This window comes from Stenotrophomonas maltophilia (genome assembly GCF_002799245.1).
Classification (GTDB): Bacteria; Pseudomonadota; Gammaproteobacteria; order Xanthomonadales; family Xanthomonadaceae; genus Stenotrophomonas; species Stenotrophomonas maltophilia_S.
On record NZ_NEQV01000001.1, the window covers coordinates 108,083 to 488,991 of the forward strand.

Below are 380,909 nucleotides of genomic sequence, written 5' to 3' on the forward strand. Positions count from 1 at the left end.
AGATCGAGAAGTTCGACCGCCTGCCCGAGCCGCGCGCCGACGGTGCCTCGGCGTTCGTGTCGATCATGGAAGGCTGCTCGAAGTACTGCTCGTTCTGCGTGGTGCCCTACACCCGCGGCACCGAAGTCAGCCGCCCCTTCGAGGACGTGGTGGTGGAAGTGGCGCAACTGGCCGCGCAGGGCGTGCGCGAAATCAACCTGCTCGGCCAGAACGTCAATGCCTACCGCGGCCCGTATGGTGATGGCGAATTCGCCGACCTCGGCCTGCTGATCCGCACCATCGCCGAGATCGACGGCGTGGGCCGCATCCGCTTCACCACTTCGCATCCGCTGGAGTTCAGCGATTCGCTGATCGATGCGTTCCGCGATGTGCCGCAGCTGGCCAACTTCCTGCACCTGCCGGTACAGGCCGGCAGCGACCGCGTGCTGTCGGCGATGAAGCGCGGCTACACCGCGCTGGAATTCAAGTCGAAGATCCGCAAGCTGCGCGCGGTGCGCCCGGACATCTCGATCAGCTCGGATTTCATCGTCGGTTTCCCCGGCGAGACCTATGCCGACTTCGAGAAGACCATGAAGCTGATCGAGGACATCGGCTTCGACCACAGCTTCTCCTTCATCTATTCGCGTCGCCCGGGCACCCCGGCCGCGGACCTGGAGGACACGATCAGCGATGCCGAGAAGCACGCACGCCTGTCGCGCCTGCAGGAACGCATCAACGCCCATGCCGCCGGCATCTCCGAAAGGATGGTCGGCACCGTGCAGACCGTGCTGGTGGAAGGGCCCTCGCGCAAGAACCCGAACGAACTGACCGGCAAGACCGAGAACATGCGGTCGGTGAACTTCCCGGCGCCGGCACGTCTGATCGGCCAGTTCGTGGACGTGGTGATCACCGAAGCACTGACCAATTCGCTGCGCGCGCGGGTGGTGGCGGAGTAAGGATGGGGTGTGCCGACCAACGGTCGGCACCCACCGGGGTAGATGCCGGCCAACGGTCGGCACCCACCGGGATAGATGCCGGCCAACGGTCGGCACCCACCGGGATAGATGCCGACCAACGGTCGGCACCCACCGGGATAGATGCCGACCAACGGTCGGCACCCACCGGGATAGATGCCGGCCAACGGTCGGCGCCCACCGGGGTAGATGCCGACCGTTGGTCGGCATTCATTGGTAGATGCCGACCGTTGGTCGGCATTCACTAATCCAGCCGCTTGCGGAAGCGCAGGATCGCCAGGGTCATCATCACCACGATGAAGGCCAGCAGCGCCAGCGCATCCGACCACAACTCCCACAGCGAGGCGCCGCGCAGCATGATGCCGCGCACCAGGCGCAGGAAGTGGGTCAGTGGCAGCACCTCGGCCAGCCACTGCACCGGCCTCGGCATGCCGGCGAACGGGAACATGAAGCCCGACAGCAGGATCGACGGCAGGAACAGGAACAGGGTCATCTGCATCGCCTGGAACTGCGAGCGCGCGCGCGTGGAAATCAGCAGGCCCAGCGCCAGGTTGGCCAGCACCAGCAGTACCGCGGCCAGGTAGATGTCCAGCAGGCTGCCGCGGATCGGCACCTGGAACAGCCAGGTACCCAGCACCAGCACCAGCGTGGTCTGCAGCAGGCCGATGGCTGCATAGGGCAGCACCTTGCCGACCATCAGTTCACTGCGCGACACCGGCGTGGCGATGAGCAGCTCCATGTTGCCGCGCTCGCGTTCCCGCACCACCGCCACCGCCGTGAACATCACCAGGGTCATGGTCAGGATCACCCCGATCAGGCCCGGCACGATGTTCACTGCCGAGCGCCGCTGCGGGTTGTAGAAGCTGATCACACTGACCGGACCACTGGCGATGCTGCCCTCGCGCAGCGGCCGCGTGTTGCTGGTCGGGCGCGTATCCAACGGCACCTGCGCCAGCTGGATCGCCGCGCTCTGCACCACGGTGTCGCTGCCATCGACCAGCACCTGCACCGCCTCGCGACCATCGAAGCGGCGACGCTCGAAGTCGGCCGGTACCACGATGCCGACACTGATCTCACCACGGCGCAGCGCCTGCATCAGCTGGTCCGGCGTGTAGGCCTCGCTGCGCGGCGTGATCACGCCGGTGGCCACCATGTCCTGCACCAGCGCGCGCGAGGCGGCGCTGTTGGCCTGGTCGGCGATACCCGCATCGAGATGGCGCAGGTTGAGGTTGATCGCATACCCGAACAGCAACAGCTGCATCACCGGGATGCCGACGATCATCGCCAGCGTGATGCGGTCGCGGCGCAGCTGCCGCAGCTCCTTGAGCATGATCGCCCACAGCCGGCGCAGGTTCATGCCGCCGGCTCCCGGCCGCGGCCACGGGTGGCGGCCACGAACACGTCTTCCAGGTTCGGCGCCACCGTCTCGATGCGGGCCTGCGGATCAGCGCCGGCCAGCGCACGGCCCAGCACGGCGACATCTGCCGCTCCCTCATTGCACAGCACGCGCAGATGGGTGCCGATCTGCGCCACGCTGAGCACGCCGGGCAGATCGGCCAGTGCGCGGCTGGCCAGGCGCGGCTGCGACGCGGTGACCTGCAGCGTACGCCCTTCCAATCGTGCGCAGAGCTCAGCTGGCGTGCCATCGGCCACCAGCGCGCCACGATCGAGTATCGCCAACCGATGGCAGCGCTCGGCTTCGTCCATGTAGTGGGTCGACACCAGCACCGTGGTTCCTGCGTCGGCCAGCTCGAACAGGGCCTCCCAGAAATCGCGGCGCGATTCCGGATCGACCGCGCTGGTCGGCTCGTCCAGGAACAGGAGCTCGGGCGCGTGCACGACAGCGCCCGCCAGGGCGAGGCGCTGCTTCTGCCCTCCACTGAGCGTGCCGGCCAGCTGCGGCTGCCGGTCCTGCAGACGGTACTGCTGCAGCAAGGCGTCCACCCGCTGCCCGGCCTGCGCACGCGGCAGGTCCTGGATGGCGGCGAGGAACTCCAGGTTTTCGCGTACCGACAGGTCTTCATACAACGAGAAGCGCTGGGTCATGTAGCCGATGCGCCGGCGCAATGCCTCGGCCTGCTCCGGTACCGCCAGGCCCAGTACCTCGATCTGCCCCGCGCTGGGTTCCAGCAGGCCGCACAGCATGCGGATGGTGGTCGACTTTCCGGATCCATTGGGGCCCAGGAAGCCATACACCTGCCCGCGCGGCACGGTCAGGTCGACATTGTCCACGGCGACCAGGCCGCCGAAGCGACGGGTCAGGCCCTGGGCATGCACCGCGATGTCGTCGCCGGCGTTCAGAAGCGCACCCGCACCGGCAGCCCGGCCGGAAGCTTCTGCATGTCGGTGGCCGTGTCCACTTCGATCTCGGCGAGGTAGCTCAGGCGCTCGACGTCGTCGCCCGTCAGTGCGTAGTACGGGGTGAATGAAGGTTCGCTGCGGATCGCGCGCACATGTCCCTTCAGCACGGCACTGCCCCCTTCCAGCTGTATCTGCGCAGCCTGCCCGACCTTGACCTGCAGGCGCAGCGGCTGCGGCAGGTAGACGCGCGCATAGGGGCGTTCGCCGACCAGCATCACCGCCAGTGGCGCCCCGATCGGCGCCTGGTCACCCTGCCGGTAGGGCAAGGCATCGACCACGCCATCGCGCGGCGCGCGCAATTGCAGCTTCTGCAGGTTGACCCCCTGCACCACCTGCTGCGCCTGTGCGGCGTCGGCCGCCGCCTGGCCCTGGGCGATGTCCTGCGCGCGGCTGCCATGCACCAGCTCCAGCCAGGCCTGCTCGGCGGCCCGCACGCTGGCCTCGGCATTGCCGGCGGCAGCCCGTGCGCGGTCCAGCTCGGCGGCGGCGATCAGGCGCTGGCGCGCCAGCGGCTGCACCCGCCGGTAGTAGGCACTGGCTTCGGACGACTGCGCGCGCAACGCGGCCAGCTGTGCCTGGGCCTGCGCGATCTGTTCCTGTCGCGGGCCGATCTTCAGCTCTTCCAGCTGAGCCTGCGCGCGCACCGTGTCGGCCTGCGCTGCGGCGAACTGCGCGTCACCGCGGGCCGGGTCGAGCTGCATCAACACCGCTCCGGCCTTGACCTGCTGGCCCTCACGCACCTCTACCGTGGCGATCACTTCGGCCGCCGGTGCCGGCACCGTGATCCGGTCCCACTCCAGCGTGCCCAGCGCAGTCGGCGTTGACTGCCCGCACCCCGCCAACAGGCCGATGCCCGCCAATCCGATTCCACGCATCCCGTTGCCGATGCCCATGCCATCCCCTCCTGCGACGGCGTCACGGTGCCATGCGCCCTGTGCACCCGCAATGATCCCGATCAGCCCTGACGATTTTTTCACCACGCAGCAGCGAGGCCCATGCCACAAGGCTCCGCACCACCTATCCACAGGTTCGCTGCAACACCGTCCACATCGCATGTGGAGAACCCTTTCACGCCTGGCCATATTTTCACCACGGCATCATCTTCCTTGTGGCACAAGCGCTGCGAAGGACTATCCACAGCTTTCCGCAACGGCGGTCCACACCCGGTGTGGAAAACCGCCTGGCGCCACACTGTTCCGATGCGCGCGCTGGCCGCATGCCCGGCACGCGCGTAACCTTGTCATCCCGAGTCCATCGCGGTGGACGGCGAACCCGCCCCACCCAGAGCAATGAAAAGCATCGAGCATCGAGACTTCACCCTGTCGCCGGAAGACAACGAGCGACTGGCCAACCTGTGCGGCCCCTTCGATGGCCACCTGCGCCAGATCGAGCTGAAGCTCGGTGTGGAGATCGCCAATCGCGGCTTCGTGTTCCGCATCAGCGGGCCCGGCGAGGCGATTGTGGAAGCGCAGAAGCTGGTTGAAGCACTGTACGCCGAAGCCGGCGAGACCGTTTTCGACAACCATGCCATCCACCTGCGCCTGGCGCAGGCCAACGTCGAGCAGATCGCCGAACGCTCCTACGAAGCGCAGGAGGTGGCGATCAAGGTCAGGCGCGGAACCGTGCGCGGCCGCGGTGCCAACCAGGGCCGCTACCTGCACCAGATCGCCACGCATGACATCAACTTCGGCATCGGCCCGGCCGGTACCGGCAAGACCTTCCTGGCTGTGGCCAGCGCAGTCGAAGCACTGAACGAATCGCGGGTGCAGCGCCTGATCCTGGTGCGCCCGGCGGTGGAAGCCGGCGAGAAGCTGGGCTTCCTGCCCGGCGACCTGAGCCAGAAGGTCGATCCCTACCTGCGACCGCTGTACGACGCCCTGTACGAGATGATGGGCGTGGAGAAGGTGGTCAAGCTGCTGGAGAAGAATGTCATCGAGATCGCACCGCTGGCCTACATGCGCGGCCGCACGCTCAACGATGCCTTCGTGATCCTGGACGAAGCACAGAACACCACCATCGAGCAGATGAAGATGTTCCTGACCCGCCTGGGCTACGGCTCCACCGCAGTGGTCACCGGCGACCTGACCCAGACCGACCTGCCCAAGCATGTGAAGTCCGGCCTGCGCGATGCCATCGACGTGCTGCGCGAGGTCGAGGGTGTCAGCTTCACCTTCTTCGAATCCCGCGACGTGGTCCGTCATCCGCTGGTGGCGCGCATCGTCAGCGCCTACGACCGTCGCGACCTGCATCAGATCCAACCTGGAGCAACTCCATGACCCGTGGTCCCGTGCGACTGGACGTCGCCGTCAGTTATGCGCTGCCGCGTACCGGCCTGCCGGCGGCGGTGAGTTTCCGCAAGTGGGTGGCCGCTGCGCTGAAAGGCCGCATCCGCGAGGCCGACCTGGCCATCCGCGTGGTCGATGCCAAGGAAGGACAGTCGCTGAACCGCCATTACCGTGGCAAGGACTACGCCACCAACGTGCTCAGCTTCCCGGCCGAAGTGCCCGAAGGCCTGCCCAAGGGCGTCAAGTTCCCGCTGCTGGGCGACCTGGTGATCTGCGCACCGGTGGTGGCCCGGGAGGCCGATGAACAGGGCAAGGCGCTCAACGCCCACTACGCGCACCTGACCGTGCACGGCGTGCTGCACCTGCTCGGCTGGGACCACGAGGACGACAAGGAAGCCGACGCGATGGAACAGCTGGAGCGCGAGATCCTGGCCGAGCTCGGCATCGCCGATCCCTACGCCGGCGAGCGCTGAGGGCTGCAGAGCCGAGCCCACGCCCGGCTGCAATGCATCGCCCCCGCAAACCTGCCCGAAATGCAGCCGAGCACGGGCTCGGCGCTACAACGGAAACCTCTTCGTGCTGCTGCGTATTGCCCTGCCCCTGCTGCTCGCCGCGTCTGCCCCGGCCGCTGCCCTGGACCTGCCGGCCCTGATCGAATGCCGCCAGGGCGTGGCCGAGCAGGCCGCGCTGGCACCCCTGCTGGCTGATCCACTGAAGGCCGTTGCCCAGGGCCTGCAGCCGCTGCCGCAGGGCAACCAGTTCATGAGCGAGTACCGGCTGGCGCAGCCGATCAGCGTGTTCGGTGCCCGCACCGAGCGGGTTGCCGTGGCCGGCTCCAGCGTCATGGCGATCCTCGACCAGGCCGACCCACGGCCGCTGGCCAGGCAGCTGGGGCTGGAGACCGGCTACGACCAGGATGGCAAGTTCATGGCCGGCCGCGAGCTGGTCAGCCGCGACGTGACCGACCCGAAGACCGGCGAGGCCCAGATCGAGTCGATCATCCTCAGCGTCTCCACCGTGGCCTCCCATCCCGGCAAAACCCTGGCCGGCTGCACCTACAGCCTGGACCTGCCCGAAGAAGAAGCGCCCGCCCGGCCTGAACTGGCCCCGCCGCCGATCACCGGACCGGGCAGCGACGGTCACTGACAGGCCGCCACATCCTGCTAGACTTGGGCCAACGCCCGGCTTGCCGGGTGCCCTTTTTCCAGAGATGTCAGAAGACGACAGTAGTAGCTCCGCACAGGAGCCCAGTGAAAAGAAGCGCGGCTGGCTTGAACGCCTGACTTCCGCCTTCTCCGGCGAACCCCATACCCGCGACGAGCTGGTCGCTGTCCTGCACACCGCGCAGGAAGAGGGCCTGATCGCCGCCGATACCCTGAAGATGATGGAAGGCGCCATTTCGGTGGCCGAGCTGACCGTGGGCGACGTGATGATCTCGCGCTCGCAGATGGTCTCGCTGCCGGTCGAAGCGCCCTTCCTGGAACTGATGAAGCAGGTGGTCGAATCCGGCCATTCGCGCTTCCCGGTGCACGGCGAGAACAAGGACGACATCCTTGGCATTCTGCTGGCCAAGGACCTGCTGCGCGGCGTGGTCGCCGACAACGGCCCGGCCAACGTGCGCGAACTGCTGCGCCCGGCGGTGCTGATCCCCGAGGCGAAGAAGCTCAACGTGCTGCTGAAGGAGTTCCGCCTGTCACGCAACCACATGGCCATCGTGGTCGATGAGTACGGCGGTGTCGCCGGCCTGGTCACCATCGAGGACGTGCTGGAACAGATCGTCGGCGAGATCGATGACGAGCATGACGAAGCCGAGGATCCGTCGGCGCAGATCGCCATCCAGTCCGACGGCCAGTACGTGGTCGACGCGCTGACCCCGATCGGCGACTTCAACGAGCGTTTCGGCGCGACATTCTCCGACGAGGACTACGACACCATCGGTGGCCTGGTCACCGAGGCCGTGGGCCATCTGCCGGAAGTCGGCGATGAGCTGGCGCTGGACCGCTTCATGTTCCGCGTGGCCCGCGCCGATGCGCGCCGGGTGCAGGCCTTCCACGTGACCGTGCTGCCGCCGGACGCGCAGGACGACGCTTGAAGCGCGGCGGCCCCCTCCTGGCACTGCGCCTGACGGTGTGGCTGGCACTGTACGTGCTGGCCATGGCCCTGCCGCTGGCCGCCTTCGCGCAGCCGGCGGCGGCCATGCCCGCTGCCGCCAACGCCGAGACCGAGGCCCCGGCCCCGCGCATCGGTGTGGTGACCATGCAACCGGGCACCGTGTTCTTCGAGCGCTTCGGCCATGACGCCATCGTCGTGATCGATCCGGCCAGCGGCGAAGCGACCTCGTACAACTTCGGCTACTTCGATCCATCCGAGGACGACTTCATCAGCCGCTTCGTACGTGGCGACATGATGTATTACCTGGTGGCGCTGCCGCTCCAGCAGGACCTGTCGTACTACGACGAGACCGGCCGTGGCGCCAGCGTGCAGTGGCTGGACCTGCGCCCCGACCAGGCGCGTGCACTGGCCGCCGACCTGGCCGAGCGGGCCAAGCCCGAAAACGCGCGCTACCACTACGACTACTACACCGCCAACTGCGCCACGATGGTGCGCGACACGGTGGACAAGGCGCTGGGTGGCGGCCTGCAGTCGCAGCTGTCGGGGCGCTCGCGTGGCAATACCTACCGCAGCGAGTCGGTACGCCTGGCCTCGCCCGCACCCTGGATGTGGCTGGGCTTCGATGTCGGCCTCGGTCCGTTCGCCGACCAGCCGCTGTCCCGCTGGCAGGAAGCCTTCGTACCGATGCGCCTGGCCGACGCGCTGCGCCAGGCGCGCAACAGCGACGGCCGGCCACTGGTGCAGTCCGAACAGGAACTGCTGCCGCACCGCATCGACCCGGAGCCGAAGGAATTCGCGCGCCGCTGGTGGCCGTGGCTGCTGCTGGGGCTGATCGTTGCCGGCGGCATACTGGCGCTGCGCCACCGCCCGCGCCTGCTGGCCGGGCTGGCCCTGCCGTTCTGGCTGCTGTGCGCCATCGCCGGCAGCCTGCTGGTGTTCCTGTGGGGCTTCAGCACCCACTACGCCGCCTGGGCCAACCGCAACCTGCTGCTGCTTTCGCCGCTGGCCGTGCTGCTTCTGCCGGGTGCGATCTCGCTGCTGCGCCGGCGCGTGCCGGGCCGCATGTCCAGGGTCGTGCTGTGGCTGCTGGCGGTGCAGGCCGTGGCGGCGCTGGTGCTGCACTGGCTGAGCCTGCAGGCACAGTACAACGTGCAGTGGATCGTGCTGCTGCTGCCCGTGCACGCAGCACTGGCATGGGTACTGGGCCGCCGTCCTCACTTGTCGGAAACACGGCACTGACGCACGATGGCGGGCATGTCATTGCCCGCCTCCGCTTCCGCCCCTGCTTCGGCCAACCCCGCCTGCGTCATCAACTGCGTCCACTACGATGACGAGGGCAAGCGCCACGACATCAGCCTGGATGCCATCAGCGATGTCATTGCCAGTGGCAATGGCTTCGTCTGGGTCGGCCTGTACGATCCCAACGACGACGTACTGCTGAAACTGCAGGAGGAGTTCTGCCTGCACGACCTGGCCATCGAGGACGCGCGCAACGCGCACCAGCGGCCCAAGGTCGAGACCTACGGCAATTCGATGTTCGTGGTGGTGACCACCGCGCAGATGGTCGACGAGCGCATCCAATATGGCGAAACCCATGCCTTCCTCGGCCCGCGCTTCCTGGTGACGGTGCGCCACGGCGCCTCGCTGTCCTACGCGCCGGTGCGTGCACGGGTCGAGCGTGAGCCTCAACTGCTGAAGATGGGCCCGTCGTACTGCCTCTACGCGGTGGCCGACTTCGTGGTCGACAACTACCTGCCGATCGTGCACCGCTTCCGCGACACCCTGGACCTGCTGGAAAAGGACATCTTCGCCGAGAACTACAAGCGCAGCACCGTGGTGCGGCTGTACGAGCTCAAGCGCGAACTGAACAAGATGCGCATGGCGGTGGCACCGCTGCAGGACGTGCTGGCGCAGCTGCGCCGTTACCAGGGCGAGCTGATTCCGGACGAAGTGAAGCTGTACATCCGCGACGTGCACGACCACGCGGTACGCATCAGCGATGTGATCGACACCCTGCGCGAGATGCTGGGCACCGCCCTCAGTGTGAACCTGTCGCTGGTGACGCTGGCGCAGGGCGAGACGGTCAAGCGCCTCGGCGCATGGGCCGCGCTGCTGGCGGCACCGACGCTGATCACCAGCTGGTACGGCATGAACTTCAGCCACATGCCCGAGCTGAGCGAACCGTGGTCGTACCCGATGATGATCATCGGCGTAGGCGGCGTGTGCGTGGGCCTGTACCGGCTGTTCAAGCGCGCGAAATGGTTGTAGGGCGTATCGACCAACGGTCGATACCCACCGCATTGAACGGGCGTATCGACCAACGGTCGATACCCACCGCATTGAAGGGGCGTATCGACCAACGGTCGATACCGACCTCGAGCAACGTTCGATACCCACCCGACCGGTAGGCCACGACCGTTGGTCGTGGCGCATTGGATCATCCATCAAGCCACGTAAACGGTCTTGATGTTCATGAACTCATGGATGCCGTGGTCAGCCAGTTCCCGACCGAAGCCGGACTGCTTGCTGCCACCGAACGGAAGCCGCGCATCGCTCTTGACGATGGCGTTGACGAACGCGGCGCCGCATTCCATGCGCTGCGCGAAGGCTTCGCCACGTACCGGGTCACGCGTCCACACGCTGCCACCCAGGCCGAAGCGGGTGTCGTTGGCCACGCGCAGTGCCTCGGCCTCGTCGCTGACCCGGATCACTGCGGCTACAGGGCCGAACAATTCCTCGTCATACGCCGGCATGCCCGGGCCAACCTGATCGAGCACGGTGGCCGGATAACCGGCATGGGTGCCGGCAATGGGCTCGCCGCCGACCAGGACACGCGCGCCCCTGGCCACGCTGGCCTGCACCTGCTTGTGCAGTTCGTCGCGCAGGTCGGCACGGGCCATCGGCGCCAGCGTGGTACCGCGCTCGTTGGGATCGCCGTACTGGCGCTGGCCCGCCGCTTCAACGAAGCGTCGGGTGAACTCATCGGCCACCGCATCGACCACGATGAAGCGCTTGGCTGCAATGCAGGTCTGCCCACTGTTGTCGAAGCGCGACTTCACCGCTGCGGCCACGGTCTTGTCGAGGTCGGCATCGTCTAGAACCACGAAGGCATCACTGCCCCCCAGCTCCATCACCGACTTCTTCAGCTGGCTGCCGGCATTGGAAGCGATCGAGCGCCCTGCCCGCTCACTGCCGGTCAGGGTCACCGCCTTCACCCGTGCGTCGCGCAGCACCTCGGCGGCCTGGTCGTTATCGATGTGCAGCACATCGAACACGCCGTCCGGCAGCCCTCCGTCACGGCACACCGACAGGATCAGGTCGGCGCACTGCGGCACATTGCTGGCGTGCTTGAGCAGGGCCACGTTGCCGGCCATGAACGCCGGCGCGAGGAAGCGGAACACCTGCCAGATCGGGAAATTCCACGGCATCACCGCGAACACGCAGCCGATCGGCTCGTAGCGCACATAGCTGCGCTGGGCTTCGGTGTCGATCAGCTGCGGCTTGAGATAGTCGGCCGCGTGGTCGGCGTAGTACTCGCAGGCGGCAGCGCACTTGTCGACCTCGGCCAGCGCTTCGGCCTTGAGCTTGCCCATTTCGTGGGTCATCGCCTGCTGCAGATCGTCGCGGCGCGCGCGCAGCTGGGCCGCGATCTGGCGCAGGATGGCACCGCGTTCCTGCAGCGAGCGCTCGGCCCAGCCGGGGAACGCATCGGCGGCGGCCTGCAGGCGCTGCTCGATGCCGGCAGCGTCCATCAGTTCATGGCGGTAGGTCACCCGGCCGGTGGCCGGGTCGATGATCTCGACGGTCATGGGGGATCTCCATCTGGAAGACCCCCATTGTGCGCCGCTGGCCGTGAGCCGGATGTTGCCGGCTCCGTCGACAAACCGTGTGCTCAGCCGTTGTCCTGCCGCGCCAGCTGCAGGTCGCGCTGGCGCCGCTTCTCGGCGCGGGCATTGATGTACCAGCCGATCACCGCAGCGATCGACACCGCCGACACCAGCAACGTGGCCAGCGCGTTGATCTTCGGGCTGATGCCCATGCGCACCGAGGCGAACACCTTCATCGGCAGCGTGGTCGAGCCCGGCGTGGCGACGAAGCTGGCCACCACCACGTCATCCAGCGACAGGGTGAAGGCCAGCAGCCAGCCGGCCACCAGCGCCGGTGCGATGATCGGCAGGGTGATGCGGCCGAACACGGTCAGCCGGCTGGCACCCAGGTCCATCGCGGCTTCCTCCAGCGACAGATCCATTTCCTGCAGGCGCGAGGACACCACCACGGTGACGAAGCACAGGGTGAAGGTGACATGGGCGATCCAGATCGTGGTCAGGCCACGCGCCGGGAATCCGGGAATCGCCCCCATCGAGGCCAGCAGCGCCATCAGCGAGAAGCCCAGGATCACATCCGGCATCACCAGCGGCGCGGTGACCAGCGCACCGAACATCGGCTTGCCACGGAAACGCTTGAAGCGGGTCATCACCATTGCCGCAAGCGTGCCCAGCACGGTGGCGGTACAGGCGGTCCAGAACGCCACGACCAGGCTGGTCCACATCGCATCCATCAGTGCACGGTCGGCGAACAGGTCGCTGTAGGCCCGGGTGGAGAACCCGGCCCAGACCATCGCCAGCCGCGAGCTGTTGAACGAATAGAACATCAACAGCAGGATCGGCAGGTACAGGAAGGCGAAGCCGAGCAGCAGCACGCCCAGCCCCAGGCCCTTGGCGGTGCGCGGGCTCATGCCTGCTTCCCTTCCAGCAGGCGCTGCTGGGAACGGTTGAACAGCAGGATCGGCACCAGCAGCAACAGGATCATCGCCACCGCCATCGCCGAGGCGCCCGGCCAGTTGCGGTTGTTGAAGAACTCGTTCCACAGCTGGCGGCCAACCATCAGCGTCTCCGAGCCACCCAGCATTTCCGGGATCACGAACTCGCCCACCGCCGGGATCATCACCAGCATGCAGCCGGCGATGATGCCGGCCCTGGACAGCGGCAGGGTGATGCGCAGGAACGCCTGCCACGGCTTGGCACCGAGGTCGTAGGCCGCTTCCAGCAGGCGGTGGTCATGCTTGACCAGGTTGGCGTACAACGGCAGCACCATGAACGGCAGGTAGCAGTAGACGATGCCGATGTAGGCAGCCGTCGGGGTGTCGATCAGCTGCAGCCTGGGCAGGCCCATGCTGGTCATCAGCGCCTGCAGGCCGGTGAACTGCAGGAACTGGTCGAGCAGGCCGTTGCGGTCCAGGATCGCCTTCCACGCGTACACGCGGATCAGGAACGAGGTCCACGACGGCAGCACCACCAGCATCATCGCCACGTTGCGGGCGGCCGGCGACAAGCGCGCGATGGCATAGGCCATCGGGTAGCCGATCAGCAGGGTCAGGAAGGTGGAGATGGCCGCGATCCGGATCGAGCTCAGGAACGCCTGTGCATAGATCGAATCACGGAACAGCGCCAGGTAGTTTTCCAGGTTCAGCTTCAGCGAGAAACCGCCGTCGGCGTACTGCAGCAGCCAGGTGTACGGCGGCGAGCCGACCCGGCTGAGCGAGAAGCTGATCATCAGCACGATCAGGAACGGCACTGCGAAGAACAGCAGCAGCCACAGGTACGGAATGCCGATCACCGTGGCACGCAGCCCCGGCAGCCAGCGCTTCAGGCCGGCGACGCTCATGAGGTCAGCACCACGCCGTCGTTATCGCGCCAGTGCACCCACACGCTGTCACCCCAGGTCAGGCCATCGCTGGCCCAGCGCTGCGAGTTGGCGAAATTGGCCAGCACCTTGGCACCGCTGGGCAGGCGCACGTGGTAGACCGAGTGGCTGCCGAAATAGGCGATGTCCTCGATCACGCCCTGCGCCTTGTTGGTGTGCCCTTCCGGCTCGTCCTTGCCGATCATCACCTTCTCCGGGCGCAGCGCGAACGCGACCGGCTGCCCTTCATACCCGGTGATGCCATGGGCGATGTAGATCGGTGCCGGGAACAGCGGCGAACGCACGGTCACGTACTCGGGCAGGTCCTCGTCGATCACGCCGTCGAACAGGTTGACCGAACCGATGAACTCGGCAACGAAGCGGTTGGCCGGCTGCTCGTAGACCTCGTCCGGCTTGCCCACCTGCTGGATCCAGCCGGCATCCATCACCGCGATGCGGGTGGCCATGGTCATCGCTTCTTCCTGGTCGTGGGTGACCATCACGCAGGTCACGCCCGACGACTCGATGATGCTGACCAGTTCCAGCTGCATCTGCGAGCGCAGCTTCTTGTCCAGTGCGCCCATCGGCTCATCCAGCAGCAGCAGCTTCGGCCCCTTGGCCAGCGACCGTGCCAGCGCCACGCGCTGCTGCTGGCCACCGGACAGCTGGTGCGGCTTGCGCTTGCCCAGATGGCCCATCTGCACCAGGTCCAGCATCTCGCCGACGCGCTTGCTGATCGCGTCCTTGCCGAGGCCATCCTGCTTCAGCCCGAAGGCGATGTTCTGCTCGACCGTCATGTGCGGGAACAGGGCATACGACTGGAACATCATGTTGACCGGCCGCTGGTACGGCGGCAGCGCGTCCAGGCGCTGGCCATCGAGGGTAATGCTGCCCTTGGTGGGCGTCTCGAAGCCACCCAGGCAGCGCAGCAGGGTCGACTTGCCACTGCCGGAGCCACCGAGCAGGGCAAAGATCTCGCCCTTGCGCACGTCCAGATTGACGTCGTCGACGGCGACGAAACCGTCGAATTCCTTGCGCAGGTCACGAATGGAGAGATAGCCGGGCGCGCCCGTCGTGTCGACGACGGCGGCTACCGGCTGGGCTTCAACGGGCATGGGGGCTCCGGGAGCGGGCGGTGGACAGCGGCCGCCATTCTACCGGCCGGGGGCGGCAAATGCGTGCCGACCAACGGTCGGCACCCACCAGGCAGGAGGGATCGGCACCTACCGGGCAGGAGGGATCGGCACCCACCGGGCCGGGGGGATCGGCACCTACCGGGCAGGAGGGATCGGCATCCATTGGGCCAGGGGATCTGCACCCACCGGGCCGGGGGGATCTACAGCTCTGGTGGGGGCCGACCGTTGGTCGGCCCTACCGGGAAGGCGTGCCGACCAACGGTCGGCACCTACCGGGCCGGGTCGGCACCTACCGGGCCGGGTCGGCACCTACCGGGCCGAGCCGGCACCCGCCTGCCAGCAGGCCGGCCCTTACCGGCCGGTCTTCACCTCGGTCCACAGCCGGGTGTAGAGCTTGTCGGTCTCCGGCGTGTTGATCGAATAGGTGAACATCTTCTCGGCCACATCGGCCGGCGGATAGATGGTCGGGTCGGTACGGATCGCCTCATCCACCAGCGGGGTCGCGGTCGGCACCGGGTTGGCGTAGTGGATGAAGTTGGTGTTGGCCGCGGCGACCTTCGGCTGCAGCAGGTAGTTGATGAACGCGTAGGCCGCTTCCGGGTGCTTGGCATCCTTCGGGATCGCCAGCATGTCGAACCACTGCGGGGCGCCTTCCTTCGGGATCGAATAGGCCACATGCACGCCATTGCTGGCTTCCTCGGCGCGGTCGCGGGCCTGGATGATGTCACCCGACCAGCCGACCACCAGGCAGGTGCCGCCATTGGCCAGCGAGCCCACGTACTGCGAGGAGTGGAAGTTCTGCACGTACGGGCGGATCGACTTCAGCAGGTCGGCGGCCTTCTGCAGCTCGGCCGGGTCGCCGCTGTGCGGGTCCAGGCCCAGGTAATGCAGCGCGATCGGGATCATGTCGGCCGGCGTGTCCAGGATGGTCACGCCACAGTCCTTCATCTTGCTGATGTTCTCCGGCTTGAACACCAGGTCCCAGCTGCTGGCGATGTCGGCGCTGCCGCCGAAGCGCTGCTTCAGCATGTCCACGTTGTAGCCGATGCCGGTGGTGCCGATCATGTACGGCACGCCGTACTGGTTGCCCGGGTCCTGGGTGGCGATGCGCTTCATCACCGCCGGATCGAGATTGGCCAGGTTCGGGATCTTGCTCTTGTCCAGCGGCAGGAACACGCCGGCCTGGATCTGGCGACCGAAGAAGTTCAGGGTCGGCACCACCACGTCGTAGCCGCTGTTGCCGGCCAGCAGCTTGGTCTCGACCATCTCATCGCTGTCGAAAACATCGTAGGTCACCTTGATCCCGCTCTCCTTCTCGAAGGTCGGAATGGTGTCCTCGGCGATGTAATCGCTGTAGTTGTAGACGTTCAGGACCTGGCTGTCCTGCGCGCCGCCGTTGCCACCGCTGCAGGCGGCAAGCATGGCGGAGGCCAGGCCGAGCGTGAGGATACGCAGCTTCATCGGGTGCTCCAGAATGCGGGAAGGGGGGCCGGCGGGGCCGGCGACGGGTGCCAGCCTACCCCCCGGCGGCGGATTTTTCTATTCCGCAGGCTCAGACGTTCAGCAGCAGGAACTCGCGCTCCCACGAGCTGATGACACGGAAAAAGGTCTCGTATTCCTTGCGCTTGACCGAGATGTAGGCCCGGCAGAAGCGCTCGCCCAGCAGCGCCTGCAGCTCGCTGCACTGCTCCAGCCCGTCCAGCGCCTCGCCCAGCGAGCGCGGCAGGTTGTAGCCCAGTTCCTTGGCACTGCCGGTCACCGGCGCATCCGGCGCCAGCCGCTCGCGGATGCCGAGCAGGCCGCAGGCCAGGGTCGCGGCCATCGCCAGGTAGGGATTTGCATCGGACCCGGCGAAACGGCTTTCCACGCGCATGTTCTCCGGCGTGTCCAGCGGCACGCGCAGCCCACAGGTGCGGTTGTCATAGCCCCAGTGCACGTTGCTCGGCGAAACCTCGCCGAACACCAGCCGCCGATAGGAATTCACGTTCGGCGCGAAGAACGCCATCGCCTGCGGCACGTACTTCTGCAGGCCGCCCAGGTAGTGGCCGAACACCGGGCTGAACGCGCCCTCGGCATCGGTCTCGCCGGCAAACACGTTGCTGCCATCGCTCACCCTCACCAGGCTCTGGTGGATGTGCATGGCACTGCCCGGCTCGTTTTCCATCGGCTTGGCCAGGAACGTGGCATACACCCCGTGGCGCATCGCCGCTTCGCGCATGGTGCGCTTGAACAGGAACACCTGGTCGGCCAGGTCCATCGCATCGGCATGGGTGAAGTTGACCTCCAGCTGCGCCGCACCGGATTCATGGATCAGCGTGTCCACGTCCAGCTTCATCGCATCGGCGTAGTCGTACATCAGGTCGAGGATCGGGTCGAATTCGTTGACCGCATCGATCGAATACGACTGCCGCGCGGTTTCCGGGCGTCCGGAGCGGCCGGCCGGTGGCAGCAGCGGGAAGTCCGGGTCGGTGTTCTTCTGCACCAGGAAGAACTCCAGCTCCGGCGCCACCACCGGGCGCAGGCCCAGTTCGGCGTAAGCCGCCAGCACGCGGCGCAACACGTTGCGCGGCGCCAGCTCGTGCGGCTCGCCGTTCTTGGTGTAGCAATCGTGGATGACCTGCGCGGTGGCGTCGGCCGCCCACGGCACCATCCGGACCGTGTCCGGATCGGGGCGCAGCATCATGTCCGAGTCCGACGGCGAGGTCAGCTCGTAGTAGTCGTCAGGGAACTCGCCGGTGACGGTGGTCGCGAAGATGCCTTCGGGCAGGCGCGTACCGTAGTCATGCGAGAACTTGTCGGCGGGAATGATCTTGCCGCGTGCATTGCCGGTGATGTCCGGCACCAGGCATTCCACCTCGGTGATACGCCGCTCCTTCAGCCAGCGCAGCAGGGTGCTTTCCTGCGGCGCGGGGGGCGTGGCCGTCTTGCGCGGGCGCGTTCGGGAGCTCATCGGGAATCCAGTCGGTTCTGTTGGTGCTGCCGGCAAGCTTGGCCGAACGCACGGAAAATAGCGTGATAGAACGGCGTCTCCATGACACGCCACTCCGGGTGCCACTGTACGCCGAGCACGAAACCATGGTGCAGGCTGCGTGCGGCCTCGACCAGCCCGTCATCGGCCCGGGCCTCGACCTGCAGGCCTTCGGCAAGGCGGGCGATGCCCTGCCCGTGCACCGAATTGACCTGCACGCGGTCGCCACCCTGCCACTGCGACAGCCAGCCATCGGCGGCCAGCGTGACCGCATGTGCCGGCCCATACTGCACGTCCACTGGCGCCTGCGGATCTTCACGATGGTCCGCCAGGCCGGGCACCGCATGCACCTGCGGATGCAGGCTGCCGCCCAGTGCGACGTTCAACTCCTGGAAGCCACGACAGATCGCCAGCACCGGCAGGTCCAATGCCAGCGCCTCCCGCAGCAGCGCGAAGGCATTGGCGTCGCGCGCCGGGTCATGCGGATTGCCTGGCCAGCTGCGTCCGCCTTCGTAGTGCTGCGGTTCGATGTTGCTGACCGCGCCGGTCAACAGCAGGCCGTCGAGCCCCTGCAGCCAATCGCCGGCCGGCAGCGGTGGCTGCAGGCTCGGCAACACCACCGGGGTCACCGTGGTCGCCTCGGCCAGCGCGCGCACGTACTTCTCGCCGGCCACCGCGAAACGGTGATGGCCGAGCACGGTGCTGTCGGTGGGCAGGCCCACCCAGGGCAGGCGGCGCATGGGAAAACTCCTTGGCGTGCCGACACGTTACCCGTCGCCCGGCGAATGCGGCAAGTCGCTGCCGTCACACCACAGCCGTCACCCATCGGCGAAACTACCGGTGTGAACGCTGATCGACCTGCCCCGCTCCGTCCTCCCGCCCTGCAGCCGCGAGGCCTGCAGTGAGCGCCGCCTTCCCGCCCAGCTGGTATGCCGCCAGCCTGCCCGAGCCGCCCGCCCTGCCCTCGTTGCAGGGGGATGTACAGGCCGATGTCGCGGTGCTGGGCGCCGGCTATACCGGCCTGACCGCAGCCCTGGAACTGGCCGCGCGTGGCCAGCGCGTGGTGGTGCTGGAAGCGCAGCGGATCGGTTGGGGCGCGTCCGGCCGCAATGGTGGCCAGGCGCTGGTCGGCTATGGCTGCGAGGTGGACGAGCTGGAACGGCAGCTCGGCCGTGATGATGCACGCCACCTGTTCGACTGGTCACGCGATGCGGTGCAGGCGATGCGTGCGCGCATCGACCGCCACGGCATCGACTGCCACTGGGTGGAAGGCCACGCCAGCGTCGCCATCCGCGAACGCCATGAGCGCGAGCTGCGGGCCAACTGCGAGCACCTGCAACGCCATTACGACTACCCCATGCAGTGGTGGGACCGGGATGCCCTGCGCGCGCAGCTGGACAGCCCGCGCTACCGCGCCGCAATGTTCGATCCGCTCAGTGCGCACCTGCACCCGCTGGCCTATGCGCGCGGCCTGGCCGATGCGGCGCGCGCGGCCGGCGTGGTGATCCACGAGCATTCCACGGTGACCCGCGTGCAGCGCGGGCCGCAGCCCACCCTGCACACCGCGCAGGGCAGCGTACGCGCCACGCATCTGGTGGTGGCCGGCAATGCCTGGCTGCAGGGCCTGCTGCCCGAGCTGGAACGGCGGATCATGCCGGTCGGCACCTATATCGGCGCCAGCGAGCCATTGGGTGCCGAGTGCGCCCGCGCCCTGATCGGCAACGACATGGCCGTGGCCGACACCGCCTGGGCACTGGACTATTTCCGCCTCAGCCATGACCACCGGCTGTTGTTTGGCGGCCGCGCCAGCTACTCGGCGCTGCCCCCACCCGGCCTGCGTGGGGTAATGCAGCGGCGCATGCACCAGGTGTTCCCGCAGCTGTCCGATGTGGCACTGGACCAGGTCTGGGGCGGCTATGTGGACATCACCCGCAACCGCGCCCCGCATTGGGGCCGGCTGGACGGCAACCTGTACTTCGCGCAGGGGTTCTCCGGCCATGGGGTGGCCGCCGCCGGGCTGGCCGGCGAGGTCATCGCCGCCGCGATTGCCGGCCAGAGCGAGCGCCTGGATGTGTTCCAGCGCCTGCGGCATGCGCCCTTCCCGGGTGGGCGGCTGCTGCGCACGCCGCTGCTGGTGGCGGCGATGTCGTGGTACAAGCTGCGGGATGCATTGTGGTAGCGGGACCCTTTCCAGCCACATAATCGGTGCAGGCGCTGGGGAGCATGTGGATGCAGTGGTGGAAGGACGGTCTGCTGGTGAGGATACGGGTCAGCCCCGAAGGGCTGGCGCTGGCGCTGCTCTATGCCCTCGCCTGCTGGGGCGCGCGCAAGCTGTCATTGGACCAGTTCTTCCTTCCTGCCGGCGTACGGGTGGCCGCGCTGCTGCTGTGCCCACCTCGTCTCTGGCCTTATCTGCTGATTGGTGAATACGCCTACTTCGCGCACCTGCGCATTCCCTTGCTGGGCAAGTACGGCCTGACCTGGGTGATCTGCGCATCGGTTTTCCTGATGCCTACCGTGATGCTGATCGTGCAGCTGCACCGGAAGCTGCTGGCACGCACCACCGTCGTGGGCGTCATTTCCATTGCGGTATGCACGGCGATAGCCATCAGCCTGCTCAATCTGAGTATCTCCCACCTGCTTTGGCCACCATTGCGTGAAACGCCATTTCTCACCAACGTGTTGCGTTATGCATTGGGCGACTTCATCGGCATCGTGATCCTGGCGCCACTGGCGCTGCTATGGATCCGGCGGACAGAGGAAAAATGGTCAGCCCGATCCGTTGCAGCCATAGCTGCGGCAGTGGGGGCGATGCTGGTCATCGGCCTGCAGGCGACTCCAGTACCTACGTCGATCACGGCCCCGGGCTCGCTGCAGCTGCTGCTCATCCTGCCGATTCCGGCAATCGCCCTGACCTGCCTGCTGGGGTGGCGTGGAGCCGCCATTGGCGTTGCCGCCGTGAACATGATCCTGGGCCTGAGCACCCCGGCCGATCGTCCAGACGCGTTCGATGCCGCAACCTTCGCCACCCAACAGGCCATGGCCATCGCCAGCGTAGCCTTGCTGCTGCTGGGCGCACGCATCACCCACTTCCAGAATCAGCACCGGCTGCGTGAGGAAGACGGGAAAGCGGCCCTGCGGCTTGCACGAAGCTCACAGCTGGCCAGCGAAATGGATCTGCGCGAACGCGCTGCGCACCTGCGCCAGCTGGGCGATGGCATGGACCTGTCGCTGAACGAAATGGTGAACTGGCTGCATGCGCAGGGCCATCACGCCGTGGCTGACAGCCTGCGGCATACCTCGGAGGTGCATTCACGCCTGTTCCGGGCCCAGGCCAGCATGATCTATCCCGCCGCCCTGGAACGACTGGGCTTGTATGTGGCGCTACAGGCAGGTGGTGTACGCGAGGCCTGGGGCAACAGTCATCGCGTGACCTCGCCCTGGTTGATGGGTGACCCCTGCCAGCTCAGCGCTGGCCTGCAGCTGGCAGCCTACCGTTCGATCGTCGAAGCCGTTTCCATTCTGCTCGGAAGCGAAACGGGGCAGCTCGTCGTTCGGGCCCGTTGCGGCCGTCTTGGAAAGGAGCAAGGCATCATGCTCATCGCCGGAATGCTCAACCCACGCCAATCCCTTGCGCAGACGACAATGGACTCGGTCAATGGCCAGTTGGCAGGCCGCGTGCTGGCCTATCGCGGCACGCTGCAGTGTCGGCGCAATCGCATCCGGATGCTGCTTGTCGAGGCGGTAGACACCCCGCACGCAGAGCCCTTTCCGGAACGTGAACAGGACCCGCGCCGCAGGCCCGGCGCCATTGGACCACCCGCGCCAAACGGGCAGTAGGCCCATGAACTGGGATGGACTTCACAACTTCCTGGTGACGTCCATTGGAGGCGCCTTGCCGTTGGCGACAGGTCGCCAGGCACCGCTGCAGTTCATGAGATTGCGCCCATCGGTATCAACCGATACTGTCGAGCCTGAAGGATGCATTCGGTGTCGCCGGGACTGCGATAGCGCGGGACGAGCAAGGGAGGCTTGAGTTTGAGTTGGTTGAAGAGTGGATTTGAACTGAGCTTCCGTATCCGACCGGTCGGCCTCGCTCTTGCTCTGCTGTATGCCGTCGCCTGCTGGGGGGCGCGTCACTTCTCCGTCGATCAGTTCTTTCTGCCGGCCGGCATCCGTGTCGCCGCCCTGCTGCTGTGCCCGCCACGGCTGTGGCCATACCTTGTTTTGGGGGAGTACGCGTACTTCGCACAGCTGCGCTATCCCATGATCGATGAGTACGGGATGAGCTGGGTGATCCTTGGGTCAGCGTGCCTGATGCCGGCTGTCGCACTGATCGTCCATCTCCACCGCAAGGCGATGGGATCCATCAGCGAGAGCTGGCTGCTTTCCGTCGCGGCATCAGCGGCGCTGATCGCCAGCGCCCTCAAGCTCGGCCTCTCCCACGCGCTGTGGCCGGTCCCGCCGTCCATGCCGTTCTACACCAATGCAGCGCTCTTCGTGCTGGGTGACTACATCGCCATCTTGACCGTGGCGCCGCTTGCCCTGCTGTGGATCCGCCGCCATAGCGGCTACGACTGGTCAGCCTGGCGGCTGCGCCCGACGATAGTAGCGCTCTGCGCACTGTGTGCGCTCAGCGTCCTTATCGCCACGGCCGGCGCGCGCGATGACTCTGCGCGCGCGATCCTGCAATTGCTGATGACGTTGCCGGTGATTGCACTGACATGCCTTCATGGCTGGCGCGGTGCCGCTGTAGGCGTGCCGCTGATGAACATGATTCTCAGCGTGACCATGCCCAGCACCGGCCTGCCTGGGTCATTCGACCAGACGACCTTCTTCACGCAACAGATCATCGCGATCACCGGGACGACCCTGCTGGCTCTCGGCTCCCGCATCACCCATCAGTACCATCAGCACGCGCCCGCTCCAGCGCGGGTACAGGAGCCACAGACCACCCTGCTCTCGCGCTCGGCTCATCTTGCCAGTGAAATGGACCTGCGCGAACGGGCCCTCGGCCTGCGCAGGGTTGCCGACGAGATTGAAGCAGCCCTCGACGAAACACTGAAGCTGCTCAGGACACACGGCCAGGAAGGGCCGGCAATCGACCTTCTGCGAACGTTCTCTTCACGCTCACGCAAATTTCGTGAGCTGACCAGCATGGTCTATCCCACCGAACTCGAACACGCCGGGCTCTATGTTGCCCTTCAGGCAGGGGGATTGAGCGAAGCCTGGGAAGACAGCCATCGCGTGGTCCGCCCGGTACTCCAGGGTGATCCCTGCCAGCTGAGCATGGGGCTGCAGCTGGCGGCCTACCGCGCCCTGGCCGAGTCCGTGTCTCTCCTGCTCAAGGAAGAACGGGGCCAGATCCAGCTGCGTGCACGCTGCGGGCGTTCGGGACGGCACAAGGGAATCCTGATCACAGTGGCGCTGCTGGACCGCAGGAGCACGTTGGCATCCACAACCGTGAATCTGGCAACTGACCGTCTCTCGGCACGTACACAGGCCTACTCCGGCTCAGTGGACTGCCTGGGCAACCGGATCCGGATAGTCATGCGAGATGCCCCGCTCGCGATGCAGGGCGAGAGCATACAGCCGCAGGTCGTTGCGCCGGCAAATATGCCGGCCAAGTACTGATTCGCAGCACCACCAGCACGCACCAGCAGCGTCGGCAGGACACAGTAGCCTGCGGCGGTTCAACGCCGCCGCAGGCATCCTGCCCGCCAACCCGCGTGCTTCACTTTCCGCCGGCGGCAGGCTCGACGGACCAGATTGCCGCCTGACCTTCCCCATGGAGGATCAACGAGAAGTCAGATGCCTGGAACACCAGGCGCTTACGCGCCGTCGCCGGCACCACCAACCGCTGCGACGGCAGCGAGACACGTACCGATGCACTGCCGGCCGGCAGGGTCCAGAACGTGGAATCGATATTGGCGATGATCAGCACCACCTGGCCCGCAGAATCATTGACCTGGTAGTACGTCACACCATCGCGCTGGAAGGCATAGACAAACCAGGCCGGATCCAAACTCGAATTGACGGCAACAGGCTGGCTTTCGCCCAGGCCGGCGTTGGCCGTCTGAATACCATTGCCACCGGTCGTGCAGCAGGAAGCCAAAGCCAGCATCGGCATGGACAGCAGGACTGCAGTCGTCGCCGCAACGGAAAATCGGGAAAATCTCACAGGCATCTCCATGGTTGAATTGAGGTACTGCATCCAGGCGCTCCGCGTTGACCTCGGCCGAAGCGAGCAACGCCACTTCTTGACCGGATGGAATCGTCCACAGAAACAGCCAAAGCCCAGATATTCCCAGCATACCGACGCGCCAATGGGGGTGCCATCGTATGCATCCTGACCAGAGTTCCCCCGGGGCGCTGCCACCAGGCCGTTGCACGGGTTGCCGTCTGTCGATACCTTCGCGCAGGTCACGTCATGTAGCGGCGAGACAAAGCGTCTCAACTGAGCCGGGGAGATCAACAGTGAGCTGGTGGAAGGATGGAATCCAGGTAGACGTTCGCATCCGTCCCGCAGGCCTGTTCATCGCCGCCGCTTATGCCGTCGCCTGCCTGGTCACCCGTCAGATGTCGCTTGACCAGTTCTACCTCCCCGCGGGCGTGCGGATTGCCGCACTTCTGCTGACACCTTCGCGTCTGTGGCCCTATCTGCTGCTGGGTGAATACGCCTATTTCGCGCAGATTCGAATGCCGATGGCGACAACCCATGGGCTGGCCTGGGTCATTCTCGGCTCGATTGGCCTGATGCCTGCGGCAATGCTGATCGTGCATTTCCATCGCAGACACATCCCCACCGCAGGCGGATTATGGCTGCTCTCCCTGTCGTTCTCCGCAGGCATTGCCGTCAGCCTGCTGAACATGGGGCTTGCGCGCCTGCTGTGGCCAGGCCCGGACCCGGAAATGATGCTCGAACAGGTGGGACGCACTCTGCTCGGCCAGACCACCGGCGTCCTTACGCTTGCCCCACTGGCATTGCTCTGGCTGCGACGTCACTCCGAACCAGGATGGAGCACCCGCTTCGTTGCCGTCACCGCCACAGCCATTGCGCTGATCATGGCGCTTGGATTGGCAATGAAGCTGACACCGGCTTCGGCCAACACCCTCCGTGAGCAACTCGTCCTGATGGCTTCACTCCCGGCAATCTCACTTGCCTTCCTGCATGGTTGGCGCGGTGCTGCGATCGCAGTGCCGCTACTGAACCTGATCGTGCTCGCATCCACGCCAAGCACTGGGCTACCCGCTTCGTTCGACCTCGGAGCCTTTTCCACGCAGCAGAGTCTCTGCGTAATAAGCGTCGCGCTGCTCGCACTGGGCTCCGGCATCAGCCACTACCAACGCAAGTACCAGGAGCATGAAGATAGTGGCCGGAACATGGCAAAGCTGGCGCGCGCCTCGCACCTGGCTGGTGAACAGGCTCTGCGCTCACGGGCACTGGAGCTGAAATCAATCGGCGACGGCATGGAGATATCGGTGCAAGGTGTCGTTGCCTGGCTCAAGACCCATGGCCACCGCGATATCGCAGCAGATCTGGTTCAGACATCTGCAGCGCATTCATGGCAATTCCGCCAACAGGCCAGCATGGTCTATCCGACCGCAATTGAGCAGATCGGACTCTACCTCAGCCTGCAAGCCAGCGGCGTACGCGACGGTTGGGACTCCACCGGCCGCATGAGTCGACCACAATTCTCCGGCGACCCCTGCCAGTTGAGCGTGGGCCTGCAACTATCAGCCTATCGCCTATTGATCGATGCAGTGCCGGTGATGCTGAGTCATGAGCCGGGGCAGATGCAACTCCAGGCGCGTAGCGGCAGGCTCGGCCGGCGTCGCGGCATCATGTTGAACATCGCACTGCTGGATCGCGACCGCCCACTGGCGTCGGCCACTGAAGCTGCACTGATTGATCGGCTCGGTGGACGCCTGATCGCCTACGACGGCGTGCTGCAATGCCGCCGCCATCGAGTCACGATCTTACTCAGCGAAGCCCTGCCGTCCCTGCTCCAGGGTGGCAACGCGCTGCGCACCAGGTTCGCCTAGCTCCGACCTCCCCTGCGTGGCGTGCACCGTTTGGTGCATCAGCCTAAAGTTGCGCCCGAAACCGCCGCTATCCGTGCCGAGCCCCTCCCTCGTGAGCCACCGCATCATGCCCGTCCTGCCGCAGGCCGCCGTCGATGGCGACCTGGCCGATCCGCTGCCACAGCGGATCCTGCTGGTCGAAAACTCCCGTGCGTTCACCGGCATGCTGCGCGAAGCCATCGAGCAGCGCCTGGAACTGCCGGTGGTGATCGCGTCCACCCTGGCCGAGGCCGACCGCCTGCTCAGCGAAGGTGGGGGCTGGTTCCTGGTGCTGACCGGGCTGGTCCTGGCCGACGGCGACCGCGATGCGGTGGTCGAGTTCTTCCTCAAGCGCGGCCTGCCGACGGTGGTGGTCAGCGGCGTCTACGACGAGGACCTGCGCAAGCGCGTGCTGCAGCAGCAGATCATCGACTACGTGCTGAAGAATACGCCGGGCAGCATCGACTACCTGGTGTGGCTGGTGCAGCGCCTGGAACGCAACCGTCGCATCGCGGCACTGGTGGTGGACGATTCGCCTTCCGCGCGCGGCTATGCCGCCGCCCTGCTGCGCATGTATGGGCACGAGGTGCACGAAGCGGCCGACGGCAACGAGGGCCTGGCTGCGATCGAAGCGCATCCTGCGATCCGCCTCGCCGTGGTCGACCAGGAGATGCCGGGCATGCAGGGCGTGGAGTTCACCCGCCGCCTGCGCACCCTGCGCTCGCGCGACAAGGTGGCAGTGATCGGCATCTCCGGCAATACCGACGCCTCATTGATCCCGCGCTTCCTGAAGAACGGTGCCAACGATTTCCTGCGCAAGCCATTCTCGCGCGAGGAATTCTTCTGCCGTGTCTCGCAGAACGTGGATCAGCTGGAACTGATCGGCACCCTGCAGGACCTGGCCACCCGCGATTTCCTCACCGGCCTGCCCAACCGGCGCTTCTTCCTGGAGCAGAGCCAGCGCCAGCTGCCGCAGCTCCAGCTGCACGGCCAGTGCGTGGCGGTGGCGATGATCGACATCGACCACTTCAAGCACATCAACGACACCCACGGCCACGAAGCCGGCGACGATGCGCTGCGCGCGGTGGCCGGCGCGGTGGCCGCGCATGCACGCAGCCATGACCTGATCGCGCGGTTCGGCGGCGAGGAATTCTGCCTGCTGGTGCCGGACATGGAACAGGACGAGGCGCTGCTGTACTTCGAGGAACTGCGCCAGCGCATCGCCGCGCTGGAAGTGGACATCGGCACCGCCACCCTGCGCATGACGGTCAGTATCGGCCTGTGCTGCCTGCGCCCGCAGCGCGATGCGCTGCACCGGCTGATCTCCGAGGCCGACCGCCAGCTGTACCTGGCCAAGGCCGGTGGCCGCAACCGGGTCAGCTGCACCACGGTGGCCAGCCCGCTGCGTCCACGCGAGCCCGCCCTGCCCTGAGCGGCACGCTTTGATCCAGATCAACGCCGCCCACGCGCGGCGGATCTACAGTCGGCCCCGACATACGCATGAAGGGGAGCCGGGGATGGCACTACTGGTCTGGCAGGACGATCTGAACATCGGCATCGATGTGATCGACCAACAACACCGCCGCATCATCGAGATGCTCAACCACCTGCATGTGGCCCAGGCCAGCATGCAGCGTGCCGCGGTGGGTGAAGTGATCGATGAGGTGGTGGACTACACCATGTCGCACTTCGCGTTCGAGGAAGAGCTGATGGAAGAAGCGGGCTACCCGTTCTGTGCCGCGCACAAGCGCGTGCATGAGGTCTTCATCAAGCGGGTATCGGAGTACCGCATGCGCTTCCAGGCCGGCGAGGACATCAGCGACGAGCTGCGCACCATGCTCTCACGCTGGCTGTTCAACCACATCCGCGGTGACGACCAGGCCTATGCCGAACAGGTCAAGGCGCACCTGAACCAGTTCGCCCGCGAACACCAGGGTGGTGGCTGGCTGGGTCGTACGCTCAAGCGCTTCTTTGGTTGAGCCGCAGCGCACGCCGGTGCAGTGCCACCAGCGCGCACAGGGTGGCAACCGCGGTCAGGCAAAGGTAGTAGCCCACCGCGACCAGGCCGAAGCGCTCGGCCAGCCAGGTGGCCAGGTAGGGCGCAGGTGCGGCCCCGAGGATACCGGCCAGGTTGAATGACAGCGATGCACCGGTGTAGCGCACCTCCACCGGGTAGATCTCGGCCAGGGAGGTGCCGCAGGGGCCATACGTCAGGCCCATCAGGAACAGGCCCAGGCACAGGAAGGCGGTGACCAGCCATGGGCTGTGCGGCTGGAACAACGGCGCGAACAGTACGCCGAAGCCGATGATCAGCACGCTGGCGACGATCATGGTGCGACGCGTGCCCCAGCGGTCGCCATAGCGTGCCGACAGCGGGATGCCCAGCGCGAAGAACAGCATGCCGGCCATCTGCATCAGCAGGAACTGCTCGCGGCTGTAGCCCAGCACCGCCGTGCCGTGGCCGAGACTGAACACGGTCATCAGGTAGAACAGCACGAAGGTGGCGAAGGCGCCCAGCGTTCCCAGCAGCATCGGCACCGGATGGTCACGCAGCACCGCCAGCATCGGCAGCCGCACCGGCGCCTTGCGCTCCAGCGCCCTCTTGAAGTCGGGGGTCTCGTGGATGTTCAGCCGCACCCACAGGCCGAGGCCGACCAGCAGCGCGCTGGCCACGAACGGAATGCGCCAGCCCCACTGCAGGAAGTCGTCCTGGCTGAGGCAACGGCCCAGCACCAGGAAGATGCCGGCCGACAACAGGAAGCCCAGCGGCGCGCCCAGCTGCGGGAACATGCCGTACCAGGCGCGCTTGCCAGGCGGTGCGTTCTCGGTGGCCAGCAGCACCGCCCCACCCCACTCCCCGCCCAACCCCAGGCCCTGGCCGAAGCGGCACAGCGCCAGCAGCGCCGGCGCCCACAGCCCGATCTGCGCATGGGTCGGCAGCAGGCCGATCAGCACCGTGGACACGCCCATGGTCAGCAACGCTGCTACCAGGGTGGCCTTGCGGCCGATGCGGTCTCCGAAGTGGCCGAACACTGCCGAGCCGACCGGGCGCGCGATGAAGGCCACCGCGAACGTTGCCAGGGACTGCAGCAGGGCCGCCTGTTCGCTGCTGTCCGGGAAGAACAGGTGCGGAAACACCAGCACCGCAGCGGTGGCGTAGATGTAGAAATCGAAGAACTCGATGGTGGTGCCGATCAGGCTGGCCAGCAGCACACGACGGGGGGAATTCACGGGCGGCGCGGCAGCGGTGATCGTCGACATCGGCAACACGGGTAACGGCGGATCGCCCGATTCTGCCACGGGGCGGTGGTCGCACGGGGCGATGGTTTCAGCCGACACCGATCGCGACGTGCAGCCGCTCTTCTGCAGAGCCGAGCATGGGCTCGGCTCTACCGATGGGCGCGAACATGCCCGGCTGCTGCTCGCCAAATGCAGCCGAGCATGGCTCGGCTCTACCGATGGGCGCGCAGCCGGGTGTTGCTAGAGCTGGATCCAGGTGGCCTTGATCTCGCTGTACTTGTCGAACGCATGCAGCGATTTGTCGCGGCCGTTGCCGGACTGCTTGTAACCACCGAAGGGGGCGGTCATGTCGCCGCCATCCCAGCCGTTGACCCATACGCTGCCGGCGCGCAGCTGGCGCGCGACGCGATGGGCGCGGCCGAGATCGCGCGTCCACAGGCCGGCGGCCAGGCCGTAGCGGCTGTCGTTGGCCACGCGCACCGCTTCGGCCTCGTCCTCGAAACCGAGCACGGCCAGCACCGGCCCGAACACTTCCTCGCGTGCCAATGCCTGTTCTGGCCGCACCTGGTCGAACACGGTGGGCTGCACATAGCTGCCGCCAGCTTCCACCTCGGCACGCCGCCCGCCCATCAGCAACCGGGCGCCCTCGCTTTCGGCGCGTGCGATATCGCCCATCACCTTGTCCAGATGCGCGGCATCAACCAGCGCGCCCATCGGCGCATCGGCCTGCAGCGGATGCTGCGGCTGCATGCGCTGGCCGTAGGCGACCACCTGGTGCACGAAATCCTCGCGGATCGAGCGCTGTACCAGCAGCCGCGAGCCGGCTGTACAGACTTCGCCCTGGTTGAAGAAGATGCCCTGTGCCACGGCCCTGGCGGCGGCGTCCAGGTCGGGGGCGTCGGCGAACACCACATGCGGGCTCTTGCCACCACACTCCAGCCAGACCCGCTTGAGGTTGGATCGCCCCGAGTACTGCAGCAGCTTCGCACCGGTGGCGGTTGAACCGGTGAAGGCCAGCACGTCCACATCCATGTGCAGGGCCAGCGGTTCACCGACGCGCGCACCGTGGCCCGGCAGCACGTTCAGGACACCGTCCGGCAGGCCCGCCTCGGCGGCCAGCGCGGCCAGCCGCAACGCGCTCAAGGGCGAGCGCTCGGACGGCTTGAGCACCACCGAATTGCCCATGACCAATGCAGGCGCGATCTTCCAGCAGGCCATCAGCAGCGGGAAATTCCACGGCACGATGGCCGCCACCACGCCAGCGGCCTCGCGCGTGACCAGCCCCAGCTCGTGCGGGCCGGTGGGCGCGACCTCGCCGTACAGCTTGTCCACCGCTTCGGCAGTCCAGCGCAGGCAGCGCACCACGCCGGGCAGGTCGATGCGGCACGCATCCCGCACCGGCTTGCCCATGTCCAGGGTTTCCAGCAGGGCCAGCTCGTCGGCGTGCGTTTCCACCAGTGCCCCCAGCGCCAGCAATACGCGCTTGCGATGGGCCGGGCTGGCCTGCGACCAGTGGCCGGCCTCGAAAGACCGGCGCGCCGCCTGCACTGCGCGCTCCACGTCCTGCGCGTCGCAGTCGGCGACCGCCGCCAGCACGCGGCCGTCGATCGGGCTGATGCATTCGAATCGGGCGCCGCTGGCGGCGTCGGTGTAGCGGCCATCGATGAAGGCCTGGCCGGGCATCGACAGCTGAAGGGAGAGTGCCTGCCAGTGACTGCGGTCGGGAAAGTCGGCCATGTCGGGCTCCTCGGAACAGTTTCCCCGGTTATACCGGCGTGGCCGCGACTCCGCCGTGACGCGGCTGCGCTACATTCGTCGCATCGGACCCGACGGAGCTGGCATGAAGCATCCCGCGAGCGACCTGCACGACCTGGCCACCCAGCGCCCCGAGTCACTGGACGCGTACTGGATGCCGTTCACCGCCAACCGCCAGTACAAGGCGGCACCGCGCCTGCTGGTACGCGCCGAAGGCATGCACTACGAGGATGCCGACGGCCGCCAGATCCTCGACGGCACCGCCGGCCTGTGGTGCTGCAACGCCGGCCATGCGCGCCCACGCATCGTCGAGGCCATCGTCGAGCAGGCACGCACGCTCGACTACTCGCCGGCCTTCCAGATGGGCTCGCCGCCGGCCTTCGCGCTGGCGCAGCGGCTGGCCGCGCTGGCCCCGGCCCCACTCAACCATGTGTTTTTCACCAGTTCCGGCTCCGAGGCGGTGGATACCGCGATGAAGATCGTGCTGGCCTACCACCGCCAGCGTGGCGAGGGCCAGCGCACCCGTTTCATCAGCCGCGAGAAGGCCTACCACGGGGTCGGTTTCGGCGGCATGGCGCTGGGGGGGCTGCCCAACAACCGCAAGCCGTTCGGCCTGCAGCTGGGCGGCGTCGACTACCTGCGGCACACCCTGGATCTGCAGCGCAATGCATTCAGCAAGGGCCTGCCACGCCAGGGTGCGGAGCTGGCCGATGACCTGGAACGACTGATCGCGCTGCACGATGCCTCGACCATCGCGGCGGTATTCGTCGAGCCCATTGCCGGTTCCGCCGGGGTCATCCTGCCCGCGCCCGGCTACCTGCAGCGCCTGCGCGAGCTGTGCGACCAGCACGGCATCCTGCTGGTGTTCGACGAGGTCATCACCGGCTTCGGCCGGGTTGGCATGCCGTTCGCATCGCAGCGCTTCGGGGTCACCCCGGACCTGCTGACCTTCGCCAAGGCGGTCAGCAACGGCGCGGTGCCCCTGGGCGGCGTGCTGGTGGCCGATGCCGTGCATGCCGGGCTGATGCAGGCGCCGCCCCAGGCCATCGAGCTGTTCCATGGCTATACCTATTCCGGCCACCCGCTGGCCTGCGCCGCAGCGCTGGCGACGCTGGATGTCTATGCCGGGGAGCGCCTGTTCGAGCGCGCCATCGAGCTGGGCGAATACTGGCAGGAACGGCTGCATGCACTGCAGGGCCTGCCCAACGTGATCGACATCCGCAACTTCGGGCTGGTCGGCGCGGTCGAGCTGGCGCCGCGCCGCGATGCCCCCGGCAGCCGCGGCTACGAGGTGTTCCGGCGTTGCTTCCACGACGGCCGGCTGCTGGTGCGCTGCACGGGGGACATCATCGCGCTGTCGCCGCCGCTGATCGTGGACAAGGCGCAGATCGACCAGATCACCGGCACCCTGGGCGAGATGATCCGGGCCACCGCCTGAGCCCGGGCCGGCGGTGGCGAGCGGGTACAATGGGCGGTTCCGCTCCTGCTCGCTGCCGTGCCCATGGATATCGTCGTCAAAGAAGAACTCAAGGCCTACATCGACCCGCTGACTGCGGACGAACATGATGCGCTGGAGCGCAGCATCCTGGCCGAAGGCTGCCGCGATGCGCTGGTGCTGTGGGGCGAGGTGCTGGTCGATGGCCACAACCGCTTCGGCATCTGCCAGAAGCATGGCCTGCCGTTCAATACCGTGCAGAACACCCGCTTCCAGAGCATGGAAGACGTGCATCTGTGGATGATCGAGCAGCACCTGGGCCGCCGCAGCGTGTCCGATTTCCAGCGTGGCGTGCTGGCACTGCGCAAGCGCGACATTCTGGCCGCCCGCAAGCAGGTCGAGCAGGCACAGCTGCAGCGCGAGAGCGATGGAACCGCCGAAGTTGCCGATGAGGGCGGGGAAGACAGCCCGCCATGGGAGCCGGCACCGAAGATCAGCCGTGCCGAGCTGGCCCGCGAAGCCAAGCTGAGCACCAGCCAGGTGGGCATGATCGAACGCATCCATGCCCAGGCCGCGGCCGAGGTGGTGGAAGCGGTGAAGGCGGGCGTCATCTCGATCAGTGCGGCTGCGGCGGTGGCCGACCTGCCCGAAGAAGAACAGCGCGCTGCCGCCGCCGGTGGCAAGGACGAGCTGAAGCAGGCCGCCAAGCGCGTGCGCGAGTCCAAGCGCAAGCCGCGCGCGCCGAAGCCGGAAGCGGCCGGGATGGATTTCGAGGAACCCAACGACGACGAGGTGGCCAGCCGCGATGCCGAGGTGCTGTCGGCGCTGGAGCAGCTGGGTGAGGATGCACCGGCACTGCGCCGCCGCGTGGTCGCGCTGACTCGCGAGAACGACACCCTGCGCGCGCAGCTGGCTGCGCTGCGCAAGCAGCTGGAAGCGCTGTAACGAGGGGGTAGCGCCGGGCATGGCCCGGCGCCACCGATGCGTCTTGCGAAACGCCGCTGTAGAGCCGAGCCCATGCTCGGCTGCTGTTTGACGCGCGCAAGGCAGCCGAGCATGGGCTCGGCTCTATAGGCAGGCGTCACCGGCGTACGGTTAGACTTCCGGCATGACGCCTGCCAATGACCCGCGCCGCGCACAACTGCGGCGCCTGAAAGCCCTCGCGCTGGGCCTGCTGCTGTTGATGCTGGCCGGATTCGCGGTCAGCCACTGGCAGGGCGAGCGCGGGATATGGGCCTGGGTCTCGGCCTTCTGCGAGGCGGCGGCCGTCGGTGCACTGGCCGACTGGTTCGCGGTCGTTGCCCTGTTCCGGCGGCCGATGGGCCTGCCGATTCCGCACACTGCGATCATCCCGCGCAGCAAGGAACGCATCGGCGACAGCCTGGCGCTGTTCGTGCGCGACCAGTTCCTGGAACCGGGCGTGCTGCTGGCCAAGCTGCAGGTGTTCGATCCCGCCAGCCGCCTCGGCAGTTGGCTGGCCGACCCGGCACGCTCGCGCATGCTGGCCGACATGGCCCGCGGCTGGGCCCTGCAGGCACTGGACTTCTTCGACGAAACCGCGGTGCGCCGGCAGCTGCATGCCTTCGTGGTGCAGCAGCTGCGGCAGTGGAATGCCGCCGCCACTGCCGGTGAACTGCTGGCCCTGCTGACCGCCGATGGACGCCACCAGCGCGTGCTGGACGAGGGCCTGCAGCGGCTCGGGCGCTGGCTGGAACAACCGGAGGTGAAGGAACGCGCCTCGCAGTTGATCGTGCGCTATATCCAGCGCGAATGGCCGACATTGTCGAGCACGGTGAACTGGGTCAAGCCGATCGACGAGATCGGCGACAGCCTGGCCGAGCGCCTGGCGCGGGCGGTGCTGGAAGAACTGCAGCAGGTACTGGCCGAGCCGCAACATCCGCTGCGCCAGGACTACGAGACCTGGCTGCAGAATTACGTGCAGCGCCTGCGCGAGGACCCGGCGCTGGCCGAGCGCATCGAACAGCTCAAGCAGGAAATGATCGACCACCCCGCCCTGCAGGACTACGTGCAAGGGCTGTGGGCACGCATCCACGCCAGCCTGCGCGCCGACCTGCAACGCGAAGACTCGGCGCTGGTCGGCCACCTGCAGCGCAGCCTCGCATCACTGGGCAGCAGCCTGCAGGCCGACCCGGCCCTGCGCGAGGCCCTCAACCAGCACCTGCTGGAAGGTGCGCAGCGCCTGACCGGCCGCCTGCGCGAGGGCGTGACCACCCATATCGCACAGACCGTGAAGGGCTGGGACGAGCGGCACCTGGTCGAGCAGCTGGAACTGAGCGTAGGTCGCGACCTGCAGTTCATCCGTTTCAACGGCACGCTGGTCGGCGGGCTGATCGGCCTGCTGCTGCATGCGGCAACCGTAGTGTTCAGGTTCTAGACGCGCCCCCGGCCGTCCGATTCGCGCCGCCCGGAACGTGGTCAGCCGTCACGCTTGATTAACGAAATGCGAATGCCTATCATTTGCTAATCGGTTGTACGCTTAGCCAAGCGGGGCACACAGGTACGCACCTGGCCGCCCCTTCGCCCGTGTACATCCCCCGACTACCGGGTCGCCCGCCAGCGCGGGTGGCGCACCGTCGATGGGACTCGCTGGGCGACGGGCGCGGAGCGCCCTGCTGCTGCATCCGCGCATTCCATTGCCTGTTTCGTCCTGCATGGAATCGCACCGATGGCAACGCCGCTGAACCCACCTCGCCCTACTCTGCTGGCCCTGGCCGTGACCGCACTGATGATCGCTCCGCTGGCCCACGCCGACGGCACTGCCGAATCCTCCGCGCGCACGCTGGACACCGCGAAGGTGACCGCCGACGGCGAGATTCCCGACAGCTCTACGGTGAAGGGCGCGCGCAGTGCGACCAGGCTCGACCTGTCGCTGCGCGAGACGCCGCAGTCGGTGACGGTCGTCGCCCGCCAGAACAACGTCGGTTTCCACAACGGCGTGTATTGGGGCGAACCACGCCGCGTGACGATGACGCTGCACTGGAAGCCCTGACCCTGGATGGATGGCAACGGTTCTGCGACCGCTGCCTGGCCAGGGATGGCCACCCCGGTGCGCTGCGGTGCACCGGTTCCCTTTCACTGAAACCTGCAGGAACGCCGTGGACCGCTCGCCCGCAACCGCCAGCCGCCGCACCTTCTTCTCCAACCCGCGCTGGGGCGTGCTGTCGCGCTCTCTGGCTGCGATCTTCGGCGGCTATGCACTGGCCTCGGCCACCAGTGTGTTCTGCGCGGTGGCGCTGCCCGGCGCACGCGGCCAGACCGTGCTGACCGGCATGCTGCTGGCCATCCTGATGGCTGCCTGCGCGGCGCTGTGGGCGTTCGCCACCCGCAGCGCGCTGCGCGCCTGGGCCGGCATCCTCGCCCCGACCCTGCTGATGGTGGCCATTGCACGCCTGATGGGAGCCTGGGCATGAAGAACGGATTCCGCCAGTCGATGGCCTGGCTGCACACCTGGACCGGCCTGCTGGTCGGCTGGCTGCTGCTGCTGATCTTCATGGCTGGCACCGCCAGCTATTACCGCGAGGAAATCAGCCGCTGGATGCGTCCCGAGCTGCCATCCAGCAATGTCAGCATCGACGTGGCCGCACAGCGTGCGGTGGACTACCTGCAGGCCAATGCGGCGCAGGCCGAGAACTGGTTCGTCACCCTGCCGCAGCCGCGCAACCCGGCGATGCAGATGTTCTGGCGGCTGCCACCGGAGCTGGCCGACCCCAGCCGCGGCCGCCGCGGTGGCTTCGGCGATGCCACGCTGGACCCGAACACCGGCCAGGCACTGAAGGCGCGCGAAACGCGTGGCGGTGATTTCTTCTACCGCCTGCATTTCGACCTGCACTACATCCCGGTGCTGTGGGCGCGCTACCTGGTGGGGTTCTGCGCGATGTTCATGCTGGTGGCGATCATCACCGGCGTCATCACCCACAAGAAAATCTTCAAGGACTTCTTCACCTTCCGCAAGGACAAGGGCCTGCGTTCCTGGCTCGATTTCCACAACGTCAGCGCGGTGATGGCGCTGCCGTACCACGCGATGATCACCTACACCGGCATCGTCACCCTGATGATCATGTACCTGCCGTGGGGGGTAAAAGTCGCCTACCCGCAGGATGAGGACAGATTCTTCAGCGAAGCCTTCGGCGGCATGCCGGAGGTGACCGCGCCCGCCGAGGGCCGTGCCACGCCACTGCCGATCGCGCAGTTGCTGGACAGTGCGCGTGCGCACTGGCACGGCGTGGAAGTGGCCGGTTTCACCGTGTCCAACCCCGGCGCAGCCAATGCGGTGATCGACATCCGCCAGCGCGACGGCAAGCGCCTGTCCACCGACACGCCAGCGTTGCGCTACGACATGGTCAACGGCACCCTGCTGGAAGAAACGCCCCCTTCCGGCGGCGCCACCGCCACCCGTGGCGTGCTGTACGGCCTGCACCTGGCGCGTTTTGCCGACTGGGGACTGCGTGCCCTGTTCTTCCTGTCCGGCCTGGTCGGCTGCCTGATGGTCGCCAGCGGCGTGGTGCTGTGGGCGGTGAAGGAGCGGCCCAAGCATGCCAAGAGCGGCCGTACCGGCTTCGGCCTGCGCCTGGTGGATGCGCTGAACATCGGTACCGTGGCCGGCCTGCCGATCGCCTTCGCCGCCTACTTCTGGGGCAACCGCCTGCTGCCGCTGGACATCGCCGAGCGCTCAAGTGCGGAGGCCAACGTGTTCTTCTATGCCTGGGGCGGCGCGCTGCTGGCCGCCTTCATCTGGCCGAAGCGGGTGATGTGGGCCTGGCAGCTGTACCTGGGTGCGGCTGCGTTCGCACTGGTGCCGGTGGTCAATGCGCTGACCACGCATGCGCATCTTGGCGTCACCCTGCGCAACGGTGACTGGGTACTGGCCGGCGTCGATCTGTCGATGATCGCCTTCGGTGCGATGCTGGCGCTGTGCGGCTGGCGCATGCAGCGCTGGACGCCACCGCTGAGCGCGGCCGAAAAGAAGAAGCGTGCCGCCGCTGCGGCTGCACCCAAGGCGCCGGTGGACGCCGCCGAAGCCGCCGAAGCGGAGGCCAGCGCATGATGCTGCTGGCACTGGCACTGTCGTTCTCCGCGTTCACCGCGCTGTCGCTGGCGATGGAAAAGCACCAGCACGACCTGCACGGCAAGGCGGCGGCGACGCCGGCACGCCGCACCCAGTGGCGGGTGCTGGGCTGGGCCCTGCTGACGGCTGCGTTCGCATTGTGCGTGACCGACCACGGCTGGGCGATGGGCCCGGTGCTGTGGCTGGGCACGATGACCCTGGGCGGCGTGCTGCTGTCGTTCGGGCTGTACCCGTACCGGCCAATGTGGATTGCGCCGCTGGCGATCGCGTTGCCGGTGCTCGGGCTGGTGGTGGCGGTGCTGTAGGAGCCACCGGGGTCGGATCCCTTTCGCGCAGCGCAAGGGCTCTGACCCCTGGTACGTAGATCCGGATGGGGTCAGAGCCCCTGCGCTTCGCGCAGGGGATCCGACCCCGGGCGTCGCGTTACCCCAACCGCTTCAACTCCCACGCGCGGTGGATGCGCGCGTTGCGCTCGAAATCCGGACCAATGGTGCGCGCGGTGATTTCACGGCACTGGGCGAATTCGGCGATGGCGTTCTCCTCCAGCTTGAAGCGGCGGAAGTTGTTGGAGAAATACAGCACGCCCCCCGGTGCCAGCCGCGCCACGGCCGCACGCAGCAGCTTCAGCTGTTCGCGCTGCACGTCGAAGTCATCGGCGCGCGCAGAGTTGGAGAACGTCGGCGGATCACAGAAGATCACGTCGTACTGGCCACGGTCGCCTTCCAGCCAGGCCATCGCATCGGCCTGCACCAGCAGGTGCTGGTTGCCGCCCTGCCCGTTCAGCGCCAGGTTGTCGTAGCACCACTGCAGGTAAGTTGCCGACAGGTCGACGCTGGTGGTGCTGGCGGCACCGGCCACGGCCGCCTGCACGCTGGCCACGCCGGTGTAGCAGAACAGGTTCAGGAAACGCTTGCCACGCACCTGCTCGGCCATCATCCGGCGCAGCGGGCGGTGGTCGAGGAACAGGCCGGTATCCAGGTAGTCGAACAGGTTCACCTGCAGCAGCGCGTGGTTCTCGCGCACCACGATGAACTCGTCGCGCTGCTCGAAGCGGCCGTACTTGCTGCCGCCCTTGCCGCGCTCGCGCGACTTCATCGAGACCTGCTCCGGCGGCACGCCGAACACTTCACGCGCAGCGGCCAGCAGTTCGTTGCGGCGGCGGCGCACATCGTTCTCCGGAATCGCGGCCGGTGCGGCATATTCCTGCACGTGCAGGAAGGTACGGCGCTTGCCACCGTCTTCCTCGTAGACATCGATGGCCGCCGCGTACTCCGGCAGGTCGGCGTCATAGGCGCGGAAACAGGTGATGTCCTCGCGGGCACGCCAGCTCTTGAACTTCTTCAGGTTCTTGCGCAGGCGGTTGGCCACCATCTGCGCGCCTTCACTCAGTTCGCGCGGCTGTGCCGGATCACGGCCCGGCACAGCAATCGGGTCGCAGACGATCAGCGCGCATTCCAGCGCACCGTTGAACATCTGGTACTTCTTGCCCGCGCGCAGGCCGGTGGCAAAGGCCAGCTCATCGTTGCCGCACAGCAGGCTGGCACGCCACTGCGGCACGGCCTTCTGCAGGGCGTTGCCCAGTGCGCGGTACAGCGCCGGATCGGCGGCCAGGCGCTCGTCGTACGGCGGGTTGCAGACCACGGCACCGATCTCCTGTTCCGGCGCGGCCAGGTCGGCAACGTCGGCACGGGTGAAGCGGATCGCGTGGGCGACGCCCGCTACCTCGGCATTCTCGCGTGCCGCCTGGATCGCGGCCGGGTCGATGTCGCTGCCGTGGATGACCGGCTTCAGCGCGGCCAGGCCAGCGGCTTCGCGGTCGCGCGCTTCGCTCTGGATGGCCTTCCAGGCCACCTTGTCGAAGCCCAGCCAACGGCTCGGCGGCAGGCTGCCATGGCGCATCAGGCCGGGGGCGACGTCGGCGGCCATCAGCGCGCCTTCGATCAGCAGCGTGCCGCTGCCACACATCGGGTCCAGCAGGCCACCTCCGGCGGCATGCAGGCGCGGCCACTGCGCGCGCAGCAGCAGCGCGGCGGCCAGGTTCTCCTTCAGCGGCGCCTCGTGGGCGGCACCGCGCCAGCCACGGCGATGCAGCGGGCCACCGCCGAGGTCGATCGACAACGAGGCGCGGCCCTTGCGCAGCGACAGATTGACGCGCACATCGGGCAGATCGGTGTTGACCGAGGGACGCTCCAGGCCTTCATCACGCATGCGGTCGACGATGGCGTCCTTGATCCGCTGCGCGGCAAAGCGCGCATGGGTGATCTTGTCGCCGGACACGTGTGCGTCCACCGCCAGGGTCATCTCCGGCTTGATGTGCTCGTGCCACGGCAGCGCACGCACGCCGTCATACAGGGCCTGCTCGTCCGGGCAGTCGAATTCGTCGATCGGCCACAGCACGCGGCTGGCCAGGCGCGACCACATCACGATCCGCAGCGCCTGCTCCAGTTCGCCCTCGGCGTTGACGCCGGCAATGGTGGCAGTGGCCTTGCCAAGGCCCAGGGCCGACAGTTCATCGGCAAGCAGGTATTCCAGGCCCTTGGCGCAGGAGACGAAGAATTTCACGGGATCGGTTCGCAGGTGGTCGGGCGCGGCACAGGGGCCGGGCCGGTCGGAAAGGAGGGCCGTAGGCACGGCCGGCAGGCCCGCGCCGGGGGCGGCGGGGCTGCCATTGTAGTCAATGCGGGCGGGCGCGCCGTGCGCCCGGGCTTCACAGTTGCCGCAACAAGCGCTCGAAGGCCTGCGCGGAGGCCTCCACATGGTGCTCCAGGCGGTGCCCGTCGTCGACCAGCAGCAGCTGCGCCGAGCGCGCCTGCGCCCAGGCGATCACTCCGGCGGCCGGAACCACATCGTCATGCCAGGCCTGGACCACGGCAGTCGGCACGGCGGCGGCGTCCAGCGCCGGCATCGGGCCCATCGTGGTCGGCGGTACCATCAGGAACAGGCCGGCGACCGGCACCTGCAACGAGGCGATGGCGGAGATGTAGGCGCCCAGGCTGGAACCGGCCAGCACCACCGGGCCCTGCTGGGCGGCGATGGCGGTGCGCTCGATCAGCCGGCGCAGGCGGGTCGGCACGTCGCCCACCCGGCTGACCTCGCTCATCGCGTCCAGGTCGGTATAGTCCGGGCGCTCATGGGTCCAGCCCAGGCGTTGCGCCACGTCGGCCAGCGCGGTGACCTTGGTCGCCTCCGGGCCGCTCTCGAAGCCATGGGACAGGATGCAGTGGCCGCGACTCATGCGCACGCTCCACAGGAGCAGGCCGACGAGGAAAGAGAAGGCAGGTTCATGCCGCAATGCTAGCATCGCCGGATGCCCAACCCGCTCCTGCCCGGCCTGCAGCTGCAGCCCCTGCCCTACCACGACCGACTGCCGCTGCGCGACCCGGCCACGCTGGAGATGGTGGTGATCCACTGCACCGAGCTGCCCGATCTGGCGATGGCCCGCGAGTACGGTGAGCGCGTGCTGTACGACAGCGGCGCCGGCAACAGCGGGCACTTCTACATCGACCGCGATGGCAGCGTGGTGCAGTACGTGGCGCCGGAACGCGTGGCCCATCACGTGCGCGGCATGAACGCGCATACGCTGGGCATCGAGCTGGTCAACACCGGGCGCTATCCGGACTGGTTCGACAGCCGCCACCAGGCGATGGACGAAGCGTACACCGAGGCACAGCTGCAGGCGCTGGAACGGCTGCTGCTAGCGCTGGTGGCGCACTACCCGTCGCTGCAGCGGATTGCCGGGCATGACCAGCTGGACCTGGAGCAGGTGCCGGCCAGCGACGATGCGGCACTGACGGTGGCGCGCAAGCGTGATCCAGGGCCGTTGTTCCCATGGGCGCGGGTGCTGGCCAAGGTGCCGCTGCAGCCTGTGGAATGATGCTGCCAGGCAATGCGCGCGTCCCGTAGAGCCGAGCCCATGCTCGGCTGGGATGGTGCAGTTCCACGGCATTTCAGGCGGGAGCTTGGTCGACACGGTAGACGATGGGGTCGGATCCGTTTCCCGTCGGGAAACGGATCCGACCCTGCGCTACTCAGGCGCCGGTCGCCACCGGGCGGGTCCTGTCGCTCACCCAGCCACTCCAGGAATCGGCGTAGACGCGTGCACCGGACAGGCCGGCCGCTTCCATCGCCAGCAGCAGATGGCAGGCGGTGACGCCGGAGCCGCACATCAGCACCACCTGCTGCGGATCGCGATTGCCGATCACGCCCTGCAGTTCGGCGCGCAGTTCCTGTGCATCGCGCAGGCGGCCGTCGAGTACGTTCAATGCGAACGGGCGGTTGACCGCGCCCGGCACGTGGCCGGCGACCGGATCCAGCGGCTCGACTTCGCCGCGGAAGCGTTCGCCCGCGCGTGCATCGACCAGCCAGCCCGGCGCATGCTTCAGCCGTGCGGTGATTTCATCGGCATTGGCGATCTGCGTGGTATCGAAACGGCCCGGGTAGGCCGGCAGCGACGCGACCATGCCCTGCCCGGCCGCCAAGGGATGACCGGCGGCCTGCCAGGCGGCGATGCCACCGTCAAGCACCGCCACCCGGGTGTGCCCGATCAGGCGCAGCAGCCACCACAGGCGCGAGGCAGCCATGCTGCCGTCGCTGCCGTCGTAGACCACCACCTGGGTGTCGGGCCCGATGCCCCACTGGCCCAGCTTCCCGGCAAACGCATCGCTGTCCGGCAGCGGATGGCGGCCATGGCCGGCGCGGCCCAGGTCGGACAGATCACGGTTGAGATCGGCATACACCGCGGTCGGGATATGCCCTGCAAGATACTGGCCGCTACCCGCCTGCGGGTCGGCCAGCGAAGCACGCGCATCGACCACGCGCACGGCGGTGCTGGCGGTAGCGCGCGCATCAACGACGCGCACGCCTTCGCCCAGCGCAGCGGCAAGCGTGGCGACATCGACCAGAGTGGTCCACGGCGGATCGATCGGCTTCATTGCACTTGCTCCAGGCGGCGACGCAGGTTGTAGAGGATGGCGGCGGTCGCGCCCCAGATGCGCTGGCCCGGCCAGCCATACTCAAGGACGTGGCGGACCCGGCCGCGATGATTGATTTCGACCTGGCGCAGGTTGTCGGCGGCCATCAGGTACGCCAGCGGCACCTCGAACACTTCGGCCACCTCGCTGGGCTGTGGCACCGGCACGAAGTCCGGATCGACCACCGCGACCACCGGCGTGACCCGGTAGCCGGTGATCGTCACGAAGGGGTCGAGATACCCCAGCGCCTGCACCTGGCCGGGGGCCAATGCGATTTCTTCCTGGCTTTCGCGCAGTGCGGCCGCCAGTGCGTCGCGATCGTCGGGCTCGGTGCGGCCGCCGGGGAATCCGACCTGGCCACCGTGCGTGCGCAGTGTTTCGGTGCGGCGGGTGAGGATCACCTGTGCACCGTTGGCGCGCGGCACGATGCCGGCCAGCACCGCCGCTTCCACCGGGGGCCCGGGGGGCAACAGGTCGATCAGCTCGCTGCGGTTCCAGCCGTCGCCGGCCGGCGGTTCGGCCAGCGGGTGCAGCGCGCGCATCAGTCGTTCGTGGTCGGCCAGCGAACCGCGCAGTGATTGCTGCAGTTGTTGGCGCAGTGGCTGCACGCGATGCAGGATGCGGCTGCGTTCCTCGTTGCTCATCGACGACCACCGCGCGATCTCATCGATATGCCGCCCGCAGCCGGTGCATTGCCGGTCCGGATCCAGCATGCACACTCCGATGCAGGGGCTTGCAACAACACGCGCCGATTCTTCCATTGTTTGCACCCGGCAACAGTAGCGCGATCGGGCTGAATTTGCGCGGGATGATGCGGCGCGCATGGTGCGGCGCTGCAGATCGCGCTGCGCACAAACAAAAACGCGCCGGTGGGATCACCGGCGCGTTTCGTTTACTGCTTCGATTTACTTGACGCTGACCAGCTTGATCTCGAACTGCACAGCCACGTTCGGCGGGAACGGGGTGCGCGGGTCGGCACCGTAGGCCTGGTCCGGCGGCAGGGTGACTTCCCACTTCGAGCCTGCCGGCATCTGCAGCAGGGTCTCGCGCATGGCCTTCATTTCGACTTCGCTGACCTTGATCGACGGAATCTGCTGGGCCGGGCGGGCTTCGGTCGGGCGCTGGCCGTACGGGAACGGACCGGCCACTTCCAGCTGCACGGTGCTGGCCTGGGTCGGCTTGGCACCCTTGCCGGCTTCGATCACGCGGTACTGGACGCCGCTCGGCAGGGACTGCACGCCGGCCTTGGCCTTGTTCGCCGCAATGAACTGGTCGCTCTTGGTCTTGTTTTCGGCAGCAGCCTTTTCGTACTCGGCCTTGGCAGCCTGGGCACGGCCCTGCTCGCGCTTCTGGAAGGCTTCAACGGCCGGCTTCAGCTGCTCGGCGGTGATCGCCGGCTGCTTCTTGGCGTAGGCATCCTGCAGGCCCTTCACCACCGAGTTGATGTCCAGCTGCTCACCGCGACCGGTCAGCTCCGCCAGGTTGTTGCCGTAGTCGTAACCGAAGTAATAACTCAGCTTGCCCTTCTCGGACGCGATGTCCTGGGCGAAGGCATTGCCCGTCAGGGCCAGGGCCGCGACGGCGACCGCGATAGAACGCAACTTCATCAAACAGTTCTCCAGGGGTGGTAACTCAGGGACGTTCTGCGCCGCCCTGAGGCGACGGGTTAGGATAACGGGCGCAACGTGTAACCGCTACTCACGATGCAGGCTATGACCCGTCTGCGTTTGCAGAGTTCAATATCACTTTTTTTTAACGTTCCAGGAGTTTCCCCGTGGCCGATGCCCTGATCGCTGTCGCCGACGACGGCGCCATCCGCACCGTGACCGTCCAGCGCCCGGACAAGCTCAATGCCCTCAACGCCGCGACCCTGCAGGCCCTGGCCGATGCCTTCAAGGACGCCGCCGCCGATCCGGAGGTGCGCGTCGTGGTGCTGACCGGGGCAGGCCCGAAGGCCTTCGTGGCCGGTGCCGATATCGCCGAGATGAACACACTCAGCGCCGTTCAGGGACGTGATTTCTCGCTGCTGGGCCAGGCCCTGATGCGCCAGATCGAACGCATGCCCAAGCCGGTCATCGCGCGCGTGAACGGATTTGCGCTGGGCGGCGGCCTGGAACTGGCCATGGCCTGCCACCTGCGCATCGCCGCTGATACCGCCAAGGTCGGCCAACCGGAAATCAACCTCGGCCTGATCCCCGGCTTCGGCGGCAGCCAGCGCCTGCTGCGCCTGTGCGGCCGCGCCGCAACCCTGGAACTGTGCCTGCTGGGGGCGCCGATCGACGCTGCGCGTGCGCTGGAACTGGGCATCGTCAACGAAGTCGTGCCGGCCGATGCGCTGGACAACCGCGTGCAGGATATCGCGCGCCAGCTGGCACGCTCGGCCCCGCTGGCCCTGCGTGGGCTGCTCGATGCGGTACACGTGGGCGGCGAATGCAGCCTGGAAGCCGGGCTGGAATACGAAAGCGCGCAGTTCGGCCTGCTGTTTGCCACCGAGGACATGCGCGAAGGCACCAGTGCGTTCCTGCAGCGCCGTCCGCCGGCCTTCCAGAACCGCTGACGCTATGGCATCCCGACCCAACCCCGCGCAGCTGTTCGCCCGGGTCCAGGCAGACGATCTCGATGGCGCCCTGCAGGCGGGGCTGATGGACTACGTCGTCCGTGCCGGCGACGATCGGTTGCTGCCCGGCCACCCGGACCTCCCGCAACGCCTGTGCCAAGCCCAGCAGCAGCTGCATGCGGCCTGGGCCGCACGCGAACGTTATCGCGCCCGCGCGGTGCGCCTGGCCCGCCGCGAGGCCGAGCGCGATGCACGCCGCACCCCGGCCCCGGCACCGGACGTGAAGCCCGCCCTGCCCGCTGCGGCCGCCGCGATTCTCGCCCGGGCCAAGGCCCGCGCCACCGGCAAGGAGCAGTAATGGCCACCGCCAGGAAGCCCCCCCGCGCACCCGCGCGACGCGGCGGCCGCATGCCACGTGCCGACGTGGTGGAGATGTTCACCCGCCTGCGCGAACTCAATCCGCATCCGAAAACCGAACTGGAGTACAGCTCGCCGTTCGAGTTGCTGGTGGCCGTGGCGCTGTCCGCACAGGCCACCGACGTCGGCGTCAACAAGGCCACGCGCCGCCTGTTCCCGGTCGCCAACACTCCGGCGAAGATCCTTGCGCTCGGCGAGGATGGCCTGAAGCAGTACATCTCCACCATCGGGCTGTTCAACGCCAAGGCAAAGAACGTGATCGCCACCTGCGCGATCCTGCTGCAGAAGTACGGCGGCGACGTGCCGCGCGACCGCGAAGCGCTGGAAGCACTGCCCGGTGTCGGCCGCAAGACCGCCAACGTGGTGCTCAACACTGCCTTCGGCGAGCCGGTGATGGCGGTGGACACGCATATCTTCCGCGTCTCCAACCGTACCGGCCTGGCCCCGGGCAAGAACGTGCGCGAGGTGGAAGATACGCTGGTGAAGGTGATTCCGGCCGAGTTCCTGCTCGACGCGCACCATTGGCTGATCCTGCATGGCCGCTACGTGTGCAAGGCGCGCAAGCCGGATTGCCCGGGCTGCGTGATCGCCGACCTGTGCCGGTTCAAGGAAAAGACCACGGCCGAGGCGTGACGCGGATCGTGTTGTGACGAAACGAAGACGGCGGGCACAAGGCCCGCCGTCTCTGTTTCAGACCTGGTGTTTCAGGTGATCAGAACGACAGGTCGCCCCAGACGCCGAATTCCTTGGTCTTGTCGTTCTTCTTGTCGCCGGCGTTGGCCAGGTGCGTGTACTTGTACACGGTCGACAGCTTGAGGTTCTTCATGACCGGGAACTCGACACCGACGTTCCAGTACTTGTCGCTCAGGGTCGGGTCCAGGGTCTTGCTGACGTCGGTGTCATCGTAACGACCGAACACGTTGATGCCACCGTCGGTGACGCGCACGCTGCCCCACACCGACCAGCCGCTGGTCTTGTCGGTGGCAACGGTCAGCACGTTGTTGAGGTTCTTGGCCTGGAAGTACTCGCCACCGACGCGGAAGTTGCTGTCGGCGTAGGCCACCATCGCGTTGGCGCGGGTGTAGGTGTTCTCGGCGCTCTGGATGTCGGTTTCCTTGCCCAGCTTGCCGCTGTAGCCGCCGACGGCAACCACGAAGTTCTCGTTCGGGGTGTAGGCCACGCGGCCTTCCACGTCCATGCCCTTGCTGCGGGTCGGGTTCTTGTAGCCGGCGCCGGACACCACCGACACGGCGTAGTTGAAGTTGTTGCCCAGGTTGCCGAAGCCATGCAGGCCCCAGTCGGACGAGTTGCCGTACTTCAGGCGGTCGGTCAGGGTGTTCTCGACATAGCGCATGCCGTAGAACTTCTCGACGTACGGGATCCACGGCATGTCGGCGGCACCGACGCGCAGGTTGAAGGCCGGGTCGAAGCTGCCCTGCACGTAGGCCTTCTTGACGAACAGTTCGGTGTTGCCGATGGCCGAGCTGTACTGGAAGTCGGTGGTCAGGTTCGCCGACCAGATGTCGTTGAACTTGTGGTCGACGGTCAGGTAGAAGCGCTTGACGTCCAGGCCGGTGCCGCTGGCGGCGGTGTCCTTGCCGTTGCTGGTCTTGTCGATGTTGGTCAGGTCGAAGAACATGCGACCGCCGATCTTGTTGTCATTGACCAGCTTGGCCAGCTTGTCGACGCTGGTCTGGGTCTTCTGCGCACCTTCCAGGGCCTGTGCCTGGGTGATGTTCACTTCGGACTGCGCGTCGGACTGCGCCTGCAGCGCCTGCGAATCGTTCTGCAACTGCTGGACCTGGGCCTGCAGAGCAGCAATCTGTGCCTGCAGCTGCTGCAGCTGCGCCTGGGATACGCCCGAGCTGGCGGGGGCTGCGAAGGCGTCGGCGGAAACCAGACCGAGGCTTGCAACGACCGCGGCGGCGAGCAAATGGGAACGCATTTTGGATTTCTCCAGAGGGTTGGAATGGCTTGGGCAGAACGCCACGCCGGCAGGCCGGTCAAGCGTTTTGCGAACGTTCCGTTAAAACCATGACAGCCGAATGACAGATTGAGCACCAACCACAGATTTCTTCGTGCGGTCATGCGCACGACTCATTTGCCGCCACATGCTTGCCGATCCCTTGCGGCATATGGCGCGGGGTGCAGGCAGCGACGCGTCGTCAGGTCGCTGCGCCGCCCCGTCCGCTCCGTCAGGTTTCGTGCGGATGACGCGGCATCCCTGCGCGATGCCAGGCGCAGACCGCGCGAAGGGAGGCAGCAGCCACGCCACCGGCCACCTGTGCAAGGTGGCCGCAAGCGGCACCAGCGCACCTTGCTTGTGACCGCAGGACCGCCGCCGCCGGCAAGCGGAACCTTCACGGCCCGTGCTGCGCGGGCGCCGGGCGGCGTTGTAACGGTTGCGTCATACAACGGTCCCTGCGCTGTCATCGAACCGTTATGGAATGTGCGCCGGGCGGGTAACCCCGCATCCCAATCAACCCAGGAGCCACCCCGTGATCCACGCCTTCAAGTCGCGCGTTGCCGTTGCCGTCTTCGCAGCGTCGTCCGTGTTCGCCGCCAACGCCGCTGAAATCACCGGCGCGGGCGCCTCGTTCATCTACCCGGTGATGTCGAAGTGGTCGGCCGACTACAACGCTGCCACCAGCAACAAGGTCAACTACCAGTCGATCGGTTCCGGCGGCGGCATTGCGCAGATCAAGGCCAAGACCGTTGATTTCGGCTCCTCCGACGCCCCGCTGAAGCCGGAAGAACTGGCGGCTTCGGGCCTGGCGCAGTTCCCGTCGGTGATCGGCGGCGTGGTGCCGGTGGTCAACGTGGCCGGCATCGCCCCGGGCGCACTGAAGCTGGACGGCACCGTGCTGGCCAACATCTTCCTGGGCAAGATCAAGACCTGGAACGACCCGGCCATCGCCGCGCTGAACCCGGGCGTGACCCTGCCGAGCGCCAAGATCACCGTCGTGCACCGCTCGGATGGCTCGGGCACCACCTTCAACTTCGTCAACTACCTGTCCAAGGTCAGCCCGGAGTGGAAGACCTCGGTCGGTGAAGGCACCTCGGTCCAGTGGCCGGCCGGCATCGGCGGCAAGGGCAACGAAGGTGTTGCTGCCTACGTGAAGCAGATCAAGGGCGGCATCGGCTACGTCGAACTGTCCTACGCGCTGCAGAACAAGCTGTCCTACACCGCGATGAAGAACGCCGCCGGCAAGTTCGTGCAGCCGAGCGATGCGTCGTTCGCCGCCGCGGCTGCCAGCGCCGACTGGGCCAGCGCCAAGGACTTCTACCTGGTGATGACCAACGCCCCGGGCGCCGAGTCCTGGCCGATCACCGCCACCAACTTCATCCTGGTGCACAAGAAGCCGAAGAATGCTGCCAACGGCAAGGCCACCCAGGAGTTCTTCCGCTGGGTCTACAAGAGCGGCGATGCCCAGGCCCGCCAGCTGGACTACGTGCCGCTGCCGGACAGCCTGGTCCGCCAGATCGAGACCTACTGGTCGCAGAACCTGAAGTAAGCGCGTTCCCCCGCAGGAACGGGATCGGCGGGTCCTCTCTCCCCCGCCGATCCCACCCGGGCGCGAGATCCTCGAGATCTCGCGCTCTTCTTGTTTTTCGGGGTTGGTCGTGAAGAGCGCTGCGCTTCCGATCTACCGAGGGGAGGCGGCGCAGGGCCCAGCCCGGGACACGCCGTAAACCCGTCCATGGGGGCTCGATCGCGCCATCCATGGCGCGAACGGTCCCGTGCTGGGCCCTGCGCCGCCTCTGGACAGTTCATCGGCAGCGCGGTGAGGTCATGAAGGCAAGAGCGTTTGTAGAGCCGAGCCCATGCTCGGCTGCTTCTGCCCCGGCCTCGCGCGCAACCGAGCATCGACTCGGCTCTACTTGCACCTGCCGTCATATCCGTGCGCAGATCCGGGGTTTGGGGGCCCCTGCCGGATCGGCGCCAACCCTGTGAAACCCTTGTCAGAACGTGATCCAGGACACCTCTGTCATGGTCGTAATACGGCTGTAACAAAAACATCATTTCATAGCCGCATCCGCCGACAACGTCGGCTCTTCCCCGCTATGGAGTGACCATGAAACTGCACTCGGCCGGCCTTGCCGCCCTTTCCCTGGCCATCGCCCTGGGCCTGTCGGCCTGCGGTGGCGACAAGCAGGCCGCGCAGCAGCCGGCTGCCGATGGTGCCGCTGCCCCGGCCGCCGCCGGTGCCAAGGTGACCGCCGAAGTGTCCGGCGCGGGCGCGTCCTTCATCTTCCCGCTGGTCTCCAAGTGGTCGGCTGACTACAACGCCAGCACCGGCGCCAAGATCAACTACCAGTCGATCGGCTCCGGCGGCGGCATTGCCCAGATCAAGGCCGGCACCGTCGACTTCGGTTCCTCCGACAAGCCGCTGAGCAGCGAAGAGCTGGCCCAGGCCGGCCTGGCCCAGTTCCCGTCCGCCATCGGCGGCGTGGTGCCGGTGGTCAACATCGAAGGCCTGGAAGGCGGCAAGCTGCGCCTGAGCGGCGCCCTGCTGGCCGACATTTTCCTGGGCAAGGTCAAGACCTGGAACGACCCGGCGATCGTCGCGGCCAACCCGGGCGTGAAGCTGCCGGACGGCAAGATCACCCTGGTCCACCGCTCGGACGGTTCAGGCACCACCTTCAACTTCTCCAACTACCTGTCCAAGGTCAGCCCTGAGTGGAAGACCAAGGTCGGCGAAGGCACCTCGGTGCAGTGGCCGGACGGCGTCGGTGGCAAGGGCAATGAAGGCGTTGCTTCCTATGTGAAGCAGATCAAGGGCTCGATCGGCTACGTCGAACTGGCCTACGCGCTGCAGAACGGCATGCCGTACACCGCCATGCAGAACGCGGCCGGCAACTGGGTCGAGCCGAGCGCGAAAACCTTCGCCGCCGCGGCCGCCAGCGCCGACTGGGCCAGCGCCAAGGACTTCAACCTGGTCATCACCAACGCACCGGGCGAGCAGGCGTGGCCGATCACCGCCACCAACTTCATGCTGATGCAGAAGTCCCCGAAGGACGCCAAGCGCAACCAGGACACCCTGGCCTTCTTCAAGTGGGCCTTCGAGAACGGCCAGGCCCAGGCCAACGAGTTGCACTACGTGCCGCTGCCGGCCGAACTGGTCAAGCAGATCGAGGCCTACTGGGCGACTGACCTGAAGTGATGGACACGACGGTGCCCGCCCCGCGCGGGCACCGTCTCTTCCATGTCGTGCCGCCCCGCCCCTTCCTGGCCCCGCCGTCCCCATGAATGCCATCGCCCAGCCTGTAGCCGCCCCGTCCACGCGCGATGCGCGTGATGCCCGCAACGACAAACTGTTCCGATGGGTGCTGGTCGGCACCGTCATCTTCGTCCTGATCGCCCTGGCCTGCGCCGCGCTGTCGATGCTCTGGGGCGGCCGCCATGCCCTGCAGATGCAGGGCCTGAGCTTCTTCTTCTCCGCCGACTGGAATCCGGTCGAAAACAAGTTCGGCGCCCTCGCCCCGATCTACGGCACCCTGGTCACCGCGCTCATCGCGATGGTCATCGCCGTGCCGGTCAGCTTCGGCATCGCCTTCTTCCTCACCGAAGTCGCGCCGCGCTGGCTGCGTGGCCCGGTCGGCACCGCCATTGAACTGCTGGCCGGCATCCCCTCGATCATCTACGGCATGTGGGGCCTGTTCGTGCTGGTGCCGGTGATGACCGAGTACGTCACTCCATTCCTCAACGAAACCCTGGGCGAAATGCCGCTGATCGGCCCGCTGTTCCAGGGCCCGCCGCTGGGTATCGGCATGCTCACCGCCGGTTTCGTGCTGGCCATCATGGTCATCCCGTTCATCTCCTCGGTGATGCGCGAAGTGTTCCTGACCGTGCCGACCCGCCTGAAGGAATCGGCCTACGCGCTGGGCTCCACCAAATGGGAAGTGAGCTGGGACATCGTCCTGCCCTACACCCGCTCGGCGGTGATCGGCGGCATCTTCCTCGGCCTCGGCCGCGCCCTGGGCGAGACGATGGCGGTGGCCTTCGTGATCGGCAACAGCGTGCGCCTGTCGCCGTCGCTGCTGGAACCGGGCACCACCATCGCCGCGCTGATCGCCAACGATTTCGGTGAAGCCACTGAAACCTACCGCTCGGCCCTGCTGCTGCTCGGCTTCGTCCTCTTCATCGTCACCTTCGTGGTGCTGGCCATCGCCCGCCTGATGCTGATGCGCCTGTCCCGCAAGGAGGGCAACTGATGTCCACCACCGCTGAATCGCTGTACCTGCGCCGTCGCATCGGCAACGTCATCGCCATCACCGCGTCCTGCGCCACTGCCCTGTTCGGCCTGTTCTTCCTGGGCTGGATCCTGTTCACCCTGGCCTCCAAGGGCCTGGCCGGCATCAACCTGGATCTGTTCACCAAGATGACGCCGCCGCCGATGCAGGAAGGCGGCCTCGCCAACGCCTTCTTCGGCAGTGCCGTGATGTGTGCGCTGGCAATCGGCATCGGTACCCCGCTGGGCGTGCTGGCCGGTACCTGGCTGGCCGAATACGGCAACGCCCGCAAGGCCGGCACCGTGATCCGCTTCGTCAACGACATCCTGCTGTCGGCGCCGTCCATCGTGCTCGGCCTGTTCGTCTACACGCTGTACGTCATGCAGACCGGCGGCAACTTCTCGGCGTTCGCCGGTGCCCTGTCGCTGGCCTTCATCGTGCTGCCGGTGGTGGTGCGCACCACCGACGAGATGCTGCGCCTGGTGCCCTCGCAGATGCGCGAAGCGGCCCTGTCGCTGGGCATCCCGCAGTGGAAGGTGATCGTGCAGGTGCTGTACCGCAGTGCATCGGCCGGCATCATCACCGGCATCCTGCTGGCGCTGGCCCGCATCTCCGGCGAGACCGCCCCGCTGCTGTTCACCGCTTTCGGCAACCAGTACTGGAACAACAACATCTTCCAGCCGATGGCCTCGGTGCCGGTGGTGATGAACCAGTTCGCCGGCAGCCCGTATGAATCCTGGCAGGTGCTGGCCTGGGCTGGCGCCCTGGTGCTCACCGTCTTCGTGTTGCTGGTCAGCCTTGCCGCCCGCGGCATCCTGCTGCGCAACCGTATCTCCCATGACTGACCTTTCCGTGGAAACCGCCATGAACGACCTCTCCAACGCCGTGCCGATGCAGCGCATCGCCGTGCCGGCCTCGCACGAGAACCTGCATACGCCGGCTCCGGTCAAGCTTGCCGCGCGTGGACTGGACTTCTACTACGACAAGTTCCACGCCCTGAAGGGCATCAACCTGGAGATCCCGGAAAAGCGCGTGACCGCGCTGATCGGTCCCTCCGGTTGCGGCAAGTCGACCCTGCTGCGCATCTTCAACCGCATCTACGCGCTGTACCCGAAGCTGGAAGCGCGCGGTGAAGTGCTGCTGGACGGCGAGAACATCCTGTCGCCGAAGTACCCGATGAACCGCCTGCGCAGCAAGGTCGGCATGGTGTTCCAGAAGCCGGTGCCGTTCCCGATGACCATCTTCGAGAACGTGGCCTACGGGATCCGCCACCACGAGAAGCTGAGCAAGGCCGACATGGCCGACCGCGTCGAGCAGGCGCTGCGCCAGGGCGCGCTGTGGGACGAAGTGAAGGACAAGCTGGGGCAGAGCGCACTGGGCCTGTCCGGTGGCCAGCAGCAGCGCCTGTGCATCGCCCGTGCCGTGGCCCTGCGCCCGTCGGTGCTGCTGCTGGACGAGCCGACCTCGGCGCTGGATCCGATCTCGACCAGCCGCATCGAGCAGCTGGTGGAAGAGCTCAAGCACGAGTACACGATCGTGATCGTCACCCACAACATGCAGCAGGCCGCGCGCGTGTCCGACTACACCGCCTTCATGTACCTGGGCGACCTGATCGAGCACGACCGCACCGAAGTGATCTTCTCGCAGCCCAACAAGCAGCAGACCGAGGATTACATCACCGGCCGCTTCGGTTGATTCGTTGCCGCGACCTTCGTTCAGACATTTCCAGCCGGGCATGGCCCGGCTCTACATGATGGAACTACCATGAATCTTCCCAACGACCACATCGTCAAGAGCTACGACGAAGAGCAGCAGCGCCTGGTGGCCGAAATCGTACGCATGGGCGAGATGGCCGTCGCCCAGCTGGAAGCGGCGATGGACGTGATCGAGAAGCGCGACGAGAACGCCGCCCATCGCATCATCGCCAACGACGAAGCGATCGATGCGCTTGAGCAGCAGATCAGCCACGACGTGATGCGCCTGGCGCTGCGTGGCCCGATGGCGCGCGACCTGCGCGAGATCCTGGCCGGCCTGCGCATCCCGGCCGACATCGAACGCATCGGCGACTATGCCGCGAACGTGGCCAAGCGTTCGATCGCGCTGGGCAAGGTGCCACCGCTGCCGCAGATCCAGGGCCTGCGCGCCCTGGGCCGCCTGGCCGCACAGCAGGTCCGCCGTGCCATCGCCGCCTACCGCGACAACGACGCCGATGCCGCACTGGCACTGCGCGAGGACGACGCCCGCCTGGACGCGCAGTACACCGCGCTGTTCCGCGAGCTGTTGACCTACATGATGGAAGACCCGCGCAACATCACCCCGTGCACGCACCTGCTGTTCATGGCCAAGAACCTGGAGCGCGTGGGCGACCACGCCACCAACATCGCCGAGAACGTATGGTTCCTGGTGCATGGCGAGCAGCCGCTGCCGCCGCGTGAAAAGCGCGACGAGACCTCCAGCACCGGGCAGCCCTGACGCTGCACCGCAACACCGGAGTCGACTCCAAGGTGGCCGCTGTCCTGGTGACAGCGGCCCTTTTGTTTTGGGCGTTCCGGCCACCGATCTCCCCTTCTGTAACAAATCTCACGAAAATTTGAGTTCTTGGCGAGGATTCGTTGAGTAGGATCGCTGCACCATCGTTTCCACCGGCATCCCTGCCGGCCACCGGGCATCCGCCCACACCACCCAGGAGCACGACCGATGAGCAGTTCCAACAAGACCCTGTCCCTGCTGACTGCTACCGCCCTGGCCGCTGGCCTGGGCATGACCGCCAGTGCCTCGGCCCTGAGCATGAGCGACCTCGCCCAAGGCTATCTGGTCGCCGGCCAGGCGGCCAAGGCCAGCACCGATGCCAAAGCCGCCGATACCAAGATGGCCGCTGACGCAACCAAGCACGCCGAAGGCAAGTGTGGCGCCGATGGCAAGAGCGGCGAAGGCAAGTGCGGTGCCGACAAGGGCAAGGCTGCCGGCGCAGCGGGCGCCAAGGCCAAGAGCGGCGACAAGAAGTCGGCCGAAGGCAAGTGCGGCGAAGGCAAGTGCGGTGGCAAGCACTGACGCCCGCGCCAGCGTCGTCCACCCGCGGTCGCCGCTTCCCGCGGCGGCCGCCGGGCTGGGCCTGCGCCGGGCGCTGCTGCAGGACCTGCGCAACGCCCCGGCCGGCGATTTCGACTTCCTCGAATGCGCACCGGAGAACTGGATCCATGTCGGCGGCCCTGCGGGCGACGCCCTGGCCGAACTGGCGCAGCGCCATCCACTGAGCTGCCACGGCCTGTCGCTGTCGCTGGGCGGAAGTGCAGCACTGGATACGCAGCTGCTGGAACAGATCGGCCGGTTCCTGGAAATACACCGCGTGCCGCTGTACAGCGAGCACCTGAGCTACTGCAGCGACGATGGCCACCTGTACGACCTGCTGCCGATTCCCTTCACCGACGAAGCCGTGCGCCATACCGCAGAGCGCATCACCCGCGTGCAGGACCTGCTCGGCCGCCGTATCGCGGTGGAGAACGTGTCCTACTACCTGGCGCCGGAACCGGCGATGGACGAGCTGGCGTTCACCAATGCGGTGCTCGCCGAAGCCGACTGCGACCTGCTGCTGGACGTCAACAACGTCTACGTCAACGCCTGCAACCACGGCTACGATGCCGACGCCTTCATCGCCGGCCTGCCTGCGCAGCGCATCGTCTGCCTGCACGTGGCCGGGCACCTGGACGAGGCACCCGACCTGAAGATCGATACCCACGGCAGCGCGGTGATCGATCCGGTCTGGGAGCTGCTGGCGCGTACCTATGCGCGCATCGGCCCGCGCCCCACTCTGCTCGAACGCGATTTCAACTTCCCGCCATATGCGGAACTGCAGGGCGAACTGCAGACCATCCGCCGCCTGCAGGCCACGCAACCCGGGACCGCACATGGCTGATTCCACCGGCACCCTGCGTGCGCAGCAGCACGCGTTCACCGCGCACCTGCGCGACCCGCAGGCGGTAGCCGCGCCTGCAGGCCTGGAGCCACGCCGGGTCGCGGTATACCGGCACCTGCTGTTCAACAACCTGCTCGGCCTGTTGAGCAACGGCTTCCCGGTCTGCGTGCGCCTGCTCGGCGAACCGGAGTGGAACGCGCTGGTGCGCCACTACTTCGCCACCCATCGCTGCCAGACACCGCTGTTCACCGAACTGGCCGCCGAATTCGTGCAGTGGCTGCAGGCGCAGCCGCAGCTGCCGCATCCGGCCTTGGCCGAGCTGGCCCACTACGAGTGGGTGGAAACCGCGCTGTACCAGCTGCAGGCCGAGCCACTTCCTGCGCCTGGCGATGTCGATCCGCTGCGGGTGCCGCTGCAGCGTTCGCCGCTGGCATGGCCGCTGCTGTACCAATGGCCGGTACACCGTCTCGGTGCCGAGGATGCACCGACCCAGCCACCGCCCGAACCCACCGGCCTCCTGGTCCGCCGCGAAGCCGACGGTGAAGTGCGATTCGCCGCGCTCAGCCCACTGGCGGTGTACCTGCTGGCCAGCATCGGCGAACAGCCTGGCCAGCAAGGACATAGCTACCTGCAGCAGCTGGCCAGTGCACACGGGCTGGCCGGGGATTCGCTGGCCGGACCCGGTGCCGCGCTGCTGCAGCAGTTCCTGCAGGCCGGTGTGATCGGCCCGCTTGCCTCCCCACCCTGACGCCCCTTCCACCGGAGATCCACCGATGAATCTTCCGCTCCTGGCCGCCGCGCGCGGCCAGCTGGACCGTCTCGCCCCCTGGCTGGCCCCGCTCGGCCTGCGCCTGCTGCTGGCCTGGGAATTCTTCGAATCCGGCCGCGAGAAGCTGCACGGCCAGAACTGGTTTGCCGACCTGCAGGACGCCTTCCCGTTCCCGTTCAACCAGCTGCCGGTCGCCCTGAACTGGCAGCTCGCCACCTGGTTCGAACTGATCGGTGCGGCCTGCCTGCTGGTCGGCTTCGGCACCCGTTTTGCCGCTGCCAGCCTGCTGGTGCTGACCGTCGTGGCAACCTATGCGGTGCATTGGCCGATGGAATGGCATTCGCTGGGCGACCTCGCCATGGGCTATGCAATCAGTGACCAGGGCTTCGGCAACTTCAAGCTGCCGGTGCTGTTCATGGCGATGCTGCTGCCGCTGCTGTTCACCGGCGCCGGCAAGCTGAGCGTGGATGCGTGGCTGGCGCGGTGGTCCGCATCGGGCATGGTGGCGCAGCCTTCGGTCCGGTAAATGCCGACCCTGGCCGGCCGGTCGTGTGCCAACCCAGGTTGGCACCCACCATGATCTGCGCTCATGCCACCCGGGCGGCTGGCACGGGCCGCGTGGCCGGGCGCTCAGGGGCGCTCTGCTAGAATTCACGCATGACTGACCCCACCCCCGCACCTGCCACCGCTCCCGATTCCGCAGTACCCCAGGTGCAGCGCGCGATGTCACAACGCTTCCGCGGCTTCCTGCCGGTGGTGGTGGATGTGGAAACCGGCGGCTTCGACAGCCAGCGCAACGCGCTGCTGGAAATCGCTGCGGTGCCGATCGAGATGGACGAGAACGGCCTGCTTTACCCCGGCCAGACCGCCAGTGCCCACGTGGTCCCGGCCGAGGGCCTGGAGATCGACCCGAAGTCGCTGGAAGTGACCGGCATCATCCTCGACCACCCGTTCCGGTTGGCCAAGGAAGAGAAGGCGGCGCTGGACCACATCTTCACCCCGGTGCGCGCGGCCATGAAGAAGTACGGCTGCCAGCGCGCGATCCTGGTCGGCCACAACGCCCATTTCGACCTCGGCTTCGTCAACGCCGCGGTGGCCCGCACCGGCCACAAGCGCAACCCGTTCCATCCGTTCAGCGTGTTCGACACGGTCACCCTGGCCGGTATCGCCTATGGGCAGACCGTACTGGCGCGGGCAGCGACGGCCGCCGGCCTGGGCTGGGATGCCAACGAGGCACACAGCGCGGTGTATGACACCGAGCAGACCGCGCGGCTGTTCTGCACCATCGCCAACGCCTGGCCGCGCTGAGGCGGCCAACGGCGGAGCCCCTCGTGGCGTGAAGCGAATCATCGGTTGGGCCGGGCAAGGTGGGTTCGCAGGGGACGCCGTGAACCCTTCCCTGGGGGCTTAGCCGCGCCATCCATGGCGCGGATACCCCTGCGAACCCACCCTGCCCGGCCTTCGACAGGTTGCGGGGCGCCACGGGAAGATCAGAAAAGCGGGAGCAACAGCGGATCGCTGCGCTCGATGGGTGCTGTCGCCGACCTCGGTGGTGGGTCAGTTCTCTGGTAGCTGCCGACCGTTGGTCGGCACCGCCGGTTGGCAGGGCAACACCCGTAGATCCACGCCATGCGTGGATGAACTCAACCGATGCTCGTGCGATCGCGGCCGTCGCTCTTGGCGCGATATAGCGCGCGGTCGGCACGCTGGTACAGCAGCGCAGGGGTGCGATCGTCGGCGTCCAGTTCCACCAGGCCTGCGCTGAAGGTCACGCGCAGGCCCGCCACGCCGGCCCAGTCGGGATGGTCATGGAACAGGCCACGCAGGCGCGCGCACAGCTGCGCGGCTTCCTCCAGGCGGGTGTCGTTGAGCAGCAGCGCGAACTCTTCGCCGCCGGTTCGCGCCGGCAGGTCGGAATCGCGGCAGGCAGCGGCGATCAGCGTCGCCACCTGCACCAGCACCGCATCACCGATGCTGTGGCTGTGGCGATCGTTGACATCCTTGAAGTGGTCGATGTCCAGCACCACCAGGCACAGCGGATGGCCACTGCGCTGCGAACGGGCGAAGTCACGCGCCAGCGTCTCGTCGAAGCCGCGGCGGTTGGCCAGGCCGGTCAGGGCATCCTCACGGGCCTGTCGCTCGAAGGCTTCGGCCTGGCGTGCCAGGCGCTCGGCCAGTTCGGTCTTTTCCTGGTTCAGCGCCTGCAGATGCACGGTCTTGGCCTGCAGGTCGAAGGTTGCTTCGTCCACCCGCCGTGCCAGGCGCAGGTTGCTGGCCTTCAGCTGCTGCAGCAGCAGACGGTACAACGCGACCAGCCCGGCCAGCAACAACAGCCCGGCCAGCGCCTGCACGCTGCGGCGCTGCCACCAGAACGGCTCCACGGTGAAGCTCCACACCGCCTCCTGCTGGCCCCAGCTGCCACCGGGGTGGGCGGCCGTCACATGCAGGGTGTAGTCGCCCGGCGGCAGGCCGACGAACTCCACGCTGCGCTGCGGGCCGCGCTCGACCCAGCCGGCGTCCAGCCCGTCCAGCCGTGTGCGGTAGCGGATCCGGTCGGACATCAGGTAGCTCAGGCCAACGTAGCTCACCGCCAACCTGCGGCCACCGGGAATGTAGTTGCGATCAGGTCCTTCCCAATGCACCGGCGCGCCATCCACCTGCACGCTCTCGATCGCGGCCGGCGGCGATGGCCGTTCGCGGAAGCGCTGCAGGCGCTGCGGGTCGACCGTGCTGAGGCCACCGGCGGTGACCACCCAGAACGTGCCGTCCTGGCGCAGGATCGCCGATGGGCCGGAGCTGCCGTTGGCCTGCGCATTGGCCATGCCGTCGATCTCGTTGTAGCGCTCCACCACCACCCGTGGCGCACGGCCATCAGCCACCGCGTTGAGGGTCGCCATGTCGGTGCGCAGCACGCCGCGGTTGCTGCTGATCCAGACATTGCCAAGACGGTCCGGCACCAGCTGGAACACCGCATCCACCGGCATGCCCTGCTCCAGGCCGACCCGCGCCAGCCTGCCGTTGCGCCAGCGGTACAGGCCGCGATCGCTGCTGATCCACATCGCATCGCCCAGCTGGTGGAAACCGAACACGCTGCGGCCCCCGCCCAGCGGCGCCAGGTCGATCGACTGCACGTGGTCGCCACGTAGCACGCGGACGCCTTCGATGGTGCCGATCCACAGGTTGCCCTGGTGGTCATGCTCGAGCGCGGTGATCAGGCCGCCGGGCATGCCCGGCACGTTCGAGACCTGCACCCGGTCGCCGTCGATGCGCACCACGCCTTTCTGCGTACCGGCCCAGACCACGCCCTGCGGATCAACGCTGATCGCGCGGATGTTGCCACCCGGCATGCCGTCGGCCGCCGCATAGTTGTGGCGCAGGCGGCCATCGTGGTCCAGCCGGTAAACGCCATCGCCGAACGTTCCCACCCACAGGTCACCGTCCGGCCCCTGCGCCAGGCTCAGTACCGAGGGTGCCTTGCCGCCGCGGTTGTGCAGCGGCATCGCGCGGAAACGGCCGTCGGCGGTCTGCAGGTCAAGGCCACTGGCACTGCCGACCCACAGCTGGCGGTCGCGATCCTCGAACACCGTGCGCACGTAGTCGCCACTGAGCCCATCACGCTCGGTGTAGCTGCTGAACAGTGTTTCGCGCAGGCGGTAAAGGCCACCGTTGGCACCTACCCAGATGCTGCCTTCGGCATCCTCGCGCAGGCTGACCACGCGTCCCCCCGGCAGGTTCAGGCCGGCCGGCAGCCGCTCCAGGCCATGCGCGGAGATGCGCAGCAGGCCCTGGTTCTCGGTGCCCAGCCACAGGTCGCCGTGCCGGTCCTGCAGCATCGAAGTCATGTGCAGCTGGCCCGGCAGGCGATGCACCAGCACCAGCTGGTCGTCCTCGACCCGGTACAGGCGCTCGCCGGCGACGATCCACAACGCGCCATCCGGCGCCCGGTACGGCCACGACAGGCCGCTGCCGGCGCCCAGCCCCCATGCGGCGGGCGCGCGCTTGAGCACGCCATCGTTGTCGCGCAGCACCAGCCCGTCCAGCGTGCCGACCCAGACCCGGTCCTGCGCGTCGACCACCAGCTTGGTGAAGCTCATCGCCATCGGCAGGTCCGCTGCCGGTGCCTGGTAGACGATGCCGCTCTCCCGCGTCAGATAGCCGATGCCCTTGCCTTCGTACAGCAGCCACAGCCGGCCCTGGCTGTCCATCTGCATGGACTGGATCAGCACCTGCGGCGTATCGGCCTGGTGCTCCCATACCCGCCATTGGCCATCACTTCCTCGGTGGCTGACGTTGCCGCGCGAATCGCTGATCCACAGCCCGCCCTGGCGGTCGACGAACAGCGCGCCGATGCCGTTGTCGCGCAGGCCCGGGCGCGTACTGCGGTCGAACACGGTGAAATCCAGGCCGTTGTAACGCACCAGCCCTTCCCAGGTGGCGAACCAGAGATGGCCTTCCGGCGTCTGCGCGATGTCGCGCAGCGAGTTGTGCGGCAGGCCGTTGCGTGAGGTCCATACATCGATGGCGTAGTCGCGCAGCGGAGGCGCGCCTTCCTGCGCAGCCAACGGCAGCGCAAGGGCCAGCAGCAGCCACAACAGGCCCTGCCGCAGTGCCCGCCTGAATGCTGATGCGCGGCGCTCCACCCAGCGCCTCTGGTCCCCCTGCCCGCCCATCACCGCAGCGGCGGCGGCCAGGTGCGGCTGCTGGACGCGGCAGCGTGCGGGAACAGCCGGGCAGCGTGCAATGGCATGCCGGCGGGTACGGGCTGGCTCATCGGGGGGAGACTGGGGAGATGCGCAGATGATAGGCCAAACCCCAGCCCCGGCGTCACCGTTCGCAGCCCTCCGGCTCAGCCGGCACGGCCGGGCGCCACCACCTGGGCACTGGCCGGCCACTGCACCACGGCCTCCAGGCCACCTCCGGCCCGGTTGCGCAGCCACAGCCGGGCCCCATCCTTCTCGGCCAGGGCGCGGGCGATGGTCAGGCCCAGGCCGGCCCCGCCGGTCTGGCGCGAACGCGAGGTTTCCACCCGCACGAACGGATCGAACACCGCCTCCAGCTGCTCCTCGGCCAGGCCCGGGCCGTCATCGGCCACCACCACGGTGATCGCACCGCCGCTGCGCTCAACCCGCACCCGTGCCCGCTGCGCGTACATCACCGCGTTGTCCACCAGGTTGGAGAACAGGCGGTGCATGGCCAGCGGCCGCAGCATCAGCACCGAACCGCTGCGACCTTCGAAGACCACATCGGCACCGTCCTCGGCGGTGTCCTCGACAATGCTCTCCAGCAGCGAATCCAGGTCGAGTGCGGCACGCTGCTCGGCACTCTCGGCACTGCGCGCCAGCTCCAGGCCCTCGCGTACCAGCGCCTGCATCGCCGCCAGGTCGCCGACCAGGCGCTCACGCAGGGCCTCGTCGCTGACATTTTCCAGGCGCAGGCGCAGCCGGGTCAGCGGCGTCTGCAGGTCGTGGGTGATCGCCGCCAGCATCTGCGTGCGTTCGGCCAGGTGCCGCTGCAGGCGGTGCTGCATGGCGTTGAAGGCTTCGGCGGCGCGCTGCACCTCGCGCGGTCCGCGCAGTGGCAACGGGTCGCGCTGCAGGTCATCGCCCAGGTCTTCGGCAGCCGCGGCGAGCTCCTGCAGCGGCGCGCTGGCCATGCGCGCGACGATATAGGCCAGCACGGCAATGGCCAGCACCAGCAGGGTCAGGAACCACGGGTCCACGGCGAGGATGCCGTTGTGCGCCACCGCCGGCGAGTCCAGCGCCAGCTTCAGCAGCGTGCCGTCGTTGAGGGTCACGTCCACCGCGCGGCATTTGGGCGGGATGAACGCCGGGTCGCGTTCGCGCGGCGGCCGCCGGTGGCCCGGCGGCGGCGGCGGCAGCAGGTCCTGCAGCTTGGGAATGCAGGAACGGAACGAAGCGAAGTGCACATGCGCGCGCGACACCGGCCCGGGGCGGTCTTCCAGCACTTCCATCAGTGCCGTGTCGGCACGCCCCAGGCGTGCGCCCGGCTGCAGCGCACGCACGCTCGGCCCGCCGATCGCCAGCAGGCGCTCGCGCAGCTCCGGATTGCCATCCAGCAGGTTGACGTAGCCCTGCAGGCGGTCGGCGATGCGGTTCAGGTTCTGCCGCTCGAACTCCTGCTGGCGCTTGGAGGTGGCCAGCATGGTCGCGCCGATCGCAGCCACCGCCATGCCCAGCAGCAGGATCACGAACAGCCGCCCAACCATCGAGGACAGGAAATGGCGCAGGCGCTTCATCGCGGCTTATTCCAGGTTGACCGACGAGGCCAGCACGTAGCCTTCATTGCGTACGGTCTTGATCAGTCCGTCCGGGCCACCATCGTCGCCCAGCTTGTTGCGCAGGCGGCTGACCTGCAGGTCGATCGCGCGGTCCTGTGCCTCGTAGTTGCGGCCACTGCTGAGCGCGACCAGCTGCTCGCGCGACAACACCTTGTTGGCGTGGGCGATGAACACCCGCAGCAGGCGGAACTCGGCGCCGGACAGCACCACCACGCGGTCATCCGGGTCGACCAGGTGGCGATGCTCGAGGTCGAATACCCAGCGCGAGAAGCGTGCGCGGCGTACCGCCAGCGGCTCCAGGTTGGCCGGCAGCGCCTCGGTCCGGCGCAGCACGTTGCGGATGCGCGCCAGCAGCTCGCGCGGCTCGAACGGCTTGGCCAGGTAGTCGTCGGCGCCCATTTCCAGGCCCAGCACACGGTCGATCGGCTCGGCACGTGCGGTCAGCATGATCACCGGCGTATTCGAACGCGCACGCAGGTCACGGCACAGGGTCAGGCCATCCTCGCGCGGCAGGTTGAGGTCCAGCACGATCAGGTCCACATGCTCGCGGTCCAGCAGCTGGCGCATGGCAGTGCCATCGGCCGCGGTGCTCACCTGGTAGCCGGCACGGCCGAGCTGCTCGGCCAGCAGCGTGCGGATGTCGTTGTCGTCGTCGACGATCAGCAGTCGATGCATCGGGTTTTCAGTCTCCATATCGCGATCATCCCGTGTCGGCAGCTGAACCGCATCCGGGGCAATGCGTACCACTGTATCCAGCCATGGGCCGGATACCTGTGGTTACGCGTATTCACCGACAGTGTTACATACAGACATACCCCGAGGATTGAGCCGTCCATCGCCCGGTCTTCACAATGCCCACCAACGCCGCCCGCGCGGCCCCGAGAGTGAAGCCACGACGTGACGTTCCGCCTGCTACCCGCGACCCGCCGGAGTCGCCTGATACTGATCGCCCTGCTTGCCCTGATCGTCGCCGCGACCGCCTGGTGGCTGCTGCGCAAGCCCGCCGCCCCGGCGGTGGCAACCTCGCCGGTCAGCCGTGGCGACATCGAGCAGACGGTGGACGCCACCGGCGTGATCGATGCCTACAAGCTGGTCAGCGTCGGTGCGCAGGCATCGGGCCAGATCAAGTCGCTGAAGGTGCAGCTGGGCGATACGGTGAAGGAAGGCGACCTGATCGCCGAGATCGACGCCACCACCCAGCAGAACCAGGTGCTCAATGCGCAGGCCTCGCTGGACCAGGTCACCGCCCAGCGCGCCGTGCAGCAGGCCACCCTGCGCCAGGCTGAACTGGAATTCGCGCGCCAGCAGCAGATGCTGGCCGCCGAGGCCACCTCGCGCCAGGAGTACGATGCTGCCGAAGCGCAGCTGAAGACCGCCCGTGCCCAGCTGCAGTCCTACGAGGCGCAGATCAAGGGCCGCGAAACCGAGCTGGGCACCGCGCGCGCCAACCTGGCCTATACCCGCATCACCGCGCCGATGGATGGCACCGTGGTGGCGGTGGTGGCCGAGGAAGGCCGCACCGTGAACGCCAACCAGACCGCACCGACCATCGTCATGCTGGCGCGGCTGGACGTGGTCACCGTCAATGCCGAGATCTCCGAAGCCGACGTGGTCAAGATCAAGGCCGGCATGCCGGTGTACTTCACCACCCTGGGCGACCCGGACCGCAAGTATCACGCCACGCTGCGCCAGATCAATCCGGCGCCGGCCTCGATCGCCAACGAGAGCTCCTCCAGTTCCAGCAGCTCTTCCAGCTCCAGTTCCAGCAGCGCGGTCTACTACAACGCGCTGTTCGACGTGGAGAATCCGGACGGCACGCTGCGCATCGACATGACCGCGCAGGTCTCGGTACTGCTCAAGCAGGCCAAGGGCGTGCTGATGGTGCCGGCAGTCGCGCTGGGGCCGAAGCGCCGTGGCGATGAGCGCATGGTGCGGGTGCTGGACGACAAGGGCCAGCCGCAGCCACGCAAGGTCACCGTGGGCATCAACAACGGTGCCTCGGCCGAGATCCTGTCCGGGTTGCAGGAAGGCGAGCGCGTGGTGGTCGGTGAAGCCGGTCCGGCCGGTGCCAGCGCCGGCGGCGGCAACCGCGGCGGCATGCAGATGCGGGTCGGCGGCCCGGGCATGGGGCGCCGATGAGCACGACGGCGCCGCTGCTGCGCCTGCGCGACCTGAGACGTGAATTCCCGGCCGGCGACGATGTGATCGCCGTGCTGCGCGACGTCAATCTCGACATCCACGCCGGCGAAATGGTGGCCATCGTCGGCCAGTCCGGCTCGGGCAAGTCGACGCTGATGAACATCCTCGGCTGCCTCGATCGCCCCACCCGTGGCAGTTACCAGGTGGCCGGCCGCGAAACCGGGAAGATGGAACCCGATGAGCTGGCCGAACTGCGCCGCGAGCATTTCGGCTTCATCTTCCAGCGCTACCACCTGCTGGGTGACCTGGATGCACGCGGCAACGTGGAAGTGCCGGCGGTATACGCCGGCAGCCCGGGCGCGGTGCGCAACGCGCGTGCCGAGCAGCTGCTGCAGCGGCTCGGCCTGGGCGACCGCATGCACCACAAGCCCGGCCAGCTGTCCGGCGGCCAGCAGCAGCGCGTGTCGATCGCACGCGCCCTGATGAACGGCGGCGAGGTGATCCTGGCCGACGAGCCCACCGGTGCGCTCGACACGAAATCCGGCGAGGAAGTGATGGCGATCCTCGGTGAACTGCATGCCGAAGGCCATACCATCATCATTGTCACCCACGACATGAGCGTGGCCGAGCACGCGCAGCGCATCATCGAAATCCGCGACGGCGAGATCATCGCCGACCGCGCCAACCCGAACGCGCCGACCTACCGCGCGCAGCGGGAGGCCAGCACCGGCGTTGCCCGCGGCAACAGCTGGCGGGCGGCCCGCGACCGCTTCACCGAAGCGTTCCGCATGGCCCTGCTGGCGATGAATGCACATCGGCTGCGCACCTTCCTGACCATGCTCGGCATCATCATCGGCATCGCCTCGGTGGTCTCGGTGGTGGCGTTGGGCAACGGCTCGCAGCAGCAGATCCTGCAGAACATCAGCGCGCTGGGCACCAACACCATCGACGTCTATCCCGGCCGCGGCTTCGGCGACATGCGCTCGGCGCGGGTGCAGACGCTCAAGGCCAGCGATGCCGATGCATTGGCAAAGCAGAGCTACGTGGACAGCGCCACCCCCAGCGTATCGACCTCGGTCACCGCGCGTTACCGCAACCAGTCGTCCACCGCCCAGGTCAGCGGCGTCGGCGAGCAGTTCTTCCGGGTCAAGGGCGTGACCCTGCTCAGTGGCAGCTTCTTCGATGCCGATGCGGTCAAGGGCCTGGGCCAGGTGGCGGTGATCGACGAGAACACCCAGGCCCAGTTCTTCCCCGATGTCGATCCGGTCGGCCAGGTGATCCTGCTCGGCAACGTGCCGGCACGCGTGGTCGGCGTGGCCAAGCGCCAGAGCTTCGGGTTCGGTGGCAGCACCAGCCTCAGCGTATGGGTGCCGTACACCACCGTGATGTCGCGCATGCTCGGCCAGAGCCATGTGTCCAGCATCACCGTGCGCGTGGACGACAGCACACCGATGGATGCCGCGCAGGAAGCGATCACCCGCCTGCTGACGATGCGCCATGGCACCGAGGACTTCTTCCTCAGCAACAGCGCCGAGATCCGCGAAACCATCGAGCAGACCACGCGCACGATGACCCTGCTGATCGGCGCCATCGCCGCCATCGCACTGCTGGTCGGTGGCATCGGCGTGATGAACATCATGCTGGTATCGGTGACCGAGCGCACCCGCGAGATCGGTGTGCGCATGGCCGTCGGTGCGCGGCAGAGTGATATCCGCCAGCAGTTCCTGATCGAAGCGGTGCTGGTGTGCCTGCTCGGCGGCGTGCTTGGCATCGGCCTGGCGCTGCTGCTGGGCTCGATGATCGGCCGCTTCGCCAGCGACTTCCAGGTACTGTTCTCCACCGCCTCGATCGTTGCCGCGTTCGCCTGCTCGACCCTGATCGGCGTGGCATTCGGCTTCCTGCCCGCGCGCAACGCCGCGCAGCTCGACCCGGTCGAGGCCCTGGCCCGCGAATGAAGATGATGACCCGACTGCCCTTCCCTGCCCCCTCGCGCCTGCTGCTGGCGGCTGCCGTTCTGCTCGCCCTGTCCGGCTGTGCGTCGGTCGGTCGCTATCCGGTGCACGACCCCGACGTGGCGGCCCACTACGGGCGTGGCGATGCCACCCTCAACGCTCCGGCCGACGACCCGCGCAGCAGCCTGGATACGCCGGGCCGCGACATCCGCCAGGACACCTGGTGGACCGGCTTCGGCGATGAACGCCTGGACCGCCTGGTGGCACAGGCACTGGCCGCCAACAGCGATCTGGCCGCCGCTGGCCTGGCCGTGCAGCGTTCGCGCCTGCAGGCCGGCCTGGCCAGCAATGCGCTGTGGCCGCAGCCTTCGTCATCCGGCGTCAGCGGCAGCGCCAGCCGCGCCACCGACCAGGCCGACGACTGGCGCCGCAGCTATTCCACCGGCGTCTCGCTGGGCTGGGAAGTGGACCTGTGGGGGCGCCTGCGCACCCAGCGCGACATTGCCCGCTGGGAAGCCGAAGCCAGCGAGGAAGACCGGCAGAACACCGCCCTGCTGGTGATCAGCGACACCATCACCCAGTACTGGAACCTGGCCTACCTCAACCAGTCGATCGCCACCGGCCAGGCCAACCTGGAGCGCCTGGAACGCACCCGCGAACTGGTGCAGGCCCGCTTCGACGCCGGTGCGGTATCGCGCCTGGAAGTGCGCCAGGCGCTGCAAAACCTGCAGTCGCAGCGATCCTCGCAGAGTGCGCTGGAACAGCAGCGGGTGGAGGTGCGCAATGCACTGGCCGTGCTGCTGGACGGCACCCCCTGGCCACAGCAGGACGAACCGCAGGACCTGCTGGGCGCACGCAGCCCGGGCATCAGCGAAGGACTGCCGACCGACCTGCTCGGCCGCCGTCCCGACCTGCGCGCGGCCGAACTTCGCCTGCGCAACAGCCTGAAGACCATCAAGGTCACCGCCACCCAGTACTACCCGGCACTGAGCCTGACCGGCAGCCTCGGCTCCAGCGCGACCTCGCTGGGCGATGTGCTGCGCAACCCGGTAGCCACGCTGGGCGCCGGCCTGTCGCTGCCCTTCCTCAACCTGCAGCGCGCGCAGCTGGATACCGATATCGCCGGCACCGCCTATCAGATCGCCGCCACCAACTTCCGCAAGACGCTGTATACCGCGCTCTCGGAAGTGGACAACGCGCTGTCGGCACGCGAGCAGCTGGCGCGCCAGGTGGCCGCCTCGCAGGCGTCGTACGACGAAGCGGTGGAAGTGGAGCGCGCGCAGGAAGTGCGTTACCGCGTGGGTGCCACCGATCTGCGCACCTGGCTGGAAGCGCAGCAGACCCGGCGTGATGCCGAGCTGTCGCTGGCGCGCGTGCGCCAGGGCCAGCTGAACAACGACGTGACCCTGTTCAAGGCGCTGGGCGGCAGCGCGGGGTAAGGCGGCAACAAGGGCGCCAACCAAGGTTGGCAACTACCCGCCAGGTGTCGACCTTGGTCGACACGGCACATGAAAAAGGGGTCAGATCCCTCGCCTGCGGCGAGGGATCTGACCCCGATCATGTGCCGCTTGCCGATCAACCGCGCTGGCGCACGGCCTCGAACAGGCTGACGCCGGCAGCGACCGAGACATTCAGGCTTTCGATCTCGCCCGGCATCGGGATCTTGACCAGGCCATCGCAGTTCTCACGGGTCAGGCGGCGCAGGCCATCGGCTTCGCCGCCCAGCACCAGCGCGATATTGCCCTTCAGGTCCAGCTGGTACAGCGACGCGGTGGCTTCGCCGGCCAGGCCGTAGATCCACACGCCCTGCTTCTGCAGGTCCTTCAGGCAGCGCGACAGGTTGGTCACCGCCACCACCGGGATGAGATCGGCGGCACCGGCCGAGGTCTTGCGCACGGTGGCGTTCACCGTGGCCGACTTGTCCTTCGGGATGATCACCGCGGTTGCACCGGCGGCAGCGGCCGAACGCAGGCAGGCACCGAGGTTGTGCGGGTCCTGCACCTCGTCCAGCACCAGCAGCAGGGCCTTGCCCTCGGCCGCGGTGACCAGGCCTTCCAGCTCGTTCTCGCTGTAGGTGCGGGCGGCGGCATAACGCGCAGCCACGCCCTGGTGGCGCACCGAACCGCCGACACCGTCCAGCGCCTGGCTGTTCACCTTGCGCACGTCGATGCCCTTGCGACGGGCGTTTTCCTCGATCTCGGTCAGGCGCGGGTTCTTCGCACCGGCCTCGACCAGCACTTCGCGGACGTTCTCGGCGTCGTTCTCGATGGAGGAGGCGACGGCGTTGACGCCGACAATCCACTGGCTGTTCTTGCTCATGCGGGCGGGGACCGGAAAGGGGGTGGCTATGGTAGAGCATCGGCGGGCCGGGCGCTGCGGCCGCCCTCTGGGGAGCCGGGCCCATGCTCGGCTGGCAGGGGCCGGCGGCTGGAGCAGGGGCAGCCGAGCGTGGGCTCGGCTCTACAGGTGCGCTACCGGCTGCGCGGCGGCCAGTGCGGAGTGTCGTGATCGGGGTGCTGGTGGGACACGATCGTGGCCAGGAAATCCACCGCCGCGATGTCTTCCTCGGTTCGGCTTCCCGGCAGCTGCCCGAGGCCATCCACGAAGGGCAGCTTGCGCTCCAGGCCGTACTGACGCGTCGGCGGCAGGCGCTCGGGTTCATCGAAGGCGCCGGCGGCAACCGCCACGCCATCGGGGGCCTCATAGGTCAACGGCGTTCCGCAATCGGCGCAGAAGCCCCGGCGCACCACGTCGGAGGACTGGAAATAGCGCGGCTGGCCCCGGGTCCAGCTGAACTGCACGCCACGCACCGACACCAATGGCGCGTAGTAGGCACCAAAGGCCTTCTGGCACATCCGGCAATGGCAGATCGAGCTGTCGGTCAGCGCGCCACGCACGTGGAAGCGGATCGCGCCGCACTGGCAACCGCCGCTGTATTCGGGTTGGCCCTGCATGGTGAGTTCCTCCGAAACGTCGTGCCAACCAACGGTTGGCACCTACCGGGTGAGGTGGGTGCCGACCGTTGGTTGACACCTGCCGGGTCAGGTGGGTGCCGACCGTTGGTTGACACCTGCCGGGTGTGGTGGGTGCCGACCGTTGGTTGGCACCTGCCGGGTGAGGTGGGTGCCGACCGTTGGTTGGCACCTGCCGGGTGAGGTGGGTGCCGACCGTTGGTCGGCACACCTTTCAATACTGCTTCTTGGTCCGCTTGGCCGGCTTGCCACGCTCGGGCAGCGGCGGCAGGCCCTCGGCCTCGTCCTCTCCCTTGTGCTCGACCAGGCGGAAGTCGATCTTGCGTTCTTCCATGCTGGCCTTCAGCACCAGGATGCGCACGCGGTCGCCCAGCCGGTAGCTGCTGCCGCGGCGCTCGCCGGTCAGCGTCTTGCGGGTGGCGTCGAACTTGTAATAGTCCTGCGGCAGCTGGGTCACGTGGACCAGGCCCTGCACCTTCGACTCGTCCAGTTCCACGAACAGGCCGAAGCTGGTCACGCCACTGATCACGCCGTCGAACTGGCCACCCACGTGCTTTTCCATCCACGCTGCGCGGTAACGCTCGTCGACCTCACGTTCGGCCTCGTCGGCACGACGCTCGCGCTCGGAACACTGCAGCGCCAGTGCCGCCATTTCGCGTGCGTTGTAGGTGAACTTGTCCAGCGGCTTGCCGGACAACGCGTGCTTGATCGCGCGGTGCACCAGCAGGTCGGGGTAACGGCGGATCGGCGAGGTGAAGTGCGCGTACGCCTCCAGCGCCAGGCCGAAGTGGCCGTGGTTTTCCGGGCTGTAGATGGCCAGGCTCTGGCTGCGCAGCAGCACCGATTCCAGCAGCGTGGCATCGGGCCGGTCGCGGATCTTCTTCAGCAGCTTGGTGTAATCCCCCGGGCGCACCTTCGCCCACGGCGGCAGGCTCAGCTTGAATTCCTTGAGGAATTCCAGCAGGTCGGCGTACTTGGTTTCCGGCGGCTTCTCGTGGATGCGGTACGGCGCCGGTACGTGGTGCGACAGCAGGTACCTGGCCGCCTCGACGTTGGCCGCGATCATGCATTCCTCGATCAGCTTGTGCGCGTCGTTGCGCACCAGCATGCCGGCCTGGGTGACTTCACCGCGGTTGTCCAGCACGAAGCGTACTTCGCTGCTTTCGAACTCGATGGCACCGCGCTTGGCGCGTGCCTTGGACAGCACCTTGTACAGCTGGTGCAGGCGCTGCACCTGCGGCAGCAGGTCTCCCATCCATGCCTGGGTCTCGGCATCGTCCTCGCCCACCGCCTTCCACACCTGGGTGTAGGTCAGGCGCGCGTGCGAGTTCATCACCGCCTCGTAGAAGCGCGAATGCGTGACCAGGCCGTCGCGGTCGATCTGCATGTCGCAGACGAAGCACATGCGGTCGACCTTCGGCATCAGCGAACAGATGCCGTTGGACAGCGTCTCGGGCAGCATCGGCACCACGAAGCCCGGGAAATACACCGAGGTGGCACGCTTCTGTGCCTCCTCGTCCAGCGGCGTGCCGGGGCGGACGTAGTTGGACACGTCGGCAATCGCCACCACCAGGCGGAAGCCATCGGCATTCGGCTCGCAGTACACCGCGTCGTCGAAGTCCTTGGCATCTTCACCGTCGATGGTGACCAGCGGCGTGCTGCGCAGGTCGACACGGCCGCCGATCATCGCCGGTTCGACCACCAGCGGCACCGACGCGGCTTCGTCCAGCACCTCCTGCGGGAACTCGAACGGCAGCTCGTGGCCGTGGATGGCGGTCTCCACCACCAGCGAGGCGGTCAGCTTGTCGCCGAGCACGGCGATGATGCGACCGATCGGCGGACGGCGGCTGTCCGGCGCCTGGGTCAGTTCACAGACCACCAGCTGGCCGTCGCGCGCGCCACCGGTCTGGTCCGGCGGCACCTGCACGTTGCGCTGCACGCGCTTGTCGTCGGGCACCACGTAGTTGATGCCCATCTCGATGCTGAAGCGGCCGATCAGGCGGGTCATGCCGCGTTCGAGCACGCGGGCGATGCTGCCTTCGCGGCGGCCACGATGGTCGATGCCGGTCACGCGGGCGAGCACCTTGTCGCCGTGCATCACCTTGCGCATCTCATAGGGCGGCAGGAACAGGTCGTCGCCGCCCTCGACCGGGCGCAGGAAGCCGAACCCTTCCGGGTTGGCGATCACCACGCCGGTGACCAGGTTCAACGTCTGGATCGGGGCGAAGCCACCGCGGCGGTTCTGCACCAGCTGGCCGTCACGGACCATCGCACCGAGCCGGCGCGACAGCGCCTCTGCGCGGTCCGGTGCGGTCAAGCCCAGGCGTGCGCCCAGCTCCTCGGCCGTCTGTGGCCCTTCGCAACGCTCCAGCAGGGCCAGGATGGCCTCACGGCTGGCGATGGGCTGTTCGTACTTCTCGGCTTCGCGGGCGGCATAGGGATCTTCGATCACCTTGCCGGTCGGCGGCAGCCTGCGGCCCGGGGCCGGGGCATCCGTACTACGGACCTTGCGGCCACGCGGCGCTGCGCCACCTTCATTCAATTCGGGGAACCAGCCCGGCAACGGCTTGCCCGGCTTGGTGGTGCGGGCTGTGCCCGTCTTGGCGCCCTTGTTGGGGGCCTGGCTGCGGGACTTGCTCCCGCCCTTGCTTGGTTTTTTGGTAGTCATCGCCCTACATGGTAGCCGCTGACAGCGTGCAGAGCGGGTCAGCGGCCGCCTCGAAGGCATTGCGTGAAAAATCTTCAGGAAGTCGTTGACAGCCTGCGGATTCATCTTCACAATTGCGCCTCTGGAACGCCCAGGTGGCGGAATTGGTAGACGCACTAGTTTCAGGTACTAGCGGGTAAAACCGTGGAGGTTCGAGTCCTCTCCTGGGCACCAACGAAAAAACTCCTCGCTTCGGCGGGGATTTTTTTTGCCTGTCATCCGGCATCGGGGTCGGATCCCTTTCCACAGGAAAGGGCTCTGACCCCAACGCGAGCCCCACGCGGTCAGAGCCCGTTTCGCAGGCGAAACAGGATCCAACCCCGGATCTGCAAAAAGTGTTGACACCCCCATAACAACACCCCATAATCTCGCTCCTCGACGCCCAGGTGGCGGAATTGGTAGACGCACTAGCTTCAGGTGCTAGCGGGGGCAACTTCGTGGAGGTTCGAGTCCTCTCCTGGGCACCATGTCGAGAAAGAGAACAACCCGCGCAAGCGGGTTTTTTCTTGCCCGCGATTTGCGTGGCGTCCGGTCGAGCGTGGCCCGATGCTGCACGCGCTCGGCGCTATGCATTCCAGGCTCAGAACAACGGCCGCAGCACCAGCTCCAGCCCGAGCAGCAGCAGGAACCCAAGGAAACAGGCGCGGAACACCTGCGCACTGATCCGCTGCCGGATCACCTGCCCCAACCACATGCCCAGCAGCGCCGGCACCACCGCCAGTGCACTCAGGCCCAGTTGCTGGATGCCGAACGCACCGTGCAGCACCAGGCCCGTGGTCAGTGCAATCGTCGACACGGTGAACGCCAGCCCGAGCGCCTGCACCAGTTCCTCGCGCTGCAGCCCCAGTGACTGCAGGTACGGCACGGCCGGCATCACGAACACGCCGGTGGCGCCGGTCACCACGCCGGACAACGCACCCACCAGCGGCCCCAGCCAGCGCTCACGCTGCTGCGGCACGCGGAACACCGGCGCGAGCAACGCATACGCGGCATAGACCACCAATGCCACGCCCAGCGCAACACGCGACCAGGTGCGATCGACCCGCACCAGCAGCGCTGCCGAACCCAGCGTCACCACCACCACGGCCAGCATCATCGGCCACAGCCGCCGCACGATGTGACCCAGTGCCGGCCCGGACAACAGCTGCCACGCGTTGGTGACAACGGTCGGAATGAACAGCATCGACGCCGCCGCCACCGGCGACAGCGTGCTCCCCAGCAGCCCCATCGCCACCGTCGGCAACCCCATGCCAGTCACCCCCTTGACCACGCCGGCCAGTACGAACACCAGCACCAGCAGCACATAGAAATGCGTCGATTCATTCATGCCTTCATTGGATCGGTCCGCCGCCCGGCGCACAATGCGGTCTTCCCGGCCCCGCCTTCGGCTGAGCCGAAGGCTCGGGCGTTGCGATGAGGGCATCACATGCGGATGGATATTGCCGATCTGCGCCTGTTCCTGGCGATCGCCGAGGCCGGCAGCATCACTGCCGGCGCAGCGCAGGCAAACCTGGCCCTGGGTTCGGCCAGCGAACGCCTGCGCACGATCGAAGCCGATGCCGGCACTCCGCTGTTGAACCGGCATCCACGGGGCGTCAGCTTGACCGAAGCCGGCGCTGCCCTCGCCCACCATGCACGCCTGATCCTGCAGCAGCAGGCGCAGCTGCGCGGCGAACTGCAGGCGTTCGCGCATGGCGCGCGCGGCACCCTACATCTGTATGCCAACACCGCAGCGCTGACCAACTACCTGCCGTCACGGCTCGCACCGTGGCTGGCCGAACGCCCGCGCCTGCATGTCGAGCTGCTCGAGCGCACCAGCCCCGAAGTCGTACGCGCAATCAGCGCTGGCCAGGCCGAGGCCGGCATCATCAGTGATGCGGTCGATGCTGCCGGCCTGCAGCAGCATGTGGTGGCCGAAGATCCGCTGGTGATGCTGCTGCCGGCCAACCACCGCTTCGCATCGAGGCGCAGCGTGGCCTTCGCCGATGTTGCCGGCGAGACCTTCGTCGCCCTCGCCGATGGCAATGCACTGCAGACCTATATCGAAGACCAGGCTCGCGACATCGGGCGCCGCCTGGATGTGCGCATCCGCATGAAGACCTTCGAAGGCGTGTGCATCATGGTCGGCCACGGCATCGGTGTCGGCATCGTGCCGCGGACCATCGCGCGCCAGCACCGGCGCAGCACGCACACGATCGGCATACCGCTCTGCGATGGGTGGGCACAACGCCGCCTGTGCGCGTGTTTCGCCGAGTGGACGCAGCTGTCACCAGCGATGCGCAGCCTGCTGCATCACCTGGGCGTGCAGCCGCAGAAAAAAGTGTGAAATGTTGTTGACACATCCTCTGTCGTTCCCCATAATTCATCTCCTGAGTCGCCCAGGTGGCGGAATTGGTAGACGCACTAGCTTCAGGTGCTAGCGGGGGCAACTTCGTGGAGGTTCGAGTCCTCTCCTGGGCACCACGACTCAGCAAATGATCAAACCCGCGCAAGCGGGTTTTTTCATGCCCGGAATCCGGAACGCGATCGTTGTCGCGACGATTCATCCACGCATGGCGTGGATCTACTGCAAACAGAAACCCCGCCTTGCGGCGGGGTTTCTGCGTTTCAACAACAGCGATCGATCAATGTCCACCGGCCGAGGCGGCACCCGCGCCCGCACCGAACGGCGGCTTGGCCAGCCACAGGAAGGTGATGATCGCCAGGAAGATCCAGCCCAGCAGGAAGAAGATGTCGTTGAAGCCCATCTGCGATGCCTGGTGGTTGATCATGTTGTTCAGTACCGCTGCACCGTGCTGCAGGTCGCCCTGCCCCATCGCGGTGACCTGGTCCTGCATGCCCGGCTGATAGGCCGAGATGTGCTCGGTCAGGTCAGCATGGTGCACCTGGGTACGCCGCGCCCACAGCCACGTCGTCAGCGAGGCCGCGAAGCTGCCGCCCAGCGTACGCAGGAAGGTGGCCAGGCCGGAGCCCGCCGCGATCTCGCGCCCGTCCAGGTCCGACAGCAGGATCTGCAGCACCGGCATGAAGAACAGCGCAACACCGATGCCCATGATCAGCTGTACGCCGGCCACGTGCATGTAGTCCACCTGCAGGTTGAAGTTCGATCGCAGGAAGCTGGTCATCGACAACACGATGAAGGCCACCGTGGCCAGCATGCGCATGTCGAAGCGCGACGCATACTTGCCCACGAACGGCGTCATGATCACCGGCAGGATGCCGATCGGCGCGGTCGCCAGGCCTGCCCAGATCGCGGTGTAGCCCATGTCACGCTGCAGCCACTGCGGGATCAGCAGCGCCACGCTGAAGAACGCCGCGTAGGCCACCACCATCGCCAGCGTGCCGGCGCGGAAGTTGCGATGCCGGAACAGCCTCAGGTCGACGATCGGATCCTTGTCGGTCAGCTCCCAGATCAGGAACACCGTCAGCGTCACCACCGCCACGCAGGCCAGCACCACGATCTTCATCGACGAGAACCAGTCCTCGTCGTTGCCCAGGTCGAGCACCAGCTGCAGGGCGCCGACACCGATCACCAGGGTGACCAGGCCGACGTAGTCCATCTTCGGCTTCTCGATCTGCTCCGGGCGCCCCTTCAGCTGGTTGCCCACCACCAGCGCGGCGAAGATGCCCAATGGCACGTTGATCAGGAAGATCCATTCCCAACTGTAGTTGTCGGTGATCCAGCCACCGAGGATCGGGCCGCAGATCGGCGCCACCACCGTGATCATCGCCAGCAGCGCCAGCGCCTGCCCGCGTTTCTCGCGGGGATAGATCGAGACCAGCAGCGACTGCGTGATCGGGTACATCGGGCCGGCGACGAAGCCCTGCAGCGCACGCGACAGCACCAGCATGCCCATGCTCTGCGCCAGGCCGCACAGCAGCGAGGTGATGACGAAGGCCAACGTCGCCCAGACGAACAGCTTGCGTTCGCCGAAGCGGCGGCTGAGCCAGCCGGTCAGCGGCAGCGCGATGGCCGTGCTGACCGCGAACGATGTGATGACCCAGGTCGCCTGCTGCGAACTGGCGCCGAGATTACCGGCGATGGTCGGCAGCGAGACGTTGGCGATGGTGGTGTCGAGCACCTGCATGAACGACGCCATCGCCAGGCCCACGGTGCACAGGGCGACGCTGGGTGGCAGGAACCCGGAGGCCGCACCCGGCGCCGCCGGTGCGCCGGGCGCGGCTGGAGCTTGTGCGGACATGGCGACCTCAGCCCACCTTCGCCTGCTGCGGCAGGTTGCCCTGGATGATCGTGTGGATCACCTCATCGGCATCATGCAGCTGCTTGGCATACACGTCGGTGTCGAACACCGTGCCCTTGGCCGGGGTGCTCGGCAGCACTTCACCCTTCTGGTCGCGCAGGCTCACTTCGGCCTTCATCGACAGGCCGATGCGCAGCGGATGTTCGGCCAGCTGCTTGGCATCGATGGCGATGCGCACCGGCACGCGCTGCACGATCTTGATCCAGTTGCCGCTGGCGTTCTGCGCCGGCAGCAGCGAGAACGCCGAGCCGGTGCCCAGGCCCAGGCTCTGGATGCGGCCCTTGTACTTCACGTCACCGGCGTACAGGTCCGACTTCAGCTCCACTTCCTGGCCCAGGCGCATGTGGCGCAGCTGGGTTTCCTTGAAGTTGGCCTCGACCCACATCTGCTCGGTCGGTACCACGGCCATCAGCGCATTGCCCGGCTGCACGCGCTGGCCCACCTGCACCGAACGACGGGCAACGTAGCCGGTGACCGGCGCGACGATGCCGGCACGGGCGTTGTTGAGGAAGGCCTGGCGCAGCTGTGCGGCGGCCGCCTGCACGTCCGGCTGGGTGGCGATCACGGTGTCGTCGACCAGCGCGCGGTTGCGCTCGACGGTCTCGCGCGAACCGGCCACGGCCGCTTCGGCAGCCGCCAGCTCGTCACGGGCGTGGGCGAGTTCTTCGTTGGAGATGGCGCCGGTGGCAGCCAGGCCCTTGCGGCGGGCGAAGTCATCGCGCACGCGCTTCAGGGTCACCTGGCGGGCATTCAAGTCCGCCTGCGCGCCTTCCACGCTGCGGTACAGGCCACGGGTCTGGCGCACGGTCTTGGCCAGGTTGGCTTCGGCCTGCTGCAGCGCCACCGAAGTGTCGGACGGGTCCAGCTGCACCAGCAGCTGGCCGCGCTCCACGCGCATGCCGTCATCGGCGTTGATGGCGACCACGGTACCGGCCACCAGCGGGGTGATCTGCACCTGGTTGCCCTGCACGTAGGCATCGTCGGTTTCTTCGAACCAACGGCCGAACATGAAGTACCACAGCGCCAGTGCGGCAAGCAGCAGCACGACGATCACGAACAGGCCGCGCAGCAGGTTGCCGCGGCGGTTGGAGGCGGCCGGGGCCGCGGTGTCTTGGGTCTGGCTCATGGCGGGCGTCTTCAGGAATGCGAGGAATCGGAATGGGAGGCGATCGGTGCGCGGTCGGCTTCAGCGGGCTGGAAACCACCGCCCAGCGCCTTGCTCAGGCGCACCGAGGTCTGCACCTGCTGTGACTGCAGGCCGGCCAGCAGCTGCTGCGACTGCAGCAGGGTGGACTGCGCGGTCAGCACGTCCAGGTAGCTGCCGATGCCGGCGCGGTAGCGCTGCTGGGCCAGGTCGAAGGCCGAACGTGCGGTGTCCACCGCCTGCTGCTGCGAGTGCGCCTGCTGCGCCAGCGAGCGCACCGCGTTGACCTGGTCGGCGACGTCGCGCAGTGCGTCGAGCACGGTCTGGTTGTAGTTGGCCACCGCCAGGTCGTACTGCGCATCGGTATTGGCCAGGTTGGCGCGCAGCTTGCCGCCTTCGAAGATCGGCAGGCTCAGCGCCGGGCCGATGTAGGCGAAGGTGGAGCTGCTCTTCAGCAGGTCACCCACGTTCGGGGCGACCACGCCGGCCAGCGCGGTCAGGTTGAAGCTCGGGTAGAACTTGGTCTTCGCAACCTTGATCTGCTTGTCGGCCGCTTCAACGCGCCAGCGTGCGGCAACGATGTCGGGGCGACGGCCAAGCAGCTCGCTGGGCAGCACGCCTGGCAGCTGCAGCGCCACCGGGTTCAGCGGCTGCGGGCGCTGGATCGACAGGCCGCGGTCCGGGCCCTTGCCGACCAGCGCGGCCAGTGCGGTGCGGGCCGCGTCGATACGCTGCTGTGCGGCCTGCACCTGCTGCTGCGCGGCCGGTACGCGGGCCTCGGCCTGGCGCACCTGCAGGTCGCTGTCGATGCCGGCGCTGCGGCGCTGGCGGGTCAGTTCCAGCGACTTCTGCGAGCGGGCCAGTTCTTCCTCGGCCACATCGTTCAGCTGCCACGCATAGGCGAGGTCGGCATAGGCCTGGGTGATGCCGGTGGACAGGTTCAGGCGTGCGGCCTGCGCTTCGACGGTGGCGGCATGCGCGCCGTCCACGGCGGCTTCCCAGGCGGCACGCTTGCCACCCCACAGGTCCACGCCGTAGCTGAAGTCGAAAGCGACCTGGCTGCTGCCGCCATAGCGGCCGCCCATCTCGCTGCCGACCATCGACTCGGGCAGGCGCAGGCCGGTGTAGCCACCGGACACCGACAGGCTGGGCAGCTCATCGGCGCGTGCGGTGCCGACCTGGGCCTGGGCCTGGCGCAGGCGCGCGTCGGCGGCGTCCAGGCTCGGGTGGCCAGCCAGGCCCTCGGCGACCAGCGCGTCCAGCTGCGCATCGCCCAGCGCCTTCCACCAGTCCTGCGCCGGGAAGCCGGTGGCGCTCAGGTCGGTGTCGGCCAGGGTGCGTTCGCTGTGCAGGCTGTCCACTTCAAGCACGTGGCCCTGCGGGTTGAGGCCGCGACTGCTGGCGCAGGCGGCCAGGGCCAGGGCCAGCGCTGACACCAGCAGCGCGCGCCCGGACCGGCGGAGAGTGGAATGCGGGATCGGGTTCATGGGGTCGTCAGTGAATCGCGGATTCGGGTAAGGAGGGACAGCAGCAGCGTGCGCTCATCGGCGGAAAGATCGCGCAGGGCGTAATCCATCACCGCGTCGCCGCGCAGCTTCAACCGCGCCCACAACGCGCGGCCTTCATCGGTCAGTACGATCTGCAGGGCCCGCCGGTCCTGCGCATGCGGCTCGCGGCGGACGCAGCCCAGCGCCTCCAGCTTGTCCAGCAGCCGGGTCACCGCACTGGGTACCTGGTCGATGGCCTGGGCCAGTTCGTTGGCGGTGCACGGCGCCATGCTGGAAAGCACCTTCAACCCGATGTAGTGGGTGAAGCCGATACCCAGATCTTCTTCAGCCATGGATGCGTCAAGTTGGCGGACCAGGCCGTCGCGCACCTGGCGCAGCAGCAGGCCAAAGCTGGGGGGAGTGGTTGCAGGACAGATCATGGGGGAGCATTCTCTTCCAAAAAAAATATTTCTCAATGGAAATATTCGATCTGGCATCGAATGCTGTGTTGCAGCAGTGGGCTGGATCGGTGAAGGCGCCTACCTTAATGATCTGGTCAGGTGGCCCGGTAGTACAATCCAGCCAATGGATGACACATTTCAGCCAGCGAACATGATGAACAAGGCAGAAATTCAGGTTCCCAAGCGCCTGCTCAGGGATGACGCACTGGACTGGTTCGAGCGCAATGACGGCCCGCCGGTCATCGCCTTCCGCTTCGACAGCCAGCAGGGACTGGCCCGTGAGGTCGACTGGCACCACCATCAGCGTGCCCAGCTGATCTGCGTCGAACGCGGCCTGCTGACCACCCGCACCTCGCATGGCACCTGGTCGCTGGCACCGGGTTCGGCCGGCTGGATGCCGCCGCTGGAACCGCATACGGTCACCCTCGACGGCCCGCTGCGTGGCTGGGGCATGGCGTTGGCCGCACCGGCCTGCGCCACCCTGCCCGCCGACCCCTGCGTGCTGGGCCTGTCCAAGCTGGCGCAGGCACTGGCCGACCGCATCTGCGAATGGCCGCTGGGCTATGACACCACGCCCGAGCGCCAGCACATCATCGACGTGCTGCTGGACGAGATCGGCACCGCGCCGCGCCAGCGCATGCATCTGCCGATGCCACACGACCGGCGCCTGCTGAAGATCGCCTCGCAGCTGCTGGCCGACCCCTCCGACGAACGCAGCCTGGCCGAATGGGCCCATTGGGCCGGCCTGTCGCCGCGCAGCCTGACCCGTCACTTCCGCGATGAGACCACGCTCAGCTTCGCCCAGTGGCGGCAGCAGGCCCGCCTGTCCGAGGCCCTGCGCCAGCTCACCGACGGCCGCAGCGTGGCCGACATCGCCCACGCGCTGGGCTTCAGCAGCGCCAGCGCGTTCGTTACCGTGTTCCGCCGCCACTTCGGGCTGCCGCCGGGGCGCTACCTGGCGCGGGCCGGGCATGGCCTGGAAACCGGGCTGGACCCTGCACGTGGCTTGGCATCCCCCGCCGCATCCGGATAATCACAGGATTGCGAGCGGCGACCGCCGTCGCCGCCTCCCGACAACAGGTAACAACGCCGCATGACCGAACTTGCCCGCCCCGTGTTCCACGGATTCGAACAACTGCCGCTGCGCGAGTACGCCGAACGCGCCTACCTCGACTACTCGATGTATGTGGTCCTGGACCGCGCCCTGCCGTTCATCGGTGACGGCCTGAAGCCGGTGCAGCGCCGCATCATCTACTCGATGAGCGAGCTGGGCCTGAATGCCGCGTCCAAGCCGAAGAAGTCCGCGCGCACCGTCGGTGACGTGATCGGCAAGTACCACCCGCACGGCGACAGCGCGTGCTACGAAGCGCTGGTGCTGATGGCGCAGCCGTTCTCGTACCGCTACCCGCTGATCGAGGGCCAGGGCAACTTCGGCTCCAGCGACGACCCTAAGTCGTTCGCGGCGATGCGTTACACCGAATCCAAGCTGACCCCGATCGCCGAAGTGCTGCTGGGCGAACTGGGCCAGGGCACCACCGACTGGGCACCGAACTTCGACGGCACCCTGCAGGAGCCGACCTGGATGCCGGCACGGCTGCCGCACCTGCTGCTCAACGGCACCACCGGCATCGCCGTGGGCATGGCCACCGACGTGCCGCCGCACAATCTCAACGAGATCGTCAACGCACTGCTGCACCTGCTGGACAACCCCGATGCCAGCGTGCGCGACCTGTGCGAGCACGTGCAGGGCCCGGACTACCCGTCCAGCGCCGAGATCATCACCGCGGCCAACGACCTGCGGAACATCTACGAGACCGGCAACGGCAGCGTGCGCGCGCGTGCGACCTTCACCAAGGAAGCGCACAACATCGTGGTCACCGCGCTGCCGTTCCAGGTGTCGCCGTCGAAGGTGATCGAGCAGATCGCCGCGCAGATGCGCGCCAAGAAGCTGCCGTGGCTGGAGGACATCCGCGATGAATCCGACCACGCCAACCCGGTGCGCGTGGTGCTGGTGCCGCGCTCCAACCGCGTCGACGCCGACCAGCTGATGGGCCACCTGTTCGCAACCACGGACATGGAACGCAGCTACCGCGTCAACCTCAACGTGATCGGGCTGGACGGCCGCCCGCAGGTGAAGAACCTGAAGATGCTGCTCAGCGAATGGCTGACCTTCCGCAGCAACACCGTCACCCGCCGCCTGCAGCACCGCCTGCAGAAGGTCGAGCGCCGCCTGCACCTGTTGGAAGGCCTGCTGGTTGCCTTCCTCAACCTGGACGAGGTGATCCACATCATCCGTACCGAGGACGAACCGAAGGCAGCGCTGATCGCGCGCTTCGGCCTGTCCGACGACCAGGCCGAGTACATCCTGGAAACCAAGCTGAAGCAGCTGGCCCGCCTGGAAGAGATGAAGATCCGTGGCGAGCAGGACGAGCTGGCCAAGGAGCGCGAGAAGATCCTCGGCATCCTCGACAGCAAGGCCAAGCTGAAGAAGCTGATCCGCGACGAACTGACCGCCGATGCCAAAAAGTTCGGCGACGCGCGCCGTTCGCCGCTGGTGCAGCGCCAGGCCGCACAGGCCATCGACGAGACCGAGCTGGTGCCGAGCGAGCCGATGACCGTGGTGCTGTCGGAGAAGGGCTGGATCCGTGCCGCCAAGGGCCACGATGTCGATGCGTCCGCCCTGTCCTACCGCGACGGCGATGCGCTGCAGGGCGCAGTGCGCGCGCGCAGCACCCAGCAGGTTGCGTTCCTCGACAGCGAGGGCCGCGCCTACTCGACGCCGGTGCACACCCTGCCCTCCGCGCGCGGCAACGGTGAACCGCTGACCGGCCGCTTCTCGCCGGCACCGGGCACCAGCTTCGTGACCCTGGCCAGCGCCGAGCCGGAGACCCGCTTCGTGCTGGCCTCCACCCACGGCTACGGCTTCGTCACCCGCTTCGAGAACCTGATCGGCCGCAACAAGGCCGGCAAGGCGATGCTGAACCTGTCGGCCGGCTCGTCGGTGCTGACCCCCTCGGTGGTCGCCAACGTCGCCACCGATCGCATCGTGGCGGTGACCAGCTCCGGCAACCTGCTGGCGATCGCCGCCAACGACCTGCCGGAACTGGACAAGGGCAAGGGCAACAAGATCATCGAGATCCCGAAGGCCAAGCTCGCTACCGAACGCGTGGTCGCCATCGTGGCGATCAGCCCGGGGCAGACCCTGCAGGTCCGCGCCGGCCAGCGCACCATGGGCCTGAAGTTCAACGAGCTCGACGCCTACCTCGGCGCCCGCGCCACCCGCGGCCACCTGCTGCCACGCGGCTGGCAGAAGGTGGAAGGGTTGTCGGTGGAATGACGCGCTGCTCCTGGTAGGTGTCAACCTGGGTTGGCACCCCTTGGCGCGGTAGACGCCAACCTTGGTTGGCGCTTTCCCTCCAATGGGGGTCAGAGCCGTTTTCGTTGAAAACGGATCTGACCCCGGACACGAAAAAGCCGGGGAATTCCCCGGCTTTTTCGTTGTCGGCTGGCGGGCGGTGGAGCGGCTGGCTGGCGAAGGCTGGCGGGCGCTGCTCCGGTGCTGGCGGGCGACAGAACGCGGTGTTTCTGGTTGAGCCGGCTGTCAGTCGGCTGCTTCCTGCTTCTGGTAGAGCCGACTGTCAGTCGGCTGCTCTGCCGAAATGCAGCCGACCAGCGGTCGGCTCTACCGGGCGGCCGCCGGGCATTGCCCGGCGCCAGGCGTCGGCTCAGTGCGCCGGGGCGCCGTTGCCGTCGATCTTGCTCAGCTGGTACAGCTCCAGGCCGATGCGCTTGATCAGGCCCAGCTGCTGTTCCAGCCACCAGGCGTGGTCTTCCTCGGTGTCCTTCAGCTGCGCCAGCAGGATGTCGCGGCTCACGTAGTCGCCCTTCTCCTCGCACAGCTTCATGCCGGCGGCGAGATTGTTCCGAACGGCGTATTCAGTATCGAGATCCTTCTGCAGCATCTCCTCCACGGTCTTTCCCGGCTCGGTGGCATGCGGGCGCATGTCCGGGTCGCCGCCCAGGAACAGGATCCGGCGCAGCAGCGCGTCGGCGTGCTGGGTCTCTTCTTCCATCTCGTGGTCCAGGCGTTCGTACAGCGCGAACAGGCCCTGGTCCTCGTAGCGGCGGGAATGGATGAAGTACTGGTCGCGGGCAGCAAGCTCGCCGCGCAGCAGTTCCTTCAGGCAGGCGATGACGTCCGGGTTGCCTTTCATGGGGGGGGCTCCTGTGAATCGATGCTGCATAGGGTGACGCATTTCCGGCGACGGTGATCTAATCGGAATCAGTCGCAGTTGCGCCTGCGGCTACAATCAGCCCACGAGTTCGGAAAGGACGTGCGATGCGACGTACATGGCGTTGGGTGCTGGGCGTATTGATCGCCATCGTGCTGGCCACCGCACTGATCCCGTGGCTGCTGCTGCGCGGCAGCCTGGCCGACCTGGATGGCGAACATGCACTGCCGGGCCTGGCCAGGCCGGTCACCATCGAGCGCGATGCGCTGGGCGTGGTCACCATCACTGCCGGCAGCCAGGCCGACGCGATGCGCGCACTGGGCCGCGTGCATGCGCAGGAACGCTATTTCGAGATGGACCTGATGCGCCGCAGCGCTGCCGGCGAACTGTCGGCACTGTTCGGTCCGAAGGCCATCGACGCCGACAAGCGCATGCGCGTGCACCGCCTGCGCGCACGTACCGAGGCACACCTGGACGCTGCATTGGGCGACAACGGCGATGCCGTGCGTGCCTATGTGGACGGCGTCAATGAAGGCCTGGCCGATCTCTCCGTGCGCCCGTGGGCCTACCTGCTGCTGCGGCAGTCGCCGCAACCGTGGCAGGCCAGCGACAGCGTGCTGACCGGGCTGGCCATGTACGCCGACCTGCAGGACCCGGGCAACCAGACCGAGCTTGCGCTCAGCCGCATCCGCGCGGTGGTGCCGCCGGCGCTGTACACCCTGCTCGCCCACGAAGGCAGCGAATGGGATGCACCGCTGTTCGGCGAACCCACCGGCAACGCCATCCTGCCCGATGCCAGCCAGCTGGACCTGCGCACGCTGAAGGGGAAGCCGGGCACCGAGCAGGAGGAAGCCGACGTCATCGGCAGCAACAACTTCGCGGTGGCCGGTGCACTCACCGCCGATGGTCGCGCGATCGTCGCCGACGACATGCACCTGGGCCTGCGCGCGCCGGGCCTGTGGTTCCGCGTGCGCCTGCGCTACCCCGACCCACAGGCCGCCGGCGGCCAGGTCGATGTCACCGGCTTCTCGCTGCCCGGCCTGCCGGCAGTGATCGTCGGCAGCAACGGGCATGTCGCCTGGGGCTTCACCAACAGCTACATCGACACGGCGGACTACCGCACGGAACCGGCCAACGCCGCGGTGACCGTGCATGAAGAGCGGATTGCGGTGGCCGGCCAGGCCGATGTGCTGCTCCCGGTTCGCGAAACCGCCTGGGGGCCGATCCTGCACACCCATGCCGATGGCAGCGGCGATGCGCTGCGCTGGGTCGCCCACCTGCCCGGCGCGGTACGCCTGGACTTCGGCGACCTGGCCCGCGCCGGTGATCTGGACGCCGCCCTGCGCTTTGCCGATCACGCTGGCATTCCCGCACAGAACCTGGTGGTCGGCGACCGCAGCGGACGCATCGCCTGGCGCCTGATCGGCGCCCGCCCGGACCGCGGTCCGGGCTGTGCACCGGCCGGCTTCACCGCCGCCAGCAACCAGGGCTGCGCCCCCTGGCCGATCCGCAGCGATGCCTCGCCGGCACTGATCGACCCGCCCAACCATCGCCTGTGGACTGCCAACGGCCGCGTCCTCGACGGCGAGGCACTGGCCAGCGTCGGCAACGGTGGCTATGACCTCGGTGCCCGCGCGCGGCAGATCCGCGACCTGCTGGCGATCCAGGAGCGCTTCAACGAACACGACCTGCTGGCGATCCAGCTCGATGACCGCGCCGTGTTCCTGCAGCGCTGGTGGGCCCTGCTGCACGACGTCATCGAACGCAGTGACGATCCGGCACTGACGCGTTTGAAGGAGGTCAGCCATCAATGGGGTGGCCGCGCCTCGGCCAGTTCGGTCAGCTACCGTGTGGTGCGTGAATTCCGCACGCAGGTGATGGAGACGTTGTCCGATGCATTGCTGGCACCGGCCAACGCGCAACTGGGCGATGACTATCTGGACCCGCGCCTGGCCCAACTGGAAGGCGTGGTCTGGCCGATGCTGCAACAGCGTCCGGCCAATCTGCTGCCACCCGCCTTCGACAGCTGGGATGCTCTGCTGGTCGACGCGGCACGCCGTACCGAGAGTGAACTGGCCAGGCAGGGGCCGCTGGCCAAGCGCACCTGGGGCGAACGCAATACTGCGGCGATCTGCCATCCCATCGCACGGGCGCTGCCGGACATCGCCAAGCGCTGGCTGTGCATGCCGGCCGACCGCCTGCCCGGCGACCGCGACATGCCGCGCGTGCAGACACCCAACTTCGGTGCTTCCGAACGCATGGTGGTCTCGCCCGGCCACGAGGCCGACGGCATCGTGCACATGCCCGGCGGCCAGAGCGGCCATCCACTGTCACCGTACTGGGGCGCCGGCCACGAGGACTGGGTGCATGGGCGCCCGACACCGTTCCTGCCCGGCAAGGCGCAGCACGTGATGACGCTGGTGCCGACGCGGTAGTGCCGGCCGCTGGCCGGCAACCCCGGAAGACCAGGGGTCAGATCCCTTTTCCAAGGGAAAAGGGATCTGACCCCATCACCGACGGTAGCGCCGTTCGATCAGGTTCAGCAGCGGCCCGGTCATCGCCGTGGTCACCAGCGCCATGATCACCAGCACCGCGAACAGGCGGTCGCCGAGCAGGCCCAGCTCGTAACCCAGGTTGAGCACGATCAGCTCCATCAGGCCACGGGTATTCATCAGTGCGCCCAGCCGCCACGCCTCGCGCGTGGGCATGCCGGCACTGCGCGCGGCACTGAAGGTGCCCAGCAGCTTGCCCGTCGTGGCCACCGCGATCACCACCACGCACAACACGATATCGCTGGCCTGCAGCGCATCGGCGCGCATGCGCAGCCCGGTCATGGCGAAGAACAACGGCAGCAGCAGGGTTACCGCGAACGGTTCGACGCGGGCCATCAGCAGGCCGCGCAGCTGCGCGTTGGACGATACCGCTACGCCCGCAGCGAACGCACCGAACAGCGCATGGATGCCCAGCATCTCGGTGACCAGCGCACTGCCCAGCGACAGCAGCAGGATGCCGAGCAGCCAGCGTCCCTCACGGCCCGGCGCGATCTGCTGACGGGCGAACCACGGCTTCACCAGCACCAGCATCAGCGCCACGAACGCGACCACGCACAACAGGTTGAGGCTGGCCGGCAGCCACCCGCTGGCCTGCGCGGCGGCCACGACCAGCGCCAGCAGGCACCACGCGGTGGCATCGCCCAAGGCAGCGCAGGCGATCGCGGTCTGCCCCAGTGGGGTCTGTGTGATGCCGCGGTCGGCAAGGATGCGCAGCAACACGGGGAAGGCCGTGATGCTCATCGAGATGCCAACGAAAAGCGCGAATGCAGTGAAGTCCACGCCTTGCGGGCCGTGCTGCGGATACAGCCAGATTGCCAGGGCGACGCCAAGCAAGAATGGCACCGCGATGCCGGCATGGCTGACCGTGAAGGCGAAACGCCGGCGGCCACGCAGCGCCGCCAGGTCCAGCTCGGCACCGGCAACCAGCAGGAACATCAGCACGCCCAGCTGGCTGAGCATGCCCAGCGGGCCAAGCGAACTGGCCGGGAACAAGGCGCCATGCAGTTGCGGCAACAGGCTGCCGAGCACCAGCGGCCCCATCATCAGGCCGGCAGCCATCTCGCCGATCACTGCCGGTTGTCCAAGGCGCTTGAGCAGCGCACCTGCGCCCTTGGCCACCAGCAGCAGCACCAGCAGCTGCAGCAGGAACAGGCCCAGCGGTGACGCCAGATGCTGCACCCAACTGCCTTCGGCCGCGGCCGCGGCACGGGCAACCGCCTCGGGCGCCGCCGGCCCGGCATACCGCGCCAGCAGCACGCCGGCCAGCAACGGCACCCCGGCCCAGGCCAGGTAGCGCCATCCCCACTTCATCGGTGGCGCCTGGCCCCCGGTCTGTACGTCCATGAACACTCCCCAATCTGCGGGGCGATGATACAAAAAAGGGGACGGAGGGGATTAAGTCGTTTGTGGCACATACGACTTAATCCCCTCCGTCCCCTTTTTTGGGCGCTTAGGCCAGGGCCTGCTCGTGCACGCCGGCGATCGCGCGACCTGACGGATCTGCAGCCATGGCGAAGCTGGCGTCCCAGGCAATGGCCGCCGGCGACGAACAGGCGATCGACTTGCCCCCTGGTACGGTTTCGGCGGCTGCACGGCTCGGGAAGAACTGCTCGAACAGGTGGCGGTAGTAGTACGCCTCCTTGGTCTGCGGCGGGTTGTGCGGGAAGCGCTTGTCGGCCGCCGCCAGTACGCGGTCGCTCACCTGTGCTTCGGCATGCGCCTTCAGCCCATCGATCCAGCCGTAGCCAACGCCATCACTGAACTGCTCCTTCTGTCGCCACAGGATGCTGTCCGGCAGGTAGCCTTCGAACGCCTCGCGCAAGACCGCCTTTTCGATGCGGCGGCCGCCAAAGCCGGCGCCGACCATCTTGTGCGCGGCATCGAAGCGCATCGCTACATCGAGGAACTCACGGTCCAGGAACGGCACGCGCGGCTCCACGCCCCAGGCCATCATCGACTTGTTGGCGCGCAGGCAGTCGTAGTTGTGCAGGGCATCGAGCTTGCGTACCAGCTCGTCATGGAATTCACGCGCGTCCGGCGCCTTGTGGAAATACAGGTAGCCACCAAAGATCTCGTCGCTGCCCTCGCCGGAAAGCACCATCTTCACCCCCATTGCCTTGATCCGCCGCGCCAGCAGGAACATCGGCGTCGATGCACGGATGGTGGTGACGTCGTAGGTCTCGATGTGGCGGATCACTTCCGGCAGCGCATCGAGGCCTTCCTCGAAGGTGTACTCGAAGCCGTGATGCACGGTGCCCAGCGCTTCGGCGGCGATGGCAGCAGCGGCCAGGTCGGGCGAGCCCTTCAAACCGATCGCGAACGAGTGCAGCCGCGGCCACCAGGCTTCGGTCTGCCCCCCGTCCTCGATGCGGCGACGTGCATAGCGTGCGGCTACTGCCGCCACCAGCGACGAGTCCAGGCCTCCGGACAGCAGCACCCCATACGGCACGTCGCTCATCAGCTGGCGCTCCACCGCATGCTCGAACGCCTGGCGCAGCTCGGCCAGATCGGCCTGGCGCCCCTGCACGTCGGCATAGTCGCGCCACGGCTGCTGGTAGTAGCGCACCAGCTCACCACTGGCACTGTCGAAGTAATGGCCCGGCGGGAACTGCGCGACGTCGGCACAGGTATCAGCCAGCGCCTTCATCTCCGAGGCCACGCGCAGGCGCCCCTGGGCATCGTGGCCCCAGTACAAGGGCACCACGCCGACCGGATCGCGCGCCACCAGCACGCGGCCGCTGTCGCGGTCCCACAGCGCGAACGCAAAGATGCCATTGAGCTGTTCCAGCCACTGCGCCGGCGAAGCGCCCTGGCGGTGCAGCGCGTTGATCACCTCGCAGTCCGAGCCGGTCTGGAAGTCGTAGGGGGTGGTCAGCGCCGCCTTCAATGCCTGATGGTTGTAGATCTCGCCGTTCACCGCCAGCGCCAGCTGGCCATCGGCCGACAGCAGCGGCTGCGAACCACCGGCCGGGTCGACGATGGCCAGCCGCTCGTGGACCAGCAGCGCACCTTCGTCGAGGTATACGCCGCTCCAGTCCGGACCACGATGGCGTTGGCGCTGCGACAGTTCCAGCGCATGGCGGCGCAGGGCCGGAAGATCGTCACCGGCCTGCAGGCCGAAGATTCCGAAGATCGAACACATGGGGAAGCTCCTGTTGGGGGATTTCACGGGTGGGAAGGTGTTCGACCGGCCATCCAGGCCCGGGTGGGGCTGCGCCCGGGCACAAAAAAACCCGCATCGACCGATGCGGGTTTTCTGGTGTCCGGGCGTGTGTTGCTGTCTATCTACCCAGGGCGCAGTCCCGCATCGGCCGCGCACGATTATTCGCGCGCAGATTATTGCGGTTGTTGTTATTGACGGCGGTGGCCAGGCGGATCGACATGGCATCGACCCTACCCCGGTTTCCGGCACCGCGCAACCGTTGCGTTGGCAACCACTCCCCGGAGCGCATAATGGCCCGCCCCGAAACGTGTAATGGAAATGCAACACCGCAATGGACGCAACGCGGCGCTGGCCGCCCTGCTCTGCCTGGGCCTGGCCGCCTGCCAGACCCTGCCCCCACCCTCGCCCCTGCCGCCGGCCCAGCAGCAAAGCCTGGAACAGCGCGGAAGCGACGGCAGCTTCGAGGGGGCCTTTGATACCGCGGAAACCTTCGAGCGCTTCAACGATCCACGCGCCATCACCTACTACGAGCGTGCCGCAGCGGTCACGCCCTGGACCTTCCACAACACCAGGGCGGAAGAAGCACTGGGCCGGATCTGGGTCTCCGGCACGCTGCGGTATGCCGACAGCCCCCACATCAACCCGGCACCGGTGCTGCGCGCGTCCTGGCGACGTGGCGAACGCGCCTACCTGGCGGCGGCCTACCACGGCAATCCCTATGCGTTCTACGAACTCGCCAAGGCCTATCGCCAGCGTGGCGACGCACAACAGGCGCTGCGCTGGGACCTGCGCGAAATGATCTACAAGCGCTACCCGAGTTCATCATCGCGACTGCCGGATGCGGTGGCCGCACAGGGTGGCACCGTGCATCCGCTGGTTGCGCAGATCCAGCGTCGCGCCGAGCGCGGCGATGCCGAAGCGCAGGTGGACCTGGGCGCGCTGCTGGAGAAGGGCGTGGGATTGCCGCGTGATCCGGCGCGTGCGCTGCAGCTGTACCAGCGCGCCGGGGAGAACGGAAATGTGTTCGGCCAGTACTTCGCCGGACTGCTGCTGGGCCGCAGTGCGCCGGGCGTGGAGAAGGACACCGACGCAGCCGCACGCTGGTTCGCGCGGGCCGACGCGCAGCACTTCTACATGGCGGCGCCGAGCTACTGGGAAAAAGCGATCAAGCCGCCGTTCTTCATTTTTTCGGAATAGTGCCGCCGGGCCATGCCTGGCGGGATGGGTGCCGGCCAACGGTCGGCACCCACCTCAGCAGGATCGAGGCTTCCCCACCGCCGGGTTCACACCAGCAGCCGTTCCACCAGCCGCTGGTACAGCCCCGGCAACGCCTCCAGATCGTCCACGCGCACGTTCTCGTCCACCTGGTGGATGCTCGCGTTGACCGGCCCCACTTCAATGCACTGCGCGCCCAATGGCGCGATGAAGCGGGCATCGGACGTGCCGCCACCGGTGCTTTCCTCCGGCGCACGGCCGATGTGCTCGGCCAGCACCGCACGCGCGGTGGCGCGCAGCGTGCCCTCCGGGGTGTAGAACGGTTCGCCGCTGCGATGCCACTTCAGCGTGTACTGCAGGCCATGCCGGTCCAGCAGCGCGGTGATGTCCGCTTCCAGCTTCGGCGCATCCCAGTGCGGGTTGTAGCGGATGTTGAAATCCACTTCGAGCTCGCCGGGAATCACGTTGTTGGCACCGGTACCGGCATGGATGTTGGAGATCTGCAGGCTGGTCGGCGGGAAACTCTCGTAGCCGTCATCCCAGCGCCGTGCACTCAGCTCGGCCAGGGCCGGCGCCGCCTGGTGGATCGGGTTGCGTGCCTTCTCCGGATACGCCACATGGCCCTGCACGCCCTGCACCCGCAGCTTGGCCGACAGGCTGCCACGACGGCCTACGCGCAGCAGGTCACCCAGCGTCGCGGTCGACGACGGCTCGCCGGTGATGCACCAGTCGATGCGTTGGCCGCGTTCGGCGAACAGGCGTGCGACGTGGCGCACGCCATCGATGGCATCGCCCTCCTCGTCGCTGGTGAGCAGCACCGCCAGCGTGCCGGGGTGATCGGGATGTGCGGCGACGAACTGCTCGGCAGCCACCACGAACGCCGCCACGCTGCCCTTCATGTCGGCGGTGCCACGGCCATACAGCACGCCGTCACGGATCTGCGGCATGAACGGGTCGCTGGCCCAGGCCTCGCGCGGACCGGTCGGCACCACGTCGGTATGGCCCAGCAGCACCAGTACCGGCGCGCCCTGGCCATGGGTCGCCCACAGGTTGTCGACCTCGCCCAGCCGCAGGTGGTCGCACTGGAACCCGGCCTGCTTCAGGCGTGCTGCCAGCAGTGCCTGGCAACCGGCATCCTCCGGCGTTACCGAGGGCCGTGCGATCAGCTCGCAGGTCAGGTCGAGGACCGCGCTCATGCGTCACCCACCCCGAAGCGGGCCTTGAAGCCGTTGTCACTGAACCCCTGGCTGGCCGTGCCATCGGCGGTGACCACCAGCGGGCGCTTGATCAGCTGCGGGTACTCGCGCAGCAGCAGCTTCCATTCGGCCTCGGAGTCCGCGGCCTTGCGGTTGTCCGGCAGCTGCCGCCAGGTGGTGGAGGACTTGTTCACCATCGCGGCCAGGCCGCCCAGCTGCGCTGCCCACGCCAGCAGCATCTCCGGGCTGGGTTTGTTGTCGCGGTAGTCGACGAAGGTGTACGGCACGCCGAAGCGGTCCAGCCACTTGGTCGCCTTCTTGCAGGTATCGCAGTTCTTCAAACCGTAGACAGTGGTGCTCATGGCCATCTGTGATGCTGGAAAACAGAGGCCCAGAATCTCACAACAGGCGCTCGGACACGACCCGGAACGGCACCCTTGGCAGGCGGAAGGCCAGCCCCTCGTGCAACGCCACGCCCATTGCCAGCAGGCGCGGGCAATGCAGTTCGCCGAGCAGGCGCAGGGGCTGCAGGCTGTCGACCGCGACCGGTAGTGCGATGCGCGTGCTGGCCCAGTGCCGGTCACAGGTGCGGGCAATGGCCTCGTCCTGGCAGGTCAGGAAGCGCAGCAGGGCCTGATGGCCGCCGAAGGCCGCCGACCACCCGGCATCGTCCCAGCCCGCAGCGGCCTGCCACTGCAGGTGCAGCGCAGGAGCACTCCCCTGCCCGCCTTCGATCAGGGTGTACCCGTCGCCGTCGGCACCCACCACGTGCTCGAAGCGCGCCGACAGGTGGGGTTGCATGGCATCGCTGAAAGCGCGCGCGCCGGCGACGAAGGCCAGCTGGTCCATCACGTTGCGATCGAACAGCACCACCGGCGTCCCGTCCGGATCATCGTCTCGGCGCAGGTACCAGCGCCAGTTGCTCTGCCTTGGGGATGGCATCAGGGAACGCAGCGGCCCCGCCAGCGCCGGCCCGAAGTGGCCGTGTCGGTAGCTGAGGATGGTGTATGGCGTGCGTCCGGCATGAACCACGTAGTGGTGGCCCGCTGGCGCCGGCGGCGCATGGCGCACGTCAACCCACCAGCTCACGTACACCACGTCGCGCACATCGCTGACCAGCGCCGGCATCGGCCAGCGTTGCGACAACGCCCGGCGCAGCCGGGTCCAGTGCGGGGCGTGCAGCAGGCGCGGCAGCATCCGCCCGAACAGGGTATCGGACGGATGCCGGTAGATCGCGGACCGCGCCAGATCCTCCGGCGCAGTCATCTTCAGTCAGCCAGGCCGCGCAACAGGTCGTTGACGCTGGTCTTGCTGCGGGTGCGGGCATCGACCTGCTTGACGATCACCGCGCAGTACAGCGAATGGGTACCGTCCTTGCTCGGCAGCGAGCCGGACACCACCACGCTGTAGGGCGGGATGTAGCCGTAGGTGATCTCGCCGGTGGCACGGTTGTAGATGCGGGTGCTCTGGCTGAGGAACACGCCCATGCCGATCACGCTGTGGTGGCCCACCACCACGCCCTCCACCACTTCCGAACGGGCACCGATGAAGCAGTGGTCCTCGATGATGGTTGGGCTGGCCTGCAGCGGCTCCAGCACGCCGCCGATGCCGGCACCACCGGACAGGTGGCAGTGCTGGCCGATCTGCGCGCAGGAACCAACGGTGGCCCAGGTGTCGACCATGGTGCCTTCGCCGACATAGGCGCCGATGTTGGTGAAGCTCGGCATCAGCACCACGTCCTTGCCGAAGTAGGTACCACGGCGGGCGATCGCGCCCGGCACCACGCGCACGCCGCCACGGCGGAACTTCGCTTCGTCATAGCCGGCGAAGCGCGATTCGACCTTGTCCCAGAACGGCGCCGGGCGTGCATCGACCACCGCCATGTCGTTGACGCGGAAATACAGCAGCACGGCCTTCTTCAGCCACTCGTTGACCTTCCAGCCACCCTGGCCATCCGGCTCGGCGACGCGGAACTCACCGCTCTCCAGGCCGTCGATCACGCGGTTGACCAGCGGCTTGGTCGAGCCTTCCAGTTCGTGCAGGGTCAAGGTGGCACGGCGCTCGAAGGCGCTCTCGATGCCGAACTTCAGTTCTTCCACGCCCGGTGCCGACGGCTTGCGCAGCGACTTGCGGGCGATGGTTTCGGCGCGGACGGCCTCGGCACTCTTGGCCGGCGCCTTCTTCACCGCAGCCGTTTTCTTCGCCGGGGTCTTCACCGCAGTGGCCTTCTTCGGCGCAGCGGCCTTCTTCGCGGCCGGTGCAGCGGCAGCCGGTTTCCGGGCCGCTGCGCCCTTCGGGGTCGCGGCGGTCGGACCAGCCTTCGGCTGTTGTTGAACTTTCTTGGCGGGCTTGGTGGCCATCAGGCGGAATCTCCGGCGTTTCGATCAGGGTCCAGGCAGGCCAGCATCGCGTCATGCAGCTGCTGCCGGGCAGGTTCAGTCAGGGGGAGGTCGTGTTCGTCACTGATCACGAAGGTGTCTTCGGCGCGTTCGCCGAACGTGGCAATGCGCGCATCATGCACGCGCAGGCCCTGGTTGCGCAGCACGAACGCCACATCGGCCAGCAGGCCGGGACGGTCGGGGGCGACCAGGGCGAATCGGGTTGCACCCGGCTCATCGCGGAACTCGATGCGCGGGGCGAAGCGGAAGTGCCGCAGCTGCCGCGGTACCACCCGGCGCGACGGCCGCAGGCGCGACAGGTCACCACCGAGTGCCTCGCGCAGCGCCGCTTCCAGGTTGGCACTGCTGCCATCGGCAAAGGTGTCGGCCGGGTTCACTTCGAAGGTATCGAAGATGGTGTCGGCCGGGCCGTCCAGCACGCGTGCGCGGTGGATGCCGTAGCCCTTGCGGTCCAGGGTCATCACGATCGCGGCGAACAGGCCGTCGCGGTCGGGCGAATGCACGAACACTTCCAGCGCCGGGTCGTCGACGCTGATCCGGCGCACCTTCACCAGCGCCTGGCCCTGCTTCACCGGCACCAGTGCGGCGGCCTGCCAGGCCAGCTGCTCCGGGCGCAGGCGGATGAAGCCCTCATCAGGCATCACCGCGAACTGGCGGTCGATGGTGGCATCGTCGTAGCCCTGCTCGCGCACCAGTGCGCGCACGCTGTCACGTGCCTCGGCCACGCGCTCGGCGGCCGGCACCGGATGCTCAAGCCCCTCGCGCAGCGCGCGCCGGGTGGCAAAGTACAGGTCGGCCAGCAGGCGATCCTTCCAGGCATTCCATAGCTTCGGGCTGGTGCCGGCGATGTCGGCACAGGTCAGCAGGTACAGGTAGTCCAGGCGGTCGCGGCTGCCGACCAGGGTAGCGAAGCGATGGATCACCACCGGATCGGCGATGTCCTGCTTCTGCGCGGTCACCGACATGCGCAGGTGCTGTTCGACCAGCCATGCCACCAGCTCGGTATCGGTGCCACTCAGCGCATGCGCCTGGCAGAACGCACGCGCGTCCACCGCACCCAGCTCCGAGTGGTCGCCGCCACGGCCCTTGGCGATGTCATGGAACAGGCCGGCCAGCAGCAGCAGCTCCGGCTTGCGCAGGCGTGGCCACACTTCGTGCGCGATCGAGAAGCGCTCGTCGGCACGGCTGCTGGCGAACTGGCCGATGTTGCGCAGGACCATCAGCGTGTGCTGGTCGACCGTATAGACATGGAACAGGTCGAACTGCATGCGCCCGCTGACCTGGGCAAACGCGGGAATCCACTGCCCAAGCACGCCCAGCCGTGCCATGCGCGAAAGCGTATCGACCGGGCGCTGGCCGCGCAGCAGGGCCAGGAACTGCTCGCGTGCATCGGTATCGGCCTGGTCGTAGGCCGGAAGCAACGGCAGCGACTCGGCCAGCGCACGCGCGGTAAGCGAGTGCAGGCCGCGCACCTGCGGATTGTTGGCCCAACTGGAAAACAGTGCGAACACCTGGCCGATGTCGCCGCGCGGCCAATCGGCCTCGTTGGCAGCCAGGTAGCCGCGGCGCAGGGAAAAGCCCACGGTCAACGGTTCCGGCTGGGCCTCGCCATCGAACTGTTCCTCGAAGCGCTGCAGCAGGCGGTCGCTGATCCGGCGCACCACCAACGCGGCGCGGTAGAAGCCCTGCATCATTTTCTCGACACCGAGGTTCTCGGCATCGTCTTCGAAGCCCAGGCGCGCGGCCAGGGTCTTCTGGTAATCGAAACGCAGGCGCTCTTCCGGACGACGCGCCACCAGGTGCAGGCCGAAGCGCAACCGCGCCAGCACCGCACGTTCGCGCTTCAAGGCCGCGGCTTCGTCAGCGCCCAGATGGCCAAGCCCGACCAGCGCCTCCAGGTCGCGCACGCCGAATGCACGCAGCGCCATCCAGCCCAGCGTGTTGAGATCGCGCAGGCCGCCGGGCCCATCCTTCAGGTCCGGCTCCAGGTTGTCGGCGGTATCGCCGAAGCGCTGGTGCCGGTTGCGCAGCTCTTCCAGCTTGGCCAGGAAGAAGGTGCGTGCCGGCCACAGTTCGCGGTCGTCGGTGGCCTCGCGCAGCGCGCGACGCGCGGCATCATCGGCCAGGATCGGACGCGCCTCGATCAGCGCGGTAAGCACGGTCTGGTCAGCCGCCGCCTCGCGGCACTGCCATGCAGAACGCACCGCATGGCTGACCGCCAACCCGCAGTCCCACAGCAGCGCGAACAGGCGCGCCAATGCCGCTTCATGCGCCAGTTGTGCCGGCGGATCGCCGAACACCAGCAGGTCGATGTCCGAACGCGGAAACAGTTCACCGCGGCCATAGCCGCCCACCGCGAACAGCGACAGGCCGCTGTCGGCCGGCAGGCAGCGCTGCCAGGCCAGGCGGATCAGATGGTCGGCAGCACGTGCGCGCAGCGCCAGCAGGCGCTCGATGTTGTCGCCCTGGTCGAAGCGGCGGTACAGGCGCGCGTCGGCCTGCTGCAGCGCCTGGCGCGCGGCAGCAGCCCAATCCGGGTCGTTGAGCGACGCGGCCGGCGTGTCCAGCAGCGAACTCGCCGGCAGCATCTTCAGGAGACCTGCGACTCGCCTGGCGACAGGGTCAGCACGTCCACGCCGGTCTCGGTGACCGCGATCATGTGCTCCCACTGCGCCGACAGCTTGCGGTCCTTGGTCACCACGGTCCAGCCATCCGGCAGCACCTTGTTGTAGCGGGTGCCCTCGTTGATCATCGGCTCGATGGTGAAGGTCATGCCCGGCTGCAGCACCAGGCCCTGGCCCGGGCGGCCGTAATGCACCACCTGCGGCTCGTCGTGGTAGACCTTGCCGATGCCGTGGCCGCAGTACTCGCGCACCACGCTGAAACGCTCGCCTTCGGCATAGCTCTGGATGGCATGGCCGATGTCACCCAGGGTGGCGCCCGGACGCACCGCACGGATGCCGCGCCACATGGCTTCGTAGGTGGTTTCCACCAGGCGGCGGGCCATCACCGACGGGGTGCCGACGAAGTACATGCGGCTGGTGTCGCCGTGCCAGCCGTCCTTGATGACGGTGACGTCGATATTGATGATGTCGCCATCCTTGAGCACCTTCCCTTCGCTGGGGATGCCATGGCAGATGACGTTGTTGACCGAGGTGCACACGGTCTTCGGGAAGCCGCGGTAGCCGACGTTGGCCGGAACGGCGCCCTGCACGTTCACGATGTGGTCGTGGCAGATGCGGTCCAGTTCCTCGGTGGTGACACCGGGCTTGACGTGGGGGGTGACGATGTCGAGCACTTCGCTGGCCAGGCGGCCGGCGATGCGCATCATCTCGATTTCCTGCGGGGTTTTCAGATTCACGCTCATGGCACCCATTATCGCCGATCCGGCCGCAATCTGAACGAACGCCACCCAACTGGCGTTCCGGGCCATGCACGGTTCCGGCAAGGAAAGTGAAAGCGTGATGGCCTCCACCCTTTCGCCCGCCTATTTATCACGGATTACAGACACTTGCGCTGCCTAAGCTGGCCGCGACCGTCGTCAAAGCGGCGCCGAACGTGCCGCCTTCGCCTTGTTCAACGGACCTTCGGGTCAGGGAGGTTGTCCATGCGATCCCCAGTTCGATCCCTGCGCGCCTGGGCCCTGCTGGCCCTGCTGCTGGCCGGTCCCGCCCTGGCCCAGGCCGCCGACACCACCACCTTCAACGTCACCCTGGTGGTCACCAAGGCCTGCACCATCACGGCGGCGGCGGCCACCAACGTCGACTTCGGCACCGCGGCCTCGACCACCGCCACCCCCACCCTGGGCCAGGGCACGGTGACCGCGCAGTGCTCGGCCCTGACCCCGTACACGATCTCGCTGAATGCGGGTGCCAATGCCGGCACCGCCAATGACGTCACCACCCGGCGGATGAAGAACACCAATGCGGCGGTGACCGCCAACAACTACGTCGGCTACCAGCTCTACCAGGACGCCGCGCATACCCTGGTCTGGGGCGCCACATCCGGCACCAATACCCAGGCCGGCATCGGCACCGGCCTGGCCGTGCCCTACATCGTCTACGGCCAGATCCTGAACCTGAGCACCAACAACCCGGCCACCGGTAGCTACCTGGATACGGTCACCGCCACGATCACCTATTGATGGAGCACGCCCGCATGGCCGGACCCCGCCCGTGGCGCGCCACCGGCGTGGCGCTGCTCGCCCTGTACCTGCTGGCCGTCGCCACCGCCGGCGCCACCAGCCTGCAGGTGGCCCCGACCAGCCTGCAGCTGGAAGCGCGCCAACGTGCCGGCGAGTTGTGGCTGACCAACAGCGGCACCTCGCCGGTGAAGCTGCAGGTGCGCGTGTTCCGCTGGGTGCAGCAGGACGGCCAGGAACAGCTGCTGCCCACCGATGAAGTGATGGCCACCCCGCCGATGCAGGAACTGGCCGCCGGCCAGCAGCAGCTGGTGCGGGTAATGCGCCCGGACAGGGAACCGCCGCCGGCACAGCGGTATTACCGCCTGATCGTCGATGAGGTGCCCGACCTGGCCACCCGTGCCGATGGCATGCAGTTCGTGCTGCGCTATTCGATTCCGGTGTTCGTGCAGCCCTCGGCCGGCACGCTGGCACCGCGGCTGCAGGCCCGCCTGGTGCAGTTGGCGGACGGCCGCAACGGCGTCGAGGTGGCCAATTCGGGCAACGGCTACGCACAGATCGCCGATCTCGCGCTGGGCAGCGCCACGCGCCCGCGCATCGTCCATCCCGGGCTGCTGGGCTATGTGCTGCCTGGCCAGGTGATGCGCTGGCCGATCGAACGCACGGCGATCGACCGCGACAACGACCAGATCACGGCCAAGCTCAATGGCGAGTCGGAACAGACGCCACTGTCGCCCCCACCGGCTCGCTGAGGCGTTGATGGGCGCGCTGCTGGCTGCCCTGGCTCCCGCGGCGACCGAGGCCGCCGATGTGTCCGGCGTGGCGGCCGATGTATCCGGCGTATCGGCAGATGCCGTCCTGCCGCCCCCGACCCCGCTGACCGCCAGCCAGGCGCTGTACCTGGATGTGTCGCTCAACAGCACGCCGCGCGGCCTGCTGCCATTCACCGAGACCCGCGGCCGGCTGCAGGCCAGCCCCGAAGTGCTGCGCCAGCTCGGCTTCAACGCCAGCGGCGATGCGCCGGTCTACCTGGACCAGATCAGCGGTGCGGTGGTGCGCTACGACGCACACATGCAGACGCTGGCACTGGACGTGCCGCTGGACCAGCTGACCCTGCCCACCACCGTGCTCAGCCGCCCGCAGACGCGCGTTCCCACCGGCAGCGCCTCGCCTGGTGTGCTGCTCAACTACGACGTCTACGGCAGCCGGGTGGACACGCTCGGCAATCTCAGCCTGAGCTCGGAGCTGCGCGTGTTCGGTATCGGCGACGGCACTTTCGAGAACACCGCCATCAGCCGCCGCTACCAGCAACCCGGCGACCGCCATTGGCGCGGCGAGAGCGTGCGCCTGGACACGCGCTGGAGCCTGGATTTCCCCGACAGCGCAACGACCCTGGAGGTCGGCGACTTCTACAGTGGCTTCGTCGACTGGACCCGCCCGGTGCGCCTGGGCGGCCTGCAGATCGGCCGCAACTACGGCCTGCAGCCCTATCGCGTGCTCACGCCCACGCCGAGCTTCCTCGGCCAGGCCGTGGTGCCCTCCACGGTCGAGCTGTATGTCGATGGCCTGCGCCAGTACAGCGGCCAGGTGCCGGTCGGTCCCTTCCAGCTGGCAGCCCAGCCCGGCATCAGCGGCACCGGCAACGCGCAGGTGGTGGTGACCGACGCATTCGGCCGCATGCAGACGCTGGACTTCAGCTTCTACGGCACCCAGCAGCTGCTCGCCAAGGGCCTGTCGGACTGGTCGGTCGGCGTCGGCCGCCTGCGCAGGGATTTCGGCGAACGCTCCTTCGCCTATGACGATCGCACGGTGGCCAGTGGCAGCTGGCGCGGCGGCGTCACCGACTCGTTCACCGGCGAAGCGCATGCCGAAGGCGGCGGTGGCCTGGCCCAGGCCGGCATCGGCGGCTGGTGGCTGCTCGGCGCTGCCGGCGTGTTCAATGCCGCCTATGCGCACAGTGATTACCAGGGCCTGCAGGGGGGGCAATGGGCGTTGGGCTACAGCTGGAACAACCGTCGTTTCAACCTCAATCTGCGCAGCGTACGCAGCCACGGCGACTACCGCGACCTGGGCGCGCTGCAGGGCAACCTGCCACCGAGCATCAGCGAGCAGGCCACGGTCGGCCTGGACCTGCTGCGGCTGGGCACGCTCAGCGCCAGCTATCTTCGCCTGCGCTACCCCGATGGAGACGACAACCGCTATGCCAGCCTGTTCTGGTCACGTACCTGGAGCCAGCGCTGGTCGGCCTACCTGTCGGTGAACCAGAACCTGGACCGCAGCGACGACCGCAGCATCTACCTGTCGGTGACTGCCAGCCTGGGCAACAACCGCCAGGCCAGCCTCTCCAGCCAACGCAACGGCGACAGCCAGAGCTGGGTAGCGGACGTGACCCAGCCAGTGCCCGGCGATGGCAGTGCCGGCGGCGTCGGCTGGCGCGCGCAGCTGCGCCACGGCGAGGACGGCAACGGCGGCCTGGCCGAGGTCGGCATCCTCAACGATGTCGGCCGCTATTCGTTCGGCGCCTCGCGCCAGGGCGGGCTCAACTATGCCTACGCCAGTGCCAGCGGCAGCCTGGTGTGGATGGGCGGGCACACCTTCGCCACGCGCGAGGTGTCCGATGCGTTTGCGGTGATCAGCACCAATGGCGTCGGCGGCGTCCCGGTACGGCTGGAGAACCGCCTGATCGGCGTCACCGATGATCGCGGCCTGCTGCTGGTCAGTCCGTTGCTGTCCTGGCAGCGCAACCGGGTCTCGATCGACACGCTGGACCTGCCCGAAGACATGCGCGCCGACCGCATCGAGGACTGGGTCACCCCGCGCCAGCGCGCCGGCACCCGCGTGACCTTCCAGCTGCGCTCGCGGCCGTCACTGAGCCTGACCCTGCTGGCGATGGACGGGCAGCCGCTGGAAGTGGGCAGCGAAGTGCAGCTGCCTGGCGGCCGCCAGGCCACGGTCGGCTACGACGGCCTGCTCTATCTGGAAGATGTCGCCGCCGGCAGCGTGCTGTACGTCACCACCAGCCGCGGCTCCTGCCGGGTGAAAGTGCCGGACCTGCCCAAGGTGGTGGCATCCGGCGCCCGGCCGACGCCGGCGCCGCAGCAGTGCATTCCGGAGGTGGCGCCATGAGGCTGCTGCTGCTCGTCCTGCTGCTGTGGGCCGGCCTGCTGGCAGCGGCGCCCGCCGGCGCCACCGCGGTCTGCACGGCAGTCGCCAATCCGACCCTGCCGTTCGGCAACATCAACAGCAATGCGCCCGGCCCGAGCACGGCCAACCTCAACATCACGGTGACCTGCACCACCGCCGCGCTGAGCCTGCTGGCCACCACCGGCGTGCGCGTCTGCGTGGGCATCGGCGCGGGCAGCGGCGGCGGCAGCAGTTCCACCTTCCGCACGATGGCCACCTCCACCAGCGACACCATGAACTTCCAGCTGTACAACAATGCCAGCTTCGGCCAGGTCACCGGCCTGGCTCCGCACGGCACGCCACCAGCGCAGGAACTGACCATGAGCTACAACGTGCCGCTGCTGACCGGCGGCAGCGGTGCGCAGACCGTGCAGCTGTTCGGGCAGATCCCGGCCAACCAGGTCCTGGCCTCGGGCGCGTACAGCAGCACCTTCAGCGGTGCCAGCGTGGTGCTGACCTGGGCCTGGAACGAAGTCCTGCTCGGCACCGCCACCGTCCCCGCCACCTGCAACGGCGGCGCCACCGGCACCAACAGTGCGAGTGCGGCCTTCAGCTTCACCGCCACCGCCAATGTGCTGCCGCAGTGCGGCAGCTACGTCACCACCAACATGAACTTCGGCAACGTCACCGGCGGCATCCCGGCCAATATCGACCAGACCGCCACCCTGACCCTGACCTGCCTGAAGAACACCGCCTTCCAGGTCGGCCTCAACAACGGCCAGAACAACCCCGCCGCCACCACCACCCGGCGCATGGCCACCACCATCGGCAGCAGCACCTACTACCTCACCTATGAGCTGTACCGCGATGCGGCACGGAGCCAGCGCTGGGGAAACACGTTGACGGTCGATACCGCCAGCAGCACCGGCACCGGCAGCGCACAGCAGCTGACCATCTACGGCCGGGTACCGCCAGTCACCGGCCAGCCCCCGGCCGGCACCTACAACGACCTGGTGCAGGTGACGATCACCTATTGATGCGCGTGCCGACCAACGGTCGGCACCCACCTACAGATCCAGCGCCGACCAACGGTCGGCACCCACCTACAGATCCAGCGCCGACCAACGGTCGGCACCCACCTACAGATCCAGCGCACCCACCTAGGGTCGGCACCCACCTACAGATCCAGCACATCCGGCCGATACCGCGCAGCGAGTCTTTCAGCACGGTGGATGGCAGGTGGTTCGCGCACTTCTGATCGGGGCGATGCTGGTCGCCAGCACGTCGGCATGGGCCGAACCCAGCAGCACGCTGCAGATCCGGCTGACCGTGGTCGAATCCTGCAGTGACGATGCCGGCAGCGCCCGTTGCCCGGCGCCACACCAGCGCAGTGACGCCCCCCAGCTGCCGCCCCAGGTCCGCGAGCTCGCACCACCGGCGACGGACGAGAGCGCAATACCGGCCGTGACCCTCATCTACTGATGCGCGCACTGCTGATCCTGCTTGCATTGCTGCTGGCGCAGCCCGCCGCGGCGCTGGAGCTGTTGCCGACCACCCTGCAGCTGCCGGCCGAAGGCGGCCGCGCCGAACTGTGGCTGCACAATCCCGGCCCCGGTCGCTGGCAGGGCCAGGTGCAGGTCCTGGCCTGGGATCAGCAGCTGGACGCCGAACGGCTGCACCCCAGCGACCAGATCCGGGTCAGTCCGGCGCGGCTGGACCTGGCCCCCGGCAGCACCCAGCGGGTCTGGCTGCTGCCAGGCGGTCCGGCAGCGGCGCTCGATGAACAGGCCTATCGGATCGTGCTGGCGCCGGCATTGCCGGGGTTGCCCCGCTACTCGCTGCCGCTGTTCCGCGGCCCAGCGGCGCCAGCGCTGCATGCCCGGTTGCACGGCCGCGTCGAGGCCCAGGGGTCGCAGGCCATACTGCGACTCAGCAATTCCGGTACCCTGCATGGCCGCCTGCACGATCTGCGCTTCATCACGGCCGACGGCCAGTCGTCGCTGCTGCTGGCCGGGCTCGCCGGCTACATCCTCGCTGGCCATGAACGCCGCTGGCCCCTGCCCGCCCGCACCGACGGCTATGCGGGCGGCCGCTTCCAGGCCCGCCTGCAGGACGGCCGCGAGGTCGATCTGGCCGCATCCGACCCTGCAATTGCAGCGAGCGCCCCCAGCGGGCTATAATCGATCGGATTCCTGCCGCCAGCGTGCGCGGGAACCCGTCCACACCGGACGTCACCGGTGAATCCACACCTGCTGCCCCCATCCGTGCCGGGGTGCTCCGCAAGGAGTTCGGCCACGGAGGCGACAGGGAAGCCCAACCCCGGAACCGATCGCGCTTCCACGCGTCCCGCATACCTATCCCGCGGGCGGAATCGCTGGTTCCATATCAGGAGTATTGCAATGCCCCAGGTCACCATGCGTCAGATGCTGGAAGCCGGCGTCCACTTCGGCCACCAGACCCGCTACTGGAACCCGAAGATGGCTCCGTACATCTTCGGCGCCCGCGGCAAGATCCACATCATCAACCTGGAAAAGACCGTCCCGCTGTTCAACGACGCGATGAACTTCATCTCGTCGGTTGCCCAGAAGCGCGGCACCGTCCTGTTCCTGGGCACCAAGCGCAGCGCCCGCGAAACCATCAAGGAAGAAGCCGAGCGTTGCGGCATGCCGTTCATGAACCAGCGCTGGCTGGGCGGCACCCTGACCAACTTCCGTACCGTCAAGCAGTCGGTTGCCCGCCTGAAGGAACTGGAAGCCGGTGAAACCGACGGCACCTTCGAGAAGCTGGTCAAGCACGAAGTGCTGGGCCTGCGTCGCGAGCGCGACAAGCTGGAAGCCTCGCTGGGCGGCATCAAGGACATGAACCGCCTGCCGGACGCCATCTTCGTGATCGACATCGGCCACGAAGACATCGCGATCAAGGAAGCCAAGAAGCTGGGCATCCCGGTCATCGCCGTGGTCGACACCAACTACAACCCGGAACTGGTTGATTACGCCATCCCGGGCAACGACGACGCCATCCGCGCTGTGCAGCTGTACGCCCGCGCCGCTGCCGACGCCGTGCTGGAAGGCAAGGCTGCTGCTCCGCACGCTGCCTCGGTGCGTGAGGAAGAGTTCGCTGAAGCCGCTGCTGAAGGCGAAGAGAAGCCGGCCCGCCGCGCTCCGGCCAAGAAGGCTGCCAAGAAGGGCGACGACGCCCAGGCCTGATCCAGGCCCCGGGGTGGACGCCCGGCGTCCACCCTCCCTGCACGCAGCCCTTGGCGCGTGACAGGACCGTGTCACACGGGCCGGCCACCATGCCGGCCCAACCCCTTTCTTTCGTGAGGTAATCCCGTGGAAATCACTGCTTCCCTGGTCAAGGAACTGCGCGAGCGCACCGGCGCCGGCATGATGGAATGCAAGAAGGCGCTCACCGAAGCCAACGGCGACATCAACGCCGCTGCTGAAGCCATGCGCAAGTCGGGCGCTGCCAAGGCCGACAAGAAGGCTGACCGCGTGGCCGCCGAAGGCCGTCTGGGCCTGGCCCAGGACGGCGGCAAGGCCGTGCTGGTCGAAGTCAACTCGGAAACCGACTTCGTCGCCAACGATGACAACTTCAAGTCCTTCGTCAACGCCGTCGCCGCTGCTGCCCTGGCATCGGGCGCCACCGACGTTGAAGCCGTGAAGGCCGCCAAGCTGGCCGACGGCCGCACCGTCGAGGAAGCCCGCGCCACCGCCGTGCAGACCCTGGGCGAGAACATCCAGATCCGTCGCATGGTGAAGGTTGATGGCAACAACACCATCGGCGCCTACGTCCACACCAACGGCAAGGTCGGCGTGCTGGTCGACCTGGTCGGCGGCGACGTCGAGCTGGCCCGTGGCCTGGCCATGCACGTGGCCGCGCTGAAGCCGCCGCACAACAAGGCTGCGGACGTCCCGGCCGAGTTCGTCGAGAAGGAAAAGGAAATCGAGCTGGCCAAGATGTCCGAGAAGGACAAGGCCAAGCCGGCCGACATCCTGGAAAAGATCATCAGCGGCAAGATCAACAAGATCGTCAGCGACGTGACCCTGTACGGCCAGACCTATGTGCTGGGCGACACCACCGTCGAGCAGGTGGTCAAGGCCGCTGGCGCCGACGTGGCAGGCTTCAAGCTGCTGATCGTCGGCGAAGGCATCGAGAAGGTGGTGGAAGACTACGCCGCCGAAGTTGCCAAGGCGATGCAGGTCTGATTCCAGCCTTCCGGCTGTGAGGCGACCAGAAGGAGCCGCGGGAAACCGCGGCTCTTTTTTTATGCCCGCTGCACCTGTGGCTCCCCTCCACCTGTGGGTGGCCATATCTGTGGGTGGCCATATCTGTGGGTGAGCCATATCTGTGGGTGGCAATCTCCTGTGGGTGGCAATCTCCTGTGGGTGCGCACCGTTGGTGCGCACACCTCCCCCCAGGGGCTTTGCGTTGCGCGCGAATCAAGCCGATACTCGGCGCAGGGAATCCACAGTCACTTAGCAGGAACGAAAATCGCGGACTGTGATGCATTCCTAGGTATTCTTGTCCCAATGGAATTGAACGACCCGACATGCCTCCCGAGCTGACAGCTGCCCTGGCGCTCTGCCGCAACCTGCCTTCGCCACCCGGTATTGCCCTGCGCATCATCGAACTGGCCCAGGACCCGGAAGCGGACATCGCCACCGCCGCCGACATCATCGCCATCGACATGGCGCTGAGCGCTCGCATGCTGCGCATCGCCAATTCGCCGCTGTATGCCAGCCGCCGCCGCATCGAGAATCTCGGCCAGGCACTGACCATGCTGGGCCTGAACGCCACGATCAGCCTCGCCCTCGGCTTCACCGTCACCCAGGGCCTGACCGGCGGCGGCGCCGACCATGACCTGCGCCAGCGTGCGTGGAAGCGCAGCATCCTCAGCGCGCTGGCCGCCAGCCAGCTGGGCCAGGCGCGCGGCCTGCGCCGGCTGGAGGAACTGATGCTGGCCGGCCTGCTGCAGGACCTGGGCGTGCTGTGCCTGGCCCAGGCCGAGTCGGAGCGCTACCTGCCGCTGCTGCGCGAGGCACACGACAACATCGACCTGGTCGCCCGCGAGCGCGACGAACTGGGCTGCAGCCACGCCGAGGTCGGCGCCTGGGTGGCCGAGCAATGGGGCCTGCCACGCTACCTGGTGGAGAGCATCAGCCACAGCGAGGACGAGGACGCCGCCGAATCACCGTTCCAGGCCTGCGTGCAGCTGTCCGGCGCAGTGGCCGACATCTGGCTGGATACCGACGCCGATGCCGCGCGCGAGCGCGCCCTGCATCAGGTGCATGACCGCCTGGAACTGGACAGCGCGCGCTTCGACCAGGTGCTGGCGCGCATCAGCGAGGCCCTGCCCGACATCGCCAGCCTGTTCGATGCCGGCCTCAATTCACCGTCGCGGGTGCGCGAGCTGATCGATCACGCGCAGGAGCTGGCCACGCTGCGCAACCTGCGCGAACTGCAGGATGCCGACCAGGCACGCCGCCGCGCCGACGAGTTCGAGGCGCGCGCCAAGCGCCTCGCCGACCAGGCCCATCGTGACGCGTTGACCGGCGTGCTCAACCGTCGCCAGCTGGAAGCGGTGCTGGAGCAGGAATTCCTGCGCGCCGGCCGCCAGGGCTGGCCCCTATCGGTGGCCTTCATCGACCTGGACGACTTCAAGAAGATCAACGACGCCCATGGCCACCTGACCGGCGACGAAGTGCTGCGCGCCTTCGCCGGCAAACTGCAGGGTCAGCTGCGCAACAGCGACACCGTGGCCCGCTTCGGCGGCGAGGAATTCGTCGCGCTGCTGCCCAATACCAGCGAAAGCGTGGCCCTGGACGTGATCCGCCGGGTGCTGGCCAACATCGTCGCCACGCCGATGGCCGAGCTGGAGGGCGGACCGCTGTTCGTCACCTTCTCCGCCGGCGTGGCCACCCAGGGCGGCTACGAACGCTTCGCCGACGTGCAGGACCTGCTGCGCGCCGCTGACGACGTGCTGTACCGCTCCAAGAACCTGGGCCGCAACCGGGTGATCGCCCGCTCGCCGGGCGCCCTCGGCCACGACGAGCTGTCGGCCACCGCCGGCGCCGAGCTGGGCTGAACGGGAAGCCCCGGGCAACCGGGGCGAACCACCGGATTCTGCGCCGCAGTGCACAAAACACTTTGGCACAACGCCGCATGCGCGTAGAATCGCCCGCGATTTCCACGCACCCGAGGTCCCCATGTCCAAGCTCGCCTATCGCCGCATCCTTCTGAAACTGTCCGGGGAGGCGCTGATGGGAGAAGAGGACTACGGCATCGACCCGAAGATCATCAATCGCCTGGCCCGTGAGGTCATCGAAGCCCAACAGGCCGGTGCCGAAGTCGCGCTGGTGATCGGTGGCGGCAACATCTTCCGCGGCGCCGGCCTGGCCGCTGGCGGCATGGACCGGGTCACCGGCGACCAGATGGGCATGCTGGCCACGGTCATCAACGCCCTGGCCATGCAGGACGCGCTGGAGAAGCTGGGCGCCAAGGCCCGCGTGATGAGCGCGATCAAGATCAACGACGTGTGCGAGGACTACATCCGTCGCCGCGCCATCCGCCACCTGGAAAAGGGCCGCCTGGTGATCTTCGCCGCCGGCGTCGGCAGCCCGTTCTTCACCACCGATTCGGGCGCCGCCCTGCGCGCCATCGAGATCGGCGCCGACCTGCTGCTGAAGGCCACCAAGGTCGATGGCGTGTACGACAAGGACCCGAACAAGCACAGCGATGCGGTCCGCTTCGACAGCCTGAGCTACGACGAAGTGATCCGCCGCGGCCTGGAAGTGATGGACACCGCGGCCTTCGCGCTGGCCCGCGACAGCGACCTGCCGATGCGCGTGTTCGACATGGGCCAGCCGGGCGAGCTGCTGAAGATCCTCAACGGTGCGAACATCGGCACCCTGGTCCAGGGCCGCGACCCGGCCTGAGCCTGAGCGCAAAGCGACGACCGGGCCGATTCAGGCCCGGCAGCGTCCCGTATTCGCCTATAATCGCCCGATTCCAGATACATCCAGGACCGGGCGATGCTCAACGACATCAAGAACAACGCGCAGACGCGCATGGCCAAGAGCATCGACGCTCTGAAGCACACCCTCACCTCGATCCGGACCGGGCGTGCCACGCCGGCGCTGCTGGACCGTGTCACGGTCAATGCCTACGGCAATGCCAGCACCCCGCTGAACCAGGTCGCATCGATCTCCAACGCCGATGCCCACTCGCTGCTGGTCACGCCGTTCGACAAGAGCATGATCAAGGAGATCGAGAAGGGTCTCTACAACGCCGAGTTCACCCCGAACACCCTGGGCACCGCGATCCGCATCAACATGCCGCCGCCGACCGAAGAGCGCCGCAAGGAGCTGGCCAAGCAGGTGCAGAAGGAAGGTGAAGGCGCCAAGATCGCGATCCGCAACATCCGCCAGGACGCGAACAAGGAAATCGCCAAGCTGGACAAGGACAAGGCGATCAGCGAAGACGAGAAGAAGCGCGGCGAAGACGATATCCAGAAGCTGACCGACGCCAACATCAAGGACGTCGACAAGGTCGTTGCCGACAAGGAAAAAGAGCTTCTGTCGGTCTGAAGTCGATGCCTTCAGCCCCGCCTCCATTGCCGGCCGCCCTGCCCCGCCACATTGCCATCATCATGGATGGCAATGGGCGCTGGGCACAGCAGCGCCGTCGCCCCCGCGTGATCGGCCACCGTGCCGGCGCGCGCGCGGTCAACCGCACCATCGAGCGCTGCCTTGAACTGGGCATTCCGGCGCTGACCCTGTTCGCCTTCTCCAGCGAGAACTGGGGCCGGCCGCAGGAGGAAGTGGACGCGCTGATGAAGCTGTTCCTCGGCGCGCTCGACCGCGAAGTGGACGAGCTGCACCGGCGTGGCGTGCGCGTGCGCTTCATCGGCGAACGCGAGCGCTTCGGTGCCGGGCTGGTCAGCCGCATGCAGCTGGCCGAGCAGCGCACCGCCGACAACACCACCCTGACCCTGTCGATCGCCGCCAGCTACGGTGGCCGCCAGGACATCGCCCGCGCCGCGCGCGCCCTGGCCGTCGAAGTGGCGGCCGGTCGCCTGCTGCCCGAGCAGATCGACGAATCGCTGCTGGGCAGCCAGGTAGCCCTGGCCGACCTGCCTCCGCCGGATCTGTTCATCCGCACCGGCGGCGACACCCGCATCAGCAACTTCCTGCTGTGGCAGCTGGCATATACCGAGCTGTGGTTCACCGAGGCCCTGTGGCCGGACTTCGATGCCGGGCAGCTGCAGCAGGCGCTGGACGCCTATGCCGGCCGCGAGCGTCGTTTCGGCCTGACCAGCGCCCAGATTGCCGCACTGGCCACCGAGACTTCCAGCCCATGACCAAGACCCGAGTCCTTGCCGCGCTGATCATGGCGCCGGTTGCCATTGCGGCGATCCTGCTGCTGCCCACGCAATGGCTGGCCGCCGCCGCAGCAGCGGTGCTGCTGATCGGCCTGTGGGAATGGCTGAAGCTGTCCGGCATCGAAGACACCCTGGCGCGCACCGTGCTGCTGGTGCTGAACCTGCTGCTGATGGTGCTGCTGGTCTGGGCCGACGGCAGCACGCTGGTCCTGTTCCAGATAACCACCCTGGCCGGCGTTGCCTGGTGGCTGGCCGCGCTGGTCTGGCTGCGCTTCTTCAACTTCGGTGCACAACCGTCGGCGCCTTCGCGGATCCTGAAGATGCTGGCCGGCACCCTGGCCATCGTGCCCGCCTGGGCCGCACTGGTGCTGATCCATGCCGGCGGCGATCCGCCGGGCAGGCAGGGCCACCTGTGGCTGCTGGCTGCGCTGGCGCTGGTGTGGGCGGCCGACTCGGGCGCCTATTTCGCCGGCCGCCATTTCGGCAAGCACAAGCTGGCCCCGCGGATCAGCCCCAACAAGACCTGGGAAGGCCTGTTCGGCGGCCTGCTGGCCGGTGTCGCCGTGGCCCTCGGCCTGGGCTGGCTGGCCGGCATCGATACCGCACACCTGCCGGGCCTGCTGATCACCTCGGTGGTGGCTGTGTTCGCCTCGGTGCTGGGCGACCTGTTCGAAAGCCTGATCAAGCGCCACGCGGGCGCCAAGGACTCGGGCCACCTGATCCCGGGCCACGGCGGCGTGCTCGACCGTGTCGACGGCGTCCTGGCCGCCGTGCCGGTGTTCGCGCTGGGCAAGGAAATCTTCGGGTTCTGACCATGAATGCTGCTGCAGACCTGCGCCGGGTCGCCGTATTCGGCGCCACCGGCTCGATTGGTGCCTCCACGCTGGACGTGATCGCCCGCCACCCGCAGCGCTACCAGGCCACGGTGCTCGCCGCCGGGCGCCAGGTGCAGGCGCTGCTGGCGCTGTGCCGCCAGCACAAACCGGCGCACGCGGTGATCGCCGACGAATCGCTGTTCGCCGAACTGCGTGACGGCCTGCGCGACGCCGGACTGGCCACCGAGGCCCATGCCGGCCATGCCGCGCTGGACCAGCTGGCCGCCAGCGATGCCTGCGATACCGTGGTCGCGGCCATCGTCGGTGCTGCCGGCCTGTCCTCAACCCTGGCCGCGGCCGCCGCCGGCAAGCGCATCCTGCTGGCCAACAAGGAATCGCTGGTGCTGGCCGGCGAACTGCTGACCCGCACCGCCGAACGTGCCGGTGCCGAAATCATCCCGATCGACAGCGAACACAGCGCGATCTTCCAGTGCCTGCGCTCGCGCGACGCCAGCGTCGACGGCGCCGGCGTGCGCCGGATCCTGCTGACCGCCTCCGGCGGCCCGTTCCGTGGCCGCAGCCGCGCCGAACTGGCCCAGGTCACTCCGGCCCAGGCCGTTGCCCATCCGAAGTGGTCGATGGGGCCGAAGATCTCGGTCGATTCGGCGACGTTGATGAACAAGGGCCTGGAAGTGATCGAGGCCCACCACCTGTTCGCCGTGCCCGGTGAACGCATCGAGGTGCTGGTGCACCCGCAGAGCCTGGTCCATTCGCTGGTCGAGTTCGTCGACGGCTCGACCCTGGCACAGATGGGCCTGCCGGACATGCGCACCACCCTGGCCGTTGGCCTGGGCTGGCCGCAGCGCATCGAATCGGGCGTGGCCGGGCTGGACCTGCTGGCCCAGGGCCGCCTCGATTTCGAGGCCCCGGACACCGACGCCTTCCCCTGCCTGGCCCTGGCCTGGCAGGCGATGCAGGCCGGCGGCACCGCGCCGGCGGTGCTGAACGCCGCCAACGAGGAGGCCGTTTCAGCGTTTCTTCAGGGCCGGATCGGTTTCCTGACGATCCCGGAACTGGTCGCTAACGCTCTTTCAACACTGCCGACCGAACCAGCCGATACACTGGAGGTCCTGTTGTCCGCCGACCAGCGGGCTCGCCAGCTCACCCTGAACACCATCGACGCCGCCTGAACGACCGCCCTGCCCAGCCCGCATGACGACGCCGCCCCTGCCTGACAACGTGAGCCTGCATGACTGACTTCATCGGATCGGTCTGGTGGATGATTGTCAGCCTCGGGCTGCTGGTCACGTTCCACGAGTTCGGGCATTACTGGGTCGGGCGCCTGTGCGGGGTCAAGATCCTGCGCTTCTCGGTGGGCTTCGGCCGGCCGCTGTGGTCGCGCCGCGACAGGCATGGCACCGAGTTCGCCATCGCCGCCATCCCGCTGGGTGGCTATGTGAAGTTCCTCGACGAGCGCGAGGTCGAAGTCCACCCGCACGAGCGCGGCCAGGCCTTCAACCACAAGACCGTCTGGCAGCGCATCGCCATCGTTGCCGCCGGCCCGATCGCCAACCTGCTGCTGTGCATCCTGCTGCTGTGGGCGATGTTCGTGATCGGCAAGCAGGACTACTCGCCCACGATCGGCCGTGTCAGCGGCATCGCCGCCAGCGCCGGCCTGGCCAGCGGCGACCGCGTGCTGCGCGTGGACGACCGCCAGGTGGTCACCCTCGGCGAGGCCAGCATGGCGCTGACCGCTGCCGCGATGGACCGCCGCGACGTGAAGCTGGAAGTACTGGATACAGCCGACCAGGTGCGCATGCGTACCCTGCCGCTGTCGCAGCTGCCGGCGGGCTTCGATGAACGGCGGGTACCGATCCTGGCCGGCCTGTACTGGCAGTCGTGGCTGCAGCCGGCACTGGTCGATTCGCTCACTGCGGACTCCGTGGTGGCCGGGCAGCTGCAGCCGGGCGACCTCATCGTGGCCATCGATGGCCAGCGCATCGACAGCGTCGACCAGGTGATCGGCGAGATCCAGGCCCTGGGCCGCGCCGGCGGGCCGGGCATGATCGAGGTCCTGCGCGGCGGCGAGCGGCTGGCGCTGGAAGTCACCCCGCGCCAGGGCAAGGACGGCAAGGGCAACCCGGTCTGGCAGATCGGCGTCGGCTTCCCGACCAGCTACAGCCCCGCCTATGACACCCTGCTGCGCTATGGCCCGCTGGATGCGGTGACCGTGGCGGTGCGCGAGACCGGCCGCCTGGCGGCCGACTCGCTGGGCATGATGGGCCGCATCGTGACCGGCAAAGCCTCGCTGCAGAACGTTTCCGGGCCGGTCACCATCGCCCGCGTGGCCAATGTCTCGGCCAAGCGCGGCCTCGACTGGTTCCTGCAGTTCCTTGCCCTGCTGTCCCTCAGCCTGTGCATCATCAACCTGCTGCCGATCCCGATCTTGGACGGCGGCCACCTGCTGTATTACCTTATCGAGTTGGTCAAGGGCAGCCCGCTGAGCGAGCGTGCCATCGCCGCCGGCCAATACATCGGCCTGGCGTTGCTGGCCGGGCTGATGGGGTTGGCGTTCTACAACGACATCCTCGGCCTGGTCCCGCGATGAACTTTTCCACGTTGTTGCCGTCTACAGCGTCGGCATCCCGTACCAATGAAATCGACCTTCCTACCGGACGTGACATGACGCGACTCCCCAATCGCCGCCTGCTGGCCCTCGCCCTCGCCGCCGTCACCGGCGCCCCCGCCCTGGCCCAGGCAGCCGAGCCCTTCACTGTCAGCGACATCCGCGTCGATGGCCTGCAGCGCATCAGCTCGGGCACGGTGTTCACCTACCTGCCGGTGGAACGTGGCGAGACGGTCACCGACAACAAGGTCGGCGAGACGATCCGCGCCCTGTACAAGACCGGCTTCTTCGAAGACGTCCAGTTGGACCGCCAGGGCACGATCCTGGTGGTGACCGTCAAGGAACGCCCGGCGATCAACAAGCTGACCGTGACCGGCAACAAGGACATCAAGTCCGACCAGCTGCTCAAGGGCCTGTCCGACATCGGCCTGACCGAGGGCGGCACCTTCGATCGCCTGAGCCTGGACCGCGTGACCCAGGAACTGCGCCGCCAGTACAACGACCGCGGCAAGTACAACGTCGACATCACCCCGACGGTGAGCCCGCTGGACCGCAACCGCGTGGACATCGCCATCGCCATCAAGGAAGGCAAGGCGGCCAAGATCCGTCACGTCAACCTGGTCGGCACCGAGAAGTACGAGAGCAAGGACATCCTGGAGACCTGGGAGTCCAAGGAGCACAACTGGGCCTCGTGGTACCGCCGTGACGACCAGTACTCCAAGGAAAAGCTGTCCGGCGACCTGGAAAAGCTCAACTCCTGGTACCTGGACCGCGGCTACGTCGATTTCAGCATCGATTCCACCCAGGTCTCGATCAGCCCCGACAAGCGCGACATGTTCCTGACCGCGGGCGTGACCGAGGGTGCGCAGTACAAGATCTCCGAGATCAAGGTCAGCGGCGACACCATCCTCCCGCAGGAGGACGTCGAGCGCATGGTGATCCAGAAGGCCGGCGACACGTTCTCGCGTGCCCTGCTGGAATTCAGCTCGGACAGCATCACCAATTCGCTGTCCAACATCGGCTACGCGTTCGCCAAGGTGAACCCGATCCCGACCACCAACCGCGCCGAGCAGACCGTCGCCATCAACATGCAGGTCGTGCCCGGCCCGCGCGTGTCGGTGCGCCGCATCCTGTTCCGCGGCAATACCCGTACCTCCGACGAAGTGATGCGTCGCGAGCTGCGCCAGTTCGAGAACAGCTGGTACTCGCAGGCCGCGATCGACCGCTCCAAGATCCGCCTGCAGCGCCTGGGCTACTTCGAATCGGTGGAAGTGGAGACCCCGGCCGTCAGCGGCAGCAACGACCAGGTCGACGTCGTCTACAACGTCAAGGAAACCACCTCGGGCAGCTTCGTGTTCGGCCTGGGCTACTCGCAGTCCTACGGCATGACCACGTCGGTGCAGCTGTCGCAGAACAACTTCCTCGGCGGCGGCAACCGCGTGTCGGTCGAAGCCTCGCGCAGCAGCTACCTGCAGCGCTACGGCTTCAGCTACACCAACCCGTACTTCACCGACGACGGCGTGTCGCTGGGCTACAACCTGTCCTGGCGCGAACTGGACTACTCCGACTTCAACACCGCGCAGTACAACAGCACCAACGGTTCGGCGCAGGTGGTGTTCGGCGTGCCGCTGACCGAGACCGATACCGTCTCGCTGATGTTCGGCATCGACAGCAACCAGATCACCACCTACCAGGGCTCGACCCCGCAGTCGATCATCGACTACATCAATGCGGTCGGTAAGCGCACCTTCCATGCCTGGCGCACCGAGCTGGGCTGGGCACGCGACTCGCGCAACGATTACTTCATGCCGACCCGCGGCACCTACCAGCGCGTGGGCCTGGAAACCACGCTGCCGGGCTCGACCATCGAGTACTACAAGCTGAACTACCAGATCAGCAAGTACTGGCCGATCATGCCGTCGCTGGTGATCAACACCCGCGCGGAAATCGGCTACGGCGATGCCTACGGCAAGGACTACACCCGCGTCATCGACAACGGCGACGGCACCACCCGCACGGTCACCGCTTCGGGCCTGCCGTTCTTCGAGAACTTCTACGCCGGTGGTACCAACTCGGTGCGCGGCTTCGAGGACAACACCCTCGGCCCGCGCGAAGTCACCACCGGTTATCCGGAAGGCCAGCCGCTGGGTGGTTCGCTGAAGACGGTCGGTTCGGTCGAAGCCTACTTCCCGCGCCTGTTCGACAGCCCGTCGGCACGCGTGTCGGCCTTCGTCGACTTCGGCAACGTCTACAACGGCACCAAGAACTTCAAGGCCAACGAGCTGCGCGTGTCCACCGGTGTGGCCCTGCTGTGGCGCGCCCCGGTCGGCCCGATCTCGATCAGCTACGCCTTCCCGCTGAAGAAGGAAGACGATGACAAGATCGAACGCCTGCAATTCACCTTCGGTGGCCAGTTCTGAGGAACGTCGTTCCTCAGGACTGATCCACCTCCGGTGAATTGCCCCCGCATTTCACCTATCCCCCGCGCCGTTGGCGCGCCCCCCTTAACAGAAGGGGGGCTCTCCACCAGACGGGTCTCGAATCGCCGGGCTTTGCCCGGCGTTTTCGTTTTGCAGATGACACTGCACGGCACGGGTTTTTGGCCGCGCTCGCGGGAAATTGTCCAGAGACGGCGGGTGGCCCTGGACAGGACCGTTGGCGCCATGGGCCCGAGGCATGCCTCGGGCGGGTTGGGCAGGACGCCCTACCCCGGTCTTGCCGTTTGCGCAGGACTGCGCACAAGAGCAAGGCGCCATCGAGCACCCTGGAGGGGCTTTTGCGTGTCCTGGCCAGGGCCATCCGCCGCCTCCCGCCCGTACCAGGCAGGCGCCAAGCCCTGCCCCCGCATGACCGAAATGGCGCCACACGTTAAACTCCCGCCGTGAATACTCCCACCTACACCGCCCAGCAACTTGCCGAGCAGTTCGGCCTGCAGGTCCATGGCGACCCGGCGACCGCCATCCATGGCGTGGCCACCCTCGCCCATGCCGGTCCTGGCCAGCTGACCTTCCTTGCCAACCCGCGCTACCGCGCCCAGCTGGCCGACAGCCACGCCTCGCTGGTGGTCCTGCGCGCCGACGACGTCGAGGCCGCCCCCGGCGCCGCGCTCGTGGCCAAGGACCCGTACACTGCATTCGCCAAGATCGCCGCCCTGTTCGACATCGCGCCGACCCGCCCGCCGGGCATCCACCCCAGCGCCGTGATCGATCCCGACGCCCAGGTGGCCGCCAGCGCCCACATCGGCCCGTTCGTCACCATCGGTGCACGCAGTGTCATCGGCGAGAACTGCATCGTCGGTGCCGGCAGCGTGATCGGCGAGGACTGCAGCCTGGATACCGGCTGTGAACTGATTGCCCGGGTCACTCTGGTCACCCGGGTCAAGCTGGGCAAGCGCGTGCGCATCCACCCCGGTGCAGTGCTCGGCGCCGATGGCTTCGGCCTGGCGATGGATGCCGGCAAGTGGATCAAGGTGCCCCAGCTGGGCGGCGTCCGCGTCGGCGACGATTGCGAGATCGGTGCCAACACCTGCGTTGATCGTGGCGCGCTGGAAGACACCGTCCTGGCCGAGGACGTGCGCCTGGACAACCTGGTGCAGATCGCCCACAACGTGCAGATCGGTGCCCACTCGGCCATCGCCGGCTGCACCGGCATCGCCGGCAGTGCCAAGATCGGCCGTTACTGCCTGCTGGGCGGCGCCGTGGGCGTGGTCGGCCACCTCGAGATCTGCGACAAGGTCGTGATCACCGGCAAGTCGGTGGTCCGCAATTCCATTACCGAGCCGGGCGAGTACTCCTCCGGCACCCCATTGACCGACAACCGCACGTGGCGCAAGAACGCCGCGCGCTTCAAGCAGCTGGACGCATTGGCTCGCCGCGTCCTGGCTGCTGGCAAGGAGAAAGAATGAACGATTCGCTGCAGCTTCCGATCGACGTCTGCCAGATCCAGGAACTGCTTCCGCACCGCTACCCGTTCCTGCTGGTGGACCGGGTGCTTGAACTCGACGTCGAGGCCAAGCGCATCCTGGCGCAGAAGAACGTCAGCATCAACGAGCCGTTCTTCCAGGGCCATTTCCCGGGCCGCCCGATCATGCCCGGCGTGCTGATCATCGAAGCGCTGGCGCAGGCCGGCGGTGTCATGACCCAGCTCACGCTTGGCCGCGATGCGCAGTCCAAGCTGTTCTACATGGTCAAGGTGGAAAACGCCCGCTTCAACAAGCAGGTCGTGCCCGGCGACGTGCTGATGCTGGATGTGCAGATGAAGCGCCTGATCCGCAACATGGGCTGGTACTACGGCGAAGCCAAGGTCAACGGCGAAGTCGTTGCGTCGGCCGAGGTCATGTGCGCCGGCGCCAAGGGCTGATCCACTGGAGGCAGCAATGACTGACAACGCACCGCGGATCCACCCCACCGCCGTCATCGATCCGGCCGCGCGCCTGGCCGACGATGTCCAGGTGGGCGCCTTCACCCTGATCGGCCCCGACGTTGAAATCGGCGCCGGCACGGTGGTGGGCCCCCATTGCAGCATCCACGGCCCGACGCGGATCGGCCGCGACAACCGCTTCGTCGGCCATGCCGCGATCGGTGGCGAGCCGCAGGACAAGAAGTTCGCCGGCGAGCGCACCGAACTGGTGATCGGCGACCGCAACGTGTTCCGCGAGTTCGTCACGCTGAACCGTGGCACCGGCGGCGGCGGCGGTATCACCACCATCGGCAACGACAACTGGATGCTGGCCTACACGCACGTGGCACACGACTGCCATGTCGGCAACTTCTGCGTGTTCTCCAACAACACCACCCTGGCCGGCCACGTCACCGTGGGCGACTACGTGATCATCAGCGGCTTCGCCGGTGCCCACCAGTTCTGCCGCATCGGTGCGCATGCCTTCCTCGGCATGGGCGCGCTGACCAATGGCGATGTACCGCCGTTCACCATGGTCGGTACCGATTCACTGGGACGTCCGCGCGGCATCAACAGCGAAGGCCTGAAGCGACGCGGCTTCGACGCCGATCGCATTTCGGCCATCAAGCGCGCCTACCGCACGCTGTACGTCGCGGGCCTGCCGCTGGCCGAGGCCAAACAGCAGCTGACCGAACAGGCGCGTGACAGCGATGATGTGAAGGCCATGCTGGACTTCATCGAGCACGCTGAGAGGCCGTTGCTGCGATGAGCAGCACCACCGGCCAGGCGCCGGCCGGCGCCGCGGTGATCCCGCTGGCCTCGATGGCCGGCAGCGTTCCCGCGCAGCGGGTGCTCAGCGAGCGCCCGTTGCGGATCGCGCTGGTCGCCGGCGAAGCGTCCGGCGACCTGCTCGGTGCGGGCCTGGTGCGTGAACTGAAAGCGCGCTTCCCGAATGCCGAGTTCGCCGGCATCGGCGGCGATGCCATGCGCAGCGCCGGCTGCCAGACCTGGCACGATGCCAGCGAGCTGGCGGTGATGGGCCTGACCGAAGTACTGCGCCACCTGCCACGCCTGCTCAAGCTGCGCTCGGCGTTCCGCCAGCGCGCCCTGGAATGGCAGCCGGACGTGTTCATCGGCATCGACGCGCCCGACTTCAATCTGGGCATCGAGCGCTGGCTGAAGCAGCGCGGCGTGCGCACCGTGCATTACGTCAGCCCCTCGGTCTGGGCCTGGCGCGAAAAGCGCGCCGAGAAGATCGGCAGCAGCGCCGACCTGGTGCTGTGCCTGTTCCCGATGGAGCCGCCGATCTATGCCAGGCATGGCATCGATGCGCGCTTCGTCGGCCACCCGATGGCCGATGACATTCCCTTGCAGGGCAGCCGCGAGGAAGCACGCGCCGCACTCGGACTGCCGACCTCGGCCAAGGTGCTGGCGGTGTTGCCGGGCAGCCGCCTGGGCGAGATTTCGCGCCTGGGGGAACCGTTCTTCGAAGCCGCCTGGCAGGTCTCCGAACGGATTCCGGGCCTGCATGTGGTGGTGCCTGCCGCCAACCCGGCATGCAGGCAGCTGATCGAAGAACAACTGTCACGCTCGGCGTTGCCGGTGGCCTACTCGCACGTGCTTGATGGCCAGGCGCGCAACGCGATGATCGCAGCCGACGTGGTGGTGCTGGCCTCCGGCACCGCGACCCTGGAAGCGATGCTGGTGAAGCGGCCGATGGTGGTCGGTTACCGCGTCAACGAGCTGACCTATCGCCTGGTCAAGGCGCTTGGCCTGATCAAGGTCGACCGCTTCGCCCTGCCCAACATCCTGGCCGGCCAGGACCTGGCGCCGGAGCTGATGCAGCACGACTGCACGCCGGACAAGCTGGCCGCCGCCATCCAGCAGTGGTTCGACCATCCCCAACGGGTGACCGACCTGCAGGGCACCTACGCACGCCTGCACGAGCGCCTGCGTCGCAATGCCTCGGCACGCGCCGCCGACGCCGTTGGCGAGCTGCTGATGCGCAACCAGGCAGCGGCATGAGCCGTCGCCATGCCGCTGCGGCCAGCCTGGCCCTGTTCGACGGCGCCGCAGTGGTCGAGCCGGAGCGCCTGGTCGCGGGGGTCGACGAGGCCGGCCGTGGCCCTCTGGCCGGGCCGGTGGCGGTGGCGGCGGTGGTGTTCGACCCGTCCCGGCCACGGATCAATGGCCTGGATGACTCCAAGCAGCTGACCGCGGCGCGCCGCGAGCAGCTGCATGACCGCATCATCGAGCGTGCCCTGGCCTGGCACGTGGTGCTGGTGGACGTGGACACCATCGACCGCCTGAACATCTACCAGGCCACCCTGCAGGGCATGCGTGAGGTCGTTGCGGCGGTCGCCCATGTGGCCGGCTTCGCCCGCATCGATGGCAACGTGGTGCCCAAGGGCCTGGTGCTGCCGGCGCAGGCGCTGGTCGGCGGCGACGGCATCGATCGCGCGATCATGGCCGCATCGATCCTGGCCAAGGTCTCGCGCGACCGTTACATGCTGGACGTGCACAGCCGCCACCCGCAGTACGGCTTCGAGCAGCACAAGGGCTATGGCACCCCGGCCCACCTGGCCGCCCTGCGCGCGCACGGCCCGTGCGCGGAGCACCGGCGCAGCTTCGCCCCGGTGCGTGAATGCCTGCAGGTCGCACAGGGCGCCACGATCGCCTGAACCTCAGGCAGTTGTAGAGCCGAGCCCACGCTCGGCTGCCCGCAGCAGCCGAGCGTGGGCTCGGCCCTACAGGAAACGGTCTCCCGCACGCCTGAACCCGGTCGTCTTCCGGGGCATGTCAAGAGCTTGTCGCCTCTCCCTGCCCTCGCTACCCTGACCGGGCACTCCAGCGCTTCCCGACCCCGGCGACGAACCTCCGTCAGCACCCGGGGCCCGCGCGCTCCAACCTGGTCCGGCATGTCCAACTCCCGCTTCGTACATCTCCACGTCCACACCGAGTTCTCGCTGGCGGACTCGACCATCCGCGTGCCGGCCAAGCCGGACCAGGCGGACCCGAAGAAGGCCAAGCAGGCCAACCTGCTGTCGCGCTCCGTCGAGCTCGGCCTGCCCGCGCTGGCGGTGACCGACCTCAACAACCTGTTCGCCCTGGTCAAGTTCTACAAGGCCGCCGAAGGCGTGGGCATCAAGCCGATCGCCGGTGCCGACGTGCTGATCGCCGAGGAAGGCCAGGATCCGTGGCGGATGACCCTGCTGTGCCGTGATCGCGAGGGCTACCTGAGCCTGTCGCGGCTGCTGACCCGCGCCTGGATGGAAGGCCATCGCCCGGAAGGCGGCGTAGCCGTGCATCCGGACTGGCTGAAGGCCGGCAACGCCAACCTGTTCGCGCTGGCCGGCCGGCAGAGCCTGGCCGGGCGCCTGGCGCTGGACGGCAAGCATGAGCTGGCCGAGCAGCAGCTGGCCGACTGGCAACGCGTGTTCGGCGATGGCCTGCACCTGGAGCTGACCCGTACCGGCCGCGAGGGCGAGGAAACCTTCAACCAGTTCGCGCTGATGGCCGCCGGCCAGCGTGGCCTGCCGGTGGTGGCCAGCAACGACGTGCGCTTCCTGTCGCCGTCGGACTTCAGCGCGCACGAAGCGCGCGTGTGCATTTCCACCGGCCGCGTGCTGGACGACCCCAAGCGCCCACGCGAGTACAGCGACCAGCAGTACCTGAAGTCGGCCGAGGAGATGTGCGCGCTGTTCGCCGACATCCCCGATGCGATCGACAACACGCTGGCGCTGGCCGAGCGCTGCAACATCGAGATGCGGCTGGGTACCTACTTCCTGCCCAACTACCCGGTACCCGACGACGAGACCCTGGACACCTGGATCCAGAAGATGTCGCGCGACGGCCTGGAAGAGCGCCTGGAGAAGAATCCGCTGGCGCCGGGCAAGACCCGCGAAGAGTACTTCGAGCGGCTGGAGTTCGAGCTCAACACCATCATCAAGATGGGCTTCCCGGGCTACTTCCTGATCGTGGCCGACTTCATCCAGTGGGGCAAGAACCAGGGCATCCCGATCGGCCCCGGCCGTGGTTCGGGTGCCGGCTCGCTGGTGGCGTGGGCGCTGAAGATCACCGATCTGGACCCGCTGCCGTACAACCTGCTGTTCGAGCGATTCCTCAATCCGGAACGCGTGTCGATGCCCGACTTCGACATCGACTTCTGCATGGATCGCCGCGACGAGGTGATCGACTACGTTGCGCGCAAGTACGGGCGCGAGCGCGTCAGCCAGATCATCACCTACGGCACCATGGCCGCCAAGGCGGTGGTGCGCGACTCCGGCCGCGTGCTCGGTTTCCCGTACGGCCTGGTCGACGGTGTATCCAAGCTGATCCCGAACATCCTGGGCATCCACCTGAAGGATGCGCTGGGCAAGGGCAAGGAAGGCCCCAGCTCGGAAATGGCCTCGGCCGAACTGATCCAGCGTTACGAGACCGAGGACGATGTCCGCGACCTGATCGACCTGGCGCTGCAGCTGGAAGACCTGACCCGCAACGCCGGCAAGCATGCCGGTGGCGTGGTGATCGGGCCCGAGCCGCTGAGCGAGTTCTGCCCGCTGTACGCCGAACATGACGAGAACGGCCTCGGCAAGAATCCCGTCACCCAGTTCGACAAGAACGACGTGGAAGAAGTCGGCCTGGTGAAGTTCGACTTCCTCGGCCTGCGCACGCTGACCATCATCGACTGGGCGGTGAAGGCGATCAACAAGCGCCACGCGCGCGCCGGCATCCCGCCGGTGGACATCGCCGCGATCCCGCTCGACGACACGCCCACCTACAAGGACATCTTCGCCAACGGCAACACCGGCGCGGTATTCCAGTTCGAATCCTCGGGCATGCGCCGCCTGCTGAAGGACGCCCGCCCCGACCGGTTCGAAGACCTGATCGCGCTGGTGTCGCTGTACCGCCCCGGCCCGATGGACCTGATTCCCTCCTTCAACGCGCGCAAGCACGGCCAGGAAGAGATCATCTATCCCGATCCGCGCACCGAAGCCATCCTGAAGGACACCTACGGCATCATGGTGTACCAGGAGCAGGTGATGCAGATGGCGCAGATCGTCGGCGGCTACTCGCTGGGCGGCGCCGACCTGCTGCGCCGTGCGATGGGCAAGAAGGTCCCGGCCGAAATGGCCAAGCACCGCGAGATCTTCCGCGAAGGCGCGGCCAAGGACGGCGTGGACGAGGCCAAGGCCGATGCGATCTTCGACCTGATGGAGAAGTTCGCCGGCTACGGCTTCAACAAGTCGCATGCCGCGGCCTACGCGCTGGTCAGTTACCAGACCGCGTGGCTGAAGCGCCATTACCCGGCCGAATTCATGGCGGCCACCCTGTCCTCGGACCTGGACAATACCGAGAAGGTGGTCGGCTTCCTGGACGAGGTGCGCAACCTCGGCCTGACCGTGCTGCCGCCGAAGGTGAACCACTCTGCCTTCATGTTCGAAGCGGTCACGCCGGACACCATCCAGTACGGCCTGGGCGCGATCAAGGGCGTCGGCCAGGGTGCCTGCGAGGCGGTGGTGGACGAGCGCCTGAAGGGCGGCGACTACAAGGACCTGCTGGACTTCTGCACCCGCGTCGGTTCGGCCAAGCTCAACCGGCGCACGCTGGAAGCGATGATCAACTGCGGCGCACTGGACGAGCTGGGCCACAACCGGGCGTCGCTGATGCTGCAGCTGCCGGAAGTGATCAAGGCCACCGACCAGATGGCACGCGAACGCGCGTCGGGCCAGAACTCGCTGTTTGGCGGCCCCGACCCGAGCGCAACCACGATCCAGCTGGACCTGCCCGAAGCCGATGAATGGCCGCTGCTGCAGCGCCTGAACGGCGAGCGCGACACGCTGGGCTTCTATCTCAGCGGCCACCCGTTCGATCCCTGGCGCGACGATGTGCGCGACCTGGTCGGCAACGACCTGGGTTCGGTGGAGAAGATCTGGAGCGCCAACAGTGGTGGCGGTGGCGGCGGCGAAAAGCGCTGGCGCCCGGAAGTGCAGACCGTGCTGGCCGGCCAGGTGGTCGGTGTGCGCCGCAAGGGCGAGAGCCAGATCTTCATCCAGCTGGAGGATGGCCGCGGCCGCGTCGAGTGCAGCGCGTTCTCCGACGCGATGGCCGAGTTCGGTCACCTGATGACCAAGGACCGCATCCTGGTGGTCAAGGGCGGCCTGCGCGAGGATGAATTCAACGGCGGTTTCGCGCTGCGCATCCGCCAGTGCTGGGACTTCGACGAAGTCTGCGCCAACTACGCCACGCGGCTGTCGCTGCGCCTGGACCTGCGCCAGCAGCGCCCGGTCTGGGAGCGCATCGACGCCCTGCTCGACCGCCATCGCCCGGGCCGGACGCCGCTGCGCCTGGACCTGCTGCTGAAGGGCCCGCAGGGCGGCGTCGCCGGCATGCTCGATGTTTCCGGGCAGAGCGCGGTACGCATCGATTCCAAGCTGATGGAGGCGCTGCGCGCCGACCCGGCCGTGCGCACGCTGAAGGTGCGCTACAGCCCGCCATGGGCCAGCTGAGGCTGGCTCCCTGGTTTTCCTGTCTCCCCCGTTTCCCCGTTCCAAGTATCAAGGACGATTGCCGATGAAGACCCTGCTGTTCCCGTTCGCTGCCGCACTGGCCCTGGCCGCCTGCTCCCCGTCGAAGATCGAGTTCCAGATCGACAACCCGACCGACACGCCGCTGGCCCTGAGCATCGACGGCCAGGACCTGCCGGTGGCCGCACAGGGCTCGCGCCCGGTCTCGCTGGCCATCGGCGAGCATCGCCTGCACACCGAAAAGCTGGGTGATGTGCGCTTCATCGTCTACGTCGACGGCCGTGGCGGCCTGATCAACCCGACCCTGAGCGAGTACGTGATCGCCCGCGAGATCTACGTCACCGACGAGAGCAAGGCGAAGAACTTCGGTGTCGGCAACAGCGGTATCCAGCTGGGTGGCGTCGACTTCGAAGGCCCGTTCGAGAAGAGCCACGCGCTGTTCATCGACAAGACGTGGACCTACGGCGTACGCGAACCCTTCCCGAAGGAAAAGGTGGTGGCCCACGTCGACGCCAGCGGCGGCCAGATCGTGGCCAAGGTGTTCACCGCCCCCGACTTCATCAGTTACGTGGAAGAAGGCATGGGCGAGCCCGGCGCGTTCAAGCGCGAGCAGCCGGCCGGCTACGTGGCCCCGGTGTTCAGCCTGGAACCGGCCCCGGCCAGCCTGCCGGCGCTGGTGCCGGCCTTCGAGGCGCATGCCGCGCCGCTGCGCGAGGTCTATGCGCGCTGGCTGAAGGCCACCACCGCCGATGAACAGAAGGCCCTGCGCAAGCAGGACTTCGCCGCGCAGATGGCGTTCACCTCGGCCACCGCCACCCTGGGCAGCACGCTGGGCCGGGACGCCAACGAGGCCTACAACGACTTCGTCTCCCAGCGCAGCCAGCTGATGGGCCGCAGCGCCCTGGTGGTGCCCTGAGCTGACTGGCGCGCCCTGCCCGGCTGCGCTACCGTCGCCTTCCAGACGAAGGCGTACGGGTGGTTTGCACGCATTCGGCTAGAATTCCCCCCTTCTTTACACGACGGCTTCCGATGAATCCGAACTACCTCGACTTCGAGCAACCCATCGCCGACCTGGAAGCCAAGATCCAGGAACTGCGCAACGCCAGTGCCGGGCCGGCGGTCAATGTCGAGGCGGAAGTGCATGCGCTGCAGGACAAGCTGCGCGTGCGCACCGCGCAGATCTTCCGCAACCTGACCTCGTGGCAGGTGCTGCAGCTGGCCCGCCATCCGTCGCGTCCGTACACCGCCGACTACATCCGCATCATCTGCGATGAGTTCCAGGAGCTGGCCGGTGACCGTGCCTTCGCCGACGACAAGGCCATCATGGGCGGCCTGGCCCGCATCAATGGCCGCGCGGTGATGGTGATCGGCCACCAGAAGGGCCGTGACACCAAGGAAAAGATCAAGCGCAACTTCGGCATGCCCAAGCCGGAGGGCTACCGCAAGGCGCTGCGCCTGATGAAGATGGCCGAACGCTTCGGCCTGCCGGTACTGACCCTGATCGACACCGCTGGCGCCTGGCCGGGCATCGACGCCGAATCGCGCGGCCAGTCCGAAGCGATCGCGCGCAACCTGATCGAGATGGCCGAGCTGAAGGTGCCGATCATCTGCACCGTGATCGGTGAAGGCGGCTCCGGCGGCGCGCTGGCACTGGGCGTGGGCGACCGTACCGTGATGCTGGAATACTCGGTGTACTCGACCATCACGCCGGAAGGCTGCGCCTCGATCCTGTGGAAGGATGCCGGCAAGGCCAAGGATGCCGCCGAACAGCTGGGCCTGACCGCGCCGCGCCTGAAGAGCCTGGGCCTGGTCGACAAGGTCGTGCGCGAGCCGACCGGTGGCGCCCACCGCAACCCGACGCAGATGGCCAAGCGCCTGAAGGCAGTGCTGCTGAACGAACTGGACGCGCTGGACAAGCTGTCCACCGAACAGCTGCTGGAGCAGCGCTACACGCGCCTGCGCAGCTACGGCACCTACGAAGCGGCCTGATTCGGCCACGATACCTGTAGAGCCGAGCCATGCTCGGCTGCTTTTGATTGAAGCAGTCGAGCATGGCTCGACGCTACAAGGGCGTTCGGCGCACCGCATCCACGCATGGCGTGGATCTACTGGAACGCCACACACAGCACGCGTAAGCCGAGCATGGCTCGGCTCTACGGGGAACGGCGCTTCAGAACGGCTTGGCCAGCACCAGCCACACGATCGGGATGAAGGCCAGCAGCGGGATCTCGTTGATCCAGCGCAGCGCGCGCGACGACGGCAGCGCCCTGCCCTTGGCCACGCCTTTGAGCAGGCGCCCGATCCAGATGAAATACACCAGCAGCAGTACGACCAGGCCAAGCTTGGCGTGCAGCCAGCCGGCGCCGCTCGGGGCGACCATGGTCGGGAAGTCCGGAATGACCTTGTAGCCCAGCCACAGCACCAGGCCGAGCAGAAACGCCAGGCCGAACATCGAATGGCCGAAGCGGTACAGGCGCAGGCCCATCAGCTGCAGGCGCTCGCTCACCGCCGGCTGGCCTGCGGTCTCGGCCAGGTTGACCAGGATGCGCGGCAGGTAGAACACGGTGGCCATCCACGCCACCACGAACACGATGTGGAAGGTCTTCACCCAGTAGTAGCTCTGCATGCGCTCGCTCCGGCGGCTGGCGTAGATTGGCGGCCATTCTCGCATGCCGTGGCGAAGCCGCCGCAGGCACGCATGCCGCGACACATCGACGCATGGCGCGCCGCAACACCGTACGATAGGCGCCGTTTTCCCCGACCGCGCACCGCCCCATGGACAAGACCTACGACGCCGCCTACTTCCAACGCTGGTACCGCGCTGCCGACATCGGTGGCAGCGCCCGCCTGGCGCGCAAGGTCGCGTTGGCCGTGTCCAGTGCCGAGTACTACCTCGAGCGCCCGATCCGCAGCGTGCTGGACATCGGCTGCGGTGAAGGCGCCTGGCGTGCGCCGCTGCTGAAGCTGCGTCCAAAGGTCGAATACCTCGGCTTCGACAGCAGCGAGTACGCTGTGCGCCGCTACGGCAGGACCCGCAACCTGCACCTGGCCCGCTTCGGCGATTTCGCCTGGCTGCGGCCCTGTGCTCCGGTCGACCTGCTGGTCTGCTCGGACGTGATGCACTACGTGCCCAACCGCGAGCTGAGCGCTGGCCTGGCCGGCGTGGCCGAGCTGACCGGCGGCGTGGCCTTCCTGGAGACCTTCGCCGCCGAGGACGCGTTCGAGGGCGACCACGACGGTTTCCAGGCCCGCCCGGCGCGCTGGTATCGCCGCACGCTGGCCCGGCACGGGCTGCAGCCGGTCGGGTCGCACTGCTGGCTCGGCCCCGCCCTGGCAGGCGATGCGACCGCGCTGGAACGGATGTGAATCCGGATTCATTATTTTCAGCCAACTTAACCTGCGGGACACCTGGATGGGATATGCTGCGCGGCAACATATGACCATACATATTCGGTCGTCATGCTCTATCAACTGCACGAACTGACCCGCAACCTGCTCGCCCCCTGGGTGCATCAGGCCCAGGCCAACGCCAAGTTCTTCGCCAACCCGGGCCACTGGTGGTCGCAGATGCCGGGTGCCGATCGCCTGGCCGCGGTCAATGAGCTCTTCCACCGCATCGGCAAGGATTACGAGAAGCCCGAGTGGGGCATCAACGAAATCGAGGTCGATGGCGAGCGCGTGCCGATCGTCGTGCACGAGGAAGTGAGCAAGCCGTTCTGCAAGTTGCTGCGCTTCAAGCGCCACAGCAATGAAGCCGACCAGCTGCACACCATGCTCAACCAGCCGTTCGTGCTGGTGGTGGCGCCGCTGTCCGGCCACCACGCCACCCTGCTGCGCGATACCGTGCGCACGCTGCTGCGCGACCACCGCGTGTACGTGACCGACTGGGTCGACGCGCGCATGGTGCCGTCCAGCGAAGGCGAATTCGGCCTGGACGATTACATCGCCTACATCCAGGAGTTCATCCGCCACCTCGGCGTGGAGCGCCTGCACGTGGTGAGCGTGTGCCAGCCGACCGTACCGGTGCTGGCTGCGGTTTCGCTGATGGCCAGCCGTGGCGAGCCGACGCCGCGCACGCTGGTGATGATGGGTGGCCCGATCGATGCGCGCTGCAGCCCGACCGCAGTGAACAACCTGGCCACGCAGAACCCGCTGTCGTGGTTCGAGAACAACGTCATCCACACCGTACCGGCCAGCTATCCCGGCGCCGGCCGTCGGGTGTACCCGGGCTTCCTGCAGCACGCCGGCTTCCTGTCGATGAACCCGAGCCGCCACTTCAGCTCGCACTGGGATTTCTACACCGACCTGGTCAAGGGCGATCTGGAAGACGCCGACGCGCACCGTCGCTTCTACGACGAGTACAACGCGGTGCTGGACATGCCGGCCAAGTACTACCTGGATACCATCCGCGTAGTGTTCCAGGACTTCCTGCTGCCGCGCGGCGAGTGGGTGGTCAACGGCGAGAAGGTCGATCCGTCGGCGATCCGTGACACCGCGCTGCTGAGCATCGAAGGCGAGCTGGACGACATTGCCGGCCTCGGCCAGACCGAAGCCGCGCAGGCGCTGTGCACCGGCATTGCGGCTGAGCGCCGCGAGCATTTCATCGTCGAAGGTGCCGGCCACTACGGCATCTTCAGCGGCCGTCGCTGGCGCGAGGTGGTGTACCCGAAGGTGCGCGACTTCTTCGCCGCGCATGCCGAGGCGCCGGCAGCCAAGGCCACCAGGAAGAAGAGCAACGTCACCCCGTTGCGGCGCAAGGCAGGGTAATGCCGGCCACTGGCCGGCGGTGCTTCTTCGGCCCTACGGGGTCGGATCCCTTTCCAACGGAAAGGGCTCTGACCCCAGCCTGATGGGATCCGGGATCAGAGCCCTGTTCTGCGAACAGGGATCCGACCCCAGCCCGGGCCAGCACCACCGGCCCTGCACTCCATTGAAGTCCCCAGTCGTGTGAAGTCCGGTACAGCGGATGTGTCGTCAACCCTCGTGCCGGTTGGCGAGAACGGGCCGCTCGCGCAGAATCGAAGCCTCGTTCATGTTCCGGGGTTCCCATGCCGCACCGTCGTCGCCTTGCCCTGACCGCCCTCGCTCTCGCCTGCCTGCTGCCCGCCCTGGCCAACGCAGCCTCGCCCTACCGCAGCCCGCAGCAGATCCTTGATGCCTCGGCGGCCAGCGACTGGCGCACGCCGGACCCGGCCAACCTGCTGTACATGGACCTGCCGGGCGGGCGGGTAATCATCGAGCTGGCGCCGCAGTTCGCCCCGCGCCATGTGGCCAACATCCAGACCTTCGCCCACGAACATTTCTGGGATGGCACCAGCATTTACCGTTCGCAGGACAACTTCGTGGTGCAGTTCGGCGATGCCGACGCCGATGATGCGGCCAAGGCCAAGCCGTTCGGCAGTGCCGCACGCAAGCTGCCGGCCGAGTTCGAACGCGCCAGCGCCGGCCTGAAGGTGAGCGTGCTGCCGGACCGCGATGGCTGGGCCGCGCAGACCGGTTTCGTCGATGGCTTCCCGGTCGGCCAGGATCCGCAGGCCGGCAAGGCCTGGCTGGCGCACTGCTACGGCATGCTGGGCGCGGGCCGCAGCAACGAGGAAGACAGCAGCATCGGTGCTGAACTGTACGTGGTGACCGGCCAATCGCCGCGCCAGCTGGACCGCAACATCACCCTGGTCGGCCGCGTGCTGAAGGGCATGGAGCTGCTCAGTGCAACCCCGCGCGGACCGGCGTCGATGGGCTTCTATGCCGACCCGAAGCTGCGCACGCCGATCGTGTCGATCCGCCGGGCCAGCGACGTGCCGGCGGCCGAGCGCACACCGCTCCAGGTCCTGCGAACCGACTCGAAGACCTTCGCCGATACGGTCGAGGCACGCCGCAATCGCGTGGATGATTTCTACAAGCGCCCGGCGGGGCATATCGATCTTTGCAATATTCCGGTGCCGGTGCGGTAGGAGCGGGGTTTCCTGCGCGTGGCGCGTGCTGAAGGGGCTTCACCTTTCATGGGCGTCACTTTTCTTTTCGCGCGAAAAGAAAAGTAACCAAAAGAAGCGCGCCGCCGAGTCGCGAGCCGCCGTGCTTCGCACGTCGGTGCCCTGCGCTTCTCGGTGAATCAGGGGACGGTGCCGAACTCGCTTCGCTCAGACATCGGCACCTCTTCGCCCCTGATACCCCTGCGATGCTCGGCGCGCTCAAGGCGGACCCAAGATCAAAGGCCGCAGCTGCACGTAGTAGATCCACGCCATGCGTGGATGCCTTTGCCGTTGATCTTGATCTTCCAGTCCGCCTTGAGCGCGCCGAGGAGCACAGGGTACCGGTGCGCAGCACCGGCTCGCGGCTGGCGGAACGTTTCTTTTGGTTACTTTTCTTTGCGTACAAAGAAAAGTAACGCCCATGAACAATGAAGCCCCTTCAGCACGTGCCACGTGCCACGTGCAAAGCGCCTCAGCCCTTCTGACTCACCGCCACGCTACCCAGAATCAACGCACCCGCCACCAGCATCTGCAGCGTCACCGGCTCCCCCAGGAACAACCACGCAAACGCCGCGCCGAACAGCGGAATCAGGTAGGTCACCGTCGATGCGCGTGACGGGCCGATACGACCGATCAGGCGGTAGAACATCAGGAACGCCAATCCGGTACAGGCCACGCCCAATGCGATCGCCGCGCCCCACGCCTTCAGCGGAATTGCCGCCTGCGGCCAGTGGGTCACCGCCATCGGCAGCATCCACAGCGAGGCGCACGACAGCGTCGCCGCTGCCGCCGCTGCCGATGGCAGGCCGGTCATGTGCCGCTTCACCAGGTTCACGCCCAGTCCGTACAGCAGCGAGGCCGCCGCACCGGCCAGCACTGCGGTGCCGATGCTCAGCCCCGAGACCTTGGCCGTGGCTAGTACCACCACGCCGGCGAAGCCGACCAGCAACGCGCCAGCGCGGCGCATGCCGATCTTTTCACCGAAGAACAGGAAGGCGATCAGCGCGGCGAACAGCACGGTCATCGCATTGCAGATCGCACCGATCGCGGCCGGTGCCTGTTCGGCGGCATAGGCGAACAGCACGAACGGCAGCGCCGAGTTGATCAGGCCGATCGGTGCCAGCCACAGCCAGCGCCGCGGCGGAAACTGTGCGCGGGCGCGCCACAGGAACGGCAGCAGCACCAGCGCACCCAGCACCAGCCGCACCTCGACCAGCGCGAACGGGCCGAACGACGGCACCGCCACCCGCATGAACAGGAACGAGCAGCCCCAGATGGCGCCCAGCAGGGTCAATTCCAGCGGCGTGCGCCAATCGCGCTCAGCCACCTGTGGGACCGCGTTCATACCCTGCCTCCGTCCATCGTCCATTCCTCGCCAAGGCAGACAGGATCGGGCGCAGACGCCCGCCGCACAAGCGCGTAGTATCGCTGCCAGCCACAAAAATGGTTTGAGGCTCGTCATGCAGCTGCGCCCTTCCCTGCTCCCCGCCCTGGCCGTGTTCGCGGTCGCGGCGCGCCACCAGAACTTCGCCCAGGCTGCGCAGGAGCTGCACCTGACCGCCAGCGCGGTCAGCCACCATGTGCGCCGTCTGGAAGAAGTGCTGGAAGTACGCCTGTTCCTGCGCCACGCCCGCGGCGTGCGCCTGACTGCCGAGGGCCGGCAGCTGGCCGACGCCGCCAGCGCCGCCTTCACCGATGTCGCGGCGGTCGCCCATCACCTGCAGCCGGATGCCGACAGCGTGCCGCTGCGGATCACCACGCTGCGCTCGCTGTCCTACTGCTGGCTGTTGCCGCGACTGCCACGCTTCACCCAGGCCTATCCGCACATCCGCATCGAACTGCATACCGGCAGCGGCCTGGACCGCTACGACGACAACGGGCCGGAAGTGGGCATCCGCTATGGCCTGGGCCAATGGCCGGGCCTGCGTGCGCAGCACCTGATGGATGACTACCTGTTCCCGGTGGCCTCACCGGCACTGGCCGGGGTCGAAACACTGGCCGATCCGGCGCGCATCGCCGACCTGCCGCTGCTGACCGATCTGTCGCCGCAGGGCTGGCGTGACTGGTTCCGCCACGCCGGTGTGCGCCCACCGTCGCCCCTGCCGCCGATGCATACCTTCGCCGACAGCACCGATGCGATGCGTGCGGCGGTGTATGGCATGGGCGCGGTGCTGGCGCGCACCCACATCGCCCAGCCCTACCTGCAGCGCTACGAGGTGGTGCGCCTGCCCGGCCCGGCGCTGAAGGCGCGCTACGCCTATCACGTGGTGCATGCCGAAGGACAACCGCCCAGCCCGGCCGCACGCCTGTTCATCGACTGGTTGCTGGAGCAGGCGCAGGACGAACGCACGCCGATCCCGGCCTTGCCGGACAGCCTGCTCGGGCGCCCGGCCACGCATGCCTGACTACGCCCTCACCCGTTCTTTGCTTCCCCCTGGCTAGGCTGCTGGCGAACCCACAACGTATCTACGCCATGGCCATGCTGCGACTGCGCATCACCGGAACCGAAGACGACGCCCGCGCCATCAGCGACCTGCTGCTCGGCCTGGACGGCATTGAACATGTCGAGGAAACCGACGACCTGATGCCGCACATGGACGACGACGATTCCAGTTCGGCGGGGCTGTCCGATGACATCGGCCCGGGCATCCATGAGCTGGAAGTGGAAGTCGGCAATGAAAGCACCGCGCAGAAGGTGCGCGATGCGGTGCAGGAACTGGCGCTGGAGCTGGATGTGTTCGTCGAGTACGAGACCGACGAGGGCTGAGATTCCGCCGGGCATGGCCCGGCGGATACACGGGATTACGGCATGCGGCGGCGGCGACGCCACCAGGCCCGGACGCCCCAGGCCACGACCAGGGCCAGCACCGCCACCGGCAGCAGGGCCGCCATGGCGCGGATCAGGAACGCAATGCTGCTGCTGAGGATGCTGCCCGACTCGCTCAGCGCCTCGCCGATCTCGCTGCGGCTGCGCTGGCCCGAGGTGGTGTCGAAGTGGATCGTCACCAGCTGGGTATCGATGCGCCGGCGCTGCTGCGCGGCGTCCTTGTTGGCCTGCTCGACTCCCGCCTCGATCTCCGACAGGCGCGTGGTGATCGCCATCAGGTCTTCAATCTTCAGGTCCTTGCGGTCCTGGTAGGACAGCAGCCGCGCGTGCTCCTTCTCCAATCGCGCCTTGGTCAGTGCCGTGTCGGCCACGGCCTGTGCGAGATCCTCGGCGCGCGTATTGCGCGACTGCAGCTTACCGCCCTCACCGGCCATCGCGATCAACGGCTCGGCGCCCTTCGGTGCAATCCGCACCTTGACCTCGCCGCTGGGCTGCTCGCCACTGCGCTGATCGACCTGCAGCACCGCGCAGTCGCCGAACTTCGCACTCTGGCAGGCCTGGGCGATCTGCTGGATGCGCGGCGCGATCTGCGCCGCCTCCAGCTGCACCTGCACGTCATGCTCGTAGGCGAGGAATGCGCCTTCCGGCGAAGCGACAGCGGCATCGGCTGCGCTGGCGCCCGCTTCTGCCGCGTGCTCACCGTTCCTGGCGCAGGCTGCCAGTGCCAGCAGCAGCACCGGCACTGCCACCATGCGCGTCCACGCGCGCAGCGGCCTCACAGTGCGGCTCCGTTGTAGGAGGTCACCGAAAGACCGGCCAGATCCACCTGCGGCACGCAGCGCACGTTCACCGCCACCATCGGCGTGCCGGTGCGCGGGTCGAGCGCTTCGCTATAGGGAGCGACGCCACACTCGCGGCAATGGTGATGGTCGATATGCGCCTTGTTGAAGTGGTAGGTGGCTACGTCCGCCGGATCGGTGGCCAGCTGGAACGCCGCGCGCGGGGCGAACCACAGCAGGCTGCCGCGGCGGCGGCACATCGAGCAGTTGCAGTCGATGACGTCGCTGATCGGCGCCTCGGCCTGTACGGTGAATGCGATCCTGCCGCAATGGCAGCTTCCCTGGTATTCCATGTCCTGCGCTCCGCTGGAGGGTCCTTGTCTGCGCCCATGGTAATCCTATGGCACGGGGACAAAGCCGCCGCAGGGCCCTATGCTCAGGGTTTGACCCTGTACAGGAACGCCGATGCGCCCGCATCTTCTTGCCCTCGCCCTGGTCGCCGCCCTCGCCGGTTGCCAGCCGGCCGACGCCCCGACCAACGGTTCAACCCCAGCCGCCAGCCAGCAGGCCGGCGACGCGGCGGTCGATGCCGCCTTCGCCGATCTGTCCAAGCGTGCCCTGGACACCTGGATGCAGCTGTCTCCGGTCAGCGCCACCCAGATCGGTGACCATCGCTACGACAGCGAGCTGGACGACCTGAGTGCCGCCGGCCAGCAGAAGACCGTGGCCGCCTACAAGGCGCTGCTGGGCGAGCTGGACAAGATCGAGGTGGCCAAGCTGGGCCGCGAGAACCAGGTGGACGCAGCGATCCTGCGCAACCAGCTGCAGTCGGAGATCTGGAACGCCGAAGTGCTGCAGTCCGCCAAGTGGGACCCGCAGCTGTACAACGGCATCGCCGGCAGTGCGATCTACGGCCTGATGGCCCGCGAGTTCGCGCCGCTGCCGGAGCGCCTGAAGTCGGCCACCGCGCGCATGGAAAAGCTGCCGGCGATCTTCGCCCAGGCACGCGAGAACCTGGACCCGGCGCGCGTGCCGAAGATCCATGCCGAGACGGTGGCCAAGCAGAACAAGGGCATCCTCAGCATCGTCGATACGTTCATCACCCCGCACATCGGCGAACTCCCGCAGGCCGACCAGCAGCGCCTGCAGGCCGCCATCGACGGCCTGAAGAAGGCCGTGGACGAGCAGCAGACCTGGCTGGACAAGACCCTGGTGCCGAATGCCAAGGGCGACTTCCGCATCGGTGCGGAAAAGTACGACCAGAAGCTGAAGTTCGCGCTGAGCTCCTCGTTGTCGCGCCAGGAGATCGGTGAGCGTGCGCGCGCCGAACTCAAGCGCGTGCGCGAAGACATGTACGGCATCGCGCAGACCGTGCTGAAGGACAAGCCCGGTGCGCCGGAGATGCCGGCCCAGCCGACCGACGAGCAGCAGCAGAAGGCGATCGAGGCCGCACTGGAACTGGCCTACGCCGACAAGCCGGCACGCGACAAGGTGGTCGACGATGCCAAGGCCGCGCTGGAGCAGTCCACCGCGTTCGTGCGCGAGCACGACCTGGTGACCCTGCCCGACGCGCCGGTGGACATCATCCTGATGCCGGAATTCCAGCGTGGCGTGGCCGTGGCCTACTGCGATTCGCCGGGCCCGCTGGACAAGAACCTGAAGACCTTCTACGCCGTCTCTCCGATTCCGGACGACTGGAACGAGAAGCAGGTCGACTCGTTCCTGCGTGAATACAACTCGCGCATGATCCACCTGCTGAGCATCCACGAAGGCACCCCGGGCCATTACCTGGAAGGCTGGCACTCGGCCAAGTTCCCCTCCACCCTGCGTGCGGTACTGCGTTCGGGCCTGTTCGCCGAAGGCTGGGCGGTCTACACCGAGCGCATGATGCAGGAGCAGGGCTACCTCAACAACGACCCGCTGTTCCATCTGGTGCAGCTGAAGTTCTACCTGCGCACGATCTCCAACGCGATCCTCGACCAGGGCGTGCACGTGGACAACTGGGATCGCGAGAAGGCGATGCACCTGATGACCCACGACGCCTTCCAGCAGGAAAGCGAAGCGGCCGGCAAGTGGGTGCGCGCGCAGCTGACGTCGGCGCAGCTGCCGACCTACTTCGTCGGTGCGCAGGAACACTTCGACACCCGCAAGGCGGTGCAGGAGAAGCTGGGCGACAAGTTCAACCTGAAGGCGTACCACGACCAGGTGCTGTCCTACGGCGCACCGCCGGTGCGTTTCGCACGCCAGCTGATGCTGGACCAGCCGATCGAGTGATCGGGCGCGGGGCTGAATGCCCCGCGGGTCTGACAGCACCTCACGGCCCGGGCTTCCCGGGCCGTTCTCGTTTGAAGCGCCCGACTGCCTCACATCCGGTGTATGTACAGCTTCCCGGCATGGCTGCGGAGATCAAGAAAGTACTTCGCCTTGCAGCCCCGGCATGCCACTGGATGCATTTCATCAAATCCACGCTGGTTCTCCAGCGCGACGGCCAGTATGGGATGCCCGCAGTCGAAACAGCAGAATGCAATGTTGTTGCCATGGGGATCGGCGTAAATCTGGTCGCCATAGTGATCCATCACCAGGAAGTCTGTGATTTTCATGATCGATCTCCGGAGTAGGTGAGCCACCCGCAGACTACATCGCCACCCCGCTGCCCAGAAGGGCACGCGTCGGCTACAGGGCAACGCATCCTTCCAGCCACGCTGGAGCCGCTCAGGTCCTGAACAGTTGCATATCGAGCGTGCGTGACCTCACACCTGGCGAACGACTCCGGGCGCATCGTTCGCCGGGTTCCCCCTTCCGCCGGCATCCATGTCTCTCCCCCTGTTCCGTCTTGCACTGCTACCCGCGCTGCTGGTCAGTGCCTGCGCCCTCGCCGCCTGCCCGCCGCCACCGGCGGGACAGCCCGACATCCGCGCCCTGGGTTACTACACCGACAAGGCGGGTTCGGTGATCGACCCGGCACTGCACCAGCAGAACAAGGACGCCACCGCGCCACTGGACCGCTATGCCGCCGAGGTGGCGCGCATGAGCGACGACTACCTGCGCGACGGGGATCCAGCCACCGCGCAGTGCACGCTGGCCTGGCTCGGCGCCTGGGCAAAAGACGGCGCGATGCTCGGGCAGATGGTGCGGGTCAACAACGACCAGTCGTTCTACATGCGGCAGTGGATGCTCGATGCGGTAGCGATGGCCTACCTGAAGGTGCACGACCAGGCCGATGCCCGGCAGCGCGCGCGTATCGACCCGTGGCTGAAGCAGCTGGCGCACGCCAACCTGGCGTACTGGGACAACCCGAAACGGCGCCGCAACAATCACTACTACTGGGGAGGCCTGGGCGTGCTGGCGACCGGCCTGGCCACCGATGACGACGCCCTGTGGCAGGCCGGCCACGCCGCGTTCCAGGCAGGTATCGATGCCATCCAGGACGATGGCAGCCTGCCGCTGGAAATGACCCGCGGGCAACGTGCCCTGCACTACCACGACTACGCGTTGGCGCCACTGGTGATGATGGCCGAGCTGGCGCGCCTGCGCGGCCAGGACTGGTATGCCAGCAAGGACCATGCAATCGACCGCCTTGCCCGCCGGGTCATCGAAGGCAGCGAGGACCCCGTGTGGTTCAACCAGCACACCGGTGTGGCACAACTGCCGCTGCAGGCCAGCGGCTGGGTCGAGTTCTACCGGTTGCGGTCACCCGATGGCGGCCTGTTCGATGCCGCACATGCACACGGGCCGTTCCACTCCCCACGGCTGGGCGGCGACCTTACGTTGATGGCTACGCATGGCATCGTGCGCTCGCCGTTGCGATAGCTCCCTGTTTCAGCGACCGGCCCGCTGCAGCAGCTGCTGGAACTGCGCACGGCTGCAGCCCTGCCGGTCACAGCCCGGCAAGGGCAGTGCGACGCGCCCCGGCGGCTGTGCCCCGGTCAGCGGCAATGCATCGCGCAGCTGCGCGGTGGTCGGGTAGACGTAGGCCAGGCGGAAACGCGGGTCACCGCTACTGCGTTCGCGCCAACGCTCGAACTGCAGCAGGCCACCGATCGGGGTCTTCTCGTACTGGCCCGGCAGCAGGTAGTCACCGATTCCCAACGCCGCCAGCAGCGAACCGATATTGGAATCATGACCGACCAGCAGGGTCACCTTCGGCGACGCCGGATCGTCAAGCAAGGCGCCCACCCGTACCAGCAGTGGAGCTGCCACATCCCGCGCCACCTCGGGCGTTCCGAACAGGATGTCCTGGTAGCGGTTGCGGATCTGCGCCAACGCCTGCCACTGCGCCTCGCTGTTCAACCGCCCCCAGCCTTCGTGCGGCGTACCGCTTCCCTGGTAGTGGCCCATCAACAAGGCATCGACCAGCCCGCTGGCCAAGGCCAGTGAACCGGAGGCGCGCGGCTCCTTGACCGGCTGCACGCTGAAGGTCGTGCCGGCCAGCATCAGATGGCAGTCGCTGTGCCCCGCACAGGCGGCCGACCGCGGGTAGAGGGTGATCTGCTCCAGCACGGACAGTGCCGGTGCCAGATCCGATTCGGCCATCGCCTGCTGCATCGCCAGCAGCGCGCGCTCACGGAAGGCCGCGTCACCGTTGTGGATCACCGGGTCGAACAGCGGATCCATCGTGCCCAGCGCCATGCGCTGTTCGACCGTGACATGGCAACCCGGGAATGCGCCGGCAATGAAGAACTGCGCGGTGGCCTGGGTGCGCTGCAGGCTGTTGGCATGGGCGTGGAAGTCAGCCGGCTGCGGGCAACCGGACACCGGCAGCAGCTGCGCCTGGCGCAGCCACTGGCCCATGTAGCGGCCCATGTAGACCTCCAGCACGCCGCCCTTGGTGGTCAGCTCGCCTGCAGCGACGTCCCAGCCTGGCCAGCGCTCCGGAGTGGCATTGGCAAGAGCGCCCGATGCCACCACCGGCGCGCGCAGGTTGTGGCGGCTGAGCAGGACGACCTGCTCGAGCTGGTCGCCCTCCACTGAGGCCGTCGACGCGGTTGCGGTCGTGGTGGCCAGACCGAGTGCCAGCAGCAGGGCGTGCAGGGGGCGGATCATGCAGGTCTCCGGAAACACGTTGGGGTCAGAGCCCTTTCCTACGAAAAGGGATCCGACCGCAAGGGATACATGGCTGGGGTCGGATCCTTCTCGCAGAGAAGGCTCCGACCCCGAAAGCAATCATTGGTCGGCAGCCACAAAACCACCTGTCTGCCGCGCCCACAACCGCGCATACAGGCCACCGCTGGCAATCAGTTCGGCGTGGGTGCCGGTCTCGACGATGCGGCCCTGGTCCATCACCACCAGCCGGTCCATGCGTGCGATGGTCGACAGCCGGTGCGCGATCGCGATCACCGTCTTGCCGCCCATCAGCTGGTCCAGGCTGTCCTGGATCGCGGCTTCCACTTCCGAGTCCAGCGCCGAAGTCGCTTCGTCCAGCACCAGGATCGGCGCGTCCTTCAGCAGCACGCGGGCAATGGCGATGCGCTGGCGCTGGCCCCCCGACAGCTTCACGCCACGCTCGCCGACATGTGCGTCGTAGCCACGACGTCCCTGCCCGTCCACCAGCGTATCGATGAAGCTCTCGGCACGCGCCTTGGCCACGGCAGCGCGCAACTGCTCATCGGTCGCATCGGGACGGCCGTACAGCAGGTTGTCGCGGATCGAGCGATGCAGCAACGAGGTGTCCTGGGTGACCACGCCGATCTGCTGGCGCAGGCTTTCCTGGGTGACGTACGCAATGTCCTGGTCGTCGATCAGGATGCGGCCGCTTTCCAGGTCGTACAGGCGCAGCAGCACGTTGACCAGGGTCGACTTGCCGGCACCGGACGGACCAACCAGGCCGATCTTCTCGCCCGGCTTCACCACCAGGTCGAGGCCGGCGATCACGCCACCCTTCTTGCCGTAGTGGAAGTGGATGTCCTGGAAGTGCACGCCACCACGAGACACCTGCAACGGCACCGCATCCTCGCGGTCCTGCACGGTCAGCGGCTGGGCGATGGTGGTGATGCCATCCTGCACCGTGCCGATGTCCTCGAAGATGCCGTTGATGGTCCACATGATCCAGCCGGACATGTTGTGGATGCGGATCACCAGGCCGGTCGCAAGCGTGATCGCACCGACGGTGATGTGGCCGCCATTCCACAGCCACAGCGCGAGCCCGCAGGTACCGGCAATCAGGAAGCCGTTGACGATGGCGATGGCCAGGTCCATGCCGGTGGTCACCCGGGTCTGCGCGCGGTGCTTGACCGCCAGTTCCTGGATCGACTCGGCCACGTAGGCCTGCTCGCGCCCGCCATGGGCGAACAGCTTCAACGTGGGAATGTTGGTGTAGCCATCGACGATGCGGCCCATCGCCTTGGAACGCGCTTCGGAAGCAATCCAGGCCCGCTCCTTCGCGCGCGGCACGAAGTAGACCATGATCACCGCATAGGCCAGCAGCCACAGGATCAGCGGCACCATCAGCCGCCAGTCGGCCTGCGCGAACAGGTACAGCGCCGTGCCGGTGTAGACCACGATGTACCAGAGCGAGTCGACCATCTGCACCGCCGACTCGCGCAGCGAGGTACCGGTCTGCATCACCCGGTTGGCCACGCTGCCGGCGAAGTCGTTCTGGAAGAAGCTCAGGCTCTGCCGCACCACGTAGTTGTGCATCAACCAGCGCGAGCGGTTGCTCAGGCCGGGCACGATGGCCTGGTTGACCAGCAGGTTGTGCAGGCCGACCAGGATCGGCCGCGCGATGACCGTGATGAACAGCATCCAGCCCAGCTCATTGGCATGGCGCGTGAAGAAGCCGGCCCCGGGTTGCTCGGCGACCATGTCGACGATGCGGCCCAGGTAGTCGAACATCGCCACTTCCACCAGCGCCAGCAGCAGGCCGGCGATCAGGGTGGCCAGCAGCACCGGCCACACCGGGCGCAGGTAGTGCAGGTAGAACGGCAGCACCTTGCGCGGTGGCATGCGCCCATCCACGGGCGGGAAGACCGGGATCAGGGATTCAAACCAACGGAACATCGCATTCCCTCGCCATCAATAGCCGGCGGAGTATCCCACGCCGCATGTGTACGCCGGCCGACGATGCCCGCTCCGCCCGGGGTAGTCGCCCACCCTGGTGGGCGCCGTAGCGCACGCCGACCCGGGTCGGCATCTACCGGTCAGTCGGGGTGAACAGCAGGTCCTGGAAATCGAAGCTGAAATCGGTCAGGTCGGAGATCGACTGCATGCGCACGTCGCTCACCTTGCCGTCCGGGTCCAGGTTGAAATTCACGAACGCGTCGGCATTGAGCGAACGGTCGTCCCAGCGCACGATGAAGGTGTCGTGCTGCCAGTGCTCCAGGCGCCCGCTCAGCTGCGCGGTCTTCATGAAGCGAAGGCGCAGGCCCTTGCCCTCGGCACGGATCTGCATGTCGCCATACCAGCGGTCGCGGTACGTGCCGGTGTAGCCGGCCAGTGCCAGCGACGGCTTGCTGCCCTTGTCGCGCGCACTCTGGTGCTTGGCCCAGGCCTCGTCGGCCTTGTCCTGGCCCTTGGCCACGGCCTTGGCATAGGCGTCCACCCAATCGTGCTTTTCTCCGCCCAGGTAAGCGTCAAGCACGCTCAGGGTGATCGCATTGAAGGCCGCGCCCACTTCCTGGTTGGTCAGCACCACCACGCCCAGCTTCTCGCCCGGCACCAGGGTCAACCGCGAGACCATGCCCGGCCAGCCACCGGTATGCCAGACCAGTTTCTGGCCGCGGTAGTCACTCAGGCTCCAGCCCTCGCCATAGCCGGCAAAGTTGGCCCGCGCCGGTGCCAGCTCCGGCACGCTCGGCGCCGGGATCGACTGCGGCGTGATCATCCGCCACATCTGCTGCTGGCTCTTTTCACTGAACAGCACAGTGCCATCGGCCAGCTTGCCTTCGGCCAGCTGCACCTGCATCCAGCGCGCCATGTCGTGCGCACTGGAATAGATGCCACCGGCGCCGGCATTGTTCGACCAGGTCAGCGGTGCCACCGTGCGCAGGTCCTTGAAATCGTACTTGGCGTGGCCGACCGCCGCCCTGTCACCCGGCTTCAGGTGGTCGGCGTTGTAGCGCGTGCCGGCCATGCCCACCTTGTCGAAGATGCGGGTCTGCAGGAACTGCTGGTAACTCATGCCGGAGACGTGCTCGATCACCTGCTGGGCGACCGCGTACAGGATGTTGTCGTAGGCATAGCTCTCGCGGAAGCCGCCCTTCAGCGGCACCTTGCCCAGCCGCTGTACCACTTCGGCATTGCTGTAGGAGGTGGTCGGCCAGAACAGCAGGTCACCGGCGCCCAGGCTCAGGCCGCTGCGATGCGACAACAGGTCACGGATGGTCATCTGCCCGGTCACGAACGGATCGGACATGCGGAACGACGGCAGGTGGTCGATCACCTTGTCGTCCATCTTCAGCTTGCCCTCTTCTGCCAGCAGGTTCAGCGAGGTGGCGGTGAACGCCTTGGTATTGGAGGCGATGGCAAACAGCGTGTCGGCCTGCACCGGTTCCGGCCTGCCCTGCTCGCGCAGGCCCCAGCCACGCTCCAGCACCACCTGGCCATCCTTGACCACGGCCACGGCGATGCCGGGCACGTCGAACTGCGCGCGCACGCGCTCGACGGTCGCATCCAGGTCCTGCAGCGGCGGCGGGGTCGCCGCGCTTGCCATGGTCGTGCACGCCAGCAGCACGGCACCTCCGATCCAGGTATTCATCCAGCACGATCTCCGAACAGGGGTGGCGGCCGTGTGCAGGCCGTCACCGGGGTTTCGCGGGATGGTAACGGTCGCCGATGCACCCTGCCGTGTGCCATAGGAGGGGTGTCATGGGCGGGAACGGCCAACCGAACAACGGCTCCACCATCATTCCATGCCTGCGCTACCGCGATGCGCTGGCCGCGATCGACTGGCTGCAGCGCGCCTTCGGCTTCCATGCCCAGGCCGTGTACGCCGACGGCGATACCGTGTTCCACGCGCAGCTGACCTTCGGCTCCGGCATGATCATGCTGGGCTCGGCCAGCAACCAGAGCGCCTGGAGCGAACACGCGGCCCTGCCCGACGAGGTGGGTGGCCGCCAGACCCAGAGCGCCTGCGTGATCGTCACCGATGCCGACGCCCATTACGCGCGGGCCAAGGCCGCCGGCGCGCGCATCGTCATCGACATCGCCGACCAGGACTATGGTGGTCGTGGCTACGCCTGCGCCGATCCGGAAGGCTACCTGTGGTGGTTCGGCAGCTACGACCCCTGGCGCGCGGACCACGGCCAGTGACTGCGGCTACCGGCCAGGCAGCGATCCGCTGTGGTATCGGTGGCTGGGTGTTTCCCGAATGGCGCGGCGGCGTCTTCTATCCGGCGGGCCTGCCGCAGCGCGAGGAACTGGCCCATGCCAGCCGCGCCCTGCGCTGCATCGAGATCAACGGCACCTTCTATCGCACGCCGACTGCGGCCCAGTGCGCGCAATGGGCCGCGCAGACGCCGGATGGCTTCCGTTTCTCGATGAAGGCGCCGCGCTACCTGGTGCAGCGCCGCGACCTGTCCAGCACCGTGGAAGCGGCCACGCCGTTCCTGCAGGCGGCACTCGCGCTCGGGGACCGGCTCGGCCCCTTGCTGTGGCAGTTCGAGCCGCGCCATCCGGCCGGCGCCGATGCATTGGAGGCATTGATGGCACAGCTGCCGAAGCAGCGGGAGGGGGTGCTGCTGCAACACGCGCTGGAGGTGCGCAACGCCGAGGCGCATGGCCCGGCGCTGGTCGCCGCCGCGCGCCGCCACGGCGTGGCGCTGGTGATCGAGGACAGCGACGAGGCACCGTTGCACGGCGATGTCAGTGCTGGCTTTGTCTATGCGCGGATCAAGCGCAGCCAGGCGCGCCTGAAGGAGGGCCTGCCGGTACCCGTGCAGCAACGCTGGACGGAACGCGCGCAGCGCTGGTCACGCGGCCAGCCGGTGGCCGACCTGCCCTGCGTGGCCGGACCGGCTCCGGAAACCCCGCGCGAGGTCTACCTGCTGTGCATCGGCGCGGACAAGGCACGCAACCCGGCAGCGGCGATGGCCCTGCAGCGGCGGGTGGACACGCCCAGCAATCGCTCAGGCGGATAGCGCTGCGGGCTTCACCTTGCCGCACAATAGGCGGATGAGCACACCCGACACCCGCAAAGCGCTGTGGCAGATCCATTTCTGTGTCCTGCTGTGGGGCGTCACCGCCATCCTCGGCAAGTTGATCACCCTGCCCGCACTGCCGCTGGTGTGGTGGCGCATGCTGCTGGTGACGGCCATGCTGGCCCTGCTGCCGCGGGTCTGGCGTGGGTTGCGCACCCTGCCCCTGCGGCTGGTGGCGGGCTACGCCGGCATCGGCGCGCTGGTTGCCCTGCACTGGCTGACGTTCTACGGCGCGGTGAAGCTGGCCAATGCCTCGGTGGCCGCCACCTGCATCGCACTGGCGCCGGTGTTCACCTCGATCATCGAGCCATGGGTGGCCAAGCGGCCGTTCCAGCTGCGTGAGCTGGCGTTCGGCCTGGCGGTGCTGCCGGGTGTTGCGCTGGTGGTCGGTGGCGTGCCCGATGGCATGCGCCTGGGTGTCCTGATCGGTGCGATATCGGCGCTGCTGGTGGCCGTGTTCGGCTCGCTCAACAAGCGCATGGTCAGCCATGCCGATCCGCTCACGGTCACCGCACTGGAACTGGGTGCCGGCACCCTCACCCTGACCCTGCTGGCGCCGCTGATGCCCTACCTGCTGCCAGCGCTGGCCAGCCCGCTATGGGTGGTCCCGAACCTGCACGACGGCATCCTGCTGCTGGTGCTGGCCGGGTTCTGCACGCTGCTGCCGTTCGCCCTGGCACTGGTCGCGCTGCGCCACCTGAGCGCCTACACGGTGCAGCTGGTGACCAACCTGGAGCCGGTCTACGCGGTGGTGCTGGCGGTGCTGCTGCTGCGCGAGCAGCACGAAGTCACCCCATGGTTCTACCTGGGCGTGGCGATCATCGTCGGCGCGGTATTCCTCCATCCGCTGCTGAACCGCCGCAAGCCGGTGCAGCATCCGGAGATCCTCGGTACTGCCGAAGCACGCAACATCGCCGACTGAGCGCATCCACGTCGGGCGTGGATTGCCGGTATCAACGCTGTGGCCAGTGCCATGCCGGGGCATCCAGCAGGCCCTGCCCGCTCAGCAGCGTGCGCCCCTGTTCCTTGTACAGATGCAGCGAATGGCACCCCGGTGCCTGTTCCAACGCCGCGATCAGGCGGCTGGCGTGCGACACCACCCATACCTGGCTGCGCGCACTGGCCGCGATGATCAGCCGCGCCAGCGCCGGCAGCAGGTCCGGATGCAGGCTGGTCTCCGGCTCGTTGAGCACCAGCAGTGGCGGCGGGCGTGGCGTGTGCAACGCCGCGGCCAGCAGCAGGAAGCGCAACGTGCCGTCGGAGAGTTCGGCCATCGACAATGGCCGCAGCAGCCCCGGCTGGTGGAAACGCAGGGCCAAGCGGCCATCCAGCTCCTCGAAGCCGACCGTGGCGCCCGGGAACGCATCGTCGACGCTGCGTGCCAACGCAACCGCGTCACCGATCTCGAGAATGGTCACCCAGGCCGCAGCCAGATCCCGGCCATCGTGATGCAGCACCGGCGTGCGCGTGGCCATCGCCGGCTGCCGCGCCGGGGCATCGGCATCGCTGCGGAAATGATCATAGAAGCGCCAGCAACGGATGTACTCACGCAAGGTGATCGTTTCCGGCATGCGCTGCGGATCGCCGACCTGGGTGAACAGGCTGTCGAACAGTGACAACCGGTCATCGACCAGATCCCAGCCGCGCGCGTGGCGCTGCCGCACCATCGCCCCGCGACGATCGACCAGCAGGTTGGCGCTGCGCAGAAACGGCCCCGCCCAGATCGCCTCGGCCTTGATCTGCGGGTCCAGTGCAAACGCCGATCGGCTGGGTGGCGGGTAGCCGAGATCAATGGCATAGCCGAATTCGTCGGTGGTGAAGCCCAGTTTCAGCCCGACCGACGCCTGCCGGGGCCCGCCCTGCAGCGGAATCTCGCCGGCCGCAACCCGGCGATCGATGGATTCAGGGCCCGCCCACAGCGCCGAACCGAGCCCACCTTCGCGGGCCAGTACCGCCGCGACTCCGCCCTGTGCGGTCTCCGCCAGCAGGCGCAGCGCGCGGTACAGGCTGGACTTGCCACTGCCATTGTCACCGGTAACCACATTCAACTGCTGCAGTGGCAGTACCAGCCCATGCAGCGAGCGATAGTGGGCGATGGCCAGGGTCTGCAGCATGGTCGTCGTCCGTGGGAACAGGACCGCCATGCTGGCACAGCGGAATCGCAGGGAGTGCGACGCGTACGGTACTGGAGGGGGTGTTTCAGCCCGCCAGTTCCACCCGGTTGCGGCCATTGCCCTTGGCCCGGTACAACGCCTTGTCGGCACGCGCCAACGTGTCGTCCACGCTTTCGCCGGGCTGGTGCTGGGCAACACCGATACTGATCGTCACCGGGAATCCCAGCGGAAGATCGGCCACAGCCAGGCGCAGGAACTCGCAATGTCGCTCGGCGGTGCGCAGGTCGCTGCCCGGCATCACCGCCACGAATTCCTCGCCGCCATAGCGCGCGGCCATGCCGCGGCCAGCGAAATGCGAGCGCAGCAGCACGCCCAGCTCGGCCAGCACGCGGTCGCCGGTGGCGTGGCCCTGGAAGTCGTTGATGTGCTTGAAATGATCGATGTCCAGCAGCGCGACGCAGGCCACGCCGGTTTGATCTCCGGTCGCCGCCACCGCCTCTTCCAGCGCGGCCGCCATCGCGCGGCGGTTCGGCAGGCCGGTCAACGCGTCGGTGCGGCTCTGCTCGGCCAGGTCGGCATTCTGCGCCAGCAGCACGTCCTGGTATTCCGACAGCAGGCGCTCGTAGTCATCGCGTTCCAGCATGTGTTTCTGGATGTCGAGCGCGAAGCGGCGCAGCTCCATCACCAGCATCACCTGCCGCGACAGCGCGGCCAGCGCCTCGGCCTTGTCGCTTGCAAAGTGCTGCGGCTGCGCATCGAACACGCACAGCGTGCCCAGTGGCAGGCCATCGGAGCTGATCAGTGGCGCGCCGGCATAGAAGCGGATGTGCGGATCCCCCACCACCACCGGGTTGTCGTGGAAGCGGATGTCCTCCAGCGCATCCTCGACCACCATGATCTGCTGCGGCTGCAGGATCGCGTGGCCGCACATCGATTCGCTGCGCAGGTTTTCCGCCGCGTCGATGCCCTGGATCGACTTGAACCATTGCCGCTCGACATCGATCAGGGTCACTGCCGCCATCGAGGTACCGCAGACCGCCTTGGCGATCACCACAAGGTCGTCGAAGGATCTTTCACGCTCCGAATCGAGGATGCGGTAGCGGTACAGCGCCTCAAGCCGAAGGGCTTCATTGGCGGGCTTGTCGGGCTTGATCATGCAGCGTCACGTTCCGGCAGGTCACCGCGAAGTCTAGCCGATGTAGAACCGGGCCCATGCCCGGCTGCGCCCGGGCAACGGGCAGCCGGGCATGGGCCCGGCTCTACGAACGTCGTTTACCAGTCCAGCTGCCTGGGCAGCAGGCCCTGCAGCTCCTGCTCGGTCAGGTTGCGCCACTGGCCCGGCTTCAGCGCGCCGATCTTGATGTTGTCGATGCGCACGCGGCGCAGCTGGGTCACCCGATAGCCGAACTCGGCGGCCATCAGGCGGATCTGCCGGTTCAGGCCCTGCTGCAGGGTGATGCGGAACCCGAACTTGGCGATGCGCGAGGTCTTGCACGGCAGCGTCATCTGGTCGTGGATGCGGACACCACGGGCCATGCCGCGCAGGAACTCATCGGTGACCGGCTTGTTCACCGCCACCAGGTACTCCTTCTGGTGGCCGTTCTCGGCACGCAGGATCTGGTTGACGATGTCGCCGTTGCTGGTCATCAGGATCAGCCCTTCCGACTCCTTGTCGAGGCGGCCGATCGGGAAGATGCGCTGTTCATGGCCGACGAAGTCGACGATGTTGCCCTTGACCGACGTCTCGGTCGTGCAGGTGACGCCGATCGGCTTGTTCAGTGCGATGTAGACGTGGCGGCGGGCACCGGGCTTGCGGGCCACGCGCGCGCGCAGCGGCTGGCCGTCGACCAGTACCTGGTCTTCCTCGCCCACCACCGCGCCAGTGCCGGCCGGATGGCCGTTGACGGTGACCCGGCGGGCGGCGATCAGGCGATCGGCCTCGCGGCGGGAGCAGAAGCCGGTGTCGGCGATATGTTTGTTGAGTCGGGTGGTCATCGCCCTATTATCCGGCATCGCCGCCCGCAGCGCTTCATGCCAGGCCGGGTGGATCGAGCTCTTCGCCGTCGAATACCCGGTTGCGGCCGGCGCGCTTGGCCACGTACATGGCATGGTCGGCCCGGCGCAGCAGCGCAGCGAGATCGTCCTCGCCCGGCCGCCACTGTGCCAGGCCGATGCTGGCGGTGACCTCCAGGCCGGGCACCTGCAGCGCCCGGACCGCCCCGGTGATCTGCTGGCGCAGGCGATCCAGGCGCGCCGACGCCGCCTCGCGCGGCATGCCCGGCATCAGCAGCAGGAACTCTTCGCCGCCCATCCGCACCACCTGGTCCTGGCTGCGGACTGCGGCACGCAACGCACGCGCCACTGCCACCAGCACCTGGTCACCCACGGCGTGGCCATGGCGGTCGTTGATGTCCTTGAACAGGTCGATGTCCAGGAAACCAATCACCAGCGGGCCGCGCTCGCGGTCGACCCGTTCCAGGTGACGGGCCAGCTGCTGCAGGCCGGCACGGCGGTTGGGCAGGCCGGTCAGGCCATCGGTCTCGGCCAGCTGGCGCAGTTCATCGCGCTGCTGGCGCAGGCGTCCCAGCCGCTGGTTCAGCGCGTAGGCTGCCATCATCAGCAGCCAGGTCACCGCCAGCTGCAAGGCCTCCACGCGGTATTCCAGCAACCACGCAGCGCGGCAGGCGTCGGCCAGGATCAATACCAGCATCGGCGCCAGCGCGGCCAGCCCCGCCTGCGCCCAGCGGTCACCGCGCAGCCGTGCCCACACCCCGACCATCAGCGACAGGCCACAGCCCAGCAGGTAGGACACCTGCAGGCCCTGCGCCACCCAGGCCAGGCTGTCCCATGGCAGCCAGGGCACCAGTGCGGCCAGCGCCAGCAATCCCCACAGCGCCAGCAGCTGGAACGGACGCGAACGCGGCAACAGGCGGTCGCCGCCATTCAGGCGCCACAGTGCCGGCAGCACCAATGCCTGGGTCGCCGCGGTCAACGCCAGCAGCCACCAGGCACCACGCTCGCCTACCGGCAGCCAGGGTTCCGGATAGCCGCTGAGGCCACCGAGGATGGCCTGCCACAGCACCAGCACGGTGGCACCGGCGATGTAGACCAGGAAACTGCGGTCGCGGGTGGTGAGGAAGGCCATCAGGGCCGACAACGCCAGTGCGATCGCCACGGCGATGCAGGCCGCGCGCACCAGCAGCCGGGCGGTATCGTTCTGCTGTACCGGGCTGGGCGCCCCCAGCCGCAGGGTCGGCACCCAGCGCGCCTTCAGCGGCGTCTGCCACGACACCAGGAACGGCTGGTGGCTGCCTGCGGGCGGCACCGCCACCAGGCCGATGCCTGCGCGGAACCGTGAATCACGGGTACGCGCATCATGCATGTTGCCGCAGATTTCGCGATCGCCATGCTGTACGCGGACTTCGCCGGCAAACACATTGAACACGTCCAGCGCCTGCGGTTGCCCCGACCAGCCGCCCGGCGGCGCAGGCACCAGCACCTGCTGCCGTGGACCGGCCAGCATGCCCGGCGTGCATGCGCGATGCGGAGTGGGTTCATCGGTGGCTGCACCGACCAGCAGGTAATCGCGCCCGGCTTCGGCCGCAGCGGCCCACAGTGGCCACGGCGTTGCCAACCACACCAGCAGCACGACCAGCACCGCTCCTGTTCCGTACTGCCACTGCCTGCCGCCCACGCCACGTCCTGTTCCTGCTTACGCCCGCGCCCACTGCGCGTCGCCCCTTGCGGGCATTATCGCAGCCGCGGCTGCAGCGCACGTGTAGACCAAAGTCGCCGGCGGGCGTTCAGCCTGCGGCGGGCGGACCTTTCACCGCCACCAGGCGCACCGGTCGCAGGTCAGCCAGGGTCATCCGCTCCAGCGGCTGCGGCCGCTCGACCGCATAGCCCTGCAGGCCCTGCACCCCGAGCCGGGTCAGCGCGGCGGCGACTTCAGCGGTCTCCACCCATTCGGCCACCACCTCCATCTGCAGCTCACGCCCCAGCTCACTGATCGCGCGCACGGTGGCGTGGCTGACCGGATCGGTATCCATGTCGCGCACGAAGGCACCGTCGATCTTCAGGATGTCGGCCGGCAGCTGGCGCAGGTAGCCGAACGAGGACAGGCCGGAGCCGAAATCGTCCAACGCCATCCGGCAACCACGCGCCTTCACCGCATCGATGAAGGCACGTGCCTGGCTGAGGTTGCTGATCGCAGCGGTCTCGGTGATCTCGAAGCACAGCTTGGAGGCCAGTGCGCGGTTGCGCTCCAGCAGGTCGCAGACGAAGGCGAGGAAGCCAGGCTCGGCGATCGACTGCGCCGAGACGTTGACGTTGCACAGGCCCAGCTGCCGGACGTGTGCCGGGCACACCTGCAGATGCCGGAACAGCAGGCCGAGCACGTGCCGATCCAGCGCCACGGCCATGCCATAGCGCTCCACCGCCGGCATGAACTGGCCCGGCAGGTGCAGGCTGCCGTCGCTGCCGCGCATGCGCACCAGTACCTCATAGTGCAGGTAGGTGGGATCGCCGACGCGGGCAATGCGCTGCGCATACAGCACCATGCGGTTCTCGGCCATGGCCAGGCTGACACCCTGCAGCCGTTCGGCTTCCTGGCGCCGTTCCTCCAGCGCCATGCGGTTCTCGTTGAAGCAGTGCACGCGGTTGCGGCCGGCCTGCTTGGCCGCATAGCAGGCACTGTCGGCAGCGCTCATCAGCCAGTTCACATCCGGTGCCTCGGCGCTGACCTCGACCACACCGATGCTGCAGCTCAACTGCGGGCTGCCCTCGCTGACCGGGAATGTCGCCTGCCCCAGATTGCGGATCACCCGCTGCAGCACGCGCTTGGCCTCATCCTGCCCGGCATGGGCGAGGAACACGGCGAACTCGTCCGCACCCAGCCGGCCCACCCAGTCGCCATCGCGTACCGCCGCCACCAGGTAGTCGGCGAAGCTGCGCAGCATCTGGTCGCCGGCGGCGTGGCCGAAGCTGTCGTTGACCAGCTTGAAATGGTCCAGGTTGATATAGCACAGCGCGTGCGTGCCGCCTTCGCTGCGCACCTGCAACAGCGCGCGTTCCAGCAGCCGTTCGATCTCTCGGCGATTGATCAGGCCGGTCAGCGGGTCATGGCTGGCGTGGTGCTCGATCTCGCGCGCCAATGCATGGTTCTGGCTGACGTCTTCGATGATCGCGAACACCGACAGGCCACCGTCGGCGCTGCGCACACCGGTGCCACTCCAGCGGCCCCAGACGAGGCTGCCATCGCGGCGGCGGAAGCGCAGTTCGCTCGGGCGCAGCTGGCGATCCCAATCGATGCGCCCCACCCCATCGATGACCAGCTCGCCGTCCATCAGCAGGTCGCCCAACGACAGCTGCAGCAACATGTCACGACGATGGTCGAGGATATCGGCCATCGCCTGGTTGGCCTCGATCACCTTGCCTTCGGTATCGAGCTTGAGCATGCCGACGTTGGCCTGGTAGAACGCGGCGCGGAAACGGCTCTCGTGTTCGGTCAGGTCCTTGCCGACGCGGCGCGCCAGCGCGACCGCCATCAGGCTGATCGCCAGCACCGACAGGCCCGCGACCATCAACGTGGCCAGCCTCACCAGCGTCGCCATCCGCAGCAGCGCCTGCGAGAACGCCTGGCTCTGCACCTGCATCCGGCGGTCGAGGTCACGCAGCTGCTGCAGGTAGTGGTCACGTGTGGCTGCCGGCACCGGGCCATCATCGTGCCGCAGCTGCAACTCATCGATCAGGCGCTGCACCGCCATCAGGTCGCCGTCGGTCTGCCGCCACAACGCGGTCGCTTCGCGGAAGGCACCGATATCGCGTGCATAGCGGAACGAAAACACCAGGCGCGGAATGTCGGCGCGCGCGTTGCCGCCCTGCAGGAAGCCCTGCCTGGCCTTGTCTTCGTCCGGCTCTGCCTGTTCCAGCGCCAACCGCGCCTGCAGATCGCCCAACGGCACCTGCAGGGCCTGGCGTGCGTCGTCCAGGTCCTGGGCATCACCGCGCGCCAGATAGCGGCTGAGTGCGGCGGTCGCATCCTGCTGACCACGCGACCAGTAACCCTGGCCGGCGATCCAGGCGGTGGAGGCCGCCTGCAGTTCCTGGATCAAGGCGGACAGTGCGACCAGTCCGATCGCCATACCCGTCAACAACGCAAATCGCAGTCCCAGGCCGCGGGTCATCGGCACCCGCCGGCTCTGTTGGTCCGTGCCACTCCTACCCATCCCGGATCCCCCCGAATGTGCTGCGGTGACAACCTCCATTGGAACCGGCCCAGCCTAGGACCGGCTATGTGTTGACCGCGCGAAAAAGGGGACGGAGGGGATTAAGTCGTTTTCGGCATGAGCGCATGGCCTGCCATATACGACTTAATCCCCTCCGTCCCCTTTTTCTGTACGCCAGCCCGGGGCTGGCGTTGTTCTGGACGGCTGCGGGCGCGGCTTAGTAGCTGCGCGGGCCGCGCGGCTTGAAGCCGTCACGACGCGGCGGGCGGCTGTCGCGGTCACCGCCACGGTCGCCACCCGGACCACCCGGGCCGCTACGACGCGGACCACCCGGGCCTCGCTTGTCGAAGCGCGGCTTGAACGGACGCGGGGCCGGGTTGGTGTCTTCACCCGGAGCCAGCGCACGCATCTGCAGCTGCTGGCCGGACACCCAGACCTTCTGCAGGTGCGACAGCACGTCCGACGGCATCTGCGCCGGCAGGTCCAGCAGCGAGAAGTCGTCGTGGATGTCGATGCGGCCGATGAAGCGGCTTTCCAGGCCGGCTTCGTTGGCAATGGCGCCAACGATGTTGGCCGGCTTCACGCCATGCTGGTGACCGACCGAAATACGGTAGGTCTCCATGCCCTGCTCCGGCGCACCGCGCGGCGGAACCTCACGGCGCGGACGCTGCTCGAATCCACCTTCGGCGTCGTCGCGGCGCGGGCCACGCTCGAAGCGCGGACCACGCTCGTTGCGGTCGAAACGATCGCCGCGCTCCGGGCGGTCGAAACGATCGCCGCGCTCCGGGCGGTCGAAACGATCGCCGCGCTCCGGGCGGTCGCCACGCTCGAAACGCTCGCGCGGCGCACGCTCTTCACGCGGGGCACGCACCGGCGGCTGCAGCAGGAACGGGGTATCGCCCTGCAGCATCTTCGCCAGCGCGGCAGCGACTTCGATCGCCGGCACGTTCTGCTCGCTCTCGAAACGCTCCAGCAGCTGGCGATAGAAGTCCAGGCCACCGGCGCCGAGAGTCTCGGTGATGCGCGAGGTGAACTTGTTGATGCGCGTGTCGTTGACCGCTTCCACGCTCGGCAGCTGCATTTCTTCGATCGGCTGGCGGGTGGCGCGCTCGATCTGGCGCAGCATGCCCTTCTCGCGCGGGGTTGCGAACAGGATCGCCTCACCGCTGCGGCCGGCACGGCCGGTACGGCCGATGCGGTGCACATAGCTTTCGGTGTCGTACGGGATGTCGTAGTTCAGCACGTGGCTGATGCGCTCCACGTCCAGGCCACGGGCGGCCACGTCGGTGGCGACCAGGATGTCCAGCTTGCCTTCCTTCAGCATGGCGATGGTGCGCTCACGCTGGGCCTGCTGCATGTCACCGTTGATGGCAGCAGCGGCCAGGCCACGGGCCTGCAGCTTGCTGGCCAGCTCTTCGGTGCCGGCCTTGGTCCGCGCGAAGATGATCATCGCGTCGAACGGCTCGACTTCCAGGATGCGGGTCAGCGCGTCCAGCTTGTGCATGCCGCTCACCCACCAGTAACGCTGGCGGATGTTGGCCGAGGTGGTGGTCTTGGCCTGGATGGTGACTTCCACCGGGTCCTGCAGGTAGGTCTGCGCGATGCGGCGGATCTGCGGCGGCATGGTGGCCGAGAACAGGGCAACCTGGCGCTGCTCCGGCAGCTTCTTCAGCACGGCTTCGACGTCGTCGATGAAGCCCATGCGCAGCATTTCATCCGCTTCGTCCAGCACCAGGGTCTTCAGCTCGGACAGGTCCAGGGTGCTGCGGTCCAGGTGGTCGATCACGCGGCCGGGGGTACCGACCACGATGTGCACGCCACGGCGCAGGGCCGACAGCTGCTGGCCGTAGGGCTGGCCGCCGTACACCGGCAGCACGCGGAAACCGGGGATCTTCGACGAATAGGACTGGAACGCCTCGGCAACCTGGATGGCCAGCTCGCGGGTCGGCGCCAGGATCAGGGCCTGGGGCTTGATCTGCTGCAGGTCGATGTTGGACAGTACCGGCAGTGCAAAGGCAGCGGTCTTGCCGGTACCGGTCTGGGCCTGGCCCAGCACGTCGCGGCCTTCCAGCATCGCCGGGATGGTGGCGGCCTGGATCGGCGACGGGGTTTCGTAGCCGATGGCGGTGACCGCCTGCATCACGGGCTCGGACAGGCCGAGCTGCGCAAACTGCAGCGGCGCTTGGGAATCTTGGGACATGGGGAACTCCGAAGGCACTGCCGTCTTCCTGGCAGTGCGATAAAAAAGGGATGGTCCGCGCTTTGGGCGCCCTTCTTATCGCGTGCCCTGGCGCTGCTCGGTCGGAGGAGATTTCACTCGCTCAGAGCGGAATGATACCGCATTGATCCTGAACGAGGCATACAGCTTTCCGTGCGCGTGCCGTCATGCCCCGTGCTGGCGCACAATACGCGCCCTCTTTCCGGCCCGGCCGCTGGCCCGCGCCCTCTTCCCAGGAACCCCGCCCCATGCAGATTCTCGAATTCGACCTCGACGGCGACTACGTCGAACTCAAGCAGCTGCTCAAGCTGGCCGACCTGGTCACCAGTGGCGGCGAGGCCAAGATGGTCATCAGCGACGGCCAGGTCCGGGTCGACGGCGAAGTCGAACTGCGCAAGGCCTGCAAGATCCGCGCAGGCCAGGTGGTCGAGTTCGCCGACAGCCAGATCCGGGTGCTGGCCGCCGGCTGATTTCAAGCTGTTCAGGCCACGCGCTGGGTCAGGTGCGCGGCAATCAGCTGCCTGAACGGTGCCACGCCCTGCGCCAGGCGCAGGCCAGCCGCCCGTAGCAGGCGCGCCGGACGGCGATCGTCGGTGTACAGGCTGGCGATCGCGTTGGTGGCCTCGTACAGCGGCCGCGACGCCAGCCGATGACCGCGCTGGTAGCCGGCCAGCATGCCGGCGGCGGCAATGTCGGCGCCGCGGCGCTGCTGCTCGACGATGCCCCGCGCCAGCCGCTGTGCGCTGGCCAGGCCCAGATTGAAGCCATGCGCGGTGACCGGGTGCATGCCCACCGCAGCATCGCCGATCAGCGCCGAACGCTCGCCGGCAAAGCGGTGCGCATACACGCCCACCAGCGGATACGCCTGCGGCGTGGCCACCGGCTGCATCCGCCCCAGACGATGTTCAAAACAGCTGCTGATGGCCTCACCAAAGGCCACCTCGTCCATCGCCAGCAGCTCCTCGATCTGCCGCGGCGGCAACGTGATGACCGCCGATGCCTGGCCCTCGTTGAGCGGCAGCAGTGCCATCGTGCGCCCGTAGCCGAACCATTCCCAGGCGGTGTGGTGATGGTCGCGCTCGACCTGCATGCGGCACACCAGCATCGACTTGCCGAAGTCGCGCATCTGCGCACCGATGCCGAGCATGCGGCGGGTTGCGGAAAAGCGGCTGTCGGCGGCGACCAGCAGCCGCGCGTGCAGCGTGCTGCCGTCATCCAGCGTGACCACATGGCCCTGTGCGTCGGCCTGCACGCCCTGCACCTTGCGCCCATCGAACAGTTGCAGGCCGTCCTGGCCCTGCACGGCATCCCACGCAGCACGGCGGATCAGGTGATTGGGCACCAGCCAGCCCAGTGGCTGGCCATCGACCTGGCTGCTGGCGAAGGTCAACGCGAATGGCGAGCCACCGTTCATCACCCTGGCATCGCGCAGCTCGGCGACTTCGGCGTGCGGCAGCCGCTGCCACAGTCCCAGCTGCTCCATGCCCTGGCGCGAGGCATGGGTCAACGCGATCTCACGGCCATCGAAGGCGGCCTCGGCCAGGGCCTGGCGCGGCTGCACTTCGACCAGGCCGACCTGCAGGCCGCTGCCGGCCAGTGCGCGCGCGAAACACAGACCCGCCGGTCCGGCGCCGACCACCACCACGTCCATCCTGCGCATGCGCGCCTCCTGCCGTTGATTCAGTCCGGGCCAGCATAGCGCCGCGCGCCTGACCGGCCTTGATCTGGATCAGGCGGGCTCACAGAAGTGCGAACACCAGCGCCAGGATCGACAGCAGCGACACCGCCCACACCAGGCTGCGCACATAGGGCACACCTGCGGCATACAGCGGCAGGTAGGCCACGCGCGCCCAGAAGTAGGCCTGCGCAGCCAGCGCTGTGGTGTCGTTGCCGCGCCCGGCCAACACCACCGCGATCGCCGCCGCGGCGAAGAACGGGAAGGTTTCCAGGAAGTTGGCCTGGGCCCGCTGCAGGCGACCAGCCAGCGGGCTGACCGGCTTTGCGTCACCATCGCTTGCCGACGCATTCCACTTCATCCCGCGCTCGCGGGTGACCACGGTGGAGGTGGCGAAGATGTAGACGAAGCCCAGCAGCACCGACCAGGCCAGCATCGTCAGTTCAGTTGCCATCGTTCATCTCCTCAGGGTGCCGACGCGCGCAGGCTGTAACCGGCCAGGCGCCACACCTGGTCCTCGTCGAAACGGAACGAGACCAGCTCGCGCACCGGCTGCGCGCTGTTGGCGAAACGGGTCGGGAAGCTGACGTTGATGTACAGCCCTTCCGGCACCGCGGCACCAGCGCTGTACTTGACCCGGGTGATGGTGGGCTGGCCACGCCCGGCCAGCGCACCCAGGCGCGTGCGCTCGGCGGTCAACTGGCTGACGAAGGCGGCCTTGGGCACCGCACGGCGCGCGACGGCCGAAGCGCCATCCCACAGTTCGCCGGCACGGTTGGCATCGACCAGCTGCGCCGCCTTTACTGCGGCTGCGCCCATTTCCGCGTCCTGTTTCTGCACCTGTGCCTGCTGCGCGGCGGTCAACGCCGGTGCGCCGGCAGTGGCCGGTTTCGCCGCCGCCGGTGATGCCGGGGCCGGGCGTGCCGGGGCCGGTGCAGGCGTGGCCGGTGCAGGCGTGGCCGGCGCAGGTGCCTGCGCCAATGCGGTCAGGGGCAGCAGGGACAGCAGCAGGAGCACGCGCTTCATGGACACCGCCGGTTCTCGGGAAAGAACCGCAGTCTACGCCAGCACGGTGAGCTGCTCGTCAGCGCGCGTGGGCGCTGCCTTCCACCGTCGCTGCATCGGCCTGCGCGGCAGGCGTGCCGGTGCCTGCCGGCGCCTGTTCGGCCACCGGCGGCGGCTCCGACGGTGCCGGTGGCAGCGTTGCCACATCGATCTCCGACAGCGGGCTTTCTTCCGGGCATACCGCATCCGGGAAACCGAAGCGCTGCTTCAGTGCCTGGCCGCAGCTGTTGATCGATTCCATGTCAGCGCCTTCGCGCTTGCACTGCTGGTCGAAGACGATCAGGAACGCGTCCTTGCGCTGCACGAAATCATCGCCGCAGGCCCGCATCTGCTTGATCCGTTCCAGATCGTCCTGCACCGCGTTGGTGCCATCCAGGCCGTACTGGCGCAGCTCGTCCGGCGTCAGCAGGCGCAGGCTGCGGTTGGGCACGGTCATCATCAGGTCGGCCACACCCACCGCCACGCCATTGCGTTGCAGGTAGTCCTTCACGTTGTCGTAGACCTCGTGCAGCTCGCGGTTGAGTTCGGCGCGCGAGGTAGCCTTGGAACTGATGCGCATCATGCGGTGGATGCCGACCTTGCCCGACAGCAGGCGGTTGTCACCGGCGGCCAGCACGAACACGCAGGCGCTGTGGCAGATCGAGCCTTCGCGCACCCAGATGGTCCAGCCCGATTCACCGATGCTGTCACCGGCAACGATCGCCGACTCCACCTGCCCGCCGCTGGAATCCAGATCGAGGATGCGCTTGTGGATCTTCTGCTGGTCGGCGACCACGGCCAGCCGCCACATCATTTCGGCGAAGCCCGGATTGATCTTGCCGGCGTAGCGCACGCGCATCAGGCCGCGTTCGGCACAGGGCGCCAAGGCCGCGGTGATCTGCTCGCGCTGCAGGCCTTCCAGCTCGGCACCGTCGCCGGCATCGCCAGCATATTCCGTGCTGCAGCTGACCCAGGCGCGGCCATTCTCCAGCTGCGCCTGCGGCCACGGCCGGTCTGCCTGGCTGCGCGGCGGAGCCGGCGGCGGCGGCGCGTCGGCCGCATTGATCGACACCATGTTCTCGCCATCGCTGGCCGGTGCCCTCGCCGCCTTGTCGGCAGCGGTCACATTGCCCGGATTCTCCAGCTGGCTGCAGCCCGCCAGGGCCAGGCACAACAGGGGCAACCAGCGGAGTTTGGCGGACATCGGGCAACCGGTCTTCATGTGAACAAGAGCCACAGTCTACCCGTCCGGGGCGCGCATTCAGCGCGTGGTACTGAACCCCCTCTGACCCTTGGGAAAGCGTGTCGACCAAGGTCGACGCCTACCAACAGCAACGCAGAACGCCGTCCCGACAGATTGCCGGAACCTGTCTAAGGCGGGGTGGAGCCGGTGGCAGGGGCGTGAGCGCCATGGATGGCGCGACCGAGCTTGCAGGGACGTACTTGCAGCGTCCCCTGCCACCGGCCCCACCCCGCCTTCCCCCAGGAAGCCCGCTGTTGCTGTTGCTCTGGCCTCGGCGGGTGCAGGGCGCCGCCCGGCCTGACTCCCTTCAGCATCCATGTCCGAATGTGGCGAGTATCTGCACCCGCAGCCGCCTAGACTGGCGCCATGGACACCGCCCTCGCCCTCGACACTGCCGCCTGCGATCGCGCCCGCCTGGCCCGCGACGCCCGCTTCGACGGCGTGTTCTTCACCGCCGTGCGCAGCACCGGTATCTATTGCCGTCCGGTGTGCCCGGCACCGCCACCGAAGCCGCGCAACATCACCTACTTCCCAACCGCCGCCGCGGCCGCCGCAGCCGGTTACCGACCCTGCCTGCGCTGCCGCCCCGAACTGGCACCGCAGGCGCAGCAGGCACTGGCCGGGCAGACCGTGCAGCGCGCCCTGGCGTTGATCCAGGGTGGCTTCCTGCAGGAGCAGCCGGTTGCCGATCTTGCAATGAAGCTCGGCATCAGTGCGCGCCAGCTGCAACGCCTGTTCGTCGAACATCTCGGCGCGACGCCCGGGCAGATCCATGCCACCCACCGCCTGCTGCTGGCCAAGCAGCTGCTGACCGAAACCACGCTGGCGGTAACCGACGTCGCGCTGGCCGCCGGCTACAACAGCCTGCGCCGCTTCAATACCGCGTTCCTGCAGGGCTGCGGCATGGCACCCACCGCACTGCGTCGCCAGCACCAGCCGCTGGCCGCCGATGATGGTTGCCTGGTACTGCGTCTGGCGTACCGGCCTCCACTGGATTTCCCGCGCATGCTGGCCTTCCTGCGCAAGCGCAGCCTGCCCGGCATCGAACTGATCGGCGAGGACAGCTACCAGCGCGTGCTGGGCACGCCTGAGCGGCCCACCCTGCTGCGCGTCACGGCCGACCCGAAGCGCCCGGAGCTGCGCCTGCAACTGGGCGCGGTGGATCCGCGCCTGATCCCCGACATCGTGCGCCGCGTGCGTCGCGTATTCGATCTGGATGCCGACCTGCAGCAGGTCCATGCCGCGCTGGGCGAAGAGCCCCTGCTGGCGCGCGGCATCGCCGAACGTCCCGGGCTGCGCGTGCCCGGCGGCTGGGACGGCTTCGAAGTGGGCGTGCGTGCCGTGCTCGGGCAGCAGGTCAGCGTGGCCGCAGCCACCACCTTCGCACGGCGCCTGGTCGATGCCTATGGCGCGCACCTGCCGGGCATGCCGTCCGACTTTGATCGCCAGTTTCCGGCGCCGGAAGTACTGGCCGAGGCGCCACTGGAATCCATCGGCCTGCCGCGCAGCCGCGCAGCCACCGTGCGTGCGCTGGCCGCCGCCTGTGCCAGCGGCCAGCTCGACTTCGGGCCCGGCCAGGCATTGGAGGAATTCGTTGCGCGCTGCGTCGCACTGCCCGGCATCGGCCCGTGGACCGCGCAGTACATCGCCCTTCGCGGACTCGGCCAGCCCGATGCCTTCCCGGCCGGCGATCTTGTGCTGCAGCAGGTCCTCGGCCACGCGCAGGGCCAGCGCCTGAGCGAGCGTGCGACCGAAGCGCGCTCGCAACCCTGGCGCCCGTGGCGCGCCTACGCCGTGCTGCACCTGTGGCACCTGTCCGGCACCTTCGTTGGAGAACCGACATGACCCTGTTGTTCGATCGTTTCGACAGCCCGATCGGCGTATTGACCATCGCCGGCGACGAGCGCGGTCTTTCGCATGTGCTGTTCCCGGAGAACCGCCACCCCGCGCGCGGGCGCGATGACTGGCACTACGCACCGGATGCACTGCCGGAAGCACGCGAACAGCTGCTGCAGTTCCTGCACGGTGAACGCAGCCAGTTCGATCTGCAGCTGGCACCGCGAGGCACGCCATTCCAGCTGCGCGTGTGGCAGGCGCTGGCGTTGATTCCGTTTGGCCAGACCTGGAGCTATCTGCAGCTGGCGCAGCACCTGGGCCAGCCCAGCGCGACCCGCGCGGTGGGCGCGGCCAATGGCCGCAATCCACTGCCGATCATCCTGCCCTGCCATCGCGTGATCGGCAGCAATGGTGCGTTGACCGGATTCGGCGGCGGCCTGGAAACCAAGGCCGCGCTGCTGCGACTGGAACAACGCCAGGCCCCGCTGTTCGCCTGAGAGGGCTGGCCGGGCTGCGCCCGGCACCCGCAGAAGCTACGGCAACGGCAACGGCAACGGCAACGGCAACGGCCGAAGCAACAGCGGTATTCCTTAGGATGGCGTGGTGGGTCCGGTTGCGGGGGACGCCGCAAGTACGTCCATGTAGGCTTGGCCGCGGCATCCATGCCGCGGACACCCCCGCAACCGGACCCACCGCGCCTTCGACAGATTTCTGCGACCTGTCGGGATGGTGTACCGCGGCTGCTGGCAGGTGCCGACCTTGGTCGACACGGTAGATCCACGCCATGCGTGGGTGGAAGCATCAGGAACCTGTCTGGAGAAGAGCCCCCTTGTTGTTCAAGGCGGTGCGCCGACAGGCGCGGGGACAAGAAAGAATGCGCGGACAGGGCGTGCGATAGCACGCCCTGTCTTGGGCGCGTCATTGCCTCGCACTATCATGCAGGAATGACTTCCGTACGCCTGACCTGCGCACTGGCGCTGCTGCTGCCATTGGCGGCCTGCACCACCGCCCCCGCCCCTTCCGCCTCCGCTCCCACTTCCATGGCTGCGGCTGCACCGCCGAAGCTGCTGCTGATCTCCATCGATGGCCTGCGCGCCGATGCGCTGGACCGCGGCCTGACCCCGAACCTGCAGCGGATGATCGACGGCGGCGTGCGCGCCCGCTGGATGACCCCGTCCTACCCGTCCCTGACCTTCCCCAACCACTACACCATCGTCACCGGCCTGCGCCCGGACCACCACGGCATCGTCAACAACAGCATGGAGGACGCAACACTCGGCCGTTTCGAACTGGGCAACCGCGACGCGGTCACCACCAGTGCCTGGTGGGGCGGAGAACCGATCTGGGTCGGTGCGGAGAATGCCGGCGTGCGCACCGCCACCACGTCGTGGCCCGGCAGCGAATCGGCGATCCGCGGGGTACGCCCCAGCCAGTGGCGCGTCTACGACAGCAAGGAACCGCTGGAGCAGCGCGCCGGCACCGTGCTCGACTGGCTGGCACAGGCCGATGCCGATGCACCACGGCTGACCACGCTGTACATGGAACACGTGGACAAGGCCGGCCACAACTACGGTCCCGAATCGAAGCAATACGCCGACGCCATCGTGCGCGCCGACCTGATCGTTGGCCAGGTACTCGACGGCCTGCAGCAGAGCGGCCTGGCCGCCACCACCAACGTGATCGTGGTATCTGACCATGGCATGGCCAGCGTCGCCGACGGGCACGTGATCGCCACCGAATCGATGGCCGACCCGGCCATCGCGCGCAATGTCAGCCAGGGCCAGTCAGTCGGCTTTGCGCCGGTGGCCGGCCGCGAATCAGAGGCCGAAGCTGCCCTGCTCGGCCGCCATGCGCACTATGAGTGCTGGAAGAAGGAAAACCTGCCGGCTCGCTGGCACTACGGCACCCATCCGCGGATTCCGGCCATCGTCTGTGCGATGGATGAAGGGTGGGACGCGCTGCACCGGGCGAAGATCGCCAAGCGCCCGAAGCAGGACCGGGGCTCGCATGGCTATGACAACGCCCTGCCCTCGATGCGCGCGGTGTTCGTGGCCAGCGGCCCGTCGTTCCGCCAGGGCCTTGTGATCGATGGCTTCGACAATGTCGATGTCTATCCGTTGCTGGCCCATCTGCTGCAGGTGCCGGCCGCACCGAACGACGGCAATGCGGAGACGTTGAAGCAGGCACTGCGCTGACCCCGTGGTAGAGCCGGGCCCATGCTCGGCTGCATTGCGCCAGCCGAGCATGGGCTCGGCTCTACAAAAACAGGCACAAAAAAAACGCGGCGCCAGGCGCCGCGTTTTCCTTGGACCGGTCGGTCGGCCGGATCAGGCCTTGGCGACGGCCTTCTTCGCCACAGCCTTCTTCGCCGGAGCCTTGGCCACGGTCTTCTTGGCAACCGGGGCGGCGGCGCCTACGGCGACCTTGCTCGCGGTGTGCGAACGGGCGTTGCCGTAGCTGGCGTTGTAGCGCTTGCCCTTGGCGGTCTTGCGGTCACCCTTACCCATGTCTTCAACTCCTCAAGTGTGAAATCTGGTTACCCCGTACTGACACGGGTTCGGCGGGGCCGCCTTGCTGGGCGCCCCCGCGCACGATCAGAAAGCCTATCACGGAGCGCCTAGTGCGCGCAGCTGGCGTCGTGCACGTGGCCGTGGTTGAGGCGCAGGTTGACCAGGTGCGCAACACCCACCAGCAGGCCGCCGATGGTCATCACCACCGCATGTGGTACGGCGTTGTGGTGCAGCGGGTCGTACAGCACGCCGGCCCACAACGCGACCAGACCGGGAATCAGGAAGCCCAGCGCACGCAGCGCGCCGTGACGGCGGTAACCCCAGACCAGGCTGAACAGCCCGAGCAGGGTCACGAACAGCACCAGCGCCTGTTCAACTCCGTCACTCAGCCAGAAGGACAGCCCCAGCGACGGTGCCGCCGCCAGCAGCACGGGGATCACCGCGCAGTGCACCGCGCACAGCATCGAACCAGTGGCACCGAAACGGTCGAGCAGGGGGCGCAGGCGTGAGGACAGGGACATGACTTCCAGCAGGGTCGGCGAATCGTTATGGAATAATATAACATCCATTCCCGACCCGCACGGTTTCCCTCCCCCTGTCCCATCGACGGGATTCGTGCGCCCCGTGATTGATACAATGTAACAAAGGACCCGCCCATGCCCGCCCACACCCCGCGGCTCAAGCCGCATTCCCTGGCCCTGGCCCTCGCCGCGCTGCTGCCGTCCGTCGCCTTTGCAGCCGGCCAGGACACCTCCCATCGTGACCGCCACCTGACCGAGCTGTCGTCGGTACAGGTCACCGCGTCGCCGCTGCAGGGCGATGCCGAATCCCTGGCGCGCCCGGTGGATGTGCTGGCCGGTGAGCGCCTGGACGAGCAGAAGGCCGGCACCCTCGGCGATACCGTGGCCAAGCTGCCCGGCGTACAGAGCACCTTCTTCGGGCCCGGCGTCGGCCGCCCGATCATCCGCGGCCAGGAAGGCCCGCGTGTGGCCGTGCTGTCGAACGGCATGGGCAACATGGACGCCTCAACGGTCAGTGCCGACCACGCCACCAGCATCGAACCGTTCCTGGCCGACCAGATCGAAGTGCTGAAGGGGCCGGCTACACTGCTGTTCGGCAGCGGCGCCATCGGTGGTGCGGTCAATGTGGTCGACGGCCGCATCGCACGCGAGCTGCCGGAGCGTCCGCTCAGCGGCCGCGCCGAGCTGCGCGGCAATTCGGTGAACAATGAACGCAGTGGCATGTTCCGCCTCGACGGCGTCAGTGGCAACGTCGTGCTGCATGTGGATGGCCTGGTACGCAACGGCGACGATTACCGCATCCCCGGTTACGCGGTGATCGACAGTCTTGAAGACCACCATGACCACGATCACGACCACGATGCGGCCGAGGGCGAAGAACCGCGCCGGGGCCGCCTGGACAACAGTTCGATCCGCACCCGCGCCGGTGGCGTCGGCGCAACGTGGCTGGGTGAAGGCGGCTACTTCGGCGTATCGGCCAGCACCTACCGCACCAACTATGGCATTCCCAATGGCGCGCACGTGCACGCTGACGGTGATGACCATGGCCATGACCATGGTCACGACCATGGCGATGAAGAGGAAGGCGGCGACGAGCATGACGTGCGCATCGACATGGTGCAGAACCGCTTCGAGACCAAGGCCGGCATCTACAACCCGGTCTCGTTCCTGAAGAACATCAACGCACGCGTGGCCTACACCGACTACGAGCACGTGGAGCTGGAGGCCGGCACGCCGTCCACCCGCTTCACCAACCGCGGCATCGAGGCGCGCCTGGAAGCCGTGCAGCAGCAGATCGGCGGCTGGGACGGTGCCTTCGGCCTGCAGTTCGGCAACAGTGATTTCGGCGCCAAGGGCGAAGAGGCGTTCGTACCGGATACCGGCACGAAGAACATCGGCCTGTTCGTGCTGCAGGAAAAGCAGTTCGGTCCGTTCAAGCTGGAACTGGGCGGCCGCCACGACCAGGTCAAGCTGGATCCGACCGGCGACTACCGCCGCCGCACGTTCGGCGCCACCAACCTGTCTGCCGCCGGCATCTGGAAGCTCAACGATGCAGTTGACCTGCGCATCGGCGTGGACAGCTCCGAGCGTGCTCCGACCAATGAAGAGCTGTACGCCGCCGGCGCGCACATCGCCACCCGCTCCCTGGAAATCGGCGATGCCAACCTGAAGACCGAGCGCGGCCAGCGCATCGAGCTCGGCATCCATACCCACAGTGATCGCCTGGACTTCTCCGCGTCGGTCTACCAGACCAGGTTCAAGGACTTCATCTATCTGGCCGACACCGGCATCACCGAAGGCCTGCCTGTGCGTAGCTGGACCCAGCAGGACGCGGTGTTCCGCGGTGCCGAGGCTGAAGCGCTGGTGCATCTGTTCGAGGGCGGCGCCGGTGACTGGGACCTGCGCCTGTTCGGTGATTACGTGAAGGCCAAGCTGGATGGCAGCGGCAGCCGCAACCTCGACATCGCCGTGCCGCACGGTGACCACAGCCACAACTACACGGTGGAGCTGGCCAACACCGGCTACCTGCCGCGCATCGCTCCGGCCCGCGTCGGCGCCGACCTGCGCTGGTCGAAGGATGGCTGGCGCGCCTCGGTCGGTGCGGTCCGCTACAGCCGCCAGAAGGATGTCGCCCAGAACGAAGCGCCGAGCGATGGCTACACCCTGGTCGACGCGCATCTGGCCTACCGCTGGGATCGCAACGCGAGCAACAGCTACGAGGTGTTCCTGGATGGCAGCAACCTGACCAACCGCGAAGTGCGTCCGCATACCTCGCTGCTGCGCGACTACTCGCCGCTGCCGGGCCGCGGCGTCGCATTCGGCATCCGCGCGTTCTTCTGATCGCATACAGCGGGATCGGATCCCTTTCCGCAGGAAAGGGCTCTGACCCCGCAGCAACGGCATCCACGCGTGGCGTGGATCTACCTGCCCATCCGGGTCGGATCCCTTCCGCAGGAAAGGGCTCTGACCCCGCAGCAACGGCATCCACGCGTGGCGTGGATCTACCTGCCCATCCGGGTCGGATCCCTTACCGCAGGAAAGGGCTCTGACCCCACGCAATCCCACGGGGGCCTTCGGGTCCCCGTCTTCATTTCGGCCCCCCATCACGCGGACGTCACAAAGATGTGCGTACGACAACAACCGGACAATCCCGTCACTCAATGTCTCGCCAAACGGACACCTTTGTCCGAATATAACTCCATGACTGCCCAACGTGCCGATGCTGCTGCCCGCCGTGCCCTCATCCTCGACGCCGCCGATCATGTGTTCGGCCAACATGGTGTCACCGCCCCGCTGGACCTGGTGGTCGAACGCGCCCAGGTGGGCCGCGCCACCCTGTACCGCAACTTCCCCGACCGCACGGCGCTGATCCAGGCGCTGCTGCAGCGTACGGTCGACCGCATCCGGCGCCAGGTCGAGCAGCTCGGCGACCGCGACGACGCCCTGTTCGAGGTGTTCGAGGGCATGGCCCAGCGCATCATCGATTCGCCGGCGCTGGCCGATTACTGGCGCGCGGTCGACTCCGACGTTCCGGCCATGCGCACCGCGCGCGAGACCGTACGCGATCTGCTGGAAGCACCGATCGAGCGCGCCAAGGCCGCCGGCCTGTGCCGTCCCGACCTGGAAAAGACCGATATTTCACTGATCTCGGGCATGCTGGGCGCGGCCCTGCGCGGCAAGACCCGCGACGAGCGTGCTCACCTGGCCGGGCGCGCCCTGCAGCTGCTGCGCGGGGGTCTCCAGGGAGCAACCAGCGAGGCCCGCTGATGGTCCAGCCGTATCTGAAGCCGGTTCCGGATTGGGAGGAGCATGAGAAGCCGACCATGCCCGGTTCGGCATCGATGCCCTGGCACCCGCCGCATCGTCGGTTGGCGTATGCCCTGGTGTCGCTGCTGGTGGCGATCACCGGCGGCCTCGGCAACGCACTGGTCACCGCCAACCTGCCGTTCCTGCAGGGCCAGCTGGCGCTGACTCCGACCCAGGGCAGCTGGCTGGTGGCGGCCTATGCAATGGTCAACGTCACCGCCAACCTGCTGGCCTTCAAGTTCCGCCAGCAGTACGGCATCCGCCTGTTCGCCGAGATCGGGCTGGGCCTGTACGCGGCGCTGGCAGTGCTGCATCTGTTCGTCGGCAGCTTCGAGACCACGATGCTGACCCGTGCCGCCAGCGGCTTCGCTGGCGCAGCCTGTTCGACACTGGGCACGCTGTACATGCTGCAGGCGCTGCCGCGGCGGTTCACCGGCAATCTGCTGGTGGTCGGTGTGGGCCTTTCGCAGCTGGCGGTTCCGATTGCCTGGATCGTCTCGCCGGGCCTGGTCGATACCGGCCAGTGGCACCAGCTGTACTCGTTCGAAGCCGGCCTGGCCCTGTGTGCGTTCGCGGCGGTGGTGCTGCTGAAGCTGCCACCCGGCATCCAGGTGAAGGCATTCGAGCCATTGGACTTCCTCACCTTTGCCCTGCTCGCGCCGGCTGTTGCGCTGCTGGTGATCGTGCTGGCGCAGGGCTACACGCGCTGGTGGCTCAATACGCCGTGGCTGGGCTGGGCGCTGATCGCATCCATCGCGCTGACCACCACCGCATTGATCATCGAACACTACCGGCGCAATCCGCTGCTGCAGATCCGTTGGCTGTCGACACTGCCGGTCCTGCATTTCATCGTCGGCGCCTTCCTGATCCGCTTCCTCACCACCGAGCAGTCCTACGGCGTGGTCAACCTGATGCGCACGCTGGGCATGGGGCCTGACCAGATGCGGCCACTGTTCGTGGTGATCCTGGCCGGGGTGATCGTCGGCATCGCCGGCGCCTCGCTGACCTTCGGCCCGAAACGGCTGATCGCCCAGCTGCTGATGGCGATCCTGCTGCTGGGCACCGCCGCGTTCTTCGACCAGCACCGCACCAGCCTGGACCGGCCGCACGACTTCTACGCCAGCCAGTTCCTGGCCTCGATCGGTGCCGGCATGTTCATGGGCCCGCTGATCATGCTCGGCATCTCTGCCGCGTTGAAACAGGGTGTGGACCACATGATCACCTTCCTGGTGACGCTGTCGATCACGCAGACACTGGGCGGCCTGGCAGGTTCGGCGGTGCTGGGGACCTTCCAGCTGCATCGCGAGCAGCTGTATTCCAGCGCGCTGACCAGCCAGCTCGATCCGGCCGATCCAGTGGTGGCGCAACGCCTGCGCCTCCAGCAGCAGCTGTACAGCGCGCAGATCACCGACCCGGTGCTGCGCAGCGCGCAGGGCAGCGCGCAGCTGGCGCAGACCGCGCGCCGCGAAGCCAACGTGCGTGGCTTCAATGATGTGTTTACGCTGAGTGGCTGGCTGGCGATCGGCTTCCTGTGCTGGTTGCTGCTGCTCTCGCTGCGCACCGCCATACTCAAGCAATGGCGCAAGCGCCATCCCGTCCTTTCCACTGCGGCCACGCCAGCCGCGCCCCGTTGAGTCCCCCCATGCCTCCCGTGCCGCCCCGACCCGACGACGCCGACAATGTCACCCCACCGCCGCCGACCGATGCGGCTCCCGCGCCCACGCCGGTAGAACCCGCGGTCGCGCCGAAGTACCTCAAGCCCAGCGCGCGCAGCGTGGTGGTGATGGTGGTGGTGGCCCTGCTGGGCATCGCGCTGATCCTGCGCGCCTGGCACCTGTGGCCGTTCACCAGCAGCGTGATGGTGACCGACAACGCCTATGTCCGCGGCCAGATCACGGTGATGGCGCCACAGGTGAACGGCTACGTGACCGACGTGCTGGTGAAGGATTTCCAGCATGTGACGCAGGGCGAGCCGCTGCTGCGCATCGATGACCGCATCTACGCACAACGTGTCGCCCAGGCGCAGGCAACGCTGGACAGCGCGCGCGCGGCGCTGGCCAACTCCGACCAGTCGCAGGCGCAGAACCGTGCGCAGATCGCCTCGGCGCAGGCCACGCTGTCGGCCGGCCAGGCCGAGCTGCAGCGCTCGCGCAACGAACTGAAGCGCTACGAGGAACTGGCCGCGCAACAACTGGTATCGGTCAACGACCGCGACAAGTTCCGCACCACCCAGGCGTCGGCACAGGCCAGCGTGCAGCAGTCGCAGGCGCAGATCCGCATCGCCGAGGAAACGCTGGTGTCGACCCAGGTGGCGCGCAAGAGCCTGGAGGCCCAGGTGGAAAGTGCGCAGGCGCAGCTGGAACTGGCCCGCATCGATCTGGCCAACACGGTGATCCATGCACCGCGCGACGGCCAGATCAGCGAGGCCAGCGTGCGGGTGGGCCAGTACGTCGCAGCCGGTTCGCAGCTGCTGTTCCTGGTACCTGACACGCTGTGGGTGGTGGCCAACTACAAGGAGGGCCAGACCTGGGGGATGGCCATCGGCCAGCGGGCCTCGTTCTCGGTGGACGCGTTCCAGGGCCAGGTGCTGCGCGGCCGCGTGGAAGAGATCGCGCCAGCCACCGGATCGGAATTCAGCGTGCTGCGCCCGGACAATGCCAGCGGCAACTTCACCAAAGTGGTACAGCGGCTGCCGGTGCGGATTTCGATCGACGGCAATCAGGAACTGGCGGCGCAGCTGCGACCCGGCATGTCGGTGATCGTGCGGGTGGATACCGCATCCAAGCCGGTGGACTAGGGCGCAGGCCCTCCAGCCCCGGGCCCTGCCCGGTTGCCTTGTTGTGAAACGGGGTCAGATCCCTTTGCCATTGGCAAAGGGATCTGACCCCGCTCGCGCGCCTTGCTCAGCCTGCGCAGCGCGCGCAGAGGCCGTGCACTTCCAGGGTCTGTGCCTGCGGCTGGAAGCCCAGCTCCTTGGCACGTTTCTCCAGCTGGGTGACGATCTCGCGGTCTTCCAGCTCCACTGCGCTGTGGCAGCTGTTGCAGATCAGGAACGGCACCGAGTGCGCGGCGCTGCTGGGATGGTGGCAGGCCACGAACGCGTTCACCGATTCCAGCTTGTGCACGAAGCCGTTGGCCATCAGGAAATCCAGCGCGCGGTACACGGTGGGCGGGGCATCAGCACCCACGCCCTTGCCGTTGCGTACCCATTCCAGCAGCTCGTAGGCCTTGACCGGCTTGCCGGCCTCGGCGATCAGTTTCAGCACATTGGCGCGGATCGGGGTCAGGCGCAGCCCGCGTTCGCGCGAGACGCGCTCGACCACCGCCACGAAATCCGATGCGTCGTGAACGTGGTGGTGCGGGGCCGTACAGGCAGTGGCGGTCTTGGCGGGCATGCGTGTTCTCCGGTTCGGGCCTGGCAAGGATGCCTCAGGCCGTTGCTACCTTGGTGATGGCCACATCAATGCGTTTCAAGGCCTGCTCGCGGCCGGCCAGGTACACGGTATGGGAAATGTCAGGACTGACCTGGGTGCCGGTGATGGCCACGCGCAGCGGCTGGGCGACCTTGCCCATGCCGATCTCCAGCGCCGCGGCCGCATCGTGCAGGGCCCCCCCCACCGCCTCGGCGGTCCACTCGGGCAACGCCGCCAGCAGCTCACGGGCCTTGCCCAGCGCCACCTCGGCACCGGCCTTGAAGTGCTTGGCCACCGCCGCCTCGTCGTACTCGGTCAGCGGCTGGTACCAGACCACGGCCTTCTCGGCCATTTCCTTCAGGGTCTGCACGCGTTCACGCAGGGCGATCACCACATCCTCCGGGGCCGGGCCGGCGGCCACATTCAGCCCCAGCTTCTGCAGCTGGTAGACCAGGTGCGGCACGATGGCGGCCACATCCTCGGTCTTCAGGAAGTGCTGGTTGACCCACCCCAGCTTGGCCATGTCCAGGCGCGAGGCCTTGGAGTTGCAGTCCTTCACATCGAACAGGTCGATCAGTTCCTGGCGGCTGAACAGCTCCTGGTCACCGTGCGACCAGCCCAGGCGGGCCAGGTAGCTCAGCAGCGCATCGGGCAGGTAGCCGGCGTCCTTGTACTGCATCACGTCGGCTGCGCCGGTACGCTTGGAGAGCTTGGCGCCCTGCTCGTCCAGGATCATCGGCATGTGGCCGAACTTCGGCACCGGCGCACCGATGCCTTCGTACAGATTGATCTGGCGCGGGGTGTTGTTGATGTGGTCGTCGCCGCGGATGACTTCGGTGATGCCCATGTCCCAGTCGTCCACCACCACCGCGAAGTTGTAGGTGGGGTAGCCGTCCGGGCGGAAGATGACCATGTCATCCAGCTCGCTGTTGGCGATCTCGATGCGGCCCTTGATCAGGTCATCGAACACCACCGTGCCTTGCAGTGGGTTCTTGAAGCGGATGACGCGGTTCGGGTCGTCCTTGTACGGCAGGCCCAGATCGCGCGCAGCGCCGTTGTAGCGCGGCTTCTCCTGCTTGGCCATGGCCGCTTCGCGCATGGCATCAAGCTCTTCGCGGGTTTCGTAGGCGTAGTACGCCTTGCCCTCGGCCACCAGCTGCTCGGCCACTTCCAGATAGCGGGCGACGCGGTCGGTCTGGTAGATCGGGCCCTCGTCGTAATCCAGGCCCAGCCACTCCATCGCCTCCAGGATGGCGTCGATCGCGCCCTGGGTGCTGCGTTCACGGTCGGTGTCCTCGATACGCAGCACGAACTCGCCGCCACGGTGGCGGGCCTCCAGCCAGCAGTACAGCGCGGTGCGGGCACCACCGATGTGCAGGTAGCCGGTGGGACTGGGGGCGAAGCGGGTGCGGCAGGTCATGGAGGGCTCGAGGAACGGGAATCCCCCGATTTTACCAGCCCACCGCCCCCGACGGAAAAAGGGGACGGAGGGGATTAAGTCGCGATTCCCCCGCTCCTGCGGGGCGACCGGGAAACGGAGGGGAGATACGACTTAATCCCCTCCGTCCCCTTTTATGGTTCTGGCTTACGCGGGAAGGGCTGCTCGCGCATTGCGGCGTTGTAGGCGAACGAGGCGACGATGGCCGCGGCCTGCTTCAGGTCTTCCGGCTCGGCGTGGTCCCAGGTGTCCAGATGGCTGTGGTGGACGTTGGTGAAGTAGTCCAGCCGGTCCTGGATGAACTGGAAGCCTGGCAGGCCGATGCGGTCGAAGCTGATGTGGTCGGTGCTTCCGGTGTTGCGGGTGGCCACGGTGGTGGCGCCCACGTCATGGAACGGGGCCAGCCAGGCTTCGAAGATCGGCATCGCCGCCAGGTTTTCCTGGGCGTAGATGCCACGGAAGCGGCCGGAGCCGTTGTCCATGTTGAAGTAGACTTGGAACTTCCCGTAGTCGCGGGTCTTCTGCAGGGCCCCGGTCGGCTCACGCAGCGACGCCGGCAGCGCCTTCTGCGCCGCGTCGGCGGGTTCGGGGAAACGACCGAAATGCTTGGCCACATAGGCCTGCGAGCCGATCAGGCCCTGCTCCTCGCCGCTCCACAGCGCCACGCGGATGGTGCGCTTGGGCTTGGCGCCGGTAGCCTTGAGGATGCGCATCGCCTCCATCATCACCGCCACGCCAGCGGCGTTGTCGGCCGCACCGGTACCGCTGTGCCAGGAATCCAGGTGCGCACCGATCATCACCACTTCATCGGGCCTGCTGCTGCCGCGGATCTCGGCCAGCGTGTTGTAGCCGGGCTGGTCGGCCTCGTCGGTGAAGCGCGCGGCTACGTCCACGCGCAGGCGCACGGCCTGCTTGGCCTTCAGTGCGCGCACCAGTGGATTGAAGTGCTCGCTGATCATTGCCAGCTCGGGAATGCCAACCGGCTCGCCGGCCTTGCGCGAACCGCCACCGGCAACGCGGATGATGCCGTTGTCCCAGCTGCTGATGCTGATCGAGGCCAGCGCCCCCTCTTCGACGAAGAAGGCGTTGACCTTGCTCGCCAGCGCCTGGCGCTCCTGGTATTCCTTGACCCGCTTGGCGCGCTCGGCGGTGGCGTCCTGGTCTTTCGGCAGGGTGAATTCCTGCAGGCCTTCCAGTGAGGTCGCGTCGTGACGATGGGAATCCGGCTCGGTGCCGCGCTTGTACTCGCGCGCTTCGCCCAACAGCAGGATCTTGCCGCGCAGCTTGCCGCGGTACTTCTCGATGTCTTCGGGCTTCTTGATCTCGACCTGCACCAGCTCGCCTTCGACCGGGCCCTTGGTACCCGGCGTCCAGGCCTTCGGCAGCGCGTGCAGCGGCTGGATTCGGTCACCCAGCATTTCCACGCTGGCCGACGTGAACTCCCAGCCACGGCCGAAATCATCGAAAGCTTCGTCGTGGACGTTGTCCAGCTTCCATTCGTTGAACTTGCCACGGGTCCACGCATTGGCGCGGCCCATTGCCGGCGAGTTGGTCAGGCGCGGGCCGATGCGTTCGGTGAGATAGCTGAAGGTGTCCATCACCTGCGAGCGATGGAAGGCCTCCTGGCGGATGCGGCTGACCATGTCCAGGTCAACCGTTTCGCGCTGCTGCGCCGCTGCATTGCCACCCATCGCCAGCGCTACGGCCAGCACGCCCCACTTCAACACATCGCACCCCTGCCTTGCGGCCTGCTCATCAACCCATCGAGTCTAGCCAGCCGGAGCGCGCCGATACCGTCCCATCGGTCATGGGCGGTGTAGAAGCGTGCGAACCAAGGTTCGCACCCACAGGAGAGTGGCCCCACAGAAGACTGGCTCCACAGAAGAGTGACCCGATAGGAGAGTGGCCCCACAAGAGAGCGGCCCCAGAGGAGAGCGGCCCCACAGGAGCGCAGGTGTTTCGCCCCCGCCCAGGCCCCTCACCCGCTCCAGCCCAGCCATAGCTGCGCCCGTTCCGGCAGCAGCAGCAACCAGTGCCGCCGGTCGATGCTGCTGCAGCCGTACACCGCCGCATGTACGGGCCAGTCATCGGGCAGGCCACCGATGCCGATTTCGGTCAGAGCTTCCGCCCCGGCCTTCCATGGCCGGTAGCGCGGCACCCGCCCCGCCACCGCGCCGCGTCCCTGCCGCGCGCCCTGCAACCAGGCCAGGCCCTTGCCCCGCAGTCCCTCGCAGGTCACCGCCGCCAGCTGGAAGCGGACCAGGCCGGGGGCGATCCGTGCCCCCGGCAGGGCCGCCAGCACGCCATGTGCCTGCAGCAGTGCATCCACTTCCAGCAGGGCCGGAATGCCCTGCCGTGCCCGTTGCCGCAACCCCTGGCGCCAGCCCATGGCGTACTCCTTACTTCAGGTCCGCGCCAAGCGCGTACCAGTCGACCCGGCGGGTCACCCACATCGCCAGCGCCAGGATCACGAACAGCAGCAGCGACCCCATCAGCAGCGCATTGTTCTCCGACACCAGCAGGCCATACAGCGCGCCGTACAGCACGGTCAGCAGCGCAGCGAAGCCGAGGCCGCGCTTCCAGTGGCCCAGCACGTTGGCCAGGTACACCGCCTGCAGGCCGATGCAGGCCACGGCCGAGACCAGGTAGGCCTTCCAAAACGCGATGTGCTCGGACAGGCTGATCAGCAGCAGGAAGAAGATCGCCAGCGCCAGGCCGACCATCAGGTACTGCAGCGGATGGATGCGCAGCGACTTGATCAGCTCGAACAGGATGAAGCCGACGAAGGTCAGCAGCACGAACAGCACGCCGTACTTCGAGGCACGGTCAGCCTGGGTGTAGGTATCGACCGGATCGACCAGCGACACCGTCACCGCCTGCGAATCGATCGAACCCTCGCTGCGCAGCTGGCGCTGCGCGTCGGAGGCCAGCGAAGACACCGCCCAGCGTGCGTCGAAACCCTGTGCATCGACGCGCCGCTCGTTGGGCAGGAAGGCGCCGCTGAACGACGGATGCGGCCAGCTCGAACGCAGCGCGATGCGGGTGTCATCGCCTACCGGCACCACCGACAGCATCCGGCTGCCGTCCAGGCGCAACTCCAGCTCGACGGTGCTGGCAGCCAGGGTGCCCCCCTGATCGGCAGCGAAGCCGGCCACGGGTGCATGCAGACCACGGCCGATTTCGCTGGCCGCGCCAACGCCCGGCAGCAACCGCAGCTGCTTGCCGTCCACGCGCAGGTTGGGCGTACCGACCAGGCCACGCACATCGGAAACACCCAGCGCCACATAGGGCTGGCCATAACTGCGGCCGGTCTTCACCGGATAGTCGTCCGCGGCGAAGCTCGCCTTCAGCTGGCCGTTCCAGCTGTACACCGGCACCTTGAACAGGCCGACTTCGCGCTGGCTCGGCAGCATCTCGCCGCCCACCTCCAGCGACGCCGGCATCTGCAGCCAGTGGCCCTCGGTGACCTGCACCTCGGTCTTCTTGTTGCCCTGGGCGTCGACCACCTCGACCTGCTGGCGTTCCACCCACGGCACCACCCGCACCGGGCCCACCAGCTGCTGCGTGCCGGCGCGGCTGTCGGCTACCCGCGCAAAGGCCTCGTCGCGGTACTGGCTGCGCTCGGTGATGACCCCGCGGATCATCATCAGCGGCACCAGCAGCAACAGGATCAGCCCGCCGACAATGGCGAACCTCAGCAGCATCTTCAGGGATTTCATGGTCCATCCTCGTTGGAGAGGGCTGCAGGATGGACCGCTGCGGTGAGCAGGGTTTGTGGCGAATTTGAAGTGAGTGTGAAGTCAGCGGCGCGGGCGCTGGCCCGGCACCGCCAGCGGCAGCCACAGGCTGGCCACGGTGCCACCGCCGTCGCGATCGTCGAGGCTGGCGCGACCATCATGCAGGCGCGCAACCTCCTGCACGAACGGCAGGCCCAGGCCGGAACTGCGCCGGCCACTGCCAGGGCGGGCCAGCGAATAGAAGCGCTCGAACACCCGTTCGCGCGCATAGTCGGGAATGCCGGCACCGCGGTCGGCCACCTGCAGGCGCACGCCCTGCCCGTCCACCTCGGCCTGCAACGCGATGTCCGCGCCGGCCGGTGAGAAGGCAATGGCGTTGTCGATCAGGTTGTGCAGCGCCTGCCGCAGCAGATAGGCATCGCCCTGCACGCGCAGGTCGGTCACGTTGCCGATGCTGACCTGCACGCCGGCCGCCTGCGCGCGCACCTGCGCAGCCGCCGCCGCATCGGCCAGCAACGTCGGCAGCGCGATCGGATCGCGGGTCTGCAGCCACCCGTGCTGTTCCACTTCGGCCAGCGCCAGCAGCTTGTCGATGGTCTCGGTCAGCCGCTCCTGCTGGTCGACGATGCTGCGCGCGAAATGCACGCGGTCTGCATCGGGCAGCGGCTCCTGCAGGAGCTCGGCGGCACCGCGGATCGCCGCCAGCGGGCTTTTCATCTCATGCGTCAGCGACTGCACGTACTGCTCGACGTAGGCCTTGCCCTCCAGCTTGCGACGCATGGTCTCCAGCGCCTGGCCGAGGTCGCCGATCTCGTCGCGTCGCCGCCGCGGCGGTGGCACCGGTTCGCCAGCGGTGACCGCGCGTGCATAGCGGCTGAGCTGGCCGAGGCCGGTGGTGAGCCACATCGTCACCAGCACGCCGACCAGCGCCGACAGCCCGATCAACCACGCACCGCGCTCGATGATGGCGCGCTGGCTGGCAGCGATGAACGGATCGATGCTGCGGTTGGGCTGGGCCAGGCTGAGCACGCCGATCAGGGTGCGCCCATCGGCCGGGTCATACACCGGGGCAGCCACATGCATCACCGTGTCGCCCTCTTCGCCGGCGACCTCGGGGCTGGAGCGCGCGCCGTACTCGCCTCGCAGGGTGCGGTAGACATCGTTCCAGCGCGAGTTGTCACGCCCCAGGTCGCGGCCCAGCGAGTCGTAGATGACGATGCCCCTGGCATCGGTGATGGTCACCCGGTAGTCGAGCGAGCGCTTGGGAAATCGCCAGACCATCGCCTTCAGGTCGCGCTGCCGCGCCTTGGCCAGGTTGCGGGTGAAGCTGCCGCTGCGGATGGTGCCGTCCTTGACGTCGGCGGCCGCCATCTCGGCCAGCACATTGGCGGCATCGACCAGGGTCGATTCCATTGCCTGGCGCACGCCCGGCTTCACCTCGTTGACGAACACGCGCATCACGAAGAACGCGGCGATGCCGGTGATCAGGAAGAAGCCGAGGAACAGCTTCAGTACCAGGCGCATCGGCTAGACCTCCAGCGCGTAGCCAAGGCCACGGTGGGTGCGGATCGGGTCGTCGCTGGCACCGGCCGCACGCAGCTTGGCGCGCAACGTCTTTACATGGGTGTCGACGGTTCGGTCGGCACTGTCGGCACTGCTGTCCCAGCCGCGATCCATCAGCTGGGCTCGGCTGAGGATGGCTCCCGGCCGCTGCAGCAGTGCTTCCAGCAACGCGTACTCGTAGCGGGTCAGGTCCAGCGCGTGGCCGCGGAAGCGGATGCGCCGGCCTTCGCGGTCGATGGCGAAGGCGCCATGTTCCTGCCAGCCCGCGTCCGCACGGGCGGCTGCCACGACCGGTGCCGCGCGGCGCAGGCGCGCACGCACCCGCGCCACCAGCTCGCGTGGCGAGAACGGCTTGGTCATGTAATCGTCGGCGCCCAGTTCCAGGCCCAGCACGCGGTCCACTTCATCGTTGCGGGCAGTCAGGAAGATCACCGGCAGCTGCGCCGCCGGCCCGGGCTGCGCGCGCAGCCGCCGGCAGACCTCGAAACCGCCCAGGTCCGGCAGGCCCACGTCCAGCACCACCACGTCGATATCCCCAGCCTGCAGCCGCTGCAGGGCCTCGCCGCCCAGCAGGCAGTGGCTGGCGGCATAGCCTTCGCTGCGCAGCGCATAGAGCACGGTTTCGGCGATGGCGGCTTCGTCCTCGACCACCAGGACATGGGCAACAGGAGCTGTCATGGCGCGCAGCATAGCCGCTGCGGCCGCCGCCCCGTACACTGCCGCCCATGAACTATCGCCACGCCTTCCATGCCGGCAACCACGCCGACGTGCTCAAACACATCGTGCAGCTGGCCCTGATCGACAGCTTCAAGCGCAAGGACAGCCCGTTCTTCGTGCTCGACACCCACGGCGGCGCTGGCCGCTACCTGCTGGCCAGCGAAGAGAGCCGCAAGACCCTGGAAGCCGAATCCGGGATCATGCGGCTGATGGCCCAGCCCAAGCTGCCGGAGGTGGTCGAGCGCTACCTGAAGGCGGTGCAGGCCGACAACCCGGTCGGCGCGATGACCAACTACCCAGGCTCGCCGCTGCTGAGCGCACAGGCGATGCGCGCGCAGGACCGCATGGCGGTCTGCGAGCTGCAGGAAGCCGAAACGGCCACGTTGAAGGCCCTGTTCGCCCATGACAGCCGCGTCGATGTACGTCCGGGCGATGGCTACGCCCTGCTGCGCTCGCTGCTGCCGCCGAAGTTCAATGGCAGCAAGATCGGCCGTGGCCTGGTGCTGATCGACCCGCCGTACGAGGCGCAGGACGCCGAATACCAGAACGTGCTGGCCGCCCTGGCCGAGACCCTGGCACGCTGGCCGCAGGCCACCTGTGCGGTCTGGTTCCCGATCAAGCAGCGCCGCACCATCCTGCATTTCCTGCGCAAGGCCACCGCCCTCCCGGTCAAGTCGGCGATGACAATCGAGTTCCTGGTGCGCCCGGACGACTCGCCGCTGCGCCTCAATGGCAGCGGCATGCTGCTGCTCAACCCGCCATGGCAGTTCGACCGGGTGGTCGGCCCGGCCCTGCCGGCACTGCGCCAGCACCTGGGCGAACCCGGGGCCAGCACCCGCCTGGATTGGCTCAAAGCCCCCGAATAACGGCCTTCACGAGGCTGTACCGCCGTGAGCCTTTCGTTCACGGAATGCAGCCCCGGTGATGCCACAATCGATGGACCACCAAGGAATCACCCGGTATGGCCACTCGCAACCGCATGCCGCCCTGGCATGAGATCTTCAAGGCTCCCAGCGGCCACGAGCTGCTGATCCGCCCCATCCGCCCGGAAGATGGCGCACCGCTGCAAGCGGCGTTCAGCCTGTTCGGGCCGGAAGAAATCCGTGATCGTTTCCTGCAGGCGGTGACCGAGCTGTCGCCGGAAACCACCCAGCGCCTGACCCACCCGAATCCCAAGACCGAGATCACCCTGGTCGCAGCCGAATCCCTGCCCGCTGGCGAAGCGGTGGTCGGCGCGGTCGCCCGGGCCTCGATCATCCCCGGTACCCGTGAAGCCGAGTACGCGATCCTGATCAGCCGCTTCCTCATTGGCCAGGGCCTGGGCCGGCAGCTGATGCGCAAGCTGGTGAAGTGGGGCCGCGGCAAGTACCTGGACCGCCTGTACGGCGATGTTGCCGCCGAGAACGAGCCGATGAAGCAGCTGGCCGCCTCGCTGGGCTTCAAGCCGGTTCCGCACCCGACCGGGGCCGAGGGCCTGGTACGGATGGTGCTGGAGCTGGACAACTGACGGTGGTGCCGGCCGCCGGCCGGCAATCCGTTTCCCCAACGGCGCATGAGGCTGCCGGCCTGTGGCCGGCGCCCGCCACCGGCCCTGGATCGGGCTTCTGCTAAAATCCGCGGTCCATGTCGCGTACCTCATACCCCGCCCCGCCGCTGCCGCGCGCCGGCCAGCTCCGCGCCTGGTGGCGCGCCCCCGCATCGCCGACCGCCCTGGCCTGGTACCTGGCCCAGGCCGCGCGCGCGCACGACGCCCCGCTGCTGGTGATCGCCCGTGACAACCACGGCGCCAACCAGCTCGAAGCCGACCTGCAGACCCTGCTCGGCGGCGATCCATCACTGCCGGTGGTCGCCTTCCCGGACTGGGAAACCCTGCCCTACGACCGCTTCAGCCCGCATCCGGACATCATCTCGCAGCGCCTGGCCGCCCTGCACCGCCTGCCCGCGCTGAAGCGCGGCCTGGTGATCGTGCCGGTGCAGACCCTGCTGCAACAGCTGGCGCCGCGCAGCTACGTGATCGGTGGCAGCTTCGACCTCAAGGTCGGCCAGCGCCTGGACCTGGAAGCCGAGAAGCGCCGCCTGGAAAGCGCCGGCTACCGCAACGTGCCGCAGGTGATGGACCCGGGTGACTTCGCTGTGCGCGGTGGCCTGCTGGACGTGTACCCGATGGGTGCCGACGAGCCGCTGCGGGTGGAGCTGCTGGACGAAGACATCGACTCGATCCGTGCCTTTGACCCGGAAAGCCAGCGCTCGCTGGACAGAGTCGAGGCCGTGCACATGCTGCCGGGCCGCGAAGTGCCGATGGACGAAGCCAGCGTCGCCCGCGTGCTGGCCACGCTGCGCGAACGCTTCGATGTCGATACCCGGCGCAGCGCGCTGTACCAGGATCTGAAGTCCGGGCTGGCGCCGGCCGGCGTCGAGTATTACCTGCCGCTGTTCTTTGAACGCACCGCGACCCTGTTCGACTACCTGCCCAGCGGCAGCCTGCCGGTGGTCTGCGCCGGTGCCGGCGAAGCCGCCGAGGCCTTCTGGGCACAGACCGGCGAGCGTTATGAGCAGCGCCGCCACGATGTGGAACGGCCGCTGCTTCCGCCGTCGGCGCTGTACCTGTCGCCGGAGCTGCTGCGCGAGCGCCTGAACGATGCCCCGCGCATCGAGGTGTGGTCGGCTGACCACGCGCGCATCGCCGATGCCCATGCGCTGGGCGACCAGCCGTTGCCGCCGCTGCCGGTGGCCGCACGCGAGGCCCCGGCCGGCGACGCGCTCAAATCCTTCCTCGGCCACTACCCGGGCCGGGTACTGATCGCTGCCGATTCGCCCGGCCGTCGCGAAGCCCTGCTGGAAGTGCTGCAGGCCGCTGAGCTGAAGCCACCGGTGGTGGCCGACCTGCCCAGCTTCCTCGCCGGCGATGCGCGCTTCGCGATCGCGGTGGCGCCGCTGGAGGATGGCTTCGCGCTGGACGATCCGCGTATCGCGGTGCTGACCGAGCGCCAGCTGTTCCCCGAGCGTGCCGGCAGCACCCGCCGCACGCGTCGTGCCGGCCGCGAGCCGGAAGCGATCATCCGCGACCTCGGCGAACTGACCGAGGGCGCGCCGATCGTGCACGAGGACCATGGCGTCGGCCGCTACCGTGGCCTGATCGCGATGGACGTCGGCGGCATGCCCGGCGAATTCCTCGAAATCGAATATGCCAAGGGTGACCGCCTGTATGTGCCGGTCGCCCAGCTGCACCTGATCAGCCGCTACTCCGGCGCCTCGGCGGAAACCGCGCCGCTGCATTCGCTCGGTGGCGAGCAGTGGAGCAAGGCCAAGCGCAAGGCCGCCGAGAAGGTACGCGACGTCGCTGCCGAGCTGCTGGAGATCCAGGCCCGCCGCCAGGCGCGCGCCGGCCTGGCGCTGCAGGTGGACCGCGCGATGTACGAGCCGTTCGCTGCCGGCTTCCCGTTCGAGGAGACCCCGGACCAGCTGGCCGCGATCGATGCCACCCTGCGCGACCTGGCCAGCAGCCAGCCGATGGATCGCGTGGTCTGCGGCGACGTCGGCTTCGGCAAGACCGAGGTCGCCGTGCGCGCGGCATTCGCCGCTGCCAGTGCCGGCAAGCAGGTGGCCGTGCTGGTGCCAACCACGCTGCTGGCCGAACAGCACTACCGCAATTTCCGCGACCGTTTCGCCGATTACCCGCTGAAGGTCGAGGTGCTGTCGCGCTTCAAGACCACCAAGGAAATCAAGGCCGAACTGGAGAAGGTCGCCGCCGGCACCATCGACGTCATCGTCGGCACCCATCGCCTGCTGCAGCCGGACGTGAAGTTCAAGGACCTGGGCATGGTCATCGTCGATGAGGAACAGCGCTTCGGCGTGCGCCAGAAGGAGGCGCTGAAGGCGCTGCGCGCCAACGTGCACCTGCTGACCCTGACCGCCACGCCGATTCCGCGCACGCTCAACATGGCCATGGCCGGCCTGCGTGACCTGTCGATCATCGCCACGCCGCCGCCGAACCGGCTGGCGGTGCAGACCTTCATCACCCAGTGGGACAACGCGCTGCTGCGCGAAGCCTTCCAGCGCGAGCTGGCGCGTGGTGGCCAGCTGTATTTCCTGCACAACGACGTGGAAAGCATCGGCCGCATGCAGCGCGAGTTGTCCGAGCTGGTGCCGGAGGCACGCATCGGCATCGCCCACGGGCAGATGCCCGAGCGCGAGCTGGAAAAGGTGATGCTGGATTTCCAGAAGCAGCGCTTCAACGTGCTGCTGTCGACCACGATCATCGAGTCGGGCATCGACATCCCCAACGCCAACACCATCATCATCAACCGCGCCGACCGCTTCGGCCTGGCCCAGCTGCACCAGCTGCGTGGCCGCGTCGGTCGTTCGCACCACCGCGCTTACGCCTACCTGGTCGCCCCTGACCGCCGCTCGATCACGCCGGATGCCGAAAAGCGCCTGGAAGCGATCGCCTCGATGGACGAACTGGGCGCCGGCTTCACCCTGGCCACGCACGATCTGGAGATCCGTGGTGCCGGTGAACTGCTTGGCGAGGACCAGAGCGGACAGATGGCCGAGGTCGGCTTCAGCCTGTACACCGAGCTGCTGGAGCGTGCGGTGCGCAGCATCAAGCAGGGCAAGCTGCCCGACCTGGATGCCGGCGAGGAAGTGCGCGGTGCCGAGGTCGAGCTGCATGTGCCGGCGCTGATTCCGGAAGACTACCTGCCGGACGTGCATACCCGCCTGACCCTGTACAAGCGCATTTCCAGCGCGCGTGACAGCGATGCGCTGCGCGAGCTGCAGGTGGAGATGATCGACCGCTTTGGCCTGCTGCCGGATGCGGCCAAGCACCTGTTCGCCATCGCCGAGCTGAAGCTGAAAGCCAACACGCTGGGTATCCGCAAGCTCGACCTGGGCGAGAACGGTGGCCGCATCGTGTTCGAATCCAAGCCGAACATCGACCCGATGGCGGTGATCCAGCTGATCCAGAAGCAACCGAACCTGTACGCCATGGAAGGGCCCGACAAGCTGCGCATCAAGCACCCGCTGCCGTTGCCGGAAGACCGCTTCAACGCGGCCCGCGCCCTTCTGACCACCCTCGCCCCGGGTTGATCGCCCCCCGAACACCCCGCACCGGTCCCCACCCGGTGCGGGCGGATGACCATGTTTCCTGACGCCGTACCTGCCCCCGACCTGCTGCACGCGCAGGCCTGCCTGATCGATGCCCTCTCGATGTCGCTGCAGATGCGCGACGCCTACACCCGCCACCACTGCGACCGCGTCGGCCTGTTCGCGCAACGCCTGGCCGCGCACTGCGATCTCGATGACGAGGCCTGTGCGCAGATCGGCCTGGCCGCGCGCTTCCACGACATCGGCAAGATCGGCATTCCCGACGATGTGCTGCTGGCACCGCGCCGGCATACCGATGAGGAGCGCGCCATCATGCGCGAGCACCCGGTCCGCGGCGAGCACATCTTCCTGGCCACCGGGCGCAGCGACGCCGCGCCCGTGGCGCGGCTGATCCGCGCCCATCACGAAGCCTTCGATGGCAGCGGCTACCCCGATGGGCTGCGCGGCGAAGCCATCCCACTGGGCGCACGCATCGTCACGATTGCCGATGCCTACGATGCGATGACCAGCGTGCGCCCGTATCGCGACGCGATGGAGCACGAAGCTGCATTGCGGATCATCGAAGCGCAGTCCGGCGGGCTGGTCGATCCCTATGTGCTGCAGCGTTTCCATCGCATGCTGGCGCGGGAGCCGGAGCTGGCCTGAGATCTTCCCGCACGTGAAACGGCCCGCCGGTAGAGCCGACTGTCAGTCGACTGCTCTTCGTCCAGATCGCGGAAATCCCGCGCTGCGCGCGATAGTCGGCCAACAGTCGACTCTACCAGGCCGCTCCGCGCTACCGGCCTGAAAGACAAAAGGCCCGGCATTCGCCGGGCCTTTCGCATCACGCATCACCGGTGATCGATTACCAGATCACCACGCGCTTGTCGTCGGCACGCACCATCGCATCGCCAGCCTTGCACTGGAATGCGGCGGCATAGGACGGCATGTTCGACGGCGCACCGTTGGCACGGAAGTTGGCCGGCGCATGCGGGTCGGTGTTCAGGCGCACGCGCAGCTCACCATCGGTGAAGTTGCGGCGCCACACGGTGGCCCAGTTCATGAAGAAGCGCTGGTCCTGGCTGTGGCCATCGACCTCGACATTCGCCTTCGGGTCTTCCTTCAGCGCCATCTGCAGCGCGTCGTAGGCCACGGTCAGGCCGCCCAGGTCACCGATGTTCTCGCCCAGGGTCAACTTGCCCTTCACGAACACGCCCGGCACCGATTCATAGCCGTCGAACTGCGCGACCAGCTGGTCGGTACGCTCGGTGAAGGCCTTGCGGTCGGCATCGGTCCACCAGTTGTCGAAGTTGCCGTTGGCGGCGAACTGGCTGCCCGAGTCGTCGTAGCCGTGCATCATCTCGTGGCCGATGACCGCACCGATGCCGCCGTAGTTCAGCGCCGGATCGGCCTTGGCGTCGAAGAACGGCGCCTGCAGGATCGCCGCCGGGAACACGATCTCGTTCTTGGTGGCGTTGTAGTACGCGTTGACGGTCTGCGGGGTCATGCCCCACTCGGTCTTGTCCACCGGCTTGCCGATCTTGTCCAGCATGTAGCGGTAGTTGAACGCACGCGCCGCCTGCATGTTGCCCAGGTAGCTGTCGCCGTTGGTCTGCAGGCCCGCCCAGTCACGCCACTTGTCCGGGTAACCGATCTTCGGGGTGAAGCTGGCCCACTTTTCCAGCGCCTTCTTCTTGGTTTCTTCGCCCATCCACGGCAGCTGCTCCAGGCGCGCCTTCAGCGCCTGCGACAGGTTTTCCACCAGGTGCTGCATGGCGACCTTCGACTCGGCCGGGAACACCGCGTCGACGTACAGCTGGCCCAGGGCCTCACCCATGCCACCGTTGACCGACTCCAGCACGCGCTTCCAGCGCGGCTGCATTTCCTTCTGGCCACGCAGGGTGGTGCCATAGAAATCGAAGTTGGCCTTCTCGAACTGGCTGCTCAGGTACGGCGAGGCATCGTCAATGGTGTGGAAGCGCAGGTAGGCCTGCCAGGTGCTGGCCGGCACGTCGGCGAGCATCTTGTCCATTTCACTGAAGAAGCCCGGCTGGGCCAGCGAGAACTTCTGCGCGGCCGGCACCTTCAGCGTGTCGAACAGCGCGGTCCAGCTGAAGTTCGGGGTCAGCCTGTCGGCGTCGGCGGCGCTGAGCGGGTTGTAGCGCTTGGCCGGGTCACGCATTTCGATGCGCGACATCGAGGCCTTGGCCAGGCGGGTTTCGAAGGCCATCACGGCCTTGGCCTGCTCGGCGGCCTGCGCGGCGTCCACGCCGGACAGGGTCAGCACCTGTGCGATGTAGGCCACGTAGGCATCGCGGATCTTGGCCTGCGCATCGTCGAAGTAGTAGCCCTTCTCCGGCAGGCCCAGGCCGCCCTGGCCGACGTAGGCGATGACGTTGGCCGAATCCTTGTAGTCGGCATTGGCGAACAGCGAGAACAGCACGCCCTTGCCTTCGGCCTGGCTGTCGCGCAGGTACTGGGTGATGGCGGCGGTGTCGTTCAGCGCGGTGATCTTGTCCAGCTGCGGCTGCAGCGGCGCCAGGCCGGCCGCTTCGATCTTGGCCTCGTCGTTGCCGGTCTTCCAGATGTCGCCGATCTTGGCCTCCACCGATCCAGCCTTGGCCTGGCTGGCGGCGGCCTGCTGCACCAGCGTGTGCTGCACTTCCAGCGAACGCTCGCGGAGGATCTCGAAGCTGCCCCAGGTGGTCTGGTCGCCCGGCACCGGGTTGGCCTTCAGCCACTTGCTGTTGACGAAGCCATTGAGGTCGGTACAGGCCGAAATGGCCGGATCCAGGTCAGCGCTGTTGAGCGAGATCAGCGGCGTCTTGATCTGCGACAGGTCGAAGGCCGGCTTGGCGTCGGCACTGGCCGCCGGCGCGGCTTCATTCTTGCCACAGGCCGCCAGCGAGGCGGCGATGGCGATGGTCAGGCCCAGCGGGACCAGGTTGCGGACGTTCATGAGGCTCTCCTGCGGGTAATTTCACAGGGTAGCCGGGGATGCCCACGACGGGGACCGGCCAAAGGTCACGAGCCCCTGGCGTCGCCAACCAACTGCATGCCGGTATTCTTGTCTTCCCGATCACCGGACCTCGCGCCCATGGACGAAGCTGCGCTGCTGCTGGCCCTCGACACCTGCGAGTATCTGTTCCTGGCGGGTATTAGCGAACCGGAAGCGAATCGTCTGCGCCTGGTCGTCGAGGAAGGCCAGGTGGTCGGAAAGCCCTCCCGTGTGGAGCTCGGCCATGGACGTTCAATCGATGATGTGCGTGCGATAGAGGTGGTGCCCCACTCGCTGCGGTTTGAACTGCTCTGGGACCACTACATCAGCTATGCCGTGCACAACGAGTCCTATCAGAGCTGGGACGACTCCGAAGCCTGGAGCGGCAAACTGTTCCGCCGCTACAGCCGTTCGAAGTTCCTCGATTATCTGGACCGTGCCACCTTTGCAGATGCCAGTTACCCGGGCCCATTCACGCACTATCAGGTGATATGCCAGGACCACGTCATCGACATTGCGGCATTGCAGCCGCCGAAGGTGCGCCTGCTGAGTCCTTCGTAGCGGCCAGATGCAGCCACCCATGGGGTGGCTCTACTGGGTTGCGACAGCATCAGCCGAGCGTGGGCTCGGCTCTACAAAAGAGAAGGCCGGCTTGCGCCGGCCTTCTTCTTATTTCGCCTTGCCCTGGTTGGCCACGGCTTCAGCGGCCTTGCGCGCCGCTTCCGGGTCGCCCAGGTAGCGGAACGACTGCACGGTCAGGTCGTCGTTCAGTTCGAACAGCAGCGGGATGCCGGTCGGGATGTTCAGCTCGAGGATTTCCTCGCGCGACACGTTGTTGAGGTACTTGTACAGCGCGCGCAGCGAATTGCCGTGGGCGGTGACCAGCACGATCTTGCCGTCCTTCAGCTGCGGCGCGATGGCGTCGTGCCAGTACGGCAGCACGCGGTCCAGGGTGGTGGCCAGCGATTCGGTGCCCGGCAGCGCGTTGCGGTCCAGGCCGGCGTAGCGACGGTCATGGATCGGGTGGCCCGGATCTTCCAGGTCCATCGGCGGCGGCGGGATGTCGTACGAACGGCGCCATACCTTGACCTGCTCTTCGCCGTGCTTGGCAGCGGTCTCGGCCTTGTCCAGGCCCTGCAGGCCGCCGTAGTGGCGCTCGTTGAGGCGCCAGGACTTGTTCACCGGCAACCAGTCCTGCTCCAGCTCGGCCAGCGCACCCTGCAGGGTGTGGATGGCGCGCTTGAGCACGGAGGTGTGGGCAACGTCGAACTGCAGGCCTTCCTCGCGCATCAGGCGACCGGCGGTGGCCGCTTCCCGGCGCCCCTGCTCGGTCAGGTCGACATCGACCCAGCCGGTGAAGCGATTGTCCAGGTTCCACTGGCTCTGGCCATGGCGCAACAGTACGAGTTTACGGGTCACTGCAGGGTCTCCAACGCGAGGAAAGGCAGGCCGCCATTGTAGCCCCAGGCGCCGCTCACCGGGCCGTGGCAGCGCGCATGCGATGCTGTGGCCAATGAATACGGTGATCGACCCCGGACGCTGGCAAGGCAGCGTCGCCGCCGCCCGCGAGCAGCAGATCCAGCTGGCCGGCCGCGTGGAGCGCCAGGACCGCCTGCCGCGCACGGTGCACTGGCTGGCCGGGCTCGACGTTGGCTTCGAAGACAACGGCGCCATCACCCGCGCCGCGGCGGTGCTGCTGGATGCGAACACGCTGCAGCCCGTGGCGCAGGAGATCGCACGCATCCCCACGGTGATGCCCTACATCCCCGGTCTGCTCAGCTTCCGCGAGCTGCCGGCACTGCTGGCCGCGCTGGCCCTGCTGCCGCGCACGCCGGACCTAGTGTTCGTCGATGGCCATGGCATCAGCCATCCGCGCCGGCTGGGGGTGGCCGCCCACCTCGGTGTGGTCACCGACCTGCCGAGCATCGGCGTGGCCAAGTCGAAACTGGTGGGTCGGTTCGTCGAACCGGGTGCCGAGGCCGGTGCACATACGCCGCTGCTGGATGGCGATGAACAACTGGGCTGGGTGCTGCGCAGCAAGGTGCGCTGCAAGCCGCTGTTCGTGGCCGGCGGCCATCGGGTCAGTGCGGATACCGCACTGGGCTGGGTGCAGCGCACGCTGCGCGGTTACCGGTTGCCTGAGCCGACGCGGCTGGCGGACCGGCTGGCCTCGCGACGGGACGGATAGCGGCGCCGGGCATCTCCCGGCGCACCTGTCATCCTCGATCAGCGATGCACGTGGCCGCGATGGCCCTGCGCGTCCTCGCCGTGATCGTGGCCTTCATGGCCCTGCTGCCCGCCGCCCTTCGCCGGCGCCGGTTCGCCACAGGCCTCACCGCAGTGGTCCGCTTCGATCTGCAGTGTCACATGCTCGATACCGAAGTCATCGTGCAGGCGCCCGCCCAGTTCGCGGCGCAACGCATCGGCATCGGTACCGTCGCGCATCACGATGTGCGCGGTCAGCGCCGGGGTGCTGGACGCCAGCGCCCAGACGTGCAGGTCATGCACGTCCAGCACCGCAGCATGGCCGGACAGGCTGTCACGCACCTTGGCCACGTCCATGCCCTTGGGCACGCCTTCCAGCAACACATTGATCGCCTCGCGCATCAGTACCCAGGTGCGCGGCAGCACCCACAGGCCGATCAGCACGGCCAGGATCGGATCGATCGGCTTCCAGCCGGTGAACTGGATCAGCAACGCACCGGCGATCACCGCAACCGAGCCGAGCATGTCCGCCCACACTTCCAGGTAGGCGCCCTTCACGTTGAGGCTCTCGCCACTGCCGGCCTGCAGCAGGCGCATCGAGATCAGGTTGATGACCAGGCCCGCAGCCGCGATCACCAGCATGCCGGTGGAGGCGATCTCCTGTGGCTTGCTGAAGCGCCCGACGGCTTCCCACAGGATGTAAGCGGCGACCACGAACAGCATCGCGCCGTTGATCATCGCGCCCAGTGCTTCCAGGCGCGCATAGCCGTAGGTGCGGCGCGCATCCGGCGGACGCCGGCTCAGCCGCACCGCGACCAGCGCGATCATCAGGGCCAGCGCGTCGGTGGCCATGTGCGCCGCGTCGGACAACAGCGCCAGGCTGTTGGTCCAGAACGCGCCCACCACCTCGACGACAAGGAAGGTAGAGGTCAGGCCGAGCGCCCACCACAAGGGTTTCTCGTGGCGGATCTCGGATGGCAGGTGATCGTGGTCGTGACCCATGGCAACAGCTCCTTTGCGATGGAGGCAGGCTACGCTGGCGGCCGTGGGGAAACTATCACGATGTTTATAACATTGCAGACCTGCAGGGCCGAGGCCGCCGGGCGCGGCCCGGCGCTACCGGGGTAGCGCCTGGCCATGCCAGCCGAGCGCCGCTGGAACGGCGCCGCGTGCACTCAGAACCCGAAGCGCAGGCTGGCCCAGTACGCGCGGCCCGGCTCGTTGTAGGTCGCCGCACCGGCATCGCTGCTGTTGGCCTCGCGGAACAGGCGCTTGTCGGCCAGGTTGTTCACACCGAAGCCGAAGCTGACCGTCTCGGTCACCTTGTAGCGCGCGCTCACGCCCCAGATGTTGTAGGCGCCGCGATCCTGCAGTGCGATCGACGGATCGCAGGTGCCGGTGCAACGCGGGTCGTTGTTGATGTTGGCGGTGGCCGGCTTCTGCTTGCCGTAGAAGGTGCCGGTCAGCAGCACGGACAGCTTGTCGGTGGCCTGCCAGTCCAGCATCGTGTTGATCGTGTACTTCGGGATTACCGACAGCGGCTGGCCGGTGCTCTTGTTCTCGTTCTCCACCATGTAGGTGAAGTTGTTGCTCCACTTCAGGCGGCTGCCCTGCTCGCCCAGCAGCGGAATCACCAGGTTGCCTTCAAGCCCCTGCACGATCGCCTTCGGCGCGTTCTCCCAGCGGAAGATGCGGCCCTTGGTGTCGGCGGTCAGGCCGATCTGGGTGTAACCGGCCTGGATCTTGTCCTTGTAGTCGTTGTGGAAGTACGTCAGCGACGCCTGCCAGCCACTCTGCGGTGCCCACTCGATGCCCAGCTCCTTGTTCAGGCTGGTTTCCGCCTTCAGGTCGGCATTGCCGCGCATGTAGCAGCCGGCGCCCAGGCTCGGCAGCGCATTCGGGCAACCATTGCCGCGGGTGTAGTACAGGTAATCCGGATTCGACTGGTACAGGTTCGGCGCCTTGAACGCGCGGGCGATGCCGCCCTTCACCACCCAGTCGCTGTTGATGCGGAACTGCGCATTGAGGCTGGGGCTGGTGTTGTTGCCGAACTGGCTGTGGTGGTCGAAGCGCAGGCCCGGGGTAACGATCCAGCGCTCACCCAGGTAGATGTTGTCTTCCACGAACACGGCGGTGGTCTGCGCATCGGACTTGCCGCGCGCGCGATCGGCCGACAGCCCCGGGATGCCGCCGCCGCTGCTGCTGGACTGGCTCATCGAATACGGGTCGGTCAGGCGGCTGTCCAGGTATTCAAAGCCCAGCGTCCAGATGTTCTCGGCACCGCCCAGCGTGGACGGGAAACTCACTTCGCCGTCCAGCTGGTAGTTGCGCAGGCGCGAGGTCGACCAGTCGGTGCCGTTGAAGCTGCCTTCCGGACCACCGGCCAGGCCTTCGTTGATGCGCGAGTTGTTCACCGCTTCCACCGCGGCCGTCACCCGCGAGGTCACGTCGCCCCAGCGGCCGCGATGGGTGATCGCGCCGGTGTTGCGGTACATGCGGTTGGTCTCCGCTTCGCCTTCGGCCAGAGCCGCCAGGTCGACACCGGTCGAGGTGCCGGTGGTGCTGACGGCGCGATCACCGGCGTAGATGTTGCCCTGGCGGCTGGTGCCGGCTTCGAACTCCACCACCTGGTTGGCGGTCACGTCCCAGCGCAGCAGCGCGTTGACGTCGCGGTTCTTGACGCCCTCGCGGCCAGCCGGTGGCACTGCGTTCGGATTGGTGGCGTACTGGCGGTTGAGATCGAGTGAATCGGCGTCGGTCTTGTTGAGGTTGCCGTACAGGCGGAACGACAGGGTGTCGGTCATCGGCCCACTCAGCTGCAGGCCGACACGCTCGCTGCCGCCTTCGGCGCTGTGCTCGGGCACCAGGCCATACAGGTCGACCGCACCGGTCAGATCGCCGGTCGGGCGCTTGGTGATGATGTTGACCACGCCGCCGGAAGCACCGGAACCGTAGCGCGCCGCTGCAGGGCCGCGCAGCACTTCGATGCGCTCGATCATTTCCGCCGGCACCCAGTTGGTATCGCCACGCGTGTTGCGCTCACCGCTGCGGCCCATGCGCACGGCATCGCGCGCACCGATGCGCTTGCCGTCGACCAGGATCAGGGTGTTTTCCGGGCCCATGCCACGCAGGTCGATCTGGCGGTTGTTGCCGTACTGGCCCGAGGCGCTGTTGCCGGTGAGGTTCACGCCCGGCATGGTGCGCAGCAGTTCGGCGATGTCGTTGGCCGGCGGGCGCTTGGCGATGTCCTCGGCGGTGATGGTCGAGGTACCCAACGCCTGGCGGGCAATCTGCGAGGCGGTGACATGCACCGTGTCGATATCGGTGGCGTCGGTTTCAGCGCGGGCGGTCAGGGCGCTGCCCGCCAGCAGGGCGGCAACGGCGAGCGCCAGCGGGCGCGGCGAAAGGACAACGGCAGGAGACATGATCTGGACCTTCTGGCAGGGCAACGGGACCTCTGGCAAAGGGCTTGAGGCAACGACGAGGGGGAGGCGGAGCGTCGCTGCAGTCGCCTGCGGCCCGATCCGTGCGCGTATTCTCCCATCAATGCGAGTGATTCTCAAATGCGTTCACTCATTGCCGCAGTGGTGCCGATGTGCCTTGCGCACCGTGCAACCCTGCATCGCACTTAAACTGGGCGGCTTACCCGCCATCAACCGCACGCCACCGCGGCCGATACCGGTGGTTTGCCGTACGCAGTCAGAGATCGACGTGGAACCACCCCAACTGGACGATGCCAGCCAACCGCTGGCCGAGGCCTGGCAGCAGTGCCTGCAACAGGCCGGCCGTGCCGCCACCGCGCTGCTGCATGCCGCCGCCGCCGATGCCCCGCCGGCACTGGCCCAACGCTTCTACGAGGTGCTGCTGCAGGACCCGCGCGCGCGCCGTTTCCTGTCCCATGACCAGGTCAAGCAGCGCCTGCAACCGGCCATGCAACGCTGGCTGGTGCAGCTGCTGACCACCGATGCCGACGGGATTGCCGCCACCGTTGCCTCGCAACGGGTGATCGGCGATGTGCACGCCCGGGTCGGCATTCCCGTCGACCTGGTCACCCGCGGCGCGCGCGTGCTCAAGCACGAACTGTTCGTGCGCCTGCGCGACGACGCGCCCGACAGTGCAACCGCATTCGCTGCCATTGACTGCCTCAGCGCGATCATGGACATCGCCATGGAAGGCATGACCCTGGCCTACACCCATGCACGCGAGCGCTCCACCCGTGCCGATGCTGCGTACCGGCTGTTCTCGCTGGTACAGAACGTCGGCACCGAGCGCGAACGCCAGCGCGCACTGCTGCTGGACTGGGAGAACGCCCTGCTCTACGCGCTTGCCGGTCACGTGCAGGCCAGCGACAGCGCCAGCCTGGCCACATCGGAGTTCGGCCTGTGGTTCACCCACAAGGGCATCCCCAGCTTCGGCGAGAGCAGCGAGACCCTGCAGGTCGGCCAGTTGATGGCCCGCATCGACAGCAACCTGCAGCGGGCAAGCAGTGATGTCCCGGTACAGCGACTGGCGGTGCTGCCGGCCATCCGCGAGGACCTGGCCACCATCCGTACCCTGATGACGCTGCTGTTCGAGCGCATCGGCGAACTCGACGCCGGCAGCGATGCACTGACCAACCTGCTCAACCGCCGCTTCCTGCCAACGGTGCTGCGCAGGGAGATCGAGCTGGCCACGCGCAACCGCACGCCGTTCTCGCTGCTGCTGCTCGACCTGGATCATTTCAAGGCGATCAACGACGGCCACGGCCATGATGCCGGCGATCGTGCGTTGCAGCACGTCGCCGGCCTGCTCGGCCAGCTGACCCGCGGCAGTGACTACCTGTTCCGCTATGGCGGCGAGGAGTTCGTGGTGGTGCTGGTGGCGGCCAGCGAGTCACAGGCCTCGGTGATCGCCGAGAGCCTGCGCCGGCAGATCGCGCAGTCGCCAGTGGCATTGGCCAACGGCCAGGTACTGTCGCTGACCGCCAGCATCGGCGTGGCCGGGCATGACGGCCACCCGGACTACGAGCGGCTGATGGCACGCGCCGACGCGGCGATGTACGAGGCCAAGCGCAGCGGCCGCAACCGCGTGGTGGTGGCCAGCACGGACCTGCAGGAAGCCCCGGGGCGGCGCGCGTTGCAACGCTGATCGGCAGCGCCGGACGCGCGCGTCAGCAGGTTTCGGCGCGGCGTGCCAGCCGCCACGCCGCCCACCACAGCAGTGCCAGCAACGCGATGCCGGCACCCAGCAGGCACACGGCAGGCCAGCCATGCCGGGCCTGCATCCAGGGCCCTGCAGCCGCACCCGCACCGCTGCCCACGGCATAGAACAGCATGTACAACGCCACCAGGCGTCCGTGCTGCTCACCCGGCGCACGCAGCAGCAGCGCCTGGTTCGATACATGCAATGCCTGGCCACCGAGGTCGAGCACGATCACACCCAGCAGCAGCAACGACAGCGACTGCGGCAGGCCCAGCAGCGGCCACCATGCGGCCAGCATCAGCAGCAACGCGCCAGAACTGACCCGGTCAGCAAAGCCGCGGTCCATCCAGTGCCCGACCCGTGCTGCCATCAATGCACCCGCCACCCCGGCCAGGCCGAGCGCGCCGATGGCCGCGGTGGACCAGTGCAGCGGGGGCGCCGACAGCGGCAGGGGTGCCGCCGCCCAGAACACGTTGAGGCCGGCAAACAGCAGCAATGCCAGCGGCCCGCGCTCGCGCAGCGTTCGATCCTGGCGCAGCATGCCCAGCATCGAGCCCAGCAGTTCGCGCCAGCGCGGCGGCAGCGCGGGTACCGGCACGGCCGGCAGGCGCCGCCACAGCAGCACGGCCAGGGCCGCCATCACCACTGCCGACAACAGATAGACCGCTCGCCAGCCGGCGATGGCCGCCACAGCGCCGGACATCACCCGCGCCAGCAGCAGGCCGATGAACACCCCTCCCTGCACCACCCCCACCACGCGCCCGCGCTGCGCGGCCGGGCCCATCGCTGCCGTGTAGGCGATCAGCCCCTGGGTCAGCGCGGTACCCAGCAAGCCGGCCAGCAGCATCCCCGACAGCAGCCAGCCTGCCGTGCGCGCCGCCGCCAGCCACAGCAGGGCCACCACCAGCGCTGCCAGCTGCAGGCGCAGCAGGCGCCGGCGGTCGCTGCGATCGGCCAGCGGCAGCAACCCCAGCAATGCCAGCACGCTGCCGGCCTGGGTCGCAGCCAGCACCGCGCCAGCCACCGCGCGCTCCAGTGCAAAGGCCTCGGCCAGCCGATCCAGCAGCGGTTGTGCGTAATAGACATTGGCGACGCTGGCACCGGCGGCAACCGCAAGCAGCACCAGCAGGGAGCGTGGAATCGGCACGGCATTCATGATCTGGTTGCATATTGAAACTGGATGCAGGCTATCGGCATTGGTTTTAAACTGCAACCACATCCGACGGAGACCGCCATGCACGCAGACAGCCCCTGCCCCGTTGCCCGCAGCGCCGATCTGCTCGGCGACCGCTGGGCACTGCTGGTGATCCGCGATGCCTTCGACGGTGTCAGCCGCTTCGGCGACTTCCAGCGCAGCCTGGGCGCGGCCCGCAACATCCTCAGTGATCGCCTGCGCAGGCTGGTGGAGGCCGGCATCCTGCAACTGCAACCGGCCTCCGACGGCTCGGCCTACCAGGAATACGTGCTCACCGCCGCGGGCCAGGCGCTGTTCCCGGTGCTGGTCGCGCTGCGCCAATGGGGTGAACGCCATCGCTTCGACGCGGGCGAGGCCCATTCGCAGCTGATCGAATCCGGCACGCGGCGACCGCTGCCATACATGCAACCGCGCGGGCGCGACGGTCAGCCGGTGCAGGCCGCTGCCACCCGTGTGCGCAAGCTCAAGGACGACGGGCGCGGCGCCTGACCCGCCCGTTCGCGCACACCGCGATCCGGCCGCGCCGGTTAGCATCGGATCTTTCCGCCGCTGGACGCCGCCGATGTCGTGCTATCGCCCTTCCCTGATGACCGCCCTGCTGCTGCCGTTGCTGGCCTGCGCCACGGGAGCCGCGCAGGCCCGCGAGGTCGCCGCACCCGCCGACCATGTGCAGGCTGATGGCCCGTATGTCTTCCGTGAGGGCACCCAGTTGCAGGCCAGGTGGATCTGCGCCGACAAGGTCGAATCGCGCACGCTTGCCGCCGGCGCAGCAGGTACCGATATCGCGCCCCGCTGCGGCTACGAACACACGGTGCACGTGGCTGCGCCGGATGCAGCCTCGGTCTCGGTGCTGCCGGCCACACCGCGCATCGTCGCGCTGTCCGACATCCATGGCCAGTACGGGCTGCTGGTGCGCCTGCTGCGCGCCCATCAGGTCATCGACGCCCAGGACCGCTGGGCACTGGGCAAGGACACCTTGGTCATCGCTGGCGATGTGTTCGACCGCGGCCCGCAGGTGACCGAAGCATTCTGGCTGCTGTACGGCCTGCAGCAGCAGGCTGCCGCCGCCGGTGGCGCCGTGCACTTCGTGCTCGGCAACCACGAAACCATGGTGCTGTACGACGACCTGCGCTACGTCAACCCGAAGTACCTGCGCAGCGCCCAGCTGCTGGGCCGCAGCTACCCGCAGCTGTATGGCGCCGATTCGGTGATCGGGCAGTGGCTGCGCACCCGCCCGGTGCTGCTGAAGATCGGCGATACGCTGTTCCTGCACGGCGGCATCTCGCCCGAAGCGGTGCAGCTGGCGCTGGAGCCGGCACGCACCAACGCGGCCTATCAGGCCTCGCTGGGCCTGCCCAAGGCCGAGGTGAAGGCCGACCCGGCCACCGCACCGCTGTATGACGGCAAGACCAGCCCCATCTGGTACCGCGGTTACTTCGATGGCCGCCTCGACACCGCAGGTGTACAGGCCGTGCTGGATCGCCTGCAGCTCAAGCGCATCGTGGTCGGCCATACCTCGATGCCGCACGTCAGCAGCTTCCATGGTGACCGCGTGATCGCCATCGACAGCAGCATCAAGAACGGCGAGAACGGCGAACTGCTGTTCATCGAGGATGGCAGGCTCAGCCGCGGCCTGCTGGACGGTTCACGGGTACCGCTGGCGCCGGGCGAGCCGGGCCTGCAGGACTGAATGGAGGGACAGCGCGACGGCACCGGCGGGTGCCGGCGCGCTCCACCTTCACCCGGTTTGCGGCTACCCTCGGCAGCCGAGAGGCCCACCCCGTCCATCCGGTGGGCCTGACCGCTACAGGAGCCCCCGCGCATGCGCGTTCTGATTGCTGAAGACGACCCGGACATTGCCTCCGGCCTGTGCGCCTCGCTGCGCCGGCAGGGGCACGTGGTCGACCACGTCGACAACGGTGCGCACGCCGATGCTGCACTGGGCTCGACCCAGTACGCATTGCTGGTGCTGGACCTGGGGCTGCCGCAACTGGATGGCCGCGACGTGCTGCAGCGCCTGCGCCAGCGCGGCGATGGCCTGGCGGTGCTGGTGGTGACCGCCCGCGACGGCCTGGCCGAGCGGGTGCGCGTGCTCGACCTCGGCGCCGACGACTACCTGGTCAAGCCGTTCGCGCTGGACGAATTCGAAGCACGCGTGCGTGCACAGCTGCGCCGGGTCACCAGCAATGGCAACCCGGACCTGCGCATCGGCCGCCTGCGCCTGGACCTGGCCGGGCACCGCGTGTGGATCGATGACCAGTCGCTGGAACTGACCGCACGCGAGTTCGGCCTGCTGTCGGCACTGGCGGTACGCGCCGAGCGCATCGTGTCACGCGCGCAGCTGGTGGAAGCGCTGTGCGACTGGGGCCAGGACCTGACCGACAACGGCCTGGACATCGCCCTGCACCGCCTGCGCCGCAAGCTGCAACCCGGCGGCATGGGCATCCGCACCGTGCGCGGGCTGGGCTACATGCTGGAAGACGCGCAGGACGACAGCGCCCCGTGATCAGTGGACCCCCCAGCCTGCACCGGCGCCTGCTCGCCTTCCTGGCGTTGCCGATGCTGGGCCTGCTCACCTTCAATACGATCCTGGCCTATTACGTTGCGCTGGACTATTCCAACCGCATCCACGACCGCAACCTGATCGACGACACGCACTCGTTCGCGCAGATGCTGAGCACCATGCCGGTGACCAGTGACCTGTCTCCGCAGGCGCGTTTCCTGATCGAGTACGACCCCGACGGCCATCGCTATTTCAACGTCGACAGCAGCCGCAAGGGAACGCTCAGCGGCAACGCGGACTTCAGCCCGTATGCCCCCTCGCAGGACTGCACCGGGGTGCATCCGGCGCTGTACGACGGCAACCTCAACGGCCAGCAGGTGCGCATGGCCACTGTCTGCACGCAGGCGATGAACGATCCGCAGGACCAGCTGGCGGTGACCGTCGCCGAAAGCATGGCCGACCGTCGCCAGCGCGCACGCGAAATCCTGATGATCATCATCCCGCTGATGACCATGCTGGCGCTGGGCACCGCCGCGCTGGTGTGGTTCGGCGTGACCTACGGCCTGCGCATCCTGACGCCACTGAGGACCCGCCTGGCGCAGCGCCGGGGCGAACTGGCGCCGATCTCCGATGCCGACGTGCCGGAGGAGATCCAGCCGCTGATCAGCACCATCGACGATCTGTTTGCCCGCCAGGCGGAGATGATCACGCTGCAGAACCGCTTCATCGCCGATGCCGCGCACCAGCTGCGCTCACCGTTGGCCGGCATGGCCCTGCACGTGGACCAGGCACTGGCCCACGGTGACCCGGACACGGTGCGCGAGGCGCTGCAGCACATCCGCCGGCTCAACCAGCGCACGGCGCGGGTCAGCACCCAGCTGCTGGCGCTGAGCCGGGCCCAGACCGTGCCCGATACCGTGGAAGCACTGGACCTGTGCGAGCTGGTACCGCAGTGGGTCGGCATGCGCGTGCCCGAAGCGATCCGCGATGGCATCGATCTGGGTTACCGCGGCAGCCCCCACCCGCTGCGCGTGCTCGGCAATGGTGCCCAGCTGCAGGAAGCACTGGACAACCTGATCGACAATGCGCTGCGCTATGCCGGCCGCGATGCGACCGTCACGGTCGGCGTGCACGCGCTGGATGACAATGACGTCGAACTGTACGTGGAGGACAACGGACCCGGCGTACCCGAGGACGTAATGCCGCGGCTGGGCGAGCGCTTCTTCCGCGCCCCCGGCACCACCGCCAGCGGCACCGGCCTGGGCCTGGCCATCGCCCATGAGGCGGTGGAGCATCTCGGCGGCCGCCTGACCTTCCTCAACCGCGCCGGTGGCGGCCTGAGGGTCGCCATCACGCTGCCGCTGCTGAAGGCCCCCTGACCCGCACCGGGGCGCTGAAAGGCTGGCGAAAATCGCGCTTGCGATCCTGACCATCCCCACTGCCGTCCCGGAGCCGCCAGGTGACCGAATCGCACGACTTCTTCCTCCCCGGTGGCCCGCAGGGCGTGCTGCTGGTCCACGGCCTGACCGGCACCCCGGCGGAAATGCGCATGCTGGGCAAGGGCCTGAACAACGCCGGTTTCACCGTGCACGGCGTGCAGCTGCCCGGCCATTGCGGCACCGTGGATGACCTGCTGGCGACCACCTGGGAACAGTGGTACCAGGGCGTGGAAGATGCGGCGGCAAGCCTGCGCGGCAAGGTCGACCAGCTGTTCGTCGGTGGCCTGTCGATGGGCGCGGTACTGTCGCTGGCCCTGGCCGCACGCCGCCCCGAGTGGGTATCCGGCGTCGGTGTCTATGGCGCCACCTTCCGCTACGACGGCTGGAACATCCCCGCCGTGGCCCGCCTGTCGTTCCTGCTGCCGTGGTTCAAGCGCTTCAACATCGGCCGCGACCGCATGTTCATGGAAGAACCGCCCTACGGCCTGCGTGACGAACGCCTGCGCGCCCAGGTCAGCGCTGCCATGCTGTCCGGCGACAGCGCGGCGGCCGGCCTTCCGGGCAACCCCTGGCACGCGCTGGCCGAGATGCGCGCCCTGAGCAACTGGACCCGCCGCCACCTGCACCAGGTCACCGCGCCGTGCCTGGTGATGCATGCCCGCGAAGACGATGTGGCCAGCATGGGCAACGCCGAGCTGGTGATGTCGCGGGTCAGCGGCCCGAAGGAACTGGTGGTGCTGGAAGACAGCTACCACATGATCACGATCGACCGCGAACGCCGCGATGTGATCCGCCGCAGCGCGCGCTTCTTCACCGAGATCGGTGAACGCAGCGGCGTCCTCAAGGCGGTGGCCTGAGATGGGGGCACTCGCCACGCTGCTGTGGCTGGCCAATGTCGTGCTCGATACCGGTGGCCAGCTCGCCTTCAAGGCCGCCGCCAGCGATCCGCAGGATGGCGAAGGACTGCAACGCTGGAAACACATGCTCAGCCGCCCCTGGCTGTGGATCGGCATCGCCTGCTACGTGCTTGAGTTCGTCGCCTGGATCGCGTTCCTGTCACTGGTTCCGCTGTCCAAGGGCGTGCTGCTGGGCTCGATCAACATCGTTGCGCTGATGATCGCCGGCCGCATCCTGTTCCGCGAGAAGCTCACGCCATTGCGGGTGACCGGCATGCTGCTGGTCACTGCCGGCGTGGCGGTGGTGGGGGCCGGCTCATGAGGCGCCTGTATGTGATCGGTTTCCCCCTGCTGATGGCCTTCGACACGCTGGCCCAGCTGTGCTTCAAGTACGCCGGAGACGCGGCGCTGCCGGTCGAGGCCAACACTGCCTGGCTGCTGCGCGTGCTGTCGCAGCCGTGGGTGTATGGCGCCATCCTCGGCTACGTCGGCGCGTTCTTCACCTGGATGAGCCTGCTGCGCCATGCGCCGATCGGCCCTGCATTCGCGGCTTCGCATCTGGAAGTGATCAGCGTGCTGCTGCTCTCGGCCTGGCTGCTGAAAGAGCCGCTCACCCTGCACCACCTGGTCGGTGCGGTACTGATCGTGGCCGGCATCGTCTGCCTCGGCCGCGCCGAAGCGGACGACCCGCACAGTCCCGCCGAAAGCACTTCGTGAGCGGACCGCGATGAGCCTGTTCGCGCGCGAACTGCCTCCGACGGCTGGCCTGCCGATGCAGGCCAGCGACTTCCTTCCCGGTGGCGGCGACCTGCGCGAAATCCTGGCCAGCCAGCTCGGCACACCCCCACTGCAGCTGACCTGTTCCGGCACCCACGCGCTGCTGATCGCACTGCGCACCCTGCGCAAGCGTGCGCCCAAGCGCGATACCGTGATCATGCCGGCCTATACCTGCCCGCTGGTGCCAATCGCGGTGCACAGCCTCGGCCTGCGCGTGCAGCTGTGCGATACCCGGCGTGGCCATTTCGACTTCGAGCCCGGACAGCTCAGGCGCCTGGCCGATGCACGCACGCTGGCGATCCTGCCGACCCACCTCGGCGGGCGCATCGCCGATGTTGAACTGGCCTGCGAGGTCGCCCGCGACGCCGGCGCCTGGGTCATCGAAGATGCCGCGCAGGCGCTGGGCGCCCGGGTCGGCAACAGCAGTGTCGGCCTGCGTGGCGACATCGGATTCTTCAGCCTGGCCGCCGGCAAGGGGTTGAGCCTGCACGAAGGTGGCCTGCTGGTCAGCCGCGATGACGAGCTGCGCGCCGCGCTGGCCGGACATGCCGCCGAACAGGTGCGTTTCAGCCTGCGCTGGGAGCTGCTTCGCAGTGCGCAGCTGCTCGGCCTTGCCGCCTGCTATCGCCCCTCGCTGCTGTCGCTGGTGTACGGCAATCCGCTGCGCAGCGCACTTCAGCGCGGCGATCTGGAAGAAGCGGTCGGCGACATTTTCCCGCTGGACATACCGCAGCACCGGGTCAGCCAATGGCGGCAGAACGTCGGCGCCCATGCCGCACGGCGGCTGCCTGCATTCCTGCAGGCCGGGCGCCTGCGCGCATTGCAGCTGCGCGTGCAGTTGGCACAGCTGCCGGCGGTGGAGGTGGTTGATGGCCTGGCCGGTACCGGCGGCACCTGGCCGATGCTGATGCTGCTGCTGCCCAGCCAGCGCGCCCGCGATGCTGCACTGGACGAACTGTGGCCGCGTGGCCTCGGTGCCAGCCGCATGTTCATCCATGCCCTGCCCGACTACGCCTACCTGCGTGGCATCGTGGCGCAGGACGACATGCCCAATGCGCGCGACTTCGCCGCACGCATGCTGACCCTCGGCAACAGCGCCTGGCAGACCGGTGAAGAGACCGCGCAGATCCTGCGGGCACTGGCCGCTGCGCAGGCCTGAAACCGCGATTTCCAGGGCATCCCGCCCATTCATGAAACCCGATTCCTGAACACTTTCCCCACCCTGCGGTGCAGGCTTTCAACAGGAAAGGAACGAGAAAGGCTGCCTGCCTACATTGAGCCTGCCCCGGCGCCGTGCCGGACGCCTTTCTCATCGACGGACCTGCCCATGCACTGGAGCATCCTGTGTGACTTCGACGGCACCATCAGCCTCGAAGATGTCATCGACTCGCTGCTGGAGAAGTACGGCCAGCCGGGCTGGCAGGACCTGGAAGACCAGTGGAAGGCGGGAAAGATCGGCTCGCGTGAATGCATGCAGGGCCAGGTGCGGCTGCTGAAGCTGGATCCGGCCACGCTCGATGCGCACCTGGACCAGGTGCAGATCGATCCGGGCTTCGTCGCCTTCGTCGCCCGCGCCGAGCAGCTGGGCCTGCCGCTGCGCATCGTCAGCGACGGCCTGGACTATGCGATCCACCGCATCCTCGCCAACCATGGCCTGTCGCGGCTGCCGGTGGTGGCCAACCACCTGCGCTGGTGCGAGGACCATTGGGAACTGGAGTCGCCCTACCAGGCCGAAGGGTGCCGCAGCGGCACCTGCAAGTGCACCTGCGCCGCGCAGGCACGTGCCGATGAAGCGCCGCGCGTGCTGATGATCGGCGACGGCAGTTCGGACTTCTGCGTGTCCGAGGATGCCGACTTCGTGTTCGCCAAGCGCCGCCTGATCACCCATTGCACCCATGCCGGCATCGAGCATGCCGCCATCGATACCTTCCACGATGCAATCGCACTGCTGCCGCGCTTGCTCGATGGCAGCCTGCTGCAGCCACGTCGCCTCGACGCCAGCCCGCAGCCCGCCGCACTGCCCCTGCTGCTGGCCACCGCCTGAGCATTCCCCTCCAAGCACGCTCCCCCGTTGCCCCTTTCGAACGTCCTTCACGGAACCGAACTGCATGAACATTTTTGACAAGAACGCCGATTCGGCTGCCTCCGATGCGCAGCTGCTGGCCGACGAAGCCCGCTACAGCTCCTTCGGCGATACCGTCCACTACGTCGACCCGCCGAAGATCTTCCAGCGCGGCGAAGGCAGCTACATGTTCGACGGTGCGGGCGTGCCCTACCTCGACCTGCAGATGTGGTACTCGGCCTGCAACTTCGGCTACAGCAACAAGCGCCTGAACGACGCGCTGAAGGACCAGATCGACACCCTGCCGCAGGTCGCCAGCCAGTACCTGCACCCGACCCGCGTGCAGCTGGCCAAGACCATTGCCGTGGACATGCACGAGAAGTTCGGCCTCGACGGCCGCGTGCACTTCAACGTCGGCGGCGCGCAGGCCATTGAAGACTCGCTGAAGATCGTGCGCAACGCGCGCGGTGGCAAGAGCCTGATGTTCGCCTTTGAAGGTGGCTACCACGGGCGTACCCTGGGTGCATCGTCGATCACCTCCAGCTACCGCTACCGCCGCCGCTACGGCCACTTCGGCGAGCGCGCGATGTTCATCCCGTTCCCGTACCCCTTCCGTCGCCCGAAGGGCATGACCCCGGATGAGTACTCCGACCACTGCGTGTGGCAGTTCGAGCGCCTGTTCGAAAGCGAGTACAACGGCGTGTGGGATCCCAAGGTCGGCCAGGCCGAGTACGCCGCGTTCTACGTCGAGCCGATCCAGGGCACCGGTGGTTACGTCATCCCGCCGCGCAACTTCTTCACCGGCCTCAAGCGCGTGCTGGACAAGTACGGCATCCTGATGGTTGTCGATGAAATCCAGATGGGCTTCTGGCGCACCGGCAAGCTGTGGTCGATCGAGCACTTCGGCGTGACTCCGGACGTGCTGGTGTTCGGCAAGGCGCTGACCAACGGCCTGAATCCGCTGTCGGGCCTGTGGGCGCGCGAAGAGCTGATCAACCCGACCGTGTTCCCGCCGGGCTCCACCCACTCCACCTTCAACTCCAACCCGCTGGGCACCCGCCTGGGCCTGGAAGTGCTGAAGCTGGGCAAGGAAATGGATTACGAGCGCACCGTGCCGGAAAAGGGTGCGTACTTCCTCGACGGCCTGCGTGGCCTGCAGAAGCGCCACCCGGAAATCGGCGATGTCGACGGCCTGGGCCTGGCCCTGCGCGCCGAGATCTGCCAGACCGACGGCTACACCCCGAACAAGGAACTGCTGGACCGCATGGTCGACATCGGCCTGGCCGGTGACCTCCTGCACGACGGCAAGCGCATGGGCCTCGTGCTCGACGTGGGTGGCTGGTACAAGAACGTGATCACCTTCGCGCCGTCGCTGGACATCAGCTACGAAGAGATCGACCTGGCGATCACCCTGCTCGACCAGGCGCTGACCAAGGCCAAGGGCTGAGGCCGGATGCGCTGCCGGTTCCCGTGCCGATGGAGATGACGTCACGTGCGTCCAGCACCGCGCTGGAACCGGCCGCGCTGCTGGAGGGCTTCCTGGCCCATCCGCCGCTCGGATTCGAGGCAGGCCGCCTTCCCAGCGGCCTGCCGACCTTCCGTGCGCCGCTGGACCTGACCACCACGATGGATGACGGGCTGCGCGGCAAGCTGCTCGGCCTGCCGCTGTCGCGCCTGTGGCGGCCATGGATCACCTGGAAGACCTGCTTCGTCGGTGCCACCAGCACCGAATACACCCCGTTGCCGGCACATGTGGCGCCGGAGGCGCTGGCTGAGGACGTGACGCGTCACGCGATCGGCGATACGCGCCTGCTGGTGGTCAAGGACCTGGCGATCGATTCACCGCTGCTGGACGACGCCGCCAACGCACACAGCGGCGCCTTCCTGCAGGCGCTGCTGGAACGCGGCTTCGTCGAACTGGAAGGCATGCCGCTGGCCTGGGTGGCGATCGATTTCGATTCGCTCGACGGCTATCTCGGCCGCCTGTCGTCCTCGCGCCGCAAGAACATCCGGCGCAAGCTGCGCTCGCGTGATGACCTGCAGATCGACTGCATCGCCACCGGTGATCCGGCCCTGGCCGACCCGCAGCTGCAGGCCGAACTGTACGCGCTGTACCTGGGCGTGTACGCGCAGAGCGCGGTGCATTTCGACCAGCTCGACCTGCCCTATTTCCAGTACCTGCTGGCCGACAGCCTGGGCCAGGGACGGATGTTCCTGTACCGCCACCAGGGCCAGCTGATCGGCTGGAACCTGTGCTACGTGCATGCCGGCAAGCTGGTGGACAAGTACATCGGCCTGGCTTACCCGCAGTCGCGCGAGCACAACCTGTACGCGGTCAGCTGGATGCACAACCTCGAGTACGCCCTGCAGCACGGCTTGAGCCACTACGTGGCGGGCTGGACCGACTCGCGGATCAAGGCCGAGCTGGGCGCCCGCTTCACCTCCACCCGGCACGCGATCCACGCACGCTCACCGCTGCTGCGCGCCGCCCTGCGCAGGCTGGCCCCGCATCTGCAGGGTGAACCTGATGGAGGCGGCTGAGAGCGATGCAGGTACGTTCCCCGCTGATCCTCGACCTGGACGGTGGCGTGCTGCCACTGCCCCAGGCACAGACCCTCGCGCTGCCACAGTGGCACGACCCGCTGCGCTTCGCCTGCAGCAATGCAACGCTGGGCCGTTTCGCCGCTGAAGTGCTGGCGCCGCTGCCGGCCCAGCTCGGCACGGTCATGCTCGGCAGTGGCGACTTCCATCACCTCAGCCTGCCGCTGCTGCAGCGCATGCGCCCGCAGCAGCCCTTCCAGCTGGTGGTGCTGGACAACCATCCGGACAACATGCGTTTCCCGTTCGGCATGCACTGCGGCTCATGGGTGAATGCCGCCAGCAAGCTGCCGCAGATCTCGCACATCCACGTGCTGGGCATCACCTCGGATGACATCGGCCTGGGCCACGCCTGGGAGAACCACTGGCGCCCGCTGATGGGCGGACGCCTGACGTACTGGTGCATGGACGTGGATGTCGGCTGGGGCCATCGCCTCGGCATGGGCCGTGCGTTCCGGCGGTTCGAGCACCCGGAGGCGCTGGTCGCCGCGTTCGCCGCTGAGCAGGCCAAGTCGCCGCAACCGACGTACCTGTCGATCGACAAGGATGTGTTCGCCGAGGACGTCGCCCGCAGCAACTGGGACCAGGGCCGGTTCCAGCTGGAACACGCACTGGTGGTGATCGAAGCACTGCGCGCCGGCGGCCTGGTCGGCAGTGACATCACCGGCGAAGTGTCGCTGGCCCATTATCAGAGCCGCTTCAAGCGCTGGCTGTCGTCGCTGGATGGCCAGCCCGACGTCAGCGCCGAGGATCTGCCGCTCTGGCAGGCGCGGCACCAGCAGGTGAACCGCGAACTGCTGGCCGCGATGGCCGCCGTACCGACGGCCTGCTGACCGCGTCGGTAGTGCCGGCCGCTGGCCGGCATGGCTTCGGTAGTGCCGGCCGCTGGCCGGCAATGCCAACCAAGGTTGGCAACTACCAGACCCAGGCAGAGACGGTAGTGCCGGCCGCTGGCCGGCAACCTCATTGTTCCCGGCCTCACGAGGATGCCGGCCAGCAGCCGGCACTACACTGGGTTCCTGCCCCCAGGAGCCGCCGCCATGCCCCAGACCGTCATCCCGCAGCTGCGCATGCGCCATGCCGACACCAGCCTGCCGTTCTACGTGCAGGGGCTGGGTTTCGTGGTCGACTGGGAACACCGCTTCGAACCCGGGTTTCCGCTGTTCGCCCAGCTCACCCGCGACGGCCAGACCATCTTCCTCACCGAGCACAGCGGCGACTGCGAGGTCGGCGGCGCGGTCTACTTCATCGTCGAGGATGTCGACGCCCTGCACCGCGCCTTCAGTGCGGCCAGCGTTCCGATCGAGCAGCCGCCGCATGACACCGAATGGGGCAGCCGGGAGATGCTGCTGCGCGACCCCGACGGCAACCGCCTGCGCTTCGCCAGCGACGCCGGCTGAACGGAGCGGCCTTGAGCCGGATATATGAAGCATATATGCTTCATATATCCACTCTACCAGGACCGCCCATGGGCATCGTCAACATCGATGACACCCTGCACGACCAGTTGCGCCGTGCCTGCACCGTCTCCAGCCGCTCGATCAATGCCCAGGCCAACTTCTGGATCCGGGTCGGCATGCTGTGCGAGATGAACCCCACGCTGAGTTTCCAGGACATCGTCGCCAGCGAACTGCGGGCAGCCGGCGTACAGCCGCAGGCCCCCGGGCGGGCCTGACATGGCGATGATCAAGCGACCGGACGAAATCGATCGGATGGCCGAATCCGGGCACCTGCTGGCGCAGGTGTTCGCTGCACTCGACCGTCTGCCGCTGCAGGGCCGCAGCACGATGGAGATCAACGATTTCGTCGAGCGCATGATCGTCGATGAGCTGCAGGCGCGGCCGGCCAGCAAGGGCCAGTACGGCTTCCCGTATGTGCTCAACACCTCGATCGACAACGTGATCTGCCATGGCGTTCCCAGCACCACCGACGTGCTGCGCAGCGGCCAGATCGTCAACCTCGACATCACCCTGGAGAAGAACGGCTACATCGCCGACTCGAGCACCACCTACCTGGTGGGTGAGGTCGACTACGCCGCGCGCAGGCTGGTGCAAGCTACCTACCAGGCAATGTGGAAAGGCATCGGCGCGGTGCGCCCCGGGGCGCGCCTGGGCGATATCGGCCATGCCATCGCACGCCACGCGCGCAGCCTCGGCTACAGCGTGGTGAAGGAGTACTGCGGCCATGGCATCGGCCAGGAGATGCACGAGGAACCGCAGATCCTCCATTACGGCCATCCCAATACCGGCATGGTGCTGGAAGAAGGCATGGTGTTCACCATCGAGCCGATGCTCAACCAGGGCAAGCCGGCCATCCGCCAGCTGCCGGACGAATGGCCGGTATACACCCGCGACGGCAAGCTGTCGGCGCAGTTCGAGCACACCGTGGCGGTCACCCGCAGCGGCGTGCGCGTGCTGACCCTGCGCCCCGGCGAAATACCGCAGTGCGCGGTGGACGCGGCCTAGAGCGGGCGCAACAGCAACAGCGTGGCGAGGCAGAACATGAAGATCGCCACGCCAGCATCCAGCACCCGCCAGGCACCCGGCCTGCGGAACACCGGCTGCAACAGGCGCGCGCCATAGCCCAGTGTGCAGAACCAGGCCACGCTGGCCACGCAGGCACCGGCGGCGAAGGCCCAGCGCAGATCGCCCGGGTAGCGGGTGGACAGGCTGCCCAGCAGCACCACGGTATCCAGATAGACATGCGGGTTGAGCAGGGTGAAGGCCAGGCAGGTCAGCAGTACCTGGCGCCCGCTGCCACCCTGCGCCTCGGCGGCGGCCAGCGCACTGCCACCGCGCCACGCGCGCAGCCCCGCCTGCAGTCCGTACCAGACCAGGAAAGCCGCACCCCCAAGGCGCAGCACCTGCAGCAGCAGCGGCCACTGCAGCACCAGTACGCCCATGCCGCCGACACCGGCCAGTATCAGCACGATGTCCGCGCCCGCGCAGGCCAGCACCACCCTCCCCACGTGACGCTGCTGCAGCCCCTGGCGCAGCACGAAGGCGTTCTGCGCACCGATGGCGATGATCAGGCCGGCACCTGCGAACAGGCCGGCGGCGGCAGCGGCAATCCACATCGGGACAGGCCAGGCAGCGAGAGGACGCGCAGGGTGCGGCCAACGGCCACGTTTAGACAATCTGATTTTTCTTTATCCTGTGCAGAAAAACTGAAGAGGCACGGCATGGACCTGGTACACCCGCAGCTGGCCGCGTTTGCCGCGGTGCTGGAGGAAGGCAGCTTCGAGGCGGCGGCACGCCGTCTGTCGATCAGCCCATCGGCGCTGTCGCAGCGGATCAAGGCCCTGGAGGACAGGCTCGGCCAGGTACTGGTGGTACGCCAGGCCCCCTGCCGCCCCACCACTGCCGGGGAAGCGCTGCTGCGCCGGGTCCGGCCGATGCAGGCGCTGGAGGCCGAGGCATTGGCCGAACTGCTGCCCGAGCGGGGCAGCGACGCCGTGCGCACGCCGATCCCGTTGGCGGTCAACGATGATTCCCTTGATACCTGGTTCGTGCCGGCCATCGCCGACCTGCACCAGCGCCATGGCTACCTGTTCGACCTGCGCATGGACGACCAGGACCACACCCTGCAGCTGCTGCGCGATGGCAGCGTGCTCGGCGCGGTCACTGCAGAAAGCCAGCCGGTGAAGGGCTGCAACGTGCATCCACTCGGCGCCATGCGCTACCACGCCATCGCCTCGCCTGGCTTCGCCCGCCAGTACTTCAACGATGGCATGCAGGCCGCAGCCCTGGCGCGCGCGCCGATGCTGGTGTTCAACCGCAAGGATGAACTTCAGTGGCGCTTCGTGCGGCGGTTGACCCGCGCGCGGCTGCAGCCGCCGTTACACTACCTGCCCTCCTCCACCGGCTTCGTCGAAGCCGCCGCGTGCGGACTCGGCTGGGGCATGGCCCCGGAAACACTGGTCGCGCCCGCCGTGCGCGCCGGCCGCGTGGTGGTACTGGAACCCCGCCGCTGGCTCGATGTGCCGCTGTACTGGCAGCATGCTGCCGTGCGCTCAAGCACGCTGCAGCACATCACCCAGGCGCTGCGCACTGCGGCCAGCGGCACCCTTCGTTGAGGACGAACCGATGACCGCAGACCCGGGCTTCACGCCGCGCGCACTACCGTTTGCGCACTTCTTCACCACTGGGACGGCATGGGCGTGATCGGCCGACGTACAAGGATGCACTGCGCGAAGGCCGCGCTGGCGCTGACGCTGGCAGCCTGCCTGCCACTGGCTGCGCCGGCGCAGACCACCACCGATGCACCGGCACTGGATTGGGAGCAGGCACGGCAGCGGCTGGAGCAGGTCTCCGATGCCCTGGCCGCCGCTGACGCCGCCGTGCGCAACAAGCAGGACCTGAAGGAAGCCACCCGCCTGCTGCGCCTGCCGGAGATCACCGGGGAAGTACGCCGCCTGCAGTTCCAGAAGACCCTCACCCTGCCACTGGGTTCGCTGGCCCCGGTGGCCGAGGCCTATGGCATCGACTCACCGCTGTCGTTCACCGAACGCGACTGGCGCACACGCCCGGTGGTGACCGCGGTGCTGCCGCTGTATACCGGCGGCGTGATTCCGGCCGCACAACGTGCGGCCAGCGCCGCACACGAGCAGGCCAGCGCCGAGCGCGAAGCACAGCGCCAGTCGCTGACCGTGCAGCTGGCCCAGGCCTATTTCGGCCAGCGCCTGGCCGAGCAGGCGGTGGACGTGCGCCGCGACGTGCGCGATGGCCTCAACCGCCACCTGTCCGACGCGGAGAAGCTGGAACGCGAAGGCTTCGCGACCCGCGCCCAGCGCCTGCAGGCCACCGTGGCCCGCGACAAGGCCGAGCGCGAATACCAGAAGACGGTGAATGACCTGGCCACGCTGAAGGCCGCACTGGCCACGCTGCTGCGCAGTGGCGGCGAGGTACAGCCGGTGTCACCGCTGTTCGTGCAGCGCGTGCCGCTGGAACCGGTGGCCAGCTTCGAGCGCACGGCGCAGGCACGCCAGCCGCAGATCGCACGCTTGCGGGCGATGGTGGCGCAGGCCGAACAGGGCGTGCGCGTGCAGCAGGCCAAGCTGAAGCCGCAGATCTTCGCCTTCGGCCAGTACGACTTCCGCCGCCGCGACGAAATGCTGACCGATCCGGACTGGGCGTTCGGCATCGGCCTGAAGTACACCTTCCTGTCGCCGAACTCGCGACCGGCGCAGATCAGCGCCGCGCGTGCGCAGCAGGAACAGGCCGAAGCGGGCCTGCGCGAGGCCGAGAACCAGGTCGCGCTGGGCGTGCGCAAGGCCTGGAACGAACTGGAAACCGCGCGCCAGCAGTACGTGCTGCTGGACAGCAGCATCGCCCAGGCACAGGAAAACCTGCGCCTGCAGGAGCTGGCGTTCCGCGAAGGCCAGGCCACCTCGCTGGATGTGATCGACGCGCGGCTCGGCCTGGGCGGCGCCCGTGTCGAGCGCGCCCAGGCCGCCTACCAATACGATATTGCGCTGGCACAGTTGCTGGAGGTCAGTGGACAGATGGACCGTTTCGAAGAGTTCCGGCGGCGTGCGGACGAGGTGATCGACCATGAGTGATGTGCTGCACGACGAAGCGACGACGCCCCCCGGCAAGCGACGGCTGGGGCCGATCCTGGTGGTGGTACTGCTGATCGTGGTGGTGCTCGGCCTGTGGCTGGCCTGGCGCAGCCCGGCCGACCAGATCCAGGGCATGGCCGACGCGGACACCATCAACGTGGCCGCCAAGATCACCGCGCGCGTGGCCGAACTGAAGGTGCGCGAGGGCGACCGCGTGCAGCCCGGGCAGGTGCTGTTCCTGCTCGACAGCCCCGAAGTGGCCGCCAAGGAACAGCAGGCGCATGGCGCATTGGCCGCCGCTCAGGCGGTGGCCGACAAGGCCGACGAAGGCGCGCGCAGCGAAGACATCCGCGCCGCCGAAGCGAACTGGAAGCGGGCCGAAGCCGGTGCGACGCTGGCCGAAGCCACCTACCAGCGTGTGCAGAACCTGTTCAACGAAGGGGTGATGACCCGGCAGAAGCGCGATGAAGCGCATGCCCAGGCGACCAGTTCGCGCGAACTGGCCCGTGCCGCCCGCGCGCAGTACGACATGGCACTGGCCGGCGCACGCGAGCAGGACAAGCGTGCCGCGCAGGGCCAGGTGCAGCAGGCGCAGGGCGCGGTGGCCGAAGTCAACGCCGCGCGTGTCGAAGTGGAAGGACGCGCACCGGTGGCCGGCGAGATCAACAAGCGCATGGCCGACCCGGGCGAACTGGTGCCGGCCGGCTACCCGGTGTTCACCCTGGTCGACATCGACCGGATGTGGGTGGCGATGAACCTGCGCGAATCGCAGATGCAGGGGCTGAAGGTCGGAAGCACGCTGAAGGGCAGCGTGCCGGCGCTCGGGCAGGACGGCGAGTTCGAGGTCTACTTCATCAACCCCGCCGGCGACTATGCAACCTGGCGTACCACCCGCCAGTCGTCCGGCTACGACGTCCGCAGCTTCGAGGTGCGGGTGCGCCCGGTACGCCGCATCGAGGGCTTCCGCCCCGGCATGAGCGTGCTGTTCGCATGGCCCCAGCACTGAGTCCCGATGGTGGCGGCTTCGCCGCCTCGTGGCGGCGCGAGCTGCGGTCGCTGCGCGGCAACCGTGCCGACCTGCTGCTGGTTACCCTGCTGCCACTGTTGATGCTGGTGGTGATGGCGTGGATGTTCACGCCCTCGGTGATGCGCGACATCCCGATAGCGGTGGTCGACCTCGACCACAGCAGTGACAGCCGCCTGTTGCTGCGCATGCTCGATGCCAGCCCGGGCGTGCGCATCGCCAGCCAGCCGGTGGACCTGGAAGACGCACGTTCGCAGCTGCGCAGCCTGGATGTGTTCGCCATCGTGCTGGTGCCACGCGATGTCACCCGACAGGCATTGCGTGGGCGCCAGGGCACGGTGTTCGCCTATTACAACGCGACCTACATGACCACTGGCCAATCCGCGGCGCGCGATATCGGCGACGCGGTCTCGGCCTGGAATGCACGCCTGTTGCGCGAGCGAATCGGCCTGCAGGTCGGCCCCGGCAAGCTGCGTGCGGCACCGATCGCGGTGCAGTCGGACATCCTCTACAACCCCGCACGCAGTTACGAATTGTTCCTGCTGCCGCTGATCTTCCCGGCGGTGCTGTCGCTGGTACTGGCCCTTGCGGTAGCCGGCAGCCTCGGCCGCGAGATCCGCGACGGCACCCTGCCCGCCTGGCTGGGCCGCACTCCGTGGGCTGCGATTGCCGGCAAGGTCGCGCCGTACATCCTGCTGTTCTCGCTGTATGGCGCGCTCGGCATCGGTTACCTGGCATGGCTGCGCGGTGATGGCGTGGCGGGCAGCGTGCTCCTGCTGCTGCTCGCACAGCCCCTGTTCTACCTGGCTACGGCCACCTATGCGTTGTTCTTCGTCGGCGTCACCCGCGACATGGGCACCGCGCTGTCCGCGGTCGGCCTCAGCATCGGCACCGCACTGGCGTTTTCCAGCGCGACCTTCCCGGTGCTGGACGGCCCCCTGTTTACCCGCATCTGGCATCAGCTGCTGCCACTCAGTGCCTACATCAAGCTGCAGACCCAGCAGCAGTTCATCGGTTCGCCGCTACAGATTTCGGCATGGCCGCTGGCCACGCTGTTGTTGATGTCAGTGGTGGCTGGCGGCATCGGCGGCCTGCGCCTGATCGCCTTTGCGCGTACACCTGCAGCCGCACAACCCGCAGGGGCCGACGCATGAGCGCACTCTGGCGCAGCCTGCGACAGACCCTGATGGCGGTGCTGTGCGACCGCTACGCGATCGTGGTGATGGTCGGCGCGGTGATCCTGTACTCGTTCTTCTACCCGGCCGCGTACCGTCATCAGGTGGCCGGCAACCTGCCGGTGCTGGTGGTGGATGAAGACCACAGCGCGACCAGCCGCGAGCTGCTGCGAAAGCTCGATGCACTACGTGTCGCACGCGTGGTCGGGCAACCGGCGGACATCGACAGTGCGCGCCAGCAGCTGGAAGCCGGCCACGCCGAGGGCATCGTGCTGATCCCGGCCAACCTGGAGCGCGACATCCTGCGTGGCCATCCGGCCAGGCTGGTGCTGCTCGGCAACGGCGCCTATCTGGGCCGCGCCAGCTGGGTGCTGGGCAGCGTGGCCGATGCACTGGGCGCGTTCGGGCGCGACGCCGTGGTCGGCCAGGCCGCCTTCATGGGTGCACCGCAGGCACCGCCGGTCACCCTGGTGCAGCGCCCGCTGTACAACACCCAGGAAGGCTATGGCAGCGCCATCGTGCCCGGCGTGGCCGAGCTGATCGTGCACCAGACGCTGCTGATGGGCATCGGCGTGCTGCTCGGTGGCCGCCGCCTCGCGCTCGGCCGGCGCCTGCGCTTCGACCTGCCGACCCTGGCCGGCATGGCGTTGGGCTTCAGCCTGATCGGCCTGTTCGGCCTGTTCTACTACGCCGGTTTCACCGCCTGGGTGCAGGACTATCCACGCGGTGGCAATCCACTGGGCCAGCTGCTGGGCGGCACCTTGTTCATCGCCGCCACCGTGGCCTTCGGCCTGTTCGTCGGCAGCTTCTTCCGCACCCGCGAACGCGCCTTCCAGTACATCATCGCCACCTCGATCCCGCTGTTCTTCCTCGCCAACCTGTCCTGGCCGGCGGTGATGACACCGCAGCCGCTGGTCTGGCTCGCGCAGCTGTTGCCGACCACCTCCGGCATCAACCTGATGGTGCGCCTGAACCAGATGGACGCCCGCCTGGCCGAAGTCAGCCACGAACTGATCACCCTCGCCGTCCTGCTGCTGCTCTACGGCAGCCTCGCCACCTGGCGCCTCCTCGCAAAAAAGGGGACGGAGGGGATTAAGTCGTAAGCAGCTGGTTCGGGGGGATTGCGACTTAATCCCCTCCGTCCCCTTTTTTGCAACGAAGAACGCCGGCGCGGGGCCGGCGTTCACGTACTGAGGTGTGGAAGGGAGCGAATCGGGTGTGGCAGCGATCGGTCAGCGGTAGACGCGTTCGCAGCGGCGTTCGACCACGCGGTCGCCGTTCTTCTGCTGGCTGTTGCCCTGGATCTGGCGGCCGGCCGCACCGCCGGCAACGGCACCGGCCACGGTAGCGAGCTTCTTGCCATTGCCGCCGCCCACCTGGTTGCCCAGCAGGCCGCCGATCACCGCGCCGGTGGCAGTACCGGCAATGCGGTTGGGATCGCGCGAGTTGCGCTGCACTTCCACGTTCTTGCACACCACGCGGCTGCCGTCGTTGAACTTGCGTCCCTCGTCGCGCGGGCCGTAGGTCTGTGCGCCGGCCACCGACGATGCCGCCAGCAGGGTGCCCAGCACAAGCAATCGGGTCGAGGTCTTCATGGCCATCTCCTGAGTTCCGGTATGCCGCAAGTCTCCTCCCGGGGTTGGCAACCGGAAGTGAAATGCACGTGTCCGCCGCCTCATCGGCCATCGCGCGTTCAGGAAGAAAATGCGCGCCCATCACGATCAGCCATCGTGATGGGCGCCGTCTCCCTACCGGCATGCCTCGTTCTAGAACTCTTCCCAACCGCCAGCATTGGCCGCCAGTGTCGGCTCGATGCGCGGCGACAGGGCCACCGGCCTGCGCACCGGGGTGACCGTCGCGGCCACCGCAGCCAGGGCCGGACGCACGGCCGCCGCCGCGGTTGCCGCGCCGGTGCGGAACACCGAAACCGCCTCGGCCAGCAGGTTGGCCTGCTCCTCCATGGAACGTGCCGCGGCGCTGGCTTCCTCCACCAGCGCCGCATTCTGCTGCGTGGTCTCGTCCATCTGCACCACCGCCTGGTTGACCTGCTCGATGCCCGAACTCTGCTCCTGCGAGGCAGCGGAAATGTCGGCCATGATGTCGGTCACCCGCTGCACCGAGGCCACGATCTCGCCCATCGTGGTGCCCGCCTGGCGGACCAGGGCCGATCCATCGGCCACCTTGCCCACCGAGTCCTCGATCAGGCCCTTGATCTCCTTGGCCGCGCCGGCCGAGCGCTGTGCCAGCGTACGCACCTCACTGGCCACCACCGCAAAGCCCCTTCCCTGCTCGCCGGCGCGCGCGGCTTCCACCGCCGCGTTCAACGCCAGGATGTTGGTCTGGAACGCAATGCCATCGATGACCGAGATGATCTCGGCGATCTTCTTCGACGAGGCTTCGATGGCCGACATCGTGGTGACCACCTGTCCGACCACCTCGCCGCCCTGCGAGGCGACACCATGCGCGCCAATCGCGAGCTGGTTGGCCTGGCGCGCATGCTCGGCGTTCTGCTTCACGGTGGAGGTCAGTTCCTCCATCGACGCAGCCGTCTCTTCCAGGTTCGCCGCCTGCTGCTCGGTACGCCGCGACAGATCGGTGTTGCCCGAGGCGATCTCGCCTGCCGCCAGATTGATGCTCGACGCGCTGGCCTGGATGCGGCCGACAATCTGCTTGAGCTGATCGACAGTGGCATTGCAGTCATCCCGCATGCGGGCGAACACGCCGTGGAAGTCGCCCTGCATGCGCACGGTCAGGTCGCCGCGCGAGATGGCCTGCAGGAGGGTCGATACCTGCACCAGGTTCTCGTCGGTGGTCTGCATCAGGCGATTGAGCCCGGCCACCATGTCGCGGAAATCATAGGCAAAGCGATCTTCGTCGCCGCGCAGGCTGAAGTCGCCTGCCGCGGCCGCTGTCGCCAACCGGCGGATCTCGCTGTTGATCGCCGACAGGCTGGTCTTGGTCTCGTCCATGGCCTGGGTGATCGCCGCCTTCTCGCCCGGCAGCGGATCCATGTCCACCGACAGGTCACCACGGGCATAGTGCTTCATCACTTCGATCAACCGGTTCTGCACCTGCACGTGCGAGCCGACCAGCGCATTGGTCTCGTGCACCATGCGCCCGTAGTCGCCGGGGAAGGCACTCTCATCCATGCGATAGCTGAGGCTGCCCGCATCATGCTGGCGGGCCAGCTCGCCCTGCGCTGCCATCACCGACTGCAACTGCGCCTGCATGCGCTGCATCGACCTGAGCAGCTGGGTCACCTCATCGTTGCCGGAGGCGTCGATGCTGCTGTCCAGCCGCCCATTGGCGATACCGTCGGCCAGCGTCACCGCCCCTTCCAGCGGGCGGGTCAGGCTGCGGGTGATGGCCCATGCGGCCAGCGAGCCCAGTATCAGGCTCAGCACGCCGAACACGATCGACAGCGTGCCGGTCCAGGATTCGGTTGAACGATATTCCTCGCGACTGCGCGCGGTCAGCGCCTCCTGATGCCGCAGCAGGGTCGAGATCGCCTCATTCCATGCGGTGGCCAGGCCGTGCTCGGCAAGCAGTCCCTTGGCCGCACCGTCGAAATCACCGGCCTTCATGCGCTCGTGCAGATGCTGGGTGGAAGCATCGGTGGCCTTGCGTGCCGCGTCGATTTTCGCAACCAGGGTATCGCCGGTGGCGTCGCGCGGAATCTTGATGTACTTGGCCCAGATGCCGTCGTAGGTCTGCGACAGCTCCTGCGCCTTCTGATAATCCTTGTCGAAATCCTCGCCGCGCTTGATCACCATCAGCCGGCGATGCATCAGCACCGCGTTGTTGGTATCCAGCATGTCGTTCAACAGCCGCATCTTCACCATGTTGACGTCCACCACTTTCTCGAACTGGGCGGACTTCAGGTGATTTCCGTACAGCACCAGGCCGACGATGGCCACGATGAACAGCAGCAGCAAACCGAACCCGGCACCCAGCCGGGATCCCACTCGGAGGTTGCGTAAGGCGAGCATCTCAATTCCCTTGATCATGGCCGTACGATCGATGGCGGCGCAGGCAAGGGAAACTTTATGGGTCCGTATTATTATATCGATCCAAAACTCTGGAACTGTGCAGACAGGCGTGAAAACAGGCGTTGCACGGGGCGTTATATCCAGAACCCATATCGCCACGTGTACCGAGAATGGGATCAGGCCGGGGCCTGCCGCCCCGCTATCTGGCATTACGGGGCAGCAGGCCCTGGGAAGACCAGATCCTTCCCGAGCCTTGCCGCGTAGATGCTCTCGAACTGGAACGAGAGCACAAAGCGGAACCCACACGTCGCGGCGTAGCGCCTGATGAAGTGGCAGATTTCCTCCCAGGCACGTTCAAACCCGCTCGCGCGGAAATGAAACGAGCCCAGCAGGCCCACCTGCCACTCGGCTTCAACCCCTTCTGCTACGAGCGCCTCCGGCGGGTCGACGATGCCGAACCGGAAGCCAGTGTTGGATGCTGGAAGATATCCATGCAGACCGTCAGTACCGTCGGAGTACTCGGCCTGGATCGAATCCAGGGCGTGCAGCACGGCAGCCAGGTCTGCACCGGCTTCGACCTCGAGAAACAGCGAAATGCTCATTACCTGCGCAAGCCGATGAGGGTATGCCGGTTGAAGAACCTCATCTTCCCCTCGATCGTGAAGTCCGTGTGCCTAATTTCACCCAGCATCATCTCGCGTTGGGCGTCGTTCAACGTGCAGGGCTCCAGAACATTGGCCTCCAGCACGCGTCCTGGGGGCGCCAAACGCAGCTCGACAATGCAGGCATTGCCGTCGGTGGGAACACCTGCTGGCCACGCCGTCATTGCGATCGCACGCATTTGCTCCTGGTATTCCTCACGCTCCGCTTGCTCGATCTGCGGGTCCGGTAGATCCGGCGGGTTCGCCGCCACGTGCACAGCAGACTGCGTGGGCGTTGGCTCTGATATCGAACCAACGATCAGTTTGATCAGGGTGTTCTGCGAGGCCGTTACCGCCAAGGCGATCACCAGAGCGGTGTAGCTGACACCACCAGCCTTCTGCAGTTCAAGATGCCGCCGATGTGCCCCGCGATGCTCGGCATCAACCTTGCGGACAATCCTTCGGCAGTGCGCCAGGTACAGCGGATTCGCCAGGATTCCTGCAAGGACGCGGAACACCACGAAAGAGAGCAAGGACAACCATGGCAGCCCCAGCAGCACGAAGGTGGTCATCAGCAACGGCGAAAGGATGAACCAGATCGTGCCCCACGCATGCATGCGCCGGAAGAAGAACCAGAGTGACGAGAACAGGAATGCCGGCCAGTTCCATCGCCTTGGCGCCCTGCCGCTTGCTTCGTACAGCCTCCATTGGTGGAGGTAGGTGGAGAACCTGTCTCCTACCACGATCGCCAGTGCGTCCTTCTCGCTCAGCCCATCGGAGGCTGCGCCTGTGCTCTGTACCGCTTCACCGTCGACGTTACCGAAGGTGGGCTCAATCCTTGCTCTCATTATTCTTCATCCAAACTCGACACAAAATCACTCAAGACCGCTTACCACGTAGCATCGCGGCCATTGAGGTGCCCCTGCCTGCATTCAAGCGCGGCTTTTCACGAACTCAATGCAACGATCAGAAACACTCTCAAGCCACAACGCAGATTGCAGTCACGACCTGCTCCGGCTGATCCTCGAGCGGCACACCCCAACCGGAAACTTCGCGGGCCCCGTACTCACCTCCGCTACAGAACCACTCCTCTGCCTCATCGAAATGCAACTCGGTGAAACCAAGAAAATCTGAAACCAGACTTCCAATGCCAATTGAACCTGCTGCAAGTCCACGGTAGGACTTACGTGCAACGACATCCCCCGGCATCCCCAGTTCATAAACCTTAATCGCCCACACAACCCCGCCCCCGATCGTAATGGAGAGCGCAGCCATATCACCGGCGCGATCATCGCCAGGCAGGGAGAACAGGAACCCGCCATTTCCATGCTCGTCAGGACCATACCTTTCCAGACGAAGATCAGGCCCGCCCTCAAACCTGTACAGCTGAGCATCCGGGTCAATCAGATAGGCAGCGATAGCCGCGTCCAGATCACCGTATGACGCATGCAGAGGGATGGCTGCCATGGATACGCCAGGAACAATCGGCGCATCCCACTCAATGGAATTCACATCGGCGCTCATTCAAGTCCAACAAAGCTCACCATTATCAAGAACCCATACAATTCCTGCAGGAGCTGCAATCAGGAACCAAGGGCGCAGATCAGATTCCAACTCTTCCCTAGTCGACGGCCAAGCCTCCCGAAGAAGCTCGACCTGCTCTAGACCAACCGTATTACATACCCTATTTATCGAGCTCGCCGCCGACTGCGAACACGCGCAAATAACCCTCACTGTGGACGCCAGTGGCTGAAACCCCTTTAGAGATCAAGCCTCAACCCTCACGGAGCCGCGGCTTCCTCCCGGGATCAGGCAATAGAGCCCCCTAAAGGGCCGCGCTCATCATCTGTAAAGAATCTAGTACCCAGATCCTGCGCAGGCTCCATCCCTCCAAACACAGTGCGCGCTCCACTCAGCAACTTCAATTGCTGGAAATGCCGATGCAGAATGGGCATGGCGACAGCAACATCCGACCAATCCATATCGAATGAGAAATCGATACTTACTGCCCCGTCGAATCTAAAGGCGCGAATCAGAAACAGAGGAATATAGACAGTAGATCCCAGCCTAAAACCTCTGATCTCCTGGATCATGCAAGAACTGCACGGGAAGTCATCGACACTTCCTGCAAGCCAGTCGCCAACCGCTATCGGCTCGCCATCCAGCTCAGTCCGCGAGACGGACTCAGCCATGCGACCGATCGATTCCAGCACCGTGGACACGTGAACCCACGGAACAGCCTCCATAAGAATCTCAAACGCATGATTCATCAATAGCTCCCCCTCAGATCCCGTCAGCGACCGAATGGGTTAAGACCCTTGTCCATGCTCCGGATTCGTCCTCCTTCGTTCCGACATCTCCGCCCCCAGCAGCACTTAGATCTACGGACTGAAATAGCTACCATCTTCCAGCTTCCAGACAAAACCGCCAGGAACCCAGCCATATCCAGGCTTGGCAACCCAGAACATGTCCGGATCCCAGTCCAACTCAGGCGGCCAAGCCGCCATGAAGCGCTCAATCTGCTCATCAACGGTACCGCCCCAAAAGCCATTCACATCTTCGAGCCTGGCCCTCCCCTCCCTCAAAACAGCACCTAAGCCCCACCGGAAGAACTGCTTCCTTTCTTCAAACGAAAGATCGGGAAGATAGTCAAAGCTATTCCACCAGATCACATCAACATCAAGACGCTCCACCCTGCCAACAAACCCCCTTGCATCAAGATCACCCAACCAGTTATTGATCACTTGAACTTCTGGATTCCATGATTCGTCGCAGAGTTTTTGCATCATCTTTTAAACACAAGCGCCCGCCCTCCCGCCCGCCCTTAATCCTATTATTTTTTGCGAGGAGGCGCTCAGCACAAATGTACGCGCCACCGACGATACTCAAGATGATTGATAGCCATCAAACCCCCATCCCATAACCCTACAAGTTTGGCGGTTATTCCACCCCAAGTATCCACCTGAAAAGAATCGACGCAACTTGAAATCAGTCGCCGACGTGTGTTTACCGCCGATGGAGGCACTACCCTCGGTCAGGCGGCAAGGGTGCAGCCGCTGCCGCCAGTTTAATCAGGAAGAAATCAATATAAGAGAACCTTCACACCATGCCACTCCCGACAGAGAAAACAATCCATCAATCTCTTCAAAGAATCCGGACGAGAACACGGGTCCATCTGCAGAAATCAAGTGCCTTGAAACCACGCTAGAGCACACCGAAGAAGCAACCATATAGGAATCAAGCCAATACTTCTCCCCATCTTCGGAAAGCGCAAATGGATCGAACTGCGACAGTTGAGCACAGAACTCCTCAGCACTGGTCAACCCAAGCTCATCAAGAATGTTTGGGACTGAGAACTTCCACACCCCTGAAACAAGACACCTGAGTGTCAAATCAACCGCAAACTGCCATTTTGCATCGTTACCAACCCCCTCACCCACGCCCAAAAGCGCATGGGGCGAGTATTCATCCAAACTGAGCAAATACACGTACCACTCAGTTGCCTCGAAAATATCAATCGGTTCATGCAAATTCATGGCACCTCACTTCTCACTTCGCCAGCTCGCTGCCGAACATCCTTCCTAAACAAGCCTAGACCAGACGAGATGTATCGTTGGTTCAAGCACCAACTCAGCCTTGGATAGGCCCAGCTCAGAAATAAATTCAATACGCAAACCGGACCTTCCAGCATATTCAAATATCGAAATCGAATCCACACCCTCCGATGAGATAACAGAAACCTCCACCCCACCAATAAAAATTGAAACCTGAAAAGACCGCATTACCAAGCTAAAGGAGAACTCAACCTCAACCTGCCCTTCCGAGCCCTCCCTGTAAACAAACAGGCCAATTTCCGGATCCACCTTAAAAGGCTCAAGCCCAAACCTCTCAAGAAATTCTTCACGCGCCGGATACTTCATAGTCCACCTTATTTATCGAGAGGGAATGAAAGTACTGAATTTTCGAGTACCGTCATCCATTACTTGAAAACTTGATCTTAGCATGACAGCGCTCCCCGAAGGCCCAATGAGCAATGACTCACGGGTCTCAAATCTACCAAATTCATTCGAGTAAGAGCTGACAACATTACCCTATGCACGAACCACTTTATCGAGATGCTCTATCAGGATTTTCCGCCCGAACGCACTATCATTAATACCCAGACGACGCATCTCAACGAACAACTGCGTTGATCTCGCGGAGTTATGCTCATTACTTTTAACCCGGCCGAATATGTAATCGAACTTAGCTGGCGCAACCGTAACCATGGAAGGAACTGGTAGTGCCAGCTCCGTACGCTGTGACTCTCTGCCCAGTTGTTGCCCTTTCCCCGGACCTTGGGGGACACCGAGCCCCCCCGTCTGAGGCAAAAGTCCGGTCCTGTTCACAAATCTCACTGCTCCGATGTTGGCCAAGGCCCCCATCGTCAACGTCAGCGCTCGTCGATTCTCTTCGCTCGCGCCACCCAACGTTGCGGCAATGAACGCGGCACTGGCGATAGCACTTGAAGCTTGAGCGTCATGTACAGCGAAGAAGTTCCTAAGCTGCATTGCTGAGGGAAGCAAGTCTTCGGAACGAGTGATTTCAAGCCCAGACTGCTTCAACGCAGCATCGTACAGGCGCTCGTTTGCCCCTTTGCCACGATAGATTAAATCTTCAAACCACGAATAGTTTGCATCCTTGTATGCCTTCTGGTCAGTCCCCAAACCGACATAGGGTCGCCCATAGGACTGCGACGGGTTGATTCCCTGCAATTCGCCAGGATTCAGAGAACCACTGTTGGCGAGGAACTGCTTCTGTAGCCCCGGAAGGTCTAGCGGACCGTTTTGCAGTTCGTAACGATTGATATAAGTCGCGAGATCTGCGGCTTGAACCTCAGTCAGGGTCTCTCCTGCCAACGCCTTCCGGAGCAACCCCGCACTCATCTGGTCCGCAGCATCAAGCAGAACCAGTTCCAAGGATTCCTGTTTATCCAGCCCCCCCTGCCGCTTGGCCTTCTCGCGGAGATGAACCATCCGAGCATGATCGTCATTGCCAAGGAAATTGTTCTCAACCGAATTCTTGGCAATCCCCGCATTCAACGCGATCCCGGCCAGATCCTGCCCTGACAACCCACCCGCCAGCACACCCACCGCCTGCGACAACGCCAGCACCATCTCCTTCTGTTCCGGGCTCAGCGTGGAGGGGTTTCCGCCAGTCAACGTATTGGTCAGCACCGTCGCCGCCAACTCGCCGCCGGCTGCTGACACCGCTCCGGTTCCCGCGCTGCCACCATTGGCTTCTGCCAGCAGCGCACCCAACACCGCGTGCGACAGCAATTGCAGAGTCGCATTGGGATCGCTGCCGTGGTTCGAGTCAAGCTTGCTGCCGATGAAGTAAGCGGCATAGGGCGCCAGCGCATTGGACGCGGCCTGACCGGCGCCCTGGCCGGCTACGCCCCCTATCACAGCCGTCGTCACTGCGCTCAGGGCACGGCTGTACTCACCGCCATCACCCCATTTCTTCGCATCGTTATAAGCTTGGCTATTTGCGGTCAGCACCTTATCGCGTTGCGCTGCGCTAAGCGCGTTGAATGCCTTTTTATCATCGGTTGACAGGCCATCGTAGTACGCCTGGGTTGCCTTGTTGCTCTGATAGGCTTGAACGTCCCAGGCAATCTGCTGGCTGGTGGCCATCACCGTCCCCGCCGCAGCCGCCATCGCCTGCTGGTCCGCCAGCAGCTTGCTCGCATCCGGCAATGCCTCCAGCGCACGATGCGCTCCACTGGCATCGGTGTTGATGCCCAGCTCAGCCGCCGACGTCTGTTTGCCACCGATGGTGATGTTGCCCTCGGTCAAGGTGGCAAGGGTGGAGCTGCTGTCGCTGCCCTTCTCCATCATCGGCAGGCCCGGACCACCTCGCGGTGCGGCAGTTCCCGGCTTGGGCGTCCAGCCATCCATCTGCCCGCCCGCACCACCACTGATGCTGCCGGAGCTGGCCGTGTAGTCCATGTGGTTCTGCAGGTCAGTGAACGTCAGCGAGCCCGCAGTCAGTTCGCTGTTGCCCGCATGGGTGCTGGCAATCGCGCCGCCCACCAGATTCACGTGGCCGGCGTCGACGTGGTACCCGCCATTGCCGGCAAACAGGCCGCTCTGCTGGCCAACACCCTGATAGCTGCCGCTGGCCTTGCCTGCACTGGCGTAACCGTCGGCATTCCACGCGGTACCGAACGACACCTGCACTCGACCGCCCACCTGGCTGTTCCTGGACATGCTCTCGGCGATGTCCTGCAACGACTCGATGGTCAGCGTGCCGCCGGTCTTGACGTCGATGCGATCGGCGGTCGCCGTGGCGCCACGCAGGGTGGTATCGCCCTCGGCCTTCATCGAGATGTTCTTGCCGGTCAACGTGGTGTTCTGCCGGGTGCTGCTCTCGGCATTGGCCTTGCTGCTGCCAACACTCGCTTCGGCGTACACATACACGCCGGTCTGTGCGCCGACCGAGACGCCCACGCCGACTTCGGCGCCGGCATTGCTGCTCTTGCTGCGGTCGGCCACATGCGCCTTGCCTGCTTCCAGCAGAATGTCGCCGGCCGAATCCAGGCTGAGCGTGTTGCCCGCACTCAGATTGCCCTGCACCACATGGATGTCGCCTGTCGTGCTGGTCAGGTTGACGTTACCACCGCCCTGGATGGTCGAGCCACGCGACACCATGCTGCTGCCATCGGCACTGCTGTTGGCGGTCTTGAAGCCGATACCGGCCTCGGCCCTGAACAGTTCGCCGCTGCCGCCACGGCCGGACAGCGCCGAGATCGCACTGGCTGCCTGGTAGGCGTTGGCGCCCGCTGCCATACCCTGCATCTTCTGCAGGCGATCATCGGACTGACGGGCCGCGTCCACGTTGTTGATCAGGTCGATCAACGGCGACTTCACCCGCGCGAACACGCCGATCTTCAGGTCCTTGTCGCTCTGCGAGTAGTGGCCGCTTTCGTTGGCGGTCAGCAGCTCGATCTCGGCGGCGGTGATGTTCACGTCCTTGGCCGCGACTACATTGCTGGCCGTCTGCGTGTACTTGCCTCCGGCGGTCAGGTTCACGCTGCCGCCCAGACTGCCGATGCTGCTGGCCACCTGTGACACCTGCGCGCTGTCGTCCTGGTGCTGCTCGCGGTGCCAGCCGGAGAACTTCTCGGTATCCGATATCTGTACCGTGCCGATCGCCTTGCTGTCCGACGAATTGGCGTTGCTGACCGTATCCTGCCCGCTGCGGACCAGCAGATCACCGGCCGCACGGATGCTGACGTCCTTCTCGGCGGCGATGTTGGCTGCGGTCAGGCTGATGTTGCCCTCGGTGGTGGCCATGCGAACGCCACCGCCAACCGACAGCTGCGTGCCGGTGATGGTGTCGCTGCTGCCGCTGCCCTGGCTCTGCGAGTTGTTGGTACCGAACGGCAGGCCGCTGGTGTTGTTGGCAAAGCCCCAACCCTTGCCGCGGCTGCTGCTGTCGCTGCGCTCGGTGTTGTGGGCCACGTCGAACACGATGTCCTTGGTGGCCAGCAGCACAGCGTTGCCCTCGGCCGACATCTGCGTGCCTTGGCTGAGGATCGAGCCCCCGTTGGCAATCAACGTGAGATCGCCACCTGCAGCCAACTGGCTGACACGGGCATCACTGGTCGAATGGCTCTGTTCGCTGTTGGTGCGCTGGCTGCCGGCAGTCACCACGGTCGAAGTGGTGGCCGCACGCAGGCCGGAGGCTGCGCCTTCAGCGGTGCGGGTGATCCGCCCCATCGCCGAGCCACTGTCGGCCATGCCGTCGGTGGTCGAATCGCGGGCGCTGCGGTAGGCCTTGGTCGGGTCGTAGGTCACGCCCACCGAGAACCCGCTGGACTTGCTGGCCTGGCTGGATTGGCTGTCCGTGGTGTCCTGTCGCGCCAGCAGCGCAATGTCCTTGCCCACCAGTGTCAGGTTCTCGCCTGCGGCGACGTCCGAGGCCTCGATCGTCAGTGCGTTGCCAGCATTGATCAGCACATTGCCGTCGCGCGAGGCGATCGCCGATCCCACCTGGGTGGTGGACTGCTCGGCGCGGGTGCTGCTGTTCTTCGCGCTGCTGTAGCCGACCGATGCCACGCCGTTGCCGAAGCCTCCGGTAACGCCGGATTTCTTTTTGCTCTCGCTGGACTCACTGCTGTGATGATCCTCGGCGGCAGTGATCAGCACATTGTTGCCAGCCCCCAGAATCACGTTGCCGGTGGCATCGACCACCGCACCTACCGCAGTCAGATCGCGGCCAGCCGTGATGTTGATGCGCTCGCCCTGGATCGCCGTGCCAATGGCATAGCTGTCGCTGGCGTCGACGCTGCGCGTGGTGGTGGTGCTGGAGAGTGTCTTCTTTTTCTTGTCGTAGCTGTCCAGGCTGTAGTCGTGCGTCTCGTTGGCCGAGAGCAGGTTGACGTCGCGGCCCGCAGCCACGCTTACCGCGCCGTCATTGCTGTCGACCAACGCAGCTGTCAGGTTCACGTCCCGGCCCGCGTTCAGCAGCAGATTGTCCCCGGCCTGCAACATGCTGCCGCGCACCGTCTCATCACTCTGGCTGACCTGCAGCGAGCTGCGCTTGCCTGCATTGGCAAAATCGCGGCTCTCGCTGTCCACCAGCGCCTGGCTGTTGATGTCTCCGCCGGCCTGCAGCGCCAGACCGCCCGCCGCCTTGATCTGCGCGGCGGCCAGGTTGATGTCGCTGCCTGCGGACAGCACTACGTCACCTGCGCCCTGCACCGAGGTGGCAGCGTGTGTTGTCCTGCTGCTGCGCTGGTGGTTGCGCTCGTCGAAGGTGGCGTCGCGGCGTTCCTCCAGCGCAATCGCGCCGACATCCAGATTGCCGCCTGCGGCCAGCTGGGTCAGGCCACCGGCACCGGCGTTGCGGATCTGTGCGGCCTGCAGGCTGATGTCACCGCCGGCCACCACCGACAGCATGCCGTCGCCACTGGGGTTGGTTACATACAGGCCGGCGACCCGATCGATGCGATTGGTCTCGTACTGGTAGGTGCCACCACCGCGCTGTGTCTCCACCGTGGAGGCCACCGTGACATCGCCCGCGGCCTTGACCGACAGCGCATCGGACGCCGTCACCGTCGCCCCGGTGATGCGGATGTCCTTGTCCGAGGACAGCCCGACGTACTGGCCGGAAATGCTGCCGCCGAGGTGCTCGATGTTGCCGGCGTCGATGGTCACCAGCTTGCGGCCGGCGATGTTGCCGGTGTTGACCAGGCCATTGCCCAGTTTGATATCGACATTGGCACCGGCCAGCAGTGCACCCTGCCCGTCGAGGTCACCCGGGCGCAGGCGCAGGTAGACCTGCGGCACCAGCGCAGTGGTGGTACTGCCGTCGGCCAGGGTGACGGTCTGCTCGACCAGCCAGACGATGTCACTGGTCAGCTGTGCCATCTGTGCTTCGGTCAGCGCCACGCCGGGGCGCAGGCCCCATTCGCTGGCGACCGTGGCACCGGCCTCCAGCAGCGCGCGGTACTGCGCCTCGTCGCTGGCGTAGCCGTCGAGGAAGCGGCGACCGGTCAGCTGGCCGATCTGCTCGCGCACCAGCTTCTGCTCGTAGTAGCCATCACCCAGGCGCTTCTGCACGGTATCGGGCGAGTAGCCCATCTGGCCCAGCAGGTGGTCCGAGCTCAGCCAGGTCGTGTGGTCGGTGAAACGCGGATCGGTCTCGACCAGGTAGTGGCCACCGTTGGGGTTGACGTTGAACAGGCTGGCGCTCGGCGCGCGCGTGTCCGGTGCGCCCATCGCGATGCGGTCCGGCGATCCGCCACTGGCCGCGACCACGCGCGGCCCGGACGTGCCGCTGTTGCCGCTCACGCCGCCGACGCTGCCACCTTGCTGGGTGCCGGCGGCATCGGCCGCCTGCGCCAGCGCGCGTTCGGCACCGGTGCCGGTGGACTGGCCCGGCCCCTGCGCACCGCCATGGCCCGGCCCATCCGGCAGGGCCTTGGGGCCCTGCACGTTGAGGTTGGCCATGGCCGAACCATTCTGCACGTTCGGTGCGTTGCGGCCCTGGTTGAGGTTGCTCAGGTCACCGACGTCGATGACCAACGTGCCTCCACTGGTGATGCTGCCACCGATCCTGCCGATCTCCTCGGAGATCGTTTCATTGCTCCAGGTGACCCGTTCGTTGCTGTAGGTGTGGCCCACGTTGTTGAATTCATGGGTGCGGAACAGCGTCTGCGCCAGATTCTCCACCTTCGCCGTCGTGGTCAGACCCACGATGCTCAGGTTGCCCCCTGCGGCGATGCTGCCGTAGTGGTTCTTCAGGTTGTCGGTGCCGATGCGCATCGCGCCGCCGGAGCGGATCACCGCATCGGCGCCTACCCCGGCGCCGAGCACATCTTCGGTCACTGTCCGGGTGGCAATGCGGTACTGCTCGTTGCTGCTGACGTTGTTGCCACCCGAGCCGCGCGGATTGGTCAGCGTATGATCCGGATCGTTGTAGTCCTTGTAGGTCCACAACTGCACGCAGTTGGTGGTGCAGGTTCCGTAGTCGCTGGAATAGGTCAGCTTGTCGTCGACATAGCGGAATGCCGGCGCATCGGGATGCAGGGTGCTCAGCTCGGTGAACGGATCATCCGCGCCGACGCGCACCTGGTCCGGATTGACCTGGTTGTCCTGCCGGCCGACGTAGTACATCACTACCGTGCCATCCTGCACGTTCAGGCGCGCGCGCTCGCCCAGGCCGGCATACAGGCCACCGCGCCCGAAGAAGTAGGCACTGGTCTTCGAGCTCAGGCGCACCACCGCGCGATGCACGGTGAAGCCATCAGGCGTGATGTGCGGCGTGTCTTCGAGGATGTCGGCCGGGTCGAGGTAGTACACCTCGTGCGCGGAGTAATGACTGGTACTGCGGATGTTCTCGGTACCGTTCTTGCCGTTGCGCCACCATGCCGGGCGATCCAGCCGCACCGGATCCATCACGGTCGTGGCCTGCGAAACGACCACGTTCTCGCGGATGTTGTTGACCACCTGCGCATCGATGGACAGGTTGCCGCTCACATCGATGACCGAGCTGATGTTGTCGATCCGCCCCGCAATGCCGCTGGCGATCCGGTCGGCGCCCAGCGCGCCACCGATGGCAGCATCACCGCCACTGTAGATCAGGCCCTTGCCGGTGTTCTGCAGCTCGCGCACGCCCAGGTCCAGCCGCTCGCGTGCGGCCACGGTGCCGACGCGGGTGGCACCACCGGCCTCTTCGGCGCGGTTCTTCAGCACGCCGGTGGAGATCGCCACGCGATCACCGTAGATGCGCCCGGTGCCAAGATTGTCGATCTCGCCGGCCTCCAGGTGGGTCAGCGCGCCATCGATCAGGCCGCGGTTGGTCAGCTGGCCACGGGCATTGAGGTGGGTCGTGCCCTGGCTGGAGATCTCACCCGACGCCGCATTGGTGATGTTCTGCGCGTTGAGGTCGAGATTGCCACCACGCACGACGCCCTGGTTGTCCAGGTCGCCGGACAGGTTCAGCGACAGCGTGCCGTTGGCGATCCATTCGCCACGATGGCTCAGGCCCTGCTGCAGGGTGAGGCCGAGGTCACGCTGCGCATGCACCTGGCCGTCTTCGCTGAGCGCACGTGCCACCAGCGTCTGGCTGCCATCGGCGCGCAGCAGGCCACCACTGTTGGCGACGTTGTCCGCCCGGCTGTCCAGGTTGCCGCCGGTGCTGATCACGCCGCCGGTGTTCTGCAGCTGGCCATTGATCTCCAGTCGCGCGCCGCCATCGGTGACGACCTGGCCCTGGCTGTTGTCCAGCCACTGTGCGCCGAACTGCAGCTGGCCCGCCTGCAGGCCACGCGTGCCATCGCCGCCACGGGTGTTGCGGTTGTCCACGCTGCCGGCAGTGAGGGCCAGCAGCTGCCCGGCCGCGATCGCACCGGCAGCGTTGTCCAGGTGCCCGCCCAGGGTCAGGTCGAGGTTGCGCCCGGCCTGCACGCGACCACTGGCATTGGCCAGCGTCGCCGCCTGCAGGGACAGGTTCGCAGCGCTGGCAAGCGTTCCACCGGCACTGTTGTCGACACCGGCCAGCAGCAAGCGAGCATCGCCTTGCGCATTCACTGCACCGCCACGGTTGTCCAGCACACCGCCTTCCAGCTGCAGCTTTCCGGCCGCCAGCAGTCCGCCGCTGCCGGCGGTGGCGCGGTTGTCGATGTCCTGCCCCGCGGTATCGATGTGCAGATCGGCAGCCGACTGCACGCGGCCGCCCTGGTTGTCCAGAACGCCGCTACGCACGCTCAGCACGCCCTTCTGCGTGCCCACGGTGCCAGCACGGTTGTCCAGCCGCTGGCCACGGGTATCGATGTCCAGCTGGCCACCCAGCAGCGTGCCGCGCTGGTTGTCCAGGCCGTTGCCCTGCAGCTGCAACCGCTCGCCAGCCTGCATCGCGCCGTCGCTGTTGTCCACGCCTGCCGCTGTGGTCACCACCAGGTCCTTGCCGGCAACCAGGGTGCCGTGGCGGTTGTCGAGACTGCCAGCGTCCAGGGTCATGGTGCCGGTGCTGGACAGCAGGCCCTGCTCGCCATTGTCGAGACGACCGTCAACGCCCAGCACCAGCGCGCTGCCGCCCGCATGCACGGTACCGCCCAGGTTGCCCAGGCTGGCTGCGGTGATGGTGCCGGCACCGCCCAGCAGGATGCGACCCTTCTGGTTGTCCAGCGCCTGGCCGATCGCCAGCGTGGAGTGACCGCTGCCTGCACCCTGCAGCGTGCCCTGTGCATTGATCAGCTGCTGCGCGCTGACATCCAGCGCGCCATTGCTGGCCAGCGAACCGCCGCGATTGTCCAGCACACCCTGTACGCGCAGGCGCAGCGCATCTTCACCGGTTGCGGTGAGCGTGCCACCGGCGGTGGTCAGGCTGTCGGCGGTGATGTCGACGCGGCGCGCCGAGGTGGTTGCCCCGCTCAGGTCGAGGCTGGCGCCATCCAGCACGAAGCTGCCATTGCTCAGCACGCTGCCGCCATTGCCCAGCAGGGTCTGCGCCGAGACCTGCAGCTGGCCGCTGCCGGCGTGCTGGATCCTGCCTGCACTGTTGTCCAGCGTCCGGGCCAACAGGGTCAGGTCGCCATTGCCGGCCAGCGTGCCACCGGCATTGCCCAGCGTCGTGGCCTTGATGCGGCTGGCGCCTTCACCGCTGGCGATGATGCGGCCACCGGCGTTGTTGAGCGTGGTGGCCTCAAGGTCGAGGCGATCGGCACCCAGCGTTGCGTCACGATGATCCACATCATCGGCGCGCAGGGTCAGCTTGGCCGAGGAGACCAGCGAGCCCTTGCTGCCATCCAGGCGGCGGGTGGTGATGTCCAGGCCCTGGTTGCCGGCCTGGCGGATGCTGCCGCCACGGTTGTCCAGCTGTGCGGAGGTGATCGTCAGGCGGTTGGCATTGCTGGCGATCGTGCCTTCGTGGTTGTCCAGCGCACCGATGATCTGCAGCGTACTGTCAGCCGTCCCGGCGCCGCTGAGCGTGCCCTTGTGGTTGATCAGTTCGCCGGCCTGTACATCCAGCGCGCCGTTGCCGGCGATCGTGCCGCCACTGTTGTCCACGCTCTGCGCGACGTGCAGCCGCAGCGCGTCGCTGCCGGTCGCGCTGAGGTTGCCGCCGGCGTTGTCCAGGCGCTGCGCATCGATGGCGATGCGCTCGGCCTGGGTAGTGCTGCCTGCACCCAGCAGCAGTTCGCCGCCCTCAAGCCTCAGCGACGACTGGCTGAGGATGCGACCCGCTGCGCCCTGCAGGCTGTCGGCGCGGATCTGCAACGTGCCGCCGCCAGCGTGTTCTATCGCACCATTGCGGTTGTCCAGCCGTGCCGCCTGCAGCCGCAGGTCACCGGTACCGGCCAGGCGGCCACCGTTGCTGTTGTCCAGCAGCGCGCGGGCCTGCACCTGCAGCGCATCACTGCCTGCCGCCAGCACCTTGCCGCCCTGGTTGACCAGGCTGCCGACCTCCAACTGCACTGCGCCGTTGCCGGAGATTCCGCCACCACTGTTGTCCAGCGTGTCGCGCACCGTCAGCGCCACGCCCTGTGTGCCGGCCGACTGCAGCGTGCCCTTCTGGTTGTCGATGCCACCGGCGTCGATGCGCAGGCCGCCGTTGCCGACGATCTGGCCTCCCTGGTTGTCGAGCGCATCGCGCACGTCCAGCGCCAGCGCCGAGGCCCCCTGCGCAACGATCTGGCCCTGGCGGTTGCGCAGTACATCGGCCTGGATCTGCACGCTCTGCGCCGACGTCGTACCGCCACTCACGTCCAGCTCGCCGCCGGTCAGCACCAGTGCACCGTTGCTGAGCAGGCGGCCCTCGCTGCCACGCAGGGTATCGGCCTGCACCCGCAGGCTGCCGGTGCCGGCCTGCTGCACCAGCCCCTTGCTGTTGTCCAGCGTGGTCGCGGTGAGGTCCAGATCACCATTGCCGGCCAGCGTGCCACCGGCACTATTGTCCAGCGCCGTGGCCTGCACCGAACTGGCACCGTTACCGAGCGACAGCAGGCTGCCGCCACGGTTGTCCAGTGTCCCGGCCAGGATGTCGAAACCGGCCGCACTGAGCGAACCGTTGCGCAGATCGGCGTTGCCGGCCGTCCAGTGCAGGCGGCCCAGGGTACTCAGTCGCCCACCGGCGCCGGCCCAGTCGCCCGTATCCAGCTGCAGGCCACCCTCGCCGGCATGTTCGAGGCGACCACCGGCATTGCCGACCTGGCCTGCGCGCAACGCCAGCTGCGTGGCATTGGTGGCCAGCAGGCCACCTTCGTTGTTGAACAGGCCATGCACCGTCCACGACGATGCCGCCTTGCCGGCGTGCCGCAGTTCACCACCTCGGTTGTCGAGCGACTGTGCATCCAGCAGCAGGCCACCGGCCACGCTCAGCGCGCCCTTCTGGTTGGACAGCAGGCCCAACTGCAGCGCGGCATCGCCATGCACCTGCAGCGTGCCGCCATCATTGCGCAGATCGCCGCCGGCCTGCAGCGCACTCACTCCCAGGCGACCGCCACTGTTGTCGAGACCGTTGCGTGCAGCCAGTGACACGGCGCCGCCGTTGCTGATGCTGCCGCCGTCATTGTCCAGCGTGCCGGTGATGGCGATCAGGCCCTCAGCCAGCGGCAGCACCGGCAGCACCGGCGGCGGCGGCGTGCCGGTCGAGCCGCCATTGCCACTCCCGGTTCCCGGCGTGCCGGTTCCGGGCGTACCGCCACCGTTGCCCGGCGAGGTGCCGCCAGGGCTGCCCTCATTGCCACCTGACGCCACGGCATCCAGTGCGCCCAACAGGCCGTTGCCGCGGTTGCTGGCCGCGTCGGCCTTGAGCGCCAGGGCCTGCACGCCGGTCTGTTCGATCACACCGCCCTGGTTGCGCAGGCCCTGCGCTTCCACCTGCAGGCGCTGCGCATTGAGCTTGCCGCTGCTGTTGTCCAGGGTGCCGCCGGAGATGATTGCCACCTCGCGCGAGGCTGCGATGGTGCCGCCGTTGGCAAGGTCGCCACTGGCCTGCACGCGCACGTTCTGCCGCGACTGCAGTGCACCGGTATTCTCCAGGCGACCCTCCACCGTCACCACCAGCTCGCCGGCCTGCGCGCCAATGCTGCCGGCATTGCGCACGCCCACGCCGTGCTCGTTGCCGACCAGCCAGATCTTGTTGGCGAACATGCCGCCCAGCGCGCCCACGTCCAGTGCGAAGGTCGGTGCCTCGCCGCTGGCCGTCGTCGTGCTGGCCTGGCTGTGGTCGGCACTGACCACGTTGTTGCCCAGTGTTGCCTGCAGCTGGTTGGCCCAGATGCCGGCATTGACCTTCAACGAACGGGTGATCAGGTCGGTGTAGTCGGCACGGCTGGTGTCCAGGCCATCGCCCTCGATCTGGATTGCACCACCACTTACGCGGTAGCCCTCCAGCGCGCCGCCACCGCTGAACATCGGGGCGCCGGTGATCAGGGTCACCCGGCTGGCATTGAGGAAGCCGCCGCCGTTGACCTGGATGCCGGCCGGGTTGGCAATGATCACTTCGGCACGCTGCCCGGCCACTTCCACGTAGCCGTTGAGCCGGCTGGCCGGACCATTCACCTCATTGAGGATGACCCGTGCACTGCCGGTGGCAAGCCACGGGTTGCCCTGCACCCAGCCGCCCAGCTGCGTCTGCACCTGGCCGCGGGCGTTATTGAGGATGGCGCCTTCGCGGCCCACGTCGAACTGCGAATAGCGGTTGCGCGACACGCCCGCCGCCGACGGCGTGGTGATGTTCACCATCGGCACGCCGTTGGGTGCCGTCACCATCGTCGGCCGTTCACGGCCCGGTGCATTCGGATCGGAAATGATGCGCGCATCGGACTGCGCCAGCGCAGGTGTTGCCAGGCTGACCCAGCCCAGTGAGCACATCAGCGCGAAGCCCAGCGGCGACAGTGCCGCGCTCTGCTGGCCCGGCACATGGCCGACCAGGCCACCGCCGCCCTTCACCAGTTCCGAAGCAACCTGCCAGACGCGCAGCGCGCGGTTGAAAACCAGACGATAGATAGTGTTCATGTCACGTGTCCTTGTGGCAGATCAGTAGCGCCAGGCCAGGCTGAAGCCGAATGTGGTGTAGTCGGTGGGGAAATGGGCGGGCTTGTGCAGCGCCGAGCCCACGAAGCCATCCCAGGAAAGCTGCTGCCAGCCACCGCGCAGGCCCAGCGCCATGCCGGCCAGGTCGCGGCCGGACTGCCACTGCGCGGACGGGCCGCCGATACGGCCGTAGTCGGCGGCCACGTAGAACTCCTGGCCGCCGCCGATGCCCAGCGAGAGATCGTTGCGCAGCGACCAGCCGCGCTCACCGCTGAGCGAGCTTTCACCGTCGAAACCGCGCACGGTATAGCGGCCACCGATGGCGAAGCGGTCCTGTGGCGAGAGCGGCGTGCGGTTCCACTGCGCCCGCCATGCGGCGGTGTAGCGCAGGCGCTGGCTGCCCAGCTGGAACGGCACGCTGAACTGCGCGTCGGCGGTGATCAGCTTCATCCGCGAGGTGCCTTCCAGTGGCAGCGTCGGGTCCCACTGCTGCGCCATCTCTTCTGGCGATCGCAGGGCATGGAACGCCCCCGTGCCACGCCGGTAGGCCACGCTGGCATCGAGCGTGGCATTGCCGATGAACTGCTTGTGGGTCAGGCCCAGTTCCCAGCCGGCGGTGCGGCGGCGCTGCACTTCAATCTCGGTATCGTCGATGTAGTTCTTCGACTCGCGCTGCCAGCCGCGTGCGTAGGCGCTGAACTTGACCTTGGCATTGCGCAGCAGCAGCCGGTCCACCCGCGCTTCGGCGTTGCGGCTGCGGCCGCTGTAGTCATAGCTTTCAAAGGCACCCACCACATTCTGGCTGTAGTCGTAGGCGCTGGCGGTGGCGCCGAACAGCCAGTAGCCATAGGGCACGTCGTAGTGCGCGGTCCAGCTGTCGGTGTCCTTGCCTCGGCCGTTGAACACGCCACGGCCGGCACTGATGTAGAACAGCTCGTTCAGGCCCAGCGGATTGTCCAGCGACAGCGTCGCGTTGGCCTGCAGCTTGCCGGTCCCGCGGCTGCCGGCATCGTCCAGGGTGACGCTCGCGCGCACCGGTGAACGCTGCTTCCAGTCGATCTGCAGGTCGCTCTGGCCCGGCGCCGCGCCCTCACCGTCGGCCGGCGCGATCTTGATGTCGGCGCTGACGGTAGGCACGCGCTGCAGGTTCTCCAGCCCCTGCTCGATGTCGCGCAGGTTGAGCACGCCGCCGCTGCGGATCGGCAGTGCATTGGCGATGGCCGGATGCCGTCCCTGCGGGTCGGAGAACACAGCCTGGCGGAACCGGCCCGGCACCACCGACAACGTCAGCGTGCCCTGGTTGAGGTCCTGCGGTGCCGACAGCACCCGCGTGGTGACATAGCCACGGGCGATGATCGCGTTCTGCACGCGCTTCATCACCACATTGATGCCTTCGGTACCCAGGCAACGGCCAGTGGCCGGATCGTCCGCCGGGTCGGCTGCTGCCAGTGCCCAGCCGAAGCGCGTGCTGTCGTCGCCATCCAGCACGATGCGATCGATGCGCACGCAGGGCTGCTCCTGCGCTGGCAGGTGCTCGCCGTCCTTCTGCGCGCCGCGCTCCAGGCGGACGTCGGGGCGTTGTTCCTGCTGCTCGCGCAGCACGCGTTCGCGTTCCTGCTGCCGCAGCAGTTCCTGCGCGGCTGGATCACCGGCCTGCTGGGCGGACGCCGGCCATGCGGCAACGGCAAGCATCAACGACCAACCACGATGGAGCCTCGGCCCCGGGTGCTTCTTCCCTGTTTCCACGCTACGTTCCATTCAAAATCGTCCTGCCAGCGCCCGCGGTGCCGCAGGAACGTGAACCGAGGCTGCGCCACCATGGGCAACCACGGCATCGCGCGACAGGCGCAATGCCGCAGTACAGATCGGCCGGTGCGGGAGTTTCTGAAGGGTGTGTTTCTGAAGGGCGCGCGTCAGCCCGGTACGGAGGCTCGCGGCAGAGCGTTTGCCTATTCCAGAGCGAGCATTGCACGCGTGCCTGCAAGGCAGCGCACGCTGCGGCACGACGGCCGCGCAGCAAGATGCAGCCGCGAAGTATGCGGTGCACGGCCCACGCCCGCAAAGCGCATCCGTTCAGCCGCACAGGTCGTGCGCGCGGATCACGCTACAGTCGGTGCATGACCATCGTCCTACAGATTGAAGGCGGCGCCATCGATGACATCGCGAGCCTGTACGCGGAGATCAACCGTGTGCTCATGGCCGGCGAGACGTGGCAGCTCGGGCCGAGCCTGGACGCGCTGGACGACCTGCTGCATGGCGGTTATGGCGCGCTGGCCGGCGAGGCGCAGGCCACACTGATCTGGCGCGATATCGCCCACAGCCGCGCAGCGCTGGGCGTGGAAACCACCCGCCAGTGGCTGCAGGCCAAGCTGGACACACCGGGCGCCTTCAATACCCGGGCCATTGCCCACCAGCTGCAGGCCCTGCAACGGGGCGAAGGCCCGACCTACTTCGAGATCGTCATGGAGATCTTCGGCGGCCACCGGCAGATCACCCTGGTCCCGGCCTGAGCCCGTTGCTGTGCCGTACCGGCCTGCCACCGGTGGCGGCAGCCCTGCGCCCCAGCAGTTACCATGGACGGCCCTGTACCGGCTCCGCTGCCGCCGCCCTCCGGCGCGGCCGGACGCCCTGATCCACGAGTCCCATGTCCAAAGACAAGTCCGCCGAACACACCCCGCTGATGAAGCAGTTCTTCGCAGCCAAGTCCGACTATCCGGACCTGCTGCTGTTCTTCCGCATGGGCGACTTCTACGAGCTGTTCTACGACGATGCGCGCAAGGCCGCGCGCCTGCTCGACATCACCCTGACCCAGCGTGGCAGCTCGGGCGGTGCACCGATCCCGATGGCCGGCGTGCCGGTGCATGCCTACGAGGGCTACCTGGCACGGCTGGTGGCGCTGGGCGAGTCGGTGGCGATCTGCGAACAGATCGGCGACCCGGCGCTGGCCAAGGGCCTGGTCGAACGCAAGGTGGTGCGCATCGTCACCCCCGGCACCGTCACCGACGAAGCGCTGCTGGACGAACGCCGCGATACCCTGCTGATGGCGCTCTCGCGCACCAGGCAGGGCTACGGCCTGGCCTGGGCCGACCTGGCCGGTGGCCGCTTCCTGGTCAACGAAGTGGAAACCGACGACGCCCTGGAAGCCGAACTGGCCCGCCTGGAACCGGCCGAGCTGCTGGTGCCCGACGAGGAAAACTGGCCGGACTTCCTGCGCCAGCGCACCGGCGTGCGCCGCCGTGCGCCGTGGCTGTTCGACGCCGACAGTGGCCGCCGCCAGCTGCTGAACTTCTTCAAGCTGCATGACCTGAGCGGCTTCGGCATCGATGACAAGGCGCGCGCCACCGCCGCCGCTGGCGCCCTGCTCGGCTATGTCGAGGAAACCCAGAAGCAGCGCCTGCCGCACCTGACCTCGATCGCGATGGAAACCGCCGGCGAGGCAATCGCGATGAACGCGGCCACCCGTCGCCACCTGGAACTGGATACGCGCGTCGACGGCGATACCCGCAACACCCTGCTGGGCGTGCTCGACAGCACGGTGACGCCGATGGGCGGCCGCCTGCTGCGGCGTTGGCTGCACCGCCCGCTGCGCCTGCGCGAGGTGCTGGTGCAGCGCCACCATGCAGTGGAAACCCTGATCGATCGCGGCAGCGACGCCGACATCCGCGAACAGTTCCGCCGCCTCGGCGACCTGGAACGCATCCTCACCCGCGTTGCGCTGCGCTCTGCGCGCCCACGCGATTTCTCTACCCTGCGTGACGGCCTGGGGCTGCTGCCGGCCGTGCGCGAAGTGCTGGCGCCGCTGGATTCGCCACGCCTGCAGGCGCTGCACGCCGCGCTGGGCGAGCATGACGAGTGCGCGCAGCTGCTGGCCAGCGCCATCGCCGAAATGCCGCCGCTGAAGCTGAGCGACGGCGGCGTGCTGGCCGATGGCTTCGATGAAGAGCTGGACGAGCTGCGCCGCCTGTCCACCCATGCCGACCAGTTCCTGGTCGACCTGGAACTGCGCGAGCGTGAGAGCAGCGGTATTCCCACCCTGAAGGTGGGCTACAACCGCGTGCACGGTTACTACATCGAGATCAGCAAGGGCCAGTCCGATCGCGCGCCGGTGCACTACACCCGCCGCCAGACGCTGACCAATGCCGAGCGCTACATCACCGAAGAACTGAAGGCGTTCGAAGACAAGGTGCTGTCCGCGCGCGACCGTTCGCTGTCGCGCGAGAAATACCTGTACGAGCAGCTGCTGGATACCCTTGGCGGGCAGCTGGAACCGCTGAAGCAGTGTGCCGCTGCACTGAGCGAACTGGACGTGCTGGCGGCCTTCGCCGAACGTGCGCAGGCGCTGGACTGGGCGCGCCCGGAACTGCAGGCCGAGCCATGCCTGAAGATCGAGCGTGGCCGCCATCCGGTGGTCGAGGCGGTGCGCGAGCAGCCGTTCGAACCCAATGACCTGGACCTGCATCCGGTCCGTCGCATGCTGGTCATCACCGGCCCGAACATGGGCGGTAAATCGACCTACATGCGGCAGAACGCGCTGATCGTGCTGCTCGCCCACATCGGCAGCTTCGTGCCGGCCAGCCGTGCCGTGATTGGCCCGATCGACCGCATCCTGACCCGCATCGGCGCCGGTGACGACCTCGCCCGCGGGCAGTCGACCTTCATGGTCGAGATGGCCGAGACCAGCTACATCCTGCACCACGCCACCGCCCATTCGCTGGTGCTGATGGATGAGATCGGCCGCGGTACCTCCACCTACGATGGCCTCGCGCTGGCCGACGCAGTGGCCCGTCACCTGGCCTACCAGAACCGCTGCTACACACTGTTCGCCACCCACTACTTCGAGCTGACCGCGCTGGCCGACGAGCAGCACGAAGGCGGCCGCAGCGGCATCGCCAACGTGCACCTGGACGCGGTCGAGCATGGTGAGGCGCTGGTGTTCATGCACGCGGTGAAGGACGGCCCGGCCAACCGCAGCTTCGGCCTGCAGGTGGCGGCACTGGCCGGCCTGCCGCGCGCCACCGTGGCACAGGCCCGGCGCCGCCTGGCCGAGCTGGAGCAGCGAGGTGGTGAAAGCCACGCTGCCGAGCTGGCCCCCCAGGCGTTGGATGCGCCGCAGCAGTTCGGCCTGTTCAGTGCACCGGCCAGCAAGGCGCAGGAAGCGCTGGCGGCGATCGATCCGGACGAACTGACGCCCAAACAGGCGCTGGAGGCGCTGTACCGGTTGAAGGCGCTGCTGTAACCGCAGCGCACGCCCATGGCCTCCCGTCGCCCTGCGGGAGGCTAATTGAAAGGCTCTGCGAATCCGATTCTGCGTTTCAATTGACAGAATCTATCAACCTGAATGGATCATTCGATTATTCATTTCATCTGGCCCTAGCTACAGTCGAGTGAAGATGTTTCCCACGTCTTCACCGCCACCAGGAGCCAGCCGATGAGCCAGTCCGACAACAACAACGCCAAGTGCCCGTACCACACCGCCCCGTCGCCGGAGCAGGGCGCCCAGCAGCAGCGCGAGCTGAGCACCACGCCCAAGCAGAAGCACGGCGATGACCCGGTCACCCCGATGACCACGGCCTTCGGCGCGCCGGTGGTAGACAACCAGAACAGCAAGACCGCCGGCCCGCGCGGACCGCTGCTGATGGAAGACGTGTGGCTGCTGGAGAAGCTGGCCAACCTCAACCGCGAGATCATTCCCGAGCGCCGCATGCACGCCAAGGGCTCGGGTGCGTTCGGTACCTTCACCGTCACCCACGACATCAGCAAGTACACCCGCGCCAAGCTGTTCGAGAAGGTCGGCAAGCAGACCGAGATGTTCGCCCGCTTCACCACGGTGGCAGGCGAGCGTGGCGCCGCCGACGCCGAGCGTGACATCCGCGGCTTCGCGCTGAAGTTCTACACCGAGGAAGGCAACTGGGACCTGGTCGGCAACAACACGCCGGTGTTCTTCCTGCGCGACCCGCGCAAGTTCGCTGACCTCAACAAGGCGGTCAAGCGCGACCCGCACACCAACCTGCGCAGCGCGCGCAACAACTGGGACTTCTGGACGCTGCTGCCCGAAGCCCTGCTGCAGGTGACCGTGGTGATGAGCGACCGCGGCATTCCGCGCAGCTTCCGCCACATGCATGGTTTCGGCTCGCACACCTACAGCTTCACCAACGCCGACAGCGAACGCTTCTGGGTGAAGTTCCACTTCGTCAGCCAGCAGGGCATCGAATCGCTGACCGACGCGCAGGCGCAGATCCTGGTCGGCCATGACCGCGAAAGCCACGGCCGCGACCTGTCCGCCGCAATCGACAAGGGCGACTTCCCGAAGTGGAAGCTGTTCATCCAGGTCATGCCGGAACTGGAGGCGGAAACCTACCGCGTGCATCCGTTCGACCTGACCAAGGTGTGGCCGAAGAGCGATTACCCGCTGATCGAAGTGGGCCAGTTCGAACTGAACCGCAACCCGGTCAACTGGTACCAGGACGTGGAGCAGTCGGCATTCGCGCCGAGCAACCTGGTCCCGGGCATCGGCCCATCGCCGGACAAGATGCTGCAGGCGCGCCTGTTCGCCTATTCCGATGCGCAGCGTTACCGCCTGGGCGTGAACCACCACCAGATTCCGGTGAACGCGGCGCGCTGCCCGGTGCACAGCAACCACCGCGACGGTGCGATGCGCGTGGACGGCAACTACGGCGGCCTGCCGCACTACGAGCCGAACAGCTACGGCCAGTGGCAGGAACAGCCGGAGTACCGCGAACCGCCGATGAAGATCCGTGGCGACGCCGACTTCTGGAATTTCCGTGAGGACGACGCCGACTATTTCAGCCAGCCCGGTGCCCTGTTCCGCAGCTACAACCAGGCACAGAAGGACCGCCTGTTCGCCAACACCGCCCGTGCCCTGGGGGATGCGCCGGACTTCATCAAGCAGCGCCACATCGACAACTGCAGCAAGGCCGACCCGGCCTACGGTGCCGGCGTCGCCGCGGCCCTGAAGGCGCTGGCCAGCCAGCCGTCGGACCCGTTCAAGCCGGCGCAGCCGGAAGCGGACTTCCCCACCGCCACCCCGGGTGCCGAAGACATCGAGCTCTGATCGCCCTCCCCCGTGTACGGCACGCCGCCTCCCCGTGAGGCGGCGTCGCCGTTTTAACGGTCCACGTCGTACCTTCTGCACGGCCAACCCCAATCAAGGATTCCGCAGATGAGCCTGACCGACGAACTTCTCGCCAAGTTGCAGGGCGCCCCGCTGCAGCAGGTCTCGCAGCAGCTTGGCATCAGCGATACCCAGGCGTCCGGCGCGATCAGTGCCGCGCTGCCGGTGCTGATGGGCGCGCTGGGCAACAACGCCGCGCAGCCGCAGGGCGCACAGGCGCTGCTCGGCGCACTGCAGAACAACCACAGCGGCCTGGACCTGGGCAGCGTGCTCGGCTCGGTGCTGGGCGGCGGTGGCGGTGGTGCTGCCAGCGACGGCGCCGGCATCCTCGGCCACATCTTTGGCGGCAGCCAGCAGAAGGTGGAAACCGGCCTGGCCCAGGCCACCCAGCTCGACAGTGGCCGCACCAGCCAGCTGCTGCAGATCCTCGCACCGATCGTGATGGCCTTCCTCGCCCAGCGCCTGGGCGGCGGCCAGGCCGATGCCGGTTCGCTCAGCCAGGCGCTGGGCCAGGAGAAGCAGCAGGTGCAGCAGCAGGGTGGCCTTGCCGGTGGCCTGCTGGGCAGCCTGCTGGACCAGGATGGTGACGGCCAGCTCGGCGTGGGCGACTTGCTGAAGCTGGGCGGCAACCTGCTCGGCGGCAAGCGCTGAAGCACTCGTCTGTAGAGCCGAGCGCAGGCTCGGCTCATCGCCCGCCGCAGGATCGCGTTCTGTAGAGCCGAGCCCATGCTCGGCTCATCGCAGGCGGCAGGATTGCGTTCTGTAGAGCCGAGCCATGCTCGGCTCATCGCCCGCCGCAGGATTGCGCGGAAGGCAGCCGATCGCAGGATCGGCTCTACAGGTTCAAGGGCCGATGATTCATCGGTTGCCTGCCTCAGTGACTGTAGAGCCGAGCCCATGCTCGGCTCATCGCAGGCCGCAGGATCGCGCAGAAGGCAGCCGAGCGCAGGCTCGGCTCTACAGGTTCAAGGGCCGATGATTCATCGGTTGCCTGCCTCAGTGACTGTAGAGCCGAGCCCATGCTCGGCTCATCGCAGGCCGCAGGATCGCGCGGAAGGCAGCCGAGCGCAGGCTCGGCTCTACAGGTTCGAGGGCCGATGATTCATCGGTTGCCCGCCTTCAACCGCTGCAGGATCGGCGCGAACACCGGTGCCTGCATCGAGCGCGGCGGCGCCCCGGCTTTCCCCTTCTCCTGCGCCTGCCAGTACGACCACGGCAGCGGGCCGTTACCCAGTTCGTAGTCCATGCCGTCCCAGCCATCCTCACGGAAGGCGTAGAAGGCCCAATGCACCTTCTCCTGCTCCAGCACCTGCAACACGTCCTGCAGGTAGCGGCTGCAGTCGGGCCAGCGCCGCATGCAGCCGAACTCGCCAACCACCATGCGGTTGGCACCGACGCCATGGGTCTTCGCCCAGTCCATCGGCTGCTGCAGGTAACTGCGCACGCGCGCGGCATCCCACTGCTCGCGGCCGCCGCCGAACGGCACCACGCCGGGGTAGCGGTACGGCGTGGCACGCTTCTGGTTCGGTGCACTGGTCGCCGCGTAGGGCTCGTACATGTGCACGCTGTACAGCAGACGCGTATCGGGCAACGGTGCCGGCCAATAGGTGAACCCATCGGCCGCGGCGTACCAGCCAGCATCCAGCATCAGCGGCATCTCCGTATCGACCTCGCGGATGCTGGCGATCAGCTCCGAGTAGAAGCGGCGCAGATCACGAGGGCCGTCCTGCACACCGGCGTACCACCGCTGCATGGCCTCTGCCGAAGCATGCTCGGCCAGGCCGGCACCGTACTCGGGCACCGGCTCGTTGATCAGGTTGTAGGCGACCAGCGCGGGATGTCCCTTAAGCGCCGAGGCGAGGTCATGCCAGAAGCGCTGGGCCGGCACGTGATTGTCGAAGGACTGCCACAGCCGCGGGTCCACCTTGTCGCCGTTGTGCTGCTTCCAGCGCAGCAACGGCAGCGACAGCGGGGTCAGCACCACCTTCAGCCCGGCCGCGTCGGCGTCATCCAGCACGCGGCGCAGCACGACCAGATCAGCGGGAACCAGGCCACGGTAGTCATCAGCGTTGCCGATCAGGAAGTCACGTCCGCCCTGCCCCTTCCACTTGTCCGGAACCAGGCGCACCCAGGTCGCACCGGTCGCGCGCAGGGCCTCGAAGTAGGCCCGGTCCGGGGGCGACATGTTCATGCTGTTGCCACCACGCTGCGGGGCATCCCAGAAGCTGATGTCGGCGGCGTGCAGCGGGGCGGCGGCGAGGGTCAGGCACAGCAGGGAGTGGCGCAGGCGCATTGCGATCTTCCATGAGGGAAGCTTCGACCCTGCCGGAGGCCGACCCAACAATGGCTGACCGCGCTGCACGGCGCCCACCCAGGTGGGCGACGACCGGAGCGCACGGCGGTTCAACCTGGGGGAAATGCGTCACAACGCGTCAAGGTCACCGAGCGCGCGGATCAACCGCCGCGCGCGCTTGTCCGGCTTGTGCTCCGGTGGCTGGAAACCGTCGCGCGCGGCAATGCGCAGCGCACGCTGTTCGGCACGACGGGCCTTGGAGGCCTCACTCTCGGCATACAGCTGCTGCGCCGTCGGCGCTGGCCCGCGCTGATCGCTCAAGCCGAGCACCTGCACCTCGAAATGCTCCTCGCCACGATCGACCTGCAGCTGCTCGCCTACGCGCACCGCGCGTGAGGATTTCGGGCGCTGCCCCGCGACGCTGACCTTGCCGGTCTCGATGGCCTGCTTGGCCAGGCTGCGGGTCTTGAAGAAACGGGCCGCCCACAGCCAGATGTCCAGGCGGACACTGGGTGACAGCGGGGAAAGCTCGGGCATGGGGGCAGGCTACTCCGATGGCTTGTTGAGGGGACGCGGGTTGTCCGGGTCGGCCCGGCAGCCGGTGCCGCCGATCAATGGCCGCACGCCTGCGGCCAGATCCTGGCGTTGGCTGCCGACCAGGCACTCGGGGCGGTCGGTTGGCCGGATCTGGGTATCGCCCAGCCGGTCGTCCATCGAACATGCGGCCAATACAACGCTGATCAAGGCCAGCGCCAGGCTCCGCTTCACCTGCAGTCGTTGATGCATTGCCACATCCCGCAAACCGGCTTGGTGCTAGTGTGCGCCTCCCGGGATTCGATCACCACTCCATGGCCAAAGCGCCGCTTGACCTGACCTCCGGCCCGATCGGCCGCAATCTCCTGTTGTTTTCCCTGCCGATCCTGGCGGGCAACATCGCGCAGTCGCTGAACGGTTCGGTGAATGCGGTCTGGGTCGGGCGCTTCCTCGGCGAGGCGGCGCTGACCGCCACCGCGAACGCCAACAACATCATGTTCTTCCTGATCGGCTCGGTGTTCGGCTTCGGCATGGCCTCGACCATCCTGATCGGCCAGGCGATCGGGGCGCGCGACATCGCGCAGGCGCGGCGCGTTGTCGGTACCAGCGCCACCTTCTTCATCGGCCTGTCGGTGATCATCGCCATCGCAGGCTGGTTCATGGCCCATCCGCTGCTGGCGGCGATGGGCACGCCGGCCGCCTCGCTGCCATTGGCCGAGGCCTACCTGCAGATCATCTTCCTGGCGATGCCGACGCTGTACGCGTTCGCTTTCCTCACCGCCGCGCTGCGCGGTGCCGGTGATTCGCGCACGCCGTTCCGCTTCCTGATGGTGTCGGTGGCGCTGGACATCGTGCTGAACCCGGTACTGATCTTCGGCATGGGGCCGTTCCCCGCACTGGGTATCGCCGGCTCGGCCTGGGCCACCCTGGTCGCGCAGACGCTGTCGCTGGTCGGCCTGCTGCTGTACATGCGGCACAAGCGCCACACCCTGTGGCTGGGCCGCGCCGACATGCGCCTGTTCAAGCTCGACATGACCATCCTCAAGGCGCTGGTGATCAAGGGCGTGCCGATGGGCCTGCAGATGGTGCTGATCTCGCTGTCGGTGATCCTGCTGATGACCATGGTCAACCAGTACGGCACCGACACCGGCGCCGGTTACGGCGCTGCCCTGCAGCTGTGGAACTACCTGCAGATGCCGGCGATGGCGATCGGTGCGGCATGCTCGTCGATGGCTGCGCAGAACGTTGGCGCCCAGCGTTGGGACCGCGTGCGCGGCACCGCACGCCAGGGCGTGCTGTTCAACTTCCTGCTGACCGGCGCGCTGATCCTGCCGCTGGTGGTGTTCGACCGCCAGCTGCTTGCCCTGTTCCTGCCGCCGGCCAGCCAGGCGCTGGACATCGCCCGCCACCTCAACCACGTAGTGATCGGCTCGTTCCTGTTCTTCGGCGTCAGCTTCGTGATCTCCGGCGTGGTGCGCTCCACCGGCGCGGTGATCCCACCGTTGCTGATACTGGCCGGTTCGCTGTGGGGCGTGCGCGTGCCGTTCGCCGAGCTGTTGCAGCCGTACTGGGGCGCTGACGCGATCTGGTGGAGTTTCCCGGTCAGCTCGCTGGTGTCGATGCTGCTGTCGCTGGCGTATTACCGCTGGGGCGGCTGGCGCAAGGCGAAGATGATGGGCAAGCCCTCGCACGCCGAAGAACTGGCCACGCCGTCGGAAATTCCGGCCTGCCCGCCTTCACCGGTGGCTGACCCGGATGCGGTGCTGGAGTCGTCACCGCCGCGTTGAGGTAGGTGCGGACCGTTGGTCCGCACAGGCCTGTAAGCCGAGCATGGGCTTGGCTCTACAGAGACGGTCAGCGCTTCTTCTTCTTCGCTGCATTGAACGCCGCCGCCGCACGCAGCAGTGCCTTCAACGCAGCGGCATCCGGCATCGCACCTTCATGGATGTCGATCGCGCGCCGCGTGTTGCCATCCAGGCTGGCATTGAACAGGCCCTTCGGGTCGGCCAGCGCCGCACCATTGGCGAAGGTCAGCTTCACTGCCTGCCTGTAGGTCTCGCCGGTGCACAGGATGCCGTTGTGCTCCCACACCGGTGTCCCCCTCCATTTCCAGGTTTCCTGCACATCGGGCAGCGCTTCATGGATCACCGCACGCACGCGTGCCAGCGCCTCACCGCGCCAGTCTCCCAGCTCGGCGATGCGCGCGTCGATCAGTTCGGACGCCGGAGTTCCGGCATCGGCAGGGTTCGGTGCATGCGTGGCCATCTGGGGTCTCGTCGGCAAGGAAATCAGAACGTCGGGTTACATGCGTTCGCCCGGCAACGCGGCGGCCTGGCGCACCCAATCGAGGAACTGTGCTTCATCCAGCGCGCCCTCCTGCGGGATGTGCAGGTAGCGCGTATCGGCGCTCCTGGACGGCTCGGGTGGCACCGGCGTCAGTGCCGCGCCGCGGAAGAAGGCCACCTTGATGTAGCGGGCAAAGCAGTGGAAGCTGAGAAACCAACCTTCACCCGGCGCAACCGCATACATCGGCGAGTTCCACTTCACCGCCTTGTGCACGCCAGGTACGGCCTGCTCGATCAGCGCATCCAGCCGTGCCCCGATCGGACGTTTCCAGTCCGGCATGGCGGCGATGTACGCCTGCACCGGGGCATCGCCCTCGCCCTTGGCGATCTGTGGGTTGCCGCCGGACAGCAGCGTGGGCGTGGCAGGAGGTGCGGTTCGCTTGGCAGGCATCGCACGGTACGACCATCGGGACGAAGCCGCAGCCTAGCGCGGCCGGTAGCGGGCGGTCACGGCGCAGTGCGCCATCGGCTCAGTCCCCCTGCCGGGCCCGGAACTGCCGCCAGTCCGGCAGCTTGCGGTGGCGGCGCAGCGAGCGCATCAGGGCCGCCATCACAACGCCGAACAGCGCACCGGCCACCAGCCCGGCCACCAGCAGCAGCGCCAGCGGGCGCTCACTGCCCTGCCACAGCATCAGCCACATCAGCGCGGTCCAGAACAAACCAAACAGCAGGCCCTGCACCAGCGCATTGGTGCCGAAGCCGGCCAGGATCGGCGGTGGCAGTGCGATGCCCATCCGCCACAGCAGCCGATGCAGCAACGGCGCTGATTGCACGCGTGCCAGCCCCTTGCCGTCGAGGAAGCGCAGCGCCGACTGGATCACTGCGGGGTAGTGCCGGTTGATGTCATTCATCACCCGATCGTGGCCGATGCGACGCCGGAAACGCAAACGGCCACCCGAAGGTGGCCGTCGCGGCAACAACCGAAGTTGTTTATCAGGCCTTTTCGGCCAGACGGGCAGCCTTGGCGGCAGCAGCGGCAGCCAGGTCTTCCTTGATGCGGGCAGCCTTGCCTTCCAGGCCACGCAGGTAGTACAGCTTGCCGGCGCGGACCTTACCACGACGCTTCACTTCGACCGAGTCGATGATGGCGCTGTGGGTCTGGAAAACGCGCTCGACGCCGTAGCCGTGCGAGATCTTGCGGACGGTGAACGAGGAGTTCAGGCCGGCGTTCTTGGTGGCGATGACAACGCCTTCGTAGGCCTGCACGCGCTCGCGGCTGCCTTCCTTCACCTTCACGTTGACGACAACGGTGTCGCCCTGGCTGAACTTCGGCAGTTCACGGGTGATCTGGGCGGATTCGAATTCCGCGACGATGGACTTGTTCAGCTTGCTCATGGGTTACACCGATTCTTGTTCGGGTGGGCGTGTCGTATCGACAACGTAGGCTCATGCAGTCACCGGACTGTGCTGCACGTTTGTTTTGGGTACTGCGCACGCCGACCTGGGCCGGCGGGAATTGGCCATGATAGCCGATAAAGCCAGCCCTGCGCTAGGGGTTGGCCTTGTGTTTCTGGGCCTGGCGGCCCTGCTCCAGCAGCTTGCGGTCGGCCTTGCCCAGCGCCTGTTCATCCAGCAGGTCCGGGCGCCGCTGGGCGGTACGGACCAGCGACTGCTGGCGGCGCCAGGCCGCGATGGCCGCGTGGTTGCCCGAACGCAGCACGTCCGGCACGTCACCCAGCGGGTGCTGGGCCGGCTGGCTGTAATGCGGGCAGTCGAGCAGGCCGAGGTCGCCCTCGAAGCTGTCCTGCGCCGCCGACTCCGCGTCGTTCAGGGCACCGTCCTGCAGGCGCGCCACGGCGTCGATGATCACCGCCGCACCCAGCTCGCCACCGGACAGCACGTAGTCGCCGAGGGAGATTTCCTCGTCGACGTTGGCCTCCAGGAAACGCTCGTCGATGCCCTCGTAGCGGCCGCAGAGCAGGACCATGCGCGGCAGTGCCGCCAGTTCCCGCACCTTGGCCTGGGTCAACGGCGCACCCTGTGGGCTGAGGTAGATCACCCGCGCCGGGGTCGGATCAGCATCGACGATCGCCTGCAGGCAGGCCTGCAGCGGCTCGATCAGCATCACCATGCCCGGGCCACCGCCGAACGGGCGGTCGTCCACCCGGCGGTAATTGCCTTCGGCGTAATCACGGGGGTTCCAGCCGTGCAGGCTGAACAGCCCCTTCTCCTGCGCGCGCCCGACCACGCCCAATCCAGCGGACTGGGCGAGGAACTCTGGGAACAGGGTGATGACGTCGAAACGCATGCTCACACTCAGAACTCGGGATCCCAGTCGACCACGACCAGGTTGGCCTCGAAGTCGACCGATTTGACGAAGTCCGGCTGCACGAACGGAATCATCCGCTCGCGGTCACCACGGACCACCACCACGTCGTTGGCGCCGGTGCTGAACAGATGGGAGACCTGGCCCAGGGCAACGCCCTCGGTGGTCTTCACGTCCAGGCCTTCCAGGTCCACCCAGTAGTACTCGTCGGGCTTCGGCGGCGGCAATGCACTGCGGGCCACGTAGATCTCGGTGCCGTGCATCGCTTCAACGGTATCGCGGTCCTCGACGCCGGGGAAACGGGCGACCAGGTGCTTGCCGCTGTCGCGGCCACGCACACCTTCAATCGTGGTTTCCACGCCGGACGGGCTGCGCACGATCCACGGCTGGTAACGGAAAATGGCGGAACGTGGCTCGGTCCAGGACTCGAGCTTGATCTCGCCGCGCACACCAAAAGCGCCGACAACCCTGCCCAGCAGGATGCGGCGCTCGATATCTTTCATCTGCTTCAACCAAGAGGGCCACGCCGAAGCGTGGCCCGTCAGGATCAGGCCGCAGCGGCCTGGGACTTGGTCGCTTCCTTGATCAGGTTGCGAACCTTGTCGGTCGGCTGGGCGCCGTTCTTGACCCAATGGTCAACGCGGGCCAGGTCCAGCTCGATGCGCTTCTCGGCGCCCTGGGCGACCGGGTTGTAGAAGCCAACGCGCTCGATGTTGCGGCCGTCGCGCGCGCTGCGCACGTCGGTGACGATGATGTGGTAGAACGGACGCTTCTTGGCGCCGCCGCGGGTCAGTCGAATCTTGACCATGGTGTTTTTCCTATTGCCCAGTCGCCAGGATGGCGAGGTAAGCGGGCGATTATAGCGGCAGAGCCGGGCCGAGCCAACCCCAGGGGCTTGCCCGGGGTCAGATCCCTTTTGCGGCGCAAGAGGGATCTGACCCCAGTCCCTGCCAGGCCACCGCCGCCAGCACCGCCCTGCCCTGTTCAGCCAGCGCCTGCGAGCCGGGCAGCACATGCCCGTCGATCGCCTCCAGCGCCCACAGGCCACTGGCGTTGCAGGCAAAAGCGGCCTTCACACTGTCCAGTTCAGCCAGCGCCAACGGCCGCGTCACCTGTGCGCCGGGCCAATGCTGCTTCAGCAGCGCCTCGGCGGTTCCGCGCAGGGCCGGCGCCTGCGGCCAGAGCAGCCGTTCACCATCGTGCACGGCCAGGTTCCAGGTGCTGCCCTCACTGATCTCGCCCGTGGCGGTCACGAACAGCGCATCGTCAAACCCTGCCGCCATCGCCGAACGGCGCCCGGCAAACAAGCCAAAGGTGCCTACGTGCTTGATCTGCGGCAATTCGCGCTGCCAGGCCACGCTGCGCACGCGCCGGGAGGCAGCCAGTGCCACCGGCGCGGACACCGCCACCAGCACATCCACCGGCACCGCCGCCAGTGGGTTGCGGAAATCGAAGTGGCGGGAGTACACGGTTACCCGCAGCGAGGCATCGACCCGGCCGGCCTGCTGCAACGCCTGCGCCATCCAGGCCTGTACCTGCGCGGCATCCAGTTCGCTGCCGAACAGCTCACGCGTGGCCTGCGACAGCCGCGCCAGGTGCAGGTCCAGGCCCTGTGCCGCACTGTCGCGCACCTGCAGCGAAGTGAAGTGGCCATAGTTCACCAGCGCCGGCAGCAGGTCCGGGACCTGTGCCGGCAGGCCGTTGCAGGTCAGCGTCATCGCAGCAGCGCCTGCGCCTGGCTCCACATGCCGCGCAGCACGTCGGCGGCCGGCTGTGCCGGGGCCATCCACGCCGACTGCCCGGCCCAGGCCTGCATCGCCGCCAGGCGATTCTCCTGCACGGCCTGCTTGCGCATCGGCGCAGTCAGGCCGCGCTGCACGGGGTACGGGCGTGGCGCGGGCGCACCGTCTGCGGCGGCGGCGCGCACATAGGGAGTCGCCAGGCCACGGCCCAGGCGACCACTGAAGGCGCGGGTCGGCCAGGTATCTTCCGGTTCGCTGGCGGCCAGCCCATCGGCCCACGCCGAGGCGATCGCCGCTTCGGGCGTGCGCAGGAAGGCGGTGCCGATCTGCACGGCGCTGGCCCCCAGGGTGAGTGCGGCAGCGATGCCGCGGCCATCGGCAATGCCGCCGGCGGCAATCACCGGAATCTGCAGGTGATCGGCCAGGCGCGGCAGCAACGCGAACAGGCCGACCAGCTGGCGCTCGGCCATCGCCGGATCGAACGCACCGCGATGGCCACCGGCCTCCACTCCCTGTGCCACTACGGCATCGGCACCGGCGTCCTGTGCGGCACGCGCTTCGGACAGCGTGGTCGCACAGGCGATCCAGGCAATGCCGGCATCCTTCAGCTGCTGCACGTGGCGCGGCAGCAGCACGCCCATGATGGTCGAGGCCACCGCCGGGCGCGCCGCCAGCAGTGCCGCAAACTGTTCCTCGAAGTCGGCGGGCGTGGCATCGGCGGCGCTGGCCGGCACGTCCGGGCCCCACTGCGCCAGGAAGGCGCGGCTGGCGGCCTCGGCGGCAACATCACGGGTCGGTACAGGGTCCGGCACCCACAGGTTCACCTGCGCCGGGCCGGTGGAGGTCGCGCGGAAGTCCTCCATCCAGCGACCGATATCAGCCGACGACGACAGCACCGCCCCCATCGCGCCCATGCTGCCGGCATTGGCCAGCGCGGCCGACAACGGTACCGGGCAGGCGCCGGCCATCGGTGCCAGCAGGATCGGAACGGAAACGCCAAAGCGCCGGCAGAACGCCTCGACGCGGGAAGATACAGCGGAACTCTGCATGACGGCCCATCGTTTCGGACAGGCCCCCATGGTGCGCGCAGGACGGGGGTGGCGTCGAGCCTGCGCGGCTGCCGGATGCGGCGCTTCAGTGCCGCCGCGCGAGCACAGGCTCGGCTGGACGCATCAACGGAACGGCATGCCGCGGCCGCCCATGGCGCCCATCATCCCCTTCATGCTGCGCATCATTCCCTTCATGCCACCGCCGGCCATCTTGCTCATCATTTTTTCCATCTGCATGTACTGCTTCATGAGCTTGTTGACGTCGGCCGGGGTAACGCCCGAGCCCTTGGCGATGCGCGCGCGGCGCGAGCCGTTGAGCAGGTTCGGATTGCGCCGTTCCTTCTTGGTCATCGAGCTGATGATCGCGATCATGCGCGGCACTTCCTTGCCCTGGCTGACCTGCTGCTTCAGGTGGTCCGGGATGTTGCCCAGGCCCGGCAGCTTGTCCATCAGGCCGCCGATGCCGCCCATGTTCTGCATCTGCTCGAGCTGATCGCGCATGTCGTTCAGGTCGAACTTCTTGCCCTTGGCGACCTTCTCGGCCAGCTTGGCAGCCTTGTCCTTGTCGACCTGCTGCTCGACCTGCTCGACCAGCGACAGCACGTCGCCCATGTCGAGGATGCGGCTGGCGATACGGTCCGGGTGGAACACGTCCAGGCCTTCCGGCTTTTCGCTGACACCGACGAACTTGATCGGCTTGCCGGTGATGTAGCGCACGCTCAGCGCGGCACCGCCGCGGGCGTCACCGTCGGTCTTGGTCAGCACCACGCCGGTCAGCGGCAGCGCGTCGCCGAAGGCCTTGGCGGTGTTGGCCGCGTCCTGGCCGGTCATGGCGTCGACCACGAACAGGGTTTCGGCCGGATTCACCGCCGCGTGCAGGGCCTTGATCTCGGCCATCATGGCTTCGTCGATGGCCAGGCGGCCGGCGGTATCGACCAGCAGCACGTCAACGAACGACTTGCGCGCATCGTCGATGGCGGCGCGGACGATGGCTTCCGGCTTCTGGTCGGCGCTGGACGGGAAGAACAGCACGCCGACCTGATCGGCCAGGGTTTTCAGCTGCTCGATCGCGGCCGGACGGTAGACGTCGGCCGAAACCACCATCACCTTCTTCTTGCGCTTTTCCTTCAGGTGCTTGGCCAGCTTGCCGACCGTGGTGGTCTTGCCGGCGCCCTGCAGGCCCGCCATCAGGATGATGGCCGGGGCGGGCACATTGAGGTTCAGGTCGCTGGCTTCCGCGCCCATCACCGCCGTCAGTTCGTCGCGCACGACCTTGATCAGCGCCTGGCCCGGGGTCAGCGACTTCAGCACTTCCTGGCCGACCGCACGCACCTTGATGCGCTCGATCAGGGCCTGCACCACCGGCAGCGCAACGTCGGCTTCGAGCAGCGCGATGCGCACTTCGCGGGTCGCCTCGCGGATGTTCTCCTCGGTCAGGCGGCCACGGCCACGCAGGCGCTCGATGGTGCCGGAAAGGCGCTGGGTCAGGGACTCGAACATGCGGCGCAACCTGTCTGAAAGCGGGGGACAATAAGGCAGACAGTATAACGGGTCCGGCTGTCTCCCCGGGCTGAGACCACGGGGCCGTCGCCAGCATCACGGGGGTATGCGAAACTGCAACGATGACAATCGTTCTCATCGCCGTCCTGCTCTACCTGGCTGCCAGTGCCCTGCTGGTGCGCGCGCTCGGCCGCGATGAAACCATCGGCTCGCCTACCTGGCTGTGGCCCGCCCTGCCGGCGATGCTGCTGCACGGCGGCTACCACGTGATGGTGGCGATGCGCACCCATGGCGGGCCGGACATGCACTTCTTCGCCGCGCTGTCGCTGGTCGGCCTGGGCATGGCCTGGCTGACCTCGCTGGTCGGCGCACGCGGGCGGATGTCGGCATTGGGCGTGGTGGTGTTCCCGCTGGCGGCCCTCCTGCTGCTGGCCTACCACGGCTATGGCCATGAACCGAGCAAGGTGCTGGGCTGGCGCCTGGCCAGCCACGCCTGGCTGGCGCTGCTGGCCTACGCCACGCTGAGCATCGCCGCGCTGCTGGCGATCATGCTGTGGCTGCAGGAACGCGCACTGCGCCGCCGCGAGTTCCGGCCGTGGCTGCGGGCATTGCCGCCGCTGGCCGACCTGGAATCGCTGCTGTTCCGGGTAATCACCGTCGGCTTCGCGTTGCTGACCCTGACCCTGGTCACCGGCGTACTGTTCGTCGATGACCTGCTGGCGCAGAAGCTGGTGCACAAGACCGTGCTGAGCGTGCTGTCGTGGATCGTGTTCGGCGTGCTGCTGATTGGCCGCCGCCGCTACGGCTGGCGCGGCATGAAGGCGGTGCACTGGACGCTGGCGGCGATGCTGTTGCTGCTGCTGGCGTTCTTCGGCAGCCAGTTCGTGATCGAACTGGTGTTCGGGCATTCGCGATAGGCCGTGTGCCGACCAACGGTCGGCACCCACCCCAACATCACCTGCTAGTGCCGGCCGCTGGCCGGCAACTGGACCGCACCATGCGTGGATGCGGCAGGCGGTCAGGGCAGCGGCTGGGCCAGGATCTTCCGCACCGAGCGGCCGCTGTTGGTGAGGATGTCATCGACCTGCCAGCAGCCCTGCCCCTGGCGCACCATCGGCAATCGGGTCACGTAGGCCTTCTTCCATACCGAATAGCGCATCTCGACCTGGCCGGACGTCGCCGAGGCCTCCTTCCAGCTGTAGCGCACCGGGGTTTCGATGTCGCCGTCCTGCGCATCCAGCCAGGGGTCGGAGTCGATCGTGCAGATGCCCTCTTCGCGCTGCTGGCAGGCGCGCTCGCCACGCAGTGCCGTGCCGAAGCCCGGGCTGACCAGCGCCGGCGGAGGTTCCAGCAGATCGCCATTGCCGGTCGTCGCCTCGAAGAAGGCGCGGGCAATCGCCGTGGGTTCCTGGCAGGCGGGCGCCGCCTGCACGGTGGAGGCCAGCAGCAGCCCGGCGATCACGGACATCCCTGTCTTTCGCATGTATTCCATTCCCTTGGTGATGATGATCCGTTGTAGAGCCGAGCCCATGCTCGGCTACTTTCCGCTTGAGCCGAGCGCAGGCTCGGCTCTACAGGAGCGCGGAGATTACAACCCGTAACGCTCGATCACCTCCAGATGCGGCTGGCGATCCTGGTCGCAGGCTTCAGCCAGGCGCAGCCAGCAATGCGGATGTGGCCACTTCACGGTTTCCTGCTGCAGGAAACGATGCAGCGCCAGCGGTGCATGGTCCTGCGGCTGGGCGACCGTGAACAGCAGGCCCGGCAGCGTGCCCTCCTCCATCTCCGGATCGGTCACGGTGTAGTCCGGGCGGCTGTGCGACCACACCTGCCAGCCCTGCGCCTCGGCCGCTGCGACGAAGGCGTTCCAGGCCTCTTCGCCCGGGTGCGCGCCATCGATCAGCCAGCTGCGGGCGAAGCCGCCGCGCTCCAGGACATGCACCTGCGCATAGGTCGGGATGAAATGCTCGCGCGCTTCCTCCTCCTCCGGTGCCGGATGCACCAGCGCGGCATCGAACACCACCCAGTCGCCCACCTGCTGGGCGCGGTTGGCCGGTGCGTTCTCGACGATGCGTGCGGTCACCGGTCCGCTGCGGCGGGCGTAGTACTCCATCGGTTCGCCGTTCTCTTCGCTGCGGATGATCACCCAGCCCCACGGCTCCTCGACCACGCCGTCCTGGCTGGACAGCTCCATGCCGATCGCTGCGGCCGAGCGACGTACCGCGTCCCAGTCGCGTGCCGCGCTGGCGGCACTCATGTGGTCCCAGTGCGCGGCGTTGGGCTCTTCCAGCAGCTCCACCAGCTGCGCATAGCAGGCCTGGGCCTCGCTGAAGCGGCCGGTTTCCATGTACATGCGTGCCAGCGTGCCACGCGCACCGTGCGAACCTGGCGAGGCCGCCAGCAGCGCCTGCGCGGCCTGCTCCAGCGCCGGCCAGTCGGATACGCGGCGTGCGCGCTGCACCTCGCACCAGTGCGCAAACACCGGCACGCTGCCGCGATAGAGTCCGGCCAGCTGGCGCAGGCCATCGTCGTCGCCCTGCTCGGCCAGCCAGCGCATCAACGTGTAGGCGGCCGGGCCGTCATCCTGTGCATGTGCGCGCACGAAGCGCCAGAGCAGCGCGCGCGCCTCGGCCTGTGCACCACAGGCGCTCAACGCCGAGGCCGCCATCTCGGCCAGCGCCTCGTCATCCGGGCAGTGCTCCTGCGCCTGCAGCAGCCACTGCGCCTCGCGCTCGGGATCGCGCGTCTGGTTGTGTTCGCCCTGCGCCTCCAGCCACGCCAGCAACTCGCCGGCCGGTACCGGCAGCGGCGCCATCTCCGGCAATGCATCAATGCGTGCAGCCAGGCCAGCCACCAGCGCTGCCGCGCCATGATCCTGGCGCAGCTGCGCCAGATGGGTGCGCGCCAGTTCCAGCTGACGCAGCGCCACCCAGCGCGCACCGCGCTGCAGTGCGAGTTCCAGGCTCAGCGCCGCTACTTCGATCAGCAGGCGATGAGAACCGACCCGGGCGAAGTGCTCGATGATCGTGTTGAAGCGCGTGCCCAGGTCCCACGTATTGCGTGCGGGATCGCGCTGGCACAGCGCTGCGGCGGTATTCGCCCACAGGCGCCAGTAGTTCGGGGTCAGCTCGCTCCACGGCACCAGCTGCTGCAGCGCCTCTTCGTCGCGGCCCAGCTGGGCCAGCGCCCAGGCCTTGGACAGGCGGCGCGGTACCGTGCAGTTGGCTGGCTCGTACTCACCGGAAGCCGCCACTTCGGCCTCGCGCTTCCCGATCAGCACCAGCGCCTCTTCGGCACGCCCCATGCCCAGCAGGATCTTGATCTGCATCTCCGGGAAGCTGTCGAACACTTCCTTGCCACAGGCCTCGATCGCATCGGACTGCACCTGCAGGTACTCCAGCGCCTCCTGGCCGCGGCCATCGTCGAGCAGCGCATCGGCCTTCTCGCAGCTCAGGCACTGGAAGCAGGCCCAGCTCGGATCGATGCGGCCGAGGGTCTCGTCGCACACCTCGATGCGCTCGGGCACCCAGCCCGGGCCATCGATGTTGCCGTAGCAGGCGGCCAGATCCTGGGTCACGCAGATCGACTGCGGGCATTCCAACGTGTCATCACGGTGCGCGCGCTCGAACAGCGATACCGCTTCGCCGAGCGCGCTCTCGCCTTCAACACGATTGCCGACGCGGTTGCGCAGCGCCCAGTGGCCGACGTAGACGTCGACCCAGGGGTTGTCGAGCGCCTTGCCCAGTGCGCGCGCTTCGGGCAGCAGTGCATCGACGCGGTCGATCTGCAGCTCACTGACTTCGTCGGCGAGGCGGTTCAGCAGGTGCGCGTTCTGCGCCTGGCCGGCCTGGCGCAGGTCGCCCTGCAGTTTTTCGACCCAGTTCCAGATGTCCATGGGGTAAGTGCTCCTGTCTAGCGAAGGCTGGATGAGAGGGTGCGGTGCTCAGCGCAGCATCTGCTGCAGGGCACCGGCGATATCGGCGAAGGCGCCGTTGAGGTCAGGGCCCGTGGTCGTGGTCGCCCTTGCCAGCGGGCGGCCCTGCGCGGCAACGATGATCTTCAGCGAGCGCAGCAGGCGTGCCGCGGCTTCAGCCTGCGGGTGGCCTTCGCGCTGGGCGCGCAACAGCGCCTGCACCGCAGGGTTGTCGAGGTTGAGGTACAGCCGCGAGGGTGCGCGCGATTCGATGCGCGCGGTGAACTGCCGGGCCAGGCGCAGCGCGGCCATCGAAACACGCTTGTCGTTCTCGTCGTCTTCCAGGCGCTGCTTCAGTTCAGCCTCGCGGTCAGGCACCACCACCACCGGCAACGCCTCCGGGCTGAAGCGCGCCGGCAGCAGCTGCTCGCCATCGCCCAGCTGCTCGCGCAGCCATGCCAGCTGCGCCTCGTCGAGGCTGTCGTCGCTGCGGAACAGCGCTCGATTGCCCTGCTCGGTACCCAGCTCAACCAGGCGCAGGCCCTTGGCCTGGGCCCAGCGCCGCAGGAACGGCACCACCGCGTAGCGATGGCCATGCGCGACCGGCACGCCCATCGCGCGGAACAGCATTTCCTCGAAGCCACCACCGTTGTCGAGGATCACATGCACGGCCCCCCGTGCCGGCAGCGCGCTGGCCGGCAGGTCACCCTGCGAAGTCGGCACGCGCACGTGTTCCAGCAGCAGCTCGAACAGGCGGTCATCGCACAGCGCCGCACCCAGCAGTGCCTCGTTGTGGCGGCTCAATACGCGTCGCCACGCCTCCGGCTGCTGCCTCGCAACGTCGGCCAGGCCGTCGACCAGCGCCTCCAGCAAGGCATGCTGCACGGCGCGGTACTGGTCGTCGCGCTGGAGGTCTTCGCGGCTGGCGGTGGGCGTCAACCGCGAGGATTCGATCACCCCGCCGATGAAACCGGCCCACGGCGGCAGCAGGTCGCGGGCGTCGTCGTCCAGCAGCATGCCGCGTACGAACACCGACAGGTTGCGGTTGTCGCTGGTGCCATAGGTGGCACCATCCTGTACCCACAGCAGGCCCGTGGCATCACTGTTGCCATCGGCACGCAGCGGCAGGGTGACGATCGGCTCGAAATCGTGCTCGAAACGCGCTGCGAACTGCAGCGCCTGGCGTCGCGCCTGCACCGGATGCACGGCGACATCACCCTGGCCGCGCCACGGCGGCGGCTCGGGGTTGAGCGCCTCGCCCGCAGCGCCGATGAAGATCGGCTCGGACAACAATGCGCAGTAGCGGCCCAGCACCTCGTGCAGGCGCGCCTCGTTGGCCAGCGGCAGGAAGTCCGGATGCAGCTCCAGCTCCACCTCGGTGCCAATCGCACGCGCCGGCACTTCGCTGACGGTGTATTGCTCGGCATTGCTGGACACGTACAGATGGCCCAGGTCCGGCGCCTGGTACGAAGTGGTACGCACGCTGACCCGGCGCGCCAGCACGAATGCCGACAGGAAGCCGAGGCCGAACATGCCGATCAGGCCTTCATCGTCCTCGCCGCCCTGGCGCAGGCCACGGGTATAGCCGACGCCGACGGTGGCCAGGTAATCGTGGATCTCCTGCCGGGTCAGGCCAGCACCGGTATCGGTGATGCGCAGCACGCCGGCACCGGCATCGACCTGCACCGAAATGCGCGAAGGCACCTCGACGCCGGGCTGTTCGATGCGGCGGCGGATGATCGAATCGTGCGCGTTCTGCACCAGCTCACGCAGCGCCACCACCGGGGTGGAATACAGGTGCTTGCCCAGCACCGTCATCAATCCATTGAGATCGACCCCGGCACGACGGATCTCGGCGTTGGGGGCAATGAGTGCGGTGTCCTGCATGTAATCGTTTACTCCTGGGCACGGAAAGACGCCAAAGGGCGTCTTCGTCGAGCGGGAAAAACTAGCACAGGCAGCCTGACCATTGCCGCATCTGACGCCTGTAGAGCCGAGCCCACGCTCGGCTGCCTTTCCGACCAGGTGCCGCCGAGCGTGGGCCCGGCTCTACGGTACGGGCATCACGCCGCGTCGATGGCCTCGGACAGGCGCTCCACCGCGATCACTTCCATGCCTTTCACCGAACCGCCCTTGGGGGCATTGGCCTTGGGCACGATGGCGCGCTTGAAGCCATGGGTGGCGGCCTCGCGCAGGCGGTCTTCGCCGTTGGGCACCGGACGGATCTCACCGGAAAGGCCCACCTCGCCGAAGGCGATGGTCTTCTCTGCCAGCGGCCGATCCTGCAGCGAGGACAGCACCGCCAGCAGCACCGGCAGATCGGCGGCGGTCTCCTGCACGCGGATGCCACCGACCACGTTGACGAACACGTCCTGGTCGCCGACCAGCACGCCGCCGTGGCGATGCAGCACCGCCAGCAGCATGGCCAGGCGGTTCTGCTCCAGGCCAACCGCGACACGACGGGGGTTCGACAGCGGCGACGCGTCGACCAGTGCCTGCACCTCCACCAGCAGCGGCCGGGTGCCCTCGCGGGTGACCATCACGCAGCTGCCCGGTTGATGGGTGCTGCCGCCGGACAGGAAGATCGCCGATGGATTGGAGACCTCCTTCAGGCCCTTGTCGCCCATCGCGAACACCCCCAGTTCGTTGACCGCACCGAAGCGGTTCTTGAACGCGCGCAACAGGCGGAAGCGGCTGCCGCTCTCGCCCTCGAAGTACAACACCGCGTCGACCATGTGCTCCAGCACGCGCGGGCCGGCGATGCCGCCTTCCTTGGTCACGTGGCCGACCAGGAACACGGCGGTGCCGGTTTCCTTGGCGAAACGCACCAGCCGCGCCGCGCTCTCGCGCACCTGGCTGACCGAACCCGGCGCCGCGGTCAGGCTCTCGGTCCACAGGGTCTGCACGGAATCGGCCACGATCAGCCGCGGGCCGGCCTTGGACGCGTGCTGCAGGATCGATTCGACCCCGGTTTCGGCAAGCGCATTGACGCCGTCCAGCGGCAGCTCCAGGCGGTGCGCGCGCCCGGCAACCTGCGCCAGCGACTCTTCGCCGGTGACGTAGAGCACCGGCAGTTCGGCCGCCATCTTCGCCACCGCCTGCAGCAGCAGCGTCGACTTGCCGATGCCCGGGTCGCCGCCCACCAGCACCACCGCACCCTCGACCAGGCCACCGCCCAGCACGCGGTCGAACTCGCCGATGCCGGTCGTGACCCGCCGGTGCTCGGTCTGCTCCACGTCCTTCAGGGCGGTGACCTTCGGCGGATCGATCTTGCCGGCCCAGCCCGCCCGGCGCGACGCCGGCGCCTTGGCGGCCGCCGCACTTTCCAGCACGATTTCCGACAGCGAGTTCCAGGCATTGCACTCGGTGCACTGGCCCTGCCACTTGCTGAATTCGGCGCCGCATTCATTGCAGACGTAGGCGATACGGGCTTTTGCCATCGGGTGATTTCCTGCAGCGGGAGCGGGCGTGGCAGGATAGCCGAGCCGGGTCGCAGGTGCTGCGACCGCTCAAGTCCTGCCCACCCGCGCCGATAGGGGTCGCGGGCGTGCGCCTTGCGGGCGCCCCTCCTTTCCCCACTGGATTCAACATGACTGGCAGTTACAGTCAGAGCCTGGTCATCATCTCCCTGCTGGTGGCCATTCTTGCTTCGTACACCGCGCTGGACATGGCCGGGCGCCTGGCCACGGCCGAAGGCCGCGTGGCCCGCTGGTGGCTGGCGGGTGGCGCGGCGGCGATGGGCCTGGGCATCTGGTCGATGCACTTCATCGGCATGCTCGCCTTCGACCTGCCGATCCCGGTGGGTTACGACCTTGGCATCACCCTGTACTCGCTGGCGGTCTCGATCGGTGCTTCAGCCTATGCACTGTGGCTGGTGTCGCGGCCCAGCCTGCCGTGGCGCCGGCTGCTGGCCGGCGCCGTGCTGATGGGCCTGGGCATCGCCACCATGCATTACCTGGGCATGGCAGCGATGCGCATGCAGCCCGGCATCGACTACCACCCGGGCTGGTTTGCCGCCTCCATCGCGGTGGCCATCGGTGCCGCCGGCGCCGCCCTGTGGATCGCCTTCCGCCTGCGCGCCGAGCAGCGCCACACCCTTCTCCTGCGCGCGCTCGCATCGCTGGTGATGGGGGTGGCCATCGTCGGTATGCATTACACCGGCATGGCTGCCGCGCGCTTCCCCGAAGGCAGCATCTGTGGCGCCGTCGGCAGTGGTGGCATCGACACGCGCTGGCTGGCGGTCCTGGTGATCGTCACCACCGTGGCCACGCTGGGCATCGCCCTGGTGGCCTCGCTGTTCGACCGGCAGATGCGCGTGCGCACCGGGCTGCTGGCCGATTCGCTGGCACATGCCAACAACAAGCTGATCCAGGCGGCACTGCACGACCCGTTGACTCAGCTGCCCAACCGCATGCTGTTGCAGGACCGCATCGAGCAGGCCATCGAAAAGGCACGGCGCCGCAACCACGCCGTTGCGGTGATGTTCTGCGACCTGGACGGCTTCAAGGCGGTCAATGATGCCTATGGCCACCAGCTCGGCGACCGCCTGCTGGTGGCGGTGGCGCAACGCATCGGTGGCCTGCTGCGTCCGCAGGATACCTTTGCCCGCCTCGGCGGCGACGAGTTCGTGATCGTGTTGGCCATCGATATTCCCGACGATGCGGTGGTGGTGGCCGAGCGCATCATCGCCGCTGCCGGCGAACCGTTCACGCTGGATGCGGCCGAGCTGCAGGTCAGCGCCAGCCTGGGCATCGCCCTGTACCCGGATGACGCCGGCAACGAGCGCGAGCTGATGGCGCACGCCGATGCGGCGATGTACCACACCAAGGAAACCGGGCGGAACGGCTATACCTTCTTCACCCCCTCGATGCAGCTCAGCGCCAACCGCCAGCTGCGCCTGCTGCAGGACCTGCGCAAGGCCATCGCCCGCAACGAACTGATCCTGCATTACCAGCCCAAATTCCCTGCCGCGGGCGCACCGGCCACCGGCGCCGAGGCGCTGCTGCGCTGGCAGCACCCGGAGCTGGGCCTGCTGGCTCCGGATGTGTTCATTCCCATCGCCGAGCGCAGTGGCCTGATCCTGCCGATCGGTGACTGGGTACTGGACCAGGCCTGCGCGCAGCTGCGTGCGTGGCACGTGGCCGGGCACACGGAATGGACAATGGCGGTGAACCTGTCGCCGTTGCAGTTCGCCTCGCCGGCGCTGCTGGACAGCGTGCGCGAGGTGCTGCACCGGCACCGGATCGAACCGGCGCGGCTGACCCTGGAGATCACCGAGACCACGGCGATGAAGGACGTCGATGCCAGCCTTGCGATCCTCAACGACCTGACCGCGATGGGCGTGCACATCGCCATCGATGATTTCGGCACGGGTTATTCCAGCCTGCTGTACCTCAAGCGCATGCCGGCCACGGAGCTGAAGATCGACCGTGCGTTCGTGCACGACCTGGAACGCAACGATGAGGACGCCGCCATCGTCTCGTCGATCATCGCGCTGGGCCGCACCCTGCAGCTGCAGGTGGTGGCCGAAGGCGTGGAGACCCAGGCGCAGCGCGAATACCTGAGCGAGCTGGGCTGCGACCAGCTGCAGGGCTACCACCTGGGCCGGCCGATGGAGGCCGACGAGTTCCTGCGCCGGGTGGGCTGAGGCCCCGTTCCGGGGTCGGATCCCTTGCCGGAGGCAAGGGCTCTGACCCGCATGCCTTGCGCGTGCTGCCATCCACGCATGGCGTGGATCTACCCGGGCCCCGGGGTCAGAGCCCTGTCCTGCGGACAGGGATCCGACCCCATCCACCCGCCAACAAAAAGGCCGACGAGTTCCTGCGCCGGGTGGGCTGAGGCCCCGTTGCGGGGTCGGATCCCTTGCCGCAGGCAAGGGCTCTGACCCGCATGCCTTGCGCGTGCTGCCATCCACGCATGGTGTGGATCTACCCGGGCCCCGGGGTCAGAGCCCTGTCCTGCGGACAGGGATCCGACCCCATCCACCCGCCAACAAAAAGGCCGCCCCGAAGGGCGGCCTTTTCGTGTGGCAACGTCGAAAGGACGTCAGTGCATCATGTGCACGTTCATGTTGTGCATGACCCACAGGGTGCCGATCACGATGATGCCGATCACCACGACGGTGAAGGCCGCAGCGTTGACGTTCCAGCGGCTTTCCGAAGAGCGGTCCAGGTGCAGGAAGAACACCAGGTGGACCAGCATCTGCAGCACCGCGGTGACCGCGATCACTACACCGTTGATGGTGCGCGAGAAGTCGCCCGACATCACCATCCAGAACGGGATGACGGTCAGCACCACCGCCAGCACGAAGCCGATCAGGTAGGACTTGACGCTGCCGTGGCTCTCGCCGCCGGCTGCGTGGTCGTGTGCATGGTTGTCATGTGCCATTACAGCGCTCCATTGAGGTAGACGACGGAGAACACGCCGATCCAGATCAGGTCCAGGAAGTGCCAGAACAGGCTCAGGCACGCCATGCGGGTCTTGTTGGTCGGGGTCAGGCCGTACTTCTTCAGCTGCACGAACATCACCAGCAGCCACAGCAGGCCGGCGCTGACGTGCAGGCCGTGGGTGCCGACCAGGGCGAAGAACGCCGACAGGAAGGCACTGCGGTCCGGACCGTAGCCCTGATGGATCAGATGCTGGAATTCATAGACTTCCATGCACATGAAGCCGAAGCCCAGCAGCCAGGTGACCGCCAGCCACAGGAACATCTGGCCAACCTGCTTGCGGTGCATGGCGATCATGCCCAGGCCGAAGGTCAGCGACGAGGTCAGCAGCAGCGCGGTTTCCCACGCCACGAACGGCAGCTCGAACAGGTCCTTCGCGCCGGGGCCACCGTCGGTACCGCCGGACAGCACCACGTAGGTGGCAAACAGCGAGGCGAAGATGAGGCAGTCGCTCATCAGGTACACCCAGAAACCGAAGACGGTGTTGCCGCCGGTGTCGTGGTGCTCGTGGTCGTCATGGCCATGGGCCGCCGCTTGCGCGGCGTGCCCGTGGCTCAGGGTCGAGGTATTGGTGCTCATGCCTTCAGCTCCGACTTCACCAGGCCCTGGGATTCCAGGTGCTTGCGGTGTTCGTTCTCGATGCGTTCCACCTCGGCGGCCGGGACCCAGTAGTCCACGTCCTGGTCGAAGGTGCGGTAGATGAACGTGGCGATCATGCCGACGAAGCCAACGATGGCCAGCCACCAGATGTGCCAGATCATCGCGAAGCCGAACACCAGGCTGAAGGCACCGATGACAACGCCCGTGCCGGTGTTGCGCGGCATGTGGATGTCGGTGTACTTGGCCGGCTTCGGCCAGGCTTCACCACGCTGCTTGCGCTCCCAGAAATCGTCCAGCTCGGTGACTTCCGGCAGGGTGCCGAAGTTGTAGAAGGCCGGCGGCGAAGAGGTTTCCCACTCCAGCGTACGCGCGTCCCACGGGTCGCCGGTCAGGTCGGCGGTCTTCTTGCGGTCGCGGATCGACACGGCCACCTGGATGATCTGGCACAGGATGCCGGCGCCGACGATGAAGGCACCCGCAGCAGCGACCAGCAGCAGCGGCTCGTAGGCCGGGTTGACGGTGCTCTGCAGGCGACGGGTCATGCCCATGAAGCCCAGCACGTACATCGGCATGAAGGTCACGTAGAAGCCGATGAACCAGCACCAGAACGCGCACTTGCCCCAGAACTCGTTGAGGCGGAAGCCGAACATCTTCGGCCACCAGTAGGTGATGCCGGCGAACATGCCGAACACCACGCCGCCGATGATGACGTTGTGGAAGTGGGCGATCAGGAACAGGCTGTTGTGCAGCACGAAGTCGATAGCCGGGATCGCCAGCATCACGCCGGTCATGCCGCCGATGGTGAAGGTGACCATGAAGCCGATGGTCCACAGCACGGGCGTGGTGAACTGCACGCGACCGCGGAACATGGTGAACAGCCAGTTGAAGATCTTCACGCCGGTCGGGATCGAGATGATCATCGTCGTGATGCCGAAGAAGGCATTGACGTTGGCGCCCGAACCCATGGTGAAGAAGTGGTGCAGCCACACGATGAACGACAGCACGCCGATGCAGGCGGTGGCGTAGACCATGCCCTTGTAGCCGAACAGCGCCTTGCGCGAGAAGGTCGCGATGACTTCGGAGAACACGCCGAACGCCGGCAGGACCAGGATGTACACCTCCGGGTGACCCCAGATCCAGATCAGGTTGATGTACAGCATGGCGTTGCCGCCACCGTCATTGGTGAAGAAGTGCGTACCCAGGTAACGGTCCAGGGTCAGCAGCACCAGGGTGATGGTCAGCACCGGGAAGGCAGCGACGATCAGCACGTTGGTCACCAGGGCGGTCCAGGTGAACACCGGCATCTGCATCAGCTTCATGCTCGGGGTGCGCATCTTGAGGATGGTGATGAAGAAGTTGATACCACTGAGCGTGGTACCCAAACCCGCCACCTGTAGACCCCAGATGTAGTAGTCCATGCCTACGCTTGGACTGTATTCAATGCCCGACAGCGGCGGGAACGCCAGCCAGCCGGTGGCAGCGAACTCACCGATCCACAGCGACAGCATGATCAGCACCGCACCGGACACGAACAGCCAGAAGCTGAGCGAGTTGACGAACGGGAACGCGACGTCGCGCGCACCGATCTGCAGCGGCACGGCCAGGTTCATCAGGCCGGTGATCAGCGGCATCGCCACGAAGAAGATCATGATCACGCCGTGGGCGGTGAAGATCTGGTCGTAGTGGTGCGGCGGCAGGTAACCCTCGGACCCGCCGACGGCAAGCGCCTGCTGGGTACGCATCATGATGGCGTCGGAGAAACCGCGCAGCAGCATGACGAAGGCGACGATGAGGTACATCACGCCGATCTTCTTGTGATCCACCGAGGTGAACCACTCCTTCCACAGATAGCCCCACAGCTTGAACTTGGTGATCAGGGCGACGACGCCCAGGCCACCAAGCACCGCGCCGATCAACGTCGTCAGGACGATCGGATCGTGGGGGATCGACTCGATTGAGAGCTTACCCAACATGTTCATTCTCCCGAGCCCGCGTGGCCGGCGTGACCGGCGGCGGCGTGCTCGTCAGCAGTGTGTCCGGCGTGTTCGGCCGGAGCGGCAGCGGCGTCGGCGTGGCCTTCGTGGCCCTCGTGACCCGCATGGGCATCGTGGCCTTCAGCAGCAGCACCGTCGGCCGGGGCCTTGTGCTCGTGCTTCATGCCGTAATGCTTGTTGTCGCCCATGTGCTTGGCGATGACCCAGTCGAACAGGCCTTCTTCGGTCTTGCCGAAGTAGGTGACCGGATACCACTCGGCGTTGCGTGCTTCACCCAGCGCCTTGAACGAGGCCTTGTCCAGGGTCTGCTCGCCGGCGCGGACCTGGTCCAGCCACTGGCGGTATTCGGCATCGGTGACCGAGTAGGCGGTGAAGTGCATCTTGGCGAAGCCCGCGCCGCTGTAGTGCGAGGACATGCCCGGGAATTCACCGGTCTCGTTGGCGATCAGGTGGAGCTTGGTCTCCATCGCAGCCATCGAGTAGATCATGCTGCCCAGGTGCGGGATGAAGAAGGCATTCATCACCGAATCGGACGTGATCTTGAAGTTCAGCGGCGTGTTGACCGGGAACTTGATTTCGTTGACGACCGCCACCTTCTCTTCCGGATAGATGAACAGCCACTTCCAGTCCAGCGAGATCGCCTCGATGGTGACCGGCTTGACGTCCGAATCCAGCGGCTTGTAGGGGTCCAGTGCGTGCGACGAGCGCCAGGTCAGGACCGCCAGCACCAGCACGATCATGCAGGGAATCGACCACACCACCACCTCGATCGCCGTCGAGTGGGACCACTTCGGCTCGTAACGGGCCTTGGTGTTGGAGGCGCGATACTTCCACGCGAAAGTCAGGGTCATGATGATGACCGGGATGACGACCAGCAGCATGAGCACGGTGGCCGTGATCAGCAGGGTCTTCTCATCCTGGCCGATCTGGCCCTTCGGACTGAGGATGGCCACGGCATCGCAGCCGGTGAGCATCACCAGCAACGACAGCAGCAGGCCCGGGCGCAACCAGCGCCCAAGGGTTTTCAACGGAATCATCGGTCGATCCAATTGCGAGGGAATGCCGTTCCCCGTCCTGCCTGTTCCGGCCAAAGCCGGTCCCACCGGTCCGGAGACAGGCAGGGAGGTGGGGTCGAGTCAGCCTTTCAATTTTAGGCCGTCACCCACCATTTAAGAAAGGCATTGACAATGATCGGACGCAGGAAAGGCCGCTTTCGGGCTGCGACACGTTGTCGCACCGCGCAGGTGCGGCGGGCAGGATGCCCGGGGGGCGCAGCGTAGCATCAGGTGCCGGGCACCGAAGCAACAGACCCGGCAAAGTTCACTGAATACATTCAGGCAAGCATCGACACCCCGCCAGGAGCACAGGACCATGGATACCCCCTTCAGCGTGCAACGCATCGACCACGTGGTGTTGAGGGTGCGGAACCTGCCGCATAGCGTGGACTTCTATCGTCAGGTGCTCGGCTGCACCGTGGAGCGGCGGCGCGACCATCTCGGCCTGGTCCACCTGCGTGCCGGCGCATCGATGATCGATCTTGTCAGCCTCGACGGCACGCTGGGCCGCCACGGAGGCGCCGGCCCCGGCCCGGAAGGCCGCAATGTCGACCACCTGTGCCTGCGCATCGAACCGTTCGACGAGGCCACGCTGGTCGCGCACCTGGCCGCACAGGGCGTGCAGGTACGGGCACCGGCCGAGGTCAACTTCGGCGCCGAGGGCGACGGCCTCTCGCTGTACTTCCACGACCCGGACGGCAACACCATCGAATTGAAAGGGCCGGCCAGCGCAGATGCCCGATGAAGTTGCCGACATTGTCGTGATCGATCCGCCCCGGCGTGACCTACTGGCGGGGGACCGGCCCTGGTCCAGCACCCGGCAACCATGACGGCACTACCCCACCCACCCCACAGACACCTTGTATGGCAAGCATTTGTGCGGGTAGAGCCGCATGCAACAATGGCACCCTACAGCGTGACCAGCACTGCCTGCGTACCGGCTACCCTTGGCAGCACCGTTGCATGTGTGCGCATCATGGCAAGCCACCTGAAACCGGTGGCCGGGTCGGCAAAACCCGCAATGCACTGGCTGTTTACGCTTGCCAGCCGGCGTCGCCCTGAGCGGCGCCGGCTGGCAATCCGTCCGCGTTCCATGGCGGGCGGTGCGTGGGGGTGCGCGTCAGCGCATCCGCCGGTCTCCTGTAGCAACCGGTTTTTGCCGCCACGTACCGTCCGCCACCTTCGCCGGTGGCGCTGCCGTTATGCCCTGCACGGAGCATCTGCCATGAACGCACACCAACCTCCCCTGCTGCACGCCTTTCGCGGCGCGTCCGCCGCCGTTGCGGCCGACACCGACGATATCGACGACGGCGACCCCAATAGCTTCATCGCCTGCCTGAAGCAGATCAGCGACGGCGCGGCGGCCGATGGCCAGCCTTGGCCCGAGCGCCATCAGCTGCCTGGCCGCCGCTTGGCCCTGGCCGATACCGATGGTGCCTTGACCGGCCTGCGCGTGGTGCAGGAGGTGCTGCTGGCCGCCGAGCGCAGCCGGCAGAGCGCCGGGCCCGAACATCATGTAGGCGACCGGGTGATGGAAGGCCTGATGCTGGCCTGCATGGGCCTGTGTGCCCAGGCCAGTACGCGGTTGCGGCCGGGGTGAGCGTGTCCCTGTCCCAATGATGTGGGGTTGAACGACGGGGGCGTTGCAGGCGCGGGAGCCGATAAGGTCTGCTCCCGTGTCTGGCGAACCTGCAACGCGTAGACGGTGCGCGGGACGTGCGTGGCTGGCGCTCCCACGCTGGGCAAAGATGGCAGGCGAACGAAGATTCGGCCTGACAGGTCGACACCCCCTGCGTGACCCAGAATGCACTCCGACCGTGAAAGATGGCCCAGGCCTTCCCTCTCCTGATCCAGAGACCGCAGCCCATGACCATTGCCATCTTCTGCACCGTCATTGCCTTCGTTGCCGGCTTCATCGGTGCATCGCCGGGAAAGGCATCGCTGATGGCAGGCATCGTTGGTTTTGTTGCCGAATTCACTGCCCTTGCGGTCGGGCGAGGGCTCGACCACTGGATCGACCTCTACTCAAACGTCGTGCTGTCCCTGCTAATTGCTGCAGCCGCTGCTCTCATGGCATTTGCGGTGGCAAAGCTGAAGCGATAGAGCGTGGGTTGCGCGCAGCACTTTTCCCAACTGCCGCCTTCAAGCACGCATGCAATGACTACAGACCGTCAGGTTCGCCAGGTGAAAGCCTCCGTGGAAAGGTCTACGGCATCGCTGAAAATGCAACGAGCAGTCAGCCGCAACCCATTTGCCGCTTGACGAAGTACAGCAGATCGCCTCATACCTGGTCACGAAGAAGCAGGCGTACAAGTCAATGAATGCAACAAGATTCTGGCAATGCTGCAAATTCACATTGCAGGCAAACAGCCAACTTGAAAGCCCAGGGAGTCTCCGATGCTAGCCGGCATGCATATGCGCATGTATTTTTCTCTACTTCACGCTCAAATGGCCGCATTCCATGCCCGATCAGCGGCAGGCATGCCCTTGGATGGATCGGAAGAGGCGGCCATAGCCTTGAGCGCACATGTTTCAGGCGCGGTGATGTGCGCCAGCGCGTTCATTGAAGCTACCGCCAACGAGCTGAGCGAGAAAGACGAAAAAGCGAATGCCCTGTCGCGGCTCAACAAGATCCTGATAGATGCCAATGTTGAAGCCATGAATGAATCAGACACGACATTCCATTCAGCCAAAACTCTATTCGACTTACGGAATCGCCTGACTCATTACAAACATGATTGGCTGGACTGGGGCACTAAAGATATGGTGGGGCCCAACAATCTATATGACAGCCCACTTTATGAAAGGCTGCAGAGCTCGTTCGAGTTTCTCCCTGCATCTGTTCACTACATCCCCAGATTTCTGTCTCCGGATTGTGCGCTGTGGGCAATCACATCCGCCACTTCATTCCTGGATGACTTCTACACCCGTCTGGGAATGCGCCCCAATCATGACCACCTCCGGGATCGAATCGAGGTCAATCGATTGTGGCAAGGCTCGTGATCAACAAGGCCCCGGCGACGCCCCTTGGCTATGAAGCCGCACGACTCGCAGGTGGAAGAGACATCAGCTCCTCACCCAGCAAGAACCTCCTTCCCATCAAAGACTTGCCGATTCCGCCCAAACAAAAAGCCCCGACCTAGGCCGGGGCTTTTCATACAACTGGTGCCGGAAACAGGAGTCGAACCTGCGACCTACGCATTACGAATGCGCCGCTCTACCAACTGAGCTATTCCGGCGGAGCCCGCGATTTTACGGGCTGGGCGCCCTGGCGGTCAATCCACCCGGCTCAGCCCGCCTCCACCCGGTTCGCACAGGCCCTTCCGGCGGCGAAATCGCCCAGGTTGCCCAGCGTGATCGCCGAGATCTCCTGCAGCGCTTCCACGGTGAAGAAGCCCTGGTGGCCGGTCACCAGCACATTCGGGAAGGTCATCAGGCGCTGGAAAGCCTCGTCATCGATGATCTCGCCGGAGAGGTCCTGGAAGAACAGCGCGCTTTCCTGCTCGTAGACATCGATGGCCAGGTGGCCGAGCCGCCGCGACTTCAGCGCGCGGATCACCGCATGGGTATCGACCAGCCCGCCACGCGAGGTGTTGACCAGCATCGCGCCGGTCTTCATCCGCGCCAGCGAGGCGTCGTTGATCAGATGCTGGGTATCGGGCGTCAGCGGGCAATGCAGCGACACGATGTCGGCGCGCGCCAGCAGTTCATCCAGGCCCACCATCCCGCCCACATCGGCGAAGGCCGGCGACGGGTACGGATCGTGCCCCAGCACGGTGCAGCCCATGCCGTTGAAGATGCGCGCGGTGGCCAGGCCGATCTTGCCCGTGCCGATGATGCCGACCGTGCGCCCATGCAGGGTGCGCCCGAGCAGGCCATCCAGCATGAAGTTGCCCTCGCGCACGCGGTTGTAGGCACGATGGGTCTGCCGGTTGAGCGTCATCACCAGCGCCAGCGCGTGCTCGGCCACGGCTTCGGGGGAATAGGCCGGCACCCGTGCGACGAACAGGTCCAGCGCCTTCGCGGCTGCCAGGTCCACATTGTTGAAGCCGGCGCAGCGCAGCAGCACCGCGCGTACGCCCAACGCATGCAGCGCATGCAGCACCGGCGCGTCGAGACGGTCATTGACGAACACACAGACGGCCGCGCAGTCCTGTGCAAGCGCTGCGGTATGCACATCCAGCGCGGCATCGAAGTAGACGAACGTATAACCCTGCCCGGCCGCATCGCGCTGGTTGGCCTCGTCGAGGAAGCGACGGTCGTAGGGGCGGGCACTGAAAACGGCGATCTGCATGGACGGGCCTGGCTGGAGTTCCCTGCCGACCATACCGCAGCATCCGCCCCGATGGGATGGCCCCGGCGATACGGATATCGCCGGGGCCGAGTACCCCTTAGAACCGGTAGCCCAGGCCCAGCATCACGCCATTCTGGATCTGTCCGTCGCGGCGCTCACCCACGTAGTCGGCCATGATCGACAGACGCTCGCTGGCACGACTGGTCACGCCAAGGTTCCAGGCCAGCACCTGCTCGCCCACCGCCTGGCTGCTGGCACCAAATACCAGGTCGGGTGCCGCGGCGAAACCGGTGCTGTAGCGCGCCTGGGAATCGCCCAGCTCCTTCTGCCAGACCACGCGGGCACGCGGGGTGATGCGCTCGCCGTTGTTGCCTTCGAAGGTCTTGAACAGCTGCAGGCCGGCACCCAAGCGGATGCTCTCCAGGCTGCCACTGCGGCCGACCAGCGCACCGGCACCCTGCCCTTCATTGAAGCGGGTTGCCGAGGTGCGTGCGTAGTCCACCACCGGCAGCAGCGGCTGGATCACCAGCCCCTTGCCGGTGGTGAAGGAGAACGCATGTTCCACCCGCGCCGAGATCGCGTCGTTGCTGTAGCGGGCACGCAGCGGCTGCTGCAGGCCATCGATGGCCGAGAGGCTGCGGCGGGTGTCGTGGCGCAGGTCGGTGTAGCGCACGGCTGCCGACAGGTAGCCACGCGAATAGGTCGCGTCCAGGTACCCGCCCACATCCAGCGCGCGCACGTCGCCATTGAAACCGGAGCCATCGCTGGCCTTGGTCGACATGTCGGCCGCGGCCACGCTGACGCCAAGGGTGACGCGGTCATCGGCCAGACGGGTATCGGCACCGACCACGATGCCGCCGATGTTGTGGCTCAGGCCGGCCACGCCACCATCGGCGTCGATGCGGCCATGGCTGGCGAAACCGCGCGCCCACAGGCCATGGCTGCGGCCCGGCACACTGCCACCGCCAGCCCCCTCGCCCGCCGGCTCGACCAGATGCATGGCCAGCTGGTTGAACAGGTTGCCATGGCGCATGCCCGGCTGCGCCGAGACCGACTGCGCCGCCTGCGAGGCCAGGCCATCGGCATCGCCACCACTGCGCATCGCCGCCTGGTGCTGCTGCACCACGTTGCCGATGCTGCCCAGCAGTGCATTGTCGGCCAGGCGCAGGCTGGCATGTGCGTCACCACGCAGGGCACCGGCCTGTTGTGCGATCACGTCGCGGTCGGTGAACTGCAGCGCACCGAGCAGCGACTTCAGGCCGCTGTCCTGGCGGTCCGATGCGGCGGCCAGCGCGCGCCCCAGCCCGTCGCCGGAGGTGCCGTTGGCAAACAGCCCCAGCTGATCGAAGCCCGGGTTGGCGGTCAGCCAGAGGCCGTCGGCCGTCTGGTTGACGTTGAAGCTGAGCAGCGAATTGTGGCGCGGGCGGAACACTTCACCGGCAGTGATGCTGGCGCTGTAGCCGGCGTCACCCAGACGCACGACATCCTGGAAACCGCCCTGGTAGATCGGCCCTTCCACCAGGTCGCGGCGGTAGGCGCCGGCATAGAAGCCCTGGGCGACGTTCAACGCCAGGTGTGCGCCCTGCGAGATCACCAGCGCCCCCTCTTCGGCACCACCATCGTAGAAGCTGCCGACGCGCAGGCGGCCACTGCCGGTGCCACCGGCTTCGGTCACATCGAACAGCACCTGCCCGCCGGGCATGATGTTGACGTAGCCGTGGGTCACCAGATCACCGCCACGCGGCATCAGCGTGCCGAACACGCGCAGGCGGTTGAAGCCGTCTTCGCGGTAGGACGGGCCGGTGCCATCCAGCAGCGCATCGCTGTCCGTGCCGACCGACGCGATATCGCCGTGGCCAACCACGATGCTGCCCGGCATCACCCGCAGCTCGGGGGTGCGCAGCGCGCCACCCTCCAGTGCGATGGTGCCGTTGTCGACCAGCATGAAATCGGCGCCGGTGGTTTCGGCGGTGCGCCAGGTCGCGCCATTGCTGATACGGATCACGCCGGCCGAACTGGCCAGGGTCGACGCATCCAGATCGGCCAGCCGCAGCTGGCCGCGCAGTTCATCCTGCAGATCGGGGTCGGCGAGCATCTGCTGCAGCGACTGTGCGCCGATGCCGTTCGGCCCCCGCGTGGAGACGTTGTACAGACTCACCGCGTAGTTGATGTAGGTGCTGGCCCAGTCGGTGTTCCAGCGCGCGAAATCGTCGTCGACGAAGGCCTGCAGCTGGCGCGCGGTGCGCAGGTAGCCCGGGTTGATGTCGCCGCTGACGTTGCTGGTGACACGCAGGGTGTCGCCCGGATCGCGGTAGCCTGCCGTATTGATGATGTTGTTGCTGCGGATGTCCTGGCCCGGGAACGACTCCAGCCTGCTGCCGCTGCCATCCGGATCGAAGGTGACCGACGTACCCGTGGTGCGCGCCGGGTCGCGGAACACCAGCAGGCCATTGGGCTGCACCACCTCATACATGGCCTTGTGCAGCAGGCCCGCATCCATGCCGCCGCCGTAGTTGCCGGTGTAGATCTGGGTCATGCGCGGCGACGGCGCGTAGGTGATCCTGCCGCCGCTGCTGGCAGCATGGATCTGCACCGAGTCGACCAGCGGCAGATCGCCGCCGAGGTAACGGTTGACGCCGCCGGACTGCATGATCGAGCAGGACGAAATGCAGTGGCCCGACACGATGGTGTCCAGGCCCTGGGTGCGGATCACGGCCTGCAGCCACTCGCCGGCAATCAGCGCGCCACCGTTGGACGTACGCAGCACGACTTCGCGGATCGGGCGCCCCTCGGCCTGCGCCTTGGCCAGCAGCGCAGGCAGCGCCACCACATCGGCAACGGTTACGCCGCCGCTGAGGAATACGCGATCATCCTGCACGTGATAATTCATTGCCATGAGGTCATCAACCGCCGTCATGGCGGTGACGCCCATCAGGCCGGCCAGGGCCAGGCTCAACTTCGAATGCTTCATGTGTTCTCTCTCCACCCGCAACACACGGGTCAAGAGTTCAACGTCCGGGCGGTGCGATCTCCCCCAGCGCGCCGGACCGCGAAACATGAATGTATTCATAATGGAATCAGTGACCACACTCACTCTTCCCCATCCGGTCATCGTCGCGTAAAACTCGAAGACGTACCCGCCACCGACGCCCGAGGCCAGTCCTGTCCGCCCCCTCTCCTCTGATCCATCGCGCGCCGGACCTGTCCGTGCCGGCGGACGCGTTCATTGCGTTCGTGCGGGAAGAACGCGCGCCGTTGTGCGCCTTCCTGCGCACGCGCGGTGTTGGGCCGGAGGATGCCGAGGACATCGCGCAGGACTGCATGGAGCGGCTGATCCGCTATCGCGCGCACAATGCCGACGAGCTGCGGTTGCTGCTGTATCGTATCGCCCGCAACCGCCTGGCAGACCGCGGCCGTTCGTCGCAGTCGCGGCCGCATCTGTCCCTCGCCGAACACGATGGCGGCAACGAGCCTTCCAGCACGTCGCCCGATCCATTGCGCCAGGCCGAGTCCGGGCAGATGCTGTCCCTGCTGCGGCAGGCCCTGTTCAAGCTGCCCGAGCGCGCGCGCGAGGTGTACCTGCTCAACCGGATCACCGGCATGAGCTATACGCAGATCGCGCGGCACTGTGGAATCACCGCCAAGACCGTGGAAAAACATATCGCCCGCGCCCTGCAGGGCCTGCGCCAGGAACTCGGATCGGATCCGCTGCACAACGACAGGGACAACGGATGAGTCACGTCAGGGCCAGGGAAGACACCCTGTTGTTTGAACGTGCCAGCGCCTGGGTGGCGCGGCTGGAGGCTCCGGACTGCACGCCGGCCGAGCGCGAGGCGTTCGAGGACTGGCTGGCCGAAGACCCGGCCCATGTCACCGCCTGGATCCAGGCCGAGACGCTGTTCCAGCAGGGCGAAGAACTGGCAGCCGACCCGTGGCTGCGCACCGCCGCTGCTCGCGTGGCGCGACCCGTGCGGCGTCGCTGGCTGCCGGCGGTGGCCGCCGCCGCAGGCGTCTGCCTGGCCATCGGTATCGGTTGGATGGTCGCCGTCGACGGCAACCCCACGCCGCTGCGCTACGCCAACGATTCCCACCAGCCCCGGCAGCAGACGCTGGCCGATGGCAGCGTAGCCACGCTGGATGCAGGCACCACCCTGCACGCCCGTTTCGGTTGGCGCCATCGCAACCTGGAGCTGGAACGTGGCCGCCTGCAGCTGCAGGTCGCACCGTCAAGCAAGGCACTGCAGCTGCGCGCCGGCGACAGCACCATCCGCGACATCGGCACCACCTTCCAGGTGGAACGCCTGCACGATGGCCTGGTCGAAGTCGCATTGCTGGAGGGTGCGGTGGAGGTCAGCAATGGGGGGACCCAGCACACCCTGGCGCCCGGCCAGCAGCTGCAGGTGCTGCCATCGGGCCGCATCCAGCCCGGCCCGGCGCTGTCGTCCAATGCCGCTGCCGAAGGCTGGCTGCAGGGACAGCTGGTGTTCGATGCCACGCCGCTGTCGATCGTGGTCGAGCGCATGAACCGCTACGGCCGCACGCCGCTGGTGATCGCCGATCCCGAGATCGCCAGCCTGGCGGTGAGTGGCACCTTCCGTGCCGGCGACGCGCAGGAACTGCTGTCGGCGCTGGAACTGGGTTGGTCGGTGGCTGGCCAGACGCGACCGGATGGCGCGCTGGAACTGCGCCGCACGTACTGAGGAGGCCTGCAGTGATGGCAGTACCGGGCGCGCTGCAGGAGGGGCTGCTCCGCAGCCTGTTCTGCATCGCGCTGAGCTTCGCCGCGCTGCCCTCTGCCGATGCAGCCGAACAGGCCGGCACCCTGGAGGTCCATGTTGATGCAGGCCCGCTGGCACCGGCCCTGCAGCAATGGGCACGACAGAGTGGCATTGCCCTGCTGTTCGACGCGCGCGAACTGGATGGCCTGCGCACCTCCGGCACCCACGGCCGCAGCGACGCGGCCGCAGCCTTGAAGGAACTGGTCGCCGGCACGCCGGTGAATATCCTGCGCACGTCATCTGGCGGATTCGTCGTCCGCCGCACCCACCCTGCACCGCCATCGCCGCCGCCGGTCGCGGCGCACGCAACGCCTGCAGCACCGCTGCCACGCAGGGCGGCCGAGACGCCGCGGCAGGTGGAGCTGGCACCGATCCATGTCACCGGCAGCCGGCTGCCGCGCACCTCCGTGCAGACCACGCTGCCGGTGACCATCATCGACCGCGACGACATCCTGCGCAGCGGTTACGGCAGCCTGTTCGACCTGCTGCGGCACCTGCCCGGCATGAACGGCCACCCGGCGATGAGCACCTCGCGCAGTGGCGATTCGCAGTACCTGCCGGTGGGTGCGGCCACCACCACCAGCCTGGACGGCATGGGCCCGCGTGCGACCTTGTTCCTGGTCAATGGCAGGCGCCTGCCGCGCTATCCAATGGTGTCGCTGGAACAGGGCGGGCTCACCGACCTGGGGGGCATCCCGCTCAGCTTCGTCGAACGCATCGAACTGGTACGTGGCGGCGCCTCGGCCATCTATGGTGCCGACGCGATGTCCGGCGTGGTCAACATCATCCTGCGTGACCAGGCCGATGGCCCTGAAGCCATGCTGCAGACCGGCCTGAGCGGGCACGGCGACGCCGGCCAGTATCGCGTGCAGGCAGCCACCGGCGGTGTGCGCGACGGAGGAGACCGCTGGTTCGCCGGCATCGACCTGCACCGCATTGACCACGTGGCCGGTGACCGTCGTGATTGGCATGCAGAGACCTCGCAGTACCTGATCGGCGCTTTTCGCGATGGACTCTACTGGCCGGCAAAACGCTGCGAAGGACCATTGAAACGGCGCGACGGTGCCTGCTGGTTCGACAGCGCGCGCCCGCGCTCGCTGCAACCGGCCTCGGACACCGCCTCGGCCTACCTGCGCTACCGGCATGAACGCGGTGAAGGTCGCTATGCCTACGCCGAAGCGCGGGCCAGCCACAACCGGCAGCGCTTCGATCTCGGCCCCACCGCCGTTGCCATCGGGCTGTATGGGTTCACCTTCAACAGCGTGCTGCGCGAAGCCGGCAATGTGCGACCGCATGTACGCGCCACCGATGCCGACGTCACCTTCGGCATCGGCCGCGACCAGGGCCGGCGCAGCTGGGATGCCGGCATCAGCGCACAGCGCAGCGATGTCACGTTGTCCACATCGGGCACCGTGCGCGCCGAACCGCTGCTGCGCGTAGCCGAGACACTGGATTTCCTGCCCGGCTTCACCTCGTTGCCGGCAGGCGCGGCCGAACAGTTGTTCCCGTCGATCCGCAACCGCGGGCGTACCGAACAGTGGCAGGGCTGGTGGGGCATGCAGCGCGAGTTGATGCCATTGGCCGGCGGTGCTGCACAGTTGGCCACCGGCATCGACCTGCGCCAGGAACGCTGGACGTCGCATCCCGACGCGCTGCTGAGCCAGGGTGACCTGGCGCTGGGCCTGCCACAGGAGCAGCGGCACCTGTCGCGCCGCAGTGGCGGTGCCTACGCCGAACTCGGCCTGCCACTGGCGCACACGCTGCGCATGGATCTGGCAGCACGCTGGGACCGCGATGGCGACTACCAGGCCTTCTCGCCGCGCGTGGGCGTACGCTGGAGCCCAACACCGCAGTGGTCATTCCTGCTTGCCAGCGGGCGCGGCTACCGTGCCCCCAGCCTGTTCGAGCAGCGGCGACCACCGGGCTATTTCGGCGCGATCGAACTACCCGCCTCCAGTGCCCTGCCCGACTGCGCGCAGAGCTCGGGCAACGGGCGCTGCAGCGTTACCGTGGACGTGGTGGAGAACGATGCATTGAAAGCCGAGCGGTCGCGCAGCCATTCCCTGGCCGCGACCTGGACGCCGACCGAAGCGTTTTCGCTGTCACTGACCCACAACATCGTCGAACTGCGCAACGAGATCCTGGCATTGCAACCGGCCGACGCGGTATGGAACCGCAGCACCTGGGAGCTTGACGAGGACGGCCGCCTGCGCAACCTGCGCCTGTCCTTCGACAACATCGGCCGCACCACCTCGCGCAACTTTGTACTGCGTGGGGAGTACCACATCGACACCGACAGCACCGGCCAGTGGTTGTTCTCGCTCGATGCACTGAAGCAGCAGGAACTGCGCCGCGAGCGTGGCCATGAAGCAACGGTGGACCTGCGTGGCCATGTCACACCGACGATGGCCGCCGTGCTCAATGTGCAGTGGCAGAACAGCAACTGGGACATCGCCCTGCGCGGCAACCAGGTGGGGCGCACGCGCGCCTGGCTGCCCGGTGCGGAATGCCCCGAGGAGCAGCGCGAGCAGAACCATTGCATGAACCCCCGGCAGCTGCGTTGGAACCTGCATCTCGCACGGCGGCTGGGGCCGCGCGTGGTCGCCGCGCTGGACGTGCACAACGTGCTCGACACACAGCCGGTGAACTACCTCGTCGGCAATGGCGGCCAGATGCCGGGGCTGGACGATCCACTCGGACGCTACTTCCTGCTGACCCTGCAGATCCACTGAGCGTAGTACCCTACGCGCCCTGTTCCATCGGTCCACCACCACCCCATGAAGGCCTATCTCTGGTTCTGGGGGGCGTTCCTGCTGTTCTTCGCGTTGCCCTTCCCCTGCATCCTTTACTTCGGCGCATCGTGGCCGGTGCAACTGGCCGACCGCAGCGCGCCATGGCTGGCCCTGCTGCTGCTCGCCCTGTCACTGGCCCTGTGGCTCGCATTGCTGCTCGCCTTCCTGCACTACCTGCTGCTGGGCCCGCCGCGCGCCCTGCATCGGGTGCGTTCGATCCTGGCCGATGGCGAACCACGTGATGCATTGATCGAACAGGCCGGGCAGACCGGCGTGCACGTGCGCGGCTTCGCGCAGTGGAAGCTGCAGCTGGGCTTCCAGAACCTGTCCGGCACGCCGATCAACGAACAGATGCTGGTGGTGGACAGCAAGCCGCAGCTGCAGCGTTTCGTTGTCGGCAAGCGCATCGAGGTGCGACTGGGCCGGATGCCGGGCGCTTTCCCCAATGTGGTGCTGGAGGGCGCCCAGCCCGAACTGGATGTCGCCAGCCTCTGGCGCCGCGGCGTCGGTGCAGTCATCGGCATCGTCGCGGTTGCAGGTGCCTACGTGTTCACCTATCGGCTGCAGAGCGAGGGCCTGGGATGGACCTTCCTGTCCTTCGGCCATCCGCTGCTGGTGTGCCCGCTGGTGCTGGGCGGCTATGCGCTGGGCCTGCGCCTGCTGGGCCGCGTGCTGCAGGCCGATGCACGCGGTGACGCGCTGAAGTATCGCGGCATCGGCGTGGAGGCGAAGGTGCTGAAGCTGCGCCAGACCGGAACCTACCTCAACGAGCAGCCGCAGGTGGAGTTCCAGCTGGAGTACATCGACCGCGAAGGCGGCGTACAGCAGGTGAGCGTGCGCCGCTTCATCCCGCTGATCGAGCTGGCCAACCTTCCACGCGAGCAGGTCACGCTGCTGTACGACCCGGAAGATCGCGGCAACGTTCGCCTGGAGGGTGTATGAGGCAGCCGCCCTCGACCCGACTGGTGTTTTCCATGGTGCTGCTGGTGCTGGCCGGCGTCGCCGTGGCAGGAGGGACACTGCAGACCCTGGGCGAAACGATGGGCCATTCGGTGCAGGCCGATCGGTTGCCGCCTTTCATTTCGTCGCAGCCGTCGCGCGAGCAGCCCGCATCGCTCGCACCCGGCGTCAGCGTGGCTGCCGGACCGCAGCCTGCGCCGATTCCCACGCGCGGCAACCGGCTGTTCGATGCCGACCATCTGCTGGCCGCACGCCAGGCACTCGAAGATTTGCCGGCACTGGCCGGGCATCGATTGACGGTGTTCCACAGCATCCACTTCTACGACGATGGCCGGATCAATCTGGACCTGGTCGATCCGCAGCAACCGTCGCGCGTGGACAGCTATCACTTCGAGCGTGGCCAGTGGCGCAAGGGCGAGCCGGTCGATCCACAGCGCTTCGCGCCCACCATCACCCTGCGCCGCAGCAGCACGGCGCTGGCCAACATCGATTTCGAGGCGGTACCACGCGTGGCCCAGGCACTGCAGGCGCAGCGCAATGCATTGATGGGCACACCGGGCGAAGTCGGCCACGTCTATGTGATCGTGCGCAAGGGCGGCACCCTGGCCTGGCTGCCGGACGAGGTTGCCGGTGATCACCAGTCCGCACGCCTTCAGTTCGACGCACAGGGCACCCTGCACACAATCAAAAAAGGGGACGGAGGGGATTAAGTCGTTTATGCCGTGGTGCCGTCTGCGACTTAATCCCCTCCGTCCCCTTTTTGCTGTTTCACCGAGCGGGCGATGGCGTATTGCGCGCCGTAGTAGGTGGACAGCACCAGCAGGCTGGCCAGCGGCAGGCCGCCGGCGAAGCGATCCCAGGCCAGCAGCGAATCGCTGGCGACGAACAGCAGCGCGCCGGCGGCCGCCCAGCGCGCACTGCTGGCTTCCGCGGCACCGGGCCTGGGCCGGCGCCACTGGCGTGCCAGCGCCAGCACCGCCATCGAGGCCAGCACCACCACGTACGCCAGCACCGGAATACGCATCGGTGCGGGCAGGTGCGGCCACAGGCCAAGCACATTGAGTACAGCGAACGCGCCGAGCAGGACACTGGCGGCGAGCAGGCCACGCCCGGCACGCAGGCCATCGCGGAAGGCGACGATGTAGCAGAGGTGCGCCAGCAGGAACGCGACCAGCCCGGGCACGAACGCATCCATCGGCAACATCAGCGCGATATCGCCCGCGCACGACAGCAGCATGCCGGCCAGCACCGCGCGCCGGTAGAACGGCTGCGCGGGATCACGCACCCGCCATGCGATGGCAGCGATCAGCAGCGTGGTCACGGGCTTGGCCAGCCAATGCAGCCAACGCCCGTCACCGTGCAGGAACGCGCCGATGATGGCGAGGATCGCCATCAGCAGGATCAGGCCATCGCGGGCGCGCAGCTTCATCGTGCCTTCCACAGCTCTGCGAGGCGGTCAGGCTTGCCGGCAATTCGCTCCAGCACCGGGTACTGCAGGCCACCGTGGTAGGCGATGTTCATCGTTTCGATGCGGTCGAACTGCTTCACCAGCAACACGATCGGCGCCTTGTCCTTCGCCGCCGCAGCCACCGCATCCTTCAGGCGCTGGCTGCTGTACTCGCGCCCGCCAACCGCAATCACCTTCATCCCCGGCGCCAGGCCGGCATTGAAGGCCGGGCTGTCCCAGATCACGTCGCCGACCACGCCGCTGTCGAGCACGGTCGCACCCAGCGAATACGCCAGCAGCGCTGCCTTTGCGCGCTTTTCCTGCGCCTTGTAGGCGTCGTTCGGAGTATCGCGGTAGGCCAGCTTCCAGCCTGCCAGTTCCAGGCCACCGGTCAACGCACCGTGGCCGTCCAGGCGACCGCGCAGGAACGTCGCCCAGTCATACGGTGCGATGCCGTTCAAGGTCGCGACCACGTCGTCGAAGGTGTACGGATTGACGTCCCAGTCGCCGTTGCCGACCCCGAAGAAGGCGCGCGCGAAATCGTCCAGGCTGCGCCGGTTGCCACTCAGTTCGCGCAGCTTGCCCTCCACTTCCAGCCACAGCATCTGCCCGCCGGAGTAGTAGTCCTCGCTCATCTGGTAGTTGCGGTAGGGCAGCGTGCGGCGCTGCGCGATGGTCGGGTCGTTGGTGGTGTCCTGCAACGGCCGCCAGGCCAGGCCCGGGCGGCCGCGATCATAGGTCGCGGCCACATTGGCCAGCATGTCGCGCGCCTGCGTGCTCGACCACAGTCCCGAGCGTGCCGCCAGCACCTGCCCCCAGAACTGGGTCTGGCCTTCGTATACCCACAGCAGGCTGTCGCCCATCGGCGTGTTGAAGTTGGCGGTGGCCAGATCGGCACCGCGGCGGTACTTGCCGTTCCAGGAATGGGTGTACTCGTGTGGCAGCAGATCGCGCATCCAGGCGTTGCTGTCCCACTCGGTGAAGTAACCCGGGTCGGCGCTGTTCTCGCTGGAGCGGTGATGCTCCAGGCCGATGCCACCGAGGCGGTCGGTCAATGCCAGCAGGAATTCATAGTGGTTGTAGTGGCGCGCGCCGTAGAGCTTGTCGGCCTGCTGCACCAGCGCGCGGTGCATCGTGATCTGCGCCTCGCTCGGCTTCAGCGACTTGGCGTCGTCGGCGAACACATTGAGGTGCACCGGCACCTTCGCGCCCGGATCGAGATCGATGCGTTGGTAATGTTCGCCGGCGAACAACGGCGAATCGACCAGGTGGTCATAGGAAATCGGCTTGAACACCACGGTGTCGCCGTCGCGGCGCGCGGTCTCCAGGGCCGTGGCAAACGACCAGCCCTTGGGCAGGGTCACGCTGGCCTGCGCCTGCAGGTTGCGTGCATCCACCCCGGCCGGGTACAGCGAGTTGGCGTTCCACTGCAGGTTGAGCATCTCCGGGGTCATCACCACCCGGCCCTGGCTGCCGCCCTGCGAGGACAGGAAATCGAAGTGAGCGACAATCTCGCCGACGCCCTCCGGCACGTCCACCTTGAAGGCATAGACGTTGTACTGGTCGCGCTGCCAGGCCAGCGGCTTGCCGTTGGCGGTAACGCGCAGGCCGGCCAGCTTGTCGATCGGGCCGGTGGGCGAATGGTTGCCGGGAATCCACTGCGGGTACAGCAGGGTCATCGGGCCGGGCTTGGCCGGCACGGTGGCGGTCACCTTGAAGATGCGCCGGGCCAGGTCGCGCGCGTCCACATCGATGCGCAGCAGTCCGGGAGCCGTGGCATTGGCCGGCGGCGAGGCCTGCGCCAGCGCAGGCGAGGCGGCCAGCGCGAACAGCAACGACATCGCCAGGGCTCGGGTCTTCATCGGGCAACTTCCAACAACGGAGAATCCTCCGATGCTAGGCGTGTGCAGCGTCCGGCCCCATGGCCGAAGGTCATGGGTGGATGGGGTCCGTGCCAAAAAGCGTGCGAACCAAGGTTCGCACCCACCTTGTGCAGGTTCGCAACCACCAGGCCCGGTCAGTCGACCAGGCGCAGTCGCAGCTCCTTCGGCAGCGCGAACACCATCGATTCCGGTTCGCCGTCCAGCTCGCCCACGCCAGTGGCGCCCAGCTCGGCCAGGCGTGCCAGCACGCCATCGACCAGCACCTGCGGCGCCGAAGCGCCCGCAGTGACGCCAATGTGCTGCTTGCCTGCCACCCACGACGGGTCGATCTCGTGCGCGCCGTCGATCAGGTACGACTCCACGCCTTCGCGACGGGCCAGCTCGCTCAAGCGGTTGGAGTTGGAGCTGTTCGGCGAGCCGACCACCAGCACCAGGTCGCAGCGCTTGGCCAGATCGCGCACGGCGTCCTGGCGGTTCTGCGTGGCGTAGCAGATGTCGTCGTTCTTCGGGCCCTGCATCGCCGGGAAGCGCTCGCGCAGCGCATCGATGATGCCGCGCGTGTCATCCACCGACAGCGTGGTCTGGGTGGTGTAGGCGAAGTTTTCCGGCTGGTTGATGTGCAGCGTGGCGACCTGCTCGACGTCCTCGACCAGGTAGATCTGGCCGGTACCGGCTTCGCGGTTCCACTGGCCCATGGTGCCTTCCACTTCCGGGTGACCGGCATGGCCGATCAGCACCACGTCACGGCCGGCACGGCAGTGGCGGGCGACTTCGAAGTGGACCTTGGTCACCAGCGGGCAGGTGGCGTCGAACACCTTCAGGCCACGACGCTCGGCTTCCTGGCGCACGGCCTGGGACACGCCATGCGCACTGAAGATCACCGTGTTGTTGTCCGGCACTTCGTCGAGCTCTTCGACGAAGATCGCGCCGCGCTGCTTCAGGTCGTCGACCACGAAGCGGTTGTGCACCACTTCATGGCGGACGTAGATGGGCGCGCCCAGCGTTTCGATCGCGCGCTTGACGATCTCGATCGCACGATCGACACCGGCACAGAAACCACGCGGGTTGGCGAGCAGCACATCCATCAGTTCAATCTCCCGGCAACGGCCGGCTTACGGTTTCGGATTGGCATTATCCGCCTTTTTGGCGGACTTGCCGTCGAACAGGCCAAACAGGGCGATGCCGATGGCACCCACCACGATGGCCGAGTCGGCGATGTTGAACGAGGGCCAGGTATAGCTGCCCACGTACCACTGGATGAAATCGACCACATGACCATGCACCTGGCGGTCGATCACGTTGCCGATGGCACCGCCGATGATCAGCGCATACGGCACCGCGGCCTTCCAGTTGCCGCGGGCGGTACCGCGCAGCCACCAGGCCATCAGCCCGCTGATGGCGATCGCCAGCGCGGTGAAGAAGTACTTCTGCCAACCACCGGCGTCGCTCAGGAAACTGAACGCCGCACCGGTGTTGTAGGTGCGGTACCAGTTCCAGAAGCCGTCGATGACCACCACCGGCTGGAACTCCGGCAGGCTCGACAGCACCCAGGCCTTGGACCACTGGTCCAGGCCGATGATGGCGGCCGACAGCAGCAGCCAGACCAGGGCGTTCGGATGCGGACGTGCGGCGCTCATCAGAACCAGCTCCGCACTTCGCCGGCGCCGGTGATGTTGCTCACGCAGCGGCCGCACAGTTCCGGATGGTCGGCGTTGCTGCCGACGTCGGCGCGGTGGTGCCAGCAGCGCACGCACTTGGCCTTGGTGGTCGGCTGGGCGCTGACGAACACCTCGTCGGTGGTCGCCGGGCGCACCTGCACGTCGCCACTGATGAACAGGAAACGCAGTTCATCGGCCAGCGGCTGCCAGCGCGCGGCCTGCTCTTCACTGGCGGCGATGGTGATCTCCGCTTCCAGTGCGGCACCGATCGCGCCGTTGGCACGCATCGGCTCGAGCACCTTGGCCACCTGCTCGCGCACGGCCAGCAGCTGGTCGAAGTCGGCGGCGTTGAGCTGGGCATCGGCCGGCAGCGGCGCGAGGCCGTCGTACCAGGTGGTGAACAGCACGTGGCCGGCATGCTCGCCCGGCAGGTAGCTCCACAGTTCGTCGGCGGTGAAGGTCAGGATCGGCGCAACCCAGCGGGTGAACGCTTCGGCGATGTGGTACATCGCACTCTGTGCCGAACGGCGACCGTGCGAATCGGTCGGCATCGTGTACAGGCGGTCCTTGGTCACGTCCAGGTACAGCGAGCCCAGGTCCACGCTGCAGAAGTTCAGCAGCAGCTGCACGATCTCGGCCATGTTGTAGCCATCGTAGGCGGCCTTGATCTTCTCCTGCAGCTCCCACGCGCGATGCACGATCCAGCGGTCCAGCGCGACCATCTGGTCGAGCGGCTGCAGGTGCCGGGCCGGATCGAAGCCGTCCAGGTTGCCGAGCAGGAAGCGGGCGGTGTTGCGCAGGCGACGGTAGGCGTCGGCGTTGCGCTTGAGGATCTCCTGCGACAGCGACATCTCGTTGCTGTAGTCGGCCGAGGCGATCCACAGGCGCAGGATGTCCGCGCCCAGCTTGTTCATGATGTCCTGCGGCTCGATGCCGTTGCCCAGCGACTTGGACATCTTGCGGCCGTGCTCGTCCACGGTGAAGCCGTGGGTCAGGCACTGCTTGTACGGCGCACGCTTGTCGATCGCCACGCCGGTCAGCAGCGAGGACTGGAACCAGCCGCGATGCTGGTCGGAACCTTCCAGGTACAGGTCGGCCGGCTTGCCGAAGCCACGCGCGGCGAGCACGCCTTCATGGGTCACGCCCGAATCGAACCAGACGTCGAGGATGTCGGTGACCTTCTCGTAGTCGGCGGCTTCAGTGCCCAGCAGTTCAGCGGCATCCAGCGAGTACCACACGTCGATGCCCTCGGCTTCGACACGGTCGGCGACCTGCTGCATCAGCTCCACCGAGCGCGGATGGATCTCGCCGGTCTGGCGATGGGTGAACAGTGCGATCGGCACGCCCCAGGTGCGCTGGCGCGAGATGGTCCAGTCCGGGCGACCGTCGACCATGCTCTGGATGCGCGCCTTGCCCCAGGTCGGGAACCAGCCGACGGTGTCGATGGCAGCCAGCGCATCGTTGCGCAGGTTGGCCTTGTCCATCGAGATGAACCACTGCGGGGTGGCGCGGAACACCACCGGCGTCTTGTGGCGCCAGCAGTGCGGGTAGCTGTGGCGGATCGGGTGGAACGCCAGCAGCGCGCCGTTGTCGCGCAGCACGCCGACGATGGCCTCCTGTGCCTTCCACAGGTGCTGGCCAGCCAGCACAACGTCACCGGCCGGCGGCGTCGATTCCAGGTACACGCCACGGCCGTCGATCGGGGTCACCTGGCCGGCGTTGTACTTGTCCAGCAGGCCGTACTTCTGGCTGACCACGAAGTCTTCCTGGCCGTGGCCGGGCGCGGTGTGCACCGCACCGGTACCGTCCTCGTCGGAGACGTGGTCGCCGTTGAGCACCAGGATCTCGCGTTCCGGGTAGAACGGATGCGCCAGCAGCTGGTTTTCCAGCGCCGCGCCGCTGGTTTCACCGTGCAGCACCAGCTCGGCCACGCCGTAGCGCTGCAGTGCGCGCTCGGCCAGGGCCGCCGCCAGCACCAGCCAGCGACGCTTACCGTTGTGGGCCGGGCCCTCGGCCAGCACGTAGCGGATGTCCGCGCCCAGCGACACCGCCAGCGAAGCCGGCAGCGTCCACGGGGTGGTGGTCCAGATCGGCACGGCCACTTCGACGTCGGCCGGCACGCTCACGCCGAACGCCTGGCCGATGGCCTGCGCGTCGCGCGCGGCGTAGGCCACGTCGATCGCCGGCGACTCCTTTTCCTGGTACTCGATCTCGGCCTCGGCCAGCGCCGAGCCACAGTCGAAGCACCAGTACACCGGCTTGGCGCCACGCACCAGGTGGCCGTTGGCCACGACCTTGGCCAGCGCGCGGATCTCGTTGGCTTCGAAGTCGAAGCTCAGGGTCTTGTACGGGTTGTCCCAGTCACCGGTCACGCCCAGGCGCTTGAAGTCCACGCGCTGGATGTTGATCTGCTCTTCGGCGAACTCGCGGCACTTCTGGCGGAATTCAACGGCGTCGAGCTTGGTGCCGACCTTGCCCCACTTCTTTTCGACCGCGATCTCGATCGGCAGGCCGTGGCAGTCCCAGCCCGGCACATAGGGCGCATCGAAGCCGGCCAGGTAGCGCGACTTGACGATGATGTCCTTCAGGATCTTGTTGACCGCGTGGCCCAGGTGGATGCGGCCGTTGGCGTACGGCGGGCCGTCGTGCAGCACGAACAGCGGGCGGCCGGCGGCGTTGTCGCGCAGCTGCTGGTAGAGCCCCTGCTCTTCCCAGCGCGCCAGAATGCCCGGCTCGCGCTTGGGCAGATCGCCGCGCATCGGGAATTCGGTGGCTGGCAGGTTCAGGGTGGTCTTGTAGTCCTGGCTCACGCAGTGGCTCGCAATCTATGTTCGGAAAGGATGGCGCGCGCCTGTTCGGCGTCGCGGTGCATCTGGTCGGTCAGGGCCGCCAGATCATTGAATTTCTCTTCGTCGCGCAGCTTGGCGACGAACTCCACGTCGATGTGGCGCCCGTACAGGTCGCCCTGGAAATCGAACAGATGGGCTTCCAGCAGCGGCTCCACGCCCTCCACCGTCGGCCGGGTGCCGAAACTGGACACCGAGGGCCAGGGCTGGTCGAACACGCCGTGCACCCAGGTTGCGTAGATGCCCGACAGCGCCGGGGTCTTCGGGAACCGCAGGTTGGCAGTGGGGAAGCCCAGCGTACGGCCGAGCTGGCGCCCGCGCACCACCCGCCCGCTGATCGCGTACGGACGGCCGAGCAGGTCGCCGGCACGGCTGAAGTCGCCGTCCTGCAGCAGCTGGCGGATGCGGGTGCTGGAAATGCGCTCGCCGTGCAGGTCGACCGCTTCGATCTCACCCGCGCTGAAGCCCAGTTCGGCACCCATCTTCTGCAGCAGGGCCAGATCGCCACGACGGCGGTTGCCGAAGCAGAACTCCGGCCCGATCCACACTTCGCGGGCGCCCAGCCGGTGCACCAGCAACTGGCGCACGAAGGTCTCGGCCGGCATCGCCGCCATCGCTGCATCGAAACGCAGCAGGCCGATCGCATCGACGCCGAGCTCGCGCAGGATCTCGACCTTGCTGCGTGCCAGGGTCAGCCGCGGCGGCGGCGTGCCCTGGGCGAAAAATTCACGCGGCAGCGGCTCGAACGCCACGGCCACGGCGGCCACGCCCAAGGCGCGCGCGCGGGCAACCGCGTGGCGCACCAGCGCACGATGGCCCAGGTGGAGGCCGTCGAATGCACCGATACAGACCACGCTTCCGTTGGGGAACAGCTCCCCGCCCTCGACGCTTCTGAACAGCCTGCTCATCAACTCTCGTTCCGGCCCGATCGGGGCCGCCGCTTCAATGGTGTAACCCTGAAGTATAGCCGCCACAAGCGGTGATCAATGCCCGCGCAGGTCGCGCGGGCGGAAGCCCATCGCCACCATCGCCACCGCGTAGGTCGCGCCACCGCCACCGACCAGCAATGCCAGGGCGCCGATCCGCTCCCACACACTCATCGCCGAGAAGCCCGGCAGCCAATGCAGCAGGGCCAGCAGCACGCCCATCATGGCCGCGCAGGCCAGCAACAGGCGCAGCAGGTAGCCGCCCCAGCCCGGCCGGCGCTGGTAGACATCGGTCTTGCCCAGCCAGTACCAGAGCAGGCCCAGGTTCAGGTAGCTGGACAACGCACTGGCGATGCCCAGTGCCAGGTGCAGGCCCGGCTGCTTGCCGACGGCCGCCATCACGCCCTGCGCCTTCAGCTCGTCCGGCACCATCACCTGGTACAGCACCGCCAGCAGGATGAAGTTGAACACCATGTTGGCCACCAGCGCGGCCACGCCAGCGCGCACCGGGGTCTTGGTGTCCTGGCGGGCATAGAAGGCCGGCAACACCACCTTCAGCAGGGCGAACGCCGGCAGGCCGAAGCTCAGGCCGTACACCGACAGCGCGGTCATGCGGGTATCGAAGGCACTGAACTGGCCGTGCTGGAAGATGGTCGCGATCAGCGGCTCGGCCAGCAGCAGCAGGCCCAGCATGGCCGGCACCGAGATCAGCAGGGTCATCCGCAGGCCCCAGTCCAGCGAGCGCGAGAAGCCCTCGCGGTCGGTGCTGACATGGTGGCGGGCCAGTGCCGGCAGGATCACCGTGCCCAGGGCCACGCCGAACACGCCCAGCGGCAGTTCCAGGAAGCGGTCGGCCAGTGACAGCCAGGACTGCGAGCCATCGGTCAGCTTGGCCGCGATGACGGTGTCCAGCAGCAGGTTGATCTGCGCCACCGAGGAACCGAACAGGGTCGGCACCATCAGCGTCATCACCTTGCGCACGCCCGGATGGCTCCAGCCCCAGCGTGGCAGGGTCAGCAGGTTGATGCCCTTCAGCGAGGGCAGCTGGAACAGCAGCTGCAGGATGCCGGCAGCCAGCACCGCCCAGCCCAGCGCCAGGATCTGCTTCTCTGGAGTGCCGCCCAGCCGCGGCGCCAGCCAGAGCGCACCGGCGATCATGCACAGGTTGAGGATGACCGGGGTCAGCGCCGGCATGGCAAAGCGCTGGAAGCTGTTCAGCGCGCCGCCCGCCAGCGCGGTGAGCGAGACGAACAGCAGGAACGGGAAGGTCAGGCGGAACAGGTCGACCAGCAGCCCCTGCTTCACTGGGTCGGTATCAACACCGCTTGAGAAGACCGAGGCCAGCTGCGGCGCGAAGATCAGCGCCAGCGCGGTGACCAGCATCAGCACCCCACCCAGGGTGCCGGCGGTCCGGGCCATCAGCTCGCGCAGCTCGGCATGGCTGCGGGTTTCCTTCACTTCCGTGAACACCGGCACGAAAGCGGTGGCGAAAGACCCTTCGGCGAACAACCGGCGCAGGAAATTGGGTACCCTGAAGGCGACCCAGAAAGCATCAGTGATGGCGTTGGTGCCGAACGTGGTGGTCACCACGAAGTCCCGGACAAGTCCGAGAACGCGCGAGACCATGGTCATGCTGCTGAACGACAGCAGGCCCCGCAACAACTTGGGTGAACTCACTCAGCGTCCCTCTTGACAATCGACTTGACGTGCATTTCTTACGCCATCATACTAGCTAGCTTGCTGTTCCCATAACACCGATTTTTTCAGGAAACCACCACCGTGGCCAATATCAAGTCCGCCAAGAAGCGCGCCAAGCAGACCGTCGTGCGCAACGCGCGCAACGTGGCTCAGCGCTCGATGCTGCGCACCGCTGTCAAGAAAGTGATCAAGGCGCTGGACGCCAACGATGCCGCCGGCGCCGAAGCCGCCTTCGCCGTTGCCCAGCCGATCCTGGATCGCTTCAGCGCGCGTGGCCTGATCCACAAGAACAAGGCTGCCCGCCACAAGAGCCGCCTGAACGACCGCATCAAGGCCCTCAAGGCCGCCTGATCCGGCGTTGCCGCCCTGCCCCTCGGGGTTGGGCAGCAGACAAAAGCCCGGCCTCGGCCGGGTTTTTTGTTGCCTGCGATCCGGGATCGCGGCGGCGACCGGGCGATCCCCGGGGTCAGATCCCTTTTCCACAGGAAAAGGGATCTGACCCCAGTCCGCGCGTCCAGCAGCCAACAAAAAACCCGGCCGAAGCCGGGTCTTTCGCATGGAACCCCAACGGCATTACTGCGCGTTGCGGGCTTCCAGCTCATCTTCCTTCTGGCGATCGAAGAAGGCCATGATCCGGCTCATGATCGGGAAGGTACCTTCGCGGCCCAGCGCCGAGACCAGGAACCACGGCTCCTTCCAGCCCAGCTCGGCGACGATCTGCTCGGCCGCAGCCTGCGCCTCGTCCTCGAACATCAGGTCGGCCTTGTTCAGCACCAGCCAGCGCGGCTTGTTCAGCAGCTCCGGATCATGCTTCTCCAGCTCGCGCTCGATCGCACGGACCTGCTCCACCGGCGAAATGCCTTCCACGCCGCCTTCCATCGGCGAGATGTCCACAAGATGCAGCAGCAGACGGGTGCGCTGCAGGTGGCGCAGGAACTGCGCACCCAGGCCGGCACCATCCGCCGCACCTTCGATCAGGCCCGGAATATCGGCGATCACGAAGCTGCGGTAGTTTTCCACCTTCACCACACCCAGGTTCGGGTACAGCGTGGTGAACGGATAATCGGCCACCTTCGGCGTCGCCGCCGAAACGGCGCGGATCAGGGTGCTCTTGCCGGCGTTGGGGAAGCCCAGCAGGCCGACGTCGGCCAGCAGCTTCAGCTCCAGCTTCAGCGTGCGCTCTTCGCCCGGCTCGCCCGGCAGCGCCTGGCGCGGCGAGCGGTTGGTCGAGCTCTTGAAGTGCATGTTGCCCAGGCCGCCGCGGCCACCCTGGGCCACCAGCAGACGGTCGTTGTGCTGGGTCAGGTCGCCGATGACTTCATCGGTGGCAACGTTGATGACCACGGTGCCGACCGGCACGGTGATGGTCAGGTCTTCGCCGCCCTTGCCATAGGCCTGGCGGCCCATGCCGTTCTCGCCACGCTGCGCCTTGAAGATGCGGTCATGACGGAAGTCGACCAGGGTGTTCAGGTTTTCGTCGGCGCGGATGTACACGCTGCCGCCTGCACCGCCGTCGCCGCCGTCCGGGCCGCCGAGCGGAATGAACTTCTCGCGACGGAAGCCAATGCAGCCGTTGCCGCCGTTGCCGGCGAACACTTCGATTTCTGCTTCGTCTACCAGTTTCATTGTTTCGATGCCTGCGATGGGCGCGGCCTGCCGGCCGTCACCTTGAATGTTATGCCTGCCGATGGCCGGCAGCCCGGCCTGGCCGGTCTTGCTTCCACTCTAACGAAAAGCCCCGCCGAAGCGGGGCTCTCCATGCAGCGTGCTCTACATCCAGCACAACCATGCCGGGGCACGGGTGCCGGCGATGCCTGGATCAGGCGTCGGCCGAGACGATGCTGACGGTGCGACGCTTCTTGGCGCCCTTGACCGAGAACTCCACCTTGCCGTCCACGAGGGCGAACAGGGTGTGGTCACGACCCAGGCCAACGCCCGAACCCGGGTGGAACTGGGTGCCGCGCTGACGCACGATGATGTTGCCGGCTTCGATGGCCTGGCCGCCGAAGATCTTGACGCCCAGGTACTTCGGGTTGGAGTCGCGACCGTTGCGCGAGGAGCCTACGCCCTTTTTATGTGCCATGACTGCTTCTCCTGATGCTTAGCCGGCGATGCCGGTGATCTCGATTTCGGTGTAGTACTGACGGTGACCCTGACGCTTCATGTGGTGCTTGCGGCGACGGAACTTGATGATCCGGACCTTGTCAGCACGACCCTGGGACAGGACCTTGGCGGTGACGGCAGCGCCCTTCAGCGCATCGCCCAGCTTCACGCCGTCGCTGTCACCCAGCATCAGGATGTTGTCAAACTTGATCTCGCTGCCGACTTCGACTTCGAGCTTTTCAATGCGGAGCTTTTCGCCCTGCGCCACGCGGTATTGCTTACCGCCGGTGACCAGTACTGCGTACATGACCAGGCCTTCCTCTGTAGTTATTGTGGTCTGAGCTGCCGCCATCGAGGGCGGACAGGAGCGGAATTGTACGCAGATCAGCCAGCGCGGGTCAAGTCAACCCCTGAACGATCCGGGAGGCCCTGCCGGAACGGGGTCAGATCCCTTTCCACGTTGTGAAACGGGATCTGACCCCTGCCTGACGGCCTGTCTCACAAGGTGAGACACCGGGCTGGCATTGTCGCCCATTGCCCCCATCTGGTCACCTCGGTAGGCTGACCGATTGCCGTTCCCTGCTGGCCCGGCACCCAGCCAACGCCCCCACAACCGGATCCCCCATGGCGATGGATTTCATCCGCATCCGCGGCGCGCGGACGCACAACCTGAAGAACCTCGACCTCGACCTGCCCCGCGACAAGCTGATCGTGATCACCGGCCTGTCCGGCTCGGGCAAGTCCTCGCTGGCGTTCGACACCATCTATGCAGAAGGCCAGCGCCGCTACGTCGAGTCGCTTTCGGCCTATGCGCGCCAGTTCCTGAGCGTGATGGAAAAGCCGGACCTGGACCACATCGAGGGCCTGTCCCCGGCGATCTCGATCGAGCAGAAGTCGACCTCGCACAACCCGCGTTCGACGGTCGGCACGATCACCGAGATCTACGACTACCTGCGCCTGCTGTACGCACGCGTCGGCACCCCGCGCTGCCCGGACCACGGCTACCCGCTGGAAGCACAGACGGTCAGCCAGATGGTCGACCAGGTGCTGGCCCTGGACCCGGAACAGCGCTACATGCTGCTGGCCCCGGTCATCCGCGACCGCAAGGGCGAGCATGCGCAGGTGTTCGACCAGCTGCGCGCGCAGGGCTTCGTGCGCGTGCGCGTGGACGGCGAGCTGCATGAGATCGATGCGGTGCCGCCGCTTGCGCTGCGCCAGAAGCACACCATCGAAGCGGTGATCGACCGCTTCCGTCCGCGCGAGGACATCAAGCAGCGCCTGGCCGAGAGCTTCGAGACCGCGCTGAAACTGGGCGACGGCATGGCCTCGGTGCAGAGCCTGGACAACGCCGAAACCGCGCCGACCCTGTTCTCGTCCAAGTATTCCTGCCCGGTCTGCGACTACTCGCTGCCGGAGCTGGAACCGCGCCTGTTCTCGTTCAATGCGCCGATGGGCGCCTGCCCCGGCTGCGATGGCCTGGGCATGGCCGAATTCTTCGATCCTTCGCGCGTGGTGGTGCACCCCGAGCTGTCGCTGGCCGCCGGTGCAGTGCGCGGCTGGGACCGCCGCAATGCCTACTACTTCCAGCTGATCGCCTCGCTGGCCAAGCACTACAGGTTCGACGTCGACGCGACATGGAACTCGCTGCCGCAGAACGTGCAGCAGGCCGTGCTGTACGGCAGTGGCGATGAAGCGATCACCTTCACCTACTTCACCGAGGCCGGTGGCCGCACCCAGCGCAAGCACCGCTTCGAGGGCATCATTCCCAACCTCGAGCGCCGCTACAAGGAAACCGAATCGCCGGCGGTGCGCGAAGAGCTGTCCAAGTACATCAGCGAACAGCCGTGCCCGGAATGCCATGGCGCGCGCCTGAACAAGGCTGCACGCAACGTGTTCGTGGCCGACCGCCCGCTGCCGGACCTGGTGGTGCTGCCGATCGACGAGGCGCTGAAGTTCTTCAGCGAGCTGAGCCTGCCCGGCTGGCGTGGCGAGATCGCCTCGAAGATCGTCAAGGAGATCGGTGAACGCCTCGGCTTCCTGGTCGATGTGGGCCTGGATTACCTGACCCTGGAGCGCAAGGCCGACACCCTGTCCGGTGGCGAGGCGCAGCGCATCCGCCTGGCCAGCCAGATCGGCGCCGGCCTGGTCGGCGTGATGTACGTGCTCGACGAACCCTCGATCGGGCTGCACCAGCGCGACAACGAACGCCTGCTCGGCACCCTCACCCGCCTGCGCGATCTCGGCAACACGGTCATCGTGGTCGAGCATGACGAGGACGCGATCCGCCTGGCCGACTACGTGCTGGACATCGGCCCGGGCGCGGGCGTGCATGGCGGCGAGATCGTCGGCCAGGGCACCCTGCAGGACATCCTGGAGGCACCGCGCTCGCTGACCGGCCAGTACCTGTCGGGCAAGCGCGCGATCGAGATCCCGGCGCGCCGGCACAAGCCGAACCCGAAGATGACCCTGCACCTGCGCGGGGCCAGCGGCAACAACCTGAAGGGCGTGGACCTGGCGATTCCGTCGGGCCTGCTGACCTGCGTGACCGGTGTTTCCGGCTCGGGCAAGTCGACCCTGATCAACGACACCCTGTTCTCGCTGGCCGCCAACGAGATCAATGGTTCCTCGCACCCGATCGCCCCGTACAGGGAGATCGATGGCCTGGACCTGTTCGACAAGGTGGTGGACATCGACCAGTCGCCGATCGGCCGCACCCCGCGTTCGAACCCGGCCACCTATACCGGCCTGTTCACCCCGCTGCGCGAACTGTTCGCACAGGTGCCCGAAGCGCGTGCACGCGGCTACTCGCCAGGCCGCTTCAGCTTCAACGTACGTGGTGGCCGCTGCGAAGCCTGCCAGGGCGACGGCCTGATCAAGGTCGAGATGCACTTCCTGCCGGACGTGTACGTGCCGTGCGATGTCTGCCATGGCAAGCGCTACAACCGCGAGACGCTGGAGATCCTCTACAAGGGCTTCAACATCAACGACGTGCTGGAAATGACCGTCGAGGATGCGCTGAAGCTGTTCGAGCCGGTGCCGTCGATCGCACGCAAGCTGGAAACGCTGGTCGACGTCGGCCTGAGTTACATCAAGCTGGGCCAGAGCGCGACCACGTTGTCCGGTGGCGAAGCGCAGCGCGTGAAGCTGTCCAAGGAACTGTCGCGCCGCGATACCGGCCGCACCCTGTACATCCTCGACGAGCCAACCACCGGCCTGCACTTCCACGACATCGAAGCGCTGCTGGGCGTGCTGCACAAGCTGCGCGACGAAGGCAACACGGTGGTGGTGATCGAACACAATCTGGATGTGATCAAGACCGCCGACTGGATCGTCGATCTGGGTCCGGAGGGCGGCCATCGCGGTGGCACCATCCTGGTCACCGGCACGCCGGAAGACGTGGCGGCCTGCCCGCAGTCGTACACCGGCCAGTTCCTGGCCCGCATGCTGCCTTCCACCAGCGCGCGCCCGGACCAGCCCGCCGCCGTGGCCAACAAGCCCGACGCCCGCCCGCCGCGCAAGGTGAAGCCTGAAAAGGCCGAAAAGCCGGCGAAGAAGGCAGTCGCCGCCAAGAGCACCGGCAAGACCAGCAAGACCGCTACGGCCAGCAAGAAGAAGAAGGACGCCTGATGAGCAGCGAACACAAGATCCTGGCCCGCATCCCGATCAGCGTGCGCTGGCGTGACATGGACAGCATGGGCCACGTCAACAACGCCAAGTACATTTCCTACCTGGAAGAAGCGCGCGTGCGCTGGATGCTGGGCGTGGACGGCGTATCGATGACCGACCGCATCGCACCGGTGGTGGCCGCGACCAACGTCAACTACCGGCTGCCGATCGTGTGGCCCAACGACATCCTGGTCGAACTGTTCGTCGAGCGCCTGGGCAACAGCAGCGTGACCATCGGCCACCGCATCGTCGACCAGCAGGATGAGTCGAAGCTGTATTCCGACGGCAACGTGGTGGTGGTCTGGATGGATACGCAGACCGGCAAGAGCGCGCCGCTGCCAGACGCGATCCGCAACGCGTCCACCTGAAATGCCCCGGTAGGTGCCGACCTTGGTCGGCACGCTTCGGCCGTAATGAGGTTGCCGGCCAGCGGCCGGCATTACCCACACTGTTCAAAGGACTGACATGATCCACCAGACGGAACTGCGCGACCTGCTGCCCGGCATGGTCCCCTTCCCCACCGACGTCTTCCCTGCCGACCAGGCCTGGCTTGGCCAGCACCTGCTACCACTGCTGAAGATCGACCTGGGCGTGCTGCGCCCGGAACTGGCCGGCCAGGTGGCGACGATGCTGTGCCCGATCGAGCCGTATGACGGCTGCATCGGCGAGACCACCGAAGAACACCACAACGATTTCACCGGCACCAACTGGATCGCCTTCGAACTGACCGCCGGCAACGAGATGCGCTTCCTCGGCAACGAGGGTTATTTCATCGGCGAGGCGGTGCAGGACAAGGACGCGCAGGAACACATCGCGCAGATGCGCGAGAGCTACGCCAAGGCCCGCGACTACCATGCCACGCACGGTCGCCTGGCCTGCTATTCGCGCTACGGCAAGGGTGAAGCCAGCGAGCGCGATTACCTGGATACGCTGGGGGGCCCGATCGGTTTCGGCAACTGGACCGAGACCGCGGAGATTCCCGCCGCCTTCGGGCTGGGCTTCACCGAGGCGGCCGATGACCCCGACGCTGCGGACGATGCCGAAACCGTGATCATCACCCGCAATGGCAACAAGTTCTTCGCCGTGGCCGACGTAGCCGGCTACAACTGGTGCGCCACCGGCGCCGACGCGATCGTGATGCTGTACGAGCCGGAAAGCCGCACGGTGCTGTTCTCGTACGACTGGTCGTAAACCCCCGTGGTAGTGCCGGCCGCTGGCCGGTATTTCCTGTACAGCCGGCCAGCGGCGGGCATTACCCGATCGTCATTTCGCGGTCCTGCGCACGGTCAGCGCCGCGCTCGCTTCGCCACCGCCTTCCAGCTGCAGCCGCAGCGGCAGCACCTGCCCTTCCTTCAACGCCGCCTTCCCCTGCATCAGCATCAGGTGCAGGCCACCGGGCTTGAGCTCGGCACGCGCCCCGGGTGCCAGCGGCAGACGCTCGATCGCGCGCATCCGGCTGACCCCGTCGACGATCGTGGTCTCGTGCAGCGACACATCACCAAAGCCGCTGCTGGCCGCGCCGGTGATCGCCACCGCCTTGCTGCAGCCGTTGCGGATCACACCGTAGCCCGCGGTCATCGGCATCGCCGGATTCGGCGGCAGCCGCGCCCAGCCCTGCTCCACCGTGACGCAGCCGGGTTCCGCCGCAGCGGCCGATGCTGCGGCCGCACACAGCACCAACAGTACGCCAACGAATGGTTTGGTTATCATCGCCCAGGTTCCTTCTTCGCAACGAGACCGCAGCATGACGACGCTCATCGAGGTGATCAACCATGGCCCCATCCGCGAACTGCGCCTGGCGCGGCCGCCGGTCAACGCACTGGACACCGAACTGTGCCGGCAGTTGATCCACGCCATCGAGCTGGCCATGGCCGAAGACGCGCACGGCATCGTGCTGTCGGGCAGTGAGCGCATCTTCACCGGTGGCATGGACGTGCCGCACCTGCTCTCGCATGGCGATGACAAGCACAAGCTGTTGGACACCTGGAACGCCTTCTTTGGCGCCGTGCGCACACTGGCCGAGAGCCGCATCCCGGTGGTCGCGGCGATCACCGGCCATGCGCCGGCCGGCGGTTGCGTGCTGGCCCTGTGCTGCGACTACCGGGTGATGGCGCGCAGCGCCGATCCGTCGCGGCCGTATGCCATCGGCCTGAACGAAGTGCAGGTCGGCCTGATCGCACCGGAGGGCATCCAGCGCCTGCTGCGCCGAGCGGTGGGCGTGCACCGCGCCGGCGTCCTGCTGACCACCGGTTCGCTGGTGCCGGCCGAACAGGCGCTGCAGATCGGCCTGGTCGATGAACTGGCCGAAGGCGACCTGGTGGTGGCGCGTGCCGTGGCCTGGCTGCAGAACCTGCTCAAGCAGCCGCGGCAGCCGATGCTGCTGACCCGCGCCATCGCCCGCGCCGACCTGCACGTGGCGCTGCAGCCGGACCTGATCCAGCTCGACCGCTTCGTCGAGGCCTGGTTCGCCCCGGACGCGCAGAACGCCCTGCAGGCCCTGGTCGCCCGCCTGGGCAAGTAAGCGGTAGTGCCGGCCGCCGGCCGGCAACCACAGGCGCCCCGGGAGGATTGCAGCACAGGGGTCGGATCCCTTTCGCCAAGCGAAAGGGATCCGACCCCTGACCGGTATAATCAGGCCCTCTTTCACTGCTGTGGCCGCCCCCTTGAACGACACGCCCGAACCCGTCGTCTCCGAGCTGATCGACCTGCTCACGCTGGAGCGGCTGGAGGACAACCTGTTCCGCGGACAAAGCCGCGACATCGGCACCAAGTACGTGTTCGGCGGGCAGGTGCTGGGCCAGGCGCTGGCCGCAGCGCAGGCCACGGTCGACAACGGCCGCCACGTGCACTCGCTGCACGCCTACTTCCTGCGCGCCGGCAACATCGACCACCCGATCGTCTACGACGTGGACCGCACCCGCGATGGCGGCAGCTTCTCGGTGCGCCGGGTCACCGCGATCCAGCACGGCAAGGTGATCTTCTTCTGCGCGGCCTCGTTCCAGCAGGCCGAAACCGGCGCCGAGCACCAGCACAAGATGCCCGAAGTGCCGCAGCCGGAAGACATCGAACCGAACCGTCCGCTGCCGGCCGAAGTGCTGGAGCGGCTGCCGATCAAGGTGCAGCGCTGGCTGTCGCGCGGCGGCCCGTTCGAGTTCCGCCACGTCTACCCGCGCGACGAACTGAACCCGCCCAAGCGCCCGCCCTACCACCAGGTGTGGCTGCGCCTGAGCGAGCCCGTCGGCGATGCGCCCGAACTGCACCAGGCACTGCTGGCCTACGCCTCAGACTTCCACCTGCTGGGCACGGCGACATTCCCGCATGGGATCAGCTACTACCACCCGCATGTGCAGATGGCCTCGCTCGACCACGCGATCTGGTTCCACCGCCCGTTCCGCGCCGACGACTGGCTGCTGTACTCGCTGGACAGCCCCAGCGCGCAGGATTCGCGCGGCCTGGCCCGCGGCCAGTTCTTCACCCGCAATGGCGTGCTGGTGGCCAGCACCGCGCAGGAAGGCCTGATCCGCGTGGTTCCCGACCAGGCAGCGGCCGCCGCCGTGCCGGCCAAGGATTGATCCGATGCGCCAGATCTTCAGCAGCCAGCGCGTGGAAACCGTCGAAGGCGTGGCCGAGCTCCTGCGCGGGCACGGCATCGACGTCAAGGTGACCAATGGGCGCTCGTACAAGACCCGCCGCCGCGGCCAGTTCAGCTACACCGACCTGGGCAACGCCAACGCCTACCCGGCGGTGTGGATCGTGCGCGCCGACGACCAGCCGCGTGCGCGCGAGATCCTTCGCGAGGCGCGCCTGCTCGACACCACCCGCCGCGACCATCCGACCGCCGAGTTCGCCTTCCGCGATGTGCCGGAGCAGGCCGGTGGCGGCCGCAGCTGGGCCTGGCGCATCCGCATCGCCCTGCTGGTGGTGATCGCCGGCGTGGCGCTGGTGATCGGCCTGCGCCACCGCGGCGCCCCGCCGCCGCCTGCTCCTACCCCGCAGGCCCAGCCGCAGCAGGCGCAGCCGGCCCCGCAGGCGGCACCGGAAGAGGAAGAAGTGCGGGTCCGCATCCAGCCCTCGAAATGAAAAAGGGGACGGAGGGGATTAAGTCGTTTGTGCCCCACGTGCCGCAAACGACTTAATCCCCTCCGTCCCCTTTTTGCGGTCACATTGGGCGCGCGGCTCCGTCATGGGACACAATCCCAGCAGGAGAGCCGCCGCCATGACGACGTTCGCCGCATCGATCGACCAGACCCTGGAACGCGAACTGCCCGCCGCTGCCAGCGGTTGCCAGCACGCCTATGGACGCATCGTGCTGGCCTGCCAGAACACGGTCACCGCCATCGCGCTGGCCATCACCCGCGACCGCCAGGCGAGCGAGGACATCGCCCAGGAAGCCTTCGTGAAGGGCTGGCAGCAGCTGCACCAGCTGCGCAGCTCGACCAGCTTCCTGCCGTGGCTGCGGCAGATCACCCGCAACCTGGCCCGCGACTGGCTGCGTGCGCAGCGTGGCCGGCCGCTGACCGGCGAGGCGGCCGAGGTTGCGCTGGGCATGGCCGCCGACCCGGCCCCGGGCGCAGCTGACCGGCTGCAACGGGTGGAAGAGGAGATCGCCGCCGAGGACATCATCTCCACCCTGCCTGCCGACAGCCGCGAAGTACTGTTGCTGTACTACCGCGAAGGACAGCGCTCGCAGCAGGTCGCCGATCTGCTCGGGCTCAGCGATGCGGCCGTGCGCAAGCGCCTGTCGCGTGCACGTGCCCTGGTGCGCGAAGGCCTGCTGCAGCGCTTCGGTGAATTCGCCCGCAGCAGCGCGCCGAGCGCCGCATTCGCCACCGCCGTGGTGTCGATGGTCCTGGTGGCCGCACCCGGCACCGCCAGTGCCGCGGTCCTGCTCGGCACCGGTGTCGGCATCGGTGGCAGCAAGCTCGGTCTCGGCGGCGCCAGTGTTGCCGGCGGCACCGCGATGGGCTCATTGACCGCCACCCTGGGCCAGCTGCATGTGCTGCCGGCCGAAAGCTGGGGTGCGGTCATCGGCGGCGTTGCCGGCGGAGCGATCGGCAGCTACCTCGGCGGGCGCTTCCTGATGTCGTATACCGAGACGGAAGCTGAGCGCAGCCAGGTCCGCCACTTCCTCTACCTCAACATCATCACCGGCATGGTCTGGTGCCTGGCGATCCTGCTGGCGGTCATGCTGCGGGCACCGGTCTGGGGGCAGCTGCTGGCGCTGGCGGTCGGCCTGGTCGTGGTCAATTACCAGTGCCTGGTGACGCTGCAACGGGTAATGGCACCGATGATCGTGCGTGACTCGGCGCGTCGCGGACGCAGCGGAACCAACTGGAAGTACGAGTCCATGTACGGCCGCACCGGCATCATCGCCATGAACCTGATGGTCATCGCGCTGGTGCTGTACTCACTGCTGCGCGGCGGCGGCCTGTAACGGACAACGCCGGCAATGCGCCGGCGTTGTCGTCGATTACCGCATTGAAACTCAGCGCTGCGGCTTCGGTGCAGCGCCGTCACGCGGACCGCCATGGCGCGGGCCACCGTGCATCGGGCCCTTGGCTGCGTCGAACTCGGCCTTGCTCAGCTGGCCATCCTTGTTGGTGTCGGCGGCAGCGAACCAGGCGTCACGGCGCTGCTTCATGCGCAGCTCGCGGTCGGCCTTGTCCAGGTAACCATCCTTGTTGAGGTCGAGCTGGTCGAAGCGCGCGGCCAGGCGCGGATCGGCCTTGGCTTCTTCGCGGCTGATGCGGCCGTCCTTGTTGACGTCCAGCTTGGCCCAGCGCTCACCGCCATGGCCACGGCGGCCATGCTGCCAGCGCGGCATCTCATCGCGCGAGAGCTTGCCGTCCTTGTTCTTGTCCAGCTCGTCGAACTTCGCGGCCAGGCGCGGGTTGGCAGCCGCCTCGCTGCGGTCGATGACGCCGTCGCCATTGGTGTCCAGCTTGGCCGGGCGCTGCGCCGGTGTGGTCGGGGTGTCGGCCGCCAGCGCGATACCGGAAGCGGAGGTGGCGAGCAGCAGGGCCAGCAGCAGGGGGGTACGGATCATGAGGTCACTCCTGGGGATGGAAACAGCGTCGGGGTGATCACTTCACCCTCGGGTGACAACAACGCCCGGATGCGACATCGGTTGACACTGCTGCCAGTTCCATTCATCCGGCGGACAGTCGCCGCCACTGCGACGGGCTGGAGCTATGCTGTGTCCATGGCGATGCATGGCGACAGAGACGACGAACTGCGGCTTTTCCAGACCGGCGAGCACCCCTGCGGGTACTGGTCGGACCGGGTGGCGCGCGACCTGGTGCTGGACCCGCACGATCGCCGCCTGGGCGGCCTGTACCCGCTGGCACTGAGCTGGGGCTTCCGCCGCAGCGGCGATCTGGTCTACCGGCCGCATTGCGCGCACTGCCAGGCCTGCGTGGCGGTGCGCATACCGGTGGCCCGCTTCGCCCCGGACCGCAGCCAGCGCCGCTGTGCCGCCCGCAATGACGACCTGGAGGTGCGGATCACCGCCGCCACCGCCCGCGACGACCTGTTCGCGCTGTACCACCGCTACCTCACCCACCGCCACGCCAATGGCGGCATGGACGACCACGGCCCGCATGAGTTCGAGCAGTTCCTGATCGGCAGCTGGTCGCACACCCGCTTCATGGAGATGCGCCTGCCGGGCCACGACGGCCAGCCCAGCCAGCTGCTGGGGGTGGCGGTGACCGACGTCACCGAGCACGGCCTGTCGGCGGTCTACACCTTCTTCGACCCGGACCACGCCACACGCGGGCTGGGCACCTTCGCGATCCTGCAGCAGATCGAGTGGGCGCGCCGCGAGGGCCTGCCGCACGTGTACCTGGGCTACTGGATCCGCGGCCACCAGAAGATGGACTACAAGCGCCGCTTCCATCCGCTGGAAGCCTACGACGGCCGCCGCTGGCACGATTTCGACAAGGATCTGGACGGGCGCTGACAAACCGCTGACACCGGCCGGGGTGCACAATACGGCCCATGAACATGACCCGCCGCCATCCCCTGATCCTCGCCCTGGCCCTGCTCTGCGGCGCCAGCGCCCCTGCCTTCGCCAAGTCCCCTGCGATGACCGAAAAGCCGTCTGCTTCGCTGCGCCTGGCCACCTACAACACCTCGCTGTACTCCGATGACGCCGGTGGCCTGATCAAGGAACTGGAAGGCGATAGCGAGCACGCACGCAAGATCGCCGCGGTGCTGCAACAGGTGCGCCCGGACTTGGTGCTGCTGAACGAATTCGACTTCGACGACGCCCATCGCGCTGCCGACCTGTTCCAGAAGCGCTACCTGGAAGTGGCCCAGCCCGGCGGCGGCAAGCCGCTGCACTTCGCCTACCGCTACCTGGCGCCGGTCAATACCGGCGTGCCCAGCGGCCTGGACCTGGATAACAACGGCGTGGTCGGCGGCGAGGGCCGCAGCCGTGGCAACGATGCATGGGGCTACGGCCTGCACCCGGGCCAGTACGGCATGCTGGTGCTGTCGCGCTACCCGATCGATGAAGCCAAGGTGCGCAGCTTCCAGCTGCTGAAGTGGAGCGCGATGCCCGGTGCTATCCGTCCGGTCGACCCACGTACCGGCCAGAGCTTCTACAACGACCATGTCTGGTCGCAGCTGCGGCTGTCGTCGAAGTCGCATTGGGACGTGCCGGTGAAGACCCCGGCCGGCGTGGTCCACGCGCTGGTTTCGCACCCGACCCCGCCGGTGTTCGACGGCCCGGAAAAGCGCAATGCCGCGCGCAACCACGACGAACTGCGCCTGTGGCAGGAATACCTGTCCAAGGGTGACAAGCCGTGGCTGTGCGACGACAAGGGCCAGTGCGGTGGCCTGGCGCAGGACGCGCGCTTCGTGATCCTCGGCGACCTCAACAACGACCCGGTCGATGGCGATGGCCGCCATGACGCGATCGTCGAGCTCATCGAGAACGCCCGTGTGCTGCGCTACCCCACCCCGCGCAGCGTCGGCGGCGAGCAGACCAGCCTGGCCTATGCGGCCAAGGGCATCGAACGCAAGGGCGCACCGTTCCACGCCACCGGCGATTTCGGCCCGAAGTCCGGCACGATGCGCCTGGACTACGTGCTGCCCTCGACCGGTTTTGAATACGTGGGCAGCGGCATCTTCTGGCCGGCCAATGAAAGCCCGGAAGCGAAGATCGCCGACGGCAGCGACCACCATCTGGTGTGGGTGGACGTGCGGTAGCGTCCACTGCTAGTCGACTGCACAGCAATCTGTACCGACCAACGGTCGGTACCCACCGCAGATCTGTAAAAAGGGGACGGAGGGGATTAAGTCGTTTGTGGCACAAACGACTTAATCCCCTCCGTCCCCTTTTTGTGTTACGGGCGCAGTTCGACGCCGATGGCGTCGGCGGCGTCGCGTGCGATCGAACGCGCTTCGTCGATGGTTCCAGCGCGCGCCAGGGTCACGCCCACGCGGCGATGACCGTGCACGCTCGGCTTGCCGAACAGGCGCACGGCGGTATCCGGCACCTGCAACGCAGCGGCGACGTTGTTGAAGTACGGCACGCCCTCGCCATGCGCCAGCAGCGCGCACGACGCCGACGGGCCACTTTGGCGGATCACCGGGATCGGCAGGCCGAGGATGGCGCGTGCGTGCAGCGCGAACTCGCTCAGTTCCTGCGATACAAGCGTCACCAGGCCGGTGTCGTGCGGGCGCGGCGACACTTCGCTGAACCACACCTCGTCCCCCTTCACGAACAGCTCGACGCCGAACAGCCCCCAGCCACCGAGGTCGTCGGTGATCGCACGCGAGATCTCTTCGGCACGCGCCAGTGCCGCGTTCGACATCGGCTGCGGCTGCCAGCTTTCGCGGTAATCGCCATCCTTCTGCAGATGGCCGATCGGCGCACAGAACGAGGTGCCACCGGCGTGGCGCACGGTCAGCAGGGTGATCTCATAATCAAAATCGATGAAGCCCTCGACGATGCAGCGACCGGCACCGGCGCGGCCCCCTGTCTGCGCGTAGTCCCAGGCCGGGGCGATGTCCGCCTCGCTGCGCAGGGTGCTCTGGCCCTTGCCCGAGGACGACATCACCGGCTTGACCACGCACGGCAGGCCGATGGCGGCGACGGCAGCACGGTATTCGGCTTCGGTATCGACGAAGCGGTATGGCGAGGTCGGCAGGCCCAGGGTTTCGGCGGCCAGGCGACGGATGCCTTCGCGGTCCATCGTCAGGCGCGCGGCACGCGCCGTCGGGATCACCCGCAGGCCCTGCTCCTGCTCCAGCTGGACCAGGGTTTCGGTGTGGATGGCCTCGATCTCCGGCACCACCAGATGCGGCTGCTCGCGGGCGATCAGGGCGCGCAGGGCCATCGCATCGAGCATGTCGATCACATGCGCGCGATGGGCGACCTGCATGGCGGGGGCGTCGGCATAGCGGTCGGCAGCGATCACTTCCACGCCCAGCCGCTGCAGCTCGATGGCCACCTCCTTGCCGAGTTCGCCCGAGCCCAGCAGCAGCACGCGGGTGGCGGAGGGGGACAACGGGGTTCCAAGCTTGGCCATGGCGGTTCCAGCAGCGATGTGAAGGCGGGTGGGCATTCTAGCTGGCCGGGCACCCTGGCCATGGCATCCGACGAACGGTAGTCGACAACTGATATCACTTTGATATCTTCCTATCGAATCCTCAAGGACGCACCGCCATGAAAGAGAAGTCGCTGTCTTCCCTCAACGGCCTCGGCACGCTGGCCGGTGCCCTGCTCGTCGCCCTCGCCGGCGCCGCCCTGTTCGTGGTGGGCGTGGCAGCCAAGGCCAGCACCGGCTCGCCCAACCTGCTGCTGATGCTGCTGGGCGCCCTGCTGGTGGCGCTGGGCGTGTTCATCCTGGCCGGCCTGTACACCATCCAGCCTAACCAGGCGGCGGTGCTGAGCCTGTTCGGCAAGTACGTGGGCACCGTGAAGGACAACGGCCTGCGCTGGAACAACCCCTTCTTCGCCAAGCGCCGGGTCAGCCAGCGCGTGCGCAACTTCGAGAGCGGCAAGCTGAAGGTCAACGAGCTGGACGGCAGCCCGATCGAGATCGCCGCGGTGATCGTCTGGCAGGTGGTCGATGCCTCCGAGGCTGTCTACAACGTGGACGACTACGAGAGCTTCGTGCACATCCAGTCCGAATCGGCGTTGCGCGCGATGGCCACCAGCTACCCCTACGATCAGCACGAAGACGGCCAGCTGGCCCTGCGCAGCCATGCCAGCGAGATTTCCCAGCACCTGAAGAACGAGCTGGCCGAGCGCCTGGCAGATGCCGGCGTGCAGGTGATCGACGCACGCATCAGCCACCTCGCCTACGCCGCAGAAATCGCCCAGGCCATGCTGCAGCGGCAGCAGGCCAACGCGGTGATCGCCGCGCGCACGCGCATCGTTGCCGGTGCGGTGGGCATGGTCGAGATGGCCCTGGCCGAACTGCAGAAGAACGGCGTGGTGCAGCTGGATGAGGAACGCAAGGCGCACATGGTCAGCAACCTGCTGACCGTGCTGTGCTCGGACCGCGGTACCCAGCCGATCGTCAACGCCGGTTCGCTGTACTGAACCACCCTCGCAACGGGGTGCCCCACCGCCCCGCCAGGAGCTTGCATGAGTGAGAAGAAAGCCTACCCGCTGCGCATCAATGCCGACGTCCTGGCCGCCGCGCAACGCTGGGCTGACGACGAGCTGCGCAGCCTCAACGCGCAGATCGAGTATGTGCTGCGCGACGCCCTGCGCAAGGCAGGACGCCTGCCGAAACCCACGCCATCGCCGGAGGACAAGGAATGAGCAAGCGCTGGAGCTACCAGACGATCGAGGTCAAGACGTCCATGATGGGCCTGCTCAAGGCCGAGGACATCCAGAGCGAACTGACCCGCCAGGGCCAACTGGGCTGGGAGCTGGTCAACGTCATCATCCCGGCACCGATGCGCCCGGCGATGCTGGTGTTCAAGAAGGAGGCCTGAGCCATGGGCGCCAGCGATCCGAAACAGTACGAGGTGGCCGAGAGCTCGCCGTTGCGCGTGCTGTGGATCGTGCTGCCCCTGCTCGCCGCATTCGTAGCCTGCCTGTATGCGCAGCTGTACAAGGCACCGGCGACGGCCCCCTGGATCGAAGTTACGCTGTCACCGCCCTGGTTCCGGATGGGCGGCAGCGCCGCCTGGAGCCTGCTGGTGATCGCTGCGCTCGGCATCGGGCTGGGCGCGGCATTCTTCCGCCGCCGGGTGGAGCTGGCCGACGACGTACTGGATGTGCGCTCGACGATGTACCGCCGTCGCGTTCCGGTGGCGCAGCTGCGGCTGGACCAGGCCGAGGTGGTCGACCTGCAGCGTGACCCGCGCTATGCCATCCGTTTCAAGACCAACGGCTATGCAATGCCGGGCTTCTATTCCGGCCACTTCCGCCTGCAAGGTGGTGGAAAGGGCTTCGCTCTGGTCACCGACCGCTCGCGTGTTCTCGCCCTGCCGGTCAGCGATGGCAGCACCTTGCTGCTCAGCCTGGACCGGCCGCAGGTGCTGCTGGATGCACTGCGCAAGGTGGCCGCGCCGGCGCCACGGCAGTAAGCTGCGCCGATGCAACGACGCCTGCCCCTGCTGATCAACACCGAGTCCATCGAGCTATGGCCTGCCGGCCTGCTGCGCGCGCGCAGCAACCTGGATGCCCGCCTGCTGTCGCGGGCTCGCTGGGTACTGCGGCGCAAGCACGATGGCCGCTATCTGGCGGCGGTAATGACGCATGGCGTGCATTCGCTGGTGCCACGCCTGCCGCGTGAGCCCGGGGTCGAGGAAGCACTGGCGCTGCTGGATGCAGCAGCGGCACGTCCGTTCGGCGCCGCGCTGGAAGAACAATGGCTGCCGCTGGCCGGGCTGCAGCAGCGCCTGCAGCAGCTCGGCCTGGATGCGCAGCGCTATGCCGATGACAGCGGCCTGCCGCTGGAACCCGAACCGTGCCTGCTGCACTTCGCTGGCCGCGACCGGTTCGGCCGCCCACTCTGGCTGCGCCGCGGCGCCGCGCAGGGCTGGCGACGGATGCGCCTGCATGCCGCACAGGACGGCATCGCACTGGATGCAATCTCCGGCTTCCGCAGCCATGCCTACCAGCTGGGCATCTTCGAACGGAAGCGGGCACGCGGGCTGGGCGTGACGGAGATCCTGAAGGTGAATGCCGCGCCGGGTTTCAGTGAACACCACAGTGGCCATGCGCTGGACATCGGCACGCCGGGCGATGCCCCGGCCGAGGAATCGTTCGAGGCCACTGATGCGTTTGCGTGGCTGCAGGCGCATGCCGACGGACACGGCTTCCAGTTGAGTTACCCGCGCGACAACCCGCACGGCATCGTCTACGAACCGTGGCACTGGTGCTGGAAACCGGCCAACGGCTGAGCCCCTCGTGGCAGCCGCAAGGCGAAATTCATGGAGCTGTCCGGGCGGATTCCCCGCGCGCCCAGCACGAGACGGAACAAGAAGGCAAAGACAGAAGCCGGTCGCTTCGCTCGAAGCCTCTATGACGGATCAGCGCGCGGCTGTTGGGTCCGCCTTCAAGCGAGCCGAGCACCGCAGGTCCGGCGAGGGCGAAGAGGTGCGGGTGTCTGAGCGCAGCGAGTTCCCGCACCGTCCCTCGACGGGCCGAGGAGCGCAGGGGATCGGTGCGCAGCACCGGCTCGCGGTCGGCGGCGCGTTTCTTTTGGTTACTTTTCTTTTCGCGCGAAAAGAAAAGTAACGCCCATGAACCATCAGGAACGCATCGACATGGATCGGAGCGACAGCCCTGCGACCCTCACCGCCTCAGCGCCTCAGCGCATTGATCGCCAGCAGCACCCATCCGGCCATCATGCTGGTGCCACCGATTGGCGCCATCCGCGTCGGCCACTGCCACAGCGCCCCGCCCACCAGGCTGCCGGAAAACAGCAGCGCGCCCAGCAGCAGCACGTACAGCGCCAGGTGGGCGCTTGCCCCGTGTGCGCGCGGGCCAAGCGCCACCAGCACCGCGCCATGCGCGAACGCATACAGCGCCGCCATGTTCAGATGCTGCTGCGCCAACGGGTCGGCCACGCCATGCGATGCGTAGGCAGACAGGCCGATCGAGGCGGCGGCCAACAGCGCGCCCAGGCAGGCCAGCAGGGAAGGCTTACGTGCGCGACGTTCCAGATTGAACATGAAGGCTCCTTGCGCAGCGCCCCTTGCCGGGCGCCAGATGAAAAAAAACGCGCCGCAATAAGCGGCGCGTTTTCGTGTCCAACACTACATGGGTCAGCCGAGGCTTACTTGACGGCCCAGTAGATGTCGTAGGTCGCTTCCGGGGTGAACGACTTGTCGATGCCGTCCTTCCAGGTTTCGTACGGGCGGTCGATGACTTCGTTGCCCGAGGTCACGGCCCAGGCACGCAGGCCGTTGCGGGCCACGTCCAGACCTGCCATGTGGCCGGTGTAGGCCGCATGCGCCGAACGGTGCGGAGCAACGTGCACGTACTTGACCGGAGCGCCGCCGTCGATCTTGACGGTCAGCTCGTCGGCAGCGGCACCTTCAGCACCCTTCTTCTTCACCGGCTGGGCGATGTCGAAGGCGTACTTCTCCTGGCCGAAGTCGGTGGTGATGATGCGGAACGGACCGGCGGCTTCAAGGCCATTGGCCTCCATCACGCGCTTGATCCACTCCTGGTTGTCCTTGATGGACTTGGTGATGGTGTCCTGACCGCGGTCCACGTTGCCGGCGTTGACGACCAGCAGGTTCTCGGCCGGCACTTCCACGATGGCCAGATCGGTCAGCGGGGCTTCCGGCGTGCGGTAGTCGACGTTCGGGACGCTGGCGAGCATGTTGGCCATGCGCGACAGGCCCATCTTGATGTCGTCACCGATCTGACGGCTGACATACAGGCCTGCGTAACGGCCGAACAGGTCGAAGCCGTACTTCACCGAGTAGTCCTGGGTGATCTTGACGTTGCGACCGCCCTTGCCGGTCGGCTCCAGGCTGAAGGTGGTGACCTTGTCGTGACCCTTGGTGGCGTCTTCGATGGCGATCACAACACGCTTGTTCTCTTCGGCTTCGGTAATCTTCCAGGAACCGGTGCCCAGGTCCTTGGAGGTGAAGTCGAGGGTGGCACCGGTACCGGAGGCCGGGCCGGACAGCTTCAGTTCAACGGCGGGATCGCGCAGTACCAGCGGGTTCCAGTCCTTGAAGCGGCGCAGGCTGCTGACCGTGTCGTACACGATCGTCATCTTGCGGTTGGTCTCGATGCTTTCGGTGATGTGACGCTCGCCCGGCAGACATACGCCAATGATGACGAACAGGCCAGCCACGATCCCCAAGGCGATCAGGAACTCGATAATACGGGTCATTCAGAGAGTCTCCGGGGCCGATCCCACGGCCGGGTTGATTGAAGCGAAGCGCCAATCCTAGCAGGCTTCGCGGGCATTGTTTATCGGGATTGGCGCACCGGTTTCCCTGCCGGCTGCGTATTTGTATGGACAAAGAATTCGAAGGGTAACGCATACCGCTACCCGGCAAGTAGGGGGCAACCTTGGCGGAAACCCCCAACCTCGATCCAAGTCTTTGTACTTGAACGATTTTCCTCAGACCAGCTGGAGTTCGAACGCCTTCAGTACGGCGCGCGTACGGTCGCGCACGCCCAGCTTGGAGAGGATGTTGGATACGTGGTTCTTGATGGTGCCTTCGGCCACGCCCAGCGAGTTGGCGATCTCCTTGTTGGAGAAACCACTGGCCATCAGCCGCAGGATCTCGGTCTCGCGGTCGGTCAGCGGGTCCGGGCGGTCGAGGCTGACGAACTCGTTGCGCATGTGCTCCAGGCCCGACAGCAGGCGCTGGGTCACCGCCGGCTGCACCAGCGAACCACCGTCGGCCACAGTGCGGATGGCACCGACCAGCTGCGCCAGGGTGACATCCTTGAGCAGGTAGCCCTTGGCACCGGCCTTGAGCCCGGCCAGCACCAGCTGATCGTCGTCGAAGGTGGTGAGGATGATGGTCGGCGGCAACTGTTCCTGCCGCGACAGCACCTGCAGTGCCTCCAGGCCGGACATCACCGGCATGCGCATGTCCATCAGCACCACGTCGGGGCGGACCTGCGGTATCAGCTCGACCGCCTGCCGGCCGTCGCCGGCCTCGGCCACCACCTCGATGCCGTCGTCGAGCGCCAGCAGGGAGCGGATTCCCTGCCGCACCAGGGTTTGGTCGTCGACCAGGCAGACGCGAATCATCAACGCACTCCTTCAGGAACCTTGGTAAGGGCCGCCACCAGCACCGTTGCCGGCACCGTCGCCCGCAGCCGGAAGCCTTCACCGGGACGGGTTTCGATCTGCAGCTGGCCGCCACATTGTTGCAGGCGCTCGCGCATGCCGCGCAAGCCATTGCCTACATTGACCATATCCGCGCCGACACCGTCGTCGCGGGCCTCGACCACCACCCGGTCAGGGGCTTCACGGTACACCTTGATCCACAGATGGCGGGCACCGGCGTGGCGCACCGCGTTGGTGATGATCTCCTGGGTGCAGCGCAGCAGTACGTGGGCCCGCTGCGGGTCCTCCACGTTCAGCGGATCCTCGATCTCCAGCTGGATGTCCAGCGAGGGCACGTTCTCGGTCAGCGGGCGCAGCGCCGCGGCCAGGTCGATGGCACCGGTCTCGCGCAGCTGGCTGACCACCTCGCGCACATTGCCCAGCAGCAGCTTGGCCAGCGCGTGCGAGCGCTTCACGTGATCCAGCGCCTGGCCCTCGGCCAGGTGGCCGGCGACCTCCAGGTTCAGGGTCAGCGCGGTCAGCTGGTGGCCCAGCAGGTCATGCAGCTCGCGCGAAATGCGGGTGCGTTCGTTGACCCGCGCGCTCTCGGCCAGCAGGGCCCGGGTGGCGCGCAGTTCCGAATTGAGCCGGCGCTGCTCGTCGCGGGCCTCGGTCTGCTGCCGCGCGACCAGGCTGGTCACGAAGATGAACATGGAGAAGCCGCCGTACAGCAGCGACTGCATCACCGCTTCAAACAGCGGGAAGCGCAGCAGCATGTAGTAGACCGGGGCCACCGCCAGCTGGCTGACCAGCAGCCACAGCACCCCCAGCCGGACCGACAGCATCCACGGAATGACCCCGGCGGCCACCATCATCAGGATGCTGCCCAGGCCCGAGCCGCTAAGGAAGCTGACCCCCAGCGCCGAGACCGTCAGCAACAGCAGCAGGCCACGGTCCAGCCAGCTGGTGTGGCTGTCGCTGCGCAGGATGCGGGTCAACCAGTAGTAGGCGGTGCCGAAGGACAGGTAGGCGACGAACAGCAGGATCGCCCAGCCGCCCATGTCGCCGCGGCTGTGCAGGTTCTCGAACTGCGAGTACGCCAGGGGCAGGCCGACCATGACCCAGGTGAACAGGCCGGCCAGGCGGAGGACGCGGGTATGGCTGAGGACTCCCAACATGCCAGCACTCTACGGGCCCGGCCCGTGTCGCGCACTCCCACGGAAGTCATGCCTCCGCGGTCGCCTGTTCATGCCGCAGCCCACCCCGGGCATGCAATAATCGTGCGCAGGGTCCTTTGATGGACCAACCGCGTTACCCCACGGAGTCACAATGTCGATTGTCATCCGCGACGTGCGCGAGCACGAGCTCGATTCCGTCCTGGCTTTGAACAACAACGCTGGCCTGGCCATCCTTCCCCTGGATGCGGCCCGCCTGCGCCTGTTCTATGAAACCGCTGAGTATTTCCGCGTCGCCGAGCGCGACGGCAACCTGGCCGGCTTCCTGATCGGCTTTGGCAGCGACAGCCAGCACGACAGCAGCAATTTCGCCTGGTTCAAGCAGCAGCTGGACACCCCGTTCTTCTATATCGACCGCATCGTGGTCGCCAGCCGCCGTCGTGGCGGTGGCGTCGGCCGTGCGTTCTATGCCGACGCGCAGAGCTTCGCCGAGCTGCGCTACCCGCAGATGACCTGCGAAGTCTTCCTCGACCATGGCGCCGATGCCGCCCTGCTCTTCCACGGCAGCTTCGGCTTCCGCGAGCTGGGCCAGAACACCATGCCGCAGGTTGATGTGCGCGCCAGCATGCTGGCCAAGGAACTGTGCAGCTACCCGTGGGTCCAGGAGACCTACGGCGACAAGCTGCCGGATGTGGCATGGACACGCGCCCGGCAGCTGCCGGCGCAGGCACAGCGGCCGACGGGGACCTGAGCGTGGCGGTGAATTTCGATTACGAACAGGCCGGTGAACTGAAGATCGGCCAGGTGGGCATCGCCAACCTGCGCATCCGTACCCTTGATGTCGAGCGCCTCGTGCAGGAAATGCGCGAGCGCGTGACCCGTGCACCGAAGCTGTTCGGCCGCGCTGCGGTGATCCTCGACTTCGGCGGCCTCAGCCAGGTGCCGGATGTGGCCACCGCGCAGGCGCTGGTCGACGGCCTGCGCAGCGCGGGTGTGCTGCCGGTGGCACTGGCCTACGGCACCAGCGCGGTCGACCTGCTCTCGCAGCAGCTCGGCCTGCCACTGCTGGCCAAGTTCCGCGCGCAGTACGAGCGCGCCGAGGCCGAGCCGGCGCCGCCGCCGCCCGCACCGGAACCGCGCCGCGCGGTCCGTGCCGAACCGAAGCCAGCCCCGGCAACGCCGGTGGCCAAGGTGGCGGACGCTGCGGCACCGCAACCGGGCCGCATGCAGCTGGGCAACGTGCGTTCGGGCCAGCAGCTGTACGCGGAAAACTGCGACCTGACCGTGATGGCCACCGTCGGCGCAGGCGCCGAAGTCATCGCCGATGGCAGCATCCATATCTACGGCACCCTGCGCGGCCGCGCGCTGGCAGGGGCCCAGGGCAACACCGCGGCACGCATTTTCTGCCGTGATTTCCATGCGGAACTGGTCGCCATTGCAGGCCATTACAAGGTACTGGACGATGTCCCGGACACCCTGCGCGGCAAGGCCGTCCAGGTGTGGCTGGAACAGGACCAGATCAAGATCGCTGCGCTGGACTGACGCAGCACCCAAACAGAATCATCAGGAGAAGTCCTTTGGCTGAAATCATCGTAGTCACCTCCGGCAAGGGCGGCGTCGGCAAGACCACTTCCAGCGCGAGCCTGGCCTGCGGCCTGGCGCGGCGCGGCAAGAAGGTGGCGGTGATCGACTTCGACGTCGGCCTGCGCAACCTCGACCTGATCATGGGCTGCGAACGCCGCGTGGTGTATGACTTCGTCAACGTCGTGCACGGCGAAGCAACCCTCAAGCAGGCCCTGATCAAGGACAAGCGCTTCGACAACCTGTACGTGCTGGCCGCCTCGCAGACCCGCGACAAGGACGCACTGACCCAGGAAGGCGTGGGCAAGGTCCTGAAGGACCTGGCCGCCGACGGCTTCGACTACATCATCTGCGACTCCCCGGCCGGCATCGAGAAGGGTGCCTTCCTGGCGATGTACTTCGCCGACCGCGCGGTGGTGGTGGTGAACCCGGAAGTGTCCTCGGTGCGCGACTCCGACCGCATCATCGGCCTGCTCGACTCGAAGACCCACAAGGCCGAGTCCGGCCAGGACGTGCCGGCCTTCCTGCTGCTGACCCGCTACACCCCGGTGCGCGTGGAAAGCGGCGAGATGCTGAGCATCGCCGACGTCGAGGAAGTGCTCGGCCTGAAGGCGATCGGCGTGATTCCGGAATCGGGGGACGTGCTCAACGCCTCCAACAAGGGCGAGCCGGTCATCCTGGATGTTGAATCCGCTGCCGGCCAGGCCTATGAAGACGCCGTCGCGCGCATCCTCGGCGAAGAACGCCCGATGCGCTTCACCAACGTCGAGAAGAAGGGCTTCTTCAGCAAGCTGTTCGGAGGGTAAGCATGGGCCTGTTTGATTTCCTCAAAGCGAAGAAGACCACCGCCGAAACCGCCAAAAACCGCCTGCAGATCATCATTGCGCAGGAACGCAGCCACCGCGGTGGCCCGGACTACCTGCCGCTGCTGCAGCGCGAGCTGCTGGAAGTGATCAAGAAGTACGTGAACATCGACGTCGATGCGGTGAAGGTCGACCTGGTGAAGGATGGCCAGCACGACGTGCTGGACATCTCCGTGGCGCTGCCGGAAGGCCCGGACAAACCCTGATCCCCTGCCCCGCCCGTGCCTGCATGGGCGGGGCTGCCTGACCCGCATGACCGATACGACAACCGCCGTGGACATCACCTGCGTGGGCGACATCGCCTTCGCCGATGCGCAGTGCCTGCTCGCCGCGCATGGCCTGCAGCTGCACCACGTCGCGGCCGGCGAGCCGATTCCCGGCAGCTACTGGGGCGAACCCGAGGCGGGCATCATCGCCAGCAACGTATACGTGCGCGATGACACGCCGGTGCACTCGATGCTGCACGAGGCCTGCCACCTGATCGTGCTGCCGCCGGAGCGGCGTGCACAGGTGCATACCGATGCCACCGACTCGGTGGCCGAGGAAGATGCGACCTGCTACCTGCAGATCGTGCTGGCCGGGCGGCTGCCCGGCGTCGGCAGCCAGCGGCTGATGGCCGATATGGATGCGTGGGGGTATACGTACCGGTTGGGGTCTACGAAGGCGTGGTTCGAGCAGGACGCCGAAGACGCAAGAGCCTGGCTGGTCGAACGCGGCTTGCCGGTAGCGTGATCCACCGTGAACCGGGGTCAGATCCCTTTTGCTGCGCAAAAGGGATCTGACCCCATCGCCCCGTGCACGATCAGCCCTGCCCGGCCAGCGCGCGCAGGGTGATGCCGACGATGTAGGCCAGGTACGTGCCGGTGGCATAACCCATCGTGCCCAGCAGCACGCCCACCGGCGCCAGCGCCGGATGGAACGCAGCAGCCACCACCGGTGCCGAGGCCGGGCCACCGATGTTCGACTGCGAACCGATGGCGAAATAGAAGAACGGCACCTTCAGCAGTTTGCCCAGGCACCACAGCAGCACGATGTGCACGCTGATCCAGATGATGCCGAGCAGGAACAGCCACGGGCGGTCCAGCAGCGCCAGCAGATCCATCTGCATGCCGATGCAGGCGATCAGGAAGTACAGCAGCAGCGAGCCCAGCCGCGACGCACCCGCCCCTTCCAGATTGCGTGCACGGGTGAAGCTCAGGCTCAGGCCCAGCGTGGTCGACAGCACCACCACCCACACGAACGGCGCGTCCAGGCTGAACTGCGACGCCCAGCTGACGTTGGCCTTGAACCATGCCGCCAGCGGCGCACCGATCGCATGCGACAGGCCCACGCCGCCAAAGGCCACCGCCACGATCAGCATCAGGTCGGTCAGGCTGGGAATGCGTTCGTGCTCGGCCTGGAAGCGCGCGATGCGCTCCTTCAGTTCATCGATGGCCGAGGTGTCGGCGCCGCTGCGCGCGTCGATCTTCGCCGCGCGTCCGGCCAGGAAGATCAGCGCGGCCATCCACACGTAACCGACACCGACATCGACCACCGCGAACTGGCCGAACGTGGTCGCATTGACGTCGAACACTTCGCGCATTGCCAGCATGTTGGCACCGCCACCGATCCAGCTGCCGGCCAGCGCGGCCATGCCGGCCCAGGTGTCACCGGCCACGGTGTCGGGATGGATCGCGCGCATCACCAGGAAGGCCACCACCGCACCGAGCATGATGCTGGCTGAGGCGCCCAGGTACATCAGCACCAGCTTCGGGCCAAGCCGCAGGATGCCCTTGATGTCCACCGCGAGGGTCAGCAGGATCAGCGCCGCCGGCAGCAGGATGTCACGCGCGATCGGGTTGTAGAGCTTGGTGTTCTGGCCATCGATGAGGCCGACCGTGTTGTAGATGCCGGGAATCAGGTAGCACAGCAGCAGTGCCGGCACGAAGGTATAGAAGCGTTTCCACAGCCCCTGCTCGCGCGAGGCGGTCCAGAACACGGCGCCAAGTGTGGCGGCGATCAAACCGAAGACGACGATGTCGTTCTGGATCATGCAGGCGCTCTTGTAGAGCCGAGCCATGCTCGGCTGCTGTTGGCGAAGGCGTGCCGACCAACGGTCGGCACCCACCGGCGGGAACATCGGCACCCACCGTCGAAAACAAAAGCGCCGCCCCGAAGGGCGGCGCTGCAGTCATCAGTTGCCGATGTGCTGCTTCAGCCAGGCATTGACGGTGTCATGCCAGAGGATGCTGTTGTTCGGCTTCAGCACCCAGTGGTTTTCATCCGGGAAGTACAGGAACTTCGATTCGATGCCCTGGCGCTGGGCGGCGGTGAACGCGGCCAGGCCCTGCTCGACCGGAATGCGGAAGTCCTGCTGGCCATGGATGACCAGGATCGGCTTCTTCCAGTCCGCCACGTGGTTGACCGGGTTGAACTTCTCGTAGTTCGCGGCCTTCTGGTACGGCGTGCCGCCCTGCTCCCACTCGGTGAACCACAGTTCCTCGGTCGCGTAGCCCATCATGCGCTGGTCGAACACGCCGTCGTGGTTGACCAGGCACTTGAACGGGCTGTTCCAGTTGCCGGCAATCCAGTTGACCATGAAGCCGCCATAGCTGGCACCCAGCGCACAGGCCTTGTCACCGTTGAGGAAGGAGTACTTCTTCAGCGCTGCGTCCCAGCCCTTCTGCAGGTCTTCCAGCGGGCGGTCGCCCCAGTGCTGGCTGATTGCATCGGTGAAGGCCTGGCCATAGCCGGTGGAGCCGTGGAAGTCGATCATCACCACGGCGTAGCCCTGGCCTGCATAGGTCTGCGGATTCCAGCGGTAGCTCCAGCCATTGCCGAAGCTGCCCTGCGGGCCGCCGTGGATCAGGAACGCGACCGGGTACGACTTGCCTTCCTGGTAGTTGTGCGGCTTGACCACGTAGCCGTGCACGGTGTCGTTGTTCCAGCCCTTGAACTCGAACTGTTCGTAGTCACCGAACGACACGTCCTTCAGCACATCGCCAGCCGCGGGGGTCAGCGCGCGCAGTTCACCGATGGATTCGCCCGCGGCGGGCAGCAGGCCGACCAGCACCTGATCGTTGCTCTTCAGGCTGTTGCGGGTGATCGCCACGCTGTTGCCGGCCACGTCGACCGAGGTCACGCTGCCGTCGCCGATCAGCTTGGTGGCCTTGCCGCTGGCCACGTCGATCTGGAACAGCGGATGTTCGCCGAGGTCATCGGCAGTGGTGTAGATGCTGGCGCCGTCGGCGGACAGGGTGATGCCGCCGGCCGAGCGGTCCCACTGCGGGGCGATCTCGCGGGTCTTGCCGCTGGCAACGTCCATCGCCATCAGGCCGAAGCGGTCGGCCTCGAAGCCCGGGCGCTTCATCGCACGGTAGAACAGGGTCTTGCCGTCGGCGCTGAACACCGGGCCGGCATCCCAGGCCGGGTTGGAGGCCGTCAGGTTGACCGGCGCCTGCTTGCCGGCGGCGTCGAAGCGGTACAGGTCGAAGTTGGTCGACCACGGCTCCTGCTTGCCGGCCACGCGGATGCTGGCCACCACGCTGGCGCCATCCGGCGACCACACGAAGTCATCATTGCCGCCGAACGGCTTGGACGGAGCATCACCATCGATGGTCGCGCTCAGCGCCGAGGCGCCCTTGACCGCGTCGGCCTTGGCTGCCGGCAGCGGGGCCACGAACAGGGTGTTGCGGCGGCCGTCGTTCCAGGTATCCCAGTGGCGCACGAACAGCGAATCGAAGACCTTGCCACTGGCCTTGGCGCCCGCGACGTCCTTGAGCTTCTTTTCGGTGCAGGCCAGGTCCGAGGCACAGGCCTGGAACACGCCGGCGCTGAACAGCACGCGGTCGTCCTGCGGCGACACGTGGTAGCTGTCCACGTCGACCGGGAAGTCGGTCAGCTGGCGCGGCGTGCCGCCGCTGAGCGGCTGCGCGTAGAGCTGCTGGCTGCCGTTCCTGGCGCTGAGGAAATACACGGTCTGGCCATCGGCCGACAGCGAAGCGGAGTTGACATTCCAGCCGGCCGGGGTGATCTGCTTCGGCGGCGCAGCGTCGCGGGTGCGCAGGTTGCGCGCGAACAACGCGGTGGAGGCCTTCAGGCTGGCGTCGACGCTGCGCTTGGCGAACACCACGGTGCCGCCGTCAGCGGTCAGCACCGGCGCGGAGACGCGGTCCATCGCCACCATGTCGCGGACTTCCAGGCCACGGGCAGCGGCAACGCTGGGCAGGGCGGCCAGCAGGCTCAGAGGCAGCAGGGCATGACGCAGTTTCATCGGGGTCTCCGCAGGACGGCAAAAAACCGATGGTAGGCCCGTGCGGCCGGGGCTGCCAAGGCCATCGGTCATGGCCGCGGACGAGCAGCCGCCAGAAAAGGCAAACCGCGCCGTAGCGCGGTTTGTCGGAGGTCGGGGTCGGATCCGATTCCATGGGAATCGGCTCTGACCCCTCACGCTGCCAGCATGGGGTCAGAGCCCTTCCCTGCGGGAAGGGATCCGACCCCGTGGGCGTTACGCCACGGCACGCTTGCCGGTGCGGTAGATCAGCCAGCCGACCAGGAACAGCACGGCCAGGCCAATCCACTGTGCGCCCGGCAGGTGGAACGGCACCGCCAGCACGTCCGCGCGGCTGCTGACCACGATCGGAATCGCGATGGCGATGCCCATCAGTGCCTCACCGGTGATCAGGCCGGCAGCGAACAGCACGCCCGGCTTGTGCACGCGGTCGCGGCCCTCTTCGTCATCGGCACGCACCTTGTGGAAGCGCTCGACCAGGTAGGCGATCAGGCCGCCGAGGAAGATCGGCACCATCAGCTCCAGCGGCAGGTAGATGCCGATGGCAGCAGCCAGCACCGGCACGCGGAAGCGGGCGTTGCGCGACTTCAGCCAGCTGTCGAAGGCGATGATGGCGGCACCGACCACGGCACCGATGCCGATGAAGGTCCACGGCAGTTCACCGCCGAACAGGCCCTTGGCCACCGAGGCCATCAGGTTGGCCTGCGGCGCAGCCAGTGCGTTCGGGTGCAGCTCCGACTTCACGCCGATGCCGTAGGCGGTGGCCAGCAGGTTCAGCACCGGGGCCATGATCAGCGCGCACGAGAACGCGCCGATGCCCAGCATCAGCTGCTGCTTCCACGGGGTGGCACCGACGATGTAGCCGGCCTTGAGGTCCTGCAGGTTGTCACCACCGACCGCCGCGGCGCAGCACACCACCGCGCCGATCATGATCGCGGCCACCGCACCCAGCGGCGCACCGCCGGCACCGACCGGCTTGAGGCCGTCGGCGCCCAGCAGCACGACCAGCACGGCCGAGGCGAACAGGATGGTGGAGATGGTGATGCCCGAAACCGGGTTGTTGGACGAGCCGATCAGGCCGGCCAGGTAGGCCGAGACCGAGACGAACAGGAAGCCGGCGACGATCATGATGATGGTCATCGGGATCGACACGTGCCACTGGCCCACGATGGCCTGGTACAGCGCCAGCAGCGGCAGCACGAAGACCACCAGGGCCACCAGCATCCACTTCATCGGCAGGTCGCGCTCGGTGTGCGCCAGCACCGGGCCACCGCTCTTGCGGGCGGCGGCAAAGCCGCTCTTGACGCCGTTGAGCAGCGACTTGCGCAGCGAGATCAGGGTCCAGATGCCACCGATCAGCATTGCACCGACGCCCAGGTAGCGCATCTTCGCGCCCCAGATGGCGAACGCCGCCTCGGTGGAGGAGGCCGCAGCGACCGAAGCGGCCAATGCCGGATCGGTGTTCATGAAGAACGCCTGGTAGATCGGAATGGCGATGTGCCAGGTCAGGATCGAGCCGGACACCACCACGATGCCGACGTTGAGGCCAACGATGTAGCCCACGCCCAGCAGGGCCGGCGACAGGTTGGTGCCGATGAAGGCGGTGACCTTGGAGCTGCCGACGTAGGCCGAGGTGGCCCAGGCGTCCGGGATCAGGCGCATGCCGCTTTCCGCGGCCAGCTTGACGAAGGCACCGATCACCGCCGACAGGCCGAGGATCTTCAGGCCCGGGCCCGGGTTCTCACCGGCCTTGAGCACCTCGGCCGCAGCCTTGCCTTCCGGGAACGGAAGCGGATCTTCGACGATCATCGAACGGCGCAGCGGCACCGAGAACAGCACGCCCAGCAGGCCGCCAAGGCCGGCGATGCCCAGCACCCACCAGTACTTGAAGTCCGGCCAGTAGCCCATGATCACCAGCGCGGGGATGGTGAAGATCACACCGGCGGCGATCGACGAACCGGCCGAGGCGCCGGTCTGCACGATGTTGTTCTCGAGGATGGAGCCACCGCCCAGCAGGCGCAGCACGCCCATGGAAATCACCGCGGCGGGAATGGCGGTAGCGATGGTCAGGCCTGCGAACAGACCGAGGTAGGCGTTTGCGGCCGACAGCACCACCGCCAGCACGATGGCCAGGGCCACTGCGCGGAAGGTGAGCTGCTTGGGCGCAGCGTCGTGGTTCATGGAAGCCCCTGCTGGCAAAAAATCCCTTGCACGCTAGCGTTCAGGGGGCGGCAAGTCCAGTGCGCATGGTCACCGCTGCCCCTGGTCCAGCCTGCCGCCCGGCCAGTGCGGCAAGCCCAACCAGCCGATCCCGCAAAGCCACGCAGCACCTGCCGCAAAAAAGGGGACGGAGGGGATTAAGTCGTATTTGTCATAAGCGCCGTGATCCCGCCCCTCCCCTTCTATAATCGCGCCCTTTCCGCAGTCCCCGCCGTCGATGACCGTTGCCGCCTCTGCTTCCGACGACTTCCTGGGCCACCCCAAGGGCGTCTACGTCTGCTTCTTCACCGAAATGTGGGAGCGTTTCTCCTTCTACGGCATGAAGGCGCTGCTGCTGCTGTACCTGACCAAATACCACCTGTTCGGCGACAAGGCCGGCCTGGACCTGCTCGGTGCCTACGGGGGCCTGGTGTACTGCATCCCGGTGTTCGGCGGCATGCTGGCCGACCGCTGGCTGGGCATGCGCCGGGCGGTGCTGTTCGGCGGCATCCTGCTGGTGCTCGGCCATCTCGGCATGGCCTTCGAAGGCCACGCGGCGTACCGGGTGAACGGCGAAGTGGTGCGCGACACCTCGGCACTGGCGGTGACCTACCTGTCGCTGGCGCTGATCATCATGGGCGTGGGCTTCCTGAAGCCGAACATCTCCACCATCGTCGGCAAGCTGTACGCCAAGGACGATCCGCGCCGCGATTCCGGCTTTTCGCTGTTCTACGCCGGCATCAACCTGGGCGCGCTGTTCTCCTCGCTGGTGTGCGGCTTCCTCGGCGAAGCCTACGGCTGGAAGTACGGCTTCGGCGCTGCGGGTATCGGCATGCTGGCCGGGCTGGCGATGTTCCTGTGGGGCCAGAAGTACCTGCAGGGCCATGCCGAGCCGCCGCAGCCGGCCGCGCTGAAGCAGAAGGTGCTGGGCTTGCCGCGCGAATGGCTCATCTATCTGTGCGCGGTGCTCGGTGTGCTGCCAGTGGCGTGGCTGATGTGGGCGGCTGGCAACGGTGCGTTCGCGCTGGGGGGTGAAATCAGCCTGGCATTGATGCTGATGCTGGTGGTGCTGGGCGGCGTGCTGGTCTGGTTCGCCTGGTTCACCGGCAGCAAGTGCACGCCGGTGCAGCGCCAGCAGATGATCGCGCTGATGGTGCTGATCTTCATGGCGCTGGTGTTCTTCACGATGTACGAGCAGTCCTACGGCTCGTGGGTGACCTTCACCGACCGCCTGCTGACCAAGGACATCGTGCCGTCGCTGGTGATCACCGGCGGTACCCCGCTGCCGTGGTCGATCATCTCGTTGCTGCTGGCACCGCTCGGCTTCGTGGTCAGCGCGCGCCTGTCCGAACGGCGCCCGGGCTCGGCCGCGCCGCGCACGTTCTTCGCCGCCATTGTCGTGCTGATGCTGGTGCTGCTGGTGCGCGACTGCCTGGTGATTCCGCAGACCGCCGGCTCGCTGACCTACCTCGGCGGCCTGTTCCTGGTGCTGCTTGCTCCGGCCTTTGCCGCGCTGTGGACGTGGATGGACCGCCGTGGCTGGGAACCGGGCAAGCCGGTGAAGTCGGCCTGGGGCCTGGTGATCGGCGCGCTGTCGTTCGTGCCGCTGGCACTGGCCGCACAGCAGGTCGGTGCCACCGGCGAGATGGCCAGTGTGTGGTGGCTGGTGCTGGCCTATTTCCTGCTGGCCAGCGGTGAGATGTGCCTGTCGCCGGTCGGCCTGTCGGCGGTGACCCAGCTGGCCGTGCCGCGGGTGATGAGCCTGATGATGGGCACCTGGTTCCTGGCCACCGCATTCTCGGAAACGCTGGCCGCACTGTTCGGCAAGCTGGCCGCGATCGATGTACCGGAAGGCGAATCGCTGGACATGGTGGCCGCTGCCGGCGCCTATGCACACCTGTTCTGGCTGCTGATGTGGATCGGCCTGGGCTGTGCGCTGGCCGCCTTCATCGCCGCGCCACTGCTGAAGAAGATGATGCACGGGGTGAAGTAAGCCCCGCGCATGCGTAAAACCAGGGCGGCGGAACGATCCTCCGCCGCCCCGTCAGCTCAGGGCGCCTTGTCCTTGCCGGCCACAGGTGCGGTCGTCGCGGTCTTGCCCCCCAGGCTGCGTGCCAGGAACGCCAGCAGCTTGTCGTAGTACTCGCTGCGATGGGCCTCGGTATAGAAGCCATGGCCCTCGGTCTTGTAGTACAGGCTTTCCACCGGCGTGCCGGCGCGCTTGAGTGCCGCTTCCATGCGCTCGGTGTGCTGGATCGGCGCACGCTTGTCTTCGCCACCGGCGGCGAGGAACACCGGCACCTTGATCCGTTCGGCCAGGTTCACCGGCGACACCGCACCCAGCTTGGCCGGATCACCCAGCCATTCGCGCAGGTAGGTCACGCCTGAACCGCGGTCCTGGATGTCGCCGCGGGTGTACATCATCGGCAGGTCGTAGACGCCGACATAGCCGGCCGCGCACTGGTACAACCCGGGTTCGCGGGCGGCCCCCATCATCGCCGAGTAGGCGCCGTAGCTGGCGCCATAGATGCAGATGCGACGGCCGTCGGCGATGCCTTCGCTGATCGCCCAGCGGGTGGCATCGGTGACATCGTCCTGCATCGCCGCGCCCCACTGCTGCGCGCCGGCCTGGGTGTGGGCCCGGCCGTAGTTGCCCGAACCACGGAAATTGACCTGCAGCACGGCATAGCCGGCGGCGGCCAGCATCTGTGTTTCGCGGTCGTACTGGCCGGAATCGAAGATGTCGAACGGCCCGCCATGCGGCATCACCACCATCGGCAGGTTGCGCCCGTCGCTGCCCGCCGGCAGGGTCAGGAAGCCGTGCAGCGGCAGGCCGTCGCGGGCCTTCAGTGCAATCGGCTTCACGCTGGCACTGCGCTCCACGTCGATCCAGTCGCTGCGGCTGATCAGGTGTTCAGCCTTGCGCGCCACCGTGTCGTACACGTAGAAATCGCCGGGATTGGTGCCCGACCAGGTTTCCACCAGCACGACACGGCCATCGCGGGTGCTGGAGGTGATGTAGACCGCGCCCCCGAAGGCCGCTTCCAGGCTGCGGTACAGCCGCGCATCGGCCGAGCCTTCATCGAAGAAGCGGGTGCGCGGCCTGTCGCCCAGGTACAGCGCGCCTACCGGCACATGGGTCCCCGGCCGATGGATGATGCGGTAAGGATTGACCACTTCGTCGCGCAGCAGCGTGGCGCGCTCGCCGGTCTGCGGATTCCAGCTGACGATCGCATCGGGACCTTGCGTCTGCTCGACATTGAGATAGGCCAGGTTGCCATCGGCCGAGAAGCCGAGGGCGGTTTCGATGCGCTTGCTGACCGCCTCGTCGTTGATCAGCTTCCAGCTGTCGCCGCTGCGTTCGCGGAAATACAGCTTGTTGATGTTGTCGCCGCCCGAGCCGTGCACGAAGCGGACCTCGCCCGCACCATCAGTGGTGAACTCGCCGCGTCGAACCGGTGAGGATGCCACCCGCGAGCGACGACCACTGGTCACATCCATGCGATCGACACGGGTGAACGGATCCTCGGCCAGCGGCCACACCGTGACCAGCACGTTGCGCTCGTCGCCCGGCAGGTCGTCGGCCAGGAAGGCGGCGACCGCCTCGACCTTCTTCGGCTGGATGCGGGTTCCCGGGCCGTTGCTCTCCACCCGGTAGCCCACCAGCAACTCGCCGCGATTGCCGTTGGCATCGATGGCATAGAGCTCACCGGTGGGATTGGGCTGGTCGAGCGAGCCCCACTTCTGGGCCAGGCCGATCAGCAGGCGCTCGTTGCTGACCCAGTCGAATTCCTGCGCGTGGTTGCGGCTGGGGGGCCGGAAACTGCCGACCATCTGCTTGTCCTTCAACCGCAGCACGGCGATCGCGGTGGTGTCCTCCATCGGCACCGTTGCCGCCACGTACTCGCCCCCTGGCGAGATCTTGATGTCGGTGAAGGTCTCGCGACGCAGGTACTGCGTCAGGTCCACCGCCCCCACGCTGCCTGCGGCAACGCCCCCGATGACGGCCAGCGCGGCCGCCAGAATCGTCTTGTGCATCCTTCCCCTGCTCCTGTGGACACCTTGTCCTGGTGGCCGATTCTAGGCAGGGCCGCGGGTTTCCCGCCAGAGCCAGAAAAGACGACGGCACCGTTGCCGGTGCCGTCGTTGCCACTACCTTGGAGAGAGAGTCAGGACGTGGGTTCGGGGGGCGTGCGCCGGGTCAGTGGACCCCGCGCACCGCCAGCATGAGGGCCAGGATGCTGAGGATCACGGCGATGGTGCCATCGAGCACGCGCCAGGTGCTGGGCTTGGTGAACAGCGGCGCCAGCAGGCGTGCGCCCAGGCCCTGCGCGGTCAGCCACAGGCAGCTGGCGGTGACCACGCCAGCGGCGAAGGCCATGCGGGCATTGCCGAAGTTCTCGGCGATGGAGCCGATCACCATCATGTCCAGCCAGAAGTGCGGGTTGATCAGCGAGAAGCCGACCGCGGCCATCAGCACCGCGCGGCGGCTGCCGTCATCGCTGTCGGCCTCGCCCATGCCACCGCCGCCGGCGATCGCACGGCGTGCCGACTTCATCGCATACCAGGCCAGGAACGCGACGCCGGTCCACAGCACGGCCGTGGTCAGCCACGGCAGTGCCGAGGTGAGCGTGCGCAGGCCGGCCACGCTGGCAAAGATGAAGATCGCATCGATGGCCGCGCAGGTGGCGACCACCGGCACGATGTGCTTGCGCAGGATGCCCTGGCGCAGAATGAAGGCGCTCTGGGCCCCGACCACGGCGAACAGGCCGATGCCGGTGGCTGCACCAGAGAACCAGGCACCGAGGCCGGTGCTGGCGGAGATGACCGAGAACATGGGATTCACTGCCTTGTATTGCTTTGGGGGGACGGTGCCTCGCGAAGGCGGACAGCACCGGAACGGGCGCCATTGTCGCGCCGCAACATGAAAAAGACGAGCTAAACTTCCTAAACCAACATTAGCGGAGCTTAATTCGATGCGTATCGACCATGCCCAGCTGCGCGCCTTGGCTGCGGTGATCCGCGAGGGCAGCTTCGACCGCGCCGCGCAGTCGCTGAATGTCACGCCTTCGGCCATCTCGCAGCGGGTCAAAGCGCTGGAGGACCGGGTCGGGCGCCTGCTGGTCAAGCGCGGCACCCCGGCCACCGCTACCGCCGAGGGCCAGGTGCTGGTGCAGCTGGCCGAGCAGACCGCCCTGCTCGAGCACGATGCGCTGCACCGGATGGGCCTGGCCGACGAGGATCTTCCCCAGGCCAGCATCCCGGTGGCGGTGAACCACGACAGCCTGGAAACCTGGTTCCCGCAGGCCGCCTCGCAGTTCGCGCAGAGCACCGGCACCACACTGGACCTGCGCGTGGAAGACCAGGACCACACCGTCGAACTGTTGCGCCAGGGCACGGTGCTCGGTGCGGTGACCACGCTGGACGAGCCGGTGCAGGGCTGCCAGATCCATGCGCTGGGCAGCATCCGCTACGCCGCGACCTGTACCCCCGAGTTCCGCGAGCGCCATTTCGCCAAGGGCGTGACCGCGCAGGCGCTGGCACAGGCGCCGGTGCTGGTGTTCAACCGCAAGGACGAGATGCAGTCGCGCTTCGCCCGGCGCATGGCCGGCGACGACCTGCCCAGCACCGCGCCGACCTGGTGGATTCCCTCCACGCGCGCCTTCGTGCAGGCCAACCTGGGCGGCATGGGCTGGACCATGAACCCGCTACCGCTGGTCAAGCGGCACCTGGACGCGGGCCGCCTGGTCTACGTGCGCCAGCGCGCGTGGGAAGACGTGCCGCTGTACTGGCAGCACTGGAAGGGCGACGTGCAGACCATGGCCCTGCTGACCCGCGCAGTGCTGGATGCCTCCTCAGCACTGATCCGCCGCAAGCGCTGAAAAAGGGGACGGAGGGGATTAAGTCGTTTAAGGCAAATACGACCTGTAAGGCAAAAGCGACTTAATCCCCTCCGTCCCCTTTTTTGGGGCTCCATCGGATCTCCATCATCTCTACACACCGGGTCCATGCGTGATGCGGATACTGGCCGGCCGATCACCACAAGGATGTCCGGCATGCCCGTGTACCTTCGCGATGCCCGCCCCGACGATGCCGCTGCCTGCGTCGAGCTGCGCGGGCGGACCCGCGAGAACGCCTTCAGTGCCGAGCAGCTGGCGCAGCTGGGCATCACCGTGGACAGCTGGGCGGCCGGCATCGCCCAGGGCGATTCCATCGGCCGCGTCGCCTGGGAAGGCGAGCGCATGGTCGGCTACTGCTTCGCCGACCACCACAGCGGCGAGGTGCTGGTGCTGGCCCTGCTGCCGGACTACGAGGGCCGCGGCATCGGCCGCCAACTGTTGCAGGAAGTGGTCAGCCTGACCCGCGATGCCGGCCACCAGCGGCTGTACCTGGCCTGCTCGGCCGATCCGCGTTCGCGCTCGCATGGCTTCTATCGCCGCCTGGGCTGGCGCCCGACCGGGGGGATCGATGAGGCCGGCGACGAGATCCTCGAGTTGATCTGACGGGATGCCTCGCCGGGCATCGCCCGGCGCTACCGGTGACGGTGCCGCGAAAGGCCGGATGCTGCGTTGCATCAAAAAAGGACCGGAACCGGTTAGAATCGCGACAGGATGTTGCAAGGCGTTGTTTCTTCACGCCCTTTCCCTGCCCCACGCGCATCCTGACCCCCTCCCCTCCGCCAACGATCCCGCCCCCATGAAGAAATTTGGCAAGGCCCTGCTCGCCCTGCTCGTGCTGCTGTTGCTGGCCGCCGCGCTGTTCCTGTACTGGCCGCTGACCCAGCGCTCGGTGCCCGCCGCCAGCAACGACAAGCCCGTCGATGTTGTGCTGGTCGGCGCCGGCATCATGAGCATCACCCTGGCCACCTACCTGCAGGAACTGCAGCCGGACTGGAACATCCAGGTCTACGAACGCCTCGACGGCGTCGCCGGTGAAAGCTCCGACGGCTGGAACAACGCCGGTACCGGCCACTCGGCCTTCGCCGAACTGAACTACACCCCGGAACTGCCCGACGGCAGCATCGAGACCAAGCGTGCGGTCGGCATCGCCGAATCGTTCGAGGTCTCGCGCCAGTTCTGGTCGCACCAGGTGAAGGAAGGCCGGCTGAGCCAGCCCAGCGACTTCATCAACCCGACGCCGCACATGAGCTTCGTCTGGGGCGATGACAACATCGCCTACCTGCACAAGCGCCAGCAGGCCCTGGTGAAGAACCCGCTGTTCTACGGCATGCAGTACTCCGAGGATCCGAAGCAGATCCAGCAGTGGGCACCGCTGCTGATGGAGGGCCGTGATCCGAAGCAGAAGGTCGCCGCGACCTGGATGCCGCTCGGCACCGACGTCAACTTCGGTGTGATCACCCGCCAGCTGACCACCGGCCTGCAGCGCAGCCCGAACTTCAGCCTGCACCTGAACCATGAAGTGAGCGCGCTGCGGCAGAACGCCGACAAGAGCTGGAACGTGACGGTGAAGGACCTCAAGGCCGGCACCGAGACCACCACCCACACCCGCTTCGTGTTCATCGGTGCCGGTGGCGCCGCACTGAAGCTGCTGCAGATGTCGGGCATTCCGGAATCGAAGGACTACGCCGGCTTCCCGGTCGGTGGCCAGTTCCTCGCCTTCCAGGGCCAGGACGTGACCTCGCGCCACGGCGTGAAGGCCTACGGCATGGCCGAGACCGGTTCGCCGCCGATGTCGGTGCCGCACCTGGATGCACGCAAGCTGGACGGCAAGCCGGTGGTCCTGTTCGGGCCGTTCGCGCTGTACAGCACCAAGTTCCTCAAGCACGGCTCGTGGTGGGATCTGTATTCCTCGGTCACCCACAACAACGTCGGCCCGATGCTGGAAGTGGGCAAGGACAACCTGGACCTGGTGCAGTACCTGATGGGCCAGGCGCGCCTGAACGATGCCGACCGCCAGGCCGAACTGGTCAAGTACTTCCCCAATGCCAAGCCGGGCGACTGGAAGCTGGTCACCGCCGGCCAGCGCGTGCAGATCATCAAGCGTGATCCGCTGAAGGGCCCGGTGCTGCAGTTCGGCACCGAGATCGTGACCGACAAGGACCACACCATCGCCGCCCTGCTTGGCGCCTCGCCGGGCGCGTCGACCTCGCCGCCGATCATGCTGGACTTGATGGCCAAGGCCTTCCCGGACCAGATGAAGGCAGGCTGGGAAACCCGCCTGCGCGAGATCGTGCCGTCTTACGGGCGCAAGCTCAATGACAGCGCTGCGCTGGTCAACGAGATCCGTACGCTGACCAGCCAGACCCTGCACCTGCCGTACCTGGAGGTGCCGGTGGATGCCAGTGCGGCAGCGCCTGCACCGGCCGCGGTTCCGGCCCCGGCCAAGGAAAAGCGCAACGCCAACGAGGAACTGCAGGCACTGTAAGCCCGCGCGTTCCTTGCGATGCAGACGGACGGCCACCTTCGGGTGGCCGTTCGCGTTTGTGGCCAGCTGTCGAGCCGAGCCCACGCTCGGCTGCTCTTCGGGGATGCCAACAACCGAGCATGGGCTCGGCTCTACAGAAGGCGATGCCGGGTGCCGGAATGCCGATGCACACTGACGCGAATTGTAATGTTGTTAAGAATTATTTACATTTGCATCCTGCGCCATCACTGCACCCCTCCAGATGGACCTGACCGTGCCCGAAGCCGCCGCCCCGGGTGCTGGACGCCTGTTGCCGCCCTTCCCCGCTTCCAAGCCTCGAGCCCACCATGTCCCTGACTTTCCCTAACCGCCTGCCCCGCCGCGCGCTGCTGCCGGCTGCCCTGCTTTCGTCGCTGTCCCTGCTGGCCGCGCCCGGCGCGTTCGCCGCCACCGATGGCGCCGCCGACGCCAAGACCCTGGACCGGGTCAGCGTGCGTGCCGAGCAGTCCGCACCACCAGCCAGCACCACGCGCCTGCCGATCACCCTGCAGGAAACCCCGCAGTCGGCCACCGCGATCAGCCTGCAGCGCCTGCAGGACGAATCGCTGTTCAGCATCAACGATGTGATGCGCAACGTGACCGGCGTCAGCGTGTCCTTCTATGACACCCAGCGTCCGCTGTACTACGCGCGCGGCTTCGCCATCACCGACTTCCAGGTCGACGGCATTCCCACCTACAGCGGCTCCACCAACCAGGAATACGACACCGCCTTCTACGACCGCATCGAAGTGATCCGCGGCGCCAACGGCCTGCTCAGTGGTGCCGGCGTACCGTCGGCCACGGTCAACCTGCTGCGCAAGCGCCCTGGCAAGGAATTCGATGCGTCGTTCTCGGTCAGCGCCGGCAGCTGGGACTACCGCCGCATGGAAGCCGACGTGACCGCACCGCTGACCGATGACGGCCGCTTCCGCAGCCGCGTGGTTGCCGCCTACACCGATCGCGGCCTGTATTACGACCGCTACAAAGAGAACAAGATGGCCGGCATGGCGGTGCTGGAAGGTGATGTCACCGACAGCACCACGGTCACCGTCGGCTACCAGACCCAGGACAACAACCCGACCGGTTCGACCTGGGGCACCGTGGCGTTCTTCGACAACCAGGGCAACTTCGCCCATCTGGCGCGCTCGACCAACCTGTCGCCGAAGTGGAGCTACTGGAAGCGCGAGAGCAGCACTGCCTTCGCCAACCTCGAACAGCGTTTCGGCGACGACTGGCTGTTGAAGATCAACACCGCCTACACCCGCGGCAACGTGCAGAACGTGCGCCTGTACGGCACCGGCAACCCGGACCCGGCCACCGGCTCGGGCATCTACCTGCGCGCGGCCGCCGGTGATTCGAAGGACACCCGCCGCAATGTCGATGCCTACCTGACCGGCACGTTCCCGCTGTTCGGCCGCGACCACGACCTCACTGTCGGCGCGCAGTGGTCGGACCTGGAAGGCACCACGAACACCGTGGCGCTGAACTTCCCGAACGACTGGGCAACCTGCGGGCGTGAACGCTGCTACTACATTCCCAACGTGTTCAACTGGAACGGCGACATTTCCGAGGTGACCTACACCCGCACCGGCGCACGCCGCGTGGCCAGGACCACGCAGAGCGGCGTCTATCTGGCCACCCGCCTGCGCCTGGCCGAGCCGCTGTCGCTGATTGCCGGCGCGCGCCTGAGCCGTTGGGAAACCCTCAGCCGCTCGTACAACGCCGCCGGCGCCTATACCGGCACCAGCGGTGCCTACAAGGTGAGCGATGAGGTCACCCCGTACGTGGGCCTTGTCTACGAGATCACCCCGAACGTATCGGCCTACGCCAGCTACACCGAGATCTTCAATCCGCAGAACTACAAGGACCGCAACGAGAACCTGCTGGCGCCGGTGCAGGGCTCGAACCTGGAAGCGGGCATCAAGACGCAATGGTTCGATGGCCGCCTGACCGCCAATGCCGCCGTGTTCGAGGCCAAGCAGGACAACTACGCAGTGCGTGACATGAGCGTGCCCGAAGGTACGCTGAGCGACGGCAGCTCGGCCTATATCGGCATCAACGGCACCAAGGCACGCGGCTGGGAGATGGACGTCAACGGCGAGATCCTGCCGGGCTGGACGGTCAATGCCGGCTACACCCGCGTCAAGGTGACCCGCGCCGCCACCGACCTGCTGTACGCCAATCCGCCCAAGGACCTGCTGCAGCTCAACACCCAGCTGCAGCTGCGCGGCGCACTGGAACGCCTGAGCATCGGCGGTGGCCTGCAGTGGCAGAGCAGGGTGCAGGGCTACAACATCGCCTACCCGCTCGGCGGCACGGTGACGGTGAACCAGCCGGCGTATTCGCTGGTGCAGTTCAACGCCAACTACCGCATCAGCGACAACTGGACCGCGACGCTGAGCGTGCGCAACGCGCTGGACAAGACCTACTGGGCCAACCTGGACTACAACAACTTCGGCGAACCGCGCTTCGTGTCAGCCAGCCTGCGCTGGAAGTTCTGAGCCAAGCGCATGCCTCGGGGTCGGATCCCTTTCCGGAGGAAAGGGCTCTGACCCCAGGCAACAGGAAAGGGCCCGCCTCCGCGCGGGCCCTTCCTTTTGCTGCACTGCGGATTGCACCCCACGCCATAATTATGCCGTAATTATTTCAACGCCAATCGGAAGCCGGTCGATGAACCCGAGCTGGGATACGTTGGAACGCAGCCGCCAGGCGCGCCTGGAGCGCGCCGCGCCGTGGGCGCGCGGGCACCAGGTGGCGGCCGACGATGTGCACGAGCTGCTGCATGCGCTGCTGGAGCCCGGCGACAAGGTCTGCCTGGAAGGCAACAACCAGAAGCAGGCCGATTTCCTCGCCCAGGCGCTGGCCGACCTCGACCCCACCCGCGTGCATGACCTGCACATGGTGCAGTCGGTGTTGTCCCTGCCCTCGCATCTGGACGTGTTCGAGCGCGGCATCGCCTCGAAGCTGGACTTCTCGTTCTCCGGCCCGCAGTCGGTGCGGCTGGCCAACCTGGTCGCCGAAGGGCGCATCCAGATCGGCGCCATCCACACCTACCTGGAACTGTTCGGCCGCTACTTCATCGACCTGACCCCGCGCGTGGCCCTGGTGGCCGCGCAGGCCGCAGATCGGCACGGCAACCTGTACACCGGGCCGAACACCGAAGACACCCCGGTGATCGTCGAAGCCACCGCCTTCGGGGGTGGCATCGTCATCGCCCAGGTGAACGAGATCGTCGACACCCTCCCCCGCGTCGATATCCCCGCTGACTGGGTCAACTTCGTGGTGCAGGCGCCGCGTCCCAACCATATCGAACCCCTGTTCACCCGCGACCCGGCGCAGATCTCCGAGATCCAGGTCCTGATGGCGATGATGGCCATCAAGGGCATCTACGCCGAGTACGGCGTCAACCGCCTCAATCATGGCATCGGCTTCGACACTGCGGCCATCGAGCTGCTGCTGCCCACCTACGCCGAGTCGCTGGGGCTGAAGGGAAAGATCTGCCAGCACTGGGCGCTGAATCCGCACCCGGCACTGATCCCGGCGATCGAATCGGGCTTCGTCAGATCCGTGCATTCGTTCGGCTCGGAACTGGGCATGGAGAAGTACATCGCCGCGCGTGGCGATGTGTTCTTCACCGGTGCCGATGGCTCGATGCGCTCCAACCGTGCGTTCTCGCAGACCGCAGGCCTGTATGCCTGTGACATGTTCATCGGCTCCACCCTGCAGATCGACCTGCAGGGCAACAGCTCCACCGCCACCCGCGACCGCATCGCCGGCTTCGGTGGCGCGCCGAACATGGGTTCCGATGCACGCGGCCGGCGCCACGCCAGCGACGCCTGGATCAAGGCCGGCCAGCAGGCAGCGCGCGCCGGCGAAATGCCGCGCGGCCGCAAGCTGGTGGTGCAGATGGTGGAGACCTTCCGCGAGCACATGGCGCCGGCCTTCGTCGAACGCCTCGATGCCTGGGAACTGGCCGAGCGCGCGGACATGCCGCTGCCACCGGTGATGATCTACGGCGACGATGTCAGCCATGTGCTCACCGAGGAAGGGATCGCCAACCTGCTGCTGTGCCGCACTGCCGAGGAGCGCGAACAGGCGATCCGCGGCGTGTCCGGCTACACCACGGTCGGCCTGGGGCGCGACCGTGCGATGGTGGAGAACCTGCGCGACCGTGGCGCGATCCGCCGCCCCGAAGACCTCGGCATCTCGCCGCGCGATGCCAGCCGTGACCTGCTGGCGGCGCGTTCGGTGAAGGACCTGGTGCGCTGGTCTGGCGGCCTGTACGACCCGCCCAAGCGCTTCCGCAACTGGTAAGGGGATGAGCATGGAAACCCTCGACTATCGATTCGATGGACATACCCCGGTGCAGTTTCCGCACGACGCGGTGCTGGTCGGCGTGCTGGCCTCGGGCAACCTGGAAATACTGCTGGAGCCGGCCGCACTGGACGGCGCGATGACGGTGCGCATCATCACCGCCGCGCAGGGCTTCGGCAGCGTGTGGCAGGCAGTGATCAGCGACTTCGCGCAGCGCCATCCGCTGCGCGATGTACGCGTGTCGATCAACGACGCCGGTGCCACCCCGGCGGTGGTCAGCCTGCGCCTGGACCAGGCAGTGGAAACACTGCTGGCCGGAGGCACGCCATGAGCCACGCCCGACGCCACAGCTATTACGAAGCCGATGCACGCGAGCGCATCGCGGGACTGGCCGACGCCGGTTCGTTCCGCGAATTGCTCGGCCCGGCGCGACGGATGATGAGTCCGCACCTGGCCCAGCTCGACCAGCCGGCCGCATTCGATGATGGCATCGTGGTCGGCGAAGCCACGCTGCAGGGCAAGCGCGTACTGCTGGCCGCGCAACAGGGTGGCTTCATGGGCGGCGGCGTGGGCGAGGTGCACGGCGCCAAGCTGACCGGCCTGTTGCGGCGCGCGGCCGAAACACGGCCGGAGGGCGTGCTGCTACTGCTGGATACCGGCGGCGTGCGCCTGCATGAAGCCAATGCCGGGCTGATCGCCATTTCCGAGATCATGCGCGCCACCCTGGCTGCACGCGCTGCCGGCGTGCCGGTGGTCGCCCTGATCGGCAGCGGCAACGGTGCCTTTGGCGGCATGGGCATCGTGGCCCGCTGCTGCACCACGGTCATCATGTCCGAAGAGGGACGCCTGTCGCTGTCCGGCCCGGAAGTGATCGAGACCGTGCGCGGCGTGGAAGAGTTCGACTCACGCGATCGCGCGCTGGTGTGGCGCGTGACCGGCGGCAAGCACCGTTACCTGATCGACCAGGCGCAGGTGCTGGTGCCCGACGCCATCGAGGCCTTCGCCCACGCCGCCGCCGATGCGCTGCAGCCCGACTCGACCAGCAGCGATACCGGCACCGCGCTGGGCGCCCTGCAGGCCCGCCACGCCGCGCTGAAGGCGCGCGTGCAGGCCTGGGGCGATTGCCGCGACGGACTGGAGATCTGGACCCGCCAGGGCATTGCCGAACCCGAGCGACTGCCATTGCTGGATACCGACGCCTTCCTTGCCGCCACCGCTGGCCGGAGCCTGCCATGAGTGCACCGCTGCAGCCCCTGCTCGACGCCCTGTTCCCGCGTGGGCACGCCATCGACGTGCGCGATTCGGTACTGACCGGCACCGCATCCACCGCCGATGGCGAGGTGACGGTGATCGGCACCACCGACCGCATCGAGGTCGGCGTCGACCATGCACTCGTGCTGGCCGAAACCGTGCTGGCCAGCACCAGCGCACACCCGCAACGGCCGATCGTGATGCTGGCCGATACCGCCGGCCAGCGCCTGGCGCGGCGCGATGAACTGCTGGGCATCAATGGCTACTTCGCGCATCTGGCACAGACGCTCGACCTGGCACGCCGCCGTGGTGCGCGCCTGGTCACCCTGGTCTACGGTGAATCGGTCAGCGGCGGCTTCCTGTCCTTCGGCCTGATGGCCGACCACATCCACGCCCTGCCCGATGCACAGGTGCGGGTGATGGACCTGCGCGCGATGGCACGGGTGACCAAGCAACCGCTGGAGAAGCTGCAGGCGCTCAGCCAGAGCTCGCCGGTGTTCGCGCCGGGCGTGGCCAACTACGTGGCGATGGGCGCGGTCGAATCGCTGTGGGATGGCGACCTGGCCGAGCACCTGCTGCAGGCACTGCGCACGCCCAGCGACGGCGATCTGCGTGCCGCGTGCGGCGCACAACGTGGCGGACGGGCGCTGGCTGCGGATGTCTGCACGGCGGTGGCCCGCGGCGATGCCTGACCGGCCCGCCCGCCACACGCTGGTCTGGCTGTCGGCCAACGCCGGCTGGCGGGCCGACGTGGCCGCGCAGGAACCGCGCCTGGCAGCGTGGTTTGCGCAAGGGCTGCCCGCGATGGTGGCGCGGCGTGCCGTGGATGATCCCGACCCGCGGCTGCGCCTGGGCGTGCCGTTGCCACCCGGCGAAGGCAAGCAGCGCCTGGCCCTGCGCGTGCCGCTGCACGATGTGCTTCGCCAGCAGCCGCCGCCGACGCTGGAAGCGCTGCTCACCTCCGGTGTTGCCAGCGACTGGCAGGCCGCGCTGCACGCGATGGCGCGCCTTGCACCGGCCCGCGTGTTCGGCGCGTTCGCCTGGCAGCACCTGAGCGGCCTGCCCTATGTGCATGCAGCGTCGGACATCGACCTGCTGTGGCAGGTGGACGCCCCTGCGCAGGCCGATGCACTGGTCGCGCGCCTGCAGGGCTGGGAGCGCGAGCACGGCCGTCGGGTGGACGGCGAACTGTGCCTGGCCGACGGCGGCGCGGTGAACTGGCGCGAGTACGCCGGTGGCAGCCGCCAGGTGCTGGTCAAGCGCCTGGAGGGTGCCGCACTGGAAGCCCGCGAACGCCTGTTCACCGCCACCGGAGTGGCTGCGTGAACGCCCTCGCGCAGGCCAGCCCGCACATCGCGCGCCGCGTCGACAGCGCGCGCCTGGGCCGGCTGGCCATCGCCAGCCTGCACGCCGAACTGGCCTGTGCGCCCAAGCCTGGCCTGGTCACCCCGTTCGATACCGGCAGCCATGACGACATGGACGCCGGTACCTTCCTGCGCAGCCTGTTCGCGCTGCGCCACTATTTCACCGCCATTGCCGGCGCGGGCGCCGATGATGCGCCGTTCGCCACCCTGCGCGCACATGGCATCGCCGCCGAGGCGGCGATGCTGCGCGCCACCGGCGGCATCAACACCCATCGCGGCGCCATCTTCAGCCTCGGCCTGCTGGTCGCCGCCGCCGCACGCTGCCGCCGCGGGCTGGGCCACGCGGTGCCCGCCACGCAGGTCTGCCTGGCCGTGCAGGATTGGGCCAACGACTTCGCCGCTGCGCCACTGGATGCATCCAGCCCCGGACAGCGCGCGCGCCTGCGCCACGGCGTGCCGGGCGTGCGCGAGCAGGCGGCCGCCGGTTACCCGCTGCTGCGCGACCTGGCCGTGCCCACCCTGCGCCATGCCCTGCACAACGGTCTACCGCGCGATGCGGCGATGGCCCAGACCCTGATGCATCTGGTTGCACAGGTGGATGATCTGAACCTGCTGCACCGGGGCGGTGCCGAAGGCCTGGCCTGGGCCCAGCAGCAGGCGCGCCGTTTCCTTGGCAGTGGCGGCGCCTTCGCACCGGACTGGCAGGCGCGCCTGCGCGACATCAGTGAGGGTTTCGTCGCGCGCCGCCTGAGCCCCGGTGGCAGTGCCGACCTGCTGGCCTGCAGCTGGTTCCTGCTGCTGCAGGAGGGCGCATGAGCCTGGCCCTGCTCTGCCCGGGACAGGGCGCGCAGCATGCGGCGATGTTCGACCGTGTGCGTGACCTGCCCGCCGCCCGCGATGTGCTGCAGGCCGCAGGCGCCGTACTCGGCCGTGATGTCCTCGCAGTGGCCGCCGATGACGCGCGCTTCGACAATGCACTGGCGCAGCCGCTGCTGTGCGCGGCGACGCTGGCGCACTGGCAGGGGCTGCGTGATGCGCTGCCGGAGCCGGTGCTGGTGGCCGGCTACAGCATCGGTGAACTGGCTGCGCATGCGGTCGCCGATAGCCTCGATGCGAGCACCTGCCTGGCCCTGGCGGCGCAGCGCGCACGGCTGATGGATGCCGCCAGCCCTGCCGATGCGGGCATGCTGGCGGTGCTGGGGTTGGAACGGCGCACGCTGCAGCCGCTGTGCGATGCGCACGGCGCGCACGTGGCCATCGCCAACGGCCACGATCATTTCATCGTCGGCGGCACCCAGCCATCCCTGCAGGCGTTGGCGGCAGGCGCGCAGGCTCACGGCGCGGAGATCCGCCCGTTGCCGGTCCATGTGCCCGCACACACGCCGCTGCTGGCCGGTGCGGTGGCACCGTTTGCCGCTGTGCTGGAAGCAGCGCAGGTGCGGGCGCCGCGACTGACCCTGCTGGCCGGTGTCGACGCCCGCCCGGTGCGGGATCGCGCCGCAGTGGTGCACACGCTGTCGGCGCAGCTGGCACAGACCATCGAATGGGCGCAGGTGATGCGCCAGGCCTTCGAGCGTGGCGCGCGGGTGTTCCTGCAGCTGGGCCCGGGCAACGCATTGGCGCGCATGGTCGCGCCGGCCTATCCGTGCTGCGAAGTGCGCGCAGTGGAAGAGTTCAAGAGCCTTGAAGGCGCCGCGGCCTGGGTCCGCAACGCGCTGGAGCGGCTGCAGTAACGGGTTCGAGCAGTACGTATCACGCAACACGCCGTACGTCGCCTTACCCCGGGATGGCGGGTCTCCATCCGCGCTGTACGTGAGCCACGTGTCTGGGAGGGCGCATGAGTCCACAAATCGCAACGATCATCGGCCTGGTGATCATGTTCATCGTCGCCACGGCGATGCCGATCAACATGGGCGCCGTCGCCTTCGCGCTGGCCTTCATCATCGGCGGGCTGTGGGTCGACATGGGAGGCAAGGAAGTCCTGGCCGGCTTTCCCGGCGATCTGTTCCTGACCCTGGTCGGCATCACCTACCTGTTCGCCATCGCGCAGAAGAACGGCACCATCGACCTGCTGGTGCACTGGGCAGTGAAAGCGGTGCGCGGCCATATCGTGGCCATTCCGTGGGTGATGTTCGTGATCACCGCGGTCCTCACCGCGTTCGGTGCGCTGGGCCCGGCTGCGGTCGCGATCATCGGCCCGGTCGCCCTGCGCTTTGCCAAGCAGTACAACATCAATCCGCTGATGATGGGCCTGCTGGTCATCCATGGCGCCCAGGCGGGCGGCTTCTCGCCGATCAGTGTGTACGGCAGCATCACCAATGGCGTGGTGCAGAAAGCCGGGCTGGAAGTCACTGAAATGGCGGTTTTCCTGACCAGCCTGGGCTTCAACTTCATGATGGCGACGATCTGCTTCTTCGCCTTCGGTGGCATCGCCCTGCTGCGTCGTGGCTCGATCACTGCGGCGGGAACGATCGGCAATGCCGGGCTGGCGATGGCCGGTGGCCCGCAGGCATCGTCACGCCAGTTCGCGATCGAGGGCCATGGCGCGCTGGTTGCTGCCGGTGGCGGCACCCTGTCCAATGATCCGGCGGCACTCGATGCGGTGAACCTGACCCGCGAGCGGCTGTTCACCCTGGTCGGCCTGCTGGGCCTGGGCGTGGCCGCACTGATCTACAACCTCAACGTCGGCCTGGTCTCGATTACCGTGGCGGTGGCACTGGCGCTGTTGTCCCCGCAGAGCCAGAAGGGTGCGGTCGATGGCATCAGCTGGTCCACCGTGCTGCTGATCTGCGGCGTGGTGACCTACATCGGCGTGCTGGAACATGCCGGCGCGGTGGACTTCATCGGCAACGGTGTTTCCGACATCGGCATCCCGCTGCTCGGTGCGCTTCTGGTCTGCTACGTCGGCGGTATCGTCTCCGCGTTCGCCTCGTCTGCAGCGGTGCTTGGCGCAACGATTCCGCTGGCCGTGCCGTTCCTGATGCAGGGCCACCTCAGCGCAGCCGGCGTGATCTGTGCGCTGGCGGTGTCTTCCACCATCGTCGATGTCAGCCCGTTCTCAACCAATGGAGCACTGGTGGTGGCCTCGGCAGCCAAGGAAGAACGCGAGACCCTGTTCCGCCGCTTCCTGGTCTACAGCGGACTGGTGGTGGCGCTTGGGCCGCTGCTGGCGTGGCTGGTATTCGTGGTGCCAGGCTGGATGTAACCACCCGACGGTAGTGCCGGCCGCTGGCCGGCGCGACCTGGCGTTACACTCTGCGCATGGCCATTGCCCCTGCCCCGCGGTCACCGAAGAAGCGCGCACCTCTGTATGAAGAGGTGGCCGAACACGTGCGCGAGCGCATCTACGACTACCGGCTGCCGCCGGGTGAGTGGATCGACGAGCCCGCGCTGTGCGAAGAACTGGCCATCAGCCGCACGCCCCTGCGCGAGGCGCTGAAACTGCTGGCGGCCGAAGGCCTGGTGCAGATCGATGCCGGTCGTGGCAGCCGGGTCACCCGGTTGACGCTGGAAGACCTCAACCAGCTGTTCCCGGTGATGGCCATGCTGGAAGGCCGTTGCGCGCATGAGGCGGTGAAGCACATCGACGAGGCCGGCGTGCAACAGCTGGAAGACCTGCATGCGGCAATGGAAGCGGCAGCGGCCGGGGGCAACATCGCCGAGTACTACCGCAACAACTACCTGATCCACGAAACGGTGCAGCATTACGCGGGCAATCCCTGGCTGATCCGCATCACCCACGACCTGCACCGCATCCTGAAGATGCATCGCGGCCGCCAGCTGCTGACCCCGGGCCGCACCGCGCAGTCGCTGGCCGAACACCGCGAGCTGATGGAGTGCTTCCGCCGCCGCGACGCGCAGGCTGCCGAACGCACCATGGAGCGCCATCTGCTGAGCCAGGGCCAAGCCCTGGCTGCCTATGTGGCAGCGGGTGGACTGCTGAACGTGCCGGCGCCGTTGCCCACTGAAGGCGGCGGCTGAGCTGATGCGTTTGCCGGCCAGCGGCCGGCACTACCAGGATGTGACTTCGGCTGGGTACCCCGGAACGTCCCATCAATCGCTGCCACCACAGCTGCCGCCGTCACTGCTGCCACTGTCACTTCCGCAGTCGGAGCTGCTGTGGCTGTGATCGCTGTGGCTGTGGCTGTGGCTGTGGCTGTAATCGCTGTGGCTGTCACCGGAATACCCACCGGCGCTGTCGTAGCTTCCGCCGCCATCGCCCCGGCTGCCCGAGCCATCGGACGTGGTCACTGCCAGGCACAGGATGGCCCCGACCAGTGGCAGCAGCCAGACCAGCAGCAGCTGCACTGTCCGGCCGCCGGCCGACAGGCCGTCACGCCCGACAATGACCGCCGTGGCCACCACGTTCAGGACCAGCGCCAGCAGGACCAGCAGAAGGGCGACGATCAGCATGCGGCGGATTCCGGGCCTGGACTTGGGGGGATTATGGCCCGCCGTCCCGGCAATGGCCCTGCCTGTCATGAAGATGGGACAATGTAGGGCGCGCCGGCCTGCCTCCGGGCCGCCGGCCCCCCTGCACCACACGGAAGAAGAAGAACAACAACATGCTGAAAGTCATTTTCGATACCGACCCGGGCGTCGACGACGCCCTGGCGCTGCTGTACCTGCACAAGCACGCACAGATCGACCTGATCGGCGTCACCACCACCTTCGGCAATGCCTCGGTGGAATCGACCACCCACAACGCGCTGTACCTGAAGCAGGCCTGGGGCTTTGCCGCCCCGGTCGCGCGCGGTGCCGGTGGCCCGCTGCAGCCGGAAGCCACCCCGGAAGCCTGGCCGGTGCACATCCACGGCCACAACGGCCTGGGCAACCATCCGGTGCCGGCCAGCCTGGATGTGGCCGCCGATACGCGCCCGGCCCACCAGCTGATCATCGATCTGGTCCGCGCCCATCCGGGCGAAGTGACCCTGGTTGCGGTCGGTCGCATGACCAACCTGGCCCTGGCCCTGCAGCAGGCCCCGGACATCGCCGGCCTGGTGCGCGGCGTGGTGATCATGGGCGGCGCCTTCCACGTCAACGGCAACATCACCCCGGCCGCCGAGGCCAACATCTGGGGCGATGCCGAAGCCGCCGACGTGGTGTTCACCGCCACCTGGCCGGTCACTGCGATCGGCCTGGACGTGACCACCCGCGTGGAAATGAACCGTGACGGCCTGGACACCCTGGCCGCGATCGGCGGTGCCGATGCCGAGCTGGTGCGTGCACTGTCGCAGGATTACGTGGACTTCTACCTGCAGGCCGGCCACAAGGGCATGGTCGTGCACGACTGCTGCGCCTGCATCGCGCTGACCCGTCCGGAACTGTTCCAGTTCGAGCGCGCCAGCGTACGCGTGGCCACCGACGGCGTTGCCCGCGGCATGACCATTCCCAAGCCGGAAGGCCTGGCGTTCGGCCCCAGCGTGTGGGACGGCCACGTGGTGCAGTCGATTGCCATCGGCGTGGATGCGGCCGCGGTACTGGCCGACATCGAGCAGACCCTGAAGGTCTGACCCGCTAGCGCTTGGCCCTGCCCGGGACCGTCTCGGGCAGGGTCCACAGCACCGGCAGCACCAGCACCGCCACCAGCGCGATCATCGCACCTGGCGCTGCCGCCCAGCCGCTGCGCTCCACCCACCATTGCGCCAGCCACGGCGTCGCACCGCCAAACACGGCCGTGGCCATGGTCACGCCCAGTGCCAGCCCGCTGACCCGGCCTTCGCCGGGGAACTGCTCGGCCGTAGCCGGGGCCGCCACCGCGCTTACACCACCGGCCACGCAGGCCAGCAGCACCGCGGCCAGCGCGATGCCTGGCACCGACGCCTGTGCCATCCACGCAAACAGGGACAGTGGCAACAACGCTGCCAGCACGGTCAGGCCCAACAACACCGGCCGTCGTCCGACGCGGTCGGACAATGCGCCGCACAGCGGCGTGATCGCGATCACCGCCACCGCGGCGATCGTCGACAGCCACAGTGCATCGCCCTCATCGTGGCCCCGCGCGTGCAGGAATGCAGGCACATAGGTGATGCCCACGTAGTAGGTGATCGATCCCAGGGCCGAGATCGCGAAGGTGCGCGCCACTGCTGCAGAATGGTTGCGCAGCACATGCCGCAGCGGCGTGGCGGGAATGCTGCCCTCGCGGCGCTGGCGCTCGAACTCGGGCGATTCGTGCATGCCCGAGCGCGCGACCAGGATCACCAGCGCCAGTGCGGCGCCCACGAAGAACGGAATGCGCCACCCCCAGCTGTCCAGCTGCGGGGCGGGCAGCAGCGCCACGGTGAGTGCGGAAATGGCCACCGCCAGCAGCGCGCCCACTTCACTGGCAGCCGAGGCCAGCGAGGTGACCAGGCCACGTCGCCGCACCGGTGCGCTTTCCAGCAGATACGCCACCACGCCGGTGTATTCGCCGCCCACCGAAAACGCCATCACGCAGCGCAGCACCAGCAGCAGCACGCCGGCGGTCGCACCTGCCGTGGCGGCGGTCGGCAGCAGCGCGGTAGCCAGCATCGCGGCCGCCATCAATGCCATGGAGGCCAGCAGCATCCAGCGCCGGCCCAGCCGATCGCCAAGGTGGCCGAAACACAGCGCGCCCAGCGGGCGCATCAGGTAGGACACCGCAAAGCCGGCCAGTGTCACCAGCAGCGCCTGTTCGCCACCGCCGAAGAACACCCGCGACAGCACCGTCGCGAAGTACAGGTACAGGGTGAAGTCGTACCACTCCACCACCGTGGACAGGCCGGCCACCCACATTGAGCGCTGCCGCGCTGCGGTCATTGCGTGTTCGCCTTCAACAGCCTCGTTCCCGGTTGTGCAGGTTCCGGGCAGGGTGTCATGGCCGGGGTGAAGTACCGGTCATCGGGCATCCATCGGCTGCATGTATTGCGTCTCATGCCCGGTGAAGCGCTCTCCATCAAAGCCAAAGCAGAAGCGCCCCTCCTCGAACACGCGGTAGACCAGCAGCGCACCATCCAGGCAGAACTGCTGCTGGTCGACGCCCGTTTCGAGGGTTCCGTAGCGGATGGCGTCTCCCCCCTTCTCCGCCGGACCGGTAAACGCATCGACCGGCAATGGCGTGGCGCGACCCGTGCGGGTGTCGACCAGCACCACCGAGCGCTGGAAAAACTCGGGGCGATCATCGACCTGGACCAGCAGGTAGTGCTGGTTGAAGTTGGGCTTCTCGTTCCTGAGCGCTTCCTCGACGCGCACCACGTGCTGCGCATCGCAGAAATCGACCGGGCTGTAGCGATAGCTGCACCCGTCGTGGTCGTAGGGCAGGTTCATGCCGGAATAGCTGACGCTGGCCTCGCCGCCAATGTCATCACCCGGTTCGGGCGTGCTGCAGAGCAGCCAGGAATGCTGCGCATCCTCGGGATCGGCCATCAGCTTCGGCTCGCGTCCCTCCTCGTAGGCCGCACCGCCCGGGAAATCCTGCCCGAACTGCTGGCGGGCGATCGAGCGTGCCTTCTCCAGCGGCAAGCCGATCTTCGTCCCACGGAACGAAGCGAACGTCATCGTCGGCAGGATCACCTCCTCCACCGGCAGCCCCTTCCATTGCCCCTGCACGCAGAACGTGGCGATCTCGTTCTCCTCGTCCACCTTGCAGGGTTTCGACGCGTTCGCGGCCAGCCAGGGATGGGCCGGGCGCCCGGTTTGCTGATCGATGTACCAGCCGTCCAGCGCGCAGGTCGGCAAGGCATCGAGTAGCGGAGAGAGGCCTGTTGCGGTCGCCAGGGCGGCAAGCGGTGTGCCCGCTGCGGGTGCCGCGGTCGGTGCATCCGGTGTGCGCTGGCATGCCGCCAGCGCGAGTAGCCCAACCAGCAGCGCGACGTGGCGCGGACGCCGGATTGAAAGATGCGGTCCCTGCATTGCGTGCTTCCTGGTTTCGACACTCCCTGCAGATGATCGCCGATCCCGAGGCCGTGCAAGAATGCCGTAGATCCACGCCATGCGTGGATCCAGGGCCCCGCCCGTTACCCCGGCAGCTGCAGCTCTGCCCGCAGGCCACCGCCCTCGCGGTTGTGCAGCCGCAGTGAGCCGCCCAGCGACTGCGCCAGCTGCACCGCGATGGCCAGGCCCAGGCCGGTCCCGCCGGTATCGCGATTGCGCGAGCTTTCCAGCCGATGGAACGGCGCCAGCACGGCCTGCAGCTGGTCCTCGGGAATGCCGGGGCCACGGTCGGAAATTCCAATCCACACCCTTCCGGCCTCATCGCGGCCCGCCTCGATCTCGGCGGCACCGGCGTAACGCAACGCGTTGTCGACCAGATTGCCGACCACCCGGCGCAGCGGCTGCGGCCAGGTCTGCACGACCAGTCCAGCGGGCGCAACACCACTGACCGGCTTGCCCATGTCCTCGTAATCGCCGACCACGCTGGCCAGGAATGCGCCCAGGTCCATCGCCACCGGCGCGCCACTGGCGACGTGGCTGCTGCGCGCATAGGCAACGCCCTCGCGCACCAGTTGACCAAGGTGGTCGAGGTCGGCCAGCAGCCGCTGCTGGGTGCTGTCTTCAGGCAGGGTCTCCACCCGAAGCTTCATGCGCGTGATGGGGGTCTGCAGGTCATGCGAGATCGCGGCCAGGATCTGCAGGCGCTCACTGACATGGCCACGAATGCGGGCCTGCAGCGCGTTGAGCGCGGCCGCCGCACCGCCCACTTCCGCAGGGCCATCTTCAGGCAGTGCGGGCCCGTCCTTGCCCGGCTGCAGATGCTCCACCGCATGCGACAGCTGCTGCAGCGGGCGCATGGCCAGGCGCACCGCCAGCCACGCGCAAACCAGCAGCAGCGCCAGCTGCACCAGCAGCACGGCGGGCAGCCAACGCGCCAGCGGCAAGCCGGACGGGGTGACTTCAATGGTCAAGGGTGTGCCGTCATGGAGGCGCAGTTCCACCTCGAACCGCTCCGGCAGGCGAGCCACCTGGCGCGCCTGCAACGGATAGCGGTACTGCAGGCTGTCGTCGATGATCGCGGTGACCTGGCGTGCACGATCGGTCTGCAGGCCTGGTCCGGCCGCGGCCGGGCGCAGCAGGTAACGGTAGGTGCGCCGCTCCAGCCGCGGCACCCACGCATCACGCTGCTCCGCGGGCAGGTGCTCCAGCAGCGCGACACTCACCGCCACATCCTCGTCGAGGTTGCGCAGCATCATGCTGCGCGTGGATTGGTAACGTTCGAAGAACAGCAGGCCGAAGGACAGTGCGTGGGCCAGGGCCAGTCCGCCCAGCAGCACCAGCAGCAGCCGCGCCGACAACGTGCGCGGCCAGCGTGGACGGCGTGCGCCGGTGTTCATTCGTCCGGCCCCAGCAGCTGCACCGGCACGCTGAACACGTAGCCTTCGCTGCGCACGGTCTTGATGTAGGTGGGCTCACGCGCGTCATCGCCCAGGCGCTGGCGCACGCGGCTGACCAGCAGGTCGATCGAGCGATCGAACAACTCGGCATCGCGGCCCTGGGTGAGGCTGAGCAGCTGGTCGCGGCTGAGCACGCGGTTGGCGTGGTCGAGAAACACGCGCAGCAGGCGGAATTCCGCACCGCTAAGCGGATAGGCGGTGTCCTGCGCATCCAGCAGATGGCGGGCAGTGGTATCCAGGCGCCAGTCGCCGAAGGCCAACTGGCGGCCGGCTTCGCTCACCTGCAGGTTTGGCGGCAGCATCTGCGTGCGTCGGATCACCGCATTGATGCGCGCCAGCAGTTCGCGCGATGAGAATGGCTTGGTCACGTAGTCGTCGGCGCCCATTTCCAGGCCGATGATGCGGTCGGTCTCGTCGTCGCGGGCGGTCAGCAGCACCACCGGCACCGCACGATGCTTGCCGGCGCGCAGGTTGCGGCACAGGCTCAGTCCGTCCTCGCCTGGCATCATCACGTCCAGCACCACCAGATCCACCGCATGGGTGTCCAGCAGCGCGCGCATGGCCCGACCACCGTCGGCCTGGCTCACGCGCAGGCCGTTGCGTTGCAGGTAGTCGGCCAGCATCTGGCGGATCTCGCTGTCATCGTCGACGACCAGGATGTGCGGTACGTGGTTCATTGCGTTCTCGATGAAGACGGAGGTCAAGGCCGCGCGGCGCGGCCATGGTAGCGCGGCTCAGGGGGTGGCCAGCAGGCGCTGGATCTCGCTTTCGGTACGCGCGTAGTCGCCCTCGCCGTAATGGCGGTAGACCACCCTCCCCTGCCGGTCGAGCAGGTACAGCGCGGGCCAGAAGCGGTTGCCCCAGGCGTTCCAGATCCGGTACCGGTTGTCCTGCACCACCGGCCAGGTGATATCCAACCGCGCGATGGCCCTGCGCACGTTGCCGGGCAGCCCTTCATAGGCGAACTCCGGCGTATGCACGCCGATCACCTTCAGGCCCTGCGACGCGTACCGTGCATGCCACTGGTGCACATACGGCGCCACGTTGAGGCAGTTGCTGCAGGTGTAGGTCCAGAACTCGACCAGCACGATCTGCCCCCGCAACTGCTTCAATGTGACCGGTGGGCCGTTGTGCCAGGGCCCGCCACCGTCGAACCCCGCCATCGGTGCTGTGTCGAGCGGTTGCGCGCCGGCATCCGCGCCCGGCCATGCCAGCAACAACGCCGCTCCGCCCAGCAGGCCCAGCAGCAGCGGCAGCGCGTAACCTCGTAGTGCCGCCATCGCTCAGCCCCCCTGCTCGGCCAACGGCAGTTCCGCCGGCTTCACCCCGGCCGCTTCCAGGATGCTGTCGGCCACCTGCGCCGGATGCGAAAGCAGCGACACATGGCTGCTGCCGATCGATTGCAGCTGTGCACCGATACGACGTGCGGTCGCGGCCTGCAGCTGCGGCGACAGCATGCGATCATCTCGGCTGAGCACGTACCAGCTCGGCTTGCTGCGCCACGCCGCAACATTCACCACCTCGCCCAGCGCGCTGGCCTTCAACGGGACCTGCGTGCTGTACAGCAGTGCGGCCGACTTTTTCATCACGTCCGGCGCGAAGTCCTGGGCGACGGCATCGGCCGGCAAGGTCAGGTAGCCATCCCTCTCCTGCAGTCGGGCCAGGCCCGGACCGACCGGGAATCCTTCGCCCTGTTGCGCCGAAGACTGCCCTGCATCCGGTGCGAAGGCCGCCACGTACACCAGCGCCTGCACCTTCGGGTCATTGCCCGCTTCGGTGATGACCGTGCCACCCCAGCTGTGGCCGACCAGCACCACCTTGCCGGGCGCGGCAGCAATCGCGCGACGGGTAGCGGCGACGTCGTCGGCCAATGAGGTGAGCGGATTCTGTACGGCCACTGCCGGCAGCTTCCACTCGTGCAGGGTGCTGATGACCTTGCTCCAGCTGGAGCCATCGGCGAAGGCGCCGTGCACCAGGATGACGGTGGGGGGCGCGCCGGCATCGGTCTGCGCGGCGAAGGCGGGGGTGACGGCGCCGGCAAGGGCGAGAGCGGCGGCAAGCAACGAGGTACGGATCATGGGTGGCACTCCGGTGTTGGGAGTGGCCATTTCCGCCTGCCGGTGTATCGGCGCTGTTTCTCCGTGGCGCGGAGTTGTACCGGACTGTAGGGCGCAGGCGGGTTTCTACAGTGGGATACATTCGGGCGCCGGTCCTGGCTGGGCGCTACCGGGTGGATATCGCTCCCCGCACGCGGGCGCGCAGCGCCCCGATGGGCATCAACGCGTCGTCTTTGTATCTGACTGTACGAAACCCCGGCCGCGGCCACAGTCGCTGACAAAACCCCGGGCAACGGCACACGTTGCCGATACCTGCGCCGCCTGAAATGGCCTCCATCGACCACTGGCCCGCAGGACACCACCATGATCAGCACTGCCTCTTCCGTGTATACCCCCCACCTGACGGCCTGGGCGAACTCTGGCAGGGCTATGCGATCACCGACCAGGGTTACGGCAACTTCAAGCTGCCGCTGCTGTTCCTGGCCATGCTGCTGCCACTGATCCTCAACGGCGGCGGCGCACTCAGCGTGGACCGACTGCTGGCCGGCTCGCAGCATGCCCCCGTCGGCAATGACGGCTTGGGTTGGGGCGTCAGCCTGATCGCCCTGCTGCTGCCGGTTGCCGCGCTGTTGCCCGGCGTCGGCTTCGGCGGCGCCCTGCTCGGCGGTGTGCTGCTGCTGGGCTATCTGCTGCGTCGCCGCCGCTCCGCCTGAGCTGATTCCCATGTTCCCGCGCTTTTCGCTTTCCGTCGCCTCTTCGGCGGCGTCCATCCCGCACGCCCCGCGTGCTTTCCCAAGGAGTCACCACATGTCCGTCTCGACCAAGAACACCCCTTCCTTCCGCCTGCCGCGCATCGGTGCCATTGGCATCGCCCTGGCCGGTGGCCTGCTGCTGGCCGGCCAGGCCGCGGCGATCCAACCGCTGGCGATCAGCGCGGTGGCCATGAGCGCCGCCGCCGAAGGCAAGTGCGGTGAAGGCAAGTGCGGGGCCAACAAGACCGCCACCAACAAGCCCGCCGGCAAGGCCAGGGTGGCCGAGGGCCAGTGTGGCGAAGGCAAGTGCGGCGACGCCTCGTTTGCCCGCACCGATCGTGACCACGACGGCCGGGTCTCGCGTGCCGAGTTCAACGCCGTGGCCGCCACGCGTGCCGCCGAGTTCGACCGCATCGACACCGATCACGACGGCTACATCACCGAGCAGGAAGCGCACGACTACCTGCGCAGCATTTACACCGCCAACGGCAAGCCGATGCCGAAGGGTCTGTTCTCCCGCGTTGACGATTGATCGACGTTCAACCGGCGCCGCCTTCAAGGCGGCGCCCTCTCTCTGGAGCATCCGCCATGTCCCTGCCCCTGCCCTTCAATGCCGCCGGTCTTGGCCTGCGCCGTGGCCTGATCGACGAACTGCTGGCAATGCCGGCCGGTGCCATCGACTTCCTCGAAGTCTCCCCTGACAACTGGATCGGCGTCGGCGGTGCACACGGGGCCGCGCTGCGCCAACTCAGCGAGCGCCACCCCCTGACCTGCCACGGCCTGTCACTATCGCTGGGGGGGCCGGACCCGCTGGACCGCCCCCTGCTGGCACAGACCCGCACCTTTCTCGATCTGCACCAGGTGCAGCTGTACAGCGAACACCTGAGCTACTGCGCCGCCGGCGGCCATGTCTACGACCTGCTGCCGCTGCCGTTCACCGCCGAGGCCGTACGCCATGTCGCCGGCCGCATCGCCCAGGTGCAGGACATGCTGGGCCGACGCATCGCAGTGGAGAACATTTCCTACTACGCCGTTGCCGGTGCGGACATGAGCGAGATCGACTTCATCAACGCCGTACTCGCCGAAGCCGACTGCGACCTGCTGCTGGACGTCAACAACGTCTTCGTCAACGCCTGCAACAACAGTTACGACGCCTTCGAATTCCTGGCCCGCGTGCCGTCCCACCGTGTCGCCTCGCTGCACGTAGCGGGCCACTTCGATGAAGACAATGGCCTCAAGATCGATACCCACGGTGCGCCGGTGAAAGGCGTGGTCTGGGCGCTGTTGCACGAGGCCTATGCGCGGGTGGGCGTGCGCCCCACGCTGCTCGAGCGCGACTTCAACTTTCCGCCGCTGGCCGATTTGCTGGCCGAGGTTGCGCAGATCCGCCAGGCGCAAACCGAGGCACGTTGCCCCGAGGTGGCCCATGGTTGAGTCGCTGGCTACCCTGCAACGGCGCTGGGCCGATCATGTGCGCGACCCTGCGATGGTCGCACCCGATGGCGTCGAGGCGCGCAGGCTGGCGGTATACCGCCGCCTGTGCATCGACAGCCTGGACACCCTGCTGGCCGGCAGCCTGCCGCGACTGCAACAACAATTGGGCACGCCGCGCTGGCGCGACACAGTGGAGTACTACTACGCCAGCCACGCCTGCCAGACCCCGTTGTTCCCACGGATCGCCGGCGAGTTCGCGACCTGGCTGGCGGTGCAGGACGCGCTGGTACTGCCGGGCTGGGCAGCGGAACTGGCGCACTACGAGAGCACGCAGCAGTCGCTGCACATTGAAGCGCGTGACGCCGGCCGCTCGCTGCGCCGTGTTCCAGTGGGCAGTGATGTGCTGGTGGTTTCGCCGTTGGTGCGGGTGCTTGGCTACCAGTGGCCGGTACATGAGGACGAGGCGCTGGAGCCAGTGTTGAGCGCAGCTCCCACGCTGCTGGTGATCCAGCGCCTCGCCGATTTCAGCCTGCAGGTCGAGGAACTGTCACCGCTGGCCTACGCGCTGCTATCGGTCTTCGGTGACGACGACGCGCCGGTGGATAAGGCACTGCAGCTGCTGTCCGAAACACATGGCGTGGAAACGGACGCATTGCGCGTGGCCTGTGTGCCCGTTCTGGGCGAGCTGTGCACGGCGGGCGTGCTGGTTGTGCCGAACGACTGTTGAGGGTGCCGGCCAGCGGCCGGCACTACCCATTCATTGGCCGGCCAGCGACCGGTGCTACCCATCCCCTACTTCGAGGTTTGACCATGGCCGTTTCCAATCCACCCCTGCTGTACGGCTGGCGCCTGTTCGTGGCCATCGCGGCGGTACTGATCGCCTTCGCACTGGGAGCGTTCGCCCTGCATGCCGATGTGGCCGAGGGCAGCCGAGCAGCGATCCGGGTCACTGCACGCACATCGTTCCTGCTGTTCCTGGCGGCGTTCACGGCATCGTCGTTCGCCAGCCTGCTGCCCGGCCCGTTCACCCGGTTCCTGCTGCGCGAACGGCGCATCATCGGCCTGTCCTTCGCGTTCTCGCACCTGCTGCATGCAATCGCCATCACCAGTTTTGGCATCCTCAACCCGGCATTCTGGCCAGCACGATCCGCGCTGGCCAACCTCCCGGGCACGGTGGGCTACATCGCCATCCTGGCGCTGGCCATCACCTCGCACCGTGGGCTCGCCCGGCGCATGGGACCCACCGCCTGGCGCCGCCTGCACGTCACCGGCATGTGGATCATCGCGGCGGTGTTTACTTACTCGTACTTCAAGCGCGTGCCGGGCAACTTCTGGTATGCGGTGCCGTCGGCGCTGCTGTTCACCGCCTTCGTGGTGCGCTGGATTGCCAAGCGGACGCAGGCGCTGCGCCGAAGTGCGCATGCGCGGCCGCCGCTGCGGGCGGCCTGATAGGCCGCGTAGGCATCGAGGATCTTCTGCAGCCGCGCGTGCTGCTTCGTCCCCATGGGGACCCGTTGCACGCGCTTCAGCAGCGTCTTCCACATGTATCCGGATCGGAAGAAATACGGCCGCACTTCGAGAAAGGTCAGCGCGACATCCAGCGTATCTGGATCGTGTTCGGCAAGTAGCTTCAGCGCGTTGGCGTAGCCACCCGGAAACGCGAGCCGCTCGTAGTGCTGGTGGAACGCCGCGCAGGCCTGGGCGTGCAGCAGCTTCTGTTCCGGGTCACGCCAGCGCGACGCAGCACTCTCGTGGATGGCCCGCTGCAGCCGGTTGATCTCATCCGCATTGGCGCGGATCAGGCGTTCCATCGGGGCGCGGGATACGGACATGAATCTTTCCAGATTTGTCAGGGGTCAGATCCCTTTCCCCCGGGAAATGGATCTGACCCCGTCTACGGTCACGGCGCGCGGCGCAATGTCACCAGGGTGATCTCCGACGGCACGCCGATGCGCGCCGGGAAACCGGCCCAGAGGCCCGCACCGTTGCCCACGTACAGCGTCATCCCGTCCACGTCGTAGCGGCCGGAGACAAAGCCACCATTGGCCCGTTTCACCAGCTGGTCCATGCCGATGATCTGTCCACCGTGAGTATGCCCGGACAACTGCAGCTTCACGCCGCGCGCTGCCGCCTCGCGCGCGTTGCGCGGGCGATGATCGAGCAGGATCACGGGCGCAGATGGATCGGCACCGGCCAATGCGGCGTCCAGATCCGGCAGCGGCAGGCCATAGCGTGCGGCGACCGGATCGGTGACCCCGGCGATGGTCAGCGCCGCATCGCCGCGCCGCACCTGCAGATGGCTGTTCTCCAGCACCTGCATGTGCAGCGCGCGGAACGCCTGCATCCAGTCCTGGTACTGCGCGTAGTACTCATGGTTGCCGGTGATGGCGACGACACCGTCCGGCGCCCGCAGGTCTGCAAGGGGGCGCGCGTCGTCACGGCGGGCCTCGACACTGCCGTCGATCAGATCGCCGGTGATCACGATCAGGTCCGGCGTCAGTGCGTTGCTCTCGTCCACCACCCTGCGCACCCAGTCGCCGGTCAGCAGGCGGCTGGCGTGGATGTCGGTCAGCTGCAGCACGCGATAGCCGTCGAACGCGGCCGGCAATCCGGCAATGCTCACCTCGATCTGCCGGGGCTGGGGCACCGCCATGCCCTGGCTGATGCCATAACCGCTGACCATCAGGGCCAGCACGCCGGCTGCCGGCCGCAGGCTGCGCGTGCGCAATGCGGCCACCGCGCGTGGCCGGCGCAGCAGGCGGGAAGCGAGCAGGCCGGCATCCAGTACCAGCATCACCAAGGCCAGCAGCAACACCGCCGTGGAGCCGGTAGCCAGGGTAGCGATGGCCAGTTTCGGAATCTCGGGCGACGCCATCGTGCCCCAGAAGGTGGCGACGATGCGCAGCTGCACGGCCACGCCTACCAGCAGCAGCGACAGCACGACCTTCAGCCAGGTGGGCATGCGCAGTGGCCAGAACAGGCGCCAGGCCACATACAGGCCCATCAACAAACCGATCGTACTCAGCACTGCAACCATCCAGGAAAGAAAGCGGGCCCGCCATGGTGACGGCTGCGGGCAGCGTTGTGTAGCGCCGGGCCCGGCTGCTCAGGGAGCAGCCGAGCATGGGCTCGGCTCTACAAACATCCTCAAGCAGCCGGGCATGGGCCCGGCTCTACAACGATGTGCTGGTCAAGCGATGCCGTCGAGGCGTTCCACCCGCAGGCGGGCGATACGACGCTTTTCCATCGCCAGCACGGTGATGCGCACACCGGCCACTTCCACCGCATCGCCGATGTCCGGAAGGCGGCCCAGCTGTTCCAGCACCAGGCCGGAGATGGTCATGTAGTCGGCGCTGCGCGGCAGCGATACACCGGCCAGCCGTTGCAGGTCGTCCAGGGTCAGCGCGCCGTCGGCCTCCCATTGGCCCTCGCCCTGCGCGACCACGCCATAGCGTTCATCCTGGGTATCGACCAGGTCACCGGCGATCGCCGCCAACAGGTCGTTGGCGGTCACCAGGCCTTCCACGCTGCCGTACTCGTCCACGGCCACCGCCAGCGGCACCGGATGCTGGCGGATCAGTTCCAGCGCCTGCAGTGCACTGGCACTGGACAGCACGTACTGCGGCTCACGCAGGTTGCCTTCCAGCTGCAGCCGCTTGCCCTGCAGCAGGTCGGCCAGCAGGTCGCGGCTCTGCACCACGCCACGCAGGCTGTCCAGATCACCATCGCCCACCAGCAGGCGGGTGTGCGGCGACGCCACCAGGCGTGCCACAACGTCCTCCTGCCCGCGCGCCAGGTCGATCCATTGCACATCGGCACGCACGGTCATCACGCTCGACACCGGCCGATCGGCCAGGCCCAGCACGCTGCGGATCATCTCGTGCTCGGCCGGCTGCAGGCGCTCTTCGGCGTCCACCTGCTCGTCCACACCTTCGTCGGCATGGCCGTTGGCCGGACGTGCGCCCAGCATGCGCAGCACCGCATCGGCGGTGCGCTGGCGGAACGGCTGGCGGCGCTCGTTGCGCTCACGATTGAAACGCACCCACTGGTTGAACGCTTCAACCAGGATCGAGAAGGCGATCGCCGCGTACAGATAACCCTTCGGGATCTTGTAGCCCAGGCCTTCGGCCACCAGGCTGAAACCGATCATCAGCAGGAAGCCCAGGCACAGCACCACCACCGTGGGATGCTTGTTGACGAAGCGGGTCAACGGCTTGCTCGCCACCAGCATCAGCGCCATCGCGATGGTCACGGCGGCATACATCACGCCCAGGTTGTCGACCATGCCGACCGCGGTGATCACCGAGTCGAGCGAGAACACCGCATCAAGCACCACGATCTGTGCCACCACCATCGCGAAGCTGGCATAGACCTTCTTGCCATCCTCGTGATGCTCACGGCCTTCCAGCCGTTCGTGCAGCTCCATGGTGCCCTTGAACAGCAGGAACAGGCCGCCGCCCAGCAGGATCAGGTCACGCCCGGAGAAGCTGTGGTCGAACAGCGTGAGCAGCGGCTCGGTCAGTTTCATGATCCAGGCCAGCGCGGCCAGCAGCACCAGCCGCATCAGCAGCGCCAGTGCCAGGCCGATCACCCGCGCGCGGTCACGCTGGTGCGGGGGCAGCTTGTCGGCAAGGATCGCGATGAACACCAGATTGTCGATGCCGAGAACGATCTCCAGCACGACCAGGGTTGCAAGGCCCATCCATATCGAGGGGTCAGCCAACCATTCCATTTCAGGTCCGTTTCGTCAGTAGGTAAGGGGAAAAAGCAATCACTCAGTCAGCGTCCTGCACCTGCGCCGGGTCATGCCCAAGCAGGTCGCCGGGCGTGCACTGCAACTCGCGGCAGATCGCATCCAGAGTGGAAAAGCGGATGGCGCGCGCCTTGCCGGTCTTCAGGATCGACAGGTTGGCCAGGGTGATGTCGATGCGCCCGGCCAGCTCGGACAGGGTCATGCCCCGTTCCTGCAGCATGCGGTCCAGGGTGATGATGACCGCCATCAGCGCGCGCCCATCAGATCAGGCCGTCCAGGTCATCGCGCATCGCTGCACCCACGGCGAACACACGCGCCAGCACGAACAGCATCAGCACTGCCAACAGGCCGGTGATCGACATGCCGCCGCCCACCTCCATCCAGGTGAAGTCCGGGCCCATCCAGGCGGCGTAGGCACCGATCAGGATCGACAGCAGCTCCATCGCCAGCATCAGCCACGCCATGCGTTGCAGGCGCTGTGCATTGGCGTGGGTGAACGGCCGCTCGCGCGCCGCCGACTTCAGCAGCCGCAGCAGGTGGCGCAGGAACAGCAGGCACAGCACCAGCAGCGCGACGATCGCGCCCAGGCCCAGGCAGAAGTGCAGGAACAGGTCGTTGCCATGCGCGGCGGCGGCACCGGCGTCATGGACGCTGTCGAGCAGCCAACGGCGGTCGTGGGCAACCAGCGGCACGGCCAGCAGTGCGGCCAGGATGCCCAGCCAGCACATCGCCCGGACGGCCTGGACGGCGGCCTGGGCCAGGGTGAACAGGCCTCGCGCGGGTGTGGCGCGGGCGGGACGAGCGGTCAAGCGGCCTCCGGCATTGGGGTGGCCTCGCCGCCCCGGGGTGGATTTATCGATAAACGATATATCACATCCTGCGTGAAAGGCTGAATCGCAGGCATGGGAAGCCTGCGGGGCACGCGGCCTTGCCGGCACTACCGGGGCGGCGCAGCCGGTTCCAGCATCGCTTCGCCGGGCGTCACCGAGGCCATCGCCTGTACGCCGGCCTCGGCCGCCTGCCGCGTGACCAGCCGGAAGCGCACCTGCAGCTTGGATTGCCCCGGCGTGGCCCAGCCGTACTGGATCGCCACCTGGTCGGCCGACAACGGCCCACGGCCCGGCAGCGAGCGCGCCTGCAACGGCTTCGGCGCCGCCTGCACCAGCCGCGCGAAGCCCTTCTGCACCACCGCGGCATCGGCCTTCTCCGCATACACCGAGCAGGTGCCATCGTCGGCCCAGCTGACCGCATAGCGGCCGCTGGCCAACGGCACCATCCAGGCCACGCCCGCCTGTCCCTGCAGCAACGTTGCAGCCTCGGCGGGTTGCAGCGGTGCCAGCCCGTTGGATTCCATCAACGACTGCAACCGTGCCGGCGCGCCGATGTGCTGCATGCAGGCGGTATCGAACAACTCGCTGAAGGGATCCTGCGCGGCAGCGCTCGCCTTGGGCACGCGCGCAGGCTGCGCCACCGCCAGGGCAGGCAGCAGGGCCAGGATCAGCCAGGAGGCTGTGCGCATCGGAACTCCACGGTACGGAAAACAGCAGGGAGGATGGCAAAGCCCGGGCGCGACGCGCAACGGGTCATGGCTTGACAGCCGGCGCAGGCGGGAGGACTATCAATTAACGAATTAGTTAATTAGCTCGCCATGGACCGCATCTTCGAAGCCCTCGCCTCCACCGCCCGCCGGCAGATCCTGGCCTATCTCAGCGCTGGCGAACTCAGCGCCGGCGAACTGGCCGGGCGCTTCGATTTCAGCAAGCCGGCGCTGTCCAGCCACCTGCGCATCCTTGAGGAAGCCGGCCTGATCGAACGCGAGAAGCGCGGCCAGTTCGTGTACTTCCGGCAGGTGCCCGACCGTCTGGCCAACACGCTGTTCTCGTGGGCGGCCGAAGTCTGTCCGGTCGGTGGCCCGCTCAAGCGCGAAGCACGCGCCCGCCGCAAGTCCCCCGCCCGCTGAACCGCCCAGCCAAGGAGCATGACGATGCCTGGTTCGACCCGCGACCGCCGTTCGTTTCCAGGGGTACAGCTGCCGGCACAGGAGGGGGGCAGCCCGACCGAAGTCACGTTGATCGCGCAGCTCGGCATCGGCGCCGGTGATGCACTGGTGACCGACGCCAGCCAGCGCCAGCGCCACCACCCGGCCTTCATCGATGCGCTGGACGAGCCTTCGGCGCGCCTGGGCGGCATGCATCTGCAGCAGGGCGACGCCTCCTCGCTGTACAGCTTCACCGTCGGCGCCGGTGGCCATCCGTTCCATCGCCATGCCGGGCCCCGCATGTTCACTGCCATTGCCGGCAGCGCCGGTGCCGAACTGCGCTTCGCCACCGCGTCCGACACGCAACTGGCGCGTGATCCCGCTGCCTTCGCACGCACGCTGCGGCGCATCCGCATTCCACCGGACTGCCTGTTCACCGTGCGCTTCGGTGGAGGCACCTGGCATCAGTTCGCATCGAACCATCGCGCACACCCGGCGCTGTTCGCGTTGTCCTGCCACAGCAATGAGCTGGCCGGGGCAATGGGCGATCAGGCCCGTGCGCAGGTGCAGCGCAACGCCGCCGATATCCCCAGCTTGACCGAGGTATTGCCCGAAGCGCTCTGGCCCTCGGCCGCCACGCTCGCGGCGGCCCCACTGCTGCAGCTGTCACTGCAGGCAGCGCCCCCCAGCCTGTGCGCATATCTGTGCGCGCGTACCCGCGGCCTGTTCGGTCCGTTGCGGCGGATCCCGCTGCGGCCGCTGCGTGGCTTCGTCGAACGCGCCACCCCGGCCTATCCCATCCACGCACGGGCTGCGGCCAGCGATGGCCTGCTGCCCGCAGCACTGCCGCACAGCCACTACCAGGACCAGACCACCCTGCGCCTGGACAGGGCGCAGGTCACCCATCACTCCGCGTCGGCGCTGCTGGCCGATGTGCTGGAAGGCTTCCTGTGCAATCCGCCGGCCGGCGTGGGCCACCTGATGGCGCTGCGCAACCGCCTGGTGGCACCGTTGCGGCTGCGCACGTCGCCGCTCGGCTGCCCGGTCTCGTCATTGTTGTCGACCGATCGCAGCCGGTTGTTCGCCGGACGCTACCCGGTGCTGGATGCGCGCATCGATGCCGGGGACAGCTGCGCCGAAGTGCTGCTGGGTGCCGATGATCGTCACCTGCGTTTCCGCAGCAGCGTGCGGGTGCAGCGCTGTGCCGAGGGCCACGTCGAGATCAGCCTGGGCTCGCGCGTGCAGACCCGCAATGCATTCGGCCGCCTGTACATGGCGCTGATCGATGCCGCGCACCGGCACTACGTTGCACCGGCACTGCTGCGGCGTGCGGTCGAGCATGCGCTGGCCCCGGAACTGGCGGCCGTGGATGCGTGGACGGCTCCGCCTGCGCACGGATGATGGCGGCCAGCCGCCGGCGCTACCCTGCGCTGTAGCGGTACACCAGATCTTCGGCGTCACTGCGCACGGCCTGAGCGTCAAGCACCCCGCCCAGGCGCTGCGCGACAGCCTGCGATGCCAGATTGTCCGGCGCCATGTAGCTGACCAGGGTCGGCAGCTGCGCCACCACGAAGGCCCAGTCGCGCAGTGCGCTGGCCGCCTCGGTGGCAAAGCCCTGCCCTTCGTGGCCGTCGTACAACAACCAGCCCAGTTCCTTTTCCGGAAACAGCGGGCCATGGTTGATCCCGACCTGGCCGATGCAGGCACCGGTATCGGCGCGCTCGATCATCAACGCACCATGGCCGAACAGATGCCAGCTGGCCAGGTCGTGGCAGAACTGCCCCCAGGCGGCTACTTCACCGAACGGGCCGCCCATGCCACGCGCACGCGGCGAGGCCAGGAATGCGGCATAGACGCCGAAGTCATCCAGCTGCTGTGGACGCAGCCGCAGGCGCACGGTGTGCAGGGTTGGAATTTCAAGCATGACGGCGCACAGGATCAGTACACCGCCAGATGGCCGCATCCGCGTCGCTGCGGCTGCCCTTCCATCGTCACCTGCACGCTGGCCTGCGTGTCCACGCCGTCGGCGTTGCGGCACGACTCGCGCTTGATCTCGACGATGGCCGGCTGATTGCCCAGCTCGCCATTGAGCACGATCAGCGAAGCCGGCGCATCGGCCGGCTGCCCGAGATAGCGCAGCGTACCCTTCCGGGTAACACCGTCAGTGCTGAGGGTGGCCTCGTGGTTGCCCTTGCCGGTGGAGGCGATCTCGATGCGCCAGCCGGCACCACCGCCGGTGAACGCCGGCACCGGGCTCAGGTCGGCAGCAATCGAGGGATGGCGTGGCGCATCGCCAGCCGTCTGCGATGCGGTGGACGCACAGCCGGCCAACAACCCGGCCAGCAGTGCTGTGGCAACAACGGGATGAACGGTCATGGCGGCCTCCCTCGATGATGGACGCGGCCAGTCTAGAGGGCCGGATGTGCCGTGGAAATGAATGCCCCCCGCATGCAGGTGCTGCGGATGGCACTCATCCGCGCGGCGCGTGCACGCACGGATCGGCTGATGCGTGTGCTCAACGTGCATTGCGGCCGCCACCGGCCACGCGTACGCGGTCGCGTCCCTGTGCCTTGGCCTGGTACATGGCCGCGTCGGCGGCACGCAGCAGAGTGCGCCAGCCCAGCGCATCGGTGCCCCCCTCGGCCACGCCGAAGCTGGCGGTGACCCGCAGCACGTTGCCACCGGCCAGTGCGATATCCAGCTGCTGCAGCGCCACGCGCAGCGACTCGGCCAACCGGCGGCCACCGGCCAGATCGCCGTCGGCCAGCAGCACCAGGAACTCCTCACCACCGTAACGGGCGATGCTGTCGCTGCGGCGCAGATGGCGTTGCAGCAGCTGCGCTACCTGCACCAGCACTTCATCGCCCGCATCATGCCCATGGCCGTCGTTGATGGCCTTGAAACGATCAACATCCAGCAGGATCACCACCGCGCTGGTGCCACCGTCGGCGTGGCGCTGCTGCACCATCTCGTCCAGCGCGCGCCGGTTCAGCAACCCGGTCAGTTCGTCGGTGCCAGCCAGCTGGCGCAGCTCGCTGGTCAACGCCGAGCGCTCGCGCGACTTCTCGCGCAGCACTTCGATGGCATCGAACAGGCGCTGCATCTCGGCCAGCGGGTGGGTCACATGCTGCTCCGGTCCGGGCGCTTCCGAAGCGATCTGGATCACCTGCTTCTGCGCCTGCAGCAGCGGCCGCAGGATCTGCCGGTGGGCAATGCGCAGCGCTACGCCGAGCACCAGCAGCGTACCCAGCACCGTCGCCACCAGCACCACCAGGCGCGTCGCTTCGCGGTTGCGGGCGCGCTCGAAGCGGGCGATGGACACGCTCAGGTAACCGTCGCGCAGCGCTTCCAGCGACTGCAGGGTCGGCACGTAACGCGTGGTGAACTCGGCGGCGGTCCACGGCGGCGGCACGCCGCGGCGGCCATCTTCGATCAGCTGTTCGATCATCGGCAGCGATTCGCCGAAGAACTGCCGGCGCGCCATGTCCCAATGCCAGGACAGCGCCGGATCACTGCGGAACACCGCCTCATGGCTGCCTGCCAGCCGCCACAGCTCCAGCAGGCGGCCTTCGGTCTGCAATGCAGCCCGCACCTGTTCGTCACGCCATGCCCCCGGTACCGCCACCGGCGCCATCACGTTCGAGGCCAGGCGGCCGCCATGCTCGCGCAGATCGATCAGCACCTGGCCCTGCATCGCCGGAATCGCCGCTTCGCGGTCGGCGCTGACCAGCACGTTGATCTGCGCCGAGGTCAGCACGTGCAGGCGGTCGACCACGGCGAACATGCTGCTGATCGCGCGCTCCACGTCCTCCACCCGGCGCACATCCTGCGGCTGCGCCGCCACCCGGTCCACCGCGGCCCGCGCCGATTGCAGGCGGCGCTGTGCGTCGGCCAGCAGCCCATGCTCGTCGATCACGCCCGGATCGGCCTTGAACAAGGTGTCCAGCTGCAGCAGGGCGGTGTCGACCCGCTTGCGCGCCACCGCCAGCTGCGCGGCCAGCCGGGCCTGTTCGGCCGCATCGGCCGGGTTGGCTCCCAGCAGGCTGTTGGCGGGGCCGCGCTCGGCCGACACCAGGTTGGCCAGATCGAAGGTCTGCCGCAGCTGGCGCAGGCTGACCAGGTTGTCCTCGGCGCCGGTGAAGCGCAGCGTGCCCTGCACCAGTGCGATGGCCATCAGCGGCAGCGTACAGACTACGAACAGCCCGGCCAGGATCCAGACCCAGGTCCGCAATCCAATGGGCGACGCCTTGCGGGCCATGCACATTTCCCCTGTAGTGCGGAACACTGTAGCGGCCGGCTACACAGGCGCCAAGCCGCTGGCGGGCCAGCCACGGCCGTGGGTATACCGTGGCCGCCGCGAACGCACCGGCAAGGTCGCGCGGCACTCGATTCGCGGCAGATACATCCTGCCCGGCTGCGTCAGATCCAGCGCTGGTCGACCAGCTCGCGCTTCACGTAGGCATAGAACACCGGCGCGGCAACCAGGCCTGGCAGGCCGAAGGCCGCCTCCATCACCAGCATGGCCAGCAGCAGTTCCCAGGCACGCGCCTGGATTTCGCCACCGACGATGCGCGCGTTGAGGAAGTACTCCAGCTTGTGGATCACGATCAGGTACAGCAGCGCCGCCACCGCCACGTAGAACGAGACCGACAGTGCGACGATGGTGATGATCGTGTTGGAGATGATGTTGCCCACCACCGGCAGCAGGCCGGCAAGGAAGGTGATCAGCACCAGGGTCTTGGACAGTGGCAGGTGCACGCCGAACAACGGCAGCACGCCCAGCAGGAAGATGGCGGTGAACACGGTGTTGAGCAGCGAGATCTTCACCTGCGCGAACACCACCTGGCGGAACGCGGTGGCCAGGCGGCTGGTACGCCCGATCAGTTCCTGCGCCAGCGGCCCCATCTTCGGCAGCGGCAGTTCGTCATACAGCGCGATCATCGCACCCAGCACCATACCGATCAGTACGCGCACTCCGATCTGTACCACCGAGGTACCGGCCACGCCCAGCTGGCGCTGGTGCTCGGCAGCCCAGTCGTTCAACGCCGCGCGCAACGCCGGCATGTCTTCGGGAATGTAGGGTTGCAGCAACGCCGGCACCTGGTGGCGCGAGGTATTGAGGATCTCCATCAGGCGCGCCAGCAATGCGTCCGGACCGCCGGTCTCGTTGCGGAAGAACGAGGCCACGCCTATGCCGGCCAGCACCAGCCCGCTGATGATGATCGCCGACAGCACGATCACTGCAATCGCCCGTGCCCGTCCCGGCGGCAGCTTGCCTTCCACGGTGGAGGCCAGCAGGTGGGTCAGCTGGAACACCAGCAGGCCGGACAGCAGGGTCACCACCAGCCCCAGTTTCAGCGCCAGCCACATGCCCAGCAGCATCATCAGCCACGCCGCGATCCGTGGAATGGGGGGCTTGGGCTGGGCAACAAGAGCGTCTTGCATGGGAGCGCGTCCGGGCGGGGTGGCCCATGGTAGAGGATTGGCGTGCCGATTCCGCGTGCAGGATGAACCGGCGTTTCGCCTGGATTCCGCCGCCGCTGGCCCGCCCTTCGATGCCCCGGGCCGGGCCCGGATCGCAGCCCGTTGCAGGTCTGGGAGGATGATCATCAACCGGTAGCCGAGTTCGGCTGGCCCGGCGCATCGATCATCCAATGGCCGCAGCAGAATTCCTGGCCTGCGCGGGGGATCAGGCGGCGCCGCCCCCCCCCCCCACTCACTCGCCGTAGCTGGCCGTATTCTTGCCCTGCCGCTTGGCGTGGTAGAGCGCGCGGTCGGCCAGTGCCAACCAGTCCTCGACACTGCCGCCACGCGGTGTGGCCGCAATGCCGATACTCACGCTGAACTCCACACCCGGCGTGGCCTGCCGCGCGGCCTCGAGCAGATGCAGGCGCACCCGCTCGGCCACGTGCATCGCATCGACAGGCGTGCAGTCGCGCAGCAGCACCACGAACTCATCGCCGCCCAGCCGGGCGGGCGTATCACCGGGCCGGGCAAAGGTGCGCAGTGTTGCCGCGATATGCCGCAGCACCTCGTCACCGGCGCGGTGGCCATGCGAGTCATTGATGCGCTTGAAGTCGTCCACATCGAGCATCAGCAGGCAGGCAAAACCGCCCTGGCCCTGCGCCCGGTCCAGTGCCTGCTGCGCACGCAGGATCAGGAAGCCACGGTTGGCCAGCTCGACCAGCGGGTCCATCCGGCTGAGCCGCTGCAGCTGACGGTTCTGCGATTTGACCCGGCGCGCCAGCTGCCAGCTGAGAATGCTCAGGCCGATGCCATACACGAACAGGAACGGGACACTCAGCACGATCGTGCGCTGCGAGGTCACCGGCTGGTAAGGGAAGCCGAGCGCCCACCAGGTGAGTGCGAAGCCCAGCAGCAGCGCCAGCGTGGCGCGCATCGCCAGGCGCACACCACCGGCAGCGATCTTGTCGGCCACCAGCAGCGCGGCGAACAGGGCGCTGGGCACCGCGCTCAACGCCATGAAGGCGATCCAGCCGCCGCCGAAGAAGGAGTCGGCCACCATGCAGCGGAACTGGACGACCGCCGGCTGGCGGGAGCGCTGGGTCAGCAGCAGCGCCAGTGCCGGCCACGCCAGCGCGTTGAGCAGCAGCAGGATCCACGCCAGCGCCCCATCCTGGCGTTCAAGGATGATCGAAGCGATGGGGATCGCCCCCAGTCCATTGCCGACGAAACGCATCCAGCCGATGCGACGTGCCGCGCCAATGCCTTCGACCGCCCCTTCCGCCGAATCGGTGAAGAACGGCATTACCGACCCCCTTGCGCGATCGCACTTTCCACTACGGCCCTTGCCGGGCTGCCTGCGATGAGTCTGACAGCTTTGCGTCAATTCGGGATCAAGGTTGCGGCACAGCGCGCTCGCCGGCGGCCACACTCCCGCTGCCCCACCCCTCGTTCACCCGCGCCGGGGCGCAGCCGTCGAACCCCGCAGCATGAAGCTGAACTCCAGCGTCTGCTGAAGCGGCACATCGACCTGCTCGATGATGGCAAGCAGCAGGTTGACCGCACGCTCACCGATCTGCCGCATCGGCTGGCGGATGGTCGTCAACGGGGGCGTGAGGTAACGCGAGGACGCCAGATCGTCGAAGCCGACGATGGACAGCTCGTCCGGCACGCGGATGCCCAGGTCCCGGCAGGCGGCCAGGGTACCCAAGGCCATCTGGTCACTGAAACAGAACACCGCGGTCGGTGCGGGCGCGCCATCCAGCAGCGCCATCGCCGCCGCATGCCCGGACTCCACGGAAAAGTCCCCTGGCACGATGCTCAGCTGGCGCAGACGACCACGCGCCTTGCCAGCGGCCCGGACCCCTTCCAGCCGTTGCTGGTGCAGGGGGTTGTCAGGCGGCCCGCCAACCACGGCGATCCGTTCGTGTCCCAGCCCATACAGATGCTCCATCACCGCGCGTGCGGCGGCCGCGTTGTCGATGTGGACGCTGGGGATGCCCAGTGCGGGATCGAACTCGCACCCGTTGACCACCGGTGCGGCGGCGCCACGCTGCTCGACGATCTCGCGCGCGGTCGGTGGCAGGCGATGCCCCAGCACGATCATGCCGTCGGCCTCGTTGCGCCGGAGCATCTGCGCATAGCGTTCTTCGCGGTCGGGTTGATGCTGGGTGTCGCCCAGCAGAACCGCGTAGCCGACCGCCTGCGCAGCCTCCTCCGCGCCCTGCAGGATCTGCGCGAAGAACGGATTGGCGATGTCCGGGACGGTGACCAGGATCTTGCCGCTGCGCTGGGTCTTGAGCGTGCGGGCCACCGTGTTGGGCACATAGCCCAGTGCGGCGGCGGCCTGCTCGATGCGCGCGCGGGTGGCCGGCAGGACTTTGTCCGGACGGGAAAGTGCCCGCGACACCGTGCCTGCGGAGACGCCGACGTGCTTTGCGATGTCGTAGATGGTGGCCATGGCGTTAGTCCTCCTGTCCGCTGTGCAGTGCACAACAGGTCCTGCGTGAGCCCCTGCTAGGATAATGCAATCGATTGCATCGAGGGCGAATCACGTTGAAGACGCTCAAGGGTCCAGCGCTGTTCCTGGCGCAGTTCATCGGCGACACGGCTCCTTTTGATCGGCTGGACACGCTGGCCGGGTGGGCCGCGGGTCTGGGCTATTCTGGCGTACAAGTACCCACCTCCGCGCCCCATCTGTTCGATCTGGCCGAGGCGGCGCGCAGCCAGGCGTACTGCGACGATATCGCCGGCATGCTGGCCGGGCACGGCCTGCAGATCACCGAACTGTCGACCCACCTGCAGGGACAACTGGTTGCGGTCCATCCTGCCTACGACAGCCTGTTCGACGGATTCGCGCCCGCAGACACCCGCGGCAACCCGCCCGTCCGCCAGGCCTGGGCGGTGGAGCAGCTGCGGCTGGCGGCGCAGGCCAGCCAACGCCTGGGGCTGACCGCCCACGCCACGTTCTCCGGTGCACTGGCCTGGCCCTACTTCTATCCGTGGCCGCAGCGCCCGCCAGGCCTGGTGGAAGAAGCCTTCGCCGAGCTCGGCCGCCGCTGGCGCCCGCTCCTGGATGTGTTCGATGCCTGCGGCGTGGACCTGTGCTTCGAGATCCACCCGGGCGAGGACCTGCACGACGGTGCGACCTTCGAGCGCTTCCTCGACGAGGTCGATCAGCATCCCCGCGCGAAGATCCTGTACGACCCCAGCCACCTGCTGCTGCAGCAGATGGACTACCTCGGTTTCATCGACCGCTACCACGCGCGCATCGGCATCTTCCACGTCAAGGACGCGGAGTATCGCCCCAGTGCAAGCACTGGCGTGTATGGCGGCTACCAGGACTGGATCGATCGTCCGGGCCGGTTCCGTTCACCCGGTGATGGCCAGATCGACTTCAAGGCGATCTTCTCGAAGTTCGCGCAGTACGACTTCCCCGGCTGGGCGGTGCTGGAATGGGAGTGCTGCCTGAAGCATCCCGAGGACGGCGCACGCGAGGGCGCCGCCTTCATCCGCGACCACATCATCCGCGTGACCGAACGCGCCTTCGACGACTTTGCCGACAGCGGCACGGACGCCGGATCACTGCACCGCATGCTGGGAATCTGAACCGACACCGCCCCGGGAGGGCAAGCCATGACGCACGCCATGTCGCGCCTGGGCGCGATGATGTTTCTGTAGTTCTTCATCTGGGGGGCGTGGTTCGTGACCCTCGGAACCTACCTGGTGCAGGGTCCGCTGCAGGCCAGCGCCAGCCAGGTGGCAACGGCGTTCCTCAGCCAATCCATCGGCGCCATCGTGGCGCCGTTCCTGGTCGGCCTGATCGCAGACCGCTATTTCGCCGCGCAGCGCATCCTGGCCGTACTCCACCTGGCTGGCGCGGTGCTCATGTGGCTGGCGTCCACGGCAAGCAGTTTCAGCGTGTTTTCCGCGTGCGTCATCGGCTACATGCTGCTGTTCATGCCGACACTGGCGTTGGCCAACAGTGTGGCGATGCGGCACATGCAATCGCCGGAGAAGCAGTTCCCGCTGGTGCGCGTGGCCGGCAGCGTCGGCTGGATCATCGCAGGCGTGCTGATCGGCTGGCTGGGCTGGGAACAGGCGCATCGGCTTGAACTGACCTTCCGGATGGCCGCGCTGGCCTCGCTGGTGCTGGGCCTGTATGCGTTCACCCTGCCGCACACCCCGCCACTGGCACGACAGCGCGATGCCGGGCTGGGACAGATACTGGGGCTGGATTCATTGCGGCTGCTGAAGTCGCGCGCCTACCTGGTGTTCTTCCTGGCCTCCATCGCCATCTGCATTCCGCTGTCGTTCTACTACAACTTCACCAACCCGTATCTCAACGATCTGGGCGTGCACGGCGCCGCAGGCCTGCAGTCACTGGGCCAGGTCTCCGAAGTGCTGCTGATGCTGGCCATGCCCTTCCTGTTCGTCCGGCTGGGGGTGAAGACCATGCTGGCGGTCGGCATGGCGGCCTGGGTGGTGCGCTATGCGCTGTTCGCCTTCGGCGATGCAGGTGGCGGCTTCTCCCTGCTGGTGATCGGCATCGTGCTGCACGGCATCTGCTACGACTTCTTCTTCGTCACCGGCCAGATCTACACCGATGCACATGCCGGGCCTGCCGCACGCAGCAGCGCGCAGGGCTTCATCACCCTGGCCACCTACGGCGTGGGCATGTTGATCGGCACCTTCCTGTCCGGCGCGGTGGTGGAACACTTCACCACGGCCGTAGGGCCGGACTGGCGGCAGATCTGGCTGTTCCCTGCCGGCGTCGCGCTGGTGGTGCTGGTCGCCTTCCTGCTGCTGTTCCGCGACCGGCCAGTGGCCGCACCCGCGCCTTCCACGCCCTGAGGACACCCCCCGATGCCAAAGCAGCTTGGAGTCGCCATCGTCGGCACCGGCATGATCGGCGCCGTGCATCACCGCGCGGCATTGCTGGCCGGTGCCGGCATCCGCGGCGTGGCTGCGTCGTCCCCGCAGCGCGCACGCGAGACAGCGCAGGCGTGGAATGTCCCCCATGCATACCGGGACATCGAAGACGTGATCGCCGATCCCCAGGTGCAGGTGGTGCACATCTGCACGCCCAATCATCTGCACCGCGCGATGGCGCAGGCCGCACTCGAAGCCGGCAAGCATGTGATCTGCGAGAAGCCGCTGGCGACGACGCTGGAAGATGCGCAGTCGCTGGCGGCGCTGGCCGCCTCGTCGGGCTTGGTTGCCACGGTCCCCTTCGTCTACCGCTACCACCCGGTGGTCCGTGAGGCGCGTGCACGCATTGCACAGGGGGATCTCGGGCCACTGCACCTGATCCATGGCAGCTACCTGCAGGATTGGCTGCTGGACCCTGCCAGCAACAACTGGCGCGTGGACCCTGCCCTGGGCGGCGAGTCACGCGTGTTCGCCGACATTGGTTCGCACTGGTGCGACCTGGTCGAATGGGTCAGTGGCGAACGCTTCGCCGAAGTGAACGCGGCGTTCGCCACGGTGATCGCCGAACGCAGCGCCGTCACCGGCCAGAGCTTCAGCACGCCAGTCACGGACGGCGCAAAGCAGGCGGTCGCAAGCGAAGATGTAGCCGCCGCACTGTTCAGGACCGGCGCAGGCACGCTGGCGTCGTTGACGGTCAGCCAGGTCTCGGCCGGACGCCGCAACCGCCTCTGGTTCGAGATCGATGGCGCCAACGCCAGCGTGGCGTTCAACCAGGAAGATGCCGAACGGCTGTGGATTGGCCTGCCCGACCAGCGCGAGGAGACCTTCGTGCGCGGTCCGGGCGCCGGCAGTGCCGAACAGCGCCGGCTGTCGGTGCTGCCGGCCGGGCACGCGCAGGGCTACGGCCAGTGCTTCGAGGCGTTTGTCGCCGACACCTATCGCGCCATTGAAGGCGAGCGGCCGCAGGGCCTGCCCACCTTCGAAGACGGCCTGCGCTCGGCGCGGATCGTCGACCGTGTCATTGCATCGGCCAGGTCACGCGCCTGGACCACCATCGGTTGAATCCCGGGAGGATCTGTTGATGAACATTCCTGTTCGCAGAGCTGCAACCCTCGTCCTGCTGTTGCTCGCCGCCCTGCCCGCCTTCGCACGAGATACCGCAGGCCCACAGGCGCCCATTGCCGTGCAGATGTACACACTGCGCAACGCCGGAACGCTCGACCAGCAATTGAAGATCGTCCACGACGCGGGCGTGCATGCGGTGGAAACCGTCGGCACGCAGAACGTCAGCGCTGCGGAACTGAAGCAGCTGCTGGACCGCTACTCGATCAGGGCGATTTCCTCGCACGTGCCGCTGGCCGATCTGCGCAATGACCTCGATGGCGTGGTGGCCTTCAACCGCACGATCGGCAATACCACGCTGGTGGTGCCGTACCTGGACCAGAAGGACCGGCCAACCGATGCCGCGGGCTGGACCGCCCTGGGCCAGGAGCTGGGCCGGATATCGAAGCGCGTGCGCGACAAGGGCATGCACCTGGCCTATCACAACCACGACTTCGAGCTGGCCGACTTCAACGGCAGGACCGGCCTGGAGTTGCTGTTCGATGCGGCCGGCCCCGGCCTGCAGACCGAACTGGACCTGGCCTGGGTCGCGCGTGCGGGCCTGGACCCGGCGGTGATGCTGGGGAAATTCCATGGCCGCCTGTTCGCGGTGCACGCCAAGGACAACGCCGCCAAGGGCCAGGCCGAAGACGAGGGCGGGTTCGCTGCGGTGGGCCAGGGCGTGCTGGACTGGAACGCGATCCTGCCTGCCGCGGCAGCCGCCAATGTGCAGTGGTACATCGTCGAGCACGACCAGCCACGCGACCCTGCCAAGGTCATCCAGGCCGGCGCGGACTACCTGCGTGACCATCTGACCGTCAGCCAGCCCGCTCGTGCACAGCGCTAGCGGGCGAAGGAGCCTTGCTTGGACACTCGCTTGAAACTGACCTTCACCCTGGCCATGGTCCTGTGCGGCACGACGCTGGCGACCACGGCGTGGTGCAAGGATGACCCTGCCGCCGGCGCGAAGCTCTACAGCGCAAACTGCACGGCCTGCCACGGCGCAGACCGCGCAGGCATGCCGGGCGCGTTCCCAGCGCTCACCGGCATCAGCAAGCGCCTGCAGCCCGCGCAGATCAAGGAAAAGATCCGGAAGGGCGGCGGCTTGATGCCCCCCTTCCCGCAGCTGTCACAGCAGGAGATCGATGACATCGCCAGCTACCTGGCGAACTAGCGGGTGGGCGCTACAGTTCGCGCACCCAGATGTTGCGGTAGCTGACCCTGGAATCATGCTCCTGCAGATAGAGCGGAGCGCACCCATGGGGCGCGTACGAGGGCGCCCCGATGTATTCGGTCTTGCCCGCCAGCACGGTATCGTCCTGCACCAGCACGCCGTTGTGCAGGACCGTGATGCGCGCGGGCGAGGCCAGCCCTCCGCCCTGCGAGAAGCGCGGTGCCTTCCAGATGATGTCGTAGACCTGCCACTGGCCCGGTGCGCGCGAGGCATTCACCCGCGGCATGGCCTGCTTGTAGATCGAGCCGGCCTGGCCGTTGGCGTAGGTCGGATTGTTGTAGCTGTCGAGCACCTGCAGCTCGTACAGTTCCTGCAGGAAGATGCCGCTGTTGCCCCGGTTCTGGCCGTCGAAGCCCTTGGTCCCGGTGGGGGTGCGCCATTCGACATGCAGCTGGACATCGCAGAAGCGTTGCCGGGTGCGGATGCCCTTGCTGCCCGGAACGACGGTCATGGCGCCATCGGCAACCTTCCAGGGCACGCGCCCGCCCTGCTCCGCCTCCCACGCCGAGACATCCTTGCCATCGAACAGCACGATCGCGTCGGAGGGAGCCTTCCCCGGAGGCGTAGCCACGACGGCGGGCACCGGGGTCCACACCTCGGTCTTCTTCGGATCATGCGCAGCGTCGGCACCGTCCTGCGCGCCTGCAGATGCAGCGGCCAGCAGGGCGGCGGTGATCAACAGAGGACGGATCATCAGGTCGGTGTCCATCAGCTGGTCCCCCACGCGGGCGTACCGGGGACATAGGCGAGGTCGCCATCGTAACGACCCGGCACGGCGACGTACTGCAGCACCCCGGTCGCTCCGACTTTGGAGGTGAAGAAGCCGAAGATGGCCAACTGCTTGATCATCGTGAAGTAGTGCGGCATCGCCTCGCCTTCTTCGGGGGTGCCGGTCTCGGTCACGTCGGCATGGCGTGCCTTCGCCTCCGCATCCAGGGCACGCAGCAGTCCGGTGCGGGCTTCCGGCGTGAGTGACACGAACCTGCCACCGGCGCGTTTGTTGATATCGACCAGGCCAGACCGGAATACCGCCTGCTGGCGGGTGGTGTAGCAGTCGCTGACGAAGGTCGCCATGAACAGGCCAGCGCCCGCATCCTTCGCCCCTGGCGTCCGGGTGCGCGGCAGGATGGTTTCGGCGATCTCATCCAGCAGGCCGACGTCGGCATCGGAGAACGCGATCCTCGTACCGCCAGCGGGCGCCTGCCCTTGGGCAAGCGCAGGCAGGCCGACCATGGCCGCGCCGGTGGCGGCAACGATCATCTTCAGCAGTTCGCGGCGATCCATCAGAGGTTCCCCGCTTTCAGTTCGCGTACGGCATGGTCGGCCGCACGCGCGGTCAGCGCCATGTAGGTCAGCGAGGGATTCACGCAGGCGCTGGAGGCCATGCAGGCACCATCGGTGACATAGACGTTGGGTGCATCCCAGACCTGGTTGTGCGCGTTCAGTACCGAACTCTTGCGATCGCGTCCCATGCGCGCGGTTCCCATCTCATGGATGCCCTTGCCCGGGGCATAGTCGCTGTCGTGCATCTTCACGTCCTTGACACCGGCCGCCTCCAGCATTTCGGCGGCATCGGCGGCCATGTCCTTGCGCATGGCCAGTTCGTTGGCACGCATGGACACGTCCATCGCCAGCACCGGCAGCCCCCACTTGTCCCTGCGGTCCCGATCCAGGCGGATCGTATTGTCGTGGTGCGGCAACATTTCACCGAACCCGGTCATGCCGATGCGCCAGTCGCCCGGTACGGTCAGCGCCTCTTTCAGGTCGGCACCGATGTTCAGCTCGGCGATCTCGCGCGACCAACCGGTGCGGCTGGCACCGCCCTGGTAGCCGAACCCGCGCAGGTAGCCGCGCTTGTCGGCCGCGACGTTGCGGAAACGCGGAATGTAGAAGCCGCAGGGACGGCGGCCGAAGTAGTACTTGTCCTCAAAGCCCTCGACCCGGCCCGAGGCGCCCGCACCGAAATGATGGTCCATCACGTTGTGCCCGAGCTCGCCCGACGAAGAGCCCAGCCCGCCCTCCCAGACATCGGTCGCCGAGTTCATCAGCAGCCAGGTCGAGTTGAACGACGATGCGTTGAGGAAGATGACCTTGGCGGTGTACTGGTAGGTCTGCCCGGTCTCGGCGTCGATGACCTCCACGCCGCGCGCACGCTTGCGGTCCTTGTCGTAGAGCACTTCCTTGACGATCGAGAACGGCCGCAATGTCAGGTTGCCGGTCTTCATCGCCGCCGGCAATGTCGCCGCCTGGGTCGAGAAATAGGCACCGAAGGGACAGCCCAGGATGCACTTGTTGCGATACTGGCAGTTGACGCGCCCCTGCTCGGGCATTGGCTTGGTGATATTGGCGGTGCGCGAGTGGATCATATGCCGCGTTCCGCCGAAGGCCTTCTTGATACGCGCGGCCACATCCTTCTCGACGATGTTCAACGGGATCGGTGGCAGGAACTCGCCGTCCGGCAGCACGTCCAGTCCTTCGCGCGTGCCGGCGATGCCGGCGAACCTCTCCACGTAGTCGTACCAGGGCGCAATGTCGGCGTAGCGGATCGGCCAGTCGGTCGCGAGGCCGTCCTTGAGGTTCGCCTCGAAATCCAGATCGGAGAAGCGATAGCTCTGCCGCCCCCACATCAACGAGCGGCCGCCGACGTGGTAGCCGCGGAACCAGTCGAATCGCTTGGTCTCGATGTAGGGCGAGTCCTGTTCGTTGGCCCACATCCCTTCCAGATTCTCGGCCAGGCCGTAGTCACGCATCAGCACCGGGAAGTCGGCCTTCATCGCCTGCGTTGGCCGGTTGCGGTGCGGGAAGTCCCACGCCTCCTTCATCGCGTTGACGTAATCCTTGACGTGCTCGATGTTGCGTCCGCGTTCCAGCATCAGGACCTTCAGGCCCTTCTCGGTCAGTTCCTTCGCCGCCCAACCGCCACTGATTCCCGAGCCAACAACGATGGCGTCGTAGTGATTATCTGCCATGGGTTTCTCACCTGGGTGGATATCGTTTCAGACGTCGCAGAGGCGGATCGCCTCGCGCAATGAGCCAACAGGATCGGGCGCTGCAGGCATGAACTCCTGCGCCAGATACCCCTTGAAACCGGAGTCGCGGATCGCGCGGCAGATGGCCGGATAGTGGAGCTCCTGCTGGTCTCCGATCTCATTCCGGCCGGGCACCCCCGCGGTGTGGTAGTGCTTGAAGCAGGCGTGATGCCTGCCGATGGTGGCGATGATGTCGCCCTCCATGATCTGCATGTGATAGATGTCGTACAGCAGGCCGAAGTTGTCCGAGCCGAGCCGCTGGCACAGCTCCACGCCCCAGGCAGAGTGGTCGCACAGGTAGTCGTGGTGATCGACCCTGGAGTTCAGCAGCTCCATCACCAGCACCACGCCGCGTTTCTCGGCATGCCCGAGGATCCGCTTGAGGCCAGCCTCGGCATTGGCCATGCCGTCGCGGGGATCCATGCCGTTGCGATTGCCGGAGAAGCAGATGAGGTTGCGATATCCGGCGTCAGCCACCAGATCGATGTGCCGCGTGTAGCGCTCCACCAGCTGATCGTGGAACTCGCGGCCGGCAAAGCCTTTGGTCAGGCCCAGCTCCGCGCCATTGCACATCGAGCTGTAGACGCCATTCGCCTTCAGCGTGGGCCAGTCTTCCGGCCCCACCAGATCGATGGCGGCGAAGCCGATGTCCTTCACCGTCGCGCAGAGCTGGGCGACCGACAGCTGCGGGAAAGTCCAGCGGGCCACGGAGTGCTTCAGGTTGCCCTTGAGCGGTGCAGCGGCGGCGAATGCAGGCAACGCCTTCGCCGCCCCCAGGCCAACGCTGCCGGCAACCGCGAGGCGCAGCGCATCGCGCCGTGTGAGGCCCGCCGCCGGGGCCGGTCTGATCGAATGGATGGACATCCACCTACCGGCCTCCCAACCGGTATCAAACGCAACGATTCACAGCAATGCAATCGATTGCACCATAGGGGAGGAAATTGCCTGTTTGCAAGTCGCGGTGCACGAAAACTGATGCTGCGAAGCACAATGCCAACGACATCGCGCAGAAAGAAAGCCCCGCAGTGGCGGGGCTTTCTTTTCCAACCCGATCAGTCGCCTGGGATCAAATCTACCGGCTTTCTGCTCAAGCGAACGAGCAGAATCAGTAGATCTTCAACGCCCCGAGCCAATGCGTTGGCCCTGTTCCCAGAAACATTGAATGATCACCGGGCGTTCGTAGCCTCATGAACCATATCAACCAGCTACTGGATGTCTTCGTTCTGAATCCGTGGGCACCCCACGGCGGGGTCCAGCCCTGCCTCGGAGCCGGCGCATTGCAGAACTGTATAGCTCGCGACGTCGAGCGACAGCAGTCGACCAAGCCAAGGCTTCGCGAATCGGGAACGCATCAGCTATTCCCCACGACCGACTCAGACACCGTCACAGTCACCACCAGCTTTGGCCAGCCGGGCAACGTCACGCAGGGAAGCCTGGATGTCCGCCACTGAGCTGCAAATGTTCTCAGGCGCCACGTCGAACTTTGCATTGCCGGCCCGACGCTTGAAAGCAGCAAATTCGGACAGGCATTGCCCTGCCAGCCTCTTGGCATCCAGCTTCGACGCAGCCTGAACCATTGCATTGCCCTGCGCGGCGAGGTAGCACTTGTAGTCCTCGGAGAGCGCTCCATCCATACGGAATCGCGACAGCTCAACCAGGTGCCGAGGGGCGGCAGGACTCCTGCTGCCCCCGATCAAGGCGAGACCAAGCTCAGCACCGTCGGCGCCTACACAAGCATAGGGCGTCTGAGAGCACAGCGACTTGCTCTCGGAACTCTTGTGCACTACCAGCGAGGCAAGAATAGAGTGTTCGGCCATCTCAATATCTGCCGCGAGTCTCTCTGCCAGCGGCCGCGCGGACACGGGAGAACCAAGCAGGACACAAAGGACGAGGCACGAAATGGGTGCAGTGGTATTCATCGGCTCACCAGAAACGTTGGGGAAGACGCGTAGACTGACTCATCTGAGCCCTCCACGCCTGCTCGGAGGCGAATCAAGAACCTGCGCAAACCCGAGCTTTGATCCGGCCTACTTTCCTGGCCGCGTCTCCGAAACCCGGACGCCACATAGGCATCCTGAAGGCGGCTCTTTTCGAGCGCCCGAAACGCGCAAAGGGACAATTCCGCGTCATTCGCGCGCATGCCAATGGCTGCGAGAAGTAGCCAAGCCCCCTCCGTTTCATGGCCTTGGTCAACGAGGATTAACTGTTCCGCACATCAAATACGGGAACGTGCTCGCCTCGCAAGCAAGCCGCATATCGCTGTGCGACGGAAGCGTAACACCTTGCGGCTGCTTTTGATCTTCGGCGCTTCTTCATCGATCTACACACTGCCGTCTCTTCTGCATACCTCATGTCACAGTGGTCATCCTCGTCGCTCTCATCCGCAGAGCCAGCTTGCATAAGCACAGCCAATGACATCTGCGACGTAGCGCTATTGGGGCCAAGCCAGCGATGGACTCGAGCAGACGTCTCCCCGTGCCGCTCTCCGTTCTCATATCCGATTCGCTCAGGTGTGTCGCCAGTCATCCATCAACACCTTGCCGTAGGTGGAAGGTTGGATACGGTCGGATTCTGCCAAACGGAAAAGGCCCCCCATCCATAAAGATGAGGGCCTCTATCAACACTAAAACCGTCAAGTAGGAATCAGAACGGTTGTGACTACCAAACGTGCAAACAAATCCTCACTGGTCAGGCAAGGCAGGCGTTCTGTTCGATTGAGCCTGTTCGAACGTAAACATCTGCACTCGCCAGGAGCATCCGTCAGTCAAGAGAATCGACACGGCCCGGCAGCTGTTGGCCAAGGGCCGTCGTGCCGCGCACAAACCTGGCGATCGGTCGAGCAGGAAGAGGGCGCATACTGTGACCGAATTGATGGCGATGATTGCGACTGTGGGGAGGATCTCATTGGGAAGCGTGATCGTGCCCTGCTCTACTTCGCCTTCGCCAGCCGTGGACGCCGCCAGAGCGAGACGGCCCATGCCACCTTAAGCAAGCTTTCACCGATTGAGGGCGGCGACCTCTACCACCTGGACGTCGGCAAAACGCTGCAGGACGGGGTCAAAGCCGGCGGCTCGCCGGACAAGCCCTTGTTAGGTCCACCCTGGGAACAGTAGTGACTGAAGGCTTGCTCATGCTTCCAATGGAGGAGTGGCTGGCTCTAACGAGCAACTTGCGCCTGCGCTGGTTGACACTTCATTGCTGAACATGCCTGGTCACCCTAGGGCGACGTTCCAGGCGGTGGAGCGAGCCTCCGAGCCTAATGACTCAAGGACCGAACCCCACGGCCATTGAAACGACTCTCTCATCTCGAGTGAAGAAGCAAATGTTGGATCCACCTTCCGAGAAGCCGCAGACGCGTTCAACGTCGAAGGAACCCAGCTTCGCTCGCGCAGTCTCAATCGAGCCGTATCTACGCGCAGCACTGACCGCCTTGGACGCGCGATCACCGATCGCAACCCCCTTTAGCCTCAGGCTCTTCAGACTCTCGACGCGAGCTGAGGAAGGGTTATCGGCGGCGATCGATGAGACGCGAATCTCATCGATTGTTCGGAATTTCGGCGCAACATCAGGGTTGGAGGTGACTATCACCTCCAGCTGTGTGGTTGGATCCCGGTATATACGCCGAATTAGACCCGCGGCATCTACGACCTTGTCACCCTCTCCATACCGGCGCAGGACCTCACGTTCGCTGTAGGCATGAGGAAGGTATGCGCCGTCGCGAAACACCTTTGATACATAGTCGACCCCAGCCGCTCCCGCCGCGGAGTACGCGGCTGCGGCCAGCAATCCAAGTCCAACCAAGGCGACTTTGCTTGTCTTCATAATGATCTCTGAATGCTCAGAAGAATGGGATGATCACCGGGCGTTCGTAGTTCATCCGCTGATAGGAGATCGGTTTTAAAGGATTGCGAGCCTTTGCCTCACGAACCATATCAACCAGCTCCTGGATGTCTTCGTTCTGCATCCGGGTGCACCCCACCGCCGGGGTCCAGCCCTGTCTCGGCGCCAGCGGATTGCGGAGCCTTGACCCACCACCATGGATCCACCTGCCACGTGGATCATCGGTCTTCAGAATGTCGTTGGGGCCATACGCCCTCTCGTTCATCTTGTAGGGCCCCCTTACGGGATAGACATTTGCAGACTGGTAGGGACCAGCCGCACCGGGAAGCGCATTGCCTGCGACGGCGCTTAGCGACTGCCAGGATCTAACAACATTGCCGCCATCATCATAGTACGTAGTAATACCAAGATTCTGATACGTCACGATAGAGTCCAGCCCATCGGGATCAACTCCCGACACGGGGTTCCCGTTGACGTAGCCGTAAGTTGACACCCCCGCCGCCAGTCCTATTGGATCGCTCTGCACATAGCGCCCCGCGGCCGGGTCGTAATCACGATGCATGTTCTGACTCAGAGCAGAAATCGCATCGTACCTTTGACCAGGGAAGCGGAGACCGAACTCGAAGTTGGTCCCATCCAGATCGGGATCTTCGTTCGGCAAAGTTGAGCCAAACGCCTCGCTCTTCAAGTCCCAAGTCCAGACAACGGCGTCTCGCACAGGATCGATGATCACTCGAGGTGCCCCCAGATGATCCGCCTGAACATAGAAAAGGGCATCCCCCTTCATTACACCTACCGGCAGGTCGTCGAGCCAAATCAGCTGCTGAGCGCTGCCGGCGTCCAAGCCGTAGCCACCAAGCCATCGCCCTTGTTCGTCATAGAGGGAATGGCTGACCTCCCCTCCCGCGACCCGGCTGCTTTGCTGCCCCAGCTCGTTGTAACGATACTCCGCAGCGGGCACTCCGTTCAGACGCACGATGCTCATGCGGTTCGCTGCACTGTAGGAATAGTCTCTTCCATTTCCGGCATTCGACACCATGTTCCCCGCAGAATCATAGCTCCGTGCCGCACCGGAAATGCTTTGCAGACGATGGCTCTCTGCCGGGTAAATATAGGCCTGCTCCAAGCCATTGACCTTTGCCGAGAGGCGATTGCCCGTTGCGTCGTACGCATAGCTCTCGATAGTGGCCCCTGTGGCCGCATCCTTGAACGCCGTAAGGCGTCCTAACGAGTCGTAAGCAAGCGCAATGGACGGCTCCCCGATTGCAGAGCCGCTCAAGGCGATAAGATCTCCAGCGGGATTGAACGTATAGCCAGCACTGAGTCCACCCACCCCGCTTCCGTGCAACCCGAGGGGACGATAGTCCTGGTCCAACTCTCGCAGCAAGGTGCGGCCATTGCCGTAGACCCAGCCAGCGGAAGGACCAAATGGATAACGCTTCGCTCCAGAGACAAGGATCTGGCGCGAAGCTCCAGGGCGGGTAACCCCGACCTCAATGACAGAGCCTGTAGTGTCACGCACGTAGTCGACGCGACTTCCATCAGGATAAGTGAGCCCACTCAGACGGCCTGCTTTGGTGTAGCTGTATTGAACAGATAGCACCTTTCCTTCCAAAGCCTGGACCTTTCTGGTTACGTTGCCCGCTTGGTCGTAGCAGTACTTCGTCATGCCGCTTTGGTCCTGACGTGCGGCCAAACGACCTGATGCGAAGCTCTCGTTCGCGTTACATACGCTGTCCGCCATGTCGTAGGAGTAAGTGGCCACAATCTCCTGGTCACCATAGACCTTGCGTGTGACGCGTCCCAAGACATCAAAGCCATAGGCGACCGTCTTCCCATTCGCATCGACACGACTGGCAGGCTGCCCCGCACTGTTGTACGTACCACGGGTCAGTCCAGTGTCAGGACTTTGCTGGGTGATGAGATCGCCGAGACCGGAGTAGTGATAGTTCGTCGCTAGCCCCTTTGGATCAATGACGCTGGTTGTCCGGCCTTCTGCGTCATACTCATATCGGATCTGAACGGCCAATCCGCCGACATCCTGCAGCGTCCGGCTTAGCTGGCCAAGGGCATCGTATTCGAACTGCGTCTTGCGCTTCAGGGCATCGGTGATGAGCTGGACGTTGTTCGCCAGGTCATATGTAAAGTCGGTTGAATTCCCCGCTGCCGTCTTCTGAGACACCAGCTGCCCCAACTTGTTGTAAACGCGGGAGAGCGAACGCTTCAGTCCACCACCTGCGTCGAACACCTCCTCTTTGGTGCGATTGCCTGCCACATCGAGGGTGTAGCGGATGCTGTTGCCCGCGCCGTCATTAACTTGGGTGAGGCGGTGCGCATCGTCGTAGAGATAGCTGATGGACACTCCATCAGGGTCGATGATCGAGGCAAGATTGCCTGTCGGATCGTAGGACATGGAAGTCACTCGATCATTGGCAGACGCAACCCCGTCTACGCTGGCCCGCTCAACCATCGAGGTAAGCTTGCCTCGAGCGGAATAGCCGAAGTCATGGATTGTGCCCGACGCATCCCGCACTCGAGTGACGCGCCCGTTGCGATCGTAGCTCAGCCGCGTCGTCACTTGACCCGCGGCATTGGTCTCTGACTGAAGGTCGCCGGCATGGTGGCAAGAGCCGCCCTGAGTGCCGCAACCTGACTCGTCTGCGGTCGCATAGTAGCTGTACCTGGTAATGTCCTGAACGTCGGTCCGAGGCCCGTCCTCGGTAAGGACAAGACCGATTTGCGGGCACTGGCTGGCATCCACCGCAGAGCAGTAGGTGGTCGTCCACTGACGGACCCCAGCTGGCGCATTGGCCGCTGTTCCACAGGCATAGCCGACTGCTGTCGGAATGGCAGGATCAACCTCGCAACGCGCGACCTCGAGGCCAAGCGCATTGTATTTCCACGAGCTACCGGACACGGCAATACCCGCCGCATCCTTCACCACGCGACTGATTGGCGCGCGCAGTGCGCTATCCCAGGTAGTCGTCGTGGTGCGTTGTTGGGGAGTGGACGCAGCATCAACCTGTTCGGTCAGCAGACCGTCCACGCTGTATACCCAGCGAGTCACGATCCCCTTGAAGTCCGTGACGGACGCAGGGTAGCCGTTCGCGTCATAGGTCATGGCCTTGTAGGGTTGGTTGCACTGGTCGCCACAGGCGGCCGAACCACCTGCGGGCATCAGACGCCCCTTGCCTGTATCCACGAAGCCCAACTTGGAAGTTGCTCCGAGTGGCCCCTTGACGGTTACCGGCAGCGTTCCCTTCCACGTGGAAGCGGCGTAGTCCAGAGTTGTGGTATCAACTCCGCCGGCGAACTCCGCGTGATAAGCGCGATGGTTGTAGTCGAATTTAATGGTCTCGTAACGAACGCCTTTCTCATCCACAATCCCTGTGAGGAAGGACGTGCCTGCGACAGTGGGGCTGTTGGCTGTTTCGTTGTAGATGTAGCCCTTGCTTGTGGCGTCCGGATAGGTCACCGATGCAAGCTGTCCTGCGGGGTTGTAGCCAAACGTTTGCGATGCACCGTCCGGCAACGTCAGCCTGGTCAATCGCGATGAGGCATCATACTTAAAGCTCAAGGTGCGCCCGCTGACGTCGCCAACGGCCAACAGGAGCCCAGCGACTGGCGCCACATCCACCGGCGTGGTTGCGTCTGAATACTGCAAGGACAGAAGCCTCCTGCCTGCAGAGTCGTAGACCTCCTTCAGCAAGCCTGTTGCATCGTAGATTTCGGTTTGGCGGTTGGCCGCCAACTGCAATGCATAGCCGTTGCCCCCCTCTCGATCGACGAGCACGTCTGCGACATCGGAATCGACGATCCAGCCGTTTGAGGTTCGAGTGAACAGCTCTGAGCTGCCATCCGGCCGCATGGCACGGATGAACGTGCGGTCTCCAGCCGATCCAGTAGTGGGCGCAAGCACTTCGAGTCGCCGATCAAAAAGATGGCGCCACTGAGGGCCCAAAGAAGAACCTGGAGCACGGGAAGAACTGTTGTAAAACCGCCGGAACATCAGGCCTGACGGCGACTCGAAGTCGGTTTCCTGCCGGTAGAAGTTGCCAGTGGAGGTATTGATCGGATCACCCTCAAACGGGCTTCCTGGATCACGGGCATTGGCCTTTGAAGCACTGTCAGCAGCACCTCGAGCCCCGGTTCCATCGGTTGCAGAGCCGAGCCCGGCTGAACAACGCTTCTGGCACCCGCCGAAATTCTTCTGGGGCTGTCCAATCAATATCTCGGAAGCAAAAACGTTGTCACTAACACTTCCATTGACGTAGATCGTCGCAGCCCAGCCGTCGGTGCCGTATCGCACCGTGACAACGGGCGGCTTGGTGCACTTGGGGTCCTGTTGGCAAGGGGCTTGGATCTTCCCAACCAGGAAGTTGACCGCCGCACCTATGCTCTCAAACGAGCCAACCCCGCGAAACGACTGGACCTTGTAGGGAGGGCCGTAGTAGGTGGCTGCACTTGCAGTCGATGCACCGCCCAATGCCAGGCAGAAGGAGAAAATCGCGGCAGCCTTATGACTGCGCAGGGGCATTGCAAATGCCATTGGTACACGCTCCATGTGAAAGACAACTGACAAGCCCGGCCAAAGGACTCCATCCGACATCAATCCTTAATGCGCGGAATTAACCTCTTTCCCCCGACCCTGCTGGGGATCGGCAAATCCTAGAGCAAGCTAATGACAGATTTTGTGCGGCAAGACAAGCTTTGGGGACGAACCGCGCAGTTGGGCTTGGGGCCGCGTTGACCATGTCCGCAGGATCTGCGACAGCCCCGCGCCAGCTCGCCAGGCCTATGCCCGTCCTTCGCACGCCGTCATCAAGACCAGCCGGGACCATGCACCAGCGATGAACTCGAGCAGACGTCTCCCCGTACCGGTCTCCGTTCTCAAATCTGACTCGCTCAGGTGTATCGCAAGTCATCCATCAACACCTTGCCATAGGTGGAAGGTTGGATACGGCCGGATTCTGCCAAACGAAAAAGGCCCCCATCCATAAAGATGAGGGCCTCTATCAGCACTAAATCCGTCAAGTAGGGATCAGAAGGGTTGTGCACACATAAAAGACCGATCCAGACGATCAATTCGCATTCAAGTACTTGCTTTACATGACAATTCCATCACATGCCTCACCGATTTCCTAGACAAAAGGGACTTGAACTATCGATTTAACG

The 380,909-nt window shown here is 66.9% G+C and carries 328 protein-coding genes, 4 tRNA genes and 2 pseudogenes (1 of these 334 cut by a window edge); 179 read left to right on the plus strand and 155 right to left on the minus strand.

Features of this window, described 5'->3' with window-relative positions:
• On the plus strand, positions 1-935 hold the 3' portion of the coding sequence (miaB, locus tag B9Y64_RS00625; RefSeq protein WP_100439079.1) for a tRNA (N6-isopentenyl adenosine(37)-C2)-methylthiotransferase MiaB. The gene continues 484 nt to the left of window position 1, outside the view; the window shows 935 of its 1,419 coding nt (coding positions 485-1,419); the start codon falls outside the window, past its left edge; its stop codon occupies positions 933-935.
• Positions 936-1,197: 262 nt separating this feature from the next.
• Here miaB and B9Y64_RS00630 read toward each other — a convergent pair whose 3' ends face one another.
• Genes B9Y64_RS00630 through B9Y64_RS00640 form a run of 3 tightly spaced genes read right to left on the minus strand, consistent with a single transcriptional unit; the run spans position 1,198 to position 4,207 of the window.
• On the minus strand, positions 1,198-2,310 hold the full coding sequence (locus tag B9Y64_RS00630; protein WP_100439080.1) for an ABC transporter permease: 1,113 nt from the start codon (positions 2,308-2,310) through the stop codon (positions 1,198-1,200).
• Positions 2,307-3,230, minus strand: a complete 924-nt coding sequence (locus tag B9Y64_RS00635) for an ABC transporter ATP-binding protein (protein WP_100439081.1) — start codon at positions 3,228-3,230, stop codon at positions 2,307-2,309. The genes B9Y64_RS00630 and B9Y64_RS00635 overlap by 4 nt, the downstream gene beginning before the upstream one ends.
• Before the next feature lie 20 nt (positions 3,231-3,250).
• Positions 3,251-4,207, minus strand: a complete 957-nt coding sequence (locus tag B9Y64_RS00640; protein ID WP_100439082.1) for an HlyD family secretion protein — start codon at positions 4,205-4,207, stop codon at positions 3,251-3,253.
• 396 nt (positions 4,208-4,603) lie between these two features.
• On the opposite strand from B9Y64_RS00640, the gene B9Y64_RS00645 reads away from it, so the two are divergent.
• From B9Y64_RS00645 to B9Y64_RS00670, 6 genes are all read left to right on the plus strand, one after another.
• Positions 4,604-5,590 (plus strand): PhoH family protein, encoded by a 987-nt coding sequence (locus B9Y64_RS00645; RefSeq protein WP_100439083.1) that lies wholly within the window; start codon positions 4,604-4,606, stop codon positions 5,588-5,590.
• Positions 5,587-6,072: an rRNA maturation RNase YbeY gene (gene ybeY, locus B9Y64_RS00650; protein WP_014036587.1), complete on the plus strand. Its 486-nt coding sequence runs from the start codon at positions 5,587-5,589 to the stop codon at positions 6,070-6,072. The genes B9Y64_RS00645 and ybeY overlap by 4 nt, the downstream gene beginning before the upstream one ends.
• Before the next feature lie 106 nt (positions 6,073-6,178).
• Positions 6,179-6,745 carry a hypothetical protein gene (locus B9Y64_RS00655; RefSeq protein WP_100439869.1) on the plus strand — a complete coding sequence of 189 codons (567 nt, stop codon included), beginning with the start codon at positions 6,179-6,181 and terminating at the stop codon, positions 6,743-6,745.
• Positions 6,746-6,809: 64 nt separating this feature from the next.
• Entirely contained in the window at positions 6,810-7,691 is an 882-nt protein-coding gene (locus tag B9Y64_RS00660) for an HlyC/CorC family transporter (RefSeq protein WP_014036584.1), read from the plus strand.
• A gap of 62 nt (positions 7,692-7,753) precedes the next feature.
• On the plus strand, positions 7,754-8,950 hold the full coding sequence (locus B9Y64_RS00665) for a DUF4105 domain-containing protein (RefSeq protein WP_100439870.1): 1,197 nt from the start codon (positions 7,754-7,756) through the stop codon (positions 8,948-8,950).
• A gap of 6 nt (positions 8,951-8,956) precedes the next feature.
• A complete protein-coding gene (locus B9Y64_RS00670; protein WP_100439084.1) occupies positions 8,957-9,979 on the plus strand; it encodes a magnesium and cobalt transport protein CorA in 1,023 nt (340 codons plus the stop codon).
• Between the two features lie 176 nt (positions 9,980-10,155).
• Here B9Y64_RS00670 and B9Y64_RS00675 read toward each other — a convergent pair whose 3' ends face one another.
• The 7 genes from B9Y64_RS00675 to B9Y64_RS00705 all read right to left on the minus strand — a co-directional run bounded on the left by B9Y64_RS00675 (position 10,156) and on the right by B9Y64_RS00705 (position 18,237).
• Positions 10,156-11,520, minus strand: a complete 1,365-nt coding sequence (locus B9Y64_RS00675) for an NAD-dependent succinate-semialdehyde dehydrogenase (protein WP_100439085.1) — start codon at positions 11,518-11,520, stop codon at positions 10,156-10,158.
• An 83-nt stretch (positions 11,521-11,603) separates the two neighbouring features.
• Entirely contained in the window at positions 11,604-12,446 is an 843-nt protein-coding gene (locus B9Y64_RS00680) for an ABC transporter permease subunit (RefSeq protein ID WP_100439086.1), read from the minus strand.
• A complete protein-coding gene (locus B9Y64_RS00685) occupies positions 12,443-13,375 on the minus strand; it encodes an ABC transporter permease subunit (RefSeq protein WP_100439087.1) in 933 nt (310 codons plus the stop codon). Before B9Y64_RS00685 ends, B9Y64_RS00680 begins: the two co-directional genes overlap by 4 nt.
• Positions 13,372-14,508 carry an ABC transporter ATP-binding protein gene (locus B9Y64_RS00690; RefSeq protein WP_010486163.1) on the minus strand — a complete coding sequence of 379 codons (1,137 nt, stop codon included), beginning with the start codon at positions 14,506-14,508 and terminating at the stop codon, positions 13,372-13,374. Before B9Y64_RS00690 ends, B9Y64_RS00685 begins: the two co-directional genes overlap by 4 nt.
• A gap of 372 nt (positions 14,509-14,880) precedes the next feature.
• Positions 14,881-15,990 (minus strand): polyamine ABC transporter substrate-binding protein, encoded by a 1,110-nt coding sequence (locus tag B9Y64_RS00695; protein ID WP_100439088.1) that lies wholly within the window; start codon positions 15,988-15,990, stop codon positions 14,881-14,883.
• Between the two features lie 91 nt (positions 15,991-16,081).
• Complete coding sequence (locus B9Y64_RS00700; RefSeq protein ID WP_100439089.1) at positions 16,082-17,479, minus strand: glutamine synthetase family protein; 1,398 nt, start codon at positions 17,477-17,479, stop codon at positions 16,082-16,084.
• The gene (locus B9Y64_RS00705; protein ID WP_100439090.1) at positions 17,476-18,237 is read right to left on the minus strand and encodes a gamma-glutamyl-gamma-aminobutyrate hydrolase family protein; all 762 of its coding nucleotides are present in this window, start codon (positions 18,235-18,237) and stop codon (positions 17,476-17,478) included. Before B9Y64_RS00705 ends, B9Y64_RS00700 begins: the two co-directional genes overlap by 4 nt.
• A gap of 161 nt (positions 18,238-18,398) precedes the next feature.
• On the opposite strand from B9Y64_RS00705, the gene B9Y64_RS00710 reads away from it, so the two are divergent.
• The 3 genes from B9Y64_RS00710 (at position 18,399) to B9Y64_RS00720 (ending at position 23,131) form a co-directional block, all read left to right on the plus strand.
• Positions 18,399-19,676 carry an NAD(P)/FAD-dependent oxidoreductase gene (locus B9Y64_RS00710; protein ID WP_100439091.1) on the plus strand — a complete coding sequence of 426 codons (1,278 nt, stop codon included), beginning with the start codon at positions 18,399-18,401 and terminating at the stop codon, positions 19,674-19,676.
• A gap of 50 nt (positions 19,677-19,726) precedes the next feature.
• Positions 19,727-21,337: an MASE1 domain-containing protein gene (locus tag B9Y64_RS00715; RefSeq protein ID WP_100439871.1), complete on the plus strand. Its 1,611-nt coding sequence runs from the start codon at positions 19,727-19,729 to the stop codon at positions 21,335-21,337.
• Between the two features lie 198 nt (positions 21,338-21,535).
• On the plus strand, positions 21,536-23,131 hold the full coding sequence (locus tag B9Y64_RS00720; RefSeq protein ID WP_100439092.1) for an MASE1 domain-containing protein: 1,596 nt from the start codon (positions 21,536-21,538) through the stop codon (positions 23,129-23,131).
• Positions 23,132-23,231: 100 nt separating this feature from the next.
• Here the strand turns inward: B9Y64_RS00720 and B9Y64_RS00725 are convergent, their stop codons facing one another.
• On the minus strand, positions 23,232-23,711 hold the full coding sequence (locus B9Y64_RS00725; protein WP_100439093.1) for a hypothetical protein: 480 nt from the start codon (positions 23,709-23,711) through the stop codon (positions 23,232-23,234).
• A gap of 263 nt (positions 23,712-23,974) precedes the next feature.
• On the opposite strand from B9Y64_RS00725, the gene B9Y64_RS00730 reads away from it, so the two are divergent.
• From B9Y64_RS00730 to B9Y64_RS00740, 3 genes are all read left to right on the plus strand, one after another.
• Entirely contained in the window at positions 23,975-25,543 is a 1,569-nt protein-coding gene (locus tag B9Y64_RS00730) for an MASE1 domain-containing protein (protein ID WP_100439094.1), read from the plus strand.
• A gap of 106 nt (positions 25,544-25,649) precedes the next feature.
• On the plus strand, positions 25,650-26,993 hold the full coding sequence (locus B9Y64_RS00735) for a diguanylate cyclase (protein ID WP_100439872.1): 1,344 nt from the start codon (positions 25,650-25,652) through the stop codon (positions 26,991-26,993).
• An 85-nt stretch (positions 26,994-27,078) separates the two neighbouring features.
• Positions 27,079-27,540, plus strand: a complete 462-nt coding sequence (locus B9Y64_RS00740) for a bacteriohemerythrin (protein ID WP_004151683.1) — start codon at positions 27,079-27,081, stop codon at positions 27,538-27,540.
• Here the strand turns inward: B9Y64_RS00740 and B9Y64_RS00745 are convergent.
• Entirely contained in the window at positions 27,521-28,813 is a 1,293-nt protein-coding gene (locus B9Y64_RS00745; RefSeq protein WP_413482834.1) for an MFS transporter, read from the minus strand. The genes B9Y64_RS00740 and B9Y64_RS00745 overlap by 20 nt on opposite strands.
• 228 nt (positions 28,814-29,041) lie before the next feature.
• Entirely contained in the window at positions 29,042-30,538 is a 1,497-nt protein-coding gene (locus B9Y64_RS00750) for an aldehyde dehydrogenase (protein ID WP_100439096.1), read from the minus strand.
• 103 nt (positions 30,539-30,641) lie between these two features.
• Between B9Y64_RS00750 and B9Y64_RS00755 the strand changes: the two genes are divergently transcribed.
• From B9Y64_RS00755 to B9Y64_RS00785, 7 genes are all read left to right on the plus strand, one after another.
• On the plus strand, positions 30,642-31,994 hold the full coding sequence (locus tag B9Y64_RS00755) for an aspartate aminotransferase family protein (protein WP_100439097.1): 1,353 nt from the start codon (positions 30,642-30,644) through the stop codon (positions 31,992-31,994).
• 63 nt (positions 31,995-32,057) lie between these two features.
• The gene (locus B9Y64_RS00760; protein WP_100439098.1) at positions 32,058-32,936 is read left to right on the plus strand and encodes a plasmid replication/partition related protein; all 879 of its coding nucleotides are present in this window, start codon (positions 32,058-32,060) and stop codon (positions 32,934-32,936) included.
• A gap of 163 nt (positions 32,937-33,099) precedes the next feature.
• Entirely contained in the window at positions 33,100-34,386 is a 1,287-nt protein-coding gene (locus B9Y64_RS00765; protein WP_100439099.1) for a DUF445 domain-containing protein, read from the plus strand.
• Positions 34,387-34,677: 291 nt separating this feature from the next.
• A complete protein-coding gene (locus B9Y64_RS00770) occupies positions 34,678-35,001 on the plus strand; it encodes a hypothetical protein (protein ID WP_238379824.1) in 324 nt (107 codons plus the stop codon).
• A gap of 106 nt (positions 35,002-35,107) precedes the next feature.
• Positions 35,108-35,422, plus strand: a complete 315-nt coding sequence (locus B9Y64_RS00775; RefSeq protein ID WP_100439100.1) for a DUF3649 domain-containing protein — start codon at positions 35,108-35,110, stop codon at positions 35,420-35,422.
• A complete protein-coding gene (locus tag B9Y64_RS00780; protein ID WP_100439101.1) occupies positions 35,419-37,056 on the plus strand; it encodes a PepSY-associated TM helix domain-containing protein in 1,638 nt (545 codons plus the stop codon). The genes B9Y64_RS00775 and B9Y64_RS00780 overlap by 4 nt, the downstream gene beginning before the upstream one ends.
• On the plus strand, positions 37,053-37,382 hold the full coding sequence (locus B9Y64_RS00785; RefSeq protein WP_100439102.1) for a DUF3325 domain-containing protein: 330 nt from the start codon (positions 37,053-37,055) through the stop codon (positions 37,380-37,382). Before B9Y64_RS00780 ends, B9Y64_RS00785 begins: the two co-directional genes overlap by 4 nt.
• 118 nt (positions 37,383-37,500) lie before the next feature.
• On the opposite strand, the gene rlmKL is transcribed toward B9Y64_RS00785, so the two are convergent.
• Together rlmKL and B9Y64_RS00795 are read right to left on the minus strand one after the other, a co-directional pair.
• Positions 37,501-39,639 carry a bifunctional 23S rRNA (guanine(2069)-N(7))-methyltransferase RlmK/23S rRNA (guanine(2445)-N(2))-methyltransferase RlmL gene (gene rlmKL, locus B9Y64_RS00790; protein WP_100439103.1) on the minus strand — a complete coding sequence of 713 codons (2,139 nt, stop codon included), beginning with the start codon at positions 39,637-39,639 and terminating at the stop codon, positions 37,501-37,503.
• 145 nt (positions 39,640-39,784) lie between these two features.
• Positions 39,785-40,312 (minus strand): hypothetical protein, encoded by a 528-nt coding sequence (locus B9Y64_RS00795; RefSeq protein ID WP_100439104.1) that lies wholly within the window; start codon positions 40,310-40,312, stop codon positions 39,785-39,787.
• A 72-nt stretch (positions 40,313-40,384) separates the two neighbouring features.
• Between B9Y64_RS00795 and B9Y64_RS00800 the strand changes: the two genes are divergently transcribed.
• The gene (locus B9Y64_RS00800; RefSeq protein WP_100439105.1) at positions 40,385-40,951 is read left to right on the plus strand and encodes an N-acetylmuramoyl-L-alanine amidase; all 567 of its coding nucleotides are present in this window, start codon (positions 40,385-40,387) and stop codon (positions 40,949-40,951) included.
• Between the two features lie 154 nt (positions 40,952-41,105).
• On the opposite strand, the gene B9Y64_RS00805 is transcribed toward B9Y64_RS00800, so the two are convergent.
• The 3 genes from B9Y64_RS00805 to B9Y64_RS00815 all read right to left on the minus strand — a co-directional run bounded on the left by B9Y64_RS00805 (position 41,106) and on the right by B9Y64_RS00815 (position 43,654).
• The gene (locus tag B9Y64_RS00805; protein ID WP_100439106.1) at positions 41,106-42,008 is read right to left on the minus strand and encodes a sulfurtransferase; all 903 of its coding nucleotides are present in this window, start codon (positions 42,006-42,008) and stop codon (positions 41,106-41,108) included.
• Positions 42,005-42,808: a CoA pyrophosphatase gene (locus tag B9Y64_RS00810; protein WP_100439107.1), complete on the minus strand. Its 804-nt coding sequence runs from the start codon at positions 42,806-42,808 to the stop codon at positions 42,005-42,007. The genes B9Y64_RS00805 and B9Y64_RS00810 overlap by 4 nt, the downstream gene beginning before the upstream one ends.
• 144 nt (positions 42,809-42,952) lie before the next feature.
• Positions 42,953-43,654: an FKBP-type peptidyl-prolyl cis-trans isomerase N-terminal domain-containing protein gene (locus tag B9Y64_RS00815; protein ID WP_014646545.1), complete on the minus strand. Its 702-nt coding sequence runs from the start codon at positions 43,652-43,654 to the stop codon at positions 42,953-42,955.
• Between the two features lie 167 nt (positions 43,655-43,821).
• Here B9Y64_RS00815 and B9Y64_RS00820 point away from each other — a divergent pair, with 167 nt between their 5' ends.
• Genes B9Y64_RS00820 through nth form a run of 3 tightly spaced genes read left to right on the plus strand, consistent with a single transcriptional unit; the run spans position 43,822 to position 45,654 of the window.
• Positions 43,822-44,604, plus strand: a complete 783-nt coding sequence (locus B9Y64_RS00820; RefSeq protein ID WP_100439108.1) for an enoyl-CoA hydratase/isomerase family protein — start codon at positions 43,822-43,824, stop codon at positions 44,602-44,604.
• 4 nt (positions 44,605-44,608) lie between these two features.
• Complete coding sequence (locus B9Y64_RS00825; RefSeq protein WP_100439109.1) at positions 44,609-44,962, plus strand: hypothetical protein; 354 nt, start codon at positions 44,609-44,611, stop codon at positions 44,960-44,962.
• On the plus strand, positions 44,962-45,654 hold the full coding sequence (gene nth, locus B9Y64_RS00830; RefSeq protein ID WP_100439110.1) for an endonuclease III: 693 nt from the start codon (positions 44,962-44,964) through the stop codon (positions 45,652-45,654). Before B9Y64_RS00825 ends, nth begins: the two co-directional genes overlap by 1 nt.
• Positions 45,655-45,733: 79 nt before the next feature.
• Here nth and B9Y64_RS00835 read toward each other — a convergent pair whose 3' ends face one another.
• Positions 45,734-46,966: a porin gene (locus B9Y64_RS00835; RefSeq protein WP_014036551.1), complete on the minus strand. Its 1,233-nt coding sequence runs from the start codon at positions 46,964-46,966 to the stop codon at positions 45,734-45,736.
• A gap of 553 nt (positions 46,967-47,519) precedes the next feature.
• Between B9Y64_RS00835 and pstS (B9Y64_RS00840) the strand changes: the two genes are divergently transcribed.
• From pstS (B9Y64_RS00840) to rnt, 11 genes are all read left to right on the plus strand, one after another.
• Positions 47,520-48,536 carry a phosphate ABC transporter substrate-binding protein PstS gene (pstS, locus tag B9Y64_RS00840; protein WP_057504342.1) on the plus strand — a complete coding sequence of 339 codons (1,017 nt, stop codon included), beginning with the start codon at positions 47,520-47,522 and terminating at the stop codon, positions 48,534-48,536.
• 561 nt (positions 48,537-49,097) lie between these two features.
• Entirely contained in the window at positions 49,098-50,186 is a 1,089-nt protein-coding gene (pstS, locus tag B9Y64_RS00845; protein ID WP_100439111.1) for a phosphate ABC transporter substrate-binding protein PstS, read from the plus strand.
• 82 nt (positions 50,187-50,268) lie between these two features.
• On the plus strand, positions 50,269-51,237 hold the full coding sequence (gene pstC / locus B9Y64_RS00850) for a phosphate ABC transporter permease subunit PstC (RefSeq protein WP_100439112.1): 969 nt from the start codon (positions 50,269-50,271) through the stop codon (positions 51,235-51,237).
• Positions 51,237-52,100 carry a phosphate ABC transporter permease PstA gene (gene pstA, locus B9Y64_RS00855; protein ID WP_100439113.1) on the plus strand — a complete coding sequence of 288 codons (864 nt, stop codon included), beginning with the start codon at positions 51,237-51,239 and terminating at the stop codon, positions 52,098-52,100. The genes pstC and pstA overlap by 1 nt, the downstream gene beginning before the upstream one ends.
• 19 nt (positions 52,101-52,119) lie before the next feature.
• Positions 52,120-52,950, plus strand: a complete 831-nt coding sequence (gene pstB, locus B9Y64_RS00860) for a phosphate ABC transporter ATP-binding protein PstB (RefSeq protein WP_100439114.1) — start codon at positions 52,120-52,122, stop codon at positions 52,948-52,950.
• Between the two features lie 69 nt (positions 52,951-53,019).
• Entirely contained in the window at positions 53,020-53,727 is a 708-nt protein-coding gene (gene phoU, locus B9Y64_RS00865) for a phosphate signaling complex protein PhoU (RefSeq protein WP_008265615.1), read from the plus strand.
• A 225-nt stretch (positions 53,728-53,952) separates the two neighbouring features.
• The gene (locus B9Y64_RS00870; RefSeq protein ID WP_100439115.1) at positions 53,953-54,306 is read left to right on the plus strand and encodes a hypothetical protein; all 354 of its coding nucleotides are present in this window, start codon (positions 53,953-53,955) and stop codon (positions 54,304-54,306) included.
• Positions 54,293-55,168 carry an HvfB family MNIO-type RiPP peptide maturase gene (locus B9Y64_RS00875; RefSeq protein WP_100439116.1) on the plus strand — a complete coding sequence of 292 codons (876 nt, stop codon included), beginning with the start codon at positions 54,293-54,295 and terminating at the stop codon, positions 55,166-55,168. The genes B9Y64_RS00870 and B9Y64_RS00875 overlap by 14 nt, the downstream gene beginning before the upstream one ends.
• On the plus strand, positions 55,161-55,916 hold the full coding sequence (locus B9Y64_RS00880; protein ID WP_100439117.1) for an HvfC family RiPP maturation protein: 756 nt from the start codon (positions 55,161-55,163) through the stop codon (positions 55,914-55,916). The genes B9Y64_RS00875 and B9Y64_RS00880 overlap by 8 nt, the downstream gene beginning before the upstream one ends.
• 25 nt (positions 55,917-55,941) lie before the next feature.
• Positions 55,942-56,463: an HvfX family Cu-binding RiPP maturation protein gene (locus tag B9Y64_RS00885; protein WP_100439118.1), complete on the plus strand. Its 522-nt coding sequence runs from the start codon at positions 55,942-55,944 to the stop codon at positions 56,461-56,463.
• Positions 56,464-56,594: 131 nt separating this feature from the next.
• Positions 56,595-57,245, plus strand: coding sequence for a ribonuclease T (gene rnt, locus B9Y64_RS00890; RefSeq protein WP_406753834.1), 651 nt, complete (start codon positions 56,595-56,597; stop codon positions 57,243-57,245).
• 335 nt (positions 57,246-57,580) lie between these two features.
• On the opposite strand, the gene B9Y64_RS00895 is transcribed toward rnt, so the two are convergent.
• From B9Y64_RS00895 to B9Y64_RS00905, 3 genes are all read right to left on the minus strand, one after another.
• Positions 57,581-60,607 carry a ligand-binding sensor domain-containing diguanylate cyclase gene (locus tag B9Y64_RS00895; protein WP_100439119.1) on the minus strand — a complete coding sequence of 1,009 codons (3,027 nt, stop codon included), beginning with the start codon at positions 60,605-60,607 and terminating at the stop codon, positions 57,581-57,583.
• A gap of 176 nt (positions 60,608-60,783) precedes the next feature.
• Positions 60,784-62,193, minus strand: a complete 1,410-nt coding sequence (locus B9Y64_RS00900; RefSeq protein WP_100439120.1) for a sensor histidine kinase — start codon at positions 62,191-62,193, stop codon at positions 60,784-60,786.
• Positions 62,194-62,199: 6 nt separating this feature from the next.
• Positions 62,200-62,928: a response regulator gene (locus B9Y64_RS00905; RefSeq protein ID WP_057498358.1), complete on the minus strand. Its 729-nt coding sequence runs from the start codon at positions 62,926-62,928 to the stop codon at positions 62,200-62,202.
• 204 nt (positions 62,929-63,132) lie between these two features.
• Between B9Y64_RS00905 and B9Y64_RS00910 the strand changes: the two genes are divergently transcribed.
• The 3 genes from B9Y64_RS00910 to B9Y64_RS00920 are packed head-to-tail and all read left to right on the plus strand — an operon-like array spanning position 63,133 to position 67,765.
• A complete protein-coding gene (locus B9Y64_RS00910; RefSeq protein WP_100439121.1) occupies positions 63,133-64,374 on the plus strand; it encodes an efflux RND transporter periplasmic adaptor subunit in 1,242 nt (413 codons plus the stop codon).
• Positions 64,371-66,329, plus strand: coding sequence for a MacB family efflux pump subunit (locus B9Y64_RS00915; RefSeq protein ID WP_100439122.1), 1,959 nt, complete (start codon positions 64,371-64,373; stop codon positions 66,327-66,329). Before B9Y64_RS00910 ends, B9Y64_RS00915 begins: the two co-directional genes overlap by 4 nt.
• The gene (locus B9Y64_RS00920; RefSeq protein ID WP_100439123.1) at positions 66,326-67,765 is read left to right on the plus strand and encodes a TolC family protein; all 1,440 of its coding nucleotides are present in this window, start codon (positions 66,326-66,328) and stop codon (positions 67,763-67,765) included. The genes B9Y64_RS00915 and B9Y64_RS00920 overlap by 4 nt, the downstream gene beginning before the upstream one ends.
• Positions 67,766-67,901: 136 nt before the next feature.
• On the opposite strand, the gene rlmB is transcribed toward B9Y64_RS00920, so the two are convergent.
• The 3 genes from rlmB to rnr all read right to left on the minus strand — a co-directional run bounded on the left by rlmB (position 67,902) and on the right by rnr (position 71,966).
• Positions 67,902-68,645: a 23S rRNA (guanosine(2251)-2'-O)-methyltransferase RlmB gene (rlmB, locus tag B9Y64_RS00925; RefSeq protein ID WP_005408775.1), complete on the minus strand. Its 744-nt coding sequence runs from the start codon at positions 68,643-68,645 to the stop codon at positions 67,902-67,904.
• 152 nt (positions 68,646-68,797) lie between these two features.
• Positions 68,798-69,280, minus strand: coding sequence for a GFA family protein (locus B9Y64_RS00930; protein WP_100439124.1), 483 nt, complete (start codon positions 69,278-69,280; stop codon positions 68,798-68,800).
• Between the two features lie 232 nt (positions 69,281-69,512).
• Complete coding sequence (gene rnr, locus B9Y64_RS00935; RefSeq protein ID WP_100439125.1) at positions 69,513-71,966, minus strand: ribonuclease R; 2,454 nt, start codon at positions 71,964-71,966, stop codon at positions 69,513-69,515.
• A 128-nt stretch (positions 71,967-72,094) separates the two neighbouring features.
• Here rnr and B9Y64_RS00940 point away from each other — a divergent pair.
• Positions 72,095-72,179: transfer RNA gene (locus B9Y64_RS00940), tRNA-Leu, on the plus strand.
• 206 nt (positions 72,180-72,385) lie between these two features.
• Positions 72,386-72,472, plus strand: a tRNA-Leu gene (locus B9Y64_RS00945).
• Between the two features lie 113 nt (positions 72,473-72,585).
• Here B9Y64_RS00945 and B9Y64_RS00950 read toward each other — a convergent pair.
• Positions 72,586-73,332 carry a sulfite exporter TauE/SafE family protein gene (locus B9Y64_RS00950; protein ID WP_100439126.1) on the minus strand — a complete coding sequence of 249 codons (747 nt, stop codon included), beginning with the start codon at positions 73,330-73,332 and terminating at the stop codon, positions 72,586-72,588.
• Between the two features lie 99 nt (positions 73,333-73,431).
• Here B9Y64_RS00950 and B9Y64_RS00955 point away from each other — a divergent pair, with 99 nt between their 5' ends.
• Both B9Y64_RS00955 and B9Y64_RS00960 read left to right on the plus strand, forming a co-directional pair.
• Positions 73,432-74,331: a LysR family transcriptional regulator gene (locus B9Y64_RS00955; protein ID WP_100439127.1), complete on the plus strand. Its 900-nt coding sequence runs from the start codon at positions 73,432-73,434 to the stop codon at positions 74,329-74,331.
• A 50-nt stretch (positions 74,332-74,381) separates the two neighbouring features.
• Positions 74,382-74,468 (plus strand) — tRNA-Leu (locus B9Y64_RS00960).
• Between the two features lie 161 nt (positions 74,469-74,629).
• Here the strand turns inward: B9Y64_RS00960 and emrB are convergent.
• Genes emrB through emrR form a run of 4 tightly spaced genes read right to left on the minus strand, consistent with a single transcriptional unit; the run spans position 74,630 to position 79,338 of the window.
• Positions 74,630-76,207: a multidrug efflux MFS transporter permease subunit EmrB gene (emrB, locus tag B9Y64_RS00965; RefSeq protein ID WP_100439128.1), complete on the minus strand. Its 1,578-nt coding sequence runs from the start codon at positions 76,205-76,207 to the stop codon at positions 74,630-74,632.
• A gap of 7 nt (positions 76,208-76,214) precedes the next feature.
• Positions 76,215-77,393 carry a multidrug efflux MFS transporter periplasmic adaptor subunit EmrA gene (gene emrA / locus B9Y64_RS00970; RefSeq protein ID WP_100439129.1) on the minus strand — a complete coding sequence of 393 codons (1,179 nt, stop codon included), beginning with the start codon at positions 77,391-77,393 and terminating at the stop codon, positions 76,215-76,217.
• Positions 77,394-77,404: 11 nt separating this feature from the next.
• Positions 77,405-78,898 carry a multidrug efflux transporter outer membrane subunit EmrC gene (gene emrC / locus B9Y64_RS00975; RefSeq protein ID WP_100439130.1) on the minus strand — a complete coding sequence of 498 codons (1,494 nt, stop codon included), beginning with the start codon at positions 78,896-78,898 and terminating at the stop codon, positions 77,405-77,407.
• Entirely contained in the window at positions 78,895-79,338 is a 444-nt protein-coding gene (emrR, locus tag B9Y64_RS00980; RefSeq protein WP_014036527.1) for a multidrug efflux system transcriptional regulator EmrR, read from the minus strand. The genes emrC and emrR overlap by 4 nt, the downstream gene beginning before the upstream one ends.
• Before the next feature lie 172 nt (positions 79,339-79,510).
• Between emrR and B9Y64_RS00985 the strand changes: the two genes are divergently transcribed.
• Complete coding sequence (locus B9Y64_RS00985) at positions 79,511-80,392, plus strand: helix-turn-helix domain-containing protein (protein ID WP_202909032.1); 882 nt, start codon at positions 79,511-79,513, stop codon at positions 80,390-80,392.
• Between the two features lie 60 nt (positions 80,393-80,452).
• On the plus strand, positions 80,453-82,696 hold the full coding sequence (parC, locus tag B9Y64_RS00990) for a DNA topoisomerase IV subunit A (RefSeq protein ID WP_100439132.1): 2,244 nt from the start codon (positions 80,453-80,455) through the stop codon (positions 82,694-82,696).
• A gap of 388 nt (positions 82,697-83,084) precedes the next feature.
• On the opposite strand, the gene bfr is transcribed toward parC, so the two are convergent.
• Positions 83,085-83,573, minus strand: coding sequence for a bacterioferritin (bfr, locus tag B9Y64_RS00995; protein WP_100439133.1), 489 nt, complete (start codon positions 83,571-83,573; stop codon positions 83,085-83,087).
• A 125-nt stretch (positions 83,574-83,698) separates the two neighbouring features.
• Between bfr and B9Y64_RS01000 the strand changes: the two genes are divergently transcribed.
• Positions 83,699-86,026 carry a penicillin acylase family protein gene (locus tag B9Y64_RS01000; RefSeq protein WP_100439134.1) on the plus strand — a complete coding sequence of 776 codons (2,328 nt, stop codon included), beginning with the start codon at positions 83,699-83,701 and terminating at the stop codon, positions 86,024-86,026.
• Positions 86,027-86,101: 75 nt separating this feature from the next.
• Here the strand turns inward: B9Y64_RS01000 and B9Y64_RS01005 are convergent, their stop codons facing one another.
• The gene (locus tag B9Y64_RS01005; protein WP_100439873.1) at positions 86,102-87,487 is read right to left on the minus strand and encodes a cation:proton antiporter; all 1,386 of its coding nucleotides are present in this window, start codon (positions 87,485-87,487) and stop codon (positions 86,102-86,104) included.
• Positions 87,488-87,593: 106 nt separating this feature from the next.
• The gene (gene asnB / locus B9Y64_RS01010; protein WP_100439135.1) at positions 87,594-89,285 is read right to left on the minus strand and encodes an asparagine synthase B; all 1,692 of its coding nucleotides are present in this window, start codon (positions 89,283-89,285) and stop codon (positions 87,594-87,596) included.
• A 339-nt stretch (positions 89,286-89,624) separates the two neighbouring features.
• Here asnB and B9Y64_RS01015 point away from each other — a divergent pair, with 339 nt between their 5' ends.
• Positions 89,625-90,503: a tetratricopeptide repeat protein gene (locus B9Y64_RS01015; RefSeq protein WP_100439874.1), complete on the plus strand. Its 879-nt coding sequence runs from the start codon at positions 89,625-89,627 to the stop codon at positions 90,501-90,503.
• Between the two features lie 86 nt (positions 90,504-90,589).
• Here the strand turns inward: B9Y64_RS01015 and dapE are convergent, their stop codons facing one another.
• The 6 genes from dapE to map (B9Y64_RS01045) are packed head-to-tail and all read right to left on the minus strand — an operon-like array spanning position 90,590 to position 97,549.
• Positions 90,590-91,717, minus strand: a complete 1,128-nt coding sequence (gene dapE, locus B9Y64_RS01020; RefSeq protein ID WP_100439136.1) for a succinyl-diaminopimelate desuccinylase — start codon at positions 91,715-91,717, stop codon at positions 90,590-90,592.
• On the minus strand, positions 91,714-92,085 hold the full coding sequence (locus B9Y64_RS01025) for an arsenate reductase (RefSeq protein ID WP_202909033.1): 372 nt from the start codon (positions 92,083-92,085) through the stop codon (positions 91,714-91,716). The genes dapE and B9Y64_RS01025 overlap by 4 nt, the downstream gene beginning before the upstream one ends.
• 31 nt (positions 92,086-92,116) lie before the next feature.
• Complete coding sequence (locus tag B9Y64_RS01030) at positions 92,117-92,983, minus strand: hypothetical protein (RefSeq protein ID WP_100439137.1); 867 nt, start codon at positions 92,981-92,983, stop codon at positions 92,117-92,119.
• A 2-nt stretch (positions 92,984-92,985) separates the two neighbouring features.
• The gene (gene dapD, locus B9Y64_RS01035; RefSeq protein ID WP_100439138.1) at positions 92,986-94,077 is read right to left on the minus strand and encodes a 2,3,4,5-tetrahydropyridine-2,6-dicarboxylate N-succinyltransferase; all 1,092 of its coding nucleotides are present in this window, start codon (positions 94,075-94,077) and stop codon (positions 92,986-92,988) included.
• Entirely contained in the window at positions 94,077-96,704 is a 2,628-nt protein-coding gene (locus tag B9Y64_RS01040; protein ID WP_100439139.1) for a [protein-PII] uridylyltransferase, read from the minus strand. The genes dapD and B9Y64_RS01040 overlap by 1 nt, the downstream gene beginning before the upstream one ends.
• A gap of 2 nt (positions 96,705-96,706) precedes the next feature.
• A complete protein-coding gene (map, locus tag B9Y64_RS01045; protein WP_100439140.1) occupies positions 96,707-97,549 on the minus strand; it encodes a type I methionyl aminopeptidase in 843 nt (280 codons plus the stop codon).
• Positions 97,550-97,723: 174 nt separating this feature from the next.
• On the opposite strand from map (B9Y64_RS01045), the gene B9Y64_RS01050 reads away from it, so the two are divergent.
• The 24 genes from B9Y64_RS01050 to B9Y64_RS01165 all read left to right on the plus strand — a co-directional run bounded on the left by B9Y64_RS01050 (position 97,724) and on the right by B9Y64_RS01165 (position 126,118).
• Positions 97,724-98,260, plus strand: coding sequence for a Csu type fimbrial protein (locus B9Y64_RS01050; protein WP_100439141.1), 537 nt, complete (start codon positions 97,724-97,726; stop codon positions 98,258-98,260).
• Entirely contained in the window at positions 98,260-99,009 is a 750-nt protein-coding gene (locus B9Y64_RS01055) for a fimbrial biogenesis chaperone (protein ID WP_100439142.1), read from the plus strand. The genes B9Y64_RS01050 and B9Y64_RS01055 overlap by 1 nt, the downstream gene beginning before the upstream one ends.
• Positions 99,010-99,016: 7 nt before the next feature.
• The gene (locus B9Y64_RS01060; RefSeq protein WP_100439143.1) at positions 99,017-101,383 is read left to right on the plus strand and encodes a fimbria/pilus outer membrane usher protein; all 2,367 of its coding nucleotides are present in this window, start codon (positions 99,017-99,019) and stop codon (positions 101,381-101,383) included.
• Entirely contained in the window at positions 101,380-102,417 is a 1,038-nt protein-coding gene (locus B9Y64_RS01065) for a Csu type fimbrial protein (protein WP_100439144.1), read from the plus strand. The genes B9Y64_RS01060 and B9Y64_RS01065 overlap by 4 nt, the downstream gene beginning before the upstream one ends.
• A gap of 229 nt (positions 102,418-102,646) precedes the next feature.
• A complete protein-coding gene (locus tag B9Y64_RS01070; protein WP_100439145.1) occupies positions 102,647-102,862 on the plus strand; it encodes a hypothetical protein in 216 nt (71 codons plus the stop codon).
• Entirely contained in the window at positions 102,862-103,560 is a 699-nt protein-coding gene (locus B9Y64_RS01075; RefSeq protein ID WP_100439146.1) for a fimbrial biogenesis chaperone, read from the plus strand. Before B9Y64_RS01070 ends, B9Y64_RS01075 begins: the two co-directional genes overlap by 1 nt.
• A 219-nt stretch (positions 103,561-103,779) precedes the next feature.
• Positions 103,780-104,586, plus strand: a complete 807-nt coding sequence (gene rpsB, locus B9Y64_RS01080) for a 30S ribosomal protein S2 (RefSeq protein WP_005408748.1) — start codon at positions 103,780-103,782, stop codon at positions 104,584-104,586.
• Between the two features lie 126 nt (positions 104,587-104,712).
• The gene (gene tsf, locus B9Y64_RS01085) at positions 104,713-105,588 is read left to right on the plus strand and encodes a translation elongation factor Ts (RefSeq protein ID WP_049446244.1); all 876 of its coding nucleotides are present in this window, start codon (positions 104,713-104,715) and stop codon (positions 105,586-105,588) included.
• Between the two features lie 344 nt (positions 105,589-105,932).
• Positions 105,933-107,468, plus strand: coding sequence for a GGDEF domain-containing protein (locus B9Y64_RS01090; protein ID WP_100439147.1), 1,536 nt, complete (start codon positions 105,933-105,935; stop codon positions 107,466-107,468).
• Between the two features lie 121 nt (positions 107,469-107,589).
• A complete protein-coding gene (pyrH, locus tag B9Y64_RS01095) occupies positions 107,590-108,318 on the plus strand; it encodes a UMP kinase (protein ID WP_100439148.1) in 729 nt (242 codons plus the stop codon).
• A 96-nt stretch (positions 108,319-108,414) separates the two neighbouring features.
• The gene (gene frr / locus B9Y64_RS01100) at positions 108,415-108,969 is read left to right on the plus strand and encodes a ribosome recycling factor (protein WP_004151064.1); all 555 of its coding nucleotides are present in this window, start codon (positions 108,415-108,417) and stop codon (positions 108,967-108,969) included.
• 5 nt (positions 108,970-108,974) lie between these two features.
• A complete protein-coding gene (gene uppS / locus B9Y64_RS01105) occupies positions 108,975-109,742 on the plus strand; it encodes a polyprenyl diphosphate synthase (protein WP_032956844.1) in 768 nt (255 codons plus the stop codon).
• Complete coding sequence (locus B9Y64_RS01110; RefSeq protein ID WP_100439149.1) at positions 109,739-110,575, plus strand: phosphatidate cytidylyltransferase; 837 nt, start codon at positions 109,739-109,741, stop codon at positions 110,573-110,575. The genes uppS and B9Y64_RS01110 overlap by 4 nt, the downstream gene beginning before the upstream one ends.
• A gap of 2 nt (positions 110,576-110,577) precedes the next feature.
• Positions 110,578-111,768 carry a 1-deoxy-D-xylulose-5-phosphate reductoisomerase gene (locus B9Y64_RS01115; RefSeq protein WP_100439150.1) on the plus strand — a complete coding sequence of 397 codons (1,191 nt, stop codon included), beginning with the start codon at positions 110,578-110,580 and terminating at the stop codon, positions 111,766-111,768.
• Between the two features lie 59 nt (positions 111,769-111,827).
• Positions 111,828-113,186, plus strand: coding sequence for an RIP metalloprotease RseP (rseP, locus tag B9Y64_RS01120; protein ID WP_100439151.1), 1,359 nt, complete (start codon positions 111,828-111,830; stop codon positions 113,184-113,186).
• A gap of 74 nt (positions 113,187-113,260) precedes the next feature.
• A complete protein-coding gene (bamA, locus tag B9Y64_RS01125) occupies positions 113,261-115,624 on the plus strand; it encodes an outer membrane protein assembly factor BamA (protein ID WP_100439152.1) in 2,364 nt (787 codons plus the stop codon).
• A gap of 461 nt (positions 115,625-116,085) precedes the next feature.
• Positions 116,086-117,108 carry a UDP-3-O-(3-hydroxymyristoyl)glucosamine N-acyltransferase gene (lpxD, locus tag B9Y64_RS01130; RefSeq protein WP_100439153.1) on the plus strand — a complete coding sequence of 341 codons (1,023 nt, stop codon included), beginning with the start codon at positions 116,086-116,088 and terminating at the stop codon, positions 117,106-117,108.
• Positions 117,105-117,563 carry a 3-hydroxyacyl-ACP dehydratase FabZ gene (gene fabZ, locus B9Y64_RS01135; RefSeq protein ID WP_005415845.1) on the plus strand — a complete coding sequence of 153 codons (459 nt, stop codon included), beginning with the start codon at positions 117,105-117,107 and terminating at the stop codon, positions 117,561-117,563. Before lpxD ends, fabZ begins: the two co-directional genes overlap by 4 nt.
• 16 nt (positions 117,564-117,579) lie before the next feature.
• Positions 117,580-118,371, plus strand: a complete 792-nt coding sequence (gene lpxA / locus B9Y64_RS01140; RefSeq protein WP_100439154.1) for an acyl-ACP--UDP-N-acetylglucosamine O-acyltransferase — start codon at positions 117,580-117,582, stop codon at positions 118,369-118,371.
• Positions 118,368-119,627 carry a lipid-A-disaccharide synthase gene (gene lpxB, locus B9Y64_RS01145; RefSeq protein ID WP_100439155.1) on the plus strand — a complete coding sequence of 420 codons (1,260 nt, stop codon included), beginning with the start codon at positions 118,368-118,370 and terminating at the stop codon, positions 119,625-119,627. Before lpxA ends, lpxB begins: the two co-directional genes overlap by 4 nt.
• Positions 119,624-120,283: a ribonuclease HII gene (locus B9Y64_RS01150; protein WP_100439156.1), complete on the plus strand. Its 660-nt coding sequence runs from the start codon at positions 119,624-119,626 to the stop codon at positions 120,281-120,283. Before lpxB ends, B9Y64_RS01150 begins: the two co-directional genes overlap by 4 nt.
• A 237-nt stretch (positions 120,284-120,520) precedes the next feature.
• The gene (dnaE, locus tag B9Y64_RS01155; RefSeq protein ID WP_100439157.1) at positions 120,521-124,111 is read left to right on the plus strand and encodes a DNA polymerase III subunit alpha; all 3,591 of its coding nucleotides are present in this window, start codon (positions 120,521-120,523) and stop codon (positions 124,109-124,111) included.
• A 64-nt stretch (positions 124,112-124,175) separates the two neighbouring features.
• On the plus strand, positions 124,176-125,045 hold the full coding sequence (locus tag B9Y64_RS01160; protein ID WP_100439158.1) for a hypothetical protein: 870 nt from the start codon (positions 124,176-124,178) through the stop codon (positions 125,043-125,045).
• 113 nt (positions 125,046-125,158) lie between these two features.
• Positions 125,159-126,118 (plus strand): acetyl-CoA carboxylase carboxyltransferase subunit alpha, encoded by a 960-nt coding sequence (locus B9Y64_RS01165; RefSeq protein WP_100439159.1) that lies wholly within the window; start codon positions 125,159-125,161, stop codon positions 126,116-126,118.
• 181 nt (positions 126,119-126,299) lie between these two features.
• Here the strand turns inward: B9Y64_RS01165 and B9Y64_RS01170 are convergent, their stop codons facing one another.
• A complete protein-coding gene (locus tag B9Y64_RS01170) occupies positions 126,300-126,755 on the minus strand; it encodes a CopD family protein (RefSeq protein WP_100439160.1) in 456 nt (151 codons plus the stop codon).
• A gap of 149 nt (positions 126,756-126,904) precedes the next feature.
• Here B9Y64_RS01170 and B9Y64_RS01175 point away from each other — a divergent pair, with 149 nt between their 5' ends.
• From B9Y64_RS01175 to B9Y64_RS01185, 3 genes are all read left to right on the plus strand, one after another.
• Entirely contained in the window at positions 126,905-127,495 is a 591-nt protein-coding gene (locus B9Y64_RS01175) for a class I SAM-dependent DNA methyltransferase (protein ID WP_100439161.1), read from the plus strand.
• Between the two features lie 93 nt (positions 127,496-127,588).
• Positions 127,589-128,896 (plus strand): polyhydroxyalkanoate depolymerase, encoded by a 1,308-nt coding sequence (locus B9Y64_RS01180; protein WP_100439162.1) that lies wholly within the window; start codon positions 127,589-127,591, stop codon positions 128,894-128,896.
• Positions 128,897-129,177: 281 nt separating this feature from the next.
• Positions 129,178-130,080, plus strand: a complete 903-nt coding sequence (locus B9Y64_RS01185; protein ID WP_100439163.1) for a peptidylprolyl isomerase — start codon at positions 129,178-129,180, stop codon at positions 130,078-130,080.
• A gap of 490 nt (positions 130,081-130,570) precedes the next feature.
• Here the strand turns inward: B9Y64_RS01185 and B9Y64_RS01190 are convergent, their stop codons facing one another.
• The gene (locus B9Y64_RS01190) at positions 130,571-131,443 is read right to left on the minus strand and encodes a DMT family transporter (protein ID WP_100439164.1); all 873 of its coding nucleotides are present in this window, start codon (positions 131,441-131,443) and stop codon (positions 130,571-130,573) included.
• A 115-nt stretch (positions 131,444-131,558) separates the two neighbouring features.
• Between B9Y64_RS01190 and B9Y64_RS01195 the strand changes: the two genes are divergently transcribed.
• Positions 131,559-132,503: a LysR substrate-binding domain-containing protein gene (locus tag B9Y64_RS01195; protein WP_100439165.1), complete on the plus strand. Its 945-nt coding sequence runs from the start codon at positions 131,559-131,561 to the stop codon at positions 132,501-132,503.
• Positions 132,504-132,571: 68 nt separating this feature from the next.
• Positions 132,572-132,865, plus strand: a complete 294-nt coding sequence (locus B9Y64_RS01200; protein ID WP_005415831.1) for a hypothetical protein — start codon at positions 132,572-132,574, stop codon at positions 132,863-132,865.
• A gap of 35 nt (positions 132,866-132,900) precedes the next feature.
• On the opposite strand, the gene B9Y64_RS01205 is transcribed toward B9Y64_RS01200, so the two are convergent.
• Positions 132,901-133,677: a DUF4349 domain-containing protein gene (locus B9Y64_RS01205; protein ID WP_100439166.1), complete on the minus strand. Its 777-nt coding sequence runs from the start codon at positions 133,675-133,677 to the stop codon at positions 132,901-132,903.
• Positions 133,678-133,700: 23 nt separating this feature from the next.
• Entirely contained in the window at positions 133,701-134,057 is a 357-nt protein-coding gene (locus tag B9Y64_RS01210; protein WP_100439167.1) for a GFA family protein, read from the minus strand.
• Between the two features lie 112 nt (positions 134,058-134,169).
• Between B9Y64_RS01210 and B9Y64_RS01215 the strand changes: the two genes are divergently transcribed.
• On the plus strand, positions 134,170-135,978 hold the full coding sequence (locus tag B9Y64_RS01215) for a DUF885 domain-containing protein (RefSeq protein ID WP_100439168.1): 1,809 nt from the start codon (positions 134,170-134,172) through the stop codon (positions 135,976-135,978).
• A gap of 89 nt (positions 135,979-136,067) precedes the next feature.
• On the opposite strand, the gene B9Y64_RS01220 is transcribed toward B9Y64_RS01215, so the two are convergent.
• Positions 136,068-136,304 carry a hypothetical protein gene (locus B9Y64_RS01220; protein WP_100439169.1) on the minus strand — a complete coding sequence of 79 codons (237 nt, stop codon included), beginning with the start codon at positions 136,302-136,304 and terminating at the stop codon, positions 136,068-136,070.
• A gap of 211 nt (positions 136,305-136,515) precedes the next feature.
• Here B9Y64_RS01220 and B9Y64_RS01225 point away from each other — a divergent pair, with 211 nt between their 5' ends.
• Complete coding sequence (locus B9Y64_RS01225) at positions 136,516-137,514, plus strand: polysaccharide lyase (protein ID WP_100439170.1); 999 nt, start codon at positions 136,516-136,518, stop codon at positions 137,512-137,514.
• Positions 137,515-137,523: 9 nt separating this feature from the next.
• On the opposite strand, the gene agp is transcribed toward B9Y64_RS01225, so the two are convergent.
• From agp to B9Y64_RS01240, 3 genes are all read right to left on the minus strand, one after another.
• On the minus strand, positions 137,524-138,747 hold the full coding sequence (gene agp, locus B9Y64_RS01230; protein ID WP_100439171.1) for a bifunctional glucose-1-phosphatase/inositol phosphatase: 1,224 nt from the start codon (positions 138,745-138,747) through the stop codon (positions 137,524-137,526).
• A gap of 120 nt (positions 138,748-138,867) precedes the next feature.
• Positions 138,868-140,700, minus strand: a complete 1,833-nt coding sequence (gene smrA, locus B9Y64_RS01235; RefSeq protein WP_100439172.1) for a multidrug efflux ABC transporter SmrA — start codon at positions 140,698-140,700, stop codon at positions 138,868-138,870.
• A gap of 133 nt (positions 140,701-140,833) precedes the next feature.
• Positions 140,834-142,396: a serine hydrolase gene (locus B9Y64_RS01240; protein ID WP_100439173.1), complete on the minus strand. Its 1,563-nt coding sequence runs from the start codon at positions 142,394-142,396 to the stop codon at positions 140,834-140,836.
• A 110-nt stretch (positions 142,397-142,506) separates the two neighbouring features.
• Between B9Y64_RS01240 and B9Y64_RS01245 the strand changes: the two genes are divergently transcribed.
• From B9Y64_RS01245 to B9Y64_RS01255, 3 genes are read left to right on the plus strand one after another with little or no spacing between them, the layout of a single operon-like run.
• Complete coding sequence (locus tag B9Y64_RS01245) at positions 142,507-142,950, plus strand: VOC family protein (RefSeq protein ID WP_100439174.1); 444 nt, start codon at positions 142,507-142,509, stop codon at positions 142,948-142,950.
• Positions 142,947-143,777, plus strand: a complete 831-nt coding sequence (locus B9Y64_RS01250) for a DUF72 domain-containing protein (RefSeq protein ID WP_100439175.1) — start codon at positions 142,947-142,949, stop codon at positions 143,775-143,777. The genes B9Y64_RS01245 and B9Y64_RS01250 overlap by 4 nt, the downstream gene beginning before the upstream one ends.
• 34 nt (positions 143,778-143,811) lie before the next feature.
• Positions 143,812-144,759: a DMT family transporter gene (locus B9Y64_RS01255; RefSeq protein ID WP_100439176.1), complete on the plus strand. Its 948-nt coding sequence runs from the start codon at positions 143,812-143,814 to the stop codon at positions 144,757-144,759.
• 31 nt (positions 144,760-144,790) lie between these two features.
• Here the strand turns inward: B9Y64_RS01255 and B9Y64_RS01260 are convergent, their stop codons facing one another.
• The 6 genes from B9Y64_RS01260 to B9Y64_RS01285 form a co-directional block, all read right to left on the minus strand.
• Positions 144,791-145,951 (minus strand): AAA family ATPase, encoded by a 1,161-nt coding sequence (locus B9Y64_RS01260; RefSeq protein WP_100439177.1) that lies wholly within the window; start codon positions 145,949-145,951, stop codon positions 144,791-144,793.
• Positions 145,952-146,036: 85 nt separating this feature from the next.
• The gene (locus tag B9Y64_RS01265) at positions 146,037-147,107 is read right to left on the minus strand and encodes a GGDEF domain-containing protein (protein WP_100439178.1); all 1,071 of its coding nucleotides are present in this window, start codon (positions 147,105-147,107) and stop codon (positions 146,037-146,039) included.
• 116 nt (positions 147,108-147,223) lie between these two features.
• Positions 147,224-147,946, minus strand: a complete 723-nt coding sequence (locus tag B9Y64_RS01270; protein WP_100439179.1) for a pseudouridine synthase — start codon at positions 147,944-147,946, stop codon at positions 147,224-147,226.
• Positions 147,947-147,980: 34 nt separating this feature from the next.
• The gene (locus B9Y64_RS01275) at positions 147,981-149,645 is read right to left on the minus strand and encodes a sensor domain-containing diguanylate cyclase (RefSeq protein WP_100439180.1); all 1,665 of its coding nucleotides are present in this window, start codon (positions 149,643-149,645) and stop codon (positions 147,981-147,983) included.
• A 109-nt stretch (positions 149,646-149,754) separates the two neighbouring features.
• Positions 149,755-152,178, minus strand: a complete 2,424-nt coding sequence (locus tag B9Y64_RS01280) for a putative bifunctional diguanylate cyclase/phosphodiesterase (protein WP_100439181.1) — start codon at positions 152,176-152,178, stop codon at positions 149,755-149,757.
• A gap of 217 nt (positions 152,179-152,395) precedes the next feature.
• Positions 152,396-154,378 carry a DEAD/DEAH box helicase gene (locus B9Y64_RS01285; RefSeq protein WP_100439182.1) on the minus strand — a complete coding sequence of 661 codons (1,983 nt, stop codon included), beginning with the start codon at positions 154,376-154,378 and terminating at the stop codon, positions 152,396-152,398.
• Between the two features lie 266 nt (positions 154,379-154,644).
• On the opposite strand from B9Y64_RS01285, the gene B9Y64_RS01290 reads away from it, so the two are divergent.
• Entirely contained in the window at positions 154,645-154,866 is a 222-nt protein-coding gene (locus B9Y64_RS01290; protein ID WP_012479588.1) for an RNA-binding S4 domain-containing protein, read from the plus strand.
• 11 nt (positions 154,867-154,877) lie between these two features.
• On the opposite strand, the gene ubiM is transcribed toward B9Y64_RS01290, so the two are convergent.
• The 4 genes from ubiM to B9Y64_RS01310 all read right to left on the minus strand — a co-directional run bounded on the left by ubiM (position 154,878) and on the right by B9Y64_RS01310 (position 158,319).
• Positions 154,878-156,056, minus strand: a complete 1,179-nt coding sequence (ubiM, locus tag B9Y64_RS01295; protein ID WP_100439183.1) for a 5-demethoxyubiquinol-8 5-hydroxylase UbiM — start codon at positions 156,054-156,056, stop codon at positions 154,878-154,880.
• A 79-nt stretch (positions 156,057-156,135) separates the two neighbouring features.
• On the minus strand, positions 156,136-156,525 hold the full coding sequence (locus tag B9Y64_RS01300) for an MAPEG family protein (protein ID WP_100439184.1): 390 nt from the start codon (positions 156,523-156,525) through the stop codon (positions 156,136-156,138).
• A gap of 11 nt (positions 156,526-156,536) precedes the next feature.
• On the minus strand, positions 156,537-157,097 hold the full coding sequence (locus tag B9Y64_RS01305; protein ID WP_100439185.1) for a DUF4019 domain-containing protein: 561 nt from the start codon (positions 157,095-157,097) through the stop codon (positions 156,537-156,539).
• Between the two features lie 58 nt (positions 157,098-157,155).
• Entirely contained in the window at positions 157,156-158,319 is a 1,164-nt protein-coding gene (locus B9Y64_RS01310) for a hypothetical protein (protein WP_100439186.1), read from the minus strand.
• A 405-nt stretch (positions 158,320-158,724) separates the two neighbouring features.
• On the opposite strand from B9Y64_RS01310, the gene B9Y64_RS01315 reads away from it, so the two are divergent.
• The 3 genes from B9Y64_RS01315 to B9Y64_RS01325 all read left to right on the plus strand — a co-directional run bounded on the left by B9Y64_RS01315 (position 158,725) and on the right by B9Y64_RS01325 (position 162,389).
• Positions 158,725-160,203: a DNA-3-methyladenine glycosylase 2 family protein gene (locus tag B9Y64_RS01315; protein WP_100439187.1), complete on the plus strand. Its 1,479-nt coding sequence runs from the start codon at positions 158,725-158,727 to the stop codon at positions 160,201-160,203.
• On the plus strand, positions 160,200-160,691 hold the full coding sequence (locus B9Y64_RS01320) for a methylated-DNA--[protein]-cysteine S-methyltransferase (RefSeq protein WP_100439188.1): 492 nt from the start codon (positions 160,200-160,202) through the stop codon (positions 160,689-160,691). Before B9Y64_RS01315 ends, B9Y64_RS01320 begins: the two co-directional genes overlap by 4 nt.
• A gap of 447 nt (positions 160,692-161,138) precedes the next feature.
• Complete coding sequence (locus B9Y64_RS01325) at positions 161,139-162,389, plus strand: ectonucleotide pyrophosphatase/phosphodiesterase (RefSeq protein ID WP_100439189.1); 1,251 nt, start codon at positions 161,139-161,141, stop codon at positions 162,387-162,389.
• A gap of 132 nt (positions 162,390-162,521) precedes the next feature.
• On the opposite strand, the gene B9Y64_RS01330 is transcribed toward B9Y64_RS01325, so the two are convergent.
• Together B9Y64_RS01330 and B9Y64_RS01335 are read right to left on the minus strand one after the other, a co-directional pair.
• On the minus strand, positions 162,522-162,701 hold the full coding sequence (locus B9Y64_RS01330) for a 30S ribosomal protein THX (RefSeq protein WP_004150462.1): 180 nt from the start codon (positions 162,699-162,701) through the stop codon (positions 162,522-162,524).
• A 110-nt stretch (positions 162,702-162,811) separates the two neighbouring features.
• Positions 162,812-163,225, minus strand: coding sequence for a MerC domain-containing protein (locus B9Y64_RS01335; RefSeq protein ID WP_100439190.1), 414 nt, complete (start codon positions 163,223-163,225; stop codon positions 162,812-162,814).
• A gap of 135 nt (positions 163,226-163,360) precedes the next feature.
• Between B9Y64_RS01335 and B9Y64_RS01340 the strand changes: the two genes are divergently transcribed.
• From B9Y64_RS01340 to B9Y64_RS01355, 4 genes are all read left to right on the plus strand, one after another.
• Entirely contained in the window at positions 163,361-165,565 is a 2,205-nt protein-coding gene (locus tag B9Y64_RS01340) for a TonB-dependent receptor (protein WP_100439191.1), read from the plus strand.
• A gap of 360 nt (positions 165,566-165,925) precedes the next feature.
• Positions 165,926-166,492: a TetR/AcrR family transcriptional regulator gene (locus tag B9Y64_RS01345; RefSeq protein WP_100439192.1), complete on the plus strand. Its 567-nt coding sequence runs from the start codon at positions 165,926-165,928 to the stop codon at positions 166,490-166,492.
• On the plus strand, positions 166,492-168,165 hold the full coding sequence (locus tag B9Y64_RS01350; protein WP_100439193.1) for an MFS transporter: 1,674 nt from the start codon (positions 166,492-166,494) through the stop codon (positions 168,163-168,165). Before B9Y64_RS01345 ends, B9Y64_RS01350 begins: the two co-directional genes overlap by 1 nt.
• Positions 168,166-168,173: 8 nt before the next feature.
• Positions 168,174-169,328 carry an HlyD family secretion protein gene (locus tag B9Y64_RS01355; RefSeq protein ID WP_100439194.1) on the plus strand — a complete coding sequence of 385 codons (1,155 nt, stop codon included), beginning with the start codon at positions 168,174-168,176 and terminating at the stop codon, positions 169,326-169,328.
• A gap of 106 nt (positions 169,329-169,434) precedes the next feature.
• Here the strand turns inward: B9Y64_RS01355 and B9Y64_RS01360 are convergent, their stop codons facing one another.
• From B9Y64_RS01360 to creB, 7 genes are all read right to left on the minus strand, one after another.
• Complete coding sequence (locus tag B9Y64_RS01360) at positions 169,435-169,926, minus strand: Fur family transcriptional regulator (protein WP_004150412.1); 492 nt, start codon at positions 169,924-169,926, stop codon at positions 169,435-169,437.
• Positions 169,927-169,960: 34 nt separating this feature from the next.
• A complete protein-coding gene (gltX, locus tag B9Y64_RS01365) occupies positions 169,961-171,364 on the minus strand; it encodes a glutamate--tRNA ligase (RefSeq protein WP_100439195.1) in 1,404 nt (467 codons plus the stop codon).
• Between the two features lie 152 nt (positions 171,365-171,516).
• Positions 171,517-173,109, minus strand: a complete 1,593-nt coding sequence (locus B9Y64_RS01370) for a M28 family metallopeptidase (RefSeq protein WP_100439196.1) — start codon at positions 173,107-173,109, stop codon at positions 171,517-171,519.
• A gap of 251 nt (positions 173,110-173,360) precedes the next feature.
• Positions 173,361-173,771 (minus strand): hypothetical protein, encoded by a 411-nt coding sequence (locus B9Y64_RS01375; RefSeq protein ID WP_100439197.1) that lies wholly within the window; start codon positions 173,769-173,771, stop codon positions 173,361-173,363.
• A gap of 10 nt (positions 173,772-173,781) precedes the next feature.
• Complete coding sequence (creD, locus tag B9Y64_RS01380; RefSeq protein ID WP_100439198.1) at positions 173,782-175,101, minus strand: cell envelope integrity protein CreD; 1,320 nt, start codon at positions 175,099-175,101, stop codon at positions 173,782-173,784.
• Positions 175,102-175,182: 81 nt separating this feature from the next.
• On the minus strand, positions 175,183-176,643 hold the full coding sequence (creC, locus tag B9Y64_RS01385) for a two-component system sensor histidine kinase CreC (RefSeq protein ID WP_100439199.1): 1,461 nt from the start codon (positions 176,641-176,643) through the stop codon (positions 175,183-175,185).
• A 3-nt stretch (positions 176,644-176,646) separates the two neighbouring features.
• A complete protein-coding gene (creB, locus tag B9Y64_RS01390) occupies positions 176,647-177,372 on the minus strand; it encodes a two-component system response regulator CreB (RefSeq protein ID WP_100439200.1) in 726 nt (241 codons plus the stop codon).
• A gap of 35 nt (positions 177,373-177,407) precedes the next feature.
• On the opposite strand from creB, the gene B9Y64_RS01395 reads away from it, so the two are divergent.
• The 4 genes from B9Y64_RS01395 to B9Y64_RS01410 all read left to right on the plus strand — a co-directional run bounded on the left by B9Y64_RS01395 (position 177,408) and on the right by B9Y64_RS01410 (position 183,150).
• Positions 177,408-178,265, plus strand: coding sequence for a 23S rRNA (adenine(2030)-N(6))-methyltransferase RlmJ (locus B9Y64_RS01395; RefSeq protein WP_100439201.1), 858 nt, complete (start codon positions 177,408-177,410; stop codon positions 178,263-178,265).
• A 95-nt stretch (positions 178,266-178,360) separates the two neighbouring features.
• On the plus strand, positions 178,361-178,906 hold the full coding sequence (locus B9Y64_RS01400; RefSeq protein WP_004150340.1) for a GNAT family N-acetyltransferase: 546 nt from the start codon (positions 178,361-178,363) through the stop codon (positions 178,904-178,906).
• A gap of 116 nt (positions 178,907-179,022) precedes the next feature.
• The gene (gene mfd, locus B9Y64_RS01405) at positions 179,023-182,487 is read left to right on the plus strand and encodes a transcription-repair coupling factor (protein ID WP_100439202.1); all 3,465 of its coding nucleotides are present in this window, start codon (positions 179,023-179,025) and stop codon (positions 182,485-182,487) included.
• 45 nt (positions 182,488-182,532) lie between these two features.
• Positions 182,533-183,150 carry an HD-GYP domain-containing protein gene (locus B9Y64_RS01410; RefSeq protein WP_100439203.1) on the plus strand — a complete coding sequence of 206 codons (618 nt, stop codon included), beginning with the start codon at positions 182,533-182,535 and terminating at the stop codon, positions 183,148-183,150.
• Positions 183,151-183,349: 199 nt separating this feature from the next.
• Here the strand turns inward: B9Y64_RS01410 and B9Y64_RS01415 are convergent, their stop codons facing one another.
• On the minus strand, positions 183,350-185,443 hold the full coding sequence (locus B9Y64_RS01415; protein WP_100439204.1) for a M13 family metallopeptidase: 2,094 nt from the start codon (positions 185,441-185,443) through the stop codon (positions 183,350-183,352).
• A 138-nt stretch (positions 185,444-185,581) separates the two neighbouring features.
• On the opposite strand from B9Y64_RS01415, the gene B9Y64_RS01420 reads away from it, so the two are divergent.
• The gene (locus tag B9Y64_RS01420) at positions 185,582-186,043 is read left to right on the plus strand and encodes a hypothetical protein (protein ID WP_100439205.1); all 462 of its coding nucleotides are present in this window, start codon (positions 185,582-185,584) and stop codon (positions 186,041-186,043) included.
• A 108-nt stretch (positions 186,044-186,151) separates the two neighbouring features.
• Here the strand turns inward: B9Y64_RS01420 and gpmA are convergent, their stop codons facing one another.
• Entirely contained in the window at positions 186,152-186,901 is a 750-nt protein-coding gene (gene gpmA / locus B9Y64_RS01425) for a 2,3-diphosphoglycerate-dependent phosphoglycerate mutase (RefSeq protein ID WP_100439206.1), read from the minus strand.
• Between the two features lie 94 nt (positions 186,902-186,995).
• On the opposite strand from gpmA, the gene nfi reads away from it, so the two are divergent.
• Entirely contained in the window at positions 186,996-187,670 is a 675-nt protein-coding gene (gene nfi, locus B9Y64_RS01430) for a deoxyribonuclease V (protein ID WP_100439207.1), read from the plus strand.
• A 38-nt stretch (positions 187,671-187,708) separates the two neighbouring features.
• On the opposite strand, the gene B9Y64_RS01435 is transcribed toward nfi, so the two are convergent.
• Entirely contained in the window at positions 187,709-188,689 is a 981-nt protein-coding gene (locus B9Y64_RS01435) for a cation diffusion facilitator family transporter (protein WP_100439208.1), read from the minus strand.
• A 173-nt stretch (positions 188,690-188,862) separates the two neighbouring features.
• The gene (locus tag B9Y64_RS01440) at positions 188,863-191,112 is read right to left on the minus strand and encodes a TonB-dependent siderophore receptor (protein ID WP_100439876.1); all 2,250 of its coding nucleotides are present in this window, start codon (positions 191,110-191,112) and stop codon (positions 188,863-188,865) included.
• A gap of 286 nt (positions 191,113-191,398) precedes the next feature.
• Between B9Y64_RS01440 and B9Y64_RS01445 the strand changes: the two genes are divergently transcribed.
• Complete coding sequence (locus tag B9Y64_RS01445) at positions 191,399-192,814, plus strand: GGDEF domain-containing protein (RefSeq protein WP_100439209.1); 1,416 nt, start codon at positions 191,399-191,401, stop codon at positions 192,812-192,814.
• 22 nt (positions 192,815-192,836) lie between these two features.
• Here B9Y64_RS01445 and B9Y64_RS01450 read toward each other — a convergent pair whose 3' ends face one another.
• Positions 192,837-194,024: an MFS transporter gene (locus B9Y64_RS01450; RefSeq protein ID WP_100439210.1), complete on the minus strand. Its 1,188-nt coding sequence runs from the start codon at positions 194,022-194,024 to the stop codon at positions 192,837-192,839.
• Positions 194,025-194,102: 78 nt separating this feature from the next.
• Here B9Y64_RS01450 and B9Y64_RS01455 point away from each other — a divergent pair, with 78 nt between their 5' ends.
• From B9Y64_RS01455 to map (B9Y64_RS01525), 15 genes are all read left to right on the plus strand, one after another.
• Positions 194,103-194,552, plus strand: a complete 450-nt coding sequence (locus B9Y64_RS01455) for a winged helix-turn-helix transcriptional regulator (protein WP_100439211.1) — start codon at positions 194,103-194,105, stop codon at positions 194,550-194,552.
• Positions 194,553-194,625: 73 nt separating this feature from the next.
• Positions 194,626-195,753: a metallophosphoesterase gene (locus tag B9Y64_RS01460; protein ID WP_100439212.1), complete on the plus strand. Its 1,128-nt coding sequence runs from the start codon at positions 194,626-194,628 to the stop codon at positions 195,751-195,753.
• A 132-nt stretch (positions 195,754-195,885) separates the two neighbouring features.
• A complete protein-coding gene (locus B9Y64_RS01465) occupies positions 195,886-196,569 on the plus strand; it encodes a response regulator (RefSeq protein ID WP_008265770.1) in 684 nt (227 codons plus the stop codon).
• Positions 196,566-197,945, plus strand: a complete 1,380-nt coding sequence (locus tag B9Y64_RS01470; RefSeq protein WP_100439213.1) for a sensor histidine kinase — start codon at positions 196,566-196,568, stop codon at positions 197,943-197,945. Before B9Y64_RS01465 ends, B9Y64_RS01470 begins: the two co-directional genes overlap by 4 nt.
• 80 nt (positions 197,946-198,025) lie before the next feature.
• Positions 198,026-198,862 (plus strand): alpha/beta hydrolase, encoded by an 837-nt coding sequence (locus B9Y64_RS01475; protein ID WP_049446362.1) that lies wholly within the window; start codon positions 198,026-198,028, stop codon positions 198,860-198,862.
• A 1-nt stretch (position 198,863) separates the two neighbouring features.
• Complete coding sequence (locus tag B9Y64_RS01480) at positions 198,864-199,223, plus strand: EamA family transporter (RefSeq protein WP_014646430.1); 360 nt, start codon at positions 198,864-198,866, stop codon at positions 199,221-199,223.
• Entirely contained in the window at positions 199,220-199,618 is a 399-nt protein-coding gene (locus B9Y64_RS01485) for a DMT family transporter (RefSeq protein ID WP_100439214.1), read from the plus strand. The genes B9Y64_RS01480 and B9Y64_RS01485 overlap by 4 nt, the downstream gene beginning before the upstream one ends.
• Positions 199,619-199,628: 10 nt before the next feature.
• Entirely contained in the window at positions 199,629-200,837 is a 1,209-nt protein-coding gene (locus B9Y64_RS01490; RefSeq protein ID WP_100439215.1) for a DegT/DnrJ/EryC1/StrS family aminotransferase, read from the plus strand.
• A 168-nt stretch (positions 200,838-201,005) separates the two neighbouring features.
• Positions 201,006-201,722: an MtnX-like HAD-IB family phosphatase gene (locus B9Y64_RS01495; RefSeq protein WP_100439216.1), complete on the plus strand. Its 717-nt coding sequence runs from the start codon at positions 201,006-201,008 to the stop codon at positions 201,720-201,722.
• A gap of 64 nt (positions 201,723-201,786) precedes the next feature.
• Positions 201,787-203,187, plus strand: a complete 1,401-nt coding sequence (locus tag B9Y64_RS01500) for an aspartate aminotransferase family protein (protein ID WP_014036434.1) — start codon at positions 201,787-201,789, stop codon at positions 203,185-203,187.
• Positions 203,188-203,216: 29 nt separating this feature from the next.
• Positions 203,217-204,281 (plus strand): GNAT family N-acetyltransferase, encoded by a 1,065-nt coding sequence (locus B9Y64_RS01505; protein WP_100439217.1) that lies wholly within the window; start codon positions 203,217-203,219, stop codon positions 204,279-204,281.
• 5 nt (positions 204,282-204,286) lie between these two features.
• Complete coding sequence (locus tag B9Y64_RS01510) at positions 204,287-205,171, plus strand: hypothetical protein (RefSeq protein WP_100439218.1); 885 nt, start codon at positions 204,287-204,289, stop codon at positions 205,169-205,171.
• 207 nt (positions 205,172-205,378) lie between these two features.
• Positions 205,379-205,738, plus strand: a complete 360-nt coding sequence (locus B9Y64_RS01515) for a bleomycin resistance protein (RefSeq protein ID WP_100439219.1) — start codon at positions 205,379-205,381, stop codon at positions 205,736-205,738.
• Positions 205,739-205,806: 68 nt separating this feature from the next.
• Entirely contained in the window at positions 205,807-206,013 is a 207-nt protein-coding gene (locus B9Y64_RS01520; protein ID WP_100439220.1) for a ParD-like family protein, read from the plus strand.
• A 7-nt stretch (positions 206,014-206,020) separates the two neighbouring features.
• Complete coding sequence (gene map, locus B9Y64_RS01525) at positions 206,021-206,803, plus strand: type I methionyl aminopeptidase (protein ID WP_202909034.1); 783 nt, start codon at positions 206,021-206,023, stop codon at positions 206,801-206,803.
• On the opposite strand, the gene B9Y64_RS01530 is transcribed toward map (B9Y64_RS01525), so the two are convergent.
• The gene (locus tag B9Y64_RS01530) at positions 206,800-207,414 is read right to left on the minus strand and encodes a LysE/ArgO family amino acid transporter (protein WP_100439222.1); all 615 of its coding nucleotides are present in this window, start codon (positions 207,412-207,414) and stop codon (positions 206,800-206,802) included. The two genes, map (B9Y64_RS01525) and B9Y64_RS01530, sit on opposite strands and share 4 nt — an antisense overlap.
• A gap of 105 nt (positions 207,415-207,519) precedes the next feature.
• Between B9Y64_RS01530 and B9Y64_RS01535 the strand changes: the two genes are divergently transcribed.
• The 5 genes from B9Y64_RS01535 (at position 207,520) to B9Y64_RS01555 (ending at position 213,200) form a co-directional block, all read left to right on the plus strand.
• A complete protein-coding gene (locus B9Y64_RS01535) occupies positions 207,520-208,413 on the plus strand; it encodes a LysR family transcriptional regulator ArgP (protein WP_100439223.1) in 894 nt (297 codons plus the stop codon).
• Between the two features lie 78 nt (positions 208,414-208,491).
• Entirely contained in the window at positions 208,492-209,898 is a 1,407-nt protein-coding gene (locus tag B9Y64_RS01540) for a TolC family protein (protein WP_100439224.1), read from the plus strand.
• Positions 209,891-210,904: an HlyD family secretion protein gene (locus tag B9Y64_RS01545; protein WP_100439225.1), complete on the plus strand. Its 1,014-nt coding sequence runs from the start codon at positions 209,891-209,893 to the stop codon at positions 210,902-210,904. The genes B9Y64_RS01540 and B9Y64_RS01545 overlap by 8 nt, the downstream gene beginning before the upstream one ends.
• The gene (locus tag B9Y64_RS01550) at positions 210,889-212,076 is read left to right on the plus strand and encodes an ABC transporter permease (RefSeq protein WP_100439226.1); all 1,188 of its coding nucleotides are present in this window, start codon (positions 210,889-210,891) and stop codon (positions 212,074-212,076) included. Before B9Y64_RS01545 ends, B9Y64_RS01550 begins: the two co-directional genes overlap by 16 nt.
• A complete protein-coding gene (locus B9Y64_RS01555; RefSeq protein ID WP_100439227.1) occupies positions 212,073-213,200 on the plus strand; it encodes an ABC transporter permease in 1,128 nt (375 codons plus the stop codon). Before B9Y64_RS01550 ends, B9Y64_RS01555 begins: the two co-directional genes overlap by 4 nt.
• 129 nt (positions 213,201-213,329) lie before the next feature.
• On the opposite strand, the gene B9Y64_RS01560 is transcribed toward B9Y64_RS01555, so the two are convergent.
• The 12 genes from B9Y64_RS01560 to B9Y64_RS01610 all read right to left on the minus strand — a co-directional run bounded on the left by B9Y64_RS01560 (position 213,330) and on the right by B9Y64_RS01610 (position 234,948).
• The gene (locus B9Y64_RS01560) at positions 213,330-213,698 is read right to left on the minus strand and encodes a glycine zipper 2TM domain-containing protein (RefSeq protein WP_005415760.1); all 369 of its coding nucleotides are present in this window, start codon (positions 213,696-213,698) and stop codon (positions 213,330-213,332) included.
• A gap of 165 nt (positions 213,699-213,863) precedes the next feature.
• Positions 213,864-216,086, minus strand: coding sequence for a methyl-accepting chemotaxis protein (locus B9Y64_RS01565; protein WP_100439228.1), 2,223 nt, complete (start codon positions 216,084-216,086; stop codon positions 213,864-213,866).
• Positions 216,087-216,295: 209 nt separating this feature from the next.
• Positions 216,296-216,688, minus strand: coding sequence for a hypothetical protein (locus B9Y64_RS01570; protein WP_100439229.1), 393 nt, complete (start codon positions 216,686-216,688; stop codon positions 216,296-216,298).
• Positions 216,688-217,575 carry a DUF2628 domain-containing protein gene (locus tag B9Y64_RS01575; protein ID WP_100439230.1) on the minus strand — a complete coding sequence of 296 codons (888 nt, stop codon included), beginning with the start codon at positions 217,573-217,575 and terminating at the stop codon, positions 216,688-216,690. The genes B9Y64_RS01570 and B9Y64_RS01575 overlap by 1 nt, the downstream gene beginning before the upstream one ends.
• A 130-nt stretch (positions 217,576-217,705) precedes the next feature.
• Positions 217,706-218,251, minus strand: coding sequence for a hypothetical protein (locus tag B9Y64_RS01580; RefSeq protein ID WP_100439231.1), 546 nt, complete (start codon positions 218,249-218,251; stop codon positions 217,706-217,708).
• A complete protein-coding gene (locus B9Y64_RS01585; RefSeq protein ID WP_238379825.1) occupies positions 218,252-218,461 on the minus strand; it encodes a DUF596 domain-containing protein in 210 nt (69 codons plus the stop codon).
• A gap of 74 nt (positions 218,462-218,535) precedes the next feature.
• The gene (locus tag B9Y64_RS01590) at positions 218,536-218,997 is read right to left on the minus strand and encodes a hypothetical protein (RefSeq protein ID WP_157804466.1); all 462 of its coding nucleotides are present in this window, start codon (positions 218,995-218,997) and stop codon (positions 218,536-218,538) included.
• Positions 218,998-219,108: 111 nt separating this feature from the next.
• Positions 219,109-219,516, minus strand: coding sequence for a hypothetical protein (locus B9Y64_RS01595; protein ID WP_157804467.1), 408 nt, complete (start codon positions 219,514-219,516; stop codon positions 219,109-219,111).
• A gap of 282 nt (positions 219,517-219,798) precedes the next feature.
• On the minus strand, positions 219,799-220,263 hold the full coding sequence (locus tag B9Y64_RS21850; protein WP_157804468.1) for a hypothetical protein: 465 nt from the start codon (positions 220,261-220,263) through the stop codon (positions 219,799-219,801).
• Between the two features lie 45 nt (positions 220,264-220,308).
• Entirely contained in the window at positions 220,309-220,647 is a 339-nt protein-coding gene (locus B9Y64_RS01600; protein WP_100439234.1) for a hypothetical protein, read from the minus strand.
• A 171-nt stretch (positions 220,648-220,818) separates the two neighbouring features.
• The gene (locus B9Y64_RS01605) at positions 220,819-233,238 is read right to left on the minus strand and encodes a hemagglutinin repeat-containing protein (protein ID WP_238379826.1); all 12,420 of its coding nucleotides are present in this window, start codon (positions 233,236-233,238) and stop codon (positions 220,819-220,821) included.
• Positions 233,239-233,259: 21 nt separating this feature from the next.
• A complete protein-coding gene (locus tag B9Y64_RS01610) occupies positions 233,260-234,948 on the minus strand; it encodes a ShlB/FhaC/HecB family hemolysin secretion/activation protein (protein WP_413481971.1) in 1,689 nt (562 codons plus the stop codon).
• A gap of 425 nt (positions 234,949-235,373) precedes the next feature.
• Here B9Y64_RS01610 and B9Y64_RS01615 point away from each other — a divergent pair, with 425 nt between their 5' ends.
• From B9Y64_RS01615 to B9Y64_RS01630, 4 genes are all read left to right on the plus strand, one after another.
• Positions 235,374-235,766, plus strand: coding sequence for a barstar family protein (locus B9Y64_RS01615; RefSeq protein WP_100439236.1), 393 nt, complete (start codon positions 235,374-235,376; stop codon positions 235,764-235,766).
• 134 nt (positions 235,767-235,900) lie between these two features.
• Complete coding sequence (gene mutS / locus B9Y64_RS01620) at positions 235,901-238,492, plus strand: DNA mismatch repair protein MutS (protein ID WP_100439237.1); 2,592 nt, start codon at positions 235,901-235,903, stop codon at positions 238,490-238,492.
• Between the two features lie 192 nt (positions 238,493-238,684).
• Positions 238,685-240,328, plus strand: a complete 1,644-nt coding sequence (locus B9Y64_RS01625; RefSeq protein WP_100439238.1) for a catalase — start codon at positions 238,685-238,687, stop codon at positions 240,326-240,328.
• A gap of 108 nt (positions 240,329-240,436) precedes the next feature.
• Positions 240,437-241,039 (plus strand): DUF937 domain-containing protein, encoded by a 603-nt coding sequence (locus B9Y64_RS01630; protein ID WP_100439239.1) that lies wholly within the window; start codon positions 240,437-240,439, stop codon positions 241,037-241,039.
• Positions 241,040-241,490: 451 nt separating this feature from the next.
• On the opposite strand, the gene B9Y64_RS01635 is transcribed toward B9Y64_RS01630, so the two are convergent.
• The 3 genes from B9Y64_RS01635 to B9Y64_RS01645 all read right to left on the minus strand — a co-directional run bounded on the left by B9Y64_RS01635 (position 241,491) and on the right by B9Y64_RS01645 (position 243,467).
• Positions 241,491-242,681 carry a glycoside hydrolase family 5 protein gene (locus B9Y64_RS01635; protein WP_238379827.1) on the minus strand — a complete coding sequence of 397 codons (1,191 nt, stop codon included), beginning with the start codon at positions 242,679-242,681 and terminating at the stop codon, positions 241,491-241,493.
• A gap of 129 nt (positions 242,682-242,810) precedes the next feature.
• On the minus strand, positions 242,811-243,218 hold the full coding sequence (locus B9Y64_RS01640; RefSeq protein WP_100439240.1) for an RNA-binding S4 domain-containing protein: 408 nt from the start codon (positions 243,216-243,218) through the stop codon (positions 242,811-242,813).
• Positions 243,219-243,227: 9 nt separating this feature from the next.
• Positions 243,228-243,467: a hypothetical protein gene (locus B9Y64_RS01645; protein WP_100439241.1), complete on the minus strand. Its 240-nt coding sequence runs from the start codon at positions 243,465-243,467 to the stop codon at positions 243,228-243,230.
• A gap of 62 nt (positions 243,468-243,529) precedes the next feature.
• On the opposite strand from B9Y64_RS01645, the gene B9Y64_RS01650 reads away from it, so the two are divergent.
• Complete coding sequence (locus B9Y64_RS01650; protein WP_100439242.1) at positions 243,530-245,002, plus strand: MATE family efflux transporter; 1,473 nt, start codon at positions 243,530-243,532, stop codon at positions 245,000-245,002.
• A gap of 67 nt (positions 245,003-245,069) precedes the next feature.
• Here B9Y64_RS01650 and B9Y64_RS01655 read toward each other — a convergent pair whose 3' ends face one another.
• The 10 genes from B9Y64_RS01655 to ffh form a co-directional block, all read right to left on the minus strand.
• Positions 245,070-245,480 carry a DUF1801 domain-containing protein gene (locus tag B9Y64_RS01655; RefSeq protein WP_100439243.1) on the minus strand — a complete coding sequence of 137 codons (411 nt, stop codon included), beginning with the start codon at positions 245,478-245,480 and terminating at the stop codon, positions 245,070-245,072.
• 36 nt (positions 245,481-245,516) lie between these two features.
• A complete protein-coding gene (locus tag B9Y64_RS01660) occupies positions 245,517-245,951 on the minus strand; it encodes a DUF1801 domain-containing protein (protein WP_100439244.1) in 435 nt (144 codons plus the stop codon).
• Between the two features lie 79 nt (positions 245,952-246,030).
• Complete coding sequence (locus tag B9Y64_RS01665) at positions 246,031-246,411, minus strand: DUF6404 family protein (RefSeq protein ID WP_100439245.1); 381 nt, start codon at positions 246,409-246,411, stop codon at positions 246,031-246,033.
• Positions 246,412-246,493: 82 nt separating this feature from the next.
• A complete protein-coding gene (rplS, locus tag B9Y64_RS01670; RefSeq protein WP_005408597.1) occupies positions 246,494-246,895 on the minus strand; it encodes a 50S ribosomal protein L19 in 402 nt (133 codons plus the stop codon).
• Positions 246,896-247,049: 154 nt separating this feature from the next.
• Entirely contained in the window at positions 247,050-247,808 is a 759-nt protein-coding gene (trmD, locus tag B9Y64_RS01675) for a tRNA (guanosine(37)-N1)-methyltransferase TrmD (protein WP_100439246.1), read from the minus strand.
• Positions 247,809-247,816: 8 nt separating this feature from the next.
• Entirely contained in the window at positions 247,817-248,329 is a 513-nt protein-coding gene (rimM, locus tag B9Y64_RS01680) for a ribosome maturation factor RimM (RefSeq protein WP_010483256.1), read from the minus strand.
• Positions 248,330-248,373: 44 nt separating this feature from the next.
• Complete coding sequence (rpsP, locus tag B9Y64_RS01685) at positions 248,374-248,634, minus strand: 30S ribosomal protein S16 (RefSeq protein WP_005415733.1); 261 nt, start codon at positions 248,632-248,634, stop codon at positions 248,374-248,376.
• Positions 248,635-248,731: 97 nt separating this feature from the next.
• Complete coding sequence (locus tag B9Y64_RS01690) at positions 248,732-249,544, minus strand: aminotransferase class IV family protein (protein WP_100439247.1); 813 nt, start codon at positions 249,542-249,544, stop codon at positions 248,732-248,734.
• Positions 249,541-250,617: an NAD(P)H-dependent flavin oxidoreductase gene (locus tag B9Y64_RS01695; RefSeq protein ID WP_100439248.1), complete on the minus strand. Its 1,077-nt coding sequence runs from the start codon at positions 250,615-250,617 to the stop codon at positions 249,541-249,543. The genes B9Y64_RS01690 and B9Y64_RS01695 overlap by 4 nt, the downstream gene beginning before the upstream one ends.
• Before the next feature lie 123 nt (positions 250,618-250,740).
• On the minus strand, positions 250,741-252,117 hold the full coding sequence (ffh, locus tag B9Y64_RS01700; RefSeq protein ID WP_100439249.1) for a signal recognition particle protein: 1,377 nt from the start codon (positions 252,115-252,117) through the stop codon (positions 250,741-250,743).
• Positions 252,118-252,239: 122 nt separating this feature from the next.
• Here ffh and B9Y64_RS01705 point away from each other — a divergent pair, with 122 nt between their 5' ends.
• Positions 252,240-253,034: a cytochrome C assembly family protein gene (locus B9Y64_RS01705; RefSeq protein WP_100439250.1), complete on the plus strand. Its 795-nt coding sequence runs from the start codon at positions 252,240-252,242 to the stop codon at positions 253,032-253,034.
• 101 nt (positions 253,035-253,135) lie between these two features.
• On the opposite strand, the gene B9Y64_RS01710 is transcribed toward B9Y64_RS01705, so the two are convergent.
• From B9Y64_RS01710 to radA, 4 genes are all read right to left on the minus strand, one after another.
• Positions 253,136-253,600 carry a hypothetical protein gene (locus B9Y64_RS01710; protein WP_100439251.1) on the minus strand — a complete coding sequence of 155 codons (465 nt, stop codon included), beginning with the start codon at positions 253,598-253,600 and terminating at the stop codon, positions 253,136-253,138.
• 105 nt (positions 253,601-253,705) lie between these two features.
• Positions 253,706-256,012, minus strand: coding sequence for a tetratricopeptide repeat protein (locus B9Y64_RS01715; protein WP_100439252.1), 2,307 nt, complete (start codon positions 256,010-256,012; stop codon positions 253,706-253,708).
• A gap of 48 nt (positions 256,013-256,060) precedes the next feature.
• Complete coding sequence (locus tag B9Y64_RS01720; protein ID WP_100439253.1) at positions 256,061-257,917, minus strand: ATP-binding protein; 1,857 nt, start codon at positions 257,915-257,917, stop codon at positions 256,061-256,063.
• Between the two features lie 176 nt (positions 257,918-258,093).
• Positions 258,094-259,470: a DNA repair protein RadA gene (gene radA / locus B9Y64_RS01725; protein WP_100439254.1), complete on the minus strand. Its 1,377-nt coding sequence runs from the start codon at positions 259,468-259,470 to the stop codon at positions 258,094-258,096.
• Positions 259,471-259,619: 149 nt separating this feature from the next.
• Between radA and B9Y64_RS01730 the strand changes: the two genes are divergently transcribed.
• The gene (locus B9Y64_RS01730) at positions 259,620-261,677 is read left to right on the plus strand and encodes a putative bifunctional diguanylate cyclase/phosphodiesterase (RefSeq protein ID WP_100439255.1); all 2,058 of its coding nucleotides are present in this window, start codon (positions 259,620-259,622) and stop codon (positions 261,675-261,677) included.
• A gap of 398 nt (positions 261,678-262,075) precedes the next feature.
• Here the strand turns inward: B9Y64_RS01730 and cyoD are convergent, their stop codons facing one another.
• From cyoD to cyoA, 4 genes are read right to left on the minus strand one after another with little or no spacing between them, the layout of a single operon-like run.
• Positions 262,076-262,417 (minus strand): cytochrome o ubiquinol oxidase subunit IV, encoded by a 342-nt coding sequence (cyoD, locus tag B9Y64_RS01735; RefSeq protein WP_100439256.1) that lies wholly within the window; start codon positions 262,415-262,417, stop codon positions 262,076-262,078.
• Positions 262,417-263,055, minus strand: a complete 639-nt coding sequence (gene cyoC / locus B9Y64_RS01740) for a cytochrome o ubiquinol oxidase subunit III (RefSeq protein WP_049465799.1) — start codon at positions 263,053-263,055, stop codon at positions 262,417-262,419. The genes cyoD and cyoC overlap by 1 nt, the downstream gene beginning before the upstream one ends.
• Positions 263,052-265,049, minus strand: a complete 1,998-nt coding sequence (cyoB, locus tag B9Y64_RS01745; protein ID WP_100439257.1) for a cytochrome o ubiquinol oxidase subunit I — start codon at positions 265,047-265,049, stop codon at positions 263,052-263,054. Before cyoB ends, cyoC begins: the two co-directional genes overlap by 4 nt.
• 2 nt (positions 265,050-265,051) lie before the next feature.
• A complete protein-coding gene (cyoA, locus tag B9Y64_RS01750; RefSeq protein WP_100439258.1) occupies positions 265,052-266,107 on the minus strand; it encodes a ubiquinol oxidase subunit II in 1,056 nt (351 codons plus the stop codon).
• Positions 266,108-266,441: 334 nt separating this feature from the next.
• Here cyoA and B9Y64_RS01755 point away from each other — a divergent pair, with 334 nt between their 5' ends.
• The 4 genes from B9Y64_RS01755 to B9Y64_RS21855 all read left to right on the plus strand — a co-directional run bounded on the left by B9Y64_RS01755 (position 266,442) and on the right by B9Y64_RS21855 (position 269,128).
• Positions 266,442-266,870, plus strand: a complete 429-nt coding sequence (locus B9Y64_RS01755; protein ID WP_100439259.1) for a VOC family protein — start codon at positions 266,442-266,444, stop codon at positions 266,868-266,870.
• A gap of 480 nt (positions 266,871-267,350) precedes the next feature.
• Positions 267,351-267,725: a hypothetical protein gene (locus B9Y64_RS01760; protein WP_100439260.1), complete on the plus strand. Its 375-nt coding sequence runs from the start codon at positions 267,351-267,353 to the stop codon at positions 267,723-267,725.
• Positions 267,726-267,991: 266 nt separating this feature from the next.
• Positions 267,992-268,228 (plus strand): hypothetical protein, encoded by a 237-nt coding sequence (locus B9Y64_RS01765; protein WP_157804469.1) that lies wholly within the window; start codon positions 267,992-267,994, stop codon positions 268,226-268,228.
• Between the two features lie 294 nt (positions 268,229-268,522).
• On the plus strand, positions 268,523-269,128 hold the full coding sequence (locus B9Y64_RS21855) for a hypothetical protein (RefSeq protein ID WP_157804470.1): 606 nt from the start codon (positions 268,523-268,525) through the stop codon (positions 269,126-269,128).
• A gap of 160 nt (positions 269,129-269,288) precedes the next feature.
• Here the strand turns inward: B9Y64_RS21855 and B9Y64_RS01770 are convergent.
• From B9Y64_RS01770 to B9Y64_RS01780, 3 genes are all read right to left on the minus strand, one after another.
• Positions 269,289-269,364, minus strand: a tRNA-Thr gene (locus tag B9Y64_RS01770).
• Positions 269,365-269,414: 50 nt separating this feature from the next.
• A complete protein-coding gene (locus tag B9Y64_RS01775; RefSeq protein WP_100439262.1) occupies positions 269,415-270,419 on the minus strand; it encodes a 2-hydroxyacid dehydrogenase in 1,005 nt (334 codons plus the stop codon).
• A gap of 97 nt (positions 270,420-270,516) precedes the next feature.
• Entirely contained in the window at positions 270,517-273,390 is a 2,874-nt protein-coding gene (locus tag B9Y64_RS01780) for an autotransporter domain-containing protein (RefSeq protein ID WP_100439263.1), read from the minus strand.
• Positions 273,391-273,626: 236 nt separating this feature from the next.
• Here B9Y64_RS01780 and B9Y64_RS01785 point away from each other — a divergent pair, with 236 nt between their 5' ends.
• Genes B9Y64_RS01785 through B9Y64_RS01805 form a run of 5 tightly spaced genes read left to right on the plus strand, consistent with a single transcriptional unit; the run spans position 273,627 to position 279,659 of the window.
• Positions 273,627-274,154 (plus strand): RNA polymerase sigma factor, encoded by a 528-nt coding sequence (locus B9Y64_RS01785; protein ID WP_100439264.1) that lies wholly within the window; start codon positions 273,627-273,629, stop codon positions 274,152-274,154.
• A complete protein-coding gene (locus B9Y64_RS01790) occupies positions 274,151-275,119 on the plus strand; it encodes a FecR family protein (protein WP_100439265.1) in 969 nt (322 codons plus the stop codon). The genes B9Y64_RS01785 and B9Y64_RS01790 overlap by 4 nt, the downstream gene beginning before the upstream one ends.
• Before the next feature lie 14 nt (positions 275,120-275,133).
• The gene (locus B9Y64_RS01795; protein WP_100439266.1) at positions 275,134-277,929 is read left to right on the plus strand and encodes a TonB-dependent receptor; all 2,796 of its coding nucleotides are present in this window, start codon (positions 275,134-275,136) and stop codon (positions 277,927-277,929) included.
• Between the two features lie 45 nt (positions 277,930-277,974).
• Positions 277,975-278,931: a hypothetical protein gene (locus B9Y64_RS01800; RefSeq protein ID WP_100439267.1), complete on the plus strand. Its 957-nt coding sequence runs from the start codon at positions 277,975-277,977 to the stop codon at positions 278,929-278,931.
• Positions 278,928-279,659: a hypothetical protein gene (locus B9Y64_RS01805; protein WP_100439268.1), complete on the plus strand. Its 732-nt coding sequence runs from the start codon at positions 278,928-278,930 to the stop codon at positions 279,657-279,659. The genes B9Y64_RS01800 and B9Y64_RS01805 overlap by 4 nt, the downstream gene beginning before the upstream one ends.
• Before the next feature lie 29 nt (positions 279,660-279,688).
• On the opposite strand, the gene B9Y64_RS01810 is transcribed toward B9Y64_RS01805, so the two are convergent.
• The 7 genes from B9Y64_RS01810 to murJ all read right to left on the minus strand — a co-directional run bounded on the left by B9Y64_RS01810 (position 279,689) and on the right by murJ (position 289,371).
• A complete protein-coding gene (locus B9Y64_RS01810) occupies positions 279,689-280,378 on the minus strand; it encodes a lysoplasmalogenase (protein WP_100439269.1) in 690 nt (229 codons plus the stop codon).
• Positions 280,375-282,258, minus strand: a complete 1,884-nt coding sequence (locus B9Y64_RS01815; protein ID WP_100439270.1) for a M61 family metallopeptidase — start codon at positions 282,256-282,258, stop codon at positions 280,375-280,377. The genes B9Y64_RS01810 and B9Y64_RS01815 overlap by 4 nt, the downstream gene beginning before the upstream one ends.
• A 155-nt stretch (positions 282,259-282,413) precedes the next feature.
• Positions 282,414-283,364, minus strand: coding sequence for a 4-hydroxy-3-methylbut-2-enyl diphosphate reductase (gene ispH, locus B9Y64_RS01820; RefSeq protein WP_100439271.1), 951 nt, complete (start codon positions 283,362-283,364; stop codon positions 282,414-282,416).
• Between the two features lie 27 nt (positions 283,365-283,391).
• On the minus strand, positions 283,392-283,916 hold the full coding sequence (gene lspA / locus B9Y64_RS01825) for a signal peptidase II (protein ID WP_075675042.1): 525 nt from the start codon (positions 283,914-283,916) through the stop codon (positions 283,392-283,394).
• A complete protein-coding gene (gene ileS, locus B9Y64_RS01830; protein ID WP_100439272.1) occupies positions 283,916-286,747 on the minus strand; it encodes an isoleucine--tRNA ligase in 2,832 nt (943 codons plus the stop codon). The genes lspA and ileS overlap by 1 nt, the downstream gene beginning before the upstream one ends.
• Positions 286,744-287,691: a bifunctional riboflavin kinase/FAD synthetase gene (locus B9Y64_RS01835; RefSeq protein ID WP_100439273.1), complete on the minus strand. Its 948-nt coding sequence runs from the start codon at positions 287,689-287,691 to the stop codon at positions 286,744-286,746. The genes ileS and B9Y64_RS01835 overlap by 4 nt, the downstream gene beginning before the upstream one ends.
• 75 nt (positions 287,692-287,766) lie before the next feature.
• Complete coding sequence (gene murJ, locus B9Y64_RS01840; RefSeq protein WP_100439274.1) at positions 287,767-289,371, minus strand: murein biosynthesis integral membrane protein MurJ; 1,605 nt, start codon at positions 289,369-289,371, stop codon at positions 287,767-287,769.
• A 117-nt stretch (positions 289,372-289,488) separates the two neighbouring features.
• Between murJ and rpsT the strand changes: the two genes are divergently transcribed.
• Positions 289,489-289,758, plus strand: coding sequence for a 30S ribosomal protein S20 (gene rpsT / locus B9Y64_RS01845; protein ID WP_005408560.1), 270 nt, complete (start codon positions 289,489-289,491; stop codon positions 289,756-289,758).
• Positions 289,759-289,980: 222 nt separating this feature from the next.
• On the opposite strand, the gene cgtA is transcribed toward rpsT, so the two are convergent.
• The 3 genes from cgtA to rplU all read right to left on the minus strand — a co-directional run bounded on the left by cgtA (position 289,981) and on the right by rplU (position 291,817).
• Positions 289,981-291,033 carry an Obg family GTPase CgtA gene (cgtA, locus tag B9Y64_RS01850; RefSeq protein WP_075675046.1) on the minus strand — a complete coding sequence of 351 codons (1,053 nt, stop codon included), beginning with the start codon at positions 291,031-291,033 and terminating at the stop codon, positions 289,981-289,983.
• Between the two features lie 193 nt (positions 291,034-291,226).
• The gene (gene rpmA / locus B9Y64_RS01855) at positions 291,227-291,490 is read right to left on the minus strand and encodes a 50S ribosomal protein L27 (protein ID WP_005415704.1); all 264 of its coding nucleotides are present in this window, start codon (positions 291,488-291,490) and stop codon (positions 291,227-291,229) included.
• Between the two features lie 18 nt (positions 291,491-291,508).
• Positions 291,509-291,817: a 50S ribosomal protein L21 gene (rplU, locus tag B9Y64_RS01860; protein ID WP_005408557.1), complete on the minus strand. Its 309-nt coding sequence runs from the start codon at positions 291,815-291,817 to the stop codon at positions 291,509-291,511.
• 317 nt (positions 291,818-292,134) lie between these two features.
• On the opposite strand from rplU, the gene uvrA reads away from it, so the two are divergent.
• The 3 genes from uvrA to B9Y64_RS01875 all read left to right on the plus strand — a co-directional run bounded on the left by uvrA (position 292,135) and on the right by B9Y64_RS01875 (position 296,367).
• Positions 292,135-295,137 carry an excinuclease ABC subunit UvrA gene (gene uvrA, locus B9Y64_RS01865; protein ID WP_100439275.1) on the plus strand — a complete coding sequence of 1,001 codons (3,003 nt, stop codon included), beginning with the start codon at positions 292,135-292,137 and terminating at the stop codon, positions 295,135-295,137.
• Positions 295,137-295,544, plus strand: coding sequence for an acyl-CoA thioesterase (locus B9Y64_RS01870; protein WP_100439276.1), 408 nt, complete (start codon positions 295,137-295,139; stop codon positions 295,542-295,544). The genes uvrA and B9Y64_RS01870 overlap by 1 nt, the downstream gene beginning before the upstream one ends.
• A gap of 97 nt (positions 295,545-295,641) precedes the next feature.
• Positions 295,642-296,367, plus strand: coding sequence for an enolase (locus tag B9Y64_RS01875; protein WP_100439277.1), 726 nt, complete (start codon positions 295,642-295,644; stop codon positions 296,365-296,367).
• Between the two features lie 72 nt (positions 296,368-296,439).
• On the opposite strand, the gene B9Y64_RS01880 is transcribed toward B9Y64_RS01875, so the two are convergent.
• Positions 296,440-296,886, minus strand: coding sequence for a copper chaperone PCu(A)C (locus tag B9Y64_RS01880; protein WP_100439278.1), 447 nt, complete (start codon positions 296,884-296,886; stop codon positions 296,440-296,442).
• A 34-nt stretch (positions 296,887-296,920) separates the two neighbouring features.
• Here B9Y64_RS01880 and B9Y64_RS01885 point away from each other — a divergent pair, with 34 nt between their 5' ends.
• The 4 genes from B9Y64_RS01885 to B9Y64_RS01900 all read left to right on the plus strand — a co-directional run bounded on the left by B9Y64_RS01885 (position 296,921) and on the right by B9Y64_RS01900 (position 300,610).
• A complete protein-coding gene (locus tag B9Y64_RS01885) occupies positions 296,921-297,697 on the plus strand; it encodes an enoyl-CoA hydratase/isomerase family protein (RefSeq protein ID WP_010483336.1) in 777 nt (258 codons plus the stop codon).
• A 130-nt stretch (positions 297,698-297,827) separates the two neighbouring features.
• The gene (gene tesB / locus B9Y64_RS01890; protein ID WP_004148214.1) at positions 297,828-298,748 is read left to right on the plus strand and encodes an acyl-CoA thioesterase II; all 921 of its coding nucleotides are present in this window, start codon (positions 297,828-297,830) and stop codon (positions 298,746-298,748) included.
• Positions 298,749-298,752: 4 nt separating this feature from the next.
• Positions 298,753-299,256, plus strand: coding sequence for a pathogenicity-like protein (locus tag B9Y64_RS01895; RefSeq protein WP_100439279.1), 504 nt, complete (start codon positions 298,753-298,755; stop codon positions 299,254-299,256).
• Between the two features lie 136 nt (positions 299,257-299,392).
• Positions 299,393-300,610, plus strand: coding sequence for an RNA polymerase sigma factor (locus B9Y64_RS01900; RefSeq protein WP_100439280.1), 1,218 nt, complete (start codon positions 299,393-299,395; stop codon positions 300,608-300,610).
• A 51-nt stretch (positions 300,611-300,661) separates the two neighbouring features.
• On the opposite strand, the gene B9Y64_RS01905 is transcribed toward B9Y64_RS01900, so the two are convergent.
• Positions 300,662-301,222, minus strand: a complete 561-nt coding sequence (locus B9Y64_RS01905; protein ID WP_100439281.1) for an EF-hand domain-containing protein — start codon at positions 301,220-301,222, stop codon at positions 300,662-300,664.
• A gap of 156 nt (positions 301,223-301,378) precedes the next feature.
• On the opposite strand from B9Y64_RS01905, the gene B9Y64_RS01910 reads away from it, so the two are divergent.
• On the plus strand, positions 301,379-302,134 hold the full coding sequence (locus B9Y64_RS01910; RefSeq protein ID WP_100439282.1) for an arginyltransferase: 756 nt from the start codon (positions 301,379-301,381) through the stop codon (positions 302,132-302,134).
• 38 nt (positions 302,135-302,172) lie between these two features.
• Positions 302,173-303,387: an endonuclease/exonuclease/phosphatase family protein gene (locus B9Y64_RS01915; RefSeq protein ID WP_100439283.1), complete on the plus strand. Its 1,215-nt coding sequence runs from the start codon at positions 302,173-302,175 to the stop codon at positions 303,385-303,387.
• A 137-nt stretch (positions 303,388-303,524) separates the two neighbouring features.
• Here the strand turns inward: B9Y64_RS01915 and purT are convergent, their stop codons facing one another.
• Positions 303,525-304,712, minus strand: coding sequence for a formate-dependent phosphoribosylglycinamide formyltransferase (gene purT / locus B9Y64_RS01920; protein WP_100439284.1), 1,188 nt, complete (start codon positions 304,710-304,712; stop codon positions 303,525-303,527).
• A 137-nt stretch (positions 304,713-304,849) separates the two neighbouring features.
• On the opposite strand from purT, the gene B9Y64_RS01925 reads away from it, so the two are divergent.
• The 5 genes from B9Y64_RS01925 to B9Y64_RS01945 are packed head-to-tail and all read left to right on the plus strand — an operon-like array spanning position 304,850 to position 307,548.
• Positions 304,850-305,731 carry an SPFH domain-containing protein gene (locus B9Y64_RS01925; protein WP_014036365.1) on the plus strand — a complete coding sequence of 294 codons (882 nt, stop codon included), beginning with the start codon at positions 304,850-304,852 and terminating at the stop codon, positions 305,729-305,731.
• A gap of 45 nt (positions 305,732-305,776) precedes the next feature.
• Positions 305,777-305,956 (plus strand): Arc family DNA binding domain-containing protein, encoded by a 180-nt coding sequence (locus tag B9Y64_RS01930; protein ID WP_100439285.1) that lies wholly within the window; start codon positions 305,777-305,779, stop codon positions 305,954-305,956.
• Entirely contained in the window at positions 305,953-306,132 is a 180-nt protein-coding gene (locus tag B9Y64_RS01935; protein ID WP_087921871.1) for a DUF4177 domain-containing protein, read from the plus strand. Before B9Y64_RS01930 ends, B9Y64_RS01935 begins: the two co-directional genes overlap by 4 nt.
• Positions 306,133-306,135: 3 nt before the next feature.
• Entirely contained in the window at positions 306,136-306,729 is a 594-nt protein-coding gene (locus tag B9Y64_RS01940; protein WP_100439286.1) for a PH domain-containing protein, read from the plus strand.
• Positions 306,730-306,738: 9 nt separating this feature from the next.
• A complete protein-coding gene (locus tag B9Y64_RS01945) occupies positions 306,739-307,548 on the plus strand; it encodes a M15 family metallopeptidase (RefSeq protein WP_100439287.1) in 810 nt (269 codons plus the stop codon).
• Between the two features lie 402 nt (positions 307,549-307,950).
• Here the strand turns inward: B9Y64_RS01945 and B9Y64_RS01955 are convergent, their stop codons facing one another.
• The 4 genes and pseudogenes from B9Y64_RS01955 to B9Y64_RS01970 form a co-directional block, all read right to left on the minus strand.
• Positions 307,951-308,322: a DUF423 domain-containing protein gene (locus B9Y64_RS01955; protein ID WP_100439289.1), complete on the minus strand. Its 372-nt coding sequence runs from the start codon at positions 308,320-308,322 to the stop codon at positions 307,951-307,953.
• Positions 308,323-308,990: 668 nt separating this feature from the next.
• A pseudogene (locus B9Y64_RS22505) lies at positions 308,991-309,500 on the minus strand (SRPBCC family protein); the annotation flags it as partial.
• A 234-nt stretch (positions 309,501-309,734) separates the two neighbouring features.
• Positions 309,735-310,376: a response regulator gene (locus B9Y64_RS01965; protein WP_006424175.1), complete on the minus strand. Its 642-nt coding sequence runs from the start codon at positions 310,374-310,376 to the stop codon at positions 309,735-309,737.
• On the minus strand, positions 310,376-311,572 hold the full coding sequence (locus tag B9Y64_RS01970; protein ID WP_075675059.1) for a sensor histidine kinase: 1,197 nt from the start codon (positions 311,570-311,572) through the stop codon (positions 310,376-310,378). The genes B9Y64_RS01965 and B9Y64_RS01970 overlap by 1 nt, the downstream gene beginning before the upstream one ends.
• A gap of 151 nt (positions 311,573-311,723) precedes the next feature.
• Between B9Y64_RS01970 and B9Y64_RS01975 the strand changes: the two genes are divergently transcribed.
• The 5 genes from B9Y64_RS01975 to B9Y64_RS01995 are packed head-to-tail and all read left to right on the plus strand — an operon-like array spanning position 311,724 to position 314,745.
• Positions 311,724-312,320, plus strand: coding sequence for a GNAT family N-acetyltransferase (locus B9Y64_RS01975; RefSeq protein ID WP_014036357.1), 597 nt, complete (start codon positions 311,724-311,726; stop codon positions 312,318-312,320).
• Entirely contained in the window at positions 312,266-313,111 is an 846-nt protein-coding gene (gene minC / locus B9Y64_RS01980) for a septum site-determining protein MinC (RefSeq protein ID WP_100439290.1), read from the plus strand. Before B9Y64_RS01975 ends, minC begins: the two co-directional genes overlap by 55 nt.
• Before the next feature lie 35 nt (positions 313,112-313,146).
• On the plus strand, positions 313,147-313,956 hold the full coding sequence (minD, locus tag B9Y64_RS01985; protein WP_006424120.1) for a septum site-determining protein MinD: 810 nt from the start codon (positions 313,147-313,149) through the stop codon (positions 313,954-313,956).
• 2 nt (positions 313,957-313,958) lie between these two features.
• Entirely contained in the window at positions 313,959-314,219 is a 261-nt protein-coding gene (gene minE, locus B9Y64_RS01990; protein ID WP_005408532.1) for a cell division topological specificity factor MinE, read from the plus strand.
• A 46-nt stretch (positions 314,220-314,265) separates the two neighbouring features.
• Entirely contained in the window at positions 314,266-314,745 is a 480-nt protein-coding gene (locus tag B9Y64_RS01995; protein WP_100439291.1) for a hypothetical protein, read from the plus strand.
• Positions 314,746-314,815: 70 nt separating this feature from the next.
• Here B9Y64_RS01995 and B9Y64_RS02000 read toward each other — a convergent pair whose 3' ends face one another.
• The 3 genes from B9Y64_RS02000 to B9Y64_RS02010 form a co-directional block, all read right to left on the minus strand.
• Entirely contained in the window at positions 314,816-316,072 is a 1,257-nt protein-coding gene (locus B9Y64_RS02000) for a DUF819 domain-containing protein (protein WP_406752512.1), read from the minus strand.
• Between the two features lie 114 nt (positions 316,073-316,186).
• Positions 316,187-318,265, minus strand: coding sequence for an alpha/beta hydrolase family protein (locus B9Y64_RS02005; RefSeq protein WP_100439293.1), 2,079 nt, complete (start codon positions 318,263-318,265; stop codon positions 316,187-316,189).
• A 234-nt stretch (positions 318,266-318,499) separates the two neighbouring features.
• Positions 318,500-320,464 carry an OPT family oligopeptide transporter gene (locus tag B9Y64_RS02010; protein ID WP_100439294.1) on the minus strand — a complete coding sequence of 655 codons (1,965 nt, stop codon included), beginning with the start codon at positions 320,462-320,464 and terminating at the stop codon, positions 318,500-318,502.
• 256 nt (positions 320,465-320,720) lie between these two features.
• Here B9Y64_RS02010 and B9Y64_RS02015 point away from each other — a divergent pair, with 256 nt between their 5' ends.
• Positions 320,721-322,475, plus strand: coding sequence for a peptide MFS transporter (locus tag B9Y64_RS02015; RefSeq protein ID WP_100439295.1), 1,755 nt, complete (start codon positions 320,721-320,723; stop codon positions 322,473-322,475).
• A 56-nt stretch (positions 322,476-322,531) separates the two neighbouring features.
• Here B9Y64_RS02015 and B9Y64_RS02020 read toward each other — a convergent pair whose 3' ends face one another.
• Complete coding sequence (locus B9Y64_RS02020) at positions 322,532-324,520, minus strand: alpha/beta hydrolase family protein (protein ID WP_100439296.1); 1,989 nt, start codon at positions 324,518-324,520, stop codon at positions 322,532-322,534.
• Between the two features lie 163 nt (positions 324,521-324,683).
• On the minus strand, positions 324,684-325,319 hold the full coding sequence (locus B9Y64_RS02025; protein WP_005415673.1) for a LysE/ArgO family amino acid transporter: 636 nt from the start codon (positions 325,317-325,319) through the stop codon (positions 324,684-324,686).
• A 139-nt stretch (positions 325,320-325,458) separates the two neighbouring features.
• Between B9Y64_RS02025 and B9Y64_RS02030 the strand changes: the two genes are divergently transcribed.
• The 13 genes from B9Y64_RS02030 (at position 325,459) to B9Y64_RS02090 (ending at position 339,795) form a co-directional block, all read left to right on the plus strand.
• Positions 325,459-326,364 carry a LysR family transcriptional regulator ArgP gene (locus B9Y64_RS02030; RefSeq protein WP_006424060.1) on the plus strand — a complete coding sequence of 302 codons (906 nt, stop codon included), beginning with the start codon at positions 325,459-325,461 and terminating at the stop codon, positions 326,362-326,364.
• 174 nt (positions 326,365-326,538) lie between these two features.
• Positions 326,539-326,985: a GNAT family N-acetyltransferase gene (locus B9Y64_RS02035; protein ID WP_100439297.1), complete on the plus strand. Its 447-nt coding sequence runs from the start codon at positions 326,539-326,541 to the stop codon at positions 326,983-326,985.
• 193 nt (positions 326,986-327,178) lie between these two features.
• Positions 327,179-328,867 (plus strand): malate dehydrogenase (quinone), encoded by a 1,689-nt coding sequence (mqo, locus tag B9Y64_RS02040; protein WP_100439298.1) that lies wholly within the window; start codon positions 327,179-327,181, stop codon positions 328,865-328,867.
• A 326-nt stretch (positions 328,868-329,193) separates the two neighbouring features.
• Positions 329,194-331,386, plus strand: a complete 2,193-nt coding sequence (locus B9Y64_RS02045; RefSeq protein ID WP_100439299.1) for a TonB-dependent siderophore receptor — start codon at positions 329,194-329,196, stop codon at positions 331,384-331,386.
• Between the two features lie 169 nt (positions 331,387-331,555).
• Entirely contained in the window at positions 331,556-333,199 is a 1,644-nt protein-coding gene (gene mdcA, locus B9Y64_RS02050) for a malonate decarboxylase subunit alpha (protein WP_100439300.1), read from the plus strand.
• Positions 333,200-333,209: 10 nt separating this feature from the next.
• On the plus strand, positions 333,210-333,530 hold the full coding sequence (gene mdcC, locus B9Y64_RS02055; RefSeq protein WP_100439878.1) for a malonate decarboxylase acyl carrier protein: 321 nt from the start codon (positions 333,210-333,212) through the stop codon (positions 333,528-333,530).
• Positions 333,527-334,435 carry a biotin-independent malonate decarboxylase subunit beta gene (locus B9Y64_RS02060; protein WP_100439301.1) on the plus strand — a complete coding sequence of 303 codons (909 nt, stop codon included), beginning with the start codon at positions 333,527-333,529 and terminating at the stop codon, positions 334,433-334,435. Before mdcC ends, B9Y64_RS02060 begins: the two co-directional genes overlap by 4 nt.
• A complete protein-coding gene (gene mdcE / locus B9Y64_RS02065; RefSeq protein ID WP_100439302.1) occupies positions 334,432-335,142 on the plus strand; it encodes a biotin-independent malonate decarboxylase subunit gamma in 711 nt (236 codons plus the stop codon). Before B9Y64_RS02060 ends, mdcE begins: the two co-directional genes overlap by 4 nt.
• Complete coding sequence (mdcG, locus tag B9Y64_RS02070) at positions 335,135-335,776, plus strand: malonate decarboxylase holo-[acyl-carrier-protein] synthase (RefSeq protein WP_100439303.1); 642 nt, start codon at positions 335,135-335,137, stop codon at positions 335,774-335,776. The genes mdcE and mdcG overlap by 8 nt, the downstream gene beginning before the upstream one ends.
• The gene (gene mdcB / locus B9Y64_RS02075; protein WP_100439304.1) at positions 335,773-336,630 is read left to right on the plus strand and encodes a triphosphoribosyl-dephospho-CoA synthase MdcB; all 858 of its coding nucleotides are present in this window, start codon (positions 335,773-335,775) and stop codon (positions 336,628-336,630) included. The genes mdcG and mdcB overlap by 4 nt, the downstream gene beginning before the upstream one ends.
• Positions 336,627-337,547 carry a malonate decarboxylase subunit epsilon gene (mdcH, locus tag B9Y64_RS02080; RefSeq protein ID WP_100439305.1) on the plus strand — a complete coding sequence of 307 codons (921 nt, stop codon included), beginning with the start codon at positions 336,627-336,629 and terminating at the stop codon, positions 337,545-337,547. The genes mdcB and mdcH overlap by 4 nt, the downstream gene beginning before the upstream one ends.
• A 104-nt stretch (positions 337,548-337,651) precedes the next feature.
• The gene (locus B9Y64_RS02085; protein ID WP_100439306.1) at positions 337,652-339,019 is read left to right on the plus strand and encodes an SLC13 family permease; all 1,368 of its coding nucleotides are present in this window, start codon (positions 337,652-337,654) and stop codon (positions 339,017-339,019) included.
• Positions 339,020-339,075: 56 nt separating this feature from the next.
• Positions 339,076-339,795, plus strand: a complete 720-nt coding sequence (locus B9Y64_RS02090; protein WP_100439307.1) for a GntR family transcriptional regulator — start codon at positions 339,076-339,078, stop codon at positions 339,793-339,795.
• 72 nt (positions 339,796-339,867) lie between these two features.
• On the opposite strand, the gene B9Y64_RS02095 is transcribed toward B9Y64_RS02090, so the two are convergent.
• The gene (locus B9Y64_RS02095; RefSeq protein WP_100439308.1) at positions 339,868-340,227 is read right to left on the minus strand and encodes a hypothetical protein; all 360 of its coding nucleotides are present in this window, start codon (positions 340,225-340,227) and stop codon (positions 339,868-339,870) included.
• 152 nt (positions 340,228-340,379) lie between these two features.
• Here B9Y64_RS02095 and B9Y64_RS02100 point away from each other — a divergent pair, with 152 nt between their 5' ends.
• The gene (locus B9Y64_RS02100; RefSeq protein WP_100439309.1) at positions 340,380-341,327 is read left to right on the plus strand and encodes a nucleoside hydrolase; all 948 of its coding nucleotides are present in this window, start codon (positions 340,380-340,382) and stop codon (positions 341,325-341,327) included.
• Between the two features lie 4 nt (positions 341,328-341,331).
• Here B9Y64_RS02100 and B9Y64_RS02105 read toward each other — a convergent pair whose 3' ends face one another.
• The 6 genes from B9Y64_RS02105 to B9Y64_RS02130 all read right to left on the minus strand — a co-directional run bounded on the left by B9Y64_RS02105 (position 341,332) and on the right by B9Y64_RS02130 (position 347,239).
• On the minus strand, positions 341,332-342,591 hold the full coding sequence (locus tag B9Y64_RS02105) for an MFS transporter (RefSeq protein ID WP_100439310.1): 1,260 nt from the start codon (positions 342,589-342,591) through the stop codon (positions 341,332-341,334).
• Positions 342,592-342,669: 78 nt separating this feature from the next.
• Positions 342,670-343,683, minus strand: coding sequence for a hypothetical protein (locus tag B9Y64_RS02110; RefSeq protein WP_100439311.1), 1,014 nt, complete (start codon positions 343,681-343,683; stop codon positions 342,670-342,672).
• A gap of 104 nt (positions 343,684-343,787) precedes the next feature.
• Entirely contained in the window at positions 343,788-345,101 is a 1,314-nt protein-coding gene (locus B9Y64_RS02115; protein WP_100439312.1) for a sensor histidine kinase, read from the minus strand.
• Positions 345,098-345,838 carry a response regulator gene (locus B9Y64_RS02120; protein WP_100439879.1) on the minus strand — a complete coding sequence of 247 codons (741 nt, stop codon included), beginning with the start codon at positions 345,836-345,838 and terminating at the stop codon, positions 345,098-345,100. The genes B9Y64_RS02115 and B9Y64_RS02120 overlap by 4 nt, the downstream gene beginning before the upstream one ends.
• A 57-nt stretch (positions 345,839-345,895) precedes the next feature.
• Positions 345,896-346,441: a redoxin family protein gene (locus B9Y64_RS02125; protein WP_100439313.1), complete on the minus strand. Its 546-nt coding sequence runs from the start codon at positions 346,439-346,441 to the stop codon at positions 345,896-345,898.
• Between the two features lie 3 nt (positions 346,442-346,444).
• Complete coding sequence (locus B9Y64_RS02130; protein ID WP_100439314.1) at positions 346,445-347,239, minus strand: alpha/beta fold hydrolase; 795 nt, start codon at positions 347,237-347,239, stop codon at positions 346,445-346,447.
• 380 nt (positions 347,240-347,619) lie between these two features.
• Here B9Y64_RS02130 and B9Y64_RS02135 point away from each other — a divergent pair.
• The 5 genes and pseudogenes from B9Y64_RS02135 to B9Y64_RS02155 form a co-directional block, all read left to right on the plus strand.
• Positions 347,620-347,931, plus strand: a pseudogene (locus B9Y64_RS02135) (DoxX family protein); the annotation flags it as partial.
• A 94-nt stretch (positions 347,932-348,025) separates the two neighbouring features.
• Entirely contained in the window at positions 348,026-348,502 is a 477-nt protein-coding gene (locus B9Y64_RS02140) for an HvfA family oxazolone/thioamide-modified RiPP metallophore (protein ID WP_100439315.1), read from the plus strand.
• Between the two features lie 56 nt (positions 348,503-348,558).
• Positions 348,559-349,404, plus strand: coding sequence for an HvfB family MNIO-type RiPP peptide maturase (locus B9Y64_RS02145; protein WP_100439316.1), 846 nt, complete (start codon positions 348,559-348,561; stop codon positions 349,402-349,404).
• Positions 349,397-350,131 (plus strand): HvfC family RiPP maturation protein, encoded by a 735-nt coding sequence (locus B9Y64_RS02150; RefSeq protein ID WP_100439317.1) that lies wholly within the window; start codon positions 349,397-349,399, stop codon positions 350,129-350,131. The genes B9Y64_RS02145 and B9Y64_RS02150 overlap by 8 nt, the downstream gene beginning before the upstream one ends.
• Positions 350,132-350,214: 83 nt before the next feature.
• Complete coding sequence (locus tag B9Y64_RS02155) at positions 350,215-350,853, plus strand: ferric reductase-like transmembrane domain-containing protein (protein WP_100439318.1); 639 nt, start codon at positions 350,215-350,217, stop codon at positions 350,851-350,853.
• A gap of 451 nt (positions 350,854-351,304) precedes the next feature.
• On the opposite strand, the gene B9Y64_RS02165 is transcribed toward B9Y64_RS02155, so the two are convergent.
• From B9Y64_RS02165 to B9Y64_RS02185, 5 genes are all read right to left on the minus strand, one after another.
• Positions 351,305-352,441 (minus strand): metallophosphoesterase, encoded by a 1,137-nt coding sequence (locus B9Y64_RS02165; protein ID WP_100439319.1) that lies wholly within the window; start codon positions 352,439-352,441, stop codon positions 351,305-351,307.
• Between the two features lie 153 nt (positions 352,442-352,594).
• Positions 352,595-354,136 carry a TerC family protein gene (locus B9Y64_RS02170; protein WP_100439320.1) on the minus strand — a complete coding sequence of 514 codons (1,542 nt, stop codon included), beginning with the start codon at positions 354,134-354,136 and terminating at the stop codon, positions 352,595-352,597.
• Between the two features lie 43 nt (positions 354,137-354,179).
• Positions 354,180-354,404: a helix-turn-helix domain-containing protein gene (locus B9Y64_RS02175; RefSeq protein ID WP_100439321.1), complete on the minus strand. Its 225-nt coding sequence runs from the start codon at positions 354,402-354,404 to the stop codon at positions 354,180-354,182.
• A 13-nt stretch (positions 354,405-354,417) separates the two neighbouring features.
• Positions 354,418-354,885, minus strand: coding sequence for a DUF2975 domain-containing protein (locus tag B9Y64_RS02180; protein ID WP_100439322.1), 468 nt, complete (start codon positions 354,883-354,885; stop codon positions 354,418-354,420).
• A 209-nt stretch (positions 354,886-355,094) separates the two neighbouring features.
• Positions 355,095-355,676 carry an NMCC_0638 family (lipo)protein gene (locus tag B9Y64_RS02185; protein ID WP_100439323.1) on the minus strand — a complete coding sequence of 194 codons (582 nt, stop codon included), beginning with the start codon at positions 355,674-355,676 and terminating at the stop codon, positions 355,095-355,097.
• Positions 355,677-355,805: 129 nt separating this feature from the next.
• On the opposite strand from B9Y64_RS02185, the gene B9Y64_RS02190 reads away from it, so the two are divergent.
• Entirely contained in the window at positions 355,806-356,117 is a 312-nt protein-coding gene (locus B9Y64_RS02190) for a metalloregulator ArsR/SmtB family transcription factor (RefSeq protein ID WP_006423919.1), read from the plus strand.
• A gap of 24 nt (positions 356,118-356,141) precedes the next feature.
• Complete coding sequence (locus B9Y64_RS02195; protein ID WP_100439324.1) at positions 356,142-357,536, plus strand: DUF2867 domain-containing protein; 1,395 nt, start codon at positions 356,142-356,144, stop codon at positions 357,534-357,536.
• A gap of 19 nt (positions 357,537-357,555) precedes the next feature.
• Here the strand turns inward: B9Y64_RS02195 and B9Y64_RS02200 are convergent, their stop codons facing one another.
• The 6 genes from B9Y64_RS02200 to B9Y64_RS02225 all read right to left on the minus strand — a co-directional run bounded on the left by B9Y64_RS02200 (position 357,556) and on the right by B9Y64_RS02225 (position 364,059).
• A complete protein-coding gene (locus tag B9Y64_RS02200; RefSeq protein WP_100439880.1) occupies positions 357,556-358,059 on the minus strand; it encodes a GNAT family N-acetyltransferase in 504 nt (167 codons plus the stop codon).
• A gap of 14 nt (positions 358,060-358,073) precedes the next feature.
• Positions 358,074-358,511, minus strand: a complete 438-nt coding sequence (locus B9Y64_RS02205) for a hypothetical protein (RefSeq protein WP_100439325.1) — start codon at positions 358,509-358,511, stop codon at positions 358,074-358,076.
• 139 nt (positions 358,512-358,650) lie between these two features.
• Positions 358,651-360,393 carry a GGDEF domain-containing protein gene (locus B9Y64_RS02210; protein WP_100439326.1) on the minus strand — a complete coding sequence of 581 codons (1,743 nt, stop codon included), beginning with the start codon at positions 360,391-360,393 and terminating at the stop codon, positions 358,651-358,653.
• Between the two features lie 161 nt (positions 360,394-360,554).
• Positions 360,555-361,580 (minus strand): AI-2E family transporter, encoded by a 1,026-nt coding sequence (locus B9Y64_RS02215; RefSeq protein WP_100439327.1) that lies wholly within the window; start codon positions 361,578-361,580, stop codon positions 360,555-360,557.
• A 271-nt stretch (positions 361,581-361,851) separates the two neighbouring features.
• Positions 361,852-362,904 (minus strand): sensor domain-containing diguanylate cyclase, encoded by a 1,053-nt coding sequence (locus tag B9Y64_RS02220; protein ID WP_100439328.1) that lies wholly within the window; start codon positions 362,902-362,904, stop codon positions 361,852-361,854.
• Positions 362,905-363,051: 147 nt separating this feature from the next.
• Positions 363,052-364,059 (minus strand): LacI family DNA-binding transcriptional regulator, encoded by a 1,008-nt coding sequence (locus tag B9Y64_RS02225; protein ID WP_100439329.1) that lies wholly within the window; start codon positions 364,057-364,059, stop codon positions 363,052-363,054.
• Between the two features lie 95 nt (positions 364,060-364,154).
• Between B9Y64_RS02225 and B9Y64_RS02230 the strand changes: the two genes are divergently transcribed.
• From B9Y64_RS02230 to B9Y64_RS02250, 5 genes are all read left to right on the plus strand, one after another.
• On the plus strand, positions 364,155-365,207 hold the full coding sequence (locus tag B9Y64_RS02230) for a sugar phosphate isomerase/epimerase family protein (protein WP_100439330.1): 1,053 nt from the start codon (positions 364,155-364,157) through the stop codon (positions 365,205-365,207).
• A 78-nt stretch (positions 365,208-365,285) separates the two neighbouring features.
• A complete protein-coding gene (locus B9Y64_RS02235; protein ID WP_238379843.1) occupies positions 365,286-366,452 on the plus strand; it encodes an MFS transporter in 1,167 nt (388 codons plus the stop codon).
• Between the two features lie 12 nt (positions 366,453-366,464).
• A complete protein-coding gene (locus tag B9Y64_RS02240; RefSeq protein WP_100439331.1) occupies positions 366,465-367,592 on the plus strand; it encodes a Gfo/Idh/MocA family protein in 1,128 nt (375 codons plus the stop codon).
• Between the two features lie 19 nt (positions 367,593-367,611).
• Complete coding sequence (locus B9Y64_RS02245; RefSeq protein WP_100439332.1) at positions 367,612-368,478, plus strand: sugar phosphate isomerase/epimerase family protein; 867 nt, start codon at positions 367,612-367,614, stop codon at positions 368,476-368,478.
• Between the two features lie 54 nt (positions 368,479-368,532).
• Entirely contained in the window at positions 368,533-368,805 is a 273-nt protein-coding gene (locus tag B9Y64_RS02250) for a c-type cytochrome (RefSeq protein WP_100439881.1), read from the plus strand.
• Between the two features lie 10 nt (positions 368,806-368,815).
• On the opposite strand, the gene B9Y64_RS02255 is transcribed toward B9Y64_RS02250, so the two are convergent.
• The 5 genes from B9Y64_RS02255 to B9Y64_RS02275 all read right to left on the minus strand — a co-directional run bounded on the left by B9Y64_RS02255 (position 368,816) and on the right by B9Y64_RS02275 (position 373,813).
• Entirely contained in the window at positions 368,816-369,574 is a 759-nt protein-coding gene (locus B9Y64_RS02255) for a 3-keto-disaccharide hydrolase (protein WP_100439882.1), read from the minus strand.
• Positions 369,574-370,149, minus strand: a complete 576-nt coding sequence (locus tag B9Y64_RS02260) for a gluconate 2-dehydrogenase subunit 3 family protein (protein WP_100439333.1) — start codon at positions 370,147-370,149, stop codon at positions 369,574-369,576. Before B9Y64_RS02260 ends, B9Y64_RS02255 begins: the two co-directional genes overlap by 1 nt.
• Entirely contained in the window at positions 370,149-371,834 is a 1,686-nt protein-coding gene (locus B9Y64_RS02265) for a GMC oxidoreductase (RefSeq protein ID WP_100439334.1), read from the minus strand. Before B9Y64_RS02265 ends, B9Y64_RS02260 begins: the two co-directional genes overlap by 1 nt.
• Before the next feature lie 27 nt (positions 371,835-371,861).
• The gene (locus tag B9Y64_RS02270; RefSeq protein WP_100439335.1) at positions 371,862-372,758 is read right to left on the minus strand and encodes a hydroxypyruvate isomerase family protein; all 897 of its coding nucleotides are present in this window, start codon (positions 372,756-372,758) and stop codon (positions 371,862-371,864) included.
• A gap of 509 nt (positions 372,759-373,267) precedes the next feature.
• Complete coding sequence (locus B9Y64_RS02275; protein WP_157804471.1) at positions 373,268-373,813, minus strand: Imm57 family immunity protein; 546 nt, start codon at positions 373,811-373,813, stop codon at positions 373,268-373,270.
• A 795-nt stretch (positions 373,814-374,608) separates the two neighbouring features.
• Here B9Y64_RS02275 and B9Y64_RS02280 point away from each other — a divergent pair.
• The gene (locus B9Y64_RS02280) at positions 374,609-375,007 is read left to right on the plus strand and encodes a hypothetical protein (protein WP_238379828.1); all 399 of its coding nucleotides are present in this window, start codon (positions 374,609-374,611) and stop codon (positions 375,005-375,007) included.
• Between the two features lie 151 nt (positions 375,008-375,158).
• Here the strand turns inward: B9Y64_RS02280 and B9Y64_RS21860 are convergent, their stop codons facing one another.
• Positions 375,159-375,716: a hypothetical protein gene (locus B9Y64_RS21860; RefSeq protein ID WP_157804472.1), complete on the minus strand. Its 558-nt coding sequence runs from the start codon at positions 375,714-375,716 to the stop codon at positions 375,159-375,161.
• Between the two features lie 16 nt (positions 375,717-375,732).
• On the minus strand, positions 375,733-380,343 hold the full coding sequence (locus B9Y64_RS02285; protein ID WP_238379829.1) for an RHS repeat-associated core domain-containing protein: 4,611 nt from the start codon (positions 380,341-380,343) through the stop codon (positions 375,733-375,735).
• Positions 380,344-380,909 lie beyond the last annotated feature (566 nt).

What these genes read in the sequence shown, in the direction of transcription:
- B9Y64_RS01185 (WP_100439163.1), top strand. Translation starts at nt 129,178, where the DNA reads ATGCCGCACCGTCGTCGCCTTGCCCTGACCGCCCTCGCTCTCGCCTGC.
- B9Y64_RS00815 (WP_014646545.1), bottom strand. Translation starts at nt 43,654, where the DNA reads ATGAAGTTGCGTTCTATCGCGGTCGCCGTCGCGGCCCTGGCCCTGACG.
- B9Y64_RS01220 (WP_100439169.1), bottom strand. Translation starts at nt 136,304, where the DNA reads ATGAAAATCACAGACTTCCTGGTGATGGATCACTATGGCGACCAGATT.
- B9Y64_RS00770 (WP_238379824.1), top strand. Translation starts at nt 34,678, where the DNA reads ATGGCAACGCCGCTGAACCCACCTCGCCCTACTCTGCTGGCCCTGGCC.
- B9Y64_RS02250 (WP_100439881.1), top strand. Translation starts at nt 368,533, where the DNA reads ATGGTCCTGTGCGGCACGACGCTGGCGACCACGGCGTGGTGCAAGGAT.
- B9Y64_RS02030 (WP_006424060.1), top strand. Translation starts at nt 325,459, where the DNA reads ATGCGTATCGACCATGCCCAGCTGCGCGCCTTGGCTGCGGTGATCCGC.
- B9Y64_RS01805 (WP_100439268.1), top strand. Translation starts at nt 278,928, where the DNA reads ATGAGGCAGCCGCCCTCGACCCGACTGGTGTTTTCCATGGTGCTGCTG.
- B9Y64_RS01595 (WP_157804467.1), bottom strand. Translation starts at nt 219,516, where the DNA reads ATGATGCAAAAACTCTGCGACGAATCATGGAATCCAGAAGTTCAAGTG.
- rpsB (WP_005408748.1), top strand. Translation starts at nt 103,780, where the DNA reads ATGCCCCAGGTCACCATGCGTCAGATGCTGGAAGCCGGCGTCCACTTC.
- rnt (WP_406753834.1), top strand. Translation starts at nt 56,595, where the DNA reads ATGACTGACCCCACCCCCGCACCTGCCACCGCTCCCGATTCCGCAGTA.
- uvrA (WP_100439275.1), top strand. Translation starts at nt 292,135, where the DNA reads ATGGCGATGGATTTCATCCGCATCCGCGGCGCGCGGACGCACAACCTG.
- pstS (WP_100439111.1), top strand. Translation starts at nt 49,098, where the DNA reads ATGAAACTGCACTCGGCCGGCCTTGCCGCCCTTTCCCTGGCCATCGCC.
- B9Y64_RS01660 (WP_100439244.1), bottom strand. Translation starts at nt 245,951, where the DNA reads ATGCCTGCCAAGCGAACCGCACCTCCTGCCACGCCCACGCTGCTGTCC.
- B9Y64_RS02185 (WP_100439323.1), bottom strand. Translation starts at nt 355,676, where the DNA reads ATGCGCACAGCCTCCTGGCTGATCCTGGCCCTGCTGCCTGCCCTGGCG.
- B9Y64_RS01765 (WP_157804469.1), top strand. Translation starts at nt 267,992, where the DNA reads ATGACCATTGCCATCTTCTGCACCGTCATTGCCTTCGTTGCCGGCTTC.
- mdcH (WP_100439305.1), top strand. Translation starts at nt 336,627, where the DNA reads ATGAGCCTGGCCCTGCTCTGCCCGGGACAGGGCGCGCAGCATGCGGCG.
- B9Y64_RS00785 (WP_100439102.1), top strand. Translation starts at nt 37,053, where the DNA reads ATGATGCTGCTGGCACTGGCACTGTCGTTCTCCGCGTTCACCGCGCTG.
- B9Y64_RS01910 (WP_100439282.1), top strand. Translation starts at nt 301,379, where the DNA reads ATGGCGATGCATGGCGACAGAGACGACGAACTGCGGCTTTTCCAGACC.
- B9Y64_RS21860 (WP_157804472.1), bottom strand. Translation starts at nt 375,716, where the DNA reads ATGAAGACAAGCAAAGTCGCCTTGGTTGGACTTGGATTGCTGGCCGCA.
- B9Y64_RS02180 (WP_100439322.1), bottom strand. Translation starts at nt 354,885, where the DNA reads ATGTGCTGGCTGGGCATCCTGGCCGCACTGCTGGCCGTGCCGCTGGTT.
- B9Y64_RS00740 (WP_004151683.1), top strand. Translation starts at nt 27,079, where the DNA reads ATGGCACTACTGGTCTGGCAGGACGATCTGAACATCGGCATCGATGTG.
- lpxA (WP_100439154.1), top strand. Translation starts at nt 117,580, where the DNA reads ATGACTGACAACGCACCGCGGATCCACCCCACCGCCGTCATCGATCCG.
- B9Y64_RS01040 (WP_100439139.1), bottom strand. Translation starts at nt 96,704, where the DNA reads ATGCTGCCGGCGAGTTCGCTGCTGGACACGCCGGCCGCGTCGCTCAAC.
- cyoA (WP_100439258.1), bottom strand. Translation starts at nt 266,107, where the DNA reads ATGATTCCGTTGAAAACCCTTGGGCGCTGGTTGCGCCCGGGCCTGCTG.
- rlmB (WP_005408775.1), bottom strand. Translation starts at nt 68,645, where the DNA reads ATGAGCAAGAACAGCCAGTGGATTGTCGGCGTCAACGCCGTCGCCTCC.
- B9Y64_RS01590 (WP_157804466.1), bottom strand. Translation starts at nt 218,997, where the DNA reads ATGAATCATGCGTTTGAGATTCTTATGGAGGCTGTTCCGTGGGTTCAC.
- B9Y64_RS01465 (WP_008265770.1), top strand. Translation starts at nt 195,886, where the DNA reads ATGCGCGTTCTGATTGCTGAAGACGACCCGGACATTGCCTCCGGCCTG.
- B9Y64_RS00880 (WP_100439117.1), top strand. Translation starts at nt 55,161, where the DNA reads ATGGCTGATTCCACCGGCACCCTGCGTGCGCAGCAGCACGCGTTCACC.
- B9Y64_RS01790 (WP_100439265.1), top strand. Translation starts at nt 274,151, where the DNA reads ATGAGTCACGTCAGGGCCAGGGAAGACACCCTGTTGTTTGAACGTGCC.
- frr (WP_004151064.1), top strand. Translation starts at nt 108,415, where the DNA reads ATGCTCAACGACATCAAGAACAACGCGCAGACGCGCATGGCCAAGAGC.
- B9Y64_RS01795 (WP_100439266.1), top strand. Translation starts at nt 275,134, where the DNA reads ATGGCAGTACCGGGCGCGCTGCAGGAGGGGCTGCTCCGCAGCCTGTTC.
- B9Y64_RS01400 (WP_004150340.1), top strand. Translation starts at nt 178,361, where the DNA reads ATGGCCACTCGCAACCGCATGCCGCCCTGGCATGAGATCTTCAAGGCT.
- B9Y64_RS01075 (WP_100439146.1), top strand. Translation starts at nt 102,862, where the DNA reads ATGCGCGCACTGCTGATCCTGCTTGCATTGCTGCTGGCGCAGCCCGCC.
- B9Y64_RS02105 (WP_100439310.1), bottom strand. Translation starts at nt 342,591, where the DNA reads ATGACCGCAGCGCGGCAGCGCTCAATGTGGGTGGCCGGCCTGTCCACG.
- B9Y64_RS02095 (WP_100439308.1), bottom strand. Translation starts at nt 340,227, where the DNA reads ATGCTGATCGTCGCCCTTCTGCTGGTCCTGCTGGCGCTGGTCCTGAAC.
- B9Y64_RS01755 (WP_100439259.1), top strand. Translation starts at nt 266,442, where the DNA reads ATGGATACCCCCTTCAGCGTGCAACGCATCGACCACGTGGTGTTGAGG.
- B9Y64_RS02110 (WP_100439311.1), bottom strand. Translation starts at nt 343,683, where the DNA reads ATGCAGGGACCGCATCTTTCAATCCGGCGTCCGCGCCACGTCGCGCTG.
- B9Y64_RS01000 (WP_100439134.1), top strand. Translation starts at nt 83,699, where the DNA reads ATGCGACGTACATGGCGTTGGGTGCTGGGCGTATTGATCGCCATCGTG.
- B9Y64_RS01625 (WP_100439238.1), top strand. Translation starts at nt 238,685, where the DNA reads ATGAGCCAGTCCGACAACAACAACGCCAAGTGCCCGTACCACACCGCC.
- B9Y64_RS01875 (WP_100439277.1), top strand. Translation starts at nt 295,642, where the DNA reads ATGATCCACCAGACGGAACTGCGCGACCTGCTGCCCGGCATGGTCCCC.
- B9Y64_RS01195 (WP_100439165.1), top strand. Translation starts at nt 131,559, where the DNA reads ATGCAGCTGCGCCCTTCCCTGCTCCCCGCCCTGGCCGTGTTCGCGGTC.
- B9Y64_RS01310 (WP_100439186.1), bottom strand. Translation starts at nt 158,319, where the DNA reads ATGTCCGCCAAACTCCGCTGGTTGCCCCTGTTGTGCCTGGCCCTGGCG.
- cgtA (WP_075675046.1), bottom strand. Translation starts at nt 291,033, where the DNA reads ATGAAACTGGTAGACGAAGCAGAAATCGAAGTGTTCGCCGGCAACGGC.
- B9Y64_RS01165 (WP_100439159.1), top strand. Translation starts at nt 125,159, where the DNA reads ATGAATCCGAACTACCTCGACTTCGAGCAACCCATCGCCGACCTGGAA.
- B9Y64_RS01535 (WP_100439223.1), top strand. Translation starts at nt 207,520, where the DNA reads ATGGACCTGGTACACCCGCAGCTGGCCGCGTTTGCCGCGGTGCTGGAG.
- B9Y64_RS02260 (WP_100439333.1), bottom strand. Translation starts at nt 370,149, where the DNA reads ATGGATCGCCGCGAACTGCTGAAGATGATCGTTGCCGCCACCGGCGCG.
- rseP (WP_100439151.1), top strand. Translation starts at nt 111,828, where the DNA reads ATGACTGACTTCATCGGATCGGTCTGGTGGATGATTGTCAGCCTCGGG.
- B9Y64_RS02020 (WP_100439296.1), bottom strand. Translation starts at nt 324,520, where the DNA reads ATGCACAAGACGATTCTGGCGGCCGCGCTGGCCGTCATCGGGGGCGTT.
- B9Y64_RS00985 (WP_202909032.1), top strand. Translation starts at nt 79,511, where the DNA reads ATGATGAACAAGGCAGAAATTCAGGTTCCCAAGCGCCTGCTCAGGGAT.
- B9Y64_RS00870 (WP_100439115.1), top strand. Translation starts at nt 53,953, where the DNA reads ATGAGCAGTTCCAACAAGACCCTGTCCCTGCTGACTGCTACCGCCCTG.
- minE (WP_005408532.1), top strand. Translation starts at nt 313,959, where the DNA reads ATGGGCCTGTTTGATTTCCTCAAAGCGAAGAAGACCACCGCCGAAACC.
- B9Y64_RS00645 (WP_100439083.1), top strand. Translation starts at nt 4,604, where the DNA reads ATGAAAAGCATCGAGCATCGAGACTTCACCCTGTCGCCGGAAGACAAC.
- B9Y64_RS01720 (WP_100439253.1), bottom strand. Translation starts at nt 257,917, where the DNA reads ATGCAGGACACCGCACTCATTGCCCCCAACGCCGAGATCCGTCGTGCC.
- B9Y64_RS01150 (WP_100439156.1), top strand. Translation starts at nt 119,624, where the DNA reads ATGAGCCGTCGCCATGCCGCTGCGGCCAGCCTGGCCCTGTTCGACGGC.
- emrR (WP_014036527.1), bottom strand. Translation starts at nt 79,338, where the DNA reads ATGATCTGTCCTGCAACCACTCCCCCCAGCTTTGGCCTGCTGCTGCGC.
- cyoC (WP_049465799.1), bottom strand. Translation starts at nt 263,055, where the DNA reads ATGAGCACCAATACCTCGACCCTGAGCCACGGGCACGCCGCGCAAGCG.
- B9Y64_RS01815 (WP_100439270.1), bottom strand. Translation starts at nt 282,258, where the DNA reads ATGAAGACCCGAGCCCTGGCGATGTCGTTGCTGTTCGCGCTGGCCGCC.
- B9Y64_RS01070 (WP_100439145.1), top strand. Translation starts at nt 102,647, where the DNA reads ATGCTGGTCGCCAGCACGTCGGCATGGGCCGAACCCAGCAGCACGCTG.
- B9Y64_RS01030 (WP_100439137.1), bottom strand. Translation starts at nt 92,983, where the DNA reads ATGACTGCGCCGGAGGATCTGGCGCGGTCCGCGATCTACCGGCATCCG.
- trmD (WP_100439246.1), bottom strand. Translation starts at nt 247,808, where the DNA reads ATGCGTTTCGACGTCATCACCCTGTTCCCAGAGTTCCTCGCCCAGTCC.
- B9Y64_RS01495 (WP_100439216.1), top strand. Translation starts at nt 201,006, where the DNA reads ATGCACTGGAGCATCCTGTGTGACTTCGACGGCACCATCAGCCTCGAA.
- B9Y64_RS01560 (WP_005415760.1), bottom strand. Translation starts at nt 213,698, where the DNA reads ATGGCCATGAAGACCTCGACCCGATTGCTTGTGCTGGGCACCCTGCTG.
- B9Y64_RS01900 (WP_100439280.1), top strand. Translation starts at nt 299,393, where the DNA reads ATGACGACGTTCGCCGCATCGATCGACCAGACCCTGGAACGCGAACTG.
- B9Y64_RS01545 (WP_100439225.1), top strand. Translation starts at nt 209,891, where the DNA reads ATGAGTGATGTGCTGCACGACGAAGCGACGACGCCCCCCGGCAAGCGA.
- B9Y64_RS01395 (WP_100439201.1), top strand. Translation starts at nt 177,408, where the DNA reads ATGAACTATCGCCACGCCTTCCATGCCGGCAACCACGCCGACGTGCTC.
- B9Y64_RS01450 (WP_100439210.1), bottom strand. Translation starts at nt 194,024, where the DNA reads ATGAATGCCGTGCCGATTCCACGCTCCCTGCTGGTGCTGCTTGCGGTT.
- B9Y64_RS01285 (WP_100439182.1), bottom strand. Translation starts at nt 154,378, where the DNA reads ATGTCCCAAGATTCCCAAGCGCCGCTGCAGTTTGCGCAGCTCGGCCTG.
- B9Y64_RS01480 (WP_014646430.1), top strand. Translation starts at nt 198,864, where the DNA reads ATGGGGGCACTCGCCACGCTGCTGTGGCTGGCCAATGTCGTGCTCGAT.
- bamA (WP_100439152.1), top strand. Translation starts at nt 113,261, where the DNA reads ATGACGCGACTCCCCAATCGCCGCCTGCTGGCCCTCGCCCTCGCCGCC.
- B9Y64_RS01550 (WP_100439226.1), top strand. Translation starts at nt 210,889, where the DNA reads ATGGCCCCAGCACTGAGTCCCGATGGTGGCGGCTTCGCCGCCTCGTGG.
- ispH (WP_100439271.1), bottom strand. Translation starts at nt 283,364, where the DNA reads ATGGATGTGCTGCTCGCCAACCCGCGTGGTTTCTGTGCCGGTGTCGAT.
- uppS (WP_032956844.1), top strand. Translation starts at nt 108,975, where the DNA reads ATGCCTTCAGCCCCGCCTCCATTGCCGGCCGCCCTGCCCCGCCACATT.
- B9Y64_RS01180 (WP_100439162.1), top strand. Translation starts at nt 127,589, where the DNA reads ATGCTCTATCAACTGCACGAACTGACCCGCAACCTGCTCGCCCCCTGG.
- B9Y64_RS01635 (WP_238379827.1), bottom strand. Translation starts at nt 242,681, where the DNA reads ATGCGCCTGCGCCACTCCCTGCTGTGCCTGACCCTCGCCGCCGCCCCG.
- B9Y64_RS02285 (WP_238379829.1), bottom strand. Translation starts at nt 380,343, where the DNA reads ATGTCGGATGGAGTCCTTTGGCCGGGCTTGTCAGTTGTCTTTCACATG.
- B9Y64_RS01205 (WP_100439166.1), bottom strand. Translation starts at nt 133,677, where the DNA reads ATGGTGGCAGTGCCGGTGCTGCTGCTGGCACTGGCAGCCTGCGCCAGG.
- B9Y64_RS01510 (WP_100439218.1), top strand. Translation starts at nt 204,287, where the DNA reads ATGCAGGTACGTTCCCCGCTGATCCTCGACCTGGACGGTGGCGTGCTG.
- pstB (WP_100439114.1), top strand. Translation starts at nt 52,120, where the DNA reads ATGAACGACCTCTCCAACGCCGTGCCGATGCAGCGCATCGCCGTGCCG.
- B9Y64_RS01705 (WP_100439250.1), top strand. Translation starts at nt 252,240, where the DNA reads ATGACAATCGTTCTCATCGCCGTCCTGCTCTACCTGGCTGCCAGTGCC.
- B9Y64_RS01555 (WP_100439227.1), top strand. Translation starts at nt 212,073, where the DNA reads ATGAGCGCACTCTGGCGCAGCCTGCGACAGACCCTGATGGCGGTGCTG.
- B9Y64_RS00640 (WP_100439082.1), bottom strand. Translation starts at nt 4,207, where the DNA reads ATGGGCATCGGCAACGGGATGCGTGGAATCGGATTGGCGGGCATCGGC.
- B9Y64_RS01885 (WP_010483336.1), top strand. Translation starts at nt 296,921, where the DNA reads ATGACGACGCTCATCGAGGTGATCAACCATGGCCCCATCCGCGAACTG.
- B9Y64_RS02140 (WP_100439315.1), top strand. Translation starts at nt 348,026, where the DNA reads ATGTCCGTCTCGACCAAGAACACCCCTTCCTTCCGCCTGCCGCGCATC.
- B9Y64_RS01780 (WP_100439263.1), bottom strand. Translation starts at nt 273,390, where the DNA reads ATGAAGCATTCGAAGTTGAGCCTGGCCCTGGCCGGCCTGATGGGCGTC.
- B9Y64_RS01835 (WP_100439273.1), bottom strand. Translation starts at nt 287,691, where the DNA reads ATGAGCAGGCTGTTCAGAAGCGTCGAGGGCGGGGAGCTGTTCCCCAAC.
- B9Y64_RS00760 (WP_100439098.1), top strand. Translation starts at nt 32,058, where the DNA reads ATGGATATCGTCGTCAAAGAAGAACTCAAGGCCTACATCGACCCGCTG.
- B9Y64_RS01760 (WP_100439260.1), top strand. Translation starts at nt 267,351, where the DNA reads ATGAACGCACACCAACCTCCCCTGCTGCACGCCTTTCGCGGCGCGTCC.
- B9Y64_RS01640 (WP_100439240.1), bottom strand. Translation starts at nt 243,218, where the DNA reads ATGCCCGAGCTTTCCCCGCTGTCACCCAGTGTCCGCCTGGACATCTGG.
- B9Y64_RS01350 (WP_100439193.1), top strand. Translation starts at nt 166,492, where the DNA reads ATGGTCCAGCCGTATCTGAAGCCGGTTCCGGATTGGGAGGAGCATGAG.
- B9Y64_RS02145 (WP_100439316.1), top strand. Translation starts at nt 348,559, where the DNA reads ATGTCCCTGCCCCTGCCCTTCAATGCCGCCGGTCTTGGCCTGCGCCGT.
- B9Y64_RS01520 (WP_100439220.1), top strand. Translation starts at nt 205,807, where the DNA reads ATGGGCATCGTCAACATCGATGACACCCTGCACGACCAGTTGCGCCGT.
- B9Y64_RS00920 (WP_100439123.1), top strand. Translation starts at nt 66,326, where the DNA reads ATGAAGATGATGACCCGACTGCCCTTCCCTGCCCCCTCGCGCCTGCTG.
- B9Y64_RS01930 (WP_100439285.1), top strand. Translation starts at nt 305,777, where the DNA reads ATGAGTGAGAAGAAAGCCTACCCGCTGCGCATCAATGCCGACGTCCTG.
- B9Y64_RS02125 (WP_100439313.1), bottom strand. Translation starts at nt 346,441, where the DNA reads ATGGCGGCACTACGAGGTTACGCGCTGCCGCTGCTGCTGGGCCTGCTG.
- B9Y64_RS00670 (WP_100439084.1), top strand. Translation starts at nt 8,957, where the DNA reads ATGGCGGGCATGTCATTGCCCGCCTCCGCTTCCGCCCCTGCTTCGGCC.
- B9Y64_RS00705 (WP_100439090.1), bottom strand. Translation starts at nt 18,237, where the DNA reads ATGCGCCGCCTGCCCTGGGTGGGCCTGCCCACCGACAGCACCGTGCTC.
- nfi (WP_100439207.1), top strand. Translation starts at nt 186,996, where the DNA reads ATGAATACGGTGATCGACCCCGGACGCTGGCAAGGCAGCGTCGCCGCC.
- B9Y64_RS01600 (WP_100439234.1), bottom strand. Translation starts at nt 220,647, where the DNA reads ATGAAGTATCCGGCGCGTGAAGAATTTCTTGAGAGGTTTGGGCTTGAG.
- mdcE (WP_100439302.1), top strand. Translation starts at nt 334,432, where the DNA reads ATGAGTGCACCGCTGCAGCCCCTGCTCGACGCCCTGTTCCCGCGTGGG.
- gltX (WP_100439195.1), bottom strand. Translation starts at nt 171,364, where the DNA reads ATGACCTGCCGCACCCGCTTCGCCCCCAGTCCCACCGGCTACCTGCAC.
- B9Y64_RS02190 (WP_006423919.1), top strand. Translation starts at nt 355,806, where the DNA reads ATGGACCGCATCTTCGAAGCCCTCGCCTCCACCGCCCGCCGGCAGATC.
- B9Y64_RS01695 (WP_100439248.1), bottom strand. Translation starts at nt 250,617, where the DNA reads ATGCAGAGTTCCGCTGTATCTTCCCGCGTCGAGGCGTTCTGCCGGCGC.
- B9Y64_RS00665 (WP_100439870.1), top strand. Translation starts at nt 7,754, where the DNA reads ATGGCCCTGCCGCTGGCCGCCTTCGCGCAGCCGGCGGCGGCCATGCCC.
- B9Y64_RS00765 (WP_100439099.1), top strand. Translation starts at nt 33,100, where the DNA reads ATGACGCCTGCCAATGACCCGCGCCGCGCACAACTGCGGCGCCTGAAA.
- B9Y64_RS02090 (WP_100439307.1), top strand. Translation starts at nt 339,076, where the DNA reads ATGGCCATTGCCCCTGCCCCGCGGTCACCGAAGAAGCGCGCACCTCTG.
- B9Y64_RS01580 (WP_100439231.1), bottom strand. Translation starts at nt 218,251, where the DNA reads ATGAGCGCCGATGTGAATTCCATTGAGTGGGATGCGCCGATTGTTCCT.
- B9Y64_RS01210 (WP_100439167.1), bottom strand. Translation starts at nt 134,057, where the DNA reads ATGGAATACCAGGGAAGCTGCCATTGCGGCAGGATCGCATTCACCGTA.
- mdcA (WP_100439300.1), top strand. Translation starts at nt 331,556, where the DNA reads ATGAACCCGAGCTGGGATACGTTGGAACGCAGCCGCCAGGCGCGCCTG.
- B9Y64_RS01570 (WP_100439229.1), bottom strand. Translation starts at nt 216,688, where the DNA reads ATGAGCATTTCGCTGTTTCTCGAGGTCGAAGCCGGTGCAGACCTGGCT.
- B9Y64_RS00750 (WP_100439096.1), bottom strand. Translation starts at nt 30,538, where the DNA reads ATGGCCGACTTTCCCGACCGCAGTCACTGGCAGGCACTCTCCCTTCAG.
- B9Y64_RS01160 (WP_100439158.1), top strand. Translation starts at nt 124,176, where the DNA reads ATGAAGACCCTGCTGTTCCCGTTCGCTGCCGCACTGGCCCTGGCCGCC.
- B9Y64_RS01065 (WP_100439144.1), top strand. Translation starts at nt 101,380, where the DNA reads ATGAGGCTGCTGCTGCTCGTCCTGCTGCTGTGGGCCGGCCTGCTGGCA.
- emrA (WP_100439129.1), bottom strand. Translation starts at nt 77,393, where the DNA reads ATGAGCCAGACCCAAGACACCGCGGCCCCGGCCGCCTCCAACCGCCGC.
- B9Y64_RS01485 (WP_100439214.1), top strand. Translation starts at nt 199,220, where the DNA reads ATGAGGCGCCTGTATGTGATCGGTTTCCCCCTGCTGATGGCCTTCGAC.
- B9Y64_RS01655 (WP_100439243.1), bottom strand. Translation starts at nt 245,480, where the DNA reads ATGGCCACGCATGCACCGAACCCTGCCGATGCCGGAACTCCGGCGTCC.
- creC (WP_100439199.1), bottom strand. Translation starts at nt 176,643, where the DNA reads ATGCGCCTGGTACTGAAGCTGTTCCTCGGCTTCTTCCTGATCACCGGC.
- B9Y64_RS01255 (WP_100439176.1), top strand. Translation starts at nt 143,812, where the DNA reads ATGAGCACACCCGACACCCGCAAAGCGCTGTGGCAGATCCATTTCTGT.
- B9Y64_RS00695 (WP_100439088.1), bottom strand. Translation starts at nt 15,990, where the DNA reads ATGAAGCTGCGTATCCTCACGCTCGGCCTGGCCTCCGCCATGCTTGCC.
- B9Y64_RS01665 (WP_100439245.1), bottom strand. Translation starts at nt 246,411, where the DNA reads ATGAATGACATCAACCGGCACTACCCCGCAGTGATCCAGTCGGCGCTG.
- agp (WP_100439171.1), bottom strand. Translation starts at nt 138,747, where the DNA reads ATGATCCGCCCCCTGCACGCCCTGCTGCTGGCACTCGGTCTGGCCACC.
- minC (WP_100439290.1), top strand. Translation starts at nt 312,266, where the DNA reads ATGGACACGCGCCCGGCAGCTGCCGGCGCAGGCACAGCGGCCGACGGG.
- mutS (WP_100439237.1), top strand. Translation starts at nt 235,901, where the DNA reads ATGTCCAAAGACAAGTCCGCCGAACACACCCCGCTGATGAAGCAGTTC.
- B9Y64_RS00700 (WP_100439089.1), bottom strand. Translation starts at nt 17,479, where the DNA reads ATGAGCTCCCGAACGCGCCCGCGCAAGACGGCCACGCCCCCCGCGCCG.
- B9Y64_RS01355 (WP_100439194.1), top strand. Translation starts at nt 168,174, where the DNA reads ATGCCTCCCGTGCCGCCCCGACCCGACGACGCCGACAATGTCACCCCA.
- dapD (WP_100439138.1), bottom strand. Translation starts at nt 94,077, where the DNA reads ATGGCCACCAAGCCCGCCAAGAAAGTTCAACAACAGCCGAAGGCTGGT.
- B9Y64_RS01200 (WP_005415831.1), top strand. Translation starts at nt 132,572, where the DNA reads ATGGCCATGCTGCGACTGCGCATCACCGGAACCGAAGACGACGCCCGC.
- B9Y64_RS00835 (WP_014036551.1), bottom strand. Translation starts at nt 46,966, where the DNA reads ATGCGTTCCCATTTGCTCGCCGCCGCGGTCGTTGCAAGCCTCGGTCTG.
- B9Y64_RS02175 (WP_100439321.1), bottom strand. Translation starts at nt 354,404, where the DNA reads ATGGCGGTCATCATCACCCTGGACCGCATGCTGCAGGAACGGGGCATG.
- map (WP_100439140.1), bottom strand. Translation starts at nt 97,549, where the DNA reads ATGGCCCGGAACGCCAGTTGGGTGGCGTTCGTTCAGATTGCGGCCGGA.
- B9Y64_RS02005 (WP_100439293.1), bottom strand. Translation starts at nt 318,265, where the DNA reads ATGAAACTGCGTCATGCCCTGCTGCCTCTGAGCCTGCTGGCCGCCCTG.
- B9Y64_RS01895 (WP_100439279.1), top strand. Translation starts at nt 298,753, where the DNA reads ATGCGCCAGATCTTCAGCAGCCAGCGCGTGGAAACCGTCGAAGGCGTG.
- B9Y64_RS01265 (WP_100439178.1), bottom strand. Translation starts at nt 147,107, where the DNA reads ATGATCAAGCCCGACAAGCCCGCCAATGAAGCCCTTCGGCTTGAGGCG.
- B9Y64_RS02275 (WP_157804471.1), bottom strand. Translation starts at nt 373,813, where the DNA reads ATGAATACCACTGCACCCATTTCGTGCCTCGTCCTTTGTGTCCTGCTT.
- B9Y64_RS00800 (WP_100439105.1), top strand. Translation starts at nt 40,385, where the DNA reads ATGCCCAACCCGCTCCTGCCCGGCCTGCAGCTGCAGCCCCTGCCCTAC.
- B9Y64_RS01775 (WP_100439262.1), bottom strand. Translation starts at nt 270,419, where the DNA reads ATGCAGATCGCCGTTTTCAGTGCCCGCCCCTACGACCGTCGCTTCCTC.
- B9Y64_RS01435 (WP_100439208.1), bottom strand. Translation starts at nt 188,689, where the DNA reads ATGGGTCACGACCACGATCACCTGCCATCCGAGATCCGCCACGAGAAA.
- B9Y64_RS02115 (WP_100439312.1), bottom strand. Translation starts at nt 345,101, where the DNA reads ATGAACACCGGCGCACGCCGTCCACGCTGGCCGCGCACGTTGTCGGCG.
- B9Y64_RS01870 (WP_100439276.1), top strand. Translation starts at nt 295,137, where the DNA reads ATGAGCAGCGAACACAAGATCCTGGCCCGCATCCCGATCAGCGTGCGC.
- rplS (WP_005408597.1), bottom strand. Translation starts at nt 246,895, where the DNA reads ATGAGCAAGCTGAACAAGTCCATCGTCGCGGAATTCGAATCCGCCCAG.
- B9Y64_RS01810 (WP_100439269.1), bottom strand. Translation starts at nt 280,378, where the DNA reads ATGAAGCTGCGCGCCCGCGATGGCCTGATCCTGCTGATGGCGATCCTC.
- B9Y64_RS01315 (WP_100439187.1), top strand. Translation starts at nt 158,725, where the DNA reads ATGGACACCGCCCTCGCCCTCGACACTGCCGCCTGCGATCGCGCCCGC.
- B9Y64_RS00715 (WP_100439871.1), top strand. Translation starts at nt 19,727, where the DNA reads ATGCAGTGGTGGAAGGACGGTCTGCTGGTGAGGATACGGGTCAGCCCC.
- B9Y64_RS00955 (WP_100439127.1), top strand. Translation starts at nt 73,432, where the DNA reads ATGCGGATGGATATTGCCGATCTGCGCCTGTTCCTGGCGATCGCCGAG.
- B9Y64_RS02045 (WP_100439299.1), top strand. Translation starts at nt 329,194, where the DNA reads ATGTCCCTGACTTTCCCTAACCGCCTGCCCCGCCGCGCGCTGCTGCCG.
- B9Y64_RS02225 (WP_100439329.1), bottom strand. Translation starts at nt 364,059, where the DNA reads ATGGCCACCATCTACGACATCGCAAAGCACGTCGGCGTCTCCGCAGGC.
- B9Y64_RS02000 (WP_406752512.1), bottom strand. Translation starts at nt 316,072, where the DNA reads ATGGCTCGGCTCTACAAGAGCGCCTGCATGATCCAGAACGACATCGTC.
- B9Y64_RS01240 (WP_100439173.1), bottom strand. Translation starts at nt 142,396, where the DNA reads ATGAATACCTGGATCGGAGGTGCCGTGCTGCTGGCGTGCACGACCATG.
- B9Y64_RS01060 (WP_100439143.1), top strand. Translation starts at nt 99,017, where the DNA reads ATGGGCGCGCTGCTGGCTGCCCTGGCTCCCGCGGCGACCGAGGCCGCC.
- B9Y64_RS00780 (WP_100439101.1), top strand. Translation starts at nt 35,419, where the DNA reads ATGAAGAACGGATTCCGCCAGTCGATGGCCTGGCTGCACACCTGGACC.
- B9Y64_RS01050 (WP_100439141.1), top strand. Translation starts at nt 97,724, where the DNA reads ATGCGATCCCCAGTTCGATCCCTGCGCGCCTGGGCCCTGCTGGCCCTG.
- rimM (WP_010483256.1), bottom strand. Translation starts at nt 248,329, where the DNA reads ATGAAAGATATCGAGCGCCGCATCCTGCTGGGCAGGGTTGTCGGCGCT.
- cyoD (WP_100439256.1), bottom strand. Translation starts at nt 262,417, where the DNA reads ATGGCACATGACAACCATGCACACGACCACGCAGCCGGCGGCGAGAGC.
- B9Y64_RS02195 (WP_100439324.1), top strand. Translation starts at nt 356,142, where the DNA reads ATGCCTGGTTCGACCCGCGACCGCCGTTCGTTTCCAGGGGTACAGCTG.
- B9Y64_RS01290 (WP_012479588.1), top strand. Translation starts at nt 154,645, where the DNA reads ATGCAGATTCTCGAATTCGACCTCGACGGCGACTACGTCGAACTCAAG.
- B9Y64_RS01215 (WP_100439168.1), top strand. Translation starts at nt 134,170, where the DNA reads ATGCGCCCGCATCTTCTTGCCCTCGCCCTGGTCGCCGCCCTCGCCGGT.
- B9Y64_RS01300 (WP_100439184.1), bottom strand. Translation starts at nt 156,525, where the DNA reads ATGGCAACTGAACTGACGATGCTGGCCTGGTCGGTGCTGCTGGGCTTC.
- mfd (WP_100439202.1), top strand. Translation starts at nt 179,023, where the DNA reads ATGTCGCGTACCTCATACCCCGCCCCGCCGCTGCCGCGCGCCGGCCAG.
- B9Y64_RS01710 (WP_100439251.1), bottom strand. Translation starts at nt 253,600, where the DNA reads ATGCGAAAGACAGGGATGTCCGTGATCGCCGGGCTGCTGCTGGCCTCC.
- phoU (WP_008265615.1), top strand. Translation starts at nt 53,020, where the DNA reads ATGAATCTTCCCAACGACCACATCGTCAAGAGCTACGACGAAGAGCAG.
- B9Y64_RS01965 (WP_006424175.1), bottom strand. Translation starts at nt 310,376, where the DNA reads ATGATTCGCGTCTGCCTGGTCGACGACCAAACCCTGGTGCGGCAGGGA.
- B9Y64_RS21850 (WP_157804468.1), bottom strand. Translation starts at nt 220,263, where the DNA reads ATGAATTTGCATGAACCGATTGATATTTTCGAGGCAACTGAGTGGTAC.
- B9Y64_RS01905 (WP_100439281.1), bottom strand. Translation starts at nt 301,222, where the DNA reads ATGATCCGTACCCCCCTGCTGCTGGCCCTGCTGCTCGCCACCTCCGCT.
- B9Y64_RS00725 (WP_100439093.1), bottom strand. Translation starts at nt 23,711, where the DNA reads ATGCAGTACCTCAATTCAACCATGGAGATGCCTGTGAGATTTTCCCGA.
- B9Y64_RS01410 (WP_100439203.1), top strand. Translation starts at nt 182,533, where the DNA reads ATGACCATGTTTCCTGACGCCGTACCTGCCCCCGACCTGCTGCACGCG.
- B9Y64_RS00735 (WP_100439872.1), top strand. Translation starts at nt 25,650, where the DNA reads ATGCCCGTCCTGCCGCAGGCCGCCGTCGATGGCGACCTGGCCGATCCG.
- fabZ (WP_005415845.1), top strand. Translation starts at nt 117,105, where the DNA reads ATGAACGATTCGCTGCAGCTTCCGATCGACGTCTGCCAGATCCAGGAA.
- B9Y64_RS01115 (WP_100439150.1), top strand. Translation starts at nt 110,578, where the DNA reads ATGAATGCTGCTGCAGACCTGCGCCGGGTCGCCGTATTCGGCGCCACC.
- B9Y64_RS01515 (WP_100439219.1), top strand. Translation starts at nt 205,379, where the DNA reads ATGCCCCAGACCGTCATCCCGCAGCTGCGCATGCGCCATGCCGACACC.
- B9Y64_RS00885 (WP_100439118.1), top strand. Translation starts at nt 55,942, where the DNA reads ATGAATCTTCCGCTCCTGGCCGCCGCGCGCGGCCAGCTGGACCGTCTC.
- B9Y64_RS02100 (WP_100439309.1), top strand. Translation starts at nt 340,380, where the DNA reads ATGCTGAAAGTCATTTTCGATACCGACCCGGGCGTCGACGACGCCCTG.
- B9Y64_RS01005 (WP_100439873.1), bottom strand. Translation starts at nt 87,487, where the DNA reads ATGGACGTACAGACCGGGGGCCAGGCGCCACCGATGAAGTGGGGATGG.
- B9Y64_RS01605 (WP_238379826.1), bottom strand. Translation starts at nt 233,238, where the DNA reads ATGAACACTATCTATCGTCTGGTTTTCAACCGCGCGCTGCGCGTCTGG.
- B9Y64_RS01340 (WP_100439191.1), top strand. Translation starts at nt 163,361, where the DNA reads ATGCCCGCCCACACCCCGCGGCTCAAGCCGCATTCCCTGGCCCTGGCC.
- B9Y64_RS01055 (WP_100439142.1), top strand. Translation starts at nt 98,260, where the DNA reads ATGGAGCACGCCCGCATGGCCGGACCCCGCCCGTGGCGCGCCACCGGC.
- ybeY (WP_014036587.1), top strand. Translation starts at nt 5,587, where the DNA reads ATGACCCGTGGTCCCGTGCGACTGGACGTCGCCGTCAGTTATGCGCTG.
- B9Y64_RS01015 (WP_100439874.1), top strand. Translation starts at nt 89,625, where the DNA reads ATGCAACACCGCAATGGACGCAACGCGGCGCTGGCCGCCCTGCTCTGC.
- B9Y64_RS01415 (WP_100439204.1), bottom strand. Translation starts at nt 185,443, where the DNA reads ATGAACGTCCGCAACCTGGTCCCGCTGGGCCTGACCATCGCCATCGCC.
- B9Y64_RS02240 (WP_100439331.1), top strand. Translation starts at nt 366,465, where the DNA reads ATGCCAAAGCAGCTTGGAGTCGCCATCGTCGGCACCGGCATGATCGGC.
- dapE (WP_100439136.1), bottom strand. Translation starts at nt 91,717, where the DNA reads ATGAGCGCGGTCCTCGACCTGACCTGCGAGCTGATCGCACGGCCCTCG.
- smrA (WP_100439172.1), bottom strand. Translation starts at nt 140,700, where the DNA reads ATGTTCCGTTGGTTTGAATCCCTGATCCCGGTCTTCCCGCCCGTGGAT.
- pstC (WP_100439112.1), top strand. Translation starts at nt 50,269, where the DNA reads ATGAATGCCATCGCCCAGCCTGTAGCCGCCCCGTCCACGCGCGATGCG.
- B9Y64_RS01110 (WP_100439149.1), top strand. Translation starts at nt 109,739, where the DNA reads ATGACCAAGACCCGAGTCCTTGCCGCGCTGATCATGGCGCCGGTTGCC.
- B9Y64_RS01490 (WP_100439215.1), top strand. Translation starts at nt 199,629, where the DNA reads ATGAGCCTGTTCGCGCGCGAACTGCCTCCGACGGCTGGCCTGCCGATG.
- B9Y64_RS00690 (WP_010486163.1), bottom strand. Translation starts at nt 14,508, where the DNA reads ATGCCCGTTGAAGCCCAGCCGGTAGCCGCCGTCGTCGACACGACGGGC.
- B9Y64_RS02120 (WP_100439879.1), bottom strand. Translation starts at nt 345,838, where the DNA reads ATGAACCACGTACCGCACATCCTGGTCGTCGACGATGACAGCGAGATC.
- B9Y64_RS01360 (WP_004150412.1), bottom strand. Translation starts at nt 169,926, where the DNA reads ATGCCCGCCAAGACCGCCACTGCCTGTACGGCCCCGCACCACCACGTT.
- pstA (WP_100439113.1), top strand. Translation starts at nt 51,237, where the DNA reads ATGTCCACCACCGCTGAATCGCTGTACCTGCGCCGTCGCATCGGCAAC.
- B9Y64_RS00680 (WP_100439086.1), bottom strand. Translation starts at nt 12,446, where the DNA reads ATGAGCCCGCGCACCGCCAAGGGCCTGGGGCTGGGCGTGCTGCTGCTC.
- B9Y64_RS01330 (WP_004150462.1), bottom strand. Translation starts at nt 162,701, where the DNA reads ATGGGTAAGGGTGACCGCAAGACCGCCAAGGGCAAGCGCTACAACGCC.
- B9Y64_RS01305 (WP_100439185.1), bottom strand. Translation starts at nt 157,097, where the DNA reads ATGAAGCGCGTGCTCCTGCTGCTGTCCCTGCTGCCCCTGACCGCATTG.
- B9Y64_RS02200 (WP_100439880.1), bottom strand. Translation starts at nt 358,059, where the DNA reads ATGCTTGAAATTCCAACCCTGCACACCGTGCGCCTGCGGCTGCGTCCA.
- B9Y64_RS01530 (WP_100439222.1), bottom strand. Translation starts at nt 207,414, where the DNA reads ATGTGGATTGCCGCTGCCGCCGCCGGCCTGTTCGCAGGTGCCGGCCTG.
- B9Y64_RS00805 (WP_100439106.1), bottom strand. Translation starts at nt 42,008, where the DNA reads ATGAAGCCGATCGATCCGCCGTGGACCACTCTGGTCGATGTCGCCACG.
- B9Y64_RS01935 (WP_087921871.1), top strand. Translation starts at nt 305,953, where the DNA reads ATGAGCAAGCGCTGGAGCTACCAGACGATCGAGGTCAAGACGTCCATG.
- B9Y64_RS01575 (WP_100439230.1), bottom strand. Translation starts at nt 217,575, where the DNA reads ATGAGAGCAAGGATTGAGCCCACCTTCGGTAACGTCGACGGTGAAGCG.
- B9Y64_RS00675 (WP_100439085.1), bottom strand. Translation starts at nt 11,520, where the DNA reads ATGACCGTCGAGATCATCGACCCGGCCACCGGCCGGGTGACCTACCGC.
- B9Y64_RS01455 (WP_100439211.1), top strand. Translation starts at nt 194,103, where the DNA reads ATGCACGCAGACAGCCCCTGCCCCGTTGCCCGCAGCGCCGATCTGCTC.
- B9Y64_RS01565 (WP_100439228.1), bottom strand. Translation starts at nt 216,086, where the DNA reads ATGCTCGCCTTACGCAACCTCCGAGTGGGATCCCGGCTGGGTGCCGGG.
- B9Y64_RS01345 (WP_100439192.1), top strand. Translation starts at nt 165,926, where the DNA reads ATGACTGCCCAACGTGCCGATGCTGCTGCCCGCCGTGCCCTCATCCTC.
- rpsP (WP_005415733.1), bottom strand. Translation starts at nt 248,634, where the DNA reads ATGGTCAAGATTCGACTGACCCGCGGCGGCGCCAAGAAGCGTCCGTTC.
- B9Y64_RS01375 (WP_100439197.1), bottom strand. Translation starts at nt 173,771, where the DNA reads ATGGGCTGGCGCCAGGGGTTGCGGCAACGGGCACGGCAGGGCATTCCG.
- B9Y64_RS02270 (WP_100439335.1), bottom strand. Translation starts at nt 372,758, where the DNA reads ATGTCCATCCATTCGATCAGACCGGCCCCGGCGGCGGGCCTCACACGG.
- B9Y64_RS00795 (WP_100439104.1), bottom strand. Translation starts at nt 40,312, where the DNA reads ATGAGTCGCGGCCACTGCATCCTGTCCCATGGCTTCGAGAGCGGCCCG.
- map (WP_202909034.1), top strand. Translation starts at nt 206,021, where the DNA reads ATGATCAAGCGACCGGACGAAATCGATCGGATGGCCGAATCCGGGCAC.
- ffh (WP_100439249.1), bottom strand. Translation starts at nt 252,117, where the DNA reads ATGTTCGAGTCCCTGACCCAGCGCCTTTCCGGCACCATCGAGCGCCTG.
- cyoB (WP_100439257.1), bottom strand. Translation starts at nt 265,049, where the DNA reads ATGTTGGGTAAGCTCTCAATCGAGTCGATCCCCCACGATCCGATCGTC.
- B9Y64_RS00630 (WP_100439080.1), bottom strand. Translation starts at nt 2,310, where the DNA reads ATGAACCTGCGCCGGCTGTGGGCGATCATGCTCAAGGAGCTGCGGCAG.
- B9Y64_RS01800 (WP_100439267.1), top strand. Translation starts at nt 277,975, where the DNA reads ATGAAGGCCTATCTCTGGTTCTGGGGGGCGTTCCTGCTGTTCTTCGCG.
- B9Y64_RS01335 (WP_100439190.1), bottom strand. Translation starts at nt 163,225, where the DNA reads ATGTCCCTGTCCTCACGCCTGCGCCCCCTGCTCGACCGTTTCGGTGCC.
- B9Y64_RS01630 (WP_100439239.1), top strand. Translation starts at nt 240,437, where the DNA reads ATGAGCCTGACCGACGAACTTCTCGCCAAGTTGCAGGGCGCCCCGCTG.
- B9Y64_RS00895 (WP_100439119.1), bottom strand. Translation starts at nt 60,607, where the DNA reads ATGGGCGGGCAGGGGGACCAGAGGCGCTGGGTGGAGCGCCGCGCATCA.
- B9Y64_RS01880 (WP_100439278.1), bottom strand. Translation starts at nt 296,886, where the DNA reads ATGATAACCAAACCATTCGTTGGCGTACTGTTGGTGCTGTGTGCGGCC.
- rpmA (WP_005415704.1), bottom strand. Translation starts at nt 291,490, where the DNA reads ATGGCACATAAAAAGGGCGTAGGCTCCTCGCGCAACGGTCGCGACTCC.
- B9Y64_RS02245 (WP_100439332.1), top strand. Translation starts at nt 367,612, where the DNA reads ATGAACATTCCTGTTCGCAGAGCTGCAACCCTCGTCCTGCTGTTGCTC.
- asnB (WP_100439135.1), bottom strand. Translation starts at nt 89,285, where the DNA reads ATGTGTTCGATCTTCGGAATCTTCGGCCTGCAGGCCGGTGACGATCTT.
- B9Y64_RS02220 (WP_100439328.1), bottom strand. Translation starts at nt 362,904, where the DNA reads ATGCCGTTCTTCACCGATTCGGCGGAAGGGGCGGTCGAAGGCATTGGC.
- B9Y64_RS00930 (WP_100439124.1), bottom strand. Translation starts at nt 69,280, where the DNA reads ATGCAGGGCCAACCCGAATACAGCGGCGGTTGCCAGTGCGGCGCGATC.
- B9Y64_RS01170 (WP_100439160.1), bottom strand. Translation starts at nt 126,755, where the DNA reads ATGCAGAGCTACTACTGGGTGAAGACCTTCCACATCGTGTTCGTGGTG.
- B9Y64_RS01970 (WP_075675059.1), bottom strand. Translation starts at nt 311,572, where the DNA reads ATGTTGGGAGTCCTCAGCCATACCCGCGTCCTCCGCCTGGCCGGCCTG.
- B9Y64_RS01500 (WP_014036434.1), top strand. Translation starts at nt 201,787, where the DNA reads ATGAACATTTTTGACAAGAACGCCGATTCGGCTGCCTCCGATGCGCAG.
- B9Y64_RS01975 (WP_014036357.1), top strand. Translation starts at nt 311,724, where the DNA reads ATGTCGATTGTCATCCGCGACGTGCGCGAGCACGAGCTCGATTCCGTC.
- B9Y64_RS01995 (WP_100439291.1), top strand. Translation starts at nt 314,266, where the DNA reads ATGACCGATACGACAACCGCCGTGGACATCACCTGCGTGGGCGACATC.
- B9Y64_RS01245 (WP_100439174.1), top strand. Translation starts at nt 142,507, where the DNA reads ATGGGCGGGAACGGCCAACCGAACAACGGCTCCACCATCATTCCATGC.
- bfr (WP_100439133.1), bottom strand. Translation starts at nt 83,573, where the DNA reads ATGAAAGGCAACCCGGACGTCATCGCCTGCCTGAAGGAACTGCTGCGC.
- mqo (WP_100439298.1), top strand. Translation starts at nt 327,179, where the DNA reads ATGAAGAAATTTGGCAAGGCCCTGCTCGCCCTGCTCGTGCTGCTGTTG.
- B9Y64_RS02150 (WP_100439317.1), top strand. Translation starts at nt 349,397, where the DNA reads ATGGTTGAGTCGCTGGCTACCCTGCAACGGCGCTGGGCCGATCATGTG.
- B9Y64_RS01650 (WP_100439242.1), top strand. Translation starts at nt 243,530, where the DNA reads ATGGCCAAAGCGCCGCTTGACCTGACCTCCGGCCCGATCGGCCGCAAT.
- lpxB (WP_100439155.1), top strand. Translation starts at nt 118,368, where the DNA reads ATGAGCAGCACCACCGGCCAGGCGCCGGCCGGCGCCGCGGTGATCCCG.
- B9Y64_RS01615 (WP_100439236.1), top strand. Translation starts at nt 235,374, where the DNA reads ATGACCATCGTCCTACAGATTGAAGGCGGCGCCATCGATGACATCGCG.
- B9Y64_RS02060 (WP_100439301.1), top strand. Translation starts at nt 333,527, where the DNA reads ATGAGCCACGCCCGACGCCACAGCTATTACGAAGCCGATGCACGCGAG.
- B9Y64_RS01715 (WP_100439252.1), bottom strand. Translation starts at nt 256,012, where the DNA reads ATGGACATCTGGAACTGGGTCGAAAAACTGCAGGGCGACCTGCGCCAG.
- B9Y64_RS01645 (WP_100439241.1), bottom strand. Translation starts at nt 243,467, where the DNA reads ATGCATCAACGACTGCAGGTGAAGCGGAGCCTGGCGCTGGCCTTGATC.
- B9Y64_RS00685 (WP_100439087.1), bottom strand. Translation starts at nt 13,375, where the DNA reads ATGAGCGTCGCCGGCCTGAAGCGCTGGCTGCCGGGGCTGCGTGCCACG.
- B9Y64_RS00825 (WP_100439109.1), top strand. Translation starts at nt 44,609, where the DNA reads ATGGCATCCCGACCCAACCCCGCGCAGCTGTTCGCCCGGGTCCAGGCA.
- rplU (WP_005408557.1), bottom strand. Translation starts at nt 291,817, where the DNA reads ATGTACGCAGTACTGGTCACCGGCGGTAAGCAATACCGCGTGGCGCAG.
- nth (WP_100439110.1), top strand. Translation starts at nt 44,962, where the DNA reads ATGGCCACCGCCAGGAAGCCCCCCCGCGCACCCGCGCGACGCGGCGGC.
- B9Y64_RS02255 (WP_100439882.1), bottom strand. Translation starts at nt 369,574, where the DNA reads ATGGACACCGACCTGATGATCCGTCCTCTGTTGATCACCGCCGCCCTG.
- B9Y64_RS02265 (WP_100439334.1), bottom strand. Translation starts at nt 371,834, where the DNA reads ATGGCAGATAATCACTACGACGCCATCGTTGTTGGCTCGGGAATCAGT.
- emrC (WP_100439130.1), bottom strand. Translation starts at nt 78,898, where the DNA reads ATGAACCCGATCCCGCATTCCACTCTCCGCCGGTCCGGGCGCGCGCTG.
- B9Y64_RS01320 (WP_100439188.1), top strand. Translation starts at nt 160,200, where the DNA reads ATGACCCTGTTGTTCGATCGTTTCGACAGCCCGATCGGCGTATTGACC.
- B9Y64_RS02010 (WP_100439294.1), bottom strand. Translation starts at nt 320,464, where the DNA reads ATGAACCACGACGCTGCGCCCAAGCAGCTCACCTTCCGCGCAGTGGCC.
- B9Y64_RS21855 (WP_157804470.1), top strand. Translation starts at nt 268,523, where the DNA reads ATGCTAGCCGGCATGCATATGCGCATGTATTTTTCTCTACTTCACGCT.
- B9Y64_RS01090 (WP_100439147.1), top strand. Translation starts at nt 105,933, where the DNA reads ATGCCTCCCGAGCTGACAGCTGCCCTGGCGCTCTGCCGCAACCTGCCT.
- creB (WP_100439200.1), bottom strand. Translation starts at nt 177,372, where the DNA reads ATGCTGCGCGCCATGACAGCTCCTGTTGCCCATGTCCTGGTGGTCGAG.
- B9Y64_RS01225 (WP_100439170.1), top strand. Translation starts at nt 136,516, where the DNA reads ATGTCTCTCCCCCTGTTCCGTCTTGCACTGCTACCCGCGCTGCTGGTC.
- B9Y64_RS00950 (WP_100439126.1), bottom strand. Translation starts at nt 73,332, where the DNA reads ATGAATGAATCGACGCATTTCTATGTGCTGCTGGTGCTGGTGTTCGTA.
- B9Y64_RS01270 (WP_100439179.1), bottom strand. Translation starts at nt 147,946, where the DNA reads ATGACCACCCGACTCAACAAACATATCGCCGACACCGGCTTCTGCTCC.
- B9Y64_RS01280 (WP_100439181.1), bottom strand. Translation starts at nt 152,178, where the DNA reads ATGGGTAGGAGTGGCACGGACCAACAGAGCCGGCGGGTGCCGATGACC.
- B9Y64_RS00660 (WP_014036584.1), top strand. Translation starts at nt 6,810, where the DNA reads ATGTCAGAAGACGACAGTAGTAGCTCCGCACAGGAGCCCAGTGAAAAG.
- B9Y64_RS01505 (WP_100439217.1), top strand. Translation starts at nt 203,217, where the DNA reads ATGGAGATGACGTCACGTGCGTCCAGCACCGCGCTGGAACCGGCCGCG.
- B9Y64_RS01420 (WP_100439205.1), top strand. Translation starts at nt 185,582, where the DNA reads ATGGACGAAGCTGCGCTGCTGCTGGCCCTCGACACCTGCGAGTATCTG.
- rnr (WP_100439125.1), bottom strand. Translation starts at nt 71,966, where the DNA reads ATGACTACCAAAAAACCAAGCAAGGGCGGGAGCAAGTCCCGCAGCCAG.
- B9Y64_RS01460 (WP_100439212.1), top strand. Translation starts at nt 194,626, where the DNA reads ATGTCGTGCTATCGCCCTTCCCTGATGACCGCCCTGCTGCTGCCGTTG.
- B9Y64_RS00900 (WP_100439120.1), bottom strand. Translation starts at nt 62,193, where the DNA reads ATGAAGCGCCTGCGCCATTTCCTGTCCTCGATGGTTGGGCGGCTGTTC.
- B9Y64_RS02035 (WP_100439297.1), top strand. Translation starts at nt 326,539, where the DNA reads ATGCCCGTGTACCTTCGCGATGCCCGCCCCGACGATGCCGCTGCCTGC.
- B9Y64_RS01915 (WP_100439283.1), top strand. Translation starts at nt 302,173, where the DNA reads ATGAACATGACCCGCCGCCATCCCCTGATCCTCGCCCTGGCCCTGCTC.
- B9Y64_RS02025 (WP_005415673.1), bottom strand. Translation starts at nt 325,319, where the DNA reads ATGTTCTCGGTCATCTCCGCCAGCACCGGCCTCGGTGCCTGGTTCTCT.
- pyrH (WP_100439148.1), top strand. Translation starts at nt 107,590, where the DNA reads ATGTCCAAGCTCGCCTATCGCCGCATCCTTCTGAAACTGTCCGGGGAG.
- mdcG (WP_100439303.1), top strand. Translation starts at nt 335,135, where the DNA reads ATGCCTGACCGGCCCGCCCGCCACACGCTGGTCTGGCTGTCGGCCAAC.
- B9Y64_RS01940 (WP_100439286.1), top strand. Translation starts at nt 306,136, where the DNA reads ATGGGCGCCAGCGATCCGAAACAGTACGAGGTGGCCGAGAGCTCGCCG.
- emrB (WP_100439128.1), bottom strand. Translation starts at nt 76,207, where the DNA reads ATGTCCGCACAAGCTCCAGCCGCGCCCGGCGCACCGGCGGCGCCGGGT.
- mdcC (WP_100439878.1), top strand. Translation starts at nt 333,210, where the DNA reads ATGGAAACCCTCGACTATCGATTCGATGGACATACCCCGGTGCAGTTT.
- B9Y64_RS01025 (WP_202909033.1), bottom strand. Translation starts at nt 92,085, where the DNA reads ATGGCCATGAGCACCACTGTCTACGGTTTGAAGAACTGCGATACCTGC.
- B9Y64_RS01260 (WP_100439177.1), bottom strand. Translation starts at nt 145,951, where the DNA reads ATGCTGCAGACCCTGGCCATCGCCCACTATCGCTCGCTGCATGGGCTG.
- B9Y64_RS01945 (WP_100439287.1), top strand. Translation starts at nt 306,739, where the DNA reads ATGCAACGACGCCTGCCCCTGCTGATCAACACCGAGTCCATCGAGCTA.
- creD (WP_100439198.1), bottom strand. Translation starts at nt 175,101, where the DNA reads ATGAAATCCCTGAAGATGCTGCTGAGGTTCGCCATTGTCGGCGGGCTG.
- B9Y64_RS01440 (WP_100439876.1), bottom strand. Translation starts at nt 191,112, where the DNA reads ATGTCTCCTGCCGTTGTCCTTTCGCCGCGCCCGCTGGCGCTCGCCGTT.
- B9Y64_RS00915 (WP_100439122.1), top strand. Translation starts at nt 64,371, where the DNA reads ATGAGCACGACGGCGCCGCTGCTGCGCCTGCGCGACCTGAGACGTGAA.
- B9Y64_RS02170 (WP_100439320.1), bottom strand. Translation starts at nt 354,136, where the DNA reads ATGGAATGGTTGGCTGACCCCTCGATATGGATGGGCCTTGCAACCCTG.
- B9Y64_RS00810 (WP_100439107.1), bottom strand. Translation starts at nt 42,808, where the DNA reads ATGGAAGAATCGGCGCGTGTTGTTGCAAGCCCCTGCATCGGAGTGTGC.
- B9Y64_RS02015 (WP_100439295.1), top strand. Translation starts at nt 320,721, where the DNA reads ATGACCGTTGCCGCCTCTGCTTCCGACGACTTCCTGGGCCACCCCAAG.
- B9Y64_RS02130 (WP_100439314.1), bottom strand. Translation starts at nt 347,239, where the DNA reads ATGATCCGTACCTCGTTGCTTGCCGCCGCTCTCGCCCTTGCCGGCGCC.
- purT (WP_100439284.1), bottom strand. Translation starts at nt 304,712, where the DNA reads ATGGCCAAGCTTGGAACCCCGTTGTCCCCCTCCGCCACCCGCGTGCTG.
- radA (WP_100439254.1), bottom strand. Translation starts at nt 259,470, where the DNA reads ATGGCAAAAGCCCGTATCGCCTACGTCTGCAATGAATGCGGCGCCGAA.
- B9Y64_RS01325 (WP_100439189.1), top strand. Translation starts at nt 161,139, where the DNA reads ATGACTTCCGTACGCCTGACCTGCGCACTGGCGCTGCTGCTGCCATTG.
- B9Y64_RS01175 (WP_100439161.1), top strand. Translation starts at nt 126,905, where the DNA reads ATGGACAAGACCTACGACGCCGCCTACTTCCAACGCTGGTACCGCGCT.
- B9Y64_RS00905 (WP_057498358.1), bottom strand. Translation starts at nt 62,928, where the DNA reads ATGGAGACTGAAAACCCGATGCATCGACTGCTGATCGTCGACGACGAC.
- B9Y64_RS02210 (WP_100439326.1), bottom strand. Translation starts at nt 360,393, where the DNA reads ATGGCCCGCAAGGCGTCGCCCATTGGATTGCGGACCTGGGTCTGGATC.
- B9Y64_RS01955 (WP_100439289.1), bottom strand. Translation starts at nt 308,322, where the DNA reads ATGTTCAATCTGGAACGTCGCGCACGTAAGCCTTCCCTGCTGGCCTGC.
- B9Y64_RS02165 (WP_100439319.1), bottom strand. Translation starts at nt 352,441, where the DNA reads ATGGTTGCAGTGCTGAGTACGATCGGTTTGTTGATGGGCCTGTATGTG.
- B9Y64_RS02205 (WP_100439325.1), bottom strand. Translation starts at nt 358,511, where the DNA reads ATGACCGTTCATCCCGTTGTTGCCACAGCACTGCTGGCCGGGTTGTTG.
- B9Y64_RS00755 (WP_100439097.1), top strand. Translation starts at nt 30,642, where the DNA reads ATGAAGCATCCCGCGAGCGACCTGCACGACCTGGCCACCCAGCGCCCC.
- ubiM (WP_100439183.1), bottom strand. Translation starts at nt 156,056, where the DNA reads ATGCGCAGGATGGACGTGGTGGTGGTCGGCGCCGGACCGGCGGGTCTG.
- parC (WP_100439132.1), top strand. Translation starts at nt 80,453, where the DNA reads ATGACCGAACTTGCCCGCCCCGTGTTCCACGGATTCGAACAACTGCCG.
- B9Y64_RS01610 (WP_413481971.1), bottom strand. Translation starts at nt 234,948, where the DNA reads ATGCTTGCCGTTGCCGCATGGCCGGCGTCCGCCCAGCAGGCCGGTGAT.
- B9Y64_RS02155 (WP_100439318.1), top strand. Translation starts at nt 350,215, where the DNA reads ATGGCCGTTTCCAATCCACCCCTGCTGTACGGCTGGCGCCTGTTCGTG.
- lspA (WP_075675042.1), bottom strand. Translation starts at nt 283,916, where the DNA reads ATGAGCGCCGCACGTCCGCATCCGAACGCCCTGGTCTGGCTGCTGCTG.
- dnaE (WP_100439157.1), top strand. Translation starts at nt 120,521, where the DNA reads ATGTCCAACTCCCGCTTCGTACATCTCCACGTCCACACCGAGTTCTCG.
- B9Y64_RS01540 (WP_100439224.1), top strand. Translation starts at nt 208,492, where the DNA reads ATGGGCGTGATCGGCCGACGTACAAGGATGCACTGCGCGAAGGCCGCG.
- B9Y64_RS01690 (WP_100439247.1), bottom strand. Translation starts at nt 249,544, where the DNA reads ATGACGCTGACCTGCAACGGCCTGCCGGCACAGGTCCCGGACCTGCTG.
- B9Y64_RS02085 (WP_100439306.1), top strand. Translation starts at nt 337,652, where the DNA reads ATGAGTCCACAAATCGCAACGATCATCGGCCTGGTGATCATGTTCATC.
- B9Y64_RS01925 (WP_014036365.1), top strand. Translation starts at nt 304,850, where the DNA reads ATGAAAGAGAAGTCGCTGTCTTCCCTCAACGGCCTCGGCACGCTGGCC.
- B9Y64_RS01190 (WP_100439164.1), bottom strand. Translation starts at nt 131,443, where the DNA reads ATGAACGCGGTCCCACAGGTGGCTGAGCGCGATTGGCGCACGCCGCTG.
- B9Y64_RS01730 (WP_100439255.1), top strand. Translation starts at nt 259,620, where the DNA reads ATGACTGGCAGTTACAGTCAGAGCCTGGTCATCATCTCCCTGCTGGTG.
- B9Y64_RS02215 (WP_100439327.1), bottom strand. Translation starts at nt 361,580, where the DNA reads ATGCAAGACGCTCTTGTTGCCCAGCCCAAGCCCCCCATTCCACGGATC.